Annotated in this window: 394 protein-coding genes, 7 tRNA genes, 1 other RNA gene, 4 pseudogenes and 1 riboswitch (2 of these 407 running past the window's edge); of the genes and pseudogenes, 235 read left to right on the plus strand and 171 right to left on the minus strand. The window is 59.8% G+C overall.

The window, feature by feature from the left end; all coding sequences use genetic code 11:
- Positions 1–522, minus strand: partial view of a type II secretion system F family protein gene (locus PYK22_RS12485; protein WP_041977762.1) — the beginning only. The gene continues 708 nt to the left of window position 1, outside the view; the window shows 522 of its 1230 coding nt (coding positions 1–522); its start codon is at positions 520–522; its stop codon lies off the left edge, out of view.
- Positions 523–866: 344 nt separating this feature from the next.
- Between PYK22_RS12485 and PYK22_RS12490 the strand changes: the two genes are divergently transcribed.
- Positions 867–1847, plus strand: a complete 981-nt coding sequence (locus tag PYK22_RS12490; RefSeq protein ID WP_041977765.1) for a VWA domain-containing protein — start codon at positions 867–869, stop codon at positions 1845–1847.
- A gap of 180 nt (positions 1848–2027) precedes the next feature.
- Positions 2028–3224: a VWA domain-containing protein gene (locus PYK22_RS12495; protein ID WP_041977767.1), complete on the plus strand. Its 1197-nt coding sequence runs from the start codon at positions 2028–2030 to the stop codon at positions 3222–3224.
- Positions 3225–3247: 23 nt separating this feature from the next.
- Here PYK22_RS12495 and PYK22_RS12500 read toward each other — a convergent pair whose 3' ends face one another.
- From PYK22_RS12500 to PYK22_RS12530, 7 genes and pseudogenes are all read right to left on the minus strand, one after another.
- The gene (locus tag PYK22_RS12500; RefSeq protein WP_041977769.1) at positions 3248–3568 is read right to left on the minus strand and encodes a BMC domain-containing protein; all 321 of its coding nucleotides are present in this window, start codon (positions 3566–3568) and stop codon (positions 3248–3250) included.
- 51 nt (positions 3569–3619) lie between these two features.
- The gene (locus tag PYK22_RS12505; RefSeq protein WP_041977771.1) at positions 3620–4978 is read right to left on the minus strand and encodes a PFL family protein; all 1359 of its coding nucleotides are present in this window, start codon (positions 4976–4978) and stop codon (positions 3620–3622) included.
- A gap of 8 nt (positions 4979–4986) precedes the next feature.
- Entirely contained in the window at positions 4987–5316 is a 330-nt protein-coding gene (locus PYK22_RS18390) for a zinc ribbon domain-containing protein (RefSeq protein ID WP_408003165.1), read from the minus strand.
- A gap of 77 nt (positions 5317–5393) precedes the next feature.
- The gene (locus PYK22_RS17345) at positions 5394–5879 is read right to left on the minus strand and encodes an ACT domain-containing protein (RefSeq protein ID WP_211197698.1); all 486 of its coding nucleotides are present in this window, start codon (positions 5877–5879) and stop codon (positions 5394–5396) included.
- Entirely contained in the window at positions 5876–6211 is a 336-nt protein-coding gene (locus PYK22_RS17625; RefSeq protein WP_041977776.1) for a EutN/CcmL family microcompartment protein, read from the minus strand. The genes PYK22_RS17345 and PYK22_RS17625 overlap by 4 nt, the downstream gene beginning before the upstream one ends.
- A 49-nt stretch (positions 6212–6260) precedes the next feature.
- Positions 6261–8009, minus strand: coding sequence for an aldehyde dehydrogenase family protein (locus PYK22_RS12525; protein WP_083437920.1), 1749 nt, complete (start codon positions 8007–8009; stop codon positions 6261–6263).
- 263 nt (positions 8010–8272) lie between these two features.
- Positions 8273–8542, minus strand: a pseudogene (locus PYK22_RS12530) (BMC domain-containing protein); the annotation flags it as partial.
- 309 nt (positions 8543–8851) lie between these two features.
- Between PYK22_RS12530 and PYK22_RS12535 the strand changes: the two are divergent.
- The 5 genes from PYK22_RS12535 to PYK22_RS12555 all read left to right on the plus strand — a co-directional run bounded on the left by PYK22_RS12535 (position 8852) and on the right by PYK22_RS12555 (position 13626).
- Complete coding sequence (locus PYK22_RS12535) at positions 8852–9640, plus strand: helix-turn-helix domain-containing protein (protein ID WP_041977778.1); 789 nt, start codon at positions 8852–8854, stop codon at positions 9638–9640.
- Between the two features lie 110 nt (positions 9641–9750).
- Positions 9751–11220, plus strand: coding sequence for an IMP dehydrogenase (gene guaB / locus PYK22_RS12540; RefSeq protein WP_041977780.1), 1470 nt, complete (start codon positions 9751–9753; stop codon positions 11218–11220).
- A gap of 114 nt (positions 11221–11334) precedes the next feature.
- Entirely contained in the window at positions 11335–12225 is an 891-nt protein-coding gene (locus PYK22_RS12545) for a diacylglycerol/lipid kinase family protein (RefSeq protein WP_041977782.1), read from the plus strand.
- A gap of 10 nt (positions 12226–12235) precedes the next feature.
- Complete coding sequence (locus PYK22_RS12550; protein WP_060635644.1) at positions 12236–13465, plus strand: alanyl-tRNA editing protein; 1230 nt, start codon at positions 12236–12238, stop codon at positions 13463–13465.
- A gap of 85 nt (positions 13466–13550) precedes the next feature.
- Positions 13551–13626: transfer RNA gene (locus PYK22_RS12555), tRNA-Ala, on the plus strand.
- 279 nt (positions 13627–13905) lie between these two features.
- Here the strand turns inward: PYK22_RS12555 and PYK22_RS16850 are convergent.
- The 4 genes from PYK22_RS16850 to murI all read right to left on the minus strand — a co-directional run bounded on the left by PYK22_RS16850 (position 13906) and on the right by murI (position 18417).
- Positions 13906–15735 (minus strand): ATP-binding protein, encoded by a 1830-nt coding sequence (locus PYK22_RS16850; RefSeq protein ID WP_162199849.1) that lies wholly within the window; start codon positions 15733–15735, stop codon positions 13906–13908.
- Between the two features lie 389 nt (positions 15736–16124).
- Positions 16125–16631, minus strand: coding sequence for a hypothetical protein (locus PYK22_RS12565; protein WP_157770860.1), 507 nt, complete (start codon positions 16629–16631; stop codon positions 16125–16127).
- An 85-nt stretch (positions 16632–16716) separates the two neighbouring features.
- Positions 16717–17460, minus strand: coding sequence for a ribonuclease PH (rph, locus tag PYK22_RS12570; protein WP_041977786.1), 744 nt, complete (start codon positions 17458–17460; stop codon positions 16717–16719).
- A gap of 132 nt (positions 17461–17592) precedes the next feature.
- Positions 17593–18417, minus strand: coding sequence for a glutamate racemase (murI, locus tag PYK22_RS12575; protein ID WP_041977788.1), 825 nt, complete (start codon positions 18415–18417; stop codon positions 17593–17595).
- A gap of 311 nt (positions 18418–18728) precedes the next feature.
- On the opposite strand from murI, the gene PYK22_RS12580 reads away from it, so the two are divergent.
- Entirely contained in the window at positions 18729–22442 is a 3714-nt protein-coding gene (locus PYK22_RS12580) for a TonB-dependent receptor (RefSeq protein ID WP_041977790.1), read from the plus strand.
- Between the two features lie 120 nt (positions 22443–22562).
- Here the strand turns inward: PYK22_RS12580 and PYK22_RS17780 are convergent, their stop codons facing one another.
- On the minus strand, positions 22563–22718 hold the full coding sequence (locus tag PYK22_RS17780; protein WP_162199850.1) for a hypothetical protein: 156 nt from the start codon (positions 22716–22718) through the stop codon (positions 22563–22565).
- Between the two features lie 36 nt (positions 22719–22754).
- Here PYK22_RS17780 and PYK22_RS12585 point away from each other — a divergent pair, with 36 nt between their 5' ends.
- Both PYK22_RS12585 and PYK22_RS12590 read left to right on the plus strand, forming a co-directional pair.
- Positions 22755–24038 carry an HD domain-containing protein gene (locus tag PYK22_RS12585; RefSeq protein ID WP_041977791.1) on the plus strand — a complete coding sequence of 428 codons (1284 nt, stop codon included), beginning with the start codon at positions 22755–22757 and terminating at the stop codon, positions 24036–24038.
- 24 nt (positions 24039–24062) lie between these two features.
- Positions 24063–24953, plus strand: coding sequence for an energy transducer TonB (locus PYK22_RS12590; protein WP_041977793.1), 891 nt, complete (start codon positions 24063–24065; stop codon positions 24951–24953).
- Between the two features lie 17 nt (positions 24954–24970).
- Here PYK22_RS12590 and PYK22_RS12595 read toward each other — a convergent pair whose 3' ends face one another.
- Positions 24971–25951 carry a KpsF/GutQ family sugar-phosphate isomerase gene (locus PYK22_RS12595; RefSeq protein ID WP_041977795.1) on the minus strand — a complete coding sequence of 327 codons (981 nt, stop codon included), beginning with the start codon at positions 25949–25951 and terminating at the stop codon, positions 24971–24973.
- Positions 25952–26141: 190 nt separating this feature from the next.
- On the opposite strand from PYK22_RS12595, the gene PYK22_RS12600 reads away from it, so the two are divergent.
- The 5 genes from PYK22_RS12600 to PYK22_RS18195 all read left to right on the plus strand — a co-directional run bounded on the left by PYK22_RS12600 (position 26142) and on the right by PYK22_RS18195 (position 31309).
- Entirely contained in the window at positions 26142–26987 is an 846-nt protein-coding gene (locus PYK22_RS12600; protein WP_060635646.1) for a metallophosphoesterase, read from the plus strand.
- 41 nt (positions 26988–27028) lie between these two features.
- Entirely contained in the window at positions 27029–27622 is a 594-nt protein-coding gene (locus tag PYK22_RS12605; RefSeq protein WP_041977797.1) for a CDP-alcohol phosphatidyltransferase family protein, read from the plus strand.
- A gap of 140 nt (positions 27623–27762) precedes the next feature.
- Positions 27763–29679 (plus strand): molecular chaperone DnaK, encoded by a 1917-nt coding sequence (gene dnaK, locus PYK22_RS12610; protein ID WP_041977800.1) that lies wholly within the window; start codon positions 27763–27765, stop codon positions 29677–29679.
- A 31-nt stretch (positions 29680–29710) separates the two neighbouring features.
- Positions 29711–30850 (plus strand): molecular chaperone DnaJ, encoded by a 1140-nt coding sequence (gene dnaJ, locus PYK22_RS12615; protein ID WP_041977801.1) that lies wholly within the window; start codon positions 29711–29713, stop codon positions 30848–30850.
- Positions 30851–30916: 66 nt separating this feature from the next.
- Complete coding sequence (locus PYK22_RS18195; RefSeq protein WP_041977804.1) at positions 30917–31309, plus strand: MerR family transcriptional regulator; 393 nt, start codon at positions 30917–30919, stop codon at positions 31307–31309.
- Between the two features lie 22 nt (positions 31310–31331).
- Here PYK22_RS18195 and cyoE read toward each other — a convergent pair whose 3' ends face one another.
- The 13 genes from cyoE to PYK22_RS12685 form a co-directional block, all read right to left on the minus strand.
- A complete protein-coding gene (cyoE, locus tag PYK22_RS12625; RefSeq protein ID WP_211197699.1) occupies positions 31332–32267 on the minus strand; it encodes a heme o synthase in 936 nt (311 codons plus the stop codon).
- Positions 32268–32316: 49 nt separating this feature from the next.
- A complete protein-coding gene (locus PYK22_RS12630; RefSeq protein WP_041977806.1) occupies positions 32317–32631 on the minus strand; it encodes a cytochrome C oxidase subunit IV family protein in 315 nt (104 codons plus the stop codon).
- Position 32632: 1 nt separating this feature from the next.
- Entirely contained in the window at positions 32633–33316 is a 684-nt protein-coding gene (locus PYK22_RS12635; protein WP_041978924.1) for a cytochrome c oxidase subunit 3 family protein, read from the minus strand.
- A gap of 57 nt (positions 33317–33373) precedes the next feature.
- Positions 33374–35044 carry a cytochrome c oxidase subunit I gene (gene ctaD, locus PYK22_RS12640; protein ID WP_041977809.1) on the minus strand — a complete coding sequence of 557 codons (1671 nt, stop codon included), beginning with the start codon at positions 35042–35044 and terminating at the stop codon, positions 33374–33376.
- 3 nt (positions 35045–35047) lie between these two features.
- Positions 35048–36067, minus strand: a complete 1020-nt coding sequence (coxB, locus tag PYK22_RS12645; protein WP_041977811.1) for a cytochrome c oxidase subunit II — start codon at positions 36065–36067, stop codon at positions 35048–35050.
- 6 nt (positions 36068–36073) lie between these two features.
- Positions 36074–36961 (minus strand): SCO family protein, encoded by an 888-nt coding sequence (locus tag PYK22_RS12650; RefSeq protein WP_060635647.1) that lies wholly within the window; start codon positions 36959–36961, stop codon positions 36074–36076.
- A 66-nt stretch (positions 36962–37027) separates the two neighbouring features.
- Complete coding sequence (locus tag PYK22_RS12655) at positions 37028–37600, minus strand: hypothetical protein (RefSeq protein WP_041977814.1); 573 nt, start codon at positions 37598–37600, stop codon at positions 37028–37030.
- Between the two features lie 26 nt (positions 37601–37626).
- Positions 37627–38823, minus strand: a complete 1197-nt coding sequence (locus PYK22_RS12660) for a hypothetical protein (RefSeq protein ID WP_157770861.1) — start codon at positions 38821–38823, stop codon at positions 37627–37629.
- Positions 38820–39530 carry a c-type cytochrome gene (locus PYK22_RS12665; RefSeq protein WP_211197700.1) on the minus strand — a complete coding sequence of 237 codons (711 nt, stop codon included), beginning with the start codon at positions 39528–39530 and terminating at the stop codon, positions 38820–38822. The genes PYK22_RS12660 and PYK22_RS12665 overlap by 4 nt, the downstream gene beginning before the upstream one ends.
- A 39-nt stretch (positions 39531–39569) precedes the next feature.
- Complete coding sequence (locus PYK22_RS12670; RefSeq protein WP_099606192.1) at positions 39570–40121, minus strand: DUF3341 domain-containing protein; 552 nt, start codon at positions 40119–40121, stop codon at positions 39570–39572.
- 10 nt (positions 40122–40131) lie between these two features.
- Complete coding sequence (nrfD, locus tag PYK22_RS12675) at positions 40132–41535, minus strand: NrfD/PsrC family molybdoenzyme membrane anchor subunit (RefSeq protein ID WP_041977817.1); 1404 nt, start codon at positions 41533–41535, stop codon at positions 40132–40134.
- A gap of 5 nt (positions 41536–41540) precedes the next feature.
- Positions 41541–44567: a TAT-variant-translocated molybdopterin oxidoreductase gene (locus tag PYK22_RS12680; protein ID WP_041977820.1), complete on the minus strand. Its 3027-nt coding sequence runs from the start codon at positions 44565–44567 to the stop codon at positions 41541–41543.
- 18 nt (positions 44568–44585) lie between these two features.
- On the minus strand, positions 44586–45245 hold the full coding sequence (locus PYK22_RS12685) for a cytochrome c3 family protein (RefSeq protein ID WP_041977822.1): 660 nt from the start codon (positions 45243–45245) through the stop codon (positions 44586–44588).
- 352 nt (positions 45246–45597) lie between these two features.
- Between PYK22_RS12685 and PYK22_RS12690 the strand changes: the two genes are divergently transcribed.
- Positions 45598–46680, plus strand: coding sequence for a 2Fe-2S iron-sulfur cluster-binding protein (locus PYK22_RS12690; protein WP_041977824.1), 1083 nt, complete (start codon positions 45598–45600; stop codon positions 46678–46680).
- A 63-nt stretch (positions 46681–46743) separates the two neighbouring features.
- Here the strand turns inward: PYK22_RS12690 and rsmI are convergent, their stop codons facing one another.
- Complete coding sequence (gene rsmI / locus PYK22_RS12695; RefSeq protein WP_041977826.1) at positions 46744–47601, minus strand: 16S rRNA (cytidine(1402)-2'-O)-methyltransferase; 858 nt, start codon at positions 47599–47601, stop codon at positions 46744–46746.
- Positions 47602–47790: 189 nt separating this feature from the next.
- Positions 47791–48309 carry a hypothetical protein gene (locus PYK22_RS12700; RefSeq protein WP_041977828.1) on the minus strand — a complete coding sequence of 173 codons (519 nt, stop codon included), beginning with the start codon at positions 48307–48309 and terminating at the stop codon, positions 47791–47793.
- Positions 48310–48453: 144 nt separating this feature from the next.
- On the opposite strand from PYK22_RS12700, the gene PYK22_RS12705 reads away from it, so the two are divergent.
- The 4 genes from PYK22_RS12705 (at position 48454) to PYK22_RS12720 (ending at position 55319) form a co-directional block, all read left to right on the plus strand.
- The gene (locus PYK22_RS12705; RefSeq protein ID WP_041977830.1) at positions 48454–49548 is read left to right on the plus strand and encodes a Gfo/Idh/MocA family protein; all 1095 of its coding nucleotides are present in this window, start codon (positions 48454–48456) and stop codon (positions 49546–49548) included.
- A 92-nt stretch (positions 49549–49640) separates the two neighbouring features.
- Positions 49641–51614, plus strand: a complete 1974-nt coding sequence (locus PYK22_RS12710) for a hydantoinase/oxoprolinase family protein (RefSeq protein ID WP_211197701.1) — start codon at positions 49641–49643, stop codon at positions 51612–51614.
- 217 nt (positions 51615–51831) lie between these two features.
- The gene (locus PYK22_RS12715; protein ID WP_041978932.1) at positions 51832–53442 is read left to right on the plus strand and encodes a hydantoinase B/oxoprolinase family protein; all 1611 of its coding nucleotides are present in this window, start codon (positions 51832–51834) and stop codon (positions 53440–53442) included.
- Positions 53443–53663: 221 nt separating this feature from the next.
- Positions 53664–55319 carry an NAD+ synthase gene (locus PYK22_RS12720; RefSeq protein WP_041978934.1) on the plus strand — a complete coding sequence of 552 codons (1656 nt, stop codon included), beginning with the start codon at positions 53664–53666 and terminating at the stop codon, positions 55317–55319.
- A gap of 230 nt (positions 55320–55549) precedes the next feature.
- On the opposite strand, the gene ttcA is transcribed toward PYK22_RS12720, so the two are convergent.
- Entirely contained in the window at positions 55550–56404 is an 855-nt protein-coding gene (gene ttcA / locus PYK22_RS12725) for a tRNA 2-thiocytidine(32) synthetase TtcA (RefSeq protein ID WP_083437840.1), read from the minus strand.
- Between the two features lie 227 nt (positions 56405–56631).
- A complete protein-coding gene (locus tag PYK22_RS12730; protein ID WP_041977835.1) occupies positions 56632–57321 on the minus strand; it encodes a dienelactone hydrolase family protein in 690 nt (229 codons plus the stop codon).
- Positions 57322–57480: 159 nt separating this feature from the next.
- On the opposite strand from PYK22_RS12730, the gene PYK22_RS12735 reads away from it, so the two are divergent.
- Positions 57481–58431 carry a D-2-hydroxyacid dehydrogenase gene (locus tag PYK22_RS12735; protein ID WP_041977837.1) on the plus strand — a complete coding sequence of 317 codons (951 nt, stop codon included), beginning with the start codon at positions 57481–57483 and terminating at the stop codon, positions 58429–58431.
- A gap of 14 nt (positions 58432–58445) precedes the next feature.
- Here PYK22_RS12735 and PYK22_RS12740 read toward each other — a convergent pair whose 3' ends face one another.
- Both PYK22_RS12740 and PYK22_RS12745 read right to left on the minus strand, forming a co-directional pair.
- Positions 58446–58697 carry a hypothetical protein gene (locus tag PYK22_RS12740; protein WP_041977839.1) on the minus strand — a complete coding sequence of 84 codons (252 nt, stop codon included), beginning with the start codon at positions 58695–58697 and terminating at the stop codon, positions 58446–58448.
- A 123-nt stretch (positions 58698–58820) separates the two neighbouring features.
- Positions 58821–60155 carry a S8 family serine peptidase gene (locus PYK22_RS12745; RefSeq protein ID WP_211197702.1) on the minus strand — a complete coding sequence of 445 codons (1335 nt, stop codon included), beginning with the start codon at positions 60153–60155 and terminating at the stop codon, positions 58821–58823.
- Positions 60156–60340: 185 nt separating this feature from the next.
- Between PYK22_RS12745 and PYK22_RS12750 the strand changes: the two genes are divergently transcribed.
- The 3 genes from PYK22_RS12750 to PYK22_RS16855 are packed head-to-tail and all read left to right on the plus strand — an operon-like array spanning position 60341 to position 62445.
- A complete protein-coding gene (locus tag PYK22_RS12750) occupies positions 60341–60772 on the plus strand; it encodes a hypothetical protein (RefSeq protein ID WP_041977841.1) in 432 nt (143 codons plus the stop codon).
- Between the two features lie 31 nt (positions 60773–60803).
- Positions 60804–61496 carry a sulfite oxidase-like oxidoreductase gene (locus tag PYK22_RS12755; protein WP_041977844.1) on the plus strand — a complete coding sequence of 231 codons (693 nt, stop codon included), beginning with the start codon at positions 60804–60806 and terminating at the stop codon, positions 61494–61496.
- Between the two features lie 31 nt (positions 61497–61527).
- Positions 61528–62445, plus strand: coding sequence for a mechanosensitive ion channel family protein (locus tag PYK22_RS16855; RefSeq protein WP_157770862.1), 918 nt, complete (start codon positions 61528–61530; stop codon positions 62443–62445).
- Between the two features lie 184 nt (positions 62446–62629).
- On the opposite strand, the gene PYK22_RS12765 is transcribed toward PYK22_RS16855, so the two are convergent.
- Entirely contained in the window at positions 62630–64279 is a 1650-nt protein-coding gene (locus PYK22_RS12765; RefSeq protein WP_041977846.1) for a transglutaminase domain-containing protein, read from the minus strand.
- A 361-nt stretch (positions 64280–64640) separates the two neighbouring features.
- On the opposite strand from PYK22_RS12765, the gene PYK22_RS12770 reads away from it, so the two are divergent.
- The 10 genes from PYK22_RS12770 to merA all read left to right on the plus strand — a co-directional run bounded on the left by PYK22_RS12770 (position 64641) and on the right by merA (position 72902).
- The gene (locus PYK22_RS12770) at positions 64641–64964 is read left to right on the plus strand and encodes a 4a-hydroxytetrahydrobiopterin dehydratase (protein WP_041977849.1); all 324 of its coding nucleotides are present in this window, start codon (positions 64641–64643) and stop codon (positions 64962–64964) included.
- Between the two features lie 177 nt (positions 64965–65141).
- Positions 65142–66596: an NADP-dependent isocitrate dehydrogenase gene (locus PYK22_RS12775; RefSeq protein WP_041977852.1), complete on the plus strand. Its 1455-nt coding sequence runs from the start codon at positions 65142–65144 to the stop codon at positions 66594–66596.
- A 95-nt stretch (positions 66597–66691) separates the two neighbouring features.
- Entirely contained in the window at positions 66692–67207 is a 516-nt protein-coding gene (gene purE / locus PYK22_RS12780) for a 5-(carboxyamino)imidazole ribonucleotide mutase (protein WP_041977855.1), read from the plus strand.
- Between the two features lie 95 nt (positions 67208–67302).
- Entirely contained in the window at positions 67303–68454 is a 1152-nt protein-coding gene (locus PYK22_RS12785) for a 5-(carboxyamino)imidazole ribonucleotide synthase (protein WP_041977857.1), read from the plus strand.
- Positions 68455–68646: 192 nt separating this feature from the next.
- A complete protein-coding gene (locus PYK22_RS12790; protein ID WP_041977860.1) occupies positions 68647–68997 on the plus strand; it encodes a rhodanese-like domain-containing protein in 351 nt (116 codons plus the stop codon).
- Positions 68998–69021: 24 nt separating this feature from the next.
- The gene (locus tag PYK22_RS18395; RefSeq protein ID WP_408003166.1) at positions 69022–69138 is read left to right on the plus strand and encodes a rhodanese-like domain-containing protein; all 117 of its coding nucleotides are present in this window, start codon (positions 69022–69024) and stop codon (positions 69136–69138) included.
- Positions 69139–69504: 366 nt separating this feature from the next.
- Positions 69505–69927 carry a heavy metal-responsive transcriptional regulator gene (locus PYK22_RS12795; protein WP_157770863.1) on the plus strand — a complete coding sequence of 141 codons (423 nt, stop codon included), beginning with the start codon at positions 69505–69507 and terminating at the stop codon, positions 69925–69927.
- Positions 69924–70955 carry a hypothetical protein gene (locus PYK22_RS12800; protein ID WP_041977866.1) on the plus strand — a complete coding sequence of 344 codons (1032 nt, stop codon included), beginning with the start codon at positions 69924–69926 and terminating at the stop codon, positions 70953–70955. The genes PYK22_RS12795 and PYK22_RS12800 overlap by 4 nt, the downstream gene beginning before the upstream one ends.
- A gap of 59 nt (positions 70956–71014) precedes the next feature.
- Positions 71015–71386, plus strand: a complete 372-nt coding sequence (locus tag PYK22_RS12805) for a hypothetical protein (protein ID WP_157770864.1) — start codon at positions 71015–71017, stop codon at positions 71384–71386.
- Between the two features lie 79 nt (positions 71387–71465).
- On the plus strand, positions 71466–72902 hold the full coding sequence (merA, locus tag PYK22_RS12810) for a mercury(II) reductase (protein ID WP_041977871.1): 1437 nt from the start codon (positions 71466–71468) through the stop codon (positions 72900–72902).
- 50 nt (positions 72903–72952) lie between these two features.
- Here merA and PYK22_RS17785 read toward each other — a convergent pair whose 3' ends face one another.
- Entirely contained in the window at positions 72953–73165 is a 213-nt protein-coding gene (locus tag PYK22_RS17785) for a hypothetical protein (RefSeq protein WP_162199851.1), read from the minus strand.
- Positions 73166–73498: 333 nt separating this feature from the next.
- Between PYK22_RS17785 and PYK22_RS12820 the strand changes: the two genes are divergently transcribed.
- Entirely contained in the window at positions 73499–74755 is a 1257-nt protein-coding gene (locus PYK22_RS12820) for an ROK family transcriptional regulator (RefSeq protein WP_041977877.1), read from the plus strand.
- A 26-nt stretch (positions 74756–74781) separates the two neighbouring features.
- Here the strand turns inward: PYK22_RS12820 and selA are convergent, their stop codons facing one another.
- Entirely contained in the window at positions 74782–76182 is a 1401-nt protein-coding gene (gene selA / locus PYK22_RS12825; RefSeq protein ID WP_041977879.1) for an L-seryl-tRNA(Sec) selenium transferase, read from the minus strand.
- Between the two features lie 174 nt (positions 76183–76356).
- Here selA and PYK22_RS12830 point away from each other — a divergent pair, with 174 nt between their 5' ends.
- Positions 76357–76677, plus strand: a complete 321-nt coding sequence (locus PYK22_RS12830) for a hypothetical protein (RefSeq protein ID WP_157770865.1) — start codon at positions 76357–76359, stop codon at positions 76675–76677.
- A 110-nt stretch (positions 76678–76787) separates the two neighbouring features.
- Here PYK22_RS12830 and PYK22_RS12835 read toward each other — a convergent pair whose 3' ends face one another.
- From PYK22_RS12835 to PYK22_RS12855, 5 genes are all read right to left on the minus strand, one after another.
- Positions 76788–76994: a cold-shock protein gene (locus PYK22_RS12835; RefSeq protein ID WP_041977885.1), complete on the minus strand. Its 207-nt coding sequence runs from the start codon at positions 76992–76994 to the stop codon at positions 76788–76790.
- A gap of 382 nt (positions 76995–77376) precedes the next feature.
- Positions 77377–77595, minus strand: coding sequence for a hypothetical protein (locus PYK22_RS17630; protein WP_162199852.1), 219 nt, complete (start codon positions 77593–77595; stop codon positions 77377–77379).
- Between the two features lie 81 nt (positions 77596–77676).
- A complete protein-coding gene (locus PYK22_RS16860; RefSeq protein WP_157770867.1) occupies positions 77677–78426 on the minus strand; it encodes a DUF5683 domain-containing protein in 750 nt (249 codons plus the stop codon).
- Positions 78427–78585: 159 nt separating this feature from the next.
- Positions 78586–79329, minus strand: a complete 744-nt coding sequence (locus PYK22_RS12850) for an anti-sigma factor family protein (RefSeq protein ID WP_041977890.1) — start codon at positions 79327–79329, stop codon at positions 78586–78588.
- 12 nt (positions 79330–79341) lie between these two features.
- Positions 79342–79971, minus strand: coding sequence for an RNA polymerase sigma factor (locus PYK22_RS12855; RefSeq protein ID WP_060635651.1), 630 nt, complete (start codon positions 79969–79971; stop codon positions 79342–79344).
- A gap of 291 nt (positions 79972–80262) precedes the next feature.
- Here PYK22_RS12855 and PYK22_RS12860 point away from each other — a divergent pair, with 291 nt between their 5' ends.
- From PYK22_RS12860 to PYK22_RS12900, 9 genes are all read left to right on the plus strand, one after another.
- Positions 80263–81342, plus strand: a complete 1080-nt coding sequence (locus PYK22_RS12860) for a lysylphosphatidylglycerol synthase transmembrane domain-containing protein (RefSeq protein WP_157770868.1) — start codon at positions 80263–80265, stop codon at positions 81340–81342.
- A gap of 40 nt (positions 81343–81382) precedes the next feature.
- Positions 81383–81865, plus strand: coding sequence for a transcriptional regulator NrdR (nrdR, locus tag PYK22_RS12865; RefSeq protein WP_041977896.1), 483 nt, complete (start codon positions 81383–81385; stop codon positions 81863–81865).
- 140 nt (positions 81866–82005) lie between these two features.
- Positions 82006–84477 (plus strand): endopeptidase La, encoded by a 2472-nt coding sequence (lon, locus tag PYK22_RS12870; RefSeq protein WP_041978945.1) that lies wholly within the window; start codon positions 82006–82008, stop codon positions 84475–84477.
- Positions 84478–84782: 305 nt separating this feature from the next.
- Positions 84783–86519, plus strand: coding sequence for a lytic transglycosylase domain-containing protein (locus PYK22_RS16865; RefSeq protein WP_083437843.1), 1737 nt, complete (start codon positions 84783–84785; stop codon positions 86517–86519).
- A 159-nt stretch (positions 86520–86678) separates the two neighbouring features.
- Positions 86679–88244, plus strand: coding sequence for a YifB family Mg chelatase-like AAA ATPase (locus tag PYK22_RS12880; RefSeq protein ID WP_041977898.1), 1566 nt, complete (start codon positions 86679–86681; stop codon positions 88242–88244).
- Between the two features lie 72 nt (positions 88245–88316).
- Positions 88317–89048 (plus strand): RNA polymerase sigma factor, encoded by a 732-nt coding sequence (locus PYK22_RS12885; RefSeq protein WP_211197703.1) that lies wholly within the window; start codon positions 88317–88319, stop codon positions 89046–89048.
- Positions 89049–89126: 78 nt separating this feature from the next.
- Positions 89127–89825, plus strand: coding sequence for an anti-sigma factor family protein (locus PYK22_RS12890; protein WP_041977900.1), 699 nt, complete (start codon positions 89127–89129; stop codon positions 89823–89825).
- A gap of 57 nt (positions 89826–89882) precedes the next feature.
- Positions 89883–90647 carry a DUF4097 family beta strand repeat-containing protein gene (locus PYK22_RS12895; protein WP_041977903.1) on the plus strand — a complete coding sequence of 255 codons (765 nt, stop codon included), beginning with the start codon at positions 89883–89885 and terminating at the stop codon, positions 90645–90647.
- Between the two features lie 23 nt (positions 90648–90670).
- Positions 90671–91573 carry a DUF4097 family beta strand repeat-containing protein gene (locus PYK22_RS12900; protein WP_041977906.1) on the plus strand — a complete coding sequence of 301 codons (903 nt, stop codon included), beginning with the start codon at positions 90671–90673 and terminating at the stop codon, positions 91571–91573.
- A gap of 207 nt (positions 91574–91780) precedes the next feature.
- On the opposite strand, the gene PYK22_RS12905 is transcribed toward PYK22_RS12900, so the two are convergent.
- The 3 genes from PYK22_RS12905 to PYK22_RS12915 all read right to left on the minus strand — a co-directional run bounded on the left by PYK22_RS12905 (position 91781) and on the right by PYK22_RS12915 (position 96513).
- Positions 91781–93100, minus strand: a complete 1320-nt coding sequence (locus PYK22_RS12905) for a vWA domain-containing protein (protein WP_041977909.1) — start codon at positions 93098–93100, stop codon at positions 91781–91783.
- Positions 93101–93216: 116 nt separating this feature from the next.
- Positions 93217–94686, minus strand: coding sequence for a magnesium chelatase (locus PYK22_RS12910; protein WP_041977912.1), 1470 nt, complete (start codon positions 94684–94686; stop codon positions 93217–93219).
- An 84-nt stretch (positions 94687–94770) separates the two neighbouring features.
- The gene (locus PYK22_RS12915) at positions 94771–96513 is read right to left on the minus strand and encodes an MBL fold metallo-hydrolase (RefSeq protein WP_083437844.1); all 1743 of its coding nucleotides are present in this window, start codon (positions 96511–96513) and stop codon (positions 94771–94773) included.
- Positions 96514–96673: 160 nt separating this feature from the next.
- On the opposite strand from PYK22_RS12915, the gene rpsU reads away from it, so the two are divergent.
- Together rpsU and PYK22_RS12925 are read left to right on the plus strand one after the other, a co-directional pair.
- A complete protein-coding gene (rpsU, locus tag PYK22_RS12920; protein WP_041977915.1) occupies positions 96674–96871 on the plus strand; it encodes a 30S ribosomal protein S21 in 198 nt (65 codons plus the stop codon).
- A 177-nt stretch (positions 96872–97048) separates the two neighbouring features.
- Positions 97049–97366 carry a zinc-ribbon domain containing protein gene (locus PYK22_RS12925; protein ID WP_041978954.1) on the plus strand — a complete coding sequence of 106 codons (318 nt, stop codon included), beginning with the start codon at positions 97049–97051 and terminating at the stop codon, positions 97364–97366.
- Between the two features lie 276 nt (positions 97367–97642).
- Here the strand turns inward: PYK22_RS12925 and PYK22_RS12935 are convergent, their stop codons facing one another.
- Positions 97643–99565, minus strand: coding sequence for an APC family permease (locus tag PYK22_RS12935; protein ID WP_041977920.1), 1923 nt, complete (start codon positions 99563–99565; stop codon positions 97643–97645).
- Positions 99566–99637: 72 nt separating this feature from the next.
- A riboswitch (cyclic di-AMP (ydaO/yuaA leader) is annotated at positions 99638–99772 on the minus strand.
- 47 nt (positions 99773–99819) lie between these two features.
- Positions 99820–101778, minus strand: coding sequence for an APC family permease (locus PYK22_RS12940; RefSeq protein WP_041977922.1), 1959 nt, complete (start codon positions 101776–101778; stop codon positions 99820–99822).
- Between the two features lie 369 nt (positions 101779–102147).
- Between PYK22_RS12940 and PYK22_RS16870 the strand changes: the two genes are divergently transcribed.
- Positions 102148–105186: a sigma 54-interacting transcriptional regulator gene (locus tag PYK22_RS16870; protein ID WP_162199853.1), complete on the plus strand. Its 3039-nt coding sequence runs from the start codon at positions 102148–102150 to the stop codon at positions 105184–105186.
- 1 nt (position 105187) lies between these two features.
- Here PYK22_RS16870 and PYK22_RS12950 read toward each other — a convergent pair whose 3' ends face one another.
- Both PYK22_RS12950 and PYK22_RS12955 read right to left on the minus strand, forming a co-directional pair.
- Positions 105188–105943 carry a zinc-ribbon domain-containing protein gene (locus PYK22_RS12950; protein ID WP_041977924.1) on the minus strand — a complete coding sequence of 252 codons (756 nt, stop codon included), beginning with the start codon at positions 105941–105943 and terminating at the stop codon, positions 105188–105190.
- 21 nt (positions 105944–105964) lie between these two features.
- A complete protein-coding gene (locus PYK22_RS12955) occupies positions 105965–107140 on the minus strand; it encodes a type IV pilus twitching motility protein PilT (protein WP_041978960.1) in 1176 nt (391 codons plus the stop codon).
- 429 nt (positions 107141–107569) lie between these two features.
- Here PYK22_RS12955 and cdaA point away from each other — a divergent pair, with 429 nt between their 5' ends.
- From cdaA to PYK22_RS13020, 12 genes are all read left to right on the plus strand, one after another.
- Complete coding sequence (cdaA, locus tag PYK22_RS12960) at positions 107570–108424, plus strand: diadenylate cyclase CdaA (RefSeq protein ID WP_041977926.1); 855 nt, start codon at positions 107570–107572, stop codon at positions 108422–108424.
- A 377-nt stretch (positions 108425–108801) separates the two neighbouring features.
- Entirely contained in the window at positions 108802–109731 is a 930-nt protein-coding gene (locus PYK22_RS12965; RefSeq protein WP_157770869.1) for a CdaR family protein, read from the plus strand.
- A gap of 33 nt (positions 109732–109764) precedes the next feature.
- Complete coding sequence (gene glmM / locus PYK22_RS12970; protein WP_041977931.1) at positions 109765–111168, plus strand: phosphoglucosamine mutase; 1404 nt, start codon at positions 109765–109767, stop codon at positions 111166–111168.
- A gap of 467 nt (positions 111169–111635) precedes the next feature.
- Positions 111636–112973, plus strand: coding sequence for a nucleotide sugar dehydrogenase (locus PYK22_RS12975; protein ID WP_041977933.1), 1338 nt, complete (start codon positions 111636–111638; stop codon positions 112971–112973).
- Between the two features lie 258 nt (positions 112974–113231).
- On the plus strand, positions 113232–114332 hold the full coding sequence (wecB, locus tag PYK22_RS12980; protein ID WP_041977937.1) for a non-hydrolyzing UDP-N-acetylglucosamine 2-epimerase: 1101 nt from the start codon (positions 113232–113234) through the stop codon (positions 114330–114332).
- Between the two features lie 175 nt (positions 114333–114507).
- Positions 114508–116616 carry an alginate lyase family protein gene (locus tag PYK22_RS12990; protein WP_157770870.1) on the plus strand — a complete coding sequence of 703 codons (2109 nt, stop codon included), beginning with the start codon at positions 114508–114510 and terminating at the stop codon, positions 116614–116616.
- Between the two features lies 1 nt (position 116617).
- Entirely contained in the window at positions 116618–118555 is a 1938-nt protein-coding gene (gene asnB, locus PYK22_RS12995; RefSeq protein ID WP_041977944.1) for an asparagine synthase (glutamine-hydrolyzing), read from the plus strand.
- A gap of 93 nt (positions 118556–118648) precedes the next feature.
- Entirely contained in the window at positions 118649–120013 is a 1365-nt protein-coding gene (locus tag PYK22_RS13000; RefSeq protein ID WP_041977947.1) for a flippase, read from the plus strand.
- 169 nt (positions 120014–120182) lie between these two features.
- Positions 120183–120383, plus strand: a complete 201-nt coding sequence (locus PYK22_RS17635; protein ID WP_157770871.1) for a hypothetical protein — start codon at positions 120183–120185, stop codon at positions 120381–120383.
- Positions 120384–120415: 32 nt separating this feature from the next.
- Positions 120416–120754, plus strand: coding sequence for a hypothetical protein (locus PYK22_RS13005; protein WP_157770872.1), 339 nt, complete (start codon positions 120416–120418; stop codon positions 120752–120754).
- 591 nt (positions 120755–121345) lie between these two features.
- Positions 121346–122113 (plus strand): carbohydrate-binding protein, encoded by a 768-nt coding sequence (locus PYK22_RS13015; protein WP_041977954.1) that lies wholly within the window; start codon positions 121346–121348, stop codon positions 122111–122113.
- Between the two features lie 81 nt (positions 122114–122194).
- Positions 122195–122638, plus strand: a complete 444-nt coding sequence (locus PYK22_RS13020; RefSeq protein WP_041977956.1) for a hypothetical protein — start codon at positions 122195–122197, stop codon at positions 122636–122638.
- 48 nt (positions 122639–122686) lie between these two features.
- On the opposite strand, the gene PYK22_RS18400 is transcribed toward PYK22_RS13020, so the two are convergent.
- Complete coding sequence (locus tag PYK22_RS18400; RefSeq protein ID WP_083437845.1) at positions 122687–122977, minus strand: zinc ribbon domain-containing protein; 291 nt, start codon at positions 122975–122977, stop codon at positions 122687–122689.
- Positions 122978–123124: 147 nt separating this feature from the next.
- Here PYK22_RS18400 and PYK22_RS13030 point away from each other — a divergent pair, with 147 nt between their 5' ends.
- From PYK22_RS13030 to PYK22_RS13065, 8 genes are all read left to right on the plus strand, one after another.
- Positions 123125–123373 (plus strand): hypothetical protein, encoded by a 249-nt coding sequence (locus PYK22_RS13030; RefSeq protein WP_157770873.1) that lies wholly within the window; start codon positions 123125–123127, stop codon positions 123371–123373.
- A gap of 16 nt (positions 123374–123389) precedes the next feature.
- The gene (locus tag PYK22_RS13035; protein ID WP_157770874.1) at positions 123390–123767 is read left to right on the plus strand and encodes a hypothetical protein; all 378 of its coding nucleotides are present in this window, start codon (positions 123390–123392) and stop codon (positions 123765–123767) included.
- A 270-nt stretch (positions 123768–124037) separates the two neighbouring features.
- Positions 124038–125807, plus strand: a complete 1770-nt coding sequence (locus PYK22_RS13040) for a glycosyltransferase family 4 protein (RefSeq protein WP_041977964.1) — start codon at positions 124038–124040, stop codon at positions 125805–125807.
- A gap of 206 nt (positions 125808–126013) precedes the next feature.
- On the plus strand, positions 126014–127270 hold the full coding sequence (locus tag PYK22_RS13045; RefSeq protein WP_041977966.1) for a glycosyltransferase: 1257 nt from the start codon (positions 126014–126016) through the stop codon (positions 127268–127270).
- Positions 127267–128859 carry a Gfo/Idh/MocA family protein gene (locus tag PYK22_RS13050; protein ID WP_041977969.1) on the plus strand — a complete coding sequence of 531 codons (1593 nt, stop codon included), beginning with the start codon at positions 127267–127269 and terminating at the stop codon, positions 128857–128859. Before PYK22_RS13045 ends, PYK22_RS13050 begins: the two co-directional genes overlap by 4 nt.
- A gap of 169 nt (positions 128860–129028) precedes the next feature.
- Positions 129029–129481 (plus strand): YbhB/YbcL family Raf kinase inhibitor-like protein, encoded by a 453-nt coding sequence (locus PYK22_RS13055; RefSeq protein WP_211197704.1) that lies wholly within the window; start codon positions 129029–129031, stop codon positions 129479–129481.
- Between the two features lie 90 nt (positions 129482–129571).
- Positions 129572–130549: a GDP-mannose 4,6-dehydratase gene (locus PYK22_RS13060; protein ID WP_041977973.1), complete on the plus strand. Its 978-nt coding sequence runs from the start codon at positions 129572–129574 to the stop codon at positions 130547–130549.
- A gap of 248 nt (positions 130550–130797) precedes the next feature.
- A complete protein-coding gene (locus PYK22_RS13065) occupies positions 130798–131811 on the plus strand; it encodes a glycosyltransferase family 2 protein (protein WP_083437846.1) in 1014 nt (337 codons plus the stop codon).
- Positions 131812–131975: 164 nt separating this feature from the next.
- Here PYK22_RS13065 and PYK22_RS13070 read toward each other — a convergent pair whose 3' ends face one another.
- A complete protein-coding gene (locus PYK22_RS13070) occupies positions 131976–132473 on the minus strand; it encodes a hypothetical protein (protein ID WP_041977976.1) in 498 nt (165 codons plus the stop codon).
- A 39-nt stretch (positions 132474–132512) separates the two neighbouring features.
- Positions 132513–132752 (minus strand): hypothetical protein, encoded by a 240-nt coding sequence (locus PYK22_RS13075; RefSeq protein ID WP_041977978.1) that lies wholly within the window; start codon positions 132750–132752, stop codon positions 132513–132515.
- Between the two features lie 71 nt (positions 132753–132823).
- On the opposite strand from PYK22_RS13075, the gene PYK22_RS13080 reads away from it, so the two are divergent.
- The 6 genes from PYK22_RS13080 (at position 132824) to PYK22_RS13105 (ending at position 140760) form a co-directional block, all read left to right on the plus strand.
- The gene (locus tag PYK22_RS13080; protein WP_157770875.1) at positions 132824–134089 is read left to right on the plus strand and encodes a prenyltransferase/squalene oxidase repeat-containing protein; all 1266 of its coding nucleotides are present in this window, start codon (positions 132824–132826) and stop codon (positions 134087–134089) included.
- 71 nt (positions 134090–134160) lie between these two features.
- The gene (locus PYK22_RS13085; RefSeq protein WP_060635655.1) at positions 134161–135192 is read left to right on the plus strand and encodes a DUF354 domain-containing protein; all 1032 of its coding nucleotides are present in this window, start codon (positions 134161–134163) and stop codon (positions 135190–135192) included.
- Between the two features lie 27 nt (positions 135193–135219).
- Positions 135220–136770, plus strand: coding sequence for a sugar transferase (locus tag PYK22_RS13090; RefSeq protein ID WP_060635656.1), 1551 nt, complete (start codon positions 135220–135222; stop codon positions 136768–136770).
- 18 nt (positions 136771–136788) lie between these two features.
- Positions 136789–138222 (plus strand): class I SAM-dependent methyltransferase, encoded by a 1434-nt coding sequence (locus PYK22_RS13095; protein ID WP_041977980.1) that lies wholly within the window; start codon positions 136789–136791, stop codon positions 138220–138222.
- Between the two features lie 141 nt (positions 138223–138363).
- Positions 138364–139857: an O-antigen ligase family protein gene (locus PYK22_RS13100; protein ID WP_041977983.1), complete on the plus strand. Its 1494-nt coding sequence runs from the start codon at positions 138364–138366 to the stop codon at positions 139855–139857.
- A gap of 30 nt (positions 139858–139887) precedes the next feature.
- Positions 139888–140760 (plus strand): protease complex subunit PrcB family protein, encoded by an 873-nt coding sequence (locus PYK22_RS13105; RefSeq protein ID WP_157770876.1) that lies wholly within the window; start codon positions 139888–139890, stop codon positions 140758–140760.
- A gap of 68 nt (positions 140761–140828) precedes the next feature.
- Here the strand turns inward: PYK22_RS13105 and PYK22_RS13110 are convergent, their stop codons facing one another.
- The 9 genes from PYK22_RS13110 to PYK22_RS17425 all read right to left on the minus strand — a co-directional run bounded on the left by PYK22_RS13110 (position 140829) and on the right by PYK22_RS17425 (position 149891).
- The gene (locus tag PYK22_RS13110; protein ID WP_060635657.1) at positions 140829–142199 is read right to left on the minus strand and encodes an amidohydrolase family protein; all 1371 of its coding nucleotides are present in this window, start codon (positions 142197–142199) and stop codon (positions 140829–140831) included.
- Positions 142196–143638 carry an amidohydrolase gene (locus tag PYK22_RS13115; RefSeq protein WP_083437848.1) on the minus strand — a complete coding sequence of 481 codons (1443 nt, stop codon included), beginning with the start codon at positions 143636–143638 and terminating at the stop codon, positions 142196–142198. Before PYK22_RS13115 ends, PYK22_RS13110 begins: the two co-directional genes overlap by 4 nt.
- Positions 143635–145689: an amidohydrolase family protein gene (locus PYK22_RS16875; protein WP_060635658.1), complete on the minus strand. Its 2055-nt coding sequence runs from the start codon at positions 145687–145689 to the stop codon at positions 143635–143637. The genes PYK22_RS13115 and PYK22_RS16875 overlap by 4 nt, the downstream gene beginning before the upstream one ends.
- A gap of 295 nt (positions 145690–145984) precedes the next feature.
- Positions 145985–146494, minus strand: a complete 510-nt coding sequence (locus tag PYK22_RS16880) for a BON domain-containing protein (protein WP_060635659.1) — start codon at positions 146492–146494, stop codon at positions 145985–145987.
- 187 nt (positions 146495–146681) lie between these two features.
- Positions 146682–146963, minus strand: coding sequence for an oxidative damage protection protein (locus PYK22_RS13130; protein WP_041977986.1), 282 nt, complete (start codon positions 146961–146963; stop codon positions 146682–146684).
- Positions 146964–147229: 266 nt separating this feature from the next.
- Positions 147230–147877: an FAD-dependent thymidylate synthase gene (thyX, locus tag PYK22_RS13140; protein ID WP_041978984.1), complete on the minus strand. Its 648-nt coding sequence runs from the start codon at positions 147875–147877 to the stop codon at positions 147230–147232.
- 277 nt (positions 147878–148154) lie between these two features.
- A complete protein-coding gene (locus PYK22_RS13145) occupies positions 148155–149171 on the minus strand; it encodes a radical SAM protein (RefSeq protein ID WP_408003173.1) in 1017 nt (338 codons plus the stop codon).
- 37 nt (positions 149172–149208) lie between these two features.
- The gene (locus tag PYK22_RS17955) at positions 149209–149610 is read right to left on the minus strand and encodes a DUF2721 domain-containing protein (RefSeq protein WP_099606193.1); all 402 of its coding nucleotides are present in this window, start codon (positions 149608–149610) and stop codon (positions 149209–149211) included.
- The gene (locus tag PYK22_RS17425) at positions 149586–149891 is read right to left on the minus strand and encodes a DUF2721 domain-containing protein (RefSeq protein ID WP_099606194.1); all 306 of its coding nucleotides are present in this window, start codon (positions 149889–149891) and stop codon (positions 149586–149588) included. The genes PYK22_RS17955 and PYK22_RS17425 overlap by 25 nt, the downstream gene beginning before the upstream one ends.
- A 249-nt stretch (positions 149892–150140) precedes the next feature.
- On the opposite strand from PYK22_RS17425, the gene PYK22_RS13155 reads away from it, so the two are divergent.
- Positions 150141–150572: a hypothetical protein gene (locus PYK22_RS13155; RefSeq protein ID WP_175577165.1), complete on the plus strand. Its 432-nt coding sequence runs from the start codon at positions 150141–150143 to the stop codon at positions 150570–150572.
- A gap of 270 nt (positions 150573–150842) precedes the next feature.
- Here the strand turns inward: PYK22_RS13155 and PYK22_RS13160 are convergent, their stop codons facing one another.
- From PYK22_RS13160 to PYK22_RS13170, 3 genes are all read right to left on the minus strand, one after another.
- Complete coding sequence (locus PYK22_RS13160; protein WP_041977991.1) at positions 150843–151040, minus strand: hypothetical protein; 198 nt, start codon at positions 151038–151040, stop codon at positions 150843–150845.
- 57 nt (positions 151041–151097) lie between these two features.
- Positions 151098–152489, minus strand: coding sequence for a sigma-54-dependent transcriptional regulator (locus PYK22_RS13165; RefSeq protein ID WP_060635662.1), 1392 nt, complete (start codon positions 152487–152489; stop codon positions 151098–151100).
- 61 nt (positions 152490–152550) lie between these two features.
- A complete protein-coding gene (locus tag PYK22_RS13170) occupies positions 152551–153123 on the minus strand; it encodes a sensor histidine kinase (protein ID WP_041977993.1) in 573 nt (190 codons plus the stop codon).
- A gap of 232 nt (positions 153124–153355) precedes the next feature.
- Here PYK22_RS13170 and PYK22_RS13175 point away from each other — a divergent pair, with 232 nt between their 5' ends.
- The 3 genes from PYK22_RS13175 to PYK22_RS13185 all read left to right on the plus strand — a co-directional run bounded on the left by PYK22_RS13175 (position 153356) and on the right by PYK22_RS13185 (position 156709).
- The gene (locus tag PYK22_RS13175; protein WP_041978996.1) at positions 153356–153748 is read left to right on the plus strand and encodes a response regulator; all 393 of its coding nucleotides are present in this window, start codon (positions 153356–153358) and stop codon (positions 153746–153748) included.
- Positions 153749–153864: 116 nt separating this feature from the next.
- Complete coding sequence (locus PYK22_RS16890; RefSeq protein WP_157770878.1) at positions 153865–156150, plus strand: ATP-binding protein; 2286 nt, start codon at positions 153865–153867, stop codon at positions 156148–156150.
- 79 nt (positions 156151–156229) lie between these two features.
- Entirely contained in the window at positions 156230–156709 is a 480-nt protein-coding gene (locus PYK22_RS13185; protein ID WP_041977996.1) for a hypothetical protein, read from the plus strand.
- A 113-nt stretch (positions 156710–156822) separates the two neighbouring features.
- Here PYK22_RS13185 and PYK22_RS13190 read toward each other — a convergent pair whose 3' ends face one another.
- Positions 156823–158667 carry a SpoIVB peptidase S55 domain-containing protein gene (locus PYK22_RS13190; protein WP_041977997.1) on the minus strand — a complete coding sequence of 615 codons (1845 nt, stop codon included), beginning with the start codon at positions 158665–158667 and terminating at the stop codon, positions 156823–156825.
- A 193-nt stretch (positions 158668–158860) separates the two neighbouring features.
- Between PYK22_RS13190 and mobA the strand changes: the two genes are divergently transcribed.
- Both mobA and PYK22_RS13200 read left to right on the plus strand, forming a co-directional pair.
- On the plus strand, positions 158861–159484 hold the full coding sequence (gene mobA / locus PYK22_RS13195) for a molybdenum cofactor guanylyltransferase (protein ID WP_041977999.1): 624 nt from the start codon (positions 158861–158863) through the stop codon (positions 159482–159484).
- A 24-nt stretch (positions 159485–159508) separates the two neighbouring features.
- Entirely contained in the window at positions 159509–160528 is a 1020-nt protein-coding gene (locus tag PYK22_RS13200; protein WP_041978002.1) for an alpha/beta fold hydrolase, read from the plus strand.
- On the opposite strand, the gene PYK22_RS13205 is transcribed toward PYK22_RS13200, so the two are convergent.
- The 3 genes from PYK22_RS13205 to PYK22_RS13215 all read right to left on the minus strand — a co-directional run bounded on the left by PYK22_RS13205 (position 160506) and on the right by PYK22_RS13215 (position 164279).
- Complete coding sequence (locus tag PYK22_RS13205; RefSeq protein WP_060635664.1) at positions 160506–161213, minus strand: spermine/spermidine synthase domain-containing protein; 708 nt, start codon at positions 161211–161213, stop codon at positions 160506–160508. The two genes, PYK22_RS13200 and PYK22_RS13205, sit on opposite strands and share 23 nt — an antisense overlap.
- On the minus strand, positions 161204–161602 hold the full coding sequence (gene speD, locus PYK22_RS13210) for an adenosylmethionine decarboxylase (RefSeq protein ID WP_041978005.1): 399 nt from the start codon (positions 161600–161602) through the stop codon (positions 161204–161206). Before speD ends, PYK22_RS13205 begins: the two co-directional genes overlap by 10 nt.
- 151 nt (positions 161603–161753) lie before the next feature.
- A complete protein-coding gene (locus PYK22_RS13215; RefSeq protein WP_041978007.1) occupies positions 161754–164279 on the minus strand; it encodes an LPS-assembly protein LptD in 2526 nt (841 codons plus the stop codon).
- A gap of 194 nt (positions 164280–164473) precedes the next feature.
- On the opposite strand from PYK22_RS13215, the gene lpxB reads away from it, so the two are divergent.
- Positions 164474–165661: a lipid-A-disaccharide synthase gene (lpxB, locus tag PYK22_RS13220; RefSeq protein ID WP_041978009.1), complete on the plus strand. Its 1188-nt coding sequence runs from the start codon at positions 164474–164476 to the stop codon at positions 165659–165661.
- A gap of 124 nt (positions 165662–165785) precedes the next feature.
- On the opposite strand, the gene lpxD is transcribed toward lpxB, so the two are convergent.
- Together lpxD and lpxA are read right to left on the minus strand one after the other, a co-directional pair.
- Positions 165786–166862 (minus strand): UDP-3-O-(3-hydroxymyristoyl)glucosamine N-acyltransferase, encoded by a 1077-nt coding sequence (lpxD, locus tag PYK22_RS13225; RefSeq protein ID WP_041978011.1) that lies wholly within the window; start codon positions 166860–166862, stop codon positions 165786–165788.
- Positions 166863–166970: 108 nt separating this feature from the next.
- Positions 166971–167756 carry an acyl-ACP--UDP-N-acetylglucosamine O-acyltransferase gene (lpxA, locus tag PYK22_RS13230; protein ID WP_041978014.1) on the minus strand — a complete coding sequence of 262 codons (786 nt, stop codon included), beginning with the start codon at positions 167754–167756 and terminating at the stop codon, positions 166971–166973.
- Positions 167757–168047: 291 nt separating this feature from the next.
- Between lpxA and PYK22_RS13235 the strand changes: the two genes are divergently transcribed.
- Positions 168048–169925, plus strand: coding sequence for a radical SAM protein (locus tag PYK22_RS13235; RefSeq protein ID WP_157770879.1), 1878 nt, complete (start codon positions 168048–168050; stop codon positions 169923–169925).
- Between the two features lie 128 nt (positions 169926–170053).
- Here the strand turns inward: PYK22_RS13235 and PYK22_RS13240 are convergent, their stop codons facing one another.
- Complete coding sequence (locus PYK22_RS13240) at positions 170054–170347, minus strand: histidine kinase dimerization/phospho-acceptor domain-containing protein (protein ID WP_041978016.1); 294 nt, start codon at positions 170345–170347, stop codon at positions 170054–170056.
- A gap of 149 nt (positions 170348–170496) precedes the next feature.
- Between PYK22_RS13240 and PYK22_RS13245 the strand changes: the two genes are divergently transcribed.
- From PYK22_RS13245 to PYK22_RS13295, 11 genes are all read left to right on the plus strand, one after another.
- Positions 170497–170571: transfer RNA gene (locus tag PYK22_RS13245), tRNA-Gln, on the plus strand.
- Positions 170572–170870: 299 nt separating this feature from the next.
- On the plus strand, positions 170871–172802 hold the full coding sequence (speA, locus tag PYK22_RS13250; protein WP_041978019.1) for a biosynthetic arginine decarboxylase: 1932 nt from the start codon (positions 170871–170873) through the stop codon (positions 172800–172802).
- 59 nt (positions 172803–172861) lie between these two features.
- Positions 172862–173923, plus strand: coding sequence for a deoxyhypusine synthase family protein (locus PYK22_RS13255; protein ID WP_041978021.1), 1062 nt, complete (start codon positions 172862–172864; stop codon positions 173921–173923).
- Between the two features lie 26 nt (positions 173924–173949).
- On the plus strand, positions 173950–174855 hold the full coding sequence (gene speB / locus PYK22_RS13260; RefSeq protein ID WP_083437852.1) for an agmatinase: 906 nt from the start codon (positions 173950–173952) through the stop codon (positions 174853–174855).
- 269 nt (positions 174856–175124) lie between these two features.
- On the plus strand, positions 175125–177041 hold the full coding sequence (locus tag PYK22_RS13265) for a tetratricopeptide repeat protein (protein ID WP_041978025.1): 1917 nt from the start codon (positions 175125–175127) through the stop codon (positions 177039–177041).
- A 154-nt stretch (positions 177042–177195) separates the two neighbouring features.
- On the plus strand, positions 177196–178392 hold the full coding sequence (locus tag PYK22_RS13270) for a 1-deoxy-D-xylulose-5-phosphate reductoisomerase (protein WP_041979004.1): 1197 nt from the start codon (positions 177196–177198) through the stop codon (positions 178390–178392).
- A gap of 86 nt (positions 178393–178478) precedes the next feature.
- On the plus strand, positions 178479–179873 hold the full coding sequence (rseP, locus tag PYK22_RS13275; RefSeq protein ID WP_041978027.1) for an RIP metalloprotease RseP: 1395 nt from the start codon (positions 178479–178481) through the stop codon (positions 179871–179873).
- Positions 179870–181018, plus strand: a complete 1149-nt coding sequence (ispG, locus tag PYK22_RS13280; protein WP_268871529.1) for a flavodoxin-dependent (E)-4-hydroxy-3-methylbut-2-enyl-diphosphate synthase — start codon at positions 179870–179872, stop codon at positions 181016–181018. Before rseP ends, ispG begins: the two co-directional genes overlap by 4 nt.
- A gap of 147 nt (positions 181019–181165) precedes the next feature.
- Positions 181166–181459 carry a DUF962 domain-containing protein gene (locus PYK22_RS13285; RefSeq protein WP_041979007.1) on the plus strand — a complete coding sequence of 98 codons (294 nt, stop codon included), beginning with the start codon at positions 181166–181168 and terminating at the stop codon, positions 181457–181459.
- Positions 181456–182316: an XdhC family protein gene (locus PYK22_RS16895; RefSeq protein ID WP_083437854.1), complete on the plus strand. Its 861-nt coding sequence runs from the start codon at positions 181456–181458 to the stop codon at positions 182314–182316. The genes PYK22_RS13285 and PYK22_RS16895 overlap by 4 nt, the downstream gene beginning before the upstream one ends.
- A gap of 146 nt (positions 182317–182462) precedes the next feature.
- Entirely contained in the window at positions 182463–183452 is a 990-nt protein-coding gene (locus PYK22_RS13295) for a WD40/YVTN/BNR-like repeat-containing protein (RefSeq protein ID WP_041978029.1), read from the plus strand.
- Positions 183453–184131: 679 nt separating this feature from the next.
- Here PYK22_RS13295 and PYK22_RS13305 read toward each other — a convergent pair.
- From PYK22_RS13305 to PYK22_RS13315, 3 genes are all read right to left on the minus strand, one after another.
- The gene (locus PYK22_RS13305) at positions 184132–185937 is read right to left on the minus strand and encodes a M16 family metallopeptidase (RefSeq protein ID WP_162199855.1); all 1806 of its coding nucleotides are present in this window, start codon (positions 185935–185937) and stop codon (positions 184132–184134) included.
- A 14-nt stretch (positions 185938–185951) separates the two neighbouring features.
- The gene (locus PYK22_RS13310) at positions 185952–187406 is read right to left on the minus strand and encodes a M16 family metallopeptidase (RefSeq protein ID WP_083437855.1); all 1455 of its coding nucleotides are present in this window, start codon (positions 187404–187406) and stop codon (positions 185952–185954) included.
- Between the two features lie 141 nt (positions 187407–187547).
- Positions 187548–187979 (minus strand): hypothetical protein, encoded by a 432-nt coding sequence (locus tag PYK22_RS13315; protein WP_041978034.1) that lies wholly within the window; start codon positions 187977–187979, stop codon positions 187548–187550.
- A gap of 234 nt (positions 187980–188213) precedes the next feature.
- On the opposite strand from PYK22_RS13315, the gene PYK22_RS13320 reads away from it, so the two are divergent.
- The gene (locus tag PYK22_RS13320; RefSeq protein ID WP_060635667.1) at positions 188214–189905 is read left to right on the plus strand and encodes a S41 family peptidase; all 1692 of its coding nucleotides are present in this window, start codon (positions 188214–188216) and stop codon (positions 189903–189905) included.
- Between the two features lie 375 nt (positions 189906–190280).
- Here PYK22_RS13320 and PYK22_RS13325 read toward each other — a convergent pair whose 3' ends face one another.
- From PYK22_RS13325 to PYK22_RS17640, 5 genes are all read right to left on the minus strand, one after another.
- Complete coding sequence (locus PYK22_RS13325; protein WP_041978035.1) at positions 190281–190937, minus strand: DUF6766 family protein; 657 nt, start codon at positions 190935–190937, stop codon at positions 190281–190283.
- A 50-nt stretch (positions 190938–190987) separates the two neighbouring features.
- Positions 190988–191590: a cysteine hydrolase family protein gene (locus PYK22_RS13330; RefSeq protein ID WP_041978038.1), complete on the minus strand. Its 603-nt coding sequence runs from the start codon at positions 191588–191590 to the stop codon at positions 190988–190990.
- 496 nt (positions 191591–192086) lie between these two features.
- The gene (locus PYK22_RS13335) at positions 192087–192602 is read right to left on the minus strand and encodes a hypothetical protein (protein WP_083437856.1); all 516 of its coding nucleotides are present in this window, start codon (positions 192600–192602) and stop codon (positions 192087–192089) included.
- Positions 192603–192636: 34 nt separating this feature from the next.
- On the minus strand, positions 192637–193806 hold the full coding sequence (locus PYK22_RS16900) for a Rad52/Rad22 family DNA repair protein (RefSeq protein WP_157770880.1): 1170 nt from the start codon (positions 193804–193806) through the stop codon (positions 192637–192639).
- 23 nt (positions 193807–193829) lie between these two features.
- Positions 193830–193991, minus strand: a complete 162-nt coding sequence (locus PYK22_RS17640; RefSeq protein ID WP_157770881.1) for a hypothetical protein — start codon at positions 193989–193991, stop codon at positions 193830–193832.
- A 174-nt stretch (positions 193992–194165) separates the two neighbouring features.
- Here PYK22_RS17640 and PYK22_RS16905 point away from each other — a divergent pair, with 174 nt between their 5' ends.
- The 6 genes from PYK22_RS16905 (at position 194166) to deoC (ending at position 199499) form a co-directional block, all read left to right on the plus strand.
- Positions 194166–194591: a helix-turn-helix domain-containing protein gene (locus tag PYK22_RS16905; protein ID WP_157770882.1), complete on the plus strand. Its 426-nt coding sequence runs from the start codon at positions 194166–194168 to the stop codon at positions 194589–194591.
- A 134-nt stretch (positions 194592–194725) separates the two neighbouring features.
- Positions 194726–195358, plus strand: a complete 633-nt coding sequence (locus PYK22_RS13350; protein WP_041978039.1) for an ImmA/IrrE family metallo-endopeptidase — start codon at positions 194726–194728, stop codon at positions 195356–195358.
- A gap of 8 nt (positions 195359–195366) precedes the next feature.
- Positions 195367–196473: a toprim domain-containing protein gene (locus PYK22_RS16910; RefSeq protein WP_060635670.1), complete on the plus strand. Its 1107-nt coding sequence runs from the start codon at positions 195367–195369 to the stop codon at positions 196471–196473.
- A 62-nt stretch (positions 196474–196535) separates the two neighbouring features.
- On the plus strand, positions 196536–197822 hold the full coding sequence (locus PYK22_RS13360) for a PP2C family protein-serine/threonine phosphatase (protein ID WP_041978042.1): 1287 nt from the start codon (positions 196536–196538) through the stop codon (positions 197820–197822).
- A gap of 12 nt (positions 197823–197834) precedes the next feature.
- The gene (gene rpiB / locus PYK22_RS17360) at positions 197835–198557 is read left to right on the plus strand and encodes a ribose 5-phosphate isomerase B (protein ID WP_211197706.1); all 723 of its coding nucleotides are present in this window, start codon (positions 197835–197837) and stop codon (positions 198555–198557) included.
- 228 nt (positions 198558–198785) lie between these two features.
- The gene (deoC, locus tag PYK22_RS13370; protein ID WP_041979024.1) at positions 198786–199499 is read left to right on the plus strand and encodes a deoxyribose-phosphate aldolase; all 714 of its coding nucleotides are present in this window, start codon (positions 198786–198788) and stop codon (positions 199497–199499) included.
- A gap of 36 nt (positions 199500–199535) precedes the next feature.
- Here the strand turns inward: deoC and PYK22_RS13375 are convergent, their stop codons facing one another.
- Entirely contained in the window at positions 199536–200453 is a 918-nt protein-coding gene (locus PYK22_RS13375; RefSeq protein WP_041978044.1) for a LysR family transcriptional regulator, read from the minus strand.
- A gap of 187 nt (positions 200454–200640) precedes the next feature.
- Here PYK22_RS13375 and PYK22_RS13380 point away from each other — a divergent pair, with 187 nt between their 5' ends.
- From PYK22_RS13380 to PYK22_RS13390, 3 genes are all read left to right on the plus strand, one after another.
- On the plus strand, positions 200641–201525 hold the full coding sequence (locus tag PYK22_RS13380) for a manganese catalase family protein (RefSeq protein WP_041978046.1): 885 nt from the start codon (positions 200641–200643) through the stop codon (positions 201523–201525).
- Between the two features lie 192 nt (positions 201526–201717).
- Complete coding sequence (locus PYK22_RS13385) at positions 201718–203007, plus strand: glucose-1-phosphate adenylyltransferase (protein ID WP_041978049.1); 1290 nt, start codon at positions 201718–201720, stop codon at positions 203005–203007.
- 129 nt (positions 203008–203136) lie between these two features.
- Positions 203137–205059: a S9 family peptidase gene (locus PYK22_RS13390; protein ID WP_099606195.1), complete on the plus strand. Its 1923-nt coding sequence runs from the start codon at positions 203137–203139 to the stop codon at positions 205057–205059.
- A gap of 120 nt (positions 205060–205179) precedes the next feature.
- Here PYK22_RS13390 and PYK22_RS13395 read toward each other — a convergent pair whose 3' ends face one another.
- The 4 genes from PYK22_RS13395 to PYK22_RS16915 form a co-directional block, all read right to left on the minus strand.
- Positions 205180–206496 (minus strand): carboxymuconolactone decarboxylase family protein, encoded by a 1317-nt coding sequence (locus PYK22_RS13395; RefSeq protein ID WP_041978051.1) that lies wholly within the window; start codon positions 206494–206496, stop codon positions 205180–205182.
- Positions 206497–206505: 9 nt separating this feature from the next.
- A complete protein-coding gene (locus PYK22_RS13400) occupies positions 206506–207078 on the minus strand; it encodes a hypothetical protein (protein WP_060635671.1) in 573 nt (190 codons plus the stop codon).
- Positions 207079–207181: 103 nt separating this feature from the next.
- Entirely contained in the window at positions 207182–210406 is a 3225-nt protein-coding gene (locus PYK22_RS13405; RefSeq protein WP_083437860.1) for a TonB-dependent receptor, read from the minus strand.
- Between the two features lie 261 nt (positions 210407–210667).
- Positions 210668–212599: a WD40/YVTN/BNR-like repeat-containing protein gene (locus PYK22_RS16915; protein WP_060635672.1), complete on the minus strand. Its 1932-nt coding sequence runs from the start codon at positions 212597–212599 to the stop codon at positions 210668–210670.
- A 2-nt stretch (positions 212600–212601) separates the two neighbouring features.
- Between PYK22_RS16915 and PYK22_RS13415 the strand changes: the two genes are divergently transcribed.
- Positions 212602–212898, plus strand: coding sequence for a hypothetical protein (locus PYK22_RS13415; protein WP_041978057.1), 297 nt, complete (start codon positions 212602–212604; stop codon positions 212896–212898).
- Here the strand turns inward: PYK22_RS13415 and PYK22_RS13420 are convergent.
- The 3 genes from PYK22_RS13420 to PYK22_RS13430 are packed head-to-tail and all read right to left on the minus strand — an operon-like array spanning position 212882 to position 216155.
- Entirely contained in the window at positions 212882–213340 is a 459-nt protein-coding gene (locus PYK22_RS13420) for an RNase H family protein (protein ID WP_060635673.1), read from the minus strand. The genes PYK22_RS13415 and PYK22_RS13420 overlap by 17 nt on opposite strands.
- A gap of 34 nt (positions 213341–213374) precedes the next feature.
- The gene (recG, locus tag PYK22_RS13425) at positions 213375–215687 is read right to left on the minus strand and encodes an ATP-dependent DNA helicase RecG (RefSeq protein WP_060635674.1); all 2313 of its coding nucleotides are present in this window, start codon (positions 215685–215687) and stop codon (positions 213375–213377) included.
- Positions 215688–215726: 39 nt separating this feature from the next.
- Positions 215727–216155, minus strand: a complete 429-nt coding sequence (locus tag PYK22_RS13430) for a BrxA/BrxB family bacilliredoxin (RefSeq protein ID WP_041978059.1) — start codon at positions 216153–216155, stop codon at positions 215727–215729.
- Positions 216156–216439: 284 nt separating this feature from the next.
- Between PYK22_RS13430 and PYK22_RS16920 the strand changes: the two genes are divergently transcribed.
- Positions 216440–218692, plus strand: a complete 2253-nt coding sequence (locus PYK22_RS16920; RefSeq protein ID WP_060635675.1) for an EAL domain-containing protein — start codon at positions 216440–216442, stop codon at positions 218690–218692.
- A 132-nt stretch (positions 218693–218824) separates the two neighbouring features.
- A complete protein-coding gene (locus tag PYK22_RS13440; RefSeq protein ID WP_041978061.1) occupies positions 218825–219523 on the plus strand; it encodes a hypothetical protein in 699 nt (232 codons plus the stop codon).
- 11 nt (positions 219524–219534) lie between these two features.
- Here the strand turns inward: PYK22_RS13440 and lexA are convergent, their stop codons facing one another.
- Positions 219535–220155, minus strand: coding sequence for a transcriptional repressor LexA (lexA, locus tag PYK22_RS13445; protein ID WP_041978063.1), 621 nt, complete (start codon positions 220153–220155; stop codon positions 219535–219537).
- A gap of 160 nt (positions 220156–220315) precedes the next feature.
- Between lexA and PYK22_RS13450 the strand changes: the two genes are divergently transcribed.
- Positions 220316–220534, plus strand: coding sequence for a hypothetical protein (locus PYK22_RS13450; protein WP_041978065.1), 219 nt, complete (start codon positions 220316–220318; stop codon positions 220532–220534).
- 31 nt (positions 220535–220565) lie between these two features.
- Here the strand turns inward: PYK22_RS13450 and PYK22_RS16925 are convergent, their stop codons facing one another.
- From PYK22_RS16925 to PYK22_RS13470, 4 genes are all read right to left on the minus strand, one after another.
- Complete coding sequence (locus PYK22_RS16925) at positions 220566–221255, minus strand: TlpA family protein disulfide reductase (RefSeq protein WP_157770884.1); 690 nt, start codon at positions 221253–221255, stop codon at positions 220566–220568.
- 131 nt (positions 221256–221386) lie between these two features.
- Positions 221387–223924, minus strand: a complete 2538-nt coding sequence (locus PYK22_RS16930; protein WP_162199856.1) for a DUF4861 family protein — start codon at positions 223922–223924, stop codon at positions 221387–221389.
- 34 nt (positions 223925–223958) lie between these two features.
- Complete coding sequence (kduD, locus tag PYK22_RS13465) at positions 223959–224720, minus strand: 2-dehydro-3-deoxy-D-gluconate 5-dehydrogenase KduD (RefSeq protein WP_041979043.1); 762 nt, start codon at positions 224718–224720, stop codon at positions 223959–223961.
- A 45-nt stretch (positions 224721–224765) separates the two neighbouring features.
- Positions 224766–225542 (minus strand): SDR family NAD(P)-dependent oxidoreductase, encoded by a 777-nt coding sequence (locus PYK22_RS13470; RefSeq protein WP_041978067.1) that lies wholly within the window; start codon positions 225540–225542, stop codon positions 224766–224768.
- 317 nt (positions 225543–225859) lie between these two features.
- On the opposite strand from PYK22_RS13470, the gene PYK22_RS13475 reads away from it, so the two are divergent.
- The 5 genes from PYK22_RS13475 (at position 225860) to PYK22_RS13495 (ending at position 232833) form a co-directional block, all read left to right on the plus strand.
- Positions 225860–227209, plus strand: a complete 1350-nt coding sequence (locus PYK22_RS13475) for an MFS transporter (RefSeq protein ID WP_211197707.1) — start codon at positions 225860–225862, stop codon at positions 227207–227209.
- Positions 227210–227598: 389 nt separating this feature from the next.
- Positions 227599–231612: a PAS domain S-box protein gene (locus tag PYK22_RS16935; protein ID WP_060635678.1), complete on the plus strand. Its 4014-nt coding sequence runs from the start codon at positions 227599–227601 to the stop codon at positions 231610–231612.
- A 275-nt stretch (positions 231613–231887) separates the two neighbouring features.
- Positions 231888–232112: a hypothetical protein gene (locus PYK22_RS13485; protein WP_157770885.1), complete on the plus strand. Its 225-nt coding sequence runs from the start codon at positions 231888–231890 to the stop codon at positions 232110–232112.
- 78 nt (positions 232113–232190) lie between these two features.
- Positions 232191–232466, plus strand: coding sequence for a ferredoxin family protein (locus tag PYK22_RS13490; protein ID WP_041978071.1), 276 nt, complete (start codon positions 232191–232193; stop codon positions 232464–232466).
- Between the two features lie 25 nt (positions 232467–232491).
- Positions 232492–232833 (plus strand): hypothetical protein, encoded by a 342-nt coding sequence (locus PYK22_RS13495; RefSeq protein WP_157770886.1) that lies wholly within the window; start codon positions 232492–232494, stop codon positions 232831–232833.
- Between the two features lie 56 nt (positions 232834–232889).
- Here PYK22_RS13495 and PYK22_RS13500 read toward each other — a convergent pair whose 3' ends face one another.
- Positions 232890–233654, minus strand: coding sequence for a glucose 1-dehydrogenase (locus tag PYK22_RS13500; RefSeq protein ID WP_041978077.1), 765 nt, complete (start codon positions 233652–233654; stop codon positions 232890–232892).
- A gap of 156 nt (positions 233655–233810) precedes the next feature.
- Here PYK22_RS13500 and PYK22_RS13505 point away from each other — a divergent pair, with 156 nt between their 5' ends.
- From PYK22_RS13505 to PYK22_RS13520, 4 genes are all read left to right on the plus strand, one after another.
- A complete protein-coding gene (locus PYK22_RS13505; protein WP_041978079.1) occupies positions 233811–234878 on the plus strand; it encodes a polysaccharide biosynthesis/export family protein in 1068 nt (355 codons plus the stop codon).
- 79 nt (positions 234879–234957) lie between these two features.
- Positions 234958–235152: a hypothetical protein gene (locus PYK22_RS13510; protein WP_041978081.1), complete on the plus strand. Its 195-nt coding sequence runs from the start codon at positions 234958–234960 to the stop codon at positions 235150–235152.
- 352 nt (positions 235153–235504) lie between these two features.
- Positions 235505–237079 (plus strand): sensor histidine kinase, encoded by a 1575-nt coding sequence (locus PYK22_RS13515; protein ID WP_041978083.1) that lies wholly within the window; start codon positions 235505–235507, stop codon positions 237077–237079.
- A gap of 73 nt (positions 237080–237152) precedes the next feature.
- Positions 237153–238541, plus strand: coding sequence for a sigma-54-dependent transcriptional regulator (locus tag PYK22_RS13520; protein ID WP_041978086.1), 1389 nt, complete (start codon positions 237153–237155; stop codon positions 238539–238541).
- A gap of 16 nt (positions 238542–238557) precedes the next feature.
- On the opposite strand, the gene PYK22_RS13525 is transcribed toward PYK22_RS13520, so the two are convergent.
- Both PYK22_RS13525 and PYK22_RS17645 read right to left on the minus strand, forming a co-directional pair.
- The gene (locus tag PYK22_RS13525) at positions 238558–239076 is read right to left on the minus strand and encodes a hypothetical protein (protein ID WP_157770887.1); all 519 of its coding nucleotides are present in this window, start codon (positions 239074–239076) and stop codon (positions 238558–238560) included.
- Between the two features lie 126 nt (positions 239077–239202).
- Positions 239203–239412 (minus strand): hypothetical protein, encoded by a 210-nt coding sequence (locus tag PYK22_RS17645; protein ID WP_157770888.1) that lies wholly within the window; start codon positions 239410–239412, stop codon positions 239203–239205.
- A gap of 341 nt (positions 239413–239753) precedes the next feature.
- Here PYK22_RS17645 and PYK22_RS13530 point away from each other — a divergent pair, with 341 nt between their 5' ends.
- Entirely contained in the window at positions 239754–241127 is a 1374-nt protein-coding gene (locus PYK22_RS13530; protein WP_157770889.1) for a matrixin family metalloprotease, read from the plus strand.
- A gap of 63 nt (positions 241128–241190) precedes the next feature.
- Here PYK22_RS13530 and PYK22_RS16940 read toward each other — a convergent pair whose 3' ends face one another.
- The gene (locus PYK22_RS16940) at positions 241191–243152 is read right to left on the minus strand and encodes a S8 family serine peptidase (RefSeq protein ID WP_060635679.1); all 1962 of its coding nucleotides are present in this window, start codon (positions 243150–243152) and stop codon (positions 241191–241193) included.
- Between the two features lie 641 nt (positions 243153–243793).
- Here PYK22_RS16940 and PYK22_RS13540 point away from each other — a divergent pair.
- The 5 genes from PYK22_RS13540 to PYK22_RS16945 all read left to right on the plus strand — a co-directional run bounded on the left by PYK22_RS13540 (position 243794) and on the right by PYK22_RS16945 (position 249228).
- Positions 243794–244738, plus strand: a complete 945-nt coding sequence (locus PYK22_RS13540) for a cation diffusion facilitator family transporter (protein ID WP_041978093.1) — start codon at positions 243794–243796, stop codon at positions 244736–244738.
- Between the two features lie 9 nt (positions 244739–244747).
- A complete protein-coding gene (locus tag PYK22_RS13545) occupies positions 244748–245953 on the plus strand; it encodes a lactate racemase domain-containing protein (protein WP_041978094.1) in 1206 nt (401 codons plus the stop codon).
- Between the two features lie 212 nt (positions 245954–246165).
- Positions 246166–246888 carry a hypothetical protein gene (locus PYK22_RS13550; protein WP_041978097.1) on the plus strand — a complete coding sequence of 241 codons (723 nt, stop codon included), beginning with the start codon at positions 246166–246168 and terminating at the stop codon, positions 246886–246888.
- 180 nt (positions 246889–247068) lie between these two features.
- Positions 247069–248463, plus strand: coding sequence for an FAD-binding oxidoreductase (locus PYK22_RS13555; protein WP_041978099.1), 1395 nt, complete (start codon positions 247069–247071; stop codon positions 248461–248463).
- A 123-nt stretch (positions 248464–248586) separates the two neighbouring features.
- Positions 248587–249228, plus strand: a complete 642-nt coding sequence (locus tag PYK22_RS16945; RefSeq protein ID WP_060635680.1) for a hypothetical protein — start codon at positions 248587–248589, stop codon at positions 249226–249228.
- A gap of 77 nt (positions 249229–249305) precedes the next feature.
- On the opposite strand, the gene PYK22_RS13565 is transcribed toward PYK22_RS16945, so the two are convergent.
- From PYK22_RS13565 to PYK22_RS13580, 4 genes are all read right to left on the minus strand, one after another.
- Positions 249306–250922 carry a GWxTD domain-containing protein gene (locus tag PYK22_RS13565; protein ID WP_083437929.1) on the minus strand — a complete coding sequence of 539 codons (1617 nt, stop codon included), beginning with the start codon at positions 250920–250922 and terminating at the stop codon, positions 249306–249308.
- Positions 250923–251076: 154 nt separating this feature from the next.
- Entirely contained in the window at positions 251077–252138 is a 1062-nt protein-coding gene (tatC, locus tag PYK22_RS16950; protein ID WP_060635682.1) for a twin-arginine translocase subunit TatC, read from the minus strand.
- A 59-nt stretch (positions 252139–252197) separates the two neighbouring features.
- Positions 252198–252566, minus strand: a complete 369-nt coding sequence (gene tatA, locus PYK22_RS18255) for a twin-arginine translocase TatA/TatE family subunit (protein ID WP_060635683.1) — start codon at positions 252564–252566, stop codon at positions 252198–252200.
- An 88-nt stretch (positions 252567–252654) separates the two neighbouring features.
- A complete protein-coding gene (locus PYK22_RS13580; RefSeq protein ID WP_060635684.1) occupies positions 252655–253443 on the minus strand; it encodes a nitroreductase family protein in 789 nt (262 codons plus the stop codon).
- 143 nt (positions 253444–253586) lie between these two features.
- Between PYK22_RS13580 and PYK22_RS13585 the strand changes: the two genes are divergently transcribed.
- Positions 253587–254780 carry a cobalamin-binding protein gene (locus PYK22_RS13585; protein ID WP_211197708.1) on the plus strand — a complete coding sequence of 398 codons (1194 nt, stop codon included), beginning with the start codon at positions 253587–253589 and terminating at the stop codon, positions 254778–254780.
- Here the strand turns inward: PYK22_RS13585 and PYK22_RS13590 are convergent.
- Together PYK22_RS13590 and PYK22_RS13595 are read right to left on the minus strand one after the other, a co-directional pair.
- Positions 254708–255562, minus strand: coding sequence for an aspartyl protease family protein (locus PYK22_RS13590; protein ID WP_041978101.1), 855 nt, complete (start codon positions 255560–255562; stop codon positions 254708–254710). The two genes, PYK22_RS13585 and PYK22_RS13590, sit on opposite strands and share 73 nt — an antisense overlap.
- 178 nt (positions 255563–255740) lie before the next feature.
- The gene (locus tag PYK22_RS13595) at positions 255741–256283 is read right to left on the minus strand and encodes a hypothetical protein (RefSeq protein ID WP_041978103.1); all 543 of its coding nucleotides are present in this window, start codon (positions 256281–256283) and stop codon (positions 255741–255743) included.
- A 451-nt stretch (positions 256284–256734) separates the two neighbouring features.
- Between PYK22_RS13595 and PYK22_RS13600 the strand changes: the two genes are divergently transcribed.
- The gene (locus tag PYK22_RS13600; RefSeq protein ID WP_060635685.1) at positions 256735–257907 is read left to right on the plus strand and encodes a pyridoxal phosphate-dependent aminotransferase; all 1173 of its coding nucleotides are present in this window, start codon (positions 256735–256737) and stop codon (positions 257905–257907) included.
- Between the two features lie 162 nt (positions 257908–258069).
- On the opposite strand, the gene PYK22_RS13605 is transcribed toward PYK22_RS13600, so the two are convergent.
- Positions 258070–259044 (minus strand): AraC family transcriptional regulator, encoded by a 975-nt coding sequence (locus tag PYK22_RS13605; protein ID WP_041978105.1) that lies wholly within the window; start codon positions 259042–259044, stop codon positions 258070–258072.
- Positions 259045–259177: 133 nt separating this feature from the next.
- Here PYK22_RS13605 and PYK22_RS13610 point away from each other — a divergent pair, with 133 nt between their 5' ends.
- The 32 genes and pseudogenes from PYK22_RS13610 to PYK22_RS17655 all read left to right on the plus strand — a co-directional run bounded on the left by PYK22_RS13610 (position 259178) and on the right by PYK22_RS17655 (position 283382).
- Complete coding sequence (locus tag PYK22_RS13610; RefSeq protein WP_041978107.1) at positions 259178–260185, plus strand: aldo/keto reductase; 1008 nt, start codon at positions 259178–259180, stop codon at positions 260183–260185.
- A 32-nt stretch (positions 260186–260217) separates the two neighbouring features.
- Positions 260218–260739: a hypothetical protein gene (locus PYK22_RS13615; RefSeq protein WP_041978109.1), complete on the plus strand. Its 522-nt coding sequence runs from the start codon at positions 260218–260220 to the stop codon at positions 260737–260739.
- A gap of 159 nt (positions 260740–260898) precedes the next feature.
- A complete protein-coding gene (locus PYK22_RS13620) occupies positions 260899–261294 on the plus strand; it encodes a (R)-mandelonitrile lyase (protein ID WP_041978111.1) in 396 nt (131 codons plus the stop codon).
- Between the two features lie 319 nt (positions 261295–261613).
- The gene (locus PYK22_RS13625; protein ID WP_041978113.1) at positions 261614–262687 is read left to right on the plus strand and encodes an NAD(P)-dependent alcohol dehydrogenase; all 1074 of its coding nucleotides are present in this window, start codon (positions 261614–261616) and stop codon (positions 262685–262687) included.
- 19 nt (positions 262688–262706) lie between these two features.
- A complete protein-coding gene (locus tag PYK22_RS13630; RefSeq protein ID WP_041978115.1) occupies positions 262707–263558 on the plus strand; it encodes a (2Fe-2S)-binding protein in 852 nt (283 codons plus the stop codon).
- Entirely contained in the window at positions 263545–264537 is a 993-nt protein-coding gene (locus PYK22_RS13635; RefSeq protein ID WP_041978117.1) for an FAD binding domain-containing protein, read from the plus strand. Before PYK22_RS13630 ends, PYK22_RS13635 begins: the two co-directional genes overlap by 14 nt.
- Positions 264538–264557: 20 nt before the next feature.
- Positions 264558–266738, plus strand: a complete 2181-nt coding sequence (locus PYK22_RS13640; protein WP_041978119.1) for a xanthine dehydrogenase family protein molybdopterin-binding subunit — start codon at positions 264558–264560, stop codon at positions 266736–266738.
- Positions 266735–267337, plus strand: coding sequence for a nucleotidyltransferase family protein (locus PYK22_RS13645; RefSeq protein WP_041978122.1), 603 nt, complete (start codon positions 266735–266737; stop codon positions 267335–267337). The genes PYK22_RS13640 and PYK22_RS13645 overlap by 4 nt, the downstream gene beginning before the upstream one ends.
- Before the next feature lie 7 nt (positions 267338–267344).
- Positions 267345–268529 carry an XdhC family protein gene (locus tag PYK22_RS13650; protein WP_060635686.1) on the plus strand — a complete coding sequence of 395 codons (1185 nt, stop codon included), beginning with the start codon at positions 267345–267347 and terminating at the stop codon, positions 268527–268529.
- A 74-nt stretch (positions 268530–268603) separates the two neighbouring features.
- Entirely contained in the window at positions 268604–269014 is a 411-nt protein-coding gene (locus tag PYK22_RS13655) for a DUF2255 family protein (RefSeq protein ID WP_211197710.1), read from the plus strand.
- A 66-nt stretch (positions 269015–269080) separates the two neighbouring features.
- Positions 269081–269848 (plus strand): SDR family NAD(P)-dependent oxidoreductase, encoded by a 768-nt coding sequence (locus tag PYK22_RS13660; protein ID WP_041978125.1) that lies wholly within the window; start codon positions 269081–269083, stop codon positions 269846–269848.
- Between the two features lie 228 nt (positions 269849–270076).
- Positions 270077–270277 (plus strand): cyclophilin-like fold protein, encoded by a 201-nt coding sequence (locus PYK22_RS18405; protein ID WP_162199857.1) that lies wholly within the window; start codon positions 270077–270079, stop codon positions 270275–270277.
- A gap of 530 nt (positions 270278–270807) precedes the next feature.
- Positions 270808–271095: pseudogene (locus PYK22_RS13665) on the plus strand (type I restriction-modification system subunit M N-terminal domain-containing protein); the annotation flags it as partial.
- Positions 271096–271120: 25 nt separating this feature from the next.
- Positions 271121–271258, plus strand: coding sequence for a hypothetical protein (locus PYK22_RS17430; protein WP_162199858.1), 138 nt, complete (start codon positions 271121–271123; stop codon positions 271256–271258).
- Entirely contained in the window at positions 271248–271538 is a 291-nt protein-coding gene (locus PYK22_RS13670; RefSeq protein WP_041978131.1) for a nucleotidyltransferase family protein, read from the plus strand. The genes PYK22_RS17430 and PYK22_RS13670 overlap by 11 nt, the downstream gene beginning before the upstream one ends.
- A complete protein-coding gene (locus PYK22_RS13675) occupies positions 271535–271879 on the plus strand; it encodes a HepT-like ribonuclease domain-containing protein (RefSeq protein WP_041978134.1) in 345 nt (114 codons plus the stop codon). The genes PYK22_RS13670 and PYK22_RS13675 overlap by 4 nt, the downstream gene beginning before the upstream one ends.
- A gap of 150 nt (positions 271880–272029) precedes the next feature.
- On the plus strand, positions 272030–272275 hold the full coding sequence (locus PYK22_RS13680) for a hypothetical protein (protein ID WP_041978136.1): 246 nt from the start codon (positions 272030–272032) through the stop codon (positions 272273–272275).
- Positions 272276–272289: 14 nt separating this feature from the next.
- A complete protein-coding gene (locus PYK22_RS17960; protein ID WP_211197712.1) occupies positions 272290–272427 on the plus strand; it encodes a hypothetical protein in 138 nt (45 codons plus the stop codon).
- 184 nt (positions 272428–272611) lie between these two features.
- Positions 272612–272860, plus strand: a complete 249-nt coding sequence (locus tag PYK22_RS17965; RefSeq protein ID WP_211197713.1) for a winged helix-turn-helix domain-containing protein — start codon at positions 272612–272614, stop codon at positions 272858–272860.
- Positions 272841–273077: a DUF3644 domain-containing protein gene (locus PYK22_RS17970; RefSeq protein WP_173568277.1), complete on the plus strand. Its 237-nt coding sequence runs from the start codon at positions 272841–272843 to the stop codon at positions 273075–273077. Before PYK22_RS17965 ends, PYK22_RS17970 begins: the two co-directional genes overlap by 20 nt.
- 59 nt (positions 273078–273136) lie before the next feature.
- Positions 273137–273802, plus strand: coding sequence for a DUF3644 domain-containing protein (locus tag PYK22_RS13690; RefSeq protein ID WP_173568278.1), 666 nt, complete (start codon positions 273137–273139; stop codon positions 273800–273802).
- 186 nt (positions 273803–273988) lie between these two features.
- The gene (locus PYK22_RS13695; RefSeq protein WP_041978138.1) at positions 273989–274585 is read left to right on the plus strand and encodes a hypothetical protein; all 597 of its coding nucleotides are present in this window, start codon (positions 273989–273991) and stop codon (positions 274583–274585) included.
- 161 nt (positions 274586–274746) lie between these two features.
- Positions 274747–275737, plus strand: a pseudogene (locus PYK22_RS13700) (DUF3387 domain-containing protein); the annotation flags it as partial.
- 431 nt (positions 275738–276168) lie between these two features.
- Positions 276169–276540 carry a nucleotidyltransferase family protein gene (locus PYK22_RS13705; RefSeq protein ID WP_060635687.1) on the plus strand — a complete coding sequence of 124 codons (372 nt, stop codon included), beginning with the start codon at positions 276169–276171 and terminating at the stop codon, positions 276538–276540.
- Positions 276541–276719: 179 nt separating this feature from the next.
- Positions 276720–276962 (plus strand): annotated as a pseudogene (locus PYK22_RS18410) (HepT-like ribonuclease domain-containing protein).
- Positions 276963–277052: 90 nt separating this feature from the next.
- A complete protein-coding gene (locus PYK22_RS17985; protein WP_211197716.1) occupies positions 277053–277244 on the plus strand; it encodes a VOC family protein in 192 nt (63 codons plus the stop codon).
- Between the two features lie 422 nt (positions 277245–277666).
- A complete protein-coding gene (locus PYK22_RS17650) occupies positions 277667–278143 on the plus strand; it encodes a hypothetical protein (protein WP_157770891.1) in 477 nt (158 codons plus the stop codon).
- 681 nt (positions 278144–278824) lie between these two features.
- Positions 278825–279310, plus strand: coding sequence for a tryptophan-rich sensory protein (locus PYK22_RS17365; protein ID WP_157770892.1), 486 nt, complete (start codon positions 278825–278827; stop codon positions 279308–279310).
- A gap of 141 nt (positions 279311–279451) precedes the next feature.
- Positions 279452–280504 (plus strand): thiamine-phosphate kinase, encoded by a 1053-nt coding sequence (gene thiL / locus PYK22_RS13730; RefSeq protein ID WP_162199859.1) that lies wholly within the window; start codon positions 279452–279454, stop codon positions 280502–280504.
- A gap of 304 nt (positions 280505–280808) precedes the next feature.
- Entirely contained in the window at positions 280809–281225 is a 417-nt protein-coding gene (locus PYK22_RS13735; RefSeq protein WP_041978149.1) for a TonB family protein, read from the plus strand.
- Between the two features lie 58 nt (positions 281226–281283).
- Positions 281284–282684 carry a cysteine--tRNA ligase gene (cysS, locus tag PYK22_RS13740; RefSeq protein ID WP_041978152.1) on the plus strand — a complete coding sequence of 467 codons (1401 nt, stop codon included), beginning with the start codon at positions 281284–281286 and terminating at the stop codon, positions 282682–282684.
- Positions 282685–283208: 524 nt separating this feature from the next.
- A complete protein-coding gene (locus tag PYK22_RS17655; protein ID WP_157770893.1) occupies positions 283209–283382 on the plus strand; it encodes a hypothetical protein in 174 nt (57 codons plus the stop codon).
- Between the two features lie 76 nt (positions 283383–283458).
- Here the strand turns inward: PYK22_RS17655 and PYK22_RS13745 are convergent, their stop codons facing one another.
- The gene (locus PYK22_RS13745; protein WP_041978154.1) at positions 283459–283683 is read right to left on the minus strand and encodes a hypothetical protein; all 225 of its coding nucleotides are present in this window, start codon (positions 283681–283683) and stop codon (positions 283459–283461) included.
- Positions 283684–284074: 391 nt separating this feature from the next.
- On the opposite strand from PYK22_RS13745, the gene PYK22_RS13750 reads away from it, so the two are divergent.
- The 4 genes from PYK22_RS13750 (at position 284075) to trxA (ending at position 287851) form a co-directional block, all read left to right on the plus strand.
- A complete protein-coding gene (locus PYK22_RS13750) occupies positions 284075–285436 on the plus strand; it encodes an acetyl ornithine aminotransferase family protein (protein ID WP_041978156.1) in 1362 nt (453 codons plus the stop codon).
- A gap of 287 nt (positions 285437–285723) precedes the next feature.
- A complete protein-coding gene (locus tag PYK22_RS13755) occupies positions 285724–286269 on the plus strand; it encodes a hypothetical protein (RefSeq protein WP_041978159.1) in 546 nt (181 codons plus the stop codon).
- A gap of 121 nt (positions 286270–286390) precedes the next feature.
- Positions 286391–287404: a VWA domain-containing protein gene (locus PYK22_RS13760; protein ID WP_041978162.1), complete on the plus strand. Its 1014-nt coding sequence runs from the start codon at positions 286391–286393 to the stop codon at positions 287402–287404.
- Between the two features lie 6 nt (positions 287405–287410).
- The gene (trxA, locus tag PYK22_RS13765) at positions 287411–287851 is read left to right on the plus strand and encodes a thioredoxin (protein ID WP_083437866.1); all 441 of its coding nucleotides are present in this window, start codon (positions 287411–287413) and stop codon (positions 287849–287851) included.
- Here the strand turns inward: trxA and PYK22_RS13770 are convergent, their stop codons facing one another.
- Complete coding sequence (locus PYK22_RS13770) at positions 287852–290173, minus strand: tetratricopeptide repeat protein (RefSeq protein ID WP_041978165.1); 2322 nt, start codon at positions 290171–290173, stop codon at positions 287852–287854.
- A gap of 28 nt (positions 290174–290201) precedes the next feature.
- Entirely contained in the window at positions 290202–291941 is a 1740-nt protein-coding gene (locus PYK22_RS13775; RefSeq protein ID WP_060635689.1) for an alkaline phosphatase family protein, read from the minus strand.
- Positions 291942–292128: 187 nt separating this feature from the next.
- Here PYK22_RS13775 and PYK22_RS13780 point away from each other — a divergent pair, with 187 nt between their 5' ends.
- Together PYK22_RS13780 and PYK22_RS13785 are read left to right on the plus strand one after the other, a co-directional pair.
- Positions 292129–292623, plus strand: coding sequence for a Fur family transcriptional regulator (locus tag PYK22_RS13780; protein ID WP_041978167.1), 495 nt, complete (start codon positions 292129–292131; stop codon positions 292621–292623).
- Complete coding sequence (locus tag PYK22_RS13785; protein WP_041978170.1) at positions 292577–293101, plus strand: Dps family protein; 525 nt, start codon at positions 292577–292579, stop codon at positions 293099–293101. The genes PYK22_RS13780 and PYK22_RS13785 overlap by 47 nt, the downstream gene beginning before the upstream one ends.
- An 85-nt stretch (positions 293102–293186) precedes the next feature.
- On the opposite strand, the gene PYK22_RS13790 is transcribed toward PYK22_RS13785, so the two are convergent.
- Positions 293187–294542: an Nramp family divalent metal transporter gene (locus PYK22_RS13790; protein ID WP_041978172.1), complete on the minus strand. Its 1356-nt coding sequence runs from the start codon at positions 294540–294542 to the stop codon at positions 293187–293189.
- 152 nt (positions 294543–294694) lie between these two features.
- Between PYK22_RS13790 and PYK22_RS13795 the strand changes: the two genes are divergently transcribed.
- The 7 genes from PYK22_RS13795 (at position 294695) to PYK22_RS13825 (ending at position 299874) form a co-directional block, all read left to right on the plus strand.
- Entirely contained in the window at positions 294695–295399 is a 705-nt protein-coding gene (locus PYK22_RS13795; protein WP_041978175.1) for a metal-dependent transcriptional regulator, read from the plus strand.
- 88 nt (positions 295400–295487) lie between these two features.
- Complete coding sequence (locus tag PYK22_RS13800; RefSeq protein ID WP_041978178.1) at positions 295488–295964, plus strand: MerR family transcriptional regulator; 477 nt, start codon at positions 295488–295490, stop codon at positions 295962–295964.
- 44 nt (positions 295965–296008) lie between these two features.
- Positions 296009–296085: transfer RNA gene (locus PYK22_RS13805), tRNA-Pro, on the plus strand.
- A gap of 186 nt (positions 296086–296271) precedes the next feature.
- Positions 296272–297444: an ADP-forming succinate--CoA ligase subunit beta gene (gene sucC, locus PYK22_RS13810; RefSeq protein ID WP_041978181.1), complete on the plus strand. Its 1173-nt coding sequence runs from the start codon at positions 296272–296274 to the stop codon at positions 297442–297444.
- 85 nt (positions 297445–297529) lie between these two features.
- Positions 297530–298114, plus strand: a complete 585-nt coding sequence (locus tag PYK22_RS13815) for a Uma2 family endonuclease (RefSeq protein WP_041978184.1) — start codon at positions 297530–297532, stop codon at positions 298112–298114.
- A gap of 71 nt (positions 298115–298185) precedes the next feature.
- The gene (locus tag PYK22_RS13820) at positions 298186–299583 is read left to right on the plus strand and encodes an MBL fold metallo-hydrolase RNA specificity domain-containing protein (RefSeq protein WP_060635690.1); all 1398 of its coding nucleotides are present in this window, start codon (positions 298186–298188) and stop codon (positions 299581–299583) included.
- Between the two features lie 54 nt (positions 299584–299637).
- Positions 299638–299874: a hypothetical protein gene (locus PYK22_RS13825; protein WP_060635691.1), complete on the plus strand. Its 237-nt coding sequence runs from the start codon at positions 299638–299640 to the stop codon at positions 299872–299874.
- On the opposite strand, the gene PYK22_RS13830 is transcribed toward PYK22_RS13825, so the two are convergent.
- Positions 299871–300167 carry a hypothetical protein gene (locus tag PYK22_RS13830; protein WP_157770894.1) on the minus strand — a complete coding sequence of 99 codons (297 nt, stop codon included), beginning with the start codon at positions 300165–300167 and terminating at the stop codon, positions 299871–299873. The two genes, PYK22_RS13825 and PYK22_RS13830, sit on opposite strands and share 4 nt — an antisense overlap.
- Positions 300164–300889 (minus strand): nucleotidyl transferase AbiEii/AbiGii toxin family protein, encoded by a 726-nt coding sequence (locus tag PYK22_RS17795; protein ID WP_060635692.1) that lies wholly within the window; start codon positions 300887–300889, stop codon positions 300164–300166. The genes PYK22_RS13830 and PYK22_RS17795 overlap by 4 nt, the downstream gene beginning before the upstream one ends.
- 373 nt (positions 300890–301262) lie before the next feature.
- Between PYK22_RS17795 and sucD the strand changes: the two genes are divergently transcribed.
- The 4 genes from sucD (at position 301263) to PYK22_RS13855 (ending at position 304243) form a co-directional block, all read left to right on the plus strand.
- Complete coding sequence (sucD, locus tag PYK22_RS13840; RefSeq protein WP_041979092.1) at positions 301263–302135, plus strand: succinate--CoA ligase subunit alpha; 873 nt, start codon at positions 301263–301265, stop codon at positions 302133–302135.
- A 318-nt stretch (positions 302136–302453) separates the two neighbouring features.
- Complete coding sequence (ndk, locus tag PYK22_RS13845; protein WP_041978190.1) at positions 302454–302873, plus strand: nucleoside-diphosphate kinase; 420 nt, start codon at positions 302454–302456, stop codon at positions 302871–302873.
- 54 nt (positions 302874–302927) lie between these two features.
- A complete protein-coding gene (locus PYK22_RS13850; protein WP_041978192.1) occupies positions 302928–303449 on the plus strand; it encodes a NuoI/complex I 23 kDa subunit family protein in 522 nt (173 codons plus the stop codon).
- Between the two features lie 95 nt (positions 303450–303544).
- Positions 303545–304243, plus strand: a complete 699-nt coding sequence (locus tag PYK22_RS13855; RefSeq protein WP_041978195.1) for an HAD family hydrolase — start codon at positions 303545–303547, stop codon at positions 304241–304243.
- 59 nt (positions 304244–304302) lie between these two features.
- Here the strand turns inward: PYK22_RS13855 and PYK22_RS13860 are convergent, their stop codons facing one another.
- From PYK22_RS13860 to PYK22_RS13880, 5 genes are all read right to left on the minus strand, one after another.
- Positions 304303–305598, minus strand: a complete 1296-nt coding sequence (locus PYK22_RS13860; protein ID WP_041978197.1) for a hypothetical protein — start codon at positions 305596–305598, stop codon at positions 304303–304305.
- 104 nt (positions 305599–305702) lie between these two features.
- Positions 305703–307280, minus strand: a complete 1578-nt coding sequence (locus PYK22_RS13865; RefSeq protein WP_041978201.1) for a CehA/McbA family metallohydrolase — start codon at positions 307278–307280, stop codon at positions 305703–305705.
- A gap of 18 nt (positions 307281–307298) precedes the next feature.
- Positions 307299–310724: a TonB-dependent receptor gene (locus tag PYK22_RS13870; protein ID WP_041978203.1), complete on the minus strand. Its 3426-nt coding sequence runs from the start codon at positions 310722–310724 to the stop codon at positions 307299–307301.
- A gap of 697 nt (positions 310725–311421) precedes the next feature.
- Positions 311422–311883 carry a MarR family winged helix-turn-helix transcriptional regulator gene (locus tag PYK22_RS13875; protein ID WP_041978205.1) on the minus strand — a complete coding sequence of 154 codons (462 nt, stop codon included), beginning with the start codon at positions 311881–311883 and terminating at the stop codon, positions 311422–311424.
- A gap of 97 nt (positions 311884–311980) precedes the next feature.
- Entirely contained in the window at positions 311981–312946 is a 966-nt protein-coding gene (locus PYK22_RS13880) for a universal stress protein (RefSeq protein ID WP_041978207.1), read from the minus strand.
- 425 nt (positions 312947–313371) lie between these two features.
- Here PYK22_RS13880 and PYK22_RS13890 point away from each other — a divergent pair, with 425 nt between their 5' ends.
- The 3 genes from PYK22_RS13890 to PYK22_RS13900 all read left to right on the plus strand — a co-directional run bounded on the left by PYK22_RS13890 (position 313372) and on the right by PYK22_RS13900 (position 320132).
- The gene (locus PYK22_RS13890) at positions 313372–315126 is read left to right on the plus strand and encodes an amino acid permease (RefSeq protein WP_083437868.1); all 1755 of its coding nucleotides are present in this window, start codon (positions 313372–313374) and stop codon (positions 315124–315126) included.
- Between the two features lie 245 nt (positions 315127–315371).
- Entirely contained in the window at positions 315372–317456 is a 2085-nt protein-coding gene (locus PYK22_RS13895; RefSeq protein ID WP_041978211.1) for a sodium-translocating pyrophosphatase, read from the plus strand.
- Between the two features lie 150 nt (positions 317457–317606).
- On the plus strand, positions 317607–320132 hold the full coding sequence (locus PYK22_RS13900) for a sodium-translocating pyrophosphatase (protein ID WP_083437931.1): 2526 nt from the start codon (positions 317607–317609) through the stop codon (positions 320130–320132).
- 161 nt (positions 320133–320293) lie between these two features.
- Here the strand turns inward: PYK22_RS13900 and PYK22_RS13905 are convergent, their stop codons facing one another.
- From PYK22_RS13905 to PYK22_RS13935, 6 genes are all read right to left on the minus strand, one after another.
- Complete coding sequence (locus PYK22_RS13905) at positions 320294–321580, minus strand: SRPBCC family protein (RefSeq protein WP_041978212.1); 1287 nt, start codon at positions 321578–321580, stop codon at positions 320294–320296.
- Between the two features lie 465 nt (positions 321581–322045).
- Positions 322046–325963, minus strand: coding sequence for a TonB-dependent receptor (locus PYK22_RS13915; RefSeq protein WP_041978215.1), 3918 nt, complete (start codon positions 325961–325963; stop codon positions 322046–322048).
- A gap of 367 nt (positions 325964–326330) precedes the next feature.
- Positions 326331–326759 (minus strand): YybH family protein, encoded by a 429-nt coding sequence (locus PYK22_RS17800; protein ID WP_162199860.1) that lies wholly within the window; start codon positions 326757–326759, stop codon positions 326331–326333.
- 425 nt (positions 326760–327184) lie between these two features.
- A complete protein-coding gene (gene gltX, locus PYK22_RS13925; protein WP_041978217.1) occupies positions 327185–328675 on the minus strand; it encodes a glutamate--tRNA ligase in 1491 nt (496 codons plus the stop codon).
- Positions 328676–328814: 139 nt separating this feature from the next.
- Positions 328815–329396, minus strand: coding sequence for a DUF421 domain-containing protein (locus PYK22_RS13930; protein ID WP_099606201.1), 582 nt, complete (start codon positions 329394–329396; stop codon positions 328815–328817).
- A 168-nt stretch (positions 329397–329564) separates the two neighbouring features.
- Positions 329565–329655 (minus strand) — tRNA-Ser (locus PYK22_RS13935).
- Between the two features lie 136 nt (positions 329656–329791).
- On the opposite strand from PYK22_RS13935, the gene PYK22_RS13940 reads away from it, so the two are divergent.
- On the plus strand, positions 329792–330622 hold the full coding sequence (locus PYK22_RS13940) for a metallophosphoesterase (protein ID WP_157770897.1): 831 nt from the start codon (positions 329792–329794) through the stop codon (positions 330620–330622).
- Here the strand turns inward: PYK22_RS13940 and PYK22_RS13945 are convergent.
- From PYK22_RS13945 to tadA, 6 genes are all read right to left on the minus strand, one after another.
- A complete protein-coding gene (locus PYK22_RS13945) occupies positions 330619–330825 on the minus strand; it encodes a DUF5683 domain-containing protein (protein WP_041978219.1) in 207 nt (68 codons plus the stop codon). The genes PYK22_RS13940 and PYK22_RS13945 overlap by 4 nt on opposite strands.
- Positions 330826–330996: 171 nt before the next feature.
- The gene (gene dnaX, locus PYK22_RS13950; protein WP_060635693.1) at positions 330997–332811 is read right to left on the minus strand and encodes a DNA polymerase III subunit gamma/tau; all 1815 of its coding nucleotides are present in this window, start codon (positions 332809–332811) and stop codon (positions 330997–330999) included.
- Between the two features lie 50 nt (positions 332812–332861).
- Positions 332862–332961, minus strand: an RNA gene (gene ffs / locus PYK22_RS16955) — signal recognition particle sRNA small type.
- A 141-nt stretch (positions 332962–333102) separates the two neighbouring features.
- Positions 333103–333192: transfer RNA gene (locus PYK22_RS13955), tRNA-Ser, on the minus strand.
- A 96-nt stretch (positions 333193–333288) separates the two neighbouring features.
- Positions 333289–333378: transfer RNA gene (locus tag PYK22_RS13960), tRNA-Ser, on the minus strand.
- Between the two features lie 7 nt (positions 333379–333385).
- Complete coding sequence (gene tadA / locus PYK22_RS13965; RefSeq protein ID WP_041978222.1) at positions 333386–333850, minus strand: tRNA adenosine(34) deaminase TadA; 465 nt, start codon at positions 333848–333850, stop codon at positions 333386–333388.
- 134 nt (positions 333851–333984) lie between these two features.
- Between tadA and PYK22_RS16960 the strand changes: the two genes are divergently transcribed.
- Genes PYK22_RS16960 through hutH form a run of 3 tightly spaced genes read left to right on the plus strand, consistent with a single transcriptional unit; the run spans position 333985 to position 337513 of the window.
- Entirely contained in the window at positions 333985–334938 is a 954-nt protein-coding gene (locus tag PYK22_RS16960) for a DNA-3-methyladenine glycosylase 2 (RefSeq protein WP_060635694.1), read from the plus strand.
- A 58-nt stretch (positions 334939–334996) separates the two neighbouring features.
- On the plus strand, positions 334997–335980 hold the full coding sequence (locus PYK22_RS16965) for a DUF2270 domain-containing protein (protein WP_235789169.1): 984 nt from the start codon (positions 334997–334999) through the stop codon (positions 335978–335980).
- A 30-nt stretch (positions 335981–336010) separates the two neighbouring features.
- Entirely contained in the window at positions 336011–337513 is a 1503-nt protein-coding gene (hutH, locus tag PYK22_RS13980; protein ID WP_041978223.1) for a histidine ammonia-lyase, read from the plus strand.
- 29 nt (positions 337514–337542) lie between these two features.
- Here hutH and PYK22_RS13985 read toward each other — a convergent pair whose 3' ends face one another.
- Complete coding sequence (locus tag PYK22_RS13985; protein WP_041978226.1) at positions 337543–338706, minus strand: NAD(P)/FAD-dependent oxidoreductase; 1164 nt, start codon at positions 338704–338706, stop codon at positions 337543–337545.
- 120 nt (positions 338707–338826) lie between these two features.
- Here PYK22_RS13985 and amrB point away from each other — a divergent pair, with 120 nt between their 5' ends.
- Together amrB and amrA are read left to right on the plus strand one after the other, a co-directional pair.
- The gene (gene amrB / locus PYK22_RS13990; RefSeq protein WP_060635696.1) at positions 338827–339657 is read left to right on the plus strand and encodes an AmmeMemoRadiSam system protein B; all 831 of its coding nucleotides are present in this window, start codon (positions 338827–338829) and stop codon (positions 339655–339657) included.
- Entirely contained in the window at positions 339641–340195 is a 555-nt protein-coding gene (amrA, locus tag PYK22_RS13995) for an AmmeMemoRadiSam system protein A (RefSeq protein WP_041978229.1), read from the plus strand. Before amrB ends, amrA begins: the two co-directional genes overlap by 17 nt.
- A gap of 229 nt (positions 340196–340424) precedes the next feature.
- Here the strand turns inward: amrA and gyrB are convergent, their stop codons facing one another.
- From gyrB to dnaA, 4 genes are all read right to left on the minus strand, one after another.
- Complete coding sequence (gyrB, locus tag PYK22_RS14000; protein ID WP_041978231.1) at positions 340425–342860, minus strand: DNA topoisomerase (ATP-hydrolyzing) subunit B; 2436 nt, start codon at positions 342858–342860, stop codon at positions 340425–340427.
- Positions 342861–342878: 18 nt separating this feature from the next.
- Positions 342879–344042, minus strand: coding sequence for a DNA replication/repair protein RecF (gene recF, locus PYK22_RS14005; RefSeq protein ID WP_041978233.1), 1164 nt, complete (start codon positions 344040–344042; stop codon positions 342879–342881).
- Between the two features lie 145 nt (positions 344043–344187).
- Positions 344188–345297 (minus strand): DNA polymerase III subunit beta, encoded by a 1110-nt coding sequence (dnaN, locus tag PYK22_RS14010; RefSeq protein WP_041978235.1) that lies wholly within the window; start codon positions 345295–345297, stop codon positions 344188–344190.
- A gap of 360 nt (positions 345298–345657) precedes the next feature.
- Entirely contained in the window at positions 345658–347139 is a 1482-nt protein-coding gene (dnaA, locus tag PYK22_RS14015) for a chromosomal replication initiator protein DnaA (protein WP_041978237.1), read from the minus strand.
- A 1133-nt stretch (positions 347140–348272) separates the two neighbouring features.
- Here dnaA and rpmH point away from each other — a divergent pair.
- The 22 genes from rpmH to argH all read left to right on the plus strand — a co-directional run bounded on the left by rpmH (position 348273) and on the right by argH (position 374337).
- On the plus strand, positions 348273–348419 hold the full coding sequence (rpmH, locus tag PYK22_RS17370) for a 50S ribosomal protein L34 (protein ID WP_083437869.1): 147 nt from the start codon (positions 348273–348275) through the stop codon (positions 348417–348419).
- Positions 348416–348787: a ribonuclease P protein component gene (rnpA, locus tag PYK22_RS16970; protein ID WP_083437870.1), complete on the plus strand. Its 372-nt coding sequence runs from the start codon at positions 348416–348418 to the stop codon at positions 348785–348787. The genes rpmH and rnpA overlap by 4 nt, the downstream gene beginning before the upstream one ends.
- Positions 348788–348861: 74 nt before the next feature.
- Positions 348862–349059 carry a membrane protein insertion efficiency factor YidD gene (gene yidD / locus PYK22_RS14025; protein WP_211197718.1) on the plus strand — a complete coding sequence of 66 codons (198 nt, stop codon included), beginning with the start codon at positions 348862–348864 and terminating at the stop codon, positions 349057–349059.
- A gap of 17 nt (positions 349060–349076) precedes the next feature.
- Positions 349077–350906, plus strand: coding sequence for a membrane protein insertase YidC (gene yidC / locus PYK22_RS14030; RefSeq protein WP_041978241.1), 1830 nt, complete (start codon positions 349077–349079; stop codon positions 350904–350906).
- A gap of 63 nt (positions 350907–350969) precedes the next feature.
- On the plus strand, positions 350970–351431 hold the full coding sequence (locus tag PYK22_RS14035; protein ID WP_041978243.1) for a Jag family protein: 462 nt from the start codon (positions 350970–350972) through the stop codon (positions 351429–351431).
- A 23-nt stretch (positions 351432–351454) separates the two neighbouring features.
- A complete protein-coding gene (gene mnmE / locus PYK22_RS14040; RefSeq protein WP_060635698.1) occupies positions 351455–352831 on the plus strand; it encodes a tRNA uridine-5-carboxymethylaminomethyl(34) synthesis GTPase MnmE in 1377 nt (458 codons plus the stop codon).
- A gap of 163 nt (positions 352832–352994) precedes the next feature.
- Entirely contained in the window at positions 352995–354872 is a 1878-nt protein-coding gene (gene mnmG / locus PYK22_RS14045) for a tRNA uridine-5-carboxymethylaminomethyl(34) synthesis enzyme MnmG (RefSeq protein ID WP_041979114.1), read from the plus strand.
- A 788-nt stretch (positions 354873–355660) separates the two neighbouring features.
- Complete coding sequence (locus PYK22_RS14050) at positions 355661–356482, plus strand: ParA family protein (RefSeq protein ID WP_041978245.1); 822 nt, start codon at positions 355661–355663, stop codon at positions 356480–356482.
- Positions 356415–357305 (plus strand): ParB/RepB/Spo0J family partition protein, encoded by an 891-nt coding sequence (locus tag PYK22_RS14055; protein ID WP_041978248.1) that lies wholly within the window; start codon positions 356415–356417, stop codon positions 357303–357305. Before PYK22_RS14050 ends, PYK22_RS14055 begins: the two co-directional genes overlap by 68 nt.
- A 36-nt stretch (positions 357306–357341) precedes the next feature.
- Entirely contained in the window at positions 357342–358361 is a 1020-nt protein-coding gene (selD, locus tag PYK22_RS14060; RefSeq protein ID WP_083437872.1) for a selenide, water dikinase SelD, read from the plus strand.
- 440 nt (positions 358362–358801) lie between these two features.
- Positions 358802–359290: an ATP synthase F0 subunit B gene (locus PYK22_RS14065; protein ID WP_041978251.1), complete on the plus strand. Its 489-nt coding sequence runs from the start codon at positions 358802–358804 to the stop codon at positions 359288–359290.
- Between the two features lie 60 nt (positions 359291–359350).
- Positions 359351–359887 (plus strand): F0F1 ATP synthase subunit B family protein, encoded by a 537-nt coding sequence (locus PYK22_RS14070; protein WP_041978253.1) that lies wholly within the window; start codon positions 359351–359353, stop codon positions 359885–359887.
- Positions 359884–360432: an ATP synthase F1 subunit delta gene (atpH, locus tag PYK22_RS14075; RefSeq protein WP_041978256.1), complete on the plus strand. Its 549-nt coding sequence runs from the start codon at positions 359884–359886 to the stop codon at positions 360430–360432. Before PYK22_RS14070 ends, atpH begins: the two co-directional genes overlap by 4 nt.
- A 28-nt stretch (positions 360433–360460) precedes the next feature.
- The gene (gene atpA, locus PYK22_RS14080; protein WP_083437873.1) at positions 360461–362071 is read left to right on the plus strand and encodes a F0F1 ATP synthase subunit alpha; all 1611 of its coding nucleotides are present in this window, start codon (positions 360461–360463) and stop codon (positions 362069–362071) included.
- Positions 362072–362140: 69 nt separating this feature from the next.
- The gene (gene atpG / locus PYK22_RS14085; protein ID WP_041978258.1) at positions 362141–363004 is read left to right on the plus strand and encodes an ATP synthase F1 subunit gamma; all 864 of its coding nucleotides are present in this window, start codon (positions 362141–362143) and stop codon (positions 363002–363004) included.
- 114 nt (positions 363005–363118) lie between these two features.
- Positions 363119–363604, plus strand: a complete 486-nt coding sequence (locus PYK22_RS14090; RefSeq protein WP_162199861.1) for a VanZ family protein — start codon at positions 363119–363121, stop codon at positions 363602–363604.
- A gap of 95 nt (positions 363605–363699) precedes the next feature.
- Positions 363700–364833 carry an ROK family transcriptional regulator gene (locus tag PYK22_RS14095; RefSeq protein ID WP_041978263.1) on the plus strand — a complete coding sequence of 378 codons (1134 nt, stop codon included), beginning with the start codon at positions 363700–363702 and terminating at the stop codon, positions 364831–364833.
- A 67-nt stretch (positions 364834–364900) separates the two neighbouring features.
- Entirely contained in the window at positions 364901–367810 is a 2910-nt protein-coding gene (locus PYK22_RS14100) for a TonB-dependent receptor (protein ID WP_041978265.1), read from the plus strand.
- An 89-nt stretch (positions 367811–367899) separates the two neighbouring features.
- Positions 367900–368031 carry a hypothetical protein gene (locus PYK22_RS18200; RefSeq protein ID WP_268871525.1) on the plus strand — a complete coding sequence of 44 codons (132 nt, stop codon included), beginning with the start codon at positions 367900–367902 and terminating at the stop codon, positions 368029–368031.
- Positions 368032–368114: 83 nt separating this feature from the next.
- Positions 368115–369812: a sodium:solute symporter gene (locus PYK22_RS14105; protein ID WP_041979119.1), complete on the plus strand. Its 1698-nt coding sequence runs from the start codon at positions 368115–368117 to the stop codon at positions 369810–369812.
- A gap of 155 nt (positions 369813–369967) precedes the next feature.
- A complete protein-coding gene (locus tag PYK22_RS14110) occupies positions 369968–372754 on the plus strand; it encodes a PIG-L family deacetylase (protein ID WP_162199862.1) in 2787 nt (928 codons plus the stop codon).
- A gap of 62 nt (positions 372755–372816) precedes the next feature.
- Complete coding sequence (gene argH, locus PYK22_RS14115) at positions 372817–374337, plus strand: argininosuccinate lyase (RefSeq protein WP_060635699.1); 1521 nt, start codon at positions 372817–372819, stop codon at positions 374335–374337.
- A 55-nt stretch (positions 374338–374392) separates the two neighbouring features.
- Here the strand turns inward: argH and PYK22_RS17665 are convergent, their stop codons facing one another.
- Entirely contained in the window at positions 374393–374569 is a 177-nt protein-coding gene (locus PYK22_RS17665) for a hypothetical protein (protein ID WP_157770899.1), read from the minus strand.
- A 119-nt stretch (positions 374570–374688) separates the two neighbouring features.
- Here PYK22_RS17665 and PYK22_RS14120 point away from each other — a divergent pair, with 119 nt between their 5' ends.
- From PYK22_RS14120 to PYK22_RS16975, 10 genes are all read left to right on the plus strand, one after another.
- Positions 374689–376410 carry a TonB-dependent receptor gene (locus PYK22_RS14120; protein WP_083437875.1) on the plus strand — a complete coding sequence of 574 codons (1722 nt, stop codon included), beginning with the start codon at positions 374689–374691 and terminating at the stop codon, positions 376408–376410.
- Positions 376411–376735: 325 nt separating this feature from the next.
- A complete protein-coding gene (locus tag PYK22_RS14125; RefSeq protein ID WP_060635700.1) occupies positions 376736–379666 on the plus strand; it encodes an ATP-binding protein in 2931 nt (976 codons plus the stop codon).
- Between the two features lie 303 nt (positions 379667–379969).
- Positions 379970–381373, plus strand: a complete 1404-nt coding sequence (lpdA, locus tag PYK22_RS14130; protein WP_041979124.1) for a dihydrolipoyl dehydrogenase — start codon at positions 379970–379972, stop codon at positions 381371–381373.
- Positions 381374–381475: 102 nt separating this feature from the next.
- The gene (locus PYK22_RS14135) at positions 381476–382765 is read left to right on the plus strand and encodes a thiamine pyrophosphate-dependent dehydrogenase E1 component subunit alpha (protein WP_211197719.1); all 1290 of its coding nucleotides are present in this window, start codon (positions 381476–381478) and stop codon (positions 382763–382765) included.
- Between the two features lie 7 nt (positions 382766–382772).
- A complete protein-coding gene (locus tag PYK22_RS17805; RefSeq protein WP_041978275.1) occupies positions 382773–382976 on the plus strand; it encodes a hypothetical protein in 204 nt (67 codons plus the stop codon).
- A 67-nt stretch (positions 382977–383043) separates the two neighbouring features.
- Positions 383044–384072 (plus strand): alpha-ketoacid dehydrogenase subunit beta, encoded by a 1029-nt coding sequence (locus PYK22_RS14145; protein WP_041978278.1) that lies wholly within the window; start codon positions 383044–383046, stop codon positions 384070–384072.
- 174 nt (positions 384073–384246) lie between these two features.
- Positions 384247–385668 (plus strand): 2-oxoglutarate dehydrogenase, E2 component, dihydrolipoamide succinyltransferase, encoded by a 1422-nt coding sequence (sucB, locus tag PYK22_RS14150; RefSeq protein ID WP_041978280.1) that lies wholly within the window; start codon positions 384247–384249, stop codon positions 385666–385668.
- A 284-nt stretch (positions 385669–385952) separates the two neighbouring features.
- Positions 385953–386300 carry a carboxypeptidase-like regulatory domain-containing protein gene (locus PYK22_RS14155; protein WP_157770900.1) on the plus strand — a complete coding sequence of 116 codons (348 nt, stop codon included), beginning with the start codon at positions 385953–385955 and terminating at the stop codon, positions 386298–386300.
- Positions 386301–386526: 226 nt separating this feature from the next.
- A complete protein-coding gene (locus PYK22_RS14160; protein WP_041978284.1) occupies positions 386527–387606 on the plus strand; it encodes an OmpA family protein in 1080 nt (359 codons plus the stop codon).
- Between the two features lie 135 nt (positions 387607–387741).
- The gene (locus PYK22_RS16975; protein ID WP_083437877.1) at positions 387742–388758 is read left to right on the plus strand and encodes a VWA domain-containing protein; all 1017 of its coding nucleotides are present in this window, start codon (positions 387742–387744) and stop codon (positions 388756–388758) included.
- A gap of 6 nt (positions 388759–388764) precedes the next feature.
- Here PYK22_RS16975 and PYK22_RS14170 read toward each other — a convergent pair whose 3' ends face one another.
- Both PYK22_RS14170 and PYK22_RS14180 read right to left on the minus strand, forming a co-directional pair.
- Positions 388765–389580 (minus strand): serine hydrolase, encoded by an 816-nt coding sequence (locus tag PYK22_RS14170; RefSeq protein ID WP_041978287.1) that lies wholly within the window; start codon positions 389578–389580, stop codon positions 388765–388767.
- Between the two features lie 313 nt (positions 389581–389893).
- Complete coding sequence (locus PYK22_RS14180) at positions 389894–391333, minus strand: ammonium transporter (protein ID WP_173568280.1); 1440 nt, start codon at positions 391331–391333, stop codon at positions 389894–389896.
- Positions 391334–391752: 419 nt separating this feature from the next.
- On the opposite strand from PYK22_RS14180, the gene glnD reads away from it, so the two are divergent.
- Both glnD and PYK22_RS14190 read left to right on the plus strand, forming a co-directional pair.
- A complete protein-coding gene (glnD, locus tag PYK22_RS14185) occupies positions 391753–394458 on the plus strand; it encodes a [protein-PII] uridylyltransferase (RefSeq protein WP_041978292.1) in 2706 nt (901 codons plus the stop codon).
- A gap of 91 nt (positions 394459–394549) precedes the next feature.
- Positions 394550–394888 carry a P-II family nitrogen regulator gene (locus PYK22_RS14190; protein ID WP_041979133.1) on the plus strand — a complete coding sequence of 113 codons (339 nt, stop codon included), beginning with the start codon at positions 394550–394552 and terminating at the stop codon, positions 394886–394888.
- A 221-nt stretch (positions 394889–395109) separates the two neighbouring features.
- Here PYK22_RS14190 and PYK22_RS17375 read toward each other — a convergent pair whose 3' ends face one another.
- Together PYK22_RS17375 and PYK22_RS14200 are read right to left on the minus strand one after the other, a co-directional pair.
- Complete coding sequence (locus tag PYK22_RS17375; protein WP_041978293.1) at positions 395110–395268, minus strand: DUF3309 family protein; 159 nt, start codon at positions 395266–395268, stop codon at positions 395110–395112.
- Positions 395269–395540: 272 nt separating this feature from the next.
- Entirely contained in the window at positions 395541–396836 is a 1296-nt protein-coding gene (locus PYK22_RS14200) for a M20 metallopeptidase family protein (RefSeq protein ID WP_083437880.1), read from the minus strand.
- Between the two features lie 125 nt (positions 396837–396961).
- On the opposite strand from PYK22_RS14200, the gene PYK22_RS14205 reads away from it, so the two are divergent.
- On the plus strand, positions 396962–398716 hold the full coding sequence (locus PYK22_RS14205) for an APC family permease (protein WP_211197720.1): 1755 nt from the start codon (positions 396962–396964) through the stop codon (positions 398714–398716).
- A 25-nt stretch (positions 398717–398741) separates the two neighbouring features.
- Here the strand turns inward: PYK22_RS14205 and PYK22_RS14210 are convergent, their stop codons facing one another.
- Together PYK22_RS14210 and PYK22_RS14215 are read right to left on the minus strand one after the other, a co-directional pair.
- Complete coding sequence (locus PYK22_RS14210) at positions 398742–399014, minus strand: hypothetical protein (RefSeq protein WP_041978296.1); 273 nt, start codon at positions 399012–399014, stop codon at positions 398742–398744.
- A 71-nt stretch (positions 399015–399085) separates the two neighbouring features.
- Positions 399086–399631, minus strand: a complete 546-nt coding sequence (locus PYK22_RS14215) for a hypothetical protein (RefSeq protein ID WP_041978299.1) — start codon at positions 399629–399631, stop codon at positions 399086–399088.
- 223 nt (positions 399632–399854) lie between these two features.
- On the opposite strand from PYK22_RS14215, the gene PYK22_RS14220 reads away from it, so the two are divergent.
- Positions 399855–400259, plus strand: a complete 405-nt coding sequence (locus tag PYK22_RS14220) for a hypothetical protein (RefSeq protein WP_041978301.1) — start codon at positions 399855–399857, stop codon at positions 400257–400259.
- 62 nt (positions 400260–400321) lie between these two features.
- Here PYK22_RS14220 and PYK22_RS14225 read toward each other — a convergent pair whose 3' ends face one another.
- The 8 genes from PYK22_RS14225 to PYK22_RS14260 form a co-directional block, all read right to left on the minus strand.
- Positions 400322–401503: an acetyl-CoA C-acetyltransferase gene (locus tag PYK22_RS14225; protein WP_041978303.1), complete on the minus strand. Its 1182-nt coding sequence runs from the start codon at positions 401501–401503 to the stop codon at positions 400322–400324.
- 375 nt (positions 401504–401878) lie between these two features.
- Positions 401879–403549, minus strand: coding sequence for a D-alanyl-D-alanine carboxypeptidase/D-alanyl-D-alanine endopeptidase (gene dacB, locus PYK22_RS14230; protein WP_060635702.1), 1671 nt, complete (start codon positions 403547–403549; stop codon positions 401879–401881).
- Between the two features lie 149 nt (positions 403550–403698).
- Positions 403699–404712 carry a D-glycero-beta-D-manno-heptose-7-phosphate kinase gene (gene rfaE1, locus PYK22_RS14235; protein WP_060635703.1) on the minus strand — a complete coding sequence of 338 codons (1014 nt, stop codon included), beginning with the start codon at positions 404710–404712 and terminating at the stop codon, positions 403699–403701.
- Between the two features lie 154 nt (positions 404713–404866).
- Complete coding sequence (locus tag PYK22_RS14240; RefSeq protein ID WP_041978305.1) at positions 404867–405964, minus strand: glycosyltransferase family 9 protein; 1098 nt, start codon at positions 405962–405964, stop codon at positions 404867–404869.
- Positions 405965–406003: 39 nt separating this feature from the next.
- Positions 406004–406207 carry a Trm112 family protein gene (locus PYK22_RS14245; RefSeq protein WP_041978306.1) on the minus strand — a complete coding sequence of 68 codons (204 nt, stop codon included), beginning with the start codon at positions 406205–406207 and terminating at the stop codon, positions 406004–406006.
- Positions 406208–406325: 118 nt separating this feature from the next.
- Positions 406326–407669 carry a cytochrome P450 gene (locus tag PYK22_RS14250; protein WP_041978308.1) on the minus strand — a complete coding sequence of 448 codons (1344 nt, stop codon included), beginning with the start codon at positions 407667–407669 and terminating at the stop codon, positions 406326–406328.
- A 79-nt stretch (positions 407670–407748) separates the two neighbouring features.
- Positions 407749–410238, minus strand: a complete 2490-nt coding sequence (locus PYK22_RS14255; RefSeq protein ID WP_162199863.1) for a glycoside hydrolase family 31 protein — start codon at positions 410236–410238, stop codon at positions 407749–407751.
- Positions 410239–410373: 135 nt separating this feature from the next.
- Positions 410374–411315, minus strand: coding sequence for a carbohydrate kinase family protein (locus tag PYK22_RS14260; protein ID WP_041978311.1), 942 nt, complete (start codon positions 411313–411315; stop codon positions 410374–410376).
- A 68-nt stretch (positions 411316–411383) separates the two neighbouring features.
- Between PYK22_RS14260 and uvrC the strand changes: the two genes are divergently transcribed.
- Together uvrC and PYK22_RS14270 are read left to right on the plus strand one after the other, a co-directional pair.
- Positions 411384–413228 carry an excinuclease ABC subunit UvrC gene (gene uvrC, locus PYK22_RS14265; RefSeq protein WP_041978313.1) on the plus strand — a complete coding sequence of 615 codons (1845 nt, stop codon included), beginning with the start codon at positions 411384–411386 and terminating at the stop codon, positions 413226–413228.
- A 30-nt stretch (positions 413229–413258) separates the two neighbouring features.
- Positions 413259–414221 carry an MBL fold metallo-hydrolase gene (locus PYK22_RS14270; RefSeq protein WP_041978316.1) on the plus strand — a complete coding sequence of 321 codons (963 nt, stop codon included), beginning with the start codon at positions 413259–413261 and terminating at the stop codon, positions 414219–414221.
- 11 nt (positions 414222–414232) lie between these two features.
- Here the strand turns inward: PYK22_RS14270 and PYK22_RS14275 are convergent, their stop codons facing one another.
- Positions 414233–414850 carry a class I SAM-dependent methyltransferase gene (locus PYK22_RS14275; RefSeq protein WP_211197721.1) on the minus strand — a complete coding sequence of 206 codons (618 nt, stop codon included), beginning with the start codon at positions 414848–414850 and terminating at the stop codon, positions 414233–414235.
- 193 nt (positions 414851–415043) lie between these two features.
- Here PYK22_RS14275 and PYK22_RS16980 point away from each other — a divergent pair, with 193 nt between their 5' ends.
- Positions 415044–415892, plus strand: a complete 849-nt coding sequence (locus PYK22_RS16980) for a PDZ domain-containing protein (RefSeq protein ID WP_060635705.1) — start codon at positions 415044–415046, stop codon at positions 415890–415892.
- Positions 415893–415897: 5 nt separating this feature from the next.
- On the opposite strand, the gene PYK22_RS14285 is transcribed toward PYK22_RS16980, so the two are convergent.
- Positions 415898–417742 (minus strand): hypothetical protein, encoded by a 1845-nt coding sequence (locus PYK22_RS14285; protein ID WP_162199864.1) that lies wholly within the window; start codon positions 417740–417742, stop codon positions 415898–415900.
- A gap of 208 nt (positions 417743–417950) precedes the next feature.
- On the opposite strand from PYK22_RS14285, the gene PYK22_RS14290 reads away from it, so the two are divergent.
- On the plus strand, positions 417951–420035 hold the full coding sequence (locus PYK22_RS14290) for a S46 family peptidase (RefSeq protein ID WP_041978320.1): 2085 nt from the start codon (positions 417951–417953) through the stop codon (positions 420033–420035).
- Positions 420036–420798: 763 nt separating this feature from the next.
- Positions 420799–420874 (plus strand) — tRNA-Lys (locus PYK22_RS14295).
- Positions 420875–421410: 536 nt separating this feature from the next.
- Here PYK22_RS14295 and PYK22_RS17670 read toward each other — a convergent pair.
- Together PYK22_RS17670 and PYK22_RS17675 are read right to left on the minus strand one after the other, a co-directional pair.
- Complete coding sequence (locus tag PYK22_RS17670; RefSeq protein ID WP_157770902.1) at positions 421411–421608, minus strand: hypothetical protein; 198 nt, start codon at positions 421606–421608, stop codon at positions 421411–421413.
- Positions 421609–421764: 156 nt separating this feature from the next.
- On the minus strand, positions 421765–421929 hold the full coding sequence (locus tag PYK22_RS17675; RefSeq protein ID WP_157770903.1) for a hypothetical protein: 165 nt from the start codon (positions 421927–421929) through the stop codon (positions 421765–421767).
- Between the two features lie 407 nt (positions 421930–422336).
- Between PYK22_RS17675 and PYK22_RS14310 the strand changes: the two genes are divergently transcribed.
- Positions 422337–423506, plus strand: a complete 1170-nt coding sequence (locus tag PYK22_RS14310) for a glycosyltransferase (protein WP_162199865.1) — start codon at positions 422337–422339, stop codon at positions 423504–423506.
- Between the two features lie 13 nt (positions 423507–423519).
- On the plus strand, positions 423520–424620 hold the full coding sequence (locus tag PYK22_RS14315) for an asparaginase (RefSeq protein ID WP_041978326.1): 1101 nt from the start codon (positions 423520–423522) through the stop codon (positions 424618–424620).
- A 463-nt stretch (positions 424621–425083) separates the two neighbouring features.
- Here the strand turns inward: PYK22_RS14315 and PYK22_RS14325 are convergent, their stop codons facing one another.
- From PYK22_RS14325 to PYK22_RS18205, 3 genes are all read right to left on the minus strand, one after another.
- The gene (locus PYK22_RS14325) at positions 425084–426223 is read right to left on the minus strand and encodes a DUF6599 family protein (RefSeq protein WP_157770905.1); all 1140 of its coding nucleotides are present in this window, start codon (positions 426221–426223) and stop codon (positions 425084–425086) included.
- 310 nt (positions 426224–426533) lie between these two features.
- The gene (locus PYK22_RS14330) at positions 426534–427109 is read right to left on the minus strand and encodes a PH domain-containing protein (RefSeq protein ID WP_041978332.1); all 576 of its coding nucleotides are present in this window, start codon (positions 427107–427109) and stop codon (positions 426534–426536) included.
- 148 nt (positions 427110–427257) lie between these two features.
- The gene (locus PYK22_RS18205) at positions 427258–428049 is read right to left on the minus strand and encodes a lytic transglycosylase domain-containing protein (protein WP_060635707.1); all 792 of its coding nucleotides are present in this window, start codon (positions 428047–428049) and stop codon (positions 427258–427260) included.
- Between the two features lie 266 nt (positions 428050–428315).
- On the opposite strand from PYK22_RS18205, the gene PYK22_RS14340 reads away from it, so the two are divergent.
- The 3 genes from PYK22_RS14340 to PYK22_RS14350 all read left to right on the plus strand — a co-directional run bounded on the left by PYK22_RS14340 (position 428316) and on the right by PYK22_RS14350 (position 433498).
- Entirely contained in the window at positions 428316–429440 is a 1125-nt protein-coding gene (locus PYK22_RS14340; protein WP_041979153.1) for a quinone-dependent dihydroorotate dehydrogenase, read from the plus strand.
- 331 nt (positions 429441–429771) lie between these two features.
- Positions 429772–433026, plus strand: a complete 3255-nt coding sequence (locus PYK22_RS14345; RefSeq protein ID WP_041978333.1) for a TonB-dependent receptor — start codon at positions 429772–429774, stop codon at positions 433024–433026.
- A gap of 259 nt (positions 433027–433285) precedes the next feature.
- Entirely contained in the window at positions 433286–433498 is a 213-nt protein-coding gene (locus PYK22_RS14350; protein ID WP_041979156.1) for a CsbD family protein, read from the plus strand.
- Positions 433499–433664: 166 nt separating this feature from the next.
- On the opposite strand, the gene PYK22_RS14355 is transcribed toward PYK22_RS14350, so the two are convergent.
- On the minus strand, positions 433665–434165 hold the full coding sequence (locus PYK22_RS14355; RefSeq protein WP_041978335.1) for a hypothetical protein: 501 nt from the start codon (positions 434163–434165) through the stop codon (positions 433665–433667).
- Positions 434166–434501: 336 nt separating this feature from the next.
- Between PYK22_RS14355 and PYK22_RS14365 the strand changes: the two genes are divergently transcribed.
- Entirely contained in the window at positions 434502–435041 is a 540-nt protein-coding gene (locus PYK22_RS14365; RefSeq protein ID WP_157770906.1) for a type II secretion system protein GspG, read from the plus strand.
- A gap of 33 nt (positions 435042–435074) precedes the next feature.
- On the opposite strand, the gene PYK22_RS14370 is transcribed toward PYK22_RS14365, so the two are convergent.
- Complete coding sequence (locus PYK22_RS14370) at positions 435075–436358, minus strand: lactate racemase domain-containing protein (RefSeq protein ID WP_041978343.1); 1284 nt, start codon at positions 436356–436358, stop codon at positions 435075–435077.
- 241 nt (positions 436359–436599) lie between these two features.
- On the opposite strand from PYK22_RS14370, the gene PYK22_RS14375 reads away from it, so the two are divergent.
- Complete coding sequence (locus PYK22_RS14375) at positions 436600–437040, plus strand: response regulator (RefSeq protein ID WP_060635708.1); 441 nt, start codon at positions 436600–436602, stop codon at positions 437038–437040.
- A 54-nt stretch (positions 437041–437094) separates the two neighbouring features.
- On the opposite strand, the gene PYK22_RS14380 is transcribed toward PYK22_RS14375, so the two are convergent.
- The 7 genes from PYK22_RS14380 to PYK22_RS14415 all read right to left on the minus strand — a co-directional run bounded on the left by PYK22_RS14380 (position 437095) and on the right by PYK22_RS14415 (position 445827).
- Entirely contained in the window at positions 437095–437832 is a 738-nt protein-coding gene (locus PYK22_RS14380) for a molybdenum cofactor biosynthesis protein MoaE (protein WP_041979161.1), read from the minus strand.
- Positions 437833–437951: 119 nt separating this feature from the next.
- Entirely contained in the window at positions 437952–438665 is a 714-nt protein-coding gene (locus PYK22_RS14385; protein ID WP_060635709.1) for an LON peptidase substrate-binding domain-containing protein, read from the minus strand.
- Between the two features lie 147 nt (positions 438666–438812).
- On the minus strand, positions 438813–440129 hold the full coding sequence (locus PYK22_RS14390) for a metallophosphoesterase family protein (protein ID WP_060635710.1): 1317 nt from the start codon (positions 440127–440129) through the stop codon (positions 438813–438815).
- Between the two features lie 312 nt (positions 440130–440441).
- Entirely contained in the window at positions 440442–440840 is a 399-nt protein-coding gene (locus tag PYK22_RS14395; protein ID WP_157770908.1) for a response regulator, read from the minus strand.
- 455 nt (positions 440841–441295) lie between these two features.
- Positions 441296–442693 (minus strand): sigma-54-dependent transcriptional regulator, encoded by a 1398-nt coding sequence (locus tag PYK22_RS14400; RefSeq protein WP_041979170.1) that lies wholly within the window; start codon positions 442691–442693, stop codon positions 441296–441298.
- A 151-nt stretch (positions 442694–442844) separates the two neighbouring features.
- Positions 442845–444710, minus strand: a complete 1866-nt coding sequence (locus tag PYK22_RS14405) for an ATP-binding protein (RefSeq protein WP_041978348.1) — start codon at positions 444708–444710, stop codon at positions 442845–442847.
- A 271-nt stretch (positions 444711–444981) separates the two neighbouring features.
- Positions 444982–445827 (minus strand): 3'(2'),5'-bisphosphate nucleotidase CysQ family protein, encoded by an 846-nt coding sequence (locus PYK22_RS14415; RefSeq protein ID WP_060635712.1) that lies wholly within the window; start codon positions 445825–445827, stop codon positions 444982–444984.
- Between the two features lie 284 nt (positions 445828–446111).
- On the opposite strand from PYK22_RS14415, the gene PYK22_RS14420 reads away from it, so the two are divergent.
- The 3 genes from PYK22_RS14420 (at position 446112) to PYK22_RS17810 (ending at position 449544) form a co-directional block, all read left to right on the plus strand.
- Positions 446112–446924, plus strand: a complete 813-nt coding sequence (locus PYK22_RS14420; RefSeq protein ID WP_060635713.1) for a dienelactone hydrolase family protein — start codon at positions 446112–446114, stop codon at positions 446922–446924.
- Positions 446925–447288: 364 nt separating this feature from the next.
- Complete coding sequence (locus tag PYK22_RS14425; RefSeq protein WP_157770909.1) at positions 447289–448968, plus strand: ABC transporter substrate-binding protein; 1680 nt, start codon at positions 447289–447291, stop codon at positions 448966–448968.
- A 252-nt stretch (positions 448969–449220) separates the two neighbouring features.
- On the plus strand, positions 449221–449544 hold the full coding sequence (locus PYK22_RS17810; RefSeq protein ID WP_162199866.1) for a hypothetical protein: 324 nt from the start codon (positions 449221–449223) through the stop codon (positions 449542–449544).
- Between the two features lie 70 nt (positions 449545–449614).
- Here PYK22_RS17810 and PYK22_RS14435 read toward each other — a convergent pair whose 3' ends face one another.
- From PYK22_RS14435 to PYK22_RS14470, 8 genes are all read right to left on the minus strand, one after another.
- The gene (locus PYK22_RS14435; protein WP_041978357.1) at positions 449615–449953 is read right to left on the minus strand and encodes a hypothetical protein; all 339 of its coding nucleotides are present in this window, start codon (positions 449951–449953) and stop codon (positions 449615–449617) included.
- A 273-nt stretch (positions 449954–450226) separates the two neighbouring features.
- Positions 450227–450940, minus strand: a complete 714-nt coding sequence (locus PYK22_RS14440; RefSeq protein WP_041979177.1) for an HAD family hydrolase — start codon at positions 450938–450940, stop codon at positions 450227–450229.
- Between the two features lie 152 nt (positions 450941–451092).
- Positions 451093–451593 carry a biotin/lipoyl-containing protein gene (locus tag PYK22_RS18210; RefSeq protein WP_041978359.1) on the minus strand — a complete coding sequence of 167 codons (501 nt, stop codon included), beginning with the start codon at positions 451591–451593 and terminating at the stop codon, positions 451093–451095.
- Between the two features lie 62 nt (positions 451594–451655).
- A complete protein-coding gene (gene accC / locus PYK22_RS14450; protein WP_041978361.1) occupies positions 451656–453170 on the minus strand; it encodes an acetyl-CoA carboxylase biotin carboxylase subunit in 1515 nt (504 codons plus the stop codon).
- A gap of 63 nt (positions 453171–453233) precedes the next feature.
- Entirely contained in the window at positions 453234–454154 is a 921-nt protein-coding gene (locus tag PYK22_RS14455; RefSeq protein WP_041978363.1) for a hypothetical protein, read from the minus strand.
- A 93-nt stretch (positions 454155–454247) separates the two neighbouring features.
- Positions 454248–454955 (minus strand): CDP-alcohol phosphatidyltransferase family protein, encoded by a 708-nt coding sequence (locus PYK22_RS14460; protein ID WP_211197722.1) that lies wholly within the window; start codon positions 454953–454955, stop codon positions 454248–454250.
- A gap of 15 nt (positions 454956–454970) precedes the next feature.
- Entirely contained in the window at positions 454971–455483 is a 513-nt protein-coding gene (locus PYK22_RS14465; protein WP_211197723.1) for a GreA/GreB family elongation factor, read from the minus strand.
- Positions 455484–455594: 111 nt separating this feature from the next.
- Positions 455595–456725 carry a 6-phosphofructokinase gene (locus PYK22_RS14470; RefSeq protein WP_041979183.1) on the minus strand — a complete coding sequence of 377 codons (1131 nt, stop codon included), beginning with the start codon at positions 456723–456725 and terminating at the stop codon, positions 455595–455597.
- Positions 456726–456862: 137 nt separating this feature from the next.
- On the opposite strand from PYK22_RS14470, the gene PYK22_RS14475 reads away from it, so the two are divergent.
- Both PYK22_RS14475 and PYK22_RS14480 read left to right on the plus strand, forming a co-directional pair.
- Positions 456863–458071 carry a class I SAM-dependent rRNA methyltransferase gene (locus PYK22_RS14475; RefSeq protein ID WP_211197724.1) on the plus strand — a complete coding sequence of 403 codons (1209 nt, stop codon included), beginning with the start codon at positions 456863–456865 and terminating at the stop codon, positions 458069–458071.
- Positions 458072–458448: 377 nt separating this feature from the next.
- Entirely contained in the window at positions 458449–459150 is a 702-nt protein-coding gene (locus PYK22_RS14480; RefSeq protein WP_060635715.1) for an alpha/beta hydrolase, read from the plus strand.
- Here the strand turns inward: PYK22_RS14480 and PYK22_RS14485 are convergent.
- Positions 459114–461000, minus strand: coding sequence for an AMP-dependent synthetase/ligase (locus PYK22_RS14485; protein ID WP_060635716.1), 1887 nt, complete (start codon positions 460998–461000; stop codon positions 459114–459116). The genes PYK22_RS14480 and PYK22_RS14485 overlap by 37 nt on opposite strands.
- 282 nt (positions 461001–461282) lie before the next feature.
- Positions 461283–461373 carry the final stretch of a TetR/AcrR family transcriptional regulator gene (locus PYK22_RS14490; RefSeq protein WP_041978366.1) on the minus strand. 521 nt of this gene lie beyond the right edge of the window, so the window shows 91 of its 612 coding nt (coding positions 522–612); the start codon falls outside the window, past its right edge; it ends in the stop codon at positions 461283–461285.

Raw genomic sequence — 461373 nt, forward strand, 5'->3', positions numbered from 1 at the left:
AGCGAGCGCGGCGCGCACGCGCCGCCGCAGTTCGACGCCGCGTCGCATGTAGTTGACATAACGCGCCAGAACTTCGGCAAGCGCGCCGCTACGTTCGCCCGCTAAGATCGAAGCCGTGTAAATGCGCGGGAAGATAGGCCCCTGCGCGGCGAATGCCGACGATAAAGCATCGCCGTTACGTATGCGTTCTTCGACATCGCCCAGAACCGAACGCAAACGCGCGCTCGTCGCGCGCCGCCGCAACATCGAGATGGCTTGCAGGATCGGGATGCCGGCCCGCACGAGCGCGGCGAGTTGTTGATTGAAGAGCAGAAAATCAGCCGCACGCACTCGCGCTTGCCAACCGATGCGCCCGCCGCGCGTAAGCGCCGCAACGCCCGAGACCTTTGGCGGCGTGACGGAAAAGACGCGATAACCTTGGCTTTCAAGGCGCGCGCGCGCCTCCTGCGCGCCGGAAGCCTCGATCGTGCGCGTAATTATCTCACCTGAAGGTGTGCCCAACCGACAGATGAACTCTGCCATCTTCTGCCAGCGACCTTATATTCGAACTGCCTGCGCCCGCCCGAACCAAGAGGGACGAAGTATATCACGCGCTGGCGGCTTACGCGCCCCCGACACAAACTTTACACGCGCCGCTTCACTGGCGGTTCCAAACTCGAAGGCGATCCGCCATCCCAGAGATCCCTGCTACACGCCGCGCTGCCGAAGAATCCTTACCTTCTTGCGAAGGCGAGCGAGCTGGCTTACAATCGAGATGGCCGAAAGGTAAGGCGCGCCGAATCATCGTCTCCTCAAAGCGATCGAAAAGGATCGGTCGAGATTCGCAATTAATAAAGAGCGCGAACCGCAAGCAGGAGGGTATCAAGATGCAGCGCCGCCGTAAGGAACGAGCCTTGATCGCGCTCGCCTTCTGCCTCTTCGTTTGCATTCAAGCGACAAACGCCCAACAGAAACTGGATGGGGAGCTGCCCCTTCCCCAAAAGCTTCCCTTCAACGACGATCAACCGATCATCATCAACACCGATCTCGTCACCTTAACCGTCACGGTTACCGACACCTATGGGCGCTATGTGACGGGCCTCGACAAGAGGCATTTTACCGTCTTCGACGAAAAGGAACCGCAAGAGATCCTCTTCTTCAGCGATTCGGACGCGCCGGCAAGCATCGGCATCATCTTCGACGTCTCCGGTTCGATGAGCGGGGAGAAGATTCATCGCGCGCGCGAAGCGCTGAGCCGTTTCATCGAAACGAGCCACGAGCGCGATGAATACTTCCTCATCGGATTCAATTCGCAAGCCCAACTACTGATGGATCGCACGCGCGATAGTCGGGCCATTCTCGACAAACTCACCTTCGTGCAGACCAGAGGCAACACCGCGCTCTATGACGCTTGCTACCTCGGCGTAGAGAAACTATCGCACAGCACCTATCCCAAACGCGCGATCCTGCTCATCAGCGATGGGCAAGATAACAACTCGCGTTATACGCGCAGCGAACTGCAACGCCTGCTCAAAGAATCCGACGTGATCATCTACGCGATCGGCATCATGGGCGATAGCGATGCCAACAGCCCGCTGGGGATGCAGGGTCAAGCGATCCTCGATGAGCTGGCTTCGATCTCAGGCGGACGCGCTTTCTTCCCGCGCACGACGGCGGAGATGAACGAGATCTTCGAACGCATCGCGCTCGAACTCCGTCACCAATACTCGATCGGATATCGTCCGAAGGATTTCGTCCCCGATGGCCGTTGGCGGCGCATCAAGGTGAAGGTCAACCCGCCGCGCGGATTGCCGCGGTTGTACGTTCGCAGCCGCGAAGGTTATTATGCCATCGCCAAACCGCGTTGAGGCGCGGCAACCCGCACTGCGTGCGGCGACATCAAGAAGTTCGTGGAAGTTCGTGCGCGAGCCAGTGGCTCGTTTGCCCCAGCCGCGCGAAGCGATCGGGCGGCTTTAACCGAAGCGCCGCGCTTGCTCTCAAAAAGAGGAAGCGGGGCGCTTCCGATTCATGACGGCGCAAGGACATCGATGAAGATCTGGCACCCTTATCTACGCATCGCCGCGGCGCTTCTGCTCATGACGCTCGCGCCAGCGCGCGCTCCCGCAACGCAAAACTCCGACGGTCGCGCGCGGCGCGTCACCGGCGCTGCGGCACCAACGAACAACAGATCGCAGAACAAACAGACGCCGCCCAATCGCCCGCCGCTCGTCATCATCGATCAAGAGCCCCCTGTCATGCCGCCGCCCAAACCCAAGCAGCCCGCCGGACAAGAGATCGCGCCTGATGAGACGATCCGCATCAGCACAGCGGAAGTCAAATTGAGCGTCCGCGTCATCGACCGCAACAACCGCCCCATCCCGAACCTTCGCCCTGAAGATTTCCAAGTCTACGAAGATGGCGTGCCGCAAACGATCACTTATTTTTCCAAAGAAGAGGTGCCGATCAGTTACGGATTGGTCATCGACAATTCGGGTTCGATGCGTTACCTGCTCGACAAAGTGATCGAATCGGCGCGCATCATCATCAACAGCAACAAACCGGGCGATGAGACTTTTCTAGTCCGGTTCATCAGCAGCGACAAGATCGAAACTCTGCTCGATTTCACCTCGGATAAGCAGGCGCTGCTCGACGCGCTCGACAACCTCTACATCGAAGCTGGACAAACGGCAGTGATCGATGCCGTCTATTTGGCTGCCGATCGGGTCACCGAATACAAGAAAGGCGATGATGACGATCGTCGTCGCCGCGCCTTGATCCTGATCACGGATGGCGAAGATCGAGCGAGTTTTTACAGCCAGAATCAGCTCTTCCAACATCTACGCGAATCGAACGTGCAGATCTTCGTCATCGGATTCGTCGATGAGTTGGACAAAGAGGGCGGCTTCATTCGCAAAAGCCCGCGCGAGAAAGCGATCAACTTGATCAATCGTCTGGCGAGCGAAACGGGTGGGCGCGCTTTCTTCCCCAAATCTCTGAGCGAACTGCCGCGGATCGCCGAGGAGATCACGCGCGATCTACGCACACAATACGTCATCGGTTACAGCCCGACCAACAAAGCGCACGATGGTACATATCGCAGCGTGCGCGTCGTGGTCGCAAATGGACCAGGGGGCGAAAAACGCATCGCGGTCACCCGTCCCGGATACATCGCTCCGCTCGACAATGGGACTCCGGCGCCGCCGCGCCGTCGCGTAGCCGATGGCACACATTCGACGACGCCTTGAAATGGCGAAAGAGTCCGTTTAGGTCACCGCGCTCTTACCGAACCGCTGATCTTTTTGCGCGTCGTCTCGCCAGTGCGAAGGACGGGGATGCCCCGTTCGACCTCAGCATGTGGGCGCGGGATGACGTGGGTTGAGACCACCTCGCCGACCTTTTTTCCGGCGGCCGCTCCGGCCTCGACCGCGGCGCGCACGGCAGCGACTTCGCCGCGCACGATGGCCGTAACCAATCCGGCATCGATCTTCTCATACCCGACGAGCCGCACATTGGCTGCTTTAACGGCGGCATCGGCAGCCTCGATCATCGCCACTAGGCCGCGACACTCGATCATCCCGAGAGCTTCCATAAAGTTTCTCCCAAAAGGTTCAAATCTCGATCCGCCCACAAAGCCCGCCGCTTAATTCCTCAGCGAATGGATCGGCGCCGGGATATGACCGCCGCGCGCGATGAATCCGGCGCTTGAGAATCGGCTGACCGGCATGATGGGCGCGCGCCCCAAGAGCCCGCCATATTCGACCATCTCGCCGACCTCTTTGCCGGGCACAGGGATGATGCGCACGGCGGTCGTCTTGTTGTTGAAGACTCCGATGGCCATCTCATCGGCGATGATCGCCGCGATCGTCTCCGCAGGGGTCGAACCAGGCACGGCGACCATGTCGATGCCGACCGAACAGACGCTGGTCCAGGCTTCGAGTTTGGCGAGCGATAGCGCTCCGGCGCGCGCCGCCTCGACCATCCCGGCATCCTCTGAGACGGGGATGAACGCGCCGCTCATCCCGCCCACGGAACTGCTCGCCATCGCGCCGCCCTTTTTGACCGCATCGGTGAGAAGCGCGAGCGCCGCAGTCGTCCCGTGCGCGCCCGCGCGTTCGAAGCCGAAAGCTTCGATGATCTCGGCGACCGAATCGCCGGGCACGGGCGTCGGCGCGAGACTCAGATCGACGATGCCGAATCTGATCCCCAATCGGCGCGCGACTTCGCGCCCGACCAGTTCGCCAGCGCGCGTCAGTTTGAAAGCGAGCTTTTTGATCAACTCGGCGAGTTCATTCAACGGCAGGTCGCGCGGTGCATGTCGCAACGCATGATTGATCACGCCCGGTCCCGAAACGCCGATGTTGATGACCGCTTCGGGTTCCCCTGGACCATGGAAAGCTCCGGCCATGAAGGGATTATCTTCGACCGCGTTGGCGAAACAGACGAACTTCGCGCAAGCTATGCCACCCCGATCGCGAGTCAACTCAGCCATCTCTTTGATCAGAGAGCCGACGCGCCTCACAGCATCCATGTTGATGCCTGCGCGCGTCGTCGCCACGTTGACCGAAGAGCAGAGCCTTTCGGTCGAAGCGAGCGCCTCCGGGATCGAGTCGAGAAACTCGCGCTCCGCCTCGGTCCAACCCTTGTGAACCAACGCCGAATACCCGCCGATGAAATCAACCCCGACGTTGCGCGCCGCCTCATCCAACGCGCGCGCCAAACACAGATAATCGCCGCGCGCGCCGCTCACAAGCAGCGAAACCGGCGTGACCGCGATGCGTTTGTTGGCGACGGGGATGCCAAATTCATCGCTCACTTCGTCAACGGTCTGGACCAGACGGGAAGCCGCCAGCGAGATCTTCCGGCCCATCTTCTCCGCCGTCCGCGCTACCGAGCCGGCACAATCCTGTAAATTTACTCCCAACGTGATCGTGCGAATGTCGAGATGCTCCATCTCGATCATCCGCACCGTCTGCAGGATCTCCGCTTGCGTGTATTCCATCTGAGACTTCAGGCGAACAATTTGCTCAGAAACAACAGGACCGCAAAGAGGATGAAGAAGACGATCGCGCTGATCACGAAACGCGCGCGCGGATCAGCGCTTTCGACGCGGCGCCTGCGAAGGCGCGCTTCGTCCTCAGCGAATATGCTGTATCGCGGCTCGGATTCGATCCTCTCTGAAGCTCTCCCCTTCGAAGCGGCCGCCCCGACGCTTCGTTTGGGCTCAGTCGGCGATTCGCGCCTTCGCATGCTTCGCCCACACTGCGGGCAGAAGTTGGCCTCGCCGCGCACGGTCGCGCCACACGCAAGACAACGACGAGATATCACGGGGCCAGACATCTAGACGAAGTTCGCGATCACCTCAACAGTCGCTCGATCTGTCGCCGAACGGCCGCGAGACGAAGCTCGCGGGCAGCTCAAACCCTATGCATCGCATTGAAAATATCTTCGCGTTGCGCGTAGATGCGCACGCCCAACGCTTCCCCTTCGCGACGAAAGCGCTCCTTGAGCTGCTGGACTGAGTAGCGCGAACGCGCCGCATCGGCGATGAGGACCATGGCGAACTTACCCTGCACGACCGTTTGATTGATATCGATGATGTTACACTCGGCTTCGGCCAGAATCCGCGCCACCGCCGCGACGATCCCCGGACGATCGACGCCGAAGACGGAGATGACCAATCGATCGGATGAGCTGCGTGCGGGGGGCAAAGTCTCGATCTGTGGCGTGATGGGGCGCCCATCACCCACAAGCGACGGTTCGATGGCGCGATAGAGATCGAGCACCAAGCGCTCCACCTTGCCCGCCTCCACACTCGCGCCCAAGTTTTCATAGATGACCCGCGTGATCCGATAGATCAAATCCTGATCGACCATGGCTGGTCCTTTTTCCACAGCCCTCATCGCCCTTTCCCATCTCGCTCGATGGTGATGGCTCGCGCCGCCTCGTCGAGTTCCGCGGAGACCGTCTCCGTCACATCGACCCGATCGACGATGCCGATGACCGCCGCTTCGATCGCCATCTCCTGATTGCCGATAGCCGAACGGGCCGCCTTGCCAAAAGCGCACATGACGATCTCCCCAACCCCTGCGCCCAATCGATCAGCGACGATAACGATGTTGCGCGTCGGCTCTCTTTCGAGATCGAGCGGATGGACGACGAGAAAGCGCACGCCCTCTAAATCCGGCGTCTTCTTCGTCGCCCATACGGTGCCGATGACTTTGCCCAAGAACATGATCCGTAACTCAATGATGAAGAATCTCCGCCGTGCGCTCTCCCAGCGCTTAAACCTTGGCGAAGACTTCCGCCGCCTCTCCCATATCGCGCGCCGCGGGAGTGATGATCGTGCGCGCGTTGATGTAGATCTTCTCGCCGCGTTGAATGGCGCGACGCACATCCTCTTCACAGACGAAATCGACGACGCGAGGCGCGCTCCTTTCAACCGCCCGATCGCCATTGGCGGAAGACGCCGCCGCCTCTTGCTCTGAGACGGGAGTTTGCGGCGGCGATGCGCTGCCTGCGCCGTTTCCAACGGTCGCCTCGCTTTGTGACCCGACCATTTCCACACGACGCTTAGCGAGGAAGCGATCGACGATCGCCGCGATCTGCTCACGATCGATCGGCACGCTCGTGATAGAGGGCGCAGAAGATCGTTCACGCTCCACGGGGACGACGCGCGCTCCGCCGACGGCGCGAATGCCGAAAGCGATCCGTTTGATGTCCATCAGATGAAGCGGCGAGATGTTATCTGACGTGACGTTGCCGCCCCATGAACCGCATCCCAAAGTCATCGACGGCGGCAGCGCCGTGGAGAAACCGATCGCCCCATGCGTCGTCGGCGAATTGACGATGATGCGCGAGGCGGGCATCTCCATGCCGAAGCGCTTGGCCGTCTCGCGCGAGCGCGTGTGAATGCCGACGGTGTGCCCCATCCCGCCGAAACTCAAGATCTCATGGCAGAGTTGCGCGCCCTGCTCGACGCCATCGACGACGTAAAAAGCGAGGATCGGCGAAAGCTTCTCCATCGAGAGCGGATAATCGCGACCGACGCCGCCCACTTCAGCGACAAGGCAGCGCGTGGTCGGCGGGACGCTGATCCCAGCCATCTCGGCGATGACGCGCGCCGATTTTCCAACAATCGCAGGGTTAAGCGTCCGCTGCGGCGTGGCCACGATGCGCGCCAGTCGGTCCGCCTCTTCGGCGTTGAGGAAATGGGCGCCTTGCAGCTTGAGCTGTTCGCGAACCTCTTTGGCGATGGGCGCATCGGCGACGATCGCTTGCTCGGAAGAGCAGATCGTGCCGTTGTCGAAGCACTTGCCCGTCAAAACGTTCTGTACAGCCGTGGGCACGTCCGCTGTGCGATCGATGAAAACGGGAACGTTACCCGGTCCAACGCCGAATGCTGGTTTACCTGAAGAATAGGCGGCACGCACAAGACCGATGCCGCCTGTGGCGAGAATCAACGCCGTCAGCTTATGCTTCATCAAAGCTTCGGTGCCTTCGATCGTCGCCGCCGTCATACACCCGATGGCCTCCGGCGGCAACCCCTCCTTGACGGCAGCTTCGCGCACGACACGTACCGTCTCGTTGATGCAGTTGACGGCTGAAGGATGCGGCGAAAGGACGACGGCGTTGCGCGACTTGATCGCGATCAAACACTTGAAGATGGCCGTCGAAGTCGGATTGGTCGAAGGGATGATCGCCGCGATGACGCCGCGCGGGCTGGCAATCTCGATGATCTCTTCCGTCTCACGGATGACGCCAACCGTGCGCATCCCGCGAAAATAGTTCCACACATCCTCGGCGGCGAAACGATTCTTCTCGCGCTTGTCAGCGGGCACCCCGTAACCTGTCTCCGCCGTCGCCATCTCGCCCAGACGGGCCGCTTCGCGCAAGGCCGCGCGCGCCATCGCATCGCAAATTCGATCGACGGTGGTTTGATCGAAGCGGGCGAGCGTCTTCTGCGCTTGATGCGCCGCTTCAACCAAATCGCGCGCCTCTTGTACCGACTTTAAGTCTTTGTGTGCTGTCATGACGCGCCTCCGTTCCAACGCTCAGACCCACGGATCATCCCTTGCAAATGCCATATCGCGATCCGGATTCAACCTTACGCTCGGCCCGAGCCACACCCTGAGAATCGGGCCGATCGCTGGTCCGATCGGCGCTACTTGTTCCGCTCCTTGTTTCCTTCGCGCGCGCCCGATTGAAGCGAACGCCCGGCGTCGCCCTCGGTCAATTGAGCTTGACCGCTCCCCTGCAACGCACGCTCATCGGGGCTATAGCCAACGCGACCGTTGCGCGGGAGAATGCGTTCGACCTCCACATGCGGGCGCGGGATGACGTGTACGCTGACCAACTCGCCGACCCTTCGTGCGGCGGCAGCGCCGGCATCCGTCGCCGCTTTGACCGCCCCGACATCGCCACGCACGAAGACGGTCACATAGCCCGCGCCGATGTACTCTTTGCCGATGAGCTGAACGTTAGCCGCTTTGACCATCGCATCCGCCGCTTCGACGGCCCCGACGAACCCTTTGGTCTCCACCATGCCGAGTGCTTCGAGAGGCATCTTTCCTTGGATCTCCTCACTCGTTGTAGAAATTAAAATCTCGCTTCTGGGGAGAAGCTTTTGAGCTAAAGCTAGCACCTCAGGCGCGCAAAATCAAGCTCCAACAACCATCTCCGCCGCGGCCAGAGAGCGAGGCTGACAGCCTTTTGCAGCCAGCGATTTTGTTGAAAGAGCCAACAAAACTTTGAGCGTCGAGAGCGGAATTGACAGCGCGCGCGCGCGCGCGTTATAGTCGTTTGCGCACGCGAGTTAAACGTCCGAGAGCTCTAGCAGCCCGGCGAAAAATAGCTTTATTTGCCAGAGTGCCACGTGACGTTGAACCTTTCTGAAGGGCATCCTGCCGAGAAGAAGGCACACCCGGGGACAGCGACGCTCGGTGAACGTTTGCGCCATGCGCGCGAAGCGCGCGGTCTCACCTTACGCGACATCTCGGACGAAACGCGCATTTCGCTCCGCCATCTTGAGGCCATCGAAAACGACGATTACGCCAAGCTGCCCGGTGGCATCTTCAACCGGAGCTTCATCAAAGCCTACGCGCGCACGGTCGGATTTGATGAGCGGGAAGCGGTTGAGCTTTACCTACAAGCTGCGCGCGAACAAGGGCTCTCGATGGAAGATGTCCCTCCGCTGCGCACTCCTACGGTTTACACCGATGGGCAGACGACTCAATCGCCTTTGGCGACGATCTTGCTGAGCGTAGCGATCCTTGCGATCCTTTCGCTCGGCGTCTACGCCGTGCTCCACTGGTATCAGCGCCGCACAGCCGTGACCGTCAAGCCGCAGGTCCAACCGACGCCCTCGGTCGCGCCGACGCCACAGGCGAGCCCGTCACAGACGCCCTTTACCATCGAGGTGCGCGCGCGAAGCGAGCCGGTCTGGATACGCGCGCGCATCGATGAGGCGGAGATTTTCGAGGCCATCCTGCAACCGAACGAAAGCAAAGCCTTCACGCCCAAGCGCGATCTGCGGATAGAGTTTTCGCGCAGCAAGATCGGCGCCTTCGATGTCCTGATCAACGGCCAGCCATACCAATCGACGCCGAAGATAGAGGGCGGCCTCGCCTCGATCGCCATCGCTCGCGCCGACCGACCGCAATGAAGGGCGGCAAGCGGCGCTCTCTTCTTGCCTTTGTCATTCGTTGCTGTTAACTTCTTAGTTTAACTTTGGCGCGCCGCGAAGATTCACGCTCTCGACAAAGGACGTTTGGCATGTTAACGCCCGATCTCAGCGAAGGACTAACCTTTGACGATGTTCTGCTCGTACCGGCTCGCTCCGACGTGCTGCCTGCGGAAGTTGACACTTCGACGCAACTGACGCGCACGATTCGCCTGCAAATCCCGCTCTGCTCTGCGGCGATGGACACCGTGACGGAGAGCCGTCTGGCTATCGCCATCGCGCAACAAGGCGGGATCGGAGTCATCCATCGCAATCTTTCGATCGAAAAGCAGGCCGAAGAGGTCGATAAGGTCAAGCGTTCGGAATCGGGGATGATCGTCGATCCGGTGACGATTCGTCCCGATCGCCCTGTGCGCGAAGCTTTGGCGGTGATGGAGCGCTACCGGATCAGCGGCGTTCCCGTAGTAGATGAAGAGGGCTATTTGGTGGGCATCATCACCAATCGAGATCTGCGCTTTGAGACGCGGCTCGATATTCCCGTCTCTGAGGCGATGACGCCGCAGCCATTGATCACCGTCCCGGTCGGCACGACGCTCGAACAGGCGAAGGCCGTGCTGCAGAAACACAGGATCGAGAAGTTGCCGGTCGTCGATGAGCACAAGAAGCTCAAAGGGTTGATCACCGTCAAAGACATCCAGAAGGCGATCAAGTATCCGAACGCGGCCAAAGACGAGTTGGGCCGACTGCGCGTCGCGGCGGCCATCGGCGTGACGGGCGACTTCAGAGAGCGCGCCGATGAACTGGTCCGCGCGCGCGTCGATTGTCTGGTGATCGATACAGCCCACGGCCATTCGACGCGCGTCATCGACGCGGTGCGCGAGATCAAGCGTCGTCATCCAGATGTGCCGCTCATCGCGGGCAACGTCGCGACCGCCGAGGCGACACGCGAACTGATCGAAGCTGGAGTCGATGCCGTCAAGGTCGGGGTCGGACCGGGAAGCATCTGCACGACGCGAATCGTCACCGGCGCGGGCGTGCCGCAGTTGACGGCGATTCATGATTGCGCCGCGGCGGCCCGCGGCACGGGCGTGCCGATCATCGCCGACGGCGGCATCAAATTCTCCGGCGACATCGCCAAAGCGATCGCCGCTGGCGCCGATGTGGTCATGATCGGCTCTCTGTTCGCCGGCACCGAAGAGGCGCCGGGCGAGTTGATCCTCTATCAGGGCCGGACGTTCAAAGCCTACCGCGGCATGGGCAGTTTAGGTGCGATGAGTTCCGGCACTTCGCGCGATCGTTACGGACAAGAGGGCATCGAGGTGGAAGCGAAGCTCGTGCCCGAAGGGATCGAGGGGCGCGTTCCATACAAAGGGACGTTAGCCGACATGGTGGCCCAACTCGTCGGCGGTCTGCGGGCGGGGATGGGCTACACGGGATGTCGCACGATCCGCGAACTGCAAGAGAAAGCGCGCTTCGTCAAGATAAGCTCGGCCGCTCTGCGCGAATCTCACGTCCATGATGTGATCATTACGAAAGAAGCGCCGAATTACCGACTGGAATGAGCGCCATCGGCGCGCCGTGCGGGCCACAGACGCCCCGCACTCGCATGCAAGTTCCATCGCCCTAACCACCACACCCGATGATGCGCTGGGACACAACCGACCAGCACGCCACCCATGACCGATGTCGTTTTGATCGCCAACCCTTGCGCGCGCGGCGTCGCGGGACGTCGGCGCGGTGAGATCGCATCCTTGACGTCAGCGCTCGCGCGATGCGGACTGCGTATCGAGACGTGCTGGACGACCGGCCCGGGCGACGCGACACATCTCGCCTCGCGAGCTTTGGGCGACGGCGCAGGGATCATCATCGCCGCTGGAGGCGACGGGACGACCAACGAGATCCTGCAATCGATCGTCGGGACCAAGGTCAAATTGGCCATCTGGCCCGCCGGCACGGCAAACGTGCTCGCGCGCGCGCTCGCGCTGCCGACCTCCGTCGAACGCGCAGTCGCCGCCATCATACAAGGCCGAACCAGAAGCATCTATCCCGGAATCGCCACAAGCGACGCCACGGGCCTCAAACGCTACTTCCTGCTCATGGCCGGAATAGGGCTCGACGCTTCGATCGTCGCTCGCGTGCGACCTCGTCTCAAAAGCCGTCTGGGGCAATTGGCTTTTTGGATCTCCGGCGTCGAGCATCTCCTGTCCTGGCATCTCACCCCCTTTCGGATCGAAATCGATGGGCGCACCATCGAAGCGACGTTTGCGGCCATTGGGCGCGCGCCGCGATATGGCGGCGAACTTGCGATCACACCCAATGCTCGGCTGGACCAGCCGGAGTTCGAGATATGCATCGTCTCGTCCCGCAGCCGTTGGCGCTATCTTCAACTGCTGTGGCGCGCGATCTTCGATCGCTTGATCGAGGACGCGCATGATTGCCTGCTGCTGCGCGCCTCTCAACTCCGAGCTCGAGGCGAGGCCGCGGTGCAAGTCGATGGCGAATTGATCGGGCGGCTGCCGATGAGTTTCACCATCTCCGCTTCGCCAGTTGAGATCATCGTCCCTTGACGAGGTAAAGATGATGACCGAAAGGCTCTACTACGATGATGCGCACCTGATGGAGTTCGAAGCGCGCGTCCTCGCCGTCGAGAAGTTGAACGATTCCCGCGTCGCGGTCCTGCTCGATCGCACGGCCTTCTACCCGACGGGCGGCGGTCAGCCTTCGGATACGGGAACGCTGGGCGAAGCGCGCGTCATCGAGTGCATCGACGCAGAGGATCGCATCCTCCACATCATTGAGGGACCGCTCCCCGAAATCGGACAACATATCGTTGGTAAAATAGACCGATTGCGTCGCCTCACACACTTGCAACAGCATACCGGACAACACATCCTGTCGCAGGCTTTTCAAAAGCTGTTCGGAGCAGAGACGCGCGGTTTTCGCATCATGGATCGCATCTCGGAGATCGATCTCGCGCTCGCGGCCCCCTGCGAAGAAATGATCGCGCGCGCCATCGAACTGGCCAATCAGATAGTCTGGGAAGACCGCCCGATCAAGATCCATTACCTCGCGGCACGAGAAGCTTCCCGACTCGCTTTACGCCGCGAACCAACACGTGGCGGGATTTTGCGTCTAGTCGAAATCGAAGACTTCGACCTCACCCCATGCGGCGGAACACACGCGAAAAGGACCGGCGAAGTCGGCCTTATCCTCGCGCGGTCATGGGAGCGCGCCAAAAGAATGACGCGCCTGAGGTTCGTCGCTGGCATACGCGCGCTCGCCGATTACACGCAAATCAACCGCATCGCGCACCGAGTCGCGCTCATGCTCAGCAGCGAGCGAGATGATTTAGCCGATCGCGTCGCACGATTGCTCGAAGAGAACAAGGGTCTAGCGAAACGGGTCCGTGAGCTCGAAACTCAGCTCGCGCATCGGGAGATCGAAGAGATGCTCACAACGGCACCGCGTCGCGCCGATGGGGCGGGGGTCATCGCACGCCTCTTCCCACAGCGTTCCCCAGAGGCGCTCAAATCCTTAGCATTAGCGGCACGCTCATTCCCGAAGACCGTTGCGCTTCTCGGCAGCTATGAAGCGGACTCGGCCTACCTGATCTTCGCCCGGTCCGCTGATCTCGACGAAGAGATGAACAGATTGATCGAGCGGGCGTGTGCCGAAATCGGCGGGCGTGGCGGCGGGCGCGCAGATTTCGCGCAAGGCGGCGGTAAAGGCGACCTCAAGCGAGTGGAGGCGACGCTGCAGATGATCGCCTGCGAACTTCTCGGTGAAACGCACAAGCTTGAAACTTAAAGTCGGATGACAGTTTCAAAGCCGATGCCAGAACGTCTCAACTTGACTTCTGAAAGGCGGAAAGTAAAATTAATCCTTCCCGTGTGGGGCAGTAGCTCAGCTGGGAGAGCGCCGCGTTCGCAATGCGGAGGTCAGGGGTTCGATCCCCCTCTGCTCCACCATCTCATCTCTCGTTCGCAGCCTGCGAAGGGGAAAGCTAATCCCGGTTAAGCCCGCCTCAAGGTCGCGCCCCCGCTTCGGTATCCCTGCAGTGGCTAAGCATCGCCAAACGTCACAAATTGATTGATCAAATCCTTTCCCGAGCGGTCGGCAGCAGACGCGCTAAGCATCACCAAACGTCACAAACTGATCTCTTTTGAAGGCATCAGATGGCGACAAACCGCCAGAGTCCGACGATCGCGCTCCCGATTTATATCGGTGGCAGGACTGGGGCGAACCTCTCATAAACGCGGCAAGGTGAAGCTGAATTTCGAGCCGCGCCCCACTTCCGATTCGAGCGACACTTGCCCTTTATGCCGTTCGACGACTTCACGCACAAAAGCTAACCCCAACCCAGTAGATTCTTCGTCCTTCTCCTGGCCATCGCGCGCCACGCGATAGAATTTTTCCCACACGCGATCCCGCGCTTCCGGCGGGATGCCGTAGCCTTGATCCTCGACGATGACGCGCACGGCATCGGCTTCAAGCTCGGTCGAGACAGTCACCGTCGTCTTCTCCGGACTATAACGGATCGCATTATCCACCAGATTGGCAACCGCGCGCATGATGAGCCCGCGATCGGCGGCGACGGGCGGGATCTTGCCATTCGTCTTTTCGATCAGACGGATACGCTTCTTCTTCGCCGCCGCTTGGAAATTAGAGACCGTCTCGCGCACGACTTCATCGAGCCGTAAAGGGACTTGCCTCATCTCCTGACGATCGGCAGCCTCGAGCCGCGTCAGCCGGAGGAAAGTGTCGATCATACGCGATAGACGTTGCGACTCTTGGTGGATGATGGTCGCAAACTCGCGCGCATCCGCCGGCAGATTCTCATCCATCGCGAGCAGCTCAGCGAAGCCATTGATGCTCGTGATCGGCGTGCGCAACTCATGCGACATCAGCGAGACCATGTCGCTACGCAGCTGTTCATATTCTTTCAAGCGCGTGATGTCGCGCACGGCGAGGAGAAAGCCGACTGGCCCGGCGCTTGGCTCTACGATCAGCGAGATCCGCAACGCGAGGGTGCGATCTCGCTCAGCGTAATAGAGTTCACGCTCATAAGGCTCGCCCGTCTGTAAGACACGCCTGACGGCGATGGCCGGTTCATCGAAAACGCCCGTCCGAAATCGATCGAGGAGCGAGAAGAGATCGAGCGCGCGCATCTCTTCCGCTTCCGCCTCGACCAAAATTTCCATCGCGCGGTTAACGATCGCCAAAGTCCCATCGAGATAGGCGATCGCGTAAGCGTCCGAAGTCTGTGTCAGCGCGTTTGCCGCAAACCCTCGTTCGATCAACTGACCGCTCACGACCCCGAAAAGCTCCAAGCGCTTTCGAGCCGCCCGCGTCGAGATCAACGCCGGAAACTTTCGACCGACAGACTTCTCCAAAGCCCTTTGACGCTGGAAGCTCCGTGCGATCTGCGCTGCGATCGAATCGAGCAACCCGCGGTCCGTCTGGGCGAAAGGCTCGTTGAGATGGACCAGCAAAGCGCCCACTTCCTGCGCTTCATGGATGAGCGGAACGGCCACTTTCCTGCCGCTCGGATTCACCTGCAGCGCGCGCGCGCGCAAAGCCCGCTCACATAAGGCCACCCCTTCACGCCACTCGCGCAGCCGATCCAGCTCGGCGGCGGAGCCGTTCTCAGCCGCCCGATGGCGCGCCGCCGGTTGCAACAGACCGCCCCGATCGAGTTGGAAGATGATCGCCTCCTCTAAATCAAAGATCGAATCGAGCAGGCGTAATGCCGCATCCACTCGCTCACCTGCTTTCGATGCGAGGCGATCGACTTCAAAAGCCCTCGTCTCAACGGCGCGCGTAAGCGCCGCGTCGATCTCCCCTAACCGCCTCACCTGCACCGCCGCCGCCCCCAGCCACAAACCCAGCGCGCACGGCGCAAAGACCGTGTCGATGCCGAGCAGCGCTGACGCTCCGAAACTGAGGCCGCAGAGGATGAGAAGCGCTCCGCAGATGAGCCCGAGCGCGCGTCGCCCGCCGAGGCGCTCTACGGCGAAACCGGCCCCGAAACTTGCGGCCAAGATGCACATCAAACCGACCCACCGCGGCGGCGCCACGACACCATCTCGATGCTCTATGATGAAAAGTCTCTGCGCTGGCTCGAGCAATCCTCCGAACCACAAAGCGGCGGCAAGGAGCCCGGAAAGAAGAGAAGACGAAATTGAGATGACGAGGGAGCGGAGATGAGAACTCATTTGATCGCGTGACGTCCCGTTTCGGGATGCATCTTCGGTTGGATAACTTCTCGGAAGCGCCCCGACGAACGCGGGGCGCGAGGTGATTATACACCGACAACTCGCGTTTAACACAAGCTTTTTTTCGACAAACGGCGGGCCAGGCTGATACGGGGCCCTCCTGCGGCTGGCGAAGATGGCCATTCCCGTCGAGCGGGTTTCGGGGGATTACTAAGCGTCTTCCCGGTTTCTCGCCGCCGGACCGGTGCCGCTCATTTCACTTGGAAACTCCTTGCGATGCTATCGGTTTGGTTGCGAATGCGTTGCAGGCGATCACGCACGGCGGTGAAATGCAGAACGTAGATGGTTCGCGGATCTGCTTGCAGGTAGTAGATGATCCCAGCCATGGGACGTCCGCCCTGTGTGAATTCGTAAGAGGTTACGATGCCGTTTAAACGTCCAGCGAAGCGTTCTTCGCGCCCTTCGACGAATCCAGGCCGGAAGCGCAGATTCTGCTCGCGGTCACGCCGCGCCAAATCCGATGGAGTCGTCCCGGCCTCGACGATCTCCTTACGGACGCGCAAGTAGCCGTCGCTCTGATCGCCATAGACGAACTCGGTCGATGAGACCAGGCCTTCTCCGCGAGAGACGGGGCGCCACACTGGAGATGGGAACTCGATGACGAAATCATCACCAGCGCTCTTCTCTTGCGCCCAGGCAGACGAGATGGAGAACGGCAGCAGAAGCGAAAGGATGAGCACAGCCTGTCGATGCCTCATAGGACCGCTCCTTGAAGACTCCACCCAATCATACCCGCAAAGAGTGCGGATTGGGAACCCGGCTGAGCTGCTTGCGCTCGATGCGTCACCGAACTGGCGAGGCAGCTTGGGCGATCGCCGCGCGCTGGGCGATGAGCAGTTGTTCGATCCCTTGTCGCGCAAGTGCGAGGAGAGAATCCAGCTCATCGCGCGTGAAAGGCGTATGCTCCGCCGTGCCCTGCAATTCGACGAAGCGCCCATCGCCAGTGCAGACGACGTTCATATCGACCTCGGCGCGGGAATCCTCATCATATTTGAGGTCGAGCAGCGGTGTGCCATCAACGATGCCGACGCTGACCGCGGCCACCTCGCCTTTAACGGGCGAGCGCTCGAGCCGTCCTCCGCTCACCAAGCGATGGCAAGCGAGCGCGAAAGCGACATAGGCTCCGGTTATCGAAGCGGTGCGCGTCCCACCATCGGCCTGCAAGACATCACAGTCGATCGTAATGGTACGCTCGCCGAGCGCAGTCAAATCGGCGATCGCGCGCAAGGCGCGCCCGATCAAACGTTGAATCTCTTGTGTGCGTCCCGAAGGGCCGCTCCGGCTCGTTTCGCGCGGCGTTCGCTGTTGCGTCGCACGCGGCAACATCGCATACTCGGCGGTGATCCAGCCTTGCCCCGTGCCGCGCAGAAACGGCGGGACCCGCTCTTCAAACGAAGCTGTACAGATGACGCGCGTTTGCCCCATCTCGATCAGCGCCGAGCCTTCCGCATAAGGCATGAAGTCGGGTGTGATACGGACGGGGCGCAGTTGATCAGCGCGTCTTCCATCGGTGCGTGTGTAGCTCATCGGCTTCCTCGATCGAACCCATAAAGTTGAACTGCTCGGCAGAAGGACAATGGTCAGATCTCTTGCTCAACCCCCTGAAGCGTGCGCCCTCAAAATTAACTGAGATGAGATGCTGAAAGCCAGCGCGATCTACTATATCTCCACAGCCTCCAGCACCTTCGGGGCGCGGCCCAAGAACCGCTCGGCGACGCGCGCAAAGCGTTCAGCGGCATCGGTGACGTAGAAATGGTCCAGATCATCACACAAGCTTCGCGCGCGCTTTTCCACGGGAGCGTGCGCGAGCCCCTCTTCCTCCAAGAGCCGCGCGACCTGTTCGGCCACCGCTTCGCCTGACTCGATGATACGCACCGTCTCTCCCATCACGCTCTGAATTGTTCGGCGTAGAAGCGGATAGTGTGTGCAACCGAGCACCAGCGTGTCGATCTCAGCCAAGCGCAGATCGCGCAGGTATTCTTCAGCCACCATCCGCGCCACCTCCGTATCGGCCCACCCCTCTTCCGCGAGCGGGACGAAGAGCGGACAGGCGCGCTCCAAAACTTCAGCTCGAGGGGCGAGCTGCAAAATAGCGCGCGTGTAAGCCCGGCTTTTGACCGTCGCCTCGGTCGCGATGACGCCGATCCGCCCATGGGGCGATGACTGGACCGCAGCGCGCGCGCCCGGTTCGATCACCCCGATGACTGGCGCTTCGATCGCGCGACGCACTGCTGGGAGAGCTAAGGCCGACGCCGTGTTGCAAGCGACGACGAGCAATTTGATGCCATGACGCGCGAGGAATCGCGCGTTTTCCACGGCATAGCGCTCGACCGTCGTCAGCGATTTCGTGCCGTAGGGCACGCGCGCCGTGTCGCCCAAATAGACGAACTTTTCGTTCGGCAAGCGCTCATGGAGCGCGCGGTAGACGGTCAGACCGCCAACGCCGCTATCGAAGATGCCAATCGGTAGCTCTCTCTTCGCCATCGCTCCTCGCCGACAAATTGAGATCCCGCCAACCTCGAGAGCCGAGGCTCGTGCAAGCTTACAATCCCCGATCCGCAACCGCAAAGGGCCAACGGGAACCATTTGGGAATCCATTTTTTTGAAGAGGAATCCGAATTTTTGGATTCACTCTGCCCCCACCATGCGCGCTGCGGGGGTCACTTTGTCAGTTAACCATTCGCCCCACAATGAGATGAGCAAAGGCGCGTGGGCTTGGAATGGGATTTGCTTAAGGTTTAAGAGAAGCTCGCTTAATCTTTTCACAACGACCTGAAAATTCGGAGGAGATCCACATGCGAACGAAAGCGATCTGCTATCTCTTAGTGTCACTCTTCGCGCTCTCCATGCTAGGGGAGGCCCAAACGGGCACTTCCTCAATCCGAGGCATCGTCACCGATCCACAAGGCAACGCCGTCACAGGGGCCACCGTCACCTTGAGCAACGAGGCTCGGAATTTCGTTCGAACGGCGACCACCAACGAGTCAGGCGTCTTTGCCTTCGATCTGCTTCAACCCGGCACCTATCAAGTTGAAGTCGAAGCGACTGGCTTCAAAAAAGCCCTAATCAGAGAGGTTCGAGCGCTAGTCGCCAAACCGACCGAGATCACCGTACAACTTGAGATCGGTCAGATCACCGAAGCGGTGACCGTCCAAGCGGCGGGCGAGATACTTCTTAACACTCAAGATGCGAGCCTAGGCAATAATTTCGTTTCGCAACAGATCATACAGCTTCCGCTCGAAGCGCGTAATCCGATTTCGCTGCTCACGCTGCAACCGGGCGTCACGCCAGACGGCAACGTGACTGGGGCGCGCAGCGATCAATCGAACATCACGCTCGATGGGGTAGACATTAATGAGGCGCAAACCAACTCGATCTTCAATCCAGTGCTTCGTTTGAATACCGAAGCCGTTGAGGAGTTCCGCGTCGTGACGAGCAACGCTAACGCCAGCTATGGGCGTTCGTCAGGAGCCCAAATCTCTTTGATTACACGCAGCGGGACCAATCAACTACATGGCGCCCTTTTCGAGTATCACCGCAATACCGTGACCACGGCCAACAACTTCTTTAACAACCGGAGCGGCATTCCGCGCCCCAAACTTTTACGCAACACCTTCGGCGGGAGAGTGGATGGCCCAATCGTCAAAGACCATCTCTTTTTCATGTACAGCTATGAAGGACGCCGCGATGCCAGCCAAGCGGCGGTCGGCCCGCGGGTCGTTCCACTGCCGAGCCTCGGTCAAGGCGAGGTGAAGTTTTTGGGTTGCGAACCCGGAGTGGTCTGCACGCCGGATAAGGTCAAGGTGATCACTTTGACGCCAGCCCAACTCAATTCCCTCTTCCCGCAGGTCGGGCTGAATCCGGTCGCCCTTGCGGCTCTTGCCGAGGCCGCGCGCAAATACCCAGCTAACGACTTAAGGGCAGCGGGTGACGGATTGAACACCGCCGGGTTTCGCTTCAATGCTCCAACGCGCGTCAATTTCAACTCTCACGTTTTGCGCTTGGACTGGAACATCAACAGCAAGCACTCGCTCTTTTTCCGCGGCACCTATCAGAACGACACGCAACCGACAAGTTTCACTAATCCCCAACAGTTCCCAGACACACCGATCGTCACGCGCTGGTACCATCCTTATGGCTTTGCCGTCGGCCATACGTGGGCGATCAGCGGGACTAAGACCAACAGCCTGCGCTACGGCCTCACACGCCTTGCCCTCAGCGACCAAGGCGATTCGGATCAGAACTCCATCATCTTTCGTTTCGTCTTTCAACCGCGCCTCTTCCAGCGCACATTCAGCCGCGTTAATCCGGTGCACAATATCACGGACGATTTCTCTTGGATCACCGGTAATCACACGTTACAGCTTGGGACTAACATTCGCATCGTCCGCAATCGAAGGTTGGATTTCGGCCCCGCCTACGACAACGCGGTGGCCAATCCGTTCTTCTACCAATCTTCCGGCAACGTGTTGCTTACGCCCATACGCAACGCGGGCTATACCATCACCGGCAACCCCGACGATTTGAAGTCAGCGCTTACAGCGGTGATCGGGCGATTCTCGCAGTATACGGCGAATTTCAACTTCGATCTCCAAGGCAGCCCGCTGCCCCAAGGCCAAGGCGTCTTTCGCGACTTCGCCACCGAGGAATACGATTTCTACGCGCAAGATATCTGGAAGATCCGTCCCAACCTGACCTTGACCTACGGCTTGAGGTACGGGTTGAGCCGTCCCGTCTACGAAACCCAAGGTTATATGGCTATCCCCACGCCATCGTTGGGCGAATACCTGCAACGGAGGATCGAAGCGGCGAGTCGAGGAGTCAATTATACTGATCCGATCCGCGTCGATCTCGGCAAACGCTTCTACAATTGGGACAAGAACAATTTCCAGCCTCGCGTCTCAGTCGCGTGGTCGCCCAATGTTAAGCACGGGTTGCTCGGCTTTATCTTCGGCGGCGAAGAGAAGTCGGTGATCCGCGCTGGCTTCGCCATCACCAACGACTACTTCGGTCAACAGTTGGCCGTGACCTTCAACGCGCAAAACCAGCTCGGGTTCTCATCGGCGCAAACCATTCCGGCCAACACTTACAATGTGACGACCCGCCCGGCGCCGCTCTTTACCGGATTCAACCAAAGCATCCGCACATTGCCCGGGATCACCATTCCGCCGCGTTTGACCTTCCCGCAACAGCAACCCGCCGACAATCGGCGACGGATCGAAAGCTCGCTCGACAGCAACCTCGTCTCACCGATCAATTACAGTTGGAACCTCTCGTTCCAACGGCAGTTGCCTGCGGGGATGATCCTCGAGGTGGCCTATGTCGGGCGGGCGGCGCGAAACCTACTGGCTGGGCGCGACGTCGTTCAACCGAATCTCAATTTCACCGATCCAAAGTCTGGGCAGACCTGGACCCAAGCGGCGACGATCCTCGAGATGCTGCGCGCAAGCAACACGCCGATCGCTAACGTCCAACCCCTTCCGTTCTTCGAGAACCTTTATGCTCCGGGATCGCTCGGCCCGATCTTCTTCGGCGTCTCGACGTTGACCAACACGCAAGCCGTCTATGCGATGGCGGCGGCGACGGCACCAGGGTGTGCGACCGTCGGATGTTATGAGATCGGCAATGACTGGACCACGATTCAGGATCTCCTCGACGGCTTCTCCGGCAAGCGATATTTCTATCAACCGCAATACGGTGCGCTCGCCGTCTACAGCACGATCGCCTCTTCTGACTATCACGCTGGGACGTTGACGCTGCGCCAACGCTTCAGGAACTCGCTCAGCGTCGATTTCAATTACACGTTCTCGAAATCGATGGACGACGTCTCAGGGCTGCAAACGGATGCGCCGTTTACGCCGTTCATCCTGAACGCGGTCAACCTTAAACAACAGCGTTCCGTCTCCGACTTCGATATCCGCCACATTATCAACGCCAACGCCATTTGGCAACTTCCCTTCGGACAAGGTCATGCTTTCTTAGGCAACGTTTCCAAATTGGCCGAGGCCTTCATCGGCGGGTGGCAGCTTTCGATGATCTTCCGTTGGAACACTGGGCTGCCCGTCGATGCGCCGCTCGATTTCGGCGGCTGGCCCACCAACTGGAATCGTCGCAGTTATACGGTGCGCATCCGTCCTCTTGAAGCCAATCCGAACCGTGGCGGCGCGAACCCGCCGAACCTCTTCTCCGATCCGCAAGCGGCATATCAGTCATTCCGCAGCGCGCGCCCTGGCGAGCGCGGCGATCGCAACATCCTGCGTTACCCCGGTTATGTCGTGCTCGACGCGGGCCTGTCTAAATCATGGACGATGCCGTGGAGCGAGAATCATAAGCTGCAGTTCCGTTGGGAAGTCTTCAATGTCACCAATACCCAACGCTTGACCTCCGTAGACGGCTGGGTTCAAGGGCTCGATCCCTTCAATTCGACCAAGAACCCGACCTTCGGCAACTTGACGGCCATCCAAGGGACGCCTCGCGTCATGCAGTTCGGCTTACGCTACTCCTTCTAAGCCGCATAACGCTAGATCTCACGCGAAGGGAGTTAAATTGCGCTTAACTCCCTTCGCCTCTTTCCCCACACACATCAGAATCGCCCAACGTCACCTCGCTCTCGAATCGCTCCGCGCCGCTCAGATAGTTCGATCTAAGAGAAGCTCAAATAGCGTCTGCGCGAGACTCTTTATCTCGAACCGCTCGGCACCGCTCAGATAGTTCGACCTACCGGCCCGGCGTTCCCTCCGCTCCTGGGGGATGATCAGCACCTTGAATGGGATTCGCTCTTCCATCCTTACCATCCGCCCTGATGTGCTAGACTCTCAGATATGGCGGAGAGGATCTATCGCGACCCGCTTCATAACATCATCCGCCTTCGCACCGATTCCGCGGAAGGCCGATTGATGGTGCAGCTCGTGGATTCATTCGAGTTTCAGCGCCTCCGCCGCATCAAACAACTCGGTCTTGCGCTCTACACTTACCAAGGTGCGGAGCATTCGCGCTTCGCCCATTCGCTCGGCGTCCTGCATCTGATGACGCGCGTCCTCAATCGCTTGCAGGAGACTCACGAGATATGCGAAGCGGACCGCACGGCGGCGCGCGCCGCCGCTTTGCTTCACGACATCGGCCATGGTCCTTTCTCCCACGTCATGGAGAAGGTGCTCGGCTTCCACCACGAGGATCTGACGGTCGCCGCCGTTTTGAGCGATGAGACGGAGGTCGGGCGCATCTTGCGCGAGTATGACGCGCGCTTGCCAGAGCGCGTCGCGGCGCTCATCAAAGGGAGCTTCAAACCGGCTTTTCTCGCTCAGTTGGTCTCGTCGCAACTCGATGTCGATCGCATGGACTATCTATTGCGCGATTCGCTGATGACCGGGGCGAAATATGGCATCTACGATCTGGAGTGGATCATCAAGGCGTTGGCCGTCGATCCGCAGAACGATCGCATCTACGTCACAACGCGCGGTCTGTACGCCGTTGAAGAGTATTTGCAAGCGCGCTATTACATGTTTCGTCAGGTCTACTATCACCGGACCTTGCGCTCCGCCGAAGTCGTCCTTCGCGCCACGTTGCAACGCGCGCTCGAACTGACCGAGCGCGGCGTAGATATCTGGCGCGCGCCCGACACGGCTTTCGAGAAACTGCTTCTGCGTAAACCGCTCACCTTGCGCGATCACATGGAGATGGACGATTCCGATGTCCTCTTCCACATCAAGCAGTGGCAACGAGCAGGGGATCCGATCTTGCGCGATCTCAGTCGGCGCTTCATCGGAAGGCGCTTGTTCAAAGCGATCGATCTGGATATGCCGGAAGAGGAGCGCGGACGCTTCCTCGAAGCGGCGCGCGAATTGGTCATCCGCGCTGGCTTCGACCCGCGTTACTACTTCATCGAAGATCAAGCGAGCGATCTTCCCTACGGCTTTTACACCGGCGAAGGCGATGAACCAAAGGCCCACATCTATGTCGAAGACGGCTACGCGCGCCCGCGCATACGTGAGATCTCGGAAGTGAGCCAAGTCGTGCGCGGTCTACAACGGGCCTACCGGATCCACCGCGTCTGCTTCCCGCCGGAGGTCAAAGAGGGCGTCTATGCGCTCTACCACGGACTTTAAAACTGGACCAGAAAGCTTCAGCCGATGGGCATGCGCACCCTCGCTCTTTACCGTTTGCTCCTGGTGCCGATCACAATCGCGCTCCTTTGGCTGCCCAACCTCGCCGCAAAGCCGCGGGTAGCAATACTCGACTTCGGCGAGACCGCAACCGGAAAGCGCGTCGCAGACGAGCTTCACGGATCGTTCATGGCGACCGGACTTTTTACGCTTCTCGACCGCGCGCTCGTCCGCTCCGCCGCCAAAGGCATCGGCTATGCCGGTTCGCTCAACATGTCGCTCGACGAAGCGCGCGATCTCGGCGCGGCGATCGGTTGTGATTTCTTCATCATCGGAGACGCGCAAACGCTGCGCCGTTCACCATCGAGCGGCACCTATTTTGAATCCTACGCCTCGATCTTCATCGTCAACGCGCAAACCGGCGAACTGCTATTTTGGGATCGGCCCGATCTTCAAGCTTCGACGCCATCCGAAGCGGAAAAAGGGCTGTTGAAAGAACTGGACCGTCGAGCGGCCCATTATGCCTCGCTGATCGAAAGAGCGCACGCGGCCAAGCTCATGCGAGCTCCAGATCGATCCGACAGCGATGAGGGCGAAGATTTCCTCGTCCTTCCGGACGAAGACGCGCCCGACGCGCGCCATTTCAGTCCGCCACAACCTTATCGCCGCCTGCAACCTAACTACCCGGAAGAGGCGGCGCGCGCGGAAGCTGAGGCGACGGTCGATGCCCTCGTCTGGATCGGGACGGACGGCGAAGTCAAAAAGGTCAAGATCGTTCGCTGGGCCGGTTTCGGATTAGATGAGGCGGTCAGCGAAATTATTCGGAAGATGCACTTTCGTCCAGCGCTTCGGGATGGCGCTCCAGTGAACGTGCGCGTCCTTCTGCGCTACAACTTTCGCCGCCGCCCAAACGACTGACGCGCGCTCCGAGCCGATCACAAGCCGCTGCGCACGATGTCGTGCAAGCGAATCAGTCCGACGCAAACACCATCCTTATCGACCACCGGCAAGACGGAGATCTGCGAGGGGCGATCCTCCATCAGACGGAGCGCGTCGTAGGCGAGCAGATCTGGCGAAGCGACGATCGGCGTGCGCGTCATGATCGCGGCGCAGCGCAACTCTTCCAGATCGCTGAGGCGGCTTCGCTCGATGGTTCGGCGCAGATCGCCATCCGTGATGAGGCCGACGAGGACGCCGCGCTCGTCGACGACATTGACGGCCCCCAGTCCGCCCCGCGTGATCGCCCGCACGACTTCAAGCAACGTCGCGTCAGGCGAAACGGTCGGATTCCGCTCGCCGCTGTGCATCAGATCGCCGACACGCAGCGTCAAGCGTTTGCCCAGTTTGCCCGCCGGATGGTTGAGCGCGAAATCCTCGACGGTCAGCCCCTTGGTCTGCATCAAGGTTAAGGCCAATGCATCGCCGATCGCTAGGGCGACGGTCGTGCTCGCCGTCGGCGCGAGATTGAGCGGGCACGCCTCTTGATCGACGCTGGCATCGAGCGCCACATCCGCGCGGCGCGCGAGAGTCGAATTTAGATCGCCGACGATCGCGATGATCGGCACCTCACGCCGCTTCAACGAAGGAAGGACGGCGATGATCTCATCCGTTTCGCCGCTGTTGCTAACGATGAGCACAAGATCATCGCGCGCGACGATGCCCAAACCGCCATGGAGGGCGTCGGACGGATGCAAATAGAAAGCCGGCGTCCCCGTGCTCGTCATCGTCGCGGCGATCTTCTGCGCGACGCTGCCAGACTTTCCAACCCCCGTCGTAATCACCTTCCCTCGACAGGCGAGCAGCAGGGCCACGGCCCGCTCGACCGCTTCGCCGGTCAACCGTCCGGCTGCCCGCGCGACGGCTTCCGCTTCGAGAAGCAAGAAACGTTTCACTTGCGAGAAGTGCTGTCCATCCATCGCCGATTCCCGGAATTTTACGGACTGGTTTAAGCCCGCATCATATGCGCGAAACTAAATTTTCGCCAAGCGTCGCCCCGAGCGGTTGCGCGAACGGCCCCCTGTGGCTATAATCTCTGCCCGTTCGCCGACAAAACCCCATTTCCTTCGCTGTGCGCGTTCGAAGCGAAGAAAAAGCTTTAAAAGCCTAATGGCCGAACAGATCTGGCGGAGAACAGCGCGTCCCATGACGCGCCAGAATCTTTGGCGCGCGCTGGCGACGAGCGCCATTCAGATAGCGCGCACCGCGCTAGCCGAACCCCATAGCTTGACGATCGAACACTGCCCCATCGGCTTGCGCCGTCTGCCCGCGCCGCTCGATCGTTTCCGCATCGTCCATCTTTCCGATTTCCATCACAGCCCGCTTACGGGCCGCGAACAGATCGAGCGCGCCGTCGAGATCGCCAACAGCCTGAATCCTGATCTGATCGCCTTGACAGGCGATTACGTCTCACACGAGCGCGAATATGCCGCCCCTTGCGCGGAGATTTTGGGGCGACTGCGCGCACGCTTCGGCGTCTACGCCGTACTCGGAAACCACGACCACTGGACCGATGCGCCGCTCATCAGCGACATGTTGCGCGCCGAAGGGATCAAAGTTCTGGTCAACGAGGGGATGCGCTTTGAAGCGCATGGCGCCTCTTTCTGGCTCGCTGGCGTCGATGATGCGATGGTCGGGCTCGAAGATCTGCCGCTCGCGCTCGCCGGATCGCGCGAAGACGAGATGAAATTGCTGCTCGCCCATAATCCGACCGTCCTCCGCCGCGCATCGCGCTTGGGCGTCGATCTCGTGCTCGCCGGTCACACGCACGGCGGCCAGGTCGCTTGGCCGCGCCGACGCCCGCCGCGCCGCCTTCGCCAAGGGCTAGGACGCCACGGAGAGACGCAGATCTACGTCACGCGGGGCATCGGCACGGTTGTTCTCCCGATACGCTACGGATGCCCACCGGAGATCTCACTGCTCGAACTCCATTGCGCGCCCTCTCCCCACGCCTGAGGCTTCTGCTTCTAAGGAGTTCGTCTGAATTTTATCGACTTATGTCTGCACGCATCGTCACGTTGCCCAATCTGCTCACGGTCCTACGCATGATGCTCATCCCGGTCTTCGTCTCGCTCCTCTTCTACAAGATGTACGCTTGGGCGCTCTTCGTCTTCATCATCGCGGGAACGACCGACGGGCTCGATGGGCTTTTTGCCCGCCGCTTCGACCAACGCTCATCCCTCGGCACGATCCTCGACCCGATCGCCGATAAACTCCTGCTCGTCACATCGTTCGTCGTCCTCTCGATGCCCAACATCTACCCACAACCGCTGCCGCGCCATCTGCCCATCCCATTCTGGACGACGGCGCTCGTCATCAGCCGCGACGTCTTCATCCTGGTCGGGGCCGCCGCAATTCATCTGGTCACCGGTTTTCGTCGCTTCCGCCCCTCTTGGCCCGGGAAGTTGAACACGACGATTCAAATCCTCTCCATCATCTACATCCTCAGCGCCGCGCATTTGACGACCTTGACCGGATATCTGCCGGGCGTCTACTCGCTCGTCGGGGCTTCCGCCTTCTTCTCCGGCATCCACTACATCTTCTTCGCCTCGCGCCTTCTCGCCGAGGAGCGGCGCGAATTCGACGTTTAACCCAAACTTAGTCTTTTCAACGTCTTAAGCCCGAAGCGCGCGCCCCAGAAGATTGACAATGGAACGCTCAAGATTTATACTAACGATGCGTTCAAGACGAAGGGCCCCAATCCCAAAGCGCGATTCTGGAGAATTTCGCAATGAGCAAAATCATCGGTATCGATCTAGGGACAACCAACTCGGTCGTCGCCGTCATGGAAGGCGGTGAACCCGTCGTCATCACCAACGCCGAAGGGAGCCGCATCACGCCTTCGGTCGTCGCCTTCGCCAAAGATGGCAGCCGCCTCGTCGGTCAAGTCGCCAAACGGCAGGCCATAACCAATCCGGAAAATACGATCTATTCGATCAAACGCTTCATGGGCCGCCGTTATAACGAGGTCACCGAAGAGATCAAGCAGGTCCCTTACAAAGTCGTCCAAGCGCCCAATGGCGACGTGCGCGTCCTTGCGGGCGGCAAAGAGTGGTCGCCGCCAGAGATCTCCGCGATGATCTTGCAGAAGTTAAAGCAAGCGGCGGAAGATTATCTCGGGCAGAAGGTCGAAAAAGCGGTGATCACCGTCCCGGCCTACTTCAACGACTCGCAGCGTCAAGCGACCAAGGATGCGGGCAAGATCGCTGGGCTCGAAGTGATGCGCATCGTCAACGAGCCGACCGCCGCCGCGCTCGCCTATGGGTTGGACAAGAAGAAAGATGAGACGATCGCCGTCTTCGACTTCGGCGGCGGCACGTTCGACATCTCGATCCTCGAAGTCGGCGAGGGCGTCGTCGAAGTCAAAGCGACCAATGGCGATACGCACTTAGGCGGTGACGATATTGATGAGGCTTTGATCAAGTGGATCATCGATGAATTCCGTAAAGATCAAGGCATTGACCTATCGAACGACAAGATGGCGCTCCAGCGCCTGAAGGAGGCTGCCGAGAAGGCCAAGATCGAGCTCTCTTCGACGATGGAGACCGAGATCAATCTGCCCTTCATCACGGCGGACGCTTCGGGGCCGAAGCATCTCGTGATGCGTTTGACGCGGGCGAAGTTCGAGCAGTTGATCGATCCGATCCTTCAGCGCCTGATGCCGCCCGTCGAACAAGCGCTCAAGGATGCGGGGCTCGATCCGAAGAAGATCGACGAAGTCGTGCTTGTCGGCGGCTCGACGCGCATCCCGAAGGTTCAGCAGATGGTGCGCGACTATTTCGGCAAGGAGCCGAATAAATCGGTTAACCCCGATGAGGTGGTCGCCGTCGGCGCAGCGGTTCAGGCTGGCGTTTTAGCCGGCGAGAAGACCGACATCCTGCTTTTGGACGTCACGCCGCTTAGCCTCGGCATCGAAACGCTCGGCGGCGTCTTCACGAAACTCATCGAGCGCAACACGACCATTCCGACGCGCAAGTCGGAGATCTTCTCGACCGCGACGGACAATCAGACGAGCGTCGAGGTCCACGTCCTTCAAGGCGAGCGCCCGATGGCTGCCGACAACCGCACGCTCGGACGTTTCCATCTGGTCGGCATCCCGCCCGCGCCGCGCGGCGTGCCGCAGATCGAGGTCACCTTTGACATTGACGCCAACGGGATCGTCAACGTCTCGGCCAAAGATCTCGGCACAGGGCGCGAGCAGAAGATCACGATCACTTCCTCTTCGGGTTTGACCAAAGAGGAGATCGATCGGATGATGCGCGAGGCCGAGCAATACGCGGCGGAAGATGCGCGCAAGCGCGAAGAGGTCGAAGCGCGCAACCGTTTGGACGGCCTCGTCTATCAAGTCGAGAAGACGTTCAACGAACATCGGTCCAAGTTGGATGGAGCGGCTGCGTCGGAGATCGAAGCGGCGCTCGCCGACGCGAAGAAGGCGATGGAGGAGGGCGGCACGGAGCGGATGAACAACGCCTTCAACCGGCTCCAGACCGCTTCCCATCGTCTGGCCGAAGTGCTCTATCAATCGGCGAGCAGCGCGGGTCGTACTTCGACAAGCGGCTCGACCGCCAGCACCTCTTCGAGCAGCGCATCCTCGAACGAGGATAACGTGATCGATGCCGAATACGTAGACGTGGACGAGAACAAATAGGTGACGAGCGCGGTCGCTCGTTACGGCGAGCATGACGACGAAGCGAGAAGATTACTATCAAATACTCGGCATCAAACGCGATGCCAAGCCGGAAGAGATCAAGAAGGCCTACCGGCGGCTGGCCCGCAAGTACCATCCGGACGTCAACCCGGGCGACAAAGCGGCGGAAGAGCGTTTCAAACTGATCACGGAGGCTTACGACGTCCTTTCGGATCCAAAGAAGCGGGCCATTTACGATCGTCACGGCTACTATTCGGAGAATTTAAGCGGGACGGCGGCGGGCGCGTCCAAATCTCGCGCCAGCGGTTTCGATTTCAGCGGCTTCGACTGGGGCGGATCCTCTTCGGGTGGGACGAGCTTCCGCGACATCTTCGCAGAGCTTTTCGGGGGCGGCAAACAGGAGCGCGAACCGCCTCGTCCGCAACCTACGCGCGGCGCGGACATTGAAATGCCTCTGGCCTTAAGCTTTGAGGAAGCGGTCAAAGGCTTGACGACCAACATCACGGTCAATCGCTCCGAACAGTGTCCCCGCTGTCAAGGGGCTGGCGACATGGGCGGGCCGCTCATCGTTTGCCAGACGTGCAAAGGGTCCGGTCAAGTTGCGCGCGCTGGCGGGCGACTCCGCTTCTCGCAACAATGTCCCGATTGCGCCGGCACCGGCAAGCGGCGTCCACCGTGCCCCGTCTGTAACGGCCAAGGGACGGTGCCGAAAACGGAGACGGTCAAGGTGCGCATTCCAGCAGGCGTCGATACGGGCTCGCGCGTGCGCGTCCCCGGCAAAGGTCATGGCGGACGACTCGGCGCCCCGCCGGGTGATCTTTACATCATCACGAACGTTGGCAGTCATCCCTATTTTACGCGCAAGGGCGACAATATCTACGTCACCGTCCCCGTAACCGTCCCGGAAGCGGCGCTCGGGGCCAAGATCGAGGTGCCGACGATCGAAGGCAAAGCGATTTTGCGCATTCCGCCCGGCACGCAATCCGGACAGAAGTTCCGTTTGCGCGAGCGCGGGGTGCCGAGTTTGCGCAATCCGCAAGCGCGCGGCGATCAGTTCGTCGAAATTCAAGTGACGCTGCCGAAAGTCATCTCCGAGGAGACTAAAGAGTTGCTGCGCCGTTACGCACAGATCAACCCGGAGAACCCGCGCGTCGCGATGGGACTTGAATGAGGCTCGCGTGGCAACCCAATCGGGTCCGTCGTAGCTCTTTAACTATAGAATCGGTATCGAGCTCCCATGAAACGCAAAGAGCGCACATACACGATCAGCGCCGTCGCCGCGCAGTACGACGTTCACCCGCAAACGTTGCGCCTTTACGAGCGCGAAGGGTTGCTCAAACCATCGCGCTCGCGGGGCAACACGCGCCTTTACACGGATGCCGATCTCGAACGGCTCGAATTGATCCTTTCGCTCACGCGCGAACTCGGCGTAAACCTCGCCGGCGTGGCCATCATCCTCGACATGCGCGAGAAGATGGAACAGATGCGGCGCGAATTTGAGCGCTTCTTCGAGTATCTGCAAACCCACATCCACGAATTCGCCCAGCACGCTGGGAAGGAACCTTCCGACGCGCTCGTCCCTATCTCGCGCGCAGCGGTCATCCGTCGTCATGAAGACGGACAACAGTGATAACCATCCCTTTTCACGAGTTTCAGCGCGCGTCGAGCATCATCAAGATGAAGAGTATGGGCAGGTAGAGGACCGATGCCAGCAGAACGTGCCGCGCGTGGCGATTCGAGAGCGTGAGCGCGGCGCGCACGCTGGTCCAGAGATAGAAAGCGCTGAGCGCGATGGCCCCCCAGAAGTAGAGCATCCCGGTCAAACCGACGATCGTCGGAAGTAGACTCACGGGCAGGAGCGCCAGCGAATAGACGACCATCTGTCTGCCCGTCGAACGCCCGTCGGGTTCAACCACCGGCAGCATGCAGATCCCCGCGCGCGCATAATCTTCGCGGCAGATCCAAGCGATGGCGAGAAAGTGGGGGAATTGCCACAAGAAGAGGATGGCAAAGAGTATCCACGCTTCGATGCTGAGCGCGCTCGAGAGTTTGAAACCGGCGTTCGCCGCGGCCCACCCGAAAAGCGGCGGCATCGCCCCGGGGAACGCGCCGACCACCGTAGACAGCGGCGTGCGCGTCTTCAGCGGCGTGTATAGCAAGATGTACCCGACGATCACCCCGAGGCCGAGCAACGCCGTCAGAGGGCTGACGAAGACCGCCAGATGGAGTTCGGCGAGCCCCGTCAAACTCGCCCCGAAGATGAGCGCTTGCCGCGGCGTTATCCTTCCCGAAGGGATCGGGCGGTTGGCCGTCCGGCGCATCGCGCGATCGCGCTCGCGCTCGACGTATTGATTGAGCGTCGCAACGCCCGACGAAAGCAGGCAGACGCCCCAGAGCGTGTGAAAGAAGAGCGCGTAATCGAAGGGGAAGCGCGCGCCGAGATAGAAGGCGGCGGCGGCGACCATCACGACCATGAACGTGATGCCCGGTTTGGTCAATTCGAAGAAGGCGGCGATGCGCTCACGCGCCCCGGTTTCGCTCGCCGTCTGCGGTGAGTTGAGCTCGACGCTGATGCTTTTAGCTATCACGCTGCTTATTTCCCCTTGCGTTGTTTAATTCGACCCGCCGCCCTTATTCTCACTGCGCCGAGATGCTGACGACCGGGGCGAGCAACCCTCGCGTCACATAGTCGCTCGCCGTCAACACGAGCATGATGACTAACCAGAAGATGCCCGCGACGACGACGACCTGCGTCAAACGCGAGCTATATCGCACGTGCATGAAATAGAGGACGACGAGCGTCGCCTTGGTGACGGCGATCGTCAACGCCACGACGATGTTCAATATCCATGGCAGATCGAACCGCGCGACAAACACGGTGATCGCCGTCAGCGCCATCAAGGCTCCGAAGACGGCGTAATAGGTCTTTTTGGGAACGATGTGCTCAGACATGTCACCCCTTCACATGAAAACCGACTAGATAGAGCAACGGGAAGAGAAAGATCCACACGATATCGACGAAGTGCCAGTACAGCCCCGAGATCTCGACCGGCGAGTGATATTCAGGCGAATAGCGTCCGCGCCACGCGAAATAGATCAAGAAGGCGAGGATGCTCACGCCGATTATCATGTGAAGCGCGTGCAGACCGGTCATCGCGAAGTAGAGCCAGAAGAAGATCTGAGCCTGTTGTGGGTGCGGGCCCTCATAGTGGAAGTGTATTCCGGGGATCAGGCCATCGTGAAACTTGTGCGAGTATTCGATGACCTTGATCCCCAAAAATGTCAAACCGAGCAGCATCGTCAAGATGAGGAAGAGGACGAGCTTCCCTCGATTGCCGACTTGCGAATGGTAAACGGCTAGCGCCATCGTCAAGCTGCTCGTGATCAGGACGACCGTATTGATGCCCCCGAGCAAGATATCCAAATGGTGACTCGCCTCGGCGAAGACCTGTGGGTACCAAGAGCGGTAGATCGAATAAGCGAGAAAGAGACCGCCGAAGAACATGATCTCCGTGATCAGAAAGACCCACATCCCGAGGGTGCTCGCCTCGCGCTGCTGCTCCATGTTCTCAAAATGATGGGCGAGCGCCGGATGGTGTGCGATCGCATGCTGCGCTGTGACTTCGCTCTGTGCCACGACCCTTCTCTCCTTTTTCAACTTAAAACTCGAGTGGCATTGCCCTTCCCCTCTCGATCATTCCCCGGTCAAGCTCGACGCATCGGGCTTGCCGCCTCCGATCACCTCCGCTTCCTCCTGCGGTCGGAACTCATAAGCGTTCCAAGTGACGATCGGCGTCCGCTCGAAGTTCTCTGGCGGCGGCGGCGAACTCGTGCGCCACTCCAGCCCGGTCGCCAGCCACGGATCAGCCGGCGCGATCGGCCCCTTCTTCAAAGACCAGAGCAGATAGATGGCCGGCAGGATGAACCCTACGGCCAGAATCGAGGCGCCCGCCGTCGAGAGCACGTGCAGCAATTGAAATTCGGGCGCGTAGGTGTAGTAACGGCGCGGCATCCCCAAGTAGCCGAGGATGAACTGCGGGAAGAAGGTCAGGTTGAAACCGACGAAGACGACGAGCGCCGCAAAACGCGCCCACCCTTCCGGATAAAGCCGTCCCGTCATCTTGGGCCACCAGTAATGCATCGCGCCGAGGTAGGCGAGCAGCGCCCCGCCGACCATGATGTAGTGGAAATGTGCGACGACGAAGTAGGTGTCATGCACGTGAACGTCCAAACCCAAGGCGGCGAGGAACAGTCCCGTCAATCCGCCGATCAAGAACAATCCGATGAATCCCAGAGCATAGAGCATCGGCGCATCATACGAGATCGAGCCGCGATAAAGGGTCGCCGTCCAGTTGAAGACTTTGATCGCCGACGGGATGGCCACCGCATAGCTGAGGAGCGAAAAGAGCATGCCTGCATAGACCGATTGGCTCGACGTGAATAGGTGATGGCCCCAAACGAGAAAGCCGACGATCGCGATCGCCAAGCTTGAGAAAGCGACGAACTTGTAGCCGAAGATCGGCTTACGCGAAAAAGTGGCGATGATTTCGCTCACCACGCCCATCGATGGCAGAACCATGATGTACACCGCCGGGTGGGAGTAGAACCAGAAAAGATGCTGGAAGAGCACGGGGTCGCCGCCCAGACGCGGGTCGAAGATGCCGATCCCCACGGTTCGCTCCAACGCGACCAACAATAGGGTGATCGCCAGCACCGGCGTCCCTAAAATCTGGATGAGGCTCGTCGCATACTGCGCCCAAACGAAGAGCGGCAATCGGAACCAGGTCATGCCGGGCGCGCGCATCGTATGGATCGTCACGATGAAGTTGAGCCCCGTCAAGATCGAGGAGAAGCCAGCGATGAAGATTCCCAATCCGGTCGCGATCACATACGTATTCGCGTAGTTGGTGCTATAGGGCGGATAGAAAGTCCAGCCCGTATCGACGCCGCCAGCGAACATCGCGTATGAGGCGAAGAGCGCGCCCGTCATGAAGACGTACCAACTCAGCAGATTCAATCGCGGGAAAGCGACGTCCTTGGCGCCGATCATGATCGGCAACAGGAAGTTCCCGAACACCGCTGGGATCGATGGTATCAAGAAGAAGAAGACCATCGTGATCCCATGCTGGGTGAAGAGCTTGTTGTAGGTCTGCGCCGAGACGAGATCTCCCTGTGGCGTCAATAACTCCAAGCGGATCAACGTCGCATAGATGCCGCCGACCAAGAAGAAGAAGGTGACTGAGATAAGATAAAGAATCCCGATCCGCTTATGGTCGAGCGTCAGAAGCCACGACTTCAACGTCTGCCCAGCATTCAGATAGGTCGTGCGCGGTTTCGCTTCAACGGGTATGACTGCGGTGCTCATAACTTACCTCCTCTGCCCATTCGGGCTGCTAGCCGCCTGAGCGGCGTTGGCGCTCGTCATCGCCGCGTTGCCGCTCTGCGGCGATAACGACTTGATGTACGCGATCAACTGCAGAAGCTGCTCTTCGCTCACCTGCCCTTGATATGTTGGCATGATGGCCGAATATCCGGCAACGATCTTCGCGCTCGGATTGAGGATCGATTCGCGCAAGTAGTTCTCATCGGCGACCACGGTTTGCCCGCCCTCGAGCTGCACTGGTTTACCGAAGATGCCGGCAAGTTGCGGTCCGCGCCCGCCGGCATCGCGCCCGCCGTTCAGATGGCAGGTCGTGCATCCCAAAGTCTGGAAGAGTTGCTCGCCCTGTTGCGCTGGCGAAAGCTGGCTCGTGTTGCCGCTCAGCCACGCTTGGTACTCATCGGGACGCATGACGATGACCGTCCCGGTCATCCGCGAGTGATTCATCCCGCAGTATTCGGCGCAGAAGAGATGGTACCTGCCGGGCTTCGTCGCCTCGAACCACATCTGCGTGTAGCGGCCCGGCACCACATCCATCTTGACGCGGAAATCGGGGATGTAGAAGCTGTGGATGACATCCTCGGTCGTCATCGTCAGGCGGATCTTGCGCCCCATCGGGACGTGCAGTTCGTTGATCTCGCGCTGCCCGGTCGGGTGCTGCATCTTCCACATCCACTGCTTGCCGACGACGTAGATGTCGAGAGCGTCTTTCGGGATGCGATATTGCGCGAAATAGACCTTCGCGCCCCAGACGAAGAGCGACATCGCGATCAGAAACGGGATCACGATCCAGATCGTCTCGAGCTTCATCGAACCGAAGATGGGGCGCGGGATCTCGCCCGGGGCCCGCCGCCGATACTTGACGACGAAGAGGATGATGGCCGCAACGATGAGTACGGTGAAAAACAGCGTGATGCCAAGCCAGTAATAGAACAGCGCATCCACCTGTTGGGCGATAGTGGAAGCCTGTTCGGGCATCAATTTAAGCTCTGATGGAAACTGCTGCATATGCTCTTACGTGACCCCTCCTGTTGCGCGCTGCGCGCGACGGCTTTCGCGCCACCATAGCACGAACAACAAAACGCCCAATCCCAGCACCGTGGCCGCCCCTGCTAGCTTGACGATGTTCAGTACGACCGGACCATATTTCCCAGCAACCGGATCGTAGTGGAAGCAATAGAGCAGGAGCTGGTCCACGGGAGATCCGATCTTGTTCTCTGACGCTTCGACTAAGCCGAGGCGCAGATCCCGCGGTTCGTACTGTATGCCGTAGAAGTACCTGTCAACTCTCCCCTGCGGCGTCAAAAGGATGATCCCGCTCGCGTGCGCCCACTGCCCCGTCCGCTGATCGAAGGCGTAATGGAAACCGACCGCATCGGTCAAACGCCGGATCTCATTCTCATCACCGGTGAGAAAATGCCAGCCCTGCTCGGCATCGGGACGCACGTAACGGATCATGTACGACTTCTTCTTGGCCGCCGCTAATTCCGGCTTTTCGCGCGGATCGAAACTGACGATCAAGACTTCGAAATCGCGCCCCGCCGTAAGCGAGATCGTATTCAAACTTCCGAGCAATCCGTTCAGCACCTGACTGCAAAGCATCGGGCATTCGTAATAGACGAGCGCAAGGATCGCCGGTTTGCTCCCGAAGTACTTGCCGAGCTGCACGAGCTGCCCCGTCTCATCGCGCAAGGTGATGTCCAAAGGCACCTGCTCGCCCAAACGTTGCTCGATACGCACGTTCTTCAGCGCTTCGGGGACGCCCGTCTCCTGTCGCCCGATATCCGGAGGACGGCTATAAAGGCCACCGCCGCTTTGCGCTCGTACTTCGCCGCCAACTGAGATCGCCAGCAGAAGCATCGCGCTCAACTTCACAGCCAAAGGCTTCTTCGATCTTTTCATGATTCACCGCCTTTCCGAGCGATCTGCAGCCTTCACGCCGGACGATCCCCAAAGATCAAATCTTCATCAATATCCGAGAGGTCTTTCCTGCACCCTCTTATCCATCGCGCGCCCGGAACTCTGTTGCGCGGGGACGAAGACCCCTTCTTCCGCATCACGCCTTTGACCATCGGGCAAAACCGGCAAACCGCGCCGAACGAGCAGCTCTTTAGCCCGCTCGATCGGGATATGAACGATCCCGGCGTTACGATCCACCCATCCGTAACTGTGCAGCAAAGCGTCCTCATCGGCGCGCAACCGTTTCAAATCATCGAGCGGATGGATCTCATGACCGGGCGCAAGCTGTAGGCGCGGTTCCGGCGGCAGGCGCTCCTCCCCTTCGCGCCGCAGCGTTGGCATCGTAGCTGCCTCGCGCCGTTCTTCGCTCACCTGGAAATATTTGAACATGACGACCACGATCAGAAAGCAGAGCGCGGTTGCCGCAATCAGCCATCCGATGAACTTCAGGATCGCGCCCGTATTGACGTCGCTCCGTTCATACGAGACGTCAACGTTACGGATGTAGGAGACATCGGGCGTTTCGGTGATGTGCTCTTCGCCGTGCCCGTTCTTCCCGTTGCCATGATGACCGCCGATCATACCTTCGCTCCTTCGAACTCAACCTCTCAGTGATGCGCTGGATGGAAAGCCTTCTCGAGCAGCGTATCGTGCCGCGGCAGCAGCGGACGACGGCCCAATTGCCAAGCGAAGAACGCGATCCACAATCCGCCGATCCCCAACGGCGCGACCAGATCCAACCAGTGAAGATGGAACGCGCTCCGATACTCTTCCCGGTGCGCCTCGGGCGCAACCAACCACACGACATCGAGCCACCGCACGGCGAGCAGGAAGAGCGCGATGGCGACCAATCGCCGCGGATTGCGCTTGATGTCGCGCGACAAAAGGAGCAAGAACGGGAACGCGAATTGAAACAGCACCAATCCCAAAGAGACATACTGCCAGCCGCCGCTCATCCGCCGCAAGTACCACGGGATCTCTTCAGGCAAATTGCCCGACCAGATGAGCAGGAACTGCGAAAACGATAAATAAGACCAGAGCATAACGAACATCAGCATGAACTTGCCGAGGTCATGCAGATGCGCTGGGAGCACCACCGCACGCAGCGGTTCGGTTTGGCGCAAGTAAATGAAGATCGTGACGGCGAAAGCGAACGCGCTCATCCCCCAAGCCGTCGCCATGATCAAACCGAAGATGGTCGAATACCACTCGGGATCGAGCGACATGATCAGATCGAACACGGCGAACGTCACCGTCAAGAAGAAGAGGATCAGACCGGGCCCACTTATGCGCTGCATCCGCCCTTCGAGCGCGCGCGTCTCCGCCTGCGCGTCCTGCTCCGCCGACCACTTGTTGAGCAAGTAGGCGAGGACGAGCCAAACGATGAAGTAGACGGCGAAGCGCGCGAGGAAGAACGAAACGTTCAGGTAAGGCGCTTTGTGCTGCAACAGTTCGTTGGCAGCCATCGCCTCTTCATGTGACCACTCGTAAAGCTGATGAATGCCGAACGCAATCGGGATGAACAACACCAACATCAGCGGGATCGTGCGCGTCGCCGCTTCGAGGATGCGCCTGATGACCAAAGTCCACGCCCCGCCCGCGACGTGATGGACCATGAGCAACCCCAAAGATCCGACCGCCACGCCGGTCCAGAGGACGTACCCGATCAAATAGGAGAAGAAGAACTGCCGCGTATCCAGAACGGCCCCGAGCGCGGTCAGAGCCGCACCAATAATTCCGACGATTAACGCGACATTGCGCAAACGCCCCAATTCAGGCGGCGCCGCTTCCATCCTTTGAATCATCGCTGCCCTCCATTCCCTCCTGCGGCCTCTAATTTGCCCCGTTCTTCGGGCGGCACATCGTTGATGCTCGCATTACGACTCAATTGCAACGCGCGTATGTAGGCGATGATCGCCCACCGATCGCGCGGCGGGATCACCCAACCGTAAGCGGGCATCGTCCCCCACCCATTGGTGATCACATCGAAGAAATGGCCGACCGGCGCCTGCCGCAATCGCTCTTCGTGATAGGAGGGCGGACGCCGATAGCCGCGCCTGACGATCATCCCGTCCCCATCGCCGGTGCGCCCATGGCAGACCGAACAGTAGATGTTGTACCGTTCTTCGCCGCGATCGACTATCTCTTTTGTCACAGGGAAGGGGAAAGCGTCGACCAGCGACGGATCGTACTGCACGCTCTGACCGCCGCTCGCGCTCCCGACGCTTGCATTCGTGTTTGTCGCGCCGGCGCGCTTGCCCGTATAAAATTCCGCATCCTCACGCAGATAACCGCGCGCCACCGTCCCTTGCACGAGCGGACGCACGCTTGCGCCGTCGCCGAAGAAATCGCTCTTCCTGTACGGCTTGTAGCGCGGTTGATCCTGCATGTCCATGCGACAGCCGACGCCGAAGAGGGCTGCGGCAAACGTCAACGCGAGCGCGGCGACGCGCCACCTCCCGCTTCCACCGGAGACCATCTTCGATTCCCTTCTGGTCAAAAGACCTTGCATCTGCTCTCCTCGATCACTTAACGACTTTCCGTTGCCCCCCTAGGGCTCGACCTCGAAGACCTCGCGCGCGTTCAACCCCCAGAGGAAGCCCGCCGTCTCTTCGCGATCGAACTTCGGATCGGTCGCCTCGATGAGCAGGAAGAACCGATCGCGACTCGCTAGCTCGAAACGCGGGACGTTGAAAACCGGATGATATGGACGCGGCAATCCGTTCCGTCCGAGCATCCCGAGAAAGGCGGAGAAGGCGGCGAAAAGGACCGTCATCTCAAAGGTGATCGGCACGAAAGAGGGCCAGCTGTTGAACGGGCGCCCGCCGACGTTGATCGGATAATCGATCGCCGACGTGTAGTAAAGCAGCAGATAACCGGAGAGGCCGCCGATCAAACCGCCGAGGAAGATCAAGATGGGGAGCCGCGTCCGCCGAATGGCCAACGCCTCGTTCAATTCTTCGATCGGATAGGGCGAGAAGGCATCAACGTGCCGGTAGCCCGCCGCTCGCGTCCGACGCGCGGCCTCCACCAACTCGGTCGGCGTTTCAAATTCCGCGATCACGCCGTAGATTTCGGGTCGTTCCTGCTCTGTGTGCGCCATCTCTCACCTCTCAATCATGCGCTGCCGCTTCGGCTTTGGATTGCACGCGCGATTGCGGCAGAAGCATCCGGACTTCGAAGATCGGGATCATCGGAAGCAATCTGATGAAGAGGAACATCATGAAGAGGAAGAACCCGATCGTCCCGAAGAACATCGTGAAGTCCCACAACCGCGGCGCATACATCCCCCACGAAGACGGCAAGAAGTCTCGATACAAGCTCGTCACGATGATGACGAACCGTTCCAACCACATCCCCACGTTGATGATAATCGAAACGATGAAGAGCACGAGCATGTTCTCGCGCACGCGCCGCGACCAGAGAAGTTGCGGCGTGATGATGTTGCAAAGGATCAACAGCCAGTATGACCAAGCATATGGGCCGAACATGCGGTTGCGAATCATGAACCATTCATAACCGCCCGCATACCAACCGATGAAAGCCTCCATCAGGTAGCCGTAGGCGACGATCAACCCGGTGGCGAGCATGACCTTGCCCATCTGGTTCATGTGACGCAGCGTGATCATATCTTCGAGCCCGTAGAACTTGCGGATCGGGATCAGCAGCGTCAAGACCATCGCAAAGCCCGAATAGATCGCTCCGGCGACGAAATAGGGCGGGAAGATCGTCGTATGCCACCCCGGGAGGATAGAGACGGCGAAGTCGAAGCTCACCACCGTGTGGACCGATAGGACGAGCGGCGTCGAGAGCCCCGCCAAGATCAAATAGGCTGTCTCATACCGGTGCCAGTGACGCGCCGAACCGCGCCACCCCATCGCGAGCACGCCGTAAATTTTCTTCACCAGCGGATGGCGCGCCTGATCGCGCATGGTCGCCAGATCCGGAATCAACCCCGTAAACCAGAAGAGCAGCGAGACGGTCCCGTAGGTCGAGACGGCAAACACGTCCCACATCAAGGGGCTGCGAAATTGCGGCCACATCCCCATCGTGTTCGGATAGGGGAAGAGCCAGTAGGCGAGCCACGGACGCCCGACGTGAAACAGCGGAAAGAGCCCCGCGCACGCGACAGCAAAGAGCGTCATCGCCTCTGCCGCGCGATTGATCGAGGTGCGCCAGTCCTGGCGAAACAGCAGCAGGATCGCCGAAATCAACGTCCCGGCGTGGCCGATGCCGATCCACCACACGAAGTTGATGATGTCGAACGCCCAAGCGACCGGAATGTTGTTTCCCCAAATCCCGATCCCGGTCAACACCAAGTAGGTGATCGTGTACAGCAACATCATCACCATCACGAAGGTGATCGTGGCGCCGATGACCCATCCGAAAGGGGTGCGCCGCGATAAGACGATGCTGGCGATCTTCTCCGTGACGGAGATGAAGTTGTGGCCCGGAGCGATCACCGGATGGTCTTGACCGATCATCTCTTGCTGACGCCCTGACGTAATCGTGCTCATTCGGTCTATGCTCCCTGCAGTTCCGGATTAGGATTGCGAAGCGCGGCGAGATAGCTCGTGCGCGGTCGCGTGTTCAATTCGCCGAGCAGCGCGAAGTTGCGCTTTTCAGCCTTCAATTTCGCGACCCGGCTACTTGGATCGTTGAGATCACCGAAGATGATCGCTTCGGTCGGACAGACCGCTTGACACGCGGTTAGGATCTCGCCATCGCGCACGCGCCGCCCATCCTTCTCCGCTTCGATCTTGGCCGCTTGAATTCGCTGCACGCAATAGGTGCACTTCTCCATCACGCCGCGCGAGCGGATGGTCACCTCCGGATTGCGCATCAGCTTATAGGTCGGTGTGTCCCAATCTTGATAGAGCAGATAGTTGAAGCGCCGCACCTTGTACGGACAATTGTTCGAGCAATAGCGCGTGCCGACACACCGGTTGTAGACCATGTCGTTCAGCCCTTCGGCGCTGTGCACGGTCGCATTGACCGGACAGACCACTTCGCACGGCGCCACTTCGCACTGCTGACATGGGATCGGTTGAAAATACGTGGTCGGGTTCTCGGGCGCGCCCTCGTAATAGGTATCGACGCGCAACCAGTGCATCTCGCGGCTGCGCGCCACCTGCTCCTTGCCCACTACGGGGATGTTGTTCTCCGCTTGGCAAGCGACGATGCAAGCGTTGCAGCCGATGCACGCGCTGACATCGATCGCCATCCCCCAACGATAACCATCGTACTGGTACTGCGGGTATAGCGATAGATCCTGCGGCGGCTGGTGATCGCGCTTATGCACCGTCTCCGGATCGCGCAAATACTCCTCGAGCGTGGTGGCGCGCACCAGATCGCGCCCCTCCATCAAGAAATGGAGTTGCGTCGAAGCGAGCTGATACTCTTGGCCGGTCCTGACGATCTCACCTCCAGCCCCGCTCCACATCGCATCCGCGGTGCGCACGGCGAAAGCGTTATAGCCGATCTTATCGCCAACGCGCCCGGCCCGCTCGCGCCCGTAACCGAAGAAGACCGTGACGCAATCATCAGGATGCCCCGGCACGAGGTAAACGGGACCGCGCACGCTCCGCCCTTTGAAGCGAAATTCGACGATCTCTGACCAGATCTCGCCGCCGCGACTGCCGACGACTCGATCGAGTCCCATCCGTTCCGCCGTCCGCGGGCTCATGTAGATGACGTTGTCCCACGTGAGCTTAGTGAGCGGCTTCGGCAACTCCTGCAACCAGCCCAGATTGGCGAAACGCCCGTCGTAGACCGACGGATCGGGACGGAAGACGACCTCGAACCCTCGCGCCGGCTGGTTCACCGCCTGAGCCGGGAATTCCGCCCGCGGCGTCAGCGTGCGCGTCTGGAAAGCCGTATCGCGTATGATGCCGTCGTGTAACGCGCGCCGCCACCACATCTCGAAATCGCCGCCGCTGTGCTGCCGTTGCCAATAATCGCGCACGACATCATATGAGGTTCGATCAGGTTGATCGTTTAGCACAGCCAAGATCTCATGGGCCGTCTTGCCCTGATAAAGCGGCGCGATCAACGGTTGGATGATCGAAACCGTCCCATCATACGCGCGCGCATCGCTCCACGACTCGAGGTAGTGCGCCTCGGGGACGTGCCAGTGGCACAGATCCGCCGTCTCATCCCGATAAAGCCCGAGATGCACGCGCAACGGGACCCGCTCCAAAGCCGCACGGAACGGGATATCGGCTGGCGCATTGTAAACGGGATTCCCGCCGAGGATCACAAGCATCTCGACGCGCCCCGCTTCCATATCGGCCACAAGCTCGCGCAAACTCTCCGTTTGAATGGCCGGATTGGCCTCTATCGGATCGGTATAGAGGACGGTCCGCCCGACGTTTCCGAGCGCGGCGTTGATCGCGTGCGCAAGCGCGTGGATGATGGGCGGCTGCTCATCGCCGACGATGACGATCGAGGAGCCGCGATGCTGCTGAAGATCGCGCACGACGGCGCTGATCCAAGAGCCGTACTTCGCATTCGCCGCCTCGCCCCCAGCACCGCTGACCCCGACGCCCGACGCGATGGCGCGCGCTAGCGATTCCATCTCGCTCGGCTTGACTGGCAGACGATGATCGGCCACCGCTCCCGTAATCGTCGGCGAAGTCTCGACCACATAGAGCCGGTTCATGTCCCTCTGCGTGGCAACGACGCGCCGCCGATTGGCGAAATCGCGCGCATAACGCAAATGGCCCGGGCCGCGGAACAGGAAATCGGCGTCGAGCGAAAGCACACGCGCCGCTTGATCGAAACGGTAGATCGTATTGACCGGTTGACCGAAAGCCATCTGCGCTCCCAGCCGCACGTTGTCGCGCGTCACCGGTTCATACTGATGCCATTTGGCGGCAGGGTATTTTTGCAGGAGAGTCCTGATTTGATCGGCCAGCGTCGGCGAAATGACCGTCTCGGTCAGCAAGCGCAAACCCGCCCCGCGCTTTCCATCCTGCTCGACCATCGCCGTCCGGATGGCGCTCAAAAATGCCGACCAAGACGAGATGTCGCCGAGATAGAGGAGCGTGCGCGAGCGATCCGGATCATAAAGTTGCAAGATCGAAGCTTGCGCCCACAGGTCGGTCGCGCCGAGGCTTCCGGGATGCTCCGGATTGCCTTCGATTTTGGTCGGGCGCCCTTCATTGCTGCGCACCAGCAGGCCGATCGCTTCGCCGGCAAAGGGCATCGCCGTGGCGAAGAAGAGCGGTTTGCCCGGCACGATCTCCTCTGGCTGGCGCACATATGGGACGATCTGCTCCTGCGGCTGATAGACGCAACCGCTCAATCCGGCGAGCGCTAGCGAAGCGCCCATCAGCTTCAAAAAGCGCCGCCGCCCGACCGGATCGTTCCACTCCGCAGCCCCGTGCGGGAACTCGCGTTGAAGATATTCGAGAAACTCCGGCGTCTCGCTCAACTCTTCCAGAGAGCGCCAGAAGCGGCGTCCCCGCTCCTGTTGCGCCTTGTGAAGGAGCGTACTAAGGCGCGGACGAATCTGCACTAATTCCTGAGGCGTCGCTTCTTTAGCCATAATGAACCTTTCCGCTAATTAGCGATGGCACGTCGAACAACTGGTCAACACCGCTGGGCTTTTGATGTCGTAGGCCTTAACCAACTCGCGCCCCTTCTCTTCCTGGTCCGGCCCCGGTTGCCATTCCATGTTGAAGATCTGGTCACGCGGGCGCACGAACTTTTCGGGCGCGCGATGACATTGCAGACACCATTCCATCTGCAACGAGGCCACCTGCCAGACGACCGGCATCAGATCGACGCGTCCATGACAGGTCGAACATCCGATGCCTTTGTTGACGTGGATGCTGTGGTTGAAGTAGACGAAATCGGGCAGATCGTGCACCCGATTCCATTCGAGCGGACGTCCCGTGCGCCAACTTTCACGAACTGGCTCAAGATAAGGGCTGTCAGCCCAAATCTGCGAGTGGCAGTTCATGCACGTCTGCGTCGAAGGCATGCCAGCCGAGGCCGAAACCTCGACCGACATGTGACAGTAGCGGCAATCGATGCCATCGTCACCGACGTGATGCTTGTGACTGAACTGCACGGGTTGCTCGACTTCGACGTATGCCTTCGTAATGTAAGATGAGCGTTGGAACGCGATGACGAGGAAGATGGCTGAAGCGATGATGAAGACGGCACCGAATATGCTTATCCTCGCAATCGAGTTCGCGCTCGGACGAAATAGCTGCGGCATTACCTCACCTTCTCGCTTGTCTCAAAACCACTTAACGAGCGACCTTGAAAGATCGTAGACCTAGCCGAACGTCTCGACAACACCGCCGAGTTTATGCAACTCGCACACACTGTAACGTGAGACTCCGCTAGCGGAGCACTCTACTCATACTACATTTTTCACTCGCGGAGCAAGTTATCGGCTACAATTTATCTTATTTTTTAAGCATTCTAAATTTTTCAACCGTTCTAATCTAGCCTCGCCCGGATTTGGCTCCGCGCCCGTTCTCGGTTAAACTTATGCGCTTTCTGCCCTCTCACGTCGCCAAGCAAACGTCGTTTAGAGTTCAAATTCGGACGGGCATCGAAGGACGATGGAAGAGATAGTTTTTCATCAAGCCGAGAGACCAAACCTACCGGCGCATCCTTTCGAAGCTTTCCTTCATGAGCAGAGCGAAGAGGATTGGGCGCAGGCTATTGCCGCGCTCTTACCGCACATCCACAAAGTGGACCAAAACGCCACGCGCATTTGGTTTCACTTCTTCCCGCTCGCTTTAGCGCGCGCGCTTGAGCGCGCCCCCGACCCGGAACAGCTTGCGCGCGAGCTGCTGCTTCAGGGCCGTTACCGTTTGCGTGATCAGATCGACGAGTCTCATTACTTCCTGTACGGCCATCGTTACTGGCCCACGATCAAACGCGCGGTGATCGAGTTTGCGGAGCGTTTCTCCACCGGGAACGCCCAGCTTTCGCTCGCCGAGCAGATCCGTGAGGTGGCGCGTCGCGCTTCGCGCGATCTCGGTGTGGCTGAAGCGCTCACCATCGGCATTACCGCCGTCGCCTTCATGACCGTCCGCCAAGCGGGTTTGGAAGCGGTCAAACGCGCGCCGGGCACGATACGACTTAGCGAATGGGCGCTTCGGCGCACGCCGGAACAGGTCTTGAAAGCGCGCGCGCGCGATGATCGGCAAGGGCTTTTCGGTTTTCTTCGGACAGAGGATAAGGTTTGGACGGTCACATTCAACGAGAACGATCCCGAAGCTCACTTCAAGCTGGTCCACACGCAGGAGATCGCCTGGGCCGCGGCTTCGGACAAGCGTCCGTGGCATTTGCGCGATCCGCGCTGCGTGGCGGGCGAAGGGCCGATCCCGGTCCAGTGTCGTTCGGCAGCCTGCGGCACATGCTGGGTTGGGGTATTGGGTGGAGCGGAGAAGCTCTCCGAGGTCGGCAAGCTCGAAAGGCGTATGATGCCGCGTTTCGGTTACATCGACACGGATGAGCCGCGCCCGATCATCCGCCTTTCATGCCAAGCGAAAGCTTATGGCGCGGTCTCCATCGTGATCCCACCGTGGAACGGTTACTTCGGCAAACTCCTCAAAGGCGAAGCGGCGGATGCGCCCAAGGATGGAGCGGAAGATAGCGGCGATCGGATCATCGAATCGTCCAATCTCAGCTCTTGAGCGAGGGGTTTTGGCGCGTTATTTCGCCTTGACGCGCCGGCTTTTGGAAGACTACGGATTCGATCAAGTCCGGCGCGCGCGCGTTGCCATCCAGATCCTGTAAGCCTCATCGCGTTTCAACCCGAGTTCGCGCGCCGCGCGCTTTAACGCCGCACGATGGTCCATCCCCTCATCCTCGAGCTGCGAGATCTTCCGCTCCAATGCTGCAGCCAAATCATCATGCCGGGAGAGCTCCTCTTCGGTCGCCGCTTCAGCTCGATCTATGACGAGGACGATCTCGCCGCGCGTTTTTTCCCGGCTGAAACGCTGGGCCAGCTCGCTCAAACTGCCGCGCGCGATCTCTTCATGGAGTTTGGTCAATTCGCGCGCCACGGCGGCTTGGCGCTCGCCGAGTATCGCGCGCGCATCGGCGAGCGACGCGGCCAGGCGGTGCGGCGCTTCGTAGAAGATGAGCGTCGCCGCAAGCGCGCGTACTTCCATCAAACGCGCGCGCCGCGCATGGCTCTTCGCGGGCAAGAAACCGCCGAAGAAGAACTGATCGGTCGGCAGTCCCGAAGCGACGAGCGCGGCGACGAAGGCCGCCGGACCGGGAACGGGCACGACCTTCAATCCGCGCGCCAGACACTCGCGCACCAGACGATAGCCGGGATCGCTGATCGCGGGCGTGCCCGCGTCAGCGACAAGCGCCACTTGTTCGCCCGCCGCAATGCGATCGGCGATCTGTTCGGCGCGTTCGCGCTCGTTGTGTTCGTGATAACTGATGGTCGGTCGTTCGATTCGGTAGTGCGCGAGCAGTTTGCGCGTGTGGCGCGTGTCTTCGCAGGCGATGAGATCCGCTTCCGCCAACACGCGCAAGGCCCGCTGCGTGATGTCTTCAAGATTGCCGATTGGCGTCGCGACGACGTAGAGCGTTCCGGACATGTCAACGAGATGGCGAACTTCGCAAAGCTTTCGTCGCCGTCTTCGACGGGCAACTGCCGCTGCGCCCCTTTGAAGCTTTAACTCGCGGCGATTTCGTGGCGGCTCGAACGCGCATCGCCACAGCGCGATCGCTTCTTCCCCGGGAATTTCGACTCGCTGCGCCTTTGCGGCGATCAGTTCGAGCGCCCTTCATCGTTCGAGCAAAGCTTCGACGTGCGCGCGCAGGCGTTCAACCGTAAACGGGTGCAGGCGCCCCATGTGGTCGCGCGCCATCCAGCGCGGCGCGCCCTGGCGTTCGCAGACGAGGACGAGTTCTTCGCTCGCCGGACTGCCGAAGCGCCTGAGCTGCGCGCAGGCCAATCCGCCGCGCACGATGCCATCGCGCGGACTGCGCGGCCATCCGGCTTCAACCGTCAGCGCGCGAAAGCCTGCGCCGCGCACCGCTAACCGCACGCCGGTCATGGTCGCGCTCCCGACCTTGAACCTATGCTCTTCGGCGCGTTCGAGAGCGAGACCGCCCCCGGCGCGATTCAGTTCGGCGACGATTCCGCTCAGTTCGCGATCGAGCCATTCGATGCCGGCCTTGCGCAGCCGATCGTTCGAGGCGCGTAAGACGATATACTCGAGCACTTCGCTCGCCCCCTCGCGGCGCGCCCGTTCGAGAGCCTCTTCCAACAAACGTTCGTATGATTCGCGATCTTCGGCCATCGCCAGCGATGGTAACACTTCCGACCGCCGAGGTTAATGCCGATCGCCGCTTTCGCGCGGAGAGTTTGAACTTGTCGCGCCGCGCCCGCACGTGATAAGTTGCCAAGCTCTTCACGTTTGAACGCGAGCTAGGGATCGACGATCATGGGTGACACGGTGCGAATTGGCATCATCGGCACGGGGTTCGCCCGCACAACGCAGATTCCGGCCTTTCTCGCCTGCGAAGGCGCGCGCGTGGTCGCCATCGCGAGCGGCCATCGCGAAAACGCCGCGCGAGTGGCGCAGACGTTCAACATCCCGCACGTCGCGGATGATTGGCGTGAGCTGGTCGCGCGCGATGACCTCGATCTGGTGAGCATCGTCACGCCGCCCGCGACGCACATGGAGATGGCGCTCGCCGCGCTGGATGCAGGCAAGGCGGTGCTCTGCGAAAAGCCGATGGCGATGAATGCCGATGAGACGCGGCGCATGGTCGAGCGCGCCGAACGGACCGGAGCCTTCGCGCTCATCGATCACGAACTGCGATTCTTGAACGGGCGGCGACGGATGCGCGAACTGGTCCAGAGCGGCGAGATCGGCAGAGTAACCCACATCAAAATCTTCTTTCGCAACGCGACGCGCGCGCGCCCAGACCGCCCGTGGAACTGGTGGTCGGATGCGAAGCAGGGCGGCGGCGTGCTCGGCGCCATCGGCTCGCACGCCGTGGATTCGGTCCGCTGGTTGCTCGGGACGGAAGTCGAAGAAGTCTGCTGCTCGCTTGCGACGCACATCAAAGAGCGGCGCGACGCGCAGACGGGCGCGATGCGGCCCGTAACGTCCGATGACGAAGCGCTCCTTCTGCTGCGACTAGCGAAGACGGACTTGGTGGAGGACGCGACCGGATTGATTTCGCTGTCGGTGGTCGAAGCCGGACGGCAGGATCATTTCACCGAGATCTTCGGAACGCGCGGCGCGCTGCGCATCGAAGAGCGTGGCGAGCTTTGGCGCGCGGAACCCAGCGGAGATCGGTGGGAGATGGTGCCGGTCGAGCCGACCGATCTCGCGCCCGGCTTGCTAGACAACGGCTGGTCGCGCGGTTTTACCGCGTTTGCGCGCGAGATCGTCAAAGCGTTGCGCGAAGGCCGCCGTTCGGTCGAAGGGGCGGCAACGTTCGCCGATGGGCATCGCGTGCAACTCGTGCTCGACGCGGCGCGGCGCGCGCACGAAAGCGGCTGCTGGACCAGCGTGAACGGCTCATGAGCTTAGCTTTTGATCGAAAAGATCGAAAGTTGAACCGCATGCCGAAACTCCCCGCTCGCCAGCCGAAAAGGCCAAGACGTGGCATCGTTCGCGTGGGCGTCGATGCGGGCGGGACTTTCACGGACTTCATCTACAGCATCGGGAACGAAATCCGCATCTTCAAACTCCCTTCGACGCCGCACGACCCATCGCGCGCCGTGCTCGAAGGCGTGCGCCGCATCTGCAGTGAGTTGCAGCTTGCGCCCGATGAGATCGAGGTCGTGCATGGAACGACCGTCGGCACCAACGCGCTCCTTGAAAGGCGCGGCGCGCGCGTCGCGTTCGTCACCACGCACGGGTTCGAGGACCTGCTCATCATCGGGCGGCAAGCGCGCCCGCACCTCTACGATCTCAACGTCACGCGACCGCAACCGCTCGTCGCCGACGGGTTGAGTCTCGGCGTGCGCGAGCGCACGGCGGCAGACGGCACGACGCTCGAACCGCTCGATGATGACCAAGTGAAAGAGATCGTTCGCCGTTTGCGCGAAGCGAAGGTTGAAGCGGTGGCCGTCTGCTTGCTCTTCTCTTTCGCCAATCCAGCGCACGAACGGAAGATCGCCGCCGCTCTATCCGCACTCGGCGTGCCGCTCTCCGTCTCGCACCGGATCTTGCCCGAGTACCGCGAGTACGAACGCGCTTCGACGACGGTGGCTAATGCCTATCTTCAGCCTTTGATGAGCCGTTACATCGAACGGCTCGGGCGCGACGTGCCGCGCTTGCGCATCATGCAATCTTCGGGCGGAAGCATCGGCGCCGAGACGGCAGCAACCGAACCAGTGCGCACGGTGCTCTCTGGTCCAGCGGGCGGCGTAGTCGGTGCGCTTCATGTTGCGCGACCGATAGGCGCGCGCGACATCATCACCTTCGACATGGGCGGAACTTCCACCGACGTGGCGCTTTGCGCCGATGGCGAAGTGCACACCACGCGCGAGATGGTCGTCTCCGGCATCCCCATCGCCATCCCCTGTTTCGAGATTCACACCGTGGGAGCGGGCGGCGGATCGGTCGCGCGCGTGGATCGCGGCGGCTCTTTGCGCGTCGGTCCAGAATCAGCCGGAGCCGATCCCGGCCCGGCTTGCTACGGGAAGTCGGATCTGCCGACGGTGACCGATGCGAATTTGGTCCTGGGCCGTTTCGGCGATGGCGCGCTGCTCGGCGGAGCTTTCCCGCTCGATGTCGGACGCGCGCGCTCCGCCATCGAAGCTCTGGCGCGTGAGCTGAGCGCAGCGGCGAGCCGTAAAGTGAGCGTGGAAGAAGCCGCGCTCGGCATCCTGCGCGTCGTCAACGCGAACATGGAGCGCGCCATTCGCGCCGTCTCCGTGGAACGCGGCCATGATCCGCGTCGCTTTACGCTCGTCACCTTCGGCGGCGCGGGCGGCCTTCATGCGGTCGCGCTCGCGCGCGCTTTGCGCATCCCGCGCGTCATTGTGCCGCGCGATCCCGGCGCGCTTTCGGCCTTTGGCGTGCTCGCCGCTGATGTCGTGCGCGAGCAGACACGTACCGTCATGCTCTGCGAAGAGCGCTTCGCAGACATCGAAGCGCTCTTCCGTGAACTCGAAGAACAGAACGCGCGCGCGCTGGAACGCGAAGGCTTCGCGCGACAAAAGCACACACGCTTCTTGGCCGCGCGGTACCGCGGACAGTCCTTCGAACTCGAACTTCGTTGGCGTCCGAAGATGAACCCAGCGAAGACCTTCCATCGCGCGCACGAGATGCGCTATGGCTACGCGCGACGCGGAAGTCCCGTTGAGATCGTAAGCGTGCGCGTGCGTTCCGTTGGAATAGTCGAAAAGATCGCAGAACAAAAAGCGAAAAGGATGCGGGCACGTCGCGCCAGCGCGCAGCGCGTCAACGTGATCTTCGACGATGGGGCGCGCCCCTGTAACCTTTATCGTCGGGAAGATCTTTCGCCGGGCGCCCGACTTGTCGCGCCGTGCATTGTCACGGAATACTCTTCGACGACGCTCATCCCCGCGGGCGCGCGCGCGTATGTGGACCGGTTCGGCAATCTCGTCATCGAGCCTTGATCGCGTCCGAGAGTCGAAAAACGAACTCCGATTTCGGAGAAAGGCTCGAAGCAGCGCGAAGGCATGACCACTCGAAGCGGTTCGCTTCACTGAGGCCCGATTCGAGCGCAAACGATCCGCGCTCACAGGAAGCAGTCCACGCGCGGTGAGCCCTGCGGGAGCGCAAAGTCGATTCGAGCGCAAACGATCCGCGCTCACGGAGAACGGCGAAGGTCAGATGAAGAATTTCGATCCAGTGACGCTTGAAATCTATCGCGCGCTCTACACTTCGGTCGCCGAAGAGATGGGCGCGGCGTTGCGGCGCGCCGCTTATTCGCCAAACATCAAAGAACGGCGCGACTACTCGTGCGCCATATTTGACGCGCGCGGGCGCGTCATCGCGCAGGGCGATCACATGCCGGTCCATCTCGGTTCGATGCCGATGGCCGTTGCCGCCGCGCTCAGAGAGAGTGCAATCGAGCCGGGCGACGTGGTTGCGCTCAATGACCCGTTCGCCGGCGGGACGCATCTGCCCGACATTACGCTCGTCATGCCTGTTGTCGGTGCAAGCGAAGATGGTCGCCGCACTCGAGCGAAGAGCCATCGAACGCTCTTTTACGTCGCCAATCGCGCGCATCATGCCGATGTCGGGGGCGCGTCGCCGGGGTCGATGGGCGTGGCGGCGGACATCTACGGCGAAGGCGTGCGCATTCCGCCGCTGAAGATCGTAAGGGGCGGATGGCTCAACGAAGATCTGTTGAAGTTGATCTTCGCCAACGTGCGCGCGGCGGATGAACGGCGCGCCGATCTCGAAGCGCAGATCGGATCACTTCGCACCGGAGCTGCGCGCTTGCGCGAAATCATCGGAAGAAACGGCGCGCGCGAAGCGCTCGATTACGCCGAACACCTGATCGCTTATGGCGCGCGGCTGATGCGCGCAACGATCGCTGCCATCCCCGATGGCGTTTACTGCGCGGAAGATCTTTTGGATGGTGATGGATTGAGTGATGATCCGATTCCGATTCGCGTGCGCATCGAGATCCGTGGTGAACGGGCGACGGTCGATTTCACGGGGAGCGCGCCGCAGGTTCGCGGTCCGGTGAATGCGGTCGAAGCGATCACGGTCTCCGCCGTCGCTTACGTCTTCCGTTGCTTGATCGAAGAGCGGGACGTGCCGATGAGCGCCGGATTGATGGAGCCGATTCGCGTCATCGCGCCGCGCGGAACGGTGGTCAACGCCGGTCCACCAGCAGCGGTCGCCGGCGGCAACGTCGAAACGTCGCAGCGCATCGTCGATGTGTTGTTCAAAGCGCTCGCGCAGGCTCTTCCGGAAAAGATCCCGGCGGCGAGCCAAGGGACGATGAACAACTTGACGATCGGCGGCATGGACCCGCGAACCGGCGCGGAGTTCAGCTACTACGAGACGATCGCCGGCGGCATGGGCGCGCGCCCGACGCTCGACGGCCTCGATGCCGTGCACACGCACATGACCAACAGCTTGAACACGCCCGCCGAAGCTTTGGAGTACGCTTATCCGCTGCGCGTGCGCCGCTACGGCGTGCGGCGCGGTTCGGGCGGACGCGGGCGACAGCGCGGCGGCGATGGCGTCGTGCGCGAGATCGAACTGCTCGCGCCGGCGCGCGTAAGTTTACTGGCCGAACGTCGCCGTCTAGCTCCTTACGGTCTGCGCGGCGGCGAAGATGGCGCGATCGGGCGCGATGTGATCGTGCGGCGCGATGGCCGCGAAGAGCCGATCGAGGCCAAAGGCACATGGCAACTTGAAGCGGGCGATCGCGTGCGCATCGAAACGCCGGGCGGCGGCGGATACGGCGAACCTTCCGCTCGATGAAAATGCGCGCGTGATGGAACTGCGAGCGTCAAACCATCTATCGCGGCGAACGCGGCGCGGCAAGCGAAGCTGCGTTTGATATGCGAGCGTGAAACCATCTATCGCGGCACACCCTCGTTGCCGCCAAGAGACTGTTCTGTTCGATTCTTTCTCGCGCTGCGCTTTTTGGATGGCCGCGCGCCCTTCGTGCTATGCTGCAAGAAAGAGGAGCGATTCCGAAGATGCGCGTCACCATCGCCCAGATAAACACGACCAACGGCGATTACGAAGGCAACACCGAGCGGATCATCCGCGCCATCGAACAGGCCAAGCGCGAAAAGTCGGATCTCGTCGTCTTCCCCGAAGTCTGCGTGCAAGGCTATACATCGCTCGACTGGTTCCTCGATCCAGACATCGCGCGTTCGGCGCTGCGCCCGCTCGAGCGGATCATTCCGGTCACCGAAGGCATCACGGCCATCGTCGGCACGGTACGCCCGACCGGCGAAAGCAACGGGCGCAAGCTCTTCAACTCGGCTGCCGTGATCCGCAACCGCGAGCTATTGGGTTTCGCCGACAAAACGCTTCTTCCCGAGTACGACGTCTTCGACGATCCGCGATATTTCGAGCCGGCACGCGAACGACGGCTCTTCGAGATCGACGGCACTCCGGTCGGCATCGCCATCTGCGAGGATTTCTGGAACGACAAGACCTTCTGGCGCGAGCGCCTCTACGACGAAGACCCGACCGATGAACTCATCCGCATGGGAGCGCGGCTGCTCGTTGCGATCAACGCGTCGCCGTTCAACAAAGGGAAGATGGGCATACGCTGCGCTATGGTTACGCATCGCGCGCGCTTGGCGCACCTGCCGGTCGTCTTCGTCAATCTCGTCGGCGGCAACGACGGCATCATCTTCGATGGCGCGAGCCTCGTCGTGGACCAGCATGGCGAAACTATCTTGCAAGCTCCGCCGTTCGAAGAGTTCATCGGTACGGTCGATCTCGATTCCGGCGTGCGACACGAGCGTTGCTTGACGGGCGACGACATCGAGACAGTTCATCAAGCGCTCGTGCTCGGCATACGCGATTACGCGCGCAAGAATCGCTTCGAGCGCGTCGTCATCGGCATTTCGGGCGGAATAGATTCGGCGGTGGTCGCCGCGCTCGCGTGTGAAGCCGTCGGTCCGGAGAACGTCCTCGGCGTGATGATGCCGTCGCCCTTCTCTTCGCGCGGCAGCGTCGAAGACGCGCGCGAGTTGGGCCGCCGTCTAGGGATGGAGACGCGCCTTCATCCGATCAGCGAAGCCTTTGAAGTGTTGGTGCGCGAATTGAATTTGAAACGCCCGACGCGCGGCGGCGAATCGCTCGCCGCGGAAAACCTTCAATCGCGCCTTCGCGGTTGCATTCTGATGACCATCTCCAACGCTGAAGGGAGATTGCTCCTTTCGACCGGCAATAAGTCGGAACTAGCGCTCGGTTACTGCACGCTCTACGGAGACACCAACGGCGGTTTGGCCGTGCTCGGCGATGTGTTGAAGACGGAAGTCTATGCGCTTGCGCACCACATCAACCGCGAACGCGAATTGATCCCGCGCGCGATCATCGAAAAGCGCCCGTCAGCGGAGCTTGCGCCGGACCAGTTCGATGATCAAAGCTTGCCACCATACGACAAGCTCGATCCCATCCTGAAGCTCTACTTCGAACAGCGCGCGACGCCCGAGGAGATCATCGCCGCAGGCAACGACGCGCGGTTGGTTTACGATGTGCTCAATCGCGTGGAATCGCCGGCCAACGAGTTCAAGCGGCGACAGCTTCCGCCGACGCTGATCATCTCGCGCAACGCGATCGGCATCGGACGCAGGCGACCCGTCACGCACCGCTATCGCCGCGTGATGGAATGAAAAATCGCCCCGAAGTTCGGTCCGGCAGGTGCGAGCAATCGTCGCATGATCGAAGACGATCCCCGCCTCGGCGCGCACGCAGGCGATCAGATCAACCGAAGACGCGCCAAACCGTCGCCTGCCGTTCCTCGCTTGCTCTTCGCGCGCGCCGCAGCTAGGCCGCACTGACGGCGGAACATCTTTGATGCGCACTGCCGTTTCTCGCTTGCTCTTCGCGCGCTGCAGCTAGCTCATCTGCTCAACTGGGCCAGTTCGGTAGCCCCCTCTTCGTTGAGGCCGAGCGCTGCGTCGAGCTCGGCTTCGATGTCTCCGGTGACGGGAGCGAACCGTTTGAAATCGTAGAGTTTGGTGTCGAGAAGATGCGACGGCGTGACGTTGCCGAGCGCCGTCAGCATCGAGCTGCGGATGTGCGGGATCTCGCGCTCGAGTTCGCCGATCAGGCGCTTGATGCGCGCGCGCTTCAAATTCTGCTGCGAGCCGCACAGGTCGCACGGGATGATCGGGAAGTTCTTCTCGGCGGCGAACTCGGCGATGTCGCGTTCGCGGCAGTAAGCGAGCGGGCGGATGATCGTGTTTCTGCCGTCATCGGAGCGCAGCACGGGCGGCATCGCTTTGAGTTGCCCGATGAAGAAGAGGTTGAGCAAGAAGGTCGTGATGATGTCGTCGGCATGATGGCCCAGCGCGATCTTCGAACAACCCTCTTCCACCGCCGTTTGATAGAGGATGCCGCGCCGCAGGCGCGAGCAGACCGAACAATAAGTTTTGCCTTCGGGCACGAGCCGCTTGACGATCGAGTAGGTGTCACGTTCGACGATGCGAAAGGGCACGCCGCGCGCGCTCAAGTACTCGGGAAGCACGTGCTTGGGAAAACCGGGCTGCCCCTGATCGAGATTGACGGCGAGGATGTCGAACTTGACGGGCGCGCGCTTCTGTACGTCGAGCAGCAGATCGAGCATCGTGTAGCTGTCCTTGCCGCCCGACAGGCAGACCATCACGCGGTCGCCCGACTCGATCATGTTGAAGTCTTCGATGGCTTCGCCCATTTGGCGAAGCAGCTTGGTTTTGATTTTGCTTTCGACGAACATCACACTGCCTTTCGGAGCCTGCGCTCCAACACAAGATTTTGTCGGAGAAGCGCGCGCAAAAGCAACCCGGCGACTGCACGGATGCGAGGTGCGATCAGCATCAATCTAAGCTAACCTGAAGCTGGATGCTTTGTAAGCCGACTGCACGGATGCGAGATGCGACCAGCATCCCGTTTGGAAGTTGCTCGCTTACCAAGATAGGAGATGGCTGGTCGCTCGAAGTGATCTCAAGCTTTTTGTTGCAGATGCCGACGGAAGAACTCGATGGTGCGCCGCCACGCATCTTCCGCCGCCTCGCGGTTGTAGACTTCGGGGCGATCGTCGTTGAAGAAGGCGTGATCGGCGTCCTTGTAGATGTGGATCTCAACCTGTTTGCCGAGCTCTTTCAAGCGCCGTTCGAGCTCGCGCGCCGCTTCCGGCGTGACGAACGTATCGCGCTCGGCATATAGCCCGAGCATCGGCGCCTCGAGCTTTTCGAGTTCCGGTTTGACGTTAGGATGGCCGCCGTAGAAGACGACGCACGCGCCCACTTGCGGGTTCTTCGTCGCGGCGTAGAGCGAGAGCGCGCCGCCCATGCAGAAGCCGACGGTGCCGACCTTGCTGCTCGTCACCGCCGGATGATTGAGCAAGTACGAGATCGCGCCGCGCAAGTCCTTCTCCGTTTCGGCGATGTTCATCGCCATCATCAGTTTGCCCGCTTCGTCGGGCGATTTCGTCGTCTTGCCGTGATAAAGATCGGGCGCGAGCGCGACGAAGCCCTCTTCGGCGAAACGATCGGCCACGCGCTTGATGTGCGGCACAAGCCCCCACCACTCTTGAATGACGATGACGCCCGGCCCTTTGCCCGAAGCCGGGACGGCTAAGTAGCCTTCCGTCTGTTTGCCGTTGCTTTGAAACTGGACCATCTCTCCTGCCATAGCTTCCTCCAAAAGTCGAACGGTTTGACTGCCAAAGGTGTCCTGCGCAAAACTTCAAGCTTCTACTGTCGCGCTCTCATGCGGCGCTCGCGACGAGCGCGGCCAGAGCACGGCTAGGCTCACGGAATTATTGAACAAACAAACTTCCATCGAGGTCAAATGACGGACAGGATCGTCTTCTTGGATCGCGGCACGATCAAAGCGGAGATTCGCCGCCCAACCGTTCCGCACGAATGGATCGAGTACGAGGCGACCGCGCCCGATCAAGTCGTGCAGAGGTTGCGCGGCGCGCACATCGCGATTACGAACAAGGTTCCGATCCGAGCAGACGCGATCGCGGCGCTTTCGGATTTGAAGTTGATCGTCGTCGCCGCAACGGGCGTCGATAATATCGATCTCGAAGCTTGCAAAGAGCGCGGCATTCGGGTCGCCAACGCGCGCGACTATTCGCGCCACTCGGTCGCCGAGCACGCCCTTATGTTGATGCTCGCGCTTCGCCGCAATCTCATCCGTTATCACGAAGAGGTGCGCGACGGCGCTTGGCAGCGCGCGACGCATTTCTGCCTGCTCGATTATCCAATAGAAGATCTGCAAGGCGCGACGCTCGGCATCGTCGGGATTGGAGCCATCGGGCGCGAAGTGGAACGCCTGGCGCTCGCCTTCGGGATGAACGTCCTTCGCGCCGAACGGAAGGGGGCGCGCGAAGTGCGGGCCGGACGGACGCCGTTTATCGAAGTGCTACGCCGAAGCGACATCGTAACGTTACACGTGCCGCTCACGCCCGAAACGCAAAACCTCATCGGTCGAGAGGAACTCGCCCTGATGCGCCCGGATGCGATCCTAATCAATTGTGCGCGGGGGCGCCTCGTCGATGAACAGGCGTTGGCCGAAGCGCTGCGCGAAGGGCGGCTCGCCGGAGCCGGGATAGACGTTCTCAGTCAAGAGCCTCCGCGCGAGATGAATCCGCTGCTCGCCGCGGACATCCCGAACCTGATCGTAACGCCGCATAACGCTTGGGCCAGTCGAAGAGCCGCGCAAAATTTGGTCGAACAGATCGTCGAGAACATCGAAAGCTTCGCCCGCGGCGAACTGAAGAACGCTATCGTCTGAGATTCGATGAGGCCTTACTGCGATGTCGTTTCGGCATCTTCGGTCGTATCCGGCGTGTAGTGGCGCAGTATCTCACGCCCCAGCCGCGAACGCGGATCGATCGTGCGCAAGTGTTTGCGCCCCTTCATCTCCCAGATGGCCGTGACCTGTCCATCTTTCTCGACGGCGTGATAAGTGATCTCCTCCGTCTCCGCTTGAGCTTCGGCGCCTTGAGATGTCTCCGCATCAGGCGCGCTCGTTGGCGCGGTCATGTTCTCTTCTCGCATCTCCTCTCTTCGTGTGATCCAGATTTTTCACGCAATAAAGGTGTGCTTGCCGGTTAGCCGCTCGATTGTCTCACAGCTTCGTCGGGACTGTCCAGCCAAGCGCGACTCCCATCCTCTTAAGCATCAGCGACGAAGCGCGAGCGCCGCTTCGATCGCGCGCCGTGGTGCGATGACGCCCCAGCCTTGACGATCGACTTCCACAGTCGGCACGCGCTCGGCCGTGTCGATCAAGATTCTTTTGACCTGCTGCGGCGTCAATGTCGGATTGGCTTCAAGCATGCAAGCGACGAGCGACGTGACGATCGGCGCAGCAAACGAAGTGCCGTCTACGTGCTTGTAGTGCTCGTTGATGACGTTCCCTTCGCGCAGCTTGATCGCGATCAATTGACGGAGCAGATAGGCGGGCAGCGTGCGCGCTTCAAAGAGTTCTCTGTCCACTTCGGCGTTTCGTTCGATGATCGCCCGCAGTTCGTCATCCGATGCGCGATCAAGCATGGCGTAAAGCTCCGCTTCGGCAGCCGTCGGCGTGCGCGGCAGGATTGGGGCGGCGACCCAGATGCCGGGCGCGATCACTTCGGGCTTTTGCAATCCATCGATCGTCGGTCCGTAGGATGAACGGTAGATGCCGCGCCGCGCGCGGTCGGGCGAATTCTGATCGTCGAGTCCGCCGACGGCGATGCACGAAGGCGCGCTCGCCGGCGGATAGACCGGATGGTTCGGTTGCAGGCCAGCGTTGCCGACGGCGCAGACGACGACGAGTCCGGCGCGCACGGCCCGTTCGACCGTTTTAGAGAGCGCGTTGTGAAGATATGAGGCTTCGCGGTCTCCGCCTGCCGAGATGTTCACGATGCGTATGCCGTACCGCTCGCGATTGGCGAGCACCCACTCCAAGCCGCGCCGGATGTTGCGCTCCGGGATGCGTCCGGCGTCGCTGATCTTGACCAGAACGAGGCTCGCTTCCGAAGCCAATCCGCGATAGAGCCCGCCGGAGAGCGCGCCGTTACCGCACGCGACGACCGAAGTCATCATGCCGTGCCAGCTTGCGACGTCCGCACTCTCCAGCGATGATGCGTCGTGCGGGATGATGCTGTGATAAGCGACGATGCGGTTGCGCGGCGTAGTCAGATCCGGATGCGCGTAGAAGCCAGAATCGAGAAAGGCGATGACGATGCCACGTCCGGTGAAACGTTCATCGGCATCAAGCCGCAAGTGGATCGGCAAAACCGCGCCCCCCTGTTCGAAGATGGCGGCGTGCGTGTGGAGCTGCCGTTCAGCGCGTGCAAAAAGGCTCGCACAGCGCGCACACAACGATGCGACGGGGCCGACATTAGCGATCACCAGCCGCTGCAACGAATCCGCGAGTGATTCGAGACGAACATGCCCGGCCGCGCTCGGTCGGCGGCAAACCGGGCAGGCATGTCCGATCATCTCGTCCGTAACGATCGTTTCGGTGGACACCGCCCTTCAGATCTCGACCCGAACGGGCCAGGGCAGCTATGATGCCTGAGGCGAGCGAACGAAAGCAAGACTTTCCTCGACCGGCGGCTCGCCAGGGCGCTTCACATGTCGGTTCTCAGCCTCGTCGATTCTGAAGTTGAGCTTCACACGGCGAACGTGTAACTTATCTTCTGGGAGCGAAAAAGATGAGCACTCAACCGACCGTTGCCGACATCTTTCGTCGCGCGCAAAGTTTGTGGCGCGAAAACCCGAACCTATCGCTCAAAGATTTAAAGCAGCGACTGCTCGAAGAGTACCGCGGATCGCCTTTTCCGCCAGCGGATAAACTCGCCATCCCGGAACAGGATGCGCGCGCGCCTGAAGAGGATTGGTCCGCTGGCTTGGCGATCGCCTTGCGCGGCATACAACGCCAAGACTGGAGCGAGATCATCGACGGCATCCTGATGAGCTTAGAGCAGACCGAACGGTACGAGCGCGAGCGCGGACCGCTCGGCAGCGCCGATCGTTGGCACGATCGGAGCAAAGGGATCCGCACCGCGCTCGAGCAGGGTTTAAGCAAATGGCTGCCGGCAGAACTTCTGGCTGCCGCCGAACGCGCCGGACGAAAAGAGCGCTAATGGGCCTTCGGTTCGCGGCAAGGAGCGACGCATGAGCTTTTTGAGTAACCTCTTCGAAGATCCTTACTACCAGCGGGGCGAGCCGCGTCGCCCTGAAGAGCTGAACGATCCCGATCTGATCATCAGCCCGGACACGCGGCGCGAGAACCGTCTGCCGCCAGGACAGACGCGCACGCGCAAATGGCCCGTCCTCGACGCGCACGGCACACCGCACATAGATCTGGCGAACTGGACGCTCGAAGTTAACGGCCTAGTCGAACGTCCACAGCGTTGGACGCTCGCGGAATTCATGAGCTTGCCCGCAGTCCGCGTCTACGCCGATTTCCATTGCGTCACGCGCTGGTCCAGACTCGATAACATCTGGACCGGCGTCGCGACGCGCGAGATCGCTCGGCGCGTCGGCCTCAGACCGGAAGCCCGCTTCGTCTTCGTCACCGCTTACGACAATGGCTGGACGACCAATCTTCCGCTCGAATACTTCTTGGCGGAAGATTCCCTCTTCGCTTGGGAGCACGATGGCAAACCGATCCCGCCCGAACATGGCGGGCCAGTGCGATTGATCGTGCCGCGGCTTTACGCTTGGAAGTCGGCCAAGTGGGTCAAGAGCATAACGTTTCTCGAACGCGATCGACCGGGCTTCTGGGAAGAGGGCGGCTATCACATGCGCGGCAACCCGTGGGTCGGGCCGGATGGCGAAAGGTTCCGCGAACGGGGCGAAGGATAGCGGCGATCAGCTCACGTCTTCCCGCTCAATCATGTGCATCGCTCTCGATCTCGTTCTCATGTGGCAACAGATCATCTTCCTGCCCGAATGGTTGGAACAGGTGGTCACGCAAATCCGCGCGCGGCTGCTGGCCGCCATCCCCGGCTTGCTCACCGGATTGATCATCCTGCTCGTCTTCTTTCTCATCGCACGCGCCGCACGCAATCTGATCCAATCCGTCGTCCCGCGCGTACACGGCGACGTCAACATCATGTTGCTGCTTTCGCGCATCTGCTACTACGGCATCCTCATGCTCGGATTGTTCACGGCGCTGCCCAAAATGGGCCTCGACATAACGGCGCTCATCACCGGTCTCGGATTGACCGGTTTCGCGCTTGGCTTTGCGCTCAAAGACGTGCTGTCGAACCTGATCTCGGGCATCATGCTCCTCATCTACCGCCCGTTTCAGATCGGCGATCAGATCGCGATGGGCACGTATGAAGGGAAGATCGAAACCATACGCATGCGCGATACGGTGTTGCGCGGTTACGATGGGCGGATGATCATCATCCCGAATTCGAAGCTCATTACGGAGGTCGTCATCAACAACCGCAGCGTGCAACTCGTGCGCGAGGCGATCGAAGTCGAACTCAGCGGCAGCGACAGCACGGAAGTTGCTCGCGGGCTACTCGCGCAGGCGCTCGCGCAGATACCTTCACTGGCGGGCCGCGTCGAACCTCAAGTTACGGCGCGCCTCAGGGGCGACAAGCTTCAACTGCTGGCCCACTTCTGGCGCGACCCGCAACGGATCGATGCGACCGAAATGGAGAAAGAGGTCGCTCAAGCGGTTCGCAAACTCTTCGCAGGAGCGGGCCTCAACGTCACGACGGTCGCGCTCAAGCGGGCGACGCCGGAAACCAAGGAGGAAACGGAAAAAGAGAGCGCCCCAGTGCCACCAACAGAAGATTGACGCCTGACTGCGGATCGAATCGTGCCGCAATCTGACGTGCGCTTTGTATCGCTACTTCGGATGTCGGATCAGCTTCAGCCGACGCCGCCGCTTCGTTCGTCTCGACTCTCTCTCGTATCGCTACCTCGGATATCGGATCAACGCGACCTGCTGGAAAACGCGCAGAGATCTGTTTCAACCTCACTCATCTGCTGGGCCGCCGCGCAAGGCGCGAAGCGATGCGTCTTTCGCGTGGCCCAGCTTCAGCCGTCTCTTCGCCAACGGGGTGATCGAAGCGCGGGACCTCGCTGACGATCACCTCGAGCACGCGCAGCGCGCCGCCTTCCGGAAGCTCGAAGGCGACTTCGAGTTGACCGTTGCGACTCGTGATCACGTCGGAAACGATCTCGCTAATGCGTTCAGGTTCGCACTCTCCGACTGCGCTTTCCCGCTCGTTTCCCGGCTCGCTGAAGATCCAACGCACTCGATTGGCCGGCACATTGACCTTGGCGTAAAGCAGGTAACTTTTGCCCGGCTCGACGCTCACGCGCTGCCACAATCGAGCCCCTGCGCGTCCAGCCAATCCTTGACCGCCGAGCGCAGCCATCCCCTCCACCGGTCCGGAGATCGACCACCCCTCGGCCAGCGCACCCGATTCGCCCAACTGATGAAAGGAACCGTTCGAGACGTAGTTCCGACCGGCGAAGACGCCGAGTTCCGCCGCCCGCTGGTGCTCGTAAGCGCAGGCTTTGACTGGACCGCTTGACGAGCGAACGCGAATGCCGCGCACGCCCTGGCGCCGGTCGCGCACGAAAAGCCCGCCCCGAATGATCTGCACGAAGATTCCCGGAGCGATCTCCCCGCGCTGGTCCACAACCACGTTGCCTTCTAAATCCAATCGCCTGATCGCCTCCGGATCATCGGTCTGAATCCAGTTGGGATCGGAAAGATGGGCCGGCTCCAACCGCGGATCGGCAAAATGGAGGACCGTGCCGCCAATTTTGTATTCGTAGTAGATGTAGCGGAAGTAGAGACGCGGATCGATCGTCGTCTGATCGATCAGGCCGCTGATCTCCCTCCCGCGCGGTCGCAATTCGATCGGACGCTTGGCGAGAAGAGCTTCATGCAGTTCGAGCGCGCTTGCCGGTTTGCCATCGACCTCCCAGTAGCAGTTGAACGTCGGATCCTGATAAACCCATCCGCCCAGTTCTGGAATCCAGACCTCTGCGCCGACATGCGTATCACGCCCGAAATCGCCGTTTCGCACGAGCAGGCTCATGCCGACGGTGCGCGCCGCCAACCCCGCCGCCTGGCAAGCGGCGACGTAGATCTCGGCGAGATTAGCGCAAAGGACCGGCTCACCGGCAAGCATCTGCAAGTAGGCTTCACGCGCATGGCGCGTCGCAAGGCCCGGAACCGAGATGCGATGCGGTAGGCGCGCGAGCCACTCGCGAATGGCGTTCGCTTTGTCCCACACCGATGCCTGCATGGGGAAAAGACCGAGCATCTCCCGACGAAAGAAAGCGGCATCACCTTCACTGACAGGTTCGCGCGGCGGTATGCGCACGACCCGGCGAGGCACGCCCAAGATCTGATCCCCACGACGTTCGATCGTCAATTGAGCGATCGGTTTCGCGCCGTGGCGCGGGTCCGAAACGGTGACGACAGTCACCCCTTCGGGAAGATCGATGCGGTAGTCGCTAAAAGGCACGGGAGAAGAGGCCGCGCGTTGAAGCGACCAGAAGTAGACGACGCTATAGCTGAAGATCGAAAAGAAAGAGATCAGCAGAAAGAACCATCCGTTTCGCGCTACTTCGCTCCGCTGCAAGACACGTGGTCGCAAGAGAAAGATCATCTTCACCCCCACTACAGATGAGGATCATTGCGGGGCCAAAGCAATCAGCAAGAATCAGAAGTCCGTCGGGATGATCAACACCAGCACATCGAGGACCGCACGAACTTTCGCACTTCCCTTCCGTGCCGAAGAAGTTAGCAATCGCTGTGCCTCGCCACCTAGAGCATCTGTTGGCGAGCGCCGGTCTTTTTCCGAGCTCTTAAGACGCTCCGAGATGTAAAAAAGTTGAAAGATTTTCTTCCGGCAAAAACGCAGCAAAAAGCCGACGGGTGTGGGCGAGATTTTTCCGTCGGCAACTCGATCGATCGTCGCGATGCGAGTAGAATATGAAGCAACTTCAACTCGAAAGGAGGAGCGACGAATGAGCGCGTTGGCCGATCGCAAGTGCGTGCCCTGCTCGGGCGGCGTGCCGCGACTGCGCGGCGAAGAGATCGAGCGCTACCGAACCGAGTTGCGCGATTGGGAGGTAGTGGATGAGCATCACCTTCAGAAGCGCTTCAAGTTCGATAACTTCCGCGAGGCGCTCGCCTTCGTCAATCGCGTCGGCGACCTGGCCGAAGAAGAAGGACACCATCCCGATATCTGCTTCGGTTGGGGATATGCCGAGATCAGAATCTGGACCCACGCGATCGATGGACTGAGCGAGAGCGATTTCATCCTAGCGGCTAAAATAGATCGCCTCTGAGAGGCTCAGCGCGCCGTCGCGTGGCGCTTTGTCTTTTGCGCCGTTTCGGTGTTATATCTCTAACTTTCGTGTAGGTGCTTGAGCGAAGGGCGATAATGCGACTTGACACTTGATTCGCGCTTCGCTCCCGTTCTACTCATTCGATACTCTTAACACAGAAAGGCATCGAGATTAGAGATGGCACAGAAGACTCCAATTACAGTCGCATACGGCGACGGCATCGGTCCTGAGATCATGGAGGCGACGCTCCGCATCCTCGAGGCGGCGGGCGCGCAACTCGAGATCGAAACGATCGAAATCGGCGAGAAAGTCTACCTGCGGGGCAACACTGCAGGCATAGACAAGAGCGCTTGGGATAGTTTGCGCCGGACCAAAGTCTTCCTGAAAGCGCCGATCACGACGCCGCAGGGCGGCGGCTACAAGAGTTTGAACGTGACGGTGCGCAAAGCGCTCGGTCTGTACGCCAACGTTCGTCCATGCGTTTCTTATCATCCGTTCGTCGAAACGAAGTTCCCTGGCATGGACGTGGTGATCGTGCGCGAGAACGAGGAGGATCTTTACGCCGGCATCGAGCACCGCCAGACCGATCAAGTGGTCCAGTGCTTGAAGCTGATCTCGCGCCCCGGCTGCGAGAAGGTCATCCGCTACGCTTTCGAGTACGCGCGGCGCAACAACCGGAAGAAGGTCACCTGCTTCACCAAAGACAACATCATGAAGATGACCGATGGCCTCTTCCATAAGATCTTCGATGAGATCGCCGCCGAATATCCGGACATCGAAAACGAGCACTGGATCGTCGACATCGGCGCCGCAAAGCTCGCCACCTCACCCGAGAGCTTCGATGTCGTCGTACTGCCGAATCTTTACGGCGATATCTTGTCGGACGTCGCCGCACAGATGACCGGCTCGGTCGGGCTCGCCGGTTCGGCCAACATCGGCACCGAGTGCGCTATGTTCGAGGCGATTCACGGGTCGGCGCCGCGGCGTGCTGGACAAAATGTCGCCAATCCGTCGGGGCTGCTGCTCGGCGCCGTCATGATGCTGGTCCACATCGGGCAAGCGGAGGTCGCCGAACGGATCCACAACGCTTGGCTGCGGACGCTCGAAGAGGGGATTCACACTTACGACATCTATCGCGAAGGGACGAGCCGCCAGCGGGTCGGGACGCGCGAGTTCGCCGATGCGGTCATCCAGCGGCTGGGCCAGAAACCCGAACAGCTTAAACCCGTCAGTTACAAAAAGGGAGGCGGCGAAGCTTTCACGACGGCTACGCTCGTGCGCGAGCAGCTCCCAGCGAAGAAGGAGTTGGTCGGCGTGGATATGTTCCTCGATTGGCGCGAAGGGACGGCGGACCAGTTGGGCGAACGGCTGCAACGGATCAACGGCGACGGATTGAAGCTCAAGATGATCACCAACCGCGGCGTCAAGGTCTGGCCCGACGGCTTGCCGGAGACTTTTTGCACGGATCACTGGCGATGCCGCTTCATCTCCGAAAGCGGCGGGACGATCACGCACGCGCAGATCATCTCGCTCCTCAAACGCGCTAGCGAAGCCGGATTCGATTTCATCAAGACCGAGAATCTCTACACCTTCGACGGTGAACGCGGCTATTCGCTCGGCCAAGGCGAGTAGATCTTTCTGACCATTTCGTCGCACTCTTCCGCAATCGGGCTGCGCAAGCGAGGCCCGGTTGCGGAAGAGTGCGAAGCGATCCCACGTCCACAGCGATGGAAGAGCAGACGAAGGATTCACCAAGCAGTTCGCCGCTCGTCGCGGTCATCATGGGAAGCGCATCGGATTGGGAGACGATGCGCCACGCGGCGACTCTGCTCGAGGAGTTCGGCGTGCCGCATGAATGCCGCGTCGTCTCGGCCCATCGGACGCCGCGCATGATGGCCGAATACGCCACCGAAGCCGAAGGGCGCGGGATCGAAGTGATCATCGCAGGCGCTGGCGGCGCGGCGCATCTGCCCGGCATGGTCGCTGCACATACAGTGCTTCCTGTGCTCGGCGTCCCCATCAAAAGCAAAGCCTTGAAGGGCATGGACTCGCTCCTTTCGATCGTGCAGATGCCAGCAGGCGTGCCCGTCGGCACGCTCGCCATCGGAGAGGCGGGGGCGAAGAATGCCGCGTTGTTGGCCGTCGCCATCCTCGCCAACAAACGACCGGAGCTGCGCGCGAAGTTGCATCGCTTCCGCGAAGAACAAGAACGGAAGGTGCGCGAAGCTCAGCTCGCCCGATGATCGGCCAATCCCCTTCGACAAGTTCTTCGGGATAGCCGCCGTCACGCGCGAGGTTGACTTGACGGGCGTCCGGAATTTCTCGCATCCTCATCACGATGAGCGTGAGAGAATCGATCCTACCAGGCGCGACGATCGGCGTTTTAGGCAGCGGTCAACTGGGCCGCATGTTCGCCATCGCCGCGCGGCGCATGGGTTATCGCGTTCACACCCTTTCGCCCGACTCCGACACGCCAACGGGCCAAGTCGCAGATCATGAAGTCGAAGCTTCATACGATGATCTTGACGCGGTCAGAGAATTCGCGCGGCGCGTTGAAGTCATCACCTTCGAGTTCGAGAACGTTCCCGCCGCAACCGTCGAGGCCGCAGCACAGATCGTCCCCGTCCGACCGAGCGGCATCGTTCTGCACACGACGCAGAACCGTCTGCGCGAAAAGACCTTTCTCGAAAAGAACGGCTTTCCCGTGACGCGCTTTCGTTCTGTCCGCTCGTTGGATGAACTGCGGATGGCGCTGTCTGAGCTCGGCTTACCCGCCGTCTTGAAAACAGCCGGTTACGGCTACGACGGCAAAGGGCAATCGAAGATCGAATCGGTCGCCGACATCGAACGCGCGTGGCAAGCGGTCGGCGAGCAACAGGCGATCCTCGAAGCCTTCGTCGAGTTCGAGCGCGAGGTTTCGGTCGTCGCGGCGCGCGGGCAAGATGGAAGCTTTGCCCATTACGGCGTGATCGAAAACGAACATCGCCGCCATATCCTCGACGTTTCGGTCGCGCCCGCGTCCGTCTCGGAGAAGATCGCGCGCGAGGCGATCGAGATCGCGCGCGACATACTCGAAACGCTCGGTGTCGTCGGCGTCATGTGCGTCGAGTTCTTCTTGACGCGCGATGAGAGGCTTCTGGTCAATGAACTCGCGCCACGCCCACACAATTCGGGCCACTTCACTTTCGACGCCTGTCTGACCAGTCAATTCGAACAACAGCTGCGCGCCGTCTGCCTGCTTCCGCTCGGCTCGACCGAACAGTTGAGACCGGCGGCGATGGCGAACCTTTTGGGAGATCTGTGGGCCGAAGGCGAGCCCGACTGGACCGCCGCTTGCTCTTTCCCCGACGTCAAACTCCACCTCTACGGTAAACTCGAAGCGCGGCGCGGACGCAAGATGGGCCATCTGACGGCTCTCTCGCCATCGACCGTCGAAGCCAAAAGGCGCGTGCTCGAAGCGAGAGCAGCTCTTGCGCGCGCGAAGCGATGAAGCCCATTGACAAAAAGAGCCATGCGCCATCGAACGGCTGGTTGTGCCCACCGATCTCGCGCTCGTAAAACGAGCCGAAGACCGCGCCGCCACGGACTCCCAAGAAGAGTGCGGACGACTGGCGTTACGTTGTCCCGCAACCTAGCGAAAGGTTAAAATCTTTCCGCACTTTCAAGCGAAAGGAGGTTTTCGATGAGACGGCAACCTATCCTCGCGCTCATCATCTGTTTCGCCTCGTGTTCGTTGGCGAAAGCGCAGCAGGGCGCGCCACCGAGGGAGATGGCGCCGCAATCCGACCAATCCGCTCAAACGGCGCCGAAGAGGCCGACCAAGCCCTCAGAAGTCGAACGCATCACGGTCGAAGAGTTGAAAGCGAAACTGGCCAAAGGCGAACCGCTCACTATCCTCGATGTGCGCGTCGGTCCATCGTACGAAGCGAGCGATCAAACGATCAAGGGCGCAATCCGCATCGCGCCCGACGAGATCGAAAAGCACCTGTCGGAGCTTCCCAAAGATCGCGAGATCGTCACCTTCTGCACTTGACCGAATGAAGGCACAAGCGCCCGTGTGGCGCTGACGCTCATCAACAACGGCTTCACGCGCGTGCGCGCGCTCAAAGGCGGATGGGATGCCTGGGTCGCCGCTGGCGGACCAGTCGAACCGAAGAAGAAAGAACAACCTTAACGACAAAACAGGAGGCTCAGAAATGGGCCGCAAGACCTCTGGCGATGTCGGGAGCGTCATTCGCGCGTCGCCTCGAGGATCGATCCTCTCATACATCATCTTCGCCCTCGATTGATCGAGCGACGCGGCGTTGGTCTCTTTCGAGCGATCTTCTCACGCATCATCTTCGCCGCCGGGAGATCAAGCGGCCCCCTGCACGCTTTATATCACCGGCCCCCTGTGCACTCCGGCAGTCACCAACGCTAACCGCCTTGGCTCGCGCTTGCCACCGAGAACAGAGGGCTTGACTCTGGAGTCCGGTCGAGGGTGTAAACTCGCTCCCTGATGAAGAGGGGTGGATCTGCATCGGAGCTCTTGATCGGAGAGGTGGCCGTTCGCGCTGGCGTGAGCGTAGATACGATCCGCTACTATGAACGGCGTCGGCTGTTGCCGCCCGCCCCACGCACGGCTGGAGGTTATCGCGTCTTCAGTCCCGATACGGTCGCGCGCGTGCGCTTCATCAAACAAGCGCAGAGCGTCGGATTTTCGCTCAAAGAGATCGCCGCTCTGCTCAATGTCAATCCCCCAAACGGCATCTCGGAGTGCCAGCGAATGCGCGAATTGCTGCTCGCCAAATTGGAAGAGGTCGAAGCGCGCCTCAGCGAGCTACGCCAATTTCGCCGCACACTACGCCACTATCTCGCCGAATGCGACCGTGAGCTTCGGCGACACGGCGCCGCTGCCGAATGCCCGGTCGTGGATGAGATCGCTCGACCGAAAAGGTTAAGGAGAGAGGAGAGGAGGAGGTGAAAACGCCGGATCGTGAAAAAATCTTCGCTTTCGGTTCGGTCGTCGCCGCCGTTGCGGCTAGCCTGTGCTGTCTTGCGCCGCTACTGTTTGCCCTCTTCGGGCTTGGCGCATTCAGCGCCGCTGTCACCTTTGAAGCCGCGCGGCCATATTTTCTAACACTTGCTGCGCTGCTTTTAGCGGGCGGATTCCTCTACAGCTTTCGGTCGCGTAAAACCGCCTCTGAAAAAGCCGACGGTTGCTGCGCGACTGGACCGAAGGGATCGACTCATCTCGGATTGTGGCTCGCCATCTTGGCCATGATTGCAGCGGCGCTTGCGCCCTACTATGCCGGCGCGCTCTTCCACCGATTGAAGATCGGAGAGAGGCGCAATTCGCTATTGCAAGCGAGCGCCGGAGGGCCTTCTGCCGCCGCGCAAGATTCTTGCTATGCGACCACGCGCCAAGCCGAACTCGAAGAGCAGACCGTCACATCATCCGATGCTTGTTGTGCAACTACGCGAAAAGGAGAGGCATCCGTGACCCAATCATCCACCGCCATCAGCTACTCGAAGGACTTGACAGATCTTAAAGAGGAGTTCAACCGCGACAAAGGCAAGATCAGGCTCGTCGCGCTGCTTTCGCCGACTTGTCCGGGATGCGCCGGACGCGGAGCAAGCGAACTGCGCGACAAAGTCCTTGCGAAAATCAAGAGCGAAGATCTGCGAATCTACGTCGTGTGGGAGCCGTGTCTTCCGACCGACGATGAGATGAAAGTCCCGGCAGCAGCAGCCCGTTTGAATGACGCGCGCGTGCGCCACTACTGGGACGCGCGCGGCGAATTGAGAGGCGTCTATCAGCGGTTGATGAAGATGAGCGAGCCCGCGTGGGACGTTTACTACGTTTACGACCGCGACGTTGAATGGCGGGCGGAGCCGCCGACGCCGAACCATTATATGCACCAACTTTGCACGCTGCCACCGGAGCTTCTGCTCGACGGCGACCGACTTGCAGCAAAAGTAAACGCGATGCTTCAAGAAGGAGCGCGCTGAAGCGTCTTCGCTTGAAGCAGTACGCCGACTGAAGAAGCATGAAAGGAGGATCAAACAAGATGCGACCGAAGATAGTTTCGCTCGCATTGCTGACTTTACTTTTCTGTGTGGCGACCGCCGCGAGCAATCAAGGCGATCAACACAATCAACAAGGCGGTCAGATTGTCGTCAAGACGAGCCGTGACCACGCGGTGATCCAATCGGATCGTTTCCGTTGCCCTTCTTGCCTGAAGCGCGTGGTTGACGCGCTCAAATCCGCGCGCGGCGTTAACGACGTTCGCATGGAAGGAAGCGAACCGCCGAACGTCGTGGTGCAATTCGATTCGCGCAAGATCAATGCGCGGCGCATTGGCCTCGTCGCCAAACGCGCGCTTGAGGCTGAGCCTCACAACCGCGCACCCGTGAAAGTCAAATACGAAAAAGGGGGATGATGACCTAAGGGAGCCTCTCTGCGATGAGGGGCTCCCCCGTCATCCTCTTTCACCCGATTTTCCGAATGAGGAGGGAATAATGGCCGAAGAACCATCTTATGATCTCGTGATCCTCGGTTCAGGTTCGACCGCCTTCGCCGCCGCATTGCGCGCGCAAGAACTCGGCAAAACCGCCGTCCTGATCGAGGAGCGGACCACCGGCGGCACGTGCGTCAATCGCGGCTGTCTGCCATCGAAAAATCTGATCGAAGCGGCGCGCATCGTTCACGAAGCATCGCATCCGCGCTATCCCGGATTGAAACCAGCGAAACTCGAGTTTGATTTCGAGCAACTGATCGCGCAAAAGGACGAGATCATCCGCGATTACCGACGCAAAAAATACGAAAGCCTCGTCGGCGGGAAGATCGCCATCGAACACGGGCATGCTGAATTCCTCGATCCACAGACGATCATCGTCAACGGCCAAAAGCTGCGCGGCGCGCGCATACTCATCGCCACGGGATCGCGCCCGGTCATTCCCGACATCGAAGGGCTCGACCGCGTCCCGTATCTGACGAGCGATCTACTGACGAGCGACGAACCCTCGGAGCTGCGCTCTCTTCCGCGCTCTCTCATCATCATCGGCGGCGGCTACATCGCGCTCGAACTGGGCCAGATGTTCCGCCGTTTCGGCGCGCGCGTGACCATCCTCGAACAAAGCGCGAAGCTGCTGCCGCGAGGTTTTGAGCCGGAAGTTGGGCCAACGATCCAGCAGATCTTCGCTGAAGAAGGCATTGACGTTGTAACAGGCGCGCGCGCCCTGTCGGTTGAGAGACTCGATGACGGAGTGCGAGTTCTGGCGCGCGTCGGCGGCGAAGGACGCGCGTTTTGCGCCGAAAAGCTTCTTGTCGCCACGGGCCGGCGCCCAAACACCGATCGTCTCGCGCTCGAGCGCGCCGGCGTCGCCGCAGATGAGAGCGGCCAAATCATCGTCAATGAATATTTGCAAACCAGCGTGCCGCACATCTTCGCCGCCGGCGACGTCATCGGCGCGCAACGCGGAAGTCAGATGGCGACTCCCGTCGGCAGTCATGACGGCGGCATCGCAGCCCACAATGCGCTGGCGGTTGGTCCGATGCGCACGGTGGACCATCGCGTGATCCCGCGCGCGATCTTCACCGATCCGCAAGTTGCAACCGTCGGGCTGACCGAAGAGGAAGCCCGCAAGGCCGGACATCGTTGTTGGTGCGGTCTGGTGCCGATGTCGCTCGTGCCGCGCGCCGGGATCATCCGCGACGCGCGAGGCTTCATCAAGATGGTCGCCGATGTCCAGACCGGGGAAGTCCTCGGCGTGACGATGGTGGGCCACAACGCGGGCGAAGTGATCCACGAAGCGGCGATGGCGCTCAGATTCAGAGCCAAGCTCGATGATTTTGTCGATCTACTTCACGTCTACCCGACCATGGCCGAAGCGCTGAAGATCGCGGCCATCTCGCGCCGCAAAAATCCGGCTAAGCTTTCATGCTGTGCTGAATGACGCTAGTCGCATTCGGCCAGCAAGCGAAATCGTCAGCAACATCAGGTCCCTCATTCGAGGAGCGGCTTAGAGATGATCCCCTCCTCAAGCTCGCGCCTTTGCCCCGCCTTTCCGCGCGAGGGGAAAACGAGTTTATAAGCATCGAAGAAAGATTTATCGAAGCTCCCGTCATAACGCGCATCCAATCTCGCGGCAAGCTTACGCGCAAGCCGATCGTTGCGCGAGATGAGTTGACCCTTTTCGCAAAACCAAATAATCTTCAAAGTTGAAAAGATAAAGGCGAAAACGCTTGATAGCTGACTCTTCGCTCGGGATTCGAGAGCGTTCTGGACGATGCGGCCATATCGAGAGATCAACTTGCCAATCCGCGACGTGATCCTTCCTCCGCCGCTCGCGCGGCAGAGTAAGCTTGGCAAACGAACGCTCATGCCTTAATCGTTCGCGGACGCAGTACGGGGGTTGGCAGATCGCGCTGTTTCTTCGATCCGCAAGCGGCGCGATTCGATCATCCCCGGGGCGAACTGTTTTTAGGGTCGGCACGCGGCGAAGTTCTGTAAAAAGCACGAAGATCAGATCCGCTTGAAACAAAAGCTTCCATGAAAGACAGGAAAAGACAGAAGACCGAGAAAGCAGAGCGAAACGTTGAGACGACTGCGGGTTCTGATAAGACCATGACGCGCACGCTGCTCAAACTCGTGCGGGCGGCGCAACCCATTTCGCGCGCCGAACTGGCCCGGCGCTTAGGGTGCAATCGAAGCACGGTCACCGGCGCGGTCCGCCCGCTCATCGAATCCGGCGTCTTGACGGAGACCTCGCAACTGATCACACGCACGGTCGGGCGCCCGCCGATCGGGCTGCGCTTGTACGCCGAAGGCTCATTGCTTATCGGCGCCAACATCGGCGTGCGACAGACGCAAGTCGGCATCGCGCGCGTCGATGGGACGATCCTGCGCGAAGAGGCGTTCGATACCCCGAACGATCCGCTCAAGGAGTTGAATGAGATCAGCGAAAGCATCAAACAACTGCGCGCGCATTTCGCTGAACACAAGATCGAAGCGATCGGCATCAGCGTGCCTGGACCGGTCGATCCGGAACGGCGCACCCTGCTTTACGCCCCCCACCTAGGCTGGCAGGATGTCGAGATCGCCGCCGCGTTGCGTTTTCATCCATCGCGTGCGAGCAAATCGCTCGTCCCCGTCATCGTCGAAAACGATGCGACCGCCGCCGCGATGTTCGAAGCGTCGCGCCGCTTGAAAGACGATAAATCCGGCATCTGGCGCGACTTCATCCTCGTCCGCGCCGGCACCGGGATCGGCATCGGCGTCGTTCGCGATGGCGAGATCTATCGCGGCGTCGGCGCGAGCGGCAATCTCGCCGGCGAATTCGGTCACATGACGATCGTCGCCGGCGGGAAGCTCTGCGTCTGCGGCAACCGCGGCTGCTGGGAGCGCTACGCCTCGGCGACGAGCGCCGTTGCGCTCTACTTGGGCGATCGCGCGCCCACGAGCGGTCCTCCCCCGATCCGATACGCGGAGATCGTCCGGCGCGCTGAAGCCGGAGAGATCCGCGCGCAGAGGACGCTCGAACAGACGGGCGAGTATCTCGGCATCGGCATCGCCAACGTCATCAGCGGGCTCGGCATCGATCGCGTCGTCGTCTCCGGGCGCATCGTTTTAGGCTGGCAATTCATCCGCGAGCCTTTGCAGATGGCCGTGCGGCGTGCGCTGGCCGGACGTTTGGTCGATCCGATCATCGAAGCCGGTTTGGTTACAGGCTCGGGATTGGGCGGCGCCATGGAGGTGGCGATCGATTACTACCTGACGCACGTAGCGGAACAGACCAAATCGGGCTAACTTCGCGACGAATGGGACGAACGGTTTCATGCGACCTTCAGCAAGGCGTTGAACAGATTTACCTCTTCGTCCGCAGCGACGGTACGAAGGTCGAGCATGACCTTTTCGTCGCTGACGCGCGCGATGATGGGCGGATCGCTTTGGCGTAAAGCTCTTTCGATCTCCGCCGCCGAATGCTCCTCGTGCTCGAGCGCCACGAGACTGGTCGGCAGATTCGCCATTGGAGCCGCGCCGCCGCCCACCGCCGATTGTCCGGCAATCACTTCGACGCGAAGTTTGGGTGCGCTCGCGCGCAAACGCGACGCCAAAGAGAGCGCGCGTCGTTCGAGCTCTTCAGGCGTGACCGCCAGCATCCGTAAGGCTGGCACTTGATCGAGATGATGCCCGCGCCGGTAGATTTCGAGCGTGGCTTCCAGCGCGGCCAAGGTCAGTTTATCGACGCGAAGCGCGCGATAGAGCGGGTGACGACGCAATCTTTCGACGCATTCGCGCCGCCCGACGATCAATCCGGCTTGAGCGGCTCCAAGGAGTTTATCGCCGCTGAAGGTGACGACGTCCGCCCCTTTTTCGAGCGATTCACGGATGATCGGCTCGCCGTCGATCCCGCATTGACGAAGATCGACCAGAGCGCCCGAACCCGCGTCCTCATAGAGAAACAACCCATGCGCGTGCGCAAGCGAGGCGAGCTCCTCTAGACTCGGCGCATGCGTAAAACCGATGATACGGTAGTTCGACTGATGCACGCGCGCGATCAGGCGTGTGCGCGCGTTGATGGCGCGTTCGTAATCGACTAGGCGCGTGCGATTGGTCGTCCCGACCTCAACCATCGTTGCGCCGGATTGCGCCATCACGTCAGGGATGCGAAAATCGCCGCCGATCTCGACCAGTTCGCCGCGCGAGATGATGACTTCGCCGTCACGCGCAAGCGCGCTTAAGACGAGCAAGGTCGCCGCCGCACAGTTGTTCACCACGAGCGCCGCTTCCGCCCCTGTCAATTCCCCCAACAGACGCTCGACCCGTGCGCCGCGCCGCCCGCGTTTGCCCGTCTCTAGATCGAATTCGAGCGCGCAGTAACGCGACGCGCGCGCCATCGCCTCGACCGCCACGTCGGCAAGCGGCGCGCGCCCCAAATTCGTATGCAGCACGACGCCGGTCGCGTTTATGACGCGCCGTTGAAGAGAGGAAGCGCGTTCACGCTCGACGCGCGCACATAGACGCGCCGCCGCTTCGACCAAAAGGTCGGACCGTGGAGCGGAAGACTCCTGCCCCAGAAGTTCGGCGCGCAGTTCGCCGATGACCTCGCGCGCCAACGCCGTCAAACGCTCGGCGCTCAATGATGCGCGCAACGACTGGACCAGCGGTTGATGCAAAAGGGCGTCGACCGAAGGAAGCGCGCGCAGTTTCGAATGAACCTGCTCTTCATCCATGGCGTCGCATCAAGTATAGAACTCGACGCGCCGGGGCCGGAAGAGGCCTCGAATTTGCTCTCGCCATCAACAAATCCCTCCCCGGACGCTTTCAAGGGCAAATTGACCGCAGACTTCGAATCGACCTAAACTGCTTTGTGGCGTCGGCCCCGCGCCGAAAGGAGAGGCATAAGGTTGAATCCCCATCGTTTCCAGACGCCCAAACGCGCCGCCCACATGCAGATCGACGAACAACTCAACCGTTTGGAAGAAGATATCCGTCGGCTCAAGATCGAGTTCGACATCTTCTTCAACGGCGGAGCCAAGCGCCCGCCCTACGACACGAAGAATCGCGTCGAGACGATGATCAAGCGTCTGGGCGACGATCGCACGCTCAACTTCACGCAGCGCTACCGCTACAACACGCTCGTTTCGCGCTATACGGCCCTTCGTGAACTGTGGCGTCGAACGCTGCAAGAGCGCGAAGAGGGTCCGCACCGGCCCCTGTTGAGATGAAACAAGACCGGCGCTCCAAAGACTGAAGCGCCGGGGCAAAATCAATCGTTGCTGGCCTGAAGCGGCGCTTTCAAGCGCCGACCAACCTCGGACTGGTTCTGCGAATGGATCTATAGCTTGACGACGTTCTCCGCCTGTGGGCCCTTCGGTCCCTGCGTGACCTCGAACTCAACCGTTTGGCCCTGCTCCAAGGTCTTAAAGCCTTCGCCCTGGATGGCGCTGTAGTGGACGAAGATGTCGGAAGAGCCAGGCTGTTCGATAAAGCCGTACCCCTTCGCGTTGTTGAACCATTTGACTTTACCGGTAATTCTAGGCATAGCGGACGATCCTCCTCACCAAAATCTCCTCTTTTGCCGACGCACGAAGGCGCCGGAAATCTTAGGCGCAGGCGGCGACCGGACAAGCGCTTCCGGCCCACCTTCGCCGAGAAGATGACGAGAAAGCCCATGTGTGGCGAATTAGTTGCGGAACGCGCTTGATCACCACACATGAACACCCACTGTGAACAAACGAACCATACGCTTTAAGCGTCTTGGTTGACACGATGCGGCCGGGGCGGATCAGGCCCCATCTGCCTTGTCTGGAAGCGAGCGCGCATACTATGCGAAAAAAACTGGCGCTGTCAAGTGGAAATTTTTCCCGCAAAACAGAAGGCCGCCTCGAAGGCGGCCCAGTCAACCGTTCGCCGATCCGAGAGGATCAGAGCTCTTCGGCTTCGCGGCGCCGACGTCGCTGCCTTTCGCGCAACGTCGCCAAGATGACGAGCACCATCAACCCGACGAAAGCGGCGACCACAGCGAACTTGATGATAAAGATCAGCGCTCCGACGAGCGCGATCAACTGTCGCACGAGGGCGATCAGAAGCAATATAAGCGTTAGCAGTCCGCCCCACCTACCTAAGATCTTAAGCATTCCCATCATGGTCGGATCTCCTTGGTGAAATATCTGCCGATCCCAGCCCACCTTTTGTGAGCAAATATAACAAATCGATCCGCGCGATCAATAGCCATCGCGAGCTTTGATCTCATCGCGCACCCCTCGCCCCAATTCCCGATCGAAGCGCATGGTGCGATCTTCGGTGATCGAAGGCGGCGCGCTCCAATCGAACCGCGATTCGCCCGCACGCCTTCCCCTCTTCCACCGATCGTAGATCAGATATGTGCCAAGCACGATGAGAACCGATGGCAGGATGATGCGCATCTGAAGCAGCCAACCGAAGACCGTTTGCAACAAGAAGAGCGTGCCCAAACAGAGCAGAGTGATGCCCCAGGCTACGGGATGAGCGATCAGATGGCGCGCGATCGCGTCCGATTCCGTATCCGGCAACAGCCCGGCGCGTATCAACCTCGCCGTGCGATAGGCATCGAGCGCCGCATAGAACCAGATACCGATGCCGCCGAAGACGAAGATCGGCGCGCCGTTGGTCGCCGTCGCCAACTGAAAGAGACTGGCGAAGATGACGAAGTGGACCAGCGCCTTGGCCGTCTGCCCGTTGTAGGCCGCGCCGAGTCCGGGAACGATAAACGATAGCAGCATCGCGCCAAAAGGCGACACCTTAGTATACGCCGTGATCGGATGGCGCTGGCTCGCTCGCCTCTGGCGCAACAGCTCAACTCCGGCAACGATGCAATCTTGGCAGTAAGGGAAACCACGCACCCTGTGATCGCACGCCGGACAGAGCGGTCGCGCGCATGCGCTGCACTGCGCGTAGGCCGGATTTGATGGATGGAAGGCGCAACAGTTTCTCATCTCAATACGAAGCCCGTCGTTTACAACCGACCCCATCCCACAGCGTCTCAGATCCGATCGAAGTTTCGCCAAACGGTCCCTTGTAGCGCCGCGCTCGATTCGGTCAGAACATTCAGCGCATCAGCTCGAGGCGAGCGCCGACGCTCAAGCGATTTTGCCTCATGTGCCGTTGATCGCGCCGGTGACTTTTTTGAGATCCCCGGTCGTCATCCGCGCCGCCGTATTCGCGCCAAGGGCATAGGTCTGCGCCGCAAGACGCCAACTGGTGCGATACACATCGCCGATCGTCCCATCCTTTGAAAGCGTTGAGCCGATGAGCACGGCCACCAAAAGGACCACCGCCACGGTGGCGAGCTGCGGCGAGATGGTGACCGCCTGTAGCTCGCCCCACAGCGCCTCCAACCAAGCGCGCAAACGCAGGACGAGCGATGGGCGAAACGCGCGCGCATCCGCCGCGCCTAGCGTCGCGCATAGGATGCGGCTATGCAAATCGGCGGGGACCGGCAACTCCTCGGTAAGCAGACTATAGCAGGCCCCTATCGCCCGCACGACATCGCCGGGCAGATCCGTACAGCGCGGGCATAGGGCGGCATGACGTTCCCAACGATGATAAAGCGGCGCCGGAAGAAAACCATCAAGGTAATCCGTCAGATGCTCTTCGAACTCCTCGCACGTCATCATCGCTTCCGGCACGGTACGCGCGATGATGCGCGCTTCGAGCCCGAGGGGAGGCTCTGCCACCGGCAACGATCGGCAGGCTGCCATGGCGTTGCGAACCTCATTGAGAAGGTCGTGACAGACCGGACATGAAAGCGCATGTTGCGCCATCGCTTGGTTTGCCTCGGCAGCGAGCGCGCCTTCGATGTAGTCTGTCAACCGCTCCTCAAATTCAGCGCATCGCATGTCGTTCCTCTTTCACCCCCTTGATCGAGATTTTTCGGACAACTGTCCGTCGGCGCCGATGACGCGCATTCGACGCAGGATCTTCGCCAGCTCGATACGCCCACGGTTGATGCGCGACTTGACGGTCCCTTCCGGGATCTTCAAAAGCTCGACGATCTCCTGATAGCTCAACTCCTCGATATCACGCAGAATGACGCAGACGCGCAGATCGGGCGGCAAACGGTTGATGGCAGCCTGCACCTGCGCGCCCAACTCGTCGCGCTCGATCTCTTCCTGCGGCGATCTTCCGGCAGCGCGCAAGTGATACATGTGGGTTTCGAGATCCTCGGCCTGCGAATCATGTGGCACCCGCTCGCGCCGCCGGTAATCATCGATGATCAGATTTCGCGCGAGCCTCATCAACCAGTTCTGCAGATCCCCTTGTCGTGGATCATATTGATCGAGCGAGCGATAGAGACGGACGAAGACCTCTTGCGTCAAATCCTCCGCCGCATCGGCGCGCGCCGTGAAGCGATAGGCCAGATTGTAGATGCGCCGCGAATAGGTCGCCACGATCTCCTCCCACGCGGCGCCATCGCCGGCCCGCGCGCGTCGCACCAGTTCGGCTCCATCGCCGATCGCCAAGGCTTTCGTCGCCCCCACTGTTGAGCCTCTAATTCGCTGATTCGCCGCCAGCGGACTTTCTGCGGGCGAAACCTCCCACACTTTAGAATACGACCCGTATCTTTGAAAAGTTCCTCGCCCACAGAGAGCGCTTTGCGCCGCTCATCGAGCACGCATCGACCGCGCCGCTCGATCATCCCCCGCCCACAGAGAGCGCCTTGCGCCCCCGGTCAATTTGTAGTAGTGTGTTCTCACGATACAACATATTGTGTTGGGGGGCTCAAAGCGCCCTGAATCCAGCTTGAAATCTACGGGTTGAAGGCCAACGCATTGCGACGGAAGTTTAGCCTTTTCATCTTCACTCTGCTGGCGATCGTGGCCCTGTGGTGGTTTGGGCGGCGGTTAGACTGGGGGGTTGTGCGCGCTTCGCTCAACGCTGCCGATTGGCGGCTCGTGGGCGTAGCCGCGCTCTTCATCTGCGCGACTTACGTCATGCGCGCCTTCCGCTGGCAGGCGCTTCTAGCGCCGCTCAGACCGACGCGGTTTCATGATCTTTTCGCCGCGACGACCGTCGGCTTTGGCGCCATCTTCACGATCGGGAGGACGGGCGAGATCCTCCGCCCAGCGTTCCTTTCGCTGCGCGACCAGCGCGTGCCGCCGACCGCGTCATTTGTCACGATCGGCGTCGAACGGATCTACGATATGACGACGATCGTGCTGCTGTTTGCCGCGAACCTTCTGTGGTTCGACCCGCCAGCTTTTTCCGTCGCGCGTTACCGGCAGATCAAGATCGCCGGTTTGATTCTGCTCCTCAGCGCCACGTTAGGGATCGTCGGCCTGATCGCCTTCAAGCGACTCTCGTCGCGCGCGATCGGTCAAATAGAGAGCGCCTCGCGGAACTGGCCGCGCTTTTTACGTCACGCGGCGCGGGTCATCACCCACTCGATGGAGCAGCTTGCGCGCGCGCTGGGAGTGCTGACGAACAAGCGCGATCTGCTCGTCACCGCCGCCTGGACGGCTTTTCTGTGGGGCGCGATCACCTTCGCCGATTGGCTGGTCCTGCGCGCCTTCGGTCTCCGATTCGGCCTGAGCGAGACGATCTTCGTCATGGGCTGGGCGCTAGTTGGCTCGATGGTGCCGACGCCCGGTGGGGCCGCCGGGGCGTTTCACGCCGCGACAGCCGCGGGTTTGATCTTCCTCGGAGTCGAACGCGAGCAAGCGGCTGCCGTCTCCATTGTGATGCATCTAGTTCTTTTCGGTCCGGCGCTCTTCTTCGGCCTTTACTACTTTCTGCGCAGCGGTACGGATCTAGCGCGCCTGTGGGATACGGCGGAACGAGAGGCCGAAGAGGCGCAAAATTCCCAATCGATCGCCCACACGCAAGAGGCGAAGGACGTTTCGTCATCATAGGAGTGATGGTTGAAACTCATCGGCAAGTGGAGTGTGGAGTATGAAGTGCCCGTTCTGCGGTCATCTCGAGGATAGAGTGGTTGATTCGCGCGAATCGCGCGAGGGCGACTCGATTCGGCGGCGGCGCGAATGTCTGCGCTGCGAGCGCCGCTTCACTTCATACGAGCGCATAGACGAGATCCCATATATGGTCATCAAGAAGGATGGGCGGCGCGAACCGTTCGATCGCAATAAGGTGATGGCGGGGCTTCTGCGCGCTTGCGAGAAACGTCCGATCCCGGCGGCGAAACTGGAAGCGATCGTCAACGCCGTGGAGAAGTACGTGCAGGAGTCGCCCGAACGCGAGCGTCCGACATCGAAGATCGGCGAGATGATCATGCGCCGATTGAAGGAGCTGGACAAAGTCGCTTATGTGCGCTTCGCGTCCGTCTATCTGGAGTTTCAAGATGTCTCCGAATTCATGCACGAACTGAAGAACCTCGTGCGCACGCGCTCTGGCGAACGCGCCTCATCGCGCCGCTGATCGCGCGCCTGAGGCGGAGAGGGCTAGCTTCGATCGAGTGGCCTGGCGCGCGCTATTTTTGCGCTCCGGCGCTTCGCTTTCTCGGCGGAATGGTTGATAATCTTTAATTTTCCGATCCCTCGTGGGCGCGTGAAGTGATCATGTTGGACGAAACCCAGACGCACAACATCACGGAATTCGGAGCTTCGGGCGGCGATTCGAACGAGCAACTGCAGATCCCGGAGGTGCTGCCGGTTCTGCCGTTGCGCGATATCGTCATCTACCCGTTCATGATCGTGCCGCTTTTCGTCTCGCGCGAGCGTTCGATTCGGGCTGTGGACCATGCGCTCAGCGAGAATCGCATGATCCTGCTCCTCTCGCAAAAGGATTTGGACAAGGAGGAGCCGACCGCCGAAGACCTTTACACGATGGGCACGGTCGCCCTTGTCATGCGCATGCTGAAGCTGCCCGATGGCCGCACGCGCATCCTCGTCCAAGGTCTGGCGCGCGCGCGCGCCGAAGAGATCGCCGAGACGAACGGTTTTTTGAGCGCGCGTCTGACGGTGCTTCATGAACCGCCCGTCCCCGAAGACTCGCTCGAGGTCGAAGCGTTGATCCGCAACGTGCGCGCGCTCTTGGAGAAGGCGGCCAACCTCGGCAAGAACATCTCGCCAGAGGTGATGGCGATCGCGGCCAACCTCGATGATCCGGGCCGACTGGCCGATCTTGCGGCATCCAATCTCGAACTGCGCGTCGAAGAGGCGCAATCGGTGCTCAACCTCGTCGATACGCTGGCGCGCCTGCGCCGCGTCAACGAACTCTTGAACCGCGAGATAGAGGTCCTTACGGTTCAGCAAGAGATCAACACACAGGCGCGCGCCGATATCGATCGCTCGCAACGCGAGTTCTTCCTGCGCCAACAGCTCAAAGCGATTCAGGCCGAACTCGGCGAAGGGAACGAACTGGCCGAAGAGATCGCGCAGTTTCAGAAGAAGATCGCCGCCGCCGGCATGCCGCCGCAAGTCGAAGAGGAGGTCCAGCGGCAACTCAAGAAGCTGGAACGCATGCATCCAGATGCGGCTGAGACGGCGACGCTGCGCAATTGGCTCGAGATCATGGTTGAGCTGCCGTGGTCCAAATCATCAAAAGATAATCTGGATCTGGCCAAAGCGGCGCGCATTCTGGATGAAGACCACTACGGTTTGGAGAAGGTCAAAGAGCGCATCCTCGAAGCGCTGGCCGTGCGCAAACTCAAGGAGAAACCGAAAGGACCGATCCTCTGTTTGGTCGGCCCGCCGGGCGTGGGCAAAACGAGTCTAGGCCGCTCGATCGCGCGCGCGCTCGACCGCAAATTCGTTCGTTTGAGCTTGGGCGGGCTCCACGATGAAGCCGAAATCCGCGGCCACCGTCGCACCTATGTCGGCGCGATGCCCGGTCGAATCATTCAAGCTCTGCAACAGGCGGGCACGAACAATCCGCTCATTATGCTCGACGAAATAGACAAGGTGGGAGCCGATTTTCGCGGCGATCCGAGCTCAGCTTTGCTTGAAGTGCTCGACCCTGAACAGAACAACAGCTTCCGCGATAATTACCTGGGCGTCCCCTTCGATCTGTCGAACGTGATGTTCATGACGACGGCCAACGTGCTCGACACGATCCAGCCGGCTCTGCGCGATCGAATGGAGATCATCCAGCTTTCCGGCTACACCGAAGAGGAGAAGCTCGAGATCGCGCGGCGCCACCTGCTGCCCAAACAGATGGAGGAGAATGGGATCACGCCGCGCCACCTGCAAATCTCGCGGCGTGCGCTGGCGGCCATCATCAACCAGTACACGCAGGAAGCCGGGCTCCGCCAACTGGAGCGCGAGATCGGCAAGATCTGTCGTAAAGTGGCGCGCCGCGTGGCCGAAGGGCGAACCGAGATGGTGCGCGTTTCGCTCAAAAACCTGCACGAATTCCTCGGCGCGCCGAAGGTCCAGCCCGATGAGATCTTGCGCCGCGATCAGATCGGCGTCGCGACGGGACTCGCTTGGACCGCCGTCGGGGGCGATGTCCTCTTCATCGAAGCGTTGCGCGTGCGCGGCAAAGGGAATCTCGTCCTGACGGGTCAACTCGGCGATGTGATGAAGGAATCGGCCCAAGCGGCCTTCTCTTACGCCAAAGCGCGCGCGCGCGAACTCGGCATCCCAGAAGAGGACTTCAACCAATACGACCTACACATCCACATCCCGGAAGGGGCGATCCCGAAGGATGGCCCTTCTGCCGGCATCACGTTAGCAACAGCCATGGTTTCCGTGCTCTCACAGCGCCCCGTGCGGCGCGACGTGGCGATGACGGGCGAGATCACGCTGCGCGGAAACGTGTTGCCGGTTGGCGGGATCAAAGAGAAGGTACTGGCGGCGCGGCGCGCGCGCGTCGCGACCATCATCCTGCCGCAACAGAACCGGCGCGATCTCGACGAGATCCCCAAAGAGCTGTTCACCAACTTGCGCTTCGTCTTCGTCGACAACGTGCAACAGGTCTTCCGCGAAGCCCTGCGCGAGAAGATTTCAACCGCAACTTCGGCCTCGCCGCGCCAAGCCAAGCTGCCCCAAGCGGCTGCGCCCTCTTCGACCGATAGCACGCCGGTTTAGTCAACCGCTCCACGGCTTCGAGCCGGAGCGTCTCGGCGGGATCGAACCGCTCAGAGTCTTTATCCGCTTGTGCGCACGCGGGAAGAGCGCTCCCTCCCCGTGGCTTGCAGCCAGGAGCTCTCGAATCCGCGCAGTCTGGTGGAAAATTTCACCGATTCGACCCGTTTTAGCCGATCTAAAGGTTTGACTCCGCCTATGGCGTATGATAACCTGCGCCACTGTTCGCTGCCCCCAGTTCCCCTTGTTTTGACCGACTCCGAGGGCGCGGCGGTAACCGGCAAGAGACTCTTGCGACGGAGGACCTGATGGCAACCGATTTCTCCCGCCTGATTCAATGCACGACTCTTTTGGGGACGCTCCTTTTCTCAAATCTCCCGCTCTATGGGCAGGCCCCTACGGCGTCGGCTCTGCGCAACGCGCAGAGCGAAGTCGAGCGCGAAGAGGCGCGCGTCACACAGATCATCACGCGGGCGGAGAACTACTTTAAGCAGGGCGAACTGAATCTGAAGGACAATCGTCGCGAACAGGCGCGAGATGATTTCGATAAAGCCGTCGACACGATTCTGGAGTCGGGGATTGACGTGCGGGCTAACCCGCGTTTGCAGGATTATTATCTGCAACTCATAGAACGCATCTATCGCCTAGAGGTCCCCGCGCCACAACTGACCGCTCAATCGACAAGCGATCAAGAGGCACCGTCGCTCGCCCAAGTCACCCCGCAAATCGGCTTCAGGGAGCAGAGATTTGAACCCTCCCCGCTCGATGAGCTGAGCCGCTTGACGTTAACGCCCGAGGAGGAGAACGTCAGGCCCGAAGATGTCGCGCAGCTTGAGGCAGCTAAGAGCCGAGTCGATTTCTCCTTCAAGGTCAATCCGATCATCCAGCAATTCATCAACTACTATCAAGGGCGCGGGCGCGCGACGATGGAGAGCGGGCTTCGCCGTTCGGGGCGTTACATGAGATTGGCACGGAAGATCTTCCGCGAGGAGGGCGTGCCGGAGGATCTTGCGTGGTTGGGCCAGGTCGAAAGCGCCTGGCAACCGCTGGCGCGCTCTTGGGCCGGAGCGTCGGGCCTGTGGCAGTTCGTTCCGGGAACGGGCACAAGATACGGATTGAAGCAGACGGCGTGGGTCGATGAGCGCCACAGTTTCGAGAAAGCGACGCGCGCTTCGGCCCGCTATTTGAAATGGCTGGCCCAGCGTTACGGCGGGAACTGGGAATTGGCTCTCGCCGCATACAACACTGGCGAGGGGAACGTCGATCGCGCGATAGCGCGCGCCGGCGTCGCCGATTTCTGGCAGATCTACCCATACCTTGCGCAAGAGACGCGCAATTATGTGCCGAACATCCTCGCGACGATCTTGATCGCGAAGAATCCGGAGAAGTACGGTTTCGGCCACGTCAGACCCGAGCCGCCGCTCTCTTACGACACGGTGCGCGTGCCGCCGCTGACGAGCTTGCGTTTTATCGCCGACGCTTTGGATGTCAGCCTCGACTACCTGCGCGAACTTAACCCTGAACTTCGTCGCGATATGACGCCGCAAGGCGAGCCTTACTTAGTGCGCGTTCCGCCCGGACGCGGGCGCGCGCTCGTCGCGCTTCTCAAACGCATCCCGCCCGAGCGACGTAACTCCGTCAGATTCGTGCGCCTTGCGCCCGGCGAAGATCTCACCGTCATCGCCGCGCGCACGGGAGCCAATCTGGCCCAACTTCAGGCTTTGAATCAAGGCGTAGAGATCAAAGCGGGCGCGCGCATTGCGGTCCCGATCGCCAGCATCCGCAACGTGGTGATGACGCGTCCAGTCGCCGCAGGCGCGAGGAGTCCAGCTGCGACCAAAAGGCTGGTGCGTGTGCGCGCGCGGGCAGGCGAGACGATCGCCCAGATCGCCGCTCGTTACAGGGCCTCAACGGACGAGGTGGCGCGTTTGAACGGCCTCGCCGCGCACGCTCGTCTGAGCGCCGGGCGCGAGATCATCGTCCCCGTCTCGAATCAGACGAAAGCTCCCGCTCGCCCGCCACGGCGTTCGTCAAAGCGGCGCTAGAAGGCGCACAACCTAGCGAGTCAAAGCGTGCCCCTTTTAGGCGCGCTTTTTTTCATCCGCTCGACGGTTTCGAATTTTCGAGGAGGGGTTTCGCAAACTCACGATCGGCTACAGGTTTCGATTTCGCTTCTGACGAGATTTTGGAGGAGTGCCCTCACCATGCTCTTTCGCACCCGTTCGGCAGCCGTTTACGGCATCGACGCCGATCTCGTGGAGATCGAAGTCGATCTCGCTCCGGCGCGCGGCGAAGCAGATTCGCCATCCTCCGTGACGATCGTCGGATTGCCCGATTTGGCTGTGCGCGAATCGCGTGAACGCATCCGCGCGGCCATCAACAACAGCGGTTTCTTCTTCCCTTTCCATCGGATGACGGTCAACCTCGCGCCGGCAGATGTGCGCAAAGAGGGCGCGAGTTTCGATCTGCCGATCGCGCTTGGCATCCTCGGAGCGAATGGCGACCTCGGCGATGAGGGCGAATTGCGCGATGTGCTCGCCGTCGGTGAACTCGCGCTCGACGGGCGCGTGCGCCCCGTGCGCGGCGTGCTCTCGATCGCCATGCGCGCGCGCCAATCGCAGATTAAAAATCTACTCGTCCCGGAAGAGAATGCGACAGAGGCGGCGGTCGTAGAAAGCATCAACGTCTACCCGGTAACGGATTTACGCCAAGCCGTCGAACTAGTTTTAGCGTTGCGGCGCGGCGAGATCAGCCCCGCACCGTTGCGCCTCGATTTAGCGGCGCTGATGGCGCACAAGGACGAGTATTCGGTCGATTTTCGCGAGGTGCGCGGGCAACAGGCAGCCAAACGCGCGCTTGAAGTGGCGAGCGCGGGAGCGCATAACATCCTTTTGATCGGCCCACCGGGCTCGGGCAAGACCATGCTCGCGAAGAGAATTCCGACGATCCTGCCGCCGCTGGAGTTCGAAGCCGCGCTCGAATTGACGAAGATCTATTCGGTCGCCGGTCTGACCGGACGCGCGGGGCTTGTCACGCAACGCCCTTTCCGCGCCCCACACCACACGATCAGCGATGCCGGTTTGATCGGCGGCGGCGCCGTGCCGCGACCCGGCGAGGTCTCGCTCGCCCATCATGGCGTGCTCTTCCTCGATGAACTGCCGGAGTTCGATCGGAGCGTGCTCGAAGTGTTGCGTCAGCCGCTCGAAGATCAAAAGGTGACGATCAGCCGCGCCGCGATGTCTTTAACTTTCCCGGCCTCCTTTATGCTCGTCGCGGCGATGAACCCCTGCCCGTGCGGCTTCTGGAACGATCCGACGCGCGAGTGTCGCTGCACGCCGCTACAGATCCGCCGTTACATCGGGAAGATCTCCGGCCCGCTGCTCGATCGCATAGACATCCATATCGACGTGCCCGCTGTGCGCTTTCGCGACCTGCGGGGCGAGCCGCCTCCTGCCGAAAGCTCCGCGGAGATTCGCGCGCGCGTCGTCGCGGCGCGTGCGCGTCAACGCGCGCGCTTCCAAGGCGAAGGCATCCTCGCCAACGCGCAGATGCTGCCGCGCCACATCCGGCGTTTCTGTCGAATTGACGCCGAGTGCGAGCGGATGTTAGAGAATGCGGTGGCGCGTCTCGGGTTGTCAGCGCGCGCCATCGACCGCATACTAAAGGTGAGCCGTACCATCGCTGATCTGGAAGATTCTCCAGAGATTCGGCCCATGCATATCGCCGAGGCCGTGAGCTATCGGTCGCTCGACCGAACCTACTGGACGTGATACACGAAAACGTCAGCATGGTACACGAAAAAGATTAAATTCGCGGCGGGCAAGGCAACGACGCGCACAACCGTGGGCATCACAAGGCGCGTGGGGGAGCTTCACGGAGACCGCCTTCTGGCGGTTCACCCATTGACGAAGCGTCTGCTCGAGCACACGTGTTGTGTCCGTCGCAAGGGAGGGTTGATGCCTGCCGATCGGACGGACACTGAACACGTGGCTGAGACCGAAAAAGTCGAGACACAAGCGCCGCAGGATTCCGATTACGAACTGGCGCAACAGGCTGCCCGTGGCGACATGCGCGCCTTCGAGCAGCTCTATGAACGCCACAATCGGCGCGTCTATTCGCTCTGTTTGCGCATGACGGGCAACACGAGCGAAGCCGAAGACCTCATGCAAGAGGTCTTCATTCAGCTCTTCCGCAAAATCGGGAGTTTCCGCGGCGAATCGGCCTTTACGACCTGGCTGCACCGCCTGACGGTCAACCAAGTGTTGATGCACTTTCGCAAACGCGGGGTGCGTCTGGAGCAGACGACCGAAGATGGCGAAACTCCCGTGCAGATCGTCAAGGGGACGGAGAACCCGAACGCGATGCCGATCGTCGATCGCATCGCGCTCGATAAGGCGATCGCGCAATTGCCGCCCGGCTATCGCACGGTCTTCGTGCTCCATGACATCGAAGGCCATGAGCATGAGGAGATCGCGCGCATGCTGGGTTGCTCGGTCGGAACGAGCAAATCGCAATTGCACAAAGCGCGCATGAGATTGCGCGAGCTTTTGAGGCAACAGAATCCGCCTAAATGAACTCCAAGTTGAAGCGACGATGGGCGAATCCCGAGGATCTGCTTGCTGCTTTGCCTTCAACGCCGGAGGGTTGGAAGGATGGAGTGCAGAAACTGCCAGGCTCTACTGAGCGAATTGATCGATGGCGCGTTGAGCGCGGAAGAGGAGGCGCGCGTCGAAGCGCATCTGGCTGTGTGCGCGCTTTGCGCGCAAGTGCGTGAGGAGCTCAGCAACATCGTCCTCGCAGCGCGCGACTGCCACGCTTACCCGCTGGCCACGCCGAACGAACGGTTGATTTGGCAGCGCATCAGAAGCAGCCTCCTCGACGAAGGATCGCGCGCGGCGGCAACTCAATCCTCGGCACGCGCCAGCTGGTGGACGCGCCTGCTCGATAAAAGATGGGAGTTCTCCCTGCCCCAACTGGGCGCGGCGATCGCCGCGGTCGTCGTCGCGGTTTCGCTGATCACCGCCCTCTCGCTGAACGCGCTGCAAAGATCGACCGCGCCTTCGGGCGCGGCGGCGAAGGTTGCCGCCGAACGCACGCTCCCGATCGATGATTATCTGCGCCAGCAGCAAGTGGCGATCGAATATTGGCAGCAGCGCGTCAACGAACGGCGCGTGCGGTGGAACCCGAAGATGCGCGAAGCGTTCGATCGCAACATGCGGGTCATCGATCAGGCGGTGCAGGATTCGCTGCGAGAGCTTGAACGCAACCCGCACGATGAGGTCTCCGAAGAGATGCTCAACGCCGCGCTTCGCGAGAAGATGGAGCTGCTCAAGGAGTTTTCCGAGCTCTGATCGAACTCACGACGCGAATTCAAGAGGAAGATCCGTGGAGGGAAGAACGAAAGGCTGATGAGAACGATTCTCGATGATCGACGAGGCATTTACAGCCTTCGACTGCCACTGACGGCCGCGTTGTTATTCGCGTTGGCCGCTCATCCCGTCAGCGCGCAGCAGCGCTATGCACGTAATTTCGTCGCGCGCCCGAACGTCCGCGTACAGGTGGTCAATCTATCGGGAAGGATCTCCGTCGAGGGGTGGCGACGGAATGAGGTCAAAGTCACAGCCAATCTCGAATCTCCTCCGGCGCGCATCTTGCCCAACGTTTCGGAAAACGACGTCATCATCAATGTGGTCCAAGCTAACCGCGGGCGCGAGATCGGCGATGTCAACTTCATGATCTTCGTCCCGCATAACGCCAGCGTCGATCTCGAGACGAAGCGCGGCGATATAGCTGTGCGCGGTCTCCGGGGGCAGATGCTGCGCGCCCGCGTCAGTACGGAAGGCGATATCGAACTGACGGACATCAGCGCCGCGATGGTCGTCGCCGAAAATACGATGGGCGACATCCTCTTCGACGGCGATCTGCTGCCTAACGGCAACTACACGCTGGCCTCGATGCAGGGCAACATAAATATCCGCATCCCGGCCAATTCGGCCTTCCGTTTGAACGCGACGGCGCCTCTTACGCGTAACATCAACCTCGGCGAATTCGCCCGCCTGGGCTTCTTCAACTTCATGAGCGGCAATCGCAAGGTGATCGGCAGAACCGGCGATGGACGCGCGCTTCTTAACGTCATTAACCAACGCGGGCCGATCTTCTTCACGCGCCGGTAAAAGCGTTTCGGTTCCATCTGCCGATGCTCTCCGATAGATTCGGCAACGCGAGATCAGACCGCGGCTCATCGCGCAACCGGTGGCAACGCGCTCTGCTTTTGCTCCTTCTCGCGCCGCTGGCTAATGCGGGTTACGCGCAACGGAAAGTTCAGGCGGAATCGCTGACGCGCACCACCACGCGCCAGGAGCGCCGCCCTTTACCTTACGGAGGCACGCTCAGCCTCTTCGGCGCACCGCACGGCTCGATCACCATCGAAGCTTGGCCGCGGGCTGAAGCGGAGATCGCGGCTGAGATGGAGATGCGAGCCGACTCGGAAGAGGATCTGGCTCAACTTGCGCGCGTGATCGGTTTCGTCATCGATGAAGAGCCTAACCATCTGCGCATCTTCACCACCGGCACGCACGACCGGCGCACGCTCAAGCGCCTCGCTCCAGATTTTCCCCAGAGATTGCTCGAAGCCGCGTGGAAGGTCGATTATCGCGTGCGCGTCCCACCGCAAACGGATCTGGAGATATACGCCGGAAACGGCACCGTGCATCTGAGCGGAGTCGAAGGCGCGATCAATCTCAACGTGAGCGAAGGCGATGTCACGCTCGAGATGACCGGAGGGAGCGTCGTCGCAACGGTCGGGCGTGGATCGCTTAAACTTCGCCTACCGGCACCCAGTTGGCGCGGGCGCGGCGCGGATCTGCGTCTGGCCAACGGCGAGATGACGATCGAAATTCCGGCCAGCTTGAACGCCGAGGTATCCGCCAGAGTTTTGCGCACAGGGCGCATCGTGAACGAAGCGAAACGCGCTGTGAACCGATCCGATCTGTCCGCGGATGGCAAGTCTTGGCAAGCGCGGTTCGGCGCCGGAGGAGCGACGTTTTCATTCACCGTAGGCGATGGCCTTCTCAGATTTGCCGAGTATCGCGATAATTGAGGTCATCCGCCGCTGGGCAGCAACATTGTTAAGGACAAGACGCGCCCATCCTGCGCGCGCGCTTCCGCTTGGACCGAACTGGGCCAAGACTCTGCCCCAGCGCATCGCGATAATTTTCCCGCCGTCACTTCAGCGATCCGTTTCCAATCTTCACAACGCGCGCCGATCCGTCTGTCGAGATCTCGCCCCCGGACCGTTTCGGGCCTTTCAACGCACGCGACTCTTCTTACGCCGCAAGAAGTCTATCAAGACGAATTGCGACAGATTGCCCGGAGTGGCGAAATAGGCCTTGCCGTTGGTCATCGCCGTCATCTGTTTGACGAACTCGACCAGATAGTAATCGCTCGCCAACATGAAGGTGTTGATCATGATGCCGGCCTTTCGACAGGCTTGAACTTCGCGGAAGGTTTCGGCCATGACGATCGGATCAAAGCCCATCGAGTTTTTGTAGAGCCGGCGACCTGAAGGCGCGCCTTCGGATGAGCGACGACCCAAACTTGCGGCGTCCACAAAACAAGCGGTCGGCTTGCCGTCTGTGATCATGACGATCTGGCGCATCTCCTTGCGCTGCGCCAGCAGGAGTTTGCGCGCCAATCTTAAACCTTCCGCCGTGTTCGTGTGGTACGGGCCGACCTGCGTCGTGGCGAGCTTGGCGAGCGGCAACTCCTCCGCCGAATCGTGAAAGAGGACGACCTTCAGGGAATCTCCCGGATACTGCGTGCGGATCAGATGGGCGAGCGCCAGCGCGACCTTCTTCGCCGGAGTGAAACGGTCTTCGCCGTAAAGGATCATCGAGTGCGAACAATCGAGCATGACGACGGTCGCGCACGAAGATTGGTAATCGCACTGGTGAACATAGAGGTCGCTGTACTCGAGATTGAGCGGGATGCTCAGCCCCTCGCGCCGGATCGCCGAAAGGAGCGTCGCGTTGACGTCCAGGTTGATCGTGTCGCCAAATTCGTACTGTTTGGAGCTTCGCTCCGCTTCGACGCCCGTTGCCAGATACTGCGTTTCATGTCGTCCAACCGAGGAACGACCTAGACTGCCCAAAAGCTTCTGCAACGTCTTGTAACCGAGAAAATCCAATCCCTTTTCGGTGACCTCAAATCTGATGTTGCGCGGCAGAGGCTCTTCGAAACGCCCCTGTCCCTTTTCGCGTCGCAGGCGCGCCTGCTGCGCGGGCGTCAGCGGCTCTTCGCGCAGGGTAAGATATCCCTCTTCGACGAGCCGCTCGATCAGCTGATTGAGAAGCTCTTCGAGCTGCGAGCCGCGGAACCGACCGTTGCTTTCGGCAAGCATCTGCTCGATGTCCTGCTGCGACAACTCGCCCATCTCCATCAAGGCTTGGAGCAACGCTTGACGGAGCGCATCGAGCGATCGGTCCATAGGGCGCGACCTTCTGGACCAGTAGTAGTCGTCATCGTAACCAGAGTAGAGCAACTGGTCCTGCAATGCATCCATGAGGTCGCCGAGATTGATGCCTGAAACGTCGAACCCTCTGAATTTTGAGTAGCGTATGAATCTCATGATCGTTCACCACCAACTATCGCATGTGGACGGTCACGCCCCCTTCAAGCGAGCGACGACCGCAAGCGTCTGCCGTTTGGACTTCGGATGATCCGCCCACGGTCATCGGCAGTGGCTCAGCTATATCGCCCCGTGCCGGTCAAGTCCTCGTAGATCATGCCGCGACGGTCTTTGCGCGCTTTGGTCGCCGCCGCATAGCCTCCTTCCTCGTTGCGCGAAATTTTGTTGTGCGCGTAAAGCCCTTCGAGCGCGAACTCGCATGCGGCGACCGTGAGCGCCACATCGTCGCGCTTGAAATCGAACGGAACGAGCGCCGTTTCGATCAGCTCGGGCACCTCCTCGATGAGCAGCAGGCACTCTTCGGCGGAAGCCGTATCGCTCAGCCGCAGCGTGCCGCCCTGATCGAACCATTGGACGGTTTTGGTGAAATCTATGCCGACGAAGTAGCCCTCGAAGATCTCGCCCGCCGCGCGCTTGATCAGATCTTTGGCGATCTTGGTGGCGCCGACCTGCTCGCCTTCGTATTCGAGCTCCATCTTACCGGTCATCGACGGGATGGCCGCGTAGATGTCGGCGATGCGCGCCGAGATCCGCTCTTCGCCCGTGAGCAGCGCGCGCCGTTCGGCGTTTGAGACGACCGATTCCATCACCGTGATCGGCATGCGTTGCGAGACACCGGAACGTTTGTCGATGCGCTGATCATCGCGCGCTTCGAACGCGATCTGCTCGACGATCTCGCGGATGAAATCCGGGATGATGATCTCTCCCTCGATCCCATCGCGATCGGTCCAGGCCTCCTGCCGCGTGATCTCGATGGCCTGTTGCAGTTCTTTCGGATAGTGCGTCATGATCTCGGCGCCGATGCGGTCCTTCAAAGGCGTGATGATCTTGCCGCGCGCCGTGTAATCTTCCGGATTGGCGCTAAAGACCATCATCACATCGAGCGGCAATCGGACCGGATAGCCTTTGATCTGCACATCGCCTTCCTGCATGATGTTGAAAAGCCCGACCTGAATCTTGCCCGCCAGATCGGGCAGTTCGTTGATGGCGAAGATCCCGCGATTGGCGCGCGGGAGCAACCCGTAATGGATCGTCAACTCATCGCTCAGGACGTGACCGCCCTTGGCGGCTTTGATCGGATCGACGTCGCCGATGATATCGGCGATCGTGACATCGGGCGTGGCGAGCTTTTCGACGAAACGCGCATCGCGCTCGATCCACGCGATCGGAGTCTCGTCGCCCATCTCCTCGATCATGCGCCGCCCGTAAGCGCTGATCGGGCGCAGCGGATCGTCGTTGATCTCCGACCCTTCGATGATGGGGATGCGCTCATCAAGCAAGGTGACGAGCTGGCGAATGATGCGGCTTTTGGCCTGCCCGCGCAAACCCAGCAGGATCATGTTGTGTTTGGCGAGAATCGCGTTGATGATCTGCGGCACGACCGTCTCATCGTAACCTATGATGCCGGGGAAGATCCGCTCTCCAGCGCGCAGTTTGCCGAGAAGATTAGCGCGCATCTCATCTTTGACCGATCGCGAACGATATCCGCTCTTTTTGAGTTCACCTAAAGTCCTCGGTAATGCCATCTCCCTTGCCCCTTCATTTGAAGATTTCGTTCGAGTCATCAAAAGGCGCAAAATTTAAGGATCATCGTCCTCAATCTCGCGCCGTCACAAAGCGACATAGCGATCATGATCGACCTGCGCAAGGAGTCCGTCTGCGACGAGTTTGCGCAGATGTGCGAGCACTGAGCGTTCGGCCAGCGCGCGCGCGGCGGCGGGAAGATCCGCATAAACGCGCGCAGCGATCTCCGCTGGCGATGCCACCCCATCACGCACCGCAGCGAGTATCTCGCGCTCGCGCGCCAAACGATGCGCGATGTAATCACTGATGCGCGCGCGCGCGTTGGCGATGGCCGGCCCGTGCGCGCTCAACAATACGGTCAACCGCGGCAGAGCGAGCAGCCTCTCGAGCGAGCGCAAATAGTCGCGCATGTCGCCGTCAATCGGATCGATGAGCACCGTCCCGACGCCGACGACGAGATCGCCCGTCAACAACGCTCCCAAACGCTCTTCGTAGAAACATAGATGCCCGCGCGCGTGCCCCGGCGTATGAAGCGCACGTAGGATGAGCGGTGGATCACCGTCGAGTTCGATCGTTTCGCCGTCTTCGATGAAGCGGTCGATCCCGATCCTTCCCTTCAAGGCTTCAGCCGTCAGCCGATGCGCAGCGACGGGAACGTTGAGGAACTTCCGTAGCGCTTCAACGCCGCCTACGTGGTCCGGATGATGGTGCGTCAAGATGAGCTCGCGCACCGCGCAGCCGCGAGCGCGCATCTCGTTCAAGCAATCATGCAACGAACGCTGCTCTTCTTCGTAAGGCGAGGCTGGATCGATGACCACCAGCTCACGCCGCCCCACGATATAACAGTTCGTGTGTGTGGCGGGCGGTTTGGTCGGCGTGCGCAAAGGGAAGCAGACGATCCCGGGGACGAATTCGATGCGCCGCACGGGATGACCATAAGCATGAGGCGTGCTCAAAAATCGCTCCACCAGATCGTCCCCAACGCCCTGCGCCAGCGTTCGAAGAGCATGTAGCACGGGTGGCACCATCAGCGCTTCACCGCGTTGCCATTTGGCGACGGCTTCTCGGGCCTCGATCCATTCGCCGAAGGATAATTCCCCCTCGGGATTGATGATGCGCGGCTGTTGTTTGCGTGGACAGCGGACCAAGAAGAACCACGTGTTGAAGCGCCGCGGGCTGAAAGGCGGCGTCACCCAGCGTCCGACGAAAGTGAAATCGCGGGCGTCGAGATGCAGCCCGAAATGTTCGAGGAGCTGAGGGAAATCCATGCGCCCGCTCCGCAGTTCATCGAACAGCGATCCGATCTGACCGCGCGTCAAACGATCGCTGCGGCGCGCAATGAGCACGCCCAGTTCTTCGAAGAGCTCTCGCGCAGCACACGCGATCATGCTCGCCAGATTGCGATCGTCGCAACCGATCACGACCGTATCGGCATCGGTCGCCTCGCGCTGCCCTCCGGGGAAAGCGTAGAATCCCCCGAGGAAAGAGAGCCGTTCGTTCCGCCTCACCCAAAAGACTTCGACGCGACTTCCGCGCTCGCGGATCAGGATGACCGCCGCCGCATCTACGGGCAGCGCATCCTTTGCCGAAGCGAGCGCGCGCGCTCGACTGTGAGCTTCACGAGCGTCTTCGTTTAAGGCGTGTTCCGCTTTCTCGAATTCAGGCAAACGAACTCTCCCGAAAGTCGAGCGCCGCAAAGGCATCCCATAAAGCTTGGCGCGAACGTTGAAAGTATAGCACTCGCCGCAAAGCCGAAGCGAGCAACGCGATGCACGCCACAGGAGACGGCTCGCCCGCGACAACAGGTGGAAAGCGCCAGCCTCGCCCATAAAAAGGGCGTCACCAGAGGGAATAAAAAAGATTAATGAGATCCATGCAAACTGACTCTTGACAGGGATGGAAAGCAGATATTACTTTGCTGGGTTAATTGGCCGCTGGCTTAGCTTCGCCGAAAGCCAAAATCTATCGGCCCGAAAGGAGGTGAGAGGGGTGGCGCTCGTGATCGTCAATGAGGGCGAATCGATCGAATCCGCGCTCCGGCGTTTCAAACGGCGCGTGCAGAGCGAGGATATCATCCGCGATTACAAGAAGCATACCTTCTACCTCAAGCCGGGCGAGAAGCGTCGGTTGAAATCGGCGCTCGCGCGCAAGCGCAACCGCAAGAAGGCGCGCCGTAATGAGATGTGAAGCGATGACCGATGGGTCGCACCAACTCAGCTAATGCGTTGAGCGACTTCCCTCACCGATGTTGTTTGACGCCCGAAACAATCTTCGGTGAGGGTTTTCTTTAAATTGCACGGACGGGGAAGGCGTATGCAGATGGAGGGGAATAGTCGAGTCAACGGAGAATGGAACGAAGTCGAGATGGAATTCCGAGATCGCATCATCAAATGTATAGATTGCGGAGAGGAGTTCATCTGGACGGCAGGCGAACAGATCTTCTTCCGTGATAAGGGGCTACAGAACCCGCCGAAACGATGTAAACCATGCAAGCAGGCGAAGAACGAGCGCATCGCCGCGATCATGGCGGCGCAGGCTGAAGGCGTTCGTCGTCGCGTCGAAGTTCCCGTCGTGTGCGCGCAATGTGGCCAAGCGACCACCGTGCCCTTCTACCCTTGGCAGGGACGCCCCGTCTACTGCCGCTCCTGTTTCCTCGCACACAAGAGCGCAGAGCAGAGCTGAAGGCTCGACGTTCGCCGCGGCCATAAGGGCGCAAGAGGTTCGCTCGTTCAGCCGCTAAGCGCCCGCCTCCTCGCGGCGGTCAAGTCCATACTGTCTCGAAGGCCGAAACCGACGTTCGATCCAATCGAGACGCGCGCTCGAATCCCAATCGATCCGCTCTCGAAAGAGACCTCTTCCACGCCACTTGGCGGTTTGACTTGGATTTGCCTGATCTCAGCCTGATTGCCAACTTCGAAAGAGACCTTTTCCACCCCACTTGACGATTTCAGATCGGCATCATCTCTCGAGGTGGTAGGGAACGCTGGTGACGACAACCCCTTTCCTGAATAACAACGCGCCTTTGAGCAGCAATGAGCTTTGATTGTGAAGCAGATGTTGCCACCAGCGCGCGGGCACGAACTCCGGGATCACGACCGTGACGAAAGCGCCTTCATCCCGCCGTTTAAGCCGTTCGATATAGCGGAGCAACGGTCGCGTCAGTTCGCGGTAGGGCGACGGAAGGATGACGAGTTTGATGCCTTGCCCCCATCTTTCCCATTTCTCGCGCAATTTCCGCGTCGCCTCCTCATCCAAATCGACATAAACAGCCGTCACCTCATCATCCGGCGAGATCGCTTTGGCATATTCGAGCGCATAGACGACGCCGCGATGCACGCCCGAGATGGGGACGACGACGCGATGGCGCGGCGTCGGGATCATCTCCATCCCTTCGGTCGAAAGTTGGCGCGCCACATCTTGATAATGATCATAAATGGCGCGGAACATCATGACGAGCAGAGGGACGATCACCACGACGAGCCAGGCGCCATGCACGAACTTCGTCACGACGAAGACGCACAGGACGGTGAAGGTGCAACATGCGCCCAAACCGTTGATCAAGATGGCGCGGCGCCAATGCGAGCTCTTCGCCGATGAGGACTCGCTGCCCCCCTGCGTCGCTTCGCGCTGATGCTCGCGTTCGCGCCACCAATGGCGCACCATCCCGGCTTGCGAGAGCGTGAAGGAGAGGAAAACGCCGATCGCGTAGAGCGGGATCAAACGGTGCGTGTCGCCGCCGAAGGCGATGATGAGCAGGCTGGCGAAGAGCGCTAACAGCACGATGCCGTTCGAATAGACTAATCGATCGCCGCGATTGGCGAGTTGGCGCGGCAGATAGCGATCCCGCGCCATGATGGAGGCCAAGCGCGGGAAGTCGGCAAACGACGTGTTCGCCGCGAGCACGAGGATCGCCGCGGTGGTCGCCTGCACCGCATAATAGAACCAGTTCAGCGGGCCGGCGAAGATGGCGCGCGCAAACTGCGAGATCACCGTCTCGTTCGCGTGCGGATGCACACCATACAGATAGGCCATCACGCTCGTCCCGAGAAACATCACCGAAAGGAGAAGGGCCATCCAAACGAGGGTCGTCGCGGCATTCCGCGATTCGGGCCGACGAAAAGCCTGCACCCCATTTGAGATCGCTTCAATCCCGGTGAGCGCCGAGCAGCCGTTCGAAAAAGCGCTGAGTAGCAGGAAGAAGGTCAACGGCTGTGGCCTGTAACCTTCGGCGATCTTCAACTCTCCGGCACCGATCGGCTCGGCGACGCCGAAATAGAAGTAGCGGCACAAGCCGAATCCGATCATGAAAAGGAAGGAACAGATGAAGGCATAGGTCGGAACGGAGAAGATCATCCCCGATTCGCGCACGCCGCGCAGATTGGCGATCGCGATGAAAGCGATGAGCAGCAACGAGAGCAGGACCTTGTGCTGATCGAGCCAAGCGTAGCGCGTGCCCTGCGCCGCCGATGTGATCGCCGCAACTCCAGCAGATACGGAGACGGCAACCGTTAGGACATAATCGACGAGCAAAGACGCTCCGGCGACCAACCCGGCGGTGGCCCCGAGGTTATCTTTGGCGACGATATACGCTCCGCCGCCCGAAGGATAGGCGTAGATCGTCTGCCGATAGCTCGCGCTGACGATGGCGATCAAAGCGACGATGCAAAGCGACAAAGGGATGATGTAACCGAACGCGCGCGCATCGCCGTAAGCGACGGCGACGGCCAACACGAGGAGGATCTCTTCGGTGGCATACGCCGTCGAAGAGAGCGCGTCCGAAGAGAAGACGGCGAGCGCCGTCTTCTTCGTCAACCTTTCATGCACGGCTTGCGCCGTCGGCAACGGAGTGCCGACCAGCAACCGTTTGATGGAAACCGCCATTTCTTCACCCTGAAACCGAAAAGGGCACGGAAGCGCGCAGCCTCCGTGCCCCAAAGATCCCCCGCACGGTCCTCTGCCCTTCCATAACGCCTACGAGGTTAGCTGTCGGGCTCGGGCTGGAAGTGCCCTACGCGCCTATGGCGATTCGCCCCGGTCGATCTGGTTCCCCCGCGCCGCGCACGAACGCGGCTTCGGCCAGCAGGACGCAGATTGTCAAAACCCCAATTTTACGCTCTAACCCTCACGCAGTGCAATCAGCCGCCGACATGAACGACAGGTCGCCGTTCGGGATTCGGTTCCGCTTGCCGCAAGACCTCATGCGTCACCGGCGCCGTGTCGCCTTCGCCGAAGGCGACGTACTTGAAGAGGTAAGCGAGCGGGTTTCCCTCGCTCCAACCGAAATAGACGTGCGGCACTTTGCCCGTCGTATCGCGCAAGTAGAGGAGGAAAGCGGCGATCGCGTTCGGGACCGCCGGACTTTCCGTCCGCAAGACCCGGTAACCGTCCACTTTGACGCCCTTGACGCGAAGCACGCCCGAAAATTCCGAGGCATCGCCGGGCGTCACCTCGAAGAAGATGATCGGATCGCGCGTCGGGATATGGTTATCGGCGCGCTTTTCGCGCTCCTTCTGCGCGTACTCGCGCACGTCGCCGCGATCGCGTCGATTGGCGACGATTCTGATCTCATTCCGACCACGACTGACCTCTTCGATGAACTGTCGGGCCAGATCATCAAGTTCGACGCGCTCGACGCGCAACTCGGTCGTGCGCAAGGCGCGCGACATGAATGAGGTGAAGATGATCGTCACGATGAAGAACGAAGCGATCTTGATCCCTTCGGGACGCTCGATGACGTTGACCACCGTCGTGTAGATGAAGACCAGCGTGATGCACAGGAAGGCGATCGTCCTCGCCCGCTCTCGCCGTCGTCGCGATGAGACGAACACGGCGATGGCCGCCGAAGTCATCAGCACCAGGACGCCCGTCGCATAAGCGCCGCCTTGCGCGTCCACATCGGCCTCGAAGATGATCGTGACGGCGAAGGCGACCGCCGTGTAGACCAAGACCAGCGGGCGCGTCGCCCGCGCCCAATTGGGCGCCATGCCGTAGCGCGGCAGATAGCGCGGCACGATGTTCAGCAACCCGGCCATCGCCGACGCTCCGGCGAACCACAGGATCGCGATCGTGCTGATATCATAGAGCGTGCCGAACGCATCGCCGAAGAAGAGGTGGGCCAGATAAGCGAGCGCGCGCCCGTTGGCCTTGCCTCCCGTTTCGAACTCCTCAGCGGGGATGAGCAGCGTCGTCGTCAAACTGCTGGCGATCAACATCACGCTCATGATGAGCGCCGCCGTGCGCAGCAGTTTTCGCGTGTTGCGGATCCGTCCGAGCGGGCGCTCCTCGACATCACCGGGATCCCCTTTGACGAGCGGCATGACGGCGACTCCGGTCTCAAATCCGGAAAGGCCGAGGGCCAATTTTGGGAAGAGGATGAAGGCTAGGCCCAGCATCAACAGCGGATTGCCATGCGTCTGTGGGTGTGCAAGGAGCGCGTGACGCCAGCGCGGGAAGACTTCCGGATGCGCGAGGACTTCGTATAACCCGCGCGCCACGACGATCACGTTCACCGCGAGATAGACGCCGACGAGAAGGACGGCGAGGCCGATCGCCTCTCTAAATCCTTTCAGAAAGATCGCGCCGAGAATGGCGATGAGGGCGAGCGTCAACAGCACGCGGTGCTCTAAGAATTGCGGAGTGAATGGGTTTTCGAGGATATGGGCCGTCGCATCCGCCGCCGATAGCGTGATGGTGATGATGAAATCGGTCGCGACGAATCCTAACAGGACGAGGACGAAGAGCTTGCCTTTCCAGCGCGAGAAGAGCCGCTCGAGCATCGCGATCGAGCCTTCGCCATGAGGGCTTTCGGCGGCGACGCGGCTGTAGATCGGCAAAGCGCCGAAAAGCGTCAACATCACGAGGATCAGCGTCGCGATCGGGGAGAGGACTCCTGCGGCCAAGAAGGCGATGCCCGGTTGATAGCCGAGCGTCGAAAAGTAGTCCACACCCGTCAAACACATCACCTTCCACCAAGCGTGTGTCGGGTGGGCGCTTCCGCCCTTGTGCGGACCTTCCGTCTCTCTCGTCAGCCCCTTGAGCAACCAACGTTTGAAGCGCTTCGACGTCGCCTTACGCTGGACCAGAGTTTCGATCATTCGACAACCTCTCGGGCTTCCCTCCCCCGCCGGCTCGAGACGAGCTCCGGTTTCGAGAGCGAACGGGTCTCGACCTCAAAACTCAAAGATTAAACGGCGCAAGCGCGATCAACGCCGCGCTCGATCGCCGTCCGACGATCCATCCTACGCCCGTTTACCGCAAAAGACAAAACTCCCTTGCCCCCGATCGGCGGGCGAAAAGATGTTGTCGCATTCTCGCGTTTTTATGTTAAAGTATCGGCTCAAAACCCTTGAAGATCCATAGAACGGCAGCCCCGGTCTCGCTCTCGATAAGGTCCAGTCGAATAGACCGCCCGGACGCCGAATTGTACGCCTTCGTGGGAGATCGCGAGGATGACGCCACCGAAGATGAGCGCGAAAGCGGTTGAGATCTCGAAGCGGAGTCAAAGCGAAGGGGGCGGGCCGCTCCGAAGCGCCGCTCCGTCGTCTTGGAACGAAGAGCTTGAAAGGGCCCATCAACTGCTTGATGGCGGGCAATCCCGATTGGCCGAAGAGCGCCTGCGCCGTCTCATCCAAGCGAGCGGCGACGAATCCCTACAGGCTCAAGCCCGCTGCCTTCTTTCGCTGGCGCTCGAGATGCAGGGGCGTTATCGCGAAGCCCTGGAAGCCGTGCGGATCTACGAGGTGCCGAGCAAGCGAGCAGCGCTTACGCCGGAGACGAACATCGCCGTGCGCGTTCGGATCGGGTTAGCCTACAACCAACTGGGCGATCATCCGAAAGCGATCGCGCTATTGCAAGCGACGTTGCGCGAGATCGGCGAGGATGGTTCGGCCTATCAACTAGGGCTCACCTACAGCGCGCTGGCGCGCGTCTACCGTAGCATCAACGAGAACTCCATCTCGCACGATTACGCCGAACGCGCGCTCGCGCATCTGCGCCGAACCGGCGATTGGCGCGGTTTGGCGGAGACTTATCTCGGCATCGCCGTCACCGACACGCTCGAAGGCAATTACGAGATGGCGCTGGAGAATTTCCAGCACGCGCTCGACCTGATCGGCGATCGCCCGGCCCTCTTCACGCTCGGCAAGATCTACGCCAACATGGCCGGGGCATACTGGTTCCTCAAACGCCCACAAGACGGCATCCGGTGCCTCGAAAAAGCGATCGGTTATTACGAGCGGACCGAACACAAAGCCAACGCCGCGCTCGGCTATAACAACCTCGGCATAAACTTGATCCTGCTCGGCGATTGGAAACGGGCCCAAGAGGCCCTCGAACGAGCTCTCGAACTGGCTCTCAGCACCGATCGTCACACCGCACAGGTGCCGATGATCCTCGATTCGCTCGGCGAATTGGCGACGTTGCGCGGGGACCACAGACAAGCCCAAGACTATCTCGAACGCGCCGTTCGCTTGGCGACGGAGCACGGCAACAAGTGGTACATCGGTCAGGCGCGGCGCACGTTGGGCCGACTCTATCTGGCGATGGGACAAGCGCGCCGGGCCATCGAGGAGGGTAGGATCGCGCTCGCGTTGGCCGAAAGCATCAGCGATCGGCAAGCGATCCGCGACGCGCATCTATTGCTCGCCGAAGCCCATCTCGATTGCGGTCATCTGGACGAATGTAACAACTACCTGCAGACCGTCAGCGAGACGACGAGCAACAGCGCCGCCGAACTCGCCAACATCGGCGAAGCGCAGCGCATCTATGGCATCTTGGCGCTGGCCCAGGCCGATCACGCGCTCGCCGCACATCACTTCGGGCGCAGCGTCTCCATCTTCGAGATGCTCGGCGATCGGTACCGAAGCGCGTTGGCCCACTACTGGCTCGGGCGCACCTATGCGAACAGTCACCCTGAACGCGCCATCGAGCATTTGTCGCTCGCCGCCAAAACGTTCCGCGAACTCGGAGCGCGTCCGCTCATCGAACGATCGGAAGAGGCCCTGCGCGGGCTGGGCCAACCGATCAGCGAGTCGAAGCCGGAACCCTCGGCGCTCGCGCAAATACTGACCCTTCGCCTAACCGAAGCCGTCGCCTCGCGCGAACTCCTGCTGCGCGAGCTTGCCGCGATCATCCATCAGGAGGCGAATAGCCGCTTCGTCGTCCTGCTCGAACAGGATCGCGATGACAAAGAACGCTATCACCTCGGCGCCGCACAATCGAATCGGAAAGATCTCCCCAATCTCGTCGTCGCGGAGTGGAACAGCTTGGGCCGCGAGGCGCGCGAACGCTGGATGCAAGAACATGACGTCTCGCTTTTCACCTTGCGCCCGACCCATGCCCCGCAGGTCCTGCTCCTCGTCTCTCCGGCCATCACAGACGCGCTGCCCAACGGGCTCGCGCTCTATCCGCTGCTGCGCGTCGTCGAGCTGGGGCTCGACGTATGCGCGCTTCGCGAACGCACGCAGACAGGCTTCAGCAGCAACCTCGCCGCGTCGCCCACGGACCAGAGCCTGATGCCCGGCTTCATCCACTCGAGCCCGGCGATGATGCGGCTCATCGAAGAGGTCCACAAGATCCGCTCGTCAGATGTGACGGTGCTGATTACCGGAGAATCCGGAACGGGCAAAGAGCTGGTCGCGCGAGCCATTCATCAACTCTCTTCTCGCCGAACCAAGGTCTTCATCCCATTCAATTGCACGGCGGTCCCGAAGGAACTGGCCGAAGCCTACTTGTTCGGCTATCGCCGCGGAGCGTTCACCGGAGCGATCGCTGACTCGCCAGGCGTGATCAGAACGGCTGCCGGCGGCACGCTCTTCCTCGACGAAGTCGGAGATCTGCCGCTCGACGTGCAACCGAAACTGCTGCGATTCCTTCAAGAGGGCGAAATCCAACCGCTCGGAGATCAACGCCCGACCAAGATCGATGTGCGCATCATCGCGGCCACCAACACCGATCTGGAGAGATTGGTCGCCGAAGGGCGTTTCCGTGAAGACCTCTACTACCGCCTCAACGTCATCCGTCTCTGCGTGCCGCCCTTGCGCGAACGCCGCTCAGAGATTCCGGCCATCGTCACCTATTACCTGAACCACTACTCATCACGCTTCGGTCGCCGCGATATCCAAATCACCCCGCAAGCGATGGACCTACTGATGGTCTACGATTGGCCCGGTAACGTCCGTCAGCTCTGCAACGAAATTCAGCGGATCGTCGCGCGCGCGGAAGATGGCACGATCATCACGCCCGATCATCTCTCGCCAGAGGTGCGACGCAAGGCGATCCCGCTGCAAACCGCCAATCCCACGATCAGCGCCCCGACGCCCGGAATGACGCTCGCCGATGCGTTGACGACGCTCGAAAAGCGCATGATCGTCGATGCGCTGCGCCGCCACCGCGGCAACATCTCGCGCACGGCCCGCGAACTCGGACTGACGCGGCGCGGCCTCTACCTCAAGATGGAGCGATATGGATTAGATGTTGAGCGGATCGCCGCGCACGACGCCTGAATCATAGCGGCGCAAGCCGCAACGCGGCGAAATAGTCTTTGTAAAGCTCGTTGAAGCTGCGAATCGTGTAATCGAGAAGCGATGGCAGATCCTTGAGGTCCGCCGTGTTGACGACGAGATTGGCGTTGTTGAGAAAAGCGGCGTGAGCGTCAGCCGTGCGCACCGTCGGCGAGACCTGCACGAAGAAGAGCCTTCGACGCTCAGCCGGACGAAGCGCCATGATCTCGCGCGTCAGGAAAGCAGCCCCCTGCTCAGCCGCGTCGAATTCGACGTCAAGAACGAACACGTCGATCTTATCCTCACGCATTCGCTCGATAGCCTGTGAGGTGTCCGCGGCGAGGTAAACCTCGTAATGGTTCTCCGCAAGCGAGCGGGCGACCGATTCGCGATGGCGCGCCTCAAGGCAAAGGAGCGCGCGGCGCGCGCGCTGACGCCGCACGAAGTCGACCTGCGCCCCCTCGCCGCGCACGAGCGCAACCAGAGCGTTCAACAGCTCCTCGGTCGAAACTCCGGTCGAACGCTCGAGCGTTTCGGTCCTGCCCCGCTCTTGACCTTCGAGCGTGAAGGCCGGAGCCGGAATGGGACGCACGGGCGGGCCAGCTGACACCGATTCCTGCACGCCCACGCGGCTTAAGACCGGCGGCTGGACGTTGACGTTCTGTTGACATTTCGGACACCGCACGGTGAATGGGCGCGACGGCAGTTTCGCCTCGTCGAGTTGCAAACGCGCGGCGCAGTGCGAACAGGTGACGATCATCTCAACACCTCGACGTGATTCTCACTCGATGACCTCGAAGATCGAAGGTTTTGGCTCCGATGCGGGCGACATCCCTTGCGCGCGCAGATAGTCGTCGCCCGAAGAGAGCCCTTTGAGCGCCAGGAGCAAGTTGTTCTGGTTGGTGGCAAACGCCAAACCATCCTCGAGCGTGATGATCCCGCGTTCGATCATCCCTTTGATCACCGTGTCGAAATCTTGCATCCCGTCCAGTTGACCATCGCGCATCGCATCGAGCAGAGATTTGCCCTCCGATTCGCCCTCTTGGATGTACTCGCGCGTGCGCGGCGTGGATTTCAAGATCTCAACCGCTGCGATGCGACCACGACCGTCAGCCCGCGGAATCAAACGCTGCGAGATGATGTAGCGGAAAGTCTGGGCCAGTCGCGTGCGAATCACCGGCTCTTCGTTCTTCGGATAGAGCCCAATGATGCGATCGACCGTCTTCGAAGCATCGATCGTGTGCAGCGTCGAAAGGACGAGATGGCCAGTCTCCGCCGCTTCGAGCGCGATCTCGGTCGTCTCGAGATCGCGCATCTCGCCGATCAGGATAACCTTCGGCGCCTGACGTAGCGCGGCGCGCAGCGCCGAAGGGAAATCGACGGCGTCCGAACCGATCTCGCGCTGGTTGATGGTCGAATTCTTGTGCGTGTGCAAGAACTCGATCGGATCCTCGATCGTGACGATGTGATAGTGCTTCGTCTCGTTGATGAGATCGATGATCGCGGCTAAGGTCGAACTCTTGCCCGATCCGGTAGGCCCGGTCACGAGGACTATGCCGTTGCGCAACTCGGCGATCTCGGCAAGCTGCGGCGGCAAACGCAACGAGCGGAGCGTCGGGATCTCGGTCGGGATCAAGCGCATGACGATCGAATAGGTGCCGCGCTGCTGGAAGATGTTCACGCGAAAGCGCGTGCGCGACGGCAGAGAGAAACTGAGATCGACGGCGCCGGTCCGAATCAAACGCTCCGCTGCGTCGGGATGGCCCTTGAGGATCGCCATGGCGAGGATCTCGGTCTGATAGGGCGTAAGCTTCTGCACCCCCAAAGGCTGTACGGGAGTCAATTTCCCGTTGATCTCCACCTGCGGCGGCTGCCCGACGGAGAAGTTGAGGTCGCTGATCTTGTCGGAAACGAGCAACATGCGTTCGATGATCGGCGCAGGATCGAAGAAACTCATAGCGGCTCCGGAAAAGAAGGCTCGTCTCGAGGTCGGCGGGACGCAAGCGCGCCCCGCCCGCATCATTGTTGCCCATCTCCCGCGATAAACGCAAGCAAAAATTTTTAAACACACTCCTTGTTCCGAAACTAGCTTTAGCGCGGGGCCGTCCTCAGGCTCTCCGTTCGGCTCTTCGCGCCCTCCTGCGCGCCTTTTGGCTTCCCGCCTCTGCCAACAAAGCCGCCCTTCCGCTTGATTCCGCCCTAGATCATGCGTTAAATTCCTCGTGGGGTCGTGCACATTCAAACGCTGGCTGCGCTCCGTAGCGGCTTGGAAACTTAAAGATCTTGTTCGCTCGTTTTTCCATTGCGCCCGCAATGCGAACTGTGTCGTCCACTACGCCGCTTCCCGAGCGGCGCGTGATAGCGAGATCGAGTAGAGAGAGGCACGGTGATACTGCTCTTGTCCTACACGGAGTATCTAGAACGGCTAAGCGAACCGCGCAGCATCGTGGATGTCGCTTTGGTCTTCGTCATCGTCTACACCGTGCTTCGTTTGGTGCGTGGGACGCGCGCGGCCCCGATGGCTGCGGGACTGCTCGGTTTTGCGGCCCTCTACTGGCTCGCCATCTGGCAGAGACTCGCGACGCTTGAATTCATTCTGCGCAGCGCGCTTCTGTATGTCGGCGTCGCGGTCATCGTCCTTTTCCAGACCGAGATCAGGCAAGCGCTCATCTCCCTTGGGAACCGGTTGCGTCTCCCTTTGTGGCGGAGCCATCGCGGGCAGTTTGGCGAAGGCGTATACGATGAGATAGTGCTTGCCGCGACGACGCTCGCCTCGACCAAAACGGGGGCCTTGATCGTCATCGAGCGCGGGATAAGTTTGACGAACGCAGCCGAGAGCGGCATCAGACTTGACGCCGAGCTGAGCTACGATCTTCTCGTGGCGATCTTCAATCCGGCCTCCCCCTTGCACGATGGGGCGGTGATCATTCGCGAGCATCGCATCGTCGCCGCCTCGTGCTTTTTGCCGTTGACGCTCAATCCGCTTCTGTCGAAAGATTTGGGCACGCGCCATCGCGCGGCCATCGGCATCACAGAGGTCACCGATGCCGTCGCCATCGTCGTTTCGGAGGAGACGGGCCTCATTTCGTTCGTCGAACGCGGGCAGATCAAGCGAGGTCTCGATGCCACGCGGTTGCGGGCCGCGATCGTGCAGGCCTTGCTGGCGCCGCGTCAGAGGCGCAGGGTGGGAAGGCTGGGCGCGGAGACCGAGCGCGAAGCGGAAGAGGCGATCACCACTTAACCAGAGCTTGGGCAAACGAGAAGTTTTCGAGAAGGCGAACTTCGATCTCTTGCGGGTTCTTCTGCATCTCCGCTTACGGCCAACGAGAAGTTTTCGAGAAGGGCCGGGGATCGGGCGGATCGAAGCCTTCAAAAGCTGCCGCACCGCAGAACGATGCAGGAGTCATCAGCTTTGCCGCGCTGCGCAAACTACAGGGCGCGCAGGTGCACCGTCAGAACGATGCGGGAGTCATCAGTCCAAGTTCGGGCGGATTAAAGTTCAAGCCATGCGCGGGCAAAAGGCGGCGCAGCCATCAATCCAAGTTCGGGCGGATTAAAGCCTTTAAAAGCGGCTGAGCCTATTCGAGAATGAACGGACGCGGATCGAGCTTTCAACCGGTGACTGGATTTTTGTACGCGATCGGGCGTTGGATGCGCGCCCTGCTTTTCGATGACTGGGCATTGAAGGCGTTGGCGCTGGGCATTTCTTTGGCCTTGTGGTTTGCGGTTGCGAGCCAACGCACTCCGGCGGCGATCCGTTTGCGCGGCGTGCCGTTAGTCTTCCTGCTTCCCAACGACGTAGAGATCGGCAATACGCCGCGCGACGAAGTCGAGCTGACGTTGCGCGGCGCGAAGAGCGCGCTCGATTCGCTCAACGTGCGCAATTTGGTGGCGACGGTCGATTTGCGTAACTACGAATTGGGCGAGCGCGTTCTGATCCTCACGCCTGACCGCATCTCGATGGAACTTCCCGAAGGCGTGCGCATAGAGGATGTCGAGCCCGATCGGATACCGATTCGACTCGAACGGCGCATCGTGCGCGAGGTGATGGTCGAGCCGCGTTTCGAAGGGCGTCTCCCTGATGGGTTTGAGATCCGTCGCGTCCAGGTCATGCCGGAATTGATCAAGGTCCGCGGTCCAGAGAGCCACGTCAACGCGCTTCAGAAGGTGGCGACCGAATCGATCCTGCTCGATGGGCGGCGCAACAGCTTTACAGCGCAGCAAGTTGCGGTGAACATCCCGGATGCCAAAGTCGTCGCGCTGGAGCCGAGCGTCGCCGTGCAAGTAGAGATCGCGGAGCAGCGCGTAGAAAGGCAGATTTCGAACATCACCGTCATCAATGATGAGCGCCATGCGCCCGACCATGCGAGCATCGTCGTGCGCGGCCCGCGTTCGGTCGTCGAGAGTTTGCGCGCAGAAGACTTGACCTTGAAACTCGAGCGAAGCGATGATGGCTCCATCCGTCCGCATCTGGACGGACCGCCGGGGATCGTCGGGCAACTGGAACTCGTCTCCATCACCCCAAAACTCTTCACGAAGAAGTCTTGAAATCCTTTTCGCGAAACGAGGCGGCGAACAGAGATGGCGAAACTATTTGGGACTGACGGGATGCGCGGCGAGGCTGGTCGTTTCCCGCTTGACGTCGAGACCGTGTGCGCGACGGGACGTTCGCTCACACGTCATCTGGCCGAAAGATTGGGGCGCGCGCCGCAGATCATCGTCGGACGCGACACGCGCGAATCGGGGGCCTGGATCGCGTCGGCGCTCATCTCAGGCGCGCAGCAAGCCGGCGCTCGATGCTCTTCCGCCGGCGTCATGACGACGCCCGGCGTCGCCTTCCTCACGCAACATCTTCAGGCCGATGCCGGCGTCGTCATCAGCGCTTCGCACAATCCTTTCAGCGATAACGGGATCAAGATCTTCGCGCCGACGGGCCAGAAGCTCGACGAGCGGTTGGAGCGATTGATCGAAGAGGACATCTTCGCGGAACGCGCGGCAAGCGAAGTTGAGGATCATTCAGGGGAAGCGCGCCATTCGAGCTTCACCGCCGGTCCAGTAGAAACGCCCGCGCGATCCATAGAGGATTCAAATCTGGTCCGCGAGATGCGCGAGCTTTACCTTCAACATCTCGCGAGCAAAGCCGATGGGCTTCGCCTCGATGGCTTGAAGGTCGTGATCGATTGCGCCAATGGCGCGGCTTCGGAGATCGCGCCCGAGTTCTTCGCGCGGCTCGGCGCGCGCGTCGCGCCGATTCACAATCGCCCCGACGGACGCAACATCAACCGCGATTGCGGATCGCTCCATCTCGACAGCCTACGGCGTACCGTCCTCGAACAGGGAGCCGATGTCGGCGTCGCTTTCGATGGCGATGCCGATCGCGCCCTCTTCATCGACGAACGCGGCGAGACGGTGGATGGCGACGCTGTGCTTTGGATCATGGCGCAGCGCATGCAAGAGCGCGGCGAGCTTTCGGCGAACACGGTAGTCGCCACGGTGATGAGCAACATGGGGCTTGAAGTGGCTTTGCGCGAGCGCGGGATCAAATTGCTCCGCACGCCTGTGGGCGATAAATACGTTCTCGACGAACTCATCCGAACGGGGGCGACGCTCGGCGGCGAGCAATCGGGCCACATCATCTTCCCTCGTTTGAGTCTGGCGGGCGACGGGTTGCTCACGGCGTTGCAAGTCTTCCGTGCGATGCGCGAGGCGGCGAAGGGCCTGAGCGAACTCGCCGCCGGTTTCGCGCCCTTCCCGCAAGTGCTCGTCAACGTGCGCGTGCGCGAGAAAGCGCCGTTCGATGAAGTGGCGGCGATCAAAGCTTGCGCCGACGAGATCGAACGGGCGCTCGACGGTCAAGGCAGGCTTCTGCTCCGTTATTCGGGAACGGAACCGCTCGCCCGCATCATGATCGAGGGGCGCGATCGCCCCATGATCGAAGCGCTGGTCTCACAACTAGCCTCAGTCATCGAACGTGAACTCGGCTGAGGAGTCGTCCCCTTCGATCCGTTTTATCAGCAAAGTACAACTTCCCAATCGAGATTCAGCGCGCTGCCCGAACGACCTCACGCTCGCTTCAACAGGTCTTCGAAAACCTCTTCGGCGAGGCTCTGCTTTGTTGGCTCGACCGTTCACGCTCGCCTCAAAAGGTCTTCGAAAACCCGATCGCCTACGCGAAAGCCTTCGTCCTGTCACGCTCGCTTCAACAGGTCTTCGAAAACTCCCGGCGACATTAGCCCTCTCCCCTGCCTTGTGGTAGATTTAAGGGCCCGCCGGAGAGTCCAGCGGCGGAGAAGTGGATGCGTGATCGTCTCGTGTTCGGGCCCACAAACCATCTCGCCGTCATTGGGCGCGACCGTTTTCGCGGGATGATGTTGGAAGGCGGCGAGCTTTAGCCTTTTCATCAAATGCGATCTCTCACGAAACCATTTCATGATCGGGTCAGCTGAAGGGTCATGATCAAAGAAAGCTTGATAGATCTTATTGAAAAGAAGCGCGCCCACATCGGGGTCATCGGCCTCGGCTATGTGGGTTTGCCGTTAGCCGTCGAGTTCGCGCGCAAAGGGTTCCGCGCGACAGGATTCGAGGTGGATGGCCGCAAAGTCGAGCGCATCAAAAGCGGCGATTCCTACATCGGCGATGTCCCATCCTCAGCGCTCAAAGAGGCGGTCACGGCGCAACGTCTAGATGCGACGACCGATTTCAAACTGCTCCGCGATTGCGATTGCATCATCATCTGCGTGCCGACGCCGCTTCGCAAAACCAAAGAGCCTGATATCTCCTACATCCTCGCCGCCACGGAAGAGATCAAGAAGAGTTTGCGGCGCGGGCAATTGATCGTCCTCGAATCGACCACTTACCCGGGCACGACCGACGAGGTACTGCTTCCAGCGTTCGAGGAGACGGGATTGAAGCTCGATCAGGATTTCCTGCTCGCTTTCAGTCCCGAACGAGTCGATCCGGGCAATCCCAAGTACCAAACGCACAACATCCCGAAGGTGGTCGGCGGCGTCAGTCCGGCTTCGACCGAAGCGGCCGCGGCACTCTACGGTCAGATCGTCAACGAGGTTCATCCCGTCAGTTCGGCGCGCGTGGCGGAAGCGGCCAAGCTTCTCGAGAACACTTTCCGCGCCGTCAACATCGGCATGGCTAACGAGATGGCGCGCCTTTGTTACGCGCTCGGCATCGACACATGGGAAGTGATTCGCGCCGCTGCGACCAAACCTTTCGGCTTCATGCCTTTCTATCCTGGACCGGGGATCGGGGGGCATTGTATTCCTCTCGACCCGCATTACCTTTCGTGGAAGGCGCGGCAGCACGGGTTCGAGTCGCGCTTCATCTCGCTGGCCGAAGAGGTCAACTCACGCATGCCGGAGCATGTGGTCCAGCTCGTCATCGACGGGTTGAACGACGATCGCAAAGCGCTCAAAGGCGCGCGCATTCTGCTTCTGGGCGTCGCTTACAAAAAGGATGTTGACGACGTGCGCGAAAGTCCCGCGCTTTCGATCATTGACCGGCTGCGCGCCAAAGGCGCTGACGTGCGCTACCATGATCCTCATGTGGAGGAAGTCCGCTTCGATGACGCGCACACGCAAGCGGGCGGAGATCCGCTCCGTTCAGTCGCTTTGACGCCGGAAGAATTGGCGGCTGCCGATTGCGTTGTGATCGTCACCGATCACAGCAAGGTGGATTACGAGATGGTCGTCGAGCACGCGCGTTTGATCGTCGATACGCGAAACGCGCTGAACGGCGATCTTCGCCAAACGGCGAAAGCGCGCATCATTCGCCTGTGATCTTCGCGCGGCCCGCCCGCTCCGTTCAATCCGAACAGACATGACGCCCGCTCACGGAACCGGATCGGAAGATCTTCGCCAGGCGGGGCTAACCGGGCGATCATCAGAGGCGTTGGCTCCTTACCCTCTCCACCACGACCCCAGGTTCGACAGCGGGTAGACGAGAAAGCTTTCTCTCCACCATTACCACCTCAAATTGAATCGCCGCCCGACTTTGTGCGAATATCTCGCCTCAAGCTCGTGAACTTCTCGACCTCCATGCTCAAGACGATCGTCGTCGCTGGCGCGCGTCCGAATTTCATGAAGGTGGCGCCCATCATCCGCGCGATGCGGCGTCGCGCCGATGAGTTCACTCCGATTCTGGTTCACACTGGCCAGCACTATGACGCGCAGATGTCAGACGCATTCTTGCGCGATCTCGAACTTCCCGAACCGGATGTCTATCTCGGCGTCGGGTCGGGAACGCACGCCGAGCAGACGGCCGCCGTCATGACGCGGTTTGAACCTATCGTCGCGCGCGAACGGCCCGACTGGGTCGTGGTCGTCGGCGATGTCAACTCGACGCTCGCTTGCGCGCTCGTCTGCGCGAAGATGTGCGTTAAAGTCGCGCATGTCGAAGCCGGGCTTCGCAGCCGTGATCGCACCATGCCGGAAGAGATCAACCGTCTGCTGACCGACCAGATCGCGGATCTGCTGCTGACGCCTTCGCCCGATGCTGATGAAAACCTTTTGCGCGAAGGCATCTCTCCCGAACGGATCAAACTGGTCGGCAACGTGATGATCGATTCGCTCTTCGAGAATCTGGCGCGAGCCGCCCGTTCGAACGTGCGCGAAAGGCTCGGACTTCAGGTGGGCCAGTACATCGTCGCCACTTTACACCGCCCGTCGAACGTGGATGAGCCGCAGACGCTGGCCCGACTGCTCGGCGCGTTCGATGAGATCGGAAAGGCGCTCCCCGTGATCTTCCCTGCGCATCCGCGGACGGAGGCGCGGCTGGATGAATTCAATCTGCGCGGCTGTTACTCCGCCGAGCGCGTGCGCCTCATCGAACCGCTCGGCTATCTCGACTTTTTGCAGCTTTTCAGCGGCGCGCGCCTCGTGCTGACCGATTCCGGCGGCATTCAGGAAGAGACGACGGCGCTTGGCATCCCCTGCTTGACTTTGCGCGAGAACACGGAACGTCCCATCACCGTCACGATGGGAACGAACAAGATCGTCGGCACGGATCGGGCGCGCATCGTCGAAGAGGCGTCGCGCGCGTTGACCGAAGAGATCCGGCGCGCGCCCACACGCATCCCTCTCTGGGACGGACGCACGGCGGATCGTATCCTCGATGCGTTGCTAGAAGCATCAAGGTGAGGCGACTCGCTATGGTCCGAGAAACTCCCGTCCCACCTGACGCTCAACGGGGAAGCCTCTTCTGATCGCGCGCCGCTCGTTTGGAGCTTTCGCCGCAGCCGCGGCGCTTCGATCCGCTTTCGATCGCCCTTCCTGGGGCTTGCCCTTCGCCCGATCATCTGAAAGACTCATCCGTGTGAAGCTTCTTCGTTCGATCAGACGAGCCATGCGCGGCGATGTGACGTGGCGCGCGCTCGCGCTAGAGGCTTGGCGACGCTCGATGCGCTGCGCGTTGCTCCGGTTGGAGCGGATGGAGCTTGCGCGCCGGCGCGACCAAGGCGCACGCCTTACGGCGGAGTTTGCGCGTCTCTCCGATGCCGCGTTGCTCGATCGCTTTCGTTCGCGACGCGCTCCGATCTTTCTCCCCGGCTTCGCTTCCGCGCCGCGTGTGACACTTGCGCGCTTCCCGCGCGAGACCGAAAAGCTCATCGCTACTGCAAGGAAGATCGCCGACGAGCATCGTTGGCCACTGCTCGGCTTTGGCGATGTGCAATTCGGACATCAGGTGGATTGGCTCCGTTGCCCCGTCTCCGGAACGGGATGGCCGCTCGCTTTTCACGCCGATCTGAAGATCGTGCGCGGCGATGGATCGGACATTCGCGTGTTGTGGGAGCTGAACCGTCTGGGCCACCTATTGACGCTCGCTCAAGCGTGGAGCATCGCGCAAGATGAGCGGTGGAGCGAAGAGTGCTGGCGACAGATCGAAAGCTGGCGCGCGCAAAATCCCATCGGCTATGGTCCGAACTGGACTTGCGCGATGGAGGTCGCGCTTCGCGCCGTCAACCTGCTCGCCATCTTCGAACTGCTTCGGCGATCGTCGAACATGACTGCCGAAAGGTTGAAGATGATGCTCGCCCTTTTCGACGAACACGGCGCGCACATCCGAAGGAACTTAGAGTTCTCGTATCTCGTGACGAGCAACCATTACCTTTCGAACATCGTCGGCCTGTTGTGGCTCGGCGTGATGCTACCTGAGCTCCGCGCCGCGCGCGAATGGCGCGCTTTCGCTTTGCGTGAACTTCGCTCCGAGATGGACAAGCAGATACTCGATGACGGCGCTGATGACGAATCTTCCACCGGCTATCATCGCTTCGTGCTCGAAATGTTGCTTTACACCTTCATGCTCTGCCGCGCCAATCGCATAGAGATCGGCGAACGCTACTGGGAGAAGCTACGCGCGATGCTCGCCTATGTACGCGCCTATTTGCGACCGGATGGCCGCGCGCCGCTCATCGGCGACACGGATGGCGGACGCTTTCTCCCTTTCGCCGAGCGCGAAGCTGATGATCACGCCTATCTGTTGGCGGTCGGCGCGGCGCTGTTCGACGCTTCGGAATTCAAACTGTCGAACGATGTTCCGCCGGAGCTTCTCTGGACCGGCGGCGAAGAGGCGCTCGACCGATTCCTCGCGCTTCCCACCTCCGCCCAACTGACCTCTGTCGCATTCCCCCGGGCCGGCGTTTACATCCAGCGCGCGGACGATGCCTATCTTCTCTTCAACGCGACTTCGACCGGACTTCATGGGCGCGGCTCGCACGCGCACAACGATGCGCTGGGCATAGAGCTTTCTGCGTGCGGGCGTCCATTCTTGCGCGATCCGGGCACGTTCGTCTACAGCGCCGATCTGCACGCTCGCCATCTGTTCCGCTCAACCGCTTTCCATTCAACCGTCGAAATAGACGGCGAAGAGCAGAACAGAACTTGCGAGAGGGCTCCATTCGTCATTGGCGACGATGCGCGCCCGCGCATCATCCGGTGGGAGACCGGACCAGATCGCGATCTAGTCATCGCCGAGCATTACGGCTATCATCGCTTGTCTTCATCTGTTACGCACCGGCGCGCCGTCCTCTTCGATAAGCGTTCGCGCTTCTGGCTGATCGAGGATGCGTTGCTCGGCGAAGGGCATCATCGCGCCAAATTCATCTTTCATTTCGATTCGGGCCTCGTGGTCGAATCTCTCGATGCGGGATTGGTCGAAGCTTGCGATCATCGCGCGGGAGCCGCGCTGCTTGTGGCGGCGCTCGGATCGAACGGCGCTTTAACGATTGAGGATCGTTGGACCTCGCGCCACTACGGCGAGCGGCGCGCTTCGCAGGCCGCCGTGTGGAGCGTCGATTCCGCGCTGCCGCTGGTCGTCTCTTGGGCGCTCGTGCCGGTTTGCGCTGAACGCGAACGGGGAACGGCGCAAGGGCTTATCGCGCGCTTGCGCGCGGATCGTTTTTCGGTCTTAATGTCAGAGCGATAAGATGTGCGGCATCTGCGGAGTTTGGGAATACGCTTCATCCGACGGCGCGCGCGTCGGCACGTCGCTCATCGAACGTATGCGCGACACGATGGCCCATCGTGGTCCCGATGACGCGGGCTGCGCGATCCTCGACGAAGGAAGACTGGGGTTCGGTCACAGGCGCCTTTCGATCATAGACCTTTCGGAAGCCGGGCATCAGCCGATGCGCGGGTGCAGCCACCGCGACGTTTGGATCACGTTCAACGGCGAGATCTACAACCATCTCGCTCTGCGCGAAGGCTTGGAAGCGCGCGGTCACCGTTATGTCTCGCGCACGGATACCGAAACGATCATTCACCTTTACGAAGAGCACGGGTTGGAGTTCGTCCGTCATCTCGATGGCGACTTCGCCATCGCATTGTGGGATGGTGAAAGCGAGCGACTGGTGCTCGCGCGTGACCCACTGGGAGTCAAACCGCTCTACTTTCATCAAAGCGGCGGACGCCTCATCTTCGCTTCCGAGATCAAAGCGATCCTCGCCCATCCGCAGATCAGCGCGGATTTGGATGAGCGCGCCCTGTGCGACTACCTGTCGTTCCTCACAACGCCCGCGCCGCAGACGCTCTTTCGCGGCATAAGGAAGCTGCCCGCCGGTCACATGCTCGTCTGCGAGCGCGACGGCACGCTGCGCATGGAGCGTTACTGGGACGCGCTCCCGAAGCGAGCGCTTGCGGAGCGTGCGGAAGAAGAGCACATCGTTGAAATACTCCGCCTGCTTCGCGCTTCGATCCGCAAGCGCATGATGTCGGACGTGCCCTTCGGCGTCTTCCTGTCGGGCGGAGTCGATTCTTCGGCCAACGTCGCGTTGATGGCTGAAGAGATGTCGCAGCCGGTGCGCACGTTCACTGTCGGTTTTCGCGAAGACGAGGCGTTGAATGAGTTCGAGTCGGCGCGGCGCATAGCGAAGCTGTTCAGCACGGATCATCACGAGATCGTCATCGGCGCGCGTGAGATGGCCGACTTTTTGCCGCGCTTGATCTTCCATCAAGACGAACCGCTCGCCGATCCCGTCTGCGTCCCGCTCTACTACGTGGCCCGCCTGGCCCGCGAGGCGAATACGCCCGTCGTCCAAGTCGGCGAAGGGTCGGATGAGATCTTCTGCGGCTATGCGAACTACGTTCGCCATCTACGCATTCACGAGCTTTTTTGGCGGCGGGCCGAAAAGTTGCCGCGCGCGTTGAAACGCGCGGCTGCGGCGTTGGCCGTTCCGGCGCTCGAAGCGACGGGGAGCCGCCCGCTCGGAGTCGAGCTTGCGCGTCGCTTTGGCGCCGACGAACCGCTTTTTTGGGGCGGCGCGATCGTCTTCGATGAGTGCAACAAAGCGCGATTGGTTACGGAAAAGTTGAATCGCGCGCTCGCCGGTCACGCGACGCTTGATACGATCTCGGCCCATCTTTCGCGCATCGCCGCCGCGTGCCCGACCGTTGATTATCTTGCGCGCATGACTTATCTCGAACTCAAACTCCGGTTGCCGGAACTGCTTTTGATGCGCGTTGACAAACTCACGATGGCGACTTCGGTCGAAGCGCGAGTGCCGTTTCTGGACCAGCAACTGGTGGAGTATGCGATCAGCTTGCCGCAGAGTTTGAAGGTGAAAGACGGGATCGGCAAATGGATCCTAAAGCGCGCGCTCGAACGCCTCTTGCCGCGCGAAGTTCTTTATCAAAAGAAGCGCGGCTTCGGCGCGCCGATCCGCGCCTGGTTGCAGCGTGAAGCGACGGCGCTGCTCGACGAGCATCTGCTGCACGCTTCTTTGCGGCGGCGCGAACTTTTCGATTACGGGTTCATCGCGCGCATGGCCGATGAGCACCGTCGCGGCAAACGCGACTGGAGCTTTCACCTCTGGTCGTTGCTCAACTTGAGCCTATGGTACGACCGATGGATCGAGCGGCGGATCTGATTCGCGCTGCATGCGCGCCGTATTTGCTCGATAGGACGATGGATCGAACGGAGAGATTGAATCCATCGCGGAGCGCGGTTCGTTGAGATTGCGATGATCCGGCAAGACGAGAAATCGCTCGTGGCGGCGAATGCGGAACGACTAGGCACAGCGCGGCGGTCCTTTTCGACCCACGTCGCGTGGACGCTGTTGGCGCGCCTGATCATCGCCGGGAGCAACGTTCTGGCCGGCGTAGTCATCGCGCGCACGCTCGGCGCAGAAGCGCTCGGCACCTACGTGAGCCTAAACGTCGTCGCACTCACCGCCGTCCAACTGGGAAGTTTCGGATTGCCATCCGCCGCCACCTATTTCGTCGCACAGGACGCGCGAAGATTTCGCTCGATCTCTTTCAACGCGCTCCTTTTCGCCTTTGCGATGGGCGTGTTGCTGGCTTTCGCTTTGACCGCCGCGACCTACGGCGACGCGCCCTTCTTACCTCAAGCCCCGATGAATCTGCTCTTCCTCGCCGCCCTTTCCGTCCCATTTCAACTTCTGACCCTTGTCAGTCTGAACATCCTTCTCGGCGCAGGCGAAGTCGGGCGATTCAGCGCATTCGACGCGCTCGGACAATCGCTCACGCTCATCAACGCGATCGCCGCATTGCTGCTCGCTCGCACGGGACTTTTCCATTTCATGGCGCTCAATCTAGCGGCAAGCGCAACGATCACGCTCATCGTCCTGGCCCGAATCTTTCGCCATCCGACCTTCACGGAAGGACACATGGCGCCCGATCTCGCTCTGCTTTCGGAGATGATCCGCTACGGGTTGAAAGCGCACGTCACGCTCGTCGCTTCATTTCTCATCTTCCGCATCGATCTGTTGATCGTTGAGCATTTTCGCGGTGCGGCGGAAGCTGGCGTGTATGCGGTCGCAGCGCAGTTCGCCTCGCTGCTGATGCTTCTGCCGAGCGTCATCGGGACGCTCCTTTTCCCACGGATCGCGGCGATCGGCGATGAGGATGCGGTCATGACTTGCGAGGTGGCGCGGCGCACCTCCGCCGTTATGGCGTCTATCTGTGTGGCGACGGGCGCGCTCGGGTTCATGTTGCCCGCGCTTTACGGCGCGGCCTTCGCTCCCGCTCCATATCTTCTCCTCATTTTGCTTCCCGGGGTCTTTTTGATCGGGATTGAATCCGTGCTGGTCCAGTATTTCACGGGTCGCGGACTGCCGCGCGCGATCCCCTTCTTCTGGATCATCACGCTCGCGATCAACCTCGCCCTCAACTTCGCCTTCGTGCCCGCATTCGGCGCGTATGCGGCGGCGGTGGTCTCAACCATCAGCTACGCGACCATCTTCGCGCTCGTCGCATTGCACCTTCGTTCGAAGACCGGACAGGCGCTTTCGGCGATGCTCGTGCCTCGTCCGTCCGAAATCAACGGAATTTTGGGGATGAGATGGAAGGGCTCGAAAGCGCATTGAGCTTTATCGAGCTTTACGCACGCCCAGAGTCTATAAATCCTCTCGATAGCCGAGAAGGGGTACTATCTTCCGCCGTAGAAGCTCCTTTGACAAATAACTGTAGCCGTCGCCGCTCATTGATGCCTATCGGGCGCGATTCCCCGCTGGCCGTGTCCCTTAGGGCAAGAGATTGCCGCCGCCGCCAGCCGAACTTCAGCAGTTACAGCGTGAGCGTAACTGGATCATCTTACGGGCGCGTGACCGGTTGCGTGCGGCTTTAGGGCCACAAGCCTTCCGTCAACTCGACGATTACGTTAAACTGAAGATCGTCCCAAACATCAAGCCTGCGTTGCCTGGGGTGCGTCCGAACGGTCCGACATCAACAAGATAGCCGTAGAGCGCGACTGAAAGGGGGAGCCCGCGATGAACGCCCTAGCTTGTCACCGGCGGTTTGTCTGTCGCAGCCTTCTGATCATCTCTGTTTGTTACCTGTTGTTTCAAGAGAGCGCGCCAGCGCAACATGTTTGGGGTTACGCATCGCTCGAATTCGATGCGAGCGCTGATAAGCTCATCGGTTATGCCTCGGTTGAGACCGACTACAACACGGCAGCGCTGTATAACGTGCAACTTGACGCCACCATTTACGACCAGAATCAGAACGCGGTCGCTTACGGCAGCGTCCAAGGGTACCAAACAGCTTCGATCATCAAGGAGGTGGCCGATCTGCAGGAGCTGCCAGCTCCCGGCCCAACGGATAACTAGGAAAGGTGGCATAGAGGATGGGAATCGGCAACATCCGAACGGGCATTATGGGACCGCCAGGGCGAACGCCGCGTTGATCGAGATCGCCAATGACTATCAGCAGCGGGTCTATCCTGCGGGCATCCCAGCCGAACACAAGCTGCGATACAACGACCAGAGCTTGCGGCTTGGCGGGAAGTTTGACGTCACAAGGGACTTCAGAACACAACCATCGAGTTGGCTCGTGTCAGGTCCTCACAAAGAGCACAAGGTAGGGATCAATTGTGACGTGAACAACAGGAATGTGCCTGACGATGTGATCACAGGAATGTGCCTGACGATGTGATCACGGTAGAGGGTCGGCAGCGACGGCGGCGGGAGGTGTTAGAGGAGATCTTCTGCTGTCACGGATCGACGCGGACGCTGAGAGAGTTTGCAGCTAACCACTGGCATTTGCGTTTTGAATTTGCATATTCGGGCGAAGGGTACGATCTTTGTACCGTTACTGATAAAAATACCGGTCTTACAAAAACGGTGAAGTGTGGCTCTCTGCAAAACCCTGCTGGGAATGGAGCCCAAGATCAAGCTTCGGCGAGTTCACAAGAGGTATGGATGTGTACACCGACACCGTATAACGGTGTCCCCGCAGCAGTTCCGGGAAAGGTCGAAGCGGAGGAGTATGATGATGATGGCGATTGCGATGGCTTTTACGTTCCACCATACTATGAGCCAAAGCCTGACGATCCGGATATTGTCTACAACTATCCGGAAGTCCTACCAGTAGATCTCAACGCCCCCGACAAGGAGGAGAAGGTCGCCATGGTCGGCGGTGAGTGGATAAACTATACGATCAGCGTGACGGTGGCGGGGGAGTATCGGTTTGCGGCGCGAGTGGCCTCGGCGGTCGATGGCGAGAGTTTTCATGTGAAGATAGATGGGGTGAATCGGACCGGATCGGTCATCATCCCGAACACCGGTTCGTGGGACAGTTACCAGATGGTCGAGGCGGATTTGGGCTATTTGGAGGCTGGGCGCCACGTGATGCGCCTGGCGATCGAAGGCAACTCAGAAAAGAGCGGCCACTTTGACTACTATCTGCTGACACTGCCGCCGCCGTGTACGGATAACGATGGGGATGGATATTGTTCGGACGTCGATTGCGATGATTGGGATCCGTTAAACTATCCCGGCGCTCCGCGCGATTGTTCCTCGTGGGTAGACAGAGACTGTGATGGTATCCCCAATCGAGAGGAATGCTCTTTTGGCGGGCCTGGGCCGATTCTTTCTCTTCTCGACAGCTTCGACAGGTGGTTCGCTTTCAATTCTCGGCTCGGAGCTGATTTGATCAGGCCAGTGTCGATGAGGAGAAGATGTAGGTAATGCGCTGCTGAGGCAGGGGGCGAGGATTTTCCGTGCGACCCTTTTCTCAAGTTCTCGGGCGAGATTTTGGGAGCTTCTGAGATGAGACGGTTGCTACTGGCGATCTTCTTGCCGCTCAACGCAGCATGTTCGTTCGCGGTGAATCAAGCCGCACAAAAGGCGCAAAGACGACCGTTGGTGAAAGAAGCGCGAGAGTATAGGACTCTCATCAAGTACGAACGGCGCGTCATCGGCTATGATCCGCGGACCGGCGAGGAGATCACCTACGATCACAAACCGCGAATTGAACCACTTGGTGATGGATCTGACAGATGGGCGCTCAAGTGGATCGGATTCGACGGACGAGAGAAGACCGTTATCTTCCAAGGAGCGGGCGCGCTCGATGTGATCGTTTCGGCCTCGGTCGCAAAGATGCCCGATGGCCAATACCTGTACACGTATGAAGTGATGAATCTTCCCACAAGCCGCACGCACCTGAAACGTTTCATCGTGCAAAACTTCGCTTCAGAGTATCCTTTAGCATAGACAAATATCCCTTAGGCGGGATTTGCCCATACCTCAGGTTCGAAGCTATCACCCAAAACCACCCGAAAATAGTGGTTTCGGGCGAGTAAGCTGCGCCCCCTTACTCCACAGGCTCCGATACCGCGCAGACGATAGGTTCGCGATTGATACGTTAACCTGTCGCCTGAGGGCTTGCTCCTTACCGCCGCGCGAAACTGCCCATCCCGCAAGAAAACGTTCCTTGAGGTTTCTGGCGGCGTTCACGTCAGCATGGAGATTCTTTCGACAAACTCGGCACTCAAACTGATCTCTCACCCTTCTGTTCTCTTCATCAACATAACTACACGACGAGCAAGTGATGACCGCCTGAGACTCCTCTCTTTTTCATCTTCAATGACGATGATCGTTCCGGTCGGCATTTGATGGCCCTTTATGTAGCCCTCTTTGCACAAGCGCCAAGCCGTCCTGTAACTGACGCCGTTCTTTCTCGCCCAAACGGAGAGTTTCATGTCGGACATGTTACAACAAAAGATACTGTTTGTTATATTTTATGCGGATAGTCGCGAAGACGTGCAACCGGAGAAGGATGGCGATCTGATGCCGTTCTTCGTGTCCAATTCGATCCTCGCCTTCAAAGAAGGGCATTGGATCGATTTTGCCGATGTCTCGGATGATGTCGAGATCAGTCTGGGGCAGGTCGTTAAAGTTAATCTTACATCAGCCGCCGGGGTTGGTCGAGTGTCGCGCCAGCGGTGAGACTGTTTTGGAAGGCGTGGATGAAGACTCACCGCCTGAACTGGAGGCCCTATTGCCGGGATATGAGGAGTGGCCGCACGCTCCCGCGCCCGTGAAGTTGATCTTGCCGCGGGCGGAGGCCCTATTGCCGGGATATGAGGAGTGGCCGCACGGCTACACGATCGGTCCGGACGAGAGAGGGAAGGGGCGAACACCAACCGAACGCGCCAAGCATTTGCTCGCCGAATTGCCGCTACTTGAGGAGCTTGGATTGATTACGCCCACTGTGCGCCAATTGTATGAGAGCGATCTGAGGCGCGGCGATCTTGAAGCCATAGTCAAACGCGCCGAACGAGATTTGTGGTCCGAGAGGATTTCCTCCGAGGTCTTCGCCTTGATTCAAGCTCTGAAGTGAAAGCGCGGTTCGAACGTCTCATCAGCGTGAAAATCCTCTGGGTTCTCCGCTTGAAGCTTCATTCAAGCTACTCGGTCATCTGCGCCACATCCCTCTGATTTCGATCCAGATCGGCGCACTATCGGAGAAAGGTTTGCGCCATTTTGGCGGCGAACGCCAACCTCACTTGATATCTCGTGTGATAGATTCTAGAGTGCCTTTAGAGAGCGATCTGGCTTGAAAAACGCGGAGCGCCGTTTTGAATCGTCTGCGTCGAACTGAAGGCGAGCGATGAAAACTCTGCTGCTTCCACTAAGCGGTGATCCGCACAAGGCGCTGCTCACGTTGCGAGAATCTCATCCGGAAGCGCGCGAGATTGAGACGCTCGCGCGCGATGAGCTGGAACGGCTCTGGGTGGGCGCGCGCTTGCGCTCAGTGCGACGAAAGGCCCCGGACCTTTTCGTCATCGCGACCGAAAGGCTCACGTGGCAACAGGGGCGCGATCTGCTCTTGCTATTTGGCGCGCTCGCAGGTGCGCGGAAGTCGATCATCGTGGACGCGCACGGCGGGATCTGTGAAGAGGCGCGCGCAGAGACCTTGCTTCGCGCGCCCGCGCGTCTTGCGCGCGAAGCGGTTTTGAGCGCGACGGCGATAATCGGAGCGCGCCGACAGTTGCAGCGTCTCGAACGCGAAGCGGCCAGATGCTGCCTTTTCGAAACCGCTGAGGCGAGCGTCGAACTTCCCCGATCGATTGACCGAAAAGGAGCTTGTCCCGGCGAAACCGATGGAGCGATGAGCGCGCCGCGCGTGCTCTACTTGCGCACCATGCCGGGCGCGGCGACGCAAGTTGGCGGCGCAGCCACCCACACCGTCGGCGTCATTAACGCTTTGATCGGCTGCGGCGCGAGGCTTTTCGTCTTGAGCAATGATCCGATTCCAGGACTCGACCCTACGCGCCTGGCGCTCGAAGTGATCGAGCCTGAACCATATGGGTTGACGCGCGCGCTCTTCGATCTGCGCAACGCGCTGCTCTTCACCCGCCGCGCGCCCGACCGTCTGAAAGGGGCGACTTTCGATCTCATCTACCAGCGCTACAGTCGCTTCAACTGGACCGGCGTCGAAGTGAGCTTGCGCACGGGCCGCCCGCTCTTTCTCGAGTACAACGGATCGGAAGTGTGGATCGGGCGGCACTGGGACCGGACCGGACTGCGCGACCTTCTCGCTCGCTGCGAGCGACTCAATCTCGCGGCGGCGGCGCGCATCTTCGTCGTCTCCGAAGTCGAGAAGCGCAACCTGGTCCGCGCCGGACTCCCAGAAGAGAAGATCATCGTCAATCCGAACGGCGTCGATGTGCAAACGTTCCGGCCCGGCGTGGGCGGCGACCGCGCGCGCGCCGAACTCGGCATCGATCCGGATGAGATTCTGGTCGGGTTCACCGGCACTTTCGGGCCGTGGCATGGCGTGACGACGCTGGCCGAAGCGATCGCTTCCGTTCCGCGAGAAGCGCGCATACGCTTTCTCCTGATCGGAACGGGCCGCTTGCGCGGCGAGGTCGAGCGCAGGGTGCGCGAAGCCGGCGCATCCGACCGCGTGATGTTCGTCGGTCCGGTCCCGCATGAACACGTCCCACGGCTGCTCGACGCTTGCGAAATACTCGTTTCGCCGCACGTGCCGCTCGCCGATGGGAGCGAATTCTTCGGTTCGCCGACGAAGCTCTTCGAGTATATGGCGATGGGGAAGGCGATCATCGCCAGCCGACTGGGCCAGATCGCTGAAGCCCTGACCGACGGCGAAACGGCGCTGCTCGTCCCGCCGGGCGACGTGCGCGCTCTGCGCGAAGCCATTTTGGAGCTTGCGCGCGCGCCGGAACTTCGCGCGAGGTTGGGCGCGGCGGCGCGTCGAGTAGCCATCGAAAGGCACACCTGGGAAGAGAACGCGCGGCGCATCCTGCGCGCCTACTTCGACCTCATGCGGTCAAGCGCAGAAAGCGGCGGCGAAGAACGCTCTTGTGTCATGAATGCGCTCGGCGACTGGTCCGAACCGAACGGCGCCGCAACTTAAGTTTCGCGGCTTCCGCGATCTCCTCTCGATTCACCAGCGCGCGCTTCTCTTGATGGCGGCGAGCGCGGCAACTCGCTCTCAGAAGGATCGCGTCTGGCGACGCGGCATGGCGTGAGGTATCATGCTTCGCTCAAAAGAAGCACGGATCGCTGAGAGGCGTCGTTCGACAGCCGTGTATCCGAAACCGGAGTTTCGTTGAAATCGTCATGATCCGAGATCGCTCGATCATCTGCTTCGGTGGCGAAGATTGGTTCTATCATCACCCGCACTCGAAGAACCATCTGATGCGGCGTTTTGCGCGCGCCGGCAACCGCGTCCTGTTCGTCAACTCGATCTCGATGGGCTTGCCCGCCATAACGCACAAAGATCTGCTGCCGCGCATCAAACGGAAATTGCGCTCCTACTTGCGCTTCATGCGCGAAACGGAAGAGGGCATCGCCGTCGTTTCGCCGCTGACGGTCCCCTTTTTCGGCAACGCGCTCGCGCGAAGCATCAATCGTTTCTTGCTTCGAACCCAAGTCGGCTTCATCGCGCGCCGCCGCAGACTTCGCACACCCATCCTGTGGATTGCGATCCCGACCGCAGCGGAGATGATCGGGTGTTTCGATGAGTCGCTCGTCATCTATCAGGTGTCGGACAAGTACGAGGCGAACACGATGGATCACGCGACCGATCCGGCCAAGATCCGCCGTCTGCATGAGCTGGCGATCGATCGCGCGGATATCGTCTTTTATTCGGGCCGCAAGCTCTTCGATGAAGCCGAGCGCGGGCGCGAGAAATCGTATCTGCTGGAGCAAGCGGTCGATTTCGACCATTTCGCGCAAGTGACGAGCGGGCGCCTGGAGATCGCGCCCGAGATCGAGCGCATTCAACGCCCGCGACTCGGCTATTTCGGCGCGATCGATCCATGGTTGATCGACCAAGAGTTGATCCGTCTGGCGGCCCGGCTGCGCCCTCATTGGCAATGGGTCTTCATCGGCAATCGCGCGCGCGGCGTGGAGATTGAAGCGTTGCCGAACGTGCATTTCATCCCGCCTGTGCCATACGAGGCGCTGCCGCGCTACGCCGCCGGCTTCGATGTCTGTGTGCTTCCGTGGGACATCGAGAACGTTTGGACCAGCTATGGTTCGGCGATCAAAGTGCGCGAGTATTTGGCGACCGGATTGCCGGTCGTCATCTCGCCGCTTCCCGAATACGAACCGATGGCCGACGTGTTGCGCATCGCCCGCAGCCGTGAACACTTCATCGAATTGGTCGATGAAGCGCTCGCCGAACGCGATCCCGAAGCCAAACTCGCGCGACAACGCGCCGTCGCCAGCGGCACGTGGGATGCCCGCGCCGAATGGGTGAGCGCGTTGATCGAAGATGCTCTCGCCGGCAAGCGAGAAGCCAGCCGGAGGGTCGCGCTTCGACCGAACGCGACGCTTGAGAGCGATTCGACGGTGCGAGACAGAGCGCGATGAGATACCTGTTTCGAGATCGGTGGCGCGAAGTTCCCTGCTATGCGCCCTATCGCTCGTGCGCGCTCGTCGAAGTGCGCCTTTCGTTCCCGGTCGCGCGCGTCGCCCCGCACGATCAACGCGCGATCGCGCGCGATTGGCGTAAAGTCTTAAGCTTCGTCCGCGCCGAAGGGCCGGTGGCGACGTGGCGCAAGGTGCGTTCTAAAAGGGAACAGGAACTTTTGACGAGCGATTTCCACGTCGTCGTCGCTGTTGGCACGCTCCGCGGCGAAGAGGCGCCCGTGATTTGTCTCGGGACGCGCCATCCGCGCTGCGCCGAGCACATGCTCTTTCATCGAGATCTCACGGTCCGTATTGATCGCTGGCCCAGCGAAGAAGAACTTGCGCGGGCGGTGCAGAAGGTCGATCCGATGAGGTGGCAAAGCGTCGCCGGTTACAACTTCTACTCGGACCAGCCTCCCCCGCCGGAAGCCATCAGATTGATTCAAGCGGTCGCCGAAGCTTTAGCCGAACAGGATACGGACGCGCCGACCGGAAGGGCCAAGCCGGTCGCGCCCGTGAGATCTCCGGCGCAAGCGCTCGAAGACGAAGAACGCACGAGAGGCGGCGTCGCTATCATCTCAGCCGGAGATTACGCGCGGACGCAAATCATCCCGGCGCTCCGTCGCGCTGGCGCGCGTCTTGATGCGATCGTCGATCTAGAGCCGCTTTTCGCCGCACACGTGAAAGAAGAGTATGGTTTCTCTCGCGCGTTGACCGATTGGCGCGAGGCGATCAGGAGCGCGGCGATCGAATTCGTCGTCGTCGCCTCGTATCACGACACGCACGCGCTGATCGCTTCCGAAGCGGCACGGCACGGCAAAAAAGTTCTGGTCGAAAAACCGCCCGCCATCACGCGCGAGGATCTACAGATGCTGCTCGATGCGATGCGCGACGGGCGCGCTTTCATCGAAGTCGGGTTCAATCGCCGCTTCGCTCCGCTGACGCGCCAAGCGCGCAAGTTGCTCGATAAAGTTGCCGGTCCGGTGACGCTCATCTGCCGCGTCAAAGAGGTCGAGATACCCGACGCGCACTGGTATCGCTGGCCCAAAGAGGGGACGCGCATCGCGGGCAACTTGTGCCATTGGATAGACCTTGCGGTCCATTTCCTGGGCGACCGAGCGCGCCCCACGGAGATCGCGCTTTCGCCACAAGTCACCGCTCATCCGGATGAGGAACGCACGCTTACAATCGCCTTTGACGACGGATCGGTCGCGGCGATCACGGCGACCTCGCGCGGCGATGCGACGCTCGGCGTGCAGGAGCGCATCGAGTTGAGACGCGATCAATTGACCATCGAGATCGAAGATTACCGCGCGCTGAGGGCGAGTTGGAAGGGGAAACCTCTTGCGCGCCGGCGCGGCCTGCGCGACAAGGGGCATCGCGCGATGTATCTCGAAACCTTCCGTCGGGCGCAGAAGGGCGAGCGCCCCCTTTACTCCCCGCGCGATCTTTTCTGGACGACGACGCTCACCATCCGCGCGACGGAGATGGCCCGCGCAGGCGAGCGAAGTTCGAAGGTGGATTGTGAAGCGCCACCTTTTCAAACTTGAAGGTCAACTGCCGTTGGCGCGAGAATAGCATAGCTCAGCATCTTCCATGGAGAGTAAAGTGATCGGCAAGCGACTGCTTCTTTTGTCCATAGCTTTGTGCGCCTGCCAGGCCGCCCAATCGCCGAGGAACGCCAATCAACGATCTTCCACGCAGAAAGGAGGCATGGCGATGAAACTGACGAGCGCCGCCTTTCAGGATGGCGGGTTGATCCCGCAAAAGCACACGTGCGATGGCGAAGACGTCTCGCCACCACTCACGTGGTCGGATCTGCCGAACGAAACGCGGAGTCTCGCGTTGATCGCCGATGACCCGGATGCGCCGCGCGGCACGTGGGTCCACTGGGTCCTCTATGATCTTTCGCCCGACGCGCACGAGCTTCCCGAAGCCGTTCCGCCTATTGAATCCCTTCCCAACGGCGCAAAACAGGGGCGCAACGACTTCGGCAAGATCGGCTACGGCGGACCGTGTCCGCCCGGCGGAACGCACCGCTACTTCTTCAAGCTCTACGCGCTCGACCGCAAACTCGGGCTGCCCGCCGGTAAGACGAAACAGGAACTGCTCGATGCGATGCGCGGTCACGTTCTCGCCGAGGCGCAATTGATGGGCCGGTACGGGAGATGACTGGCGGAAAGAGGCTCTGGAGCTTGGCGAAATCATCAACGCTCTGTGTCGAGCGAAAAGTTGTGGCTCGGGAAAGGAGGGTTCTGAGTTTTGCTCTCTTCTAGACGCGCGCTCATCACCGGCGGCGCCGGATTCATCGGCTCTCATCTTGTCGATCTGCTGTTGAAGGAAGGCGGCTGGCGCGTGACGGTCGTCGATGATTTCAACGATTTCTACGATCCGCAGATCAAGCGCGCCAACATCGCGGCACACATCGAGCGCGATGACTTTGAGCTGATCGAGTGCGACATACGCGACCGGGAAGCGCTTCGGGATCTCTTCTTCCGAGAGCGCTTCGACGTGATCGTGCATCTGGCGGCGCGCGCTGGCGTCCGCCCCTCTTTGCGCGAGCCGTTTCTCTACACGGAGACCAACGTCACCGGCACGCTTAATTTGCTCGAGCTCGCGCGCGAAAGTGGCGTTCGGCAGTTCGTCTTCGGCTCTTCTTCATCGGTCTACGGCATCAACGCCAAGGTTCCCTTCAGCGAAGAGGATCCGATCCGCCAACCGATCTCGCCTTATGCGGCGACCAAAGCGGCTGGCGAACTCCTCTGCCACACCTACTCGCACCTTTACGGCATCAGGTGTATCTGTTTGCGCTTTTTCACCGTCTACGGCGCGCGGCAGCGCCCCGATTTAGCGATCCACAAATTCGCGCGTTTGATAGCGGAAGGGAGACCGATTCCCGTCTTCGGCGACGGCACGACGCGACGAGATTACACCTACATAGATGACATCTTGCAGGGCGTGCGCGCGGCGATGGATTACGATGCGAGCGCGTATGAGATCATCAATCTCGGCGAAGCGCGCACCGTGGAACTGCGCGAACTGATCGCACTGCTCGAACGCGAATTGAACAAACGCGCCATCATCGACTGGCAACCGCCGCAGCCGGGCGACGTGCCGCAAACTTACGCCGACATCGCGAAGGCACGCCGTTTGCTCGGATATGATCCGCAGACTCCGATCGAAGAGGGCATTCGGCGCTTCGTCGCATGGTTTCGTGCGGCGAATCGCTTATCGAGTTGAGATGTGCGCCGTTGTCTTCCGGCGCAAGATCAGTGCGCGCGGCCAGTCGAATATCGTGAGTTTTGCCATTTGCGCACCGAAGGGCGTATCATTTCCAGACTTCGTGCGGAGCGGCGACAAGCTTCGAAGTCTCGTGTAAAGAACCGCGCTCTGGCAGAGAACGGAGGGCGCGGGGACGGCCCAGTCGGCGGATGATCCTTGCCGTAGCACGATGAAGACTCTCACAGCGAAAAGATTTCAGGCGGACGATGAGAACTTACGCTGAATTAAAGACGCAGATCGAAGCGCTCGGCGACCGAGCGGCGCAACAACCTGATCTTTCGATCTTCCTGCCCGTCTTCAACGAAGAGCCTAATTTGCGCCCGTTGCACGCTAAATTGAATGCGGCGCTCGCCGAATTGGGCCGGACGGCTGAAATCATCTACGTCGATGATGGCTCGACCGATGGCAGTCTGAAGGTGTTGCGCGAAATCGCCGAGACGGATCCGCGCGTGCGCGTCATCGTCCTCAAGCGGAACTACGGACAGACGGCAGCGATGGCCGCCGGCATCGATGCCTCCCGGGGACGCATCCTCATCCCGATGGATGCCGACATGCAGAACGATCCGGCGGACATCAAGCGCCTGCTCGACAAGCTCGAAGAGGGTTACGACGTGGTCTCGGGCTGGCGCAAAGATCGCAAAGACAAGTTTCTCACGCGGCGCCTCCCCTCGATCCTCGCCAACAAGCTCGTCTCGTGGATCAGCGGAGTCAAACTTCACGACTACGGCTGTTCGCTGAAAGCCTACCGGCGCGAAGCGCTCGCCGACGTGCGCCTTTACGGCGAGATGCACCGCTTCATCCCGATCTACGCTTCGTGGGCCGGAGCGCGCGTCACCGAGATCCCCGTCCGGCACCACCCGCGCACGATGGGCAGGTCAAAGTATGGACTTTCGCGCACGTTCAAGGTCATTCTCGACCTGGTGACGATCAAATTCATGGCTTCATATCAGACGAAACCGATCTACGTCTTTGGCACGTGCGGGCTGGTTGCTTTCGCCATCTCTTTTCTCGCCGCGTTGTGGGCCGTGATCAAGAAGATCGTGGATGGAACGTCATTCATCCGCACGCCGCTCCCTCTTTTCGCGCTCGTCATGTTCGCGCTCGGCGTACAGTTCCTTCTGATGGGTCTACTCGCCGAAATGCTCGTCCGCACCTATCATGAATCGCAGGCGAAGCCGATCTACGCCGTGCGCGAACGGATCGGATTCGAAAGGCGGTGAGCGGCGCTCGGCATCGAGAGGCGAAAAGCGATGGGTTCGAATCGCTCTTCTCGCTTCGGCCCAAATGAGAGGAAGCCGGATCGCACCTCGTCACCAGTAACGGTGAATCGCCAAAAGCGCGTTCAGTAAAAGGATTTCGATCGCTCGCTATCGGTGCGAACCCTTCAAAGCGTTCGTTCGCCGACGCGACCGCGCTCTTCGAGGATCATCTCCAATTCGGCGATCGTCTCCAGATCCTTCGGGCGTCCGGCGGCGCGCTTCAGCTCGATCAACTTCTCGAGCCGCACGAAAAGGCAAACGCCGCCGAAGATCTGCAACTGCACTGTGTGCGCAAGCAGATCATCATAGCTTCCTCCGCCGGTCACCTCTCCGAACAGATCAATGGCTCCGAGCGATGTCATCAAAGCGAAATTCAGACCGCGGCGAACCGTGCGCTCATCCCAGATGAACGGCAGCCCTGGCGGTGCGCCACGCAGGTACGGTTGATACGGAGCGAGAGCTTGAACTAGGCGATGGATGTTTTCATCCGTGCGGCGATAGACGATGTCAAGATCCTCTGTCAAACGTGATGCGCCATGAGCGACAGCCGCCGCGCCGCCGATGATGATGAATTCGACTCCCGCTTCGTTCAAGGCGCGAAGAAGATGATCGTAACTGGTCATGCTTTCATCCGGAATTCGCCCCCGAATCACCCTCCCAACTCAACTTTTGGGCTCCTTCTGTCGCCTCTGCGCTTCACGGCCAGCCCGCCGCAATTCTTCGGCGAAGCGCTGCATTTCCATCAGTTTCAGAAAACGCTCTTCCACCGAAAGGCGCAGGTTCTCGCGGATCAACGTGCGATCTATCTGGCGTTTATAAGTTTCGATGACGGGATCGGCAAACCGTTCTGCGTCTTTCCGATCGTTAGCGTCTTCGTTCACCTCGCGCTCCCGCGGTATCATCTTCGGCGAGATTATACCACCGCGACTCCTCCCCATGCGCGAAGGCGGGGGAGCCGGTCGCCGATGATCCGGTGAGAACCAACGACGAACTAGAGCGAGCCTGTGAGAGCTTGGCGAACTGGTGTCGAGCGCGCGACTATGCCGGCCATGATCCGTATGACGGTTTGAACAGCCGCATCTTTCAAGCAACTCCGTTCAAACGCTGGCGCGCGGCGCGCCTCTTCTGGACGCAGCTTTTCAAACGCTCGCCGATCAACTTCCGGTCCATCGCGCGCGTGCCCGCGGAGAAGAACGCCAAAGGGATCGCTCTTTTCGCGCTCGCCGCGCTCGCGCGCTTTCGCACCTACCGAAAGCTGGAGGATGAAACGGAAGCGCGCGCGCTTCTTGACACACTGCTCCGATTGCGCTTGCCGCAAAGGCGCGGCGCGTGTTGGGGCTACCCGTTCGATTGGCAAGGGCGCGCGTTCTTTGCGCCGCGCGGGACGCCGACCATCGTCCCGACGGCCTTCGCCGTGCGCGCGCTGGTCGAAGCGTCGCGCGACCTCGATGAAGCGCGCTATTTGGCCGTAGCGCGCAGCGCGTGCGATTTCATCAGCGAAGAATTGAACCGAAGCGAGGAATCGGCAAACGAGCTCTGTTTCAGCTACTCGCCGATTGATCGAACGCGCGTCTACAATGCGAGCCTGTTGGCCGCGGAAGCGCTCGCTTCGGTCGGCGCTGTGACGGGCGAAGCGCATCTGCTCGAATATGCCGCGCGCGCCGCGCGCTATGTCGTCCGCCGCCAGCGCGATGACGGTTCGTGGGCTTACGGCGCAGATGATTTTCAATCGTGGTGCGATAACTTCCACACGGCGTTCATCCTCACGTCGCTTGCGCGCATCATTCATAGCGGCGTGCGCGAAGCCGCGTTCGAAAAAGCCCTCGAACGCGGCTACCTTTTCTGGCGCGAGCGCTTCTTCCTCGCCGATGGCCGACCGAAGTACTATCACGATGCGCTCCATCCCGTGGACGCTCATTCGATCGGCGCGGCCATCATCGCTTTCATAGAGATCGGCGAAAAGGATGGTTTAAGACAAGCGGAGCGCGTGGCGCGCTGGGCGATCGAGCATCTGCGCGATCCTGAAGGCTACTTTTACTACCAGCGCCGCCGGTTCTTCACCGTGCGCATCCCGTACATGCGCTGGACGCAGGCGTGGATGCTCTACGCGCTTGCGCGATTGATCGAACGAAAGTACGCTGATAGTTTCGACGCGACGACGAGCCATGCGCTCGTTGCGAACCGCCATATCGAGTCGAACGATCACGCGACGCAGGACTGGTCCGGCGAGGAGGCTTGATTCGAACGCGACGAGCTGACGGCATAAGGACATGCAGTCGGGTCGGCCCTGATAACGGGGAATCAACCGGCATGCGCATCTGGATAGATCTCGCCAATTCGCCTCACGTTCCGCTCTTTCGCGCGCTGCGCGCGGAATTGGAAGCGCGCGGTCACGAAACAGTATTTACGGCGCGGCGTTTCGCGCAGACGGTTGAGATGGCCGAAAGTTCCGGCCTCTGTGCGGCCGTTATCGGCCAATGCGAGAGCGGCAAGATCGCCGTCAAAGGTAGCGATCTTTTCAAGCGCGCCTGGCAGCTCATGAGGTGGGCGCGCGGGCGAAAGATAGATCTCGCCATCAGCCATAATTCTTACGCGCAGATTCTCGCCGCGCGATCTTTGCGCATCCCATGCGCGACGATGATGGATTACGAGCACCAACCGGCCAATCATCTGGCCTTCAGACTGGCCCACCGCGTCATCGTCCCGCGAGCCTTCCCTGAAGAGGCGCTCCGGCGATTCGGCGCCCACCGCAAAGCGCGCCGCTACGACGGCATCAAAGAGGACATCTATCTAGCCGATTGGGAACCGGACCAGCGCTTCGCCGAGGAGCTGCGGGCGTTCGGCATACGGGGCGAAGATAAACTCATCGTCATCCGCCCCCCGGCTCGCGGCGCGCTCTACCACAGATTCGACAACGAGCTCTTCGATGAACTGCTCGAACGGCTATCGGCGCGCTCCGATGTCAAGGTCATCCTCCTTGCGCGCACGACGGAGCAACGCGCCCACTATGCGGAACGTTTCGGCGGAAGCAATGTGATCGTCACGGAACGCGCGCTCGATGGGCTCAACCTCATCGCCGCAGCGGATCTCGTGATCAGCGCGGGCGGGACGATGAACCGCGAGGCGGCGGCGCTCGGCGTCCCCGCGGCGAGCATCTACGCCGGACGATGGGCCGCCATCGACGATCTTCTCGTGCGTGAAGGGCGGTTGCGGCGCATCTCAACGCGCGAAGAGCTAGGCGCCTTGCGCGTCGAAAAGCGTCCGGCAGGGATCGCGCCGCGCCGCGCGCACGCCGTCCGCAAGCAGGTCGTAGATTTGTTACTGGAGACGGTAAAAGGCTAAGATTAGCGCTTCTGAAAAGGACTCGCCATGCGCGCCGAGAGAGTGGAGGAAAAAGAGGCGAAGCTCGTCGCGGTCCGCGCCGCGGCGCGCGCGCCGCGTTGGGCCATTCCGGCAGTGAAACTGGCGATCCTCGCAAGCGATGTCGCGCTCGCCGCCTTCTGCTTCTTCGCCGCCTTCTATTTGCGCGAACGGTTACCCCTCATCGTTCATTCAGGCAGCGGTTGGACGTGGAGCGCGCAGTTTGCGCCTTATGCCGTGCTTCTACCGTTCGTCGTTCTAGCGCGCGTGGCGACGCTCGCCTACCACGATCTTTATCGCTTGCGCGGCGAATACTCGTTGCTCGACGACGGCGCGAGGCTATTCAAAGCGATGGCGACCGCGTCGCTTCTGATCATCGCGGCGGCCTTTCTTCATCGCGGCGGTTATCAATACCGCGCCTTTTCGTACGCGCGCGGCGTCTTCGCGCTCGATTTCGTCTTGGCGCTTGCGGCGTTTGGCGCGTCGCGTTTTGCCGTGCGCGGCGGTCAAAGGTTAGTGAGAGCGCGCGGCATCAACTTAATACCGACTCTCGTTGTCGGCTGCAATCACGAGGCGGAGATGTGCATCAGCGAGATGCGCGCGCGACCCGAACTCGGCTATCGCGTCATCGGAGTGATCGCGACCGATGGCACAAGATCGGCCTCGGAGTTCAACGGCGTGCCCATCATCGGCGCGCTCGAAGATCTGCCCGCGGCGATCAGGCTCACGGGAGCGAACGAAGTCATCATCACCGACACACGCCTTTCCGGCAATGCGCTCTTCGACGTGATGATGAGCGTCGGGCGCCACCGGCGCGTCGAGTTTCGCATCGCGCCGAGCCTTTTCAACTGTCTGCCGCGCAAAACCGAAATAGATCAAATCGGCGCGTTGCCGATGATCCGCCTCTTTCGCGAGCCTTTACCGCAAGCGGCGCGCGCCATCAAACGCGCCTTCGATATTCTGATTTCGGCGCTCGCGCTCCTGCTGCTTGCGCCTTTGTGGATCGTCATCGCCGTTCTCATCAAGCTCGATTCGCGCGGGCCCGTGCTCTACAAACAGGAGCGGGTCGGCATGGATGGGCGCATCTTTCTCTTCTACAAATTCCGCACGATGCATGCCGATGCGGACGACCGCATACATCGCGAGTACCAGCGCAAGCTCATCTCCGGCGAGCGCGAAGCGAATCTCGGCGACGACGAGCGCCCCATCTACAAACTGCACCGCGATCCGCGCGTGACGCGCGTCGGACGGTGGCTCCGCCGGACCAGTCTGGATGAACTGCCGCAGCTTCTGAACGTGCTGCGCGGCGAGATGAGCATCGTCGGCCCGCGTCCGCCCATCCCCTATGAAGTCGAGTTTTACGACTTGTGGCATCGCAAAAGGCTTGACATGAAACCGGGGATCACCGGGCTGTGGCAAGTTTCAGGGCGCAACCGGTTGACTTTCGACGAGATGGTGCGGCTCGATCTCTTCTACATCGAAAACTGGTCGCTCTGGCTCGATCTGAAGATAATCTTGCGCACATTGCCAGCGATGTTGCGCGGCGAGGATGCTTACTGACAAAGTCGATGATCCTTCATGGACTACGCTGAACAGGAGGAACAGCTCCGCCGCTACCGCATCATCGGCGGTTGCGGCGCGGCAGTGGTGGCACTCATTGACTTGTTCGCGATCTACTCCGAAAGGGGGTCGAACGCGGGCAAGCTCGCCCTAGCGTTGTTCGCTTTGGCGCTCGCCAGCTCGGTCTATTACCTGCCTTTCTACCTCAACCTGACGACCGAAACGGAAAAGAGGCTTCGTTGGGCGGTGAAGTTTCGTTGGATCGTCAGCGCTTTTGTTCTGCTAGCGGGCGCTCCGTTCATTGTCCGCGCGGCTGATCGCGGCGTCATGTGGCTCGCTCTGTTCGGCACGGCGCTGTCAGTCGCGGCGACGAATGTGCTGGTCCGGCAGTTGATCAAAAGACGCGGCCATGAGCGGGCGTTTGATTTCGTTCCGGCGATCTACTTGGTGAGCGACGTTGCGATCGCGCTCTTTTGGACGTGGTGGAAGATCGGTTCGATCACCTTTCTCTCGCTCGCGCTGCAATGGGCGCTGCTTTCCTTCTCTCTCACGTCGCGACCAGGACGGGCAGTTTGGGAGCGGGCGCGCCGCCGCGTCGTCATCTTTGTCTTCGCCGCCGTCGCCGCCTTCGTTCTCGCATTGGTTGCAGAGGGCGATCGAAGCGCGTTCGCGGCATGCGCAGGATTGTTTGCGTGTTTGGGCACGACCGAAGTGCTCGCCGCCTTCACGTTCAACTGGCACGGGCGCACGCTTGCGCGCGTCGCTGACGAAATCGCGACTTTCACCGGCGAGACGCGCGACCAAGTGTGTTGCCAACTTCTTTCAGCGAATCGCACGCTGGCGGAAAACTGGAGGCGCGAGCGGCCTTCCTCGCCCGAAGAGGCGGCGGCTTGGTATCGGCGCAACGCGCGACTTTACATCTACGATCTGGCAAACTTCCACCTTTACGGCAAGCACATCAGGTTCACGCTCGATCTCATGAAACTGGCGCGCGGGCGCGTGCTCGATTTCGGCGCTGGGACGGGCGATCTGGCATTGGAGCTTGCGCGTCGTGGGCACGAAGTGGTCCACTTCGACGTGGATGGCGAGGCGAGGCTTTTCGCCTCATGGCGCGCGCGTCGCGCTGGTCTGCGCAACATAGAATTTCACACCGATCGGCGCCGGATAAGAGGTCTGTTCGAGACCATCTACGCGCTCGACGTGCTGGAGCACCTGGTCGATCCGGAAGAGGCGCTCCGCTTCCTCGTCGAACGGCTCGCGCCGCACGGCCTTCTCATCTTGACGGCTCCGTTCGGTTCGACCGAGGCGCATCCGATGCATTTTTCTCATGCGCTCGACGTGCGCCGCTTTTTGCGCGAACATGGATTGCGCGACGCCAAAGGCCGGCTGCGTTGGATCGGTTCGGCGATGGCGCGTCGCCGCCACGTGCTGATCTATCGGCGCGACGGTTGACCGCCAACCGATGGGGGACCGAAAGATCGCCGGGCGCGGAAGAAGAAGGCGCGATTTGAGGGCGAGGCGCTCGGTCGCACGGGAATCGGCGAAAAAGCGATCGAGCGAGAAGACCGGACGACCGGCACCAAAAACGAGACCATGCTGCACTCGCTCAGTGAAGTGACCGAACAGGGCGGAGGGCGGCTCCGCCGTCTGATCCTATTTTCGCTCTTCGCGCTCGCTTTCTGTGCGCCCCATTCGATAGCTGCAACGCAACTCTTCTGGGCTGTGGGGCTGCTTCTGTGGGCGGCGCTCCTGTGCACGAAGCGCGGTCGTGCGGAGCTTGCGCGCACGCCGCTCGATTATGCCCTTCTCGGTTTCTTCGCGCTCACGATCATCTCTTCGCTCTTCTCCTACGAACCGGAAGTGTCCATCGGCAAGCTCCGTGGCGCGAGTCTTTTCACCATCGCTTATCTTGTCGCACAGAACGCTCGCACGTTGAGCGCTGTGCGGAAGCTCGCCTTCGTGCTCATCGCTTCGTGCATGATCAACGTCGGCTATACGTTCATCGAACGCGCCATCGGGCGAGGAGTGAAGATCTACGCGCTGGCGGCAAATAGCCCGCTGCGCGCGGCGAAGGTTCAAGAAGGCGATACGCTGCTTGAAGTGGATGGGCACAAGATCAAGAGCGCGCAAGATCTCGAGAGCGCGTTGTCTACGCCTTCCGCGCAGCCCGCTCAAGTGAAGGTCTACCGCTACGAATGGGTCGGCACGCTCGATGTTCCGCGCGCGTTATTGAACGGAACGAGCGCAGAAGAGCGGCTCGGCATCGTCCGGTGGGGGCGCGGGCGCGATTGGCGCGCTTCCGGTTTCTACGGCCACTATGCGACCTATGCGGAAGTTTTGCAGTTGATCGCCTCGCTCGCCCTTGGCCTTCTCGTCGCCGCATGGCAGGGCGGCGTCCGGCAACGCGCCGTTCTGTCGCTCACCGTGGCGTTGGTCGGGTTGCTCGGCGCGCTCTTCTTGACGGTGACGCGCGCTTCGTGGCTCGCGTTTTTGCTTTCGGGCTTTGTCATCGTCGCGGTTGGCACGATGAGTCGGCGCGCTGTTTTGGCGATGGTCGTCGCGGCCTTGCTCGTCGCGCCGTTCGGCATAAGCTTCCTGCAACAGAAAAGGAACGTCGGCTTTTTCGATCGCCGCGATGGCTCCATACAGTGGCGCGAGACCGTCTATCGCGAAGGCCTTCACCTGCTCATCAGTCGTCCGCGACATCTGCTCGTTGGCATCGGGATGGATTCGATCAAACGCCATTGGCGCGAGTGGGGCATGTTCGATCAGGGGCGACTGCCGATCGGGCACATGCACTCGACGCCGTTGCAATTGGCGCTCGAACGCGGGATACCAACGCTCGTCGTGTGGCTTATTCTTCTCGCCCTCTATGCGCGCATGCTCTGGCGCATGTTGCGCGAAAGAGATCTCAGCGATTGGCGAGATCGCGGGATCGTCTTAGGTGCGCTCGGCGGGCTTGTCGGCTTCTTCGCGAGCGGCCTCGTGCACTACAATCTCGGCGATTCGGAAGTGGCGATGGTTTTTTACTTCATCATGGGATTGACGCTCGCCATCGAACGCGAAACCGTTAGAGACGGCATCTAAACTTTGACGGCGAAAAAGGGGAAGCGCGTGATGAGCAGGTTTGCGATCATCGGGGCGATCACGCTTTCGCTAGCTAGCGGCGGAGCGTTCAACTGCAATCCAGCGCGATTCGAGACCGGAACGAGGTCCACGATGCGAGTTCTATCGGAAGGGGCGCACAGCCCGGTTGCCGATGCTTTCCTGGCTATCGCGCGCGACGCCGAAACTTACGCGAAACTACGCGCGCTCGTGACCGATCTTCCGCAGCTTAGCGAAGATCATTTCGCTTCCAACATCGTCGTCGCCGCATTTCTCGGGCAACGCCCGACTGGCGGCTACCGCGTCACAATCGAAAGCGATGGGCGAAGAATCCGGATCGGCAGCGAAGGCCCACCGCCCGATGCTCTGGTGACACAAGTTCTGACGACGCCTTTCAAGATCGTCTCCTTACCCTGGGCGAAAGATGATCCGGTGATCATCGAAGCCGATGGTGCGTGGCAACGCATGATGCGGCCTTACCGCGTGTTGTCTGGCGAATTCAAAGTTTCGGGCGGGATCGCTGGGCGAAGCGAGAGTTTTGAGTTGACTGGCGAGTTGCGCATCATGCGCCAAGGCGATTTGGCGACGGTGTTGTTTGAACTTCAGGGGCCAAAAGCTGCACTAAGAGGCGCGGCCACTGGCAGCGTCCGCCGCGATGGCGCGGTCGAGATCGATGATTTGAGCTTCAAACCCTTGATTCCGCCGCCATGCCCGCGAGTGAGGGCGAGCGGACTGTTTACGGAGAACGAAGAGGAACTGAAGCTCAATCTCTCCCCGCAACCCTGTAATGCGACGGACGCTTTCAACGGCAGCGGGCAGTTGAATTCGAGGGCGACGGCCCCTGCTCCCAAACGCAACGATCCAAACAAAGGACGGCTGCTTTAACGGAGAGCAACCTCCTTTCAAGGATGAGGGTCGGCGAAGCGAGACGCACCTCGCTTCGCCGAGAGTCTTCAAGGCCTATCTTTGAACTGATCGTAAAGCTCAGTGTGCCGGCTGACGAGCGGGATCTGTTTTCCGTTGATGAACAGATAGCGGATGTTCGTGCGCGGTTCGAGCAGATCGCCATCGGCGACGACGAGGTTGGCGATCTTACCCGGCTCGATCGAGCCGACGCGATCGGCGATGCCCAGAATCTGTGCCGGATAGAGCGTCACGGCCTTCAGAGCTTCATCTTTAGGCAGTCCGAAAGCCGCCGCCATTCCAGCGTGATAAGGTAGATCGCGCACATGCGCGCCCGTATCTCCGGTCGAGATGCAAAAGCGCACGCCAGCCTTCTGGAGTTTGGCCGCATTTTCAAAGAGCAGATCGTATGGGTCGTCTTCGCGCATCGGTAGATCGAGCACGCCATCTAGGATCACGGGAATGTTCTTCTCATGAAGGAGCGACGCGACCTTCCACGCATCGTTTCCGCCCAAGATGATCGGCTTCAACTTCATCTCTTCGGCGAAGCGGATGACGGCGCGGATCTCCTGCTCGCGATCGGCGCGGAAGATCACAGGACGTTCACCGCGAACGTATGGGACGAGCGCTTCGAGCACAACGTTGCGATCTGGACGTGGGACGTTTCGATTGTCGCGCGCGTAAGCTTCTTGCGCGCGCGCATAAGCTTCCGCATCGCGCAACAGTTTGCGCAGGCGCTCCACCTGCTGATCGCGCGCGCGGATCGCTTCGGTTAGATCTGGCTGCCGCTGCTGCGCCTGCATGAAGGCGAATTCGGCGCGCCCGCCACCACCGACGCGCGGGAAATCGATGACGAGCGCGGCGGCGGGAACCAACGCCATCTCCCATTGGGTCGTTCCGTCAAGGTTGATGATGGCGGCTTGTCCCGCAATGATGCCGCCGCGCGGAAGCGTAGCAACGGTCGTCACGCCGTTGAAGCGCGTGACGCCGACGTGCGCGCTGTGCGGGTTGATGGCGATGATCGCTTGCGCGTTCGGGTTCATGTCGCCGATTTCGCTGAGATCCACCGTCCCGGGCGCGCCCGTCGGAACCTCGACCAAGCCGAGCGACGTTCCGGCATCGATCATTCCGGGATAGACGGTGAGGCCGCTTGCGTCTATCTCTTGCGCGCCAGCGGGGATCGAAACGTTCGCTCCGACAGCCTCGATCTTGCCGTCGCGAATGACGACCGTGCCGCGCTCGATCACCGGACCGGCAACCGTCACGATGCGCGCGTTCTTGATGGCATAAAGGCCCTGTGGACCGGTTTTGACGCGCTCGACGACGACGCGATTGAGCTGCTGCGCCCCGATTGCCGCGGCGAAGGCGAGAACGATCACGGAGAGTTTGATCGGATTAGCGGCGAGCTTTTTCATGATCATTGGTCGTAGTCACCTCCATCCCAGATGTCATCCGCATACTCGTAAGCTGTGCGGCGCGGACGGGGCACCGCCGGCGCGGGCCCTTGCGCTGGCGGGCGATTCGGTTCGGCTTGTTCTAGTTGCGCGCGCTCGCGTTCGAGCTCGGCGCGACGGGCGAGATCCTGTTGCCGATCGAAGAAGACTTCGCCATCGATCAGCGTCATCTCGACGCGCGAATAGACGCTCAACGGATGACCATTCCAGATCGCCAGATCGGCATCCTTCCCGACGTCGATCGAACCGACGCGATCGTCGATCCCCAACTGCCACGCCGGATTGAGCGTGATGAGCTTGAGCGCCTCGTCTTCGGTCAATCCGCCATACTTCATCATCTTAGCCGCTTCGATGTTCAGCCGACGCGCGCGCTCATCCGAATCAGAGTTGACCGAGACGTTGACGCCATGCCGCACCATGATCGCCGCGTTGTACGGGATCCCGTCGTAAGCCTCGATCTTGTAGCCCCAAAAGTCGGCGAAAGTGGACGCTCCTGCGCCATGGCGCGCGATCTCGCTGGCGACCTTGTAGCCTTCGAGCACGTGTTGGAAGGTGCGCACTTTGAAGCCGAACTCATCGGCCAATCGGATGAGCATCAGGATCTCGTCCGCGCGGTAACAGTGCGCGTGGACCAATCGTTTGCCTTCGAGGATTTCGACCAAAGGTTCAAGCTGTAGATCGCGCCGCGGCGGGATCAGATTCTTTTCGCCGCGCGCAAGTCGCGCTCGATACTCGTCCCACTCGGCTTTGTAATTGCGCGCGCGCGTGAAGGCGTCGCGGATCGTCTCTTCAACGCCCATGCGCGTGGCCGGATAACGGCGCGGCTGGCCCGGCAAGGCCGGAAAGTTGGACCGCTTCGGATTTTCGCCGAGCGCGAATTTGATCCCGGGCGGCGCGCCGGGAAAGATGAACTCTTCGATGGGCCGCCCGTATTTGATCTTAACGACCATGTTCTGCCCGCCGATGGCATTGGCCGACCCGTGCAGGACGTTGAGCGTGGTGACGCCTCCGGCCAACTCGCGGTAGAGATCGACATCAGTCGGATTAAGCACATCGCGGATGCGGACCATCGAGGTGACCGACAAAGTGCCCTCATTGACGGCATCGATCATCGAATGCGAATGGCAGTCGATGATCCCAGGCATGACATATTTGTCCGTCGCGTCGATTATGCGCGCGCTCGGGCTGGCGCGCAGATTCTGACCGATGGCGGCGATCTTGCCGTTGCGGATCAGAATATCCGTATTTCGCAGCGTCCCGTGCGACACAGTCAACACGGTCGCATTGCGGATCAGCGTTTCGGTCGCAGCGCCCGGGCGCGATTCGGATGATTGCTGCGCACGGGCGATCCCCGTTTGAGCGAAGAAGACGAGTAACGCAAGAAGAAGTGCCGCGTGTCTCTTCATCTTTCTCCTCCTCGAGCTTGCGGGCGCGTGCCCTTGAATGTCACAGTGCCGCGCGACGAAAAGACGGTGCCGCTCATCTGATCGCCTTGGGCAGTGCCGGAGAAGGCGAGGTTTAAGCTCTCGCCATCGAAGGTTACCGTCGTCGCAAAACGGAACCCTTCCGGCCCCACGAAACCATCGCTGATCTCAACCGTCCCGAGCGTGCTCTGGAGCGTGCCCGTGAGCGAACGCTCCCGCTGTTGCAAGGTAAGCGTGGCGGGCAACGATTGATCGCCGAGGTCGAAAGTCAAGCTCCATGTGCCGGAAAGATCGGGCACGGCACCGCCATCTTGCGGCGGTGGACCAGCACGTCGCGGCCCACCGGCGCGCGTGCCCGTAAAGTTCGCCGGGCTGCGCCCGACGATCTGCACGGAACCGCGCATCTCGTTGCCCTGCACGGTGCCGGTAAATGTCGCCTCGGTCGTCTGCCCCTCGTACTGGATGCGCGCCGTGAAGCGAAACTCACCCGCCGAACTGATCGAACCGTTAGCGATTTCGGTCGAGCCGAGATCGCCTTGCATACTGCCGCTCAACCGATCGCCCTGTTGCTGAAGGCTGAGCGTAACGCTCAATTGACGCCCTTCCGCCGACACGATGCGCAGGGCCCAATCGCCCGAAGCTCCAGCCGCCTGCCCAGGAGCCGCCGTTTCAGGACGCAGCTCCGCCGGGCGCCCGTCGATGAAGACGTAAGCGATGCGCCGGTTGCGGTCGAAGATGTCGCCGCGCGTAATGGTCAGATTGGCGATCTTGCCCGGTTCGATCGTGCCGAGCCGATCAGCGACGCCTAAGATCTCCGCCGCACGGATGGTCATCGCGCGTAACGCTTCCTCGCGCGCCAACCCGTTTTCGACTGCCCGCGCCGCGTTGTTGAGAAAATCGGCCATGTTCGTCAGCCCGCCGGATTGGAAGGCGAACGCCACTCCGGCGGCGGCGAGTCTGGCCGGATTGCGCGGCGCTTCGACGCGCAACCGAAGCACGCGCAAAGGCTCCGGATCGGCTTCAGGATTCGCGGCGGTGGTCCGGCGCGGGAAGTTGAGCGAAACGAGCACGGGGACCCTCTGTTGGCGCAAACGGTCAGCGACCTTCCACGCCTCCGTGCCACCGGCGATGATCGCCTTCAAGTTGAACTCCTGCGCCAGATCGAGCGCGCGTCGGATCTCCCGCTCCGTATCGGCGTACATCACGACGGGCAATTGCCCTTTGACGTAGGGAACGAGCGCAGCCAAAGATTTATCCGGTTCGGGCCGACGTAATCCGCGCGGATTGCGCTCGTAAGTTTGCCACGCCTGATCATAACGCTGCGCATCGAGGAACATCTGACGGATCGCCGCAAACACGCCCATCAGCGAACCCGGATAGGTGCCGCCACGAAGCGGCGTAAACCCGATATGCAAAGCGACGGGAGAACGGATGATCATCTGCTGCGGCGTGTCGCCCGCCAGATTGATCAAAGCCGATTGACCGATGAAGATGCCTTCGCGCGGCGCGGTCAAAGCGGCGGCGATCCCGGCGCTACGCGCCGCCTCGATCTGCTCGCCGCCCGGACGGATCAGATCGGCAGCCATGACCTCAGGCTGTAATCCGGGCGGCTGCGACGAGTTGGGCGCAGAGAAGCTCGGCGCCGGTTGCGCCAAAAACGCCGGCAGCTGAGCCGCACCCGGACTGGCCGTGGGCCGCGGCGAAGGCGTCGGCGCCGGGATCCCAAGCGAACTGTTCGCGTCGATCAGTCCCGGATAGACCGTCAGCCCCGTCCCATCGATCACACGCGCATCGGGCGGCGGCGAGACGTTCGCCCCGACGGCCTCGATCAGACCGTTACGGATGACGACCGTGCCGCGTTCGATCACCGGCCCGGCAACCGTCACGATGCGCGCGCCCGTTATGGCATAGGTGTTGACCGCTTCGACGGTCGCCTGCTGCTGTGCGTACAGGTGGAAGGTTGGAGAGAAAGCCAGAAGGGCCGCCATCAGATAGACGACGGCGTGACTGGATCCTACCAGAGCCTTTCGCATAAGCTTCTTCTCCGAAGTCCAATGCACGATTAGAGACTCGCCCCTAATGGCGCACGAGATTTTATAGAGCTAGATGGAAGGACTGCCGCTCGCACACCTTGCTCGATCCAACCGCCTACGAGCATGGAGAATGAGCGTTTTGGTTTTACGATTCGGCCCAAGCGAAAGTTTCAGCGGCGCGCCCGAATCGAGCGACGCGGCGCCTCGGATCTAGTTTAAAGCTTGGAAGGGAAGATGCCGGAAACTAAAGCGAGGGCCAAACTGGCCCTCGCTCGATGAAGCGTTCTACAAGAAGCTAACGCCCATTGTGGTTGGTCGCGCTCCGCGAATTCGCGTTCGTCTCCCCGCTCGCCGAAACCTTCAACTCGTCGCGAACGCTCTTTACGCCCTCGATGCTGCGCGCGATCTCAACCGCTCGATGTTTTTGCTCGGCGTTGGCGACGCTCCCCCTAAGCGTGACGACGCTATTGTCAACGTCCACGTTGATCGTCGAATCGCGCAGATCGCTCGCCGTAGTCAGAGCCGCGCGAGTTTTGAACCACAACCACAAATCCTCAGCGCCGGAACCGATGCGACTCCCGACCTCACGCGCTTCGCGCTCAAACCGCGCTCGCTCTCTTTCGAATTCTTCGCGCGAAAGTTCGCGATTCGAATTAACCGTCGCGACGTTCGCGTTGGCGTTGTGATTGACGTTCCGATTGGCGCTCGTATTGGCGTTGCTCAAATTCTCGTTAGTCGTCTCGGTCGTCTGACACCCCGCAACAGCGACGACCAAAATGAGGCCGGCGAAAAATGCCCCTTTCATTATCCCCTCCCCAATCGCTCCGTTTTCGTCAAAGCTTCAAGCCAAACGGAGCAAACCCCATGCCGCGGGAAGAGGACCCGCCCTCCGATCCGTCAATGACGCGATCTTCGCCTCGAAGCGGCGGTATGGTGATGTATTGAAGCGATGCAAATCCCAAAGATGCTGATAGATGATGAGACAGGCAAACTTACCACTGGATCGTCCCTTGCTTGCTCGTGTCGATGTCCGCTTGCGAGCCTTGTCCGAAGAAGAAAGCGCGCATCTGGTCGAGCAAGAACTCCTGCGCCTCCGGATCGGCGACGTTCAGACCGAAATGGTTAATCAACATCGTTTGCTGCTGAAGCCATTGTGACCAGCAGGGCTGGCAGATCTCTTGCGCAATCCTCTGCCCTATTTCGACCGGCACGGGCGCATAACCCAACGCCGAACGCTTCTGCCCACAACGAGCGCACTTGATCGTCTCTGACATCCTCACGCCTCCTCTTAATGCGAACCATGATACGCCATGGCGATCGCACCCACAAAATGGGCGCGGGCGGTTTCCTACTCCATTTCAATCACGCCGAAATGATTGAGCTCAATCAACGGGATCAACCGCGGGCGGTTTCCTACTCCATTTCAATCGCCATCAATCCGCTCCCCTTTCGACTCCGCCGCCGAAAGCCTACGTTCGAGCTGGCACCGATGCCGTGATCGAAGTTACAAACCATTCGATGGCGCGCTTCAGCCTGACTCTCAAGCGGCTCCGGCCAATCCTTTCTCCTCCGGTTGGAGGACGAATCTTCTGAAAGCATCGTAGGTCCAGGGCATTTTCCGTTCGAAGAGGCGGCTGAGCGCTTCGGCGTAGAGGCGGATCTCATGCTGCGCTCCCTCGCCGGTTCGCAGACGTATGAAGTTCATCAAACTGCGCGCGTTGTAGGTGACATAAAACTGCGTGTACATGCCGACCGGCAGCACGATGCGGGCCAGTTCCCGCGCCACACCCATGGCGAGCAGCTCTTGGTAACGCGCGTAACAAGCGCGGTAAGCCTCTTCGATGAGCGCGCGCCCGCGCGCGTGATCCTCTTCAGTGAACGCGCCGACGACCGATGCCTGCTTGTTTTTGGCGTCTTGAGCGCGCAACCGATCGGGCACATAGAACTCATCGGCGACCTCGACGTATCGGTAACTGATTTCGTTGTAAGAACCCATTCGATGTCTGAACCATTGCCGGGCGACGAAGATGGGCGCTTTGACGTGGAATTTGAAGACGGCCATCTCAAACGGCGTGCCGTGCTCGTGGCGCATCAGGTAATCGATCAGCCGGCGGTCGCGCTCCTCCCCCTTGGACCCTTGTCCGAAAGAGACGCGCGCCGCCTCGACAACGGCCATATCACCACCCATAAAATCCACGAGCCGCACGAATCCGCGGTCGAGCACGGGGATAAAGTTCTCCTTGGCCGCGTCCGAAGGATCTATCTCGATTCTTCGCGGATCTTTCGCTTCGCTCATCAACCATCGTCTCCGAAAGATGTGCTTACGTGCGAAGCCTTTTTACACCAAAGGGAGGGCAAGAAGAAAGCCCTCTCGGTTCGAAGTCGCCTCGCGATGCGGGAATCGCCGGGTTGCGGCCCGCTATGATCTCAGGATCGACTCGGAGCGCGGTCGTCCGAACGTCGTTTCAAGATCCTTTCTGAAAATCGCGGATGTCGCGAAAAGGCGTCTCGCGATCGGTGAAATCGGGGCGGTAATAGAAGGCGGCTCCGTCGTATTCCTGCATCCAACCCTCCTCCAGGCCGAGTTCGCCGAGCAATGAGACGGCCCGCCACCATTCCGCTTCCGTAATACGGCGCGAAAGCAGGATATAGCGGCGATCGGTCCCGGCCCGATTGGTCGGGTAGTACTGCGCCATGAGCGAAATAGCCACGCGCGGGCTCAATTCGTCGCGTATCCACTCGAGCGACTCTCTGATCCCAGCCAGATCGTTCGGCAGGACGAGCAGGCGAATGACGAGCCCGCGCTTGAGCAAACCATTCTCGTCGAAGATGAGTTCATCGCCCATCTGCCGGTACATCTCGCGAATAGCGCGGCGCGCGTGTTCCGTATAGTCGCGCACTTTCGAGTAGACGTAACCAGCCTCGGAATCGGCGTACTTCAAATCCGGAAGATAGATATCTACGATGCGGTCGAGCAGGCGCAGCACTTCGACCGAGTCATAAGCATTCGTGTTGTAGACGATGGGCAGGCGTAATCCCTTCTGTGCCGCGATCAGGATGGCGCGCGCCATCTGCGGTGCGAAATGGGTCGGGCTGACGAAATTGATGTTGTGGCAGCCGCGCTCCTGCAACTCGAGCATGATCTCGGCCAGCCGCTCATGCGTCACCTCGTTTCTCTTCTCTTCGCGGTAGTTTTGCGAGATCTGATAGTTCTGGCAGTAGACGCAGCGCAGATTGCACAGGCCGAAGAAGATGTTGCCTGCGCCGCGTTCCCCAACGAGCGCTGGCTCCTCGCCGAAGTGCGGCGTGTAAGAGGAGACGATCGGCAACCGTCCGGCATGACAGGCGGCCCGCTCATCCCTCAACCGGTCGTTCAGACAATCGCGCGGGCAGACGGTGCATCGTTCGAGCAATTTCTCGAGCGCTTCGACGCGCTCTTCCAGCTCACCCGTTTCCAATAGATCCAAGTATGATGGGCGGATCACAAGCACCTCCCCAGCGTAGATAAGATCACGAGATTTAACGATCGCTTTCGCCCCTCTCGCCAGATTTGATGAACGGTATTCTGGCCAACAGGTTCTGCTCCCTGCTCTGTTCGCGAAGCTTCGCCGGAGCGTAATATTGTCCGAGCTTCCACAGGAAATCCATCTCCGCATGGAGCGCGCTCAAGGCCAAGCGCGCTTCGAAGATCAGCAGGATGCTCCCGTAAAAGAGGCAGGAAGCGCCGGAGAGCGCGAGGATCACGGGCACCCAGCTATAGTCCGTACCGCCCGTGACGGCGAAGACGCCGATGGAGAAGCTGGTGGCGACGAAGATGCCGAGCGCGACATAAAAGACCGTCATGCTCCGCTGCAGAAGGCGCGCGCGGCTTGTCAGCTTATCCAGTTGATCGAAGATCATCGAACGCCGTTCTTCCAACATGGCCTCTCGCTCTTCGCTTCGCGCCAACTCTTCGAACCTCTCCGACAATCCGCGCACGCGATCGACCACCCGCCCCAACCGCGTCGAAGTCGAATGGCCTCTCGCTCTTCGCTCCGCGCCAACTCTTCGAACCTCTCCGACAATCCGCGCACGCGATCGACCACCCGCCCCAACCGCGTCGAAGTCGAAAGGATCAACGTCCCGCACGCGGAGATCAGCACGGCGGGCGTGATCATCGCCGTCAGCACGGCCAGAGCCGATGAGAGCGTTTCCATCTTCATTTCGACCGCTCCCGTATCTTAACGAGCTTTAGACGATCGGGGCAATGGCGAAGGGAGATTCTACTTGACATGAAAATCATTCGTAATGAAAAAAATTTTTTCGCTCTGGGATGAAATCCTGGTTCACAAAAGCGAAAGTTGTGCTATTCTCCGCAACGCATGGGCCAGAGTGTTTTGCGCGCTGAAGTGGAAGATGTGGCCTCGCCTGACGAGGCGCAATCTCTATGTTAAGCAAAGGAGCGTACAAGAATGCTTGAAAGAGACTACGGTGAGAACAGGGACAACCTCTTCTTAGGCAACGAAACCACCGGAGGCCAGGGCGAAGGCGCGCCCGGCGCCGAGGGCCCCGGAGAAGGACAAACCGGACCAGCCGTAACGCCTGCGCCAGCCCCATCGGCCAAGAAGGCCGCTAAGAAACCGGCGAAGAAAGCCGCCAAGAAGGCAGCGAAGAAAGCGGCCAAGAAACCAGCGAAGAAAGCGGCCAAAAAGGCAGCGAAGAAGTCTGCCAAGAAGGGCGGCGCGAAGAAGGCGGCCAAAAAGGCAGCGAAGAAGTCTGCCAAGAAGGGCGGCGCGAAGAAAGGTGCCGCTAAAAAAGGCGCGGCCAAGAAGGGCGGTGCTAAAGGCGGGTCAAAGAAAGTAGCTGCGAAGAAGGCGGCGAAAAAGGGCGGGCGGAAAGGCTGATCCCATCTCCGCCTCAGGAGAAGAGATCGCCCTTTTACGTAGCGATCTCTTCTCCTCAATCCGCCGCCATCACGCCTCTAAGTACCTGCGCCGGTTGATGGTCCCGCAACCCGTTTTGGTGTGAATCAGCGCAAGCCGCGATCTGCAAGATGGTTGGCCGCTGATTCGGCTATGCTGAAACAGCACGCGACTTGCGAGGAGAGCGCCCTTCTCACGGCGGCTCTAGGGGTGCCTTCTTCTTCCGCCGAAGAGGAACGCACAGAAAGGCCATTACGAACCGCCCCGACCCTCTTGGCTTTCTGGTGCAACCGCTCGCCGCGCCGCTTCTTGCGTCACGATGCAGAGGCCGTAGACCTTCTGCGCGATGAGGAGCTGTTCGAGTTCTAGTGCTTCTTTGTAGGTGAGGTTTGCGCCTTCACAGCCGCGCTCGCTGATGACGGCCCATCTTTTCTCTTCCAGTTCAGCCATCTTTCCCTTCGAGCATTGCGACCCACATCTTTCGTCCACCCACAGGCGACTCGCGAGTCAGGATGAGGAGCCGAGCGAGTTCAGATCGATCTTGTACTTCCTGATCTTGCTGTAAAGGCGCGGGCGATAGATGCCGAGGATATTCGCCGCCGCCTGTTTGTTGCCGCCTGTTCGTTGCAGCGTCCGCTCGATGACAAACTTCTCGATCTCTTCGAGCGTCATGTTCGGCGGCACGTCCCATGCCACTTGCTGCGTTCCTCCCCCCGGCAACGAACCGTTGTCGAACGGCAAGTCGTGCGGCTCGATCTTATTGCCTTTCGCCAGCAGCACGGCCCGTTCGATGACGTTCTGCAGTTCGCGCACGTTACCGGGCCACGAGTGGGCGAACAAGCGCGCATAAGCCGCTTGCGAGATGCCCGTGATCGGGCGCTGATACTTGCGCGCGTAGGTCTTCAGAAAATGTTCGGCCAAAAGCTGTATGTCTTCGGTCCGCTCGCGCAATGGCGGCACATGTATCGTGATCGTCGAGATGCGATAGAAGAGGTCGTCGCGTAGACGCCCTTCGCGGATGGCATCGGCGGGCATGCGATTGGTCGAGGTGATCAAGCGGAAGTCAGCGGCGTAGGTCTTCTCCGAGCCGAGCTTGCGATAGCTTCTGTCTTGCAGGACGCGAAGGAGTTTCGGCTGCAATTCGATGGGCATCTCCGTGATCTCGTCGAGCAAGAGCGAACCGCCAGCCGCGTGCTGCACGAGCCCGTCCTTGTCAGCGTAAGCGCCGGTGAAAGCTCCCTTGGTGTGTCCGAAAAGTTCCGATTCGATCAACTCTTTCGGCAAGGCGGCGCAGTTGACCTTGATGAAGGGTTTTTTGGCGCGATGCGAGTTATAATGGATGGCGTTGGCGATCAACTCCTTGCCCGTCCCCGACTCGCCGACGATCAGGATGTTCGCATCCGATTTGGCGACCGACTCGATCGTCTCGTAGATGTTCTGCATCGCTTTGGAGGCGCCGATGATGTTGAAATACTCGGTTCGCGTCGAAAGCTGCCGACGCATGTTCTCCGTCTCGGTGACAAGCGCCCGCCGTTCCAAAGCCTTTTCGATGAGGATATGAAGCTGATCGAACTCGAAAGGCTTTTCGACGAAGTAGAACGCGCCCGCCTTCGTCGCTTCGACCGCGCGCGTTACCGAACCGTAGCCGGTGATCATGATGACCTCCGTCGATGGGCGCGTGTCCTTGACGTGCTTGAGCACGCCCATGCCATCCATGTCTGGCAGCATAAGGTCGCAGAGGACTAGGTGATGGCCCGCTTGATCGAAGAGCTCGATCGCTTCAGCGCCGTTCGCCGCCGTATCGACCCGATAGCCCTCTGCGCTCAAGTTCTGTTTGAGCGCATCGCTCATGATCGGCTCATCGTCAACGACGAGAATGCGCACATCTTTTCTGTCCACCCTTGACGCCTCCTCACCCTGAATTTCCGTAAACGTCTCTCCAAGATGCGTGCGGATAAGCTCAAGATCCGAGCGGCAAATTCACCCGAACGAGCGCGCTCTTCCGCTCGACCCGACCTCCATGTGCGCAGACGATGCGCTCACCATACATCCGCCGTATGGAGGCCAAATGCGATTCGCTGGCTGTATCCTGCCACTCTATCACGGCCCCAGCGCCGTCGCGCTTTAGACGTATCTTCAACTGGCTGTCCCGCGCCCCCGCCCACAACGCTCGCAAAGCCTCGCTCAACGCGAGCCCATCGAACTGACCGCGGCACTCATCCGACTCGCAAACGATAGCGTGCCCACACTCGCTCCCGATACGACTGACAAGTTGCACTAAATCGATCTCGGCGCGCGTTTGCAAGGTCACGGGGCGCGCGTATCTGACCACATAGGCTAACTCTTCAGCTGCGCCGTCCAGTCCAGCGATGAGCTTATCGAGCGCCTCGAGCTCATCAACGGGACGTTCGCCCTGCGCCAGCTTCTTGCGCAGGAAGGTCGCGTAGAGCTTCAGACCGCCGAGACGGTTCTTGATGTCGTGAGCGGTTTCGGCGAAAGCCCGCCCGAGTTCGGCCAACGCCACCTGATCCATGCAAATCCTCGCCTTGGGATCTCGGGATCATCCCACAAACCCGATTTCAGTTCGGACGCCGCGCCGAGAAAGAGTGTATTAATTGAACTCACCCGGTCGCCTTCGAGTGTCGCAGTTCGATGCGTTATCTTAGCAGAAACCGCGCAGCCGCGCTAAACGTTTTTCGAGATGTCCTTTCGCCGATTTGCCTAACGGGGAGGTTTTGGCGTACAAACTTAAACCCGGAGCGAAGATGACACGAGCCGCCCACAACGCGCCGTACACGATCCTCGTGGTTGAAGATTTCGAAGACAGTCGTTTCATGATGCGGCGTCTGCTTGAGATGTGCGGCTACAAGGTCATCGAAGCGATCAACGGGCGCGAGGCGATCGAAAAAGCCCAGCGCGAATCTCCGGATCTGATCCTGATGGACCTGAGCCTGCCGGTGATAGATGGTCTCGAAGCGACGCGCCAGATGCGCCAACAGCCCGATCTACAGCGAATACCGATCATCGCCGTCTCGGCCCACGACGTGCGCGACTTTCAAGCCGAAGCGCTCGCCGCAGGGTGCGATTACTACATCGCTAAACCGGTCGATTTCGATCAGCTAGAGAGCTTGCTGCAGCGCCTTCTCCCACCGCACTAGGCGGCCAAAGAGCGCGTCGATCAAGATGGCACGAGACTTGCCATTTTGATCTGAGGCTTTGCGTGGCTCGCGTCGCTGCCTTATGGACGAGGCTAAAAGTTTATGCGAGAAGCACGATGAGTGAGGTCAAGACAGATAGCATCAAGCACAGCGTGCGAGCGCGCTTGCTGATCATGCTCGTCCTGCTTTCGCTCCCGCTGCTCATCGTGAGCCTTTTGCAGATCAACCGCTATCGGCAAAGCGTCGCCGAGCATGAGCGAATCATCGTCCAGTTAGGGGCCACAACCGCAGCCAATAAGCTCAGACTCTGGCTCGAAGAGCGCGACGGGAGCGCCGCCCCTCTGTCGAGCGACGAGATCGCTCGACTCTATGCCACCTTGCGCGACCAGTTTCCCAACAATGTGGAGGTCTCCATCGTCGTCATCGCTCCTGATGGGCGACCGCTCAACGGGGCGTCGGCGCCGCTTCAGTTGGCGCCGGTTCTGAGCAAGCAGATGTGGAGCGATGGGATCGAGCGCACGACGAGCGTTCGCCGTCTTGAGCCATACGGATGGAGCGTGGCCGTCGGGCTTCCGGAATACACTCGATCAACGTGGACCGTGCTGGCGCTGATGGCGACATGGGCTTTGGCGCTCATCACCTCGACCATGCTGGCGATCTGGGCCGTCGGGCGCTTCACGACCCCGCTCAGCCGCCTGGCCCAAGCGGTCCTCACCTTCGGCGAAGGGCGTTTTCATGAGCGAATTGCCGTGGAGACGCGCGACGAGGTCGGCCTTCTCGCCCAAAGCTTCAATGCGATGGCGGCTAGTTTGGAGGAACGCTTCACCGAACTTCAGCATCAGCGCGCTTTCACCGAGGAGGTGCTGAACAGTCTGCCGCTCGGCGTCGCCGTGCTCGACGACGCCTTGACGATCAGGAGCACCAATCCGACCTTCGCCCGTTTCATCAACAGCTCACCGGCCAATCTGATCGGCCACAACCTGTACGAAGCCGCTAGGCCGTTCTTGCCCCTGCGCGCAGCGATCGAAGATGTGCGCCGCGTCCGCCGCCCTTTCATCAATTACAGTTTGAAGATAAAGCTCGACGAGCGGGCCGAGCAGGAGACCTTCTGGGATGTGATCCTGTGGCCCATCCGCGAATCGGTCGCGCGCGCCGATCTGATCTTGATCATCTCGGAGGTATCGGATCGCGTGCGGGCCGAGCGCCTCGCCCATTCCGCCTTTGCGGCGGAGCGGGCGCGCGCCGCAGAGCTGGAGAGCGTCGTCAACCAGATGGACGAAGGCGTCATCATCGTCGATGCCCAAGGCGCATATCGCGTCAATCCGAAGGCGGCGCGCATCCTCGCGCTCGAACCGAACGAACGGGGCGAGAGCATCTGGCGTCTGCTCAACTCACTTCACCTGCTCACGCTCGACGGCAAACGCTTGGCCCCGATCGAGACGCCGCTCGGGCGCGCCTTGGAGCGCGGCGAACCCGTAAGCAACGAGCGACTGCTTTTCGTCACCTTCGCTCAAGAGGAGCGGATCATCGATATTAGCGCCACGCCGCTCATCGGCGAACGTGGCCGACACGATGGCGCCGTCGCCGTATTCCGCGACGTGACGGAAGAGGTGAGCCACCACAGAAAACTGGCCGAAGCCTATGAACGGCTGCGCGAACATGATCGCTTGAAATCGGCTTTCGTCGCCAACGTCAGCCACGAACTGCGCACGCCGCTCAACGTCATCATCGGCCTCTGCCGCCTGCTCGAACGTGATAGCGAGACGCCGCTCAGCCCGCTGCAACACGAGATCGTCGAGCGCATGGAACGCAACGCGCGCGCGCTTTTAACCCAAGTCAATGCGCTGCTCGATTACTCGCGCCTCGAAGCGGGGCGCGCCGGGCTGCGGCTCGAGCGCGTCGATGTCGCGCGCCTCATCTCGTCTTTGGTCGGAGACTTCGCCGAAGAGGCGCGCGCCAAAGGAATCGAATTGATTACACAGATCGCGCCCGATCTCGACACGGTGACGACCGATCGCGATAAGCTCGCCCAAGTCATCTTCAACCTCTTGAGCAACGCCATCAAATTCACGCGAGATGGCATCGTCACGATCAGAGCCGCGAATGGGGACGAAGATTCCTGGTATCTCGAAGTGAGCGACACGGGGATCGGCATCCCGGAGAAGACTTTGCCCTTCATCTTCGAAGGTTTCCGGCAGGCCGACGACCGTCTGACGCGCGCCTACGGCGGCGTCGGTCTAGGATTGGCGATCACGCACAAGATCGTCCAGTTGCTCGGCGGCGAGATCGCAGTCGAAAGTCGCGTTGGACACGGGAGCCGCTTCCGCATCGTCTGGCCGCGAACCGTCGCGCAACGGACCGGAACCGGATCGCTGATCAATGGCCCACAGGCCCGCCAATGAGCTTGCGCCTGGCAGGCAATGATGATAGATAAATCCAGCTCGTTTCACCCGCGGGCATTCAATTCTCATGGAGCAGTCTATGGCGGATAACTCTAGACGGACCATTTTCATCGTCGTCGGCATCGTCAGCGCGGTTCTCGTCGCCAGCATCATATACCTGCTCTATCGTCCCATCGCCAATGTGCCGCAACCGGCGCAGCTTCAAGGGGCGATTCGCGCCGGCTCCCCCGAATTCGAGCGCTACCGCGACAGGATCGTCCTCGATTCGGTCGAAGCTTTCGAATCGACGCGCGCTCTAGGTGACATCGTGATGACTTTGCAGGGCACGGTGCGCAACTTCACCGGGCGGACGATCAACGGGCTAGAAGTGTACGGCGCAGTGGTCGATCTTAACGGCAAACCGGTAAAAGAGAGGACTGTCGCCGTCATCCCCAATCAGAAGGCGGAGCTAGCCCCCAATGAGACGATGCAAGCTCGCGTCCTCCTCGAAGGCATCAGCAAAGAGGCCGTCCGCGCCAACATCAAGATGGAAGTGGTGGCAGTGAGGTTCAAGAACTAACCCGTCCGTCGAACGCGCGAGTGGCGCGCGATCAATTGCGAGATCCAACCGTGAGGTTCAAGAGTTAACCTGTCCGTCGAACGCCCTCGATAGAAACCAACCGCTCCGAGCAGCTACCGGACCACTTCGATTTCAAGCGTTTGCTGCCCCTCGATGACGAATTCGGCGGGCGGCAATTCCCGTTCGTAAATCGGCGATAGCGGCATCGGCGTGTAGCCGCCCGCCGTGCGCTGACTGCTCAGCATCGCGAGCACGGATGGGGGCAGATTGGGAAGCTCATCGGTGCCGATCACGGCTCCCGGCGTCAGGCGGAAGAGCTTGACATAGAGCCGGTCGTTCTTCTTCAAGCGATTGATCGCGCTGACCAATTGACTCAGATCCCTCGGCACGAAGCTTCGTGCCGCCATGCTCTGCTCGAGCGCTCCGCCGTCGCCGACAAACAGCAGCAAACGCCCCGTCGGGACATCCGCAGGGATCTCGACCGGGATGCGTTGGACGATCTGCTGGCCCGACTCGGTGCGTATGAAGGCCTGAACCTCGACGGTCTCGCCGCGCGCCACTTCCGTCCGATCGAGCGCGATCCGATCGAGCGTGCCGGTAAGTCGCACGTCGATCGAGTCGATGTCGAGATCGATGCCTTGAATCTCTACCCCTTCGAAACCGCTTTCGAGCAACGCGCCAACCGGCGCTGCGACCGTGTTAGCCGCCAGAAGCGGCGCGTCCGATGAGGAGAAACGTTGCTCGAGATGAACTCGCTCCTGCCCTCTAAGGGCGATCTCGCCGCGCACGCTGACCGTCGAATCGCCCAAACTCCGTTCGTTCGCCGCGATCGTATTGTAAACGGTGATGTTCAACAGAAGCGGCGTCAAGAACTGATCGCTGACGACCTCATAAACGTACTTTTCGGTCCGCCCGCGGCTCGTATGCAGATTGATCCTCACGGGGATCATCTTCGGTGCCTCGCCGAGCTGCCCCAGAATCCCGGTCGCGCGGTCCTGTGCCAAACGCCCGACCATCTGCCCCGGCACCGTGAGTTTGAAGGAGTTGTATGCGCTCGGGATGACCGAGACGACCGAGCTTTCGCTCATCGGCATGTCGGCACTGCCGAGCCCCAAGAAAGGATGGCCGAAGGCGTAGACCTTTTCGCCATCGCGCATCGTCACCGTTCCCGAAGCGGCGATCGAATAATCGCCGCGCACAAGCTGCACGCTCACCGAAGCGCCCGGAGCGAGCGTCTTTTCGGTCGGTTTAGCAAGCGGCGTGATCGCCGCGCCACCGCCAGCCCCGGCTACGGGCAACAGTCCTTGCGCTTGAAGTTGCGGCGCGTAAAGAGCGAGCGCGTCCGAAGAGATGCCGCTGAAGACGACGGGCGTCGCAATCGGAGATAGCTGCTGGCCCAGAAGGGAAGCAAGCGGCGAGCCGCTTGCGACTGGAGCGATGAAGGTCGTCGCTTGAAGAGGCGCTTTCGGCAGTTCGGGTTTCCATCTCGCCCCGGTCAATTCGCTGAAAGAGACCTGACGCGGCGCCTGTCGGCGGGGTGGGCTCACCTGCCCCTGTTCGAAGATCGAGATCATCTGTTCGATCGGCGTGATGCCCGCGATCGGTTCCTTCGAGAAAGGGAAACTGTAGGCTATCGCGCCGACGAGTTTGCCGTCGATGAAGACGGGCGAACCGGACATCCCGGCGAAAACGCCGGTCTTTTCGACTTGCGGACCGAAAAGACGCGCGATGATCACCGATTGGCGTGGCCCTGGATAGTTGGGCAGCACGCCGAGGATCTCTACGCCAAACTCCGCCGGTTCAGACCCGGAAAAGACCGTGCGCCCGACCCCCTTCATCCCGGCCCGCACCTCCTCCAACGGGAAGATCTGCGGCCTGTCGCTGCGCATCTGCTGCGCAGCGGCGAGAGATGAAAAGGCAAAGAGGACGGCGATGAGCTTTCTTGAAAACCTCAGCATCGATGCTCCCTTCCTCGCACTACTCTAAGCCGGTTTGGTCCCTCAGCCCGCACCCTGCGTTCGATTATGAACGCGCGCAAAAGGCCGGTCAAGCTTCGTCTTGTCGGCGCACGCGCGACGTGATAAGGTTCGGCATCTGCTTAGATGCTCCGACAGGGGAGATCGACATCTCAAAAATCGGGTCGCAAGCGCGATGTTTGACCAATCACCACCGACCATCCCGAGCGAGATCGATGGATTCATCCTCGTCGGCGGCGCCTCAAAACGCATGGGACGCGATAAGGCGAAGCTGAAGCTCGGCGCGCTCGATTTCATCGAGCGGGTCGCCCGCGCCATGGCCCCCGTCACACGCGATCTCCGTCTGGTCAGTTCGCGCGCGCGAAGCGGCCCCTGGCCGCTCCCGACGGTTTATGACCTCTATCCCGATTGCGGAGCGTTAGGCGGGATTCACGCCGCGCTCTCGGCAAGCAGATCCCCTTGGACGCTCATCGTCGCTTGCGATCTCCCCTTCATTACGACAGAATTCCTCGCCCTGCTTGTGCAGGCGCGCAGCGCAAGCGAAGCGATCGTCCCGATCCAAGCGGATGGACGGGCACAACCTTTATGCGCGCTCTACAAAAGTCAGCCGTGCCTGAAGCGTGCAAGCGCATTGCTCCGATCTGGAGAAAGGAGAGTTGGCGCGCTGCTCGAGCGACTCGACGTAAGGTACATCGCCAGCGAAGAATACGCCCATCTGCCCGGCGCTGAGCGACTGCTGTTCAACGTCAACTCACCGACGGATTACGCGCGAGCCTCCGCTTTAGAGCAAGCGTCCTGATTTCATGGGTGCAGCGAATACAGTATGCCATCAAGACGACGACGGATCAGAAAGCTCCTCAAGGCGCTGCTGCCGATCATCTTGCTGCTCGTCATCGCCATCGGCGGCGTGACCGCCTGGCTCGTCTATCAAATCACTCACCCGCCACACCGCGATTACCTGGTGACCCCGGAGAAGTTCACCCGCCTGAGCGATCGCGGATTGCGCGCCACCGAAGAGACGTGGACTAACCCGGATGGCACGGCAGCGCGCGGATGGTTACTGCGCGGCGCTGAAGGGGCGCCCGCCATCATCCTCCTTCACGCTTACGGGACGGACCGTTCATGGCTCTTCAATCTCGGCGTGAAGCTGAACGAAGCGACCAACTTCACCGTGTTGTGGCCAGACTTGCGCGGGCACGGTCCTCAACCTTTGGTCAAGCGGACATCCTTCGGCGCACGCGAGGCCGAGGACGTCCTGGCCGCCATCTCTTTCCTGCGCACGCTGCGCACACCTCGCGGCACGCCCTTGGTCGGCGATCAGATAGGTCTATACGGCGTGGAACTGGGCGCCTATGCTGCCGCGCGCGCAGGCGCGCGTAACCCGCAAGTGCGCGCCCTTGCGCTCGATTCCGTGCCCGCCTCACCCTCGGCGATCCTACATGCCGCCGTCGCGCGGTACATGGGATTCTCCAACGCTTGGCTCGATCTCCTGGCGCGCTCCGGCACGCGGCTCTATCTGTTCGAAGATTACGATGACGCAAAGACGTGCGACTTCGCTCGCCACCTCGAGGGTCGCGAGGTCCTGCTGCTGGCCGGAAGCGATGCCAGTCGTTGGCGTAGCTCGACCGTCCAGCTGGCCCGTTGCCTCCCGCTCTCAACTCATCTCGAGCTTCACGACGCGCTTCCGCTGACGGGCCTGAATGTCGTCTCGGCGACGGGCGAACAAGGCGAAGCCTACGACCGGCGCGTGATCGAATTCTTCAATCGCACCCTCAATACCCCCGCTCCCGGCACGTACGAGACGAGCCTGAGGCGAAGCCTCAGCGACCGAGGCCGAAGGTGAAACCGATCGATCCGCCGGGATAACTCGGCACGATCACTGTCTCCTGTTCGACGCGCGGGAAGATTCTGGTGAAGGCGCGGCGCACGCGCCGCGAGATCTGCGGGTAAAAATAGGGGGATTCGCTCTGCGCGGCGAGCACCCCTTTGGGCGCAAGAAGCTGCGCGCAGTTGCGGTAGAAAGTGGCAGCAAAGAGCTTCGCGCCCTCGCCTACGGGATCGGGCGCGTCAACCATGATCAGATCGAACTGCTCGCCTTGGGCGCGGCGGACGTAAGCGGCGCCATCCTCGATGACGATCTCCGCCCGAGGGTCTTTGAATCCGCGCGCAAGCTGCGGGAAGAATCTTTTTGAGCAGGCGATGACTTCTTCGTCGATCTCCACAAGCCTGACCAACTCGACCTCCGATCGGCGTAAAACAGCCGTTAGCAACCCGCCATCGCCACCGCCGATGATCAACACGCGACGCGCATGAGGCGCAAAAGCGAACCCCCGATCGGCGAGCGCGCCGTGGTAGAGGTGCTGATCTTTGGTCGAAAGTTGGATCAGCCCATCGAGCAGCAGGACGCGCCCGAAATCGAAAGTCTCGACGACCTCGATCCGCTGGTAGGAGGAGCGCGCGCGGTAGAGCCTCTTTTTCAGGCGCAACCGAACCTCGAAGGTCGGCGTAACCTTTTCCGTCAACCACATCGCGCTTGCGCTACCGGCCTCTCCTCCGCTGGGATCCTGTGCCTGATGAGTCCGCGCTCGACGAGCGTCGCCTTATGCTCACCGGCGGCAAGGCGGCGCGCAACCAATCTCATGATCAAATACGGATCCACAGTTTCGCCGCAGGTGAAGATATCGAGCGCGGCATAGCCATACTCAGGCCACGTGTGAATGGCGATATGACTTTCAGCGATGACGACGACGCCGCTGACGCCTTGCGGGCTGAATTTGTGAAGCACCGCATCGATGATCGTGGCATTCGCTTGTTGTGCGGCATCGAGTAGGGCTTGTTTGACAAGCGTGGCATCGTTAAGGAGATCTCTGTCGCAATCGAACAGTTCGACGAGAAGCTGCCTTCCGAGCGTTTTCATCTGAACATAAACCCCTCCCGCGTGAAGTCAACCAGCGTTGGCGCAGACGAATTTGTGATGATGGGCGAAGATGAAACGAATGTCAAGCAAAAATGGGCCATTAGCGCGCCATCGCACGCGAAACGCCGAATGTGTTGGCAATGACTCGGCCTTAGCGGGTACGTTGACCGACCGGCTCGGTGCCGATCGTCCCGATGCCGTTCAAACGGAAGCTGAAGACGAACCGGTTCTCACGCCGCAAACCGACGTTGAAGCTGAAGTTCTGCACCGTGATGGCGCAGCAATCGAAAGCGTAACCGAGCGTGACGGTCGAGCTGATGAGCGAAGAGTTCTTGTTAGGACGATTTTGGAAATCGAAGAAGAAGGAGGCGCCGCCGAAGACGCCCCGCTCGGTGTTGCCGACGAAGAGGGACGGGCTCCACTGCGATCCCGGCAATGTCCCCGGCTCCTTGCCGCGCTCATCGGCATACGGCTGCAAACTGGGCGCCAGCCCGATGGCGCGCGTGTAGTAGAAAGTCTGGTGGACCTTGATCGCCCGCCGATCCACGCCGAGCGTAAGCGCGAGCGCGCGCACGCCATCGCCGCCCGAATCGAGGTCGAGGCGGGCATCGGTGAAGAGATCCGAAAGCGGGCGGTAGCGCACCTCGAAGTTGATCGGCGAAAAGCGCCGCGGCGCGCCGCCGTAGCTGAAACCGGAGAAGGTGTCTATCGGATAGAACTGATTCGGCTGCCCGCGCACGAGCGCCCCGCCGAAGAAGGGATCGAAGAAGTACTTGTTGCGAACGGTGATGGAGAGCGCTTCATACGGCTGCCCCTCATCGTCTGACGCCTTGCCGGTCGGACTCATCGTCGATCGGCGCACGAAGAAGCGATTGACGATGCCATACTCGATCTCGTTCGTGTCAGCGATGGCATCCTTCTCATCGAAGATGATGATCCGGTTGAAGTCATCGCCGATCCCCGCGATGCGCCGATATGTGACGTAAGGTTCGATCACGTGGCGAAAGCGGAAAGAGCCATCATCGGCGCGAAAATCGCGCGCCAACGCTGGCGGGCGCAGATCAAGTTCGAACTCGCCATAATTGCGCACAAGATCGCGGCTCGTGACCTGCCGCGTCGCCGGGTCGAGCGAATTCGAGTAGTAGGTCGCGCGCAACCCAGTCATGATGGTCGCCGACCAGCCGGCGAAATAGAACGGAATGTCAAAGCGCGGGAATAGATCTAACCGTTGCACCATCGAGGGCGTGACGATCGCGTTCTGTATCTTATCGCGCGCGAGAAGCGCTGGATCCTCAAAAGTCTCCTTGCGACTGACGCCTTCGAGACTGCTCTCGAGCGAGAAGTAGAGCGGCAGCCGTTCGAGCAGAGCTAAAACTGAAGGCCGCTTCTCGAACGAGATGCTCGGCAAGCGGCGCGTGCGTATGCTCACGCCGGAGAGCGTGACGGTCTGCGAATTGGCGAGGAAGTTCAAGCTATAATCGCCGAAGTTCCGATTGATGAAGATCTGCAGCCGCTCTTCGGGCGAGACCGCCTGCTGTATCGAATCCGAGAAGACTTGCCGAAAGGCCAGACTGGAAGTGATGTTCACGTCGGCGACGGCGAGGAAGCCATTGGCGAAGTAATGCACGCCATCGACGTAAAGGCTCGATCCGCCCTGATTCGGCGCATTGGGCCCTTCCTTTTCGCCGAAGATGCGATCTTTGACGGCGAAGAATCCGACGTTCAAATGCGAGCGTTCGTTAGCCCGCGTGCGCAAATCGGCACCGAAGCCCAAGCCGCGCGCCGTGTAGATGTCACCGCGCAGAGTCAAATCGGCTGAGCGCCCGAGCGTTAAGTAGTAGGCATCCGAAAAACGAAAGCCCTTGCTCCCCGAAAAGCCGAAGGTCGGCGTCAAAAACCCGGAGGCGCGATCACGCCTTTTGATCGGGATCGAGGCATAGGGTAAACGCAGCACCGGCAGCCCCTTCACGTAAAAGCCCGGCGCCCGCAAGCGCACGCGATCGTTCAGGCGTATCTCCACATGCCGCGCGCGAAAGCTCCATTTCGGCACCTCCTCGTCACAGGCCGTGACCTCGCCATTGACGATGATGATCGTATCGGCACTCACCTTCTCCACGCGCTCCGCAGTGAAGTAGAGCACAGTGCCGTCCTGCGTCTGACTGGTGAAACCGGTCGAGTTGACGAAGTAGCCCGTCTTCGTCGCATAGTTCCACTCGGCCCGCGTCCCCGTTATGCGCTGCGTGCCATGTTCGAGCTGTTGATCGAGGATGACCCGGCCCTCGGCGACGACGCGATTTTCGGCCTCATAAACGCTCACCCTATCCGCCTGCAGGCGATAGACGCCGATGCGCGCATCGACATTCCCCTCATAGACGAAGACCCGCTTTTCGGGCGGACCGGAGACGGTGAACCTATCGGCATCGACCGTCAACTCTTCGCCCGTCGCCGCCCCTTCCGCTCTTACGGGCAGGCGCGGACGAAGCGATTGGTTACGGACCGGTGGATTGACGCTCGGCGTGTCGGTGATCGGATTGGTCACCCGCTGCTCGACCGGATTCTGCTCCTGCGCGAACGAAAATCCAAGAAAGAAGATCGAGATGAGACACGCGACAATGACGTTGCCGCGCGAAGCGAGCGACCACTTCCCGATCTCTTCCCCGAACCTTGCGCGCGTCATCCCTCTTCCTTCGAATCGCGTGAAGGAACCCGAATGCTAGCACGCCGTTTCGGCTAAAGACAAACTAGGCCAGTTCGATTCCGAAGCTACGCGCACTCGATCAGCCCTCGGCGATGTGGGCCAGCCGCGCCCCTTCCCGATGATGTCTCGCCTATTTGTCACACCCCTCGGCCCTCGTATATTTTCGTTTGGCGATGGCGAGTGAGGCGCGTGAAACCTTGCGTTTGCTGATCGTCGCGGGCGAAGCTTCGGGCGATGCTCATGCCGCCGCGCTCGTGCGCGCCCTGCGCCAATCGGCGCCGCAGATGCGTTTCGAGCTGTTTGGTAAACCGGGCCACGAGATGCGCGAAGCGGGCGTGGAGTCCGTCACGCTGGATGACGATCTGGCGATCATGGGCGTCTTCGAGGTCGCGCGCGCGCTCCCGCGTTTCTGGCGCGTCTATCGACAACTGAAAGAGGCGGCGCGGCGCCGTCGCGCCGATGCCGCAATCCTCGTCGACTGGCCCGAATTCAACCTGCGACTGGCGCGCGCTTTGCGCAAGGAGAGGGTGCGCGTCATCTACTACATCAGCCCGCAACTTTGGGCGTGGCGCGCGCGGCGCATAAAGAGCATCCGTCGCGACGTCGATCTGCTGCTTTCGATCCTACCATTTGAACCCGAGTGGTACGCGGCGCGTGGAGTATCGCACGTCCGCTTCGTCGGACATCCTCTGGTCGGCGCCGTCTCGGCACGGCGCACGCGCGCGGAGTTCTGCCGCGCCCACGATCTAGATCCCGCCCGCCCGCTCATCGCGCTCCTTCCGGGCAGCCGTCACAAAGAACTTATACGCATCCTGCCGCCTATGCTCGAATCGGCAAGCCTCATCGAGAGAGACCGGCCCGATGTCCAGTTCGTCATCGCACTCGCGCCATCGCGCGCGCGCGCGGAGGCCGAAACGATCATCTCCACTTGTCGTTTGAAACCGCGCATCTTGCGACTGGTCCAACATGAAACGCGCGATGCGCTGGCCGCAGCCGATGTCGCCGCCGTCACGAGCGGGACGGCGACGCTCGAAGCCATGCTTCTCGAAACGCCGCTCGTCATCGTCTACCGCGAATCGCCAATCAACTGGCACACGCTCGGACGGCTCATTCAAACGGATGATGTCGGACTGGTCAACCTGATCGCGGGCAGGAGGATCGCCCCGGAACTCATCCAACGCGATTTTACGCCGGAAAGATTGGCGCGCGAACTGCTCCTCTTACTCGACGATGAGAAGAACCGCTCGATGCGCGCCGAGCTGCGCGAGACGAAAGCGAAACTCGGTCCTGACGGCGCAAGCGAGCGCGCCGCTCGGATCATCCTTCAAGCCCTTCGCGAATGGAGAAGCGGCGATCCGTAAACGACGCCCCCGGTGACGGGATCTAACCGAACATCTGCAAGCTCAAGCTTAAACCGGTCGGTCCAATGCGATCGCTCTAACCGATCGTCTTTTGTCGATCGGCGCGCCCGTTTCGCGCGAGGCGTCACTGCATCTCCCGTTGATCTTCGGTTGAGGATGTCGCAAGGCGCGCCTTCAGTTCCCGCACCTCTCTTTTGAGTTCTTCGACTTCGGCGCGCAGCTCGGGCAACCTTCCCCAAAGCGCGTTCAATCGCTTGTACTCATCGAGCGGACGCGCCGGAATGCCCCACACGATGCCGCCCGGACGGACGATCTTGCCCGGCAGGATGCCAGCCTTCGAGCCGATGACGGCGCCGCGGCGGACGCGCGCGTGATCGCCCATGCCGACTTGGCCGCCGATGACGCAATCATCCTCGATGACGGTGCTGCCCGAAATGCCCGTCTGCGCCGCGATGACGACGCGCTCGCCGATCTGCACGTTGTGCGCGATCTGGACCAGATTGTCGATCTTCGTCCCGCGACCGATGCGCGTCGCGCCCAAAGCGCCGCGATCTATGCACGTGTTGGCACCGATCTCGACGTCGTCTTCGATGATGACCGTGCCGATCTGCGGGAACTTGCAGTAACCATCGGCGTCGCGCACGTAACCGAAACCATCCGCGCCAACCGAGACGCCTGCATGAAGCACGACGCGATCCCCGATTGCGACGCCATCGTAGATGACGACGTTCGGGTAGATGACGCAATCGTCGCCGATCTTCACGCCCGCGCCGACCGACACACCGTCGTGAATTTCCGTCCTTTCGCCGATGATCGAACCGGCCCCGATGCGCGCGTAAGGTCCGACGTAGGCGGTCGCCGCAATGCGCGCGCCAGGCGCGATGATGGCCGTCGCGGCGATCCCGGGCGCGCGCCTTTCGCGCGGATGGAGCACAGCGGCGATGCGCGCGAAAGCTAGTTTCGGTTGCTTCACCTCAATGCACGCCGGGGCGCGGCACGGCGCGCCCTCCGGCACGATCAAACAGGAGGCGCGGCTCTCGGCGGCACGCTCTATCGCCCGCTCGCCTTCGACAAAGGCGATCGCGCCTTCGCCCGCATCATCGAGGGCGGCGATCCTTTCGATCATCAACTCGCCGTCGCCCCGAAGTTTGCCGCCGACAAGCGCGGCCAGTTCGACGACCCTCATCTTCCGCGCGCTCATTTGCATTTACGCTCCTTTGTTCATACCCAAAGGGATCAAACTTCACGCCGCCTCAACTGCGGATTCGAATCGCAAGCCGCGCTTCGCTCTGGCTCCCGCTGCCAAACATCACTCGACCTCGGCTCGCGCCGCGCGCGTCCATCCGCGTTTGGATGAGCGTATGAAGCCGACAAGATGCGCAACGTTCCGATCATCCATCATCTCCAGCTCCGCGAGCGCCTGTTCGAGCGGCAGACGCGAGCGGAACAGAAGGCGAAAGGCGCGTTGCAGGTTCAAGCGCTCCGGCGCGCTCATTCCGCCGCGACGCAGTCCAATGATGTTCACTCCGCGGGCGCGCGCCGGATTTCCGTCCGTGGTGAAGAACGGCAACACGTCCTGCACGATCTTCGATTTTCCTCCGACCATCGCAAAGCGCCCGAAGCGGACGAACTGGTGCGCGCCGACGTTTGACGAAAGAAAGACGTGATCTTCGACCATGACGTGGCCGGCGAGCGCGACGCCGTTGGCGAAGATGTTATCGTCGCCGATCCGGCAGTTGTGCGCGATGTGCGCGCCGATCATGATAAAGTTGCGCGATCCGATGCGCGTCGCCTCGTCTTCGCCGCAAGCGCGGTGAATGGTGACGAACTCGCGTATCAAGTTGTCATCGCCGATGATGAGGAAGCTCCGTTCGCCGCGAAATTTAACATCCTGCGGTTCACCGCCGATGACCGCATGTTCGCCGATGCGGTTCCGCTGGCCCAGTCGCGTGAAGCGCTTGATGACAGCATGCGCGCCGATCTCGCATCCGTCGCCGACGACGCAATCATCTTCGATGACGGCATATGGCCCAACGTGCGCGGTAGGCGAAATTTCGGCGCGCGCGCCGATGATGGCCGTGGGATGCACATTCATATCGCTTCAACGCAAGGCTTCGCGTCGGATGAAAAGCCTTTAATTTGCCCCGCCACAGCCTTGCCTTCCCGATCGGAAAATCATTATCATGTCGTGCGCTCGATGAGCGCAAGTGAGGTTATTGTCGGCGATTTGAGATCTGTCGTGGCAAGCGTAACGCGGGAGGATTAAGAGCAAGTGTTCAGCGATCATTTCCGGCGCAACGAATCACTGAAGGGTTGGCTTAACGGAGTTCGCGGCTCGGCCTTTTTATCGAATTTATCGAACGTCGCGTGGAAAGTCTTTCAAGCTGTGAACACGCGCTTGCCCGAAGGCGAGGCGATCCGCCCGCGGTGGGCGCCAGGACCGCTCTTGAAATCATACGAGCGGACCAGTCCGCCGCTCGGCTTTCCGCGCGAGACCGATTCGCTCTGTCCGACCTGCGTCAAACAGGTGCGCGAAGCCGTGATCCGCGGCGAAGTCTCGCTCGAAACGCTGATGCACGCGCACCCCGGCGAGATCAAAGCCCAACTCCTCGAAGAAGACGGGCGCATCATCATCCGCAAAACTTGCCCGGTCCACGGCGAATTCACCGACGTGCTCTCGACCGACGCCGCCTTCCTGCGCCGGATCGAATCGCTCTTCTTCGGGCGCGACTTCCGCGCCGCCGAAGACGCGCACGTCCATCGACACGGCACTTCGACCATCAAGTTCGGGCGCGGCGCGGTCTTGACCGTCGATCTGACCAACCGCTGCAACATGATGTGCAATCCGTGCTTCATGGACGCCAATCAAGTCGGCTATGTCCATGAGCCGTCGTTCGAAGACATTAAAGCGATTCTGGATCGCGCCGTCAGTTTCAAGCCGCGGCGCCAGATCATCATCCTCTTTTCGGGGGGCGAGCCGACGCTGTCGCCGCACTTTTTGGATGCCGTCGCGTATGCCAAGAAGATCGGCTTTTACCGCATCTTGGCGGCGACCAACGGCATACGCTTCGCGCAAGATCCGGAGTTCTGCCGCGCGGCCAAAGAGGCTGGCATGCACGGAGTCTATCTGCAGTTCGACGGCGTCTCCGAGGAGAAGAACCGCCACCGCGGCGTCGGCAATCTCTTTGACGTCAAGTTGCAGGCCATCGAGAATCTGGCGAGCGTCGGCGTCAAGATCACGCTCGTGACGACCATCGTCAATCAGATCAACAACGACGCCATCGGGCAGATCGTCGAGTTCGCCATCAAGAACATCGACAAGATTCAAACCATCGCCTTCCAACCCGTCTCTTTCACGGGGCGCGACGAGGATATCAGCGACGAAGCGCGCCGTCGCCACCGCTACACGCTCGCCTGCATGGCGCACGATCTCAAGCGCCAGCTCGGCGGCGGTTTGGAACCGATGCGCGATTGGTTCCCGCTCTCCTCCTACTCCGCCTTTACGAGCGTGATGGACATGTTGCAAGGGGCGGATGCGCCTTGGGGCTGGTCCAGCTGCAACTGCCATCCGAACTGCGGCATCTTCACGCTGCTGGTCGTCAACCGGCGCACGGGCGAATGGATGCCGCTCTTCAAGTTCTTCGATTACGAACAGTTCATGCGCGACGTCGCGGTGATCACCGACACGGCGCGCGGGCGAAAGCTCACCGCGGCGCAACTCGCCATGACCATCCTGCGCAACTATGACGCGGCGAGCGCGCCCGCGGGCTTCCCCATCTCGCAGATCATCAACCTTTTCCGGCCAAGTTCGACGAGTTCCAATAGCGATCGCAACGACCGCATGAAGACGCAACGCGCCGATGATCCCGATGACGTGTGGCGCGTCCTGTGCGTCGAAGGCATGTGGTTTCAGGATCTTTTCACCTACGATTTCCGCCGCACCGAAATGTGCGTCATCCCTTACGGGACGCAAGAAGGCGAGATCTCCTTCTGCGCTTACAACACGGGCGTCGGCTGGCGACAGATCATCGAGAACATGCACAAGACGGCCAACTTGGCCGAGTGGTACAGCAAGCATGGGCGCCATCCGGTTTACGCCAAGGGTAAGCACGTGCCGCTTCAGAAGACTCGACATTCGCTCGCGTTACCCGTCATCAACGCTAGTTCGACGCCGACGGGTTGCAGCAGCTGCGGCGGGTCGAGCGGGCTCGGGGGACAAGCGACCTCGCCCTACCTCCTCGAAGAGGAAGAGGTCGCAGTTTGAGCCTGCGACGCGCCGCCTTCGAGAATCGCCAGCGGCTTTATCGTTCACCCCCTAAAGGGATCAGAAAGGCGAAGGGAGAAGCCTCTTCGAGCGGCAATCAAGTTAGGAGACTCTCAGCCCTTCTTTGGCTAATCGAGTCTGACCATATTCAATTCGCCTAGGATCTCCTTGATGCGCTTGGCGAGCCTTTCTATCGTTTCGACGCGCTGTCGTTGCTTGGGCGACAGTTCGTCGCGCAAGAGAAGCTGCGCTTGCCCGATCACTCCGGCCAGCGGGTTATTGACCTCGTGCCTGACCCGCGCGACGATGGCGACGATCTCCTCCATGCGCTCGCCCTGTTGCTTGATGAGCGCGCGTAACTCGCCGATCTCGCGCTCCGAGCCCCAGTCAACCCTCCCGCCCCCATTTTGATCGCTTATCATCTGACCACCTCCTTCGGACAGCCCCTCGCGCCGCTCGCACAAGGGCCATTTTGCGCTCGACCGACCGCGCGGCGCAAGGCGGTCTTCGAGCGGTGGGGAGGAGAATTGACAAACTCTGCTGACTCAACTTAAATTATCTTTTCCAAACTTGGGAGGTCGTCTAATCGGTAAGACTCCAGACTCTGGATCTGGCTATCTAGGTTCGAGTCCTAGCCTCCCAGCCAAGATCTCGAAAGATCGGCCTTGAGGGCCGATCTTTTTCAGCCTTGCCCCGCTTCCGGTCAAATATCCCGAAGCCTTGTCCCGTGAAAACCTCGAGCGTGAAGATGACTCGACAGGCGAAGGCGCGTTTGGCTAGCGCTCAACCCGATCAAGACAAGGCGGCGAAGAAAATAGTTTTTGACCGCTCAGCCTTTTTTTGTTACATTGCGCCTTCCGAGTGCTCCAACCGGTCGATTCACGAAGGCAGGCATAAGCTTCAAGCGCGAAGAGATTTCCTTGAGCACGGTAGGAGACCCGCAAGTTGAGTACGGTTATCGAACAGACGCTGGAACTTTACGGCATAGAGAACTGGGGAGCAGGCTATTTCGACATCAATCGCAAGGGCAACCTCATCGTCCGACCTTCGGAGAACGATCCGCGCGCGGCGGACGTCAAAGAGATCATCGATGATCTAGCGCGACGCGGCATCGGCACGCCCGTGCTGCTGCGCTTCCCGCAACTGCTGACGAGCCAAGTGCGGAAACTGCAGCGCGCTTTTCGCAACTCCATCCGCGAATTCGACTATCAAGGCGCGCACATGTGCGTCTATCCGATGAAGGTAAACCAACACCGCGCCGTGGTCGAGGAGTATTTGCGTGAAGCGTCGCGGTATGATTTCGGGCTGGAGGCCGGATCGAAGGCCGAACTCTACGCCGCGCTTGCGCTCGAACAATCGCCCGATAGCCTCTTGGTGCTCAACGGCTTCAAGGACGAAGAGTTTATCGAGATGGCTTTCGTCGGCGCGCGTTCGGGCAAGCGGGTCGTCATCGTCATCGAGAAGCTGAGCGAACTGGACCACGTGTTGCGTCTCGCTGACCGCTACGAGGATGGTCCGATGCCGATGGTCGGCATCCGCGTCAAGCTCTACTCGAAGGGTTCGGGCCGGTGGGAGAAATCCGGTGGCGAAGCGGCCAAGTTCGGGTTGACGACGACCGAGATCCTCGAAGTGATCCGGCGGATGCAGGAAGCCGGTCGCATCCAGATGTTGCGACTGCTCCATTTCCATATCGGCTCGCAACTGACGGACATCAAACGGATCAAGAACGCGATCAAAGAGGCGGCGCGCGTCTATGCGAAGATCAGGCAGATGAAAGTGCCGATCGATCTGCTCGACGTAGGCGGCGGCATGGCCGTCGATTACGACGGCTCGCGCACGGCATTCGATTCCTCGGCCAACTATACGGCGCAGGAGTTCGCCAACGACGTCGTTTACACGATCAAGCAGGTCTGCGAAGACGAGAACGTTCCGCATCCGACGATCATTCAGGAATCGGGCCGTTTTCTGACCGCTTACCATGCGATGCTCGTCACCAATGTGCAGGACGAGATCGAGACGGTCGTCGAAGACATTCAACCGATCGAGATCGATGATGACGATCCGCAGGTGATCATCGAGTTGGCGGACCTACGCGAGACGATCTCGGCCAAGAACTACCGCGAGTATTATCACGACGCGCTCGAACACCGCGACGAACTCTTCACGCTCTTCAATCTCGGTCTGATCTCGCTCGAGGATCGCGCCAAAGGCGAAGTCCTCTTCTGGGACGTGTGCGAGCGCGCCAACAGATTCGCTAGGCAGACCGAGGATGTTTCGGAGGATTTCGACGAGTTGCGTCGTCTGCTCTGCGCGAAGTATCTGACGAATTTTTCCGTCTTCCGCTCCGTTCCCGACCACTGGGCGATCGATCAACTCTTCCCCATCGTGCCGATCCATCGGCTGAATAAACAGCCGACCGAATACGCGACGCTTTGTGATATAACTTGCGATTCGGATGGCGTCGTGGATAAGTTCGTCGATCTGCATGATGTCAAGCAGATCCTCGAACTTCATGCGCTCACGCCGGGCGAGCCGTACTACATCGCCATCTTGCTGGTCGGCGCGTATCAGGAGGTGATGGGAAGCAATCACAATCTCTTCGGGAATCCGAACGAGGCGCACATCTACATCGATGACGATGGGTACTTGATCAAAAAGGTCATCCCCGGCACGAACGTCGGCGAGGCGGTCGAGCGCGCGCACTACGATCGGGGCCAGTTGCACGAAGGGTTTCGTCGCCGCATCGAACAACTGGTCCGGCGCGGAGAACTGAGCGAAGCGCAGGGGATGGAACTCGTGGAATATTACGAATCGCGCATTAATTCGTACACCTATCTAGTCAACGGCTCGACGCCGAGCCGTCGTCTTCGGGACTGAGATTCGAACAAGGGTGTTGGGACTTCAGTAAGGATGGAAAGAGGATCACAATGACGGCTATGGTTACTCAACGCAAACCGCGACCATCGCGTTATCTCACGACGCCGACTCGCCCGATTCAGGTGGACCGCGACCGATCCATCGCCGGATTGTTGGAGAAGATGGAAGGGGCCGGTTTCGGCGCGCGCCAACTGGCCGAAGCGCACCGCATCTGGCTTGACATGCTCGGCGACAACACGGTGATCTTCGTCGCCGCGTCGGGGCCGCTTATCCCCGCTGGGATGCGCCGCCTGCTCGCCTATGTCGTCAAAAACCGGTTCGTCGATGTGCTCATCCTATCGGGCGCGCTCATCTTTCAGGATCTGCATGAAACGCTCGGACGACAACACTACCAGGCCCATCCGAGCATGCCGGATGCCGAATTAGAAGCCGCACAGGTCGTGCGCACTTTGGACGTGCTGGCGAGCGAAGAAGAATATCGCGAAGCGGCTGAGTGGGTCAGCGGCTTCGTCAACCAACTGGACCAGTCGCGCGCTTATTCGGTGCGCGAGCTGCTGCATCTGCTGGGACGTGAACTGTCGGAGATCTCCACGGACGATGGCGTGCTCACCGCCGCTTTCAAATCGCGCGTGCCGGTCTTCTGCCCCGACATCGCCGATAGCTTGATCGTCACCGGCATCGCGACGGCGCGTTTCGAGAAGAAGAACAATTTTCAGTTCGATCTGGCACAGGATGCGCTCGATATCGCGCATATCTTCGCCCGCGCGCGCACCACAGGCGCGATCCAAATCGGCGGCGGGACGCCGCGCACCTTCTTGCAACAGGCGCAGAACGCCATGGATGTCATCAAAGCGCCAGCGCGCAGCGGCCACAAATACGCCATTCAGATCGGCACAGAGATCATCCCGACGGGCGGGCGCTCCGGCCTCGTCACCAACGATGAAGCTTTCATCTACGGCAAGCTGATGCGCGGCGCGAGCACGAGTTACATCAATTGCGATCCGACGATCGCGCTGCCGATCCTGATCACGGCGCTCTCGCAAACGGGCGCCAAATACATGAAGGGACGCAAACGTCCGAACTTCACGTTGGCGCGCGAGTTAACGGTCGAAATACCATAACCGCAGACGCGCGTCGTCCAACGAAGATGGCATCCGAATCGGCCCACCTTCCGATGAACTTCGGCGGCCTCAGCGAAGAGGCTTTCTCTTCGCAACCGCGCGCCCGTGTATTGGTCTGGCCCGTCTCATACGAAGGGACCGTCTCCTACGGGGCGGGCACCGCGCGCGGCGCAGAAGCGATCATCGACGCCTCACGTAACATGGAGCTTTACGATGAGGAACTCGATGCCGAAACCTACCGCATAGGCATTCACACGCTTCCGATCTTCCCGCCAGCGCCCTCGCCCGCAGAGATGAACCAGAAGCTTTATGAAGAAGCGCGACGCCTCGTCTCGACGGGCAAATTTCTCGTCACGCTCGGCGGCGAACATTCGATCACCGCGCCGATCGTTCGCGCGCACGCTGAACGTTACGCGAACTTCTCCGTCTTTCAGATCGACGCACACGCCGACCTGAGAGCGACATACGATGATACTCCCTATTCGCATGCGTGCGTGATGCGCCGAATCGTCGAGGATTTGCGGATTCCCGCCGTGCAGTTCGGCATCCGTTCGATGTCTGCCGAGGAGGCGCGCGTCAAAGATCGCTTGCCGACGCGCATCTTCTGGGCCAAGGATGTGGTCGGACGACCGCAGAGTTGGAACGAAGCGATCTCGCTACTGACGGAAAACGTCTACTTGACGATAGACATCGACGGGCTCGATCCCTCGCTCGTCCCGCACACGGGGACGCCGGAACCGGGCGGCTTAGGCTGGTACGAAACGCTCGGCCTGTTGCGCGCGCTCGCCGGGCGCCGCCGCATCGTCGGCATGGATCTGGTCGAATACGCGCCTGCTGGCGAACATCACGCTTCCGCCTTCCTCTGCGCGAAGCTCGTCTACAAAACGCTCGGTTACATCTTCGCCGATTCGTTGGAACGAGTGTCAATCTGATCTCCTTCCCCACGAATTTGTGACATCTTTAGGGAACGAATCTGGTAAAACCCGCTCTCGAGGCGAGCGTGTCGATGCCGTCGAGCGCAGGGCGCGAGATACTCTTCCACCACTTCGGATGTCCCTTTGCGTCTCCAGTTTTAGCCTCTTCACCCTCGCGCGAAGCATGACCTAGAGGAGAAAAAATTTCTGGAGCAAAGCTCCACCGTCGTGCTAGATTTGTCACCACCGGAAGTCGCCATCCCTTCTCTCGATCGTGGAGGAGCCTCATGAAAAGCCGCACGTTGATCTTCGCCGCCATCGCCCTCAGCTCGCTTGTCGTCACGTATTCTGCGCCCGCGCGTGAGACTTGGACGTCGGTCCGTTCCCGCAACTTCCTGCTCGTCGGCAACGCGAGCGAACGCGATATACGCCGCGTAGGGACACGCCTTGAACAGTTTCGCGATGTTTTCGCCCGTCTATTTACTAAAGCCCGGTTGAACTCCCCGGTGCCGACGACGGTGATCATCTTCAAAAGCGCTTCTTCTTACAAACCTTTCAAGCCGCTCTATCAAGGACGCCCGATAGAAGCCGCCGGCTACTTTCAAGCCGGCCCGGATGTCAACTACATTACACTCACAACCGAACAACAGGGCGAGAATCCCTTCGGCGTAATCTTTCACGAACTGGTCCACCTATTTGTGCAAAACAATGTCCCACACGCGCCCTTGTGGTTCAACGAAGGTTTGGCTGAATACTACAGCAGCTTCGAAGTCTCCGATGGTGATCGCAAGGTGCTACTCGGCAAACCCATCGCCCGCCACGTTTTTCGCTTACGCGAGCAACTCATCCCGCTGCGCACGCTCTTTGCTGTCGATCGCAGCTCCCCGCTCTACAACGAGCGCGACAAAAGCAGCATCTTCTATGCAGAATCATGGGCCTTCGTACACTACTTGATCCTCGGAAACAACGGCCAAAGGCAGAAAGATCTGGCGCAGTTCGTCAATCTACTAGCGACAGGCACCCCGGTCGAACGTAGCTTTACGCAGGCTTTTCAGACCGATTTCCAAACGATGGAGAAGGAGCTGCGAGACTACATTCGCCATGACACGTATCCAGTCCAAGTCATATCGTTCGATGAGCGCTTGGAGTTCGATGCGACGATGCAAAGCGCCCCGCTGAGCGAAGCCGAAGCGCAAGCCTACTTGGGGGATCTGCTCCTTCATCTGAACAAGCTCGATGAAGCGGAGAAGTACTTGCAACAAGCGCTAGCGCTCGATGCCGATCTCGCCATAGCCCATTCGTCCCTCGGCCTGCTTCTGGTAAGACAACACCGACTGGCGGACGCGCGCTCTCATCTGGAACGCGCAATCGCCGCGAATTCGCGAAATCATCTGACGCATTATTATTACGCCTTCGCTCTCAGTCGCGAGGGCATGGACGCGAACGGGCGTGTGAGCGCGTATTTGCCGGAGCTCGCCGATCGCATGCGCGCCGAACTACGCAAAGCGATAGAACTCGCTCCGGAGTTCCCGGAATCATACCATTTGCTGGCGTTCATCGATCTTGTAACAGATGAGCGCTTGGACGAAGCGGTGTCGATGCTCAAGCGCGCAATGCAACTAGCGCCGGGGCGTGAGGACTTTGCGCTCGCGCTGGCCCAAGTTTACATGCGCCGTGAAGATTTCACCGCCGCGCGACAAATGTTGGAACCAATCGCGCAGACGAGCGCGGAGCCGCAGATGCGGCAAGCCGCGGAGTCTTTGCTCCGAACGGTCAGGCTCATCGAAGAGCAGAGGGCGCTCCATCCTTCCAACGAAAGGGGCGAACGTCAAGTCGTCCCCAATGCGCCAACTCCGAACGACGAGGCACGCCCTACCCCACCACGTTTGCCGAAGCGTTTCGAAGGCACGCGCGTGCGCGGCGAGATTATCAAGATCGAGTGTGGACCGAAAGGCGTGTTGCTCTTTGTGAAAACGGGCGAACGGATCTTGAGATTGCACAACGCCGATCTACAACGTATCGAGTTCGTTTCATACATTCCAAACATCAGCGGCGAAATCACCTGCGGGCCGCGCAATTTGGCCAGCCCTGTCGCCGTCACCTACCATCCCACCTACCATCCAACGAAGGATAATCGTGCGTCGTTTGATGGGGAAGTCGTCGCTGTCGAGTTCGTGCCGCCAGAGTGGGAGATCGAGCCATGAGATCCCTTGTTCTTTCTGAGGCCTCTTTCCGAAGATCTGCCGATCGACCGCAGAGAGGGGTTCAAGTGGGCCTCGCGATCCCGTGCCATTTGATGGCTTTTGGTGCTATAAAGTTGTGTGTTCTGAACGCCATTGAATCACGGTGCCGATGAAGATCAAGGGGATTGCCATTCTGGGTTCGACCGGCTCGATCGGCTGTAACACGCTGCGTGTCATCGACTCGCTCGGCGACCCGTTCCGCGTCGTCGCGCTCGCGGCCAAGCAGAACGCCGCGAAGCTGGCCGAGCAAGTGGCTCGGTATCGTCCGACACTTGTTTCGGTCGCGTCGGAATCCTGTGCTGATGATCTGCGCGCGCGTTTGCGTGAACTTGGAGCGCCCGCCATTCCGCGCATCGTCGTTGGCGAAGAGGGCTTGATCGAAGTCGCAACCTGCGAGCGAGCCTCGTGCGTCGTCAGCGCCACGGTCGGTGCGGTCGGCCTCGTGCCGACGCTTCGTGCGCTGGAAGCTGGCAAGCGCGTCGCCTTAGCCAACAAGGAGGCGCTCGTCATGGCGGGCGAATTGATGACGCGCGCCGCCCAAAAGAACGGCGCCGAGCTTCTGCCCATAGATTCGGAGCATAACGCGCTTCATCAATGTCTGCGCGGAGAGACTCGCGCCGAAGTGCGGCGTCTGATCCTGACCGCTTCCGGCGGCCCTTTTCGCAACTGCAATCGCGCCGCGATGGAACGCGCCACTGTTGAAGAGGCGATGCGCCATCCGACGTGGAACATGGGCGCGAAAGTGACTATCGACTCAGCGACGCTGATGAACAAAGGGCTCGAGGTCATCGAAGCCCATTGGCTCTTCGGATTCGAGGCCGATCAGATCAGCATCCTCATCCATCCGGAGTCGGTCGTCCATTCGATGATCGAACTCATCGATGGCTCGATCATCGCGCAAATGGGCATCACCGATATGCGTCATGCCATTCAGTACGCGCTCACCTACCCGCAACGTCTGCCCTCTCCGCTGCCGCGGCTCGATCTAGCGCGCATCGGCGCGCTTCATTTCGAACCGCCTGATACGGGGCGCTTCCGTTGCCTCGAACTGGCTTACCGTGCGCTGCGCAAAGGCGGCACGCTGCCTGCCGTGATGAACGCAGCCAATGAAGAGGCCGTCAATGCCTTTCTCGCCGGGCGCATAAGGCTGACGGATATCGCGCGCGTGGTCGAAAGCGTGATGGACAAACACGTTCAAGGTCCGGCTTCCGCGCTCGAAAAGATCCTCAAAGCCGACGCTTGGGCGCGTCATGCCGCCGCCAGCGAGATCGCGGCGCTCGTCGCGGAGCGCGGTTCGGTCGCGCCCGTTTGACGCATCGCGCGCGCGGCGCGTAAACTTCCTCGTGAGGAGATCGTTCGACCGGGCGTTCCCGATCGAATAGTCAGAGGGAACTAAAGATGAGTTTTCTGATCGGGGCTTTGGCCTTCATCTTCATTCTCGGCGCAGCCGTCATCATTCACGAGTTCGGCCACTTCATCGTCGCGAAGCTACTCGGGATCCGCGCCGAAATCTTTTCGGTCGGCTTCGGCCCGCGCCTGTTCGGTTGGCGCTGGGGCACGACCGATTACCGCGTAAGCGCCATCCCGCTCGGCGGCTACGTTAAGCTCGGCGGCGATGAATCGAACGCTGCGCTCGAAGGTCAAGGCACGGAAGCCGTCCCGCTAGAAGAGCGATTCGATCTCCGTCCGCGCTGGCAACGCTTCCTCGTCATCATCGCTGGACCAGCGATGAACGTTCTGACGGCCCTAGCGATCCCCTTCCTCGCCGCGCTCGTCATCGGCGTTCCGGTTTCGCCTTCGCCCAAAGTGGCGCGCGTGCTTCCCGGCAGCGCGGCAGAGGCAGCAGGCATTCAACCCGGCGATCGCATCGTCATGTTCAACGGGAAAGAGCATCCGACCTGGGATCGCATCGAAGGCGATGCGTTGCTCTCGCCCGGTCAACCGCTTCCGCTCGTCGTCGAACGAAACGGCCAACGCATACGGCTGACGATCACGCCGACCAAACAATTGCGCGGCGGCGAAGCGGTAGGTGAACTCGGGATTCGCCCCGATTATGGTGAGATCCCCGTCATCGTCGGCATGGTCGAGAAAGGCTCACCAGCCGAAGAAGCCGGTCTGCGTCCAGGCGATAGGCTCCTGGAGCTTAACGGCGAGCCTGTGCGCAATGATCAACAGGTCGTCGATTACATCCAAGAACATAAATCCGAGCCCATAAGGATCGTCGTCGAGCGCGGTGACGAGAGATTGGAGTTGACGGCCCGCGTGCGTCGTTTGCCGGATGGCACAGAGAGGCTCGGTTTCTCGTTTAGCAGCAGACTACCCACGGAACGGGTTGGACCAGTCGCCGCCGCCGCACATGCCGTGCGCACCAATCTCGAGATACTCCGGTTGACCGGTAAAGCGCTCGGCCAAGTCATCACAGGCGCGCGCTCAGCCCGCGATACGCTCGCCGGTCCGATCGGGATCGCGCGCGCCTCTTCGATCGCCGCCAACACGGGCGGTTTGGCGGGCGTCTTCAGTCTGCTCGCTTTCTTGAGCCTCAACCTCGGCATCTTCAATCTGTTGCCGATCCCGATGCTCGACGGCGGCGCGATCATGCTGCTCGCCGTCGAAGCGGTCTTAGCCAAAGCTGGCATTCAACTATCGCTCGCGCTTCGCGAGCGCATCCAACAGATCGGCTTCGTCGCCCTTCTGCTGCTGATGGGTTTTGTCATCACGAACGATCTGATGAAAGAGGTTTCGCGCTGGCGCAGCAGCGACGACGCGCGTCCAGCCGCGACTTCGAACAAATAGTTCGGGCAGAAGATTCGGAATCCATGATGCGTAGGAAAACGAGAGCGGTCAAAGTCAAGAACGTGCAGATCGGCGGCGGCGCGCCGATCGCCGTCCAATCAATGACGAAAACAGATACGGTCGATGTCGATGCCACCGTGCGTCAGATCGAGGAGATGGTGCGCGCCGGCTGCGAAATCGTGCGCGTCGCCGTCCCGGACAAAGAGGCGGCGCTTGCGCTCAAGGAGATCAGGCGGCGTGTCCCCGATGTGCCGCTCGTGGCCGACATACACTTTCACTACAAGCTGGCGTTGATGGCTCTCGAAGCGGGCGTGGATAAACTCCGTTTGAACCCGGGCAACATCGGCTCGGTCGAGCGCGTGCGCGAAGTGGTGCGCGCCGCCCAAGCGCAAGGCGTGCCGATCAGAATCGGCGTCAACGGCGGCTCGCTCGAAAAAGATCTGCTGGCCAAGTATGGCGCGGCGACGCCCGAAGCGATGGTCGAATCGGCCATGCGCCACATACGCATCCTCGAAGATCTGGGCTTCCACGACATCGTCGTGAGCCTCAAGGCTTCGGACGTGCGCCGCACGGTCGCCGCTTACCGTCTGCTCGCCGAAAAGGTTGACTATCCACTGCACCTTGGCGTCACGGAAGCGGGAACCCCCTTCGCTGGGACGATCAAATCGGCGATCGGCTTGGGCATCTTGTTGCACGAGGGGATCGGCGATACGATCCGCGTCTCGCTCGCCGCCGAACCGCAAGAAGAGGTGCGCGTCGCGTGGGAGATCCTGCGCGCGCTCGAACTGCGGCAGCGCGGCGTGACGGTCGTCGCTTGTCCAACCTGCGGGCGCATCGATGTCGATAACTTCGTTGGCATCGTCACCGAGATCGAAAGGCGCTTACAACACATAGACGAACCGCTCCACCTTTCGATCATGGGCTGCGCCGTGAACGGTCCGGGCGAAGCGCACGAATCCGATCTAGGTGTAACGTTCGGGCGCGGCGTCGGCATGATCTTCAAAGACGGCGACCCATTGCGGAAAGTCTCGAGCGAGGAGATCATCGAGGCTTTCGTGCGCGAGGTCGAGCAGATGGTCGCCGAAAGGCGCGCGAAGAATGACGCGGGGCCGGAAGAGAAGGTCAGCCTGCCGACGAAAATTTGAAGCGGGCCGCTCCCGAAAGCGACAACGATCGAGAGACGGGCTGCGCGCGAAGATCTAGCAAACGCGCAAAAATTAGGAGAAAGATCCTCGCTCAGCCGCAAACCCGAGGCTCAAATCGCAGCTTCAGTCTTGCCGGAGGTCATCGCCATGCCTTCATCTCTGATGCAAAGTTATCGGGAGAAACACCGCCACCCGGTCAACAAACTGCTCCACACCATCGGCATCCCGATGATCGCCATCTCGCTTCCGCTCTTCTTCTTCAATTGGCGCGTCGCGCTCGCGCTCTTCACTGGCGGTTGGATCCTGCAATTCGTCGGGCACTTCATCGAGGGGAATCAACCGGCGTTCCTGCGTAACCCGATCTATCTTCTCATCGGCCTGCTCTGGTTCTTGCGTCGCATCGGCGAAGCGCTACACCTAGTGCGCCCGGCTGAGCGATGAGTATGGAGCGTGAAGGCGGATCACTAACGATCATTGACGCGATCGAACGCGCGCTCGAAAGGGGCGCGCTCGCGGCGCTCATCACCATAGTCCAAGCGGAAAGGGCCGTCGGGCGAAAACTCCTGGTCCAGGAAGAGGGCGCGACGGCAGGCGATCTCGGCGATGAAATGCTGAACCGAGCGGCAATAGCGCAAGCTGAGATCTTTCTTCGATCGCGCGTCGAGGCGCAGACTTTCAAAGTCGAAGAGTTCGCTCCCGAGATCATCGCATGGCGCGGCGCACGCTTGCTCTTTGAGCGCATCGCGCCGGAGCCGCACGTCGTCGTTTGCGGAGCGGGGCATGTCGGCGCCGCTTTAGCTCGACTCGCGCGCTCGATCGGTTACCGTGTCACAGTTATCGATGACCGTGCCGATTTCGTTTCGCGCGAGAAGTTCCCCGATCCAGATATCGCGCTCGTAGCGGCTGAAGATTGGGAGCAGGCGATCAGCGAGACGATCGGGACCGGGCGCGGCGTCTTCGCCGCCATCGTCACGCGCGGGCACAAAGAGGACGAAAAATGCCTGCGCGCCGTGCTCAAGGCGCGCCCGGACTACGTCGGCATGATCGGAAGCCGTCGGCGGACCAATATCGTGCTGCGTCGCTTGCACGCGGAAGGTTTCGATGAAGCGGTGTTGCGCGAAGTGCGCGCGCCGATCGGGCTCGATATCGGAGCGGTCACGCCAGAAGAGGTCGCCCTTTCGATCCTCGCCGAGATGATCGCCGAACGGCGCGGCGGAACGGGCGCGCCCCTTTCAAGCTGGCGACGCGCAGCAAATAAGGGATGGATCGCCCGAAGCCGACGCCCCCAGATGAAATGAAGGCGGCGATTTTCCGCGACCGGCCCGTTTGCGTCGAACGGAGCGTTTCGATCACCGCTTTCACGGCCTTGTGTCGCCTCGCGCCTTTCGTGTACAACAAACTCACGAACCGCCGCACCTTTTAACGAGAAGAAGGCTTCAAGCAGATGAGAAGCAAAGGTTCATTCGTCCGGCACGCCATCATCGTCCTGATCCTCGCGCACTCTCATGCCGTGCGCGCCCAAGGCTGGGTGCCGCTCAAAAAATTCATCGAAGGCAAGGATTTGACCGTCGTCTTCTTCGTCGACCCCGACCACGGTTGGATCGGCGGCGACGGCGGCACCGTTTTTCACACGGAAGACGGAGGGCAGACATGGTCACAGCAGACGATCGATACGACGGATAACGTCAATGACATCTACTTTCGCAACAAAGAGCACGGCTTTCTCCTCGCGGGCAATAGGATCTTCCGTACAAACGATGGCGGGCGCATCTGGATCGAAGCGAACCGATTTGCGGCGCGCGATTTCGGCGGCACGCCGGAACTTTACAGCATCCGCTTCGCCGATAAGAAGACCGGTTGGATCGTCGGGACGATCAGCCGACGCGATGAGATCATCGACAGCCTCGTGCTCTTCACCGACGACGGCGGCGCTTCTTGGCGCAGGCAGCTCATCCCCATACGAACCGAACTGATCCACCTCGATTTCCCCCAAAAACTCTCCGGCTGGATCGTCGGCGCAAACGGGACGGTGCTTCATACAAACGACGGCGGGCGCACTTGGACGCAGCAAAACACGGGAACGCAGGCGACGCTTTATCACGTGGACTTTTACGATGAGAAGACCGGTTGGATCGTCGGCGAACAGGGGACGATCCTACGTACAATTGATGGCGGCGCGACTTGGCTCGCAGTTCAAGGATCGGTGCGCGCGACGCTGCTCTGCGTGAAATTCACCGATCGAGAGAACGGATGGATCGTCGGGCGCGGAGGCGTCATCCTTCGCTCCGGTGACGGCGGACGAACTTGGATCGCCCAAGAGAGCAAGACGAGTAAAAACCTCTACGCCCTGTTCGCTGACAAGAAGCGCAATTGGGCAGTGGGCGATGATGGGTTGGTTCTCCTTTATCGGAAGGATCGAAAGGCGAGCGACTGAGGGCGTTCTACTCGCCCATTTTTCCAACGCGGGACTGGGTTTTGCGTCGCCAGCGATGAGGCTTGTTCTACTCTTTCAACCTGTTCTTTTCGGCGGCGATGCGCAAAACGACCGTCAGCGATGAGGCTCGTTCTACTCGCTCATTTTTCAACTCTCAACGACGCGCAACGCAACCGAGCGCGGCCTACCTCCCAACGACCGCACCTAGAAGAAGCGAAGGATCGGCACGCTACGCAAACCGGCAACTTGAGGCGAAACTTCGAAAGCCAAGGTAGAAAAGCGAAGGCGTAAGCGCGCACGATGATGGCCCGGCATCGAGGGATCGAGAGCTGCCACAGTAGAACAGCGAACCTCATCGGCATCCCGTAGCTGGACTATGGACTCGAGATCGAAAGCTGCCACGGTAGAACAGCGAAGGCGTAAGCGCCCCGCAGATCATCCCGAAGCGATTTAACTTCGAAGGCAACCCATCGCCGCGACACGATGCGCGTTCGATCCCAGATCCCGAGGCGATTTAACTTCGAAGGCAACGCTAGAACAGCGAAGGCCATCATAAGACTCGAGCAGAGCAGTAAGCCGGGAGAGCCGTGAGTGCGACTCTCCCGACAGCCGGACGATTCTCCTGTGGTTTTCCGCCCGAATGTGAGAGGCGCACATCGGGCGGCTTTTTTATCGAAACTTATTTGGCGCGCGTGCCGTTGAAGTTGAGATCCGGATAGCTCGGAATGCTGATCGTGCCGCTCAGCCGATCGCCTTCGATACGACCATTGATCGTCAACTCGATCTCTTGCCCTTGAAGCACGAATGTCGAGCGAGCTTCGAAGCCGTTGCCGTTCAATTTCACGCTCTTGAGCGCGGCGTCACCCATCTGTGAACTGATCTTGCCGCTGAGACCCTCGCCATTCCGCTCGATGATGAGCGTCACGGGCAACGCCTGCCCCGCTGGCGTCATGACGTTGATCGTCCACGTTCCGACGATATCCGTTGCGCTAGCAGCGTTCGTCGTCGCGCCCACCAAGGCTTCGGCCCCTCCCTTCAAGTTGCCCGCGCTGTCATAAATCTCCACCGTCTGAGCGTAAGGTTTGATCTGTTCCATGATGGCCTTGCCATCGCCGACGATGATGATGGCTGCCTTGTCGGGCGTAACGTACTGCCGCGCCACTCGTTGCACATCTTCTTTGGTTACGGCCACAACGCGCTCGCGATAGGTCTGCAGATAATCGGCTGGCAGGTCATACATCTTGATCTGCACGAGCTGATCGATCAACCCGTCCTGCGTCTCCAATCTGATGGGGAAAGTTCCCGTCAAATAGGTCTTCGCGTTCTTCAACTCTTCGTCGCTGACCGCCTCATTTCGGATGCGTTCGAGCTCGTAAAAGAACTCTTTGAGCGAAGCGCCCGTCACCGGGGTGCGGACCTCAGCCGAGGCGCGGAACGAGCCGGCGGTTCGCCGCGCATCGAGATTCGAATAAGCGCCATAGGTGTAGCCGTTCCTCTCGCGCAGGTTCATGAACAAGCGCGAAGAGGCGTTTCCGCCCAAGATCGTGTTCATGACGAGAAGGGGGAAATAGTCCGGGCTTGTGCGCGTAATACCCAGATTGGCGATAACGATGTTCGATTGCTGCGATCCGGGGCGATCGACGAGATAGATGGCGCGCTCGCGCCTTACCGGCGGCGCAGGGAAGTTCGCGGCACCGGCTTCACCCCTCGCCCACGAACCGAATAGCTCATTGATGCGTTTTAACACTTGCTCACGGCGCACATCGCCAACGACGATAAGGACGGCGTTGTTGGGGATGAAACGCGCGCGGTGAAACTGCTGCAGCTTCTCGCGCGTTACGGCGTCGATCGATTGCGGCGTGGCCGAGATGACTGAATAGGGATGCTCTCCGAAGAGAACTCGCGCCAAACGTTCATTAGCGAGAAAGGATGGTTGCGCGCGTTGCGCGATCAGCGCCTGTTTGGCGTTCTGTTTTACGAGCGCCAATTCGTTTTCGGGGAAGGCCGGATGCAACGCGATGTCGGCCATCAGATCCAACACGCGATCGCTATAGCTCGACAACCCGGCGGCTGAGACCGTCGTGTAATCCGAGTTGGCGACCACGGACAGCTCTGCGCCCAAGCGCGCAACCTCTTCGGCGATCTGGCGGCTCGTGCGCTTTTCGGTCCCTTCGGTGAGCATAGTCGCCAGAAGATTGGCGAGTCCGGGCAGATCCGCCGGATCATGTGCGCTGCCCGTCCGGAGCGCCAACCGATAGCTCACATATGGCAAGCGATGGTCCTCAACGATGACGATCTGCAGACCGTTGGCGAGCGAAGTCTCGAAAGGCTTCGGCAGATTGAATGGCCTCGGGGCTAACGGTTGCGGCGGCTGACGACGAAAATCTTCCGATTGTCTCATAGGGCCAGCTTGGGCAAAGGCGGATCTCATGAAGGCGCCGCAAACAAGCAAGGCGGCGAGCAGAAGCTGTTTTCGCTCAAACATGATCATCTCCCTCCTTACTGTTTCTGCGGGGCGGAAGGCGCATCGGACGTTTGCCCCGACTTCGCCATGCGCGCCGGGATGATGTCGAGCACGGCGCGATTGTCGGTATCGAGATATCGCGCCACCGCTTGTTTGATCTGCTCGGGCGTCACGCTCAAATAGCTCTCCAGCTCCGTGTTAAAAAGCTCCGGATCACCATCATAGAGCGCGAACTCCGCGATCCGCTGCGCGCGAAAGAGCGACGATTGGCGACTTCGCACGGCGTTGCTCAAAAGGTTGTTCCGTAGCTTCTCCATCTCTTCAGCGGTCGGGCCCTCCGTCGCCAGTCGTTTGATCTCGGCCATGATCGTCTGCCGAATCTGCTCAACCTCCTTGCCAGGCTTCGGCAACGCGAAGATGGTCAGCGAAGATGGGCCGCGCCGCGCGTTGAGCCCTCCTTGAATGGCGATCAACGACTCTTCGCCCTTGACCAAACGTTGATAAAGGCGCGAGCTTTCGCCCTCGAGCAAAAGATCGCTGGCCAGCGAGAGCGCGTAAAAATCGGGCGTTCGCCGCGGCGGGACTTTCCAACCGATCATGAACGCCGGAAGCTGAGCGAAACTGTCTATGTAGCGATCATGGCGCACGGCCACTTCAGGCGGTTCGGAAACATCGACCTGCGGCGGGTCGGGCTGGCGCGGGATGGTCGCGAAATACCTCTCGACCAATTGGCGAGCTTCCTGCGGATCGAAATCACCGACGATCGCCAGCACCGCGTTATTCGGCGCATAGTAGATGCGGAAGAAATCCCTGACGTCTTCGATCGTCGCGGCGTTGAGATCCTCCATCGAGCCGATGGTCGAATGCGCGTTGGCCGGATTCTTGAAGATCATCTCGTTGATCCGCAAGAAGGCGTTGACATAGGGTTGATTGTCGAAACGAAGCCGCTTCTCTTCCTTCACCGCCTCGCGCTGGTTGTCCAAATTCTCTTGCGTGACCTTGAGCGAGCGCATCCGATCGCTCTCGAGCCACAAGGCGAGCGGCAACTGGTGCGATGGCAACGTCTCGAAGTAGTTCGTGCGCTCCGATGTCGTCGTGCCGTTCATCGTCCCGCCGGCGTTGAAGATGTATTGGAAGTGGCCCGCCTTGGGGACGTTCTCCGAACCCTGGAACATCATATGTTCGAACAGGTGAGCGAAACCGGTGCGCCCGGGCCGCTCATTGCGCGAACCGACGTCATAATAGACCGCCACGGAGACGACCGGCACAGTCCGATCCGGACTGAGGACGACGCGGAGACCGTTCGGCAAGGTGAACTTCTCGATCGGCGTTCGCGGTAACACCGATCTCAGCTGACCAGCTTCGACTCTATTTTGAACTCTATTTTGATGAGTCATCGTGCGGGTTTGACGTGCTTTCTGGGCCAGAGCGGCGGGCAGGAGGGCGAGCGCAAGGGCGGCGCTCATCGTGATGCGAACCTTCTTCGTCATCGATCTAGGTCCTCATGATTTTTTCCCCCGCGACAATCGAACTGTCGGGGCCTTAAGCTTTCGGCAAAGCTCGAAGCTTGTGTTGATACGAAGATCCACCTCCGTTTGTTTCATCCGAACGATCCGCTGGCGCAAACGCGCTCACGAAGATGGAGGCTGATTGATGATGTCGCGAAGCTCCGCGCGCAAGCGCTCGATCTCAGCGAGCTTCTGTTCGACTCGCTCGAAGAGCGCCCCTTGCGCTTTGATCCCCTCATCAATCAGATAGGAGGCCGCTTCGGCGCGGTTGCGGAAGACTCCAGCCTGCACGAGCTTCTCCAGCTTCTCCTGGGCTTCGGGCGATAATCTGACCGCCAGCATGTATTCGTCCTTGGCCGCGAGCGCGCGTTCGATCGTGCGGCTGATGTCGCGCCCCAAGGCGCTCAAAGATTCAGGGATGCGCTGCAAAGCTTCACGCACAGGCGAAGAGAAGCGCTCCGGGTCCGGCTCATGCGGTGTCGCCTCGTCGCGTAGCACCAGTTCACCTTCAACCTGCTCTTCCGGACGCGATTCGGGATCAAATCTCTGGTTCATAACCCTCGCCCTCGACTGCGCCGCGCGCGATATTTTCAGACGATTCAGCTCCTTTAGCCACATTCTAGGAAGGCGATGGAAACGGCGTCAAGCGACTGGCAGGCTGCGCTGCTGTGGCAAGGCGATTTTCTCCTTGCCGCCCACCGCCGCTTCCGCTACTCTATCTGCAGAGCGACGCCGACGAACAGCCGAGGGCGCTCATCTTGAATCAACCCGAGAGGTCCGAAAAAGAAGATGAAGGTTTATCGCGCAATCGCCCTGCTTACGCTCCTTGCGCTCCTCTCCCCGCTCTTCGCGCAACAGACGACCGCGCCTAACGGCGAAGGGACGGCACGACGAGCGAGGCTATCGAAATCCAACGAGATCGCCGAGGTCGAACAGAGCTTCGCCGAAGCTTTAAGCCTCGTCGAGGCTAATTACGTGGACGGCGCGCGGCTCAACTATAACAACTTGATCAAATCGTCGATCATCGGGATGCTTCGCTCGCTCGATCCGCATTCGAACTATTACGATCGCAAAGAGTTCGAAGAGCTGCGTAACGATCAGCGCTCGGAATACTTCGGCATCGGCGCCTCGATCGTCGACCGTCGCGTGGGCGACCAAGTTGACACCTACATCTTAGCGACATTCGAGAATTCGCCGGCGGCGCTAGCTGGGCTGCGTTTCGGCGATCGCATCGTCGCCGTCGATGGACAGCCGATGCACGGGCGCCCTTCAGCTGAAGTGCGCGACCGCATCCGCGGGCCGCGCGGCACCGTCGTGAAGCTGACGGTCGAACGGGCGGCGACCGGTCGCATCGAAACCGTCGAAATCACGCGCGATGCCGTCCCTCAACCCTCCGTCCCGGACGCCTATGTCATCCGCCCCGGAGTCGGCTACATAGATATGACGCGCGGATTCAACGTCACGACGGCGGATGAGCTTGAAGAGGCGCTAGAGAAGCTGCACCAGCGCGGAGTGACGGGCTTGATCCTGGACCTGCGCAACAACCCGGGTGGATTCCTGGATCAGGCCATCCGCGTGGCGGAGAAGTTCTTAAGCGATGGTCAAGTGATCCTGACGCAGAAAGGGCGTAACTTCACCGCGGATCGGACCTATCGCGCGACGAACGGCTCTCCGGATACGACCCCGCTCGTCATTTTGATCAACCGCGGCACGGCCTCGGCTTCCGAGATCGTCGCGGGCGCGATGCAGGATCACGATCGCGCGCTCATCGTCGGCGAGAACAGCTTCGGCAAAGGACTGGTCCAGAGCATCATCCCGCTCGATTATGGCGCTGGCCTGACGCTCACGTCGGCCAAGTACTACACGCCTTCGGGCCGGTTGATCCAACGCGATTACACTAACAGCAGTTACTACGACTACATCACGCGCGGCGGTGTCGGCAACCAAGACGAAGAGACGACGATCAATCAAACACCGACCGGACCGGAAAGCCACACCGACACGGGGCGTCCCGTTTACGGCGGAGGCGGCATCATGCCGGACGAACTGGTCAAACCGCGTTTGATCAAACCTGAGCAACAACGGCTGATCGATCCGATCTTCGCCTTCGTGCGCGAACTCGTCAACGGGCGCATCGCCGGATTCGAATCCTACAAGGTGCAGCGCCCGATCGAATACAATCACGAACTACAGCCGACCGATTTCCCCGTAACGGACGCGCTCTATGAAGCGTTCAAAAGCTTCGTCAATAAGAGCCCGGCGTACAAGAACCTTTCGACGCTCGTCGATGCCAATCAGGATTTCGTCAGACGCCAACTCCGCTATGACATCATCACCGCCGCCTACGGGACGGTGACTGCCACGCGCGTTTACATCCTCGATGATCCGCAAGTCCTTAAGGCAATCGAACTGCTGCCGCGCGCGCGTGAGTTGGCGATGGCGGCGCGCAACCGCACGCCGCGCCAGAAATCGTTCGAGTAAAGGGTGGAAGCGATGGGAAGTGACCCGCAGACTTCCGGCCCATAACAGAACTACGCTCTTGGGGAGCCGAGTAAGATCCTTCTCTCGGCTCTTCTTTTCATGCTCACCCTTTCTCGCCAAAGCTTGCGCGAACTGATTAGACAGCCTATGGCCTCACCTCTTCGTTTTAAACGCTCGCTCCCGCATTGCGGTCATATTCACGCATGCCGGCGACGATCTTTGCCTCTTCGTTTTAAACGCTCGCTCCGCCTCTGAGGCCGTGTCGGCGCACGCTGGGCCGTGCAACCACTCTGCGCGCGCGACTTGACTATCAACTCATAATCGGCCTCGATTCGGCCTTCGCACAACCGCTGGGCGTGAGATCGCTCCGTTCGACTAACCTTTGCCCGTCTGCGCGTGCGGGCTGTCGACCGGCTTGGATTCGGGCGATCCCCTCTGCCGCAGGAAGATCGACAGGACGACTAACACGCCGACCGACAAGAATTCGCTCTGCCAATTTTGAAAGGATTCGAACCAGAAACGAGAAGTGCCGATGTAGCGGAGCGTAGAGACCGGACTTTCGCCATGTTCCTGCCGTTCTTGATTGTAGGCGGCTGCGCCGCCCGCAGCGTGGAGCGCGAAGGAGAGCGCGAAGAGCACAAGCAGCGCGAGGCTGAGCGAATTCTCGTAAAGACGCCGCACCCAGCCGCCGCGCTTCACGGGCCACGGCGCATCGGGGCGAGGCTGAGCTGATCTATCTTCCGCCTCCGGTTCGTCCAACTTCTTTGATTCCGCCGACCCTTTCTGTCGCAAGAAGACGGTCAACACGACGTAGGCGCCCATTTGCAAAAATTCGCTCTCCCAGTTTTCAAAGACCGCCTCGATGAAATGACCGCCCCATAGATAAGAAGCGAAATCCACGGTCGGCTGTCCGTGTTCGCGCTGGTCTTGGTTGTACACGCGAAAGCCTGTCGCTGCCTGTCCAGCGACGCAGACGAAGAAGAGCGTGAAAAGAACGATCGATAGACTGTTTTCGTAGAAGAAGCGGCGCATGATCCCTCCCGTTCAAAGCCATCCGTGCTGCCTCGATTCGGCACGCCCGCTTATTGAAGCTTCAACCGCTCGAAATCCAATTGTGCAGATGGACCGGTGTCGGCCTTCAGAATTCTCTCCATCTGATCGAGCGCCCAGCGATGCTCCTCGTCGGTCAACGCGGCGACGCAATCTTGCGGGACGGCGAGGTGAAAATCGCGCATGTAAGCGTCGTTGGCCGTAAAAAGGACGCAGACGTTGGTCGCGATTCCCGTCAGGACGAGCGTTCTTGCGTGCAAATAATCGAGCAGCACGTCGAGCGTGGTCGAAAAGAAACCGGAATGCTTCGGTTTGAGCACGAAGTAGTCGTCCGGCTCGGGAAGCAACCGCTGGACCAACGGGCGCCCGCGCACGCCATCGCGCAGACAATGTTCGATCAGATTGTTGAAGTTCGACTGCCACCGCCCGAAGTTGTCGTTGACGTAGATGGCCGGTACGCCGCAACTCTTCGCGCGGCGCTTCAACTCCGCCGCGCGCGATGCCGCGGCGACGGCCCGCTCTAATATCTTCTCGCCCCCCTCAAACTCCAGATCGTTGATGAAATCGATCAACAACAAGGCCACCGGCGAGCTATCGGGCGCGCTGCCGTGCAAGTCCTGATTTTTGGCCGGCATGTTCTCCCCTTGCCTCCCCAACGATGACTGATCTCTCGCGCCCATCATACAGAAGGCGTAAGGGATAGCAATCTCGACTGAGGTTGGAGCACTGAAAAGGTTTCTTTCTAACAAATCCTAGGCGCGAGGAGAAGCCATCCCGACCAAAGGGCCTATCTTCTGCGCGCCTCTTCGTGTTCAATGATCGCCGCGTTCAGTCATCCGGCTCTCAGTTCAACAAAGAGCGCTCATCGAAGAAGCGGACAGGCTCAGCGGGCTCGCGCGGCTCGACGTGCTATCTCGACCGAATCGCATCCATCGACAAAAAGGCGCAAAGAGCCTCGACCCACCGGGCCGAGCGCCGCTAAAAAAGGTGGGCGAGAATGGGCGGGACGCCGCCTCTCCCCGCAAAAGATCAGCTAAAAAAGGTGGGCGTTCTCGCCCACCTTTTTTCCCCTACCCTTGCTCGTTCTCGCCGGACGTTGGAGTCCGGCTTCTTTCGCTGAGTTGGGCTCGCTCAGTGGCTGGCGAGCCACTCATCGAAGACCTTCGCCTCTTCGAGCTTGCCGCTCCACCGAGCGCGGTTCTTGCCCGTCAGGGCGAGCACCATCGCTTGGTGCTGTCCAGCGCGGTCGCCCATGCGCTCGAAGTAGTTGTAGAGGCGGTCTATCTTGCGGACTGACTCGCGCGCCGCTTCGACCGATCTGAACGACAGGACGTTGCGGAAAAAGCGCGAGTAGACATTCTGTTCGCGCGCCGTCGTCGTGTAAAGGTCGAAGTAGCCGTCGAGCAGTCCGGCCGATTGCAGCACTTGCGCGACGTAGCTCGGGCGCGCTGGCGTTCGGCGCGCGATCTCGGCCACGTCCGTAATCCCTGCGCCGTACAGCTCCAGTATGCGCTCCTTTTTGGTCCGCTGAGCTGACTCTGCGGCGGATGTCTCTACCTCTTCCCTCAGCTCATCCTCTTCGTCGGCGTATTCCAATTCGATGGAGAGGGGTTTGAATTCGCGTTCAAGCAGATCTTCAGTCATCATCTTCTTTCGCTCCTTCTCGCGCTTGAAGCGTCTTTCAACCCGCGCGACGCACGCTCTCCGCAGCAGGCTTCATTTGCAGGCGCTTCAGGTGATCGATCAGACTCGATGCCGCACGCTTGGAAAGCTCTTCGACGCGGCATCCGAGTACGGCTAGACACTCTTCATCAGCGTCGATCCCCGCCTCACGCGCCAAAGCGCGGATCATGCCGATCTGCTTCGGCGTCACAAGGTCCGCGATCGTTTTGGCAAACGGGTCTCGAGGGAAATCGCCCGGCTGCGGCCCCGCTCCAACCCGCTCGATCACCTCCGATTCGCGCTGATAGAGTTCGCGCGCGATGCCGAATTTGATCGCCGCGCGCTTCAAGGCGTCGTGTTCTGCTTTCTTGATCCCGGTTTCGTTCTCCGCCGTTCCGGTCCCGACGCCTTCACGAGTGACGCCATCGATCGTGATGGCGGCGACGACGGCGACCATATCGCCGATCTGCGTGATCGAACGGACAGCGTGCGACCACGTCGGCGCCACGCGGTCGAGGATGTCGGCGACCGTGTGCCACTCGACATATTCGACCATGTGGACGTTGCCTTCCGGATCGCGCCATCCCTCGCGCTGCTTGATGAGCTTCGGATCGATCGGTTGCCGCAGAGCGCGCAGAGTCTGCACGAAAGAGAGCGGCACGACCGTCGCGCCCTGCTCGTCTTGACTCGCTGAAGCCTCAGCTTGAGCTTCCTCCACGCCCTTTTCCACAATGATCTCTTCTCTCTTCTTCCTCATCTCCGTCTCCTTTTCGTCTTCGTTTTCCGCAGGCGAACTGGGTTCGCCAGCCCGCCCCCGTTCGAAGCGCGCTTGGCGCTCCTCGGATGCGGTCTCGTTGCTGTCGGGCGCTTGTCCTAGATCGCGCCCCTCGTTTTGAACGCTTTTCACCTCGGCCTGAGATAAGAGCGCGTGTTTGACGGCGAGGATATGTTCACAGCGGAAGCTCGGATCCTGCGCCGATCGCTCCTCGTACTCAAGACACGAGCACCGGACCTTCCCACCCTCATCGCGCCAAACCTCATACGAAGTCCGTCGCCCGCGCAAAGAGGGCGTTTGGACGCGAAACCGATCGCCATCGCGCGTTACCAGCCCCATCGCGACGAGCCCGCGCGCGCGCTTTTCCCGCATGATCGCTTCCCTATCAGCCTTATTTGCCGTCCCTGCCGCCATCGTTCCACGCCTCCTTTCCACTTTCAAGCGGCGCGCTCCGTCTCCGAACGCGCCCGTTCGACCATCTCACGCAACCGACGCTCAAGGTCCCCGACGCGCGCTTCCAATTCAGCGACGCGACGCCCTTGGCGATGAAGCGTCTTGAAGAGGGTATCGAACGTCTCCCAAATGTATTCGTTGCTCACCTTCGCCCTCCCTTCACTTCTACGGACGATCCGCCGTCCGTTTCATGCACGAAACAATGTACCACAAATCTCCGGTCGTTGCAAGCGCGAAACTTAATCTTGCAAATGGGAAGAAGGTGTGCTATGTTCCCCGACGTGGCGGGAAGAGATCCCGCCGCAAAGGAGGCAACGGATATGGCGCGATCGACATCGACGAAGAGTTTGATCAACACGCTCGAACTCGGACGGGCGATCCGACGTAAACGCGAAGAGCTCGGCTTGAGCTTGCGCGATGTGGCCAACGAAACCGGAGTTTCAGCTTCGACCTTGTCGCGGATCGAAAACGGCACGGGCAAACCCGATACCGAAAGCATCGCGCGACTCAGCAAATGGTTGAACATGCCGGTCGAGCGCATCATCCTGGGCGAGGGAGCCGCCCCCGTGGTCTATTTCCCACAGGAAGCGACGCCCGATATCGTTGAGGCTCATCTGCGCGCGGATCGCAATCTGACGCCGGAGACGGCGCAGGCGCTCGCCGAGCTATTCCGCGTCGCCTATGCTCAGTTCAGCAACCAAGCGGCGCGAAGCAACGAGCGTCCGTCGCGCAAGCGCAACCGGTGAAGTTGATAGTTTTGAAGAAGCTTGGTCGCGTCAAACGGGCGCGGCCAGGCTCATAGCGCGTCCCACCCATTTCGTCACACATCGGACCGCGACAGCCTTCGCCGCCCGAGGTCACGTGTCTTATAATTTCCCGCGTGATAGGGGCAGCTTTACCACCCACGAGCAAGGGCCGATTTTACGAGCTGCGTGCGCTCAGCCTGCGCGAGTTCGCGGGCTTGCGCCATCCCGAAGAACCGCTCGACCCGTTCGCGCTGGCGCGCTTCGCCAAACTGCTGGTCGTCGATTTCGACCAGATCGAGGGCCTTTCGCCGCAGGCGCGCGCCCATCTGCTCGGAGAGGGGGCTGAAGCTTGGTCCGGCGGGGCGTGTTCGCGTCCACTTCCGAACGGGTGGCGTTTGATCATCCTGAACCCGACGCACGGCCCGCAGAGGAACAACGCGACGCTGATGGAGGAGGTCTGTCACGTCTTTCTGGGCCATAAAGCCAATCGCTTGGCGGTCGTCAACGAAAGCAATGGGCAGCAGATCATCGCGCGCGATTACAATCCGCAGGATGAGGAAGCGGCCTACGCCGTCGGCGCGGCGGCGCTCGTTCCCTTTGCGGCGCTTCGCCGCTTCGTGCGCGATGGGCTCTCGATCTCAAGGATCGCGCGCCATTTCAACGTCAGTCGCGAGTTGGTCGAGTATCGTTTGAAGGTCACGCGACTGTGGGCCGAATATCGCGCGCGCCAAGCGAAGGAGGCCCCGTCTGAACCACAGCCACGCTAGCCGGAAACATGGCGCGCCCGAAAGACAACGCGAAGCGATGGCCCGAATTGCGCGATGCCATTAAGAGCCGTTTGAATTACAAGGAGTTCTTTCTCCGCTACTGTCCTGCGGCCCGCATCTCAGGCATGCGACTTTACTCGCGCTGCCCGATCCCGTCGCACAATCATAGCGGTCTGGGGCGCCCAAGCCTTTCGGTCGATCTCGCGCGCGGCCTCTTTCATTGCTTCTCGCGCGGCGAAGGCGGCGATGCCATCAGGTTTTATGAACTCATGCACAACCTCTCATTCGCCGAGGCGGTGCGCGAACTATCGCGCGATCTCGGGCTCAGCGAGCGACAGATGCCGCTCGCCTTTCGCGCCGCCCCCGATGCCGATTCGGAGGCGCTCGAACCGCTCGACGCTGAGCGGTTGGCAGCGATCTGCGAAACGTTCCTCGCCTTCTGCCGAGAGGAGGAGCAAACGGCGGGGCTCAATTACCTGATGCGGCGCGGGATCGATCCGGAGACGGCGCAGCGTGCAGGCGTCGTCTATTTTCCGCGTCGCGCATATCGGCGCGTGATGCAGAGGCTGCGCGAGGCCTTCGCGCTTGAAGAGTTACAGCGAAGCGGCCTTTTCAACAGCCGCGCTCATCTGACCTTCTATCTACATCGGCTGCTCTTTCCCTTCTACGTCAACCGCCGCCCGCGTTATCTGCAAGCGCGAGCGACGGCCCCTGGAGTTGAGCCGCGCTGGCACAACATGCGCGGCTCGGTTCCGGCGCTCTACAACGTCGACCTTTTAAACGAGTTGCCATCTGGCGCGCTCATCTACCTCGTCGAAGGTTTCACGGACACTTTGACGCTGCTCACGCATGGGTTTCCCGCCGTGGGGTTGGTCGGCGCGGGCGGTTTGAAGGAGGAGTGGATCGCTCAACTCGCCCGCTTCCGCGTCGTCGCCGCGTTCGACCCTGACGAAGCGGGCAGGCGCGCCGCCGCGCGTTATGCGGAGATGTTCCGAGCGCACGGATCGACCTTGGCGCGCATCGAACTACCGCTCGACGTCAATGACTTTTTCCGCCAGCGCCCATCTGCGGCGCTGGAATTGTCGCTGCTCACCGAAGCGGCGCTGGAGGCGTGAAAGGGTCGCTTGCGGCGCCGCCAAAGAAGCTATAAACTCTCGCCGCAACGGGATCGGCAAAGATGGCGGAAGAGAATCAAAAATCGGCAACGGCGGAACTAAGCCTCGTCGATAAACTCCGTTTGCTTCTCGACATCACGAAGAAGATAAGCCGTTCGCTCGATGTCAACGAAGTGCTCAATCTCGTGATGGACACGCTCGGCTCACTGGTCCACTATGATGCGGCGGGCATCTACATCATCGAGCGCGACGGGGCGCGCGCGGCGAACGGCGAGATGATCTTTCACGCCGAATCCGTGCGCGGATATGATATCGAAGAGTTGACCGAACTGCGCCTTAAGGCGGGCGAAGGTTTAGTCGGCTACGTCGTGCAGACTGGAGAACCGGTCATCTCTCCGGACGTGCGAACAGATCCGCGCTACATCAACGCGCGCGAACGGACCCGTTCGGAGATGGTCGCGCCGATCATCTCGAACGATGAGGTGATCGGGGTCTTCGATCTCGAGAGCGATCAGCCGAACGCCTACACGGAGGATGATCTTCAGGTCCTGATGCTGCTCGCTTCGCAAGTCGCCATCATCATCGAGAAGGCGATGTTGCATCAGGAGTTGATCAGGAAGCGGCAGCTCGAAGCGCAACTTGAGGTCGCGCGCCAGGTGCAGCTTGCGCTTCTGCCGTCGAGGCATCCGCAGATCGAGGGCTTCGATATCAGCGCATACAACTTCTCGTCCGAGCATGTTTCCGGCGACTACTATGATTTCGTCCGCATCTACGACGACCAACTCGGTCTTGTGATCGCCGACGCTTCGGGACGCGGCATGCCGGCGGCGCTTCTCATGGCTTTCCTGCGCGCTTCGCTCCGCTCCGCGATACATGTCGGCTACGCGCCCAACGTTTCGATGGCGAAGGTCAACTCTCTGCTCTGCGAATCGACCGAGGAGAATCAGTTCGTGACCGCCTTCTACGGCGTGCTCGATGCGACGAACAAAACGCTCGCCTATGCGAACGCGGGGCACAATCCGCCGTTGCTCCTCGACGTCGATGGTTCGGCTCGGTTCATCGAGCGCGGCGATTTTCCGCTCGGCATGTTCGACAGCGCGCGCTACTACGAATATTACCTGAGCATCCTGCCGGGCCAGATCTTCGTGCTCTACACCGACGGGTTGACCGAAGCGACCAACGACGCGGGCGAGGAGTACGGGCGCGAGCGGCTGGCCCAGACAGTGAGCCGTGAACGGGATCGCAAGGCGCGCGATCTGATCGACGCGATCTACGGCGATGTTCTAGAGTGGACCAACGGGCGCGGCGCTGACGATGACATAACGCTGATCGTCATCAAAGCGCTCTGATCGAGATGGCATATGAACGATAGACGCTCGGTGATGGAACGGATAAGGGGGATGGCTCGCGAAGCGCTCGCCAACGCGCCAGACGAAGCCGACTCGGCCACCATACGCGACGAATCGGCCAAGAGGATCATCACCGAGGCGGACGTGCGCGATTTGGAAGAGGGCGCGCGATTGCGCATCGCGGCGGATGCGCGCTTGACGCCGCTGGCGGCGGATATCGTCCGCGAAAAGAGGATCGAACTCGTCCGACGCACGGCGCGGCGCGGGGCTTCCGCGCCGCAGGTGATCGCCATCGGAGCCGATCACGGGGGATACGAGATGAAGGAGGAACTGAAGAAGTTCCTCATCGAACTGGGCCACCACGTGCGTGACTTCGGCACCGATTCGACCGCCGCGGTCGATTATCCGGATTTCGCTCACGCTGTGGCGCGCGCCGTCTCGCGTGGTGAAGCGGATCTCGGGATCATCGTCGATGCCGCCGGCATCGGCAGCGCGATGGCAGCGAACAAGGTTCCGGGCGTGCGCGCGGCGGCCTGCTATTCGGTCGAGCTGGCGCGCAATTCGCGCGAGCACAATGGAGCGAACGTCCTAACGCTCGGCAGCCGCACGATCACCAAAGAGCAGATGCGCGAGATCGTGCGCACGTGGCTTTCGACCGAGATCGGCGAAGAGCGCCATCGCCGCCGCGTCGCGAAGATCGAAGCGATCGAACGCCAATACGCTAGAACCACTTGAGTCAAACTATTGGCTCCCGCAAAGGGTGAATGGGAAATGGTCGTCGCTTACGATGGCGAACTGGAGAGATTGGTCGAGCAGATAACCGAAGAGATCGTCGCGCGGCTCGAGCGCGAGCGCGGGATCGATCAAGCGGCTCTTTGCAGTTGCACCTCCGAATGCTTCAACCGCTGCCCCGAAAGGATAAAGCGCGTCGTCGATGCGGGCGCCGCGCGCATCGGGCTGGTTTTGGGCGCGACAGCTTCGGCGCGCGACTGGGCCAGTCTGATCGATCACACGCTGCTCAAGCCAGAGGCGACGGAATCCGACATCAGACGTTTATGCGAAGAGGCGGCGCGGTATGGTTTCGCTTCCGTATGCGTCAACCCTTTCTGGGTGAAATCGGCCGCTTGTCTTCTGCGCGGGACGGGCGTCCCTGTCTGCACGGTGATCGGCTTTCCGCTCGGCGCGACGCTGCCTGACGTGAAAGCCTACGAGACGCGCCGCGCGATCTTCGATGGCGCGCACGAAGTCGATATGGTGATCAACATCGGCGCGCTCAAATCGGGCGACGATTGCACCGTCGAGTACGATATCCGCGCGGTCGTCGAAGCCGCGCATGAACACAACGTCCTTTGCAAGGTCATCATCGAAACGGCGCTTCTTTCCGACGAGGAGAAAGTGCGCGCTTGCCTTGCCGCCAAACGCGCCGGGGCCGATTACGTCAAAACCTCGACCGGCTTTTCGAAAGGGGGCGCAACGGTCGCCGATGTCGCGTTGATGCGCCAAGTGGTCGGCGAAGAGATGGGCGTCAAAGCTTCGGGCGGCGTCCGCGACCTCAGCCAAGCGCGGCAGATGATCGAAGCCGGAGCGACGCGCATCGGAGCCAGCGTCGGCGTGAAGATCGTGCAAGAAGCTGGCGGACAGAACTCTTCCTCTCAAGATGCGAAGCCCGCTTATTGAACCGCGTCTCTGCTCCAATCAAGCTCGGATCGAGCCTCACTCGGCGCCGACTTTCGGCGCTGAAGCCCTCGCGTCGCCTGCCCTCTTCTTCAAAAGCTGAACGAATTGGCGCATCGCTGGCGTTTGATGGCGTAGACGATGGCGCACCACGGCGATGGTGCGCGATGGGATCGGATCGCTCAGCGGGCGATAGACTCGCCGACGGCTTTTATCGCTCTCTTTCGCCATCGCCGGGATGAGCGACACGCCTTGTCCCGCCGCGATCAACGAAAGGATCGTCGGAAGCTGGGCGCTGCGACAGGCGACTCGCGGCTCAAACTCATGTTGCCGACAGAAGTTCGAGACCTGTTCGCCCAAACAGTGCATCTCGCTCAACAAGATAAAGCGCTCCTTTTTCAGATCCTCGATCCGCACGCGCTTGCGTTTCGCCAATCGGTGGCCGCGCGGCATGGCGAGCAGAAGGGGTTCAGTAAACAACGGCTCGACGCGCAAGCGGCTGTCGGAGACGGGCAGCGCGACGATCGCGAGATCTATCTCACCGGCGATCGTCGCCGCTAACAGCTGATGGGTCACCTCCTCTTGAATCGTGATCTCCACCTCCGGGTAGCGGCGAAGGAAGAGCTCGATCGTCGAAGGCAGCAGATAGGGCGCGACCGTCGGGATGGCGCCGATGGCGAGCTTTCCCTGAACTGTATGCGTCGCCTCGCGTATCTGCCTTTCGACCTGTTCGACCTCGGCCAAGATCGCCGTCGCATGGTCGAGCAGCAGGCGCCCGACATCGGTGAGCACGACGCGCCTTCCCAGGCGATCGAACAGCCGCTGCCCCAATCGCGCTTCGAGCTTCATGATCTGCTGGCTCAAGGAGGGTTGCGAGACGTGGCAACGCTCCGCGGCGCGGCTGAAGCTGCCCGTCTCGGCGACGGCGACGAAGTAGCGCAGTTGGTGCATCTCCATCTCAAGAGGCTCCTCGATCTATAGGTTTTGCCTATCGAAGATATACGAAGAAAGTATTTTACTTTATAGCTGAGCTCGGCTATATAGTCTCTCCGTTGCCACCCGAGCAAGAACGCTCACGATGCGCTCGCCATAGCGCGCGTGGCGTTCTCTGTCCTGATCATAACGAGCCAAGGAGGAATGCACCATGTTCTTACGCATCAATAGACTGCAGATCGAGCTGCCACAACCGAAAGAGGCTTCGCCCGATGCGGCCGCCGCCGTGCAGGAGCTTCTCGGCGGCAGGTTCGGCGAAATGTCCACCTTGATGAACTACATGTACCAATCCTTCAACTTCCGTCAACGCGACAAGCTGAAGCCCTATTACGATTTGATCGCGAACATCGCGACCGAGGAACTGGGGCACATCGAACTGGTCGCGGCGACGATCAACTTGCTGTTGAACGGCGCGACTTCCGATGGCGATCCGACCTCGGCGCCGCTTGCGCCCGGAGTGCACGCGCGCAACACGCGCCATTTCATCGAGACGGCGCAGACGGCGGTCGTCGCCAACTCCATGGGCAAAGGCTGGTCGGGCGATTATGTCTTTAACAGCGGCAACCTCGTGCTCGATCTCCTGCACAATTTCTTCCTCGAATGCGGCGCGCGGACACAGAAGATCCGCGTCTACGAGATGACGAACGATCCCGTCGCCCGCGAGATGATCGGCTATCTGCTTGTGCGCGGCGGCGTCCACGCTTTAGCCTACGCCAAAGCGCTCGAGACGGTGACGGGCGTCGATGTGAAGAAGATGTTGCCGATCCCGAGCATCCCGAACGCGAAGTTCCCCGAAGCGCGCAAGTACGAGGAGCGCGGATTCCATCGCTTCCTCTATCGCTTCAGCCCCGAAGATTACAAGGACATCGCTAAGCTTTGGACCGGCGAACATCCCGAAGATGGCAAGCCGCTTGAAGTCAAGGATGGTCCGCCGGAAGGCGGCGCCGTCCCGGTCCTGCCGAACGTCGAAGAGGAGTTCGCGCCTGGCATCAATTTCGAGCTGTTGAACGATCTGGCGAAGAAGATCCTCAGTTAGCGCCCCGTCTGGAAGCGAGAGCGAGGTCGCTCGGTCGAGCGGCGTCGCTCTCCCTATTTTGAAGATCGCCCTGCAACCACAGGGCGTCCCTTCGACTCGCTCGCTCCGAGAGGCCTTCAACGAAGGTCTTGCATTGCGCGCGCGGCGGATCTATGCTCCAACCGTAAACGATCCCGACGGAGGCTGCGCGCCATGAAGCGGAACCTTCTGGCACTGATACTGGGCGGCGGAGCGGGCACACGCCTTTTCCCGTTGACGCAGCGGCGCTCGAAACCGGCTGTGCCGCTCGCCGGCAAATATCGTCTGGTCGATGTGCCCATCTCCAACTGCATCAATTCGGACGTGACGAAAATCTTCGTCCTCACACAGTACAATTCGGCCTCGCTCAACCGTCACATCGCGCAGACCTATCGCTTCTCGCAATTCAGCGATGGCTTCGTCGAGATCCTCGCCGCCGAGCAGACGCCCGAAAACCCGCAATGGTTTCAAGGGACCGCCGATGCCGTGCGGCAGGTTCTGCCGCACATCGAGGATTGGCGAGTGGATACGCTGCTGATCCTATCGGGCGATCATCTTTATCGCATGGACTATCGCGACTTCATCCGGCGTCATGACGAAACGGGGGCCGATGTGACCATTTCGGTCGTCCCGTGTGCGATGGAAGCGGCGTCGGAATTTGGATTATTGAAGACGGATGAGACGGGCCGGGTGATCGAGTTTCGGGAAAAGCCGAGGGGACACGCGCTCGAGGAGATGCGCGTCGATACGCGCGCCTTCGGATTGGGCGAGGAAGAGGCTGCGGCGCGTCCCTTTCTCGCCTCGATGGGCATATACGTTTTTCGCTACGAGAAGTTAGTCGAACTGCTCAAGCGTGATCCGTCGTGGGTCGATTTCGGGCGCGAGGTGATCCCCGCGGCCATTCGGTGCAGCAACGTCCAAGCCTATCTCTTCAACGGCTACTGGGAGGATATCGGCACCATCTCGGCCTTCTATAAGGCCAACCTCGATCTAACCTCTCCGCTCCCGAAGTTCAATCTCTTCGACGCCGATGCGCCCATCTATACGCGCGCGCGATATCTGCCGCCCTCCAAGGTCCACAATTGCGAGATAACCGACTCGATCATCAGCGAGGGATGCATCATCAACGGCGCGCGGATTCGCCGTTCGATCGTCGGATTGCGCAGCCGTATCGAGAGCGGGACGATCATCGAGGAGACGATCCTGATGGGCGCCGATTATTTCCAGACAATCGACGAGATCGAAACTGACCATCGATTAGGATTGCCACGCATCGGTATTGGCGAAGGCTCGGTCATCCGTCATGCCATCGTCGACAAAAACGCGCGCATCGGCGCGGGCGTCCGGTTGATCAACGAAGCCGGTCTCGAGCACGCCGATGGGCCAGACGGCATGTTTTACATCCGCGACCGCATCATCATCATCCCCAAAAACGCCGTCATCCCCGATGGCACAGCCATTTGAAGGCGGCGCGCGAGTTTGCGCGCGTGAGGGTCGTTGAAACATTTCAATGCCTCGATTCGTTAATATGAACGACGGCCCAAAGCTCCCGCAATCGAATCGTCAAAAGACCAGCTTGGAGGAGATGCCAAGATGAGGCGCTTACTGCTACTATCCTTGCTCTCTGTTCTTCCGATCATGAGTGCAGAGACGCAACAACTGCCGCCGCTCATCCCGCGAGAGATCCTTTTCGGCAATCCCGAACGCGCGAGCCCACAACTTTCTCCCGACGGGCGCATGCTCGCTTATCTTGCGCCGCACAACGGCGTTCTCAACGTCTGGGTGCGCACCGTCGGCAAACAGGACGATCGTGTGATCACGGACGACCGCAAGCGCGGCATCCGCATCTACTTTTGGCAACCCGACAGCCGCCACATCATCTACCTGCAGGACCAGAACGGCGATGAGAACTGGCGCGTTTATCAGACCTCTGTGGAGACCAAACAGACGCGCGACCTGACGCCGTTCGAGCGCGTGCAAGCGCGCATCGTCGCCGTCGATCCGGACATCCCGGACCGCATGCTGGTGGCGCTCAACAACCGCGATCCGCGCCTACATGACGTTTACCGCGTCGATTTGACGACCGGCAAGCTCGAACTGGACACGCAGAATCCGGGCGACGTATCGGATTGGGTGGCGGATAACGCTTTGCGCGTGCGCGCGGCGCAGGTCCTGCTGCCCGACGGCAGCACGGAGATCCGCATCCGCGATGACGAGCGATCGCCGTGGCGCGCGTTTCTCAAGTGGGGGCCGGACGAGTCTTTCGGCGGAATCGCCGGATTCACGCGAGACAACAAACGCATCTGGTTGATCTCGAGCGTGAACGCGAACGCGGCGCGGCTGCTCGAGGTCGATCTTGCCAACGGTCAACAGCGCGTCATCGCCGAAGATCCGCAGTATGATGTCAGCGGCATTCTGGTCCACCCGCGCAAACGCACGCTTGAAGCCGTCAGTTTCGTGCGCGCGCGTTTAGAATGGCAGATCCTCGATCGCGGACTGGAACCGGACTTCGCCGCGCTGCGCAAGGTGCGCGATGGCGACATCACGATCGCCAGCCGCGATCTAGACGACCGCACGTGGATCGTTACCTACGTCGTGGACGATGGACCGGTCTACTGGTACGCCTACGACCGTCGGACACGGCGCGCGCAGTTGCTCTTCAGTAACAATTCGAAACTGGAGCGGTACAAGCTCGCCAAGATGCAGCCCATCTCGTTCAAAGCGCGCGATGGGATGACGATCTACGGTTACTTGACGCTGCCCGTCGGCGTCGAGCCGCGAAACCTGCCGACGGTCCTGCTCGTTCACGGCGGTCCGTGGTCGCGCGACACGTGGGGATATAATCCGATGGTCCAGTGGCTCGCCAATCGCGGCTACGCCGTGCTGCAAGTGAACTTCCGCGGCTCGACCGGCTACGGCAAAGCCTATTTGAACGCCGGCGATCGCGAATGGGCCGGCAAGATGCACGACGATCTGATCGATGGCAAGAACTGGCTCGTCAAGCAGGGCATCGCCGATCCCAAGCGGGTCGCCATCATGGGCGGCAGCTACGGCGGCTATGCGACGCTCGTCGGACTCGCCTTCACGCCGGATGAGTTCGCCGCCGGAGTCGATATCGTTGGGCCATCAAACCTCGTCACGCTGCTGCAATCGATCCCGCCCTATTGGGTTCCGATGAAAGCGCTCTTCAGCAAACGCATGGGGAGCGACGAGGAGTTCTTGAAGTCGCGTTCGCCGCTCTTTCGTGCCCATCAGATCAAGAAGCCGCTGCTGATCGGGCAAGGGGCGAACGATCCGCGCGTCAAACAGGCCGAAAGCGATCAGATCGTCGAAGCTCTGCGTAAAGCCAACATCCCGGTCGAGTACATCGTCTACACTGATGAAGGCCACGGCTTTGCGCGCCCTGAAAACCGGTTGCATTTTTATGCCAAAGCCGAAGAGTTTCTCGCCAAACACCTCGGCGGGCGCTTCGAGCCGATGGGCGAAATTAAAGGTCACTCCGGTGTGATCAAATAAACAAAGCGGGCAAAGAGGCGAGGGATCGGCGAAGATCCTTCGCCTCTGAAGGCAGAACGACTTCGCAAGTTCTGATTCGCTTCTAGATGCAAGCTTCGAGTTGCAGGAAAATCCTTTAATCTACCAGTTCCAATCCCGGGCCATCGCTCCAGCGCCGTAGATCTCTTGATAAGCGCGTATCGCTTCGTCCTCGGAAGGCAAGCGCAGCCCGTCGGTGAAACGGTTCATGAAAGCGAAGGCACATGTTTGTAACGCCACTTCGACCGCTCCCCGCTCGCCGAATTCAGCCTTCAACAGGGCGAAGTCCTCATCCGTCACGGTCGCCATGCGCGTCAGCTTGCGCGCGAAACTGACCGCAGCCAGTTCGCTCTTGGTCAACGCCGAGTCATCCTTTCTCATCGCCAATAGCTTCTTCGGATCGACGCCGAGCCTTTTGAGGCCGAGCACTTGATGCAGCGTGCAGTAGCGACAGCCATTCGCCATCGAGACGGCGAAAGAGATGTGCAGTTGAAGTTCGCGCGAGATGGCCGCGCCGTTTCGCACGCTCATCCCATATTCGCGCCAAGCTTTGGCCAAAGCCGGGACGCGCAGCATCGCGCGTTGAGAGTTGGCTATCCCTAACCCCAATCCGCCCGGCTGCGGCGATCGGCTGGCAGCCAATGCCGCTCGGGTCGCCTCCATTTCTTCGTCTGAGATCAACGCCACACGCGCAGATGGACTCTCTCGCAGGCCCGCCGGTTGAACGTTCGCCGTCAGTTCGAACGCCCACGCTTCGACGGGCAGGTTCAGAGCTTCGTTCAATCGCACGAAGTAATTGGCAAAGCAGACCGTCATCGTTAATTCGACGATCTGCGAATCGTTGTAATGGGCGCGCACGCGCTGAAAGTCCGAGTCGCTGACTCCATGGATGTCGCGCGTCAGCAATTCCGCATATCTGAGCGCGAGCGAATCGGCAGAAGGCAGCGACTCTTCTGCGCCACCTTTCAATGCGGCGAGAAGTCCCCGCCCACTCTCGCTCGCGCGTAGCCATCTCTGCGCGTGAGCTGCCGTGTAGGCGCTGCCGTAAACTTGCGCGACGCGCAGGACAATGGCCATCTTCGTCTCCGGAGAGAGACTGCCTCCGTAAAGGACCGTGCGCACCAAGTGGGCGAACTGCGGCGCAGCCTTCGTGTGTTGCGCCAACGCTCGGATGTAGTTGGGCACGCGCTCGCCCCCAAGCGGATCCGCATTAGGCACTTCCGCTGCCGAAAGACCTTCGGCGAGCGCGACGTGTGGAGTGATCTTTATTTTGCCGCGCGCCATCTCCTCCAAAGAGGAGAGCGAGTGAAGCGCCGCCCCATCCAGCCGCCCTCCCAGAGCCGCTGAACGGAATGAGCCAAGGAACGATGCTCCGATGAAGATCGCGACGCTTAAACGAACAGTTTTTCCGCGTAGCATCTCTACCTTCTACTCCAGCAGGGCATATTCGAAACCGAAACGACCTATCTTGATCTTGCCTCGCCCGGCAATTGGTGGTTCGATGAGAAACGAATAGATCGCGCCTCGCCTGTTTTCGACCGCGGCCCGCACGGCGCCGATCATTCCGCCATCCGTCGCTCGGTAGAAGATGACGCGCAGCGCATCTGCCGCCAGGCGCTGGTAGCCAAAAACGTATTCGCCTGCCCCTAGTTCGAGATCGCCGACTCTGAGCGGCACTTGCGTTTTGAAAAAGTGCGTGTATTTGCCCTCCGCTTCGTATCCGGCAGTGATGATGACGACGCCGAAGATGTAGCGACCGTTGCCATCGATGATGCCGGATGCGGTACGCAGCTCAGTTTCGATCCGCTCTTTGACGACCGGCGCGCGTTCCGGAACGACGGCGCGCAACTCATCTTCTGTCATCCTGCGCCACTTGGAACCCTGATGATTGATCCCGCGCCCAAAGAGCGTTCTGGCAGATTTCTCTTCGCGCGGCTGAGCTTCCACCATCGCCAACGTCATCCCTAAAACGAGCAGACAAGAGAGCGTAACTCGTCCCATTTTTCCTCCCTGACTCATCGCTCGAAGCGAATTCGCATGGATATCTCACGGACATCTTAAACTCGCCGGCGTCTGGGTGGAATAGCTCTAGCGCATTTTCGGCTCAAAACAGTAACCTCAAACCCGCCTGCAGGACGCGCGCATCGAAAGCTTGCGTCGATTTACCGAAGTTGCCGAGCGATAGATCGGCGTTCGGCAAGTAGAGGTTGACGTTGTTCAGCGCGTTGAAGACATCAAAGCGAATTTGCAAACGCTTCTCTTCGGCAATTTCGAAACTGCGTGCAAGTGACAGATCGAGCGTCCTGTAGCGCGGCCCGCGAAAAGTGTTGCGCCCGAGCGTGCCGTTCTGCCCGGGTCGCGGTGCGGCGAAGGCGCTAGCCGGGAACAAGCCGTTCAAGAAATCTCTCTGCGCAAAACTTTTTTTGATCGTCCCGGGCAAGGGCGCATTGGGCCGATCATAGAAACCGCCGCCGACCGCGCCGCCTCCTCCGTCGAGGTTGTAATCGCCCTGCCGCGATCCATTCCATACGGAGAAAGGGCGTCCGGATTGCGCGGTGATGAGCGCCGCGACCTGCCAGTCGTTGAGCAATCCAGCTAACCAACCGCCTCGCCCCTTGAACGCCCGCGGCGTCCAGATCAGTGAAGCCGTGAAGCGATGCGGAATATCGAAGAGCGAACGGGCCCGTTCGCATCGCAAGCAATCGACATCTTGCGCGCCTTTACCCGGCTCGGAATTATCCTGAAACTGGCCAGTCGAAGTGTCGCTCGAAGTGTCAAGCCACTTCGAAAAACGGTAATTCACCTGGACCGAAAGACCGGAAGAAAAACCGCGCCGCGCTTCCGCCGTAAAACCATGATAACTGGAGTTGACGCCGTTGGTCACAAAAAGCAGCGTCCCGAAATTCGGATTGATGCGATCCTCACTCCCATCCAGAAGATCGCCGCGAAAACGGTTGATGTCATCGATTCGCTCAAGGTTGATGCCGAGCGTGCCGACGTATCCGACCTCCGCGATCCATCCGTGACCGAACTGTCTTTGCCCGCTCAAGAAGAAGCTTTCGCTGTACTGCGTCTTGATCGTCGGATTGACGACGAAGCCGGTCGGGCGAATGCGCGCACGCTCTCCGGGAAGAGGGTTGATGCCACCTTGCGGATTCAGCCCGCGCGCGAATTCGGGATTGAAAGGCACAGGTATGTCATAGAGTATGCGCGTACCGATGCCGACGCTTGGCTGACTGACGATCTGCACGGCATCGGGCGGAAGCGCACGAGCCCCAGCGATTGATTGTCCATGATGCGGTTGAAAGGCGAGGCTGAATCCGGCGCGGATGCTGGTCCTGCCGTCGCCAAAAGGGTCATAGGCGAGGCCGACGCGCGGCGAGAAGTTCAACCGCTCCGGCTTGTAAAGCCGTTCGACGCGTCCCACCGACGCATTCGCCAAGCGTTCGCGAAAGCTGTTGCCCGGCCCGAAGATGATCGAAGAGAGTCGCCCTTCGCGTTCGCGCGCATCGCCGAAGTAATCGTAACGCACGCCTAGATTGATGTTCAGTCGCGCACTCGCCTTCCAATCATCCTGTACGAATAGCCCGAACTCATGAACCGTAAAGTAGCGTGGGAAACCAATTGGCTGTCCTGTGCGAGGATCGACGGTGAGCGTCTGCCGAAAAGGGCGATCGTTGATGAAGTCCGATACGCTGGCGAAAGAGAAAGTGCCAGCGGTCGCTGGGCCGATCGAAAGCCCCTTGAAGATACGACGCGCTTCGCCTCCGGCGCGGATGATGTGCGAGCTCCGCTCGAAGGAGAGCGTGTCGCGCACTTCGTAGGTGCGGAGTTTGGTCCGTTGACTGAAGACGTCGCCGAAAGGCGCGGTGATCCCAGTGATGCTAATCTCGGGAACGATCGCCTTGTCGTTGCCGCGAAGCGCATCGATGAATTGCAACGATAGGCGCAGATCATTGACGGCGCGACCGAATAGATGTATGTGCCCGAGGTTCAAATTGCCGAAGAAACCATCAAAGGGGCCGCGACTGCCGCGCGCGGCGCGACCGAGCATCGAAGTCGAGGAACTGGTGCCGCCAGCATCGCGCTGATACTCCGCAATCCAACGCGCCGTCAATTTGTCTTTATCCCTGTTAAACGAATGATCGAATCGCGCCAGATATTGGTCCAGTCTTATGTAATCGCGCAAATTGATCGTGGCCGTTCCCGTCGCCGGGATGGTCACGCCATCAAGAGTGAGATCGGTTTGATTGGCGTAACGCTTGGCGCCGCTGCCGGGCAGCGGCGTCGGCGCTGGGAACTGACGGAACAGACGGGCAGCCACGCTGTTAGGGCGTTGCCTGATGATGTAATCTCTCAACTCAGGCGTCTCGACTTGGAATGAAAGCGCGCGCGCTATAGCATCGCGCGTCCCTTCATAGGAGGCGAAAAAGAAGGTGCGATTCTTGATGATCGGGCCGCCGAGATTGCCGCCGAACTGGTTGAAGACTCGCGGCGCGCGTTCCGTTGAAAAGAAGTTGCGCGCGTTGAGCGCTGCGTTGCGGTGGTAGTGCCACAACCGACCATGAAATTCATTCGTCCCAGACCGTGTGCGTATGTTGATGACTGAACCGTTACCGCGCCCGAATTCCGCCGAGAAATTACTCGTCTGCACTTGCACTTCTTCAACCGCTTCGAGGCTCGGCACGATCGCGGGCTCGCCCGTGTTGTTCGGATTCGTGTTCATCGCACCATCCAGCACATAGTTGTTGCCACGATACCGATTGCCGTTCACGGTGATGACGGGCGAATTGGTCAACTTGGTCGAGTTGGCCGCTCCGGGGATGGCGGTCGCTCCTGCGCTCAATTTCGGCAAAAGGAAGACATCGCGCTGGGCCAGCGGAAGTTCTGTCGCTTGGCGCTGCGTGAAGGTGTCGGCGACGCGCCCTTCAGTTGAAACCTGCGGCGCACTCTCCGTAGCATCGACCTGCACTGTCGCTTGCACTTCGCCGACTTCGAGTCTGATTTCGAGATCGGTGATCTGCCCGACGTTCAATCTCAAGCCGCGGCGCTCAAAGGTCTTGAATCCCGGCACGCGCACGAAGACTGTGTAGATGCCGGGAGCAAGACCGGTCAAGCTGAAGTCGCCGCCTTCGTTCGTCGTGGCCGTTCTGACCTGCCCGTTCGCTTCGCTCTGGACCGCAACGACCGATGACGCGATCGCGTTTCCCGTCGCGTCTTTCACGACGCCGCGTAAAGTCGCTTCGGTGATCTGAGACGTGACGGAAAACGAAAACAGGAACGAAGAGATTAAAACGGCCACGGTGCGCCGCATACGAAGAAGACTCATCGCCGATCCCTCACGAGTCTGCTGAGCTTTGAACTCGGTACCGCTTGCGTTGGCTGGCGATGATAGCTACAAATCGTCCTCTCACCACTAAACTTGAGTACGGTCTTCGCTTACAACTAAGGTTATAGAGGCTTCGGGGGCGAAGTAATCGCGATCAAGTGAGGGGTGAGATGGGCATGGAGCGCGCCTCGATCTCAGGCTCGGCGTTCGCATCTTGTGACCGCTCGGCTGAGCGTCAGACCGATGACGATCTATGCCAACTTAAGGTTTACGCGCCTCGGGCGGCACAGCGCGCGGGATATCATCAGAAGGGAGCGAATCGCTCGCCTCTCTCCTCGTCTCCCGCAGCGTGGGCAACAGTTTGGGGCGCGGGATCTTGACCGTCGCCAGCGCATCAGCGCGCTTTAAGATGCTGCCATTGCTCCCTGCAACCCAAGCAGCCGTTCCGCCATGATATGCGACTCCGTACAGACGGACGTGGCTAACGTTCGGGATCAATCTCCACGTCGCGCCGCCATCGCGCGTTTGCAAGATGAATCCCTGATCGCCGACGATGAGCGCCTCATCGCGATTGGCGAGCGAGATGGCGAAGAGGTTAAGATCAACGCCGCTCTCTTGATCGCGCCAACTTCGCCCACCATCATCCGTACGCAAGATAAGCCCATGCGCGCCGACGATGAATCCGCGCCGCGCGTCGGTGAAGGCTACATCATAGAGCCACTCGCGCACGTTCGCCGCGACACTCTCCCAAGTTTCACCGCCGTCCCTCGTGCGGAGAATGGCTCCGCCGGAGCCGACCGCGACACCATGCTTTTCGTCGGTGAACCAAACGGCTTCAAGCCATGCGAGCGTGCCTGAACGTTGAAGATGCCACGTCGCGCCGCCATCCGCCGAATGGATGATGGTTCCGCGCGCGCCGACCGCCCAACCTTCGTTGTTGACGAAATGAATTCCAAGCAAATCTTGATCTGTATCGACTGAAACCTTCTGCCAGATGAGGCCGCCATCCAGCGTGCGCAAGATCGTCCCTCGATCGCCGACGACGAAGCCGCGTCGCTCGTCGAGGAAGAAAACGGCGTTTAAGCGCGCCGTCGTGCCCGACGGGCGAATGGTCCAGCTCCTCCCTCCAGAATTCGTGAAGAGGATCTTGCCGCGCGCGCCGACGGCCCAGCCGTGAACATCGTCGATGAAGAAGATATCGAGCAGATCATCGCGCACGCCATCGGTCAACCGACGCCATTCGATCCCGCCATCATCCGAGCGTAGGATCAAACCGCCCTCACCAGCAGCCCATCCCGTCTTATCGTCAGCGAAGTAAACGGTCAATAAGCGCGGTTCCGTCTTGACGCTAACGGGCAACCAGATTTCGCCGCCGTTAGCCGTCGTTAGCGTCACGCCGTCGCTTCCAACGATCCAACCGTGCCGCGCATCGCGAAAGAAGACCGAAATCAGATCGGCTTTGACATACGACTCCATGCGCCGCCAAGTTTCGCCCGCGTCTGTGCTGCGCAGAATCGCACCGCTCACACCGCACGCGATGATGGTCCGATCATCGGCAAAGGCGACCCCAGTCAAAGTAAGATCGGTCACCGCCTGACGCCGCTCCCACTTCGACCCGCCATCGCTGGTGATGAGCACCGTGCCTTTATCTCCGACGGCGACGCCGTGTGACGCATCGGAGAAGGCCACGCTCCACAGATGCGCTCGAGTGTCGGATGTCTGTCTCTGCCAAGTCTTCCCGCCATCGACCGTCGCGACGATACATCCGTAAGTGCCGACGGCCCAGCCGTGCTGACCATCCGGGGCGAAAGCGACCGAATAAAGATGATCGCCCGTCCCGCTTCGCACAAGCTTCCAATGCGCGCCGCCATCATCGGTCAGCAAGATGGTCCCGCGCGCGCCGACCGCCACCGCCCTTTTCTCATCTTTGATGAACAGACCGTAGAGAGCCGTTCGCGCCGGTGATTCTTGCCACTCCCAATCGAAACCGCCCGAAGCGGTGCGCAGGATGAGACCATCCGCGCCGACGGCCCAACCATGCCGTCCATCCGAAGCGAAGCGGATGGCATAGATCGATCCACCTTGTGGCAAGGGATTCTGCCAGATCCACGCGCGACGATGTTGCGCGCTTGATGCCGCGGCGACGAACAGCGCGAGCAGAAACGGGCGCAGTTTGAGGAGGGTTAGAAGCACGGATGGGAAGCCATCTTCACAAAATTTTCTTTCGATCCGGCACAGTGCGCTCGAGAGTCAAAATTTTAACACCGCTCAGAGCGGCGATTAAACTGAAGGGGGCGAAGGGATGGTTGAAGAAGATTTCACCGCTCGGCCACGCCTCGCCGAACCATGTCGGAATCGCGTCATTGGGCGAAAGGATGGTTGAAGAAGATTTCACCGCTCGAGCCAAACCTGCCAAAGCGCCTCACGATGAAAAGGCCCAAAACAAGGTTCCGGCGAAACATGCGAGCGCGCCGGTTATTCATCGCGCTTGACGGCCTGGCGCGCCTTCTCTTCCAACCGCTCGAGCAAGCTCTGGTCCACCCGGCCAAGGAGCGCGATGCGACGCGCCGTCTCATCGACCGCTTCTTGAATCTCGTGCCCGGCATGTCCGCGCGTCCACTGCCAGTCTATCTGGTGCGCATCGATCGCCCGTTCAAGCTGCTGCCACAACTCTTGATTTGCCCGCTTGCGAAAGCGCCCGGTCATCGTCTCGACGACGTAACGCGAATCGGTGATCAGGCGCACGCGACATGGCTCGCGCAAGCGCTCGAGGCCCAACGTGGCGGCGACGATCTCCGCCTGCTGATTGGTCGCGCGCCCCAAAAACCGCCCCACCGCGCGCCACTTGTCGCGATAGTTTAGAAGCGCCACCGCCGCCGCGCGCTCGCTCCCCTGCCCGTTGCCGATGCTCGATCCGTCGCAAAAGATGGTCACTGTTTTCAACGTTCGTGCTCCTCGAATAACCAGATCACCCAACCGACGCCAAACCGAAGCGCGCGTCGCTTCTTACACGCTCGATCATGCGCAGCGTTTCGCGCGCGTGCCGACGCGTCGAGATATAAAGGTCAGCCTCGCGCCGCGCCTCTTCGAGAAGGCGCAGATCGCGCACCAGATTCGCCAGCCGGAACATGGGCAATCCCGATTGCCGTGTACCCAAGATCTCGCCCGGACCGCGTATCTCGAGATCCTTCTCCGCGATGCGGAAGCCGTCGGACGATTCTTCCATGATGCCGAGCCGTTCGCGCGCGACCGAAGTCTGTTTGTCCGATGCGATCAGCACGCAGAAGGACTGCTCGGCTCCGCGCCCGACGCGCCCGCGAAGCTGATGAAGCTGCGAAAGGCCGAACCGCTCGGCATGTTCGATGACCATCACCGAAGCGTTCGGCACGTCTACGCCGACTTCGACCACCGTCGTCGAAACGAGGATCTGTATCTCGCCCGCGACGAAACGGCGCATCACCTCTTCCTTCTCCGCCGCCTTCATCTTGCCGTGCAGGAGCCCAACTGTGAAGTGCGGGAAGACTTCATCGCGCAAGTGTTCGTACATGCGCGTCGCCGCTTTGAGATCGATCTTCTCCGACTCTTCGATGAGCGGATAGACGACGTAGACTTGCCGCCCTTTGCGCACCTCGCGCTCGATGCCGCGATAGACGCCCGCGCGTTTATCCTCACCGATGACCACCGTTTTGACGGGCGTGCGCCCCGGCGGCAATTCGTCGATCACCGAAACGTCCAAGTCGCCGTAGACGGTCATCGCGAGGCTGCGCGGGATGGGCGTCGCCGTCATCACCAGCACGTCCGGGTTGTAGCCCCGCTCGCGCAGCGCGGCGCGTTGGAGCACGCCGAAGCGGTGCTGCTCATCGATGACGACAAGACCAAGCTTGTGAAACCGGACCGCTTCTTGAATCAACGCGTGCGTGCCGATGCAACAGTGTATGTCGCCGGCGGCGAGATCAGCGTGCAAGCGCCGTTTCTCGCTCGCGCGCAAGCTGCCGATCAAAAGTTCCACCCTGTAAGGCGTCGCGGCGAGCAACCGTTTGATGTTGCGCGCGTGCTGTTCGGCGAGGATTTCGGTCGGCACCATCAAGGCCGTCTGATAGCCGTTCTCCATCGCCGCGAGCATCGCCAGCACGGCGACCACGGTCTTGCCGCTCCCGACGTCGCCTTGCAGCAAGCGGTTCATCGGGACGTTCGATTGCATGTCGTCGAAGATGCGGCGAATGGCGCGTTCCTGCGCGGTCGTCAGCTTGAACGGGAGGATGGAGAAGATCCGCTCGCGCATCCGGTCGGTGATCTCGATGACCGCGCCCTTCGGTTCTGCTTCGCGTTCGCTGCGCCGAAGCGCGAGCGCAAAAGAGGTCCAGAAGAACTCTTCGAAGATGAGCCGCCGGTGGGCCGGACTGCGCGCCTCTTCGTATTCGCCAAGCGGCGCGTCTTCCGCCGGGAAATGTATGCGCCGCAGCGCCTCGGCGCGCCCGATCAGACGCTGACGAGCGATGAGGTCCGCAGGCAGAGTTTCGGGGATGGCATCATCCGGCAACTGGTCCAGCACGGCATAGATGATCTCGCGCAAGCGTTTGGTGCGAAATTCGCCCAGCTTGCGGTAGATGGGCACGCGACGCCCGGCGTGAATCGCCGCCAAAGCCGGATCGCCATCCTCTTCCGCCTCCTCCAAAAGCTCTTCGGACAAGCCGGCGCTATCCTCCCCCGCCGATTCTTTCTCTTCGACCAAGCGCAAAAGCCCATATGCCGGCGCGCCGTGCCCGGGCAGCACCTCGAGTTCATCCGGACGGTTCAGGCGCAGGGCGAAAGTGTTGCGGCGTGCATCCCACTCCCACCGTCCATAGGCGATAAAGCGCGTCCCGCGCGCGAACTTCTGCGTGTAGTATTTGACGATGCGCGGCGCATGCCGTCCGGAGATGAACCACCAGACGACGACCGGTCTGCCGGTCATCTCCGCATCGTTCGCCGTGATCTCGAAGATGTAGAGCGGCTGATTGGGCGCGCGGTTTTTACCGACCTGATAGCCGCCAGCCACTCGCGCATAGAGTTCGAGCGAGGCTTCCACGCCGTGTCGCAGTTGGGCGATATGCGCCAGATTCGACCGATCCTCGTAACGCATCGGGAAGTAACTGAGCAGATCTTCCACAGTCGCTTCCCTCGCGTCGCGCTTGTTGACATAGGCAGCGACCGCCAAGGCCAACCGCCGCGCTCCATGCTGGCCCAGTCGCGGGATGCCGTGCGCGGCAAGCTCGAGGATCGGGGTGGAGAGGGATAACATGAATTTGGGGCTCGATGCCTTAAATCTTTCGCCCTTCGGCTAGTCCTTCTGCGCGCAGTAACGATCGAACGCTTCGATCAGTTTGCGGGCGATGCTCGCCGCATCGCTCGATTCGATCTCATGCCGCTCCAGCATGTAGACGAGCTTGCCATCTTTGAGGATGGCGATCTGCGGCGAGGAGGGCTGATAGCCGGTGAAGTAGCTACGCGCCCGCGCCGTCGCTTCGATATCCGCGCCCGCGAAGACCGTGATGGCGCGATCCGGTTTCACGTCGTGTTGCCAAGCCATAGCGACCGCCGGTCGCGCCTTGCCCGCGGCACAACCGCAGATCGAGTTGACGACGACCATGACGGTCCCCGGCTGATTGATGGCCCGATCAACCTCCTCAGGCGTGCGCGTTTCCGCAATCCCTAAGCGCGTCAGTTCCTCGCGCATCGGGCGAATCATGATCTCAGGATACGGCGTCATCGCTCTTAAACTCTCCCTCACAAGCGAGAATTCACCCGTAAGATTTTAGAGCGTTCGACGACGCTCTTCAAAGCCGCTCGCAGGCGACAGATGGTTTTGACTGACGGCTGAAAAGCGCAATTTAACGAGCTTTCCCAGATTTTTCAGCCTCCTTCCCCCCGCATATTGCGCCTCTTCGGCGCGCAAACCTCGACGCCTGCGGCTAAAGTTTTGGCAATAAATGCCGAAATGTGTTTCGAGGGAAGTGGGGCGAAGGCGATAACCGATCGGCGGTCAGATGCGCAATGGGCGAAGAGGTCGCGAAAACCACCATCGACAAGCAGCGTTTCACCGACTATTACAGATGGTTGATCGTCGCGATCGGCCTGCTCATAGCCCTTCGCTCGATCCGGTCGCTTCCGGTCGAAAGGCTCGATTTAAGCCTCTTGTTCCTAACGGCGATGATCGTCATCACGAGCCTCCGCTTCGCCATCCCGATCCCGCGATTCGATACGAACATCACCATCTCAGACGCCTTCATCTTCCTCGCCCTTCTGCTTTACGGTCGGGAAGTGGCGGTCCTGCTCGCCGCCGCCGAAGGTTTTTGCTCCGGATTGCGCATCAGCAAAAGCAGGCGACCGTTGACCATCCTCTTCAACTCGGCGGCGATGGCCTGTTCCACTTTCGCGACGGCGATCGCGGTGCGTTCGGCCTTCGGCGACACCTCGCTCCTTCCGGACCGCAATCTGCCCGTCACGATCACGATGCTCTGCGCCATGGCGTTGGTCCAGTTCATCGGCAACACCGGGCTGGTCGCCATCGGCCTCGCGCTCAAGAACGATCTTTCGATCCTAGAGGCGTGGTATAGAAACTATCTGTGCTCTTCGCTCACCTACTTCATAGGCGCTGCCATCGCCGGACTGATCGCCTATCTGGGCCACTATGTCGGCTTCTACGGGCTGCTGATCTCCAGCCCCGTCGTCCTCATCCTCTACCTGACCTATTCTAAATACCTCGACGACATCAGGACGGCAGCGGCACAAGCGGAGTTGGCCGAAAGACAACGGGCCGAATTCGAACGCCAACGCGCCGAGCAGGCCGAAAGGCACGTGCGCGAACTCAACCGCTACATCGCTCAACTCGAGCAGACGAGCCGCGCGTTGAAGGAGAGTCGCGAGCACTTCCGTTACGCGGCGTTCCACGACGCGCTCACGGGCCTGCCCAACAGGGCGCTGTTCACCGATCACGTCCGCTTAGCCATCGAACGCGCGAAGCGCCGTCCGGAATACATCTTCAGCGTGCTCTTCCTCGATCTGGACCGCTTCAAACATATCAACGACAGCCTGGGCTACTCTTTCGGCGATAAGCTGCTCGTCGCCACCGCGCGGCGGTTGGAATCTTGCCTTCGGCAGGCTGACACGGTGGCCCGCTTCGGCGGCGACGAATTCGCCGTTCTGCTCGATGGGATCCGCGACTCGAGCGACGCGGTCCGCGTGGCGGAGAAGATTCAAGAGGCGCTCTCCGCCCCGTTCACCATCGAACGGAGCGAAGCCTTCATCACCGCGAGCATCGGGATCGCGTTGAGCATCAGCGGATACGATCACCCGGATGAGATCATCCGCGACGCCGATATCGCCATGTACCGCGCCAAAGAAGGCGGCAAGGCCCGTTACGAACTCTTCGACAAAGAGATGCATTCGCGCGCGGTGGCGAGGTTGAAGATGGAGAACGATCTGCGCCGCGCGATCGAACGCGCGGAATTCTGTCTGCATTACCAACCGATAGTCGAACTCGAAACGGGCAAGCTCGTCGGGTTTGAAGCGCTGGCGCGATGGCATCATCCGGAGCGAGGGCTCGTCTCGCCCGCCGAATTCATCCCCATCGCGGAAGAGACGGGGATGATCGTGCCGATAGGCATGTTGATCTTGGAAGAGGCTTGCCGCCAGATGAGCGTTTGGCAACAACAATCTCCGGCCAACAAACAGCTCGCCATCAGCGTGAACATCTCAAGCAAGAATTGGATCCAATCCGATTTCGTCGCTCGGGTCGAATCCATATTGGCGCGTACCGGTTTCCCTCCGCATTGTTTGAAGTTGGAAGTTACAGAGAGCCTGGTGTTGGAGAACGCCGACGCGGCGACCACCGTGTTCGAGCAACTGCGCGCCCTGGGCGTCTGCCTGAGCATAGACGATTTCGGCACCGGCTATTCATCGCTCAGCTATCTACATCGCTTCCCGTTCGATGCCTTGAAAATAGATCGCTCCTTCATCTCCAACATGGGATGCAGCGACGAAAACATCGAGATCGTCCGCACGATCACCCGCCTGGCCCAGAATTTAGGGATGGAGGTGATCGCCGAAGGCATCGAAACGATGGAACAGGTCAAGATCTTGCGCGCGCTCTCGTGCCACTACGGGCAAGGCTACTTCTTCTCCAAACCGCTCGCCGCTTGCGCGGCTGAAGAGCTCATCCGCGCCGTCAACAGCGGCGAGCGCGATTTCTTCGCGCTCAATTCACCGCCCCCGATCGGTTCGATCGAAAACAAACTGATAATGTGATCTCAGCCTTAAATCGGCGGTCGCTCCCCGGTCGACTCACATGAAGAGCCGCGCTCGCGAGACTTTTCCCATAAATCTTGCTAAACTTACGCGCTTTCACGCCGATCGCGAACCGGTCGCTAGATCGTCCCGATGCAGAATCTGAGCTTGCAACCGATATCGCGCGCTGAAGATCTTGCGGCAGAGATCGCCCGCATCGAACGCTTGCTCGATGAACGGCGGCGCGAACTCGCCTCGCTGCAAGAGGAGATGCGCGCCTTCCGCACGCTCTACACGCGGATCATCGGAAGTCGGTTGGCGGAGTTGTCCGAAATCGAACGAGCTATCCGCGAGGCGGAACGCAGGCTCCTCGGCGCGAGCGACGATGGAGAAGATGAAGCGACGAGCGACCCGCCCGAAGCTCAGCCGGAAACGAGGATGAGCTTACGCAAAATCTTCTGGACGATCGCCAAGATGTTCCATCCGGATCATGCCGCCAATCCGCAAGAGGCCGCGCGCCGCCACTCGATCATGGCCGAGGCGAGCCGCGCCTATCGCGAGGGCGATGTCGAGAGCTTGCATTCACTGCTCGCCGATGAACGGTTGCAGTCCTACTGCGCATCGGCTCGACGCAACGAAGCCGATGATCCTAAAAGCCGATTGCTCGATCTCAAAGAGGAACTGATCACCATCGAGTTCGGCATCAAGCGGATCAAAGGGGACGCGCTCTACAGGATAAAGCTCAAAGTCGATGACGCGGCACGACAAGGCCGGGACGCGCTTGCCGAGATGGCCGAAGATCTCGATCGTCAAATCGCCAAAGCGCGGCGGCGTCTCGCCCACCTCTCCTGAGAGCACACGCTTTAACTCGCCGAACGCAGCAGACCGCGGAAGATGCCTTGAATCGAAACGCGCACGGCAGGCAAGCGCAGCGGGGTAAGTTGCGAATTCGCTGGGCGCAATTCGATCTCGTCCCCGAGACGATAGAATCGCTTCAACGTAACGCGATCGCCATCTATGAGCGCGACGACGATCTCGCCATCGCAAGCTTCAGTCCGATTCTCGATGATCGCGATATCGCCATCGCAGATGTGCTCGTCGATCATCGAATCGCCGACCACGCGCAAGGCGTAAACGTTCTCGGCGCGCACGCGCCCTAAGAGGAATCGAGGCACAGGGATCGTCTCAGCGTCGATGATCGCATCCATCGGCAGACCGGCGGCGATGCGACCGAGCAGAGGGATCTCGCACCATCCATTTGCATCCCCTTCCGCAACCACCCGCAAAATGAATCCGCTGCTTTCGCGCCGGCGCGCGATCAGACCGCGCCGCTCGAGCGCTTGGATGTGCTTGGCGACGGTCGCTTTCGAGGAGATGCCGAAATGGCGCGCGATCTGCGCATAGGAGGGTTCGTAACCATGCCGCTCGATGAAACCCGCGATGTAGTCGAGTATCTCCTTCTGTCGGCGCGTTCGCGGTCGCATCGCCTTTGCCCTCGCTGGCGGATTCTAGCCAGTCGCGGCCTCGCGCGTCAACGATCGCCCTCCGAAAAGAGCAGCCCGCGCCCCATTCGTTCTCGCGTTGACGCGATGAGATGAAGGATGAGACGATGTCTCATCGCCAAATGACAGGGGGGGACCGAAGATGGAGATCGACAAACGTAAAATCAGGACCCAAGAAGAGACCGGAGAAGAAGCGCCCATCGATCAGGTCGAAGGGATCGTCGAAGCGGAGATGGAGCTTCTCGAGGGGCGCGCCAAAGAGAGCGTCGCTCAAGCTCTGCAGGACGCCGAACTCGAACGCGAGGGGCGCCAATTGCGCGAAGAGGCGGAACGCAAACTGAAGAGACGGCGAAACGAATAATTAACTCCTCCGCCCATTCCAGCTTCCTCACTTATGAGCCGCCGTCGAGCGCCCGATCTATCGCCTCGCGCAAACGCGCAGGACTGCGTTCGGGATCGAAGCCGACGAACTTCTTCAGCACACGCCCATCGCGCGTGATGACGAAGGTCTGAGGGATCGAACCATAATCGCCCATGAAAGCGAGCGCGAAATCCTCATCCGCCCATCCGATCCGATAGTTGATGCCAAACCGCTGCGCGAAATCCCTTAGCTTATGCGCGTTGTCGTTAGCATCTACGGTCAACCCGATGAACTCCACTCCGCGCGACTTGAGCTCATCGTTCAACGAGACCAGATGCGGGATCTCATCGCGACACGGCGGACACCACGTCGCCCAAAGATCCAAAACGATGACCTTGCCGGCATAATCGGCCAGACGGATCGTCCCGCCGTCGAGCATCCGGATCTCGGCCTCCATCAATTCAGCCGGCACCGCCGGCAGCGCGGAATTTGCTCCGTTCGATCCAGCAGTCCTGATCGAAGAGGATGCGCCAACATTCCCCGATTCTTTCACCTCGACCGCGCGGCGCGAGCAAGCGACAACTCCGCCGATAAGCGCGATCAGCAAGAAGCAAATAGCGCGCTTGACGATCCGTCTTGCAATGGCTTGCTCGCTCATCGAAGGTGAAAAACGGCGCTCATCAACCTCGGTCGCAAAATCCGAATCCTTCACTTGGCCCATCGATCCCATGAGTCAAGCTAAACGACCGCTCTCCTCCGAGTCAAGCGGAGACGCCAATCGAACCGACCGCGCAGCCTAAACGCCAGCCGCCGATGCTCCAAACCATGGCAACCCTAAGAGAGCAATTCTCGTCACCGATGCCCTTCAAGCCACAGCAACGCTTCGAGCAAGTAGTAATCGCCGTAGATCAACCGCCCATCGTGCGGGCGCGTCGAAGACCCGTGGCGCAATACGCCAGGCGGAGTGCGATCGTCAGCCGACACGGGCGTCAAGTAACGATCGATCAAGGACTGCACGATGCGCTCACCTTCGTGCCGATAACGCGCCGCGCGCTCGCGGTCGCCGGTCAGTTCCGAAAGGCGCAAAAGCGCTCCGGCGATCAACGCGGCAGCCGATGTATCGCGATTGCGAAAATGCACGCCCTCATCGTAGAAGTCGTACCAAGGGACGCCATCTTCCGGCAATCGGTCGAGGACGAAAGCGGCGATCCGTTCGGCTGTAGCAAGCAGGCGCGCGTCGCGTGTCTCCGCGTAAGCGACCGTAAACCCATAGAGCCCCCAAGCCGTGCCGCGTGACCATGAGGTATCGGCGGCGAAACCTTGATGCGTGTGGTTGAAGACCCATTCGCCAGGACGCGCCGCGTTCGCCACTTGAACCCTGATGCCGTGCGAGTTGAATTCTTGACGGCCATCGCCGGGATTGTAGTGGACCGATTGAATGACAGATCCATCTGGCCGCACCAACCATTGGGCCGAACGGAGCGCATGTTTCAGCCCGAGCTCGCGCCATTCGGGATCGCCGGTCTCCCTGCTGGCCCACCACCAGATCTGCAAATTCATCATCGTATCGATGATCGTATCATCGCCGCCGACCTCCCACGCGGCGACGAGTTCGGTCGTCGGATTGTAAAGCTGCTTCAACCTCTCAGCCGCACGCAACGCTCCCGCGCGATACTTCGGATCTTTCGTCAACCCGTAAGCGAGGGCGGAGGAATAGAAATTCAAGAAACCGACGTCGTGATTTTGAATCATCTCCCGGCCAAGCAGACGCGCGTTCCACAGCTCAGCCCAACGCCGATAGCGTTCATCTCTGGTCCAGTCATAAAACTTCCAGAGCAGACCGGTCCAAAAGCCGCCCGTCCAGAAATAACCGTCCTGCCTTCGCCACTCACCCGTCCAATTGTCGCCTTCGGTGAAGAAGCCTTGTCCGCCGCCGTTTGCGGTCATCTTTCCGATCGGAGCCGCGGCGATGATCGGCTCCCATCGCTGAGCCGCGCGATCGACCGCTTGGCGCATCAACTCGATCGCTTCACGGTAGGATCTCTTCCGCGCCGGATTGAGCGTATCGGGCGGAGCCGATTGCGGCGCCGCCGCTTCGGAAAGCAGTCGCCAGGTGGCAGGTTGGCTCAAACGCGCGCCGAGCGCGCGAACGTAGCGCGCGAACTCATCCTGCGTTCTGATCGCGCGCGCCGGCAGAACGAGCGTCCCTGTCCCATTCCTGTGCGCTGCATCCTCTGCGCGCACCTCCATGCGCTCGGTCTCCTCTTGATCCCAAGCGGCGACTACGTACCAGCGCGCCGAACCGCCCTCGAGTTCGAGCGGCAAAAGGTAATTTGCCGAATCGGCAAGCGCCTTCGCGCCGCTCTGCGGCGCGATCAAAGCTAGACCCAAGCTCTGGTCCGGTAACGATTCGGTCGCCTCGGCTCCGGGTCGCAACACCTGATGCCCCCACGTAGCGATGACGCGCGCTTGCGCTACGGTCTCCTCAAACTTCGCCACGCCCTCTTTGAGCGGCAGCCCGGCGACCAACTGGATTCCGGCAACGTTTCTCGCCACGATGCGATGTTCGAACCATCGTTCGCCGGCCCATTGCGTGATCCGACTCGTCAGATCGATGCGGCGATCGCCGACGCGCCAACCTTTGTAATCAAGTTCGACGATGGCGCGCACCGGTCCAGCGCTGATGATGCGCCAACGCCGTTCGACGACATCCGAAACTTTAACCGCTTGGCCGTCAACGAGCGCCCCGACGGCGCCAATTCCGAGCGCATCACCGATCTTGTAGATGTCGCGCCCGAACGGCGCCTCCGCGTGATAGTCGTAATCGGGCGCGCCGAATGTTTCCAAATAGAGCCCGGGCCGCCGCTTGCCGAACAGATCGATGGCGTTCCGCTGATCGAAATAGAGCCGCCATGCGACCAATTCCGATTCCCAACCGATGCCCTCGTACTTTGCGGTGAATTTAGCATGGACGCGCTTCGGGTAGTCGCTGCGCAAACGCGCGATCGTCGCCTGATCGCCGTAGGCGATGTTGACGATGCGCGTTTGCTGCGCTTTGAGCGGGATCTGAAAGGCGATCTCATCCGCTTTGCCATCACCATCAAGATCATCCGCCTGCGATGGCAGTTCGATCGTCTGCAGCGTGCGCGCGTCCTCTTCGAGCGTCGCCGCATCGCTCGTCGTGATGACGAACGCCCCGGCGTTAAAATCCGGCGCAATTCGTTTCAACGCCGCGACCTCGATGACGATGTTCTCATGTTCGCGCTCACGGTCCGTTTGATTCGCCACCGCCAGTTTGATGATCTTGACGTGAGAAACGGCGCCGACAAACGGAGCGGCGAGCGCACAGAAGACGAGAGAGCCAAACAAGAGGTGAGTTTTGCGTCGCATGCTTTTGGCAAATTTCGAGCCGAGTCGAAAGATCCTATCGCGCCAACCAACCGCCATCCACCACGAGCACGTGACCGTGCATGTAATCGCTCGCCGCCGAAGCCAAGAAGACCGCAGCGCCAGCTAGATCCGCTGGCTCGCCCCAGCGCCCCGCCGGAATGCGTTCGAGTATCTGACGGCTGCGCACCGGATCTTCGCGCAGCGCGCGCGTGTTGTCGGTCGCCATATAGCCGGGAGCGATGGCGTTGACGTTTACGCCTTTGGCGGCCCATTCGTTGGCGAGCGCTTTGGTCAGTTGCGCCACGCCTCCTTTGGCCGCCGCATATGCGGGCACGAGGATGCCGCCTTGAAAAGAGAGGAGACTGGCGATATTGATGATCTTGCCACGCCCGCGCTCGATCATGTGCCGCCCGGCAAGCTGCGCCAACCGCCACACGCTCGTCAAGTTGATCTCGACCACTTCGCGCCAATCATCTTCCGCATATTCGGTCGCCGGCGCGCGGCGGATCGTCCCCGCGTTGTTGACGAGGATATCGAGTTGCCCGAATCGCGCAAGCGTCGCTTCGACGAGGCGCTGCGGCGTGGCCCGATCGAGCATATCGCCGCGCAAAGCCAAACTCGATCTTCCGCGCCGCTCGATCTCAGCGCAGGTCTCTTCGGGCGAATGCGTATTGCCGTGACATGCGACATGCGCGCCCGCTTCGGCGAGCGCAATGGCGATGGCGGCGCCAAGCCCCCGTGAAGCTCCGGTCACGAGAGCCACCTTGCCATCCAATTTGAAAGCATCGAGGATCATCCACATTCTCTCCTTGAGAAGCGTCGCGCTCGTTCCGAGCGATGATCAGTGGTTGACGCCCGAGGCCAAGAACCCGCCATCCACGACGATCACCTCGCCCGTGATGAAACTAGCCGCATCCGAAGCCAACAATATAGCCGCACCGATCAACTCCTCAACCTGACCGAACCGCCCCATCGGCGTGCGCAAAAGGAATTCGCGCCCGCGCTCCGTGTTATCGAGGAGGTTCGCGTTGAGCGGCGTGCGAAAGACGCCGGGCGCGATCGCGTTGACGGTGACCCCATACTTAGCCCACTCGATGGCCAGCGATTTAGTTAAACTCGCCACCCCGGCTTTGCTCGCCGAATAAGCGGCGACTTCGTACAAAGCGACGAAGGACGAGAGCGAAGCGATGTTGATGATGCGCCCGTAACGGCGCTCGATCATGTGCCGCCCGAAGATCTGACAAGCGCGCAGCGTGCCGGTCAGATTCGTATCGATGATCGCGTTCCAATCCTCTTCCGAAAAGTCTATGGTCGGCGCGCGTTTTGTCCGCCCGGCGCAGTTGACGAGGATCTCGACTTTGCCGAATGCGCCCAAAGCCTCATCCAAAAGCTTCTGCAAAGAGGCCCGATCCGAAACGTCCGAGGTGAGGCGCAACGTCCGCCGCCCGCGCGCCTCTATCTCGCGCGCCGCCTGCTCGACCTGCTCAGCGCGACGCGAAGTCGGGATGACGTCTGCGCCCGCTTCAGCCAACCCACGCGCGATCGCTAGACCGATTCCCGAAGTCCCGCCGATGACGACCGCCGTCTTGCCCGTTAAATCCAGTGGTGCGTATGCCATCTTCCAAAATCTCGCTTTAGTTTTATGAAGAGCATTTCGAAATCCGCGATTTTATTCGGAAGCTGGCGGGAAGTCCACCCAATTTGTTCAAATATAAGGCAAAACTTCTCCGCGCGAGGTCCGCGGGGCGGCGAATTTGGCCGTCTTTCACCGGATCGATCGACGGGCGAAGGGGCGATCAAGATGGCCTTTTCGATTTGAGGTCGGATACCATTGACATTTTGGGAGAAAAGCGAACAAAATTTTCGAACGCTTCGGCGGTCAGTTTCAATCCGCGCGCGGCACGCGAGCGCGTCTTGAAAGGAGAGTTCGCTTTTATGGACGAGAAAATGGGCGCGGGCCATTCGGTAGCATCCGCCAAGTCATTAGCGCAACCGACGACGAGCGGAGCGGAGGAAGCTCGAACAGAGATCAAAGCGCGCATCGGACATTTCCGTTGGACGATCTGCGCGCTCCTATTTTTTGCCGCCACGATCAACTACATCGATCGCCAAGTCATCGGCATCCTCAAGCCAGTTTTGGAGAACGAGTTCAGGTGGACCGAGATCGATTACAGCAACATCGTCTTCTCTTTTCAACTCGCCTATGCCATCGGGCTGCTCGGTGTCGGGCGACTGATGGATTGGCTCGGGACGCGGCTCGGCTTCAGTTTGGCTGTCGGCGTGTGGAGCGTTGCTGCGATGGCGCACGCGCTGGCGCGTTCCGTCCTCGGGTTCAGCGCCGCGCGTTTCGCGCTCGGGTTGGGCGAAGCGGGCAATTTCCCCGCTTCGATCAAGACGGTCGCCGAATGGTTCCCGCAACGCGAACGTGCGCTTGCCACGGGCATCTTCAACGCTGGGACGAACGTCGGCGCGCTCGCCACACCGCTGCTTGTCCCTTGGATCGCTTATCGCTATGGCTGGGAATGGGCTTTCATCCTAACGGGCGCGCTCGGTTTCCTCTGGCTCATCCTCTGGCTGGCGATCTACCATCGCCCGGAAGAACATCCGCGTCTGTCGAAAGCTGAACTCGCTTACATCCGCAGCGATCCCCCAACGCAGGAGGGGCGCGTCAGCATAGGACGGATCCTCCCGCACAAACAGACATGGGCTTTCGCGATCGGCAAATTCATGACTGATCCGATCTGGTGGCTATACCTCTTCTGGCTCCCAGACTTCTTTCACAAAACACACGGGCTCGACCTGAAAAGCTTCGGCCCACCGCTCGCCGCCGTCTACTTGATCGCCGATGCCGGCAGCGTCGGCGGAGGATGGCTCTCTTCGGCGCTGATCAAACGCGGTTGGACGGTGAACGCTGGCAGAAAGATCGCCATGCTGATCTGCGCGCTGTGCGTCGTCCCGGTGATCTTCGCGCCGCGCGTGACGAGCTTGTGGGCAGCCGTCGCTTTGGTCGGGTTGGCCGCAGCCGCCCATCAAGGTTGGTCGGCGAACATCTTTACGCTCACTTCGGACATGTTCCCACGGCGCGCCATTGGCACGGTCGTCGGTTTCGGCGGGATGGCCGGCGCGATCGGCGGGATGTTGATCGCAAAGGTCGTCGGTTACATCCTCGAGTGGACCGGAAGCTACATCTCCATCTTCATCATCGCCGGTTCGACCTATCTCGTCGCGCTTCTCATCATTCATCTGCTCGTGCCCAGACTGGAACCGGCCAAGATCGCTGACTGATGCGGATCGAGCGGGTTTGTCGAACCCGCTCGATCGTCGCCGATTCTGGACATCATCCCTCGATGCTATCGCCGCTCCTCTCAACGGCCTCACCTGAAGGATCAAGCTGAAGATCGCCATCAGGTACCCAAGATCGCAACGTCTCACCTAGAGGATCAAGCTGAAGCGCCTAGACCTCGAACCAATCTTCGGGGCGGGCAGAAGAAAGTTTCAAAGACTAACAAACCTCTTGCTCAAGATCGGGCGGTTGGTGTTATAATCCGGCTGGCATCTGGGCCACGCGCCCAGCCTGAAGATGATCATTGGGGCCGGATCTCTTCTTCGCCTTCCAAAGTCCAGGGTTCGTTCCACAACATCCTGATTCCCGGAGTTTTCCAAAGACCTGAAAAATGGCTTCCCGATCACGCGCCCTGCTTAAAGAGATTCTCATCGGCATCGCCTTCGGCGTTTTAGGTTTCATCGTCAACTCCTGGAAGTTGGAGCTTTTGCCTGGCGTCTACTTGATCTTCGGCGCGGTTTCGACGCTTCTTTGCGCTGCGCGCTATGGACCGCTGAGCGGCGGCGCAGCCGGGCTGCTTGCCGGATTGCGCACGTGGTGGTTGTGGGGGCAATGGTTCCCGGCAAGCGTTTTATGGCTATGCGGCGAAGGTGTATTTGTCGGCTACGCGCGGCGGCGGCGCTTGCTCTATGCCGTGCTTAGCTATTGGCTGCTATTAGGCAGTTGGGCAGTTCTTCTGGTCCAGCGTTACCTTTTCGGCCTCACCTGGCAAACGAGCCTAGCGCTCGGGTTGCGCAGTCTCGTCAACGGCTTCTTTTGCGCGCTCATCGCCGAAGGCATCCTTCTGCTCTACAGCCTTTTGCATCGGCGGCGCACGCAGGGCGAGCCGCAGATGGGCCACGCTTCTGTGATCAGTTTCGCCTTGATGCTGGGCATCTTCATCCCCGTTTCCCTTTCGATCATCGGGATAACGCGCTACATCCTCAACGAAACGGTTGAATCCGTGCGGGCCGACGCTCTGGCCCGGGCGACTTCGACCCGTCGAGACATCAGTCGGCGCATCGAGACCTATCGCCGGACGGTTGAGATGACCGCCAACCTGGTCCGCGACGAGGGGATCGGTCTCGATGACGCGACGCGGCTCAACGTGCTTCTCGACGCGGCGCGATGGCAGAATCCGGAACTTGCCGGCATGTATGTGGCTGACGAGAAGGGGCGCGCCGTCGCCCATTCGCCGCAAAAGGGCGAGAAGGGCGAATCGCTGATCGGGACCAATTACAGCGATCGACAATATTATCGGGATTTGATGCGCACTCGCCGCACGGTCTTATCTGGCGTCTACCAAGAGCGCAAAGGGAAGAACGCGCCGACGGCGGCGATCGCGGCCCCCATCTTCGACAAGGATTCCGGGCGCGTCATCGGTTTCGTCGCCGCCTGGTACGATTTGAAGCCTTTTCACGATGTGGCTTTCGTCGCCATCTCGCGCAATCTCAGGGATCAAGCGCTGATCACCGACGCGGATGGGTATCTCATCGCCGATTCCGACCGACCGGCGGAGGATTACAAAGAGCCGATCAGCATCGCCAACACACCGCTCTATCGCGAGACTTCCTCGAGCGACATGGGCGTCCGGATGCTCAACGATTCGACGGGCGGCGCGCGAGGGTTGGGCAGCAGTTCGTGGGTTGCGTGGGACACGATCCCTGAAGCCAACTGGAAGGTGATCGTCAAGGCTTCGCTCTGGTCCGTCGAAGAGTTCGTCATCGCGCTCTATTTGAAAGCTTTGGCGATCCTCTCCTGTTTGACCTTGATCGCGGTTTTGATCTCGCATCTTATTGGCCGTTTCCTGAGCCGTCCTTTCGAGCTTCTCGAGCGCGGGGCGCTGCGTCTGGCGAGCGGCGATCTCTCTTCACGGCCATCCCTCTCTCGGATGAGGACGCGCGAAGCCTATCGGCTGGCCCAAGCCTTCTCGCAGATGGCCGATAGCATCGAGCAAGCGTTGGATGAGCAACACGCGCTCACCTTGCGGGCGAAAGAGGCGGCGCGCGAGGCGCGCGCGCACGCCGCCTGGATCGCGGCGCTCGATAAGATCGGGCAGGAACTCTCTTCGACCTTCGACCTTTTGAGCATCTGTCGCGCAGCGCGGCGCTATGCTTCATCGCAGACGCGCGCCGATAACCTCATCATCTCCGATTATGATGAGGCGACAGGGAAGATCGCTTGCGTCTACGCTTGGGTCGGCGGCGAAGAGCGCGATCCGCATCTTTTCCCACCGCTCTTCTTGAGCGAGAGCGTTCACAGCCGCTGCATACGTTTACGCCAGCCGATCATCATCAATGATCTTTCCGCCGATGATGACGAATCGCTCGCCTATTCCATCGGCGAAAGCGCGTCCTCCGTGCGGTCGGTCTTTTATTTGCCGCTCATCGCCTGCGACCGCGTGGTCGGCACGCTCCAAGTGCAGAGCCACGAACCGAACAGCTACTCGCAAGCCGATGTGGAGCGAATGATGTTGCTCGCCAATCACATCGCCATCGCCATTAGCAACGCGCGCCTGTTTGAGCAAGTGCAGCAAGGCAAGGTCGATTGGGAAACGACCTTCGACAGCATGTCGGATGGCGTCTTCATCTTCGGCGAAGATGGACGGCTACGCCGCGCCAACCGCGTCGCCGCCGAGATGGAGAACAGTTCGGTCGAGCAACTCATCGGACGGCGCTGCTGCGAAGTGATGACCGAAGATGGAGGCGGGACGTGTCTTGTCGCCGAAGCGATCGGGACCGGACAACGGGTCGCGCGAGAGCTTCGCCTGTCGCGTTTCGAGCACCCGCTGTTAATAACGGTCGAGCCTCTGCGCGCCGAAGGGAGGATCTGCGGGGCGATCGCTATCGCGCGCGATCTGAGCGATCTGCGACGTGCCGAAGAGGAGGCGCACACGCAACGCGAGCTCGTCTCACAGTTGATCGAGTTCGCGCAGGAAGCCATCTGCGCCATAGACACGCGCGGACGCACGCGATGGTTCAACCGGAGGCTTTGCGAGGCGACGGGATTTTCCGCCGAGGAGTTACAAGATGGGACGCTCAGCGAGATCGTCCACTCGGAAGATCTCGAGCGCACGCGCCAAGCGCTGGCCCGCGCGCTTTCGGGCGAGCGTAACATCTGCGAAGCCCGTTTCGTCCGGCGCGATGGCGAGATCCGCTGGTTCACGGCCAGCTTCTCGCCCGTCAGGACGGGCGACGCGATCTCGTTCGTGCTCGTCGTCGCGCGCGATGTGACGGATGAGCGTCGCGCTGCCGAGCAGATGGAGCTTACCAATAAACTCGCCGCCGTCGGACAGCTCGCGGCGGGCGTGGCCCATGATTTCAACAATCTCCTCGCGGTCATCCTCGGTCGCGCTCAACTGTTGAAAAAACATGCCATCGACGAACGGATGAAGAAGAGCCTCGAAGTCATCGAACGCGCGGCGCTGGATGGCGCCGCGACCGTCAACCGCCTACAGAATTTCGCGCGGCGGCGCACGGATGAGGCCAGCGAACCGGTCGCCATCAAGCAGCTTTTGCAAGACGTGCTGGAGTTGACGCGCACGCGATGGCGCGACGATGCTCTGGCGAAAGGCATCCGCTACGAAGTCGAACTCGCAGCGGACGAAGACGCGATCGTCATGGGCATAGCTTCAGAATTGCGCGAGGTCTTCACCAACTTGATCATCAACGCTCTTGATGCGATGCCTAAAGGAGGGCGTCTTCTGATCGAAGCGAGGCGCCATGAAGGGAAAGTCATCCTGCGTTTCGCCGACACCGGAGTAGGGATGACCGAAGAGGTCAAGCGCCGGATCTTCGAACCCTTCTTCACGACGAAAGGGCATGCGGGAACCGGCCTCGGGCTCGCCGTCAGCTACGGCATCATCGAACGTCATGGCGGACAGATCGAAGTCGAGTCGGAACTCGGGCGCGGCACCGTTTTCACCATCACGCTACCCGCGCGAGATAAAGCTTCGAGTTCGGCGCCACAAGAATCCTCCGGGATGAGCCAAACCGTCTGCGCGCTCATCATCGATGACGAAGAGATCGTGCGCGAAACTTTGGCCGATATACTCATCGAGATGGGGCACACGGTGGTGAAAGCGTCGAGCGGAGAGGAAGGGCTACGGTGGCTCGAAAAGAGCAGCTTCGACGTGGTCTTCACCGATCTTTCGATGCCCGAGATGGATGGCTGGACCGTCGCCCGACATGTGCGCGCGCGCTGGCCCAACGTTAAACTCTTGCTCGTGACCGGCTACGGCGCGACCATCGAGTTGAACGGTGAGACGGCCGATCTGGTCGATGCGGTCATCAGCAAACCGTTCGTCTTCGACAAGATCTCCGCAGCCTTGGAGCGCGTGATGGCGCCTCAACCGCTCGCCTCCTGAAGATTTCCGAAGAAGCGCAGGCGACGCGGGGACGCCTTCCCGCATCTAAATCGATGCACAGAAAAGCGTGCTTCACGGTCAGCGCGGGCGCGATCTTCGCGCCAGTAAGCCTGACCTGTCCACGATCCGCAACAAAATCGTTACATCTGTGAGCGTCAGACGACGAAAAACGCCCGCATATACCGGCAAAACCCCACATCGGAGTCTGGCGCGAGATTTGCTTATCACAACAGCCTGGAACGTTTGAGCGGATGGAAATCGAACTTGAGGGAGCTATGGTCATCGAAATGATCCCTGCCAAGATCAGAGTCATCAAGCGCAAAGAGCAGGAGGGGCGTGGCGAAACATCTCCGCCGAAGGCCAAAGAGGCGATGCGGGAGATGGTCGCCAACGTCTCGCAATGGGTCAACGAATTTCAGCAGAAGAAGCGCGAGGAGACGACGCGTGTCCTCAAATCGCTCATCGAACCGACAGCGCAAACGAGCGGAGCGGAAGCGTGATCGCCTTCGCTTCCATCGTGGGCCATTTTGCCCTTAAAATTTCGAGGTGACTTTGACCACCTCGGAAGGAGCGAAAGGATGGCCTACGTCGTAACTGAACCATGCGTCAACTGTCGCTACACCGATTGCGCGATCGTCTGTCCGGTTGAAGCTTTTCGCCTCGCGGAGACGATGCTCGTCATCGATCCAGAAGCTTGCATCGATTGCGATGTATGCGTGCCGGAATGTCCCGTTGAAGCGATCTATCCAGAGGATCAAGTCCCGGAAGAGTGGCGACATTATATTCAGTTGAACGCAGACAAAGCGGCGAGCGGGCTTCCCGTCATCACCGAGAAGCTAGATCCGCTCTGCTGAGTTTCAACCCTCGAGCACAATGAAGATGGCGATCTACACGCTGAATTGGGCGCCAAGCGCGACGGATGGCTCGCCCGGAAGGTTATCTCGCATGGGGAAGCGCACGAAACTTCTCTTGAAAAGCTTGGCCGTAACGCTCGGCACTTTGGGCGTTGGGTTGTGGATGAGGAGGCGCCGCGCGCACCGCCTGCCCCAAAACGTGTGGGCGCGTCCCGGGATGAAAGTGACCTTCCGCGCCGAATTGATGCCCGGGCGGGACGCCGCCCAGCGAACTTTCCGCGTCAAGAAGATCCTGCCCAACGGACGTATCATCCTCGATGGCGTCAGCGGCGAACACGTCGAAGCCGAGTTCGAAACGGCGCACTGAACGGCGAAGTTTAGCCTTGCCGAGGAGCGCGCCTTTTGCTGGTCCAGTCCGACCGCTCATCGCGCGCAGGTTTGCGCGCGTCCGCCATCGATCGCGTAAGTAACGCCCGTGATCCAAGAGGCGCGGTCCGAAGCGAGGAAGAGGATCAACTCGGCGATCTCCTCGGCTTCGCCGACTCTTCCAAGCGGATGAGTCTGCTTCGATCGTTCGAGGAAAGCGGCGTAATCCTCCTCGCTCATCCCGCCGCGCCGATGCAGTTCCGTGCGCACGACCCCGGGGTTGACCGCGTTGACGCGAATCCCCTTCGGGGCGAGTTCGAGCGCCGCGCAGCGCGTCAACTGGTCCAGCGCGGCTTTCGCCGCACAGTAAGCGAGCACGCCCGGGAAGGCGCGTAACCCCGTCACGCTCGACACGTTGACGATGTTGCCGCGCGTGCGTTCCAGATGCGGCACGGCCAATTGCATTAAACGGAAGACGGCGCGCACGTTCACATCGAACATCCGGTCCCAATCCTCTAACGTCGTGTTTTCGATCGTCCCATTGGCGATCACACCCGCCGCATTGACGAGAACGTGCAGCGCGCCAAAGCTGGCCATCGCTTCGTCGATGATGCGCGGCGCCTCTCGAGTCACATCGGCGCACACGCCTGCGGCTTCGCCGCCCGCGCCTCTTATCTCGCCGACCAACTCCTGAAGTGCGCCCGCGCGCCGTCCGACGGCCACGATGCGCGCTCCCTCGCGCGCGAAGCGCCGTGCGACGGCGCGACCGATCCCTGATGTCGCTCCCGTCACGAGCGCGACTCGTCCGTTCAATTCTCCCATCCTCTCATCTCCACGCAAACGAAGAACGGCGGCGATGATCTTACCAAAAGGCCCCACATCTCGACCATTTTTGCGCGCGCTTTGTCTCCATCCGATTTTTGTGCCATCATTCTGCCCATCGAGGCGGAGGCGATCTCGAGTTTGAGGAGTTGCGCCATGAGAAAGACCGGAATCGCGATAGCTTTAGTGCCCCTTCTTTGCGGCCTGATGGCGAGCGCGCGGGCGCAAGGCGCAGGCCAAAGCGGTTCCTCAGGAGTAACAACAAGCAGCGAGGCGCTCGAAGGGCTGCTCGACGCTTCTGGAACGAACCGCTACTACAAAGTCGGTCCGGGCGACGTTCTCGACATCCGCGTCTTCGGCGAACCACAGTTCAATGGGCCGGTCGAGGTTGACGAAGATGGCAACATCGAAATCCCCTTCGTCGAAAAGCCGATCAAGGTCAAGTGCCTTACGCGCAACGAGGTGCGCAAAGCGATCGCGCAAGAGTTGGCCCGATACTTGCGCGATCCACAGGTGAGCGTGCGCGTCATCGAACAGCGGAGCAAGACGCCGGCGATCGTCTACGGCGCGGTGCGCGCTCCCCAGCGGCTGCAAATGTTGCGGCGCGTTCGACTGCTCGAAGTCCTCGCGAGCGCCGGCGGCGTGACGGAACAAGCTGGCGGGACGATCCAAGTCTTCCACACGGAACCGATAACCTGTCCCGAGACCGAGGAAGAGATGGCGCTCGCCGCCCAAGAGAAAGCGCAGCAGACGACAGATGATGTCTTCCGCGTCCCCTTCGACGTCTATAACCTAGAGGACCTCAAGCTCGGCAAACCGGAGGCTAATCCGATCATCCGCCCGGGCGACATCGTCATCGTGCAAGAAGCCGCGCCCGTTTACGTCACCGGCGCGGTCGTCTCGCCGCAAGGCATATACTTGCGCGAAACGACCTCGCTCATGACGGCGATCGCGATGGTCGGCGGATTGAGGAAGGATGCCAAACCGAACGAGATCAAAATCTATCGCCGTAAATTGGGCTCGTTGGAGCCGGAGATCATCAAGGTCGACTTCAACGAGATAAGGAGACAGAAGCAGAAGGATATCGCCCTCAAGCCATACGACATCATCGAAGTGCCGGGCGCGACCGTAACCAAAGGCACTTTGATGCAAACCTTGCTCGGCAGCGCCTTCAGCAGCGTGACGACGCTCGGCACGGCGATCCCTTTGCGCGTCATCTACTGAACGGATTGAATCAGCTCTCGGAGACCCTAAAGTTCGTGGAGGCAACGAGGAGATCGTGAGGCAAACGAGCCTTGCTAAGATGAGAAAGAAGAGGAGGCAACGGACCATCCTGTGGTGCGCGATCGCGGCGGCGATCATCATCGCCCTTCTCTGGACTGAACAGATCGCTTTGCTTTACGTGCTCGCTACACTCGGGCTGACGATCCTCATGCTGATCGTCGCCTTCGCCGATCTCGAGGGGGCGAAGAGATCGGGCCAGGCGACCGATGATTAGGATGGCGCAGTCGCGCTCTGCTTTCCCCCGAAGAGTGCCCCCACCGCCTCTCCGAAGGGGCGAGGGCCGGTGTAACGGCTTTCGCCTCGCAATGGACCGCCAATCGACCGTACCAACGTCACTGGTCCAGCAAGCGCAACTTCAGCGCGCGTCGTTCGCCTCACAATGACCGCCAATCGACCCTACCCAACAGTCCCCATCATCTTCCCCGGCTTGCTTCCTATCGCAATGACCACCGTCTTTCGGCCTCGTCTGTCGAATGGCGCGGGTGATTTAGATCATCGCGACCAAATGAAGTAAGCTCTAATCGCGCGCAGCATCCGAGGTAGCACGGTTTCGACGGAGAGGGATGATGTGGCGACGAAGGCTGACGAGCTCGCTTCGGCTGCACACGAAGACGACGCTGCTCGCTTCGGCGATCACACTGATCGTCTTGGCCGCGATGTTCATCATCATCAGCGCGCGGGTGGCTGACCTCGTGCGCGAAGAGCAGAAGGCTCTGGCCGAGTTACAGGCGATCAACCTGGCCCAGCAGATCAGCCAGATGCCCGCGCCGCGCCAACCAGAAGAGATGGCTCAAGCGGCGACGCTCGCGCGTGGCGCGCGCCCCGGCATCATCAGCGTTCGCATCTGGCAGCGGGTTGGGGGCGTCTTCGTCGAAACCGCCGCGGCGGCAGGGAGCGCGCCAGCCGAAGAGATCCCCGAAGAGACGAAAGATTCGCTGCGTAGCGGTCTAGCATCGCGCGTCGTCAGCGCGCTTCCCAGCAAGATGAACGGTTCGGTCTACCGCGTTTTCGCCCCGATCACGGAAGAGGGCCGAGTGAGCGGCGCCGTCGAGATCGTCGAGAAGCTCGATGACGCTCCGTCAGTCGCCGTGCGTTATCAGCAAACTGCCATCTGGATCTCCCTGCTCGCCGTCACGCTGATCACGCTTTCGACCTACCTGCTCTTCCGCCATCTGATCTATCGTCCGATCGAAGCGCTCTTATCAGCGATGGCGCGCGCGGAAGCTGGTGATCTCAAAGCGCAAGCGCCCGTGCGCGCCTCCGATGAACTCGGTCAACTATCTGAAGGATTCAACCGCATGATCGCGCGCATCCGCGCGATGAGCGAGGAGCGCGAGAGGCAAAAACAGCTACTCGAAGAGCGCGTCCGCGAAGCGACCGCCGAACTGCAGAGGCGCAACCAACAGCTCGAGGCGACCAATCGCGAGCTGTGGCGGATGGCGCGCCGCATCACGGAACTCGAACGGCTCGCCGCCGCGGGACAGACGGCGGCCCAAATCGCTCATGAGGTCGGCACTCCGCTCAATCTCATCAGCGGACATGTGCAACTGTTGCGCGCCTCGATCGATGACGCGCGCGCCACGTCGCGACTCGATATCATCAGCGAGCAGATCGAACGGATCGAAAGGATCGTGCGCCGCACGCTCGACCGCACGCGCCAAGAGGCGAGCATCTTCACCCATATCGACATGAGCGCACTGCTACGTCGCATCTTGAATGCGACGGCGCCCGTGCTCGACGCGCGCAACATAGAACTGAAGACCGATCTCGCTCCAGATCTACCGCCCATTGCGGGCGACGCTGATCGCCTGCAACAGGCCTTCATCAATCTGATCAATAATGCGCTCGATGCGATGGCCGAGGGCGGCGCGTTGACGGTGAGGACGCGCGTTGAAAGGAACGCCGATGAGGAGGTCATCATCGAAATCGCGGACACCGGATGCGGCATGGCTGAAGAGGTCCGCGCGCACATCTTCGAGCCATTCTACACGACGAAAGAGCGCGGGCGCGGTGCCGGACTCGGATTGCTCATCGTCCAACAAGTGGTCCGCGAGCACGGCGGTCAAATCGAAGTCGAGAGCGCGCCGCAACGCGGGACGCTCTTTCGCCTACGATTCCCCCGCGCGCGCAGCGCCGATTGAAGCGCGCATTCGACTGGCGCTAGGATGGAGCGAAGCTTCGGCGATCCTTCAATTCAGAAGGGGTGAAACGGCCATGAAACGGATCTTAGTCATCGATGATGATCGCGCTTCGTGTGAGCTGCTGCGCGAGATCTTCGCCGCTCAGAATTGGAACGTCGAGACGGCGCAGACCCCAGCCGAAGCGTTGAATTTGGCCTCGCATACGAAGTTCGATCTGATCGTCAGCGACATCAACCTCGAAGCCGATCAATCCGGTCTCGATCTTCTGCGCGCTCTGCGCGATCGCGCGCCCGTGATCCTGATCACAGGTTTCGGCACGCTCGAAACGGCGGTTGAAGCGGCGCGCGAAGGCGCCTGGGATTTCATCTCCAAGCCCTTTAAAGTGACGGAAGTGATCGCCACCGCTCGACGCGCGATGGAGAGCGGCAAAGAACCGGCGGGCGAAAAGGTGGACATCGCTTCCTATCAGAGCGCCGGGCTAGTTGGCCGAACGCCTGCGATGATCGAACTTTACAAAGAGATCGCGCGCGTCGCCCCAGCGCGCTCCACGGTGCTCATCATCGGAGAATCGGGGACCGGCAAAGAACTCGTCGCGCGCGCCATCCACCAACACAGTCAGCGCGCCGCCGGCCCATTCATCACCGTCAACTGCGGCGCGCTGACCGAAACGCTGCTCGAAGCGGAACTCTTCGGTCACGTCAAGGGAGCCTTCACCGGCGCCGTCAGCGACCGCAAAGGGCTCTGGGAGGAAGCTAACGGCGGAACGCTCTTCCTTGACGAGATCGGGGAGATGAGTCCAGCGATGCAAGTCAAACTCCTGCGCGCGCTGCAATCGGGCGAGATCAAGCGCGTCGGTTCGGCGCGGAGCATCAGCGTCGATGCGCGCATCATTGCAGCGACGAATCGCGATCTGGAAGAAGAGGTGGCCGCCGGTCGTTTCCGCGAAGACCTCTTCTATCGCTTGAGCGTAGTCACGCTGCGCGTCCCGGCGTTGAGGGAAAGGCGTAACGACATCCCGCTTCTCGCCGAGAACTTTCTCGGAAGAATCAGCGCGGCGCGGGGACGCCGCCTGCGCCTTTCGGCTGAAGCGATGGGATTGCTCATCGCTTACTCTTGGCCCGGTAACGTCCGCGAATTAGAATCGGCCATCGAGTACGCCGCGTTGCGCGCGCGCGGCAATGAGATCGTGCCCGAAGATCTCCCGCCGAAGCTTCGCGGCGATGAGGCGCGCCTGCGCGCTTTGCGCGAAAATCCAGCGCTCGCCACACTGTATGCGGATCTACCGACGCTCGACGAACTGGAACGCCGCTACCTTCTTCACGTCCTCGAGGCGGTCGAAGGGAACCGGACGCGCGCGGCGGAGATATTGGGGATAGATAGACGCACGCTCTATCGAATGGCTGAACGTTTCGGGCTCAAGCTCGGCGAAGAGAGCGGTGAGCAGAAGCATGAAGCGAGGTGAATCCGCGCCCCTCAGTTCAAGGTTGGTGGAGATTGACGCGATCGAGGTTGCGATTCGCCTCATTAAGCTGCTTTATCGCTTGATCGATCGCTCCGCGCGCGATCAGGTTCTCCGCCGTTTGCACCTGATGGATGGCCGTAAAGAGAAGTTCGCGCTCCCGGTCGTTGCGTTCGGCGGAGCGATTGGCGCGCGTCAGCGCCGATGTTGCGCGCGCCAAAGCGCGAAGGGCGGTCGAGCTTTGATGCCGCCGCAAGCGCATGATCGCTTCGGCGATGCGATCGCCTGCCGTTTCGATGTCAGGATCGCGCTCGGGCAATGGCGGATGTTGGACGACGATGGGCTGCGCGTTCTGCGGCCCGCTCATCTGGCGCGCGAGATCCGTCGTCACCGTCTCCTCGACTGAACGCCTGCTGCAGGACGAGTAGCCGGCGAAGGAGAGCAGACCGCAGAGTAGCAATGAGACGATCAAAGCTTCCCCAGCGATCGCGCGATTGGCCTTGTAACTGAAGTCAAGTCGCGCCCAGAGGGAGGACACTTTCGTTTTATCCTTCGAGATCATGCAGGGAAGCGGAACCGAAGAACCTAGGCCGCCCGCCGTTCTTCCCCGAAAATTGATCTGCGGAGTCATGCGGGCGGCCTCAGAGCTTTTTCGATCGAGAGATTAACGGCTCGTATTGGTGTTTGCGTTCGTGTTCGTCGCCTTGGACTTCTTGGCGCGCTTGTGTGCGCGTTTATGCCGCTTCGTCTTCGCCGTGCTCGCGCTTGAGCTAGCAGACGTGTTCGTGTTCTGCCCGCTCGTCGTCTGAGCCGCAGCGAAGCTTCCAAGGCCCAACGTCAGCACGAAAGCCAGAACCAAAGCTATTCTCTTCATCGTCTTCTTTCTCCTTCTCCTTTATGCAAAGTTTGATGTTTCAAGGCGCAGGCAGAAGAGATCTTGCTTTGGAGGAGCTGCCTCGACATTCAGCTATCTTGCCACTTCTCCTCGGCCTGCGCCCTTACTCTTCGGGCAAACCACGTGCCGTAAAGCTGGAGGGGAAGAAAAGGCCGACTTCCTGCGATGTGCATCGCGCGGGTCGTGTGGCGATCTTGCAACGCCGACAAGATCGCCACATGGCGAGAAGCGCCCGGGCGAGATTGATCTGCCCGCGCCGGTTAACATATGCTTGGCGACGGACGTTTCGGCCTCAACCTTGGCCGACGGGCGTTTGCAAGATGCGTTCCCTTTTGGCCATTTCGATCTCTTGCCTCCTCCTCACGCATGGGTGGCAGGCGAGTCTCGCTTATACGCTTCAACGCGCGGAATCGAGCGGGACCGTACGTTGGCACGCGAAGCGGATCCGCTTTGCGCTCTCCTCCTCTTTCTTTTCCGCCCCGAACGTTCAAGGGGAGCCAGCGGAGATAGCATTGGCGGCGCGCAAAGCTCTGGCCTACTGGGCCAAAGAGACCGGAATTCAATTCAGCCTCGCCATCTCATCAGCCCAATCGGTGAGCGGCGCCTCGAGCGGCGGCGACCGCCTCAACTTGATCACGATCGCGAGCACCGCAGAAAACCTCGCCTTATTCGAGGGAGAAGGCGATCTTCCGAGCCGCGTGCGCGTCTTCTTTCAACCGCAGACGGGCGCGATCGTCGAAGCCGACATCGCGCTCAACCCCAACATCCTCTTTTCGACCGACGGGACGCCCGGCACCTACGATCTCGAAGCCACGCTCATCCACGAATTCGGACATGCGCTCGGCCTCTCCCACTCGGCAGTCATCGGTTCGATCATGCAGCCGCGCTTGCCGATGAACGGCGACGCAGGTCACGAAACGGCTCTGCGCCGACTGGCTGAAGATGATCGCGCTGCGGCGCGCGCGCTTTACAGACCGCGCACCGAATGGGGCAGCCTGATCGGCAAAGTCTCCTTCAACAACGGATATCCGGTCTTCGGCGCCCACGTCTTCGTCGAAGACATAGCGACGGGGCGCATCGCCGCCAGCGATATATCGCGCGAGGATGGGTCCTACAGGATAGATGGCTTGCCGGCGGGCGAGTATCGCGTCGGAGTCGAACCGCTCGATGGGCCGATAGAACCAGCGGAGATCTTCGCGCGCTCGACCGCGCTCAACGTGTCGAATGACTTCCGCTCCTTCGTCTCGGATCGCGCCGTCGAAGTCAACGCTAATTCGCTCGTCGAGTTCAACATCAAACTTGAAGACGTTCCGCCGAAGATAGATCCGCGCGCGCTGGGCTTGAACGGAAAGCTTTCAACCGCACCGCTCGCGCTCGCCCCCGGGCGCACCTACACGCTTTCGATCGGCGGCGAGGGATTGGATGAGATCGTCGAAGTCGCGAGCGATTCACCCTATCTTGTGGTCGAAGGGATCAACGCGCGAGGCGAAGGTGCGCGCGCCCTGTTCCCCGTTCTCGATTTGCGGGTTCGCATCGGCGCGGATGCCCCGACGGGCGAGTACAGCCTGCGTTTGCGGTCAAGAGAGGGCGAGGTGGCATGGATCGTCGGCGCACTGATCGTTGAACGTCAAGTCGCACTCGATGGCGCGAAAGATGGGCCGGAGATCGAGACAGATCTCATCGAGCTAGATTAAGCGAACGCGCGTTGGGGCAAGTCTTCCCAACGCGCGCTTTCAACTCAAGGTGACCAATGTCCATCAATCGCCAAGCACAACGCCATCAGCCAACATGATCCCATCGCCTAAGACAACGCCGTCGGCGAGCATGATCCCGTCGCCAAGCACGACGCCATCGGCCAGCATGATGCCATCAGCGAGCATGATCCCATCAGATAGCATGATGCCATCGCCTAAGACGACTCCGTCAGCTAACATGATCCCATCGCCTAAGACGACGCCATCAGCCAACATGATCCCATCGCCTAAGACGACTCCGTCGGCTAACATGATGCCGTCACCCAGCACGACGCCATCGGCCAGCATGATGCCGTCTTTAGAGATCTCGCCTATCATCAGCCAGTTGTTGGCTGAAAGTTTCTGATCGGCCAGCATGATGCCGTTGCAAAGTATCGGGCGCGTGCTAAAGAGCACGCCGTCGGCATAGATGAGCCGCGCGTTGAACGAGGCGCGTTCGCCCGCAATCGTATTTCCGCTGCCGAAATCGCGCAAGGTCATCCCGCCGCGAAAGATCGGATCTCCGGCCCGCAGTTCGTTGGCTTTAGGGCTGATGGCTTGCGCCATCTTGACCGCGCCGGGGATATTGATGAGCCCGGCACCCTGCGTCACCGCGCTCAGCGCCGCATTGGCAAAGCTCTGCCCCGGTAAAAGCTGTGCCGTACGCATGAGCGCGGCTTTGACGAGGGCGGGGGTGAGGGAGCCATTGGCTTCGAGCATCAACGCGACCGCGCCGGCAACTACCGGGGCGGCAAACGAGGTGCCCGAATAGGTAAAGTACATGTTCGGAACGCCATCCGAGGTTGGTTGCTGGATGCGGTCAGGGTATTCGGTTGGAATGGTCGCCCCCGGCTCTTGTGACATGGCAGCGACGATGCGACGCCCTGGGGCGACGATATCGGGTTTGACGATATGGTCGTACATCGTCGGCCCCTTGGAGGAGAACGAAGCGACCGTATCATCCGTGCGTGTGACGGTCGAGTGTGAGTCGGTCGCGCCGACCGTGATGGCGAACGGCGAATTGCCCGGGCTGCCGATCCCGCCGTAAACCAAGCGATAGATCGGATTGCCCTGAGCATCATAGCCGAGGATCTCTTCAGTTCGACCGCGATTCCCGGCGCTGCAAACGACGACGATCCCAGCGCGAACGGCGCGTTCGACCGCTTGGCAAAGCGGATCGGTCTCGTATGACTCTTGTACTGGCGTGCTCAAACTCATGTTGATGACGCGGATCTTGTAGCGCTCGCGATTCTGAATCGCCCACTCGATCGCCTGAAGCACACCGCTCGTCTGGCCCGTGCCGTGCTCATCGAGCACGCGAAGATCGACGAGATTGGCGCCCGGCGCAATCCCAGCGTAATTGCCCGCATAGCCGCGCGAGGCCGCCCCGCTTCCCGCCGCCACGCTGGCCACGCCCGTGCCATGGCCATCGAAGTCACCATGTCGCGGGCTGCCCGTGAAATCGACCGCGGCGATGATCCGATTATCGAAGTCCGGGTGCGCCGCGCTGATCCCGCTATCGATGATGGCGATCGTCACACCGCGCCCGGTCAACCCTGGCGCGCCCGAGGCGCTCTGAGCTTGGACCTGCGCGGCGCCCGTCGTCTCGCGCGTCAATTCCAGATCGGCTTTGATCGGACGATCCGGCGAGATATAAGCGATATCCTCACGCTTGGCTAGCTCTTCAAGCGCATCCTCGGGCACTTCGGCGACCAACGCATCGAACGCTTTGAAGGTGCGCCGCGCGATGCCGCCACGCATTGCAAGCAGGTTCAAATGCGCGCCCGAAGGACGCCCCTTGGTCTGAATGATGACTCGCACCAAACGCTTGGTCGTCGATCGACGACCTTTCAAATCGAGCGCGAGCTTCGGTCTGCTCCCGCGCCCATCTTGACGCCGCTCAATCGCTGCGGGCGTCGATAATGGGATCAAACTGATTATCACCAAACTCAATGAGATAACTTGCGCCAGTACGCGACGAAACATTTGGACTTCCTTCCAACGCTAAACGGAGATTTGAAAAGCGGGGCGTGCGAGGTTACGCCCCTCATGGCTTCGAGACCACTCCCTCGAAGGGAGCCCCTTGTGCCTCACCTTAAACTTCTTTAAGGTTTCTGTGCCCGACCTATTGACAAATCCCGTGCCGCCTCCGACGGCCAACCCGTGTGATCCCAAAACCCGAAGCGCACCAATGGTTTAAGCGGAACGAGGGCCATCCCCCGAAAGGCGCGAGCGATTGGACCAGTTGAATACCGAGTATCCAGAGCGCATCAGCCGAAGCGCTCAGCCTGCGTAAACATGCGGGAATAGCTTCAGGTTGAGGATCTTGTTAATGGGGTATACAGTGGCAACCAGGTATACACTCACAATTCGCTTGGTCAGTTCAACCGAAGATCATTGCGAGCTTAGATTGGGGCGCGCACGCTTTCGTTTAGCCAACACAATTCGCTTGGTTAGTTCGACCGAAGATCATTGCGTCAAAGGAAAGGCCGGGCAGGCAGTTCGTCGCTGCTTTCCGAGGATCGATTCGGGTGGTCCGGCGCTACTGAGTTGACGCTCATGAGAAGCGATCTGTAAGCTTGAATGCTTCGGGCACTCTTCGATCTTGGGGATTGGCGGGAGCGGCGATGAAGTCAGATGAGGGCTTTGCAAACCGAGCCGATCGGCGACTGTCACGGCGTCAACGCCTCGTTTGGGTGCTTTCGCTCACCTGTCTCTATGCGTTTGCCGAAGCCATCGGCGGCTGGTGGACCGGCTCTCTCGCTCTGCTTGCGGATGCGGGCCACATGTTGACGGATATTGCGGCCATCGCGCTGGCGCTTTTCGCCGCGTGGTTCGGCGCGCGTCCGGCCAATTCGCGCAAGACTTACGGTTACTACCGTTTGGAGATCCTCGCGGCATTCATCAACGGCATCGCGCTTGTGCTCATCTCGATTTTGATCCTTTATGAGGCCTACAAGCGTTTCCTCTCCCCGCCGGAAGTCAAAGCTTCGGTGATGATCGCCATCGCTATCGGCGGACTCGTCACCAATCTCTTTTGTGCGTGGTTGTTGCATGGCGAGCATGAGCACGATTTGAACGTGCGCGGCGCTTGGCTTCACATCATCGGCGATGCGCTCGGATCCGTAGGAGCGATCATCGCCGGAGCGTTGATGTTGGCGCGCAATTGGTGGATCGCCGATCCGCTCTTTAGCATCTTGATTACGCTCCTGATCATTTGGAGCGCGTGGCGCTTGATTCGTGAGGCGACGGACGTATTGCTCGAAGGGACGCCGGCACACATAAATCTCGCGGCGGTCGAAGAGGCCATCCTTGAGACTGAAGGCGTCACCGACGTTCACGACCTTCACGTATGGACCATCACGTCCGGGCGTGAAGCGCTGAGCGCGCACGTCATTCATGCCGAGGGCATATCGCAACCTGAACTATTGAGAGCTTTGCGCGCGAAGTTGCGCACGCGCTTCGGCATAGATCACTTAACTATTCAGATGGAGACGATGGATTTCGACGACGAAACCTTGCGCTTCTGTCACGTGGACACCTCGTGTTTTCGCTCAACGCGCGATCAATAGCGATTTCAGATGGCGACGATAAGACTCCGTTACGGTCGTCAGGCGGTGGAATTCAACTACGATGAGGCGCGGTTCCAACTCCTCGCTCCATCCGCAGTTGAAGGACCGCTTACCGACGGTGAGATGAGCGCGCGGCTTGACCAACCTTTCGACGCGCAACCGCTCGAAGAGATCATCTCACCCGGCGAGAGCGTGCTCATCATCTTCGCCAACGTCACGCGCCTGAGCGCGAGCGGCGTCGTCGCGCAGATGCTCGTCCGTCGGTTGATCCAACTCGGGGTGGCGGCGCGCGACATTCGCGCGATCTTCGCTACGGGGATCGACCGTCGTTTGACGAAAGAGGAGAAGCGCGATCTGCTTTCGCCCTTCATTGCACAGCGGATCGCTGCGCTCGACCATGACCCTTTCGCCGAAGCGGCGCTCGTCAACTTAGGGGAGACGGAGCATCATCTTCCGATCGAGGTAAACCGCGCTTTGCTGGACCATTCGCACATCATCCTGACTGGTTCTGTCGCCTTCCATTCCGTCTTCGGTTTCACTGGCGGTCGCGAGCTGATCTGTCCGGGACTGTGCTCAGCGCGCACGATCGAGGCGCTGTATGAATCGGCTTTCGATGGCGCGACCGGGGAACGGCGCGCGGGCGTCGGGCCGGGCCTTCTCGATGGCAACGTCGCGCATGAGGAGTGCGAGCGCGTGGCGGCTGAGGTCGCGCCATCATTTCTGGCCTGCACGATCGTCGATGAGCGCGGGCGCCCCACGAGCTTTCACGCGGGCGATTGGCGCTTGGCGCATCGACACGCGTGCGCAGAGTATGCGACGCGCCATACGCTCGCCGTTGGCGAAAAACGCCCGCTCGTCATCGCAAGCTGTGGCGGCGATCCTTTCGACCTCAATTTAGCTGAAGCCTACGAAGCGCTGGAGATGGCCTCACGCCTTTGCATCGAAGGCGGAACGATCGTTCTGCTCGCCGAATGCAGCGAAGGTTTGGGCGCGTGCCGATGGATGCTACGCGCTTGGCAACGCAAGGCCGAGCGATATCGCATCTTCCTCATCTCTGACTTGAAGGAAGACGATGTGCGCCGGTTTGGCATTCGCACGGCAACATCTTTGGAGGAGGCGATGGCGCAAATCGAAGCGAAGCAAGAAGGGTTCATCGTTCCACATGGGGCGGCCTTCATGCCGATTATCGAAGCTCGAAGCGATCCGTCGAGCTGAAAACTCAGTCGGCATCCGATGGCACGTCAAAAGCGATCGCCGTTGGGAAAGCAGAGCCTGCCATCGAAACTGTCTCTCGGGGCCACGCAATCAAATTGCAATGAAAATTTCCGACATCCTTCCCCAACTCCCGCGACCGAATCGGGCATGATGAAAGGCGAAAAACGAGGGTCCATCCCTTAAACGCTCTGACTAAAGGGGGTGAAGTTTTCATGCTGCGAACGTTGACGCTCGTCTCCATTCTCTGTTTTGCTGGGAACACGATCGCTCAATCGACGCAAGCAAGCGCGTCCGCCAAGAGCACGACGGCCTTACAGCAAAGCAGGAGGACGATCAAGATCGCCTCTGGCACCCGCGTCGCCGCGCAACTTCAGCAAACGCTCGATGTGCGCAAGTTGAGAACTGGCGATCAAGTCGTCTTGAAGACCACGGAAGACATCAGATCAAATGGCGAGGTCGTCGCCAAGAAGGGCGCGCGCCTGATCGGGCGCGTCGTCGAAGTACAATCGAACGCGGGCGGCGCCGCCGAATCGCGCATTAAACTCCTCTTCGACCGTTTAGAAAGCGGAACCTTATCGGTTCCCATCACCGCGACGATCAATGCCATCACACAGGCCGAAGCGCAACCGGCAATGGCTGAAGGCAGAGCGGATATGAGCGTGCAAAGCCGCGGGGCGGTGCGCGCCAGCAGCTCCAACCCCGGATTGGTCGGCGGATTGGTCGGGACCGTTAGCAACGTCGCCGGCTCTGCAACGCAAACGGTCGGCGGCGTGGTCGGCGGGGCGACGAATGTCGTTGGACGCCAACTGAATGCGGTGCGCATCTCGACTGGCGCGACAGCCGAAGGCGGGACGACGCTTTCGCTCGCGGGCGGCGATCTGCGCTTGGAGAAAGGGACGGTCTTTCACTTGACGATCGAGGCGAAAGAGAATTGAGCTCACGTTTAAATGCTCTCACCCAGCCTTCGATCCGGCGAAACCGGATTGAAACTACCTTACAAACGCTTTCCGATCGAAGAGCTCTCGCGGTGGACTTAAATCCGGGAGCTCTTCGATCTTTCGGGCAACCGGCGTGTTGCTTGATTTCGCGCGCCAACGTAATATTGCCAAGTAGGCATGGAACGCGCGATCGAAAAGGAGATCATCACACGCCTTTGTGAGATAGTCGGGGAAGATCATGTCATCACGGAAGGGGAGAGGCTAGCGCCCTACGGACAAGATGCTCTCGGCGAACTCTTCCTGCCCGATCTCGTCGTCCTGCCGCGCACGACCGAAGAGGTGGCCGCCATCATGAAACTGGCTAACGAGAAGCTCTTGCCAGTGACGGCGCGCGGCGGTGGCGTCGGCTATACGGGCGGCGCCGTGCCCATCAAAGGCGGACTTGTCCTGAGCACCGAGCGGATGAACCGCATCAAAGAGATCAACTTCGACGATCTTTACGCGGTCGTCGAACCGGGGGTGCGCACCTATGAGTTGCAATGTGCGGTTGAAGCGCGCGGGCTATTTTATCCGCCCGATCCAGCTTCGTTTCGCGAATCCTTCATCGGCGGGAATATCGCTGAAAACGCCGGCGGCCCGCGTTCGATTAAATACGGCGTGACCAAACACTACGTGCTCGGACTGGAGATCGTCACGCCGACGGGCGAGGTCATTCGCGCCGGAGGGCGAACGACGAAGAACGTCGTTGGGTTCGATCTAGTCGGCTTGATCTGCGGTTCCGAAGGGTTGCTTGGCATCATCACGGAGGCGATCTTGCGCCTTCTGCCGCTGCCTGAAGCGAGGCGTACGGTGCGCGCTCTTTTTCGCACTATGCGCGAAGCCTGCGCCTGCGTCCCGCAGTTTGTCCGCGCCGCGCTCGTCCCAGCCGCGATCGAGGTTATGGATCGCCATTCCATTCGCGCCGTCAACGACGCCTTCTCCTTCGGCATCCCGGACGAGGCGGAAGCGTTACTGCTGGTCGAAGTTGACGGCAACCGAGACGAGGTGGAGCGCGAAGCGCGCATGGTCGAACGGATACTCCGCGAAAGCGGCGGATTCGATGTGCGGCGTGCAGAGACGGCTGAAGAGGAGAGAGAGCTTTGGGAAGTGCGCCGCGCTCTTTCCGACGCGATCAAACGATATGGGACGCTTAAGCTGAATAACGATGTCGTCGTCCCGCGCTCACGCATCCCGGAGTTGATCGAGCGCGTCGAACAGATCGCGCAGCGATACGAAATCTTCGTCGTCAATTTTGGCCACGCGGGCGATGGGAACATCCACGTCAACTTCATGTGCGACGGCGACGATCGCGAGGCCGTGCGGCGCGCGCGCGAAGCCGTGCGTGAGACTTTCGCCGCGGCCCTCGAACTGGGTGGGACGATCAGCGCCGAACACGGCATCGGTTACACCAAAGCGCCCTATCTCAGAATGGCGCTTAGCGAGCCGACCATCGAAACGATGAAACGCATCAAGCGCGCGCTCGATCCGAATTGGATCCTCAATCCCGGAAAGATGTTCAGCGACGACCGATGAGAATCTTCAAAAGATCCAGCATGTGGTCGGGGCTCTCATTGAAAGATGTTCAGCGACGACCGATGAGAATCCTCGACGGATTGATCAAGTTTCCGCTAGAAGCGCAGAGGTTGGAGCGACCGAGTGAAGATCTACTTGCTCTATATCGACAGCGTCGGCGCGCTCTTTTACAACGAGCGCGTCGAAGATTCGACCGACGATGCACGAAGAGAGCGGGCGCGCGCGTGGATCGAGCGCCAATACCGCCGTTTCCGAAAGAGCGTGCGAGCGGCTGAAAATGGGGTCGGGGCGAGATTTCGCCGGCTCGAACGATGGCTCGAAGGTCGAATCTCCCCCGAAGAGACTCTGCTGCGCAGATTACGTCACGCTTCGACGATCGAACTGGTTTACCCTTCGGCGATGGCAGAGGGCGAAGCGCAAAAGCTTTGGCGCGGTTATCTAGCGCGTCAAAGGAGGGCCCATCTCAAATGGTTCGTCATAGACCTTCTGATCGCCCCTTTGACTTTGCTCCTGATGCCGCTGCCCGGCCCGAACATCATCGGCTACTGGTTCATCTACCGCGCGCTCTGTCACCTTCTGGCGGTAATCGGAGCGCACTGCGCGATGAAGGCGCCTCTTGAATTGGTCGCCGCAGATATCCTCAACCCGAAAGCGAAGCAGGGAGATGAGGAATGGATGCGCGAACTCGCCGATGCGTGCGGATTGAAGGGGCTGCGACGATTCATCCGCCGCGCTAAACCTTTGCCGGCAAGCGGCGCGACTTGAGCGGATGAATGGGCCGGAAGGAAAAAAGGGAGCGCGACACATCGCGCTCCCTTAAAAATTTCACAGAATAGATGCGCTCACTCTACGAGCGTGAATTTGGCCGATGGCGTAAGCGATTGACCGGAGACGCGATCCTTGATGCGGATCTGCAGTTCGTATTCGCCGGGCAGCAGACCGCTCGTTGAGATCAGCTTGGCGAGCGTCAAACGCTGCCCCGCATCGCTCATCCCGTGCCAATCCTCGACCACTTTATTGACCTCTTTGCCGTCCTTCAGCAAAACATATTCGACATCGACCGATGGGCGCAACGTCATTTGATCTATGCCCGCGTTATAAACCTGCATGTAGATGCCGACCGGATCGCCGCGCCGGTAGATCCCTGAAACGTTCGGGATCACCTTGTTCTGTCCGATGACGAACTGCCCGACGGCAGGCTGATCGGTCAAACTCTGCAACTTGGCGGCCAGGACCAGCGTTGAGGTCGAGAGTTTCTGCGAATCGTATTTCGGCACGGTAAAACCTACGTGGCGCACGCCGGTCGCGCCAGAGTTGATGTCGCGCACGATGACATCGATCTTGTAGGTCCCCGGCGGAAGCGCTACCGCTTTTTGATAAGCCGACTTGCGATCCTTGAGCGCGACCAACTCTTCCGGCGTCGCCGTCGTCGTCACAGCGTCTTCGAAGACGCCGACGCGCCGCCCGGTCACCGAGGTGATGCGCCCGAAGATGTTCAATTGGGCAACTTGCGCGCCGCCGCTATCTTTGAAGACGAGGTCTTTGTTCTCCGTTTGGATCGTGAAAGCGGTGACGACGCGATCCTCGGACTGGCGGAAGAAATCGATCCGCATGTCGAAGTTGAGCGGATTATCCTCGACGACGGGCGTGTTGACCGCCGTCGCCAGATCGTTGAATTTGATCTGCGGCGGTTTCTCAAGATCGGCCAAGATCTGCAAGCGCGTGAAGGGATTGTCCTGCTCGCGCATGTAATCCATCGTGTTGAGCCCTGCGATGCGGTCGGCCTTGTTGGCCAATCCGAGCTGCTCGGCGAGCGTCAATCCCGCGCCCGGCACGTAGAGCAGAGCATCCTTTTCATTCGGCGAACGGGCGATGTGATATTCGCCAGTGCCTGTCGGATCGACGAATTCGATCTCGATCCCGGAGCCGACGCCTGGGATGTAGCGATAGAACCAGATTTCAAACGGATAGGTGGTCGTCTCGCCACCGCCCTCGTAGTAAGGACGCTGATATGGTCCACCCATCGGGTGGGATTCGATCTCGTCCGGCTTGCCGAATTTTATGTAGATTCGTCCCCGATCGGTCTTCCAGCCCGGGATGCCCGAGGTGAAATGCTCATTCGCGTAAGCGATCCGTTCGTAATACTCTTCTTTGAACTCATTCTCTTCCGTGTCCGGATCGGGGTCGCGCCGCCGCCAGAAAGCTTCGATGAACTGTTCGCGCTCTTCATCGGTCTGAAGTTTCAAGAAAGCCTTGCGCTCCTCATCGGTGATGATGTAGGCGACGTCCTCTTCGAGCCATTTTTTATAGACCTTTTTAAGTTCCGGCTTGACGTTTCGCGGGCGCTCTTCGACCGGCGTTTGGTTTTGCTCGCCCTTTTTGTTTTGCGCCAAGGCAGGAGGGAACGCCAACGAGAAGATCAAAGCCCACAATACCACACGGGACAGCTTGCCAATCATCGCTCTGCTCCTCACCTCCGTAGGTTGTCGGCGCCAGCCTCGGGGCCGTCAATGCGTCAGCGCGAAGGATCTCGCCTATTTTGGATGCATCGACCTTTCAGTTCGGCGGAAAAAATTTTATGACCTCGCTCGAGATCGCGTCAAGAAAGCGGCCTCACTCGGTCGTGCGCTTCTTCCCGAAGAGCCACGCGACGAAGATCGAAACGATGTAAAGCAAGATCATCGGCGCGGCAAAGAGCATCATGTTCGGAACGTCATTGGTCGGCGAAAGCACGGCTGCCGCGATCAGAATGACGATCAAGGCCGGGCGCCAAATGCGCACCAGAAGACCGGCGGAGACCAGCCCGATCCGGGCCAGGACATAGGTGATGGCCGGCATCTGAAAGATGACGCCCATGCCTAACATCACGAGGATGATGAAATCGAAATAATCCGTCGCGCGCAACAGCAAGCGGAAATCTTGCCCCAACCCGAGGAGATAGGTCGCCGCCGGCGGGAAGATGACGTAGTAAGCGAAAGCTGCGCCGATGACGAACGAGATCGTCGAAAGCAGGATGAAGGGCAACGCATAAGCGCGTTCATGCGGATAGAGACCGGGCGAGACGAACGCCCAGATCTGCCACAGGATGAAAGGGACCGACAGACAGATCGCCGCATAGAGCGAGACCTTGACGTAGAGCGAGAAGGGCTCCATCGCCGTTGTAACGATCAACTTGTCATCGATGCCGGGGAGCGAACGCGCATCGAGTTCGATGGGCAACCGCACGCCCCTCGGGATCACCGTCGCTCCGGCGATGATCGGCTCATCCGTGAAGAGACCGATCTGACCTTTCGCATCGCGCGCGACGCGCGCCTGAACCGCCGTTCCCGCCGGGATCACGCTCGTCCCCAGCCTCGTCGTTTCGGCGAAGACGTATCGCCCGACATCGCCTTCTTTTAACGAATCGAGCGGAAGGATTTTCTCTCCACCGGTCAATCCGCCGAGGGGAAGTTGCCGCTCTTGCGCCTCAGCGAGGGCCTGCCGGATCGGGATGGCGAGGAAGTTGTAGATGTGATCTGAGACGAACCAGCAGAAGATGAATGAAACGAAGACGAATGCGATCGAGTAGATGATTCGGCGGCGCAACTCCTCGAGATGTTCGAGAAAAGACATCTGCCCGCCGAGCTCTCCCTCGCGCTCCCCTTCGATCTCCGGTCGCGATATGGTCGAAATCATATACGAACGCACCGATAATCAGGCGCCCCAGGCCACCCTCTTTCCGCTGAGACGGACGTTCATAGCCAATCACGCTTCTCCGTTCCGCTCGACTTTTCCGGTTCGCTAGCGAGCGGCGACGATGAGCGCGCCACCGTATTATCCGCAGGCGCGACCTGCGGCTCGAGGGGCGAAACGGACTGATCCGCCTGCGGCTCTTCCGGTATCATAGCGCGCGAGACTTCCGCTTCACGCTCGATCCGCTCGCGCTCGACCTCCATCTCCCACGTGCGTTTGAAATCCTCCGACGCGCGCTTAAATTCGCTCAGGCTACGCCCCAGGGAGCGCCCGAGCTCCGGCAACCGTCGCGGACCGAACAGTATGAGCGCCACGACGAGTATGACGAGCAACTCCGTCGTCCCTAGGAATTCGAAGATCAGCAGGAACATCCCTATCCTCCAATCAATTTTGCGTTCACGCGCATTAGACTAGGCCCGCCACTGACCAAACCGCAGCATGCGTTGCGATGAAGAGGATTTAATCTCCTTCGTTCGCTGATCTTTTCAGCGAATCATCTTTGATGCGCGGTTCACCCTCGCGCTTTGCTCCGACCCACGGCCTTCCGTAACGCTCCTCGAAGACGATCTCGCGCAACGGCAACCGCCCCGGATAGGGTTTCTCTTCCCCCTTCATGCGCCCGATGGCTAGCAACCCGACGATCTCCGCCTCTTCCGGAATATCGAACTCGCGCCGCACGCCCTCGACGTCGAACCCTTCCAACAGGACCGTGTCAAAACCATAAGCCTCGGCGACGAGCATCATGGTTGTAAGCGCGATGGCCGTTTGTCGCGTCACCCAAACGTCGGTGCGCGTCTGCTCAAGATCTTGGATGGCTTGCGCGACTTTTCGTTCGACCTCGTCGAGACGGCCCGCTCCGCGTCGCGCCCCCTCGCGAAAGATCCGCTCGGCATCCTTGCGCCAACTGCCCTTCAACCCAAGAGCGATGATGACCACGGGCGCTTCGCCGATCTTCGCCTGATTGAAAGCGACGCGCTGAAGACGCGCGCGATTGGCACGATCGCGCACGACGATGAAACGCCAAGGTTGAAGATTATAGCCCGATGGAGCCTGCGCCCCGAATCTGAGGATGGCCTCGAGCACCTCGGCGGGCACCTCATCCGAGGCGAAGCTAACGGTGGCGCGCCGGTCCAGTAAAACCTGCGTGATCGGCTTGAGAGGCGAACCGTCCGGTCGAGTTGCGGGGAAGTCTGCGGGCGGTTCGTCCATCTCGAAACCCTCTACCTTTTCGGGCGAAGGCGTCTTCATCGCAGACGATTGTAGCGCGTCGCTTGGGCAGCGTAAAACCGACGGCTGAAAAATCCAAAGGCGAGCGCAAAATGTTCAAAGGTTGGAAGATCTCGCGTGGATGCGCCGCTACGTGATCGTAACCATCCAAAGGCGAGCGCAAGATGGGCAGAAGGTTGGAAGGGAGCGTCGCTAAGGTCGAAACGGATTTAATCGCGTCCTTTGACTATGATGTCGCGCGCGCCCTCCGCCAACTGAATAGCGTCGAAACGGATTTAATAACTTCGTGTCCTTTGACGCCAGAGCGTGCCCTGAATGTCCGCGGCAACAGCGCGCGTCGAAACGGATTTAATAACTTCGTGTCCTTTGACGGCATCGGTGAATGGCTTTATGCTGTGGAGCGTTCGGAGAGAGCTATGGCCGCACGCACGCCGCGCATCGCCTCGCTACTGCCATCAGCGACGGAGATCGTCTGCGCGCTCGGACTCGCTGACGCGCTGGTAGGGATCACGCACGAGTGCGATTATCCGCCCGCGATCGCATCAAAACCGCGCCTGACGTCAAGTCGCATCTCGCACCAAACGATGTCGAGCGCGGAGATAGATCACGCTGTCCGTTCGCAATTGGATGGACACGGCTCGATCTACGACCTCAACGAGGAGCTGTTGCGCGAGCTTAAGCCCGATCTGATCTTGACACAAGAGCTATGTGATGTCTGCGCCGTCAGCTACAAGACGGTCAGCCGCGCGGCGCGCATGTTCGAGAGCGAGGTGCGCGTCGTGTCACTGGAGCCCAATACGATCTCCGACATCTTCGACAACATCCTCACCGTCGGACGCCTCGCCGGTAAAGAGGATGAAGCGATGCGCGTGGTCCAGGAGTTGACCGCACGGCTTGACGCGCTGAAAACGCGCGTCGCCCATCTAGCGCGCCCGCGCGCGCTGTTGCTCGAATGGCTCGAACCGCCATTTGCGCCGGGGCATTGGGTGCCGGAGCAGATCGAATTTGCCGGCGGCGATCCGTCCTTCGGTTTCAAAGGATCGCCTTCGCGCGTGACGACCGCCGAGGAGATCAAAGCCTACGATCCTGAGAAGATCGTCCTCATCCCGTGCGGCTACTACAGGGAAGACATTTTCGCCGCCCTCGAAAAGGCGCGATTGCCCAAGGGCTGGCGCGAACTTTGCGCCGTCAAGCGCGGCGAGGTGTGGGCGACCGACGCCACAGCTTATTTCAGCCGCCCTGGACCGCGCGTGGTCCGCGGGGCGGAGATCCTAGCGCGTATCTTTCACCCAGAGATATTTGGCCCACCGGACGAAGAGGAGGCGGTGCGAGTCCCCGCCGCATTGATGCGCGAGTGATCTTGCGCTGACCTACCCTTACGCGGAAGATCGATTCGGATCAGACGCTTTTGCGGATCGAAAAGGAGGCGGAAAGGGCGCAGCGCCTCACGGCCCAACAGGATAGGCGTCTGCTCGTCAGCATCGACGATCAAATCCGTCGGCACGTTGCGCAAAACTAGCGATCCGAGTTCTAAAGTCATCGGAGCGAGCCGCAGGACGCGCGCCTCGCGCGGCGCATCAATTACAATCCCCATCGCCCTCGCCGCAACCCGGCTCAAAGCCAAGCCGAATCTCGAACCGGTATCGAGCAGGGCCGGTCGCCCGTCTGCGAGCTGAACGAATGGACGCCTCCCCTCGCGATCAGGTAACCAGCGCAAGATCGTCGCCTCCGTCCCGCCGCTTTCGATCGCCTCTCTCCGCGGGTCGAAAGCTCCCAACTCGTCGCGCGGCATGTCGATGATGTAACCCAAGGGCCAATAGCCTTCTGTCGGATCGAGCAATCCGTCAACGCCTTCAGGAAGCGCAGCGATGATCGTCGTCCCTTGCGCCGGCAACCGATTATCTGGATCGCCAACAGCTAAACTGCGCAATCGCGCGTATTCGCCGAAGATGCTTCTCCGACCATCGAACCACGCGATCTTGACTCGCCGTCCCATCCGCGCGACCTGCGCTTCGGATGCCACACGCGGGGAGAGGATGATCGCTCCGGCCCCTGTATCCAAAGCGAAGGTGTATGGGCCGACGCCATTGACCCAAGCTTGCAGCAGAAGGCCGCGCGCGCGCGTTTCGCGAAAGCGCACGGGGCGCGGCAGCGGGGCCTGAGGGATTGGCGCCCGATGAGAAAAAATGGCAGCTCCGATGTGCGGAGCTGCCCCAATGAAAGTGACAAGAAGGAGGAGGCTAAAAATGAAGGCTAACGTTTGTCTCTTCACGGTCCTTCGCTTCTCACGACGCTGGTTGCACGGCTAACTGTGACCATCATCGATCGTCGCGCTTGCGCAGCTTATACGTGTAGAGCGCTGAGCCACCTGCTCCCGCTAAAGCGCCGATCAACGCGCCCTTCTTGCCACCGATCGCGCCTCCAACGGCAGCACCGACGCCCGTGCCGATCGCAACCGTCAGCTTATCCCGATGCTTGTCCCAAAACGAGCGATTATCGCGCCGATAGTCGTAATAAACGCGCCGCGAAGAGCTGACCGGGACGCTACGGTAAACGATCCGCTCGGATCGCGTAGCGCCAACTGCACTTCTCGGTTGCTCGACCGTTTCGCGGCCCATGCGGAACCCCTCGGCGAAACCATCGCGATAAGCCGCTTGCTCGGGCGTGAGCGCCTCCGCCCCCTGCTGATCAGTCGTTTGCGGCGTGGCCTGCGGTGTAGGTTGCGGCGTAGACGTAGCTGCAACCACGGGCTCGCTCGCCTTCGGAGCGGTCGAACGCGAAACGAGCGCCCCAACCGATCCGCCTAGAAGCGCCGCCGCCAACCCGATCGCCAGAATCTTGCTGTTATTGGTCGCAAACATTGTTCCCTTCTCCCTCGAAAAGCTCTGTCTTCGGAATCCAAGACTCCTCGCCCTTCTGTGGTGCAATTGCCGTACCTCTCGCCCCGCATGTAAACCCTTGTCTCGCCGAATCGCCTACATTTTCCCGATTTAGCCTCTTCTCTTAAAGGCCTCTAGCGAGAAATAATCACCCCGCAACGCGATCGCAATAAACCGAAGAGCCTGCGAGTGAGCCAAACTGCACGAAAACGTCGATCAACAACACCAAATCATCCTCGCGCAACCCGGCCTAAGATGGATTAGCCAAACCGTCAAGCGCCGTGAGCGCAAAGATCGCCAACTTAATCAGCAACCCCAAGATGGACCTGTTAAACCGTCAGGCGCCGGTCGCGGCGAACGGAGTTGGAAAGAGTCAGAAGCAAGAGTTATAATTTCATTACCGCTTTTTATCGCTGGGTTTCCGGGGGGCAACGTGTCCGGCGCGCGTCTGAAAGCTTTCCATCTCGCCCGCAGACTCGACGGAGTCGGGTTTTCCGACATCGTGAAGATACGCAATCGCATCATGGAACTGCGCGCGCAAGGGGCGCGAGTTTTTCAATTCGAGGGCGGCGAACCTTTTCTCAACACGCCGGAACACATCAAGGAGGCGATGATGCGCGCATTGCGCGAGAACAAGACGCGCTATGCGCCTTCGTCCGGCATCCCGGAGCTTCGCGCCGCGATCGCCGAGAAGGTGCGCACGCGCAACCGCATCCCGGCGCGCGAAGAGGATGTGATCGTCTTGAACGGCGGGATGCAGGGGCTTTTCGGTGCGTTTCAATCGGTGGTCGATCCCGGGGATGAGGTGCTGGTCTTTTCGCCCTACTGGACGCCGATCAAGGATCTGATCGCGCATTGCCAAGGCGTGACGGTGCTCGTGCCAACGGCGGAAGCCAGACGCGAAGGATTTGCGGCGACGCTCGCGCGTTACGCGAGTCCACGGACGCGCGCCATCTACTACAACACGCCGCAGAATCCGACTGGCGTGGTTTTTACGCGCGCCGAAGCGGAGGAGGTCGCGCGTTTCGCCACGGAGCGCGATCTGATCGTCATCGCCGATGAAGCTTACGAAGATCTGGTCTACGACGGCGAACACGTCTCCATCGCTTCATTGGATGGCATGTTCGAGCGGACCATCACTTCATTCACGCTCTCGAAATCATACGCAATGACCGGCTGGCGCGTCGGCTATGCGGTGGCGACTGAGCCTTGGATGACTGGCTTGCGCAAGACCACGCTCTATTCGACCAATGGCGTTTCGACCCCTTCGCAGTGGGCCGCGGTTGCGGCGCTCGCGACGCCGGTCTCATTCTTCGACGAGATCCGCGCCGAATACCGCCGGCGGCGCGATCTTCTCGTCGCCGGATTGAACGAACTCGGTTTCCATTGCGAAGCTCCTGCGGGAGCCTTCTACGCTTTTCCAGACGTCTCGCGCCTCGGCCTGGACAGCCGCGCGGCAGCCGATCACCTGTTGGAGAGAGCGCAAGTGGCGACCGTGCCGGGCGTCGTCTTCGGCGAGCACGGCGAAGGTCATTTGCGTTTTTCGTTCTCGACCTCGATCGAGACGATCGAACAAGGACTCGATTCGCTACGCCGCAATCTTTAGCGCTCAGCCTTTCGTCAGACGAGCGGAGACCTCATCGCAACTTCCCTGCACGAGACCTTCGCGAGCCGAAGAGGTTAATCGTTCCCTCTTTCAAGCAGCATGAACTCTTCTGACTGAATCGCGATGCACTTTTCCCTAGGTTGCCGCATCGCCGCTTGCCTTTCAAGCGGCGCGAACTCTTCTGACTGAATCGCGGCCAGATCGTTTCCCATTGTACCCGCGCAACCGCTCGACATCGCGAAGCGGCGGGAGCCCGAAGAGCTTCTTGTACTCGCGATTGAAGTGTGAAGGATCGTTGTAGCCGACCTTGAAACCGGCGCTTGCCGCGTCCAGACCTTCATGAAGCATGAGTCGGCGAGCCTCTTGAAGCCGTATCCGCTTCTGAAATTGCAAGGGGCTCATGGCGGTGACGGCTTTGAAGTGATGATGGAGACCAGACACGCTCATCCCGACCTCGCGTGCGATCTCATCGATGCGAAGCGGCTGATCGAAATTTCGCCTCAGCAGTTCGATGGCCCGAGCTATGGGCGAAGTGTAGCCGCGCAAGATGGCGATGTGGCGAAGCCTATCGCCCTGCTTTCCCCTCAGGAGCCGATAGATGATCTCCCGCTTGATCAGCGGCGCGATGAAAGAGGCTTCTTCTGGGTGGTCCAGCAATCTGACGAGCCGCACTACGGCATCAAGCAGACCCGCATCCAGCGGACTGACATCAAACGCTTTTGCATCCACAGGCGATGAGGAGACGGCATGGCCCGATTCGATCATGACTGACCCGACGAGCGACGGATCCAGTCTCAGCACGAGGCTCAAATAAGGCCGCTCCTTGGACGCCTCGACGATCCTGCTGACGATGGGCAGTTCGACCGTGCCGAGGCAGTAATGATAAGGATCGTACCGGTAGCGCTCCGTGCCCAAATAGACCTCTTTGCTGCCTTGCGCGATCACGCAAAAGGTTGGATCGGACACGCCCGGAAGAGGTTCGGTGGGTGAAGAGGCGCGATAGAGACGCAGTCCGGCTAATGGTTCGATCAATCCATCTTCGGGGACGGCCCGCGCGATGCGTTCCAACAACTCTTCTCGATATGACTTCATCCGCTGCGTTTCGCGATTCGGCAATTGAATGGCCTTTGTGCCCATAGGCGAACTCATCTTTGGCGTCGCGCGCCTCGAAAATCTGCAGAATAGTTCAATTACTTTGGACGATCATTCTATCACCTTCTGCCGCCTCCCCGATATATTGAACGGCGACTGACGGAAAGGAGGAGAAGGGATGCGGAAACGCAGACTCGGTAGAAGCGATCTGGAAGTTTCGGCCATCGGACTCGGCTGCATGGGAATGAGTTATGGGTATGGTCCACCTATGGACAAGCAAGAGGCGATCTCGCTCATCCGAACCGCCGTCGAACGCGGCGTCACTTTCTTCGATACGGCTGAAGTCTACGGTCCTTTCACCAACGAGGAGCTTGTCGGCGAAGCCCTCGCTCCGTTCCGCGATCAAGTCGTGATCGCCACCAAATTCGGATTCGACATCAGCCCGAACTCCGATCCCCGCGGCATGCGAGGTAGACCGGCATTGAACAGTCGGCCAGAGCACATCAGGCAGGCCGTCGAAGGCTCGCTCAAACGGCTCAAGGTCGAAACCATTGATCTGCTCTATCAGCATCGGGTTGATCCGAACGTGCCTATAGAAGATGTGGCGGGGACGGTGAAGGAGTTAATCCAAGAGGGGAAGGTCAAGCACTTCGGCCTTTCGGAAGCGGGCGCGCAGACGATCCGCCGCGCGCACGCCGTCTGTCCAGTCACCGCTATTCAGAGCGAGTACTCGTTATGGTGGCGGCGTCCGGAGCAGGAACTCTTCTCAACGCTTGAAGAACTCGGCATCGGCTTTGTGGCCTTCAGCCCGCTAGGCAAGGGCTTTTTGACGGGCAAGATTGACGAGAACACGCAACTCGACAAGAACGATTTCCGCAGCACCATTCCGCGCTTCAGCCCGGAGAACCGGAAAGCGAACCGCGCTCTGGTTGAGCTGATCGGCAAAGTCGCCGAGCGAAAGGGGGCGACTCCAGCGCAGATCGCGCTCGCCTGGGTGCTCGCGCAGAAGCCTTGGATCGTGCCGATTCCGGGGACGACGAAGCTCCATCGCCTCGAAGAGAACTTGGGAGCTGCCCAGGTGGAACTTACGGCGGACGATCTGCGCGAAATCGAAGAGGCCGCGTCGAAGATTCAGATACAAGGCGCTCGCTACCCGGAAGAGCTGGAGCGAATGACCTATCTCTGAGCGATGCGCGACGCGATAAGGGGAGAGGCCATATGGCGGAGCTGTCCGAATGGGCCGATTTCTATGTGATCGTCGGATCGGCGACGGGCGCTTTGATCGGGTTACAGTTCGTCGTCATGACGTTGATCGCCAACAGAGCGGACTACGTGCCGCCGGAAGCCGGAGCCGCTTTCACGACGCCGAGCGTCGTCCATTTCGCCGTCGCGCTTCTGCTCTCGGCGGTGGCGAGCGCGCCATGGCATGGGAGAAAAGCGCTAACAATCTGCTGGGGCGTGATCGGTTTCAGCGGGCTCATCTACACCATCATCGTGGCTCGGCGCATGAGAGTCCAAAAAGTCTACCGGCCCGTCTGCGAAGATTGGCTTTTTCATGCCCTGCTCCCATTTGCAGCCTATGCGCTGCTCGTCGGAGCGGCGGTCGCCACCCGCTTCATTTTGCGCTCGGCTTTGTTTGCCGTCGGCTTGAGCGCGTTGCTGCTGCTCTTCATCGGCATTCACAACGCTTGGGATACGGTGACGTATCACGTCTTCGAGAAGCGGCAAAAAAGACCCTAAAGGGGCATTACGCGAAGAGGCTCTTCAGCGATGCGGTGGACCGGCATCAGGGCTGAAGTTTTTGCGAGGCGCCATTCGAGAGGATGAGCGCGCTTCGCGCTCTGAGATCGTTCGATTGAAACTCGAAGAAGCGATCGGCAAGAGTGGAGGGGGTAAAGCATGGAGATCAGAAGAGCTGATTCACGACCTTCCAGCAAAGGGCCGGATGAATACTTTACCGGTTCGGTGCGCATAGATCCGTTGATCGAAGCGCCCGATCCGGCGCGCGTGCGCGCTTCCAGCGTCACGTTCGAGCCGGGCGCTCGAACCGCCTGGCACACCCATCCGCTGGGCCAGACATTGATCGTCACGGCGGGCCGCGGATGGGTGCAAGAGTGGGGCGGCCCCAAGAAGGAGATCGGGCCGGGAGATGTGGTTTGGATTCCGCCCGGCGTCAAGCACTGGCACGGCGCCACTTCGACCACTCAGATGACGCACATCGCCATTCAAGAAGCCTTCGAGGGCAAAGCGGTTGAGTGGTTGGAGAAGGTGAGCGATGAGGAATACGACGCATAGCGGGGCTGGGCGATCTTCGCCGTCTTAGCGATGCGCGCGTTGGGAAAGCTTCTCGATCCAGAGATCGGCGAGTTCTCCAGACGCCGACGCTCGCTGTAATGACTGATCGCGTGCGGAGAGTCGTCGCAGGCGTTTGCTCGCTTCTCGCCCGCTGGCATCGGTAGAAACCATTTCGCGACCACCTCGGGAGAAGCGGGCGCGAAGCGATCATGCGCGGAGCTTATGGCCGGCGCCGATCAAGCAGTCCTGTGAGAGTTTAGACGGAGCCATTCAGCGATCATCAGATCAGATTTTCAAGGAATCATAGGAGGACGGAGTCATGTACAAAGCCAAAGCTTATGCCGCTGCCGGTGCGACGTCGTCGCTCGCTCCGACGACGATCGCGCGACGCAGCTTGACATCACACGATGTGCAAATAGAGATCCTTTTCTGCGGCATCTGTCATTCCGACGTGCACGCGGTTCGCAACGAATGGACCGAGTTCCTACCGACCACCTATCCGATCGTCCCAGGCCATGAAATCATCGGGCGCGTCGTCGAGACGGGTTCAGCCGTCACGAAGTTCAAGCCCGGCGATCTGGTCGGCGTCGGTTGTATGGTTGACTCGGATGGCACTTGCCCCGAATGCCAGGCCGGCTTCGAGCAGTTCTGTCCGAACGTCGTGCTCACCTACAACTCGCCGGATAAGCATCTCGGCGGCGTCACCTACGGCGGTTATTCGGAAAGCATTGTGGTTGATGAGCGCTTCGTATTGCGCGTCCCTTCCCATCTCGATCCGGCAGGAGCCGCGCCGTTGCTCTGTGCGGGGATCACGACCTATTCGCCGCTACGTCGCTGGGGCGTCGGTCCGGGCCACAGAGTGGGCGTCGTCGGCTTGGGCGGACTGGGCCACATGGGAGTGAAGTTCGCCAAAGCTTTCGGCGCGCACGTCGCGGTCTTTACGACCTCGCCTCACAAGAGAGAGGATGCGCTACGGCTCGGCGCCGATGAAGTCGTCATCTCGCGCGACGCCGAAGAGATGCAGAAACGCGCCGGAAGCTTCGATTTCATCCTCGATACCGTTTCAGCCGATCATGACATCAGCGCCTATCTCAATCTCTTGCGGCGCGATGGTCAACTGACGATCGTCGGCGCGCCGCCGAAAAGGCTCGAAGTTCCGGCCTTCTCTCTGATCATGGGGCGACGCAATCTTTCCGGTTCAATGATCGGCGGAATTCGCGAGACGCAGGAGATGCTCGACTTTTGCGGCGAGCATGGGATCACCGCTGACGTTGAAGTGATCCCGATTCAGAAGGTCAACGAAGCTTACGACCGATTGCTCAAGTCCGATGTGAAGTATCGCTTCGCGATCGACATGTCTTCGTTGAAGGCCGAAGAGGCGAAGGGTCTCTAAGCAAAGGCGGAGAGCGAATATGAACGACAAGAACGAACATCCCAGCGTTAACGATGGCGATCTTGAGTCGCTCAGTGCGGACGAAGAGAAGCTGCTCGACGAACTCGGGCTATTCGGCGCTGCGCGACGCCAGTTTCTGGGGCAAACTCTTGCCAGCGGACTCGGCATTTTCGCGCTTCAGTTGCTGGCGAAAGAAAAAGCTCTGGCGGCGATGACCTCTCCCGACGCCGTGCTGGCGCAGAACGCGGCGTCGGGAGACGCCATTCAAGTGACCATGAGGATCAACGGCTCGACGCAGATTTTGACGGTTGATCCGCGCACGGTTCTGCTCGATGCTCTGCGCGAACGGCTGGGACTCACGGGCACCAAGAAGGGGTGCGATCAAGGGCAATGTGGTGCTTGCACGGTGATCGTTGATGGACGGCGCGTGCTTTCATGTTTGACGCTCTTAGCCAGTTGCGAAGGCAAAGAGGTGACGACCATCGAAGGATTGGCCAATGGCGCCGGACTTCACCCGATGCAAGCGGCCTTCATCAAGCACGACGCTTTCCAGTGTGGCTACTGCACGCCGGGGCAGATCTGTTCGGCGGTCGCGCTGCTACGGGAAGCCGAAGCTGGCGAAGCAAGCTACGTCACCCGCAATCTACGGACGATCACGAAGGATCTGGAGCTTTCCGATGAAGAGATCCGGGAGCGCATGAGCGGCAACCTCTGTCGCTGCGGAGCATATCCGGGCATCGTCGCCGCGATCCGCGAAGTGCAATCGGGCCGCCAAACGGCGCAAGCATGGCATTTTGCCACCCAAGAAGAGATCGCCGCTGTCATGAACGACAAACTCCTGCGGGAGGGCAGAAGCGATGAGACCGTTTAAGTACGCGCGCGCTACAAGCGAAGCGGAGGCCGTGCAATTGGTATCCGCTACCCCGACGGCGAAATTCTTAGCCGGCGGGACCAATCTTCTCGACTTGATGAAGGAAGATGTCGAGCGCCCAACGCAGATCGTTGACCTCACACGTTTGAGTCACCTAGCGCAGATCAGGCCAACTTTAAACGGGATCTCCATCGGGGCGTTGGCAACGAACGCGCAAGTGGCGAACCATCCGCTCGTGCGGCAGAACTATCCACTCCTTTCGCGGGCGATATTAGCTGGCGCATCGGCCCAGATCCGCAACATGGCGACCGTCGGCGGGAATCTGATGCAACGCACGCGCTGCCCCTACTTCTACGATACGGCGATGCCGTGCAACAAACGCGAGCCGGGCTCGGGATGCGCAGCTTTTCATGGTCTCAACCGCATGCACGCCATCTTCGGCTATAGCGATAAATGCATCGCGACCTATCCGGGCGACATGGCCAATGCGCTCTATGCGCTCGACGCGACGGTGAAGATTCGCGGCGCGAATGGGCAAGAGCGCACGATCCCGATTCGGGATTTTCATCGCCTGCCGGGCGATACGCCGGAACAAGACAACAACCTTCAGCACGGCGAATTGATCGTCGCCGTCGAACTGGCGAAGAACGATTTCGCGAAACACTCCTACTACCTGAAGGTTCGCGACCGCGCTTCATACGCCTTTGCGCTCGTCGCCGTGGCCGCCGCGCTGGCGCTTGAAGGCGATCGAATCAAACAAGCGCGCGTCGTCTTAGGAGGCGTCGCCCATAAGCCTTGGCGCTCAACCGAAGCTGAAGATGCTTTGGTCGGGAAAGAGGCGACCGAAGCGAACTTTCGCGCCGCCGCCGAAGCGGCGATGAAAGAGGCGAAGCCGCTCGCGCACAACGCTTACAAGGTCGAGCTCGGCAAGCGCGCCATCGTTCTCGCTCTGCAACGCGCGATGGATGAGACGATATAGAGCTAAGGAGGCGTAAAGGGATGGCAAGGTATATCGGAAAGGAGATGAGCCGTGTTGAAGGGATCGCGAAGGTGACAGGCAGAGCTAAATACGCTGCGGAATTTCGCGTGCCGAATCTCGCCTATGGTTTCATCGTATCGAGTTCCATTGCGAAAGGGACGATCAAATCCATCGACACGCGCGAAGCTGAGCGCGCGCCCGGCGTGATCCGCGTCTTCACTCACTTGAACGCGCCGAAGTTCAGAAACGATCCGCAAGATAGATCGTTTCGTGCCCTGCAATCCGACCGGATCTATTTCAACATGCAGCCCGTCGCCTTGGTCGTCGCCGAGACCTATGAACAAGCGCGCTATGCGTCTCGCCTCGTCAAGGTTGATTACAACGCCGAAAAGCATCAGACCGACACGGAAGCGCTGCTAGCAAGCGCGCGCGATCCCTCACATGGAAGAGGCACGAGAGTGCGCGGCAACCCCGAGGTAGCACTGCGCGAGGCGCCGGTGAAGGTGGAAGCCGAATACCGCATCCCGATCGAGCATCACAACCCGATGGAGCCTCATGCGGCGATCGCTTTTTGGGAGGGCGACCGGCTCACCATCTTCGATAAGACGCAGGGAGTTTACGAAGTGCGCAGGCATCTCGCCTCGAGCTTCGGCATTCCCGAAGAGGATGTGACCGTCATCTCGCCTTTTGTCGGCGGCGCTTTCGGCTCCGCGCTCAGACCGAACTACTATCCGACGCTGACGGCGATGGCCGCGCGCGAACTCAAACGTCCGGTCAAAATCGTCTATACGCGCACGCAGATGTTCGCCGGACACGGTTATCGCCCCTACACGATTCAAAGAGTCGCGCTCGGCGCGGACCGGTCCGGGAAGCTGACCGCGATAATCCATGAAGCGGTGCATAACACGTCCAGTTTCGAAGAGTTCGATGACAACACGACGGGGTTCGCGCGCCAAGTTTACGCCTGTCCGAATCTTCGCGCCTCGCTGAAGATAGTCAGCACCGACCTTCACACGCCGACATGGATGCGCGCTCCCGGCGCCGTGAGCGGCATGTTCGCTCTCGAATCCGCGATGGATGAGTTGGCCTACGCGCTCAAGATCGATCCGCTGCAACTGCGCCTCATCAACTATGCCGAGACCGATCCCGAAAGCGGCAAGCCGTGGTCGAGCAAAGCGCTACGCGAATGTTACCTGCTGGGGGCGAAAAAGTTCGGTTGGGAGAAGCGCAAATTCGAGCCGCGTTCGATGCGCGATGGCGAGTGGTTAATCGGATGGGGCATGGCAACCGGCGTCTGGGGAGCTTTTCAAGCGCCCGCCGCCGCTCGCATCACGCTCAGGGCGGACGGCACGGCGCATGTCGTCAGCGCAACCAGCGACATCGGTCCGGGGACATACACGGCGATGACCATCATCGCGGCTGAATTCCTCGGCTTGAAGCCGGAGCAGATCAAATTCGAACTGGGCGACACGAGGTTCCCTCGCGCTCCGCTGGAAGGCGGCTCGATGACGACGGCCAGCGTCGGCTCGGCTGTACACGGCGCGGCGATGGCCATCGTCGCGCGTCTGCTTGATTTAGCGAACCGCAACGAGGACTCGCCGCTGAAGGGCGCGGCGGCATCGGATGTCGAGCTACTTGATGGGCGGTTGCAACTTAAAAGCGACCCGTCGCGATACGTTGACGCTTTCGATCTGATGAAGCGCCATAACCTTAACGAGATCACCGAGACGTTTGAAGCCCGCCCGTCGAGGGAACGAGAAGACTATGCGATGTTGGCCCACGGAGCGCAGTTCGTTGAAGTGAAGGTGCATTCCGAATTGGGGATCGTCCGCGTCACGCGCATCGTCGAAGTGACCGCCTGCGGGCGGATCGTCAATCCGAAAACGGCCCATAGCCAAGAGATCGGCGGCGTCGTCTGGGGCATCGGCATGGCGTTGCAGGAAGCGACGGAAGTGGACCATCGTTACGGGCGAATCGTGAACCCGAACCTGCAACATTATCACGTTCCGGTCAACGCCGATGTGCTTGAGGTCGAAACGATCTTCGTCGAAGAGGATGACAAAATCGTCAACCCTCTGGGCGTGAAAGGTATGGGCGAACTCGGCATGGTCGGCATCCCGGCGGCGATCGCCAATGCGGTCTTTCATGCGACCGGCAAACGCATCAGAGAGCTGCCGATCACGCCCGATAAACTCTTATGAGACCGAAAATCGGCATCATCATCCTCGCCGCCGGACGTGCGAGCAGGATGGGCAACGAGCCAAAACAATTGCTGAAGCTTCGAGGCAAAACGCTCTTGCGGCGAGCGGTTGAGGCGGCTTTGCGCACGGAACTGCGGACAATCGTCGTCCTCGGAGCGCAACACGAAGCTTGCCAAAGAGAGATCGAAGATCTGCCGATCAAGATCGCCATCAACGAGGATTGGCCGACCGGGATCAGTTCATCGCTCAAGAAAGGCATCTCCGTTTCGATGGAAGAAGAGCTGGATGGAGCGATCATCATGTTGTGCGATCAGCCGCGCGTAACGTCTGAAACCTTGCTGCGGCTCAGAGACGCTTTCATCGGATCGAAAAAGCCAATCGCGGCCTGCTCTTACGGAAGCGCGATCGGCGCTCCGGCTCTGTTCGGACGGGAGACTTTCGTTGAATTCGCAACCTTGCAGGGCGATGAGGGGGCGAAAAAACTCATCGCCAAAGATTTGACGAGAGCGACCATCGTCAACGCGCCGGAAGCCGCATTCGACATCGACACCTATCAGGATTTTCAAAGACTGGCGAACGAAGAGGTTCGGGACCGTTGAAAGAGCCATGAACAAGGAACTGCTCGATATCATCGAATATCTCGAGTCGCCTGAAGCGCCGTGGACCGTTCTTGCAACCGTCGTGGATGTGGAAGGTTCGAGCTATCGTTTGCCCGGCGCGCGGATGCTGATCGCGCCGGACGGACGGACCATCGGCACGGTATCCGGCGGTTGCCTCGAAGCCGATCTGATCGAACGCGCCAAACGTGTTCTGAGAACCGCAGAGGCGGAAGTCATCACCTATGACACGCGAACGAGCGACGATTCCGTCTTCTCGCTGAACATGGGATGCAAGGGCGCGATCAGAATCTTGCTCGAACTTCCTCGCGAAGAATTGATCGGTTTTCTGAAACACCGTTGGCAGACGGACAAGCCTGGCGTGGCGGCGACTTTGATCTCAGTTAAAAACGCGCAGCGCGAGGAGCGGGTTGGAGCGCGATTGTTGCTCGATGAGCGCGGCATCGTCTTCAAAGACTTAAGCGACGCGACGCTTGATGCCCTGCTCCCGCACTGCCATGCGGTTTTGCGGGGAAGGAAGTCGAAGCTTCTGGCGACGCCGATCGGCGAAGCGTTTTTGGAATACGTCAGCGCTCCGACGCATCTGGTGATCTTCGGCGCGGGGTCGGATGCCGTCTCGCTCGCCGAATTGGCGAAGGGCGTGGGATGGCGTGTGACTGTAGTTGATCACCGTCCGGCATTGATCACGCGCGAAAGGTTCCAAACGGCTGACGAAACGTTGCAATCGCGCCCGGAAGAGCTGAGCGCGAGGTTGCGAATCGGTGGGAACGTCGCCGCCGTCGTGATGACGCACAGCTACACGCATGACCGCGAAATCTTGAAGTTCCTTCTCGGCTCGGAAGCTTTTTACATCGGCTCGCTCGGTCCAAAGAAACGCGCTGAAAAGATCCTAAGCGAGCTCGCTCGCGGCGGAGCGGAAGTCGATGGTTTGCTATCCGCCGAAAATTTGGAGCGACTGCATGCGCCTATCGGGCTTGACATCGGCGCCGACACGCCGGAGTTGATCGCCATCTCCATCATCGCGGAGATTCAAAGCGTCTTGCGGAATCGCCGGGGCGGTTTCTTGCGCGAGAGAACGGGACCGATTCACGAGCGCAACGGTCATGCTGCGCCCTTGATCCACGAGCCGGAACTCGCGCCACGTGGCGAGCAGGTGCTAAGCCTAAGGGCCTGATTTGCCTTTCGGTTGGGGCCACTCATGGAAGCGCCGCGCAAGTAGGAGGCGGAAGCGAAAGGAGGAGATCGCTGGTGTTCGATAAACAGATCGAAGCGGGAAAATGGTCCAGAGAAGAATTGAGCAAGATCGCGACGGCGGACGATCTGCACGTCTCGCCCTTTCGCGAAGACGGCGTCACCTACGGCACTCCCACTTGGGTCTGGTGCGTGGTGGTGGACGAGGCGGTCTGCGCGCGAGCGTATAACGGGCCGCGTTCGAGCTGGTATCAAGCCGCCGTGCGAGAACGCGCGGGAAGAGTCACGGTCGCCGGGATGACAAAAGAGGTGGTCTTCGAAGCGGTCGCCGCCGATGATCCAATTCAGGGCCGGATCGATGATGCCTATCGCGCAAAATACCGCGGCAGTCCATATCTTGAGCCGATGATCGGCGCGCGCGCTCGTTCGGCTACGGTTCGGATCTTGCCGCGCGTTGAATCGGCATAAGCGAATCGGAGTTTTAGCGGAGCGCCCCCGTTTGCCGCATGAACTGATCGCAAGTACAAGACGCCTATGAGATCGAGAAGGATCTTCATCACCGGCTCAGCCGATGGTCTAGGGCAGCTGGCCGCGCGCCGATTGTCGGAGCAGGGACACCGAGTGGTTCTACACGCGCGCAACCCGAAGAGAGCGCGCGAGGCTTTGACCAGCGTCTCGAAAGCCGAGGGAGTGCTCGTCGCGGATCTATCTCGCCTCGAAGAGGTGAAGCGCTTGGCCGAAGAAGCCAACGTCATAGGCCCGTTCGATGCGGTGATCCACAACGCCGGAGTCTATCAAGCTTCGAACCGTGATCTGCTCACTGTCAACACCCTAGCGCCTTACGTTCTCACCTGCCTGATCCACAGGCCTGAGCGGTTGATCTATATCAGTTCGGATCTGCACTTGCACGGGCGCGCTGATCTCAAAGCCTTGGCTTCCGAAAGGATCAGCTACGCCGATTCCAAGTTCTACTTGGTGCTGCTGGCGAAAGCCGTCGCTCGCAAATGGTCGAACGTGTATGCCAACGCGGTCGACCCCGGTTGGGTGCCGACGAAGATGGGCGGTCCAAACGCGCCGGACGATCTCGAAAAGGGGGTCGAGACGCAAGTTTGGTTAGCTGCAAGCGACGATCCACAAGCAAAGGTCAGCGGCCGTTACTTCTACCACCTGCGCGAAGCGCGCTATCACCCTCGGGCCGACGACCTAGCGTTGCAAGAGGATTTCTTAGCCGTTTGCGAAAAGCTGACGGGCGTCGCCCTGCTCAAGGAGGAGAACCGTAGTCCAAGGAAAGAAACCGGATAAGCTCTTTATCGCTTCGCTCTTTCGGCTGATCATCTCTGTTACTAATCAAAGGAAAGAAAATGCATAAGCTCTATACTCCGATTATCTCAGTCATTCCCACAGTCATCTTTAAGCGCTGCCTGTGCGTCCACGCTAAAACCCTTGTCGGAACCCAATTTGCCACCGCTTACCGAACCAAAAGGGAAAACGACTATACCTACAAGCAAACTACCAAACGGCGAAACGCGCATGCGGGTGATCATCAGAGACGCAATCTTAAATGGACGATTGTGGGATAATGTTACAGCACGCGATTTGATCGCTCATCTCAGCTTAACTTTGACTTTCCGTGATTTCAACCATGTCGAGAAGATTGCAGATCGGCGGCTGCCGCCTCACGAGCATTTCAACTCAGCTTCCGGCGCTACTACACCTTTACCAATTAACTGAAACTTCTGCGAACATCAGATAACACATCAACAACTGCTGAGGAGGGACCTCCTCACATCCTCCGCAAGGGAATTTACACGGACGCAAGGGATCTGACCCCAACGTCCGCCCGAGCAGTTTCACTCTAGGGGCTTGAGGCGCGCTCCGGGCCGCGCTGACGGTCTCGCGCCTCGCGCGAAGCCAAGCCCAATCGTTGCGCCTTCATTCCTCCTTCGAAAGGTGGACCGCTCGGGCGGTAGCTTCTCGTAAGCCAAGAGCGACGAGAAAACTTGACAAACCACTGGTCGATGCACATTATCCCGACGCAAACTGGCATCATAAGGGCAGCGTCTACGCCAATTATCGCGCCATATCGACGCAAATCATCCCGACGCAAATTGGCATAAGCTTGTAAGGCGGAAACAAAACGCCCTAAGGCAAGACGCCAGCGAAACGATCGAATGAGGTAGACATTGGCAAAGCGAAGAAACAATAGGAACACAACAAGCACCAATGGCGCCACGGTGGGCTATGAACCTCAGCTCTGGCAAATGGCCGACGCCCTGTGCGGCTCGATGGACGCCGCCGAGTACAAGCATGTCGTCCTCGGTCTGATCTTCCTCAAGTATATCTCCGACGCTTTCGAGGAGCATCACCGGAAACTCGAAGCCGAGCGCTCGGAGGGCGCCGACCCGGAAGACCCCGACGAATATCGCGCCGAAGGTATCTTCTGGGCGCCGCCCGAAGCCCGCTGGGAGAGACTTAAGCAAAACGCCCGCCAGCCGAACATCGGCCAGATCGTTGATGAAGCAATGGAAGCCGTCGAGCGCGACAATCCTCCCGGGCCGGTATGTCGGCGCCGAGGTGCAGGACGAGGGCGACAAGCCGTTTGAAGAGAAAATGGCCCGCCTCGTGGCACCACTGCGCGAGCAGCAGGCCAAGGCTGCGAGGTTGGATGAGGCGATTGCGAAGAACCTTAAGGAACTGGGCTATGATGGTTGAAGAGCTTCTTAAAGCGAAACGCGAGGAAATCCTGCGCGTCGCCGCCAAATACGGCGCCCGTAATGTGCGCGTGTTCGGCTCTGTAGCCCGCGGCCAGGCGGACGAGCAAAGCGACATCGATCTCGTTGTCGAATTCGAGCCCGAACGCAGCCTGCTCGATCATGCGGCGCTTTGGCTCGAACTGCAGGAACTACTCGGCTGCAAGGTGGACGTGGTGAGCGAACGCGGCATCAAGCCGCGCATTCGGGAGCGGGTGCTAAAGGAGGCCGTGCCGCTATGAGGGACCCGAAGGAGCGCCTCAGAGACATCCTCGAGGCCATCGTCCGGATCGAGCGCTACGCCTCCCGCGGCCGCGAGGTTTTCGAGGGCGACGAGCTGATCCAGGTCTGGATATTTCACCACATTCAGATCATCAGTGAGGCTGCGGCCAACCTCGGCCGGGACTTTCACGAGGCGCACCCGGAGGTGCCGTGGCCGCAGATCGTTGCCATGCGCAATGTGCTGGTTCACGAATACTTCGGCGTTGACCTCGGGGAGGTCTGGAAGACCGTGGAGCGCGATCTACCGGCTTTGAAGCTCGCCATCGAGCGGCTTTTGCAGTGGCTGGAGGAACAAGGATGAGGCCGGTGCGCGTGTCCTGCAATCAGAAGCCGAGACTCCGAGGTGGGATGAGGCGATTGGGAAGAGTCTTCAGAGACTGGGCTATGGCAGCTAAACAAGCGAATGAGATAGGATTGTTTTTTCTATCCTTGCGTTAGCAAGGAGGTGGCGATGCGGCAGGTTTTCGACCACATCCAAAAGTATCGGTCAGAAAAACAGGAGGTCTCTATGGCGAATAGACCAATCAATGAAGCCGAAGCTGAACTTCTGATTGAGAAGCATCTCCGTGAGCGAGGGTGGAGCATCATCGAAACCTACGGCGATCTTGACTACAACGCTTTGCTCAAAGCGGTTTATGAGAAATATCCGGCTTACGCCCGCAGGAGCAGACTCAAGCACAATAAGCGAAGCCAGTAACCGGAGGTGAACCGATGCAGGGCAACGAAGTCAACACAGCTTTCGAGATTCTGCTCGAAGAGATCGAGCTTGTCGCCAACCAACTCAACGACGACGGCGCGCAAGCCTTCAAAGAAGGCGATTTCGATACGGCGCGCCGCGCCATAGAATAAGCGATTCGTCTGGCGGAGTTCCGTGAGAAGGTCAAGGCCCTTCAAAAAGAATGGGCTTCTTTCCTGGCCAAGAGGCCACAGCACCCGAAGAAGGCGGGTCGCGCGGTCAAAAGCCGTTTGCCGCGGGGACTTCGTACCCCAGAGGACGCTTCTCGCCGGCCCATTTTGGAAGCGCTCGTCGAGCTTGGCGGAAAAAGGATCCATTGGCGAGGTCCTCGACCTTGTCGGGAAGAAAATGCGCGCCAAGCTGACGAAATACGACCTTGAGCCGTTAGCATCAGATCCCAATTCCATTCGTTGGCGCAACACGGCCAAGTGGTGCCGCAATACGCTGGTTCGCGAAGGCCTGATGAAGCGGGATTCTCAGCACGGAATCTGGGAAATCTCGGACTTGGGACGGAGAGCATTGAAAGATGAAAGCCCGATCGCGTGAGCTGTTGGACCACGCCATTGCCGCGATGGTAGCGGCTATCGACGTGTACAACAAGCCTGACTTCCCCTATCGCGCCGAATCGTTCACGATCCTGGCGCTCAACGCCTGGGAGCTTTTGCTCAAGGCCAAATGGCTGGTGATGAACAAAAATCGTCTAAATAGCCTCTACATGCGCGAAGGGAAAGGCGGGAAGCGCCCTCGCTATAAGCGCACGTGATCGGGGAGTCCTCGCACGCACACCCTCGACTACTGGCTAAGAAGCTCACCGAGCAGAAGGTGCTCGATGAAGCCTGCCGCAAGAATTTAGGAGCCCTGGCTGAACTTCGCGACACGAGCGTCCACTTCTATCACCGCAGCCCCGAGCTTGAGGAGCGGGTCCAGGAAATCGGTATGGCCGCAGTGAAGAACTTTGTGGCGGCTGCACAGGACTGGTTTAAGGAAGATCTCTCCCGCTTCAACTTCTATATCATGCCGCTTTCCTTCATATCACCGCCTCCGACTACGGAAGCAATAGAGTTAAACAAGGAAGAAAAGAACTTTCTCCGCTATCTTGCCCGGTTGGATAGCGGTGAGAGCGACCCCAATGGCAAGTACTCCGTGGCGATCAATGTCGAGGTACGGTTCGTCCGTTCGAAGTCCACAACGGCAACACCCGTTCGTGTCACCAACAACCCGAACGCCCCAGCCGTCCGCTTGACTAACGAGCAAATTCGCGAACGGTATCCTTGGGATTACGCAAGGCTGACAGAGGAGTGCAAGAACAGATACGACGGATTCAAAGTGGACAAGCAATACCACGCTATCCGCAAAGGGCTCCTAGACGACAAACGCTACTGCTACGTCCGCCGACTCGACCCCGACAATCCTAAGAGCGCGAAAAAACCATTTTTCAACCCAAACATTCTCAAAGAATTCGACAAGCATTACACGAGCAAGCCATGAATCAAACTAGATTGAAGTTTCGTCAGCCCGACCCTCGTGCCTTGGACGACATAGTGTTCGACGTGTTGGGCTTGACGGCAGGGGAGCGGGAGGTTATGAAGCGGTTATCAAGCTTGTCCGCACAACTGGAGAAAGCGAAGAGTGTGTAAAAAATTGATGAACAACTAAGTGTGGGGCGAAAGCGTCATGGAAAAGTCAATCGAAACACTGGTTGAGCGGATCGGAAACGATTTGCAAGAAATCGAAAACTGTCTAAAGAGCGAAGGCGATCGATGTCTGAAAATCCGCTTCCCTCGCGGCTATCTGCGAAAGGCCAAGTTCTTTCGGAAACAGTATTGGTTTATCAGCAATCCCAACCTGCAGCGCAACATCGCCTACACACTGATCCTTAGCGACGTTTACCGGTGGCTGTTGAATCGAACTGACCTGTACGGTACAGCTCGTGAGATGATTATCAAGGAGGGAATCTGTCTCGTCGGCAGCCTCTGTGAAAGCATCACCAAAGATGTTGCACAGCATAAGAATATTTGTGGGAAGAACGCGGGATATAAACAGCGGACTGCCGCCATGGTCGAACAAGGTATGATTTCTGATAATTTAAAAAAGGACCTTGACGATTTATGGGACTGGCGCAATCGCGAACATCTGTTTCTCCTCGATGAATGGGAATATGGCAAGTATACGCTCAAGCGCTACAACGACGCTATCCGGGTTCTTGGATGCCTGCGTGAATCGCTTGATGCCTATTTCCGAAAAACTGGAAAACCCCATTTTGACGGATGACCTCGTGTCAACTTTACCTTTGACCGCTGGGAGCGGGAGGCGGCGCGTGAGGCGGTCATCGATTTGGTCCGCGCGTTCCGAAAGAGCCCAAAGCGTGGGAGAGAATATTGCATGCTTGCAACTGGACACTAAAGCAAATCAGGATTGCGCAGGGGCATCACGGCACAGGCATTATCGCTATTGATCTAGGCAGAAGCCGCAGCTTGATTCTGGAGAGGTACGAGGTCTGCTGCAGCCCCTTCCACGGCTTCGACTGGACGGCGTGGAAGACCGGCAGCTCCGAAGAGCGGTGCTCTGCTGTCTGTGGCTCAGGAGCATATTCTCGCCCAGGAGAACGGGAAGGAACGGCTGCTGGAGGCGGTTTCGGCACTTTCGCGCGCCTTCGCGCTGGCAGTACCCCACGAAAAAGCCCTTGCTATCAGCGATGATGTGGCCTTCTTCCAGGCAGTGCGGGCAGCTCTCACCAAACGCGCCCCCAGCCAGCAGCGAACCGAGGAGGCACTCGATCACGCTATCCGCCAGATCGTCTCCAGCGCAGTAGCTCCTGAGGGTGTCGTGGACATTTTCGCTGCGGCAGGTCTCAAAAAGCCCGATATTTCCATTCTTTCCGATGAGTTCCTGGCTGAAGTGCGCGGCATGCCGCAGAAAAACTTAGCGGTGGAGCTTTTGCGCAAGCTCCTCGAAGGCGAAATCAAAATCTGGAGGCGAAAAAACCTGGTTCAGGCGCGCTCCTTCGCCGAGATGCTGGAGGCGGCGATTCGCCGCTACAAAAACCGGGCTATCCAAGCAGCAGAGGTCATCGAAGAGCTTATTCAGCTGGCTAAGGAGATACGCGAGGCGGACCGCCGCGGCGAAGCGCTCGGCCTCACCGAAGAAGAGCTTGCCTTCTACGATGCGCTGGAGATAAACGATAGCGCGGTGAAAGTTCTTGGTGAGCCGACACTACGGCAAATCGCCCAAGAGCTGGTGCGAACTGTTCGGGAAAACGTTTCGATCGACTAGGCGGTACGCGAAAACGTTCGCGCCAACCTGCGGCGCTTGGTCAAGCGCATCCTGCGCAAATACGGCTACCCGCCCGATAAGCAGGAAAAAGCAACCGAGACCATGCTCGAGCAAGCCGAACTCCTCTCCGCCGAATGGGCAGCCGCATGACGTGAGCGTCTAAACGTCGGTTACAGCAGGCGGTGCTGCGCAGCCCGCATCAGAATTGGTGAGTTGCCTTACTAAAAGGTGTCGATTTTTCCCGGGCATTTATTTTCGCAGAAAGCGGCGGGTCGGAGACCACTCCGGCGGAGCGCGTGTCGGCTTTTCCCCGAGCATTGATTATTTTCGCAAAGCTACGTGCGCACCAATTGCAGAGTGTGACGATGAAGTTAAGCACAGTGCAGGCAACGATACGTTATGAGTGTTAGACGGAAACCAGATGACACGACGGAGGTTTTCTTCGAGTGATGGAATATGACGAAGAAAACAAAGAACTTGGCCATCCACCCGCCGATGTGTATTATGCCGACATTCTAGATGCATTTTAGGCATAAATCAGATAAAAATTAGCCGCCGCCATAAATCTTGGGAGGTAAAAGATGAGTCGTGAGGAGGTCATCAAATTACTACGGCAACATTACCCTATCTGGCCGCTCATTACGGCGTTAAAAGAATATGTCTGTTCAGCTCTATCGCTGCGCAACTTTTCGTTTTGCGGGAACCACCTCCACTACAGCGTTAAAAGAATTGATCTGTTCGGCTCTTTTGCTCAGGGCGGGCCAGGTGAAACAGGCGACTCTGACCTTGTTGTGGAGTCTGAGCGTCCGATAGGGTTTCGGTTAGTAGAGTTGGTCGAGTATTTGGAGAATCTCCTAGGCCGGAAGGTTGATGTATTAACTCTAATGGGGGTTCGCGGGATTCGGTTGCCGTGGGTAGCCGCAGAGATTGAGCGAAGCATTATCTATGTCTAAACGGACAGACAGGGAGTTCTTGAGCGACATCCTAGAAACCATCCCCGAAAAATAGTCGGACGTTACGCTTAGCATCTCTCGTTCTTGAGCGACATCCTAGAAGCCATCCGCCGGATTCAGTCATATACGGGTGGGAACGTTTGAGGCGTTTTTGAGGTGATACGAAGACGCAGGATGCAGTGGTACGCAACCTAGAGATAGTCGGTGAGGCGGCGAAGGGATTGTCCGGCGAGGTGCGGGAGAGGTATCCTACAGTTCCCTAGAAGGGTATGGCGGGGATGCGGGATCGCTTAATCCATCACTATTTTGGGGTGAGCCTAGATGTGGTGTGGGAGATTGTGAGCGCTGAGTTGGGCGAGGTAGCGCTGCAGGTAGAAGAGATTCTACGAGAGTTGGGAGAGCAGCAGCTAATCTGCGCTTGATGCGGACGGCACTTCGCTTGCCCCGCGCTCGCCGCTAAGGCACAAGTTGTTAGGCGTCAATGCCTAAAAAATTCCATAGGAGGAAGGATTATGGATAAGAATCTGGCAGTCAATCCAATTCGCGAGGGATTCCATACAGTAACGCCCTATTTGCTGGTTGACGGAGCTGACCGACTGATTGATTTCCTCTCAGCGGCATTCGATGCCGAAATCCTGGATCGCAAATTCCGTCCCGATGGCACGGTGATGCATGCCGAGTGCGCATCGGTGACTCGATGGTGATGCTTGGAGAAGCCAGCAGCGAGTTTAGGCCCATGCCCGCCTCCATCTACCTGTACGTTCAAGACTGCGACCGGGTCTATCAACAAGCGTTAGCTGCTGGCGGGGAATCAGTGTTTGCCATCAGAAATTTGCCCTCAGGCGAGCGATACGGTGGCGTGAAGGATCCCTGTGGCAACATCTGGTGGGTTGCTACCCATATTGAAGATGTGTCGCCCGAGGAGGAAGAACGACGTTGGAGAGAGTTCAAGTTATAGGGGCCATTCAGGACGGTTCATCTTTGCAATGAGAAAATAGAAGTATCAACAGGCAACTTCCTTCTGGCTTGGTTCGTACCGCGCATAACAGCAGCATACACAGCTCTGCATCTGGAGCGACCAGTAAAACGCAGCAGCAGATCTAGGCTAAGCTTTGATTGAAGGAAGGTGCAGATGCAAATCGGTTCACCTCATCTGGGAGGCAAGATCCCGCACCTGATTATTCGACCGTCGCGCACCCAACTCGCCGTTCGCATCGCGTTCCTCTGCCTCTTTGCACTCGGCGTGCTGGTTTTGATTAGCGCCACCCACAAACTCGAACCTGTCGCCTACTTGTTCGTCGGCTTGCCGCTTTTGCTTGTCTTGGACGCCCTGCTCACGTTTCGCACGCATATCGAGATCAACGACTGGGGGATCTCTCAGTCGCATTACTGGTCTAGCTGGAGCCACCGGTGGGACGAAATCTCAGGTTGGAGCTTGCACGAAATGAGTTCGCGAGGGCCAGATTTAGTCAGGATTGAGTTACATCTCGCTGCTGGTGGTCGGCGACAGAAGCTGACTCCCGCTCTCGTGCGATACAAGGATGCAAATTACCACAAAGTTCGCGACGCCCTCGTCAGGCATCTCGGCCCACCCTCGCCGTAGTGAGGGTGACGAGGCGTGAGCCATTTTCAAGGACAGTCGTTCACTTGCGAAAAGTCAGTGCTTAATTGAGCATGCATATTTAACGTGACCGGCGGGCAGAACTATTCCAACACTACTTAAAAGTCGATACTTAACTGAGCATGCATGACGGCAAACCTGATCGTAAGTTTACGGATACGCTGTCGATGAGAAAGCAGAGGGCTGGCTGAAAGATGAAAAGACTGAGGGCGAAACTGACTATCTACAAGTCGATGAGAAAGCAAAGAACTGTTGACTGAAACCCCTCAGCAGACGTTATTCCAGCGGCAACGCCTCAAACCGCCTCATCCGTAGCGCTAGTTTAAGCGATGAGGTAGGGTTAGTCGTATCGCGCTCTACGCTCAAACCAGCTCAGCCACAGCGCTAGTTTAAGCGATAGAAGGTGCGCGGCTCAGCTCCCGCGCCTGATGATCCGCGCTCAAGCCATCCACAGCGTTGATTTAAGCGATGGGAGGGGCGCGTCACGCACGAGTTAGGGAGTTGAGTCGTATTCCTAGCAGAAAGCGAGAGAGGGAAGGTCGTTGTAAGGGGGAGAAGGCTTGGAATCGTATGGCTTGGCGACGGAAATTGGCCGCCCTTGATATCGGGCCTTGCGCTGCTTCGCGTTATAATCCCAAATACGTTCGTCTTTCGAGGTTGAAGATGCTGGATGTCCTGAATAGACCGAACAGAGGGTCGCTCATCGCTAATCTGTGTGTTGCGCTTGCGTCCGTTTTGCTGATGAACGCGCTGATCTTTGGTTTCGGTTGGAACATCCCAAGCGACCAGATGCGAAGGGTTTGGTTTGAGCCGCCCGATTATGTGGTCGGCGCGGTTTGGGTAGCGTTGTTCGCGCTAATGGCTTTTGCCCGCTGGCAACTCAACGGAACAACGACCGGGCAAGCTAGGCGCGCCCGCTTTTGGATAACATTTTTGCTCGTTTCCTGCCTGCTTTATCCGCTCTATTCGCTAGCGATCGGCAGCGTGATTGGCGGTTTGATCGGCAATCTCTGGACGATCGCGCTTGCCGCCTTCACGATCTCGCGCGTGTGGCGCGTTTCGCCCATCGCCGCATACTGTATCGCGCCCGTCATCGTTTGGGTAACGTTCGCGACGTTCATTACGCTTGGAGAGCTAGGTTATTTGTGAGCGAGGCGTCTTTTCACCATTAGCGAGAGCGGCAAAAGATCGATGAAAAGCCGAGGCGTTGCGAAGGCGTTGGGCGCAAACGGATTCGACGCATCGCAAGAAAGCCCACGTGCGGATGAATCCGAGAGCTTGCGAGAAAAATTGTCTGGACCTGCTAGCAAGCATGTGGCCGGGAAAGGACGCAGCGAGTTTGACCTCATCGCGCGCCTTCGCCGCATCGCAGCGACCGCTAAGCCGCGCCTTGTTATCGGCATCGGCGATGATGCCGCTCTGGTGCGCGAGCGGACCGGCCAGACGCTCGCCATCACGGCTGACATGCTCGTCGAGGAGATAGATTTTCGGCGACAATGGACGACGGCGCGCGATCTGGGCCACAAAGCTTTGGCCGTCTCTCTTTCCGATATCGCGGCGATGGGTGCGCGTCCGCGCTGGGCGCTCATTTCGCTCGGCGTGCCGCAAGAGATCTGGCGCACAGATTTTCTCGACGATTTCTACCGCGGATGGTTCGCCCTGGCGCGCGCAAGCGGCGTCGCGCTGATCGGCGGCGACATCTCGCGCACGCCCGAACGCATCGTGATCGACTCGGTCGTCCTCGGCGAAACGCGGCGGGCCATCATGCGTTCAGGGGCGCGCCCGGGCGATCTGCTCTTCGTCACGGGCGCGCTTGGCGGTGCCGCCGCCGGATTGCATCTGCTCATGACGAACGGTGTCGAAGAAGCGCACGAGAACGCATCTTTTCGTCCGCGACGCACGTCACGCGCAGATCGTCGCTTGATCCGTCGCCATCTGCGTCCAGAGCCGCGGCTCTCATGGGGCAACTACTTGACTGAAAAGAAGCTTGCGACGGCGATGATCGATCTAAGCGATGGGCTATCGTCCGACCTTGCGCACCTGTGCCGCGAAAGCGGCGTCGGAGCGATCATCAACGCCGAGGCTATCCCTATCGATCCGCTGATCGCCAAGTCTTCGCTACGAGGCGAAGATCCGCTTCGCTTGGCGCTCGATGGTGGCGAGGATTTCGAGCTGCTCTTCACGGTGCGCCCGCGAGATATCCGACGTTTGCCGCGCGAACTGGATGGCGTGCGCGCCGTCTGCATCGGCGAAGTGACGGCACGGCGACGGCTCGTGCTCGTTCGTGACGGGCACACGCTCCCTTTGCGCCCCGGCGGCTTCGTCCATTTCCACAGCCGATAAAATGACCAGAAGTTTTTCTCATTTCGCGACAGACGCGCGCTCGCACGTCTCATCTTGCGCGCAATAAATGACCAGAAGTTTTTCTCATTTCAGCCCTGTGGATCTTCTTCTCAGCCCTGTGGATCTTCTTCGTTCCGCGCCGATCTTTAAAGCCTCTCGCGTGAGAGCGACGAACACTCGATCCCTTGCGGATCGCTCCTAGATTTTCGCGGTCATGTGCCGGACTTCCGCTGATTGACTCGCTTGCAGACCTTGCCTAGACTCTTTCCGTGAAGATGAGGTGACACTAAAGGGGGCTTAGGCAATGAGAGAAGCGCTACTTCGATTTTCGGCAACGCTCTGCGCTTTTCTGCTCGGCACGGGCACCGCGAGCGTTTGGAATCGCTGGACCGGCGAAAATTCCACGCGCCACAGCGGCATGGGAACGCTCTGCCACACGAGCGCCGCAAATTCGCCGTCTATCGTCAACGGGCGCGCCATCTCTTTGCCGCAGCCCGTTTATCCGCCGGCAGCCAAAGCAGCGCGCGCGTCCGGCGCGGTCAACGTGCAAATCGTCGTTGATGAAGAGGGCAAGGTCATCTCGGCCCGGGCCGTCTCCGGCCATCCGCTGCGCCAAGCGGCGGAAGAAGCGGCCCTTCGCGCGCGCTTTACGCCGACGCGCGTCGACGGCAAGCCGGTCAAAGTGAACGGCACCATCGCCTACAATTTCGCGCTCCTCTAAAGTTCGAGGCGCCATCGAAGATCCATCCGCCAAAACTTTAAAGACACAGCGAACGGGAATGTTGAAGTTTCACAATACGCTTTCAGGCAGGCTCGAAGAGTTTCGCCCGTTGCGCGAGGGCGAAGTCGGATTCTACTTCTGCGGGCCGACCGTTTACGACTACGCGCACATCGGCAACTTCCGCTCGATGATCTTCGCCGACGTGCTGCGGCGTTACCTGAAGTTCAAAGGCTATCGCGTCACGCACGTGATGAACATCACGGACGTCGAAGATCGCATCATTGCCCGCTCGCAGGAGCGCGGCATCACGATCGACGAATACACGGCGCAGTATATCGAAGCGCTGTGGGAAGATTTCGACGCTCTGGGTTGCGAACGGCCCGACGTGGTGCCGCGCGCGACGCGCCATATCCCCGAGATGGTCGCGTTGATCAAACGGCTGCTCGAACGCGGTCACGCCTACAAGTCGGATGGTTCGATCTACTACCGCATCAGTTCTTTCCCAGAGTACGGGAAGCTATCGAAGATAAATTTCGCGGGCAACATCGTCGGCGGAAGCGAGCGCGTCGATTCAGACCGGTACGACAAAGAGGACGCGCGCGACTTCGCCCTGTGGAAAGCGCCGAAGACGCCCGATGAGCCTGCATGGGATACCGAGATCGGGCGTGGGCGACCCGGCTGGCACATCGAATGCTCGGCGATGTCGATGAAATATCTGGGCGAGACGTTCGACATTCACGCCGGCGGCATCGATCTCGTCTTCCCGCATCACGAAAACGAGATCGCGCAGAGCGAAGGCGCGACCGGAAAGCAGTTCGTCCGCTACTGGCTCCATGCCGAGCATTTGAAAGTCGAAGGCGAAACGATGTCCAAATCGCGCGGCAATTACTACACGTTCCGCGATCTTCGCGCGCAAGGTTACAAGCCAGAAGGCATCCGTTACCTTCTGCTGAGCGTGCCCTATCGCAAGCAGTTGAACTTCACCTTCGATGCGCTTCGCGCGGCGGAAAAGACGGTCGAATCGTTGCGCGATTTTCACCTCAGATTGGCCGAAGCGCGCACGGAACCGGGCAGCAACGGGGAAGTGCGTGCTGCCGCCGCGCGCGCCGCCGAAGAGTTCGAAGCCGGCATGGATGACGATCTGAACACATCGGTCGCGCTCGCGGCGATCCACACGCTGACGCACGAAATCAACCCTGTGCTCGTCTGCGGCGCGTTGCGCGAGGACGATAAACGCGACCTATTGAACCTCGTCGCGCGCTTCGATTCCGTGCTCAACATCTTCGGTAAACCGGAACGCGAGATGTTGGACTCGGAGATTCAAGCCTTGATCGATGAACGGCAGGAAGCTCGCCGCCGTCGTGACTGGGCGCGCGCCGATGAAATCCGCAATTATCTAGCCGAGCGCGGCATCATTCTGGAAGACACGCGCGAAGGCGTCCGCTGGAAACGGCGTTAGAAAAAACGCCTCCCGAGAAGGAGTGAGGTAACGGGCTGCATAGGCGCTTCTGTTACGATCAGCACATCGCCGTTCTATGAAAACTTCGAGGCGCGATGCGCTGGTTGGCACGGGCGCAGCGTTCATAGTGCTTCCGAAGTGAACATGCTGGGCCATGAGTTGGCTTCCATCGAACGCATTAACCTGAAGGCGGGGGCGTACTCGTTGGGGTTGAGCCAAACTGGCTTCCATCGAACGCATGGACCTGAAAGAGCGACCCTTTATCAGCAATGTTAGTCCGCGGTCTCTTTTGAACTCATCGGTTCGGCTCAGCATCTTCCGTCGCTCATCCGGCGAAGCGGGAAGACAGCCGGGCGCACGCTCTGAGATTTTCCGAAGTCAAACACATGCGCGAGGTCTAAGAAAAAAGCCTCTCCGCGACCGGAGCGAGGATGACGGAGAGCTGAAGAACATGTCGCCCGAGGAGCGTCTTCGGTTGGTGTGATCGTTGACGTTGAGCGCTTGGGCATTCAAGGAGCGACTCGATGCTGAACCGCGACTACAAAGAGATGTTGTCGTGCTTGAAAGAAGAAGGGGTTGAATTCATCATCGTCGGTGCCTACGCTTTGGCGGCTTGTTCTTTATCCTGCCCTCGTGCGCAAAGAGCCATGCGCATGATTATCAAGGCGCACATTGGAAAGATCCTGTGCCAGTGGTGAATAGATGGGGTTCTCATCTCTAGGCTCCGAGTCGGTTTATCTTGGCAGCTTTTATAGTGAATCTCAGCAAAAAGGCTCAGTCATTTATAACCTCTCTCAAACCTGAGAAATACCAATCTTCTATAACATCTCTCAAACCTGAGAAATACCAATCTTCGCCTATCCAGCGCGCTTCTATTGCCATCTCATTCTTGTAAACTTCTCCTCCTTTGTCCACTTTCGCCATTCCCAAAATGTGGTAACGGACTATGCCCTCAGCATCGTTAGATAGATCAACCACCCAAGTAGGTTTGAGCTCCAAAAGGACGCTTCGATGCCCCTCAGCTACGGACTTTTTGCTAGCATCAACATATGCTTTCCGATCAAACTCATCTGGTTAACAGAACATTCGAGCGCCGTTGAGTTTTCCGAGCGAGAGAAGATAAAATCAAGCCTTGACTTCGTTTCGGTTCTGGAACGAAGTCAGCCTGCATGGTTGTAAATCGAGCGTCGGTTCAAGATGAAATCGCGTAGAGCTTCCACGCACACTTGCAAGATCATCCGCGCGACCAGCGCGTTGCACCTTCGTCCGCTTGATCTCCGCCCGAACCTCTTTGCGGACTAGCTCCCAGCTTCTCCTGCCGTCTCAACCACCATCAACAAACGCTCGACCCATACGCTTGACTCTTCGACGAGAGAAAGGAGAAGAAAAAATGTCCGCCATTTTCACCGTCAACAGGCCGCAGATCAAGACCGCACTACCCGGACCGAAAGCGCAAGAGATCATCAACGCCGATCACCGTTTCGTTTCGCCTTCTTACACGCGGCCCTATCCGTTCGTTGCGGCGCGCGCCGAAGGCGTCTGGATCGAAGACCCGGACGGCAACATCTTCCTCGATTGCAACGCGGGCGTCGCCGTCTGCTCGACGGGCCACTGCCACCCCGAAATCGTCCGCGTCATTCAAGAGCAGGCGGCTGAATTGATTCACGTCTGCGGCACCGACTACTACTACCGGCACATGCCACTCTTAGCGCGCAAGCTCGATGAGATCGTGCCTGTGCCGAGTCCGACGCGCACGCACTTTGCCAACAGCGGCACGGAAGCGGTCGAGACCGCCTTGAAACTGGCGATGTATGCGACGGGGCGCGAAAAATTCATCGCCTTCTTCAATAGCTTTCACGGGCGCACGCTCGGGTCGCTCTCGCTCACTTCGTCCAAAGCGGCGCAGCGGCGCGGCTTTCGCCGGCAAGCGCTGGACGTCACGCACGTGCCTTACGCTTATTGCTTCCGCTGCCCGTACAACCTCGGCAAGCGCGAAGATGGTGCATGCTGTTTGGGCGCGATCGATTGGATCGAAAATCGCCTCTTCAAGACGACGTTGCCGCCCGAAGAGTGCGCCGCCATCGTCGTCGAGTGCGTGCAGGGCGAAGGAGGGTACATCCCTGCGCCGCGCGAATTCTTACAAGGCTTGCGTCGCATCTGCGATGAACACGGCATCTTGCTCATCGTTGACGAAGTGCAATCCGGGATGGGACGCACGGGCAAGATGTTCGCTTGCGAACACTACGACCTCAAACCGGACATCATCTGTCTGGCGAAGGGGATCGCATCGGGCCTTCCGCTCGGCGCATGTGTCGCGCGCGCCGATCTGATGACATGGAAGCCGGGCGCGCACGCTTCGACTTTCGGCGGCAATCCGGTCGCCATCGCCGCCGCTTTGAAAACGATTGAACTGCTTGAACGCGAACTGATTGCCAATGCCGCGAGCGTCGGCGAGCACCTGCAGCAGGGGTTGCGTCGGCTGATGGAAAAGCACGAAGTGATCGGCGATGTGCGCGGACTTGGCTTGATGATCGGCGTCGAGTTCGTCGAAGACCGAAAGACGATGAAGCCTGCGCCCGAACTTCGCGACCGCGTCGAGCGCGCCTGTTTCGAACGCGGCTTGATCTTGCTCGGCGCCGGTACGAATACGATCCGTTGGTCACCGCCGCTCATCCTGACGCGCGAGCAAGCGGATGTCGCCATCGAGATCTTCGATGAAGCGATCGCTGCAACCTGCCGCTCCAGCGCTTGATTTGCGCCGAAGAATACAGCATCGCTGGACCGGCAAACAGAGTAGAAAGCCAACGAGCCGCTCCAGCGCTTGATTTGCGCCGAAGAATAGAGGGCGAAGGCGCGCTTCAACGCGCCCGCCTGAAAGGCGGCTGATCGCGAAGCAGCGCCTCGGGAAGATGCCGCCTCGAGGCGGCATTAAGATGATCGCGCCGAACGTCGATAGCGTTGTTTCATATGCGGCATCATTTGCGAGACTTGAAACAACGTGCTATAGTCTCATTTGCTCCCGCCAAACGGTGATCCTTTATGAAGCTCTATTGCAACCGCTATTCGCACTTCAAGGATCCTTTGGTTTGCGCGCTCAATTGCCAGTATCGGCTACGCTGCCGCGATTTCGCGCTCTTTTACGACGCCAATCGCGAGACCGTCGATTCGATGCTGGATCGGTATCTGACCTTTCGGCGAAGCCGCGAAGAGTTAGAGCGATCTCTTCCCGTGCTCGCCCCGTCGGGTCCTCATCTGGTTTTGGAGGTCAAACGGAAGATGGCTGAAGCGATGTACATCTGGATCGGCGCGGACGATCGCGCCGAATTGGTCACTCATCAGGAAGCTTTGAAACGCGCCGAACAAGGAATGAAGCCGAAGAAGATTTATCGCGTTTCGCAGGAGATGGAGCTGCGCTACCAGCTCGTGCCGCGCCGTCAGATCGAGAAAGCCAAGCGCGAAGCTTCGGTCGAAGAGGCGCGCGCACGAGCGCGCCGTTTGCGCGTCGTCGAAGATGCCGGGGAGAAGAACGAAAAAGAGGCGGCGATGAAAGGCGCAGCGAAGCGCCGACGCGCGGCTTCAAGATGAGGTGAAGATATCCGGGATCGGGATCTTAAAGATCTTTCACAAACTGATTCGGATCGACGCGATACGCGCTTGCCAATGAGCTCGCGCTTCGTCATACTCGTGGGAGAAAGAAGTTCGCGCGATGCTCCGGATCAGGCTTCACGAAATCTTTCGATCGATCATCGCCCTGTCGCTCGTCATGCTCGCGAGCCAGAGCGGGCGCGCGCAAGACGAAGATGTCGTGCGCATCGGCGTCAACCTCGTGCAACTCAATGTCGGCGTAACCGACCGCCGAGGCCATCCGGTGACCGATCTTTCGCCGGAAGAGTTCGTCGTCTACGAAGACGGAGTGCCGCAGCGCATCGTCTCTTTCGAGCCGACGACGACGCCTTTCAGCCTCGTATTGTTGCTCGACGTCTCGGGTTCGACGCTCAACTTCCGCACGACGCTCAAACAGGCTGCGCTGCGCTTCATCGATGCCCTAGCGCCGGACGATCGCGTCGCCGTCGTCGCTTTCAACGACCATACGAAGCTGCTGACCAACTTCACTTCAGATCGCAAGAAGATCGCGTGGGCGATCGAGAGGGCCGAAGGTCATGGCGAAACGATGCTCTATCGCGCGCTCGGCTACGCGCTCGAACTTCTCGCCAAAGAGGGGAAGCGGCGCAAAGCGATCGTCGTCATGACCGATGGGTTAGACACCGAGTTACGCAACCTCGATCGCACGGCGGTGGCCGATGCGCAATCGGAAGAAGAGGCCTTAGCGCGAGTCAAGCCCGAGGCGAACGCCCTGCTCAAAGGGGTGCTCGATGCGATCGATCATCAAGGCGTGACGATCTATCCGCTAGCCTTGGCTTCGGGCGACCCGCGCCGCCTGCCGATCACGACGCCGCAGATTATGGCGATCTACAGCGCCGCGCGCGCGCGCTTGCAGCTTCTCGCCGATCGTTCCGGCGGACGTCTTCACCAGATCAATCGCTTGGAAGATCTGGGCCGGCTTTATGCAGAAGTCGCCGCAGATCTGCGCACGCTGTATAGCATCGCCTATCAGCCTTCGGGCGATCGTCCGCGAGATGGGAGCTGGCGGTCGATCCGCGTCGAGATAAAGCGACCTGACCTGATTGCGCGCACGAAACAAGGATACTACGCCCGGTAGAGGACGATGATCGTCACCTGCGCCAAGTGTGGGCTGAAGAATCGCGTAGATCGAACGCGCGTTGGAACGATGCAGCCGGTCTGTGGCCGGTGCGGGGCGAAGCTCGAAGCGCATCTGGACGATGGCCGACCGATCGAAGTGACCGACGAGACTTTTGCGCGCGTCCTGCGAGAATCAGGCGAAAAGCCCGTCCTGCTCGACTGTTGGGCGCCGTGGTGCGGGCCATGCCGGATGATCGCCCCGGCGTTGGACCAGTTGGCGGCGGAAGCGAACGGGCGCTACATCGTCGCCAAACTGAACGTCGATGAAAATCAGCAGACGGCGCTACGCCTCGGGATTCAGAGCATCCCGACGCTCATCATCTTCAAGGGAGGCAAAGTGGTCGATGTTCTGATCGGCGCACAGCCCAAAAGCGTGATCTTCTCCCATCTCGCCGCGCACATTTGATCATCGCGGCTCACCAGGTTGGGGCTCATCCTCTTTAGCGAACTTCCCTCTGCGCTGCCTTTTCGCCTCGCTCCCCTCATCCGCTCTTCGATCCTCGCTCCGCGGCACGGGCGGCGAAGTCGCTTCTCCGCCAACGCGCCTCTCAGCAGATCTTCGCTCATCGTTTTGACCGACGGCGTTTGCGCTGTTCTGCGTTTGAGATGCCGACCGATCCGCTTCTGACTCGCGCTTCACTTCGGGCGGCGCGCTCGGGGCTCCACTCGCCGGCTCGACTGCCGCCTCAGGCGACTTCGCTTCGACTTTGGCGGGTTGCGCGCCCGTCGAAGATGGCGATTTAAGCTCGAAGGATGAGAGCGACGATCCGCCGATCCGCTCTTCCAAACCGTCGAGCGAGCCGTTGAGTCGGCGGTAGAGCGCTTCGATGATCGCGCGCCGGGCCGGATTGGGTGGTCCACCGCGGTAGCTCGCGATGTAGTTCGAAAGCGCTTCTTGCGCTTCACCGGCGGCTTCGAGCGCAGCCCCGAGATGCCATAGGGCCGTGCGCCACCACACGCTCTTTTCCGGCAACACGCCGGTCGCGCGCCGTAGATGGATGATCGCTTCTTCGGTCCTCCCCTGATTGAACAACGACCAGCCGATGATATCTTCGATCCGCCCGCGCATGATGTGCGAGATGATCAACGTAGGCACTTCGGGCAATTGGGGCGTCGCGCCAACGGCGATCGTTTGCGCGCGCAGATCGCGCAGTTCGCTGGCGACGGCGGCGACATTCGCCACGGGCGAGTTGACCGCGCTTTCAACTCGAGCGGCGGCCTTCTGCGCTAGATCGATGGCCAGTTCATAAGCTCGCCCCCGCGCCAACAGTTGATCGGCTGCGTAAAGGGCGCGAAAGGCGCTCATCTCATCATCGCCTGCCGTGAACTCTTCGATCGCAGAGCGCAGCTCTTCATCCTTCGCCTCCGCCTGCATGGCCGCGCGGAGAGCGAGGAGCCCTTTGAGTCGCTGCGCGTTCTCGCGCGTCTCAGCCATGCGAGATTGGAAGAGGCCGGCGCGAACTTCCGGCAACAGGAGATCGGTGAAAGTCTCAGCGCGCGCCGCGATCTTTCCGGCAAGATGGGTCGCAATCTGGCCATCCTCTATTTTGAACGACCGCGCCAGCTCTTCTGCCGCTTCCGCATAGAAACCGGCGCTCGCCAGCGCCGCGGCCAATTCGTAATCGAGCGTCGGGAAGTCGCCGTACTGCCGTGCGAACCGCAGCGCCCGTTCAGCTTCGAGCGGGCGTCGCTGCGCGATCAATGCCCGCGCCAAAGCTATCTGCGCCCAAGTGTAACGCGGCTCGATCTCCACGGCGCGACGCGCTAGCTCGAACGCCCGCGTCGCATCGCCGCTGGCCGCATACCAATATGCTGCGCCGACGAGCAGCGGGAAGTTGCGCGGATTTTCCTCGAGCGCAGCCGTCAACTCGCGCTCCGCCTCCTCACGCTGGCCCGAATCGAAGAGCGCGAGGACCAGTCCGGCGCGCGCCGCAACATCCTGGCCGTTATCGGCGACGAGCTCGCGATAGAGTTTGAGCGCTTCTTCCGTCCTCCCCGTTGCGCGGAGAAGATCCGCCAGACTCAGCTTCGCACTTCGCCCGCCTTCGAGTTCGAGCGCGCGCCGATACGCTTCCACGGCGTCATCGAGTTTGAGTTCGAGCCGCCGCGCGGCGCCGAGCGCCTGGTACGCGGCGCTCATCCGAGGCGCAAGTTCAATCGCCCGCTCCGCACAACGCACGGCCGAGGCGGCATCTTCGACTCTGAGATAAAAAGCCGCGATGACGAGCAACTTTTGCGGAGCATCGTTGAATTTCGTTTCAATCAACCTCGCCATCTCGAACGCCTCTCGATGAAGCTTCCGCGCGAAGAGCTGAGGCGGAATCTGAGCGATCGTCTCGATGAAGAGCTTGTCCGAATCGCTTTCGGGGAACTCGGCGATGGCGCGGCGAAACTGCTCGAGAGCGCCCTGCTGATCGCCCGCTTCGATCTGATTCAGCCCAAACTCGAGGCGCGCGCGCACGAGTAGCTCCGCCACCTTGCGCATGGCGACCTCGTCGCCGCTCGCCTGCCGCGCCAGCGCTTGCAAACGCTCGATCCGCTCCTGCGGGGGGAGCGCGGCGACCGCCGCGAACTCTTCGTCCGTCACGAGCTGTCGCGCCCCGTCCTTCGCTCCAACCCGATTCTCGGGTGCCTTCGCTGCGCGCTTTTGCTGCGCTTCTGACGCCGCTGAGAAAAGCAGGATGAAGATCAACGCCGCTCGGAGCCCTGCGCCAAACACCGCTTTCACCTCGCGATCAAAAAGATGTAAACCGAGTTTACCTCAACTCCGCCCGCGCGCGCAGCGCGTCGCTGTCCAGCGCTTCGACGAGCGCGCGCCCGGTCGCACTGCTCGGCGGTTGCACGCGCAACAGCGTCGCCAGAGTCGGCGCGATATCAGCCGGCGTCGCCGCTTGGGCGTAACGGCCCGGACGCACACCGGCTCCCATGATGATGAGCGGCACATGGGTGTCGTAGGAATATGGCGTGCCGTGCGTCGTTCCGGCTGGGAATTCGGATGAAAATTTGAAAGGTTCGTAAACGATGACCAACTCGCCGTTTCGGCGCGAGTTGAAACCGTTGTAGACGCGCCGCGCGATCGGATCCGACGATGAAACGCCGTGCATCTCAAGTTGCGTGCGCGTAAAACAGCGCGCGACGCCCGGAACGGTCATCACCGCCTCGGCGGCCAAACGTTCGATCTCCGCGCGCGCGATCCCATCCCGTCGCAATGCCGCGAGGTCGAAATAGACGTTGCCGTTGGTGAAGTGCTGCACGTACTCCTTCTCGCGACCGTAACGCGCGCGAATCGCTTCGCGAATCGCGTTCAGGATCGCGTCGCGTTTGACGCGCCCGCCCGGCAGATTGAGCGTCGCGGCATGTTCGGGGATAGGCGCCACGCCGTGATCGGCAGTAAAGACGACGATCGTCCGCCGAAGACCGACGTGCGCCTCGACGAAATTCAGAAGCTTTTCGATCTGCCGGTCCACGCGCAAGACCATATCCATCTCTTCATGGCTGTATGGACCGAAGCGGTGCCCGACGTAATCGTTCGACGAAAAGCTCACGGATAAAAGATCCGTATCATCATCTGCGCCCAAACCTTCGTTGATGATGGCCTGTTCGGCGAAGGCTTCCAAAAGCTCATTGGCGAAGGGCGAATATTCAAGCGCTTCATAAAACTCTCGGCCCGGTTTTTGGGCGCCGCCCGTGATGTTGTGCGGGAACGTGTTCGTATCCTTGACCCGTCCGATGTTCTCCCACGAAGGGGCATCGGCTCCGGCCCGCTTCTCATACTCCGCTTCGGGCAACAAACGCTCCCACCGCGCCCCAAAATACCTGTCGGCGAAACGCGATTGATTGAAGCGAACGACCCACGCCGGAAGCTGAGTCAGATAGTAGCTGCTCGACACCATGTTGCCCGTCTGCGTGCTGAACCAATAGGCCGCCGAGGCGTGACGCCCAGCCGGGAGGATGGCCGAGCGATCCTTGAGCGAGATGCCGATGACTTTGGCGCGGTCCTGCGTCGCAAGGCGCAGCTCGTCGCCGAGCGTCGAAGCGAGCAGGCGATGCGGACTGGAGGCCGTTTCGCTCTCCCCTCCGCCGAGCAGTTTAACGCTCTCATCGGAAACGCTGGTCACCAGCTTGCCCTCATCGCGGTCGAACCAACTGTTCCCGACGATCCCAGTATTGGCGGGCCACGTCCCCGTCATCAGCGTCGCATGACCGGGCGCCGTCTCGGTCGGCACATGGTCGTAGTTGGCATTGGTCCACGAGGCGCCTTCGCGCAAGAGCCGCTTGATCCCTCCGGCGGAAAAGAGGTCTCCGAAGCGATCGAGATAATCGTACCGGAATTGATCCACGACGATCAGCAGGACCAAGCGCGGACGCGCGCCCTCGGCTTGAGACACAAGGCGCCGCTGCGCGCTCAACTCGAGGGTTGGAACGATGAAGAGCAATAAAGCGAGCAACGAAGCGATGCAGCGCGACGCCGCTCGACGACGAATCGTGGAGATCATCAGATGAGCCTCATCTCGGATAAGGTCAATCAAAGACGCCGAATGCGCGCGAGAAGCTTAGCTTAACGCGCCGCGCTTTGCCAAACCGTTAACCCGGCGACACGTCGTTCTAAGCCCAAATCCCAAACCGAAGCGGTTTGACAAAGCGTTCGCTTGGACTTAAGCTTATCCATGCGTGTAAACGAAGATGTCTGCAGATGTGAGAGAGATCATCGAGGGGCAGTTGCGCGCGGCGGGTTTGAAGGTGACGCCGCAGCGCTACGCCGTGCTCGATTATTTGTGGAGCAATCGGACGCATCCGACCGCCGAGGAGATCGAGGCGGCGGTCAACCAGCGGTTTCCGTGTGCGTCGCGGGCGACCGTCTACAACACGTTGCATGCGTTGCACGAGGCTGGGCTGGTGCAGGAGCTGTATGGGCAGGGCGGGGTGACGCGGTATGACATCAAGGTTGAGCCGCATCACCACTTCATCTGCCGCCGATGCGGGCAACTGGAGGATATCGAAGCTAGCGCCGTACAAGTTGAGGCCCGCGAAAAGTTCAGCGATTATCAGGTCGAATCGATCGAAGTCGTGGTCCGCGGCCTGTGCGGCGAATGCCAACGTGATCTTGAAAACCAAGGGGAGGGGGAAAATCATGCAGAGCATAGAGGCGAGAGCGATTCCTTTGAATATCGGTCTTGACGAGAAGGAACGCGAAGAGATCGCACAAGGGCTATCGCGCCTTCTGGCTGATACTTTCACGCTCTATCTCAAAACGCACAACTTTCACTGGAACGTGACTGGCCCAATGTTCCAAACGCTGCACCTCATGTTCGAGGAGCAGTACAAGGAACTGTGGCAAGCGGTCGATACGATCGCCGAACGAATTCGCGCGCTCGGATTTCCAGCGCCGGGCACTTATCGAGAGTACAGCAGCCTCTCCTCAATTCACGAAGAGGAGGGCATCCCGACCGCCGAAGAGATGATCCGCCTGCTCGTCGAAGGGCATGAAGCGGCGGTTCGCACGGCGCGGTCCGTCTACTCGCTCGCCGATCAGGTCAACGACGCCCCCACCGTTGATCTGCTGACGGATCGAATGGAGATTCATGAGAAGACGGCGTGGATGCTCCGCAGCCTCCTCGCCGAAAGCGGCGAGGCCGCTGCCAAACAAGGCGCTTGAAACTGAGCAAGGCGACGAAGAACGATAAAGGGGGGCGGGTAACGCCTGCCCCCCTTTAAAAAATTCCAGAGGGGGTTGCGCCTCTTCAACCGATCCACTCGCGGAACGTTTGCAAAAGCAACCAGATGTTGAAAGAGGCGATGATGACCGCAACCGTCCAAGCCAGCCATTTTAACCACGCGGGATTGACGAACTCCCCCATCTTCCTCGGATCGCTCGTGAACTTCACCAACGGGAAGACCGCGAAGCTCAACTGCATGCTAAGCACAACCTGACTGAAGATGAGAAGTTGCGCCGTGCCGGATTCGCCGTAAAGCGCCGTCACTATGATCGCCGGAACGATGGCGACAAGGCGCGTGATCAATCGGCGGAGCCACGGGCGCAGACGAATGTTCAAAAAACCTTCCATCACGATCTGGCCAGCGAGCGTTCCCGTCAAAGTTGAGTTCTGTCCCGAAGCGAGCAGAGCGATGGCGAAGAGCGTGCTCGCTACGCTTACGCCGAGAAGCGGTGAAAGCAACTTGTACGCATCTTGGATCTCGGCCACCGCGTAATTGCCCGTGCGGTGAAACGTCGCCGCCGCGACGACGAGGATGGCCCCGTTGATGAATAAAGCGAGCATCAAGGCGATGGTCGAATCGATCGTCGCAAACCGAATCGCCTCGCGCTTCCCCGCCGCCGACAGCTCATACCGGCGCGTCTGCACGACCGAAGAATGAAGATAGAGATTGTGCGGCATGACGGTCGCGCCTAAGATGCCGATCGCGATATAGAGCATTCCCGAATCGGTGATGATCTGCGGCGATGGGATGAAACCGCGCAAGATGCCGCTCACATCGGGACGCGAGAAGATGATCTCCGCCGCAAAACAGACGCCGATGACGATGATGAGCGAAATGACGATGGCTTCCAGCAGACGAAAGCCGCGATTCTGCAACATCAAAAGCAGGATGACATCGAGCGCCGTAAGCATCACGCCCCAAACCAGCGGGATGCCGAACAGCAGATTAAGCGCGATGGCCGAACCGATGACTTCGGCAAGGTCGCAGGCGACGATCGCGATCTCGCAAAGGACCCAGAGGATGAAAGAGACGCGCGGACTGTAATGATCACGGCAGGCTTGGGCTAGATCGCGCCCCGTCGCAACCCCTAATCTGACGGCGAGGCTCTGTAGCAGGATCGCCATCAGATTCGACAGCATGATGACCGATAGCAGCGTATAGTTGAATCGCGATCCGGCGGCGATGTCGGTGGCCCAGTTCCCCGGGTCCATGTAGCCGACGGCGACCATGTAACCTGGACCGGAGAAAGCGAGCATCTTGCGCCAAAACCCAGCCCGTTGCGGCACGCCCAAAGCGCGATAGGCCTCCGGCAGACTCACCTGCGCTGAGAACCTCCGCCAGCCAGTCAAACGAGTTGCGTCGGTCCAGTTGTCCCCCATAGCCCCTTCCGTCGCTCCCCACAACGCGAAAGCGCGCTGCCGGAGGGCGCACTTTTTTGCTTACAGAAACGGAAGTTTAGACCGATCTAAACTTCCGTTTTGAGTTATATCCGATATAATCTGAGAAATCAAGGGGGAGCCTGAGACCGAAGATGGCCAAAGCGGTGGCGCGCAAACAGCTTCCGGCGGGCATCACGCCCGTCATCGAGGACTATCTGAAGACCATCTACTTCATGGCGCAAGAGCAGGCGCAGGTCAAAACGACCGATGTGGCGAAACGCTTGCGTGTCAAGCCATCGTCCGTCACGGCCATGCTTAAAACTTTGGCTGATCTCAAGCTCGTCGAATACCGCCCCTACTACGGAGTCGCGCTCACGCCGCTCGGCAACCAGATAGCATTAGAGGTGATCCGCCATCACCGCCTCATCGAGCTATATCTCGTCAAAGCACTGGGCTTCAGTTGGGACGAGGTGCATGAGGAGGCCGAGGTCTTAGAGCACGTCCTTTCGGAGAAGCTGGAAGCGCGGATCGCGGCGCATCTTGGCGATCCGACGCTCGATCCGCACGGCGATCCGATCCCTGCCCTTGACGGCACTCTTCCCGAAACAGCGACGATGACGCTGGCCGATGCCCCGTTGCGTAAACGTTTGCGGGTCGTGCGCGTTCGCGACCAGGATGCCGAACGCTTGCGCTACATCGCCACTCTCGGTTTGGTCCCGGGCGCGCACCTGCGTTTGATCGAACGGGCGCCATTTGAAGGGCCGGTCACGGTGCGCATAGGCAAACGAGTTCACGCGCTCGATTCTCGGCTGGCGCGCACGATCCTCGTCGAAGAGGCCCCGCGGCATCCCTCTTAATCTTTGATAAAAAAGGAGATTGACAGCGTCGGCGTGCACGCGATAACATGCATGCCCAAAAGATTGGCAGTCGTTTCGGGAGCGGACGATGAATCGCGCGGCTGTGACGATTCCCGAAAAGCTGTTCTTCAAAATCGGCGAAGTTTGCGCCATCACCGGCGTGCAAGCGCACGTGTTGCGCTACTGGGAATCCGAATTTCCCATGCTTGCGCCGCAGAAGAATCGCGCCGGACAACGCACCTATCGCAAGCGCGATGTGGAAATGGTGCTGCGCATCAAAGAACTGCTCTACGAAGAACAGTACACGATCGCCGGCGCGAAGAAGAAGCTGGCCAACGAACTGCGCAATGCCAGCAAGTTGAAGGTCGTGACCCCGGAGATGAGCGGGCCACAACCGCTCGCCCCGGCACAAGGGGCGGAAGTCTCTCCTTTCATCGCCGGGAACTCTTCGTCCCTGACCGAAGAACAACGTCTGGCGCTGCGCGCGCTTCGGCAGAATCTCATCGAACTGCTTGAACTTCTCGACGGCGATCGCGCCCCGCAGGGCACAAACGAACGGCGCTGACGCTTTGACAAACCCATAACATCTGCCATACCTTTTCAATTTGCCGGGACGTGGCGCAGCCTGGTAGCGCGCACGCTTGGGGTGCGTGAGGTCGCGAGTTCAAATCTCGCCGTCCCGACCAGTTCAGAGAGCTTTCGGCATCAGGATCGCGAAAGACTCAAAGGCTTGAGAAGCGGGGGTGCCGAAAGCTCTTCGTCTCTTTTAGGACCGCTATCATAGGACCGCTATCAACTTGCGATGGATCACGCCGTGCAGCTACACTTCTCGCGCTCTCGATCATAAAAGAATTCTAGCTTGAGGTCTGCAGATGAACGTTCATGAGTATCAGGCCAAAGAACTATTGAAAAAATATGGCGTCGCCGTTCCGCGCGGCATCGTCGCGCGCACGCCCGACGAAGCCTATCAAGCGGCGAAGGGGTTGGCGACCGCGCCGGTCGTCGTCAAGGCGCAGATTCACGCTGGCGGGCGCGGCAAGGCGGGCGGCGTCAAACTGGCCCAGACGCCCGAAGAGGCGCGCGAAATCGCGGCGCGCATGCTCGGCAGCAAACTGGTCACGCATCAAACCGGACCGGAAGGGCGCGAAGTGCGCACGCTCCTTATCGAAGAAGGCTTGCCCATCGAACAGGAGTTTTATCTCGGCATCGTGCTCGATCGCGCGATCGGGCGCCCCGTCTTCATGGCTTCGGCGGCGGGCGGCATGGAGATCGAAGAGGTCGCCGCGCACTCGCCCGAAAAGATCCTGAAAGAGACGATCGATCCGGCGATCGGCTTTCGCCCCTTTCAAGCGCGCAAGCTCGCCTTCGGTCTCGGACTGCCGACTGAGCTGATCAACCAAGCCGTGAAGTTCATGCTCGCGCTCTACAACGCCTATGAGCAACTGGATGCGTCCCTTGTCGAGATCAATCCATTCCTGCTGACGAAGGACAAACGCCTGATCGCGCTCGATGCTAAAGTGAATTTCGACGATAACGCGCTTTTCCGCCATCCCGACTACGCCGAACTGCGCGACCTGAACGAGGAAGAGCCGCTGGAGATCGAAGCGTCGAAGTACGATCTGAACTACATCAAGCTCGATGGCGACATCGCCTGCATGGTCAACGGCGCGGGACTGGCGATGGCGACCATGGACATCATCAAGCTCGCTGGCGGCGAACCGGCGAACTTCCTAGATGTCGGCGGCGGTGCGTCGCAAGAGCGCGTCGAAGCCGCCTTCCGCATCCTGCTCGCCGACGAGAACGTGCGCGCCGTGCTGATCAACATCTTCGGCGGCATCGTCCGGTGCGACATGGTCGCGCGCGGCGTGGTCGAAGCGGCGCGCAAGACAGGCGTCAAAGTGCCGGTCGTGGTCCGGCTGCAAGGAACGAACGTTGAAGAAGGACAGCGCGTCCTACGCGAATCGGGGTTGAACTTCACGGTTGCCGACGGCATGAAGGATGCGGCGGAGAAGGTGGTCGCGCTTGCGCGCAGGTCGTCAAGTTGAGGACGGAAAGTTCGAGGTTGAAGGCTCTGCGCTTTCGCGTAAGATTTAGGCTAGAGCCTTGAGCGCTCTTGAAAGGAGGCGCTAGATGTCGGCACAACCCGAACGCTTTTTCACGCTCGAAGAATATTTCGCGCTGGAACGAAGTTCGGAGCGGCGGTTCGAGTACCGCGACGGTGAAATCTTCCTGATGTCCGGCGGCACTCGTCAACATGGCGCGATAGCGAGTAATCTTGTGCGACACTTGGGCAACCGCTTAGCTTCCCAAGGATGTCGCGTTTACGGAAGCGACATCGCTCTCTTCGTCCCTGCAGCGCCGCCCTATCGCTATCCCGACGTGAGCGTCGCTTGTGGACGGGCGGAGTTTCGGCGCATCGAAGTGCTCGACGCGCTCGTCAATCCCGTGTTGATCGCCGAGGTGCTTTCGCCGACGACCGAAAACTACGATCGCGGCATGAAATTCGAGTGGTACAAGTCGATCCCGACTTTCGAGGAATACTTGTTGATCGCGCAAGATCGGCCACACGTCACACAGCGAACGAAACAGCAAGACGGAAGCTGGCTCGAACGCACGATCGAAGGGATGGAAGCCGTCTTGCGCTTGAATTCGCTCGGCAGCGAGCTGCCGTTGAGCGAAATCTACGAGGGCGTCGAGTTCGAATCGGCACGCTGATCGAACTTGCGCCAGCTCTTCATCCGACGCTCTTTCGCCGCGATGACTGGTCCAAATGGAAAGGACGTTCGATGCTGAAGTTATCTTTTTGGGGCGCCGCCGGCACGGTCACCGGCTCGAAATATCTGATCGAAACCGAGCGCGCTAGGGTGCTCGTCGATTGCGGCCTCTTTCAAGGTCTCAAAGAGTTACGGGAGTTGAATTGGACCGATCCGCCGTTCGATCCCGCCGCTTTGGATGCCTGCCTGATCACGCACGCGCACATCGATCACATCGGGTATCTGCCGCGTCTCGTCGCGCGCGGATTCTCCGGCCCGATCTATTGCACGCGCGCGACCGCCGAGTTGCTTCGCGTTTCGCTTCTCGACGCAGCGCGGCTGCAAGAGGAAGAGGCCGACTATCGCAACCGCCACGGCTTGACTTCGCACACGCCCGCGCTCCCGCTCTACACGGAAGAGGACGCGCGCGCCGTGTTCGATCTTTTGCGAGCTGCGAGCAACGATGGCACGCCCGTCGAAGCGGCGCGCGGCATCGGCGCGAGCTTTCACGTCGCCGGGCACATCCTCGGCGCAAGTCACATCCTCGTCGAAGCGGAAGGCGTGAATGCGCCGCCACTGCGCGTTCTCTTTTCGGGCGATCTGGGCCGCCTCGATCAGCCGATCATCCGCCCGCCTGCGCCGCCGCCCGCTTGTGACTATCTCCTTCTCGAATCGACCTACGGCGATCAACTGCACGACCGCACGCCGCCGAAAGATCTTCTGGCCGCCGTCATCAATGAAGCCGCTGAAAGCGACGCTCCGCTTCTTATTCCGAGTTTTGCCATCGGGCGCACGCAAGAGATTCTCTATTTGATCCGTGAACTAGAAGACGAAGGGCGCATTCCCGTTCTGCGCGTGCGCGTCGACTCTCCGATGGCTAACGCGATCACGCAGATCTACCAAAATCGGAGCGAGGAGCAGGATGAAGAGTACCGCGATCTGGTCGTGTTGAAGCGCCGCCCGCTGCACACTCAGTCGATGCTCATCGCCTCGTCACGCGAAGAATCGAAACGCTTGAACGAGGAGCGCGGTGCGCGCATCATCATCAGTTCATCGGGAATGATGACGGGCGGGCGCGTGCTCCACCACGCGATGCGCATCTTGCCGGACGAACGCGCCATCATCTGTTTCGTCGGCTATCAAGCCGCCGGGACGACCGGACGGAAGATCCTCGACGGCGCGCGCGAAGTCAAGATCATGAAGGAGATGATCCCCGTGCGGTGTCGCGTCCGGCAGATCAGCAGCCTTTCAGCTCACGCCGATTACGAAGAGATGCTCGCTTGGTTGAGCGGGCTCGAACGCGCGCCCCGGACCATTTTCCTCACGCATGGCGAGCCGCACGCCGCCGAAGCCTTACGCGCGCACATCGCAGAGCGTTTCGGCTGGCGCGCGGAAACGGCAAGTTACGGCCAAACCGTCGCGCTCGGTTGAGCGAAGAGACCAAGATCGCCGTCGGGAGAGCATCAAGACAGTGTTGGGCCGCTTTTGACATACAGTGCGGGGACGCTCGAGATCATGATCCTATCTGCCGAACATGAGAGACCCAATCGCAATTTGGCGCGGATCGCCGAAGAGCTTGAAACAGACTTCGAAGCGCTCGGTTCGACGACCTTCAAACGCGAAGATCTGAAAAAGGTTTCGAGCCTGACCGTCTTTCTACATCCAGAACGCGGCGCTCGGGGCGAGATCCATTCACGCCGCCCGCTTAGCATAAAGCCTTAAATTCCACTCGGCTCATCCTCAAGCCACCACTTACTGACGCGCAGGTCGCACCCATCCTGATCGTTGTATTCCTCAAGGAGCGTCTCCCACAACCGCCGCGATCCGACAAATACAGGGTCGACTTGTCTGAGGGCGCGCCTAACGCGCGCACGCCACTCGCTGCTTTGGCGAATCTTGCCATATAGCCAACGCCAATCGTCCGTTCCGCCGTGTTGGATTAAATTCACCAACTCAACTTGGGTCATCTCGTCCGGCGATGACGCGCGCTTGAGCGAACGAGCAAAATCGATCATCTTACACGTCCTTCTTCCTGCTCTCTTGTCAGCCTCTTTTCGCTCTGTCGTTCCAACTCACGTCGAGCGAGCGATGCGGCCAACATTCGCCCACGCTCGTAGATATACTCCTCTTGATCGTAAGGCGTGATTAATCCCTTGTACTCAGAGAGTTTCACATCATCAGCATCTGCCGGTTTGCGGCAAAGGGCTTCGGCCAACCGAAGGCGTCGCGTCAAACTCGATCGCGACGGATACAATTCGTTGAGTCGGTCGAGCGCCGTTAAGCTCTTCTCAAAGCCCATCTTGTCAACTAGCGCCACAAGGTCAACATAGTCCCGCAACGCGCCGCGTTCCGTCAATAGGTGGGCTTTGATGAGGACCATCTCTTCAAGTGTTGCCAGCCTCAACCCACGATCACTTATCGTAGTTTCAACAGGGGAGGATCTTCTCTGCTGTCGAAGACCGATCTGTTTTCCCTCGAAACTTCCGAGGATCATAACACCGACCACTTCACGCGCGGTTTTCCATTCCGGCCAACTCTCTATTTCCCGCTTGACTTCGTAAAAATTACCGGCAAGTTCAGATGTCAGAAAATCGATGTCCATCGAAAACCGATGGCCCGCGTGAAGCGCAGCTGCCGTACCGCCGGCAACATATGGTTTGAGGCGCTCTAATCTCGCTTGCACCTCCAATCCAACACGAATCAATCGCTCGAATTGCGCCCGTTCGCTCTCCGTCATGGTCGCTCATTATATATCATAGCTCTATAGCGTTTGCGGCAACTGTTAGCGTCGCGCCACATGGCGCACTTTCGATTGACGGCGCACAACCCATCTATCACCTGATCCAAACTTGGTCGCCGCCCCCGTCTCCCGCAGACTCGGGGATTATGGCGGCTAGAGCTTTGCGTGAAGGACGAGGGTCGCGCATCGCTCGAACCGAAGAGCGAAACGCATGAACTCCTCGTCGCTTTCGCCGTCTTCCCATCACGGCCTCCTCACGAGCGATACCCTGTCTCCCATCAACATCTCAGCGCTTTCGGCTGCGCGCCTTGCTCGTGCTATACTATCGCGTTTTGCGATTCATCTCGAAGCCATTCGGAGCGACGTAACTTTGAGCGTACTCGTTGACCGCAACACGCGCCTCATCGTGCAAGGCATCACGGGCAAAGAGGGGACCTTCCACACGCGGCAGATGATCGAATACGGCACCAAGGTGGTCGGCGGTGTGACGCCCGGCAAGGGCGGAACCACGCACGAAGGCGTGCCCGTTTTCAACACGGTCGCCGAAGCCGTGCGCGAGACGGGAGCTAACGCTTCGGTCATCTACGTGCCGCCAGCTTTCGCCGCTGACGCGATCATGGAAGCGGCGGACGCCGGCGTGCCGCTCGTCGTCTGCATCACCGAAGGCATCCCCGTGCTCGACATGGTGAAGGTCAAAAGGTATCTGGAAGGGAGAGCGACGCGCCTCATCGGGCCGAACTGTCCGGGCATCATCTCGCCGGGTAAATGCAAGATCGGCATCATGCCGGGCCACATCCACAAAGAAGGGCCGATCGGCGTCGTCTCGCGCTCGGGAACGTTGACCTACGAAGCGGTGGACCAGTTGACCAAGCTGGGTTTGGGCCAGTCAACGGCGATCGGCATCGGCGGCGATCCCATCGTCGGCACGACGCACACCGATGCGCTGCGGCTTTTTCAAGACGATCCCGAAACCGAAGGCATCGTGATGATCGGCGAGATCGGCGGCACGGCGGAAGAAGAGGCCGCCGAGTTCGCCCGAAAGTACGTGACCAAACCGATCGTCGCTTTCATCGCCGGGCAGACCGCGCCGCCGGGCCGTCGTATGGGCCACGCGGGCGCGATCATCTCTGGCGGTAAGGGGACGGCGGCGGAGAAGATGCGCGCGCTCGAACAAGCGGGCATCCGCGTCGTCCGCTCGCCGGCGGAGATCGGCGCGACGATGAAGGAGGCTTTGAGGGGATAGAAAGAATGCGGGTCGCAGCCAAAGCGTTCGGGGCAACGTGGCCTTTACGGTTAGGCAAAGCTTCGAGCGGAACGATCGATCCCGAAACCATCGGATCGGATGCCAGCGCGCCTTTGCGCGACTCGCGTTTGTGAAACATGAAGCTTTGAGAAAGGCGAACGACGCCGCAACGCGAGACGAAAGATTCGATCAACCGAGCGCTCGATCGATTCTGTCTGCGCCCGTTTCCCGAAGGCGCTTTATCGAGCTTTAGCGTCGCAAAGTTTTCTACATTCTTGAATTCTGAGTTCTAGAGTTTTCACGACCGAGGAGCGCTTCATGGCTAACAATTTGACGCTTGGAATCATCAAACCCGATGCTGTAAGACAAGGGAAGATCGGACTCATCCTGCAACGGATCATCGACCGCGGCTTCAACATTCGCGCGATGAAGCTGATCCGCATGACGCGCGAAGAGGCCGAAGGCTTCTACGCCGTCCATCGCGAGCGACCTTTTTTCGGCGAGCTGACGGCTTTCATGTCGAGTGGTCCTTGTGTTGTAATGGTACTGGAAAAGGAGGATGCCGTGCGCGCGTGGCGCGATCTGATGGGCGCGACCGATCCGGCGAAGGCTGCCGAAGGGACGATTCGCAAGGAGTTCGGCTCGTCCGTCGGCGAAAACGCCGTGCACGGTTCCGACTCGGACGAAAACGCGGCGATCGAGATCGCTTACTTCTTCAGCCGCCTCGAAATGGTTTGACGAAGAGCGGCTCTCGATCCGAGGAACCGAAACCGTTGGTTTGAATATAACGCCATGTCAATCATCAGCGACATCGTCGAATCGACCAAAGCGATCATCAAGGGGATGAGCGTCACCTTCTCGAAGATACCGAAGGAGAAGTGGACCGTTCAGTACCCGGATGAACCCGTCACCGTGCAGCCGCGCTATCGCGGGCAGCACTTGCTTCACGTTGATGAGAACGGCAAAGAGAAGTGCGTCGCCTGTTTCCTATGCGCGGCGGCCTGCCCGTCGGACTGCATCTACATCGTCGCGGCGGATGACCCGCGCCCGTACGAAGAGCGGATCGGCGTGGATAATCGCTATGCGGCCGTTTACAACATAGATTACGGGCGCTGCATCTTCTGCGGCTTCTGCGTCGAAGCTTGTCCGAAGGATGCGATCACGCACGGTTACAACTTCGAGCTATCGGTCTACAATCGCGCCGATCTGCTGAAGACCAAGGACGATCTGCTCATCACCAAGCAGAAGCAATCGCCCAACTATCGCGTCGCTTGGGCGGACGAAGATGTCGATTCGGAATACAAGGTAGTTTAGGCTCTTGCGGCGCGAGTGGCCTTCCGTTTGCAGAAAGCCGTTGTGAGACGCAACGGCTTTCTGATTAAAAACTCGCTTTAGATCACAGAGGGGAAATGATCCGCGCCATCCTATTCGACTTTAACGGCGTCATTATCGACGACGAACCGCTCCAACTCCAAGCCTATCAGGAGGCGTTGAAGCCCGAAGGCATCGCGCTTACGGAAGAGGATTACTACAATTCGCTCGGCACGGATGAAGTGACATTTGTGATCCGCGCCTTCGCGCGCGCGGGCAAAGAGTTATCCGACGAGGCGCTCACCCGCGTGCTGAAGCGTAAGACGGAGTTACATCGTCGAATGCTCGAAGGGGAGCCGCCCCTTTTTCCAGGCGTCATCAATTTCATCAAAGCTTGCGCCCGCCGCTACACGCTCGGCATCGTCAGCATGTCTCGCCGCCGCGAGATCGCGGACATCTTGAATCGCACTGGACTCGAGACGACTTTTACGGTCATCGTCAGCGCCGAAGATGTGCAACTTTGCAAACCTAATCCGGAATGTTTCAACCGCGCCTTTCGCCTGCTGAATGAGGCGCGTTACCGTCGCGGTGAAAGTCAGCTATCACCCGCAGAGTGCCTGGCGATCGAGGACTCTCCGCCCGGAGTGCGCGCCGCGCGCGCTGCCGGAATGCGCACGCTCGCAGTCACCAATACCGTATCGGCGCACCTCTTGCGCGAAGCCGGAGCTGAGATCGTCACTCCCAATCTCGCTGATTGGACGCCCGAAGCGATCCATCGCCTCTACGACCCGTTTTAGTGCGCGCCGTCCCGGCCATCAGTATCACAGGGCTGGCCCAACTTCGAACCCCCTCTCGATCATCGAAGCCAGCGGTCAACTTCGAGTTGATGCGGAATGTAATCGCGATCCAACTTGAAAGCGCGTAGCACCTTTACGCGCTCAGGCGAACAGCTCAAATTTTCGCGACAACCGCAGCAGCGAATGCGAAGACTGGTGATGCGCCTTGGATCGTAATCTTTGGGGAGTCGCACGGCGGCGCGAAAGTATCCCTCCCGCTCGACGCATAATCTTTCATCGCAGCCATCGGAGCGGAAGGCTCGCCGCGCCCCATCCATCTGCACCTCGAAAGCGATCGGGCCGCTTTTCGCTTCGGCCCGCGCCTCGATATACAGATAATCACGCGGATCAGCGATCTTGTCTAGATCGGATGGCGATTCGCCTATTCGCCCTTCGCGTTTCAGCTCCTCAGCCATGATGCGATAGATCCAGGGATGCGCATCCATGACGCTTTCACGCGAAGCGGATTTGAGTTCTACGCGAATGGGCAGCGGCGCGAAACGCCTCGTCGGAGATGGAAGGTCCGAGAAGTTGTTGTTCGATGAAACGACCGTAAGCAACGGATGATCGCCTTGAATCTTTCGTCCGGCGAAAGGCTTGGTGCGATGTTCGACGCCTTGATAAGAGGCTTCTTCTATTCTGCCTCCGCGTAAGCTCAATTCATAAACCCACTCGATGTCGGTCGTCCTTCCCCAACGAGCCATGAGCGCGGCGGTTTGCGTGCCTCCATCCTCATTCGAGAAGATGAGCGTATAACGCAGGCGAAGAAGATCTTCAGGTCCGCGCGTTAGTTCGTAGTACATCAGAAGCGGTATGTCGGTGAAGCGCTCTATCGAATCGCTACGCGCGCCGATTATGGGGGCGTTTGCGATCGCGATCAAATCCTCTTCCGACGTATTGGCCCGGTTGAAGAGAAGAGGGCGCGCCGAGCGGATCTCGACCGCGCGCGCGTTTTTCGCCCTGCTCGCGGCATCGAGCGAAAGCGAGACGGTGTGCCGTCCTGCCGATGCCCGACCGAGAAGTATTCGGTAGGTAAAGAAGCTATCTCCGGACCAAAGCAGCAGGTCCTGATTGCGCATCCCATCGAGATAGACGATCAACACGGCGGCTTCCGCCCCCTGCCGCTCCCACGAAGTGCCAACTGCGCGCGCCTCGATCTCGAACCCGAGTTCGCTCGCCTCCATCAAACTGAAGTCACGCGCGTAAATCGTCCCGGTTCGCTGCCCGTTGGCGCTCAAAGGCAGCGCGAGCGCGAAGAGCGCGGTCAAAAGCCCCGTTCCTCTCCTCAGGCGAAGATTGGTCGCAAAGCGTCCCATCGCGGACCTCTCAGCGAGAGGTGGATCGGTTAAGGAAGAGCGGCCCTTCGGCTTTCGATCCAACGTAGATCGGATTCGTGAATGAGACAGAAAAAGAGTTTTCCTCATCGTGTACGCTCTTTAGATCCAACGTAGATCGGATTCGTGAAGGCGAGCATCCTTCCCTCATGATCGCGTAGTTCGAGACGGTAATATGCGTTTTCGCTTCGCAGTTTGAAAATCCTCTCTCTCCCATCGGGCGCGAACTCTTCGATCACTTTGCCGTTCGAGATGATCTTGACGATGGCGCCTGAAGGCGCGCTCGCGACCTTCACGCTCAACTCTATCTCCTGCGGCGCGCGCAATGGCACAAAGTCTCCGATGCCATAAAGTTTCTTCGCGCCTGCCACTCGGAGCGAAAAAGCGAGCCGAAAGTCCGACGCTAGATCCGCCACATAGGCGCGTCCGGTGCGAATCGCGGTGAGGATCGCGCCTTCTGAGCGCGTCCTAGCGCGCACGTAAGTAGATGGCTGGCCCAGACGATCCGTCACACGATGCGCATCGCTTGAGCCGACGGCAGCGATCCGCCCGCCGCGACGCAAAATCTCATCCCAAAGTTTTAACGCCCGTTCGTCCGAATCGTCCCACGCCCCATTCCAAACCTCTATCGCATCGAAGAGCTTCTCGCTCTCGGCATACTCCCAAGCGCAACCATCGCACGGGGCGAAAGGATGATTGATCGAAGCTATCGCGCCCAAACTTCGCGCATGCCGGATGGTTCGGGATAACTTCGCCGGATCGCGCGGCGTTAGGCGAAAATCTACCCACTCGCCTGAGCTCAATCCCCAAACGTTGAAGTGGCCGCCATAAGTCGTCACCTCTTCGCCACGGATGATGAGCGGCGAAATCTTTCCCTGAGCCAGGAGAGCGTCTATTTCAGCGTGATGGCTCGGCGTGTTGTGATCGGTGATGGCGATAAAATCCAGCCGGGCTGCGCGCGCGCGTTCGACCAATTCCGCGACCGTCAAATCGCCGTCGCTGTGAACCGTGTGCAGATGCAGATCACCTCGCAACCAACCTCCGATAGGCGAATCTCGTTCTTTCGCCGAGCGTGAGGAAGATGAAGGTGGGAACGATGTCCGTCGCGGTGCGCGCGCGACGGACATCGCAACTGCGCTATAGGTTGGGCTGTTCTCGGAGCGTAGCGCATGGCGGGAAATGATCGAACTCTGTTCCTCCTTCTCTTTTTCTATCTCGATGCGCAGTGTGACCTCGACGCCGTTCGGAGCGAGGCGATACAAGCCGAGGATGACGCGCCACGTCCCGGCAAAGAGCGGTCCGGGGAGGTAACCCGGCGTCGCGCTCGCGCGCGCGATGGAGATCGAAGATCGCCGACCGCCGCTCCAACCGCGGAACCCTTTCTGGTCCACTGCCTCTCCGGTGGAACGAGCATCGAAAAGACCGAGATCGAGCGCATTGGCGCCGCCAGCGCGATCGTAGATGATCTCAATGTTCAGTCTGACCGCATTCGCCGGCACCTCGAACGGGATGTAAACGTAGCGCTCGCTATCCGCTTTTGGTCGCGCTATCTTGAAGCGTTTTTCGATCCGCTGACGGAGAGGTGGCGTGCTCCCGGATGCCAAAGAAGCGTTCAGCGCTTTGATGACGATCAGCAGCGCAATCATCGAGAGCTTCCCTTTCACCTTCCGCTCACCCTCCGTTTAGAAATTTAACCGCAGAGCGAATTGCATGACGCGCGGATCGCCCGCTAAAGTGGTGATCGTTCCCACGCTCGAGCTTTGCAGATCTCTATTCGGCAACCCGAAATTGGCCCGATTGAGCGCATTGAACATCTCCCAGCGGAATTCCAAGTAGCGCGTCTCTGCGCCCAATCCGAAGCGGCGATGGATTCCCAGATTGAGCGAAGCGAAATTCGGTCCGCGCAAAATGTTGCGCCCTTCCGTGCCGAAACGATTCAAACCGTTCGGCAGCGCGCGGAAAGCGCGCGGATCGAACCACCTTTCAACCGTCGGGGCGGAAACGCGCGGATCGCCGATCAGATCTGGCAATGTCGTCGAAAGCGAGCCGAGAGAGAGCGGATCTCCCGATTGCGTCACGGTGAAAGGCAGACCGGAGCGAAAATTGAACGAGCCAGCGATGGTCCAGCCGCCGAGGACGGCGGCGCTAACGCCGCTACGCAATAGAGCGCGCCCTTTGCCGAAGGGCAGCTCCCAAATCCCGTTGATGACCAAGCGATGACGAACATCGAAATCCGATGGCCCATACCAAGAACGAACGTCACGTGCGTTCTGCGGAAAAGAGTTCGAACCGCCGCTCGTCAAGTGCTCGAAGGAGTTATCGAGCGATTTCGCAAGCGTGTAGGCGACGCGCGTCGTCCACCCGTGACTGAAACGTTTATCGAGCGTCACTTCCATCGAGTGATAATTCGAGATTCCGTTATCGTCGCGATATTCGATCAAGCCGTAAGCCGGATATGGGAAGAAGAGCGAGCGCGCCGGAAATGAGATGTTGGGATCCGGATCGTTGACGGCAGCCGGCTTTGCGCCCGGCAGCGGCTGGTTCAGATCGCGCAACGTCATCAAGTGCGTCCCCTTGCTCCCAACGTAACTCACTTCAGTTAACCAATCGCGTCCGAACTGCCGTTGAAGGCTGAGGCTCCACTGCTGCATGTAGGGCGTGCGCGCATTCGGATTGGCAGCGCGAAGTTGCACGCGACGCACATCAACTTTCGCTGGCGATAAAGTGTCAGAAGCGAAGCCCGCGCTCAGCCGAAGCGCCGGCGTGAAAGCATCGCTCGTGAAGTTGTAATTGACGAGGAAGGGCGGATTGAGCGAAAGCTGATCTTCCGATCCGATGCGATCGATCAAGTTGTAATAGATGCCGTAACCTCCGCGAAGCACCCACGACTCGGCCAGCGAATAAGCGAAGCCAAACCGCGGCGCAAAGTTCAGATGATCTGGACGCACGAGCGCACGATCAGCTAGATCGCCGTCCTTGGCGAGGCGCAGCGCAGCGAGCGCTTCCTGTGGCGTGCGCGCGCGCCTTCCCGCCTCCGGATCGAAATTGGCCAAATGGTTGCCCGCCTCATAAGCTGGCGAACCGAAATCGTAACGCAACCCGAGGTTGAGCGTCAGATGCGGCGTCGCCTTCCAATCGTCTTGAGCGAAGAAGGCGTACATGTAACGCCGCTGATGGACGATGAATAGATTGGCGAGCGCCGCGTTGCGCGCCCAACCGATGAGAAGATCGGCTAACGGTGCGCCCGTGCCGGCAAGCCCTCCGGCAAATTGCGTATAACTTCCGTCAAAAGAGACGCGCCCGCGCGTCGCTGGAACATCGAGATAATCGAGCCGAAGCGGCCACATCACATCTGAGCCGAGACGAAAACTATGCGCGCCGCGCACGTAAGAAAGCGTGTCGGTAAACTGAAACTGCTCCGACCGCTGAAATTTCGGCAGAAAGTCGGGCGAACCCAAACGCGGGCTGTAACCGGAGACGACTACGCCGGGAAGCCCCCCTTGCACCTCGGCGTTATTGGGGATGCCAGCGATAAAATCGCTCGATGAACCCTGCCCGAACGGCTCCTGTTTGGCTTCGGCGTCGGCGCGCGAATACCCGAAACGGAATTGATTGATGATCTTCGGCGAAAGCACCGCGTTCCAACCGATGGTCAGCGCATGACTGATGATCTCGTTCCTTCCCCAAGCGGAGGTGTCCGTCCCGTCGGCGAGGCCGCCGAAGAATCCCGGGACGAAACGATCGCGGCGGCTGTATGCATAGCGACCGAAAAGATCGTTCCCTTCACTGAGGCGCCAATCGAGCCGCGTCGTGAACCGATCTTGATCATCGGATATGCCCGGCGTGCGGGCGAAGTTGTTCGCCCGTCCCGGAAGATTTGGCGATGGCCACAACGCCACAAGCCGCGCAGCGATCGGATCTATATCCGCGATGCGATTGCCGGGAAAAGGCTGACGGATGAAGCGCGGGTTGAGAGGTGAAACTGGCTGCGAGGGATCGAAGCGCGGATTTGGAACCTGCGTGCGCGGATCGAATATCTGACCGCGGCGAACAAACTGGCCCGATGGCGTACCATCAGGGTTCAAGATCGGAACGCGCTGGCCATTGAAGAGCAACTCATCCCCCAACGATGCGGAGAAATCGCCGCGCTTTTCCGCATCGAGCGGCACGGTCGCAATTCTCAAGACGCCTTGCCTGATGCGCGTCGCTTCGTAGTCGGCGAAGAAGAAAGCGCGATCGCGCACGATCGGACCGCCCAGATTGCCGCCGAATTGATGCTGGTTGCGCTGTGGCTTCTTTCGGCCCAGCCGGTTGGAGAAGAAATCGTTAGCATCGAAGATCTTGTTCCGAAAATATTCGTAGACGAGACCGCGAAACTGGTTGGTCCCAGAACGTGTCGTCACGCTGATGACGCCGCCCGCTGCACGCCCCGTATCGGCGGCGTATTGCGATGTGATGACCTTGAATTCCGCGATCGAATCGATCGAAGGGCGCGCAACCTGTGTGGAAAGCTCCTGCACGTTGGTCGAAATCGAGTTATTGTCCTGTCCGTCGAGAACGAAGTTGTTCATCAAAGAGCGCGTGCCGTGAATGTTAACTCCGCCCGTGCGCCCGGATGCCGTGCCTCCCGCCTGCTCCGTGTACGGGTCGCCTTGCGTGCCCGCAACCTGCACGAGCAGATCATCCCACGTCCTTTGCGCCAGCGGCAGCGTGGTGATCCGACGATTGTCCACGGTATTTCCGAGAGAAGCATCCTCGCGCTGCAATTGGAGCGGCTCGTCCGTGATGGTGACAACCTCCGCGACATCTCCGACGGCGAGAGTGAAATCCAAACGCGCCCGCTGCCCGATCGAAAGCTTCAAAGCGGATCGCATTTCGCGCCGAAAGCCGCTCCGCTCGACGCTGATCGTATAAAGGCCCGGGCGTAATGCGGTGAAAGTGTAGTAACCATCCGCTCCCGTCATCGCCTGAAAGGTCGCATTCGTCTCCTGATCGCGTGCGATGACTCGCGCATCGGGAATCGCCGCGCCATTCGCATCGGTGACGAGCCCGGTCAAAGATGCCGTATCGACCTGCGCCACCGAATGTGGGACGAAAACGATCGTCATGAATATGATCCACAGCCAATGAATCCACGCTCGTGGCGAAATGCCCTTCCTCTCCATCGAACATGCCTCCTAAAAGGTCGTAAAGCCTCGCCCATCGAGGGCCGCTAATCGTTCGCGGCGAATGCTGACAGCCAAACGTTGCGCCCCGTTTATCGAAACCTTTCTTCGACCTTAAATCTTCAGCGCCGGAAAGCTGCCTCCCGGCAGAGGATGCCTCTCGCTCGAGGAAGGCATGCCGATGGGGAAGAGCGGAATAGCAGAGAAGAAAAGAAGCGCTGCCTCAACATTGGCGGCCCTAACTCGCTTTGCCATCTTTCATTCGCGAAAAAGCGGAGAAGAAAAAAAGCGTTGCCTCAACGGCAACGCTTTCAAAGTTCCACGTTGGCTTGCTAGCGAGCTAAGCGCTCGTTGATTGACAGCGTACCTCGTTCCGATAGGGAGGAGTTGCTTCTATGGACGACGCAAATCAGAACCGATCATTCGCCGATCAAGCTTAACCACTGCCCACCCGCCGTTCTGTAGGGGCGACGGGCGGACAGTGGCTCGCGTCTTTGCCCTACGATGGCCCTAAGCCTAGCATAAGAGCTTCTTTGTTGCAACAAATATTTTCTCCGCTCGCCCTCTCAATTTGAAGTCATGCGCGCCGCCGAAGGCGAGTTGACCGAGGTTGCAACAAATATCTTCTCCGCTCGCCCTCTCAATCTTCGTAGATCTTCTCGCAGATGCGCGATAGCTCGTGCTGATCCGCGCCGCTGACGCGCTCGGCAAAGTATCTGTGCAAAGCATCCAAAGATGGGCGCATCTCATCGAGCAAGGCCAGTCCTTTCGGCGTGATGCGCGCGATCGAAAGTCGCCCATCGGTTTCCGACGAGTCGCGTTCGACCAATCCGCGTTCCTCCAAACGGCTGATCAACCTAGTGATGTCCGGCGCGCGTTCGATCATACGCTGGGCGATCTCGCCGCGCGAATGGCCTTTTGGATAGACGCCTTTCAAGATGCGCAGAACGTTGTACTGCGTGAGCGTGATGCCGTAGCGGGCGAACTCTCGATTGAAGCGCTCGCGAACGTGATTGGCGGCGACGAGGAGGTTGAGCAGCGCCTCTTGCACGGAACTTTCAAAACGTTCCTGCTTGAGCCTTTTACGGAGAGCTTCTCCCATAGCAGACCTCGACGAGGAAGGTCATTGCGATCATCCCGCGTAATGTGCCCGACGCCTTTCGCGCAGAGCGCGCTTTGAAGACGATCAGATCGGCGCTTCACGTTTGGGGGAGAGGATCGCCGATGCGCGCGGGGGCCGACGTCATCACTTGACCTGCTGGAACGCAAAGCACTGGGCAAGGAGCATTGCGCACGATGCGCTCGATCTCTTGGCCGAGAGAGGCCGCGCCGCCGAACAGCGATGGATGAACGCTCGTCCCGGCGACGATCAGATCGAAATCGCCATCCATGGCGAGGCGCACGATCTCTTCGTAAGGCCGCCCTTCAGCAATGTGAGTAGAGACGGCTCCGCCCAATTCGCGGGCCAGCCGACTCATTCGCTCTTGCGCATAAGCGCGCAGGTTGCGCAGAGTCTGGTTGCCGCTATCCGGGAGCAGATCGGCCATCTGATCGACGAAGTCGCTGATGACGTAGATGGCATGCAACTCCGCGCCAGCGCGCCGCGCGATTTCGCTGGCCAAACGGGCGGCGGCTTCCGTCACGGGACGGAAATCCGTCGCCAGAAGGATGCGGTTCAAATGGATCTCCGTGCGACCGTCTCTATGTTCGACGAAATCGTGTTGCGGCGGGCGGACGCTCAACACGGGGCAAGGCGCTTCGGCGATGATCTCCTCGGCGGTCGAACCGAACAGGAAGCGCGCCAATCCCTTTCTCCCATGCGTCGCGACGGTGATCAGATCGATGTGAAAATCGCGCGCCGCCCGTGCGATCTCCGCCGCAGGTTCGCCTTCGACGATCACCGTTTCAACCTCCAATCCGCTGAGCAGCGGATCGGCAAGCGTGTTGCGCACGTTGCGCCGCAAAGTCCTCAACCATTCCTTTCCCTCTTCCTCCAAGGCGCGATCGGGGAGCGAAAGCAAGTTGGCCGGCACGCTCCCTTCTTGCACGCTCAGAACGACTAGACGTCCGCCGCTCTCACGCGCGAAAGCGGCGGCGTATTTGAGAGCAGCGTGCGCGTGAGGGGAGAAATCGGTCGGGAAGAGGATGTTGCGAAATGGATACACAGTACCGCTTCAACCTCGCGAAATAGGTTCGGGATCGCCACTTCGTTCCAAACGCAGTCTGCCTGGCCGAGTGGGCCAGCGAACGAATCGCCTCTTTGCCGAGAGCAACTTTCGGTTCAGAGAGCGAAGTCTAACAAAGGGCATGCGGAGCGTCAATCGAACTCCACCTCGCCTGCGAACTAAAGGTAGAAATCGCTCGGGACGAACCGGCGAGCTTCGAAGATGTCCGGTTCACCGCTGAGCCCAACGGGGCGCGGAAGCGGCGTTCTCGCTCGGGATCTGCGATTCAAAGTCGCTTCTGCGCTCATCGAGTTGGCGAGTCGGACGAGGCGCTGGGCTGTTGCTTTCGAGTCGGTTGCTGTGACAAACTCCGCGCGGTGATCTAGAAGAATGGGGCACAGGCCCTCCATCTAGGGAGAGAGAACTTGCTGCGCGGTATCTTTCGCACCAAGGACCTTGACGCGATCCTCGCCGAAGCGGGTGGACCGCAGTTTTCGCTCCGCCGCGCGCTCGGGGCGACCAACGTCACGCTGCTCGGCATCGGAGCGATCATCGGCGCTGGCATCTTCACGACGGTCGGCACCGCCGCTGCTGGCGATGCCTCGCGACCTGGGGCTGGACCATCGCTGATGCTCTCTTTCGTCATCACGGCGGTGGTCTGTGCCTTCACAGCGCTCTGTTACGCCGAATTGGCCTCGATGGTTCCGATCTCGGGCTCGGCCTACACCTACTCCTACGCCACGCTCGGCGAGATCGTCGCTTGGATCATCGGTTGGGATCTGATCATCGAGTACGCCGTAGGCAACGTCGCGGTGGCGATCAGTTGGGCCGGCTATTTCAACGCTCTACTGCGCTCTCTCGGCATAGACTTTCCACAGTGGCTGGCGACCAACTACCGCACGGCATCGCCCGAAGTCATCGCGGCAGCGCCGCGGCTTTTCGGCATCCCCATCGTCTTCAATCTTCTCGCCTTCGGCATCGTCATGCTGATCACGGCGATCCTCGTTTGGGGGATCAAGGAATCGGCGACTTTCAACGCTGTGATGGTTCTCGTCAAAATCGGCGTTCTCTTGTTCTTCATCATCGTCGCGTTACGCCACATCACGCCGACCGAACTGATGGAGAATTGGCGACCCTTTCAACCGAACGGCTGGGCCGGGACGCTGGCCGGAGCGGCGGTGGTCTTTTTCGCCTACATCGGTTTCGATGCCGTTTCGACCGTCGCCGAAGAGACGAAGAATCCGGCACGCGATCTTCCCATCGGCATCATCGCTTCGCTCGTCATCTGCACCTTGATCTACGTCCTCGTCTCCGCGACCTTCACCGGCATCATCCCTTACGAAGAGCTGCGCCGCCTGCCGCCAGAGGGTCTTTCCGAATCGCTCACGCTCGCCCTGCAATACAGCGCTCCGCAGGCGGCGTGGCAACAACTGGTGGTCGCCATCGGCGCCGTAGTATCGACGACCGCGGTCTTGCTCGTCTTTCAACTGGGCCAGCCGCGCATCTTCTTTTCGATGGCGCGGGATGGGCTGTTACCGCCCGCATTCGCCAGCGTTCACCCGCGTTTTCGCACGCCCCACGTCACGACCATCATCACCGGATTGGCCGTCGGCGGAGTGGCCGGTGTGGCGAGCATCGATGAGATGGTCGATCTGACCAACATCGGAACGCTCTTCGCTTTCGTCCTCGTCTGTCTCGGCGTCATCGTCTTGCGATTCAAGGATCCTTCACGCCCGCGCCCCTTTCGCGTTCCCCTCGGTCCAGTGCTGCTGCCCACGCTCGGCGCGCTCTCCTGTCTGTTTTTGATGTACTATCTGCCGCCCGCCTCATGGTGGAGATTCATCGGGTGGTTGATGCTGGGCTTGTCCGTTTACACTTCCTACGGCTATACGCATAGCGATGTCGGGCGGCGTTTGGGACGACCTAATCGGGCGACGCCGTCGTTGAAGCTGATGGCCATCGGTTTTCTGCTCATCGCCTTGGGCCTATTCATCATCCCGCACGGACTGCGCGCTGGCGAGATGTTTAGCGAATTCGCCGAATCCATCCGCGCCCTCGCCTCCTCAGAGGCGACGATGAACGCGCGCGTCTTCTGCGGGATCGCGACCATTTTGCTCGGGCTCGGATGCAACCTGCTCGGTTGGATGCTGTATGCGGATCGGAACGATCCGGCCAACTAACTCTGTTAAGTCCGAAGCGATGGATCGATCGACTCGAACGGCGAAGCCCTCAAGCGGATTCGAGAGGGCTTCTGTCGCCGCAGGGCCTGCGATCTCCCACCGTCGTTGGAAGTCAGGTTGCAGCGGCGGCGGAAATAGGCGATAATTTTCGCCCTTAGACGCGACGCTGACGATCATCCGACATGCCGCTGAAGCATCGTGTTCGAAGTATACTCGCCGCCAGAAAGTTTTGATGGGGATTCAGCATGGCCCAACACGAGGCTCTGATCTTCGGTTTCGTCTCTTCATCACCTTCGATCGCCTATTTCGCCCTGTGGTCCGGTCTGCTCGGCTTGGCTCTCGCTGCGCTCACCTACATCGCCATCAAACGTCAACCGACGGGCGACGATGCGATGCATTTCATCGCCGAACAGATCCATACGGGCGCGATGGCCTTTCTACGGCGCGAATACACCGTTCTGATCCCTTTTTTGATCCTCGTCGCGGCGCTTCTCGGCTGGGCCGTGGGCGCGGGGACCGCGTTCGCCTATATCGCTGGCGGCACCTGTTCGATCCTTGCAGGATTAGCCGGCATGGAAGCGGCCACGCGCGCTAACGTGCGCACATCGGAAGCGGCGCGCACGCACGGTCAGGCTCGTGCGTTGCGTACCGCTTTCAATGGCGGTTCTGTGATGGGGCTTTGCGTCGCAAGCCTCGGTCTGGTCGGCATCGGCGCGATCTTCAACTACCTTGTGCCCGATGTCGTTTCGGACGCGGAGTGGCGCCAGTTTTCCGAAGTGATCTCAGGGTTCGCGATGGGGGCAAGCTCGATCGCGCTCTTTGCGCGCGTCGGCGGCGGCATCTATACGAAGGCGGCGGATGTGGGGGCGGATCTCGTGGGCAAGATCGAAGTCGGCATCCCCGAGGACGATCCGCGCAATCCGGCGGTGATCGCCGATAATGTTGGCGATAACGTTGGCGATGTCGCCGGGATGGGAGCCGATATCTTTGAATCCTACGTCGGCGCGGTGATCGCGGCCATCGCCATCGCCGCGACGAACGCGGAGATCACGAACAATTTCAACGCCGTCAGTCTTCCAATCGCTTACACGATGGCCGGCTTCTTCGCCTCCATCATCGGCATTGGCGCAATGCGCGTCCTAGAGCGAAGAGATCCGGCGGCGGCGCTGCGCTGGACGACACTCATCGCCGCCTCTCTTTTCCTCGTCTTCGCCTTCTTTCTGACGCTCTGGCTGCCGATCGAGCAACGGCGGGCCGACGGCACAAGCTACGATATCCTCGGCCCATTCTGGGCCGTCCTTTCAGGAACCTTGTCCGGGATCCTGATCGGCATCGTCACCGAGTATTACACCTCGGCGCGGCCAGTGCGTTTCATCGCCAGCGCATCGCAAACCGGGGCGGCGACGAACATCATCGGCGGATTAGCGGTCGGAATGCGGAGCATCATCTTACCAATCATCGTCATCTGCGCGGCGACCTACGCCGCCTATCACTTCTCCGGCCTATACGGCATCGCGATCGCCGCCGTCGGCATGCTCGCAACTGTCGGAGTGACGATGTCGGTTGACGCCTACGGCCCGATCGCCGACAATGCGGGTGGGATCGCTGAAATGTCCCGCTTGGGGCCAGAAGTGCGCAAGATCACCGATGGCCTCGACGCGCTCGGCAATACGACGGCGGCCATCGGCAAGGGGTTCGCCATCGGCAGCGCCGCGTTGACGGCGTTAGCTCTTTTTAGCGCTTATGCTTCTGCGGTCGGACTCGGCACGCGCGGATTAAATTTGGTCAATCCGCTTGTTGTCATCGGCCTGTTCATCGGCGGCGCAATGCCCTTCTTCATCAGCGCGGCGACGATGACGGCGGTCGGGCGCGCCGCACAAGGCATGGTCGAAGAGGTGCGCCGTCAATTCCGCGAAATACCCGGTCTATTGCGCGGCGAAGGGAAGCCGGATCCGGCCCGCTGCGTCGATATTTCGACGCGCGCCGCGCTGCGCGAGATGATCCTACCCGGCGCAAGCGCCGTCATCTTGCCGATCATCGTGGGAAAGCTTTTAGGAGTCGAAGCGCTCGGCGGCGTGCTCGCCGGAGCGACGGTCACCGGCGTGATGCTCGCGCTCTTCATGGCCAACGCCGGCGGCGCGTGGGATAATGCCAAAAAGCAGATCGAAGGCGGGGCTTTCGGCGGCAAAGGGTCCGACGCACACAAGGCGGCGGTGGTCGGCGACACCGTCGGCGATCCGTTCAAGGACACGGCAGGACCATCGCTCAATATCCTGATCAAGTTGATGTCAGTCGTCAGCCTTGTGCTTGCGCCTTGGTTCGTTCGCTAACGAGCGGATCAAACTTGCGCTTCCTTCGAATCCATACGCGGTGGATGATTCGGCTCGAGTTCTTGTAAACTTGCGGTTCAATGCCGATTTGTTCGCACATCTTCCAAACCGATGGGGCCTGAAAACTGTATGAAGGGGAATGGGATAGCTATGAAACGGGTCGAGAGCACAGAAAAGAAGATCAAAAAGGATTTCGCTGGAACGAGGTTTCAGCGAATCGCGTTTTATTTACTCGCCGTTTTCTCCTCATTTGTCGTCCAGACGATCTCCGTCGTCGCACAAACGCATGATGGCGCGCATCGAGGGGGCGGAGAAGCGAGCCTGGTCCTGCCCGATCTGACGCGCGCATCTTTCCTCGGTCTCGATGGGCGCACGATCCTTTTCATCGGACTGTTCGCCTGCCTTTTCGGCATGCTCTTCGGGTTGACGATCTACATGCAACTGAAGAACCTTCCCGTGCACCGCGCGATGCGGGAGATCTCGGAGCTGATCTACGAAACATGCAAGACCTATCTCATCACGCAGGGCAAGTTCCTGCTGATCCTCGAAGGCTTCATCGCCGTCATCATCGTCCTCTACTTCGGACTCTTGCTCGGCTTTGAAGCTTCGCGCGTGCTGATCATCCTGCTCTTCAGTCTGATCGGCATCGCCGGCAGCTACGGCGTCGCGTGGTTCGGCATTCGCGTCAACACCTTCGCCAATTCGCGCACGGCCTTTGCCAGCCTCGAAGGCAAACCCTTTCCGGTCTATTCGATCCCGCTCAGAGCCGGCATGAGCATCGGGATGCTCTTGATCAGCGTCGAACTGCTGATCATGCTCTTCATCCTGCTCTTCGTGCCGGGCGATTACGCCGGACCGTGCTTCATCGGGTTCGCCATCGGCGAATCTCTGGGCGCGGCGGCGCTGCGCATCGCGGGCGGCATCTTCACCAAGATCGCCGACATCGGTTCGGACCTGATGAAGATCGTCTTCGGCATCAAGGAAGACGACGCGCGCAATCCGGGCGTGATCGCCGACTGCACGGGGGACAACGCGGGCGATTCGATCGGCCCCACGGCTGATGGGTTCGAAACCTACGGCGTGACGGGCGTCGCGCTCATCACCTTCATCCTGCTCGGCGTGCCGAATCCGACCGTGCAGGTCCAGTTGCTCGTCTGGATCTTCATGATGCGCATCATGATGGTGGTGGCGAGCGCCCTTTCCTACTTCATCAACGAAGCGATCGCGCGCGCACGCTACGGCAACGCGACGGAGATGAACTTCGAGCAACCGTTGACCAACCTCGTCTGGTTGACCTCGATCATCTCGATCGCGCTCACCTATGTCGTCTCCTACCTGATCATCCCGGATCTAGGCGGCGATGCGACGCTGTGGTGGAAGCTGGCGACGATCATCTCGTGCGGGACGCTGGCGGGGGCGATCATTCCTGAACTGGTCAAAGTCTTCACCTCGACCGAATCGCGCCACGTCAAAGAAGTGGTCACTTCGTCGCAAGAAGGTGGCGCGTCGCTCAACATCTTGTCGGGTTTCGTCGCCGGCAACTTCTCCGCCTACTGGCTCGGCGTCGGCATCGTCGCGCTGATGACGGTCGCTTACTACTTCAGCGCGATGGGCTTGAGCGCGTTGATGGTCGCCGCGCCCGTGTTCGCCTTCGGGCTGGTCGCCTTCGGCTTCCTCGGCATGGGGCCGGTGACGATCGCCGTCGATTCTTACGGGCCGGTGACGGACAACGCGCAATCGGTCTATGAGCTATCGCTCATCGAGCAGGTGCCCAACGTCGAAGAAGAGATCCGGCGCGATTTCGGGCGCACGGTCCACTTCGAACGCGCCAAGCACTTGCTCGAAGCGAACGACGGCGCGGGCAACACCTTCAAAGCGACGGCGAAACCCGTGTTGATCGGTACAGCTGTGGTTGGCGCGACGACCATGATCTTCTCGATCATCATGGCGCTTACAGCCGGATTGACGACCAACACGCAGAATCTGTCGTTGCTTCACGCGCCTTTTGTGCTCGGCGTGATCACTGGCGGCGCGATGATCTACTGGTTCACGGGCGCTTCGACGCAAGCCGTGACCACCGGTGCCTATCGCGCCGTGGAGTTCATCAAACGGAACATCCGGCTCGAAGGCGTTGAGAAAGCGTCGGTCGCCGACAGCAAGCGCGTGGTCGAAATCTGCACGCGCTATGCGCAGCGCGGCATGTTCAACATATTCTTGGCGATCTTCTTCGCCACGCTCGCCTTCGCGTTCGTCGAACCTTACTTCTTCATCGGCTACCTGATCTCGATCGCCGTCTTCGGCCTCTATCAAGCGATCTTCATGGCCAACGCTGGTGGCGCATGGGATAACGCCAAGAAGATCGTCGAAGTCGAACTTAAACAGAAAGGGACTGAACTTCACGCCGCCACGGTCGTCGGCGACACGGTGGGCGACCCGTTCAAGGACACCTCGTCCGTGGCGATGAATCCGGTCATCAAGTTCACGACGCTGTTCGGTTTGCTGGCCGTCGAACTGGCCGTGAAGTTGACGAGCGACTACGGTGCCAGCGCCAGCCACGCTCTGGCAGCGGCTTTCCTCGCCGTCTCGATCATCTTCGTCTGGCGCTCGTTCTACGCAATGAGGATCGGAGTGGAGAGGCTCGAAACTCAACCCGCCTCGCAAGCCACCGGCGATTGAAGCCGCTTTTGATGGATGACCGTGAAGAGGCAAGGTCGCTCTTCACGGTCATCCATCATCTCGAACAGATCCTCGTCTTTTGACTGGTCGTAACGGTCGCCTCCTTTCGCTGCACGCTACGATCCATAATCTCGAATAGATCTTCGTCTTTTGACTGGCCATCAGCGACGGATCGACAGATCGCGCTCGCTAACGATCTGCCAATCATCGCCGCGTTCCCAGATCAACTGCTGTAGGGTCACGCCGCGCTGCCGCTCGAGATCAGCCCCCTTGCGAAAGGTCACGGTGGCCCGCAATCCATCGGGCGAAAGATCTATTTTCGGATCGGAGATTTGTAAACGAACTCTGCCTTCGCCGATCCCATAGCGCGCTTTATCGGCAAGCACACCCGCACGCGGGAAGTTCTTCTGCAGATAGTAACGCTCGAGCACCGGAGCATAGAATCTCATCAATCCCTTCAAATCACCCTCGTTAATCGCCTCAGCCCACTCCGATAATCTCTTTTTCAATTCGCCGATCGAATCGGCTGCAGCTCCGGGGCCCGCTTGCATCGTCCGTTCGACCGCGGTCGGCTGTTCCGCGCTCGCTTTAGATTCGGCGCGCTTCTGTGCGCCGCGCGTCAACTCGCTCTGTTTCATCGACCAAACGAAGACGCCTGAACTAAAGGCGATCGAAACGAAGATGAACAGATATCCCCAGCTGAACCTCCCGGCGCGCCCATGGCCCCTTCGAACGGCGAGTTGCGTTTCGCGCAAAGCTCGCCCGCTCGAACTATCTGAAACCTCGTCGAAGACGATCTGCGCCTCGGCGGACGACAGTTCCGAGGGTCCGCCGAAATCCAATAGCCGATCAGCAACACGACGCTCGAAAGGGGTGAGATCGCTCAAATCCGGTCCATCATTTACTTTGAGAGGATGCGATGTAGTTTGCGTTGAGGATGAGAGATCGCTCAAATTCAGTTCATCACTTACCTCACCTTCGCCCGCCGCAACGCGCGAATCCAGCTTTGAACCCTCGCCCGCCCGTTCGATCAAGTCCTTGAGAAGGCCGAGGCTTTTCGCCAAACCGGAGGCAGGATCTTCGCCAAAGATGATGACGGGACATGGCGCCCCTTGCCACGTGACGGGAGATCGATCGCTTATCGAGAACCACAACTTGCATCCGCCGTCAACATCCTCTTCGATCGTCGTTTCGACGAGCCCTCTCACTCTTCCTTCATTCAAAAGATACTTGAAACATCGAGGAGGGGTGCATTCGAGCACTTCTGCGACCCAACGCCCGCTCGTCTCTTCCGCAGCCTCGGTCAGCCAGAAGCAGTGGCGTTCATCCATGGGCAGCACGTTGATGACGAACGCCATCCACTGCGGCACGAGCGTGAAATCGCTAAGCCGCGCGAATACTTGTTCCGGCGTAGCGTCGATCTTTATATGTCGCTCGTACTTTTCCATTTCAGCAGAGGTCTAACCTCAAGAACCATTCTTCTGACGCCGATCACAACTCACAATCCATGATGAAACCAAACTTGAAGATCAGAAGGGGGCGCCGAGAAGCTCGACGACCGCTCTATTTTACAGCAGGAACGGCTGAGACGCGCCCCCATTTTGAAATGGGGAGGAACGGCCTAAGTTGCGCTATAACTGTCGATGATTAGACGCGCTAGCGGACCGGTCCGAACCGCGAGCTTCTGGAGAATGAAAACGCCGCGAGCGCTTGCTTGAGCGCGCTTGGGCATCCCGCCTGAACCACAAACTTCTGGAGAATGAAAACGCCGTTGGATATCAGGAAACGGCCCTCATGTTCGAATAGGCGTTGAGGAAGCCCCTCTCTGTTACTAACGATCGATTCGAAACGAAAAATTAGGGGCAAGAGGGACGCTGTTGCCTCTTGCCCCAATAGATCCCTATCGAGATCGTCTAGAAGTTTAGGCGTAAGACGATCTGGACCAATCGACCACCGGGATCATTAGTGGTCGAAAGATCCTGGTAGGCCGTGCCTCCGCCGAGTTGACCGAAAGTCGCGCCTCCCAGTCCGGTCACGGTCACCGAATCAGCCGTCCAGCCGCCGATGCGGAAGTTGACATTATTGATCGCATTCAGGAACTCACCGCGCAGCTCGAAGTTCGCCGTCTCCGTGAGCTTGATCCGCTTGACGACACTCATATCAAGACGGACAAATCTCGGCCCATGGAGCACTAGATTGGCGAACCCGCACTGTCCCGCATATGCCGGGATGCAGTCTGGACCACCGGCAGGAGCTATATATTTGCCCGTCGGCGCTCCCAGAGCTGAATATCCCGTCGGTGTGACGTTAAAAGCGCGGCGGGTATTCAAAATCACGTCTGGATCAAGATAGTAAACGATCTTGTTCGGATCTTTGCGCACTTCGACGAACTTCTGTAGCTCATCGACCGTCATGTTGACGAGCCTGACGTTCTGGAATCGGAACGGCGTACCGCTTTGCACACGCGCCGTACCATGGACGGACCATCCACCGATTAAACTATCGAGGAAACTGCCAGCATCGCCGAAGAACGCCCTTCCGCGTCCGAACGGAAGTTCATAGATCCAGTTGGCTTTGAAAGCATGACGGACATCGAAAGGCGAAAGGGACTTCGCCAGATTGGTCTGACGTAAGGTTGGATACTGGCTGAAGACGACCGAGCTTACATCGTACATGTCGGTTAACGCCTTCGACCACGTGTAGCTGGCTTGCAGAAGCAGCCCTTGTGACAGTCGCCGCCGCAATTCGATCGTCAACCCGTCGTACCACGAATGGCCTCCATTATCGACAAGGAACGCCCCGCCGAGCTTGTCTGGATTGACGACGAAGAAGTTGGCCGGAAGACCTGCGTTGATCCCATTAGCTCGCAAGCTTGCCGTGCTGAGGATCGTGTTGGCAAACCCTTGAGGGCTCGGGTTGTTGATGGCGAGCAGGTTAAGGAAAGTTGAGTTGGAGAAGAGCGCCGAGGTGTAGCGGCTCGGATCGTTAGCTTGCGCCGCAGGGATGCCGCTGAAGTAAGCGAGCATGATCGGCAGCGGCGATGTTCCCGGAACGCCCGTATAAGCGAAGGTGTTGCCGCGTCCGGCGGCGATGTTCGCTTGCAGGTTAGCTTGCGCGCGACGGAACTCGTTCAGAAAACCGTTCTCCACGACGTTTATCTCGTTGAGATTGTACTGCCGCCACAGCTTCACGCCGCGCGTGCCAACATAGCGCGCCTCAATCACCATATCCTTGGTGATTTCGCGCTGGATGCCAAAGGTCCAGGATTGCACGTAACCGAGCTTCAAATTCGGATCGAAAGCGTTGACCGAATCCGACACCGTACCGGTGATCGGATAGCTCGGCGCGCTCGGGAACGAAGGTGGCGCGATGCTCGCTCGATCCCGCAGCAATGTTCCAGGCGTGAGATTGCCGAGCGTCAAACTTCGCGCAGCGTTAACCGTGCCGCCCGGATTCGCCCCTAGAATGCTGGCAACAACGTTCATCCCCTCACGCACGGTAGCGATCGAGTAACCGGCGCGAATCACGCTCTGCCCTTCCGATCCAAAGAGCCGGTGTAACCAACCGCTCTTCCAGTCCGGACTCCATGCAAATCCGACGCTCGGCGCGAAGTTGTTGTAGTCGGTGGCGAAAGGCTTATCGCCGGGTTTGAATTGGACGAACTGCGTCGGGCGCCCTTGCAAAACTCCGGGTCGAAACAGATTGCCGCGCCCGGAGATGCCGAACAGATCGTCATAGGTCGCGAACGAGTAGTTATTGTTCAGCGCCGTGAAGGGGAACTGAACTTCCCAGCGCAGGCCCAGGTTCAGCGTCAGATTCGATCTATAACGCCAAGCGTCCTGCAAGTAAAGGCCAAGCTCGCGCTGCCGCGCACGCTGGATGTAATCGCCAAGATAACGATACTGCCCGCTCTTCTCATCGAGCGCCGCGACGCCGCTAACGCCAGTGACGCGACCAACGAGCACGGCGTAGATGCCGCGCGCGCGCGTTAAATCATCAGCCGATGCTCCGGGGAAGTTAGCTGACGTGAAGATGCGCGAGGCAGGATCGCTGCTGTCAACCCCAAAGCTGATCGCCGGCACGACGCCGCCCGGAAAGCTTTGCCCCCAGAAGTTGACCTGCGTGAAGCTTCCCCCGATGTTGAAGGTGTGGTTGCCGTGAATGTAGGTGAGATTGTCCGTAAACTGCCAGATCGGCGTGTTGCGCCGACTCGGACTATTGGTTACAGTCGGATTGCTTATGCCCGCAGCTGCCGCGAAACCGCCGGTGCCGACTGCGGTACCAAAACTTAATCCACCTTGATTTTGAAACTGACCTGAATTGACCTCCGGGAAGAAAAGCGTGGTCCCGCCGGTGAAACCGAACCGAGCTTCATTGACAAGGCGCGGCGAGAAGGTCGCGCGCCACGCCGTGACGTTGGAGAAGCGGTTCGACTTCTGACTGCCGAAGTTCGGGAAGCCCGGGAAAGCCGGATCCACATTGTTGAGGAAATCAACCGTCGAATCGAACTTCTGGTAGTTGTAGATGTTCTCCAGATGATGCTTCTCCGTTAAATTTAAGTCGAAACGCACCGTCGGGAAGCGGCGCTTCTGTAGCCCGGAGTTGATGAAGCTGAAGGCTTGGAAGTTCGGGTCCGTTAGCGGGCGAACGCCGCCAGCGCTGGTTGAACTGCGGATGGCCGCAAGCAACGGCCCTATCGTCGGATCGATGGTCGAAGTGCAGGGGGTGAAAGGAGTGGCATTTGCGCCCGCAGGGTTGCAGTTCGTTGCGGCAGCAACGGCAAGCAGATTAACTGAACGTACCCCGCCAGAGGTGATGTATTGAAAGATGCCTTGCTCAGCCTGTGGGCTGAGGATGGTGCGTTCGCGCAGGTTCCTCTCCGGCAAACGGAACTCTTCGTAGTTGACGAAAAAGAACGCGCGATTGTGGATTATCGGACCACCCAAACGCCCGCCGAACTGATTGAGCAATACGCGATTGCGAGGCGCCTTGCCATCCACCGGATCGGGCGGCAAATCGCGGTTATTGAACCAGTAGTTAGCATTGAGCGCTGGATTGCGGTGATACCAGTAAAGGCTCCCGCGAAAATCATTCGTCCCAGCGCGTGTCACGAACTTGATCTGCACCGCCCCCTCTCCGGCACTCTCCGCCCCCGGCGTGGCCGTCGAGAGGGTGACCTCTTCAATGGCGTCAATGCGCGGACGAATGTAGGTGAAGAAACCGTCGCTCGATTTCAAATAGTTGTCCTGAACATTGATGCCGTCAATCGTGATGTTGAGCGTCCCCTTAGGCAAACCATTTACCGATGAGGCGCGCGGACGCCCGACCTGTACTGTCCCGGGAAGCAATAACACTAGATCAAGCGAATCGCGCGAAGTGAACGGCAGTTCCGTGATCTGCCGCCCGGTGATCGTTGTGGCGATGTTCGTCGATTGCGTCTGTAGTAGCTCGCCACCCGCCCCTGTGATCGTCACCGATTCGTTAATCTGACCAGGTTCGAGCGAGACATTAACGCTCGAAACTTTGCCAACGTCAATCTTCACATCCTGCAAGATCGCCTGCTTGAAACCCTGCATCGTAACCGTAACGGTGTACGTACCGACAGGCAAGGAAGGGACGATGAAGGTGCCATTATCGGCAGTCTGCGCTGTGTACTCAGCGCCGGTCTCGTTGTTTCTGACGGTTACCGTCGCGCCAGCAACCACAGCGCCAGCTTGATCCACAACCGCCCCTGAAAGAGAACCGGTCGAGATGACTTGACCGCTGACCAACGCGCTGCAAGTCAGCGAGTAAAAGACCAGCAACGCGAGCTTGCATGCAAGGTGTCTCATTGTTGGGCTCCCTCCAGTCTGTTTTTGGCAAAACTTTAAGAACGATGAGAACAAACCGCTTGATGAAGCCTTGCAAAGCCCGCTGTTTCTACTGCATCGAGATGATATTCAATGAAATTTTCACGCAACCCTCATGCCAATAGCCAGATTTTCGGCTAAGTAGTCATACTTATTGAGTTTATCAAAGACGGCTCGATGAGCCTGTGGGCCTCTTTCTCCAAATTTTTGAACCACTTTCCAAATTTTCGGAGAAACGGAAGGCGCCTGGAGCCAGGGCGTCACCCCTACGCTCCAGGGCCAGACGAATTGCGACCATTTGCTATCGAGCGCCGAACCGCGTCACCCCTACGCTCCAGGGCCAGACAGTTTAGCTCTTCGCCTTCGGCGTCGCGCTTGGGCGTTCCGAAGGCATCAGGCGCGATGGATCTGGCGCCTCAGGCGAGGTGTGTGCGTGGACCGCCTTCCACTCGCCGCCGATGCGCTGAAAGACGAGTGTCAAGCGGCCTGAAGAGCTTTCCGGCGTGCCACGAAAGGTTTGCGATTGCGTCCACAGGCAGGTGACGAGCGCCGCATTGGGCCCAAGCATCCGTAGGCGCACATCGCGCACCTCGAGTTTGACATCCTTCACTTCGGCATAGAGGCTGACGCGATTGGCGCGCACCTGCTCCCAACCTTTGGTCACCGTGCCGTTGTTGTTGAAGATGATGAGCTGAGGAGAGTTCCAATAAACGCTCATCACCTCGTCAACGTTCGCATGGCGAATGCCATCGAGCAGTTTTTCAAAGGCCGCTCGCACAGCTTGTTCTCCTGGACCGGAGATGCCCGCGCCTGTCTGCCTGCCTCGCGCTCGAGATCCTCCTCGTTGAGCGGGGCCAGTTTGCGCATCGCGCCTCGGAGAATCCATCTGCGCCTTCGAAACGCTCGTTTGCTGCCCGCGGATCGCCGCGGCGAAGAAGAGAATGATGAGAACGAGACCTATATTCAATGTGCGCCCGAATTTCGAATTCATCATGCGATGTGGGCTTTCGGCGAAAGATCGCATCATGATCAGCATTCACCTCCCTCCATCGAAGAATTTGCAATAATTCGCCCGCCGACATGAAAGCGCGCAGCGAGATTCCGCCGCGCGTTTTCGTCGAGCGAGCTGCGTGCTGCATTTAAATTCACGACATCCTTTGAATCAAAGCCATCGCAGCCATCTCATGCGGCGGCACCCTCGGCTCAGATCAGATCAACTGCGGCGCGCAAGCGCTGGATGGAGCGCTCGCGCCCCAGCGTTTCGAAGATCTCGAACATCGAAGGACCGACCGCTTGTCCGGTAAGCGCCGTGCGCGCGGCGTTGATCAACAGACCCGCTTTGACGCCCGCTTCCTCGGCGAAGGCGCGCAACGCCCGTTCGACAGTCTCTGCCGTGAACGGTTCGACCGTTTCGAGTCGGCGCGCCAGTTCCGGCAGCAGCTCTTTCAAGCGCGGTTCGCGCCGCAGGTTCTTCTCCACCGCCGCTTCGTCGAAAGCGAACTCGTCGCTGAAATAGGCGCGCCCTTGGCCGGAGAAATCCTTGAGCGTGTGGAAGCGTTGACGGATCAGATCGACGGTTCGTTCGAACCACGCGCGCCGTTCGCCCTCGTATTCGGCGCGCCACAATCCCGCCTCTTCGAGTTCAGCGCGCACGAGCGGCAGCAGTTCGGCAAGCGGCATGTGGTGGATGTATTCGGCGTTCATCCAAAGGGCTTTCGGATCGGTCCACTGACGCGGATCATGCTCGTTGAAGTTGAAGATCGCGTTCGAGCGATGAATGCCCTCGAGCGAGAAGCGCTCGATCATCTCTTCGAGCGTCATGATCTCCTTGCCATCAGCGGGCGACCACCCGAGCAGCGCGAGAAAATTGCGAAACGCCGCCGGCACGAAACCGCGATCGCGATAGGTCGTCAACGAGACGACTTCGCCATGCTTGCGTTTTGACAGCTTCGCTTTATTCGGCGCAAGGATCAGCGGCAAATGGGCGAATTGCGGCACGGGCGCGCCGAGCGCGCGATAGATCAGGATCTGCTTGTGCGTGTTCGTCAAATGGTCCTGTCCGCGAATGACGTGCGTGATGCCCATCTCGATGTCGTCGCACACGACCGACAGGTTGTAGAGCGGATGGCCATCCGAACGGACGAGCACGAGATCCTCGATCTCGGCGTACTCGCGCTCCTGTTTGCCGTAGACGATGTCGTAGAATTCCGAACGCCCTTCGCGCGGCACTTTCAAACGGATGGCGAAAGGCTCCCCGGCGGCAGCGCGACGATCCGACTCTTCGCGCGGAAGATCGCGGTAAGGGTTGATCTTGGATTCAGCTCCGGCTGCCGCGCGACGGGCGCGTTCGGCGATCTCCTGTTTGATGTTCGCATCCGATCGCTCTTCGCGCGGCGTAAAATCTCTGTAAGCTTTGCCCTCTTCGAGCAGACGGCGCGCGGCGGCGCGGTGCTTTTCGGCGTTCGCGGATTGGAAGACCACCTCTTCATCATAATCGAGACCGAGCCACGCGAGACCTTCGAAGATCGAGCGAGTCGATTCTTCGGTGGAACGCTGCAGGTCCGTATCCTCGATGCGCAGCAAGAATTTCCCGCCATGCTTGCGCGCAAAGAGCCAGTTGTAAAGCGCCGTGCGCGCCGCGCCGATGTGCAGATATCCGGTCGGAGAAGGCGCGAAACGTACTCTCACGTTCATCCCAGCATCTACCTTCCATTTTAAACTTCCGAATCTCCGATTCTAACTGGAGCATGCGACCGAACGGAAGCCATCGCTCCGGCGACGGGATCCCTTCTGACCGACCAACATGCGAACCGGAGAGGACATGTGGTTCAGATCATCCCTCGCAGCTTCGGCCCAATCTCCGTTCCAAATCATCGAGTTTGCGCTCCAACCGATCGAAGCGTTCGAGCAGTTCCGCATGCTGCCTTTCGACGAGGCGCGGCTGCTTCCCTTGAATGAAGAAGGTGCCTCCCGGCTCGAGCACGCAACGTTCGATCTCGTCGAGGCTGGCGAACCCCTGTCGGTGCGCGACAGCCAGCAACTCCGATTCGGTCATCAATTCCTTGGCTAACCCCTCGGGAACCAAGCGACCGTTTTCGATCAGCACGGTCGGCTCGCCCTCGAGCAATTGGTCCAGCCGACGATGCTTGAAGACTAACCGCACGACCAAGTAGTTGATCCCGAGAAGCGAGAAAGCGCCGATGATGCCGCCCGTCACGGAATTATCATCGCCGATGATGGCGTTTTGCACCGTGTTCGAGAGCGAGAGCAGAACGACGAGATCGAACGGGTTGAGTTGCGCCAGTTCGCGTTTGCCGAAGATGCGCAAGAAGATGACGAGGAAAAGATAGACGATCGCGGGGCGCAAGATCTTCTCTGCGATCGGCAGCGAGAGATGGAACATATCGCGCCAGATCGCTCCATCCCATAAAGATAAGGCGAAGCTCATTTGCGACCCGCTCAATCTATCGACCCACGAGACCGAGGAGATCGAATCGCTCAAGATGCGGCCCACGTCAGCGCGAAAATAAAATCAGGTTACCCGAACCACTGGTTCAAGTAACCCGTTGGCGCTGAAAATTTCTGGCGGAGATGGCAGGATTCGAACCTGCGAGGGGCTTTTGACCCCTAACGGTTTAGCAAACCGCCGCCTTAAGCCACTCGGCCACATCTCCGCACCCTTTATCCGGGGCGAAGTGATATTGTAGTTTGCCACACCATTTTGTCAAGCAAGGTTTCGGCTCCTGAAAAGCGCGCTAGATGCATCGCCCGACGCAGTGCTAAGATCTCATGACGATGACCTTCGATCGGATGAGACGCCGGATCTTGAAGGGATTGGCCGCCTCGGGCTTGGCGGGCATCGCGGCCTCTTCGGGTTACGCGCGTTTCATCGAACCATTCAACTACGAGATCACCTACACGGAGATCCCGATCCGCGATCTTCCGACCGAGTTCGACGGATTTCGCCTCGTCCAGATCACCGATCTACATCACAGTCGCATCGTCCCACGCGAAGAGATCGCGCGCGTCATCGATCTTGTGCGAGGTTTGGACGGCGAGATGATCGTGCTGACGGGCGATTTTACGACCGCGCGGCGCCGCTATATCGAACCGTGTGCGGAACTGCTGAGCGCGCTCTCTGCGCCCGAAGGCGTCTGGGCCGTCCTCGGCAATCACGACCACTACACCGATCCAGAACTGACCGCGCGCGCGCTCGCCCGCGCGAAGATCAACGTCCTCAATAACGCCAACACTCTGATCCGGCGCAAAACGGCGACGTTACAGCTTATCGGCATCGACGATTGGTCATGGGGGGCGACCGATTGGGCGCGGGCTTTCAAAGGGATCGATCGCAGGCGACCCTCGATCCTACTCTCTCATCAACCGCGCGTCTTCGACATGGAGGAGACACAAGGCGTCTCTCTGATCTTGAGCGGACACACACATGGCGGCCAAGTGAGCCTTCCGCTCATCGGCGCGCCGGCGCGCTTCGCCAAAGAGTTTCGCTATATCGCTGGGCTTTACGAACGCCATGGGACGAGGATGTATGTCTCGCGCGGCACGGGCATGGTTGGGATCCCCGTGCGTATCGGCGCCCGCCCGGAGATCAGCGTCATCAGCTTGCGCCGCAGCACGGTTTAACGTACCGGATGCTCCTTGGCATATTTGTACGCCGTGTATGCCGAGATGATGTGGCAAATCCATCCGAGCGTACCACCGGTCCCGATCCAAAACCCCGGCGTGAAGATCAACCAAAGGATGCCAGCCAAAATTCGCCCGTTGTAGAGCTGGCCGAGACCGGGGATGAGAAAACTGAGGATACCCGCCAACGCTGGATCGCGCATTCGTCTCACCTCCTAAACCTCAAATACGCTGAAGTCCAACGGCGGGTTCAATGGAAAAGTCGAACGTAAAGGATTCAACGCTAGCCACACCCCCATATCGCCGCCGAGTTTGCGATTGATGTCGTGAAAAGTCGAAACGTAAGGCGATTCGACGCTAGCCACAGATCGGCCTCACTCTCGATCCTCATCGATCGGGCGAACGTCGATCACCTCGCCGCGAACCTTGCGCAGGACATGCTGTACGTTCGGATGGTTCTCGGCCCACTCGCGAAGGCGTTTGGCTTCCATCTCCTTTTCGTCTTCCGCCGAATCTCTATGCGTATCCCGAATCAAGATGCGCAGACCGAGTTCGCGCCCCGTCAACTCGCTGCATATGCTGCGCAGCAGCCGGGCGATCTCTTGTTTGACCAAATTGTCCCGCAGGTGCTTCTTCTCAGGCGCGAATTCGATGCAGAGATCATCACCTTCAATAGCGACGCGATGCGCATTTTCGAGGGCGACGGAGACAAGCGGACGATTGCGCGCTTCGAGTTCGGCTTTCAACCGCTGCACGAGGGATTCAGGGGCGATACTCGGCGCTTCTTGCGCCGTGCGCTCATCATCCACCCTTTGCTGAACCGCATCCCTGTCTGCAACTTTACCGTTGCCACCAGCGAGCGGCTCATCATCCACCTTTCGCTGAACCGCGTCGTTGGCGACAAGTCGCAGCGCTGGGATCTTCGCGCCACCTTCAGCGTCACCCGCAGACGATCGCGAATCTCCCTTCGCCTGAGAGGGCTCTTTCGGCGCTGAACCCGAAGCGGGATGCCCCGCACGTAAAGCCTCTTCTAGCTTCCGAAGCCGCTCGATCGCTTCATCTAGCGATCGGATCCGCCCGATCTCGACGAGCTTGAGCAAACCCACTTCCAGCTGGTAGCGCGGCTGCGCGCTCTCGCGTAAGAGCCTCTCCGTCTCCGTCAAACTGTGGAAGAAGCGGATGAGATCCTCTTCGGAGAAGAGGGCGGCTTGCGCTTCAAGTTCATGCCGGTCCTCGGAGAGCCTGTCGATGATCTCCGCATCCTTTCCCGCAATGCGCACGACGAGCAGATCGCGCAAATGGGCTAACAGGTCGCGGCAAAAAGCGCGCAGATCGTATCCCCGCGTGGCTATCTCATCCACGACGCCGAGGAGTTCGGCGCGCCTCCCTTGGGCGATGGCGCGCATAGTGCGCGCCAGCAACTCGCTTCCGGCGATCCCAAGCGCAAGGTGGACGATCTCCGGCGTCAAAGGCCCTTCCGATTGGTAGCTGAGGACCTGATCGAAGGCCGATTGCGCATCGCGCATCGAACCTTGCCCGACACGCGCGATCTCAACGAGCGCTTGTTCGGTGATGGCGACCCCTTCGCTCTCGGCGATGAAGCGCAATCGCTCGACGATCTTCGCCGTCGCGATCGTGCGAAAGGTGAACTCCTGACAACGGGACAGGATCGTTAGCGGGACCTTGTGTTTTTCGGTCGTCGCCATGATGAAGACGACGCGCGGCGGCGGCTCCTCCAAAGTTTTCAAGAGCGCATTGAAGGCCGCACCCGATAACATGTGAACTTCGTCGATGATGAAGACCTTGTAACGATCGCGCGCCGGACGAACCGCTACCGTGTTGATGATCGCCTCGCGAACGTTATCCACCCCCGTGTTGGAGGCAGCATCGATCTCAAGCACATCGATCGAGCGCCCTTCCGCGATCTCACGACAGGAGGCACAAGCCGCATCATCCGTCGTTCTACATGGCGTCTGGACGGGACGATCGCTGCGATGGCAGTTGAGCGCCTTGGCGAAGATTCGCGCTGTCGTCGTTTTGCCTGTGCCGCGCGGTCCAGCGAAGAGATAAGCGTGATGTATGCGGTCATAGGCGATCGCGTTAGCCAGCGTGCGCGTGATCGCCTCTTGCCCTGTGACCTCCTCGAAGGTCTGCGGGCGCCACTTCCGAGCGATGACCTGATACGCCATAAAAGGCAGGAAGTCGCAAAAGCGTAGGTTGCGAAACTTTAGTTCTGGACAGGCCCCGGACCGACCCGCAACACACGCGGCGCGCGGCTACCGTTGCTCCGTTCCCGGCCTGGCGGGGTTCACCGACGCCACGTTGTGCGGAGCCCGGGGCCTGATAAAACGACGATCGCTCACAGAGCTAGTGCAATTGTCCGGCACACAGCCCACTTTGTCAAACTGAGGCCCAAAACGGGAAACGCGGCGCAAGAGGATTGAACGAGAAGATCGCCGAGAGTCTGCCCACAGAAGACATGGCGGAGAGGGTGGGATTCGAACCCACGGTACGGTTCCCCGTACACAGCATTTCCAGTGCTGCCAGTTAAACCACTCCTGCACCTCTCCGCATGAATGATCTTCCCAACTGAAAGATCAGGATTCTTGCCACCCGCGACAGGCCTTGGGTTGAGAGCGCCCGCCCGCCAGTTCTTCAGAATTTAATGGCGGAGAGGGTGGGATTCGAACCCACGGCGGCCTTACGACCGCTCCGGTTTTCGAGACCGGTGCACTAAGCCACTATGCGACCTCTCCGCTAAAACTATCTCCTCTGCCGAAAGAAGTCCTGCATCAGCGCGCGACACTCCTCTTCGAGCACGCCCGCGCGCCACTCTATCCGGTGGTTCAAAGAGCCGCTGTCGCAGATGCGGAAGACCGACTCGACCGCGCCAGCACGTTCATCATGCGCGCCGAAGACCAAACGCTTGATGCGAGCCTGAATGAGCGCGCCCGCACACATCGCGCACGGCTCTATGGTCGAATAAACGGTCGCGCCCGTCAACCGATAGTTGCCCACTCGACGCGCCGCTTCGCGCAGGGCGACGATTTCAGCATGCGCCGTCGGATCGCAATCCGCCCGCGTGCGGTTGCCCGCAAGAGCCAACAGATTCCCATCCTCACCGACGATGCAGGCGCCAACGGGCACTTCTCCAAGCTCTGCCGCCGCACGCGCAGCGCCGAGCGCCTCGCGCATCCAGCAGAGATCGTCCTCTTCTTTCAAACACATGCCCTGAGCCGAAATTTAGATGATAGGCAGCGCTCAATTCGGTGTCAAGAAGCCTCTTCGCGGAAGCAGCGCGCGCTGGATTTGGCCAGCCCCGCTTTTGACGACCGAGCCGATTTTTTGCCACACTTCGCGTCATGCGACGAATCGAGCTCCCCGTGCGCTCTCCCTTCGATTTCGAGGCGACGGTGCGACTGTTAGAATTCCCTGTAAGCGGCGCGATTGAAACCTACACGCGGATCATCGATCTCGCGGGATCGCCTCATCTGCTCGAGTTCCAGAGCGCAGGCGGTCGCGCCCGACCGCGGCTCAAAATCGGACTCGAACCGGTCGGTAAAGAGGGTGCTGAAAGAAGAGATCCGTTCGCCGCGGCTGAACGGATCACGCATCACGTCTTCAGCCTTGATCACGATGTGCGCTCTTTTCAGCGACAGATCGCGAACGATCCGTTGCTGCGCGCCCTCGAAAAAGCCCATCGCGGATTGAGGATCGCACGCTGGCCCACCCTTTTCGAAGCGTTGACGACTTCCATCCTCTCGCAACAGATCTCCACCAAGGTCGCCATGGTTTTAAAAAGAAGGCTCATCGAGCGCTTCGGGAGGCGCTTTCATCTGCGCGGGCGCGAATACGTCGCTTTCCCGCAGCCTTCGACCATCGCTCGGGCGTCCCCCGAAGCTTTGCGCGCCTTGGGGATCGCCAGAACCAAAGCGCTCAGCATCATCGAAACGGCGCGCGCCATCGAATCCGGGCAACTCGATGCCGACGAACTTTCGCGCCGAGATAACGCCGCAATCATCGCACGCTTGACGGAACTGCCCGGCATCGGCAGGTGGACCGCAGATTGGGCGCTCATCCTCTATTTCGGACGCACGAACGTCTATCCGGCAGGCGATCTTGTCTTACGCGCGCTGGTGGAGAACTACTACAACGATGGCACGCGCCTTGCCGAAAGAGATGTCCGCGCAAAGGCCGAAAGGCTATGGGGCGAATGGGCATCGTATGCCGCCATCTATCTGATCGCCGGTCTTCGTTCGGGGAGCATAAGCGCTAACGCCCCAAACCGTGTTATCATCGAGCGCGATGGGCGGTGAAAGACCCGCTTCATCAATTGCGACCTCGCCGCCTCGAGACCGCGAGAAGGTGAAGACGATGAGCAACGATACGGGGCGCAGCAATCCGAATCCAAAGATCAGGATGGCAGCGCCGCCCGTTGGGCGACGTGAGATCGCGCTGTCGGCGGAGAGCTCCCCTTCCGCCGAGAAGGGCGCTCATGATGCCGCTCGATTCAAGCTCTCTCCGGCAGAGTTCAACACCGCCATAGTCCATTTCTATCGCGGCGAAATACAGCGCGCGAACACTTGGCGCAACCGCCTCGACACGACGACCAACTGGGCCGTGTTGACGACCGGCGCGACGCTTTCGTTCGCCTTCAGCGCGCCATCTAATCCGCACTTCGTCATCATCATCAACACGCTGCTCGTCGCCTTCTTCCTCTTCATGGAAGCGCGCCGCTATCGCTACTACGAGATCTGGTCGAGCCGGCTGAGGATGATCGAGACAGGCTATTTTGCTCGCATCCTTTCGCCCGACGGGCTGGGCGAAGATTCGAAATGGATGGAGGCGTTGGCCAGCGAATTGCAAACCCCACATTTTACGATCAGCGAATGGGAGGCGTTGGGCCGACGCCTACGAAGAAATTACATGTGGCTCTTCCTGCTGCTTGCGGCGAGTTGGAATTTGAAGGTTTATCTTCACCCACGCCCGGCGAGCGATTTCGCGGAGTTCATCGCTCGCGCGACGATCGGTTTGATCCCCGGCAAGATCGTCTTTTTGATCGGCATCATCTTCAACGTCGGGCTCGTCATCTTCGCGCTCGCCACCGTTCGCTTGCGCGAAGCGCGCGGCGAAGTCTTGCCGGAGCATGAGTTCTCCTTCGAACCGCTCCGCCGCGTCACCGACTGGACGCGCGCCCGCGCCGCTCATCACCGAGCCACGCTGCGCCGCGCCAAGCGCGCACGCGCGCGCGTTCGCACGACGACGGGCGAATGGAAGAGACCATCGGGCGAACGATCCGCCGATCCCGAGACCGGCGACTGGTCCATCGCGCGCGAAGAGGAGACGGTTTCGCGATAAAGCTGTTCGCACCGCCCGAGTTGAGCGATCATGGTGATCGAACTCGATGGACAGAAGCTGACCCTCGAAGAGATCGCGCGCGTCGCGCGCGGCGAAGATCAGGCGCGCCTTGCGGAGACCGCGCGCGCGCGCATGCAGGCTTCACGGCAAACGATCGAGAGGATCATCTCCGAAAACAGAACCGTCTACGGCGTCAACACGGGATTTGGGAAACTCTCCGACGTGCGCATCTCGGCCAAAGACGCGCGCGCGTTGCAGATCAACCTCATCCGCAGCCACGCCTGCGGTCTCGGCCCGCTCCTTTCGGAAGAGGAGACGCGCGCCATCATGCTCCTTCGAGCCAACGTTCTGGCGCGCGGGTTGAGCGGCGTGCGCCCCGTCGTCGCCGAAACGCTGCTCGAAATGCTGGCGCGTGACCTTCTCCCATTGATCCCAGAACGAGGCTCCGTCGGCGCGAGCGGAGATCTCGCGCCGCTGGCCCACCTCGCCCTCTGCGCGATAGGCGAAGGCGAAGCCATGTTTCGCGGTCAACGGATGCCAAGCGCGGAAGCTTTCCGGCGCGCGGGCCTCGAACCCTTACGCCTGGAGGCGAAGGAGGGCTTGGCGCTGCTCAACGGCACGCAAGCCATGACGGCCGTCGGCGCGCTCGCCCTCCGCCGCGCCGAAAGACTAGCGCGCACCGCTGATGTCGCTGGCGCGATGACGCTCGAAGCGCTGCGCGGAACGCCGACCGCATTCGACGAGCGCATCGCCGCAGCGCGCCCTCATCGCGGACAGATCGCCGTCAGTCAACACCTGCTCGCGCTTCTAAGCGAAAGCGAAATACGCTTATCGCACCTCGAAAACGATCCGCGCACGCAGGATGCTTATAGCCTGCGCTGCATGCCGCAAGTGCACGGCGCCGTGCGCGACGCTTTACGCCATGCGCGCGATGTCGTCGAAATCGAAACCGGTAGCGCCGTCGATAATCCGCTCGTCTTCGCCGACACGGGAGAGGTGCTCTCCGGAGGAAATTTCCACGGCGCGCCGCTCGCGCTGGCCTTCGATTACGCCGCCATCGCTCTGACCCATCTGGCGGCGATGAGCGAGCGGCGCATCGAAAGACTGATCAACCCGGATCTGAATGAAGGGTTGCCGACCTTCCTTACGCCTCAAGCGGGGATCTCTTCCGGACTGATGATCGTGCAGATCACCGCCGTCGCGCTTTTGAACGAGATGAAAGTCCTGGCCCACCCAGCGAGCGCGGATAACCTTCCCACTTCAGCTAACAAGGAAGATCATGTCTCGATGGGAATGACGGCGGCGACAAAGCTGCGAAAGATCGTCGAATTAGCCGAGCAGATCATCGCCATTGAGCTATTGACCGCAGCGGAAGGGTTGGACTACCGCGCGCCGCTTCGCCCCGGCAAAGGGGTCGAGCGCGCCTTGGCTCGAGTTCGCCATCACGCCCCGCGTCTTACGGAAGATCGCCCGCTCTCGCAAGATGTCGAGCGGCTCGCCGCCGCTTTGCGCGCCGGCGAATTCGATCTCTAGCGAGCCGCAACGGTTCGATCGCGGCGACGCTAAACGAACGCCACGGCGAAAAGGCGCTGGACCAGTCTCCCTTTCAAATTCACATACCCTTGATCGCCAGCGATGAGCTCGCGCAAAGTGCGGCGCACGCCGCGATGTAGACGCGCGAAAGCGATCATCCGATCCGTAAAAGGCGCCCCGAGAAAACCCCCGTAGAAGCGATCGCGCATCTGCGCAGCCCGCCTCAACTCTCGCCCGAAATCCTCGCGCCACCGCTCCTCATAAGAGCGAGCCTCGCCGCTAATGAGACTCTCCGCCAAAAGCTCCGCCGAACGAAGCGCATAATAGATCCCTTCGCCCGTCACGGGGTCAGCAAAGCCAGCCGCATCACCCAATAAAGCCCATCCATCTCCGCTTGCGACTCTCTCTTCCCAACTCTCAGGACGCAAACCGGGGATGCGCGCCGCATAGCGCACGACGAGCGAACGCAAACGGCTCTCGACCTGTTCGGGCGAAATCGCGCCATAATAATCGAGCATGAACTTCCACAACAGGCGATCGAGCGCTTGGCGATCGAAGGATGTCTGCCCCGTCGCGATGCCGAAACAGACGTGGTCCAGTCGCGGAAAGGCCCACGCATAACCGGCCCAATTCTTGAGGAAAGCGATCACCGTTTCCGCTCTTCCCGAAGAAGGAAGCGGAGCACGATAGCCAAAAGCGACCTCCATATCGAAATTGGATAAACGCCCCGCCAATCGCCGCGCGAAAGGACTGTTCGCCCCATCGGCGACGACGAGAAAATCGGCGCGATATTCTCTCCCCGCCCCCGTCTTGACCGACCAAGCGCCAAAAGCGCGCGCGAAGTCCTTGACGCGATCGCGAAGAACGGTCGCGCCAAATCTCTCGGCGCGCTGGCGCAAGAAATGATCGAAAGCCCGCCGCGAGTAGATAGCAAACGGCTCCCACAATCGGAGGTCCAGTGCGCGCCCGCTCGGAGAGAGCAACCTGACATCGGCGATCACTCGCGCTGGCGCTTCGAGTAGCCAGGGCCACCGCCGCAAAGCTTTGGCCGTAACCCCGCCACCACACGGTTTGGGATCGCTCGGCGAGCGCCCATCGAAAAGCGCCACGCGCATCCCCGCCTGCGCCAATCTCTGCGCCGCGAAGGCTCCGGCTGGGCCTGCACCGATGATCAGAGCGTCGAAGGCCTGCATCTCCTCACCATCTTCGCGAAATAGCGCGGCTCAGTCAAAAGGATCTGCGCCCGATTGCTTAGCTGCCGATTTGGTGTAAAATTTTACCGTTCGAATCCATCTGAAACGCTTTGGATCAAAATGTGGAAGAGCAATCTCGTCTTCGTTGGCATCGCTCCCCATCCGCCGATCATGGTCCCTGAGGTCGGAGGAGATCAGATCGCGCAGGTTGAAAGATCTATCGCGGCCATGCGCGATTTCACCGAGCGCATCATCGGGAACAAGACGGAGACGATCGTCATCGTCTCGCCACACGCGCCGCTCGAACCGGATGCCTTCGTCTTTTACGCCGATCCACAAGTACAAGGAGATTTCTCCGCTTTCCGTGTGCCGCACGTCGAGGTCCGTGCGCCGCTCGATCGCGAATTGCTCCACGCCATCGAAAAGGAGGCCAACCGCGAAGGCTTCCGGCTCATCCCGTTGCGTAACCGCAAGCTCGACCACGGCACAACGGTCCCGCTTTATTTCTTGCAACGAAATGGCTGGCGCGGTCGCGTGGTCGCTTTCGGCTATAGCTTCCTTTCCAACCAAGATCACCTGCGCTTCGGCGCCAGCCTCAAACGCGCTGCCGAGAAGACGGGGCGACGCATCGCCCTGGTTGCCAGCGGCGATCTCAGCCACCGCCTCAAACCCGAAGCGCCCGCTGGCTATAACCCGCAAGCCCATCTCTTCGATGAAGAGATCGTCGCCAGCCTACGAGAAGGCGATCTCGAACGCATCGTCCGACTCGACCCCAATCTGCGGATGATCGCTGGCGAATGCGGTTATCGCTCAATGATCGTTTCCATCGGCGCAAGCCGCGAACTCCCGCTCAACTGTGAAGTGCTCAGCTACGAAGCCCCTTTCGGCGTCGGTTACATGGTCGCTCAACTAGCTTCCGCCGCCTCTCAGCAGAATGCACGATCAAACTGAAGAAAAGGCATTTGTCGAACTGCCGACCTTAGCCCGACGCGCGGTCGAAACCTTCATCTGCGAAAAGAGGATCATCCCTCCCCCAGTTTGCGGCGAAGGCTCGCCGCTTCGCCAGCGAGCGGCATGTTTCGTCTGCCTCAAAACGCTCGAAGGACATCTGCGTGGTTGTATCGGGACGGTCGAGCCAACAAAGCAGAACCTCGCCGAAGAGATCATCGCCAACGCAATTAACGCCGCAACTCGCGACCCACGATTCCCTCCCGTAAAAGCGGATGAGCTGCCCCTTCTGCGATTCTCCGTCGATGTCCTGTCCCCGCCCGAACCTGCCACCCTCGTTGATTTACATCCTAAAATTTATGGCGTGATCGTCCAGAACACTGCGGGCACTAAAAGAGGGTTGCTGCTACCAGACATCCCGGGAGTGGTAACCGCCGAGCAGCAGCTTCTGATCGCCATGCAGAAAGCCGAGATCTCGCCCGAGGAGGGGATTCGAATCTTTCGCTTTCGCGTCAGGCGATTCCATGAAGTTATAACCTGATCGCCTCACAAAACAAAAAATCCGCTGCATACGCGAGAAGCATGCAGCGGGCAAGATCCACAGGAGGAAAGGAATATCATTGTGCAATAAGTTCACTCCTGTGTCAAATCGCGCCAGACCTTCCGCCAGATCGCCTTTCGTCGCAAATGAGCCTCTTCCGTCCGTCGCGCGTTTGGGGATGCGCGGGCGATCCGTTCAGGATCGAAATCCTCTTCAAAGAGAGTGAGCTTCAGATATCGAGGTTGCGCACGTCGAGCGCATTCTCTTCGATGAAGCGACGGCGTGGCTCGACCGAATCGCCCATCAAAATAGTGAAGATCTGGTCCGTTTCGACCGCATCATCTATCTTGACCTGAAGAAGGGTCCTCTTTTCAGGGTTCATCGTCGTCTCCCAGAGCTGCTCCGGGTTCATCTCGCCGAGCCCCTTGTAGCGCTGGATTGTCAGATCCTTCTTCGCCGCCGAAAGCACGCGCTCGAGCAGATCTTCGCGCGTCTCTATGCGTTCGCTTGAACCGTTCTGCTGGATGATGAAGGGGGCGGCGAGCGCATCTTCGAGCAGCATGTGAAGCTCTACTGCCTTTTGGAATTCGACGTGGCTCGCTAAATCCCAATCGAGCATGACGCGCGCCCCGGTCTTGTTCTTGATTTCGATCTCCCACAGATCATGCTCTTCGTCTGTCGCCAGTTCGGTATCATATCCGGCTTTGGCGAGCGCGCCTTCCAACGCGGCGATCAACCGCCCTTCAGCTTCTTGGAAGATATCGCGAAGCGATAGCCCGCTCTTGCGCCGAAGCAACCCTTTCCTCCCGGCCAGGGCATCGAGCAAGGTGCGCAGAAGCTGCTCATCGCCAGCGAAACGGCGAACGGCCTTATCGAAGTAGCGACGAAACTCCGCCACCTGTTCGAGCAGACGCGCAAGGTCGCGCCCTTCGATCACCGCCCCGCTGCTCTCCGATTTCACCTTGACATCGTTCGTCGCAAGCCTCATCAAGTAGCGCGTCAATGACCGCTCATCTTTGATGTACTCCTCGCGCTTGCCATGTTTGACCTTGTAGAGCGGCGGTTGCGCGATGTAGATATGCCCTTTTTCGATCAACTCGGGCATTTGGCGGTAGAAGAACGTTAAAAGCAGCGTGCGGATATGCGAACCATCGACATCAGCGTCGGTCATAAAGATTATCTTGTGGTAGCGCAGTTTGCTGATGTCGAAATCATCTTTGCCGATGCCTGTGCCGAGCGCGGTGATCAAAGTTTTGATCTCGCTGTGCGAAAGCATCTTGTCGAAGCGCGCCTTTTCGACGTTCAAGATCTTGCCCTTCAAAGGCAACACCGCTTGATTGCGCCGGTCGCGCGCTTGCTTGGCCGAACCGCCCGCCGAATCGCCCTCGACGATGTAAAGCTCGCATAACGCCGGATCCTGCTCTTGGCAATCGGCCAATTTGCCCGGAAGCATGGCCGAATTCAGCGCGCTTTTGCGAACGATCTCGCGCGCTTTGCGCGCCGCCTCGCGCGCTCGCGCCGCATCGATCGCCTTGCCGACTATTTTGCGCGCGACGGTCGGGTTCTGCTCGAAATATTCGGCGAGCTTCTCGTTCAGGAAAGATTCGACAGCGCCTTTGACGTCAGAATTGAGCTTGCCTTTGGTCTGCCCTTCGAACTGCGGCTGAGGGAGCTTGACGCTGATGACGGCGACCAATCCCTCGCGCACATCGTCGCCCGTCAACGAACCCTTGAAATTTTTCGCCAACCCGGAACTCTGCGCGTAAGCGTTGATCGTCCGCGTCAAAGCTGAACGGAATCCCGAAAGGTGCGTGCCGCCATCAACGGTGTTGATGTTGTTGGCGAAAGAGTAGACCTTCTCATCATAGCCGTCGTTGTATTGGATGGCGACCTCGATCGAAAGGTTCGGATCCTGTCGTTCGAAGTAGATCGGCTTATCGTGAAGGACGTTCTTGTTCTTATTCAAGTGGCGGACGAACTCCGCGATCCCGCCTTTGTAGTAGAATTCGTGACGCCGCTCGGGCTCCTCGCGCTCATCGACGATCGTTATGCGGATGCCCTTATTCAAGAAGGCCTTCTCGCGCAAACGCTCGGACAGACGGTCGAAACTGAATTCGGTCGTCTCGAAGATCTCCGGATCGGGTTTGAATGTGATCTTCGTCCCACGCCGGCGCGTCTTGCCCGTGGCCCGCAGCGGAGCGACCGGGATGCCGCGACGATACTCCTGCTCCCACGTCTTGCCATCGCGCCAGATCTCAAGCCGCAACCACTCCGAAAGGAAGTTGACGCAACTGACGCCGACGCCGTGAAGGCCGCCCGATACCTTGTAAGCGTTCGAATCGAACTTACCGCCAGCGTGCAGCTTGGTCATGACGACCTCAGCCGCCGATCTCTTCTCCTGCTTGTGATAATCGACCGGAATGCCGCGCCCGTTATCGACAACCGTGATCGAATTATCGAGATGAATCGTCACCTCAATGTTGTCGCAGTATCCAGCGAGCGCCTCGTCCACAGAGTTGTCCACCACCTCATAGACGAGATGATGCAGCCCGAGTTCGCCCGTCGAGCCGATGTACATGGCCGGGCGCTTGCGCACAGCTTCGCGCCCTTCGAGGACCGTTATGGAACTGGAATCGTAAACCTCTTCAACCTTGGTCGCCGCCAAATTCGTATCACCTCCCTGTCAACTCAAGGAGCGAAAAACTCCTTCCATTTGCGATGCAGCGCGCACCCCTTCTGATGAAGACGGCACGATGAGCCCTTCTTTTACTTCATACAGCGCAACCTGTTGATCCGATGAATAGCCTCGAATGAGATCGGCCTTCGAAGTGGTGATAAAGGTCTGCGTGCGCCCTTCCAAATACTCCAAAAGATGCCCAATGCGCTTTCTGTCAAGCTCAGCATCTATGTCATCAATGAGAAATAGTGGGTACTCGCCGCACCATGAATGATACACCGAGAGGGCTGCTAAATCAAGTAAAATCAAGGCGCTACGCTGTTGGCCGGCGCTCCCGTAGGCCCTTATATCGCGCCCATCAAAGAGTATCTCCAAATCGTCACGATGAGGGCCAACGAGGGCGCATCCAGCGGCTATCTCAGCCGGCAAACGTAAGTTCAGGCGTTCAGTTAACAGGAGCCGGTAATCGCTCAAATCACCTTTGCCCTCCAAAGATGAAAGATATCGAATGGTTACCTCTTCGCGGCCAAAGAGCTTCTTTTCAAACACAGCATTTAACCGCTTGACATAATCGATGCGCGCGCAGTGAATCTCGGTGCCGAGTTCAGCCAACTGCTCATTCCAAGGCAAAAGCAGCTCGCGCGCGCGCTCGACGGCCAGTCTACCTTCCGCGACCTCCTGCAGCAACCGATTCTTCTGCCTGAGGACTTGATTATAATCGGCGAGCGTTTGAATATAGGCGTGATGGAGCGCTAGAACGCCGCGATCCAAGAAACGACGACGGGCCTCTGGAGCTCCGCGGACGACCTCCAATTCGTCCGCGGTAAAAGCGATGACTTGAAGCTGGCCTAAATAAGCCGAGGTCTGCTCCTTCTTCCCGTTGACGAAAAGGAGTTTCGAATTCCCTTGTAAGGTGACCTGCAGATCGCGCGAGACCGCTTCGCTTTGCCGAACACGTCCGCGCACAAAAGCTAAATTGGCACCAAAGCGGATGGTTTCTTGAGGTCGCGAAGTGCGAAAAGACTTACTCGTAGCAAGCAGATATATGGCCTCAAGCCAGTTCGTCTTTCCCTGCCCGTTATCGCCATAAATTATGTTGAGGTTCGAATGCCAAAACACTTTGCCGCTCAAATTCCTGAACTGATGAACCTCAAGGGATTCGAGCAGCATGCGCTAATTCTACCACATGAACGCCTCCAAATCCCATTTGGAACCTCGCTAAAGACCGCCTCAGAGCAGCCGCTGCTGCCGCTCGTTTTAGAAGCGTTCCTCAAACATCTAGCGTTAAAGGCGGCAGCCGCAAGCTCGGACAAAGCTACAATCGCATCGGCATGACTATATAGCGATAATCGAATCCATCTTGCGCTACGGGGCGCAACTGAGCTTGACTGTTCGCATCCTTGAATTCGAAGAGGATCTCTCCCTCTCCCACCACTTGCAGGAAATCGAGCAGATATTGCGCGTTGAAACCGATTTCGATCTCCTCGCCGTCGTAATCGACATCCACCCTCTCCTCGCTCGATCCCTCTTCAGCCGATTGGGCGCTGATCTGCAAGCCATTCGGAGAGAACGCCAGCCGAATGGCTCGCGAGCGGTCATCGGCCATCAACGCGACACGGCGGATCGCTCCGGCAAAGAGGGCACAATCAAGGCGCGCCTTCCTGGCGCTCGCGCGCGGCATCACCATCTCGTAATTTGGGAACTGCCCCGCAAGCAAACGTGCGACAAGAAGGCGCGGCCCAATTTCAAAATGGATGTGGTTCTCGGTCGTCCACAGCTTCAGCGAACCATCGTAAGTGGATGCGAGTCGGGCCAGTTCAGCGAGCGCTTTGCGTGGGATAAGCGCATCGATCTCCTTGCCCTGCCCTGGCTCAGCCTTAAGCTCGATAAACGCGAGCCTGTGGCCGTCGGTCGTCACCATCCGAACGAACTCCCGCGTATAGATGAATTTCGCGCCGGAGAGCGTGTAGCGCGCCTCTTCCAGCGTGATCGCAAAGATCGTCCGTTCGATCATCGAGCTAAGGTGCGAAGCCGCTATCTCAAGCGGAGAGGGCGTCCCAACGGAAGGAAGCGCTGGAAAATCGGACGGCGCGGCGCTCGCTAAACGAAAGCGCGCACGCCCCGATCTAAGCTCGACCCAGTTGTTCGCTTCGCCCCGCAAGTGGACCTCTCCATCGGGAAGCGAACGAACGATATCGAAGAGCTTGCGCGCCGGGATGAGCATCCGCCCTTCCCCGATAATCTCCGCGCCTGTCTCGCATCGCAACGTGGTGTCGAGATCGGTCGCCAGAAGGCGCACCGTACCGTATTCTGTGGATTCGATCAGAAGGTTCGAAAGAACCGGTATCGTGTTGCGCCGCTCGACGACGCCTTGAAGAAATTGAAGCTCTTTCAACAAAGCATCTCTGGCGATTGAAAATTCCATAAACTCTCCCTTCTCTTGTCACAAAATCAAAATCCGAAACTGAGCCTTTTTACTCTTACTGCTAATTTCTACACCCTAAGAGTATATTTAGTAGTAGTAGTAGGGGCTGTGGAAATGTGGAAAACCCACTTAAGTGATTGAAAATAAAGAACTAGTTTTTCACAACCCCTGTGGAAATTTCTGTGGAAATCTCGATCCCCTGTGGAAAATTTTTCCGTTTTCCGAAGTTTTCCACAGTTTCCACAGCCCTTTTTTCGCAGGACCTGTGGAAATGTGGAAAACTGAGAGTTAAGTCGTTGATTATAAAAGGTTTGTATTGAAACCATACTGTGGAAATCTGAAACCTGCTCAAACCGCTAACTATTTGCAAATACTATCGATAATGTCACTAACCACCCTGTGGAAATTTGGATCCTTCTCGACGAGAGATTCGATCTTCTCGACGGAGTGAATGACGGTTGTGTGGTGTTTGCCACCGAATTCGCGCCCGATCTCCGGGAAGCTGTGTTTAGTCAGCTTTTTGCACAGGTACATGGCAATCTGTCGCGGCACGGCGATTTGTCGCGAATTATTTTTGGATTTTAAATCTTCGACGCGCAGTTTGTAGTGTTGAGCCACGGCGCGTTGGATCTGCTCTATGGTTATCCCTGCGGGACGGTCATCTTCGGCGATGTTGCGAATGGCATCTTGTGCGAGCATGATCGAGATTGGGAGCCCGCGTAGCGAAGAGATGGCGACAAGACGGACGAGCGATCCCTCTAGTTCGCGTATATTGCTTTTGACCTTGCTGGCGATGAAGAAGGCGACATCGTCCGGGAGTTCTACGCCATCGAGATCGGCTTTACGTTTCAAAATAGCGACTTTGGTTTCGAGGTCCGGCGGCTCGATATCGGCGATCAACCCCCACTCGAAACGCGAATGGAGACGCTCCTCAATCATCGGTATGCCGCGCGGCGGACAGTCGGAGGTGATCACGATCTGTTTTTGCGCGTCGTAGAGCGCATTGAAGGTGTGGAAAAACTCCTCTTGCGTCCGCTCCTTGCCCGCCATGAATTGCACATCGTCCATCAAGAGAACATCGATGAAACGGTATTTCTCGCGAAACGCCTGCACTTTGTCGTAGCGTATGGCGTTGATCAGTTCGTTCATAAAGCGTTCCGCGGAGATATAAGATAAGCGCAGATGTCGATTGCGCTCGCGTATGAAGTGGCCGATGGCGTGCATCAAGTGGGTTTTGCCCAATCCCACGCCACCATAGATGTAGAGCGGGTTGTAGGTTTTACCGGGCGCTTCGGCGACGGCCAGCGCAGCCGCATGCGCGAATTGATTGCACGAGCCGACGACGAAAGTTTGGAAAGTATATTTGGGGTTGAGCGATAGTTCCATCGGCTCTATATCGACGAAAGTTGTCGAGCCGGGCATCAAACCTTCCGCTTCCGCCGCTTCGAGCAAGGGAAGAAAACTCGTTCCCTTGCCCTTCGGAAGAGGCTGGCCAGATAGGTCCTTGTCCGACGAAAGATCGAGAGAGTCATCGTTATAGGAAATAAACTCCTCGTTCATTATTCGCTCCGTTTGCTGTTCTTCATCTTCAACCTTCCAGTCGACGTGATAGGAGGCGAGGTTCAGTTCCTCAAGCGATGCCCGCAAGATATCGGAATAGTTTGAGCTAACCCAGTCCTTGACGACCTGATTGGGGGCGCATAGCCGAAGCACGTGGCGCGCCTCATCGCACCCTTCGAACCGTATGGGACGGAACCACGTCTCGAAGCTCTGCCGATTCAAACGCCTCTCTATGGCCTGGAGCAGGTCATTCCAAATGCGATCTTCGACGGAAGTCCTCATGGCCTCCTCCTCTCTAGCTGTACTATTTAGTTACATAACCTTCTCAAGCTCTTCCTTTGAATCGCCGGGTAAAAATATTGCAAGTTCGCTACTTGCCACGCTGTTTGAAAATCTCTCGGAAAAGTTTTCCACAAAGTTTTCCACAGGGTTGTGGAAAACTCCGGGAAACTTAAGGTAGAACTTTAAGTATTTTGTTTTCAATGGTTTACGGTCTTAGTCTGATCCCAAAACGGCGCGGAGACTACCACAATTCGAAGGAAAACGCAAGGGGTTTTCCACAAGGTAAGGAGAAAATTTTTTGGCTCCGATAGTTGCGACGTTCCGGGCGACTGAAGATCTGTTGCTAACTGGTTTCGCTGCGGTAGAGAACGATTTTCGAACACTGGCTTAAGCTACGCTTTTCGAACAGCCTTGAGGATAAGGGAAGATCCTCGAATTCTCGAATTTCCGTTGACCCATTTAATTGGGCTCGCCCGATAGCTGCCGAATGCGCCGCCGGTCCTGAAAGTCCTCGAATTTCCGTTGACCGCTTAATTGGGGGAAGCTCGTTGAAATGTGAAAATCCTGAATTTCAAGGGGCTCGTCCCCTAGTGATCAGCAGGGGACCAGATACGCGCATGGCTGGCCTTTTGAGGTTAAATGAGGGCTTGCCCCCTGGGGATCGGCAGGTGACTTTGGGCACTCGCTTTCCACCGCATAGGCGGTTAGCTTGTAGACTTTATCGGCAGCCGCCCCGCGGAATCGACTGTCGAAGTACTTAAGGCGGTTAGCTGCAGACCTTCTACGCGAATGTCTTCCGCAACTTCTCTCACCGCCTTCGGGGTCGAAATGCTTAGGCGGTTAGCTGTAGACCTTCTACGGCGAGCTTGATGCCCTTCTGGATCGTGCGTAGCGGTTGCTCAGGCGATTAGCTGTAGACCCCGATGGCTCGGTTTCAGACGGGCCTTCACTGAACTCGAAGAAAGGCATGCTGGCCGAGATTCGCGAGGCAAACTCTCGCGCGTTTTCAACTTCACTGAACTCGAACAAAGGCGCGCTGCCATCTTTTGGGCAACGCTTTTCTTGACAGCCAATTTCCATAGAAGTTACCCTTTATCCTTTTCGGAAAATCCGCATCGGGAGAATGGTACTCTATGCCAAAACGGACTTTTCAGCCGAACAATCGTCGGCGGGCGAAGAAGCACGGGTTTCGTCTGCGGATGTCAACGAAGAAAGGGCGCCTAGTTCTGAAGCGGCGACGGGCGAAAGGGCGCAAGCGGCTCACGCCGGAGCACTATTGAGATTCGATTTACCGCGCTCGATCAGGCTGCGGCGTTCCTCGGAATTTCGTCTAGCTTATACGTTGGGGCGGCGCTACGATGGGCGTTATTTGACGGCCTTCGTTCGGCGAAATGAGCTCGATCAACATCGCATAGGCGTTACGGCGTCGCGGCGGACAGCCCGCCACGCCGTGCAGCGTAATCGTTTGAAGCGGCTATTGCGGGAGGCTTTCCGTCTGAGTAGAAGGGAGTTGGAGAGCTTGAAGTTCAGGTATGATTGGGTGCTCAACGCTAACCGTCCGTTGATCGAGGCCAAGGTTTGGCAACCGCTGGCCGAGTTGCGGCGAATTATCGCGCAAATTGCAGAAGATGAGCGGAAGTCATGCTAGTTGAACGGGACAAGCGAAACTTTTTGAGGTAGCATGGAACTAGCGCGCAAAGCGATACAGACGTGAAGACTTTGATGATAGCGCTGCTGGATTTTTACAAGGCGGCCATCTCGCCTCTGCTGCCTCCCGCTTGCCGTTTTGTGCCGACTTGTTCGGAGTATGCGCGCGAAGCGATCATGCGGTACGGCGTTTGGCGCGGCTCATGGATGAGCGTGCGGCGTCTTTTGCGTTGCCATCCTTTTGGCGCGGGCGGCTACGATCCTGTCGAATAGGCGAACACAAGTTTTTCATGGAACAGAGACGTTTCATTCTAGCGCTGATACTTTCGGCAACGGTACTCATCGTCTGGGAATATCTGTTTCGCCCCTCTGTGCCGCAAACGCAATCCGTGCGGCAGCCGGTCGCACAGCCAACCCAGCAAGCACAGGCCCAGGCTCTCCTGCCGGAGAGCGTTCAAACCATCGAAGAGGCTCCGCCGAAAACCATCACCATCTCGACGCCGCTTTATGAAGCCAAATTCAGCAGCCGCGGCGCTGTGCTCGAGAGCTGGATTCTCAAAAAGAACAAGGATACTGGTCGCCCTCTTTACTCCGTTGGGAGGGATGGGAAGCAGCCTTTAGAACTGATATCGCCGATCGGTCTTGAACGCGGCGAAGCCCCGTTGCAGATCAGAACGGGCGATCAAGCGCTCGATACAATACTCGACCATAGCAGTTACTCAATCGTCGGGGTAGACGCTCAAGGCGATGTGCGGTTAGAACTCGAGGGGGGGCAGACGGCGCGTCTCGACTTCGTTCTACGCGATCCGAAGATGGGGATCGAGGCGATCAAAACAGTCGTCTTCGATGCGGACCGTTATGGGTTCGATCTGATTCTAAAGCTTACGCGCGACGGCAATCCTCTGCCGGAGGCTAGGCTCGCGATCGGCCCGAGCATAGGCGATCAAGGCATACCGCGTTATACCTTCTACTCCGTGCCGCCCGAAGGTGTCGCAATCGTCGATGATGAGGTGAAGCGCGTACACGCATCCTCGGTTCACAAAGATGACAACGACGTCAAAAAACTTCAGGGGAAGATAGATTGGGCTGGCGTGGGCGACACCTACTTTGCCATGGTGGCTATCCCTCAGCGGCCCGTGGCGAGCATCGAATACCGCACGGAAAGATATGAGCATCAAGCTGACGGGCAGAAAGAGGAGCGTTTCCTGATCACGGGACTGATGGCGATCCCTACCGATGGTTTCCCTCTGCGCTTCTACGTCGGTCCGAAAGATCACTACCTTTTGCAGGAGGCGAGCGCGACGATAAGCAGCACGGTGGGGCGTCCCGTGGATTTAGAGAGGTTGATCGATTACGGCTTTCTGGCAAGCCTTTCACGCCCGCTAGCCGTACCCATCCTTTGGGCGATCAAGCGTCTTTACGGCGTTACGGGAAGCTACGGCGCGGCGATCATCATCTTCACGATCGCCATCTATTCGCTCTTCTTCCCTCTCAAGTGGCGCTCGACGAAGGCCATGAAGCGCGCGCAGAAGGTCGCTCCGCGCATGAAAGAGCTGCAGGAGAGGTTGAAGCGCTTGAAGCCGGATGATCCGCGCTACAAGGAATTGCAGATGGAGCAGCTCAAGCTGATGAAGGAGGCGAACTTCCTCGGCGGCTGCATGCTGCTTCTCATCCAAATGCCCTTCATCTTCGCCCTTTACCGCGCCATCACCATCTCGCTCGACTTCCGGCAGGCATCATTTCTGTGGATGCCAGATCTTTCGGCTGCCGATCCGCTTCATATCTTGCCAATTTTGATGGCCATTTCGATGTTCGTGCTGCAGATCGTCACTCCCAGTCCATCTGATGATCCGGCGGCGAAGATGCAGCGCAACATGATGGCCATACTATTGCCGGTGATGATGCTCTACATGCTCTGGCGCGCGCCATCCGGTCTACTCGTCTACTGGTTCGTCGGTAATCTCGTCGGCTTCGGCCAACAACTGGTCATCAATCGTATGCTAAAATCGGAGGATGATGAGCCGCCGCCGACGAAGAGGGTTGAAGTCGAATCGAGGGGAAAGGGCGAGCGCGCAACATCGCCCGCCTCGGCGGCTGCGCGTCGAACCGCGAACGCTTGAAGATGAGCGAGATAAAGCGGAAAGTGTGATGGGGATGCCCGTAAGGCGCGCGAACGCTTGAAGATGAACGAGATAAAGCAGAAAGCGGAAAAGTTTCTGAACGAGTTCTTCCGTCGTCTAGGCTTTGAGCTGCAGGCTCGCGCGAGCGCCTCTGCCGAAGATTGCTCGTTGGAGATAGTCGGCAAGGATGAGCACCTTCTGCGCGGCGAAGGCGGAGAGCTGCTCTATGCGATCGAAGACCTGCTCAATCAGATCTTCCTCTCCTCACTACCGCGCGGCGCGCGGATCGTTTGCGATTCGCATGGCTTTCGCGCCGAACGCGAGGTTGAACTGCGCGCGATGGCTCAGCATGCGGCCATGCGCGTGCGCTCGACCGGAGTCCCCTTCGTCTTTGGCCCGATGAGCGCTAATGAACGGCGCATAATCCACCTCGCGCTCGCCAACAACGAGGATCTGGTGACCGAGTCGGTCGGCGAAGGTCAACAGCGCCGTCTCAAGGTGAGTTTGAAAGATTCCGCCAAATAGGGTTCTGTTTTAAAGTAGAAATCGTGTTGCAGATAAGCGATACGATCGTCGCTATCTCTACGCCCCCGGGACGCGGTGGTATAGGCATCGTGCGCTTGAGCGGCCCTGAATCGCTCAGCCTCACGCGCAAGCTTTTGCAAAAGCCAGACTTTCAACCCGAACCCAATCGCGTATCGCTCCACCGCCTATATGATCCGCAGACCGGCGAGGAGCTGGATCGCGCTCTCATCACCTACTTTCGCGCGCCGCGCTCCTTCACGGGCGAAGATGTCGTTGAGCTCAGTTGCCATGGCTCCCCCATCCTCCTTCTCCAGATCGTGGATATCCTCCTGCAACTCGGCGCGCGTGCCGCCGATCCGGGTGAATTCACGCTGCGCGCTTTAGCCAATGGCCGCTTGAATTTGAGTCAAGCCGAGGCCATACGCGACCTCATAGATGCCCAAACGACGGCTGCCGCGCGTCAAGCGGCGCGCCAACTGAGCGGCGAACTCTCGACTCGCCTGCAGCCATTCAAAGATTCCCTGCTAGAGATCATTGTGCCTCTCGAATCGTCTCTCGAATTCGTTGAAGACGATCTTCCGGATTTGGCCATCGAGGGGATAAGCGCACGGCTTTCCGATCTCATAGGCGAAATAGAGGATCTAGCGGCCACATTTCGCACCGGACGCTTGCTCAAGGAGGGCTTGCGGGTCACTCTGATAGGGCGCCCGAACGTAGGAAAATCGAGCATCTTCAATGCCTTGTTGAAGCAGGACCGAGCCATCGTGACGGAATTGCCCGGAACTACACGTGACAGCTTGAGCGAGATGCTCAATCTTGACGGGATACCCGTGCTCCTGACTGATACGGCGGGCATGCGCGAGGCCACGGACCGAATCGAACGCATCGGCATAGAGAGGACAAAACGCGCCATCGCCGACGCGGATCTGCTCATCGTCGTCATCGACGGATCCGCACCGCTAACCGAAGAGGATCGCGAGGTTCTCTCTCAAGCGCGCGAAAATCGTCATCTGATCGCCGTCAATAAGAGCGACCTTGAGGGGTTCTCCCTCGAAAGAGTCCGCGAGAGCGGGATCGAAATCGATGCCGAGCTCATCGCCGTTTCCGCGAGGACGGGAGATGGTTTAGAAGCGCTTCGGGATGAGATTTTGCGCTCGTTCGCCGGTTCGGAAGATTCAAGCGGGGGATTCCTGATCACAAACGCGCGCCACTATGATCTGCTGCGGCGCGCAAGCGAGTCGCTGCGATCGGCGCAAGACTTGATCAAACAGCGGGCCAGTGAAGAGTTGGTGTTAGTTGGTCTTTACGATGCGTTGCGCTATCTCGGTGAGATAACCGGCGAGACCACCCCCGAAGATATCTTGGACCAGATCTTTTCGACCTTCTGTATCGGAAAATGATCTGCCTCGACTCGACCACGCTCGCGCGATCGCCCGGAGCGATTTTCTTTCGAGCTTTTTTCTGGCAAAATTGGGTCGTTAGGGTCTGATCGATTCGGAACGCATCCCGCTCGATCGATTTAATCCGCTGCGAGCATGTGGAGGTGATGGGGCCGTGAAGTTCATGGGTTTCGATGAGAGCTTCGATGTCATCGTTATAGGCGCTGGACACGCCGGCTGTGAAGCCGCTTCTGCCGCCGCGCGCATGGGGGCGGAGACTGCTCTTGTCACCCTCAGCCTCGACACAATCGGGCAGATGTCATGCAATCCGGCCGTCGGAGGCATCGCCAAGGGCCATCTTGTGCGTGAAATAGATGCCTTAGGCGGAATAATGGGGCGGGTCATCGATCGCACAGGTATTCAATTTCGTCTGCTCAATCGTTCGCGCGGCCCTGCCGTGCAAGCTCCGCGCGCACAGGCTGATCGCGCGCTTTATCGGGCGGAGATGCGCCGCACGCTTGAGGCCACGCCCAATCTCCACTTGCGCCAAGGATTGGTCATTGATCTGATCGTCACCGACGGGCGGATTCAAGGTGTAGAGTTGCAAGATACCCGCCGCTTACGTGCCAAAGCGGTTGTCCTCGCGACGGGGACCTTCTTAAACGGCCTCATACACACAGGCAGAAGGACTTATACGGCGGGGCGCGCAGGCGAGCCCGCGTCTATAGAATTGGCTGAAAGTTTGAAGCGACTCGGTTTCCCGGTCGGACGGCTGAAGACCGGCACCCCTCCGCGCCTCGATGGGCGGACCATAGACTGGTCGGTCTTCGAGCCACAGCCTGCGGATGAGCGCCCAGTCCCCTTCTCTTTCGCCACGGAGCGCATAGAGCAACCGCAGATTACATGCTATATCGGATACACCAATGAACGCGTGCATGAGACTATCCGCGCCAACATCCACGAATCTCCGCTCTACTCGGGCCAAATCAAAGGCATAGGTCCACGCTACTGTCCGTCCATTGAGGATAAGGTCGTCAAATTTCCCGACAAAACTCGGCATCAGCTCTTTCTCGAACCAGAAGGGTATGAAACTTACGAGGTCTATTTAAACGGTTTTTCAACCTCCATGCCCGCTGAATTGCAACAGGAGCTCGTCCACCAAATTGAAGGGTTGGAGGAGGCGCGTATAATCCGTCCCGGATATGCGATTGAATATGATTTCGTCGACCCGCGAGAGTTAACCCCGTTCTTGGAGACGACGCGCGTGCGCGGCCTTTTCTTCGCCGGACAGATCAACGGCACGACCGGATATGAGGAGGCGGCTTGTCAAGGTCTTATTGCAGGCATCAACGCAGCCCTCTTTGTGCGCGGGGAGCCGCTGTTCCGTTTGCGTCGAGAGGAATCATATATTGGCGTGCTCATCGATGACTTGATCACCAATGGCGTCGACGAGCCTTATCGCATGTTCACCTCACGATCGGAGAATCGATTGGCTCTGCGCTACGACACGGCGGATGCGCGGCTGGCTCCATACGGGCGGCGTCTCGGTTTGGTCGGCGATGAGGATTGGGAAAGGTTTAATCGCCGTCGGGAAAGGCTCGCAAGATTGCGCGCCGTGGTCGAGGGAACCCGCTTCAAGCGCTCCGATCCGACTTACGCGCAGCTTTCGCAGCGCCTCGGTCAGAATTTGGGAGATTCGATCACGCTCGCCCAACTGGCACAGCGTCCTGGCGCGCAACCTGATCTGATCTACGATCTGCTGCCACAGGAGGTTCGCACTCAGACGAGCCTAAGCGACTTGGAGACGGTTTTGGCCGATATCATCTACAGCGGCTACATCGAAGCACAGCGGGCGACAAACGAGCGCATAAACCAGCACGACCATATTCCTATCCCGGCCAACTTCAATTATCGAGCGATAAGCGGATTATCGCGTGAGATGGTTGAAAGGCTTGAGCGGGCTCGCCCAGAGACGTTCGGACAGGCAAGACGCATCCCTGGGATAACTCATGGGGCTTTGGCTACCCTGCTCGTCCATCTAAAGCTCAAGCGGGCAGCTTGAGGCGGAATGCACATACTCAAAGGCTCTCCCATGAGATCTGTATTGCATCCGCTGTCGGAGCGATGGCCTCGAACGCGCTCGCGATACTCAAAGGCTCTCCCATGAGATCTGTATTGCATAAAGGAAAAGCTCATGTGCTGTCGGTCGTCGATTCGACGATACGAACACGCAAAACTTCGACGCTTCGAGCGCTTCCCGCTTAATCGGCGAGGGCTGCCCGTGCTGCCCTTATTTGATCGAGCTAGACACGTAAGCGACGCGACGTGCGGCTCGCTCTCCAGCGCCACGCTGCCCTTTATTTGATCGAGCTAGACCTTTGCTCTCGCCATTTGATCGAGCTAGACCTTTGCTCTCGCCGAGCTTCCACGCAGGGCTCAAGTCGCCCGCCCACTTTCGCCGTTTCGCCGACCTCGAAGTCGCCGATCGGATTGGCCGGATTATGTTACACGTGAAACGCGAGTGGCTTACCCCGCGGGGATGAGTCACAGGCTGGCCGGATTATGTTACACGTGAAACGCCCGAAGCGGAATCCAAAATTCCTTCCTCGCGCTAGAATTCTGCCGAGCGCATTTAGCGGGGCCACCCGGAATCCCAAAACGCCTTCGATTGTGTTTCACGTGTAACGCGGGATGGTGCAAGGTGACAAAAGATGTGGGGCGTAGAGCCTTTTCGTGACCATCTTGCGCGCCGAACGTTCGAAGCGGCTGCACGGTGACAAAAAAATGTGGCGCGTAGAGCCTTTTCGTGATAGCTTATGCGCCTTCGAGCGAAGAGCGAGGTTTCGTGTCATGGCGAAAGTTATCGCGGTAGCTAATCAGAAGGGCGGTGTCGGAAAGACGACGACGGCGGTCAATCTTGCGGCTTGCTTGGCCGTGGGCGGCTTGCGCGTGCTCTTGATAGATGCGGATCCTCAAGCGAATGCCACTTCGGGCACGGGTATCGAGCGCGGCAGCTTTCGCCGAAGCCTCTATCACGTTTTGGTGCTCGGCGAGCCTTTGGCGAACATCATTCAGAGCAATGAGATACCTTTGCTGAAGATCGCTCCTTCAGAGCGGAATCTGACCGGCGCAGAGGTCGAATTGGTCGATGTGGAGAAACGTGAGTATCGTCTGCGCGCCGCGTTGCAGGATGTGAGGGGTGAATTCGATTACATCATCATCGATTGCCCGCCATCGCTGGGGCTGCTCACGCTTAACGCCCTCACCGCTGCCGATTCCCTGCTCGTTCCTATCCAATGCGAATATTTCGCGCTAGAAGGCGTGACGGAACTCTTCGATACCTTCGCTCGAATTCGCCGATCGCTCAATCCGAGCCTCGTCATCGAAGGTCTCCTGTTGACGATGTACGACGAGAGGACGAATCTCTCGGCGGCGGTGGCCGCTGATCTACGCGATTTTTATGGAAGTCAAGTCTTCGAGACGGTGATCCCGCGGAACGTTAGGTTGGCCGAAGCGCCCAGTTACGGTAAGCCCATCATCCTTTATGATCCGCGTTCACGCGGCGCAGAAAGCTATCTACAGTTAGCGAAGGAGGTCTTGGCGCATGACAAGAAGAGCTCTCGGCAGGGGCCTGAGCGCGCTGCTGTCGGATACACGGGCGATACCCAGTGATGAGTTGCTGGAAGTGGATCTCGACCTGATCGATCCGAGCGAGGTGCAACCGCGTACCAACTTCGACGAGGGTCGGTTAGACGATCTTGCGCAATCGATCCGCACGAACGGGATCGTTCAACCCCTTCTCGTGCGCAGACGCGAAGGGCGTTACCAGTTGATCGCTGGCGAGCGCCGCTGGCGCGCGGCGCGGAAAGCCGGTTTGAAAAAGGTCCCGGTTATCGTGCGCGAGGTGCCGGACGAAAAGCTGCTCGAACTCGCTCTGATCGAAAACATCCAGCGCCAAGAGTTGAATCCGATCGAGGAGGCGCACGCGTACAAGCGGCTGATCGACACCCTTGGATTGACGCAGGAGATGATCGCACAACGCATTGGCCGCGACCGCTCCTTCGTCGCCAACTACCTCAGACTTTTACGTCTCCCGCAAGAGATTCAGCGGCTTGTGGAAGAGGAGAAGCTCTCCATGGGCCATGCGCGCGCGCTGCTGGCAGTGGACGATCCGAAGATCCAACGCAAGTTGGCGGAGGATTGCGTCGCGCGTAACTTATCCGTGCGCGAGATGGAGCGGGCCGTCAAACGCGTCATCGCCGGAGTATCGCCATCCGCCGCGGTCGAAGATCGTCCGAAACAGGTAAAAGTGCTCGATCCGAATGTGCAGGCGGCGGAGAACAGGCTACGCCGATATCTGAGCACGAAAGTGCGCATAGTGCCGGATGCTCAAGGAGAAGGCGGGAGGATAGAGATCGAATATTACGATATGCGCGATCTCGATCGGATCTATCGCTTGCTGCTCGGGGCGGGCGATCGCGCCGCAGCGACTTGAAGAACGGGCCCTTTCGAAGTCGTTGTAGAAGGTAAAATGAAGAAACGGTTGACTGAAATGGTCTCATATGCTGGTTGAGTGGCTAAACTCGCGCCACGCGATCTCGTTCAGGTGCTGAGCGAGTTGCCGCCACAACCAAGCGACGCGAACGTACTCGTCGGGTACGAGAAGGCCGATGATGCCGGCGTATTTCGTCTGCGAGATGATGTTGCGTTAGTGCAAACAGTCGATTTCTTCACTCCGATTGCCGATGATCCGGAGACCTATGGGCGGATCGCCGCGATCAACTCTCTGAACGATATCTATGCGATGGGAGGCAGGCCGCTGACCGCGCTGGCGCTTGTTTGCTATCCCCAAAAGGAGGAGATGAGCGTGCTGAAGCGGATTTTGTCGGGCGGCCAGCGGACGATGAATGAAGAGGGGGTGATCGTCCTCGGCGGGCATTCGGTCGATGATGATCAGATAAAATTCGGCTATGCTGTGACGGGGCTCGTGCATCCCGATAAAGTGGTGAAAAACAGCGGCGCGAAGCCGGGCGATCTGTTGATCTTGACGAAGCCGTTGGGAACGGGAGCGATCACCACGGCGATTAAGCGCGGGGTTGCGAAGGAGGAGACGGTCTCCGCCGCGATGCGCGTGATGACGCAGTCGGCTGCGCGCGCAGCGGAGATGATGGTTCGAGTGGGCGCTCATGCATGTACGGACATCACCGGGTTCGGTTTAATCGGGCATGCTTATGAGTTGGCGCGCGCTAGCGGAGTGAGCTTGAGGATCGAAGCTGGGCGCGTACCGCTGCTTCCCGACGTATTGGAATTGATCTCACAAGGCATGCTGACGCGCGGTGACCGCAACAATCGCGCTTATGTGGGCGATGCGGTTGAGATTGCGCCATATGTTTCGCGCGAGATGCAAAGCGCCCTTTTCGACCCGCAGACGGCGGGCGGCCTACTGATAAGTCTCTCTCCCGCCGCTGCCGAGGAGTTTATCGGAAAAGTCGAGGCTTACATCATCGGTGAAGTGATCGAGCGCGATGGCCCTTTGATCCTGGTCGTTTGAGCGGGATGTTTTCAACGTCAAAGGCTTGAGCGATCCTGCCCTTTGTGGAGCATTTGGGCCTTATAGTGAATTATTCTGAGCGCCGGCGAAGTCTTCGGGCTGGTCCAAGATCGGGCGGGCAGCGCCGCCTTTCATCGCGCCATCAGTGATGAGCGCGCCCTGCGACCAATGGTTAAATCGGCTCGAAGGTTCGAACGCCGCGCAGGCTGCTGCAATCAAACGTCTGCGACTAAGCGGTAAGATCGGCTCGTTTCGAGCCTAGGATCCATTCCGCATTCGTTTGCGGATGGTTCGAGCCTAGGGGATCTGGGCTTGACGGCTTGTGAAATAGCGTGCTAAGCTTCCCACCTTTTAGCGGCGCGAGGCCATCCATCCGAATAGAAGAGTTTGATCTCAGGCATCTTGTTGTACTGGTCAGCGAAGTAACTTGAGGGCGCGTCATGATTCTGCTCATTTTGGCTGAAAACTCCATTCAACTTGTGCCCGATGGCACGCTCTTCTTTCACATCCTGCTGTTCCTCGTGATGATCGCCGCGTTGAACGTTTTGCTTTATAAGCCGGTGCTGCGCGTTCTCGAAGAGCGTGAGAGATTGACTGTGGGGCGCAGGCGCGAAGCGCGCGAGCTGCTGAATCGGGTGGATGAGAAGTTAGGGCGGTACGAGCGTGCGCTGCGCGAGGCGCGCGCCGAAGGCTATCGTTTGCTCGAACGCGTGCGCGCTGAGGCGATGGAGGAGCGGGAGAGGCGATTGAGCGAAGTGCGCGATGAGATCGCGCACTTGATCGCGCGTGAAAAGCTGGAGATCGCCAAGCAGGCCGAGGAGGCGCAGCGGATTTTAGAGCAGGAGTCGCGCCGGATCGCCGCCGAGATCGGTCGGCACATCCTTGGGCGCGCGGTCGGCGATGCGCCTTCTGCGCAATTACGGTTTTAGAGACTCGCGAGGCGCGATCGTTCGTTCGGTCGGGGCCAACGAGTTCATTGATGAGGATCCATGCACGACCTTTTGTCTGCGGCATTTCTTTTAGCGGCTGGGGAGAGCGGCTCGCTTCTTTATGATTACAATGCATGGCGCGTGCTGAATCTCCTGATCTTCGTCCTGGCGCTCTATTTCTTCTTGCGGCGCCCGATCGGAGAGGTCTTTCGCACGAGGCGCGAGGCGATCAAACGCGAGTTGGCGCAGGCTCGTCAGGAACGCGATGCGGCTTTAGCCAAGCTTCAAGAGGTCGAAGCGCGTCTGGCGCGGTTGGACCAGGAGGTGGCCGAAGCGCGTGCCGAGGCCGAGCGCGAGGCGGCCGAAGAGCGCGAGCGCATCAGGAGAACCACAGAGGAGGAGGCTCGCCGTTTACGGGATCAGGCCGAACGCGAGATAGAGGCGGCGGCCAAAGCGGCCCGCGCTCGCCTACGCGAATTTGCTGCCGAACAGAGCGTGCGGTTGGCTGAGGAGATGATCAGGCGCGAAATGCGTCCTGAGGACGAGGCTAGGTTGATAGGTCGATACGTTGAGGAACTCGGAGGTGATCGGCGTTGAGCGCCGCTGTTGCGAGAAGATATGCTGTAGCCTTGGCCGATGTCGTCTTCTCGCGCAACGAAGCGCGCGAAGTGCAGGAAGAACTGCTCGCATGGCAACGCATGATCGAGGAGCATGCGTTGTTGCTGGAAGTTTTCCGCAACCCGACGGTGCGTCGCGAGCAGAAGCGTAAGGTTTTGGAGTCGTTGATCGCGCGAACGAGAGTGCGGCAGACGACAGCCAACTTCTTACGGGTCCTTTTGCAGAATCATCGGCTCGCGCAATTGGAGGAGATCAATCGCTATTTCGCCGCGGAGCTCGATGCGCGTAAAGGCGTGATCTCAGCCCAGGTCACGACGGCGCGCCCTCTCGACGATGAAACTCGCGAGCGTTTGCGGGAGCGGCTCAAGGCGGTGACGGGGCGCGAGGTTCGTCTGCAGTTTACTATTGACCCGAATCTCATAGGGGGGATCGTAACGCGCATCGGCTCGACCGTTTATGACGGCTCAGTGCGAGGGCAGTTGCAGACGATTCGCGAGCGATTGATGGGCGAGGGGTTGAGTTAAGTTTTCAACGGTCTGTGGGAAGGAAGTCATGGAAGCGATCAAAGCCAACGAGATTAGCGAGATAATCAGACAGCAGGTCGAGAATTTCGAGGCCGGGGTGACGGTCGCCGAAATCGGCACGGTCATCAAAGTGGGAGATGGGATCGCCGAAATCTACGGCCTTGAGAAGGTCATGGCCGGTGAGTTGCTCGAATTCCCACACGACGTGCGCGGCCTGGCCTTGAACCTCGAAGAGGACAAGGTCGGCGCAGTGCTCTTCGGCGACTATCAGCTCATCAAAGAGGGCGATACCGTCCGCCGCACGCGGCGCATCATGGAGGTGCCTGTGGGCGAGGCGCTCATCGGGCGCGTGGTCAATGCGCTGGGCCAGCCGCTCGATGGCCGCGGGCCGATCGTCACCGAACACTATAACCCTGTGGAGAGGCTCGCGCCGGGCGTAGTCGATCGTCAGCCGGTGAAGGAGCCGCTGCAGACGGGACTCAAGGCGATCGACGCGATGATCCCCATCGGGCGCGGGCAGCGCGAGTTGATCATCGGCGACCGGCAGACGGGCAAAACCGCCATCGCCATCGACACGATCCTCAATCAAAAGGGCAAGGACGTCATCTGCATCTACGTCGCCATCGGGCAGAAGGCTTCGACGGTCGCGCAGGTGATCAAGACTTTACAGGATTACGGCGCGATGGACTATTCGATCGTGGTCACGGCCTCGGCTTCGGAGCCGGCGGCGATGCAGTATCTGGCCCCCTATGCGGGCGCGGCCATCGGCGAGTACTTCCGCGACACGGGCCGCCACGCTCTGACGATCTACGATGATCTATCGAAGCACGCGGCTGCTTACCGCGAGATCTCGTTGCTGTTGCGGCGTCCGCCGGGCCGCGAAGCTTATCCGGGCGACGTCTTCTATCTGCATTCGCGTTTGCTTGAACGCGCGGCCAAACTTTCGGATGCCAAGGGCGGCGGCTCGATGACTTCATTGCCCGTGATCGAAACGCAGGCGGGCGACATCTCCGCTTACATCCCGACCAACGTCATCTCGATCACCGACGGTCAGATCTTTCTCGAAACGGACCTGTTCAATGCGGGCATCCGTCCGGCGATCAACGTCGGCAACTCCGTTTCGCGCGTCGGCGGCGCGGCGCAGATCAAGGCGATGAAACAGGTCGCCGGCACGCTCCGGTTGGAACTGGCCCAGTATCGCGAGCTGGCTGCGTTCGCGCAGTTCGGCTCCGACCTCGACAAAGCGACGCAAGCGCAACTTGCGCGCGGTCAACGCCTGACCGAGATCCTGAAGCAGCCACAGTATCATCCGATGGACGTCGAAAAGCAGGTGCTGGTGATCTGGGCGGCGACCAATGGCTACGTCGATGACATACCGGTCGAGCAGGTGCGCCGCTTTGAGGCCGATCTCCTGCGTTTCGTCGAGAATTCGCATCCCGGCGTGTTGCGCGCCATCGCCGAGAAGAAGGCTTTGACCGATGAGATCATCGCCGATCTCAAGCGCGTGCTCGCCGACTTCAAAGAGACGTGGTGCGAGACTGGCGCCGCTCAGTCAGCGCGCTTTGCGACGAGCGGCGATGGCGCGCGCGGCGCGCGCGCTGCGGAACGCGCCGAAACGCCGGCGACCGTCGGCGCTTGATCTTCGGCTTTCGGCTGGCGATGAAGTGCTCGTTTCGACGGGCGATCCCGTGATCGGCTAGAGAGTGGTATGGCTAATCTTTTGGACATCCGTCGTCGCATTCGTTCGGTCAAGAACACGCAGCAGATCACGAAGGCGATGAAGATGGTTTCGGCGGCGAAGCTCAAACGCGCGCAGGATCGCGTCGTCGCGGCGCGACCCTATGCCGCCAAGATGACCCAGGTTCTGGGAAGGCTCGCCGCGCGCGCCGGCGACTCCTTTCACGATCCATTGCTCGACGAACGTGGCGATCAACACTACCTGCTCGTCTTGATCACGGCTGACAAGGGGCTAGCGGGCGCCTTCAACGCCAATTTGATCAAAGCCGCGCAGATCTTCTTGCAAGAGAACGCCGACAAACAGATCGAGCTTCTCGCCATCGGACGAAAGGGGCGCGACTTCTTCCGCCGCCGCCAGATCAACATCGTCGGCGAATACGTCGGGCTGACGGGCAAAGGAAGGATCGAACATGAGGAAGCGCTCGACGTCGCGCGCGACATCATGCGCCGGTTCACCGAGGACGAATCGCTCGATAAGGTCTTCATCATCTACAACGAGTTCAAGTCGGTGCTTCAGCAACGCGTCGTCGTCGAACAGCTTCTGCCCGTGCCGCGCGTCGAGACCGGACCACAACAGACAATCGAGTACATTTACGAACAGCCGCCAGCGGAGATCTTCGGACGCCTGCTTCCGCGCTATGTCGAAACGCAAGTCTTCCGCGCGCTTCTGGAGTCGGTCGCTTCCGAGCATGGCGCGCGCATGACAGCGATGGATTCAGCTACGAAGAACGCGGGCGAATTGATCAACCACCTGACTCTGACGATGAACCGCATTCGTCAGGCGGCGATCACCAAAGAGATCATCGAGGTCGTCTCAGGAGCGGCGGCGCTTTGACCGAGCGAACGTCGATCTGGCTTAACTGTTAGGATCAGCGGTCAAGAGAAGGGAAGCCAGAAGCTTCCCTTCTCGATTTTTGGCAGAAGGGGCTGAGCTGAAACCGAGCCGATGATGGAGGAGAGCGGAATCAAAGGGCGTTTTTGGCGATACGGACCGTTGATCGCGTGGATGCTGATGATCTTCTTCGCTTCGAGCGATGAGTTCTCCGCTGCCAACACTTCGCGCCTCATCGGTCCGCTCCTTCGCTGGCTCTTCCCCAATATGAGCGAAGAGACCCTCACGCTGATTCACCTCGCCATCCGCAAAGCTGCGCATTTCGCCGAATACGGCGTGCTCGCCCTCCTTGCGGCGCGCGCTTTCAGCACATCGTCGAAGGCCTGGCTGCGAAGCCGCTGGATTATCGCCTCCTTTTCGCTGGTGGTCTGCTACGCGCTGTTGGATGAGTATCGGCAGAGCTTCGTCCCAACGCGCACGCCGAGCATTTGGGATAGCCTGCTCGATACGGCTGGCGGGGTGAGCGCCTTGTTTGCGCTCACCCTGTGGCGCGCTTTGCGAAAGAGGTTCGATCGGATGAACTGCGGAGCGCAGCCGAATTGAGGCCGCCGGATCCGCTTGGAAAGAGCTTGACATGCGCCTCATGCTTTGTTAAAAGACTTAATAAAGTTTCTTGCTTAAGTTCCGAGAGGGGGCGCATGGCGAGCGTCGGGAAAATGGATGCGCAAGCGATGCGCGCGCACAACGCGCAGCGCCTGTTGCGCGCCGTGCGCAAACTCGGGACCGTTTCGCGCGCCGAACTTGCGCGCGCGACGCGACTGAGCCCGCCGACCGTTTCCGCGCTCGTCGAAAGGTTGCTCGACGCTGGGTTGCTCGAAGAGAAGGGTGAAGGCGCTTCCAACGGCGGAAGGAAGCCCGTGCTTCTCGGTTTCAACGCCAGCTGTGGCATCGTCATCGGGGCGAACATCGGCACCAATGCCATCCAGTTAGCGGCTGCGGACATGAATGGCCGCATCTTGAAGAAGCATTCTCTGGAGATCATCAAAGACACTCGTCCGCGCCCGTTGTTACGTCGTTTGGCCACCGCCGCGCAGAAAGCGCTTCGCGATTTTCCACACACGCCGTTGCTTGCCGTCGCCGTTGGCGCTCCGGGGATGACCGATGTCGCGCGCGGCATCGTCATCGAGGCGGCGAACTTGGAAGGGTGGACCGATGTCAACGTAGAAGCGATCTTGAGCGAACAGCTCGGCGCGCCGGTCATCGTCGATAACGACGTCAATCTGGCGGCTTTAGGCGAGCAGTGGTGCGGGCGAGCGCGCGGAGTGCACAACTTTGTCTTCATTTGGATGGACGCCGGGATCGGCGCCGGGATCGTCATCGAGGATCGTCTGCATCGCGGGCATCGCTGGCATGCTGGCGAGATAAGCCACATAAACGTCGATTTTCGCGAGTGGAACGTCGATTTCGGCGCCGCCGGTTACCTTGAGTTCTACGCGGGCGCGGTGCCCAAGTCGCGTCCGACGCGCGCGCCGCGGTTGAATGCGAGTTCGCTCGGCGACGAGAACGTTCTACGTCTCGGCGCGGCTGTGGCCAACATCGCGACCATTCTCGATCCAGAGTTGATCATCTTCGGCGGGCGTTTGGCCGCATCATCGCCGGACCTTTTACCGCGCGTGCGCGAGGTGGCCTCGCGTATCGTGCCGAACTGTCCGGAGATGATCCTGACGGAGCTGGGTGAAGAGGCGGCCCTGATGGGCAGCGTGCGGTTGGCGCTCGAGCGCGCGAACGAATCTTTGTACGAGTCATTGGGCCAGCGCGTGCAAGTGAAGTAGGGCTGCGCTTGGTGAGTTAGGGATCGCGTCTTGGGCTGTTGAGATCGTTTTCGGAGGAGGAGAGCTTATGTTACGGTCGAGACTCGCGGCAAGCTTGCTTTTGTTGATCGGCCTCGCATTTCAAACGGCGCATGCGCAATCGCAAGCGCTCAACGGACAGATCGAAGGTTCCGTCAAGGACGCGAGCGGTGCGGTCATCGCTGGCGCTAGTGTCACGATCACGAACATAGAGACGGGCGCGACGCGCACGGTCCAAACGGACGAGAGCGGGTTTTACCGCGCGCCGCTGCTGCCGCTTGGAACCTATCGCGTCACGGCGGAAGCCGCAGGGTTCAAGCGGCTCGTGCGCGAGGGGATCACGCTCACGGCGGGGCAGACGGCGACGATCGATTTAACGCTCGAGCCGGGCGGCGTCACCGAAACGGTCACCGTCAACAGCGACGCGCCGATCGCGGATCCGGCGAAGATTGAGATGGGGCGCGTCATCAACGAGCGCGAGGTGACCAATCTTCCGCTCGTTTCGCGCAACCCATACAACTTTGCGCTGCTTCAAGCGAACGTCGTCGGGCGGCCCAACGTCGAGTTCGGCGTGCCGCGCATCAGCGCCAACGGTTATGCGCGGCGGATCAACTATCAGCTCGATGGCAACTACAACACGCAATCGGACCGCGCCGGTATCCGCCTGATGCCGATCTCAGAGCTTTTCATCGGCGAAGTCCAAGTCGTGACGAACGGCTTCGCCCCGGAGTTCGGCAACACGCCCGGCGTGGTCTTCAACGCGGTGACGCGCGCCGGGACGAACGAGTATCGCGGCACGGTCGGGTATCGCTTCCGGCGCACGCCCTTTTCGTCGCGCCCCTTCTTCTCCGATCCGACCAAGCCGAAGCCGGAGACGAAAGTCGATGATTACACGGCGGCGTTGGGCGGCCCCATCATCCGCGACCGTTGGCACTTCTACGCGGGATTCGAGCGCGTCATGCGCGATCTGGCGGGCGAGCCGCAGCGCGTCATCACGATCAGCAAGGCGGACCAAGCGGCGTTGATCGCTGCCGGCGTCAGTCCGAACGCTTTCCCGAACTCGATTCCGGCTTCGCAGAAGGTCGGCTTCTTCATCGTCCGCACGGATGCGCAACTGACGGACAAGCATCGCCTCGTCGGGCGTTTCAACCTGTTCCGCAACACGTCGCCGAACAACATCGCTGGTGGCACGACGACGCTCGAGCGGAGCATAGATTTCATTGACCGCGCCGATTCGGTCGGATTGCAGCTCGTTTCGACCTTTTCGCCCGTCGTCCTCAATGAACTACGTTATCAGTATGCGCGGCGCAAATCCGAGAACTTGCCAAACGAAAACTCCGGCAGCGGCCCTTCGATCTTGATCTCGGGCATCGCCGCTTTCGGCGCGCCGGAGAACGCCAACACGATCGCGCCGCTTGAAGTGTCGAACCAATTGCTTGACAACGTGACGATCACGCGCGGCCTGCACACGATCAAATTCGGCGCCGGTTTCAACCGCGTTCGTCAGACGCAGCGTGCGGGCGTGTTCGCGCGTTATACCTTTCCATCGATCGCGGCCTATGTGGCGGCGAAGAGCGGAGCGAACCCTTTCAGCTACACGCAGTACACAGAGACGCTCGGCGATCCAAGCATCACCGTCCCGGCTACCTTTTATCAAGCTTTCGTGCAAGATGATTGGAAGGCCACTTCGCGCCTGAAGATCAACTACGGCGTGCGCTATGACCTTTATGCTGTGCCGGATGGAGATCCAAACGCGCCGCTCGAGTTTTCGCGCCACTTCCACACGGATAAGAACAATTTCGCGCCGCGGCTCGGCATCGTCTATGCCTTGCGCGAAGGGGTTCTTCCGACCGTCTTGCGCGCGAGCGCCGGACTCTACTACGAGCAGCCGTGGCTCGACATCTACCGGCGCGCATTGCAGAACAACGGCAATCCGCGTTTCGTCACTTTCGCCGTCGGTCCGAGCGGTGTGGGTGCGCCGCGCTTTCCGAACACGCTCGGATCTCTCCCGTCTGGAGCGACATTGCCGCGCCAGAGCATCGAAGCCGTCTCGCCCGATTACGAAAACCTCGTCGCTTTCCACACGAACTTGCAGTTGGAACAGGCGCTGTCGCCGAATCTTTCGCTGACCGTCGGCCTTATCAACTCGCGCGGGACGCACTTGCCCGTCTATCGCAACATCAATCCGATCAATCCGATCGGATTTTTGGCCGATGGTCGCCCTGTGTTCAGCACCACGGTGAGTCCGACGACGCGCCTCTATCCGCAATTCAACAACGTGTTGATGGTCGAATCGGTCGGCACGTCGAACTACACGGCGGGGACGCTCGTGCTCAGCAAGCGTTTCTCATCGGGCTATCAATTCAGCGCGAATTACACCTATTCGCACGCGATCGACGACGCTCCGGAGCAGAACCTCGTTGCCGCGACAAGCTACGTGCTGTCCGATCCGACGAACCGGCGCCGCGATCGCGGGAACGCTTTCGCCGATCAGCGCCACACGTTCGTCCTGAGCTTCGTCGGGCGACCGACTTTCAATCTCGAGAGCGGATTCTGGCGGAGCGTGCTCAACGATAATCAATTGGGGATCATCGCGACGGCCAACAGCGGCGAGACTTTCAACATCACGACGGGGCGCGATTTGAATGGAGACGGAGTCGGCACCGCTGGCGATGCGGATCGTCCGCTCTTCATCGGGCGCAACACGGGGCGCACGCCGCACCAGTTCAACGTCGATCTTCGTTACACGCGCTTCGTGCGTTTCAGCGAGCGTTTCAATTTGGAGATCTTCGGCGAGTTCATCAACGTCTTCAACATCAACAGCATCGTTTCGGTCAACGGCATCGTGCCGACCAATCCGGATGGGAGTTTGACCGGGCCGCTGCCCGATTTCACGAAACGCAATCCGGTCGGAACGGACAGCCGGCAGTTTCAGCTTGGCTTCAAGTTCAACTTTTGAGGGCTTTCGCTCCAAGTCTAAGCTTGTAAAGCTTTCAATTCGACCTTTGGGGATGGGTGTCGGCTTTGAGCGAGCATAGATTCCGCCCTATGAGCACTGATGATTTCAGAGCGCAGCGGGAAGAGGATGCGCGTTGGCATCGCGTGTACTTTGCGGTCATCGTTTACACAGTGATGCTGATCGGCGCGCTTTGGCTCTTCTCCGCCGTTTTTTCGCGCTAATTTTCTGGACCAGCGTCCGAGGCGCGAAGTCCGAACTTTTTCATCATGCGCGCCCGTCGGCGCGCAAAGGAGACCGATGGCGCATGAGTTGGATTGACTGGGCGGTGGTCGTCGTCTACCTCGTCTACATCGTTTGGGATGGCGTGCGACTTTCGAAGCACAGCGGCAAGGTCGAAGGCTACTTCCTCGCCGACCGAAGTCTGCCTTGGTGGGCCGTCGGTCTTTCGGTGATGGCGACGCAGTTATCGGCGATCACGCTCGTCGGCACGACCGGACAGGCGTTCGCCGACGGCATGCGTTTCATCCAGTTCTACTATGGGCTGCCGTTTGCGATGGTGATCCTCTGCATGACGGCGGTGCCATTTTTTTATCGCGCCAAAGTCTTCACGGCCTACGAGTATCTCGAACGTCGCTTCGACGCGCGCACGCGCACGCTGACCAGTTTCTTCTTTCTCCTATCGCGCGGTTTGGGCGTCGGCGTGATCATCGCCGCTCCTTCCGTCATCCTTTCGATCGTGCTCGGTTGGAGCGAAGCGGCGACCGTCTTCGCGATGGGATTGACGACGACCCTTTACACGATGGCCGGCGGCGTGCAGGCCGTCACGTGGACCGATGTCAAGCAGATGGTCATCATCTTCGTCGGTCTGGGCGTCTGTCTTTTCGTCATCCTGTCGAAGTTCCCGGCGGGCGTAGCCTTCACGGATGCGCTTCACCTAGCGGGCGCGGCGGGGCGTTTGACGACCGTGGACGCGCGGTTCAGTTTGCAGGAGAGTTACACGCTCTGGTCCGGTCTGATCGGCGGACTCTTCTTGATGCTCTCTTACTTCGGTTGCGATCAGAGCCAAGTGCAAAGGTATCTGACGGCGCGTTCGGTGAATGAAGGGCGCACGTCGCTCCTGATGAGCGCCTTCATCAAGATCCCTATGCAGTTCTTCATTCTGCTCATCGGCGTGCTGGTCTTCGTCTTTTATCTATTCGAGCGACCGCCGCTCATCTTCAATCGCGTTGAAGCGCAGCGCGTCGAGCGGCATCGAACGCTCGATTATCAGCGGTTGAGCGCGGAATACGAAGCGGCTCACGCGGCGCGCGAACGCGCGGCCATCGAATATGTGCGCGCGCTACGCGATGCGTCGTCTTCGGATTCGGAACATGCAAGGAGCGAATATCTCGCAGCGGAGCGTGCTTTCGAGGAAGTGCGCGAAAAGGGGCTGGAAGCGGCGAAGGTCGAAAGCGGCAATCGCAGTTTCACGGACGTGAACTACGTCTTTCCGACCTTCGTCGTTCAGTACATGCCGGTGGGCGTCGTCGGGTTGATCATCGCGGCGATCTTCGCCGCGGCGATGTCGAGCATCTCGGCGGAATTGAACGCGCTCGCGACCGCCTCGGTGATTGACATCTATCGCCGTCACTTCAAACCTGAAGCGGCTGATCGGCATTACGTTTTGGTCGGACGTTTGGCGACCGCGTTCTGGGGCGTTTTCGCGTGCATCGTTGCGCTCTATTCGACTTCGCTCGGTTCGCTGATCGAAGTCGTCAATCGTTTCGGCTCGTTCTTCTATGGCTCACTGCTCGGCGTCTTCGTCCTCGCTTTCGCCGTGCCGCGCGCGACGGGGCGCGGCGCTTTCTGGGGGCTGCTGCTCGGCATCGTTTCGGTGTGGATCGCGAGCCGCTACACGGAGATCGCCTTTTTGTGGTTCAACGTCATCGGCTGCGCGGTTGTCGTCATCGTCGGGACGCTTCTCAGCTTGACGGACAAAAAGGTCAGAGCGCGTTCGTTCTGACCGTCGGCGAGGCGTCTTGCGAATTCATCCCGCGCGGCGCACCGGTCGAGAAGATGCTTGCGTCAGGTCTGATGGATCGCATGATGAAGCTAAAGCTTGGGCGCGCAAGGTTGGAAGGTGCTTTCGGCAAGACTGATGGATCGCATGGAGAGGATATGAAAAGAGTCGGTCATTTCGCGAAGGGCGCTTCGCTTCGCCTTTTATCTTCGTTCTGCGCGATCGCGATCATTTTAGCGTCGCTTCAGGTAGAGCGCGCGCAAGTGCGTTCGCCTTATGATGATGGCGCTTTCGCGCTGGGCCAGTTGCTTGTGCGTTTGCAGACCACGGCGAGCGCGCTTCACACGGGCGCGCATCCCGATGACGAAGATTCGGCGCTCATCGCGCGGCTTGCGCGCGGCGATGGGGCGCGCGTGGCCTATCTTGCGCTCAATCGCGGCGAGGGCGGACAGAACATCATCGGTCCAGAATTGTTCGAAACGCTCGGCGTGATTCGCACCGAAGAGTTATTGCAGGCGCGTCGGCTCGACGGCGGCGAGCAGTTCTTCACGCGCGCTTTCGATTTCGGCTTTACAAAGACGCGCGCGGAAGCCGCCGCGCGTTGGGGCGAGCGCGAGATTCTGGCCGACATGGTGCGCGTCATCCGGCTCTTTCGCCCGCTCGTCATCATCGCGCGGTTTACGGGCACGCCCGCCGATGGCCACGGTCAACATCAGCTCGCCGGTTATCTCACTCCGCTCGCCTTTCGCTTGGCCGCCGATCCGAAGGCTTTCCCCGAGCAGCTTGCTGAAGGGTTACGTCCATGGCGTGCGCTCAAGATTTACGTGAGCGAAGGATTTCGGCGCGGCGCCGATCCAAACAACCGTCCGACGCTGCTGCTCGACACGGGGCGGCACGATGAGTTGCTCGGTCGCAGTTACTTCGAGATCGCGATGTACGGGCGCAGCCAGCACAAATCGCAGGAGATGGGGACGCTCGAGCTTCTCGGTCCACAAACCTCGGGCGTGCGCTTGCTCGAAAGCGCCGCGGGCGCGGGCGATGAGCGGAGCGTCTTCGATGGCATCGACGTGACGATCCGCGGCATCGCACAGTTGGCTGGGATACGCGATGCGCGCATCATCGAACGGCTCGGCGTCATACAGGATCTTGCGCGGCGCGCTCTGCGCGAGTTCGATGCGATGGAACCGCGCAAGCTCATCCCCATCCTCGCCGAAGGGTTGCGACGGACGCGCGAATTGCGCGCAAGCTTGCGCGCGAGCGGCGAGAGCGAAGAGGCGAAGTATGAGGCCGACTTCCTGCTCGCGCAGAAGGAAGCGCAGTTCTCCGAAGCGCTGTGGCGCGCGGCGGCGATCAGAGTTGACGCATTGGCCGATGACGAAACGGTGGTTGCAGGGGATCGATTGAACGTTACGGCGCGCGTCTTTCTGTCGGACGAGAGGGCGGTTGAGATCAAAGCGATTCGTTTGCGCGCGCCTGCCGGTTGGCGCCTCGAAGAGGTCGCTCCTGAATCGAACGCCCTTTTGGTCGCGAGCGAGTTTGAAGGGCGCGAGACGCCGCAGCATCAAGCGCGCTTTCGCATCACCGTGCCCGATGGCGAAGGGCCGACGATGCCGTACTGGTTGCGCGAGCCGCGCGATGGGGACCTTTTCCGCTGGACGAGCGATGCGCCGAAAGCTAGGCCCTTCGATGCGCCGCTCGTCAGCGCTGAAGTCGAAGCGGTAATCGGAGGCGAGCCGGTCACCATTACCGCGCCGGTCCAGTACCGTTACGCCGATCCGGTTCGTGGCGAGATCAGGCGCGAGATCAACGTCGTGCCGATGGTTTCGGTCGCGCTCGATCCCGAGTTGGTCATCGTTCCGACTTCGGCGCAAGAGACAGAGCGGCGCGTCTTCGTGCGACTTTCGAGCAACGCTTCGCGCGCTGTCAACGGGCGGGTGAGCTTGCATGTGCCCACTGGTTGGCGCGTTGAGCCGGCTTCGGCTCCATTCGCGCTCGAACGTAAAGGCGAAAAGGGAACGCTCGTCTTCACGGTGCGCGTTCCCGGCGGCGCGCGCGCCGATGCTTACTCTATCAGCGCCGAAGCCGAGATCGAGGGGCGAAGGTTCGCCCTTGCGGAGCGCGAGATCAGCTACCCGCACATTCAGACGCATCGCGTTTACGCGCCGGCGCAGGCCACGTTTCGCGTATTCGATTTGAAGGTCGCGCCCGTGCGCGTCGGTTACATCATGGGAAGCGGCGACCGCGTGCCCGAAGCGATCAGGCAGATGGGACTGGACGTGACTTTGCTCAACGAAGATGATCTGGCGGTTGGCGATCTTGCGCGTTTCGATGTGATCGTCGTTGGCATTCGTGCGTCGCAAGTTCGGCCCGATTTTGTCGCCAACAACCGTCGGTTGCTCGATTACGTGCGGCAGGGCGGAACGCTGATCGTGCAGTACCAACGGCCCGATTACGTCGAGCGCGGGCTGGCTCCGTTTCCGGCGAAGATGGCGGCGCGGGTCACGGACGAGAACGCGCCGGTGAAGATACTTGTGCCTGATCATCCGGCTTTCAACTTCCCGAACAAGATCACGGCGGATGATTGGCGCGGTTGGGTGCAAGAACGAAGCCTCTACAACTTCACGACTTACGATGCGCGCTATGTGCCGCTTCTTGAATCGCACGACGCGGGCGAGCCGCCGCAGACGGGCGGCGAAGTTTACGCCGAGATCGGACGCGGCAAGTATGTCTACACGTCTTATGCTTGGTTCAGGCAGTTGCCCGCGGGCGTGCCCGGCGCATACAGGTTATTCGCCAACCTGCTAAGTTTGGCGAAAGCGCCATCACGTGTTGAGCGAAGCCGTGCGGTGAAGATCGATTCCCGACGTTTCGCGGAAAGTCAGACGGCTCGCGTTTCGTCAAGCCGAAAGCTTTCGGCTTCGGCGCAAGCTGGCGGGACGCGGTGAGGATCACCGGACGGGAGAGCTGAATCGCTGAAGGGCAAGATTTCTTGAAGAGGAGTGGTCCAGTGGAACAGAAGGAGAGATTCCCGGCGCCCGCTTACGCGGAGAACGTGCTGGCGGAGATTTTCGAGGATGCCAAGCGGCTTTTCCTCGATGCCTTGATCGAGGTTGACATCGCCCACGCGGTGATGCTCGCAGAACGCGGCATCATCTCGCGCGAAGATGCCTGCCAGATCTTGCGTGCGCTCGAAGGGATGAATCGCGATGAGATACTCGCCGCGCGATACGATGGAAGCTGCGAAGACCTTTTCTTCTACTTGCAACAACGGCTCAGCGAAAAGTGCGGCGAAGAGACAGCCGGGCGTTTGCACACGGCGCGCAGCCGCAACGACATAGACGTGACGATCTATCGCATGAGGCTCAGGCGCGATCTTCTCGCTCTGATCCGCGCGGTGATGGATCTGCGCTGCGCTTTGCTCGATCAAGCGGCGCTTCATCATGAGACGACCATCCCGGCCTACACGCACACGCAACCGGCTCAACCGACGACGCTGGCGCACTACCTGCTGGCGATGGCGGAAGTTTTGAGCCGCGACGTCGCGCGGCTGCAACGCGCTTTCGAGAACGCGAACCTTTCGCCGCTCGGCGCCTGCGCCATCACGACCACGGGTTTCGACATCGATCGCGCGCGCACGGCCGAGTTGCTCGGCTTCGAAGGGGTCGCCGAAAACTCTTACGCGGCGATCAGCGCCGTCGATTACCTGACGGAAGCGATGGGCGCCGTCGCGGTGGCGATGGTCAACGTGGGAAGGTTCGCGCAGGACTTCTTGCTGATGGCGACGCGCGAGTTCGGTTTCTTGCGGCTTTCCGATGGCTACGTGCAGATTTCGAGCATCATGCCGCAGAAGCGCAACCCGGTCGCGCTCGAACACGTGCGCGCCTTGGCAAGCTGCGCGCTCGCCGAAGCGCAAGGCGCGTTCACGGTGGTCCACAATACGCCGTTTGGCGATGTGAACGATGCCGAGGATGATCTTCAACCGCTCATCTGGCGCGCGCTCCACGATGCGCGGCGCGCGACGGCTGTCTTTGCGGCGGCCATTTCACACGCTCAATTCGACATTGAGCGTTTGCGCGAACGCGCCGCCGAGGATTTCATTACGGTGACGGAGTTGGCCGATGCCATCGTGCGTCGGGAAGGATTGCCGTTCCGCGTGGCGCATCAAATCGTTGCCTCTTTCGTTCGCCGAACGCAGGGCGTCATCGCGACCATTCAGACTTCGGGCGAGAGCTTGCACGCTGATCTTTTAGCGCAAGCGGCTCATAAGCTTTTGCAGGAGACGGCGCGCGAGATCTTAGGGCGCACGCTCAGCCTGTCACCTGAAGAGACGCGGCGCGCGTTGGATCCGCTAAACTTCGTGCGCGTGCGCGGTGTAATGGGCGGTCCCTCTCCAGAAGAGACGCGACGCATATTGCAAGCATCGCGCGCGCGCGCGGAGCTGGATGAAGGATGGTATCGGAAACGCACCGAGCTGATGACGACCTACCCGGAGAAGTTACGCGAAGCGACGCGGGCGTTAGGATGCTGACGAAACGTTCTGATTGAGCGAATGTTGATCGCGAGTCATGCATTTAGCCTTGATCCTACGATGCTGACGAGACGTTCTGATTGAGCGAATGGTTGACCGTCTGTTGCTCAACCAATCGCTTTGACATGATGTTGACGAAACATTCTGATCGAGCGAACGCGCTGATGGTCGAGTCAGCGCTTTGAGAGAGCTCTTTGGCGGGCCAATCGGCGAATCCCGATATGCTTGACACCTTTTTCCGCCTTGGCGGAAAATAACCTCATCGTGACTCCGACCGAACGACGGCAGTTCAGACCTCGCTGTGTTGTTGCTGATGGGGCGTTTCCGAACGCGCCAGGAGGGGACGAAAAGATGAGGAGAAGTCGATTGCCCTTTAGTGCCGCGGCAATACTCAGCGCGCTTCTGCTATGTCTCTCCCCGGCACATGAAATAGCGAGTCGCAATCGCCCGCTTGGGATCATCGCCGGATCGGTGTGCGATGATCGGGGCAGGCCCTTGGCTGGCGCGCTCATCGTCCTGTTGCGTGAAGGTGCCGAGACGGTCGTCCAAAAAACGCGCAGCTCATCCGATGGGACGTTCCGCTTGCGCGTATTGCCGGGACGCTATATTTTGCGCGCCATTGCTGACGGATTCAATGAGGCGCGCTTCGCTTCCGTGGAGATTTCGCCATCCTCCGAGTTGATCTATCGTTTCAATCTCGAACCGGTTGGCTCCAATCGCACGCTGCCTGAACGGCGCGCCGATCGGAATGAGCCCAAATGGCGCCTCCGATTGGCAAACGGTCGGCGCTCGATCTTCAATCTCGAAGAGGGGCAGTCGACAAAGGTCCAGGTCGCGGAAGGTGAGGGAGAGCCGCGCGAGGGTCTGCGAAAAGAGGGGCGGACCACCAGCGGGGTCGTCGAGACATACTATGCGGCTTCAGATGCGCCGTTTACGCCCGGCTTCCCCGGCCTGAACTTCGCCATGGCGACGCCGGTCGCTCAAGATGTCGCGCTGATCCTCGTCGGACAGGTCGCGCCCGGCGCCGGAGCGCGATTCGAAGCGACCGCGCGCAAGCGCGTCGATCATCATCTGGTGAGCGTCGGTTTGGGCGGCGCGCAGGCCAAGGCGATCTCAGCCGATGATGAGGGGGCGAAGGCGAAAGGTGAGGCCATCGGTCAACTCTCGGTACGGGCCGTGGATGAGTGGCTGGTGCGCGACGGGATCGTCGTCGTGCTTGGCCTCGATTATTCGCACTTTGCTGGAGCGGGCGGTCTGAATGTCTTCGCTCCGCGAGTGGGCTTGCAGTTCGATGCCAATTCGCGCACGCGAATTCACGCTGCCTATGCTCCGGCGGAAAGGGAGGCGCAAACTGCCGCTCCGCTCGAAGGGGGCGCGACTAGTTTCAAGAGGTTTGAGGCGCAACCGGTCGCGCTGGTCGATGGGCGGGCCGTCGTCGAGCGCAGTCGCCGTTTCGAAGTCGGCCTTGAGCGCGTTCTCGACGAGCGATCGAGGATTGAGGCGACCGCTTTCTTCGATACGGTGGATGGCCGCGGCCTCGGTTTGATGGGCGTGCCGATCGCTGCTTTCGCCAATGAAGCGGGCGCGGAACTGATCCGCATCGCCAATCAGCAGGGCGCGGCGCGCGGAATGCGCGTCATTTACACGCGCCGCATCAGTCATGCCTTGAGCGCATCGGCTGGATATTCGTTTGGGCAAGGGCAAGAGCTTGCTGCGGAAGGTTTAACGAACCCGGAGAAGCTCTTCCGCCCGGGGTTCTTCCAAACGCTCGCCGCGCAACTCGATGCCGATTTAGGACGCGGGACTTGCGTGCGGACGGTCTTCCGGTTCTCGCCGCGCGCGACGGTCTTCGCCATCGATCCTTTTGCCGGAAGGCTCGCCGTTTACGATCCATCGCTCAGCATCCTCGTGACGCAGGAGCTCCCAACCTTCGGCTTGCCCGTGCGTGCCGAAGCGGTGCTCGACGCGCGAAACGTGCTGAACGTGTTGCCGAGCGCGGATGATGGCGAAACGGTCATCTTTCTCAGTTCGCTGCCGCGTTCGGTGCGGGGTGGAATCTCGATCAGATTTTGATTCTAAGTTTTGGCAGAAGATGGTTCGGAGCGGCCCGCCCTCTCATGCGCGGGCTTTTCCGTTTACGGGCGCAGTGACAGCGAAAGAAGCCCATCCAAGATTTCGGATGGCATCCGAGATTTTGGATGCGCTTCGCTCGAATCCACGGCTGAGAGGCCATATGTCGGATTAAGTGAGGCATAAGTTTTTCGTCAAAGTTTCGGCAAAAGAGCTATTTACGCGCTGGGCCCGAGGTGCCTTGGGCGCCTCGGGGCGGGAGCTTTTTAAGGTTTCGGGTGAATGGAACGGCATTTGCTCCCGAGAAAGCGGGGCTTAACCTGAGAGGATGAAGAATCCGGTGCTGGCAACGCGAACTTGGGTGCTTTTGATGACGGCGGCGGTGCTGTTCGCCGCTGGTGCGCTCAATTTCGCGCAGCGCCTGACGCACGATCTGCCGCCGACCGATGGCGTCCAGTGGGAGGAGACGAATAAAGGGATCATCGCGCGGGCCGTCGCGCCGGGGTCGGTTGGCGAGCGCGCAGGCATTTTGCCCGGAGATCATCTGATCGCCATCGCCTTCGATGACCTGCGTTATGAAGCGATAGATTCGGCATCGAACATCTCGATCTATCTTGAGCAAGCGGGGGTCGGCGGCAATCTCCACTATTTGATCGAACGCCCGTCATTTCCGCCCGAAACGCGCTTCTATTACGCGGATCTTTACGGGCTGGACCAGATAGAGCGCTGGACGGCGCGCGATCTGATCATTCAAGCCGTTGGCCTCGTCTATCTCTTTGTTGGGCTATTCGTGCTTTTTAAGCAAGGCGGGCGCGCGCCTTTCGTCTCGCACTTCGTTTCGCTCTGTTTGACGGCCTTCGTCTTCCATTTCTACAAGCCGATCGGGACTTACGAGGATTTGGATCTGGCGATCGCGTTTCTCGACACTTCCGCGCTGATCCTCTTCGCTCCGCTCTTCCTTCACTTTTGCGCGATCTATCCGGTTCGACGGCATCTCATCGCGCGAAGGCGCTGGTTAGCTGGATTGCTTTATGTCCCGGCGTTTGCGCTCATCGGGTTCGCAGCGCTCGTTCACTTCGTTCCGACGTCACGGTTTAAGGTTCCTGAGGATTGGGTTGGTGGCCTGTACTGGGTGTCATTTGCCCTTTTCTGGCTGGCGCTCGTCGCCGGCGCGGCGATCTTGGTGCGTCGATTCCTCAGGAGCGAGAACGCCATCGTTCGCCAGCAGCTTAAGTGGATCGTTTGGGGATCGGCGCTGGCCATCCTTCCGTTCACGCTCTTTTATGCGATGGCTTATCTGCTGGAGGGCGTGGTGGCGGAGAATTGGCTTACGGACCTCGCGCTCATCCCGCTCGCGCTCATTCCGCTCACCTTCGGCAATTCAGTCGTCCGCTATCGTTTGATGGATGTCGATATCGTCGTCCGGCGCGCTGCCGTTTATGCGCTGACGACGCTGGCGATCGCGCTCATGATCGGCGCAGTGGTTTACACGGCGGGACTTTACGCCATCGGGAGCGAAGACCTGCAACCCGGAATGGTCACGCTGCGCTTTGTCGTCGCTGTGATGGCGATGGCGGTCATCGTGATGACGGCGGCTCCGATCAAAAACTATTTGCAGGAGAAGACGGACCGGCTCTTCTACGGTGAGCGATATGATTTGAGAAACAGCCTGCTCGATTTCGGACGGACGCTTTCAGCGACCACCGCGCTCGATCCGCTGCTCGATGCGCTGATCAACCGTTTGCAGCAAGTTCTCGGCGTCGAGCGCATCGCCATCTTCATCGAAGACGCGCATGAGCCTGCCGGTTACAGGCTCGCCCGCGCCGTCGGCCTCAGCGGAGAGATCTCTTTGCCGGCGGATTTCCGTGAAGCGCTCCGCGTCCATTCAGCGAAGACCGGGATCGTGCGCGCCGATGATCTCGAGATCGTCCCGGAAACCGAAGGCGCGATCCGGCGTCCGCTGCACTACTACGTTCCGTGCACGGTGCGCGATGCGATGGTCGCCGTGATCGGGCTGGGCCGCTCGGCGCATGGCGCGCTGCTTTCGTCGGAAGATCTGGAGATTTTGCGCACCGTTTCGGGCTACGTCGCCGTCGCCATCGAGAACAGTTTGCTCTATCAGGAGCAGAAGAAGCGCGCGGCGGAACTCGAACAGCTCAAAGAGTTCAACGAATCGATCGTCGAATCGGTCAACATCGGTCTTCTCGCCGTCGATCTCGAAGGGCGCATCACGCGCTGCAACTCAGCCCTTGAGGAGATGTTGCAGGTTGAGCGTGAGCGAATCATCGGTCGCCGGGTCGAAGAGCTTTTCGATGAGAACTTCGCCGAGACGCTCGACGAGCTTCTCGGCAGCACGGGCTGGAACCTGATCGAACTGCGCCACAAGTATAAGCTGCGCGTCGCGACGCGCGACGGTCGCGCACTGGTCCTAAACATCGCTTTGGCCCCGCTGCAACGCGCCGACGTTTACGGCAACACGGGGACGCTCGTCGTACTCGAAGACGTGACGGCGCGCACGCAGCTTGAAGAGCAGTTGCAACAGGCGGAGAAGCTCTCTTCCATCGGTCTGTTGGCAGCGGGCGTCGCGCATGAGATCAACACGCCGCTCACTGGGATATCGAGCTACACGCAGATGCTTCTGGGGATGATACCGCCGACCGATCCGAAACACGGGCTGCTCGAGAAGATCCATCGCCAAGCGGAACGAGCCGCCGGCATCGTCAACAACCTGTTGAACTTCTCGCGCACGGGCAGCGCGACCGAATTCGGCCCCGTCGATATCCACCGCGTGCTTGACGACACGTTGCAATTGCTTGAGCCGCAGCTTCGCAAAGGGCAGATCGAGATCGAGCGGCGTTATCAAGATGGCTTACCGCCCGTTTGGGGCAACGCCGGAAAGTTGCAGCAAGTCTTTACTAATCTCCTCTTGAACGCGCGCGATGCCATCATCGGTGGAGGGCGCATCACGTTGACGACGAGCGAAGAGGATGGCGTCGTCTCCATCGAAGTCGCTGACACGGGCATCGGCATTGCGCCCGAGGATCTGCCGCGCATTTACGACCCGTTCTTCACGACTAAAGGCGTCGGCGTGGGCACCGGACTGGGGCTGGCTGTCACTTATGGCATCGTGCAAGAGCATGCCGGACGCATCAGCGTCGAGTCCGCCGTCGGGCGCGGCACGACCTTCCACATCATCCTACCGAAAGCCGAGACGCGCATGACCGAAAAGCGCACCAGGCTGCAAGCCGTCGGCGATTGATCCGCGAAATTTCAAATAGGCTACACGAACGAACGGGCCTCATCACAACCACAAGGCGCGTTGAGCCGATGACCAGCAAAAGGCGCGTTTAATCACATCGGGCAAGATTCAATTGCAGCTAGATCGGCGCTTGATTGGATGAAAAGGGCGGGAAGCATTATAATGCCATGCTTTCCGTCGGGTGATGAAAATACGGGTGGAGGGGGCTGGCCATTACGCTCGATCTATAGTTTGAGTCCTTTTCCGCTTTTCATCACCGATTCCATGTCGAAATCAACAAAGCAATCATGAGAGGGAGTGGAAGTGGCGACAGAACAGTTTGATGTGACGATCATCGGAAGCGGTCCCGGAGGATACGTGGCCGCGATTCGCGCGGCGCAGTTAGGTCTGCGCACGGCCATCGTCGAAAAGGACAAACGCTTGGGTGGCACCTGCACGCTGCGCGGCTGCATCCCGACCAAGCAACTGCTTCAATCGGCATATATCTACGAGAAGATGAAGCATGCCGCCGAGTTCGGCATTCTCGCCTCCAACGTCGGTTACGATTTCAGCCAAGTTCAAAAGCGCAAAGAGCAGGTCGTCACCAAGAACTCCAAAGGAATAGAGTTCTTGATGAAGAAGAACAAGATCACCGTCTTCAAGGGCACCGGACGGTTGAACCTTCCCGGTCGCGTCGAGGTCACCGGCGAAGACGGCAAAAAGGAGACCGTTCACACCAAGAACATCGTCATCGCGACGGGTTCGGTCGTCCGGCCCATACCCGGCTTTGAGACCGATGGCGACCGCGTCATCAACAGCGACCAGATACTCGAATTGAAAGAGGTCCCGAAATCGCTGATCGTGATGGGCGCCGGAGCCGTCGGCGTCGAATTCGCTTCGATCTTCTCGCGCTTCGGATGCGAAACGACCATCGTCGAGATCATGCCGCGGCTGCTGCCGCTCGAAGACGAAGAGATCTCGAACGAATTGGCGCGCGCGTTCCGCAAGCGCGGCATCAAGTTACAGCTCGATACCAAGCTCGACGGCGTGGAACGCACCAAGACGGGCGTGATCGTGACGGGCAAAACATCCAAGGGCGAACCCGTGAAGATCGAGGCGGAGAAGCTCCTCGTCGCCGTCGGTCGTATGCCTTACACGGAAGGGCTTGGATTAGAAGGGACCAAGATCAAGGTCGAACGCGGGGCGATTCAAGTTGACGAGTATCTGCGCACGGGCGAGCCGAACGTGTATGCCATCGGCGACGTCATCCCGACGCCGTGGCTTGCGCATCTCGCTTCCAAAGAGGGGATCCTCGCCGTCGAGCAGATCGCCGGCAAGCAGGTCCAGCCGATCAACCTGCGGCTCGTCCCATCGTGCACCTACTGCGATCCGGAGGTCGGATCGGTCGGGTTGACGGAGCAAAAGGCGCGCGAACTTGGGTACGATGTCAAGGTTGGCAAGTTCCCGTTCACGGCTTCAGGCAAGGCGCGCATCCTCGGCGAGGATGAAGGCTTCGTCAAGATCGTCAGCGAATCGAAGTACGATGAGATCCTGGGCGTCCACATCATCGGCCCGCACGCGACCGAGTTGATCGCCGAAGCGTGCGTGGCGATGCAGCTCGAATCGACGGCGGAAGAGCTGGGCCGCACGATTCACGCGCATCCGACCGTTTCCGAATCGGTGATGGAGGCTGCCGAAGACGTGCACAAGCTGGCAATCCATTTCTAAGCTGGACCGGGCCCTGCGATGGCCAGAGGATCTGAACGGGCTCGAAGCGAAGGCCCTCTCTGGTCCAGCATCATCGGAATCCGGTCCGAAGTCTGAAGAGTCATGACAAACAAACGGGGATCGCGAGGCAAATCGACCAGAGCCAACGGAAAGAAGCGCACGTCGAACAGGACTGAAACGGCGCGGACCGCCGAGGTCGTAGACGCTGCGACCGTCGCGCTCGATGAAGCGGGGACTGGCGAAATCGCGCAGCGCGGCGGAAACGGCGCTTCGGCGACAAGCGTCGCCATGCAAACGACCGCCGGGCGCGATTCCGTTCATTTGGTTGAGATCGTCGAAGGCGTGCAGGCTCCGGCGATCGACGAAGGTTTGATCTGTTCGCTTGAGACCGGTTTGACGCGCGAGCAGATGCTGGAGCTTTACTACTACCTGAAGCTCACGCGACTGGTCGAAGAGCGGCTCGTCAACCTCTATCGCCAGAACAAAGTGATCGGCGGCGTCTATCGCTCATTGGGTCAAGAGGCGACCGCCGTCGGCACTTGCTACGCGCTCGAGCCGGGCGACTTCATCGCGCCGCTCATCAGGGATCTGGGCGCCGTGCTCACCAAGGGGATTCGCCCGCGTGCGATCTTCGCGCAGTACATGGCCAAAGCGTGGGGTCCATCCGAAGGGCGCGACCTGAACATCCACTTCGGCGACATGGAGCGCGGCTTCATCGGGCCGATCTCGCACTTGGGTGACATGATCCCGGTGATGACAGGCGTGCTCTTGGCCGCGCGCATGCAGCAGAAAAAGATCGTTGCCATCGCATACATCGGCGACGGCGGGATGAGCACCGGAGCTTTCCACGAAGGGTTGAATTTCGCCGCCGTACAACGCTTGCCGCTCATCGTCGTCGCCGAACATAACTGCTATGCGTATTCCACTCCGACGCACAAACAGACGGCGGTGAAGAATCTGGCGGACAAGGCGGCAGGCTACGGCATTCCCGGCTACATCGTCGACGGCAACGACATCATCGCTTGTTACGAAACAACGAAGCGCGCCGTTGACTTCGCCCGCTCCGGCGGCGGCGCCGTGTTGATCGAGGCGAAGACCTACCGGCGCAAAGGTCACGCCGAGCACGACGACCAACGCTACGTGCCGCGCGAAGAACTGGAGCTGTGGGAGAAGCGCGATCCAGTGGATCGTTACGAGCGACATCTCACCTCGCAAGGGATCGCGACGCGCGAAGAACTCGACCAGATCACGGCGCGCATCAAGCAGGAACTCGAAGAGGAGGTCGCGTGGGCTGAAAGCTCGCCGCTGCCGGAACCGGAACGAGCGGCGTATAATGTGTACGATAACTCCATCGTGCCGCCAGCTTTTCGGCCAAAGGTTTTGGAGCGATAGAACGACCATGCGAAAGCTGACCACAGCCCGCTTGAAGTGCGCTTCGCCAATCGCGCGGCGACGAGGCGCGCGCGCGTGTTGCCGGGGCGAAGCTGAGCCCTCGATGGGCGTCAGCTTGCTCGGAGAGATGAATCTCGTCGTCGAACCGAAAGAGCGGCGGTTGGTCGTCAACCCGAAGCATCCGTATGTGGCGCAGCACTATTTGAAGTAGCAACTCCGAGGCGAGCGAGAGGAGCTGAGCGGAAAAATCGGTCGAAATCGATCTGAAGATTCAAAGCATGGCAACAGCGTTCAAAAAAGAGCAGAAGGCGGAACGTCCGGCGCGCGGCGGCGTGGTTACATTCGTCGAAGCGATTCGCCAAGGCATCTGGGAAGAGATGGAACGCGATGAGCGCGTCTTCGTCATCGGCGAAGATGTCGGCGTCTATGGCGGCGCGTTCAAGGTGACGGATGGGCTGATCGATTACTTCGGCCCCGAGCGCGTGATCGATACGCCGATTTCGGAAGCGGCCATCGTCGGCGCGGCGTGCGGCGCGGCGCTGATGGGCATGCGCCCCGTGGCTGAATTCCAGTTCATCGACTTCATCTCGTGCGGCTTCGACATGCTGACCAACTTCGCGGCGAAGTGCCGCTACCGTTGGGGCGCGGGCATTCCGGCGGTCTTTCGCGGGCCGTGCGGCGCGGGCGTGCATGCTGGCCCGTTTCATTCGCAGAACGTCGAGTCCTTCTTCATGAACACGCCGGGGTTGAAGATGGTCGAACCATCGAACCCGTATGATGCGAAGGGGCTGATCAAAGCGGCGATCCGCGATCCCGATCCGGTGCTCTTCTTCGAGCATAAGAAGCTCTATCGGCTGCCGCGATTGCGGCAAGAGATACCCGAGGACGATTACATCGTCGAGATCGGGCGCGCACGGGTCGCGCGCGAAGGACACGATCTTTCGATCATCACCTTCGGCGCGCAGGTTCTGACGGCGCTTGATGCGGCGGAAGAGTTGGAGCGCGAAGGATTGGACATCGAGGTGATCGATCTGCGAACGCTGCTGCCGCTCGACCGAGAGACGATTCTGGCGAGCGTGCGCAAAACGAGTCGCGCTTTGATCCTGCACGAAGCGCCGCGCACGGGCGGCATCGGCGGCGAGATCGCCGGATTGATCGCCGAAGAAGCCTTCGAGTGGTTGGACGCGCCGGTTGTGCGTATTGGCGCGACGGATACGCCAGTGCCCTATTCGCCGCCGCTCGAAGAGTACCATCTGCCGCAGGTGAAGGATGTCGTGGACGCGGCGAGGAGGTTGGCCGCATACTAAGCGTCAGGTGCGGACGATGAGGGATCGACGAAATAGATTGAGCGAAAAACGCCGCGCGTTCGTTGCTTGCGATTTGAAGCGATCCTTCATCGATTCCGAGCGCAGGCTTTTGCGACAAGTTAACTTGCTGGAGCACCTGATGCCCAATACCGGAAACCCGTTGGGGAGAAACTTATGAGCACAGAAGTGGTGATGCCGCAGATGGGCGAATCCATCGCGGAAGGGACGATCACGAGATGGTTAAAGAAAGTCGGCGAGCGCGTCGAACGCGACGAGCCGCTGTTTGAGATCACGACCGATAAAGTCGATGCGGAGATCCCCGCGCCGACTGCCGGAACGCTCGTTGAAATCCGATTCAAAGAGGGCGATACCGTCCCTGTGGGAACGGTGGTGGCCGTCATCGGTGGCGAAGGCGCGGGCGTTTCCGCGCCGCAGGAGACACAAAAACCTGAGGCCGCCGCTGAAGGTGTGACTACGCAATCTGCGCGGACCGAGACCGCGACGGCTCCTGCGCCGCCTGCGCCACAGCCGCAGCCCAATGGTTCTGCGACGGCTGCGCAGCAACCACCTGCGGTTGAGAGCGGACCGGTCACCAGAGCGAGTCAAACGGTTGAAGAGCTGAGAAGGACGCGCTCGAGCCCGCTCGTGCGGAAGATCGCCCGCGAGCACGGGATCGATCTCGCGCAGATCGAAGGCACGGGGATGAGCGGGCGCGTCACAAAGAACGATATCCTGAGTTTCATCGAATCGGGTGGCGCAGCGGCCCAGAAAGCAGCGCCGGAGCAACAACCGACGCCAACTGCGCCGCAGCCCGAAGCGCCATCAGCGCAACCCGTCGCGCAGGCGCCGTCGATCATCGAACCCGTTCACGCTCCCGTGGTCCAGCCGGCGGAGGGCGATCGCGTCGAGCAGATGAGCGTCATGCGCAAGAAGATCGCCGAGCACATGATCCTTTCGAAACGGATCTCGGCGCACGTCACGACCGTCTATGAAATAGACATGACGCGCGTCGCGCGCTTGCGCGAACAACACAAACAATCGTTCCTCGAACGGCACGGGACGAAGCTCACCTTCATGCCGTTCATCTTTCAAGCGGTCATCAGCGCTATCCGCCGTTATCCGATCTTCAACGCGCAGGTGAGCGGCGATCAGATCATCTATAAACGCGACATCAACCTCGGCATGGCCGTCGCGCTCGATTGGGGATTGATCGTGCCCGTCATCAAACGGGCCGATGAACTGTCGATCGCGGGACTGGCTAAAGCGGCCAATGATCTTGCGGAAAGAGCGCGCGCCAAACAGCTCAAACCTGATGAAGTTCAGGGCGGAACTTTCACCATCACCAATCCAGGCGTCTTTGGCGGCCTGTTCGGCACGCCGATCATCAATCAGCCGCAAGTGGCCATCCTCGGCGTCGGCGTGATCGAGAAGCGGCCCAAGGTGATGACCAACGAGGAAGGCGACGACTACATCGCCATTCGCACGATGTCATATTTCGCCTTGAGCTTCGATCACCGCATCATCGATGGCGCGGATGCGGAACGCTTCCTCGGTCACATCAAACAGGTGCTCGAAGCTGGTCAGTTCTCGCTTTAAGCGAGATTCCGGAAGACTCCGACGTAATGGGGGCAAGCGCACCGTTGCCCCCATTAATTTTTCCCGCCGCGCAGGCGGGTGTTTCACCTCGCGCAATCGAAGCCTTTCACCTATTGTTGCGATCAGCTAGCGATTGAATGATAAGACGGCGAACCCCCTTGACGCGCCCTCACCTTGAGCTCAGAATCAGCATCGAACTCAAATGCACCGATGAATTGATGGCGCGAGAGCGTCGTCAACGAGGTTTAAGGAGCCTCGAAAAATATCGAACGCGGGAGGGGGAAATGAGAAGGATTCTCGGTACGTTGAGTTTGATGCTCATCTTCGCTTTAGCGAGCAGCCTGTTCGCTTCGGCCCAGACCGGCGCAACAGGGTCGCTTTCCGGAACGGTCACCGATGCACAGGGAGCGGCCGTTTCGGGGGCGACCGTCGTGGTGAAGAACAGCGCGACGAACGCTGAGTTCAATGCCACGACTTCAGAGAAAGGCGATTTCAACGTGGCCTCGCTTCCGGCTGGCACTTACACTGTGACCGTCACCGCACCCGGATTCAAGCAAGCCGTCGTGCGCGACGTGAAGGTGGAGACGGGTCAGTCGGCGAGCGTCAAAGTCGTGTTGGAGAAGGAAGGCTGAAGGCCCTCTTGTGGGAATGATCCCAAGAGAGCCCTGGGCGCATCAAAAAGAGCGACTGCTGTTGGCGTTCGGCATCGAACGTCAACGGCGGTCAGTTAAAAGCCAGTGGATGTGACAGATCGAGGTATAATGAGCCTGAAGGAGAGACTAGGATCCACGGCGATCTCGGCGAGAATGGATCTTGTGATCCCTTGAGGTCGAATTCCAGAAGACGGGAGTTGAGAATATGAAGACCAAGTTGACGATCCTGCGAGCGGTTCTCTTCGCCATGACGCTCATCGTCGCTCCAGCGGCGTTAGCGCAGAGCGCACAAGATGCTGGCACGCAAACGGCCCCTGCTGCAGGAGCTTCCGTGCGTTCCGTCGCCAACGGCCAGAAGATGAAGATCAAAGGCGTGGTCGTGCGCCGCAACGGCGACAATTTCGTCGTGCGTGATGCGAACGGCGTAGACACGGTCGTGCGTTTGACGGATCGCACGAGCGTGAAGGAGCGCAAGAGCAATCCGTTCCGTCGCGCCAAGAACTATGCGATGACTGACATCCTGCCCGGCCTTAACCTTGAGGTTGAAGGGCGCGGCGACACGACCGGGCAGCTCGTGGCTGAGAAGGTGCAATTCTCCGATGACGAACTGCGCGTGGCGCGCGCGCTCGAAGCGCGGGTGACGCCAGTTGAATCGCGCGTCAGTTCAACCGAGTCGCGCTTGTCGCAGGTCGAGCAGAACGCGCAACGCCTCTCTGGCCAGCTCGAAGAGCTGGCGGCGATCTCAAATGCAGCGCGCGGCGGTGCGGTAGCTGCGCAGGCGACGGCCGATGCCGCCGTCGCCGGAGTGCGTGCGACTAACGAGCGAATCTCCGCGCTCGATGATTACGTCCCACAGCAGGTTCTGACGGTCAACTTCCGCGTCGGGAGCGCGGTGCTTTCGCCGCAGGCTAAAGCGCAGTTGGACCAACTGGCGCAACAGGCTCAGCAGGCGAAAGGGTATATGATCGAAGTCACCGGCTTTGCCGACGCAACGGGCAGTCCGGAGTTCAATCGCCGTCTCAGCCAGCGTCGAGCTGATGCGGTCGTGCGCTATCTGGTCGAGATTCACAAGATACCGCTGCGCCGCATCATCACGCCCTATGGCTTCGGCGAGTCGCAGCCCGTTGCCGATAACACGACGCGCGAGGGGCGAGCGCGCAATCGTCGCGTCGAAGTGAGGCTGCTCGTCAGTCGAGGGCTGACGCAACCGGCGCCGGAGATGAACGTGCCCCCAGCGCCAACAACGACAACCAGGATGACCGGGAGCAACAATCCGGGCTTGTAAGGACGAGCTCAATTGTGCCAACCTTTTCGCGCGCCGCGCGATGGTGGACTTCTTGGGTTGGCACCCGGTAAGAAGGCGCGCTGAACGTGCAGCTCAGAGCGGGGGCGCGCCTTTCTTCTTGGCCTTGATGCGAAGATGATTCGATTCGAACAGAGGGTTACGGATCGTTGGTGTTTCGGGCGGACCTTGTTATGCTCTCTGGTGCTGGTTATCTCTTTTTGTACGATCTCAATCGCGCAAGGCGGTTCGCCGCCCAACACGCCGCGCCAGACTCAGCAGCGATCGACAAAGAGCGATGAGGATGAGGAGGTCGTTCGCATCAGCTCCAAACTGGTCGTCGTCCCCGTCTCCGTGACGAACGCGAAAGGCGATCCAGTGCTCGGCTTGACGATGAAAGATTTCATCATCGAGGAAGAAGGGCGTCGCCAGGAGATAGCGCAGATCGGCGATCCCGATCAAGTGCCTATTGAACTCGCGCTTCTGCTCGATGTTTCGGGAAGCGTCAAAGCGAAATTCGATTTCGAGAAGGAGGCCGCCGCTCGTTTTCTACGTGAGGTTCTCAAACAGAACGATCGCGCCACGATCTTCGCTATAGATGAGGAGCCCAGGCGTATTCAGGAGCGGACAGCAGCCGAAGAAGCGGCACAAAAAGTTCTATCAATCGAACCGGCCAATAAAGCGACGGCTTTCTACGATACGATCGCGGAGGCGGCGAGATATCTTGAGCGTTCGACGCCGGCGCGCCATCGCCGCGTCATCGTCGTCATCTCGGACGGCGAGGATAATCATAGCGAAGAGTACAAGAGCGCGGCGGCAGCGCTCGCTGAAGTGCAGCGCGCCGATGCTGTCTTCTACGCTATCAACCCGAGCGGTCAATCGATCTGGCTCAATAAGATCAGCACGCGCGGTCAGGAGGGGATGGTACAGATCGCGCAAGCGACGGGCGGAACGACTTTCCTCCCAAACCTGCTCGAAGATCTCGAACCGGCCTTCCGCCAAATAGCCGCCGAGCTGCGCTCACAATATCTGCTGCAATATTACTCATCGGTCGAAGCGCCCGAAGGGACTTTCCGTCGCATCGCCGTGCGCGTTGCGGCGCGTCCTGATCTGCGCGTGCGCGCGCGCCAAGGTTACTATGTGACGAGCCATTGACGTGCGTCATTTGCTCAAACCATCAACCAGAAGCGAGGCGAGCCGCGAGATAAGAAGTAGCCCCGGATTGTCTACGCTCCAGATGATCTCCGGCATGTCGTCGCACGTAATCGCCATCGCGATGCGACCGCGCGGCGTATAGACGATGCCGACGTCGCTGCGCAAGCGATCGAGCGCGCCGGTCTTGTTGGCCACTTCGACGCCGCGTAGCGCGCGCGGGATCCCGTCGCGATATTGCTGGCGCTTCATGATGGCCAACATCTCGCGAGAAGCTTCAGTGTTGACGACCTCGCCGCGCTCGAGCTTTTCCAAAAGCGCGACCATCTCGCGCGGCGTGCTCACGCCGAGGCCGAAACGTTTGTTTTCAGGGATCATTCCGGCGCGACTCTCGCCGCCGCCGCCGACCTTCCGCAACACGCGCGTCTGTTTCAACCCGAGCTGGTCCATCCGATCGTTCACCGCATCCGTCGTGATTTGATCGAGAATAAGATTGGTCGCCGTGTTGTCGCTAAGGATGATCATCAAGCGCACGGCGTCGCGCAATGTGAGGCGCAATCCGTCGGAAAGCTCAAGCAGGATGCCGGAGCCGGAGACCTTCTTCGCTTCCGTCAGGACCAACTCATCATCCCATTTCGCTTTGCCCTCAGCGACGCGCGCGAAGACTTCGACCATGATCGGAACCTTGATCGTGCTCGCCGTGCGCACGCGGTCGTCGGCGCCGAATCCGTAGCTCGCTCCCGTATCGAGATTCTTCGCAAAAAGACTGACATGCCCCTTGAACTTGGAGATCTCAGCGCGGACGCGCTGGTCCAGCGCCTTCATCTTGTCATCCCGCGATGAAGGCGCCTGTGCTGCGATTGAGATCGAGGCAAAACACAGAAGGCAGAATGCGCATATCGAAAGCCCGTATGACCTCATGGTCGTCTCGTCCCCTTGTGGCTAAGGTGTGGAGGAACAAGACGGCATTTAACCTGAATGGGTCGGTCGTCCGCAAGCGCGAGAGGGCGAGGGCGAATTTTAAGCTGCGCTCGAGCCATTGCCGCTCGGTGAGATGAAAAGGAAGATCGAGCGAGGATCTTCTTCGCCCGATCTTCCCGCAAAGGAGCGGCGCTGGCGCAGGATCGATGCGCGCCATTCACTCGTGGGCTGGCGCTGCAGACGCTGCCGTAGACGTTGACATCGCATTGCGCTCGATGGCGCGCGTCGGCGTAAGCTCCAGATCCAAATTGTATCCTTCTTCGCCGTGTTGCGTAAGGTCGAGCCCCGTCACTTCGTCATCTTCGCTAACACGAAGGCCGATCGTCGAATCGAGGACCTTCAGGATGATGAACGAACCGACGATGGCGAGCGCGATGGAGACGATGACGCCGATCAATTGATTGAGCACCTGCGCCGCGTTACCATCAACCAGGCCGACAGGCAGCGGATTGCCAGCCGAATCTTTGAAGATCGGGTTGATCGCTTTGGTGGCGAAAACTCCGGTCAGGAGCGCGCCGATGGTCCCGCCCGTGCCGTGCACGCCGAAAACGTCGAGCGAATCGTCATAGCCGAAGCGCTTCTTCACCTCGGTCACCATCAGGAAACATCCGACGCTCGCTACGACGCCGATGATCAAAGCGGCCATCGGCGTGACGAAACCGGATGCGGGTGTGATCCCGACAAGTCCCGCAACCGCTCCCGACAACGCGCCGAGGACGGTCGGTTTGCCGTGTCGAATCCATTCGGCGAACATCCAGCCGAGCGCGGCGGAAGCGGCGGCAAAATGGGTGACGACGAAAGCGTTAGCCGCAAGTCCGTTGCTCGATAGAGCGCTGCCCGCATTGAAACCGAACCAGCCGACCCACAGCAAGCAAGCGCCGATGAAGGTCAGGACCATGTTATGAGGCAGCATCGGAACTTTCGGATAGCCCAAACGCCGTCCGAGGATGATGGCGCACACCAGCGCGGAGAAGCCCGAAGAGATGTGGACCACCGTTCCGCCCGCGAAATCGAGCGCCGGAACACGTCCGCCGAGCGCAGCGTTGAGAAATCCGCCCTTGCCCCACACCATGTGGGCCAGTGGGAAGTAGACGAACGTCGCCCACAACACCATGAAGATGAGCATCGCGCTGAACTTCATGCGCTCGGCGAACGCGCCAGTGATGAGCGCCGGAGTGATGATGGCGAACATCAGTTGAAAGACCATGAAGGTCTGTTGCGGGATGGTGGCCGCGTAATCCGCATTCGGTTCCATCCCGACGCCGCGCAGGAATAGGTAGCTTGTCCCACCGAAGAACGGCGTGCCTTCGGAAAAGGCGATGCTGTAGCCGTAAAGCGCCCAAAGCACCGTGATGACGGCCATCAACGAGAAGCTTTGCATCATCGTCGCCAGCACGTTCTTCTTGCGCACAAGGCCGCCGTAAAAGAGCGCCAACCCAGGGCCCGTCATCAGCAAGACGAGCGCCGCGCTCATCAGCATCCAAGCGTTGTCGCCAGCGCTCTGCGCCGCGCTGACGCTCGTCTCAAGACGGCTCAAGCGCTCTTCCACTCCTTGTGCCAAAGCGCTTGTCGCGAATAGGCAGCCAATAATCGCCATATGAAAGGTCCTACAAGCTGACATCGTCTTATCTCCTTTTGTTCGAATATGACTTGGGGAGATCCCAAAGCGGCAGGCTGCGATGATTGCGTGTGGCCGCGCAGACCAAAAGCGCTTAGCCAATCGATAAGTAAAATGATCGACGAACTACTCGTAGCGCGCCTCCAGACAGTTACGGACTGAACCCGCTTGGAAGTCGCACAAGGAGCTTGACAACGCCCCGGCCTTCCTGTGAAAGTCGCCAAAGACCGGGCGGTCAACGGCTGCCGTCTGAAGAAGCGACAATTTTAGCGATCACGTAGCTTTTTGCAATACCTAAATTTTCGGCCTCTGTTGGTGCGTTTCTGGGGCAAATTTGCTATTGCTTCTTTACGAATTTTTTGTAAAAGCTCTCGGTGCTCAAAGCGGGTGGCGAGATTATGGATCCGGCGACGAGCGCGTATCGGCGTAAGGTTCAAGCCCATGCGGCGAGGCGTCTCGCCGCGCTCTCCGGCGTCTCCGATCCGGTCGAGGCGGCAGCTCAGCTTCGCGCCTTCATCAAGCTCGAGGACGAGCGATTGAAGATCGCGCATCGGTGTGGCGCGCCCGGTAGCTGGACGGTCACTGCGCGCAGCTTTGCGCTCGATTGTTTGATCGAACGCATCTTCCAACATCTCAAACGATCTGGCGAAGCGAGCGAGGCTTTGCGCGTGGCCTCGAGCAGTTTCGCTCTGATCGCCATCGGGGGCTACGGTCGTCGCGAGCTTTCATTCAGCTCCGATATAGATCTGCTCTTTCTGTCAACCGGCCATCGGCGCGCGGCGGCGAAGCTTGTGACCGAAGAGGCGCTTCGCTTGTTGTGGGATGCGGGGCTAACGGTCGGCCATAGTCTGCGCACAATCAGCGAGACGTTGGCGGCAGCGCGCGCCGATGTGCATCTGCAAACGGCCCTCTTCAGTTCGCGATTGGTGATCGGGAGCGCGATGCTGTTCGAAAGTTTCGAGGCGGCGCTTGAGATCGAGCGCGAGCGGCGACGATCCGAGATTATCGCGGCTATTTGCGAAGAGCATGAGCAGAGGCGGCGGAGCTTTGGGGCTGAAGTTTGCGTCCAGGAGCCTCACATCAAAGAGGGCTGTGGTGGGTTGCGTGATCTGCACACGGTTTTGTGGATCGCGCGCCTCACCAACGGATGCCGCGCCCTCGATGAACTCGGCGCGAGCGAGTTGCTGAGCAAAGAGGAGGAGGAAAAACTCATCCGCGCGCGCGATTTCTTGCTGCGCGTGCGTTGCGAAGCGCACCTGCTTGGCGGACGGCGGGCCGACCGTTTGACATTCGATCTGCAGCCGGAATTGGCGGCGCGTTTGGGTTACCGGGCCGATACGCATCTGGCGGCGTCGGAGAAATTCATGCGCGACTACTACCGACACGCGCTGGCGATCAGCCGCGCGTGCGATAAGGCGATCGCGTTGGCAACAGAAAAACGACTGCCGCGCGCGCGGTGGTTCCTATGGCGCCGCGCGGCAAGACCGTTCATCGTCGAAAATGGGCGTGTGTATCTGAACGACGAGGCGGCCAGCAGTTTGCGTCGCGCCCCGCTCCTTTACTTCGAGGCCTTCGCGCGCGCGCAGGAGAGCGGCGCGGAGCTTTCGCACAATCTCCTGCAAGCGTTGGAGGCCAATCTGGATCTGATCGATCGCAAATTCCGCCATTCGCCCGAGGCGGCGCAGGCTTTTCTACAGATCTTGCGGCGACGTGGGCGCGTCGCGCGCGCGTTGCGCATGATGCGCGACACTGGCTTTCTTTCGCGTTATCTGCCGGAGTTCGATCGGATCAGTCTTCTCATCCAGCACGATTTTTATCACCACTACACGATCGACGAGCATACGCTCAAGGCGATCGAAGCGCTCGATGAATTGAGTCGCAGCCAGGATGAACAGCGCGCGCACTGGCGTGCCGTCTTCGATCAGATCGAAGATGTCGCCCTGCTTTATCTGGCCGTTCTGTTGCACGATTTCGGTAAAGGGCGCGGGCGCGGACATGCCGCCCGCGGCGCGCTCGTCGCGGCGCGTGTCTGTCGGCGATTGCATTTAGATCCAGCGAGCAGCGCGAAGATCGTCCTTTTGACCAAGCATCACCTTTTGATGGCGCATCTTGCGCAACGCCGCGATCTGACCGATCCGCGCATCGTTCAGCGCTTCGCCGCGCAGATAGAGTCGTTGGATGCGCTCAACATGTTGCTCTTGCTCACTTATGCGGATCTACATGGCGTCGCGCCGGGCGTGTGGAGCGATTGGAAGGGAAGGCTGTTGTGGGATCTTTACATGCGCGCGCGCAAGGTTTTAACGGGCGAGCCGTTGATCAGCGCCCCGAGCGCTCGCGCGCTGCGCAAAGAGCGCGTCCTCGCTCTGCTGCAGGGCGAGATCCCGCCGAGCGAGATCGAGCGCCATTTCGCCTTGCTTCCGGAAAAGTATGCCCTCACGTTTGATGCCGAAGCGATCGCTAGGCATCTCCGCTTGATCAAGCGCCTCGATGATGTGTGGAGTTGGCAATGGCGCCCTTTCAGCCGCGACACGACCGAACTCACCATCTGTACGCGAGATCGACACGCACTCTTTGCCGATATCGCTGGCGCGCTGGCGTCGCATGGGATCGAGATCCTGAGCGCGGAGTTGAACACGCGCGAAGACGGACTTGTCATAGATCAATTTGTTCTGCGCGAAGCGGCGACACATCAAGCGGTCGAGGAACGGCGGCGCGGAAGGATCGAACGCGCTTTGCGTGCGGCGATAGCCGGGGAGAGCGATGTCGCCGCGCAGGTCGAGCGTTGGCGAGCGCGTAACGCTCCGCGCCGGATGCGCGCGCGCGCAGAGCGCAGTCCGACGCCACGGGTGACGTGCGATAGCGAGGCCGCGCAGCTTTACACTGTGCTCGAAGTGTGCGTGGCGGACGAACCCGGCTTGGCTTATCGCATCGCGCGCATCGTCGCCGATCTGGGTTTTGAGATCGTTTGCGCGCGCATAAGCACCGAGAAACATTACGCGCTCGATGTCTTCTACGTCACTGATGAAGAGGGGAACAAACTCTCAGCGACACAGGAAGAAGAGCTCTGCCGCGCGCTTCGCCGTGCGTTGGCGATCGAGGCATAACCGGTGAAAGCCATCGCCCTATGCGCGCGACACATAAAATCGGCATTTGGATGGATCCCTAGCGAAGTTCGAAGAGGAACTGGAGGAAGAGATGAAAAAGATCGAAGCCATCATCAGACCGCATCTGCTCGACGCGGTTCGTAACGCTTTGCAGGAGATAGACGTGAAAGGGATGACCGTGAGCGAAGTGCAAGGATATGGACGCCAGCGCGGTCATACGGAGACCTATCGCGGCACAGAATATCAAATCGAGTTCATTCCGAAGATGAAAGTCGAGGTGGTCGTCCCGGATGACATCGAGGAGATGGCCGTTCACGCGATCATGAAAGCCGCGCGCACGGGCAAGTTCGGCGACGGCAAGATCTTCGTCACTACGCTCGATGATGTGATTCGCATACGGACGGGGGAGCGCGGCGAAGCGGCGCTGTAGGGACGGTTTCAGACACGCGACCGCGAATCGAAGGCCGATGACGGACGATGCGCGGTCGCGTGCGCTAAAGACTATGGTCCCATTTCCCCGACCCGCGAAGCGCCCCTCGGCGCGCCAGAGATCCGATCCCCAGCTCATCGCCCTCGAGTCGAGGCGATAGGGATCGATCTCTGTCGTTCATGACCGAAGAAGCTAAAAAACCGTTCGCCGCTTAAGCTTCATCAGATGCGGCCCAGCAACAGCAAGATGATGATGATCAAAAGGATCAACCCAAGCAATCCGCTCGGATAGTAACCCCATCCGCGGCTATATGGCCATGTGGGTAGGGCGCCGATCAGGAGCAGGATCAGAATGATGAGCAGAATCGTCCCGATCGTCATCGGAAAACCTCCTCACCTTGGCTGGATGGAACTCACACTGCGACTTCAGTATGCGCTTATGTGCGTTTCGAGTCAATGAGATTTTTCTTGATCGAAAAGCCCAATCGGCACGGGTGACGAGATGATCGGAAGAACCGAAGGTAGAGTTCATCGAGATCATTCCTAATGTCGGCAATTCCGAGAACGGCCTCGCGCCCATCGCTGGTTTACGCGCGAAGCGGGTGGCTCTGCGCCATAGAAGATCTTTCGGTTCCAACCGATCTCGCGGCCTTTCATTCGGCATGACGGTCGAGATAGTCGAGCAACACGTTGGCCATCACCTTGACGCCGATCACGAGCGACTCTTCGTCCACATCGAACTCGGGCGTATGGACCATCGCCGTAATGCCGCGCGCCGGATTAGCGACTCCGAGAAAGTAGTAGAAGCCGGGAATGACCTTCTGGTAGTAAGAGAAGTCTTCCGCGCCCATTTGCGGCAAAGGCGCAATGACGTTCTTCTCGCCGACGACGCGACGCAAAGTCGGCAGCATCTCTGCGACCAGTTGAGGATCGTTGTAGGTCACGGCGGCGCCTTCTTCGTACTGCATCTCGAAAGTCGCGCCGTAAGCTGAAGTTATGCCGGCGACGGTTTCGCGCATCAACTTCTGGACCTGGCGCCGCACGTCTTCGCTCAAGGTTCGGACGGTCCCTTCGAGCTTAACTTCATCGGCGATGATGTTGAAACGGTTGCCCCCTTGAATGATGCCGACCGTGATGACGAGAGGCTCTTGAGTGTTGATGCGACGGCTGCGGATCGTCTGCAAAGCCATGACACACTCAGCGGCGACGACTACGGCATCGATGCCCTCATGTGGATAGGCTCCATGAACCTTCTTGCCGCGAATTGTGATGACGAAACGATCTGAGGAGGCCATCGCTGGACCAGAGTTGTAGCCAATCTTCCCGATTTCGATGGTCGGCATGACGTGGAGACCGAAGATCGCTTGTGGACGCGGGTCATCGAGCGCGCCTTCTTTAATCATCAACGGTGCGCCGCCCTCCTCGCCGGGGGGCGGACCTTCCTCTGCTGGTTGAAAGATGAACTTGACGCTCCCGCGGATCTCATCGCGCATCCGGCTGAGGATCTCGGCCACGCCGAGCGCGATCGTCGTGTGAACATCGTGCCCGCAGGCGTGTTTGACGCCCGGCACGCGCGATTTATACGGAACCTCGATCGTCTCTTGAATCGGGAGCGCGTCCATGTCAGCGCGCACGGCGACGACTGGACCAGGCTTCGATCCTTTGAGCAAGGCGACGACGCCGTGACGGGCGACGCCGGTTCGTACCTGATCGAACCCGAGCGCTTTCAATTTTTCGGCGACGATCCTAGAGGTGCGCTCTTCGCGGTTCGATAGCTCCGGATGCATGTGGAAATCGCGCCGTTGTTCGATCAGCCTAGCGCGCAAGCTCTCGGCTGCTTGCGCGATGCGCTCTTCGCGCGTGGCGCTTATGGGACCTTCGGCCAACGCGGTGCGGCATCCGATACAGAGCGAGATGATCGCTGGCGCGGCCCACGCGAGCCTCTTCATGGGCGAAGGAAAGCGGCGTAATGCGAAGAGTCCCCGACGAGGACTTTTCATGCGGTGTGGAAACGTAAGCATCCGACCTTTCGCCTTTCAGGGAGCGTTTTTGAGGGAAGATCTGTGAACGCGCGATGAAGTTACAACGTTTGCGCAAAGATCGTCAATCGGAAGCGAAGGTTGTTCGGCCCATCTTCGAGCTGGCTCGACCGATTCGCTCGATGGTAAATTTTCGGCGTCCTGTAAGCGAAAGCGATGCGGGTCGAGTGCGCGCCGGAAAGATTCGGTCGGCTCGGAAGAGAGCGCGGGGCGGTTTCGGTGCGGCGATCAACGAATCGTGTCAAGATGGGAAGTTCATCTTCGAAAGCGGGGGTGTGATGCGCGAAGACGGGAGCTTCGGGCTCAAACGCGGCCTCGGTCTACTCGATGCGACGGCGATCGTCATCGGTTCGATGATCGGTTCGGGCATCTTCATCGTTTCGGCTGAATCGGCACGGTTGGTCGGCGCGCCGGGATGGTTGCTGCTGGCCTGGTTGCTCGCGGGCGTTCTGACGATCACTGGCGCGTTGTGTTGCGCCGAGCTTGCAGCGATGATGCCACAGGCGGGCGGGCAGTACGTTTTCTTGCGCGAAGCGTATCATCCGGCGATCGGATTTCTCTTCGGTTGGTCGCTCTTCATCGTCATACAGACGGGAACGATCGCCGCCGTCGCGGTCGCTTTCGCCAATTTCCTCGGAGTCTTTACCGATACAGTATCGCCCGCGCGCTACGTCGTCGCTCCCATCCGCGTAGGACCGTATGCCGTCAGCCTTTCGACGCAGCAGTTGGTCGCCATCGCGCTCATCCTGCTGCTGACGTGGACCAACACGCGCGGGCTTCGGGCGGGGAAGGTCGTGCAGAACCTCTTCACGTTCACGAAGACGGCGGCGCTGATCGGATTGATCGGCGTCGGGTTGCTCTTCGGCTGGAACGAACGTAGCGCGGCTTACACCTCTTCATGGTGGGATCCGTGGGCCAACGGTTGGACGCCGCAAAACGCGCAGCCGGGATTGCAAGCGTTCGGAGCGTTGGCTTTGCTGATGCTTCTGGGGCGCGCGATGACTGGTCCACTTTTTGCGCAATCGGCGTGGAACAACGTGACCTTCACCGGAAGCGAAACGCGCGATCCGGGACGCACGCTCCCACGCGCTCTGCTTTACGGTTGCAGCTTAGTCGTCGTCCTTTACCTTCTTGCCAATGTGGCCTACATCGTCACCTTGCCGCTTGAGGGGATTCAGCGCGCACCACAGGGGCGCGTAGCGACAGCGGCGATGCAAGCGATCTTGGGGACGCCAGGCCAGTTCATCATGGCCGCATGCATCATGATCTCGACTTTCGGTTGCGACAACGGATTGATTCTCGCGGGCGCGCGCGTCTATTACGCGATGGCGCGCGATGGCCTCTTCTTCGCGCGGATCGGCGAGCTGAATGAACGGCGCGTGCCTGCTACGGCGCTTGTCGCGCAAGGGGTCTGGGCCTCGGCCTTGACTTTGCCGCGCACGATCTCATTCGATGAGCGGACCGGTGCCGTGCAGTATGGCAACGTTTATACGCAGCTTCTCGAATACATCATCGCCGCCGATCTCATCTTCTACGTTCTGATGGTTGGGGCAGTCATCATCATGCGATGGCGTCTACCGCACGCGCCGCGTCCCTATCGCACGTGGGGCTATCCGTTCGTGCCGTTGATTTACATCGCGTTGGCGGTCTCGCTCGTCTGTGATCTCATCTATCTTGCGCCGGCCACATCTGGGATCGGATTCTTGCTCGTCATGACTGGGCTGCCGATCTATTTCGTGAAGAGGGCCGCGTTACGATCCGTTCTGAAGAATGAGAGGGGCGAAGCGTAACGCGGCGCATGGTTCGTCAGTTCGCTCAGTGGACGGTCGAAGCGGGGAGAAGCGATCCGCGCCGATCGGCGGCGATTGCGTAGCCATCTTCGATGTGTCCGATCATGCCGTGAAAATAGATCTCTGTGCCCGATAGAACGACCAGCACGTCGCCGGCCCTGATGCGCGGATTTTCGACGCGAAAACGTATGACCGTCGCGTGCCCGTTCTCCTGTTCGAGCGTTTCGAAGGTGAACTTATCCGCTTCGACGACGACCGTTTGCGAGGTGTTAGTATAATTCGGTCTCTCCTCTGGCATTTCTGGACCTCCCTTTCGAAAATTCGGCGCGCGTCGATCGCTTGGTCGCTTGAAGCTGACGAACGCGCGATTCAAAAATTATGGGGATGAAAACCGCGTCCGTAAAGGTCCTGATAGACCCATCCGAGGACGCGTATCTCCGCCGTGCAGAGCGCTTCGAGCCAACACGAGGTCAGATAGATGGCGCGTTCGCGGGCCGTCGGAATTTTGCTCGATTCTTCGAGCGCCGATGCGCCTTGGGCCGTTTGTAAGCGATAAGCGCTGGCGATCTCCTCATTGGTGCGGCGCGCTTCGTCGAGCGCGGCGAGCAATTCGCCGATCCACTCGTAAAGCGCGTGCTCATCCTTGTAGGTCGCCAGGGCTTGAAAGATGCCGATGGCAAGCCTATCTTCGGCGCGCGAGAAGGCGAACGTCTCGCCATAGATCCGCTCATCTTCGCGCCGTTTCCACTCGAAAAGTTCCTGCACCGCCGGATGGTTAATGACAGCGACGCGCGGGTCGTAACGCAGAAACCATTCGATCACGGCAGCAAGCGAAGAGGCCTCTACCTCGCCGTTGGCATCGCGGCGCAATGCGGGCGGACGAAAATCCGCGCCTTCACTCCCGTGCTCTTTCATCTTCAAGCTTCACCAGCGCCGCCCCAGTTTACAGCCATTCGGGCGCGAAGCAAAATCAGCATCACAGGCTTTTTGGCGTTTATGGCTCAAAGCGGCCACGGACGCGACTCGTCCGTGCCCAACCGCCGCCACTTCGCGAGAATTTCCGCGCGCATGTTTCGTGTATAATGCGGCGAAATCCCGTTGAAAATGATCGTCCATGCGGCGGATGGAGGGTGGGCGGATGGGTTTAAGCGTTCAGATCGTTTGGTTGTTCGTGCTTGCCATACCCGTCGCGTGCATTTCGTGGACGGTGACGCATGAAGAGATCTTTCGCGAGCCGCGCGAGTTCTGTCTCGAGAAGAGTCGCACATGTCGCCGTTTGTTCGAGCGAAAGTTCTTCTATCTCTTTACCTGCGAATACTGCTTCAGTCATCACGTAGTTGTGATCTTCCTTCTCATCACCCGCTACAAGTTGCTCTTTGCCGATTGGCGCGGGTACTTGATCGCTGGCTTCGCCCTCGTCTGGATCGCCAATCAATATATGAGCCTTTACGGAAGACTACGTCTCGATATCAGTCACGAGCGGCTCGATATCGAAGCGAAGAGGGTCGAGATGAGCGAATCGAGCGATTCAAAGGGCGATTAGCCAGAAGACCCAGCGTTCGCGGGTTCGGCGGAAATCGGTCTCTCTGAACCGGCCCGTCGCGCTCAAACGCGCTCGCAGATGATAGCGATCCCTTGACCGCCGCCGATACAGGCGGTCGCCAAAGCATAACGCCCTTTGCGCCGGTGAAGTTCGAGGAGCGAAGTCAAGACTAAGCGCGTCCCCGTCGCGCCGAGCGGGTGGCCCAGCGCGATCGCTCCGCCGTTGACGTTGGTCTTCTCGCGATCAAGACCGAGTTCTTTCTCCACAGCTAGGTACTGCGCCGCGAAAGCTTCGTTGACCTCGAAAAGATCGATGTCGCCGAGTTTGAGGCCGGCCTTTTCGAGCGCTTTGCGCACGGCGGGGACGGGGCCGATGCCCATGATCTCGGGTTCGACTCCGGCGTAAGCCCAACTGACGATACGCCCGAGAGGCTTTTTATTGGTCCGGCGGACGTAGTCTTCGCTCGCGATGACGAGCGCCGCTGCGCCATCGACGATGCCGGAAGCGTTGCCAGCGGTGACGAATCCGTCTTTGTTGAAGGCGGGCGGAAGTTTCGCCAGCGCTTCGAGCGTCGTATCGGGGCGCATGTGATCGTCGCGGTCAACTATCTGCACGCCCTTCTTCGTCTTCACCTCGACGGGCACGATCTCTTCGGCAAAAACGCCCGCGTCCTGCGCTCGTTTGGCCGCCCGTTGCGAACGGAGCGCATAGCGATCCTGCTCTTCGCGCGAGATCCCATACTTGCGCGCGAGATTCTCCGCCGTCCCAGCCATGGTCGTGTTGCAGTAGCTGTCGAGCAACGCGACCATCAAACTGTCTTCGAGCTTGCCTTGACCGAGCGCGAATCCGGCGCGCGCGCCGTAGATGACATGAGGAGCTTGCGACATCGATTCCATGCCGCCGACCAGAGCCGTTTCGGCTTCGCCGAGCAGGATCATGTGCGCTCCCGAGATGATCGACTGAATGCCGCTTCCGCACAGACGGTTGACCGTCAGCGCTGGACGATCAATAGGCACGCCGGCTTTCAAGGCGACGTGCCGCGCGCCGTAGATGGCATCGCCCGAAGTCTGCAGCGCGTTGCCGATCACCGTGTGATCTATCTCTTCGGGCGCGACGCCAGTCGCTTCCAACGCCGCGCGCGAAGCGATGGCCGCGAGATCGATCGCCTTGATGTCTTTCAACGCGCCGACGTATTCACACATCGGCGTACGCTTTCCGCCGAGAATGAAGACTTCCTTCGCCATATTGCATCGCCCCTTCCTTACCGTATCGTTCGGTAGAGAAGAGGTTAACAGAGCGGCGAACGCGGAATCAAATTGACTCTCACACGTGGATCCTCTCGCATCGCGCTTTCGCTCTTCGCGGAGCCAGCCTTCGTCATCACATCTCCTCTCTTCGCTGCACATGGCTCGTTATTTCACAGTCATTCCTAGCTTCGATCTTCGGTCAAGATGCGAAACCTCGCGCTACGGTCAAACGGTAAATGTGGGAGATTAATGACCTCGGAGAATTTAAGTCTGTCCGTGCGGTGATTGGCGAGGACGCCGCACGCAGCGGCTCAGTGAGCATGGATACCGGAGAATTTAAGTCTGTCCATGCGGTGATTGGCGAAAGGTAGATTAAGAGCGCCCGGCGAACATGGCCAGCAGAATGGCTATGGCGTCAAGGTAGACGCGCCGCGCATCGGCTTCGCGCGGCAAATTGTTCACGATGAGCGAGAAGACCAGGCGCTCGCCCGCCGCCGTCGTCACGTAACCGGAAAGCGATGCCGCGTTATTGATCGTTCCCGTTTTGGCCCGGACGTTCCCTTCGGCAGCGGTGCCCCTCATGCGGTTGCGGAGCGTGCCATCCACGCCAGCGATGGGGAGCGCGTCACGAAAGACTTGCGCGTAGCGGTGACGGCTCATGTAGGTCAGAAGCTGAACGGTCGTCGTCGCGGTCACCAGATTGCTGCGCGAAAGACCCGAGCCATCGACCATCTGCACGCGGTCTTCGTCGATTCCGGCTTTGCGCAAGAACTGTTTGACGGCTTCGATGCCGGCCTCTTCGCTCGATTGTTTGGGATCAATGCGCGTCGCGTTGCCGAGCGCGCGCAGGATGAGTTCCGTGTAAAGATTCTGGCTCGGTTTAAGGGTTTGCGCGATGATCTGGCCCAGCGGTGGGGATTGACGTTGCGCGATCTCGATCAACGAAGAGGGATCGAAGGGCGCGGTACGGCGCATGTATGCGTCGATGGTGCGTGTCTTTCCGCGGATCTTGACGCCGCGTTTTTCGAGCGCGGAGCGGAGAAGCGAGGCGAACAGCAATGCCGGATGTGAGATCGAAACGCTCGCCGTGTAACCGGGATCGTCTTCGGGGAGCGCGCCGCCGACTTCGAGCGTGTTTTCGCCGAGCGGGCGGTAAACGTAGAGCTTGCGGCGCGCCCCGCGCGGCGCGGTTACGGTCCGGTTGATGATCTTCAGCAGCGAAGTCTCCGGTCCGGTCGTGACTGTACCTGGTTCGCCTGCGCGCTTGCCCGGTTTGACGAAAAGATCGAGCGAATTGTCGTTGATCGTCAGAGCGCTGATCTCCGCGCCGTAATACCACTGAAGATCATCGACTTCCCATCCGGAGCCGAACGGTATGCCGTCGAAGTAGCTTTCGTCGGCGATGAGATCGCCTTCGATCCGCCGCACTCCGGCGGCGACGATCTTCTCGGCCAGCTCATCGATCGCACGATAGTAGTCGCCGTCATAGAAACGTGCAGCGAATGTTGGATCGCCGCGGCCATAGATGATGAGGTCGCCGCGGATCTTGCCCGAAGCATCTGGGCGGGTTTGCGCATAGACGGAAGTCGTGAACCGAAAATCTGGACCGAGACGATCGAGCGCCGCGGCGATCGTGTAAAGCTTCATGTTGGAAGCCGGTTGCATGAACTTATCGGCGTTCAGCTCAAAGAGCGTGCGCCCCGTATCGAGCGAGACCACTTTAGCGGCAAACTGCGCGGGCGCGAGTTCCGGCTGATGCAGGATCTCTTCGATAGCGGCGCGCAATTCTCCGATGGTCCGCGTCGTCGCCGGAACGAAGCCCGCTGGATGCGGTGGGGCGGACGGCATGGGCGACGGGACCGGGGCCGATTGCGGGGCGTTCTGCGTCTGCGTGACCGCGCGCGCGCGCACCGCATCTTGCGGCGGCGGAGTTTGGGCCGGCGCGGTGCCGGAGAAAAGCGCGATGATGAGTGCTAACGCTAGCTTGGCCCTAAACCGATTCTTGATGCCAAGCCCGACCTCAGATGCTCTCTCGCGATCCATCATGAAACCTCGAAAGCTTTTCGACATCTGGTTTTTGGAGCGCGCCTTTCAAAGTCGCGATCTCTTTATGAAAGCTCGCAACTAAACATGGTGGCGCTTTTTAATCCGAACGGAAAATCGTGAATCAACGCTCCGGTCGAACGCAAAAATCAGCCATGCGATTCGCTCAAAATCAGCGCTTCGATCGAATGGACGATCTCTTCGGGCGAAGCGGTCGCCGTGCCGACTTTGCCGACGACGATCCCTGCCGCGTGATTGGCCAGCATGGCGGCTTCGAAGAGGGCAGCTCCCGCTGCGAGCGCCGCGCCGAGAGCCGCGATCACCGTATCGCCTGCGCCCGTCACGTCATAAACTTCGCGCGCGACGGTCGGGACCGACACCGGCGCGCGATCCTCTTCGACGAGCATCATGCCGCGCTCGCCGCGCGTGATGAGCACGGCACGGCAGGCGAGCCGCGCGCGGATGTTTTGTGCCGCTTGCGCGATGCCGTCATCGGAATCATCTTCGCTGTTCGTCAATCGCAGCGCCTCGTGATGATTGGGCGTGACGAGCGTCGCCGGACGGTAAGCGTCGAAGTTACGAAACTTCGGATCGATGAGCGTCGGTATCTTCGCCTTTTGCGCGAAGGAGAGGATTTCAGCTAGCGTGCGCGGCGTGACGGCGCCTTTATCGTAATCTGAGACGATGAGGGCATCGGCGCGTTTGAGTTTTCTTTTCAAAGTTTCGATCAACCGATCTTCGATCTCCGCAGAGACGGGCGTGCGCCGTTCGCGGTCGGCGCGCACGACGAGCTGACTGTGCGCGATGATGCGCGTCTTGGTCGTCGTCGGACGCGCATCATCGACGATCAGAGTCTCATCGTCGGCTCCTACTTCGCGCAATTCAGCGCGCAAGCGGTCAGCCGTTCGGTCACGCCCGACGACGCCGACGACCGTGGCGCTCGCGCCGAGCGCCCGCAAGTTGGCCAGCACGTTGGCGGCGCCGCCCAGTCGGACCGATTCGCGTTTTATGTCAACGACGGGCACCGGCGCTTCCGGCGAAATGCGCGTGACGTCGCCCCAGACGAACTCGTCGAGCATCACGTCGCCGAAGACGACGACGTTTCGATCGCGTACCTTTTGCAAGATCTCCTTGGCGCGTTGCGGCGAAAGGTGCGGTATCAAATCCTTTCTCCCTCAATCTCGATCTTCTTAGAATCCGAGCGCCGAATGCTATCCTTTAATCGAGCGAGCGGTCAACCGACACAAGGGGGGCAAATCCGACCGAGCAAGCGGTCAATCTGAATGAGGCCACCAGATGAAGAAGCTCATCTTTCGGTCAAATCCGACCGAGCAAGCGGTCAATCGCCGCGATGACGCTTTCGACCGAAACGCGCCGTATGCACTCGGGCCGGTCGAAGACGGCGCAGGTGTAACCGGGGCAAGGCGCGCAGTCCATCTCGACGCGCACCACCTCGTGCGGAGCGTCGGTCCACGGACGCCAGTGCGCGACGTTCGATGAACCGAAGATGACGACGGCTGGCGTCCCGACGGCGGCGGCGATGTGCGCGATGCCGCTATCGTTGCCGATGAAGAGTTTAGCGCGTCGGGCGAGCGCGGCGACTTCTGGCAAAGAGAGCGTCGTGAAAGGGATGATGCGCGCGTGAGCGCGCGCGATCACATCGCGCACGACATCCTCTTCCGCAGGTGCGGCGACGATGATCGTCATGAGTCCGCGGGCGCGTAAACCATCTGCAACGCGCGCGAACTTTTCCGCGGCCCACATTTTCGATTCAAAAGCCGCCGCCGGATGCATCAAGACGAACGGCTGTGATGCGCGCAGTCCTTCGGTACGAAGTTTTCGCATCAAGGCCTCGTCAGCCTTCTGCGTGACCGTCAAGCGCGCGCGCGGACGGTCGGTTACGGGAACGCCGGTCCAGCCGAGCAGAGCGAGTTGCTGTTCCGCTGAGTGCGTCCTGTCCTGACACCAGATTTCAGATGGATGCGGCGCCAGATGGTTATGCAGGCGCGCGTACTGGTAACTGGCGAAACCAACGCGATGGCGCGCCCCCGACGCCCACGTCAGAAGAGTCGCCGTCGTTCCACCGTGAAGGTTGAAGGCGACATCGTAGTTCGAAGCGCGCAAGCTTTTGACCGCCAGCATGCGCGCCGTCGAAGTTGGCGCAATCGAGATGACGCGCGTCGCGTCCGTGCAACCGTCGAACAGCGGCGCGACCCAATCTTCGAGCAGAACATCTATTTCGGCTTCGGGCAGGAAACGGCGTAGCGCGTGAAGCGCGGGCGTCGCCAAAACCGCGTCGCCAATGGATCGCAGGCGCACGACGAGCACGCGCCGTACCTCGCTCCAGTCCCAACGCGCCGGTCCGAGCGGTTGCGCGCCTTCGGGAACGATCTGCCCGCATGTCGTCGGTTGCATCGCCACGGCGATCCGGAAAGGTGGAGCCGCTTTCGTAAATCAACTGGCGGTCCCGCTTGAAACTTGCGGCTGATCATCTTCGATCTGCGCTTCGTCGATGAGCATCACGGGGATGTCATCGCGTATCGGATAGACGCGCTTGCACTGCGCGCATTTTAACCCGCTGCCGTCGGGTTTGAGTTCGACCTTGGTTTTGCACAACGGACAGACGAGGATCTCCAGAAGCTCTTTGCTGATCGCCATATCAGGGCCCCTTCGAAGGATTTTTGCGATCGGTTAAGAGATGCCGTTATCGCAAGCAAAGCTTAACAGTTCGGTGAGGTCGCGAGCAAGAAATATCACCCCGATCTTGGGGAGGCGCTCATCGTCGCCTTTCGAGACGCATGAGGATGCCGTCCTTCGGACGTAACGTGATGCGCGGCAGTGGTTCGATTCTTCGTTGCGGGATGAGCCTCATGTGCCAGTCGCGGATCAACACGGCGAGCACGATGATGCCTTCCATCCACGCGAAGGCTTCGCCGATGCAACGGCGCGGACCGCCGCCGAACGGGAAGTAAGAGAACGGCGGACGCGCCTGTTTCAGTTCGGGCCGCCACCTTTCGGGATCGAACCTTTCAGGCTCAGGGAAGAAACGCGCGTCCCTGTGCATGACGTATTGGCTGACGAGGACGAGCGAGCCCGCGGGCACGAGATAACCGCCTATTTCGACATCCCTGATCGCCAAGCGCCCGATCACCCACGCTGGCGGATAAAGGCGCATCGCTTCGGCGAAGACCATCTCGGCATATTCGAGTCGCGCCACATCGTCGAAGCGCGGAAGGCGATCTCCGAGCACGGCCTTCGTTTCATCGAGGAGTCTGTGTTCGATCTCCGGATGTTGCGCGAGCAGATAAAAGGTCCACGCCAGAGCGTTGGCCGTCGTCTCGTGACCGGCGAGAAAGAGCGTCATCGCTTCGTCGCGCACCTGCTCATCAGTCATGCCGCTGCGGTCGCCTTCCATGTCGCGCGCGGCGAGCAACATCGACAGTAGATCGCCGTGATCTACGCCGCTCGTGCGGTGCTCTTCGATGATGCGGTAGATGATCGCATCGAGGCGAGCGCGCGCCCGTTCAAACTTGCGACGCGAGGGTAGCAAAAACCTCTCGATCAATTCCGAATAGGGCATCATCAAGATCTCAAAGAGGTCCATCAGATCGGCGAGCGCCCTTCCCACTTCATCAGCATCGGATTCGACGTTCGCATCGAAGAGCGTTTTGCCGACGATCGAGAGCGTCAAACGCATCATCTCGCGCGCGACGTCGATCTCTTCGCCATCGCGCCAGCGTTGGGAAAGCGCCGCCGCATACGACGCCATCACGTCGGCGTAAGCGGCGATCCGTTGGCGATGGAAAGCCGGTTGCATCAAGCGGCGTTGGCGCCGGTGGAACTCGCCTTCACTGGTCAGCAGTCCGTTACCCAACAACTTCTTCGCGCGTTGAAGGGCGCGCCCTTTGATGAAATGTTCGTGGCGCGTGACGAGCACCTCTTTGATGAGTTCTGGATGGTTGAACAGGAAGAAATGTTGCGGGCCGATGCGAAATTGCGCCGCATCGCCGTAAGCGCGCGCAAGCTCTGTGAGGAAGCGGAGCGGATCGCGCCGAAAAGAGAGAAGTTGTAATCCCGGCACAAGACATCGCGGACCGGGCGGAACGATCGCTGTTTCCATAGCTTCGCCTTTCGCCGAGCGTCAGAAGAGAATCCCACCAGACTCTCGCTCGATTTTAACAGAAGCAGGCGCGCATACGTTATCGCGTGATGAGGATCTCCGTGACCGGCGCGGCGGGCAGTTCGACGCGCAGACGGTGCGCCGCCTTGTCGAATTCCACGCGCTCGATCTTACGCCCATCGGCGAGCACTTCGCGCGGCGGATCGCTCACCCCCAGAATCTCGATCGCGGAAGGCAGGCGCGCATCTTTGTATTCACCCGCGTGAGCGAAGGCGATACGCAAACCGAACTGCTCTTCGCTTAAGCGAACGATCGTGTTGAGGTAGCGTCCGTTGCGATAAGCATAGCCGTCACCTTCATCCTGATAGATGCGGCTTTCTCCACCGGCACCGGCTGCAACGACGAGCGTGAGCGGCGCGTTTTTCATCTCGTCCGTGTGCTGAACGGGCGCTTGGACGGCGAGCGCGGCTCCGGCTCTTACGAAGAAGGGCAAACGGTCGAGCGGCGCTTCGACCATCATTTCGCTTCCCCCTCGATAACGCGCGCCGGTCCACCAATCGATCCACTCATCGCCCGCGGGGAAGTAGACGCGCCGACGTCTTTCGCCTTCGCGCACCACGGGCGCAACCAGCACGTCGCGCCCGAGCAAGAACTGATCTTCGATCAAATAGGTGCGCACATCGTTCGGATACTCGAACCAAAGCGGACGCATGACGGGTGCGCCCGTCTCCTCGTGTTCGCGAAAGAGCGTGTAGATGTACGGCAAGAAGCGGTAACGCAGTTCGATCGTCGCGCGGTTGATGCGCTCAAACTCGGGGCCGAACGCCCACGGTTCCTGGTTGCGCGTCGGTCCACCCGATGAATGGCCGCGCAAGAATGGCGTGAAGATGGCAGCCTGCAACCAGCGGGCGTAAAGCTCGCCCGTCGGCAGCGGGTAATCGGCAAAACCGCCGACATCGGCGCCAGCAAAGGGGATGCCGGAAACGCCGAGGTTAGCCAGCATCGGGATGCTCAGTGCCAGATGATCCCACGTCGAAACGTTGTCGCCGGTCCAGACGGCGGAGTAACGTTGCACGCCTGCATAGGCGGCGCGCGTCAAGACGAACGGGCGCGCATCGGGACGCAGCCTCTTTAAACCCTCGAAGGTTGCGCGCGCCATCTGCATGCCGTAAACGTTATGGTAGCGACGGTGGGTGTCGGGGAGCACGCCTTCGCCCGCGTGCGGCACGTCGAGCGGAAAGGTCTTGCCCGGATGGTGCATGATGCGCGGTTCCGCGAGATCATCGGGCAAGAAGGTCGCCGGTTCATTCATGTCGTTCCAGAAGCCGGCGATCCCTTCATCCGTATGTTTCTTGTAAAGCGCCCCGAACCACGCGCGCGCTTTCGGATCGGTGAAATCGGGAAAGGCGCATGTGCCGGGCCAGACGCGCGCGTGAAACTCACTCCCATCAGCCGCGCGAACGAAATAGCCGCCTGCGCGACCTTGACGATAGACTTCGTATTGATCATCGACCTTGACGCCGGGATCGATGATGACCACAAGGCGAAAGCCCTGCACGCGAAGGTCGCGGATCATCTTCGCCGGATCGGGAAAGCGTCCGCGGTCCCACGTGAAGACGCGGTAGCCGTCCATATAATCTATGTCGAGGTAGATGACATCGCACGGGATGCGCTTTTCGCGAAAGGTGCGCGCCAGATCGCGCACGCGCGCTTCCGGATAGTAGGACCAACGCGATTGTTGAAATCCGAGCGCCCAGATGGGCGGTAGCGGCATACGTCCGGTCAGCTCCGTGTAGTCACGCAGGATGTTGTGCGGCGAACGCTCTTTGCCGCCCGTAAAGACGTAGTAGTTGATCTCGCCGCCCGCCGCGCCGAACGTGTAGCGCGCCGGATCGGTCTTGCCCATATCGAAATAGGTCCGGTGCGTGTTGTCGAAGAAGATGGCATAAGCCCGGCCTTGATGGAGCGCGATGAAGAAGGGGATGGATTTATAGAGCGGATCGGTGTTGCGGTCGTAAGCATAGGTGTCGTAGTTCCACATCACCATCGTCTGCCCGTGGCGTGACATGGGCAGAGCCTTTTCGCCGAAGCCGTAGTAAGTTTCGGTCGCCGGACGGAGCTTTGAAGTTTCGACTGCGCCCGTTTCGGGGTCGAAAGAGAAGGGGCGCGCCGGATCATCTTCGACGACCAGGCGCCCTTGCGCGTCGTAAATGACGGTGCGAAGCGGACGGTGGAAGATGACAAGCCGCGCGCCCATCGTGTTGATCTCGGTTCGATCGTCGAAACGGTTAACTTGTGCGCTGATTGCGATTCGCTTCTCCGTCTCCACAGCGTAAGAGAAATCGGGTTCGAACTCACCTTTAGGCGCGACGCGCACGTGCGCGACATCGGGCGCGATGAAGGCGATCGCCGCGCGCGCGCCGCTCGATAGGCGGAACGTCGCACCGTCAGGTCGCGGTTCGACCGCGACGACATCGCCTGCGGCGCGCCATGCGCCGCGCACATCGAAAGCAGAGGTGGCGGCGAGAAAGAGGAGGCAGACTATCGGGAATCTTCTGCGCTTCGGCATTGATTTCGCTCTCCGTTCTTTCAACTTGTCGTCGAAATCGCCCACTTTAGTTAAAAACAGAGCAGCGCTGTTGGTCAATGGGCCACTCTTTAGATGAAGTTCGAGATGAATCGAATGGCGCGCTGGCCGAATCATTCAGCCGAGCGATTGAAGATAAGCGTAAAGCTCTTCGCGCGTCGGGAGAGCCTTGCGCGCGCCGAGAGCGCGACACTTGAGCGCGGCGACGGCGCAACCCATCTTCAAGCATGTTTCGAGTTCCTCTCCTTGCAGGAGGCCGTAGAGGAATCCGGTGTGAAAGGCGTCGCCTGCGCCGGTCGTGTCGCGGCAACCGCCGGGCACAGGCAGCGCCGTCGTTTCGATGAACAGCCCTTCGTGGTAGAGCAACGCGCCGCGCGTCCCGCGCGTCATGCCGACCACAGCGCAACCGTACCGCGCCTTGATCTCCATCAAGGCGGCGCGTTCGTCGGTCAACCCCGTAAGTCGGCGCGGGAACTCCGCCGACGAGATGAGGACATCGATCAGCGGCAGAAGTTGCGGCAGCCCATCATAGATGTTGTCTATATCGGCGGAGACGATGGTCCCGGCGCGGCGGGCTTCACGAGCCACCTGCGCACAGGCGGGCGGGTCGTGGGCATCCAGATGCAGTATCCGCCCGCGTTCGGCGAATCCGACCGGGGCCTCCCATTCGCTGTAAGCCAAGCGTTCATCGCGATCCCAGAGGATGGTCCGTTCGCCCGTGCGCGCATCGATGATGATGAAGGCGACCTGCGTGCGTGCCCCTTCGACGATCTCGACGAAATCCGTGTTGACGCCTTCATCGACGAGCGATTGCAACCCTTTGCGCCCCTCTTCGTCCGATCCGAAGCGCCCCGCGTAGGCCGTGCGCAACCCCAGGCGGCGCAACCCGACCATGGCCGAAGCCGTCTGCCCGCCAGCGGATTGCGCGTACTCGAGAAAGCGCGTCTTTGTGTCGAACGCCGGATACTGCGGCGCGACGATTAAGTGATCGAAGGCGTTCAACCCGAATCCGACGCAGTCGAACTCCCTCTTTTCGGGCAACTTGAGCGGGAAACGCATCGCGATTCGCTCCGTTCGCTGGAATCCTGTACAATTTCAATCATAAGGCTTGACGACGTGTAAGCGCCATGACCCTCGAAGAGAAACTTCAGCTTCTGCCGACCGAGCCTGGTGTCTACATTTACAAAGACGCCGAGGGGCGCATCATCTACGTCGGCAAGGCGAAAAGTCTACGTCACCGCGTGCGCTCTTATTTTCAATCGAACCGCGCGCTCGACGCGAAGACGCGCGAACTGATTCGCCGCATCGCTGATCTCGAATTCATCGTCACGGATACGGAAGTCGAAGCGCTGGTCCTCGAAGCGAATCTGATCAAGCGTCACAAGCCGCGCTACAACGTTCTGCTCAAAGACGACAAACAGTATCCCCACCTGAAGCTGACGATCAATGAACCTTTCCCGCGCGTCATGATCACGCGGCGCGTAGAGCGCGACGGAGCGCTCTATTTCGGCCCTTTCCTGCCGGCCAGTCTGGCGCGCCGGACGATCGATCTCATCAATCGCACGTTCCAGCTTCGCACATGCGACATCGAGATCGATGGGAGACTGCCACGCCCATGTCTCGAATATCACATCAAACGGTGCCTCGGCCCGTGCGTTCGAGAGTTATGCTCGCCCGAACAATACAAAGAAGCCGTGCGCGACGTGCGACTGTTTCTCGAAGGGAAGAACAAAGAGCTGGTTGAAGACCTCGAACGGCGCATGTACGCGGCTTCGGATGCGATGAACTTCGAACTGGCGGCCAAATACCGCGACATGCGCAAAACGGTGCTCGCGCTCGCCGAACAGCAGAAGATGGCAACTTCGCCCGACCGTGACGTTGACATCTTCGGCTACCACCGCGAAGGCGCGCGTTTGGCGTTGCAGCTTTTCACCATGCGCGAAGGCAAAGTGGTCGGGCGGCGCGAGTTCTTCTGGGAGGATCTGCCGGAAGAGGGTTTCGATCCGTCGGCCTTCTTGAGCGAAGTGCTGGCCCAGTACTACTCGACCGATTACGTGCCGCGCGAGATCTACGTGCCGATAGATTTCGAGGACCGCGAACTTCTGGAGAAGGCTTTGAGCGAGCGGCGCGGACGGCGCGTCCACATCATCGTCCCGCAACGCGGCGAAAAGCGCGATCTGGTCGAACTCGTCGAAAAGAACGCACGGCTCGCCTTCGAGCAGCGTTTCCGCCTCCTCAAGCCCGACATGCAGCGCGTGCTCGAAGAGCTGCAAGAGGTCCTGGAGTTGCCGCGCTACCCGGCGCGCATCGAGTCGTTTGACGTGTCGAACATCTCGGGCACGGACACCGTGGCAGCGTTGGTGGTGTGCGAAAACGGGCGCATCGACCGCGCCGCCGGCAGACGCTTCCGCATCAAGACGGTCGAAGGCGCGAACGATCCGGCGGCGATGCGCGAAGCGGTCTTCCGCCGTTATCGGCGCCAGTTGGAAGAGCGAAACCCGCTGCCCGATCTCGTCCTGATCGACGGCGGGCGGACGCAGCTTCAAGCGGCGGCGGATGCGATGCGCGAACTCGATCTAGAAGCCATCCCGCTGGTCGGTGTGGTCAAACCTCAGGGTCGCCACAACGAAGTTTCGCATCTTCTGGTGCGCGGGCGCGAGCATGAACCTATCTATCTCGATGCGCACTCGCCGGTCCTTCATCTCATCCAGATGATCCGCGACGAGACGCATCGCGCGGCGGTCGCTTATCATCGCAAGCGGCGCGAACTGCGCGACTTCACCTCGGAGTTGACGGCCATTCCGGGCGTCGGCGAGAAGCGCAAGAACCGACTGCTCCGCCATTTCGGCTCGATCACGCGCATCGCGCAAGCGAGCGTCGAGGAGCTTAAGCCGTTTGTCGGACGCGCCACCGCCGAAGAGATCGTCGCCCACTTCGCCCGCCAACGCGAAGCGGCGCAGGCCGGAGAGTGACCGAAGATTCCTCGGCGAGAGCCCGAATTTATGCGCATACATCCGATCACATTACCGACGCCTTTCGAGATTGGACCGGTCAACGTCTATCTCATCCTGGACGATCCCGTGACCTTGATCGACACGGGACCGAAGACGCCCGAAGCGCTCGAGGCTTTGCGCGAGGGTTTGCGTCGAGCCGGAGTGCGCCTCTTGGACATCGAGCGGATCGTACTCACGCATACGCACGAGGACCATTGCGGATTGGCGCGCAGGTTGCTCGATGAGGCGCCTGACGCGGAGGTTCACGTTCATTTATGGGAGGCGGGCCATCTGGCGTCGCGTTTAGCTTATGAGGAATACCGCGCGCTGCTGTTGCGTGCGGGCGTGCCAACGGATGCGGTCGAGGCGATGCGTGGGCTTTATGATGGTATGCGCCGTTACACCGATCCGCTCGAGCCGGGCCAGTGCCGTGAGCTTTTAGATGAGCAAGAGCTAGAGTTCGCCTCCGGCTCGCTGCGCGTCATTCACACGCCGGGGCATACGCCCGGTTCGTGTTCGTTCTTGCGTGAAGCGGATCGCACCGTCATCGCCGGCGATTGCGTTTTGAAGCGCATCACCCCTAATCCCATCCTCGCGCCCGATCCCATCGACCGCTCGCGTCGTTTCCGTTCGCTCGAAGAGTATCTGGTGAGCTTGGCGCGGTTGCGCAGTTTCGCGCCGACGCTCGTTTATGGCGGGCATGGTGAGCCGATCAACGATTACGAGGAGCTTTTCAACCGCTACCTGCGCCAGTTACGCGAGCGCCAAAAGGAATTGTTGCGGCTCATACCGAAACGGGGCGCGACCGCGTGGGAGCTTTCATTCGCGCTCTTCCCTGATGTCGGCGAAGCTCAACGTTTCCTCGCCCTATCGGAGACGATCGCCCATCTGGATCTCGCCTCTGCCGAAGGGAAATTGGCCGTCGAGATGAGCGATGGGCGCGAGATCTACGTCCGAAGTGCGGTCGTTTGAATCGATAGCCATCAAGGTGCGCTCTCATCATGCGCTGGGGACTTTTGCCGTTGATCCTTGATCACTTCGAATTCGAAGTGGAGCGTTTTGCCGCGAATGATGAAACTCAAGTAGGCCTCCCAGAAGCGGCGAATGAAGCGCAGCGAAGGAAAGCGATTGGGGCTATTGATGAGAAGTTCGAAACCGAGCAGGCGCCAGAATCTGAGCAATGTGATGCGAATCACGCGCGTCCGCAGCGTGATGTCGCTGTAGAAGGCGAACTCCGGTTTCTTCTTCTCCGAAAAGTATGAGAAGGATTCGCTCGTCAAATGATGGCGATGAGTCGGGTCGCAGAAAGAGGCAACGTCCGTGTAATGCGGCGTTTCGAGGATGATGCGCGCGCCCGGTTTCGCTATCCGATAAAGTTCCGCCATCACGGCAGGGATGTCCGCGAGATGCTCGATCACTTGATTGCCGATGATCAGATCGAACTCATTGTCAGGAAAAGGGTAAGGGAATTGATTGAGGTCATGAATGACGTCAGCATCCGTCTTCGGATTGATGTCGATCCCGATCGCGCCCGGCGTCTTATGCTTGCCGCAACCGAGATCGAGGATCTTCAACGAGCGCGCCGCCTGTCGATCGCTCAAGGATCTTCTCCCCTCGTCCCGTGAATTCGCCGCCATTTGTAATACAACATCGGGGCGCTTTTTTGAAGGGCCAGCAGTCAACGCGCGGGCTTTCGCCCGACATCAAACTAATTCTGGAACGGCACTCCCTCTAACTGCGTGTAGTAATCTAGCGACGGATCACTTCTTTGCTTGTCCTGAGGAGGATCAAACGATGAGGCGGAAAGCGTTTGCTCTTCTGGTTTCGATCCTTTTCCCGATGGCTGTTAGGGCCCAGCAGGTTGGACCCGAAGTGGCGATCACCATCGGCGGCAACTATCTCGGCGTGTTCACAAAAGACATCACGCGAGATGAGATGGGGCGCTATGGGTTGAATGAGCCGCGCGGCGTCCGCGTCACTGAGGTCATCAAAGGAAGCCCCGCCGATAAAGCCGGGCTGCGCGAAGGGGACGTGATCTTACGTTACGACGGCGAAGTGGTGACCAACACGCGCAAGCTGACGCGCCTGATCCAGGAATCGCCCGCCGAACATCAGGCGCGGTTAACCATTTTGCGTGAGGGCAAAGAGCAAGAGATCGTCGTCACTTTGGGCGAACGGCGCGGGTTACAGGATTTGACGGGTGAGATGGCGCGCTTGCGAAACGCGATCGTCAGCATCGGCGCGACCCGTCGTTTGGGCATCAGCACGGAGAGTTTGACTAAACAGTTGGCCGATTACTTCGGCGTCGCTGAAGGTCAAGGTGTGCTCGTCACTTCGGTCGAACCCGGCAGCCCGGCGGATCGCGCTGGACTCAAGGCCGGCGACGTCATCGTCGAAGTCGATGGCGAGAAGGTGGGAAACGCCGCATCTCTTACACGCGCGATCAACCGCAAGGCTGATGGCGAGGTGACGCTTACGATCGTCCGCAACAAACAACGGCTGACGATCAAAGCCACGCCAGAGCGAAGAGGCGGGTTTGACTTCGATCGCGCGTTCACCTTCCGCTGGCCGGTCGAACTCTACTGGCCCAACATCCGTTTGTCTTCGCCCGCGTTCGAGTTTGTGGCGCCCGAACTTCGATGAGCGCATCAGCGCTGCGGCGTTGTGCCCCTCTTCTTCGCCAACAGATTGGCTTTGGCCGTGAGGGCTTCTTGATAAGCGCCGCCGACGACTTGGCCCACTTTGATCGCGGCGTCGAATTCGCGTAGGGCTTCGTCATCGCGTTCGAAGAAGGCGAGGATGCGCCCCATCGCCGTATGGGCCCGCGAGAGCAGGGCGCCGTCTCTTTCAGGCGAGGCATGTTCGATCGAGGCGCGATAGTTCGCCAGCGCGCGATTGAGCCGTTCGGCGAGCGCCTCGTCATCTGTCGTGTCTTCCGCCGCGAGGCTCGCCGCTTGCGCGAGCGCGAAATAGATCCGCGGCTCGCTCGGATGCTCTTTGAGCATCTCTTTCAATCGAGCTTCAGCCGCGACGTAATTGCGCAGGCGCAGCAGCTCATCCACCTCGGCGAGATCCTTGATCAAGGATGCGCGGCGCGCATCTTCGGCTACCTCGCTTGCGCGCGCCGTTTCGACGCGACGTGAGGCGACGCGCTCGCGCGCGGCGCGGTATTCGGCAGGACGCCGCATCTCTCGCGTTGCGTCGAAAGAGGCGATCATGTCGGAGAAGAAGTTGGCGATATCGAAGCCGGAACCTTCCAGATCGCGCAGCTTTTCGGCGAAGTAGAAGTCGAGAACCGCCCCGCGCTCATAAGCTTCGGCCAGTTGCGCCGTCGTCTCATCGGCGATCGCTGCGCGCAATTTGTCGGCTTCTTCTCGGATCCTCTGTTGCTCAGCGGGCGTCGAAGCGCGTTTGTAACGCGCGCTCATCTCCTGCTGCAAGGCGAAGAGCTTGATCATCTCGTCGATGCGCGCGTCGGCGGCGATGACCAACGAGCGCGCGACGGCGAAAAAGAGATCGGGCGCTTTGCTCTCTTTCGCATTCGGGCGCGAGTCTATGATCTGCTTGATGGCCTCGCGCCGCGCCGCGATGTCACGACCGAAGCGGACAATCAAGGGGTCGAGCACGTACTGCAAGTAAGCGCGCCGCAATTCTGACAGGAGCGGATTGATGTTGTAAGGGATGATCGCGTAATAATCGTCGCCGATGATGCGGAAGTTGATCGTCTCCGGAGCGGCCAATAGATCCGGGATGACGTGAAACGTGCGCCGGCGCACGCGCGTGGTAAAAGCTGGTCCAGCCTTCTTGCCCTTGTTCTGCATAGATTGGTCGGTTTCCGGGACGCGCTCGATGACTTCGGTCACCGGGCGCGTGTGAAGGTAGGAGAGGACGAGGCGGACCATCTCAGCCGTCGGCGCGCGCAATCGCTCGGCGGCCACGCGATATGTGCGAAGGTAGTTCGGCAGATTCTCTTCCAGCCCCGATCTTCTGTAGAACTGGCGAAGCAGCGGCGCGAAATCGAGCAGTTCAACGACCTCGGCGGGAAGATCGTCCGTCTTCGCGGGAGCCTCGAAATCGGGTGGTCCACCGAGAGCCAGCGCCAGCGAGACATAGCGTGCAGCTTGCTCAGCCGGGGTCGCTGGTGCGGGAAGCTTGTGGCGTTCGTAGAATCCACGCAAGCGCGCGCGTAGCTCCGCATCGAGGTTGACCAGATCGCGGCGCACCGCAGCGCGAAAGGCCGACGGCGCCCCGGGTTCAGGATCGAATCCGGCGGCCTCGAGCGCTACCATCATGGCGATCAATCGGGCATCAGGTTCGATCACCACGCCGTACTCGGCCAGATCAAAGGTTTCTGCGCGCCCCTGCTCTGTGCGCCCTTGCGTCTTCGAGGTGGCTTGAGTAGTTTGCGCGCGCGCTGCAACAGACCAAAATAGAGATGCCGCGCAGAGAAGGTTGATGAACGGTTTCATAGAAGTGACGACTCTCGAATTCATGTTCTCTCATCCTAAAGGATGCCACATTCGGGCCGTGGGATACCACTCTGTGAGGGCGAGGCTTGAGCCGTTGCCATGTAGAAGTCGCTCGACATCATCGAACAGATCAGCCTATCGCAGATCAAAGCTTGGTTTGTCTTCTCGAAACTGTGCTATTCTAGCCTCGCTCCCCGAAAGATTCAGAGACCTTCTTCGATCGAGGGGAAAAATGAGATCACAAAGGGCTTGGTCCTTATTTCTCATCGCACTTATTTGGCTGTCGAGCCTTTCGCCGGTCATCCATGCCGACGAAGGCATGTGGCCGTTCAACAACGTGCCAAAGGCTGAGATCAAACGGCGCTACGGTTTTGAAGTAACCGATGCTTGGTTGCGCAAAGTGCAACTCGCCTCCGTTCGTTTCAATAATGGCGGGTCGGGATCTTTCGTCTCGCCCGACGGGTTGGTGTTGACCAATCATCATATCGCTTCCGATACGTTGGCGAAGTTGAGCACGCCCGAGCGCGATCTGGTGAAGCAAGGGTTCTATGCGCGGACGCGCGCCGAAGAATTGAGGGCGCCTGATCTCGAACTCAACGTGCTGGTGGATATCGAAGACGTGACGGATCGAGTCAACGCCGCCGTCAAGCCGGGCATGTCTCCGGCGGAAGCGAACGCCGCGCGTCGAGCGGCGATAGCCGCGATCGAAAAAGAGTCTTTGGAGAAGACCGGCTTGCGCAGCGACGTCGTGACGCTCTACCAAGGCGGGCAGTACAACCTTTACCGTTACAAGCGGTACACAGACGTGCGTTTGGTCTTCGCGCCCGAATTCCAGATCGCCTTCTTCGGCGGCGATCCGGATAACTTCACGTATCCGCGCTACTGTCTCGATATGGCCCTCTTTCGCGTCTACGAAAACGGGCAGCCGGCACATGTCGAAAACTACCTGAAGTGGTCGCCCGCCGGAGCGCGCGATGGCGAACTCGTCTTCGTCTCGGGACATCCGGGTTCAACGCAAAGGCTGAATACGGTGGCCCACCTCGAGTACTTGCGCGACTTCGGTTTGCCGTTGCTAATTCGCTGGCTCGAGGTGACGCGCGCAGCCCTGCTCGAGTACAGTCGCAAAGGTGAGGAGCAAGCGCGGCGCGCGCAAGAGGATCTGTTCGGCGTGGAGAACAGTTTGAAGGCGCTACGCGGACAGCTCGAGGGCTTGAAGGATCCTAAGATCATCGCGCGCAAGAGAGAGGCCGAAGCGGCGTTGCGCGCTTTCGTCGCCGCCGATGCCCGTCGGCAGCGTGAGTATGGAGATGCATGGGACGCGATCGCGCGCGCGCGCGCCAGTCTAGCTTCGTACGAACGCGAGCGCCGTTTCCTCGAAGGCGGCTGGGGATTCAACTCTAGACTCTTCGACATCGCGCGCACGCTCGTCCGTTTGGCAGAAGAGAACGAAAAGCCCGACGCCGAACGCTTGCCTGAATACACGACGGCGAGGCGCGAATCGCTTGAACTGCAATTGTACTCACCCGCTCCGATCTACGACGACTTTGAACAGATCAAGCTGGCGGCTTCGCTCCGCTTCATGCGCGACGAGCTCGGAGCGGCGAATCCGGTGGTCCAGAAAGTGTTGGCCGGAAAGACGCCCGAGGAACGCGCCGCCGAGTTGGTGAGCGGCACGAAGCTCAAAGACGTTGCCTATCGCAAGCAGCTTGCGGCGGGCGGCAGTCGGGCTATCGAAGAATCAAAGGATCCGATGATCGAGCTGGCCCGCGCCGTCGATGCCGAAGCGCGCGCCGTGCGCAAACGTTATGAAGATGAAGTGGTAGGCGTCGAACGAGAAGCTTACGCGAAGATCGCCCGCGCCCTCTTCGAGAAAGAGGGGACAAAGATCTATCCAGATGCGACCTTCACTCTTCGCCTGTCATACGGCGCGGTCAGGGGCTACATGGAGAATGGTAAGTTCATCCCGCCATTCACCTTTTTCGCTGGGCTGTACGAACGCGCGGCGCAGCACGGCAACAAAACGCCGTATCAACTGCCACCGCGGTGGAGCGAACGCAAAGCGGCGCTCAATCTTCGCACGCCGTTCAACTTCGTCTCGACCAACGACATCATCGGCGGAAATTCCGGCTCGCCCGTGATCAACCGCAACGCCGAGTTGGTCGGCTTGATCTTCGATGGCAACATTCAGTCGCTGGTCGGAAATTTCGTTTACGACGACACACAAAACCGCGCTATCGCCGTCGATGTGCGCGGCATGATCGAAGCGTTGCGCAAAATTTACGGAGCCGAAGAGCTGGTCCAAGAGCTCTTGCGCTAGAGCATCCTTACAGGGATCTCTCTAGTCATGGGTCTGCGCTTGGCGATAGATGTACCGCCGGCGACTTGCATCCTTACAGTGCGCTCTCCAATAATCTCCGGTGAAGGGCGAAGCTTGTACGCCATGTCTCTGGAGAGCGAAGCATGTTTAGCGTCAAAAAGCTTAATGCAGGAGCGCTCTCCAATTCATCTTCGGCGATAGATGTATGGGAGCCCCTTCAAGCCCCGATCGAAAGACGCCGTTTGTCAATCGCTCGAACTTTTCTAAACACTGCGGCGGCAACCGGTCATCGCGCTTTCGTCTGATCGCTCGACCCTTTGGCGATCTCACATGTTCAAGCATAGAACGCACGCAGCTTTTGCCCACAGAACGGTGCGAGTAAATGAAACGCCTTCGCGAACGTTCGGATTCGCTATCCTCACTTCCCAAAAGATGGTGACGCGCTCGCTTAATCGGCGTTCGAAGTACATCTAGCGGCGAGGCGATTGGTGAGCTTGCAGTTTGCCCCTTTTTTGGGGGAATTCTCTCTGTTCTAGTACATCCAGCGGCGAGGCGATTTGTGAGCTTGCGGTGCGGTGAAGAGGGGGCAGCCTTCGTAGCCGCCTGGCGATCACACGTGCTGCGAGCTGCAGGGCGATGAGATCAGGCGCAACCTTTCTAACCATGAGCGGAAACCTTTCCGGGAAAACCTCGCGGCGGGGAAGCTTCGTTTCGGGTGTGGGATAACTTGACACTCATCGAAGAGGCTTCGCATAATTTGTATGGGCCGTTAGCTCAGTTGGTAGAGCAGCTGACTCTTAATCAGCGGGTCGCAGGTTCGAGCCCTGCACGGCCCACCAAACTAACCCCACACAGCTTACCCACAAGGCGATTGCTCAACTGCCGCGCCGCGCGTGTTGACTTAAGTTCCGCGCTTCGTTCTCTTCATGGGATCACGTCGGCCAATACCGCGGGTGGCGCACTCGGAACCGTCGCTTTCAAACGGCTGCATCAGATTGCCACAGAGCGTGCAGACCTGCTGCGAAATATGCGAATTAAGTTAATTCCGCCCGCATCCGCGGGGAAACGATGTGCTGACGTGGACTGGCATCAAGTGGGATGATATTCCGCCCGCATCCGCGGGGAAACGATGTGCTGACGTGGACTGGCATCAAGTGGGATGATATTCCGCCCGCATCCGCGGGGAAACGATGTGCTGACGTGGACTGGCATCAAGTGGGATGATATTCCGCCCGCATCCGCGGGGAAGCGATGTGCTGACGTGGACTGGCATCAAGTGGGATGATATTCCGCCCGCATCCGCGGGGAAGCGATGACCGCGAATGCTGCCGCCGCTATATATTCTGCATTCCGCCCGCATCCGCGGGGAAGCGATTCAAAGGCCATGCAGCGCACGATCTCGTCCCCATCGTTGAACGCTGGGGCCAGAGTGGGCAAATAGGTTCAACTGTAAACGGATCAAGCGGACATAATCGTCCATATCGTTGAGCGCTTGGGCCAGAGTGGGCAAAGCCTCTTTCGTCGCGGCGAGCATCTCGGGCGTGGCGACGATCTCCGGAGGACGACCATCCAAACGCTCCGTCAGATCGTCGAATGCGAAAGCGGCGCTGCGTCTTTCGAACGTGCTCTTCTTACGAGCAATCCGGCGAGCGCTCTGATCCCAACCGCCGCGCCCACCAGCACTAAAGCGGCCTGACGGCGAACGATCACATCTCTGCCCGGCGACCACTCACACGGATTCTTCATCGAGCATGCTGGAGACGATCGCTTCGCTCTCCGGCGCAAGTTCTATGGGCAATTGCGCGGCCAACACGCGCGGACGGCAACCCCTTTCCTTCCGTAGAAAATCGTTCAGCAGCGGCACCGCAGGCGGACCGATCTTAAAGAGCTCCATTGCCGCCTGTTCCGCCTCTTCTCTTTCAGCTTTTTGATCAACGCGAGAATGCGCGCCCGATCGCTCGCAACAGGTTCTTGAACCGCCGCCGTGGTGCTGAAGAGCAGCTAGAAAAGAGTAGAAGGCGCGGAGAATCAGCTCATGTTTCCTCATGCCTTTCTGACAGGGCAGTGTTTGTGCCGCACAGAAGAAGCCGTTTCAATCGATCACCGCACACGTCATGGCGCAAGATTTTTTACGCCACCTGATGATGATCGACGATAGTCGATCTCCGGTGCGTTGCGGGAAAAAAGGGGGATAAGTTACCCTTAGCCTTAACGCGCATCGTTCGGTCGAGTTCGGCCCTCACTGTAAGATGCGTCGGAGGATCGTTCGCCGAATTGGGGGAACGTTTAGTGTGGTTAATAGTGGTTGCCGTTATCTCTTGGTTTACGTTATTGGCTTGGATCGCGGCTGCCATTTTGACCTTGCGCGCGCGCAAGGGACAACGGCCTCTCGTCGTGCTCGATGAGATCGATTTGAAACAATCCGATGCGCCGTCGGTCTCCATACTCGTTCCTTGTCGAAACGAAGCGGGGCGCGTCTTGCGGCAGAGCATCGGTTCGATGTTGGCGCAGGATTACGGCAATTTCGAGCTGATCGCCATCGACGATCGTTCGACCGATGAGACGAAGGCCATCCTCTTCGAGCTTGCAGCGCGCGATCCGCGCATGCGCGTCATCGAAGGGGCGGAGGTGCCTGAGGGATGGATCGGCAAGCCGCATGCGTTGCAGCAAGGCTTGCAGGCCGCGCGCGGTGAATGGATATTGGCGACCGATGCCGATATGCTCTATGCGCCCGAAGCGTTGCGCGAAGCCATCGCTCACGCGCGATGCGGTAGTCTCGATGCCTTGAGCTTCATCCCGCGCGTCGATTGCCTTTCGTTCTGGGAGCGCGTCTTCATGCCGGTCTTCGGATGGATTCTGATGGTCATGCTCCCGCTCTATCGCGTCAACGACCCACGCCATGGTGAGGCCATCGCTGCTGGAGGATTCTTCTTGATCAAACGTGAGATTTTGGAGAGGCTCGGCGGCTATAGTGTCGTGCGTAACGAGGTGGCGGAAGACCTGCGTTTGGCGGAAAAGCTGAAGCGTGCAGGGGCGCGCTTTCGCCTCGAATATGCTCCGCATCTTGTGCGCACGCGCATGCAGACGAATTTGCGCGAGATTTGGGAAGGCTTCAGCAAAAATCTGTTCGCCGGAGTCGGCTATCGCCCTGTACAAGGGACGGCAGGTGCGTTTCTAACGTTCCTGTTGGGCATCGCTCCTCCCCTTATCACGCTGACCGCTTTGTTGAAAGGCGATCTACCGGCAGCGATTTGGGTTCCGGCAGCGTTTTCGTGGGCGGTTCAGGTGGCGATCTTCATGGCCGTCGACCTATGGGCGGATGTGCCGATACTCTATGCGCTGACGGCGCCCTTAGGCTTCGCCCTCTTCGGCGCCATTCTGCTCAACTCGACGATAAGGATCACGACGGGCATCGGCGTCACTTGGAGAGGGCGGCGCCTGTACGCCGAGGAAATCCCACCGCGTTATTGATGAATGTTTGCTTATGACGAACGAAAACCATTCCATACCTCCTCCCGCATCGCTCGTTGAGGTGCGGCGCGGTTCGATCACCGAATCGAGACATCGCGGTCACATCATCGCCGTAGATGGCGAAGGGCGCGTCATCGCTCGGATCGGTTCGCCCGAAAGGATCGTCACTTATCTTCGTTCCTCAGCTAAACCGCATCAAGCCATCCCGGTCGTCGCCTCAGGCGCGGCGGAAAGATTTGGCTTTAACGCGCGCGAGATCGCCCTCATGTGCGGTTCTCACAGCGGCGAACAGATTCACGTCGAGGTTGCCGCCGCGATGTTGCGCAAAGTGGGGCTCGATCAAGGCGTCCTCCGCTGCGGCATACATGAGCCATTCAGCCGCGAGGTCGCACAGGAGCTGCGCCGACGTGGCGAACGTCCAAACGTCCTGCAGAACAACTGTTCAGGGAAACATATCGGGATGATCGCGCTCGCCCGCCATCTCGGCGCTTCGGTCGAAGATTACGATCATCCGAGCAATCCGGCGCAGCGTTTGATCGCCAAGGTCATCGAACAGTTCTCCGGCGTGCCGGTCGAAGATATCGCGGTCGGGATCGATGGCTGCGGCGTGCCGGTCTTCGGACTTACCGTGCGCGCCATGGCGCTGATGTACGCGCGACTCGTCGCGCCACCATCCAACTTCGATGCGCGAACGCGCATGGCTTGCGATCGTATCGTAAGCGCGATGCTCACTTACCCTGAGATGATCGGTGGCACGAGTGAACGGTTGGATACGGAGGTGATCCGCGCAAGCAAAGGACGGGTCGTGTCAAAGGTCGGGGCCGAAGGGGTGTACACGGCGGGCGTCCTCCCGTGCGAGAGGTGGCCGCGCGGGCTAGGCATCGCATTGAAGATCGAAGATGGTGAAGATAGACGTGCCCGTCCACCCGTCGTCATCGAGACCTTGCGACAACTCGGATTGCTCGACGAAGAGGCTTTGCGCGCGCTCGCTCCATACTCACGATTCGACGTGCGCAATCATCGCGGTGAAGTGGTCGGCGAGATACGCCCTTCCTTTGAGCTTGAACTTCTGAGGCATAGACCTCGCGAAGCCGACGGAAGCGAACTATTATGATTCAAAAGTGTACGCTTCAGGAGTACAGAAGGAGTACAAAAACAGGCGAGTTGAATCGATCGGATCGTCAAACGAGGGATCGAATCGCGCGCCGAAAGCCGGCAATTATGCATCGGAGCGCCGAGCCGAGCGCGAGTTCAAGGATTTCGTGATGCACTGGCACGCTCTTTGCCCGACGGTAGGGTGACCAAACGACCGAAGGGGGAACAAAGGGTCATCGGGTCAGGCTCGGAGACGATACCGGTTTGAGTGAGGTGTGATTCACCCCACTCAAACCGGGAGAGCAGAAAGCCAGAACAAGGGGAATTGGCGAGACGCTCTCGCTAGTCAAAGAGCACTCATAAATAACGCCGGCGGCGGGGAGCCAAGGTTAGGGGGAGCCTTGAGCCCAGCTCGTCGGCGTTCTCTTTTTGGCAACCAAAATTGCGTTAACGGCACAGCGCCCTCTCCCCTTTGAGCTCGGCTATTTCGCCGGGCCCAACAATCGCGTCGGATCGGTTTGCGCCGTCAGCTCATCTATGTTGAGTCTGACCATGTCGCCCGCGTCCGTATAATTCTTGAACTTCGCGGCACGCGCGCGGCGGCGGAAGAAGACGACCCCGCCCAGAACGCTCCCGATCGACAGGCAGAGGATCAGAGCCAGTCCAGTCACCTTGAGGGTCGTGACGACGACGCTCGCCGTCATACGGTTATAGGCGCGTTCCCAGCGTTCCCAAGCGCGCGGGTTCGGCCCGAGCCACCGGACCACCTGCTCATAACGGATCGCATCGGCCAGCCGACGCGCGAATCCCTCATCGGGCGCGTCAAAGACGAAGACGGCGTAGTTGCCGATGCGACGGTAAAGCGATGGGAGCGGAGCGCCGATTGCGCGCAGATTCTTCAGATGTTCGATGATGCGCCGGTCGTTATCGGCAGCAAATTGCGGCGTGGTATGCTCGACGATGACGAGTCGCGCTGGACCATACGAAGCGGTGATCGCTTCCGTGCCCCCATCGAACGAAAGCGCCTCGAGCGCCGGGCGATGGCCCGCTGCGGCTTGCAACTCTCCGAGAGAGAGTGTGAAGACTGCGCGATTCTGCGCGCTCTCCCAATCGGGCAGATGGCGCACGAGCGGTGGGATGTCGCCTTCGCCACGATCGAGCTTTTCGGCGAGACCGCGCGCCAAAGAGCGAAGCGCTTCCGGTGTGCCGAGCTTCGCTTTCGAGACCAAGACGAAACACGTGCCTTTGAAGAAGGCGACCTCCGACGGCGTCATGACCCCCCAAGTCCCTATCTGATCCGATCCGACGACCGCCTCGCGCTGACGCAAGCGATCGGCGACCGAGGTCAAAAGGGCGTAGGCTGCCGGTTCGGTTCGTAGCCGCACGAGCGTGACGGAATACGGCGCACGCGCTTGATCGAGGTAGATCCGCTTGACGGTATCGAGAACTGGAAACTCTGCCAACGGGTAATCCTCGAACGCGCCGCCGCGAGGCGAACCAGCGGCCTGGAACTCGCCGATGCGGTCAGGTAAGAAATTCGCCGCTTCTCCCGCCCCGCTGACCGGAAGAGAGAGGAGGAGAGCGCAGATGATGAACGAAGGAACGCGCAAATGAAATGTCATGGCCGACAAGATGATCAACCTTCGGAAAGATCTATCGCCCCGTAGCTTCCCTACGATGAACGAAGAAGATTGAATCGTTCGCTCGCTTTCAAGCGAGATGATTGAAGCGACTTGGTTTCGTCCTTATCGACGCAATGATAACACAACCGCGAAAGGGCGCGTATCCGAGATGGAAGTCGCTCTGGCGACAAAGAGCTTAGGTGCCTCGAGCGCCCCCGACCTCGTCTTGTGTGCCGAGCGCGCCACGTTCAACATGCCTCGCAAGAGAGCCTCGAGCGCTCCCGGCTTCGTTTTGCGTCCCGATCCTTGTTCAACGCCAATGGCGTTGCTCGCGCAGAATCATCTCGGCGAGATCGCGCGGGCGCGAGATTTTACGCAAGGCGATGGCACGCGATCTATCTTCCGCGTTCTCGACGATCACATCGCCGATGCCGAGAAGCCATTCGCCGATGCTTTGCGAAATGGTCACTTGACTGATGCTGCGAAGTGGAATAACTCGTCGCCGACGGATGAAAAGCCCTTCGTTGACCTCGATCGCAGAATCGGTCAGTTTGTAAATAGTCATGTTTCGCCGCAGATGGCGCAGCACGACCGGCAACATGACCAATACAGAAGTCAAAAGGGCAGCTTTAAAAGGAAGTCCGATATAGGCGAAGGCCGCTGTGATCGCAAGCGCCAAAAGCCCGCTGAAGATATAACCGATGCCGATGGGCAACGCCGCGGGATGGGTGATGAAGATGATCTTCGATTCTGAAGCGGCCAGTTCGCGCGACGCGGAGCGCACGGGAGGATTGGCCCCAATCGCAGCGCCGCAATGGCCGCAGAAACGGGCCTCGTTAAAGATCGCTGACCCGCAACTTTCACAGTAAACCGTGCGCCTTTGCATCTCCAAAGGGACGATAGCAAATTTAGCGGTTGACTGGAAAGATCGCGTTTGTGCTTAAGACATGAAATCTCAAGGGGAGAACTGCTGCGTCACGATTGCCCACGGCGCTGCCGAAATAAGCATCTTCAACAGGCGCAGAACCGATGCGTCACTGGCTGACCAAGCGGAGCTTCCCATCCGGCAGTCTGACGACGAAGACATCGCGCTCATAGATGGCCGTTGGCTTGGGCTCTTCCTTTTCGATGACGGCAAGTTGCGCTTGGTCGGCGCGCTTCGCTCGATGGACCGCCTCCGGATCGCGTAGCAGGACGTAGCGCCGCGCGATCCGCCTCACATACTCGCGCGTCTCACGATAGGGAGGGATTTGCTTCCCGTAACGTATGACGGCTGCTTCGCCCGCGTTGTAACCGGCCAGTGCGAGCGCGATATCTTCGCCGAATAGGTCGAGCAGGAAGCGCAAATAGCGCGTCCCACCTTCAATGTTCTGACGCGGATCGAACGGATTGAGGACGCCAAAGCGCGCCGCAGTGCCCGGCATCAACTGCATCAATCCGAGCGCGCCCTTGGGCGAAACGGCGCGAGTGCGAAAGGCCGATTCTTGATGCATCAAAGCGTAGAGGAGCATCGGATCGACTCCATACCGCAAACCAGCCTCGACGAGCAACGCATCGATCTGCGCGTTGCCGGTCGTAAATCCGCGAAGCCAGTATTTCACATCCTTAGGTCCGCCGGTGGGCCGCACATGGATGAGCCTCAGTCCTCTAACGTCCGAAGTGTGGAGCGCGGGTTTGCTCAGCTTCTTCGCTAGCGGCTTAGCATCGTGGGGCTCAAGGCGCACGCCTATGTCGATATTGTCGAAGTGATATCGCGGCGGGCTTTGCCCTTGAACGATCGATGAGAGAAGGACTGTAGTCGCAAGGAAGAAGAGGGAACGCTTCATGATGGACGTCGTCGGGTCGCGCCAAAACTTCCGGTCGCCGGGAAGCGACCGCGGCGACTAAGGATAGCATGGAGACGATATTAGGTTCAACAGGTTTAAACAAAATTATCGCTCGAGGTCAATGGGCAAGCCGGTCTTGATCTTGATCCGCTTGAATGACGGCTTTCTCCATTTCGCCAGGTCAATGGGCAAGCTGGTCGGCGTTTGAGCGTATGGCTTTTTGACACCTTCCCATGGCTTTGCTAGCCTCGCCGATCGGATCGCCGATGTTCTACCCGTTTTTGCGTCCTCTCCTTTTTCGCTTGGAGCCGGAGACGGCCCACGAGCTAGCGCTCGGCGCCATCGCGCGCACGCCTCCTGCCTTGCTTCGCTTCCTTTCCTCTTCGGGCGAAAGGTTTCCGGAAGCGATACGACGCTTCGGGCTAGAGTTTTCGAATCCCGTGGGGCTTGCCGCCGGTTTCGATAAAAACGGCGTTGCAGCGCCGTCTCTCGCGGCATTAGGATTCGGTTTCATCGAACTCGGCACCGTCACGCGACAGGCGCAGGAGGGGAATCCGCGTCCGCGCATCTTTCGCTTGCCGCGGGATCGAGCGCTCATCAATCGCGCTGGCTTCAACAACGACGGGGCGGCGGCGCTCGCTTCACGGCTGGCCCGGGCGCGCCCTTCGTGTGTAGTAGGCATAAACATCGGCAAAAGTCGCGTTGTGCCGCTTGAGGAGGCGACCGAGGATTATCTGGCGAGCCTCGAGATCGTGCATCCGCACGCCGATTACATCGCCGTCAACGTCAGTTCACCGAACACGCCGGGGCTGCGCGCTTTACAGCAAGCCGATCTGCTTGCCGCGTTGCTCGAAGCTTTGCAAGAGCGCAACCGTCAGCTTTCGCAAGCGCGCCCCAAGCCTCTTCTCGTCAAGATTGCGCCGGATCTTGGCGATGAGGATCTCGCGATGATCGTCTCGGTGGTCCAGCGAGTTGGTATCGCCGGGATCATCGCGACCAATACGACGACGCGCCGCGATCTGCTTGTGCGAACGCCGCGTGAGACGTTGGCGGCGATTGGCGAAGGCGGACTGAGCGGTGCGCCGCTCAAAGCGCTTTCGAACAGCGTCATCGCAAAGATCCATCTTTTGACGCGCGGCGCGGTTCCGGTGATCGGCGTTGGTGGCATCTTCAATGCCGAAGATGCTTGGGATAAGATCAGCGCCGGGGCTTCGCTCGTGCAGGTTTATACGGGGCTCGTTTACGAAGGCATAGGCATCGTGCGCCGCATCAATCGCGGGTTGGTCGAGATCATGAGGCGAGAGGGTTTCCGTTCGCTCGATCAAGCCGTGGGGTGTCGCGCGTCCGAATGGAGCGCGTTTCGTGCGTGCGATCATGGTCAGGTTAACTGAGATTTGCGCCTCGCGTAAGCTGTGCTTAACATGTGGGCCGCATGCTGACGCTCACGAAACTTCGAGGCGGATCGGCCAAGACGGATTGCCGCGATAACAGATTTTATGGCGAATATATTGAAGCTCCGTTCAGCTCGGTTGAGCATCTTGCGACGCGCAGGCATCTCATGATAGAAGTTCCCTTACAGCAACCTTCACTTTGTCGTTTTGAGGGCGTTGCGCTGATAGATTCTTGTGTCGGGCCGCGAGGCTCGTCGGCCATCCGGGAAGCTTGGAATACGTCCACATGATAAGACGGTGATTTCAATACAACTCTCGAGGGAGCATTCGTATGCGTAGATTTCTTTGCTTCTTAGCTTTGCTTCTAGTTTTGGGCCCGGTCGCCTTGGCGCAATCGACGACAAACGGGGCGATCGGCGGAATCGTCAAGGACCCGCAAGGGGCCGTCGTCCCGAACGCTTCGATCACCGTTCGGAACGAGGAGACGAACAAGGAGAGCACGGGAACGAGCGATGGCGAAGGGCGTTTCCGCATCGTGCAGTTGCAGCCGGGCAATTATACCGTAACGGTCAACGCGCCCGGTTTTTCCACTTATACACAGCAACATGTCGTCGTCGAAGTTGGGCGCGAGACGGCGCTCGATGTTTCGCTGAGCGTCAGCGGGGCGCAGGCCACCGTCGTCGTGACATCTGAGGCGCCGGTCATCAACACTTCGCAGCAGGATTTTTCGACCAACGTCAATCAAGTTTCGATCAACGAGCTTCCGATCAACGGTCGTCGCTGGTCCAATTTCGCGCTCTTGACGCCGGGCGCGGTTCCCGACGGCACTTTCGGTTTGATCAGCTTCCGCGGCATCTCTGGGCTTTTAAACAACAACACGGTCGATGGCGGCGACAACAACCAAGCCTTCTTTTCGGAAGAGCGCGGTCGCACGCGCATCGGTTACGTCATCAGTCAGGCCGCGATCCGCGAATTTCAGGTCAACACCTCGAACTATTCGGCAGAGTACGGGCGCGCCGCTGGCGGCGTGGTCAACGCCGTGACGAAGAGCGGAACGAACGAATTACATGGCTCTGGTTTCTACTATCAACGAAACAACAAGTGGGGGGCGCGTAACCCGCTTAGCTTCCTGACGCAGAATATCAATGGCGTCTTTACGCCCGTCGCTTTCAAGCCGAAAGACGTTCGGCATCAATTCGGCGGGACTTTGGGCGGTCCGATCGTCAAAGACAAAGCCTTCTTCTTCTTCAGCTACGATCAGCAAAAACGCAACTTCCCGGGCGTCGCGCGCTTTTCGCAGGTGGACTTTCTGAACAGAGTGGATAGATGTTTGCTGACCTCGCCGTTGGGGGCGACCGTCACGCTGGCGCAATGTCCGGCATATCCGGGGACTTCCAATCCAAGCCGAACCGGATCGTTGGCGACCGGAAAAGGGTTGACGAATGCGCAAGTTGACCAAGCTTTGAACTTCCTCAACAGCCTCTCTGGAGAGGTCCCACGGCGCGGCGATCAGCGGCTGATCCTCGGGAAGATCGATTGGAACATCAACTCGAAGAACACTCTTTCGGCGACCTACAATAGTTTGCGCTGGGATTCGCCAAACGGCATTCAGACGCAAGCCATCAATACGCGGGCGAAAGACAACTTCGGCGATGATTTCGTCGATGTCGATTTCCTCAATCTTCGCCTTACTTCTAGTCTGACGGCGCGCGCCGTCAATGAATTCCGTTTCCAAGCGGGGCGCGACAAAGAGTATGAGTTCAGTCAACCGCCGCTTCCGGGAGAGCCGACGACCGCGCCGGGAGGTAGATCACCTCAGGTCTTCATCACGAACGGATTCTCTTTCGGAATTCCCGACTTTCTTGAACGCCCGGCTTTCCCCGATGAGCGACGCTTCCAATTCGCCGATACGTTGACGCTCACCCTCGGTCAACATACGGTAAAATTCGGCGGCGACATCAATCGGGTGAAGGACATCGTCAACAACATTCGCTTCTTGGGAGGCGAATACAATTACACCGGAGGCACCAATGCCGCCGGTTTCTATAGCGGCCTTAACGACTTCATCATCGATTACATCAACTTCATCACGCAAGGCGGGCTGCCGGCTAATACGCCTTGCTACAGCAGCACGAGGACGCGCGGGAAGTGTTACGGCGGCAACTTCAATCAAGGTTTAGGCGTGCCGGGCCTGTCCTTCCACACGACCGACTTCAATCTCTTCATTCAAGATGATTGGCGCGTCTCGTCGCGGTTGACGCTCAATCTCGGTCTGCGTTACGAGTATCAGATCAACCCCGATCCGGTTAACGTGAATCCAGATCTACCGCAGACGGCCAACAAGGTCAGCGACAAAAACAACTTCGGTCCGCGCATCGGATTGGCCTATGATTTGACCGGCGATGGGAAGACCGTGTTGCGTGGCGGTTATGGCATCTACTACGGTCGGGTCATCAACTCAACCATTTACAATGCGCTCATCAATACGGGCGTCGGCACCGATCGCGGGCAAAGACAGGTTACGCTCACGGCCAGCAATCCGGCTGCGCCCGTTTTCCCGAATCTGCTGAGCGCAGGGACGCTCGTGCCGCCACAGGTGCAGTACTTCGCTTCGAACTTCCAGAATCCGCAGATCCATCAAGCGGATCTGATCTTCGAGCGCGAGGTCGCGCGCAACACGGTCGTCTCGGCATCTTATCTCTTCAGCTTCGGGCGCTACTTGCCAACGTTCGTTGACACTAATCTCAATCCGCCCGTCTTTGCGAGATACACCATCGTGGGCGGGCCATATGATGGACAAGTATGGCTGCTGCCCGTGTTCGTCGGTTCAAGGCCGAATCCGAACTATCAACAGATCACGGAGATCCGCAGCAACGTCATCTCTAAATACAACGCGCTCGTGTTACAGGCTAACCGTCGTTTGACGAACGGCCTGCAGTTCCAGACAAGCTACACGCTCTCACGCGCTTCTGACACCGGACAGACTTCGCAAACCTTCACCTCGCCGAACGTTCCATTCAATCCGTTCGATCAGGCTGCGGAGAACGGTTTGTCCAACTTCGACCGCCGGCATAAATTCATCGCCAGCGTGGTTTGGCAACCGACTCCCTTCGATGAAGGAAGCAGCCGCGCAGCGCGGGCCATCTTCAACGGGTGGACCATCTCGCCCATCCTCAACGCATTCTCTGGCCAACGCTACAGTGCGACGGTTAGCGGCACCGTCAATCCCGTAAGCCTTGGCTTCCCATCGGGCACACAAACGCCGCCCGGCGGCGGAGGCGTGAACGGCGTAGGCTCGACGCGATTCGCGCTTGCCCCGCGCAACTCTTTCAAGATGCCCTCGATCTGGTATCTCGATATGCGTCTGTCGCGACGCTTTAGCATCACGGAGAAGGCCAGATTGGAGTTCTTAGCGGAAGCCTTCAACCTCTTCAACCGAACGCAGGTCACTGGCGTCAACACGGCGCTTTACTCGATTTCGGGTTCGACCCTGCAGTTCAACACTGCGTTCGGAACGCCTACCGCAGCCGATAGCACGCTCTTCCGCGAGCGGCAGGTTCAACTAGCGGTGCGTTTCGAATTCTGAATTTCGGCATAAAATGCTTTTCCAAAAAGCGCGCAACCTTCGAGTTGCGCGCTTTTTTTGTCTCGAGAGAGGACGCTTGAATCTTCGATCTGTACTGAATTCGCCCGTGCACTTCCGAACGCGAAAGGGATTGTCGGCCAAAGCGACGGAATTTCGCGCGCGTCTCTTCGCTGGCACGAGCGTTGCTCGGCCTCTGATATGCTCTGAAAGATTCGCGTATGGATCTGAGGAGCGATCTTCATTCAAAGGGGAGACAAAGATGGGTTTACCGAACAAGGATGAGCTAAAAGGAAAATGGGAGCAAGCTAAGGGCACAGTTAAGGAGAAGATCGGTCACGCGATGGATGATCGAGAACTGGAAGAAGAAGGGGCCGCTGAGCGCGCTCAAGGTGAGGCGCGCGAAAGCTTCGGCGAAGCGAAGCGTAAAGTGGGCGATGCCGTCAAAGATCTCGGCGAGACAATACGTAAGTAATCCGATGCGATGGGCGGGAAGCTTTCGTTCCCGCCCATCGCTTTTCTGCTGTCTTAGCGCGAGAATTCAACTCGCGAGGCGGCGCCACTCGAGCGCGTTGCGCAAAAAAAATCGGAGGGGAAAGTTTCCACCTCCGATCAGCGTTTTAGCCGGTCGTCCGGCGCGCTCACTCTTGTCTTATGTGTTCTGCGCCTAGTTCCTCGAAAAGTTTTTCGAGTTGATCGGCATCTTCATCCGTTCGTGCCTCGACTCCCAGCAGAATCCCACCCTGGCGTAGACCTGCGTCGTAAACCTTAGCGCGATGCTCCGGGATGCCTGCGCCGATGAGCGCACCGATCAATCCTCCGGTCGCTCCTCCGGCGCCGGCTCCGGCAAGGGCGGCAGCTAGTGGACCAGCGACGACGAGTCCGAGTCCGGGAATAGCGAGCGATGTGCCAACGGCGGCGATGGCCGCTAGCGCGGCACCGACGGCTCCGCCAATAGCTCCGCCGATTCCTGCGCCATCCGCAGCGTGGGTGCCAGTTTCGATGGCGAACTCTTTGCTTTTAGTCGCATCCGACATCAGAACGCTTATCTCATCGCGCGTGTATCCGCGTTCAGCGAGGATATTGACGACCGCTTCCGCCGCCGTGCGCGATTTGAAGAGTCCGGTTACAAGTTTGGCCATGATCTTCACTGTCCCCCTTTACGGTATCGTTGTGCCTCGTTGTGAGCAAGCGTCATGCCGCGATCGCCTCGCGCTCGCGGTCTTCAACAGAATCGCGCTTCTTGCGGCGGAGAGCGGGCCGGAGCAGATCGCGCGCCGAAACGCGGACGTACTGAAAGGGGACGGATCGTTTGAATTGAAGCCAGCGAAGGTTTCCGTGTTAACCTCTCCATCCGGGCTTTTTGTCGTGCGGATGCGTAAAATCCGCTGGCTCCTTCAAGCGAACGATGCGAGAGAGCGCTTATGAGAAAAAGATCTTTCCTTATCCGCAGCATCTTCTTGGCGATTTGTTTGCTTATGACATCACTCACTATCGCCGCGCCAAAGTTGAGCGTCGATCAAGCGCGCCGCTTGATCGCGCGCGTCGCTGGGTTCGCCTTGAAAAATGACGATGTGCGAATTGAAAGCATCTCGATGTTCGGGTCATCGGCGGTCGTGGAAGCCGAGATGCGGACCGCTTTTCGCTTCGAACATCGAGACGGTCGTTGGCGCATCGCCGAAATACGGGTTGGACCGGACCGATGGGAGGATGTCGAACTTTTCGCGCGCGCCCTCAATGCTGAAAAGCGCGAGCGGGCGCGCGCCGAACTCGAGACGATCGCTGCCGCTTTACGCGCTTTCCGCCGCGACCATGGCTTCTACGTCGTGGCGGACAGTCACGCCGTGCTCATCGATCATCTCAGTCCGCGCTACCTTTCTCGCGTCATCCGACTCGATCCGTGGCATCGCGATTATCTCTACCGCGGGACGCGGGATGATTTCGAACTTCGTTCCGCCGGCGAAGATGGGCGCGCGGGCACGGAAGATGATATCGTCGTAAGCGCGCGTGGCAACTGAAGGCGGGCGTCTGGAGTCACTGGACCGGTAGCCTCAATCATCAGGCGCGACGAGATAGAGATCGCGTCCGGCGCGCTCGACGATCAACGTGTTCGGATCGCCAGCGTAATCTTCGAGCCGAAACGAACGAGGGTCCATCCACCCCAAGCGAACGCGCGCGCAAGTTTCGCGGTCGATCGCCGAAGCGAGCGTGATCCGGTAGCGAGGGGCGAGGCGTCCGTTTTCATCGCGACGGCTCGCATAGACGACATGCGCTAGATGCGCAGCGACGCAGAGATTGGCGCGCAGCTCTTCGGATCGCGCCACCATCTCTTTGACCTCTTCGAGCGGAGCATAGCCGTAACGCTCGATCAGGCGTCCATGCGTTGCCGAAAGGCGCTTCAGATGCGGCGCGTAGATGATCAGTTCGCCACCCTCTTCGATCACACCGCCCAATTTGTAGCTCGCCTTTCCGCCAACCCACATCTCATCGTAATGCTCATCGAGCAGGGCGACCACACGATGATAGCGTCGCCCGGTATATTTGATATGGAGTTGACGGCTGATGGCGGCGGATTGGCGGAAAGCGGCGCTTAGCTCGCCGGCAAATAGCGCGTGCGTGCGCAATCGCGACGTTTCGCGCGTCACGACCGAGTTGAAGGCGATCACGCGCGCTGGGATATGCGTTGCCGCAAGTTCGATCAAACGGCGCGTCGGCGTCTCGATCCGCCCGATCACGCGCTCGATCGTCGCAAGGGCGCCGAGCCAGTGGGTCAAATTAGTCAACTCGGGTCCTGCGACGCCGGGGAAGAAGTACTTCGCGCCGCCCGCAAAGCCAGCGACTTCGTGCGGCACGGTCGCGCCGATGACCAGCACTATGTCATAGTTTCCCGGAGCGAGAAGTTTGTTGACGGAGAGCGCGACCGCTTCGGCGATCAGCCCTTGAGTCGCTTCCGCCACCTGTTCGGCGCTCAATTGCCCGATCGTAACTAGGTGCGCAGCATCATCCCAGCGATGATCGTAGATCTCGTTCAATCCGGGAAGGCCAAGCCCGGCTCCGAGCTTCGCGCGCTTCTCTTGCTCCGTCATCGGGCCGTGCGTCCCTTGAGCGATGAGGGCATCGAAACGTTTGACGCGAAGCGCCGAGAGGATCTCGGCGAGGATCGGGAAGAGAACATCCGTATTGTCGTCGCGCGTCTTGTCGGGCACGATGGCGAGCACGCGACTTTCGGGCGCGAGATCGCGCAGCGCGCTGGCGACAATGGCGCGCATCTCTCCTGCGGTGAGATCAAGCTGCGGCGCGCCTCGCCCGAATACAGAAGCCGTTTGCGGTTTCACTTTGACCTCCGAACTTGAGGATTTTAACCGTTCGCCCGCGCTTCGCCTAGGCGCGCGCCGTCCGAAAGCTTTGACGTTAATTTGACACTTGACGCCGAGATGACACCGACTCGCGCCAGCGCGCCGAAGCTGCGAGCGGAATAGCGTTGACCGGAAAGCTCACGTCTTACGCCTCAATGGAACAGGAGTTGCATCCCTGATCCAGGACACTCGTGTCCATCTCGAAAGGGTAGGTTGAAAAATGAAGCGATCGATCCTCTACCTAGATGATGAAGTCGAATGTCTGGAGATCTTCAAAGAGATGTTCGGCGACGAATATGACATCCGAACGGCCTCCAATTTGAACGCGGCGCGCGCCGCGCTAGCCGAAGCGCCAGCCGATATCGTCATCAGCGATCAGCGCATGCCTGATATCGAAGGGACCGAATTCTTGCGCGAAGTGGCGGAGAAGTATCCGCTCAGCTATCGTGTGATGCTGACCGGTAGCGCCGTCGTCGGCGATGTCGTGCGCGAGATCAGCGAGGGCGTCGTCAATCTGTTCGTCTCCAAGCCTTGGACCGAACAGAGCATGCGCCAGATGCTGGAGCGGGCGAGCGCATCGTTCGAATTGCGCTCCAAAGTCCATATGATGCGCCAGGGGCGCGCGCCGAACGAGAAGAAGGAAGTCCCCGAGCAATCGTAAGGGGCGGCGCGCCCGATCCTTTGCCGAAAGATCGCGCCCGAGGCGGACTGGCTTTCAGATCGCTTCGCCTTCCCCTTGGACCGGTGAGGACCGCTCACCTTCGACCCACACCTCACCATCTTCGAACACCTCTTTTTTCCATATCGGCACGGTACGTTTGAGTTCCGCGATCGCCCATTCGCAAGCGGCGAAGGCGTCGCGTCGATGCGGCGCGCAGACGGCGATGCACACGCTCGTCTCGCCGATATTCAACCGCCCGACGCGATGCACGATGGCGATGCGCTCAATCGCAAAGCGCGCATGAGCTTCGCGCCCGATCCGCGCCAGCTCGCGCAAGGCCATCGGCTCGTATGCTTCGTAGATGAGGTAGAGCGTGCGGCGGTTTCCGGTCCACTCGCGGACGTAACCGTCAAAGGTCACCGTCGCGCCGCACGTTCGCGGAACTACCTGTCGCGCCACTTCGCCGACATCGATCGGTTCGGTGACGATCGCGAAAAGATCGCCATCTGGGGCAGATGAACCGCCGCTCACAGGCGGAAAGACGGCCACCTCGTCGCCCTCGCAAACTTCGATCGCCTGGTCGAGCGGCACGTATTGCTGGTTGACGGCGAGCAGAAGCGAATGGGCGAAGCGGGCAAGCGAAGGGAATTCTCGCCGGATCAGATCGAGCGCTTCGCGCCCCGAGGTCTCTCTGGGGAGCCGGACGCGCGCTTCATCGCGCCCGAGGGCTTCGCGGGCGGCGCCGAAAAAGAGCACGCGCACTTCGACCGACGGACGCTCCACCTCACTCATCTCAACCCCCTGCGCGCGGTTCCTCTGCTCTTGCCGCATTTGCTCAGTCGAAAACTCGTCGCCCCTCATCTGTGAGCCGAACGTCGCCCATCCTTTTCGCGAAATTCAGGTATCTTGCGTCATGGTTCTTCATACTCGAGTTTCTTCCCGCCGTGACCATTGCGTTTGGCGATCGCATGTAGACGCGCCCTCTCCTCATAGCTGCGCACCGCTTGCGCCAACATCTCGTGTAACCTCTCCAACCTCTTCAGCGTGGAGCGCAGTTCCAAAAGCTCTTGCTTGACTTCCCCCTCGAGATCGATGGCCGAGGCGATGAGAAACGATAGGCGTTCGGGATCGGTTTCGGGGATCTCCGTCAGCTCGCGCGCGCTCTCATCGTTGAGGATACGCACCGCGCGCGCAATGCGCAGGAATAGTTCGCTGACTTCGCGCGCTCTCTCGCGCAGCAGAGCTTCGTCCTCTTCTTCATCGTCTTCGAAGAATTGGACGCGCGCGATCAGATAGGGTTCATCGCTTTCCACGTACTCGATCGTTTGATAGCGGATCAGGCCGACCGTCAAGATGTTCGAGCGACCATCGGGCAACGGTTGCACTTCGACCACTTCCGCCACGCACCCGACGTGGCCGAGCGGCGGACGCGCATATTCGCTCGCGCTCGCTTCAAAATAGGAGACCCCAAAAAGATTGTTCGAAGCGCGCACATCGCGCAGCATTTTGCGGTAACGGGGTTCGAAGATGTGCAGCGGCAGCGGCGCGCCCGGAAAGAGCACGACCGGTAAGGGGAAGAGCGGGAGTTCATCAATCCCGCGGATCTTGTCGAAATGGCCGTTCATGGTTTAAAGACGCGAGCGCTTCAGCGGATCTCGAAAAGGGGGGACGAGATCTTTCATCCGGCGAAGGCTGATCCTTCGCTCCTCGCCAAGCCGCAGAGGCAGACCGCCTTGCATCGAGGTCGGATAAACCTTCGAAGCCCCTTCGCCTCACACCCTAAGTTTAGCATCATCCTCGCTGTGCGCCTCGCAACGCTGCTCCTCTTCGGTCGGAGCCTCGAGTTGCTGCGCGATGAAATCGGCTATCGTTTCCGGCGCCGCTTCGGCCAGCGCGAGCCGCTTCGTCTCCATGATCATGGCTGCGATCGCAGGCGCGCGGTCGCGGTAACGCGCATCGCGTGCGATCAGATCTTCGAGGATGCGTCGCTCGCGTTCGTGGCGTGGCACGCTGGGATCGATCGAATCGCCGACTTGGTATTCGACCGGGACGGTCAGATTGCGCACGATAACGTGAAGCGCGCCGGTCATCTCCTGGATGAGATCGCGCAGCGTGGCGATCTCGAGCCGCGAACTTCTGAAACCGAGGCGCCCGCGCAAGGTCACCTCGACGATCGGCTTCAATTCGCCATCCTCGGGCGAAGAAGAGATCTCACGTTGAATCTTGTCGAGAACTTGCGTGCGCACACGTTCCGGTCCAGAAGAGCCCGAAACGTCGATCCAGACACGCCGGATCGGACGCTGAACGTAATCGCGTATATGGCGCGCTGTAATCCCTTTGCCATCGTCAACCTCGACTAGGTAAAAGCCGCGCTCCTCTTGGTATTCGTCCACCGTACACGCCTCAAGCGAGCCGGGATTGAACGCCCAGTTGTCAAATTCGAAACGGCGATGCGTATGACCGAGCGCAACATAATCGATGATCGCCTTCAGCTCGTTGAGGCGTGCAAACGACAGCGCCGGAATGGGGCGGTTGGTCTGCCCCTCGACGTCCGTGTGGAGCATCAGGATGTTGAAGCGCCTTTCGGAAATGAAAGGTTTGATCGCCTCCGCCAATCTCGGCAAGGCCGCATTGGTCGACATGCCGTACCAGTTCGATCCGAAAATGCGCGCGCCAGCGATGTCAATGTACGAACCGCAGCACGCTTCATCATCCCAGGCGACGATCCTCATCTGCCCATCCTCGCCGCGCTGCGGTTCGAGCAGCTTCAAAAACCCCCACTGCGATAGCGACCGCAACCAACTCGATCCCGAAAGCGCATCGCATTGATCGTGATTGCCTTCGATGGCCAAAACCGGAATGCCCGCCTCCTTCAGCAGTCTGAGCCCGGCGATGGCTTGATTCATCGTCAGCGGATCGACGCGCCGCACGTGGAAGAGATCGCCAGCGATGAGAACGAAGTCGGGCCCACTCGGCACGGCATGGCGTTCGATGACATCGTACCAAGCACGGAAAAAGTCGCGCGCGCGCTCTTCCAAATTGTAGCGACGACAACCGAGATGGATATCGGCGATGTGTAGGAATCTCATTTCGATCCGAACCGCTTAAACTGAGCCGAGCAGTTGCCAGGCCCGCGAAAGCGAATTATACGACATCGGGATGAAAGGAGGCGAGAAGTCGAAGTGCCGAAACGCCTTCATAAGCGGATCCGCCCATCGGCTAGAGGATTGGGAAGCGTGCACACTGCGCTAAAGACTGCTCAGCTCAAGTTGCCGGATCAACGCTTGAGATCTCCGCGATGGTTGGAATCGTCGCGCCAGACCGAGAAACTGGTCCACAAAACGATACCCTGTGCCTTGAAATCTTCGCAATGGTCGGAATCGGCGCGTCGGTCGGGAGCGTCAGTGCTCTGAGGCGGAGGTGGGCTTCTTCCGCGCGCACCGATGGACGGCCTGCAGCAGCTTCTCCACATCGAGCGGCTTTTTGAAGACGGCGAAAGCCCCCTTCTGCAGGCAGTGTCGTTGAATTTCAGGGTTGGCGATGGAGCTGACGACGAGGATTTGAGAGGAAGGTAGATTGTTTCTGAGCTGTTCGAGGATATACAACCCGATCTCGATCGTGCTGACGACCGGTGGCAAGCATAGGTCGAGAATCGAGATCTGAGGTTTGTGCTCACGGGCAAGGAGCAGGGCGGAAGCCAGATCGTTCGCCGTCAAGACCTCATATTCGTCGCACAGAACCCAAAAGAGCTGTTGCGAGACGGCCGCATCGTCATCGATGATCAATACCTTCGGCTTCATCCTCCCTTTACCATCCCTTGCCCAGATCCACATGCGACACGCTCCTCTAGAATTTTTGGGACACGGCTTGATTCGCGCGTTCGGGATCATTCGCGGCGAAGCGATTCCCCGGCGATGACTCGAGCAATCGATATGCCGTGTGCTTTACGAGCGGCTCGCGCATCATTGAGCGTCGAAAAGCTCGTAGGCTTCGTTCACCCGCTGAATCGGGATCACCGGCTTGCGCATCGTTGAGCGTCGAAAAGCCCTCTCGCTAGCCGAAGTGGCAAGGGGGCGCGCTTGTTTCCGGTAACAACCGTCCACCGTTTCGCGGCGAGCGCGCTAGCTGCCCCGCGTAGGGCGCGCTTGTTTCCGGTAACAACCGTCCACTCATGTAGACAGTCCCGCGCCGGGTTGTCCACAAACGGCGACATGTTCAAAAGCGTTCAAGCTGAAGGCGGTCGGAGGAGGTGCGCTCAGTTGCTTTCCGCGATGTTAAGTTCATTGATGAGCCTGTGAAGGTAGGATCGGCTGATCCCCAAGCGTTTAGCGGCGGCCCCTCGGTTTCCCTTTTCGATCTCCAGAGCTTTTAGGATCATGCGTCTTTTGAGAGCCTGGACCGCCTGTTCGAGCGTCGATTCGGACTCCTCTTCGGGCGGCGCGGGCTTGTGATCTCCGCTGCGCATCTTTTCCGGCAGAAACTCCACCCCTAATCGCGCGCCGCGCGTTAAGACGACGAGTCTTTCCATCAAATTCTCCATCTCGCGCACGTTGCCCGGCCAATCGTAAGCTTGCAGCGCAGCCATCAACTCCGGGCTCAATTCGGGCGGTTGCAATCCATGTTTGTGCGCCGCTTTGTTGGCGAAGAAGGAGGCGAGAACGGGGATGTCCTCGCGCCGTTCTCTGAGAGGCGGCAGCGTCAGCGGGACGACGTTCAGGCGGTAGAAGAGGTCTTGGCGGAAGTTGCCCTTTTCGACCTCCTGTTCGAGGTCGCGATTCGAAGCGGCGATCAAGCGTATGTCGACGTTGATGGTGCGCGTGCCGCCCAAACGTTCAAAGGAACGCTCTTGAAGGACGCGCAGGAGTTTGACTTGGACGGCGGGCGTAAGTTCGCCTACCTCGTCGAGGAAGAGCGTGCCGCCATCGGCCAGCTCGAAGCGCCCTTTTTTGGCGTGCGTTGCGCCGGTGAAAGCGCCGCGCTCGTGGCCGAAAAGCTCCGATTCGATGAGCGTTTCGGGCAGCGCGGCGCAATTGACGGCGACGAATGGGCCACCGGCTCGCGCGCTCTCTTCGTGAATGGCGCAGGCGAGAAGCTCTTTTCCGGTGCCCGATTCGCCGCAGATGAGCACGGTCGCGTCCGTCGTGGCGACGGCGCGCGCTTGACGGATCACTCCTTCGAGGGCGGGGCTCGACCCGATCAAGCGCCCGAAGCCGCGTCGTCCGCTCAGTGTCGAACGGAGCTTGAGGTTTTCGGCTTCGAGTTGCCGGACGCGCGCCGCCTGTCGCACGATGTGCAGCACTTCGTCTTCGTCGAAAGGTTTCTCGAAGAAGCCGTAAGCGCCGTAGCGCACGGCTTCGAGCGCCGTGCGTTTGTCGGAGCTGCCCGTGATCACGACGGTCGGAATCGACGGGCGATGTTGTTTCGCCGCTTCGACGATCTGCAAGCCTTCCGTGATGCTGTCGGTGGCGGGCGGTAGATGCAGATCGCAGATGATGACATCCACTCGTTCGCTTTGCAGCGAAGAGAGCGCTTCTTGGCGCGTTTCGGCTTCGAGGATGTGGAAGTGGTCCGCAAGCGTCCAGCGCAAACCACTACGCAGGGCGCGATCATCTTCGACGATGAGGACAGTCGGTTTCTCCTCTCTTCTCTCCATGTCAACGACGTTCGATCTGCCGCTCTCGTCGCAAAAAGCTGGCGCGAGGCTGGATGCATCAAGCCGGACCGCCTCTTTGCGCCCAGCCGATGCGTCGGAACTTCGGTCTTTCGCGGAAAGGACGTTGAAGCGATGATCCGCTCGCGCTCTTTCAAACGCGCTCCTGATCATCGCTTGGCGAGGATGGTAACACGACCCGAAAGCGCGTGCCAACGCCCACGCGCGATTCGACTTCGATGCGCCCGCCGTGCGCTTCGACGATTTCGCGACAAGTATAGAGACCGAGTCCGATGCCTTTGTCCTTCGTGGTGGCGAACGGGCGGAAGAGTCTGTTGCGGATGAACTCTTCGTCCATCCCGCGCCCCGTATCGGCGACGCTGAAGAAGACGTGGTCGCCTTCTTCGCCAGCCTCTATGGTCAATCTCCCGCCGTTTGCGCCCATGGCCTCCATCGCGTTGATGACGAGATTCTCGATGACCCTTTCGATCGCTTCCGCATCGGCCCGTATGGGCAAGGTCGCAGGCAAGTGGGTTTCGATCTCGTAGAGCGGCGCGGCGCGCTCCGCCGTCGCGTCCAACACGCGGCGAATCAGCGCGCACAGGTCCGTCGGCGCCCTTTTGCGTTGAAGTTCGATTTGCCGCGCTTCCGCCGGAGCGTTCAGCCGCGCGACGATGCGCCGCAGTTTGTCGGTCGCCTCGCGCAGCGAGATGACGGCATCTTGGCGGAACTCCTCGCGGTGAAACTGCCGTTCCATATTGCGCACGAGCATCGAGAGCGAAGTGATGGCGTTCTTTAGATCGTGCGTCAACATGGCTGAAAGTCGCGTGAAAGCCTCGAATTGGCGCGCCTCCGCTTCGCGCGCGATCAGCTCGCGCAGTTGCTCCGACATGCGGTTGAAGCTATCGGCCAGCACGCGCGTCTCATCCTTCGCGCTAACTTTTATCCGCTGGTCCAGGTCGCCGCTGGCTATTGCCGCCGCGCCTTCCGCCACGCGCGCGATGCGCCGCGCCGTGCGGTTGATGATGACGACGAGGACGGAGGCGGCGATGAACGCCAGCGCGAGCGATAACGTGATGCTCGTCAGGGCGGCGCGCTCCAAACGCATGAGCGCGCGCGATTCGTTCGCGCCAGTGATGACCGCAAGGCCAAGGGCCGTCGGGCGATAAGCGATGAGCCAGCGCGTTCCATCCGATGACCTATAACTTTGCGTCCCGTTGCCGGCTCCGAAGATCGCCTTTAAAAGCGGCTCGAATTCCGGCATCGCGCGCTTGACCGGTTGATATTTGAGCGAATCGTCCGTGTGGAAGAGGATCAATCCGGTGCGATCGAGGACCATCGCCACGCGCAGCCCGCTGCCGGTTAGCTCCTCGCGCGCCGAGATCATCGCATCGGCTGCCGCCTCTTCGAAGATCGCGCTCAATTTGAGTTCAGCGACGAGCGCGCCGCGCGGTGCGTCGGCGGCAGGACCAGCGAGGAAGATCGGGATCGTGTAGCGGAGCGCTGCGCCATAGTTTTCGCGTTCGATCGGCGAGCGCAATACCACGGGCGCCTCGGTGCGCCAAACCCGCTCGTCAGCCTGCGCCGGTTCGAGTTGCGCTGTTTTGAAGCGAACCTCAGCGCGCCCGCCCGTTTGGAGGAGATTTTCGACGCGAAAGAGCGGGCGCTTGCGGGCGTCCAAACAGGTGATGGCGGCGTAGTAGCGCCGATAGTTGAGATAGAAGGCGCCGACGTCGTCGCGCACCGCTTCGGGGATTTCAGCCGGGGCTTGGGCCTTGCTCGCCGCGCGCACGTATTCGCGCAATGAGCGCAGGCGCGCCAACTCGTCGAGGTTAAGCTCGCGATCGGCGAGTTGGCGTTCTATGTTCTGCGCCATTCGCGTCGCGCTCGCCTGCGCATCGTCGAGCAGCAGGCGTTCGACCGTGCGCCGCCCGTTCAAATAGTTCGCCACGGCAAGCGCGAGCATGGGCGCGACGCCGCAGGCTAGGAAGACGAGCAGAAGTTTGGTCCTGATGCTCACAATCCCTTTTGCGCGGCGAGGATGGGTTCGAAAGGGGAACGCGGACAGCAAGCCCTGCCGTCACAAGCGTTCATAGAGAGCGGCTCCGCTTGACGGATTCAACCGCCAAAGGCCAAACAGGGATCGCGCTTTCGTCGAACGGGTCCTGAGAATCGCCCAACCCAACGCGACGATATCGCTGCCTCCCGTGACGATGCCGCGGTCCGAACACGAGCTTGGCGAAGACGAAACTGGGCTCTTGCGCTTCATGCTGTGACTTCGCTGGACCAGTTCAAGCGACGCGCGTGCGACCGAATTCGGCAAGCAGCGGTTGCAGCCTCTCGATCACAGCTTTGTGAAGCCGCCCGTTCGAGGCCACCAGCCCGTTCCTGTTCCATACGTCGGGCGTGTTGTAGCGCAGCGGGTAGCCCCACAGATCCGTCAACTCTCCGCCAGCTTCGCGCAGGATCGCTTCCGGCGCACATGTGTCCCACTGCTTCGAGCGCGACGAAAGATGGATGTACAGGTCGCATTCGCGCTCGACGATCAATCCGATCTTGACGCCGACCGAACCGCGCCGCGTTTCGGTCTTGATGCCGAGCGCTTGAATGACCCGATCCAAGCGCGGACTGCGATGCGTGCGACTGGCCGCAAGCCGTGCCTCTCGCAAATCGCTCACGTCGGATACTTGCAGCCGCGTCGCCTCCTCTTCGGCCCTCTGGCGCCACGCCCCTTGACCGCACACGGCCCAGTAAAGGACGTCCACCGCCGGACGATAGACGACGCCGAGCGCTGGCGCGCCATCGATGCTCAGCCCGATGTGGACCGCGAAATCGTCATCGCGCGCGATGAAGCCGCTCGTCCCATCGAGCGGATCGACCATCCAGACGCGACTTCGCCCGAGCCGTCGCGCTGTGTCGGCGGTCTCTTCCGAAAGGATGCCATCATCGGGGAAGTTTTCGAGCAATCCGCGTACCACTATCTCGTTCGCCGCCGTGTCGGCTTGCGTGACCGGCTCTTCGATCTCGCCCTTGTGCGCGACTTCGAGCGGTCCGCCGTAATAGCGCATCGCCTCCTGCCCGGCGCGGCGCGCGAGCGCAATGGCGATTTCGAGTTCGCGTTCCAGATCGACTGCCACGTCTCAGCCCTTTCTCGTCCTTCGGGTCTCCATCGCAAAAACTACCATAAAACTCCTTCCGGGCGAACGCGCGCGGGATCTCGGGCAGGAATCCATGGCTCGATGCTGAATCTCCCGGATGATCTTCATCACACCTTTCGCTGGCCCGGTTGGCGATTAGGCGTCGCGGCGTTCTTGCTCTCTCCCCATCGGTTCGCGTGGTCCCGAAGCCTTGCCCCTTTCTCCGCAGGGGCATATAGTTTCCGGCCAGAGATCTGAAACCACCGAAAAAGGAGTCTAGTCATATGGCTGGAGAGCGCAAAGGTGAAGTGACGCGTCGCGAGTTCCTCGAGCAGACGGCGCTTGGTGGGGCGAGCGTGCTCGCGGCGGAAGTCATACAGGCAGGGCAGACGAGCGCGAAGCTGCGCGGCGAGATGGTCGAGTACGAGAGCGGCGACCTGAAGATCCCGGCCTATCTTTCGCTACCGAAAAAGCAACCGGCTCCCGCCGTCATGGTCATCCACGAAGTCTTCGGTTTGAACGACCACATCAAGACGATCGCCGACCGCGTGGCGCAGGAAGGCTATGTCGCTTTGGCGCCGAACCTGTTCGTACGCGCGCCGGAGCCGCCGCCGCGCGATGCTTCGAATGTCGATGCGATCCGGCGGGCGGCCTCGAGCCTCGCGCCCGACGTTGCGGCACGCGATATGCAAGCGGGTTTGAACTTTCTCAAGGCGAAGAGGTTCGTCAAGCCGCGTTTCGGCTCCGTCGGCTTCTGCATGGGCGGCGGATTGTCCTACAGGCTCGCCGCTTCGGGGTATCCGGAGTTGGCCTGTGCCGTGATCTTCTACGGGCGGACGCCGCTGGAGCTGGTTGACAAGGTGACGTGCCCATTGCTCGGCATCTTCGGCGAGCTGGACCGGAGCATCCCGCCGCAGACGGTGCGCGAATTCGAAGAGGCCCTTCGTCGCGCGGGCAAGAAGGCGGAGATCAAAATCTATCCGGGGGCCAAACACGGCTTCTTCAACGACACGCGCCCGGAGGTTTACGACGCGCAAGCGGCAGCCGACGCTTGGCAACGGACGCTGCGCTTCTTTCGCGAACATCTGGGCGCTTGAGATGGCCGAATCATCATTCGCATTCAAGCTTTATAGGTGCGAGCGACTCCGCCAAGCTCAATCGTTGTCTTGATTGTCGGATGATTGAAGTTTAAGCGAGGCACGAATGAAATTGTCCCCTCGCGGCTGAAGTTTTGGGTGCCTTGGGCCCCGTGTCGAATATTGCTTGGAACTCGTGTGGGGAGTCAGCGTTTTTTACGTGGGAACAAACGAAGCCCCGTAATATTGCTTGGAACTCATGCGCCGAAGAGGCGGTGGCGCAACTGCCGAAGATACGCTCCTTGTTAAAAGGCCGGCCCCGGAATCTTTCAAAGCCGATTCCGGTATCCGCTGGACCGGCTATTCGAGGAGCATCATCAAACCGATGTTGAAGGCAAGATCGTTCCGTTCTCTGCTCGCGGGCGGCTTATGCTTGTCGCTTCTCTTTTCGTCATGTCAACGGGAGGGGCGGCGCGGCGCGTTCGCCAACGAGGCGGAGCCGCGCTATGGCGGAACGCTCATCGTCCCCATCTTCAGTTCGGCGATCACCCGCGCGCGGCTCGATCCGGTCGTTCCGAGCTATGAGCCCATCGCCACGATGATCTTCGACCGGCTCGCGGCCACCGAGGATCAGGCGGGCGAGCGCATCGTTCCGTCGTTGGCGGAGAGTTGGGAAGAATCGCCCGACGGACTTGTGTGGCGATTCCGTCTGCGCGAAGCGCGTTTTCAAGACGACGATTGTTTTGCGGGCGGCATCGGGCGCCGAGTCCGCGCCGATGATGTCATCTACTCGTGGCAGCGCATGATCCGCGCATTGCCGGCGGGGTACCACTACTTCGGGCGCTTCATCGCGGGCGCGCTCGAATATCGCGACGGACGCGCCGATGCGATCAGCGGCCTGCGCGCGCTCGATGAGCGCACGCTCGAAGTGCATCTGGTCGCTCCGTTCGTCGGCTTCATCCGCGCCGTGACGTGGTTCCCGACGAGCATCGTGCCGCGCGAGGCGGTGGAGCGTTACGGCGAAGACTTCTCCAAGCATCCCGTGGGGACGGGAGCCTTCCGCTTGGTCGAGTGGGATGTGAACGGCGGGCGCATCACTTTGGCGCGCAATCCGAACTACTGGGGGCGCGATCCGCAAGGGCGCCCGCTCCCCTATTTAAACGAGATCCGCTACGTGCTCTACCCAAATCAAACGACGGCTTTTCAGGCCGTCGTCAACGGCAGAGCGCACATGGCGCCGGTGCCCGCCGATCTGCTCGACAAGATAGCGGAGCGCGATTCGTCGGGCGAACTTCGTTTGCGCGACGAGTACGCTGCGCGCGATCTGCACTTGATCTCCTACAGATCTCCGGCGTTAGGTTATGGCCTCTACTTCAACATGGATCGGCGGACGCCTTTCACGCGCGACGTGCGGTTGAGACAAGCCATCGGATATGTCGTACGTCCGCCAGGCGAGTCGCCGTTACGCCCGTTGTTGCGCCCAGTGCCCGGCGTCCCGCCGCAAGATGACAAAGGCTTCTATTACGATCCAGAGCGAGCGCGGGCGCTTCTGCGTGAAGCCGGGTATCCAGAGGGGCATGGGCTTCCCGCGTTGCGCCTTCTGATCAACCCAGCGACTAGGGTACAAAGCCTCGATTCGATTGAACGCGTTCGAGAGCTTGGGATTGAAGTCGAAGAGATAGTCGTAAACAGCATTGAGACGGAAGATTTGTTGCGCAAAGGGGATTACGATCTTTACATCGCTTCCGTCAGATCGTGGGGCGATCTTTATCCCGATGTTACGTCTCTCCTCGCGCGTTTCCTCTCCGCTGCGCCGCCTGAAGAGAATGCAGCGCGTTACCGTAACCCGCGCTTTGACGCTCTGTTTACCCGCATAATGGCCGAAAAGGATGAGAGCCGACGACACAGCCTCGTTCTACAAATGGAAGAGATGCTCTTGCAGGACGCTGTTTTCATCATGATTCGGACCTCGCTTCCGGATTATCAATACGTCGCGCTTCGCCGAGAGGCTCATGTAAGAGGCGACGGCAACATCAATTTCCGCACGACGTGGCTCGAGGTTTGAAAATCGAACCGCGTAAGGTCGATCCGTAATGTGGCGTCAGGTAGTGAGGGATCGCCGGAAGGGAATCGAACCACGAGAGAGCGATGCATAGTGTGGTGACGCTTATCCTTGCCCGTAGCGGGCTGCGACATTGTCACGATCTTTGTGAGATTCGATTTGAACTCTAAGCTCTAAAATTCTGTCCGAGAAAGGAGAAAGACGATGGCCGCAAGAGGTCGCAAGGAGTCTTTGCCTCGCAATCCGCAGAGGCCAGTGCCGCCGCGCGAAAAGCCGCCAAGAGGATGCATTGAGATTACCGATGAGCAGTTAGATGAGTACTTGAATAAAGCCACGCCAGAACAATTGAGGACCTTGCTCATCAAAGGATGGAACGCGGGCGCTTTCAGGCTTTACGTGAGAAGCGCTGAGGGAACCGAAGGTGCTGAGTTGGAGATCGACGACGTTCTCCCGTGGCCTCCTGGTGGCGGCGTTTCGAGCACAACCAGAGCGCTGAAGAAAAAGGCCGCCAAGAAGAGCACGAAGCGGATGACGGGCAAGAAGGCTAGCAAAGCGAAGAAGGCCTCGCGAAAGCGATGAGAACGAAGGGGGCGTGTGGCTGTGAACGGCACCACACGCCCCGCTCGGCCCTAGATTTTTCGAGAAGCGTTCAATGCCGATCTTGGTCGTCGTGTTTCTGGCGATATATATCGCGACTCGCGCGATCTAATTCGCGCTCTAAGCGCAGGCGTTCGCGCCAAGTCAGCTCTCCACCGGATCGGCGTGCGCGCGCCTCGTCGGCGCGGATCGCGGCTTGTTCGGCAAAGAGTCTGGCCGTTTCACGGCGCGTCAACTCGCCGCTTCTGATGCCTTGCTCGATGCGCTCCTTCTGTCTCTGTTCGCGCGCGTTGATGCCGATATGACGGTTAGATCTACTCTGGGCCAGCGATGTCGATCCGAAAGCGGCGCAGAGTCCGACGAGCAATGTGCCAACGAATAGTCTTCGCATTTCTTCCTCCTTAAGGTCGATTCTTCGTGCGGGGGAGAGGAAGCGTTCTGCCCTTTAAGACGGAGGGCGTCTCGTTTGGGTCGAAAAATTTTTCAAGCGCTGAGGCGGAGCGGTCAGTAAAACCGGGTTCGGTTCAATCCATCTAGCGTCTTCGCGCAATCGGTTGGCAAGCGCCGGCGCGCTCGGTTCAATCCATCTAGCGCCTTCTCATCATTTCATCGATCGCAAATCAGCTTCGACCTACTCGCCGGCGCGCCGCCCAACGCTTGAAGTTCATAGACGGTCGAGCGTACGCACGAGAAGTTCGGGATCGGTCAAATCTGGAAGCAAGGCGTCCGGTTCGTGTGGTCGTAGATCGTCCGCCGAATGGACGCGCCCCGTGGCGACTGCGATGACGCGCGCTCCGAAGTGGCGCGCCGCGGCGATGTCGTTCGGCGTGTCGCCGATGATGATGAACTGGTGTGGCGCGAGCCGTAGACCGAGATGGCGGTTTATCCTTTCGGCAGCGAGCGCGGGCAATTCACGCCGGTCGTCGGATTCATCGCCGAACGCGCCCGGAAGTTGAAAATAGCGGTCCAACCCGGCAACGCGCAGCTTCAGACGCGCTGCCGGTTCGATGTTGCCCGTAAGGAGCGAGGAGAGATAACGCTCTTCGCGCGCCAGCCTCTCCAAGCACGCGCGCGCGCCCGGCAGCGGTTGCCACGCGGCGCGCCCGTTCGCCACGCGCTCCATCTCAGCGATGTAGCAGCGGCGTATGTCGTCGAGCCGCGCGAGCACCTCTCGCGCGGTGAACCCGTGCTCGCGCAGCGCTTCGATGGCGATCTGCAGATCGGTCATGCCCGAAACGGTCATCTCGGGAAGTTTCCCGCATGTGCCGAAGACCTTTTCGAGCATCGGTCCCATGTACTGGCGGAAAAGACCATAGTGTGTGGCGCGCACGAGCGTGCCGTCTATATCCCATAGCACGACGCGCAACTGTTCGGTCATAACGCGAGTCTCAAGGCGCGATTCTTTTCCCATCAATGAGGAAGATTCTGCTGGCGTGCCCACTTTCGATTCTCCGATATGAGTTCGACGGTTTCAGCCTCGAAGTTTATCATTGATCGCCTCGTCGGGCGGCGGCCATCTCAGGTTTTAAGTTACTCGACGACGGCCAGCACATCGCCGGCGTTGACCGTCTCGCCTTCGCGCACGTTGAGCTCGACGACCGTGCCCGCTTTCGGCGCTCTCATCTCATTCTGCATCTTCATCGCCTCGACGACCACCACGCCGGCTCCGGCTTCAACCTGCGCGCCGCGCTCGACGAGCACGCGAACGACTTTGCCGGGCATCGGCGCTGCGATCGAAGCTCGCCCAGCCGCTCCGCCCGCCGAGTTGGAAGCGCTTCGCAAACGGCGCGGGTCGCGCAACGTGATGGCATAATCCCTGCTGCGCAGGCTGACGCGAAACTGGCCGCGTGCCTCCTCGCGCACGCGACATTCGTAAACTTTGCCTTCATGGATCAAAAGGTAAACGCCCGCTTCAGGCTCGCTCGCCTCGAGCGCGTAGCGACGCCCGTCGAGCTCTACGATGAACCGTTCGCCATCGCGCTCAATGTCAAGCGCGCGTTCCTGCCCTTCGACCTCAGCCAGAATCTTCATTCTCAACCGTTCGTCACCAAAATTCGCCGGACGGGCTCAGCATCTCGTTTCGGACGCCAAGCCTAGCGCGTGAACGCGATCCTTCCAGCCATGCGCCAAGCGCTGGTCGCGCTTCGTCCGTCGGTCTGCTCGAACCTCGTTTCCGTGCGCCGCTTCATGCTCGCCAGCGCCGCCGCGATGATCGCCATGTCACGCTCTGCGTCGCCATCAACTTCCGTTTGCGCTTCAGCGCGTCGGCGATTGAACCGTTCGATGAAGCCCGTATCGAGCCGTCCGGCGATGAACTCGGGATCGCGCACGACGGCGCGGAAAAAAGGCAACGTCGTCTTGATGCCTTCGATGACGTATTCATCGAGCGCGCGGCGCAGACGGTCTATCGCCTCGCCGCGCGTCCTCGCCCACACGGCGAGTTTGGAGATCATCGGATCGTAGTAGATCGAAACCTCCGCTCCCGGATAGACGCCGCCATCATCGCGCACGCCCGGTCCGGTGGGCACGCGCAACTCCGCGATGCGTCCCGGCGACGGCATGAAGTCGTTCTCCGGATCCTCGGCGTAGATGCGACACTCGATAGCGTGACCGGTCCAGCAAACATCCTCTTGCGCGAAAGAGAGCGGCTCGCCGCAAGCGACGCGGATCTGCTCGCGCACAAGATCGATGCCCGTCACAAGTTCGGTCACGGGATGCTCGACTTGAAGGCGCGTGTTCATCTCCAGAAAGTAGAACTCGCGCGTTTCGTCTGAGACCAGAAACTCGACCGTCCCGGCGTTGACGTAACCGGCGGCGCGCGCGATGCGCACGGCAGCTTCGCCCATGCGCGCGCGCAGATCAGGATCGCCGATCGGCGAGGGGCACTCTTCGATCACTTTTTGATGGCGGCGCTGGATCGAACACTCGCGCTCGCCCAGATGGACCACGTTGCCATGCTCATCGGCGAAGACTTGAATTTCGATGTGGCGCGGACGCGCCACAGCCTTTTCGAGATAGACTTGCGGATCGCCGAATGCCGAAGCTGCTTCCGATTGAGCTGTGGCGAAGGCTGAAGGGAGATCTTCCGCCGACTGGACCAGCCGCATGCCTTTGCCGCCGCCGCCCGCTGCCGCTTTGAGCATCACGGGATACCCGAAGCGCGCGGCCACTTCGCGCGCCTCTTCGAGCGAGCGGAGCGGTTCGGTCGTCCCCGGAACGATAGGCGCGCCGGCAGCTTGGGCGGCGCGCCGGGCGTTCGTCTTCGATCCCATCAGTTCCATCGCTTCGGGACGCGGGCCGATGAAGACCAATCCGGCATCGCGCACGGCGCGGGCGAATTCGGCGTTTTCGGCGAGGAAACCGTAGCCCGGATGGATGGCTTCGGCACCGCTGCGGCGCGCCGCTTCGATGATGCGGTCGATCTTGAGGTAGCTTTCGATCGAAGGCGCCGGTCCGATAAGGTAAGCTTCGTCGGCCAAGCGCACGTGCAGGGCGGTGCGGTCGGCTTCCGAATAGACGGCAATCGGCGAGATCCCAAGCTCGCGGCACGCGCGCATGATGCGCACGGCGATCTCACCCCGATTGGCGATCAGGATCTTTTTGAACATGGCTTAAAACGCCTCTCGTTCTGACTCTTTGCTCGAGCGCATGAGCGAAGACGCCTGGCGCGCTCATTTCAGTTTCGCCTTCCGGTTCGCGTTCGCAAAGACGCTGGCGGATTTGACCGAACGCGCATCATTGACGATGACGCCATCCCGTATCAACCGATCGTCATCTGTGCCGTAGATACCATCGGCGCCAGGCCAGAGCAGTTCGTAATCCGTGAAGGAGACGGTCTCCAGCCCATCCGAGACGGCATTGTCGGTCTCAGGACGAGCAGCGACCGGACGGAGGCGCGCGCCGCTTCGTGCAGGTCGCGTTTTAAGTTGCGCCGCTTGAACCGAACTCGGCATATAGCTCGCTGTGTTCAATTGCGCGAGCAGTTTGGCATTCGATCCGTCTGGATCGGGAAGCTTGCGCAGGTCGTCGAGCGAAGAGGGATAGGTCCCGTAACGCTCGCGGTATTCGAGCAGCATTCGGTGCGCGCCGTAAAGAAGAGCGTTGGCCGCTGCCTCGCGCGCGATCCGGCGTTGTTCCAAGAGTTCCGGGATGAAGAACAAGGCGAGGGCGAGATTGGCTGTGAGGGCGAGAGCCGAGAGAGCTAATCCGCATCGCGCGAAACGAAGCCAGAGGAACCTTTCCGGCTCGCGTCGCACGCGCCGAAAGAGTTTCGCGCTGGTCCAGAAGGTGATGAACGATAACGGCAGAAGCAGATGTTTCGTCCGCCACGCGGCGGTCGTTGCGGCGGAAAATAGCTCCGCCGGACCGTGCGGCCAGAAAGCTCCGCGCTTGTAAAGTTCAAGGCCCACCGCGGCTAAGGAGCCGAGCGTCAAGAGCAATCCGGCCAGCCCGATGAAAAGCGTGTGGCCGAATGCGGGCAGCTCCTTTTCCGGGGGTGGAAGCGGTGGCCCGACGGGGCGCGCGCCGCAGCTAGCGCATCCGTCTTCGAGTTTGCCGAAAAGTTCCGCGCCACAGCAGGGACAGATCTTCAACTTTCAAAACCTCGCAGTCTCTGTATCGAAGAGCTCGCCTTTGATGCCGAACCTTCTCGCTTCGACCTTGCGGATCGAGGGTGCGCCTCGCGCTCAACTCGAAAGCTGCGCTTGATGCGTCGCTTTCGAGGCCGCTGATTTCGCGGGACCCTCTTCGACGCCGTTTTGCGCCCGCTCCGCTTCGACCCGTTGCACCTCGCGCCACGTGTGATACATGCGGTGCACAAAGGTCCAGAACGAGCCGATCGCCAACACCCACAAGACCGCGGGCATGCGATTGAGCAGCGGATGGGTCGAGCCCGGATGCGTCGTCAGCGCGCCGATGATCAGGAGCACGACGCGCTCCGGACGGCGCAAGAAACCGACATCGCATTTGGGGATCAGACTTTCGGCGCGCGCGCTCGTGTAGCTGACGAGCACCGATCCGATCATGGCGGCGCCAGCGAGAAAGACGTTGAGCGTCGAGTGGAACTCCGTGTCGCGCGCGTAAAAGACCATCAGCCCGACGAAGATGACCATATCGGAGAGGCGGTCGAGCGAAGAGTCGAGAAAGGCGCCAAAGCGCGTCACTCTACCGGTAACGCGCGCCACCTTACCATCGAGCATATCGAAGAGGTTGGCGACGATCAGAATGATCCCGGCCCAGAAAAATTGGCCGAAGCCGAAGAGCAATCCGCACAGGACGTTGATCGCCACGCCCGTCACCGTCAGCAGGTTAGGGTTGATCGAAGAGCGCGCGAGCGCTTCGACCATGGCGTTGATGATGCGACTGGCTCCGCGTCCGATGCTGGCACCAAACACTTCGGCCTGTCCCCTTTAGCTCGATTCGCCGTCACGCGCGGCCTTTTCCGCCAGTTCGTCGTGCAGCGTTTTGAGTTGGAGAATTTCGAAACGGCGCGGTCCGGCAGGCGTTTGCACCACGACTTCATCGCCTTCTTCACGCCCCATCAAACTCCGCCCGACGGGCGAAGTGGTCGAAATCAACCCGGCCTGCGGATCGCTCTCTTCCGGCGTCACCAAGCGATAGGTGATCGTCTCGCCGCGCTCTTTGTCCAGAAGCACGAGCGTCGAACCATATGCGGCGCGATCGCGCGGCACTTGCGCTAGATCGATCGACGCGATCTGGCTTAAACGCTCACGCAGTTGCGCGATGCGCGCTTTGACCACTTGTTGGCGTTCGAGCGCCGCCTTGTACTCGGCATTCTCGCGCAAATCCCCATACTCCCGCGCGCGTTTGATTTCGCGCGGCAGATGGATGCGCAATTCCGTCTCCAACTCTTCCAGTTCCGCTTGTAACTTCTTCTTAATCTCTTCCGTCACCCTGATCACCTCGTCCTAAATCTCGCTGAAAAGTTCAGGATATTTCAACCGGCTGGAAAAGGCGCGTTAAAGCCCACTCGTAAATTATACCGAGCACGCGCCGCTTGGGAAAGCAGCACATCATGCGCCGACGCTTTGCCGATGGTGTTTCACCTCATCAGGTGAGCCGAATGAGATGCCGACATCGCGCGCCGTGCGCACGAGTTGGCCATCGGGCGGAACCGTTTTGATATTGCTGATCGCTTCCGCCAACGGGACGGTGACGATCTTCGCCGCCTGCAGCGCGACCATCACGCCGCGTTCGCCGTTCATCAGCGCGCGGACGGCGTTGGTGCCGAAACAGGTCGCCAACATGCGATCGAAGGCGTTGGGCCGCCCCCCTCGTTGCAGATGGCCGAGAACGACGCAGCGCGTCTCTTTGCCCGTCAACCTCTCCAGGCAATCGCGGCAGTATAGACCGATGCCGCCCAAGCGCGGCGCGCGGTGGCGATCGCCTTCATCCTGATAGATCTGCTGCCCGCCGACCTCGCGCGCCCCTTCGGCAACGACGATGGTGCTGAATTGCGAACCGCATCGCTCGCGCTCCATGATCTTCTCCGCGACCACTTCCATCGAAAAGGGTATTTCGGGGATTAAGATGACATCGGCACCGCCAGCGATCCCCGAATGGAGCGCGATCCAACCCGTATGCCGCCCCATCACCTCGAGCAGCATCACGCGATCAAGCGACTCGGCGGTCGTGTGCAACCGGTCGAGAGCCTCCGTGGCGATGTCGAGCGCCGTGGCGAAACCGAAAGTGAGTTCCGTACAGGCGAGGTCGTTATCAATCGTCTTGGGCACGCCGACCACAGGCACGCCCATCCGAGCGAATTCGGCGGCGATGGTCAGCGTCCCCTCGCCGCCGATCACGATCAGCGCATCGATGCCGAGCTGTTCAAGATTGGCGAGCGCTTCGCGATAGAGCCAATCGGGTTTGATCTCCCGCCCGCTCTCATCGCGCTCGACGAAGCGGCCTGTATTGCGCGTCCCGAGGATCGTGCCGCCGCGCGGCAATAGGCCGCGCACATCTTTCGACGTGAGTTCGCGCGTGCGCGTCGCGCCGAGCAGACCCTCGAAACTATCCTCGATGCCGATCACGCGCAACCCATATTCACCGATGGCCGTTTTGACGACGGCGCGGATGACGGCATTTAGCCCTGGCGCGTCGCCGCCGCCCGTGAGCAGTCCGATCGTCCGAACCAGGCTGTTCATCATCTTTTCGATGAGCGTTCACCCCGAACTACGATTTCAGAAGCCTACTCTTAAAGCGGCGAGCTTTCAAGAAGTATTCGAGACGTAAACCCGCAGAATCGCAACGCCGCCGTCTCTTTGATGTCCGTTGGCGGCGATTGGCGCGCTCCGGTGGCGTCGGGCATAATCGCAGGTTGATGGCACAGGGCGGGACGATCATCATCTCTCCGCGCGGGGCGGCGCTTGTACGGGCCGGCCATCTGTGGGTTTACCGTAGCGAGCTGCGTAAGGTCGAAGCTGAAGGCGGAAGCGTCGTCCGAGTTCGCGACGAGCGCGGGCGTTTCATCGGACGGGCGCTTTACAGCGACCGGTCGGAGATCGCGCTGCGCCTTCTGACGATGCGCGATGAGGAGATCGATCGCGCTTGGTGGCAAAAACGTCTGCGCGCCGCCATCGGACGACGGGCCGGCTTGGAGCGCGCATGCGATGCTTTCCGTTTGGTCTACTCGGAGGGCGATCTGCTTCCATCGCTCATCGTCGATCGCTATCGCGATCTGCTCGTCATGCAGACGCTCGCGCAAGGGACCGAACGCCTCAAATCGCTCTTCGTCGAACTTTTGGTCGAAGAGCTCGCGCCGCGCGTTATCATCGAACGGAACGACGTGCGCGTGCGCGAACTCGAAGGGCTCGACCAGCGCGCAGGCGTGCTCTATGGCGAGGCGATGGATAGCATTGAAATCCTTCAACACGGCGTTCGCTTCCGCATCCTCCCGCTCAGCGGACAAAAGACGGGAGCCTTTCTGGACCAGCGCGAAAACCACCTCGCCGCGCGCCGCTACGCGCATGGACGCGCGCTCGATTGCTTCACTTTCAACGGCGCGTTCGCGCTCCACATGGCTCCGGCATGTGCGAGCGTTCTCGGCCTAGACATCTCGGAAGAGGCGATCGAAGCCGCGCGCGCGAACGCTGAGTTGAACGGTTTGCGCAATGTCGAGTTTCGCGTCGCTAACGTCTTCGACGCGCTGCGCGAATTCGAATCGCAGGGCGAACGATTCGATACGATCGTGCTCGATCCGCCCGCGTTCGCCAAAAACCGCGCGAGCGTCCCGGCTGCGATGCGCGGTTACAAAGAGATAAACTTGCGCGCTTTGAAACTGCTCAACGTCGGCGGCGTCCTGATCACGTGCACTTGTTCTCATCACATGACAGAACATCTTTTCCTCGAAATCATCGCTGATGCGGCGGCGGACGCCCGGCGCCGCGTGCAGATCATAGAGAAGCGAACGCAAAGCAGCGATCATCCGGTGCTCGTCGGCGTGCCCGAAACGCTCTACCTAAAATGCCTCATCTTGCGCGTCATCGAATGAGCGTAGAAAGTGGGGCTGAGATGATCTCGTTGGTGCGGGATTCGTCCGATGACGTGTAGGTCGGCGACTGGCGGAATCGGGCCAAGGCGACTTCGGTTGTGCGGGACTCGTCTAATTCCTGATGCTGCGCGACGAGCGCGTTATTCGGCCAAGGCGACTTCGCTTGTGCGAGGCTCGACCGCGACACGCCCTTTCTCCGTTCGCAATGATTCCGAGCGCTCGCTTACTCGGGTCGGAGCGAACTGGTGGAAAGAGCTCTCGGTCCGCACACAACAACTTTGGCGACTAGGCGCGGAGCAAACTGAGTTACCCGCAGGCTGTCGCGATTCGAAGCGCTGAAAGGATTTTGTCTTCGGAGCCATTTTTGCTAGTCTGCTGTGGACGAAGAGAACTCGCTCGGAGAGAGATTTTTCGAAGTGTATCCGGCAGGCAACCTTTTCATCCCGGCACCGCATGGGCGTTTGGAAGCGATCCTGAAAGAGCCGCGCCCGCAGACGCGCGGCGCCGCCCTCGTCCTTCATCCGCATCCGCAGCATGGCGGGACGATGCACAACAAAGTCGTCTTTCGCGCGGCGCGCGGTTTGGAGGATGCCGGTTTCGCTACACTGCGCATAAACTTTCGCGGGGTCGGACAGAGCACGGGCGAATACGGGTATGGGATCGGGGAGCAGGAGGATGCGCGCGTCGCGCTCGACTTTTTAGCGGACAGGTATGCCGCTCTGCCGTTGATCGTGGCCGGTTTCTCTTTCGGCTCCCGCGTCGGATTGGAAGTCGGTTTGCGCGATGACCGCGTGCGCGCGCTCATCGCCATCGGAACGCCGGTCAACATGTACGACTTTTCGTTCCTGCGCGCGTGCCGCAAACCGATCCTCTTCGTGCACGGCGAACTGGACGAATTCGGCAGCGTCGAAAGTTTGCGGTCGTTGGTCGCCGAACTGCCGCTAGAGGCGCATGCTCAGCTCAGGGTAGTGCCGGGCGTCGGCCACTTCTTCGACGACAAAGTCGATGAGGTGCGACGCATCATCGCCGCTTGGGCTGCGCGTCAAGGTGCGGAGCAGGTCGTCTCTCCGCCCGTTTGATGGACGCCGTCTTCGGCATAAATCCGCTCGATCACATCGCGATACTTTTCGTCGATCACACGGCGTTTGATCTTAAGCGTCGGCGTCAGTTCTCCGCCTTCGATGCTCAGTTCGCGCGCGAGCAGCGCGATGCGTTTGACGCGCTCGTACTGCGAAAAATCCTGCATCAAGCGATCGACTTCTCGCTGGACCAGCGCGACGATGCGCGGATCATGCGCCAGTTCCTCATCGGTCTTTTGGTCCACCGCCATCCCCTTTTCGGCGGCGAAGGAGCGCAACTTCTGCCAATCTGGAACGATGAGCGCGGCGGGGAAACGGCGCCCATCGCCGACGAGCACGGCTTGACTGACGAGCGGGGATTCTTTCAACTTCTGCTCGATCGGTTGCGGCGCGATGTACTTGCCGCCCGAAGTCTTGAAAAGCTCTTTCTTGCGGTCGGTGATGATCAGGAATCCATCCCGGTCGAGCATGCCGACATCGCCCGTTCTGAACCATCCATCTTCGGTGAAGGCGGCGCGCGTCTCTTCCGGCTTGTTGTAATAGCCGCGCATGACGTTCGGCCCGCGCACTTCGATCTCGCCATCAGCCGCGATGCGCACTTCGACGTTTCTGATCGGTCGGCCCACCGTGCCGATGCGATTGGCCGAGAGCGTGCAGACGGAGATGACGGGCGAAGTTTCGGTTAGGCCATAACCTTGTAAGATCGTCAGTCCCGCGCCGGTGAAGATGTAGCCGAGTTCGGCGGGAAGCGCCGCGCCGCCCGAGACGAAGTAGCGCAGCCTTCCGCCGACCGCCTCTTTCCATTTCGAAAAGACGAGGCGCGACGCTAGACGGTGCTGCAGGGCGAGCGCGAACGGTACTCTCTCGCCGCCGAGCGTACGTTTGGCCCACTCCTTGCCGACTTCGATGGCCCAATCGAGCAGCTTCGCCTTGATCGGTCCGCCTGCGGCGGCGCGCTCGCGTATGCGCGCGTACATCTTCTCAAACAGACGCGGGACCGCAGCCATCACCGTCGGGCGGACCTCGCGCATGTTCTCGGCGAGCTTTTCGATCGACTCCGCGTAGTAGACGCTGACGCCGAAATGCACATAAACGTACATCAAGAGCCTCTCGAAGACATGCGACAGCGGCAGGACTGAAAGGGCGACATCTCGTTCGTTCAAGCGCAACTCGACGCAACTGTCAAGCAGATTCGAGACGAGATTCATGTGCGTGAGCATCACGCCTTTCGGCTCGCCCGTCGTCCCGGAAGTGTAGATCAACGTGGCGAGATCATCCGGGCGCACGGCGCGGGCGCTCTCTTCAACAAGATGCGGCCGCTCTTCGAGCAACGCGCGCCCGCGCTCTTCCAGTTCCGCCAGCGTCATCGCGCCCGCTTCGCGCGCTCCTTCCGGATCGAAGAAGATCACGCGCTCCAATGTCGGGCATGCGCGCACCTGCTCCGCGATGCGCGCGAAGGAAGCGCGATGTTGGATGAACAACGCGCGCGCCTGCGCATCGTCGAGTATGTAACGGACTTGCGCTGGAGCTTGCGTCGGATAGATGGGCACGTCTGTCGCACCGGCAAATTGGCAACCGGCATCAGTAATGGTCCACTCGGGACGATTCTCCGAAAGAAGGGCGACGCGGTCGCCGCGACGTATGCCGAGAGAGCGAAGTCCAGCGGCCACTCTGTGCGCGCGCGCGATAAACTCATCGGTCGAGATCGCGTGCCAGCGACCATCCCTTTTGTAATTGAGCATGTCCGGCTTGCGCACGTTGCGCGCGGCGCGTTCGAAGACTTCGACGAGCGTCGCCGGCTCATCCGGCGAAAGCGGCGTGCGCACCGGTTGCGCGATCTTGCTTTGCATCAGGGATGACATGACGCGCCTCACACTCCAATCGAAGATCGATCAGCAAATGGCCATGCCTTACGCTCGACGAGCGCCGTTCGATCTGCGCGCCCTATGTTCTGGTCCAGGCTGACCGCCATCCCATCGGCCCCAAGCGATCGGACGGCGCCGCCCGTCAAAATCACCGTTCTGCGCCTCGGCTTCAGGACCTCTTTGAGAACTCGCGAATCGCGCCCGCCACATCAGAACAGGGTTCGCGCGAAAGTTACGGCATCATTCGCACTAGGGCGGTCGCCCCTTCTATTGCGCGCACACGCCGTTCAAGAAAACATCCAGCACGTGATCGGCCATCGGCGCGAGTTTGTATCGCTTCTTCGATAGTATCCAGTTG

Source organism: Pyrinomonas methylaliphatogenes (assembly GCF_000820845.2).
GTDB classification, from domain to species: domain Bacteria; phylum Acidobacteriota; class Blastocatellia; order Pyrinomonadales; family Pyrinomonadaceae; genus Pyrinomonas; species Pyrinomonas methylaliphatogenes.

Excerpts from the sequence above, each read along its gene's own strand:
- PYK22_RS14390 (WP_060635710.1), bottom strand. The coding sequence starts at position 440,129 with ATGAGATTCCTACACATCGCCGATATCCATCTCGGTTGTCGTCGCTAC.
- PYK22_RS13870 (WP_041978203.1), bottom strand. The coding sequence starts at position 310,724 with ATGACGATCGTTTTCGTCCCACATTCGGTGGCGCAGGTCGATACGGCA.
- PYK22_RS13020 (WP_041977956.1), top strand. The coding sequence starts at position 122,195 with ATGAGACGGTTGCTACTGGCGATCTTCTTGCCGCTCAACGCAGCATGT.
- PYK22_RS14105 (WP_041979119.1), top strand. The coding sequence starts at position 368,115 with ATGAGTTGGATTGACTGGGCGGTGGTCGTCGTCTACCTCGTCTACATC.
- PYK22_RS14485 (WP_060635716.1), bottom strand. The coding sequence starts at position 461,000 with ATGCAAAGCAAGATCGCGCAACCGGTGCGCACGCCGCTTTCGCCGGAT.
- PYK22_RS13790 (WP_041978172.1), bottom strand. The coding sequence starts at position 294,542 with ATGGGGGACAACTGGACCGACGCAACTCGTTTGACTGGCTGGCGGAGG.
- PYK22_RS13430 (WP_041978059.1), bottom strand. The coding sequence starts at position 216,155 with ATGACGCCGTATCCTGAGATCATGATTCGCCCGATGCGCGAGGAACTG.
- PYK22_RS13785 (WP_041978170.1), top strand. The coding sequence starts at position 292,577 with ATGCAGAGCATAGAGGCGAGAGCGATTCCTTTGAATATCGGTCTTGAC.
- PYK22_RS12895 (WP_041977903.1), top strand. The coding sequence starts at position 89,883 with ATGAGAACGATTCTCGATGATCGACGAGGCATTTACAGCCTTCGACTG.
- PYK22_RS13470 (WP_041978067.1), bottom strand. The coding sequence starts at position 225,542 with ATGGCATACGCACCACTGGATTTAACGGGCAAGACGGCGGTCGTCATC.
- PYK22_RS13500 (WP_041978077.1), bottom strand. The coding sequence starts at position 233,654 with ATGGGAGAATTGAACGGACGAGTCGCGCTCGTGACGGGAGCGACATCA.
- lpxD (WP_041978011.1), bottom strand. The coding sequence starts at position 166,862 with ATGAGCGCGCGGAAGATGAGGGTCGTCGAACTGGCCGCGCTTGTCGGC.
- PYK22_RS14245 (WP_041978306.1), bottom strand. The coding sequence starts at position 406,207 with ATGGCGATCAGCAAAGAGCTTCTGGAGATCCTCGTCTGTCCGTTGTGC.
- PYK22_RS13615 (WP_041978109.1), top strand. The coding sequence starts at position 260,218 with ATGGCGGAGCTGTCCGAATGGGCCGATTTCTATGTGATCGTCGGATCG.
- PYK22_RS14065 (WP_041978251.1), top strand. The coding sequence starts at position 358,802 with ATGATTCTGCTCATTTTGGCTGAAAACTCCATTCAACTTGTGCCCGAT.
- PYK22_RS13265 (WP_041978025.1), top strand. The coding sequence starts at position 175,125 with ATGAAAAGCCGCACGTTGATCTTCGCCGCCATCGCCCTCAGCTCGCTT.
- PYK22_RS12720 (WP_041978934.1), top strand. The coding sequence starts at position 53,664 with ATGCGCGTCACCATCGCCCAGATAAACACGACCAACGGCGATTACGAA.
- PYK22_RS13750 (WP_041978156.1), top strand. The coding sequence starts at position 284,075 with ATGTCCGCCATTTTCACCGTCAACAGGCCGCAGATCAAGACCGCACTA.
- PYK22_RS12925 (WP_041978954.1), top strand. The coding sequence starts at position 97,049 with ATGGAATTCCGAGATCGCATCATCAAATGTATAGATTGCGGAGAGGAG.
- PYK22_RS13650 (WP_060635686.1), top strand. The coding sequence starts at position 267,345 with ATGAACAAGGAACTGCTCGATATCATCGAATATCTCGAGTCGCCTGAA.
- PYK22_RS14470 (WP_041979183.1), bottom strand. The coding sequence starts at position 456,725 with ATGAACAGCCTGGTTCGGACGATCGGACTGCTCACGGGCGGCGGCGAC.
- PYK22_RS13855 (WP_041978195.1), top strand. The coding sequence starts at position 303,545 with ATGATCCGCGCCATCCTATTCGACTTTAACGGCGTCATTATCGACGAC.
- PYK22_RS14050 (WP_041978245.1), top strand. The coding sequence starts at position 355,661 with ATGGCGAAAGTTATCGCGGTAGCTAATCAGAAGGGCGGTGTCGGAAAG.
- PYK22_RS13070 (WP_041977976.1), bottom strand. The coding sequence starts at position 132,473 with ATGACCAGTTACGATCATCTTCTTCGCGCCTTGAACGAAGCGGGAGTC.
- PYK22_RS14155 (WP_157770900.1), top strand. The coding sequence starts at position 385,953 with ATGAGAAGGATTCTCGGTACGTTGAGTTTGATGCTCATCTTCGCTTTA.
- PYK22_RS14290 (WP_041978320.1), top strand. The coding sequence starts at position 417,951 with ATGAGATCACAAAGGGCTTGGTCCTTATTTCTCATCGCACTTATTTGG.
- PYK22_RS13820 (WP_060635690.1), top strand. The coding sequence starts at position 298,186 with ATGCTGAAGTTATCTTTTTGGGGCGCCGCCGGCACGGTCACCGGCTCG.
- murI (WP_041977788.1), bottom strand. The coding sequence starts at position 18,417 with ATGGCGAAGAGAGAGCTACCGATTGGCATCTTCGATAGCGGCGTTGGC.
- PYK22_RS12770 (WP_041977849.1), top strand. The coding sequence starts at position 64,641 with ATGAGCGCGTTGGCCGATCGCAAGTGCGTGCCCTGCTCGGGCGGCGTG.
- PYK22_RS16920 (WP_060635675.1), top strand. The coding sequence starts at position 216,440 with ATGGGCGAAGAGGTCGCGAAAACCACCATCGACAAGCAGCGTTTCACC.
- nrfD (WP_041977817.1), bottom strand. The coding sequence starts at position 41,535 with ATGAGCACGATTACGTCAGGGCGTCAGCAAGAGATGATCGGTCAAGAC.
- PYK22_RS16975 (WP_083437877.1), top strand. The coding sequence starts at position 387,742 with ATGATTCGATTCGAACAGAGGGTTACGGATCGTTGGTGTTTCGGGCGG.
- PYK22_RS13045 (WP_041977966.1), top strand. The coding sequence starts at position 126,014 with ATGATCCGAGATCGCTCGATCATCTGCTTCGGTGGCGAAGATTGGTTC.
- PYK22_RS12655 (WP_041977814.1), bottom strand. The coding sequence starts at position 37,600 with ATGATCGGCGGTCATCATGGCAACGGGAAGAACGGGCACGGCGAAGAG.
- PYK22_RS12685 (WP_041977822.1), bottom strand. The coding sequence starts at position 45,245 with ATGCCGCAGCTATTTCGTCCGAGCGCGAACTCGATTGCGAGGATAAGC.
- rpmH (WP_083437869.1), top strand. The coding sequence starts at position 348,273 with ATGCCAAAACGGACTTTTCAGCCGAACAATCGTCGGCGGGCGAAGAAG.
- PYK22_RS14120 (WP_083437875.1), top strand. The coding sequence starts at position 374,689 with ATGAGGAGAAGTCGATTGCCCTTTAGTGCCGCGGCAATACTCAGCGCG.
- PYK22_RS13895 (WP_041978211.1), top strand. The coding sequence starts at position 315,372 with ATGGCCCAACACGAGGCTCTGATCTTCGGTTTCGTCTCTTCATCACCT.
- PYK22_RS18405 (WP_162199857.1), top strand. The coding sequence starts at position 270,077 with ATGCGGGTGATCATCAGAGACGCAATCTTAAATGGACGATTGTGGGAT.
- lpxA (WP_041978014.1), bottom strand. The coding sequence starts at position 167,756 with ATGAATGTGCATCCCACGGCCATCATCGGCGCGCGCGCCGAAATTTCG.
- PYK22_RS12565 (WP_157770860.1), bottom strand. The coding sequence starts at position 16,631 with ATGAGGCATCGACAGGCTGTGCTCATCCTTTCGCTTCTGCTGCCGTTC.
- PYK22_RS13115 (WP_083437848.1), bottom strand. The coding sequence starts at position 143,638 with ATGAAGAGACACGCGGCACTTCTTCTTGCGTTACTCGTCTTCTTCGCT.
- PYK22_RS14355 (WP_041978335.1), bottom strand. The coding sequence starts at position 434,165 with ATGGCCAAACTTGTAACCGGACTCTTCAAATCGCGCACGGCGGCGGAA.
- PYK22_RS14315 (WP_041978326.1), top strand. The coding sequence starts at position 423,520 with ATGACGAACGAAAACCATTCCATACCTCCTCCCGCATCGCTCGTTGAG.
- PYK22_RS12550 (WP_060635644.1), top strand. The coding sequence starts at position 12,236 with ATGATGACCGAAAGGCTCTACTACGATGATGCGCACCTGATGGAGTTC.
- PYK22_RS13905 (WP_041978212.1), bottom strand. The coding sequence starts at position 321,580 with ATGGAAAAGTACGAGCGACATATAAAGATCGACGCTACGCCGGAACAA.
- tatC (WP_060635682.1), bottom strand. The coding sequence starts at position 252,138 with ATGATTTCGACCATATCGCGACCGGAGATCGAAGGGGAGCGCGAGGGA.
- PYK22_RS16860 (WP_157770867.1), bottom strand. The coding sequence starts at position 78,426 with ATGAGAAACTGTTGCGCCTTCCATCCATCAAATCCGGCCTACGCGCAG.
- PYK22_RS13645 (WP_041978122.1), top strand. The coding sequence starts at position 266,735 with ATGAGACCGAAAATCGGCATCATCATCCTCGCCGCCGGACGTGCGAGC.
- PYK22_RS13815 (WP_041978184.1), top strand. The coding sequence starts at position 297,530 with ATGTCGGCACAACCCGAACGCTTTTTCACGCTCGAAGAATATTTCGCG.
- PYK22_RS13640 (WP_041978119.1), top strand. The coding sequence starts at position 264,558 with ATGGCAAGGTATATCGGAAAGGAGATGAGCCGTGTTGAAGGGATCGCG.
- PYK22_RS12490 (WP_041977765.1), top strand. The coding sequence starts at position 867 with ATGCAGCGCCGCCGTAAGGAACGAGCCTTGATCGCGCTCGCCTTCTGC.
- PYK22_RS14285 (WP_162199864.1), bottom strand. The coding sequence starts at position 417,742 with ATGAATTCGAGAGTCGTCACTTCTATGAAACCGTTCATCAACCTTCTC.
- PYK22_RS18390 (WP_408003165.1), bottom strand. The coding sequence starts at position 5,316 with ATGTCTGGCCCCGTGATATCTCGTCGTTGTCTTGCGTGTGGCGCGACC.
- merA (WP_041977871.1), top strand. The coding sequence starts at position 71,466 with ATGGCCGAAGAACCATCTTATGATCTCGTGATCCTCGGTTCAGGTTCG.
- PYK22_RS13400 (WP_060635671.1), bottom strand. The coding sequence starts at position 207,078 with ATGGGACGAGTTACGCTCTCTTGTCTGCTCGTTTTAGGGATGACGTTG.
- PYK22_RS17970 (WP_173568277.1), top strand. The coding sequence starts at position 272,841 with ATGAAAGCCCGATCGCGTGAGCTGTTGGACCACGCCATTGCCGCGATG.
- PYK22_RS14225 (WP_041978303.1), bottom strand. The coding sequence starts at position 401,503 with ATGGCGAAGGAAGTCTTCATTCTCGGCGGAAAGCGTACGCCGATGTGT.
- PYK22_RS14440 (WP_041979177.1), bottom strand. The coding sequence starts at position 450,940 with ATGACCGAACAGTTGCGCGTCGTGCTATGGGATATAGACGGCACGCTC.
- PYK22_RS12600 (WP_060635646.1), top strand. The coding sequence starts at position 26,142 with ATGGCCGAACAGATCTGGCGGAGAACAGCGCGTCCCATGACGCGCCAG.
- PYK22_RS12955 (WP_041978960.1), bottom strand. The coding sequence starts at position 107,140 with ATGAGTTTCTTCGATCCTGCGCCGATCATCGAACGCATGTTGCTCGTT.
- selA (WP_041977879.1), bottom strand. The coding sequence starts at position 76,182 with ATGGATGAAGAGCAGGTTCATTCGAAACTGCGCGCGCTTCCTTCGGTC.
- PYK22_RS17655 (WP_157770893.1), top strand. The coding sequence starts at position 283,209 with ATGCTGAACCGCGACTACAAAGAGATGTTGTCGTGCTTGAAAGAAGAA.
- PYK22_RS13495 (WP_157770886.1), top strand. The coding sequence starts at position 232,492 with ATGGCGATCTACACGCTGAATTGGGCGCCAAGCGCGACGGATGGCTCG.
- PYK22_RS13335 (WP_083437856.1), bottom strand. The coding sequence starts at position 192,602 with ATGATGACTGAAGATCTGCTTGAACGCGAATTCAAACCCCTCTCCATC.
- PYK22_RS14200 (WP_083437880.1), bottom strand. The coding sequence starts at position 396,836 with ATGAAGAGGCTCGCGTGGGCCGCGCCAGCGATCATCTCGCTCTGTATC.
- PYK22_RS13780 (WP_041978167.1), top strand. The coding sequence starts at position 292,129 with ATGTCTGCAGATGTGAGAGAGATCATCGAGGGGCAGTTGCGCGCGGCG.
- PYK22_RS13675 (WP_041978134.1), top strand. The coding sequence starts at position 271,535 with ATGAGGGACCCGAAGGAGCGCCTCAGAGACATCCTCGAGGCCATCGTC.
- PYK22_RS16895 (WP_083437854.1), top strand. The coding sequence starts at position 181,456 with ATGAGTATGGAGCGTGAAGGCGGATCACTAACGATCATTGACGCGATC.
- PYK22_RS12765 (WP_041977846.1), bottom strand. The coding sequence starts at position 64,279 with ATGATCTTTCTCTTGCGACCACGTGTCTTGCAGCGGAGCGAAGTAGCG.
- PYK22_RS16940 (WP_060635679.1), bottom strand. The coding sequence starts at position 243,152 with ATGTTTCGTCGCGTACTGGCGCAAGTTATCTCATTGAGTTTGGTGATA.
- PYK22_RS16905 (WP_157770882.1), top strand. The coding sequence starts at position 194,166 with ATGGCGCGATCGACATCGACGAAGAGTTTGATCAACACGCTCGAACTC.
- PYK22_RS13660 (WP_041978125.1), top strand. The coding sequence starts at position 269,081 with ATGAGATCGAGAAGGATCTTCATCACCGGCTCAGCCGATGGTCTAGGG.
- PYK22_RS13415 (WP_041978057.1), top strand. The coding sequence starts at position 212,602 with ATGGGAAGCCATCTTCACAAAATTTTCTTTCGATCCGGCACAGTGCGC.
- PYK22_RS13520 (WP_041978086.1), top strand. The coding sequence starts at position 237,153 with ATGAAACGGATCTTAGTCATCGATGATGATCGCGCTTCGTGTGAGCTG.
- PYK22_RS13945 (WP_041978219.1), bottom strand. The coding sequence starts at position 330,825 with ATGCGCGATCCAGCGTTGGCGGGTATCCTCAGTTTTCTCATCCCCGGT.
- PYK22_RS12730 (WP_041977835.1), bottom strand. The coding sequence starts at position 57,321 with ATGGCAGGAGAGATGGTCCAGTTTCAAAGCAACGGCAAACAGACGGAA.
- PYK22_RS16855 (WP_157770862.1), top strand. The coding sequence starts at position 61,528 with ATGTGCATCGCTCTCGATCTCGTTCTCATGTGGCAACAGATCATCTTC.
- PYK22_RS13030 (WP_157770873.1), top strand. The coding sequence starts at position 123,125 with ATGTCGGACATGTTACAACAAAAGATACTGTTTGTTATATTTTATGCG.
- PYK22_RS13095 (WP_041977980.1), top strand. The coding sequence starts at position 136,789 with ATGGACTACGCTGAACAGGAGGAACAGCTCCGCCGCTACCGCATCATC.
- PYK22_RS12660 (WP_157770861.1), bottom strand. The coding sequence starts at position 38,823 with ATGATTCAAAGGATGGAAGCGGCGCCGCCTGAATTGGGGCGTTTGCGC.
- PYK22_RS17955 (WP_099606193.1), bottom strand. The coding sequence starts at position 149,610 with ATGTTGGAAGAACGGCGTTCGATGATCTTCGATCAACTGGATAAGCTG.
- PYK22_RS13610 (WP_041978107.1), top strand. The coding sequence starts at position 259,178 with ATGCGGAAACGCAGACTCGGTAGAAGCGATCTGGAAGTTTCGGCCATC.
- ndk (WP_041978190.1), top strand. The coding sequence starts at position 302,454 with ATGGCTAACAATTTGACGCTTGGAATCATCAAACCCGATGCTGTAAGA.
- PYK22_RS13705 (WP_060635687.1), top strand. The coding sequence starts at position 276,169 with ATGAGTCGTGAGGAGGTCATCAAATTACTACGGCAACATTACCCTATC.
- purE (WP_041977855.1), top strand. The coding sequence starts at position 66,692 with ATGGAAGAGCAGACGAAGGATTCACCAAGCAGTTCGCCGCTCGTCGCG.
- PYK22_RS13330 (WP_041978038.1), bottom strand. The coding sequence starts at position 191,590 with ATGCCGGCCAAAAATCAGGACTTGCACGGCAGCGCGCCCGATAGCTCG.
- wecB (WP_041977937.1), top strand. The coding sequence starts at position 113,232 with ATGCTCAAGACGATCGTCGTCGCTGGCGCGCGTCCGAATTTCATGAAG.
- PYK22_RS12500 (WP_041977769.1), bottom strand. The coding sequence starts at position 3,568 with ATGGAAGCTCTCGGGATGATCGAGTGTCGCGGCCTAGTGGCGATGATC.
- PYK22_RS13755 (WP_041978159.1), top strand. The coding sequence starts at position 285,724 with ATGAAGCTCTATTGCAACCGCTATTCGCACTTCAAGGATCCTTTGGTT.
- PYK22_RS14220 (WP_041978301.1), top strand. The coding sequence starts at position 399,855 with ATGGGTTTAAGCGTTCAGATCGTTTGGTTGTTCGTGCTTGCCATACCC.
- lon (WP_041978945.1), top strand. The coding sequence starts at position 82,006 with ATGTTGGACGAAACCCAGACGCACAACATCACGGAATTCGGAGCTTCG.
- PYK22_RS12595 (WP_041977795.1), bottom strand. The coding sequence starts at position 25,951 with ATGGATGGACAGCACTTCTCGCAAGTGAAACGTTTCTTGCTTCTCGAA.
- PYK22_RS13620 (WP_041978111.1), top strand. The coding sequence starts at position 260,899 with ATGGAGATCAGAAGAGCTGATTCACGACCTTCCAGCAAAGGGCCGGAT.
- PYK22_RS14340 (WP_041979153.1), top strand. The coding sequence starts at position 428,316 with ATGTTCTACCCGTTTTTGCGTCCTCTCCTTTTTCGCTTGGAGCCGGAG.
- PYK22_RS13630 (WP_041978115.1), top strand. The coding sequence starts at position 262,707 with ATGAACGACAAGAACGAACATCCCAGCGTTAACGATGGCGATCTTGAG.
- PYK22_RS14070 (WP_041978253.1), top strand. The coding sequence starts at position 359,351 with ATGCACGACCTTTTGTCTGCGGCATTTCTTTTAGCGGCTGGGGAGAGC.
- PYK22_RS12665 (WP_211197700.1), bottom strand. The coding sequence starts at position 39,530 with ATGCAAGGTCTTTTGACCAGAAGGGAATCGAAGATGGTCTCCGGTGGA.
- PYK22_RS14145 (WP_041978278.1), top strand. The coding sequence starts at position 383,044 with ATGGCAACAGCGTTCAAAAAAGAGCAGAAGGCGGAACGTCCGGCGCGC.
- PYK22_RS13100 (WP_041977983.1), top strand. The coding sequence starts at position 138,364 with ATGCTGCACTCGCTCAGTGAAGTGACCGAACAGGGCGGAGGGCGGCTC.
- PYK22_RS18205 (WP_060635707.1), bottom strand. The coding sequence starts at position 428,049 with ATGAAGCGTTCCCTCTTCTTCCTTGCGACTACAGTCCTTCTCTCATCG.
- lpxB (WP_041978009.1), top strand. The coding sequence starts at position 164,474 with ATGGCGAGTGAGGCGCGTGAAACCTTGCGTTTGCTGATCGTCGCGGGC.
- PYK22_RS12775 (WP_041977852.1), top strand. The coding sequence starts at position 65,142 with ATGGCACAGAAGACTCCAATTACAGTCGCATACGGCGACGGCATCGGT.
- PYK22_RS12790 (WP_041977860.1), top strand. The coding sequence starts at position 68,647 with ATGAGACGGCAACCTATCCTCGCGCTCATCATCTGTTTCGCCTCGTGT.
- ctaD (WP_041977809.1), bottom strand. The coding sequence starts at position 35,044 with ATGAGCACCGCAGTCATACCCGTTGAAGCGAAACCGCGCACGACCTAT.
- dnaJ (WP_041977801.1), top strand. The coding sequence starts at position 29,711 with ATGACGACGAAGCGAGAAGATTACTATCAAATACTCGGCATCAAACGC.
- PYK22_RS14240 (WP_041978305.1), bottom strand. The coding sequence starts at position 405,964 with ATGCAACCGACGACATGCGGGCAGATCGTTCCCGAAGGCGCGCAACCG.
- hutH (WP_041978223.1), top strand. The coding sequence starts at position 336,011 with ATGGTGATCGAACTCGATGGACAGAAGCTGACCCTCGAAGAGATCGCG.
- dnaA (WP_041978237.1), bottom strand. The coding sequence starts at position 347,139 with ATGAGGACTTCCGTCGAAGATCGCATTTGGAATGACCTGCTCCAGGCC.
- PYK22_RS13175 (WP_041978996.1), top strand. The coding sequence starts at position 153,356 with ATGACACGAGCCGCCCACAACGCGCCGTACACGATCCTCGTGGTTGAA.
- PYK22_RS12785 (WP_041977857.1), top strand. The coding sequence starts at position 67,303 with ATGAGCGTGAGAGAATCGATCCTACCAGGCGCGACGATCGGCGTTTTA.
- PYK22_RS13510 (WP_041978081.1), top strand. The coding sequence starts at position 234,958 with ATGAGAAAGAAGAGGAGGCAACGGACCATCCTGTGGTGCGCGATCGCG.
- uvrC (WP_041978313.1), top strand. The coding sequence starts at position 411,384 with ATGACCCTCGAAGAGAAACTTCAGCTTCTGCCGACCGAGCCTGGTGTC.
- PYK22_RS14260 (WP_041978311.1), bottom strand. The coding sequence starts at position 411,315 with ATGCGTTTCCCGCTCAAGTTGCCCGAAAAGAGGGAGTTCGACTGCGTC.
- PYK22_RS13105 (WP_157770876.1), top strand. The coding sequence starts at position 139,888 with ATGAGCAGGTTTGCGATCATCGGGGCGATCACGCTTTCGCTAGCTAGC.
- PYK22_RS12680 (WP_041977820.1), bottom strand. The coding sequence starts at position 44,567 with ATGGCTAAAGAAGCGACGCCTCAGGAATTAGTGCAGATTCGTCCGCGC.
- glmM (WP_041977931.1), top strand. The coding sequence starts at position 109,765 with ATGGCGAAACTATTTGGGACTGACGGGATGCGCGGCGAGGCTGGTCGT.
- PYK22_RS14420 (WP_060635713.1), top strand. The coding sequence starts at position 446,112 with ATGGCTGGAGAGCGCAAAGGTGAAGTGACGCGTCGCGAGTTCCTCGAG.
- PYK22_RS12910 (WP_041977912.1), bottom strand. The coding sequence starts at position 94,686 with ATGGCATTACCGAGGACTTTAGGTGAACTCAAAAAGAGCGGATATCGT.
- PYK22_RS13900 (WP_083437931.1), top strand. The coding sequence starts at position 317,607 with ATGAAACGGGTCGAGAGCACAGAAAAGAAGATCAAAAAGGATTTCGCT.
- PYK22_RS13390 (WP_099606195.1), top strand. The coding sequence starts at position 203,137 with ATGAGGCGCTTACTGCTACTATCCTTGCTCTCTGTTCTTCCGATCATG.
- PYK22_RS12630 (WP_041977806.1), bottom strand. The coding sequence starts at position 32,631 with ATGTCTGAGCACATCGTTCCCAAAAAGACCTATTACGCCGTCTTCGGA.
- lexA (WP_041978063.1), bottom strand. The coding sequence starts at position 220,155 with ATGCGACCGCGAACGCGCCGACAGAAGGAGATACTCGACTACATCGCG.
- accC (WP_041978361.1), bottom strand. The coding sequence starts at position 453,170 with ATGTTCAAAAAGATCCTGATCGCCAATCGGGGTGAGATCGCCGTGCGC.
- trxA (WP_083437866.1), top strand. The coding sequence starts at position 287,411 with ATGATCGTCACCTGCGCCAAGTGTGGGCTGAAGAATCGCGTAGATCGA.
- PYK22_RS13595 (WP_041978103.1), bottom strand. The coding sequence starts at position 256,283 with ATGTTTGCGACCAATAACAGCAAGATTCTGGCGATCGGGTTGGCGGCG.
- PYK22_RS13475 (WP_211197707.1), top strand. The coding sequence starts at position 225,860 with ATGGACGAGAAAATGGGCGCGGGCCATTCGGTAGCATCCGCCAAGTCA.
- PYK22_RS12735 (WP_041977837.1), top strand. The coding sequence starts at position 57,481 with ATGACGGACAGGATCGTCTTCTTGGATCGCGGCACGATCAAAGCGGAG.
- PYK22_RS14100 (WP_041978265.1), top strand. The coding sequence starts at position 364,901 with ATGTTACGGTCGAGACTCGCGGCAAGCTTGCTTTTGTTGATCGGCCTC.
- PYK22_RS14170 (WP_041978287.1), bottom strand. The coding sequence starts at position 389,580 with ATGAAGGCGCTGGACCAGCGCGTCCGCGCTGAGATCTCCAAGTTCAAG.
- PYK22_RS14270 (WP_041978316.1), top strand. The coding sequence starts at position 413,259 with ATGCGCATACATCCGATCACATTACCGACGCCTTTCGAGATTGGACCG.
- PYK22_RS14385 (WP_060635709.1), bottom strand. The coding sequence starts at position 438,665 with ATGAACGGCCATTTCGACAAGATCCGCGGGATTGATGAACTCCCGCTC.
- ttcA (WP_083437840.1), bottom strand. The coding sequence starts at position 56,404 with ATGTTCGTCGAAAGCAAAATCAAAACCAAGCTGCTTCGCCAAATGGGC.
- PYK22_RS12715 (WP_041978932.1), top strand. The coding sequence starts at position 51,832 with ATGAAGAATTTCGATCCAGTGACGCTTGAAATCTATCGCGCGCTCTAC.
- PYK22_RS13320 (WP_060635667.1), top strand. The coding sequence starts at position 188,214 with ATGAAGGTTTATCGCGCAATCGCCCTGCTTACGCTCCTTGCGCTCCTC.
- PYK22_RS14330 (WP_041978332.1), bottom strand. The coding sequence starts at position 427,109 with ATGCAAAGGCGCACGGTTTACTGTGAAAGTTGCGGGTCAGCGATCTTT.
- PYK22_RS13625 (WP_041978113.1), top strand. The coding sequence starts at position 261,614 with ATGTACAAAGCCAAAGCTTATGCCGCTGCCGGTGCGACGTCGTCGCTC.
- PYK22_RS12975 (WP_041977933.1), top strand. The coding sequence starts at position 111,636 with ATGATCAAAGAAAGCTTGATAGATCTTATTGAAAAGAAGCGCGCCCAC.
- PYK22_RS14425 (WP_157770909.1), top strand. The coding sequence starts at position 447,289 with ATGTTGAAGGCAAGATCGTTCCGTTCTCTGCTCGCGGGCGGCTTATGC.
- PYK22_RS12505 (WP_041977771.1), bottom strand. The coding sequence starts at position 4,978 with ATGGAATACACGCAAGCGGAGATCCTGCAGACGGTGCGGATGATCGAG.
- PYK22_RS12940 (WP_041977922.1), bottom strand. The coding sequence starts at position 101,778 with ATGATCGAAACTCTGGTCCAGCGTAAGGCGACGTCGAAGCGCTTCAAA.
- PYK22_RS13530 (WP_157770889.1), top strand. The coding sequence starts at position 239,754 with ATGCGTTCCCTTTTGGCCATTTCGATCTCTTGCCTCCTCCTCACGCAT.
- PYK22_RS14365 (WP_157770906.1), top strand. The coding sequence starts at position 434,502 with ATGACATCACTCACTATCGCCGCGCCAAAGTTGAGCGTCGATCAAGCG.
- amrB (WP_060635696.1), top strand. The coding sequence starts at position 338,827 with ATGTGGAAGAGCAATCTCGTCTTCGTTGGCATCGCTCCCCATCCGCCG.
- PYK22_RS13545 (WP_041978094.1), top strand. The coding sequence starts at position 244,748 with ATGGCGACGATAAGACTCCGTTACGGTCGTCAGGCGGTGGAATTCAAC.
- PYK22_RS13915 (WP_041978215.1), bottom strand. The coding sequence starts at position 325,963 with ATGAGACACCTTGCATGCAAGCTCGCGTTGCTGGTCTTTTACTCGCTG.
- PYK22_RS13830 (WP_157770894.1), bottom strand. The coding sequence starts at position 300,167 with ATGATCGATTTTGCTCGTTCGCTCAAGCGCGCGTCATCGCCGGACGAG.
- kduD (WP_041979043.1), bottom strand. The coding sequence starts at position 224,720 with ATGATCCTCGATGCTTTCAAATTGGATGGCAAGGTGGCTCTCGTGACC.
- PYK22_RS13205 (WP_060635664.1), bottom strand. The coding sequence starts at position 161,213 with ATGTGGTTGACGGAAAAGGTTACGCCGACCTTCGAGGTTCGGTTGCGC.
- PYK22_RS14380 (WP_041979161.1), bottom strand. The coding sequence starts at position 437,832 with ATGAGTGAGGTGGAGCGTCCGTCGGTCGAAGTGCGCGTGCTCTTTTTC.
- PYK22_RS13295 (WP_041978029.1), top strand. The coding sequence starts at position 182,463 with ATGAGAAGCAAAGGTTCATTCGTCCGGCACGCCATCATCGTCCTGATC.
- PYK22_RS16890 (WP_157770878.1), top strand. The coding sequence starts at position 153,865 with ATGAGTGAGGTCAAGACAGATAGCATCAAGCACAGCGTGCGAGCGCGC.
- PYK22_RS16865 (WP_083437843.1), top strand. The coding sequence starts at position 84,783 with ATGGCAACCGATTTCTCCCGCCTGATTCAATGCACGACTCTTTTGGGG.
- PYK22_RS13860 (WP_041978197.1), bottom strand. The coding sequence starts at position 305,598 with ATGGGACGCTTTGCGACCAATCTTCGCCTGAGGAGAGGAACGGGGCTT.
- PYK22_RS13090 (WP_060635656.1), top strand. The coding sequence starts at position 135,220 with ATGCGCGCCGAGAGAGTGGAGGAAAAAGAGGCGAAGCTCGTCGCGGTC.
- PYK22_RS13305 (WP_162199855.1), bottom strand. The coding sequence starts at position 185,937 with ATGTTTGAGCGAAAACAGCTTCTGCTCGCCGCCTTGCTTGTTTGCGGC.
- PYK22_RS12750 (WP_041977841.1), top strand. The coding sequence starts at position 60,341 with ATGAGCACTCAACCGACCGTTGCCGACATCTTTCGTCGCGCGCAAAGT.
- PYK22_RS17345 (WP_211197698.1), bottom strand. The coding sequence starts at position 5,879 with ATGAGGGCTGTGGAAAAAGGACCAGCCATGGTCGATCAGGATTTGATC.
- yidD (WP_211197718.1), top strand. The coding sequence starts at position 348,862 with ATGATAGCGCTGCTGGATTTTTACAAGGCGGCCATCTCGCCTCTGCTG.
- PYK22_RS14035 (WP_041978243.1), top strand. The coding sequence starts at position 350,970 with ATGAACGAGATAAAGCAGAAAGCGGAAAAGTTTCTGAACGAGTTCTTC.
- PYK22_RS16870 (WP_162199853.1), top strand. The coding sequence starts at position 102,148 with ATGAGCGCGAAAGCGGTTGAGATCTCGAAGCGGAGTCAAAGCGAAGGG.
- PYK22_RS13015 (WP_041977954.1), top strand. The coding sequence starts at position 121,346 with ATGTGTACACCGACACCGTATAACGGTGTCCCCGCAGCAGTTCCGGGA.
- PYK22_RS12740 (WP_041977839.1), bottom strand. The coding sequence starts at position 58,697 with ATGCGAGAAGAGAACATGACCGCGCCAACGAGCGCGCCTGATGCGGAG.
- PYK22_RS17780 (WP_162199850.1), bottom strand. The coding sequence starts at position 22,718 with ATGGAAGAGCGAATCCCATTCAAGGTGCTGATCATCCCCCAGGAGCGG.
- mobA (WP_041977999.1), top strand. The coding sequence starts at position 158,861 with ATGTTTGACCAATCACCACCGACCATCCCGAGCGAGATCGATGGATTC.
- PYK22_RS12805 (WP_157770864.1), top strand. The coding sequence starts at position 71,015 with ATGCGACCGAAGATAGTTTCGCTCGCATTGCTGACTTTACTTTTCTGT.
- PYK22_RS13050 (WP_041977969.1), top strand. The coding sequence starts at position 127,267 with ATGAGATACCTGTTTCGAGATCGGTGGCGCGAAGTTCCCTGCTATGCG.
- cysS (WP_041978152.1), top strand. The coding sequence starts at position 281,284 with ATGTTGAAGTTTCACAATACGCTTTCAGGCAGGCTCGAAGAGTTTCGC.
- PYK22_RS14160 (WP_041978284.1), top strand. The coding sequence starts at position 386,527 with ATGAAGACCAAGTTGACGATCCTGCGAGCGGTTCTCTTCGCCATGACG.
- speD (WP_041978005.1), bottom strand. The coding sequence starts at position 161,602 with ATGAAAACGCTCGGAAGGCAGCTTCTCGTCGAACTGTTCGATTGCGAC.
- PYK22_RS17375 (WP_041978293.1), bottom strand. The coding sequence starts at position 395,268 with ATGACGATCGGGACGATTCTGCTCATCATTCTGATCCTGCTCCTGATC.
- rseP (WP_041978027.1), top strand. The coding sequence starts at position 178,479 with ATGAGTTTTCTGATCGGGGCTTTGGCCTTCATCTTCATTCTCGGCGCA.
- rsmI (WP_041977826.1), bottom strand. The coding sequence starts at position 47,601 with ATGTCCGGAACGCTCTACGTCGTCGCGACGCCAATCGGCAATCTTGAA.
- PYK22_RS12835 (WP_041977885.1), bottom strand. The coding sequence starts at position 76,994 with ATGCCTAGAATTACCGGTAAAGTCAAATGGTTCAACAACGCGAAGGGG.
- PYK22_RS18195 (WP_041977804.1), top strand. The coding sequence starts at position 30,917 with ATGAAACGCAAAGAGCGCACATACACGATCAGCGCCGTCGCCGCGCAG.
- PYK22_RS16880 (WP_060635659.1), bottom strand. The coding sequence starts at position 146,494 with ATGAAAGGGGCATTTTTCGCCGGCCTCATTTTGGTCGTCGCTGTTGCG.
- PYK22_RS13875 (WP_041978205.1), bottom strand. The coding sequence starts at position 311,883 with ATGGGAGAAGCTCTCCGTAAAAGGCTCAAGCAGGAACGTTTTGAAAGT.
- PYK22_RS12850 (WP_041977890.1), bottom strand. The coding sequence starts at position 79,329 with ATGCGATGCGCTGAATTTGAGGAGCGGTTGACAGACTACATCGAAGGC.
- PYK22_RS13040 (WP_041977964.1), top strand. The coding sequence starts at position 124,038 with ATGAAAACTCTGCTGCTTCCACTAAGCGGTGATCCGCACAAGGCGCTG.
- PYK22_RS14205 (WP_211197720.1), top strand. The coding sequence starts at position 396,962 with ATGAAGTTACAACGTTTGCGCAAAGATCGTCAATCGGAAGCGAAGGTT.
- PYK22_RS17985 (WP_211197716.1), top strand. The coding sequence starts at position 277,053 with ATGGATAAGAATCTGGCAGTCAATCCAATTCGCGAGGGATTCCATACA.
- rpiB (WP_211197706.1), top strand. The coding sequence starts at position 197,835 with ATGAACGATAGACGCTCGGTGATGGAACGGATAAGGGGGATGGCTCGC.
- PYK22_RS13760 (WP_041978162.1), top strand. The coding sequence starts at position 286,391 with ATGCTCCGGATCAGGCTTCACGAAATCTTTCGATCGATCATCGCCCTG.
- PYK22_RS13055 (WP_211197704.1), top strand. The coding sequence starts at position 129,029 with ATGAAACTGACGAGCGCCGCCTTTCAGGATGGCGGGTTGATCCCGCAA.
- PYK22_RS17675 (WP_157770903.1), bottom strand. The coding sequence starts at position 421,929 with ATGGAGCTCTTTAAGATCGGTCCGCCTGCGGTGCCGCTGCTGAACGAT.
- PYK22_RS17425 (WP_099606194.1), bottom strand. The coding sequence starts at position 149,891 with ATGAAGATGGAAACGCTCTCATCGGCTCTGGCCGTGCTGACGGCGATG.
- PYK22_RS12495 (WP_041977767.1), top strand. The coding sequence starts at position 2,028 with ATGAAGATCTGGCACCCTTATCTACGCATCGCCGCGGCGCTTCTGCTC.
- PYK22_RS14110 (WP_162199862.1), top strand. The coding sequence starts at position 369,968 with ATGAAAAGAGTCGGTCATTTCGCGAAGGGCGCTTCGCTTCGCCTTTTA.
- PYK22_RS16875 (WP_060635658.1), bottom strand. The coding sequence starts at position 145,689 with ATGCGAAAGGCTCTGGTAGGATCCAGTCACGCCGTCGTCTATCTGATG.
- PYK22_RS13000 (WP_041977947.1), top strand. The coding sequence starts at position 118,649 with ATGATCCGGCAAGACGAGAAATCGCTCGTGGCGGCGAATGCGGAACGA.
- tatA (WP_060635683.1), bottom strand. The coding sequence starts at position 252,566 with ATGTTCCTGCTGATCTTCGAATTCCTAGGGACGACGGAGTTGCTCGTC.
- PYK22_RS16910 (WP_060635670.1), top strand. The coding sequence starts at position 195,367 with ATGGCGCGCCCGAAAGACAACGCGAAGCGATGGCCCGAATTGCGCGAT.
- PYK22_RS13795 (WP_041978175.1), top strand. The coding sequence starts at position 294,695 with ATGGCCAAAGCGGTGGCGCGCAAACAGCTTCCGGCGGGCATCACGCCC.
- PYK22_RS13375 (WP_041978044.1), bottom strand. The coding sequence starts at position 200,453 with ATGGAGATGCACCAACTGCGCTACTTCGTCGCCGTCGCCGAGACGGGC.
- PYK22_RS13315 (WP_041978034.1), bottom strand. The coding sequence starts at position 187,979 with ATGAACCAGAGATTTGATCCCGAATCGCGTCCGGAAGAGCAGGTTGAA.
- PYK22_RS13680 (WP_041978136.1), top strand. The coding sequence starts at position 272,030 with ATGCGGCAGGTTTTCGACCACATCCAAAAGTATCGGTCAGAAAAACAG.
- PYK22_RS12525 (WP_083437920.1), bottom strand. The coding sequence starts at position 8,009 with ATGACAGCACACAAAGACTTAAAGTCGGTACAAGAGGCGCGCGATTTG.
- PYK22_RS13215 (WP_041978007.1), bottom strand. The coding sequence starts at position 164,279 with ATGACGCGCGCAAGGTTCGGGGAAGAGATCGGGAAGTGGTCGCTCGCT.
- PYK22_RS13310 (WP_083437855.1), bottom strand. The coding sequence starts at position 187,406 with ATGACGAAGAAGGTTCGCATCACGATGAGCGCCGCCCTTGCGCTCGCC.
- PYK22_RS12650 (WP_060635647.1), bottom strand. The coding sequence starts at position 36,961 with ATGAAAAGATCGAAGAAGCCTTTGGCTGTGAAGTTGAGCGCGATGCTT.
- dnaX (WP_060635693.1), bottom strand. The coding sequence starts at position 332,811 with ATGGCGTATCAGGTCATCGCTCGGAAGTGGCGCCCGCAGACCTTCGAG.
- PYK22_RS14395 (WP_157770908.1), bottom strand. The coding sequence starts at position 440,840 with ATGAAGCCGAAGGTATTGATCATCGATGACGATGCGGCCGTCTCGCAA.
- PYK22_RS17365 (WP_157770892.1), top strand. The coding sequence starts at position 278,825 with ATGCTGGATGTCCTGAATAGACCGAACAGAGGGTCGCTCATCGCTAAT.
- tadA (WP_041978222.1), bottom strand. The coding sequence starts at position 333,850 with ATGTGTTTGAAAGAAGAGGACGATCTCTGCTGGATGCGCGAGGCGCTC.
- PYK22_RS13200 (WP_041978002.1), top strand. The coding sequence starts at position 159,509 with ATGCCATCAAGACGACGACGGATCAGAAAGCTCCTCAAGGCGCTGCTG.
- amrA (WP_041978229.1), top strand. The coding sequence starts at position 339,641 with ATGCACGATCAAACTGAAGAAAAGGCATTTGTCGAACTGCCGACCTTA.
- PYK22_RS14180 (WP_173568280.1), bottom strand. The coding sequence starts at position 391,333 with ATGGCGATTATTGGCTGCCTATTCGCGACAAGCGCTTTGGCACAAGGA.
- PYK22_RS14090 (WP_162199861.1), top strand. The coding sequence starts at position 363,119 with ATGGAGGAGAGCGGAATCAAAGGGCGTTTTTGGCGATACGGACCGTTG.
- PYK22_RS13405 (WP_083437860.1), bottom strand. The coding sequence starts at position 210,406 with ATGAGTCTTCTTCGTATGCGGCGCACCGTGGCCGTTTTAATCTCTTCG.
- PYK22_RS12905 (WP_041977909.1), bottom strand. The coding sequence starts at position 93,100 with ATGAGATTCATACGCTACTCAAAATTCAGAGGGTTCGACGTTTCAGGC.
- recF (WP_041978233.1), bottom strand. The coding sequence starts at position 344,042 with ATGCTGCTCGAATCCCTTGAGGTTCATCAGTTCAGGAATTTGAGCGGC.
- PYK22_RS17805 (WP_041978275.1), top strand. The coding sequence starts at position 382,773 with ATGCGAAAGCTGACCACAGCCCGCTTGAAGTGCGCTTCGCCAATCGCG.
- PYK22_RS13360 (WP_041978042.1), top strand. The coding sequence starts at position 196,536 with ATGGCGGAAGAGAATCAAAAATCGGCAACGGCGGAACTAAGCCTCGTC.
- PYK22_RS16935 (WP_060635678.1), top strand. The coding sequence starts at position 227,599 with ATGGCTTCCCGATCACGCGCCCTGCTTAAAGAGATTCTCATCGGCATC.
- PYK22_RS13450 (WP_041978065.1), top strand. The coding sequence starts at position 220,316 with ATGGAGATCGACAAACGTAAAATCAGGACCCAAGAAGAGACCGGAGAA.
- PYK22_RS18210 (WP_041978359.1), bottom strand. The coding sequence starts at position 451,593 with ATGAAGATTCTGGCTGAGGTCGAAGGGCAGGAACGCGCGCTTGACATT.
- PYK22_RS13380 (WP_041978046.1), top strand. The coding sequence starts at position 200,641 with ATGTTCTTACGCATCAATAGACTGCAGATCGAGCTGCCACAACCGAAA.
- PYK22_RS12915 (WP_083437844.1), bottom strand. The coding sequence starts at position 96,513 with ATGGGCGAGGCTGGCGCTTTCCACCTGTTGTCGCGGGCGAGCCGTCTC.
- PYK22_RS16960 (WP_060635694.1), top strand. The coding sequence starts at position 333,985 with ATGCGACGAATCGAGCTCCCCGTGCGCTCTCCCTTCGATTTCGAGGCG.
- PYK22_RS12890 (WP_041977900.1), top strand. The coding sequence starts at position 89,127 with ATGGAGTGCAGAAACTGCCAGGCTCTACTGAGCGAATTGATCGATGGC.
- PYK22_RS17645 (WP_157770888.1), bottom strand. The coding sequence starts at position 239,412 with ATGAAGAGAATAGCTTTGGTTCTGGCTTTCGTGCTGACGTTGGGCCTT.
- PYK22_RS12900 (WP_041977906.1), top strand. The coding sequence starts at position 90,671 with ATGCTCTCCGATAGATTCGGCAACGCGAGATCAGACCGCGGCTCATCG.
- PYK22_RS13985 (WP_041978226.1), bottom strand. The coding sequence starts at position 338,706 with ATGCAGGCCTTCGACGCTCTGATCATCGGTGCAGGCCCAGCCGGAGCC.
- PYK22_RS12690 (WP_041977824.1), top strand. The coding sequence starts at position 45,598 with ATGGAAGAGATAGTTTTTCATCAAGCCGAGAGACCAAACCTACCGGCG.
- PYK22_RS14095 (WP_041978263.1), top strand. The coding sequence starts at position 363,700 with ATGGCGAGCGTCGGGAAAATGGATGCGCAAGCGATGCGCGCGCACAAC.
- PYK22_RS13130 (WP_041977986.1), bottom strand. The coding sequence starts at position 146,963 with ATGTCAGAGACGATCAAGTGCGCTCGTTGTGGGCAGAAGCGTTCGGCG.
- PYK22_RS16980 (WP_060635705.1), top strand. The coding sequence starts at position 415,044 with ATGAGGCGGAAAGCGTTTGCTCTTCTGGTTTCGATCCTTTTCCCGATG.
- PYK22_RS13395 (WP_041978051.1), bottom strand. The coding sequence starts at position 206,496 with ATGCTACGCGGAAAAACTGTTCGTTTAAGCGTCGCGATCTTCATCGGA.
- PYK22_RS12580 (WP_041977790.1), top strand. The coding sequence starts at position 18,729 with ATGCGAACGAAAGCGATCTGCTATCTCTTAGTGTCACTCTTCGCGCTC.
- PYK22_RS13240 (WP_041978016.1), bottom strand. The coding sequence starts at position 170,347 with ATGATAAGCGATCAAAATGGGGGCGGGAGGGTTGACTGGGGCTCGGAG.
- atpA (WP_083437873.1), top strand. The coding sequence starts at position 360,461 with ATGGAAGCGATCAAAGCCAACGAGATTAGCGAGATAATCAGACAGCAG.
- PYK22_RS17795 (WP_060635692.1), bottom strand. The coding sequence starts at position 300,889 with ATGACGGAGAGCGAACGGGCGCAATTCGAGCGATTGATTCGTGTTGGA.
- sucB (WP_041978280.1), top strand. The coding sequence starts at position 384,247 with ATGAGCACAGAAGTGGTGATGCCGCAGATGGGCGAATCCATCGCGGAA.
- PYK22_RS14325 (WP_157770905.1), bottom strand. The coding sequence starts at position 426,223 with ATGACATTTCATTTGCGCGTTCCTTCGTTCATCATCTGCGCTCTCCTC.
- sucC (WP_041978181.1), top strand. The coding sequence starts at position 296,272 with ATGAACGTTCATGAGTATCAGGCCAAAGAACTATTGAAAAAATATGGC.
- PYK22_RS14250 (WP_041978308.1), bottom strand. The coding sequence starts at position 407,669 with ATGGAAACAGCGATCGTTCCGCCCGGTCCGCGATGTCTTGTGCCGGGA.
- PYK22_RS13940 (WP_157770897.1), top strand. The coding sequence starts at position 329,792 with ATGAGACGCCGGATCTTGAAGGGATTGGCCGCCTCGGGCTTGGCGGGC.
- PYK22_RS13515 (WP_041978083.1), top strand. The coding sequence starts at position 235,505 with ATGTGGCGACGAAGGCTGACGAGCTCGCTTCGGCTGCACACGAAGACG.
- PYK22_RS16930 (WP_162199856.1), bottom strand. The coding sequence starts at position 223,924 with ATGCGACGCAAAACTCACCTCTTGTTTGGCTCTCTCGTCTTCTGTGCG.
- PYK22_RS12935 (WP_041977920.1), bottom strand. The coding sequence starts at position 99,565 with ATGGCGGTTTCCATCAAACGGTTGCTGGTCGGCACTCCGTTGCCGACG.
- PYK22_RS12880 (WP_041977898.1), top strand. The coding sequence starts at position 86,679 with ATGCTCTTTCGCACCCGTTCGGCAGCCGTTTACGGCATCGACGCCGAT.
- dacB (WP_060635702.1), bottom strand. The coding sequence starts at position 403,549 with ATGGATCGCGAGAGAGCATCTGAGGTCGGGCTTGGCATCAAGAATCGG.
- PYK22_RS16965 (WP_235789169.1), top strand. The coding sequence starts at position 334,997 with ATGAGCAACGATACGGGGCGCAGCAATCCGAATCCAAAGATCAGGATG.
- PYK22_RS13190 (WP_041977997.1), bottom strand. The coding sequence starts at position 158,667 with ATGCTGAGGTTTTCAAGAAAGCTCATCGCCGTCCTCTTTGCCTTTTCA.
- PYK22_RS13005 (WP_157770872.1), top strand. The coding sequence starts at position 120,416 with ATGAACGCCCTAGCTTGTCACCGGCGGTTTGTCTGTCGCAGCCTTCTG.
- PYK22_RS13670 (WP_041978131.1), top strand. The coding sequence starts at position 271,248 with ATGATGGTTGAAGAGCTTCTTAAAGCGAAACGCGAGGAAATCCTGCGC.
- PYK22_RS13485 (WP_157770885.1), top strand. The coding sequence starts at position 231,888 with ATGGTCATCGAAATGATCCCTGCCAAGATCAGAGTCATCAAGCGCAAA.
- thyX (WP_041978984.1), bottom strand. The coding sequence starts at position 147,877 with ATGGGTGGTGATATGGCCGTTGTCGAGGCGGCGCGCGTCTCTTTCGGA.
- PYK22_RS18200 (WP_268871525.1), top strand. The coding sequence starts at position 367,900 with ATGAGCACTGATGATTTCAGAGCGCAGCGGGAAGAGGATGCGCGTTGG.
- glnD (WP_041978292.1), top strand. The coding sequence starts at position 391,753 with ATGGATCCGGCGACGAGCGCGTATCGGCGTAAGGTTCAAGCCCATGCG.
- PYK22_RS13075 (WP_041977978.1), bottom strand. The coding sequence starts at position 132,752 with ATGATACCGCGGGAGCGCGAGGTGAACGAAGACGCTAACGATCGGAAA.
- PYK22_RS13160 (WP_041977991.1), bottom strand. The coding sequence starts at position 151,040 with ATGGCTGAACTGGAAGAGAAAAGATGGGCCGTCATCAGCGAGCGCGGC.
- PYK22_RS17630 (WP_162199852.1), bottom strand. The coding sequence starts at position 77,595 with ATGGGAATGCTTAAGATCTTAGGTAGGTGGGGCGGACTGCTAACGCTT.
- PYK22_RS13155 (WP_175577165.1), top strand. The coding sequence starts at position 150,141 with ATGCTTGAAAGAGACTACGGTGAGAACAGGGACAACCTCTTCTTAGGC.
- PYK22_RS13185 (WP_041977996.1), top strand. The coding sequence starts at position 156,230 with ATGGCGGATAACTCTAGACGGACCATTTTCATCGTCGTCGGCATCGTC.
- PYK22_RS13635 (WP_041978117.1), top strand. The coding sequence starts at position 263,545 with ATGAGACCGTTTAAGTACGCGCGCGCTACAAGCGAAGCGGAGGCCGTG.
- PYK22_RS14125 (WP_060635700.1), top strand. The coding sequence starts at position 376,736 with ATGAAGAATCCGGTGCTGGCAACGCGAACTTGGGTGCTTTTGATGACG.
- PYK22_RS14210 (WP_041978296.1), bottom strand. The coding sequence starts at position 399,014 with ATGCCAGAGGAGAGACCGAATTATACTAACACCTCGCAAACGGTCGTC.
- atpG (WP_041978258.1), top strand. The coding sequence starts at position 362,141 with ATGGCTAATCTTTTGGACATCCGTCGTCGCATTCGTTCGGTCAAGAAC.
- PYK22_RS12820 (WP_041977877.1), top strand. The coding sequence starts at position 73,499 with ATGAAAGACAGGAAAAGACAGAAGACCGAGAAAGCAGAGCGAAACGTT.
- PYK22_RS13255 (WP_041978021.1), top strand. The coding sequence starts at position 172,862 with ATGGTTACTCAACGCAAACCGCGACCATCGCGTTATCTCACGACGCCG.
- PYK22_RS14055 (WP_041978248.1), top strand. The coding sequence starts at position 356,415 with ATGACAAGAAGAGCTCTCGGCAGGGGCCTGAGCGCGCTGCTGTCGGAT.
- PYK22_RS14215 (WP_041978299.1), bottom strand. The coding sequence starts at position 399,631 with ATGAAAGAGCACGGGAGTGAAGGCGCGGATTTTCGTCCGCCCGCATTG.
- PYK22_RS14255 (WP_162199863.1), bottom strand. The coding sequence starts at position 410,238 with ATGCCGAAGCGCAGAAGATTCCCGATAGTCTGCCTCCTCTTTCTCGCC.
- guaB (WP_041977780.1), top strand. The coding sequence starts at position 9,751 with ATGTTAACGCCCGATCTCAGCGAAGGACTAACCTTTGACGATGTTCTG.
- yidC (WP_041978241.1), top strand. The coding sequence starts at position 349,077 with ATGGAACAGAGACGTTTCATTCTAGCGCTGATACTTTCGGCAACGGTA.
- PYK22_RS13540 (WP_041978093.1), top strand. The coding sequence starts at position 243,794 with ATGAAGTCAGATGAGGGCTTTGCAAACCGAGCCGATCGGCGACTGTCA.
- PYK22_RS12545 (WP_041977782.1), top strand. The coding sequence starts at position 11,335 with ATGACCGATGTCGTTTTGATCGCCAACCCTTGCGCGCGCGGCGTCGCG.
- PYK22_RS12670 (WP_099606192.1), bottom strand. The coding sequence starts at position 40,121 with ATGGCGCACACAGAGCAGGAACGACCCGAAATCTACGGCGTGATCGCG.
- PYK22_RS13850 (WP_041978192.1), top strand. The coding sequence starts at position 302,928 with ATGTCAATCATCAGCGACATCGTCGAATCGACCAAAGCGATCATCAAG.
- PYK22_RS12950 (WP_041977924.1), bottom strand. The coding sequence starts at position 105,943 with ATGATCGTCACCTGTTCGCACTGCGCCGCGCGTTTGCAACTCGACGAG.
- PYK22_RS14190 (WP_041979133.1), top strand. The coding sequence starts at position 394,550 with ATGAAAAAGATCGAAGCCATCATCAGACCGCATCTGCTCGACGCGGTT.
- mnmG (WP_041979114.1), top strand. The coding sequence starts at position 352,995 with ATGGGTTTCGATGAGAGCTTCGATGTCATCGTTATAGGCGCTGGACAC.
- PYK22_RS14345 (WP_041978333.1), top strand. The coding sequence starts at position 429,772 with ATGCGTAGATTTCTTTGCTTCTTAGCTTTGCTTCTAGTTTTGGGCCCG.
- PYK22_RS12755 (WP_041977844.1), top strand. The coding sequence starts at position 60,804 with ATGAGCTTTTTGAGTAACCTCTTCGAAGATCCTTACTACCAGCGGGGC.
- PYK22_RS13110 (WP_060635657.1), bottom strand. The coding sequence starts at position 142,199 with ATGATCATGAAAAAGCTCGCCGCTAATCCGATCAAACTCTCCGTGATC.
- dnaN (WP_041978235.1), bottom strand. The coding sequence starts at position 345,297 with ATGGAATTTTCAATCGCCAGAGATGCTTTGTTGAAAGAGCTTCAATTT.
- PYK22_RS13285 (WP_041979007.1), top strand. The coding sequence starts at position 181,166 with ATGCCTTCATCTCTGATGCAAAGTTATCGGGAGAAACACCGCCACCCG.
- PYK22_RS13735 (WP_041978149.1), top strand. The coding sequence starts at position 280,809 with ATGAGAGAAGCGCTACTTCGATTTTCGGCAACGCTCTGCGCTTTTCTG.
- PYK22_RS13775 (WP_060635689.1), bottom strand. The coding sequence starts at position 291,941 with ATGATCTCCACGATTCGTCGTCGAGCGGCGTCGCGCTGCATCGCTTCG.
- PYK22_RS13085 (WP_060635655.1), top strand. The coding sequence starts at position 134,161 with ATGCGCATCTGGATAGATCTCGCCAATTCGCCTCACGTTCCGCTCTTT.
- PYK22_RS13565 (WP_083437929.1), bottom strand. The coding sequence starts at position 250,922 with ATGATTGGCAAGCTGTCCCGTGTGGTATTGTGGGCTTTGATCTTCTCG.
- nrdR (WP_041977896.1), top strand. The coding sequence starts at position 81,383 with ATGAAGTGCCCGTTCTGCGGTCATCTCGAGGATAGAGTGGTTGATTCG.
- PYK22_RS13585 (WP_211197708.1), top strand. The coding sequence starts at position 253,587 with ATGGGCAGAAGGTTGGAAGGGAGCGTCGCTAAGGTCGAAACGGATTTA.
- coxB (WP_041977811.1), bottom strand. The coding sequence starts at position 36,067 with ATGCAGCAGTTTCCATCAGAGCTTAAATTGATGCCCGAACAGGCTTCC.
- speB (WP_083437852.1), top strand. The coding sequence starts at position 173,950 with ATGGCATCCGAATCGGCCCACCTTCCGATGAACTTCGGCGGCCTCAGC.
- PYK22_RS14375 (WP_060635708.1), top strand. The coding sequence starts at position 436,600 with ATGAAGCGATCGATCCTCTACCTAGATGATGAAGTCGAATGTCTGGAG.
- gltX (WP_041978217.1), bottom strand. The coding sequence starts at position 328,675 with ATGAACGTGAGAGTACGTTTCGCGCCTTCTCCGACCGGATATCTGCAC.
- PYK22_RS16900 (WP_157770880.1), bottom strand. The coding sequence starts at position 193,806 with ATGGCGGCAGGGACGGCAAATAAGGCTGATAGGGAAGCGATCATGCGG.
- asnB (WP_041977944.1), top strand. The coding sequence starts at position 116,618 with ATGTGCGGCATCTGCGGAGTTTGGGAATACGCTTCATCCGACGGCGCG.
- PYK22_RS13440 (WP_041978061.1), top strand. The coding sequence starts at position 218,825 with ATGCAGAATCTGAGCTTGCAACCGATATCGCGCGCTGAAGATCTTGCG.
- PYK22_RS13605 (WP_041978105.1), bottom strand. The coding sequence starts at position 259,044 with ATGGGCACAAAGGCCATTCAATTGCCGAATCGCGAAACGCAGCGGATG.
- PYK22_RS13490 (WP_041978071.1), top strand. The coding sequence starts at position 232,191 with ATGGCCTACGTCGTAACTGAACCATGCGTCAACTGTCGCTACACCGAT.
- PYK22_RS14400 (WP_041979170.1), bottom strand. The coding sequence starts at position 442,693 with ATGGAGAGAAGAGAGGAGAAACCGACTGTCCTCATCGTCGAAGATGAT.
- PYK22_RS13580 (WP_060635684.1), bottom strand. The coding sequence starts at position 253,443 with ATGAAGACGCCTTCGCCCGAAAAGGTAGAGGGTTTCGAGATGGACGAA.
- PYK22_RS13695 (WP_041978138.1), top strand. The coding sequence starts at position 273,989 with ATGGAAAAGTCAATCGAAACACTGGTTGAGCGGATCGGAAACGATTTG.
- recG (WP_060635674.1), bottom strand. The coding sequence starts at position 215,687 with ATGTTATCCCTCTCCACCCCGATCCTCGAGCTTGCCGCGCACGGCATC.
- PYK22_RS12705 (WP_041977830.1), top strand. The coding sequence starts at position 48,454 with ATGGGTGACACGGTGCGAATTGGCATCATCGGCACGGGGTTCGCCCGC.
- PYK22_RS13170 (WP_041977993.1), bottom strand. The coding sequence starts at position 153,123 with ATGGATCAGGTGGCGTTGGCCGAACTCGGGCGGGCTTTCGCCGAAACC.
- PYK22_RS14350 (WP_041979156.1), top strand. The coding sequence starts at position 433,286 with ATGGGTTTACCGAACAAGGATGAGCTAAAAGGAAAATGGGAGCAAGCT.
- PYK22_RS13385 (WP_041978049.1), top strand. The coding sequence starts at position 201,718 with ATGAAGCGGAACCTTCTGGCACTGATACTGGGCGGCGGAGCGGGCACA.
- PYK22_RS13550 (WP_041978097.1), top strand. The coding sequence starts at position 246,166 with ATGCTGCGAACGTTGACGCTCGTCTCCATTCTCTGTTTTGCTGGGAAC.
- PYK22_RS12605 (WP_041977797.1), top strand. The coding sequence starts at position 27,029 with ATGTCTGCACGCATCGTCACGTTGCCCAATCTGCTCACGGTCCTACGC.
- PYK22_RS14135 (WP_211197719.1), top strand. The coding sequence starts at position 381,476 with ATGACAAACAAACGGGGATCGCGAGGCAAATCGACCAGAGCCAACGGA.
- PYK22_RS17960 (WP_211197712.1), top strand. The coding sequence starts at position 272,290 with ATGCAGGGCAACGAAGTCAACACAGCTTTCGAGATTCTGCTCGAAGAG.
- dnaK (WP_041977800.1), top strand. The coding sequence starts at position 27,763 with ATGAGCAAAATCATCGGTATCGATCTAGGGACAACCAACTCGGTCGTC.
- PYK22_RS13065 (WP_083437846.1), top strand. The coding sequence starts at position 130,798 with ATGAGAACTTACGCTGAATTAAAGACGCAGATCGAAGCGCTCGGCGAC.
- PYK22_RS12700 (WP_041977828.1), bottom strand. The coding sequence starts at position 48,309 with ATGGCCGAAGATCGCGAATCATACGAACGTTTGTTGGAAGAGGCTCTC.
- rph (WP_041977786.1), bottom strand. The coding sequence starts at position 17,460 with ATGAGCTACACACGCACCGATGGAAGACGCGCTGATCAACTGCGCCCC.
- PYK22_RS14435 (WP_041978357.1), bottom strand. The coding sequence starts at position 449,953 with ATGCGAAGACTATTCGTTGGCACATTGCTCGTCGGACTCTGCGCCGCT.
- PYK22_RS16925 (WP_157770884.1), bottom strand. The coding sequence starts at position 221,255 with ATGGGCCAAGTGAAGGATTCGGATTTTGCGACCGAGGTTGATGAGCGC.
- PYK22_RS17625 (WP_041977776.1), bottom strand. The coding sequence starts at position 6,211 with ATGTTCTTGGGCAAAGTCATCGGCACCGTATGGGCGACGAAGAAGACG.
- PYK22_RS12585 (WP_041977791.1), top strand. The coding sequence starts at position 22,755 with ATGGCGGAGAGGATCTATCGCGACCCGCTTCATAACATCATCCGCCTT.
- PYK22_RS13325 (WP_041978035.1), bottom strand. The coding sequence starts at position 190,937 with ATGCGCCGCTTCTTCTACGAAAACAGTCTATCGATCGTTCTTTTCACG.
- PYK22_RS12590 (WP_041977793.1), top strand. The coding sequence starts at position 24,063 with ATGGGCATGCGCACCCTCGCTCTTTACCGTTTGCTCCTGGTGCCGATC.
- PYK22_RS13505 (WP_041978079.1), top strand. The coding sequence starts at position 233,811 with ATGAGAAAGACCGGAATCGCGATAGCTTTAGTGCCCCTTCTTTGCGGC.
- PYK22_RS13555 (WP_041978099.1), top strand. The coding sequence starts at position 247,069 with ATGGAACGCGCGATCGAAAAGGAGATCATCACACGCCTTTGTGAGATA.
- PYK22_RS13800 (WP_041978178.1), top strand. The coding sequence starts at position 295,488 with ATGAATCGCGCGGCTGTGACGATTCCCGAAAAGCTGTTCTTCAAAATC.